The following is a 333,766-nucleotide window of genomic DNA, read 5'->3' as shown; positions in this document are numbered from 1 at the left end:
GCTGTTCTCCTCCGCGGCCGGCGTTCTCGGCACGCCGGGGCAGGGCAACTACGCGGCGGCCAACGTGTTCCTGGACGCCCTCGCCGCCCACCGCGCCGCGGCCGGCCTGCCGGCGCTGTCCCTGCCGTGGGGCCTGTGGAGCGAGCGCAGTGAGCTGACTGCCTCGCTCTCCGACACGGAACGCGAGGGTGCGGGCCGGTCGGGCGTCCTCGGCCTGCCCTCCGAGGAGGCGCTGGGCCTCTTCGACACCGCGCGGAGCTGCGGAGAGCCCGTGCTGGTGCCGATCCGCCTCGACCACGCGGCGCTTCGCCGCCAGGACGTACCGCCGGTGCTCCGGCACGAGGTGCGCAAGCCCGCGCACGCCGCGCCGGGCACCGCACGGTCCACGTCCGCCCCCGCTCGGGAACAGCTCCTGGGGCTGCCCGAGGAGGAGCGCCGCACGGCCCTGCTGGACCTCGTCCGCACCCATGCCGCCGCGGTGCTCGGTCACCCGGGAACCGGCTCGGTGACGGCGGAGCACGCCTTCAAGGAGCTGGGCTTCGACTCGCTCACCGCCGTCCAGCTGCGCAACCAGCTGAGCGCGGCGACCGGTGTGAAGCTCCCGCCGACCGTCGTGTTCGACCACCCCACCCCGGCCGCCCTGGCCGACCACCTCGGCAGCGAACTCTTCGACGACGGCCCGGACCCGGACTCGGTCGCCGTCCTGGCGGAGCTGGACCGGCTCGAGTCCGCCCTGCTCTCCTCGCTGTCCCGGCTTCCGGACCCCGAGCAGGTGTCGTCCCGGCTGCGCGCTCTCGCCGCGAAGGTCGCCGGTACCGACGGCGGCGGCACGGACCTCGACCAGGAGATCGCCTCGGCCACGGCCGACGAGCTGTTCGGCCTCATCGACAAGGAATTCGGATCCGTGTGACGCGGACCGGTTCGAGGCGCTGAGCGGCACTTCCACGTGAACTTCGAAAGGCAATGGGCAAGGCGATGGCAGAGCAGGAAAAACTCCTCGAGTACCTGAAGCGGATGACGGCCGACCTCCGGCAGGCGAACCAGAGGCTCAGTGACGTCGACGCCAAGGCGCACGAGCCGGTCGCCATCGTGGGTATCGGCTGCCGTTTCCCGGGCGGGGTGCGTTCCCCGGAGGAGCTGTGGGAGCTGGTGGCCACCGGTTCGGACGCGATCTCCGGTTTCCCGGTGGACCGTGGCTGGGACCTGGAGGGGCTCTACGACCCGGACCCGGAGGCGCGCGGGAAGGTCTACACGCGCGAGGGCGGGTTCCTGCACGAGGCGGCGGAGTTCGACGCGGGGTTCTTCGGTATCTCGCCGCGTGAGGCGCTGGCCATGGATCCGCAGCAGCGGTTGCTGCTCGAGACCTCCTGGGAGGCCGTGGAGCGGGCGGGCATCGACCCCACCTCGCTGCGGGGCAGCCGCACCGGCGTCTACATGGGCCTGATGTACCACGACTACGCCCTGCACGCCGGCAGTGTGGCGGAGGACCTGGAGGGCCACCTCGGCGCCGGCACCGCGGGCAGCATCGCGGCCGGACGCATCGCGTACACCTTCGGCCTGGAGGGCCCCACCCTCACGGTCGACACGGCCTGTTCGTCGTCGCTGGTGACCTTGCATCTGGCCGTGCAGGCGCTGCGGCGCGGTGAGTGCACGATGGCCCTGGCGGGCGGTGTGACGGTGATGTCGTCGCCGGCCGCGTTCCTGGACTTCAGCCGGCAGCGCGGGCTCTCCCCGGAGGGCCGGTGCAGGGCGTTCGCGGAGGGCGCGGACGGCACCGGCTTCGGTGAGGGCGTGGGTGTCCTGGTGGTGGAGCGGCTGTCGGACGCCCTGCGGCTGGGGCATCCGGTGCTGGCCGTGGTGCGGGGCAGCGCGGTCAACCAGGACGGTGCGAGCAACGGTCTGACCGCGCCGAACGGCCCCTCCCAGCAGCGGGTCATCAGGCAGGCGCTGGCGGATGCGCGGCTCACCACGAGTGATGTGGACGCCGTCGAGGCGCACGGTACCGGTACGCGGCTGGGTGACCCGATCGAGGCGCAGGCGCTCCTCGCCACCTACGGCCAGGAACGGGACGGCGAACGGCCGCTGTTCCTGGGCTCGTTGAAGTCGAACATCGGGCATGCTCAGGCTGCCGCGGGTGTGGGTGGTGTCATCAAGATGGTGATGGCCCTGCGGAACGGGGTCCTGCCGAAGACGCTGCACGTGGACGCTCCGTCGTCGCACGTGGACTGGTCGGCGGGGGCGGTGGAGCTGCTGACCGAGCGGCGGGACTGGCCCGAGCTGGACCGGCCGCGCCGAGCCGCCGTCTCCTCGTTCGGGCTGAGCGGGACCAACGCCCACGTCATCCTCGAACAGGCCCCCGCGGCGGAGCCGGAAGCGGTGCCCGACCGGCCGCACGTGCTGCTCCCCTGGGTGATCTCGGCCAAGACCGAGGCGGCGCTGCGCGCACAGGCCGAGCGGCTGCACGCCTTCGTCACCGGCCGGCCGGAACTCGACCTGGTCGACACGGCGTACTCGCTGCTGAGCCGCCGCGGGTTCGAGCACCGGGCCGTCGTCCTGGCCGGGGACCGCGCCACTCTGCTGGCCGGGCTCGCCGCGGTGGCGGCCGGCGAACCCGCGGCCCACGTGGTGCGGGGTGCGCGCGGCGACGGCAAGCTCGCCTTCCTCTTCACCTTCCAGGGCAGCCAGCGGCTCGGCATGGGCCGGGAACTGTACGCGGCGTACCCGCTCTACACGGCGGCCTTCGACGAGGTGTGCACCGCCCTGGACCGGCACCTCGACCGGCCGCTCAAGGAGATCGTCTTCGCCGCCGAGGGCAGCCCCGAGGCCGCGCTGCTGGCCCAGGCCGAGTACGGTCACCCGGCGGTGTTCGCCCTGGAGGTCGCCCTCTACCGGCTCGTCGAGCACTGGGGCGTCCGGCCCGACGTCGTCTTCGGCGGCTCCAACGGCGACTCGGCCGTGCTGCACGTGACCGGCGCGCTCTCGCTGGAGGACGCGGCCGCCTTCGTCACCACGCGGGGCCGGCTGCTCCAGCAGACGCCGCCGGGCGGCACGATGGTCGCGATCGAGGCGTCCGAGGACGAGGTCCGCGCCTCCCTGGAGGGCCGCTCCGGCACGGTCGACATCGCCCTGGTCAACGGCCCGCGGCAGGTGGTCGTCTCCGGCGACGAGGAACTCGTCGCGCGGATCGGCGACGACTGGCAGGCCGCCGGCCGGCGGACCCACCGCATGTCCTTCGGCCGGGCGTTCCACTCCGCGCACATGGAACCGGTCCTGGAACCGTTCGTGGCCGCGGTCCGGGCCCTGGACTTCAACCGGCCCCGCATCCCCGTCATCGACTGCCTGGACGGCCGGCTCGCCGACCCGGCCGAGTTCTGCTCCCCGGAGTACTGGGGCCGCCACGTCCGCGGCGCCGTCCGGTTCCTGGACGGGATGCGCACCCTGGAGGCCGACGGCGTCCACACCTACCTGGAGCTCGGCCCGGTCGCGATGCAGTCCCTGATGGGACGCGAGTGCCTCGCCGAGGACAGCGACGCGGTGCTGCTGCCCACCCTGGCCGAGGGGCGTCCGGAGCCCGACACGCTGCTCACCGCCCTGGCCCACCTGTACGTACGCGGCACCGACGTCGACGCCGACGCCTTCTTCGGCCACCTCGGCCCGCGCCGCACCGAGCTGCCCACCTACGCCTTCGAACACGCCTCCTACTGGCTCGCCGACTCCCCGGCCGCCGGCGCCGCCCGGCCGGCCGAGCTGGGTCTGCGCGGCGCCGACCACCCGCTGCTGGGCGCGGCGGTGTCGGTGGCGGGCGCCGACGAACTCCTGCTCACCGGGCGCCTGTCGGCGCGTACCCACCCGTGGCTCGCGGACCACGCGGTGGCCGGCACGGTACTGCTGCCCGGCACCGCCTTCGTCGACCTGGCGCTCCACGCCGCCGACCTGTCCGGCTGCCGCACGCTCGAAGAGCTGACCCTTCAGTCCCCGCTCGTCCTGCCCGAACGGGGCGCCGTCCAGATCCAGTTGGCCATCGGCGCCGCGGACGCGGCGGGCCGGCGCACACTGACCGTCTTCGCCCGTCCCGAAGGCCAGGCCGACGGGCCGTGGACCCGGCACGCCACCGGCGCCCTCACCGCCGAGGACACCGCCGACGCCCTCGAAGGACCCGGCTCCGACCTGGCCCACTGGCCCCCGCAGGGCGCCCGCCCCCTCCCCGTGGAGACGCTCTACGACGACCTCGCCGCCGCCGGACTCGACTACGGCCCGGCCTTCCGTGGCGTACGCGCGGCCTGGCGGCGCGGCGCCGAGGTCTTCGCGGAGGTCGCCCTCTCCGAGGAGCCCGCCGAGGGATACGGCGTGCACCCGGCGCTCCTCGACAGCGCGCTGCACGTGTGGAGCCTCGCCGCGCCGGCCGCCCCGGGCCGGCCCCAGCTGCCGTTCCACTGGTCCGGAGTGCGCCTCCTCGCCACCGGCGCCGACACCCTGCGGGTACGGCTGGCCCCGGCCGGCCAGGACGCGATGGCCCTGACGGTGGCCGATCCGGCCGGACTGCCGGTGGCCACCGTGGAGTCGCTGGTGGTGCGGCCCGTCACCGCCGAGGCGCTGCGCACCTCGGCCACCGCGGACGCCCTGTACCGGCTCGACTGGCTCCCCGCGGAACCGGCGGAGCCGCTGGCCCCGGGCAGCTGGGCCGGCGTCGGCCCCGCCGCGGACGACCACTACCCCGACCTGCCGGCCCTCGCGGCCGCACTCGACGCCGGAGCGGCCCTCCCGGACGTGGTGGTCGTACGCGAGCAGCCTGCGCTCGACGACCTCCACGGCGCGGTCCACCGCACCTTGCGGCTGCTCCAGGAGTGGCTGGCCGACGAACGTTTCACCACCGCCCGGCTGGTCCTCGTCACCGGCGGCGCGACCGGGGAGCAGGTCACCCACCCGGCCGCTGCCGCGCTGCACGGACTGGTGCGCTCCGCACAGACCGAACACCCCGGCCGGTTCGTCCTGGTCGACACCGACCTGACCGGAGAGCCGCTCACTGCGGCGGTGCTCGGCACCGAGCCGCAGTTCCTCGTCCGCGGCGGCACCTGGTCGGTGGCCCGGCTCGCCCGGGCCGAGGTCCCCACCGGCGCCACCGCGTTCCGGCCGGACGGCACCGTCCTGGTCACCGGCGGCACGGGCACCCTCGGCGCGGCCGTCGCCCGGCACCTGGTGACGGCACACGGCGTCCGCCACCTGCTGCTGACCAGCCGCCGGGGCCCGGCGGCCGAGGGCGCCGAGGCGCTGGTGGCCGAACTCGGCGAGCTGGGTGCCACCGTCTCCGTCGTCGCCTGTGACGCGGCCGACCGGTCCGCCCTCGCCGGGCTGCTGGCCGGCATCCCCGCCGGACACCCGCTGACCGGCGTGGTCCACGCGGCCGGGATCGTGGCCGACGGACTGCTGGAATCCCTCACCTCCGAGCAGGCCGACGCGGTGCTCCGGCCCAAGGCCGATGCCGCGCTCCACCTCCACGAACTCACCCAGGACATGGACCTGGCGCACTTCGTGCTGTTCTCCTCCGCCGCCGGAGTGTTCGGCGGCGCGGGGCAGAGCGGGTACGCGGCGGCCAACGCCTTCCTGGACGGCCTGGCCGCCCACCGCCGCGCCGCCGGCCGGAGCGCGCTTTCGCTCGCCTGGGGCCTGTGGGGCGAACGCAGCGGCATCACCGGCCACCTGGCCGAGGCGGACCTCGCCCGTATCGAACGGGCCGGCTTCGCCCCGCTCACCTTCGAGGACGGCCTGGCGCTCTTCGACGCCTGCCTCGCCGCCGACCGGGCGGTCCTGCTCCCGATGCGGCTCGACACCGCGCCCCGGCCCGGCAGGGACGTACCGCCACTGCTCGGCGGACTGGTCCGCACGTCCCGCCGCACCGCACGGACGGCGGCCGCGCCCGCCACGACACTGCGCGACCGGCTGCGCGCGCTGCCCGCCGCCGAACGCGACGGTGCGCTGCTCGACGTGGTGCGCGCACACGCCGCGAGCGTCCTCGGCCACGCCACACCCGACGCCATCGGGGCCGGACAGACCTTCCGCGACCTCGGCGTCGACTCGCTCAGCGCCGTCGAACTGCGCAACGCGCTCGGCCCCCTCACCGGGCTGTCCCTGTCCCCCACCCTCGTCTTCGACTACCCCACCCCGGCCGCGCTGGCGGCGTATCTGCGCCGGGAACTCCTGGCGGAGGACACCACCGACACCACCGGCACCGCCGCACCCGTCACCGGCACGGACGACGATCCGGTCGCCATCGTGGGTATCGGCTGCCGTTTCCCGGGCGGGGTGCGTTCCCCGGAGGAGCTGTGGGAGCTGGTGGCCACCGGTTCGGACGCGATCTCCGGTTTCCCGGTGGACCGTGGCTGGGACCTGGAGGGGCTCTACGACCCGGACCCGGAGGTGCGCGGGAAGGTCTACACGCGCGAGGGCGGGTTCCTGCACGAGGCGGCGGAGTTCGACGCGGGGTTCTTCGGTATCTCGCCGCGTGAGGCGCTGGCCATGGATCCGCAGCAGCGGTTGCTGCTCGAGACCTCCTGGGAGGCCGTGGAGCGGGCGGGCATCGACCCCACCTCGCTGCGGGGCAGCCGCACCGGCGTCTACATGGGCCTGATGAACCGCGACTACCTCACCCGGCTGCGGGCCATCCCCGAGGAACTGGAGGCGTTCCGCGGCACCGGCACGGCGGGCAGCGTGGCGGCCGGCCGGCTGTCGTACACCTTCGGCCTGGAGGGGCCGGCCGTCACCGTCGACACGGCGTGTTCGTCGTCGCTGGTGACCCTGCATCTGGCCGTGCAGGCGCTGCGGCGCGGTGAGTGCACGATGGCCCTGGCGGGCGGTGTGACGGTGATGTCGTCGCCGGCCGCGTTCCTGGACTTCAGCCGGCAGCGCGGGCTGGCGGCGGACGGGAGGTGCAAGGCGTTCGCGGAGGGCGCGAACGGCACCGGCTGGGGCGAGGGCGCGGGCGTCCTCGTGGTGGAGCGGCTGTCGGACGCCCTGCGGCTGGGGCATCCGGTGCTGGCCGTGGTGCGGGGCAGCGCGGTCAACCAGGACGGCGCCAGCAACGGGCTGACCGCGCCCAACGGCCCCTCCCAGCAGCGGGTGATTCGGCAGGCGCTGGCGGACGCCCGGTTGAATCCGGCGGACGTCGATGCGGTCGAGGCGCACGGTACCGGTACGCGGCTCGGCGACCCGATCGAGGCGCAGGCGCTCCTCGCCACCTACGGCCAGGAACGGGACGGCGAACGGCCGCTGTTCCTGGGGTCGTTGAAGTCGAACATCGGGCATGCGCAGGCTGCCGCGGGTGTGGGCGGTGTCATCAAGATGGTGATGGCGCTGCGCAACGGTGTGCTGCCGAAGACGTTGCACGTGGACGCTCCGTCGTCGCACGTGGACTGGTCGGCCGGAGCGGTGGAGCTGCTGACCGAGCGGCGGGACTGGCCCGAGCTGGACCGGCCGCGCCGGGCCGCCGTCTCCTCGTTCGGGCTGAGCGGGACCAACGCCCACGTCATCCTCGAACAGGCCCCCGAACCCGAGCCGGCCGCCGACCCGGAGTCCGGTCCGGTCCCCTGGGTGATCTCGGCCAAGACCGAGGCGGCGCTGCGCGCACAGGCCGAGCGGCTGCACGCCTTCGTCACCGAGCGCCCGGAACTCGACCTGGCCGCCGCCGGACACGCACTGCTCACCACCCGCACCGCCTTCGAGCGCCGGGCCGTGGTGACGGCCCCGGACCGCGCCGAGCTCCTGCGCGGCCTGGCCGCCGTGGCCGCCGGGGAACCCGCCGCGGGAGTCGCCGAGGGCCGGCGACGCTCCGGCCGGCTCGCCGTCCTCTTCACCGGACAGGGCAGCCAGCGGCTCGGCATGGGCCGCGAGCTGTACGCCGCGTACCCCGTCTTCGCCACGGCGTTCGACGAGGTGTGCGCCGCCCTGGACCCGCACCTCGACCGGCCGCTGAAGGAGATCGTCTTCGCCGCCGAGGACAGCCCCGAGGCGGCCCTGGTCCACCGGACCGGGTACACCCAGCCCGCCGTCTTCGCCCTGGAGGTCGCCCTCTACCGGCTGATCGAGCACTGGGGCGTCCGGCCCGACGCCGTCGCCGGGCACTCCATCGGCGAACTGGCCGCCGCACACGTCACCGGCGTCTTCCCGCTGCCGGACGCGGCCGCCCTGGTCGCGGCGCGCGGGCGCCTGATGCAGGAGCTGCCGGCGGGCGGCGCCATGGTCGCCGTACAGGCCACCGAGCAGGAGGTGCTCGACCTCCTCGCGGAGGCGTCCGACCAGGTCGGCGTCGCCGCCGTCAACGGGCCGACCGCCGTCGTCCTGTCCGGCTCCGCCGACGCGGTGCTCGGCATCGCCGAACGGCTGCGCGGCATGGGCCGCAAGACCAAGCGCCTCGAGGTCAGCCACGCCTTCCACTCACCGCTCATGGACCCGATGCTGGACTGCTTCGCCGAGGTGGCGCACCGCGTCCGCTTCGCCCGGGCGGGCACCCCGTTCGTCTCCACCGTGACCGGCCGCCCGGTCACGGGCGAGGAACTCGGCAGCCCGGAGTACTGGGTGCGGCACGTCCGGCAGCCCGTGCGCTTCCACGACGCCGTGTCCGCCCTGGCGGCCGACGGCGTGACCACCTTCCTGGAGGTCGGCCCGGACGGGGTGCTGTCCGCGATGGGCCCCAACTGCCTGCCGGCGGACGCCGGTTCCGTCGCCTTCGTGCCCTGCCTGCGCGGCGGCACCGGTGAGGCGCAGAGCCTGACGAAGGCCGTGGTCCAGCTGCACACGCACGGCGTGCCCGTGGACTGGTCGGCGTTCAGCGGCACCCCGGTGGACTGGTCGGCGGCGTTCGACGGACCCCGCCCGCCCCGTACCGAGCTGCCCACCTACGCCTTCCAGCGGCAGCGCTACTGGCTCGACGCGCCGTCCGCGCCGCCGGAGGACCTGGGCGCCGCCGGAATCGGCACGGCGGACCACCCGCTGCTGGGCGCCGCCATCGAACTGCCCGGCTCCGACGGGCTGGTGTTCTCCGGCCGGCTCGCCGCGGACACCCACCCCTGGCTCGCCGAGCACACCGTCGCCGGGACGCCGGTGCTGCCCGCCTCGGCCGTGCTCGACATGGTCCTGCGGGCCGCGGACCAGACCGGCCTCGCGTTCATCGAGGAACTCGCCCTCGACACCCCGCTGGTCCTGCCCGGCCGGGGAGGCGTCCAGCTCCGGCTGAGCGTCGGCCCCTCCGGCGACGGCCCATCCGGCGACGGCCGCACCGTCGAACTGCACTCGCGGCCCGAGAAAAGCACGGGTCTCGGCGGCTGGGTCCGCAACGCCCACGGCACGCTGCGCCCCACCGGCCCCGCCCCGGACACCACGCTCGCCGCGTGGCCGCCGGCCGGTGCCGAACCCGCCGCGGCCGAGGACCTCTACGGGCTGCTCGCCAAGGCGGGACTCGACCACGGCCCGGCGTTCCAGGCCGTCCGGTCCGTGTGGCGCCGCGACGCCGAGCTGTACGCCGAGGTCGCCCTCGGACCGGCCGAGGCGCGGGAGGCGGACCGGTACGGCGTCCACCCCGTCCTGCTGGACGGCGCGCTGCACCCGCTCGCCCTGACCGGATCGGCCGGCCTGCTGCCCGCGTCCTGGTCGGGCGTGTCCGTGCACGCCACCGGCGCCACGGCCGTCCGCGTCCGGGTCGCCCCGGCCGCACCGGACGCCGTCTCCGTCCTGCTGACCGACCCGGACGGGCTGCCGGTCGCGTCGGCGGACCGGGTGGACCTGCGTCCCGTACCGGACGACCTGCCCCGCCCGGCGGCGGAGCGCAGCGCCACGGGGTCCGCGCCGGCCCGCCGCGCGGTCACGGCCGCGCCCGCCGCGGCGCCCGGGGCCAGGGAGCGGCTGCTCGCGCTGGCTCCGGACGACCGGGCCCGCACGCTGCTCGACATCGTCCGCCGCGGCACCGCCGTGGTCTTCGGGCACGCCGGCCCCGACGACGTGGACCCGGCGCAGTCCTTCAAGGACATCGGCATCGACTCGCTCACCGCCGTGGAACTGCGCAACCAGGTGACGGCGGCCACCGGCCTCCAGGTGCCGCCGACCGTGCTGTTCGACTGCCCCACCCCCGCCGCGCTCGCCGAGCGGCTGGCGGAGGAGGCCACGGCCGAGCTGTCCGGCGTGCGCGAACTCCACCGCGAACTGGACCGGCTGGAGGAGCTGCTGGACGCGCTGCCCGGCGAGGGCACGGAACGCGAGGAGATCCACGCCCGGCTGCGCGCCCTCACCGGCTCCCGGGAGCGGCCGGTGGACCGCCCGGAGGCGACCGACCTGGAGTCCGCCACCGCCGAGGAGATCTTCGACCTGCTGGACGCCGAACTGGAGTCGCCGTGAGCACGGAACCTGTGACCAACGAGGCGAAGTACCTCGACTACCTCAAGCGCGCGACGGCCGACCTGCGCGAGGCCCGCCGGCAGGTGCGCGAGCTGACCGACCGCCGGCACGAGCCGGTGGCGATCATCGGCATGAGCTGCCGCTACCCGGGCGGCATCGACGGCCCGGACGGGCTGTGGGAGCTGGTGTCGCAGGGCCGGGACGCCATCACCGGCTTCCCGGACAACCGGGGCTGGCCCGCCGACGGAACGGGCCGCGGCGGATTCCTCCACCACGCGGACGAGTTCGACGCCGACTTCTTCGGCATCTCCCCGCGCGAGGCCCTGGCCATGGACCCCCAGCAGCGGCTGCTGATGGAGGCGGCCTGGGAGGCGTTCGAGGCGGCCGGTCTCGACCCGTCCGCCGTCCGCGGCGAACCGGTCGGCGTCTTCACGGGCCTCAACCTGCACGACTACGCCACCCGGGCCGAGGCCCTCCCCGCCGAGGTGATGGGCTACCTCAGCACGGGGAACTCCGGCAGCGTCGCCTCCGGGCGGATCTCCTACTTCCTCGGCCTGGAGGGCCCGGCCGTCACCGTCGACACGGCCTGCTCCTCCTCCCTGGTGGCCCTGCACCTGGCGAGCCAGGCGCTGCGTCGCGGGGAGTGCGCGATGGCCCTGGCCGGCGGCGCGACGGTGATGAGTTCGCCCGGCGCGTTCGCGGACTTCGGCGCCCAGGGCGGTCTGGCCGCGGACGGACGCTGCAAGTCCTTCGCCGCCGCGGCCGACGGCACCTCCTGGGGCGAGGGCGTGGGCCTGCTCCTGCTGGAGCGGCTGTCCGACGCACGCCGGCTCGGGCACCCGGTGCTGGCCGTGGTGCGGGGCAGTGCCGTCAACCAGGACGGCGCCAGCACCGGGCTGACCGCGCCCAACGGCCGCGCTCAGCGCCGGGTGATCCGGCAGGCCCTCGCCGACGCCCGCCTGGACCCCGCGGACGTCGACGTCGTCGAGGCGCACGGCACCGGCACCCGGCTCGGCGACCCCATCGAGGCCCAGGCCCTGCTGGCCGCCTACGGGCAGAACCGGCCGGCCGGCAGCCCGCTCCGGCTGGGCTCGCTGAAGTCGAACATCGGACACACGATGGCGGCGGCCGGCGTCGGCGGCGTGATCAAGATGGTGCAGGCCATGCGGCACGGGACGCTGCCCAAGACGCTGCACGTCGACGCGCCGTCGCCGCAGATCGACTGGTCCGCGGGGTCCGTGGAGCTGCTGACCGAGGCACGGCCCTGGCCCCGCACGGACCGGCCGCGCCGCGCCGCCGTCTCCTCCTTCGGGATGAGCGGCACCAACGCCCACGTCATCCTCGAACAGCCCGAGGAACCCGCCGCCGCACAGCCCACCACGGCCGAGCGGTCCGGGCCCGCCGCCGTACAGCGGTCCGCTACGGCCGGGGAATCCGCCGCAGGTGCGGTGCCGGCCGGGCAGGCCGCAGCCGGTGCGGTGCCGGCCGGGGAGGCCGCCGGTGTGGCCGGCGGCCCCCTGCCGTGGGTGCTCTCCGCCCGCACCCCGCAGGCCCTTCGAGCCCAGGCCGCCCGGCTGCGCACGCACCTGCTCGACCACCCGGAACAGCCCGCCGCCGACGTGGCCTGGTCCCTGATCACCGGCCGCGCCGCGCTGGACCACCGCGCGGTCGTGGTCGCCGACGACCGCGACGGCCTGCTCGCCCGGCTCGGCGCCCTGGCCGACGGCCGGGAAGCCCCGGGGACGGTGCGCGGCACGAGCGCCGCCCGCACGGCCGGCCGCACCGCCTTCGTCTTCCCGGGCCAGGGCTCCCAGTGGCGGGGCATGGCCGTCGAACTCGCGGCCTCCTCCCTGGTCTTCAGGGACCGCCTGCGGGCCTGCGAGGAAGCACTCGCCCCGCACGTGGACTGGTCGCTGACCCGGGTCCTGCACGGCGAACCGGACGCCCCCTCCCTCGACCGGGTGGACGTGGTCCAGCCCGCCCTGTTCGCCGTCATGGTGTCGCTGGCCGCCCTGTGGCGGTCCTACGGCATCGGACCGGACGCCGTCGCCGGACACTCGCAGGGCGAGATCGCCGCCGCCTGCGTCGCCGGCGCCCTGTCGCTGGAGGACGCCGCACTGGTGGTCGCCCTGCGCAGCCAGGTCCTGACCCGGCTGGCCGGCCGCGGCGGCATGGCGTCGGTCGCCCTGCCCGCCGGCCGGGTGACCCCCCTGCTCGCCCCCTGGGCGGACCGGCTCGCGATCGCCGCGGTCAACGGCCCGGGCGCGACCGTGGTCGCCGGTGACGCCGACGCCCTCGACGCCTTCCTGGCGCAGAGCGAGACGGACGGGGTGCGGGTGCGCCGGGTCCCGGTGGACTACGCCTCCCACTCGCCGCAGGTCGAGGCCGTCCGCGAGGAACTGCTGACCCGTCTGTCCGTCGTCACCCCCAAACCCGCCGACGTGCCGTTCTACTCGTCGGTCACCGGCACCCCGCTCGACGGGACCGAGCTGGACGCCGACTACTGGTACCGCAACCTGCGCCGGACCGTGCGGTTCGAGGACACCGTACGGCTGCTCGTCCAGGACGGATTCCGCTACTTCGTGGAGACGAGCCCCCACCCCGTGCTCGTCGGCGGCATCACGGAGACGGCCGAGACCACCGAGGCCGGCCGCACCGTCACGGTGACCGGCTCGCTGGTGCGCGACGAGGGCCACCTCGGCCGCTTCCTGGCGTCGGCTGGCGAACTCCACGTGCGCGGCGCCGCCGTGGACTTCACCGCCGCCGTCCCGGCCGGCCGGCGCGTCGAGCTGCCGCGCTACGCGTTCCAGCGGCGCTCCTTCTGGCTGGCGTCCAGCCCCGCGGCGGCGCTGCCCGCCGCGCCCGCGCCCGCCGCGACCGCGCAGGAGGACACCGACACACTGCCGGCGATCCTGGCCCGCCTCGCCACCGACGACGAACGGGCCGCCGCGATCACCGACCACGTCCGCACGGCCGCAGCCACCGTCCTCGGCCACGCCACGCCGCAGGACCTCGACCCGGACCGGTCCTTCGTGGAACTCGGATTCGAGTCCCTGACGGCCATGCAACTGCGCAACCGGCTGCGGGACTCCAGCGGGCTGCCGCTGCCCGCCACGCTGATCTTCGACCACCCCACGGTCCACGCGCTGGCCGCCCACCTCGCGGAGCGCCTGGCACAGACGCCCGACGAGCAGACGGCCGGCGACCCGCTGACCGGACTGTTCCGGCGGGCCCACCGCACCGGCCGGCTCACCGAGGGCTTCCAGCTGCTGACCGCGGCCGCCGCACTGCGGCCGGACTTCGCGCGGCGCGCCGACGCGGACCGCTGGCCCGCCCCGGTCCGCGTCGCCGCCGGCCCTGGAGACCTCGCCGTCCTGTGCTTTCCCTCGCTCAGCGCCGTCTCCGGACCGCAGGAGTACCTGCGGCTCGGCGCGGCGCTCGGCGAGGCCGGCGAGGTCTGGGCGCTGCCGCACCCCGGCTTCGCGGCCGGCGAGCCGCTGCCCGGATCCGCCGAGGCACTGATCGCCGCCCAGGCCGAGACCGCACTCGAAGTCGCCGCCGGCCGCCGCACGGTGCTGCTCGGCCGCTCCTCCGGCGGCTGGATCGCGCACGCCGTCGCCGCCCACCTGGCCGCACTCGGCACCCCGGCCGCCGCCGTCGTCCTCGCCGACACCTTCGCCCGGAGCGCCGACCGGTCCAGCACCCGGCTGATGGTCTCGCAGCTGCTGGAGAACGAAGCGGCCGCCGAACTCCTCGACGACCAGCGGCTGGTCGCGATGGGCGGCTACTTCCGGGTCTTCGCGGACTGGACCCCGCACCCCCTGGACACCCCCGTGCTGCTGCTGCGCGCCACCGCCGAGGTCCCCGGCGCGCCGCAGGGCGAACGCGGGGCGGGCTGGGAGCACGCCCACCACGTGGTCGACGTACCCGGAGACCACTTCTCGATGCTCGACGAACACCATCGGACAACCGCCGACGCCATCGCGTCCTGGCTGCGCACGGAGGTACGGGGATGATCAACGCCCTGACTGCACGACAGCTCTGGATCCACCGCTTCCACGCGGCCCCCCGGGACACCGCCCCGACTCTGGTCTGCTTCCCCCACGCGGGCGGCTCCGCCAGCTACTTCCGGCCCCTCGCGGGCGCCCTGGGCCCCGTCGCCGAGGTGCTGTCCGTGCAGTACCCGGGCCGGCAGGACCGGCTCTCCGAGGAGCCGATCACGTCCATCCCCCGGCTCGCCGACGAGATCCTCACCGTGCTGGAGTCCCTGCCGCGGCGCCGGCTGGTGCTGTTCGGGCACAGCATGGGCGCCTGCGTGGCCTTCGAGGTGGCCCGCCGCATCGAGCGGGGCTCCTCGCTCGAACTGCTCGGACTGGTCGCCTCCGGCCGCACCGCGCCGCCCACCCTGCGCGACACCAAGGTCCGCCACATGGACGACGACGGGGTCATCGCCGAGATCCGCCGCCTGAACGGCACCGACGACCGGCTGCTCCTCGACGACGACATCATCCGGATGATCATGCCGGCCATCCGCGGCGACTACCTCGCGGTGGAGTCGTACCGGTACGAGCCGGGGCCCGCCCTGCGCAGCCCGATCAGCGTGCTCGTCGGCGACCAGGACCCGCAGGTCTCCGTCACCGAGGCCGAGGAGTGGCGCGACCAGACCGAGGGCGGCTTCACCCTGCGCACCTTCCCCGGCGGCCACTTCTACCTGGCTGAGCAGAAGGCACAGGTGGCCCGGGCACTGACCGAGGACCTGGCGCGCTTCAGCTGACCGCACCCCCGCCGGCGGCCCCGTCGCCGGTGAACCCCCCAACACAGAAAGAACGAGCAATGGCAAACGAAGCGGCTGCCCCGGCACGCCCGTCGTTCGGACTGACCGTCCTCGCCGTGTCCCTGCCGATGTTCATGGTCGCGCTGGACAACCTGGTGGTCACCAACGCGCTCGCGTCCATACGGAGCGACCTGGACGCCACGGTCCAGGGACTGCAGTGGGTCACCAACAGCTACATCCTCGGCTTCGCCAGCCTGCTGCTGGTCGCGGCCGGCCTCGGTGACCGGTACGGACGCCGCAAGGTGTTCGTCTCCGGGCTCACGCTGTTCGTGCTGTTCTCGGTCGGCTGCGCCCTGTCCACCTCGACCGAGGCGCTCGTCACCCTGCGCGCCCTCCAGGGCATGAGCGCGGCCGCCGTACTGCCGCTGTCGCTGACGATGCTGACCGTGGCCGTGCCGCCGGAGAAGCGGGGCGTGGCGATCGGCGTGTGGTCCAGCATCAGCAGCCTCGCCGTCGGCATCGCACCGCTGATCGGCGGCGCCATCACCACCGGCATCGGCTGGCACTGGCTGTTCTGGCTGAACGTCCCCATCGGACTCATCGCCGTACCGCTGGTGCTGCGCGTGCACGCCGAGAGCAAGGGCGCCGCCGTCGGACTGGACCCGCTCGGGCTGCTGCTCGGCGCGGCCGGCGTGCTCGCCCTCGTCTGGGCGATCGTGGACAGCAGCGACTACGGCTGGACCTCCGCCCGCGTCCTCGGCAAGTACGCCGCGGCCGCCGTCCTGCTGGTGGCGTTCGTGCTGTGGGAGCGCCGCACCACCGCACCGCTGCTGCCGCTGCGCATCTACCGCAGCCGCGCCTTCACCCTGACCAACCTCTCCTCCCTGGCCGTCTACTTCGGCCTGTTCGGTTCGATCTTCTTCCTGGCCCAGTACCTCCAGGTGGCCCGCCACCACTCGCCGTTCGTGGCCGGTCTGTGGACGCTGCCCTGGGCCGTGATGCCGACCATCTTCGCCCCGTACGCGGGCAAGCTCATCCCCAAGGTCGGCCCGGCCCGGCTGATCGCCGCCGGACTCGGACTGTCCGCCGTGGGCCTCGCCTGGTGCGCGCTGATCTCCGACCCCGGCACCGCCGACTGGCAGATGGTCGTGCCGTACATGCTGTGCGGCATCGGCACCGGTCTGATCTTCGCGCCCAGCGCCACCGTCGTCGTCAGCTCCGTCCAGCCCCAGGACATCGGCAAGGCGTCCGGCACCAACGCGACCGTCCGGGAGATCGGCAGCGCGCTCGGCATCGCCGTCCTCACCACCGTCTTCATCAACCGCGGCGGCAACTACACCTCGCCCGAGGCCTTCACCGACGCGGTGATCCCCGGTCTGTGGATCTGCGTCGCGGTCCTGCTGCTCGGCGGCGTGGTGGCGCTGGGCATCCCGGCCCTCAAGCCCCCCGCCGCCGCCCCCGCGCCGACCAAGCAGCCGGCTCTCGACTGAGTCACGACATCACAAGGAGCACACCCACATGGTCACCTTCGCCGACCTCTACGCCGAATACGGCGTGAAGTCCCCGCACGACCTCTTCGAGCGCCTGCGCGAGGAGCGCCCCCTCTTCCAGGTCCAGCTGCCCAACGGCGTGCCGCTGTGGCTCGTCACCCAGTACGCCGACTGCCGGGCGGGACTCGGCGACGCCCGCCTGTCCAACCGGATCGGCACCCGCATCGTCGCCCAGGACGTCCTGCCCGCCGAGATCCGCGCCAGCATGGGCACCCACATGCTCCGGGTCGACGGCACCGACCACACCCGGCTGCGGCGGCTGGTCTCCTCGGTGTTCACCGCCAAGCGGATCGAACGGCTGCGGCCGATGGTCGAGCAGATGACCAGCGACCTGCTGGACAAGATGGCCGTCCGGGAACAGCCCGACGCCATCCACGACCTGGCCTACCCGCTGCCGATGCAGGTGATCTGCGAGCTGCTCGGCGTGCCCGTCGCCGACCACGAGCGCTTCCGCACCTGGTCCAACGCCTACCTGGCAGGCGTGGGCACCCAGAACTTCCCCGTCGAGGTGGTCACCGAGTTCGTCCACTACGTCCGCGACCTCGTCCAGCAGAAGCGGGCCGAGCCGGACGACAAGCTGCTGTCGGCGATGATCGCCGCCCGGGACGACGAGGACCGGCTCGCCGAGCACGAGCTGACCTCGATGTGCTTCCTGCTCATCATCGCCGGCTACGAGACCACCGTGAACCTGCTGGGCAACGGCACGGCACTGCTGCTCGACCGGCCCGAGCTGGCCGACCGGCTGCGCGCCGACCACGAGGCGATCCCGGCGGCCGTCGAGGAGTTCCTGCGCTTCGAGAGCCCGGTGCCCGGCGCCAGCTTCCGGGTCGCCACCGAGACCCTGGAACTGGGCGGCCAGACCATCGAGGAAGGCGAGCTGGTCCTGATCTCCCTGCTCTCCGCCAACCGCGACGGGCAGGTCTTCCCCGACTCGATGTCCTTCGACGCCGAGCGCACCCCCAACCAGCACATGGCCTTCGGCTACGGCATGCACTACTGCCTGGGCGCCCCGCTGGCCCGGCTGGAGGCCCACATCGCCTTCCGCCAGCTGCTGGAGCGCTTCCCCCGGATGGAGCGCCTGGACCCGTCGGCCGCCCTGAGCTGGCGGCCGGGCCTGGTGATGCGTGGTCTGACCGAACTGCCCGTGAAGCTCAACCAGTAGTCCCTCCGTCAGGTGGTGGCGGGCGCGGCCACCACCTGACGGCTCCGTAACCCCCCCCTGGAACCAAGGGAGTCTGCAGTGATAGCCGATCTCGTCGCCGCGATCGAGTCACCCGACGCGGAGACGCGCGACTTCGCGTCCCTGCCGGTACCGGAGTCGTACCGTGCCGCCGTGCTGTTCAAGGACGAGCAGGACATGTTCGACGGCCTCCCGGTCGGCGACCGGGAACCCGCCAAGGCCCTGCACATCCACGATGTACCCACCCCGGAGCCCGGCCCCGGCGAGGCCCTGATCGCCGTCATGGCGAGCTCCGTCAACTACAACACGGTGTGGAGCGCGCTGTTCTCGCCCGTGCCGACCTTCGCCTTCCTCGAACGCTACGCCCGCACCGGCGGCCCGGCCGCCCGGCACGACCAGCCCTACCACGTCATCGGCTCCGACCTGTCCGGTGTGGTCCTGCGCACCGGCCCCGGAGTGCGCCGCTGGCGCCCCGGTGACCGCGTGGTGGCGCACTGCCTGTCCGTGGAGCTGGAGGACGCGGCCGGCCACGACGACACCATGCTCGACCCCGAGCAGCGGATCTGGGGCTTCGAGACCAACTACGGCGGGCTGGCCCACCTGGCGCTGGTGAAGGCCAACCAGCTGATGCCCAAGGCCGCCCACCTGACCTGGGAGGAGGCCGCCGCACCCGGTCTGGTCAACTCCACCGCCTACCGCCAGCTCGTCTCGCGCAACGGCGCCGGCATGAAGGTCGGCGACACCGTGCTGATCTGGGGCGCGGGCGGCGGCCTCGGCTCGTACGCCACCCAGTACGCGCTGGCGGGGGGCGCGATACCGATCTGCGTGGTCTCCAGCGAGCAGAAGGCGGCGATCTGCCGCGCGATGGGCGTCGAGTCGATCATCGACCGCAGCGCGGAGGACTACCGGTTCTGGCGGGACGAGCACACCCAGGACCCCCGGGAGTGGAAGCGGCTCGGGAGCAGGATCCGCGAGCTGACCGGCGGCGAGGACGTGGACATCGTCTTCGAGCACCCGGGGCGGGAGACCTTCGGTGCCTCGGTCTACGTGGCCCGCAGGGGCGGCACCGTCGTGACCTGCGCCTCCACCTCCGGCTACCGGCACGAGTTCGACAACCGCTACCTCTGGATGCACCTCAAGCGCATCATCGGGTCCCACTTCGCCAACTACCGCGAGGCGTGGGAGGCCAACCGGCTCGTCGTCAAGGGCCGCATCCATCCCACCCTCTCCCGCACCTACCCGCTCACCGACGTCGGCGAGGCGGTCGGCGACGTCCACCGCAACCGGCACCACGGCAAGGTCGGCGTGCTGTGCCTGGCCCCGCAGGAGGGCCTCGGCGTCACCGACCCCGAGCTGCGCGAGCGGCACGAACCGGCCATCAACCGGTTCCGCACCACCTGATCGGCGGCCCCTTCACCGGCACCGCCATCCCCCCCACCGACAGATTGGCAGTACACATGACCGACAACCCGGTCGAGAAGGACACGCTCGCCTACCCGTTCGAGCGGCCCAACGCGCTCGAACCGTGTCCGCACTACAAGCGGCTGAGGGAGACGGGTCCGTTAGCGGACATCCGGATGCCCAGCGGGGACCACGCCCTCCTCGTCACCGACTACGACGCGGTGCGCACGGTGCTGTCCGACGCCCGTTTCAGCCGCGCCGCCACCGCCCGGCCCGGCGCGCCCCGGATCGGGACCGAGCCGCAGAACGCCAAGAACCTGCTCAGCATGGATCCGCCGGAGCACACCCGCGTCCGCCGGCTGGTGTCCCGCGAGTTCACCGCCCGCCGGGTGGCGGCCCTGCGGCCGCGCATCCAGGGCTGCACCGACGAGCTGCTGGACGCGATGGAGCGGACCGGGGCGCCGACCGACCTCGTCCCCGCCCTCGCCTTCCCGCTGCCCGTGACCGTCATCTGCGAACTGCTCGGCGTCCCGCTCGACGAACGCGAGCAGATCGCCGAGTGGTCCGGCACCGTCCTGTCGACGGTCTCCCTGCCGGTCGAGCGGATCGTCGCCGCCCACACGGGACTCGCCACCTACCTGGGCGGGCTCATCGCCGCCAAGCAGCGCGAGCCCGGCGACGACCTGCTCTCCGCCCTGGTGTCGATCCACGAGGCGGACGCCGAACGGCTCGACGAGGAGGAACTGCTCCACCTGGCCATCACCCTCCTGATCGCCGGGCACGAGACCACGACCAACCAGATCGGCAACAGCGTCCTGGCCCTGCTGACGCACCCCGAGCAGTTCGAGGCGGTGCGCCGCGACCCCGGCACGGTCCCCGCCGCCGTCGAGGAACTGCTGCGCTTCGTGCCCCCGGGCGACGAGGCGACCCTGCGCATCGCCACGGAGGACGTGAAACTGGGCGACACCCTCGTGCCCGCGGGCACCGCGGTCCTGGCGTCCCTGGCCTCGGCCAACCGCGACGCCGCGCAGTTCACCGATGCCGACACCCTGGACGTCGCCCGCACCCCCGGCGCCCAGCACCTGACGTTCGGCTACGGCATCCACTACTGCCTCGGCGCGGGACTGGCCCGCCTGGAGCTGGAGATCGCGCTCGAGAGCCTGCTGCGCAGATTCCCGTCCCTGCGGCTGGCCGTGCCGGCCGAGGAGGTCCCGCGCTCCTCCGGCCGGCTGATCCACGGGGTCACGTCCCTGCCCGTCGCCTGGTAGAGAAGGCCATCGAGCCCGCCCGTCGCCCGGTGGAGAAGGCCATCGAGCCTGCCCGTCGCCCGGTGGAGAAGGCCGTCGGGCAGGTCCACGCCGTCCGTGCCGAGGTCACCACCGGCCCGCTCCGCCCGACTGTGCGGGGCGGGCCGGTGCCTCAGCTTCCGGCGGAGGGCGCCGTACGCCCCTCGAAGGCCGCCAGGATCCGTTCCGCCGCCAGGGTCGCCGTCAACCGGCCCTCCCTGACCTGCCGTTCGAGATCCGGGGCGGCCTCGCGGACCGCCGGGTCGGCGTACAGCCGGCCGAGCAGCTCGTCACGGACCATCGCCCAGGTCCAGCCGACCTGCTGGTCCCGGCGCTTGGCGGCCAGCCTCCCGGTGGAGTCCAGCAGCGTACGGTGCTGCTCCAGCCGCTCCCACACCGTGTCCAGGCCGGCCGACTCGCGGGCGCTGCAGTGCAGCACCGGAGGCGTCCAGAAGGCGTCCTTGCCGTGCATCAGCCTGAGCGCGCCCGCCAGCTCACGCGCCGCGGCCCGGGCGTCGCGCTCGTGCGGGCCGTCCGCCTTGTTGACGGCGATCACGTCGGCCAGCTCCAGGACACCCTTCTTGATGCCCTGAAGCTGGTCGCCGGTGCGGGCAAGGGTCAGCAGCAGGAAGGAGTCGACCATCTCGGCGACCGTGGTCTCCGACTGGCCCACGCCGACGGTCTCCACGAGGATCACGTCGTAGCCGGCCGCCTCCATCACCACCATCGACTCCCGGGTGGCCTTGGCGACCCCGCCCAGCGTGCCCGCGCTGGGGGAGGGGCGCACGAAGGCGTCCGGGTCCACCGCCAGGCGCTCCATCCGGGTCTTGTCGCCCAGGATCGAACCGCCGGTGCGCGTGGAGGACGGGTCCACGGCGAGGACCGCCACCCGGTGGCCCAGCGAGGTCAGCATCGTGCCGAACGCGTCGATGAACGTCGACTTGCCGACACCGGGCACCCCGCTCACGCCGATCCGTCGCGCCCGGCCGCTGTGCGGCAGCAGCTCGGTGAGCAACTGCTGGGCCAGCGCCCGGTGCTGTGGCCGGGTGGACTCGACGAGCGTGATGGCACGGGCCACCAGGGCCCGCTTACCGTCGAGCACACCCTTCACATACGTGTCGAGATCGATCGCTGCCATCGGCGGCTACAGCTCGTGGCCGAGGCCGGCCGACAGCCGCTTGACCAGGTCGTGGGCCGCGTCCGGGATCACCGTACCGGGCGGGAACACGGCCGTGGCGCCCATCTCCAGGAGCGTCGGCACGTCCTGCGGCGGGATCACCCCGCCGACCACGATCATGATGTCCTCACGGCCCTCCTCGGCGAGCTGCTCGCGCAGCGCCGGGACGAGCGTGAGGTGACCGGCGGCCAGCGAGGACACCCCGACCACGTGCACGTCCGCCTCGACCGCCTGCCGGGCGACCTCCTCCGGCGTCTGGAACAGCGGGCCGACGTCGACGTCGAAGCCGAGGTCGGCGAACGCGGTCGCGATCACCTTCTGGCCGCGGTCGTGGCCGTCCTGGCCCATCTTGGCGACCAGGATGCGCGGCCGGCGCCCCTCGGCCTCCTCGAACGCGTCCACCAGGGCACGGGTGCGGTCCACGGACGGCGACTGGCCTGCTTCGTTGCGGTACACACCGGAAATCGTACGGATCTGGCTCGCGTGCCGTCCGTACACCTTCTCCAGGGCGTCGGAGATCTCGCCGACGGTCGCCTTGGCGCGGGCCGCGTGCACGGCCAGCTCCAGCAGGTTGCCGTCGCCGTCGGCCGCCCGGGTGAGCGCGTCCAGCGCGTCCCGGCAGGCGGTCTCGTCCCGCTCCGCCCGCAGCCGCCGCAGCTTCTCGATCTGCTGGGCGCGCACGGAGGAGTTGTCGACCTTGAGGACCTCGATCGCCTCGTCGTTCTCCACCCGGTACTTGTTGACGCCGATCACCGGCTGCCGCCCGGAGTCGATGCGGGCCTGGGTGCGGGCCGCCGCCTCCTCCACGCGCAGCTTGGGGATGCCGGCGTCGATGGCCTGCGCCATGCCGCCCGCCTGCTCGACCTCCTGGATGTGCGCCCAGGCCTTGCGGGCCAGGTCGTACGTCAGCCGCTCCACGTAGGCACTGCCGCCCCACGGGTCGATGACCCGCGTGGTGCCGGACTCCTGCTGGATGAGCAGCTGGGTGTTGCGTGCGATGCGCGCCGAGAAGTCGGTCGGCAGCGCGAGCGCCTCGTCGAGCGCGTTGGTGTGCAGCGACTGGGTGTGGCCCTGGGTCGCCGCCATCGCCTCCACGCACGTGCGCGTGACGTTGTTGAAGACGTCCTGCGCCGTCAGCGACCAGCCGGAGGTCTGCGAATGGGTGCGCAGGGACAGCGACTTGCCGTTCTTCGGGTCGAACTGCGAGACCAGCTTGGCCCACAGCAGCCGGGCCGCCCGCATCTTGGCGATCTCCATGAAGAAGTTCATGCCGATCGCCCAGAAGAAGGAGAGCCGCGGCGCGAACGCGTCCACGTCCAGGCCCGCTTCCCGGCCCGCGCGGATGTACTCCACGCCGTCCGCGAGGGTGTACGCCAGCTCCAGGTCGGCCGTGGCACCGGCCTCCTGGATGTGGTAGCCGGAGATGGAGATGGAGTTGTACCGCGGCATCTTCTGCGAGGTGTACGCGAAGATGTCGGAGATGATCCGCATCGACGGCTTCGGCGGATAGATGTAGGTGTTGCGGACCATGAACTCCTTCAGAATGTCGTTCTGAATGGTTCCGGCCAGCTTCTCGGGCGGTACGCCCTGTTCCTCCGCCGCCACGATGTACAGCGCCAGCACCGGCAGCACGGCGCCGTTCATCGTCATCGACACGGTCATCTTGTCCAGCGGGATGCCGTCGAACAGCTGCCGCATGTCGTAGATCGAGTCGATGGCCACGCCGGCCATGCCGACGTCACCGGTCACGCGCGGGTGGTCGCTGTCGTACCCCCGGTGCGTGGGCAGATCGAAGGCGACCGACAGGCCCTTCTGACCGGCCGCCAGGTTGCGCCGGTAGAACGCGTTGGACTCCTCGGCGGTGGAGAAGCCCGCGTACTGGCGGATCGTCCAGGGCTGGTTGACGTACATCGTCGGGTAGGGGCCGCGCAGGTACGGCGCCATGCCCGGGTAGGTGCCCAGGAAGTCCAGGCCCTCCAGGTCACGGCCGGTGTACAGCGGCTTGACCCCGATGCCCTCCGGGGTCTCCCACAGCGGCTGCCCGGCCCCGGTGGCCCGCTCGACGGCCGCACTCCACTCGTCGTGGCTGCCGTCGGTGACCGGGGTTCCCAGCTCGATGCCGGAGAAGTCGGGGATTCCCATCAGGACACTCCCATGCGGTCGAGGGTCGCGGACAGCACGTCCACGGCGTCACAGCCCGCGAAGACGTACGAGTCGATGCCGGGGTAGTCGCCCCGGCCCGCCAGGAACACCTGCCGGGCACCGGCCGCGCGCAGCGACTCGGCCGTCGGCCCGGCCTGTTCGGCGTAGAGCGCGTCGCTGGAGCACAGCACGGCCTCGGTGGCCCCGCTGTCCTCGAAGCTGCCCTCGGTGACCGGTTCGATGCCGCCGGCCTGGAAGAGGTTGGCGGCGAAGGTCGCGCGCGCGGTGTACGCGGCGGGCGAGCCGATCGTCGCGAGGTAGATCCGGGGCCGGGCGCCGGTCGCCGCCAGATGGGCGTCGGAGCGGGCGCGCAGCTCCTCGTACGCCTCGTCGCGGCGCACGCGCGGCAGACCGCCCGAGGGCGGCTCCGGCGCGGGCGTCCGCTCCACCGGCTTCTCGGCCAGCAGCGGGAACTCGCTGACCCCGGTGATGGGTTCACGCCGCTTGGCGAGCCGCTTGGACCGCTCCGCCCAGGTCGTCGCCAGGTCGGTGCGGATCCGGCCGGAGCGCAGCACGGCCGCCTGGCCGCCGTCGCGTTCGACGGACCGGAAGAACTGCCAGGCGGCCTCGGCGAGTTCGTCCGTCAGCCGCTCGACGTACCAGGAGCCGCCCGCCGGGTCGATGACCCGGGCCAGGTGGGACTCCTCGATCAGGATGGAGGAGGTGTTGCGGGCGATCCGCCGGGCGAACGCGTCGGGCAGCCCGAGCACGTGGTCGAACGGCAGCACGGTCACGGCTTCGGCGCCCCCGACCCCGGCGGCGAGCGTCGCCACCGTGGTGCGGAGCATGTTCACCCACGGGTCACGGCGGGTCATCATCACCGGCGAGGTCACCGCGTGCTGCACCTGTCCGCCCGCGGCCGGCGCCCCGCACACCTCGGCGACCCGTGCCCACAGCCGGCGCGCCGCGCGCAGCTTGGCGATGGTCAGGAACTGGTCGGCGGTGGCCGCGTAGCGGAACTCCAGCTGCGCGGCGGCCTGCTCGATGCCGAGCCCCGCCTCGGTCAGCTCCCGCAGGTACGCCACGCCGGTGGCCAGGGAGGCGCCCAGCTCCTGCGCCGCCGAGCCGCCCGCCTCGTGGTACGGCAGGGCGTCCACGGTCAGCGCGCGCAGGCCCGGGTACTGCTCGGCGCAGCGCGCGGCCAGCGCGGCGTACGGCGCGAAGTCGAGCGGTGTTCCGGTACGGGCCTCGTAGCCGAGCGGATCGCCGCCCAGGCCGCCCCGTACGGCCTCGGCGTCGACGCCCTTGGCCGCGTACAGCCGCAGCAGGGCCTCGGCGGCCTGCTCGGTGTCGCGGCCCGCGTCCAGGACGACCGGCGCCAGGTCGAGGTAGACGCCGTCGAGGGCACGGCCCAGGTCGGAGACCGGGATGCCGCCCTCGCCCACCACCAGCCAGAGGGAGGTGCCGCCGTTCTCCAGGTCGGCGAGCACGGCGTCCTCCGTGAGCGCCGTGTGCCGCTGCCGTACGTCCCAGCCGCTCGTGATGCCGCCCGCCGGGCGGCTGCCCCGCACGAAGGGGGCGAAGCCCGGCAGGCCGGGGTCGGGCGCGCTCTCGCGCGCGGTGTACAGGGGCCGGGTGCGCAGCCCGTCCTCCAGCGTCGTGGACAGGGCGTCCTCAGCTGCCTCGCCGGAGTGTTCCTTGCCCGACTTGCGTAGTACGCCCTCGACCAGGCGTTGCCACTGCTCGTGCGTCGCGTCAGGGAACTCGGCGGCCAGTGAGAGCCCGTCGTCAGGCAGGACCGTCATGGAGCGGATGCTAGGCCAGGGCGCGGAACCGGGGGTGCACGGCGGGCTGTGAGGTTTCTCTTCTTGCGGTGGTGACCGGTGCCGCTTTCGCTCCGGACGGCGGATCCCGACGGTTCGGCGGACCCTTTCTTCCGGGTCTGGTTTCGCCCGTTCCGGCCCGAGAGGGCGCGGTTCGGGCGCGCATCCGCCACCGCCGGGCCGGCCGGGGCCCGCGCCGTGCCGACGGTACCGCGAAAGCGGCCGACGCCGCCCGGAGTTCGGCGATCGCCGCCGTGCGCGGGGGAGGGGCCGCGGGCCGGGGGCACCGCCGGCTCTGTCCGCCGATCGGGTGTCGCCCGCCCCGTTTCCGCCAAACGCACGGCGCCTGGCGCTAAAGAGGCCCTAGTGATGGCGGATGAGCGGGGTGCGGAGGCCGGTGAACAGCCGGGCAGAAGCCCGGTGACAGACGGACTATCCGGGGCATAGGGCTCGAACTGTCCTGAAAGAGTGCCGGAGTACCGGTCGCGCACCGTGTCGTTGTTGGGCCGAACGGGTGACTTGGCGTAAGAATTGGCTGGTGCAGGGATTGAGTGCGAGTCAGGTCGGGGGGAGCCGGTGAGCCGTTACGACGTCACCGATGAACAGTGGGAAGGGCTCGCCCAGGTCGTGCCGCTGCGGGGCCGGGACGCCTGGCCGTCCGCGGTGAACCACCGCTCGCTGCCCGACGCCGAGACCGAGACCCGGCGCCGGTTCGTGGTCCTGCGCGTCAACGTCTTCGCGGACGCCCGGGAGGTCGCCGAGACCCTGATGGCCGGGGTGCCGGTGCTGCTCGACCTGTCCGGCGCGGAGGGCGACGTCGCCAAGCGCGTCCTCGACTTCAGCACGGGCGTCGTCTTCGGCCTGGGCAGCGGGATGCACCGCGTGGACCGCAACGTCTTCCTCCTCACCCCGCCCGGCACGGAGGTCAGCGGGCTGATGGAGGGCGCGGGCATCTCGGGCGGCTGACCCCGGCCAGGACCGGACCTCCGGCCGCCCCCGATCCCGCGAACGCCCGGTCCGGGGCCCGGCTCCGGTGGGCTCGCGCGTGAGGGTCGTTCCTCGGCCGCGGGAACGCCTGGTCCCGGGGCCGGCTCCGGTCGGCTCCGGTGCGACGGTCGTCGCCCGATCGTGGGAACGTCCCGGCAGTGAAACGGTTCGTCGCCGGTGCGGAGCCCTACGGTCCGCATATGGCCGTGCCCTCCGTGTCCGCCGGGCCGCCGGCGGCCGACGCGTCCGCCGGGACCCTCCCCGCGCAGTCCCCACCGCCCCTCGACATCCGCTCCCGGGTCACCGAGCTGCGGCTGTCGGCCTTCGCCGGGCACCGGCGGGCCGGGTTCCCGCTGGGGCCGGTCACCCTGTTCGCGGGGCCCAGCGGTGCGGGCAAGACGACCGCGCTCGCCGCGTACGGGGCGCTGGCACGGCTCGGCGGCGGCGCCCCGCTCGCGGAGGCGTTCCCGGACCCGGCCGCCTGTGTGCCGGAGCGGGCGCGCCCTGACGCCGAAGGGCGCCGCGGCTTCCGGATCGGGTGCACGGCCGACGGGGCGGAGGGGCCGGTCCGGCTCGACGTCGCCGTACAGGCCGAACCGCACCTGCGGATCGTGGGGGAGCGGCTGACCGCACGGGGGGTCGTCCTGCTGGAGACCGCCCTGCGCGACCCCGGGCGCCGTACCGTCCAGGCCGCCTGGCACACCGCGGGTTCCGCACCGGTGACCCGCGCCCCGCTCCCCGACGACCGCCTGGGCACCGCCCTGCTGCCGCTGCGCGTGGCCGGCAAGACCGACGGCCAGCGCCGGGTGCTCGCCGCGGCCGAGCAGATGGTCGTCGCCCTGCGCTCGGTCTTCCCGTGCGATCCCCGTCCCGAGTGCATGCGCGTCCCCGTGCCCACCGGCTCCGGCCGGCTGCTGCCCGGCTGCGACAACCTCGCCGACGTGCTCTGGCGCACCCGGGCGGAGTGCGGTCGCCGGCACGGCCGGCTGGTCGAGGTCGTGGACGCGGGGTGCGCGGGCCGGGTGGCCGACCTGGTCGCCGAGCCGCTGGCCGGCGGCACGGTCCGGGCGCTGCTCGACCGCGGCGACGGCTTCCGCACCGACGTTGCCCGGCTCGGCGACGGCGAGCTGCGCTACCTCGCGCTGGCCCTGGTACTGCTGACCGGGCCGGGGGTGCTGGACATGGACGTCCCGGGCGAGGTGCCCGACGCCCTGCGCACCCTCACCGTCCTCGCCGACGGCTTCGACCGCGGCCTGGACCCCTCGCAGCGCCGGGAGTTGCTGCGGACGGCCGTCGGGATGGGCGAGCGCGGACACATCCGCTGCGTGGCCGCGGTGAGCGACGCCTCCTGGTCCGCCGGGATCCCGGGTGTCACGGTGGTACACCTGAACCCTTGACGGAACACGACTCCTCCTGGTCCGCCGGGCCTCCGGGCGTCACGGTGGTACACCTGAACCCGTGACGGAACACCCCGACCTGGCCCGGCTCCAGCGCAGACTCGCCGAGTTCGCCGCAGCGCGGAACTGGCAGCCCTACCACACGCCCAAGAACCTCGTCGCCGCCCTCTCGGTGGAGGCCTCCGAACTGGTCGAGATCTTCCAGTGGCTGACGCCGGAGGAGTCCGCCCGGGTGATGGACGACCCCGGCACGGCGCACCGCGTCACCGACGAGGTCGCGGACGTCCTGGCCTATCTGCTCCAGCTCTGCGAGGTCCTCGGCATCGACCCGCTGGCCGCCCTGGACGCCAAGATCGACCGCAACGAACGCCGCTTCCCGGCGCCGGGCGCCGAGCACCGGCCGGACGGCGGTCCGGAGGACCAACAGTCGGAAGATTAAGTTCCGTTATTACTCTCCGAAGTCGAATCGGGGGCCGAATCCGAATTGTTGTCCACAGATTTCCGTCTTCCTCTGGCTTTTCGTCCCAGCGACCCTCACTCTGGGTAGTGAACAAGTGAGTTCAGGCGACCGTGCCGGATGACGCGGCGGACGAACGGGGGCACCACATGGATGCGGTACGGCTCATCCTCGCGAGCAGGCGGGCCCTGGCGGGCGGCGCCGACGCGGCGGAGATGATGGCGGAGGTCTGGCAGGCGCAGGCCCTGGCGCAGGCGATCGGGAGCCGCCTCGCGGTCTCCGGACCGCCGGAACTGCGCGGCGAGGCCCTGGGACTGACCGAGCTGGCGGGCCGGGGCTGCGGAGTCCTGGACCCGCCCGAACTGGACCCCGGCGACCTGCGCGCCGCCCAGCTCACCCGGCTGGACGACGCCCGCGAGACCCTGCTCTGCCTCGGCGGCCTGCTCGGCGAGGTCGGCATAGCCCTGGTCGGCATGGCGAGCGCCGCCGCCGACGAGACGACGTACTGGCAGTGCATGGAGGCGATCGACGCGGCCGACGAGTCCCGCGACCGCGTCCGGGAGATGCTGCGCAAGCTGGCGGCACGGGAGGAGGTGTTACCGGAGGACACCCAGGACAGCCCGTCCGGTGTCTGAACACCCGCCACGGCCCGTCCGATGCGCGAGCGCCCGGGAACGACTCGTCCGGCGCGCGAGTGCCCGGGAAGGACTGGGCCGGCGCGGAGGTGCTCGGCAAGGACCGGTCCGGCGTGTGAGTGCCCCGGGGTGGACGGCTCGGCGCGGGAACGTACCGGCGGCCACCGTCCGGCGCGGGTGCCGGACGGTCCGGCTCCGACGGCCCCAACGATCACTGCCGGGGCGGGTCACTGGTTCGGAGCAAGGCCCGCGCGCGGAGTGGACGATTTTCACCCGACCGGGGACGGGCGTGCCGCAGGACACCGGCGCGGTTGACGTGCCGGGCGCCGTGCAGGATAGATGTATGGACCTTCGAATCTTCACCGAGCCCCAGCAGGGGGCTTCGTACGACACCCTGCTCACCGTGGCGAAGGCCACCGAGGACCTCGGCTTCGACGCCTTCTTCCGTTCCGACCACTATCTGCGGATGGGCAGCGCGGACGGCCTGCCCGGCCCCACGGACGCCTGGATCACGCTGGCCGGCCTGGCCCGCGAGACCAAGCGCATCCGCCTCGGCACCCTGATGACCGCCGGCACCTTCCGGCTGCCCGGCGTGCTCGCCATCCAGGTCGCCCAGGTCGACCAGATGTCCGGCGGCCGGGTGGAGCTCGGCCTCGGCGCGGGCTGGTTCGAGGAGGAGCACAAGGCGTACGGCATCCCGTTCCCGAAGGAGAAGTTCGCCCGCCTGGAGGAGCAGCTCGCGATCGTCACCGGGCTGTGGGCGACCGAGGCCGGCAAGACCTTCGACTTCCACGGCACGTACTACGACCTCACGGAGTCGCCGGCGCTGCCCAAGCCCGCGCAGCGGAAGGTTCCGGTGCTCATCGGCGGCCACGGCGCGACCCGGACCCCGCGGCTCGCCGCACGGTACGCCGACGAGTTCAACATCCCGTTCGCCTCGATCGAGGACAGTGCGGTGCAGTTCGGCCGGGTGCGGGCCGCCGCGGCGGAGGCCGGCCGTGCCGCGGACGCCCTGACGTACTCCAACGCGCTCGTCGTCTGCGTCGGCAGGGACGACCGGGAGGTGGCCCGCCGCGCCGCCGCGATCGGCCGTGAGGTGGACGAGCTGAAGGCCAACGGGCTGGCCGGCTCCCCGGCCGAGGTCGTCGACAAGATCGGGCGGTACGCCGGGATCGGCTCCCGGCGGATCTACCTCCAGATCCTGGACCTCGACGACCTGGACCACCTGGAGCTCATCTCCGCCCAGGTCCAGTCGCAGCTGGCGTAGCCGCGACGGCGGGGCCCCGCCGCGCCGTCACGGCCGCAGCGGCGTCCGGGCGCGCGCCAGGAGCCGGGGTGCCGGCCGGAGACCCGGGGAGGATCACCGATCCTCCCCGGGCTCCCCGCTCAGCCGTGCTGGGTGAAGCCGTAGTCGAGGATCTTCGCCGCGTCCTTGAAGCGCTGGTCCGCCGAGGTGTCCGCGAGGATGGTGCCCACGACCGTCCTGGAGCCGCGGGCGGCCGCGAACACCAGGCAGAACTTCGCCTCCGGCCCGGAGCCGGTCTTCACGCCGAACGCGCCCCGGTAGGAGGTGAGGAGCTTGTTGGAGTTGGTCCACGGCCGCATCGCGTGCGTTCCGCCGCCGGGCCGGTACGACTGCATGTCGTCGTAGACCTTGGTGCCCACGACCTTCTTGAACGTCTTGTTCTTCAGCGCGACCCCGGCCAGCTTGGCCAGATCCCGCGGCGAGGAGTAGTTCTTGCCGTTGGACACCCCGTCGAAGGAATCGAAGTGGGTGTTCGTCAGGCCCAGTTCACGCGCCTTGCTGTTCATCTTGCCGATGAACGACTTGGTCCGCTGGGCCGTCGTCGAGCCCGTGCCGTAGGTGTCCGCCAGCGCGTAGGCCGCGTCGCAGCCCGACGGGAGCAGCAGGCCGTACAGCAGGTCACCCACCGGCATCGAGTCGCCGAGGATCAGGTTGGCGCTGGAGTAGCGCTGGTTGTCCGTCACCGGGTCGATGACGTAGTCGGTGTACTCCTTCTTGATCTTCACCTTCTTGTTCAGGTTCAGGTTCCGCTGCGACAGCACCACGAGCGCGGTCATGATCTTCGTGGTGGAGCCGGTCCGCAGCCGGCCGTTCGGCGCCTTGCCGAAGAGCTGCTTGCCCGTGGCCGCGTTCATGGCGTACGCACCCTGGGCCGGCACCTGCGGCGCCGCCGTGACGGTGCGCGCCGCGGTGGCCGCGGCCGGTGCCGTGCCCGCGTGGGCGGGAGCGGTCGCGAGGACCCCCGCGCCCAGGACGGCGCCGGCCGCCACCGCGACGGCGGCTCTTCTCCTTGCGCGGATTCCCTGGCCGATGTCCATGGTTCCCCCTTCTGTCAGTGGTCAGTTGACGGGGGCTCACTTCATCAGGTCCGCGGTCAGGGCGGCCATAACGGAGATCACATGACCGTACTGTGAACGCGTTGTGGCGGAACTGTGGGCTCCGTCACAGCGCTCATGATCCGGGACTGATCGTATGACCCGGTGCGTAAACTTCTCCCCCTCGCTCTCACCGGCCTGCTCGCCGTGTCGGCATGCCAGTTCGGCGACGACGACGCCGGCGACGAGGCCCACCGCCTCAACACCATGAAGGCGTTCCCGCTCCAGGCATACATTCCGGACCCGGCGTCCGGTGACGGAAAGGCCGTCGGCGCGGCGCAGTGGATCCTCGCCCGGCAGTGCATGGTCCGCCTCGGGTTCACCGGCTTCAAGACGCTCGACCTGCGGACGGTCGAGTCGACGTATCCGGTGCGACAGGGCACCCTCTCCAGCCGCAGCAAGGTCGGCGACGACAGCCCGTACGGGGTGGACGATCCCGATCTGGCGGCCGAGCACGGCTACCACAACCGGCAGCGGCTGGACGAGGAGTCCACCGACCAGCCCATGGAGTGGCCGGCCGACCAGTACACGGCCCTCACCGGCGTCTTCGAGTCCGGCGACAGCCACCAGGCGCACGGCACCCCCATCCCCCGGGGCGGCTGCCTGGGCCAGGCGAACCGGAAGATCTACGGTCCCGAGCCCGAGCCGGTGAAGATCGGCGGCGTGAAGCTCTCCGGCTACTACTCGGTCGCCATGAAACTCTGGTCCGACGCGCGCGAACAGGCGAAGAAGGACCCCGCCTGGAAGAAGGCCGACCGCGCCTGGGCGGACTGCATGAAGGACGAGGGCTTCCACTACCCCGACCCGGACGAGGCGTCCCTCGACACCCACTGGTTCGGCGCCGACGAGCCCTCCGACAAGGAGAAGAAGACCGCCGCCGCGGACGCCCGGTGCAAACTCGACACCGACTACATCCAGTCCGTGCACGCCGTCGAGAGCAGCCGGCAGAAGACCGCCATCGCCAGGAACAAGAAGGTGCTGGAGGAGCGGCGCGTCGCGAACGAGAAGGCCGTCGCGAACGCCCGGAAGATCGTCGCCGACGCGAAATGAGCACAGCGGCCGGCCGGGCGCGCCCGGCCGGCCGCGGACGTGCGCAAAGAAAACCGGTGGTCGGCGGGAGGCCCGGGCGGCCAGACTCGACAGCATGTTCGTGACGATCTCCACCACCGGCACGGCCGGGAGTCCGGCCACAGACCTCGGGTACCTGCTGCACAAGCACCCCGGCAAGGCACAGGCGTTCTCCACCTCGCACGGCACGGCGCACGTGTTCTACCCCGAGGCGGACGCCGAGCGCTGCACGGCCGCCCTGCTGCTGGAGATCGACCCGGTCGCGCTGGTCCGGCGGGGGAAGGGCAAGGGCCGCGGCGGCGCGCCCGACGCGGCACTCGCCCAGTACGTCAACGACCGCCCCTACGCGGCCTCCTCGCTGCTCGCGGTCGCACTGAGCAGCGTCTTCTCCAGCGCCCTGCGCGGGGTGTGCAACGCCCGCCCCGAGCGGGCCGCCGCCCCGCTGCCGCTGCGCATCGAGGTGCCCGCGCTGCCCGCCCGCGGCGGACCGGAAATCGTCCGGCGCCTGTTCGCGCCGCTCGGCTGGACCGTGACCGCCGACCCCGTCCCGCTCGACACCGCGTTCCCGGAGTGGGGCGACTCCCGCTACGTCCGGCTCCTGCTGGAGTCGGAGCGGCTCACCCTCGCCGAGGCGCTGCGCCACCTGTACGTCCTGCTGCCGGTGCTCGACGACGCCAAACACTACTGGGTCTCCGCCGACGAGGTCGACAAGCTGCTGCGGGCCGGCGAGGGCTGGCTGGCCGAGCATCCGGAACAGAAGCTCATCACCAGCCGCTACCTCTCGCGCCGCTGGTCGCTGACCCGTCAGGCGATGGAGCGGCTGGAGCTGGTGCGGCTCGCCGAGGCCGACGACAGCGAGGTCGAGGACATCGACAACGCCGTCGAGGCCGAGACCGAGACCGAGGAGAAGCCCACCCCGCTCGCCGTCCGGCGACGCGACGCGATCGTCGAGGCGCTCCAGGCGTCCGGCGCGGCCCGGGTCCTCGACCTCGGCTGCGGGCAGGGACAGCTGGTGCAGGCGCTGCTCAAGGACCCGCGGTTCACCGAGATCGTCGGTGTCGACGTGTCGATGCGCGCCCTGACCATCGCCTCCCGGCGGCTGAAGCTGGACCGCATGGGCGAGCGGCAGGCCGCACGCGTCAAGCTCCTCCAGGGCTCGCTCGCCTACACCGACCGCAGGCTCACGGGGTACGACGCCGCCGTGCTCAGCGAGGTGATCGAGCACCTCGACCTGCCCCGGCTGCCCGCCCTTGAGTACGCGGTGTTCGGTGCGGCCCGCCCGCGCACGGTCCTGGTGACCACCCCGAACGTCGAGTACAACGTCCGCTGGGAGTCCCTCCCGGCCGGCCACGTCCGGCACGGCGACCACCGCTTCGAGTGGACCCGCGAGGAGTTCCGCGCCTGGGCGCACGCGGTCGCCGGACGGCACGGGTACGACGTGGAGTTCGTGCCGGTGGGGCCGGACGACCCGGAGGTCGGACCGCCCACACAGATGGCCGTGTTCGTACAGCGGAACGAGACCGGGAAGGAGGCGAAGGCGGCATGACCGGGACACAGCACGAGGGACGGGCCCTGCCCGTCACCGACCTCTCCCTCGTCGTCCTCGTCGGCGCCTCCGGCTCCGGCAAGTCGACCTTCGCCCGCAAGCACTTCAAGCCCACCGAGGTGATCTCCTCCGACTTCTGCCGCGGCCTGGTCTCCGACGACGAGAACGACCAGAGCGCGACCCGCGACGCCTTCGACGTCCTGCACTACATCGCCGGCAAGCGGCTGGCCGCCGGCCGCCGCACCGTCGTGGACGCCACCAGCGTGCAGCAGGACAGCCGGCGGCAGCTGATCGAGCTGGCCAGGAAGTACGACGTGCTGCCCATCGCCATCGTGCTGGACGTGCCGGAGGAGGTGTGCGCCGAGCGCAACGCGGCCCGCACCGACCGGGCCGACATGCCCCGCCGGGTCATCCAGCGGCACATCCGCGAACTGCGCAGGTCGCTCCGGCACCTGGAACGCGAGGGCTTCCGCAAGGTACACGTCCTGCGCGGGGTGGAGGAGACCGAGCACGCCACCGTCGTCACCGAGAAGCGCTACAACGACCTGACCCACCTCACCGGCCCGTTCGACATCATCGGCGACATCCACGGCTGCTCCGCCGAACTGGAGTCGCTCCTGTCCGAGCTGGGCTACACCGACGGGGTGCACCCGCAGGGCCGTACCGCCGTGTTCGTCGGCGACCTGGTCGACCGCGGCCCGGACAGCCCCGGCGTGCTGCGCCGCGTGATGGCGATGGTGAAGTCGGGCAACGCCCTCTGCGTCCCCGGCAACCACGAGAACAAGTACGGCCGCCACCTCAAGGGCCGCAACGTCCGGCACACCCACGGGCTCGCCGAGACCGTCGCGCAGATGGAGCAGGAGAGCGAGGAGTTCCGGACCGAGGTCCGGCAGTTCCTGGACGGGCTGGTCAGCCACTACGTCCTCGACGGCGGCCGGCTCGTGGTCTGCCACGCCGGTCTGCCGGAGAAGTACCACGGCCGCACCTCCGGCCGGGTCCGCGCGCACGCGCTGTACGGCGAGACCACCGGCGAGACCGACGAGTTCGGGCTGCCGGTGCGCTACCCGTGGGCGGAGGACTACCGCGGGCGGGCGGCCGTCGTCTACGGCCACACGCCCGTGCCCGAGGCCACCTGGCTCAACAACACCATCTGCCTGGACACCGGCGCCGTCTTCGGCGGCAAGCTGACCGCGCTGCGCTGGCCGGAGCGCGAACTGGTCGACGTGCCGGCCGAGCGGGTCTGGTACGAGCCGGCGCGGCCGCTGCGCAGCGAGGCGCCCGGCGGGCACGACGGCCGGCCCCTGGACCTGGCGGACGTGCACGGCCGCCGCGCGGTGGAGACCCGGCACGCCGGCATGGTGGCGGTCCGCGAGGAGAACGCGGCGGCGGCACTGGAGGTCATGAGCCGCTTCGCGACCGACCCGCGCCTGCTGCCGTACCTGCCGCCGACCATGGCGCCGACGGCCACCTCCGCACAGGACGGCTACCTGGAGCACCCGGTGGAGGCGTTCGCGCAGTACGCACGGGACGGCGTCGCGCGGGTCGTGTGCGAGGAGAAGCACATGGGCTCGCGGGCCGTGGCCCTGGTGTGCCGCGACGCGGAGGCGGCGCGGCGACGGTTCGGCGTCGGGGGTGCCCCCGGCGCGGGCGGGGCCGAGAGCGGGGGAGGGCCCACCGGCTCGCTGTACACCCGCACCGGGCGGCCGTTCTTCGACGACGGGCGGACGACCGAGGAGATCCTCGGCCGGCTGCGCTCGGCGGTCACGGACGCCGGGCTCTGGGACGAACTCGGCACGGACTGGCTGCTGCTGGACGCCGAGCTGATGCCGTGGTCGCTGAAGGCCACCGGACTGCTGCGCGGCCAGTACGCGGCCGTGGGCGCCGCCGCGGGCGCGGTGTTCCCGGGCGCGCTCGCCGCCCTGGAGGCGGCGGCCGCGCGCGGTGCCGACGTGGACGGCCTGCTGGACCTTCAGCGCGAACGGGCCGCCGACGCCGCCGCGTTCACCGCCGCCTACCGCCGCTACTGCTGGACCACCGAGGGCCTGGAAGGGGTCCGGCTGGCCCCCTTCCAGCTGCTGGCCGCCCAGGGACGCAACCTCGCCGTGCTGGCGCACGACGAGCAGCTGGCCCTGATCGACCGGCTGGTGGAGCACGACGGCAGCGGGCTGCTGCAGACCACCCGGCGGCTGTACGTCGACACCGGCGACCCGGAGTCGGTCCGCGCGGGCGTCGACTGGTGGCTGGAGATGACCGGCCGGGGCGGCGAGGGCATGGTCGTCAAGCCGCTCGGCGCGCTGGTCCGCAACCCCGAGGGACGGCTGGTGCAGCCCGGCATCAAGTGCCGGGGCCGGGAATACCTGCGGATCGTCTACGGTCCGGAGTACACCCGGCCGGACAACCTCGCCCGGCTGCGGCAGCGGTTCCTGAACCACAAGCGCTCGCTCGCCCTGCGCGAGTACGCCCTCGGCCTGGAGGCCCTGGACCGGCTCGCCGGCGGGGAACCGCTGTGGCGGGTGCACGAGGCGGTGTTCGGGGTGCTGGCGCTGGAGTCGGAACCGGTCGACCCGCGCCTGTGAACTCCTTGGTCACACAACACCCTTGTGTCGTACTTACGTTGGTCCATATGGTGGACGGCCGTGCGGCACAAGGGTGTTCGCGTGCCATGAGGGGAGTGACGGGCGTGGAGATCAAGAAGACCGTGGTCCGCGAGGACCAGCGGACCACCACCCGCCGGCCTGCCATCCTGGAGAAGCGGCCGACCCGCTGACCATGCGCGTCCACCTGGTCACGATGCCGTGGCATCCGCTCGACCTGCCCTCCCTGCAACTCGGCCTGCTGAACCGGATCGTGCGTGGGGCCCGCCCCGGCGACGAGGTCACCGAGTTCCACGGCTCGCTGCGCTGGGCCGAGTTCCTGCTGGAGCACTCCGGCGGCCGGCTGCGGCCGGGGGACTACGTGGCGGTCGGCAGCGACGCGATCTTCCACGGACTCGGCGACTGGGTCTTCTCCGGCGTCCTGTACGACGACCCCGCCTGGGGCGTGGCCCGGCTCCGGGACTACGCGGCCGGCCGGGGCGTCTTCATCGACACGGCGCTGGCGATGCGGCCGTACGCGGCCTCCTTCGTCGAGGCCTGTGCCACCGAGGTGCTGGCGGCCGGGCCGGACGTGGTCGGGTTCACCACCACCTTCATGCAGAACGTGCCCTCGCTCGCCCTGGCCCGTGAACTCAAGCGAAGACGGCCGGAGCTGACGGTCGTCCTCGGCGGCAGCAACTGCGACGGCCCGATGGGCCACGCGCTGCACCGCAACCACCCGTTCGTCGACCACGTGGTCCGCGGCGAGGCCGAGTACGCCTTCCCGGCCCTGCTGCGCCACCTGGACGCGGGCACCGCACCCACGGACGTCCCCGGCCTGTGCTGGTGGGACGGCACGGTGTCGCGGGCCAACACGGAGACCCGGCGGACCGTGGCCCCGGCCGACATACCCGCGCCCGACTACGACCAGTGGCAGACCGCCCTGGACGCCTCCCCGGTGCAGGAGTACATCCACCCGAAGCTGGTCGTCGAAGGAGCCCGCGGCTGCTGGTGGGGCGAGAAGCACCACTGCACCTTCTGCGGGCTGAACGGCACCGCCATGGCCTTCCGCGCCAAGCCGGGGGAGCGGCTGTGGGCGGAGATCGACCGGCTGGTCCGCCGCCACCGCCTCCTCGACGTGGTCACCGTCGACAACATCATCGACATGGCCTACTTCCGCGACTTCCTGCCCCGCGTCGTCGACAGCGGCTGGGACCTGCGGCTGCACTACGAGGTCAAGTCGAACCTCACCCCCGCCCAGCTCCGCCTCCTCGGCGACTCCGGCACGGTGCACATCCAGCCCGGCATCGAGTCCCTCGGCAGCCGCGTCCTCGACCTCATGGACAAGGGCGTCACCGCAGTCCGTAACGTCCGCACCCTGCGCGAGTGCGAGAACCACGCACTGACCTGCTCCTGGAACCTGCTGTACGGCTTCCCCGGCGAGACCGCCGAGGACTACGCGCCCGTCATCGACCAGCTTCCCGCGCTGGTCCACCTCCAGCCGCCGAGCGGTGCCCACCGCATCCAGCTGGAGCGCTTCAGCCCGCACTTCACCGACCCGGGCCTCGGCTTCGGCAAACGCCGCCCCGCCGAGATGTACCAGCACGTCTACGAGCTGCCCGAGGAGGAACTGGCCGATCTGGTGTACCTGTTCGACAGTGAACCGGCGGGCATCGGCGGGCCGGTCGAGCAGCGGCTGAAGGAGGCGGTGGCCGCATGGCGGGCCGGGCACGCGCACTCCCGGCTGCTGTTCGAGGAGGACGGAGCGGAGCTGCTGGTGCACGACCGCCGGCACGGCCGCCCGCCCGTCACCCACCGCTTCACCGGCTGGCACGCCGCGGCCCTGCGCCACCTGGAGGACGGCCGGACCGTGCCCGCACTGCACCGCCTGCTGGCCGCCGGCGGCCACCGGGTGCCGACAGGGGACCTGGACGCCTGGATCGGACGGGCGGGGGAACTGGGCCTGGTCTTCCGCGACGGCGCCGCATACGTCTCGCTGCCCACCTGGGGCGAGCCGGTCCGGCTGCCCGAGGAGGCCGGATGAGCGGGCCGCCCGGCACCGTGCCGCACCGGCTCACCGGCCGCCGGGTGGAGCCGGCCGAGCCCCTGGACCTGAGCGGGGCGGGCCGCGGGACGGCGGAGGCGGTGCGGTTCCTGCGCGAGTGCCAGGCCCTCGGACTGCGCGTGAGCTGGCGGGCGACGGGGACACCGTCGTACGACCCCGCCCTGCTGCGCCACCTGCCCCCGCCCGCCGAACTCGGCTCCTGGCGAACCGAGTCGGCGGCCTGGCGGGCGGCCCACCGCCACGGCTCCCTCTACCACCGGCGCGGCCCGGACTTCGTCACCGTGCTGGACCGCCGGAGGCCGGGCACGGCCGCACGGCTCACCCTGGACCATCCAAGTCTCCACGGCACCTTCCTCCGCCTCCTGGAGCCCACGCCGGTCGATGCCCTGGACGCCGTCGGACGCGAGGCGCTCGGCCTGCTCGCCGCCGAGCGGCTGGTGCTGTCCGCGGGAGGCTGGGCGGTGACCCTGCCGCCACGCGTCCGGCGCTGGCCGGTCCCGTGCACGGCGATCTGAGCCCCCGGCGCGCGGCCCCGGCTCGCGAGCGGATCGGAAGCGCATCGGAAGCGCGAAACCGGTCCCGGACCGGTGGATGTCGGGCAGAGTGACTGTCGTCCTACCGACGGAACAAGCCACATCCCGGCGCTCTGCCGGGAGTTGTGAGGCCCCATGAACCACACCTACGAGCCGCCGAGCCTGTTACCCGCCGGTGGCAGGGAGCGGACGTACGCACTGCTCATCGCCGGCATCCCGCTTCTGCTGATCCTGCTCATGGGTGTCGCTCCCCACCTCTCCTCGGACGGCGACGACGGGTCCGGGGACCCGGCCGCCGGATACGGCGGCGGCTCCTCCCAGAACTACGCTCCGCCGGTCACCTACTCGCCGGCACCGGAGACCCCCACGTTCCCCGGCACGGAGCCCTCGGTGCCCACCGGCACCGACGACACCACCGGCACCGGCGACACCACCGGCACCGGCGAACCCACGGACCCCGAGACCGGCCCGACGGGCACCGAGACCACCGTAGGAACCACGGACGGGACGGCCGGCCCCGCCGAGACGGTCACCCACTTCTTCGACGCCGTCAACCGGGGCGACTACGACACCGCCTGGGAACTGGGCGGCAGGAACCTCGACCCCTCCTACACGTCCTTCGTGTCCGGCTTCGACACCACCCGACACGACGACGTCACGATCAGGTCCGTCGAGGGCCGGACGGTGTCGGTGGACCTGATCGCCACGCAGACCGACGGCACCCGGAAGTCCTTCAGCGGCGTGTACACCGTGGTCGACGGGGTCATCACCCACGCCTCGATGACGTCGAGCGACTGAGAGAGCGGAGCAACCCAGCATGGCGAGTGACTACCTCACCGTTCCCGCTCCGCCCCCGGAACCCGGGCCGCGCCCGGACCGCCCGGCCAAGGACGCCGCGAGCAACGCCACCCGGCTGCTGTGCGCGGGCACCTACCTCGACCCGGTGTACCGCGCCACCGTCATCCGCGAGCTGCTCACCCACCGGTACCGGGTGGTCGCACCGTCCTACGGGTACGACGCGATACCCGTGCTCGCGCACGCCCTGGCGGCGCGCCGGCTGCACCGCATCCGGCTGGCCGTCGTCGCGACGGGCACCGCCGCCGCCATCGCCCTCATGTACGCCGGCGTCCTCGACGGGTTCACCGCTGCGCTGGCCGTGCTGTGGCTGCTGTGGGCCACCGCCTACTTCCGGCGCATCGTCACCCTCCAGCTGCTGGCGACCCGGCTGGGGCGCCGCACCGGTCACACGCGCCGGAGCCGGGGCTTCGACGGCTCCTACCCCGAGCACGCCGAGCTGACCCCCGACCTCGTGGACAAGATCAACCGCGAGCAGACCTCGGACGGCAGCGTGATCCGCTACGGCGGCTACAAACCCTTCGTCGGCGCGGGCGAGCAGGTGCGCCGCTGGTCCACCGCCGAACTGCTGGTCGGCGCGCCGCTCACCGTGTTCGACGAGCCACGCGGAACGGGCATGCCCCCCGCACCCCGCGCGGGCGGCCAGGAACCCCGGCGCAAGGAGGTCGTCCCCTTCACCGCCGAGGAGATCACCGCCTACGTCGGCGAACGCATGACCGCCCAGTTGCGCGACCGGGCCCGTCCGGCACAGCGGATCGAGGGGCTCGCCGTCGAACGGAGCACGTTCACCACGGCCGTCACGACCCTGCGCGGTGTGCCGGAGCCGAGCCCGCAGCAGCTCGGCGGCCGCTGGGACGACACCTACGACTCGGGACGCGCCTACCTGTGCGTCCGGGTGGGGTCCTGGAACCAGGAACTGGTCACCACGGCGTTCGTGGGCTTCGACGTCAAGGGCAACACCCTGCACACCGAGTTCTACTCGTACGTCCTGGCGCCGATCCAGGCGAGCTTCCACCTGGTGGACCGGCTCCCCGCCGCCCTGGACGACCGGCTCCTGCTCAAGGTCGCCTGGCACACCCTGCGCGGCGCGCCCGACGCCGCGCTGCGGTCCGCCCTCGCCGAGGCCCGCTCCCGCCTGCCCCGCCTGCTGCCGTGGCGCGGCGGCCGTGCGCGGTCGCCGCAGGAGTCCGACACCAGCGAGTTCGGCCTCGGCCGCTACGCGGACACCGTACTGAACCGCGGGGCGGTCACCAGCATCCGCGAGATGGCGACCAGCGACGACTTCCACGTCTTCTTCCAGGAGACGGACACCATCAAGTACACGCAGATCGTGGAGCGCCAACTGCTGCACGTGGTACGCGACTTCCTGCACGAGCACCACGTGGACCTGGCGGAGCACGAGGCCCGCCAGACGAACATCCTCAACGACTACGGGCACAACAACAACTTCGTGAACGGCGACAACAACACCACCAACTCGGGCCCGCAGAACCACTTCGGCGGCTCCGAGGGCGGTCGGGGGGCGGGATCCGCATGACGCACGGCGACAAGGGCGGCAACAGCAGCTACTACGGAAGCAGGAACGACTTCGGCAGCAACAACAACTTCGTGAACGGCGACAACAACACCACCAACTCGGGCACCCAGAACTTCTACGGCACAGCCCCCGCCCCCGCCCGCCGCGCCCGGCCGGACCGGGACGGTTCCGGACCCGCCGCGGACCGCCGCCGCAACGTGTTCGTCGTCCACGGGCGGGACGAGGAGGTGCGGACGAGGATGTTCGACCTGCTGCGCCTGCTCGATCTGCGCCCGCTGGAGTGGGAGGACCTGGTCAGGGCGACCGGCAAGACGGCGCCGTTCCTCGGGGAGGTCGTCGCGAAGGCCCCCGAACAGGCCCAGGCGGCGCTCGTGCTGCTCACCCCCGACGACATCGTCCAGCTGCACCCGCAGCTGCGGGGCGCGAGAGAGCCGGCGTACGAGACCGAGCCGACCGGGCAGCCCCGGCCGAACGTGCTGATCGAGCTGGGCATGGTGCTGATGGCCTACCCGGAGCGCACCCTGATGGTGGAGGTCGGCGCGCTGCGCACGATCACCGACATCGCGGGCCGCAACGTCATCCGGTTCGACGGCTCGGAGACGGCCCTGCGCAAGATCGCCGAGCGGCTGAAGCTGGCGGGCTGCACGGTCGACGACACCCGCTCCGAATGGCTCCAGACGTGGCCGTACCGCCATCTGTCGGCGTACGGCCGTACCGGGCCGGGCACTCCGCCGGCCCGCTGAGCCGCGGTACGGGCCCGGTGGTTCGTCCACGGTCGGGGGGCGGGCCCGTACCGCTCGGCGCCGTAATGGAGGGTGGCCGGTGTCAGACATGGCGCCGGGCGCCGGCCGCCAGGCCGGCCAGGAACGCACCCGTCTCCGGCAGGTCGATCCGCCCCAGCTCACCGGGGCGGATCACCACCCGCAGCTCTCGGCAGACCTCCCGCTCCCAGGAGTGCACGACGAACGACAGCAGGATCAGCCGCAGCAGGCTGTCCTCGTCGAGATCGTGCAGCCGGGCGAGCCCCGCGCCGGTCAGCGGCATCGTGAGGCGTTCCAGCTGGCCGTGCCGGCGGACGGCGTCCCACAGCCGGTCCAGGCCGAGCCACAGGTCCTCGACACCGCAGGACGCGACGCAGTCGTTGCCCATCCGGCTGTAGGCGACGGCGAACACCAGCGCGGGCCGGGAGCCGAGGACGGCGACCGTCCCGACCGGATACCGGGCCCGCTTGCCCCGCGGCTTGGCCCGTGCGCTCTCCCACTCCACCGGGGCCACGCCCGCCAGCGCGGCGGCCAGCTCCGCGTCCAGCCGGCGGGCGTCGTCCGCGTAGCGCCGGGCCAGCAACTGGCCCTGCACACTGCCGTCGTTGATGACGGCACCGTCGTCGACGCGGGTGTCGAAGGTGTCGGTGAACCCGACCACCAGATGGCCCGGCTGCTCGAACAGATCGCCCTCCTCGACCACCACCGTCATGCCGGGACGCCCGAACTCCTGCCGCACGGCGGCCTGCGGACGGGCCCGGGCCAGTCCCCACGCCAGACACAGGGCGACGGAACCGGCCAGCACCGGCCCGGGCCGGGAGACGGTGCCGGGGAACAGCTGGCTGACGAACTGCACGACGGCCGACACCGCGCCGAAGGCCGCGAGCACGCTGCCCGCGAACAGCCGCCGCACACGCCACGACCGTGCGAGCCGGACCCGCGCCGGACGGGACGGCGAGGTCGGACCGGTCATTCGCATGCTTTCCTCCAAGCCGTCTTGCTACGCTGATCGCACTGTCGGCGGGACGTCACGCGGCGGAGGGGGCGAGGCGCGTGCAGACCCGTACCCCACCGGTACGCGTGAGCGTCCTGGGGCCGCTCCGACTGGACGTGAACGGCGTCCCGGTCCGCCTGACCCCGCTGACCGCACGTCTGCTGGCCCGCCTGGTCGCCGCCGAGGGCGAGGCCGTGACCGTCCGCCGGCTGTACCGGGACGTCTGGCAGCAGACCGTCCGGCTGCCGCACCAGGACCTGCGCAACCGCAACGAGGTGCAGAAGCGGATCCTGGAACTGCGGCGCGCGTTCGACCTGGCCGGGCCGGGACACGGGGCCCGGATCGTGCGCACCGGACAGCTGCCGACCGCGCGCGGGGCCGAGAGCACCTACCGGCTCGCCCTGGACGACGGCGAACTGGACAGTGCCGAGTTCGTCCGGCTGGTGGGTGAGGCGCTGCGCGCGGCACCGGCCCCGGCCGTCCGGCTGCTGGCGGAGGCCCTGCGGCTCTGGTGCGGCCGGCCGCTGGCCGAGGTGCAGGACGAGGAGTTCGCGGCCGCACCGGTCCGGCGGCTGACCCAGCTCAGGGAGACCGCGCTGCGCGAACTGATCGCCGGACACACCGCGCTGGGCCGCTACGACCTCGCCCTGCCGGTGGCCGAACAGACGGCCGGGGAACGCCCGGACGACCCCGAGGCCGCCGCCACCCTCGCCCGGCTGAGCGCCCGGCTGCGCGAGCGGCACGGCGCCGAACTGCTGCGCCACACCCTGCGCGGCCTGCGGGTGGACGTCGTCGTGGTGCGCGGCGACCTGTTCGACCAGGACGACGCCAACCTGGTCGTGGGGTTCTCCGACACCTTCGACACCTTCGCCGACGACGTCGTGATCAGCAGGGAGAGCGTGCAGGGCCAGCTGGTCGACCGGCTCTTCGAGGGCCGGCACCGGCTCCTGGACCACAAACTGCGCCAAGCGCTGAAGGAGTTCACCCCGCTGGCCACGGAGAGCGTCCGGGACAAGCGGCGCGGCCGGCGCACCCGCTACCCGATCGGTACGGCGGTGGCCGTCCCCGCCGGCAGGCGCCGGGTGTTCGCCGTGGCCTATTCGCGGCTCGGCAACGACCTGCGTGCCCGGTCCGCCCCCGCCGACCTGCGGCTCAGCCTGGAACGCCTGTGGACCTCGGTCGCCCTGCACGGCCTGTTCAAGCCGGTGGCGATGCCGCTGATCGGCGCGGGCCTGTCCCGCCTCGTCGAACTCGACCGCACCCAGTTGCTGCTGCTGATCGTCGAGACCTTCACCCACAGCCTCCGCCACGACCCCGCGGTCTGCTCCGAACTGCGCATCGTCCTGCGCGCCGACGACCTGGAGCGGACCGATCTGTCGGCGGTGGACGCCTTCCTGCGCACCGTGGACGAGCGGGGGCCGGCACTCGGGCCGACCGGCGTCGGCTGAACTGGTCACGCCCCCAGCAAAGGTCCGCGCCCGCTTCCGCGGACAGCCACCGCCCGCTTCCGGAACGCTTCCGGTCCCGTTCCCGCCCGCCCGGCGGTGGCATTCCGGCCGCCCGGCGTCCCGAGGACGGGAAGCGGACGAGGCGGAAACGTCCGAGCGGAGGGTGAAGCGGGGACTTGATGGTCAGGATGGAGGCATGGGATTCCAAGTCGACTCCGAGGCCGGGCGGCTGCGCCGCGTCATCCTGCACCGGCCGGATCTTGAGCTCAAAAGGCTCACCCCCAGCAACAAGGACGCCCTGCTCTTCGACGACGTGCTCTGGGTGCGCCGGGCGCGCGCCGAGCACGACGGGTTCGCCGACGTACTGCGCGACCGGGGGGTCGTCGTCCATCTCTTCGGGGACCTGCTCGCCGAGACCCTGGCGTTCCCCGAGGCCCGCACGCTCGTCCTGGACCGGGTCTTCGACGAGAAGGAATACGGCCCCCTCGCCACGGACCATCTGCGCGCCGCCTTCGACCTGATGACCCCGGAGGAGCTGGCCGAGGCACTGGTCGGGGGCATGACCAAGCGGGAGTTCCTGGACGCGCACGCGGAACCGGCCTCCGTCCGCTTCCACGTCATGGAGCTGGACGACTTCCTGCTGCGCCCGCTGCCCAACCACCTGTTCACCCGCGACACCTCGGCGTGGATCTACGACGGCGTCTCGATCAACGCCATGCGCTGGCCCGCCCGGCAGCGCGAGACCGTCCACTTCGAGGCGATCTACCGCCACCACCCCCTGTTCCGTGACGAAACGTTCCACGTGTGGTCCCGGGGGCAGGCGGACTACCCCTCCACCATCGAGGGCGGTGACGTGCTGGTGATCGGCGGTGGCGCCGTCCTGATCGGCATGAGCGAGCGCACCACGGCGCAGGCGGTGGAGATGCTGGCGCACAAGCTGTTCGCGGCCGGCTCCGCGCGTACCATCGTCGCGCTCGACATGCCCAAGCGGCGCGCCTTCATGCACCTCGACACGGTGATGACCATGGTCGACGGCGACACCTTCACCCAGTACGCCGGGCTCGGCATGCTCCGCTCGTACACCATCGAGCCGGGTGCCGGCGAACGGGAGCTGAAGGTCACCGACCATCCGCCGGAGCACATGCACCGGGCGATCGCCGCCGCGCTCGGCCTCGGCGAGATCCGGGTGCTGACCGCCACGCAGGACGTGCACGCCGCCGAACGCGAGCAGTGGGACGACGGCTGCAACGTCCTCGCCGTCGAACCCGGTGTCGTCGTGGCCTACGAGCGGAACTCCACCACCAACACCCACCTGCGCAAGCAGGGTATCGAGGTGATCGAGATCCCGGGCAGCGAGCTGGGCCGGGGCCGGGGCGGGCCGCGGTGCATGAGCTGTCCCGTGGAACGAGACGGTGTATAGAAATGTGAAGGGTCGTATATACTTCCAAGGTATTCCGTAGTGACGACCTCTGGAGCGCCCGCATGGCGACAGTCCCGACCGCCCTCGCCGGCCGCCACTTCCTCAAGGAGCTGGACTTCACCGAGGAGGAGTTCCGCGGCCTGGTCGAGCTGGCCGCGGAGCTGAAGGCCGCCAAGAAGGCCGGGGCCGAGACCCGGTACCTGCGCGGGCGGAACATCGCGCTGATCTTCGAGAAGACCTCGACGCGCACCCGCTGCGCGTTCGAGGTCGCCGCGGCCGACCAGGGCGCCCACACGACCTACCTCGACCCGTCCGGCTCGCAGATGGGGCACAAGGAGTCGGCGAAGGACACCGCCCGCGTGCTGGGCCGGATGTTCGACGCCATCGAGTACCGGGGCGACAGCCAGGCCAAGGTCGAGGAGCTGGCAGCCTACGCCGGCGTGCCCGTCTACAACGGCCTCACCGACGACTGGCACCCCACCCAGATGCTCGCCGACGTGCTCACCATGACCGAGCACAGCGCCAAGCCGCTGCGGGAGATCTCCTTCGCCTACCTCGGCGACGCCCGCTTCAACATGGGCAACTCCTACCTGATCACCGGCGCCCTGCTCGGCATGGACGTACGGATCGTCGCCCCGAAGTCCTACTGGCCCGCCCAGGAGGTCGTCGACCGCGCCCGGGAGCTCGCCGCCGCCGGCGGTGCCCGTGTCACCCTCACCGAGGACGTCGCCGAGGGTGTCGCGGGCGCCGACTTCGTCGCCACCGACGTCTGGGTCTCCATGGGCGAGCCCGTGGAGGTGTGGGACGAGCGCATCGCGGCCCTCACCCCCTACGCCGTGACCATGGACGTGCTCCGCGCGACCGGCAACCCGGACGTGAAGTTCCTGCACTGCCTGCCGGCCTTCCACGACCTCGGCACCGCGGTGGGCCGGCAGCTCTTCGAGACCCACGGCCTGCGGTCGCTGGAGGTCACGGACGAGGTCTTCGAGTCGGCCCACTCGGTCGTCTTCGACGAGGCCGAGAACCGGCTGCACACCATCAAGGCCGTGCTGGTGGCCACACTCGCCCGCGAAAGCCTTGCCTGACCCCGCTCACCAGGCCGTATCCTGGCCGGCGGCCCGGAACCACCCATTCCGAGCCGCCGCCGCAGCCGCACCACGGCTGCCCGCACCACCAGAAACGAGCACCACCCGCAATGCCCGCTCCCCGCATCAAGTCCCCGCAGCTGCTCGTCGCCGAATCCGGTGCCGACCGTGAGGGACACGGCCTGAAGCGCACCATGGGCCTCTTCCAGCTCATCTGCTTCGGCGTCGGCGCCATCGTCGGCACCGGCATCTTCGTCGGCCTCTCCGACTCGGTGGCCCAGGCCGGCCCGGCCGTCGTCGTCTCCTTCATCCTCGCCGCCCTGACCTGCGTCTTCACCGCCTTCTCCTTCGCGGAGCTGGGCGGCGCGATCCCGGTCTCCGGCTCCTCGTACTCCTTCGCCTACGCCGGCCTCGGCGAGTCCACCGCCTTCCTCGTCGGCTGGTGCCTGCTGCTGGAGTACGGCATCTCCATCTCGGCCGTCGCGGTCGGCTGGAGCCAGTACGTCAACGAGCTGCTGCACAGCCTCACCGGCTGGCAGCTCCCGGCCGCCCTGTCCGCGGGCCCCGGCGACGGCGGCATCGTCAACCTCCCCGCGGTGATCGTCATCGCCATGGCGTCCGTGCTGCTGGTGCGCGGCGTGCGGGAGAGTGCCCGGGCGACGGCCGCCATGGCGGCCGTGAAGCTCGTGATCCTGCTCGCCTTCTGCGCCATCGGCTACAGCGCCTTCAAGGACGGCAACCTCACCCCGTTCTCCCCGGCCGGCCTCGGTGGCATCGGCGCGGGCACCACCGCCGCGTTCTTCTCCTACATCGGCTTCGACGCGATCACGACCGCCGGTGAGGAGGCCAAGAACCCGCGCCGCCACATCCCGGTCGCGATCCTCGTCTGCATGGGCCTGGTCACCCTGCTCTACTGCGCGGTCGCGCTCGCCGCGATCGGCGCCATCGGAGGCGACCAGGTCGCCGGCCGCCCCGCCGCCCTCTCCTACGTCGTAGGCGAGGTCACCGGCTCCACCGTCGGCGGCGGCGTCATCGCCTTCGGCGCGGTCGTCGCCATCGCCTCCGTGGTGCTCGCCGTGATGTACGGCCAGACCCGCATCCTGATGTCGATGTCCAGGGACGGCCTGATCCCGCGCGTCTTCGAGAAGGTCTCCCCGCGGACGTCCACGCCGGTCGCCGGCACGCTGATCGTCGCGGTCGTCTTCGCGATCCCGGCGGCCTTCGCCTCCCTCGACGCCGTGATGAACCTGTGCACCATCGGCACCCTCGCCATCATGGCCGTCGTCAACATCGTGGTGATCGCGCTGCGCCGCCGCGAACCGGGCCTCGCCCGCAGCTTCCGGGTGCCGCTCTACCCGGTGGCCCCGCTGCTCGGCGTCGGCTTCTGCCTCTACCTGATGTACGAGACCGGCTGGCAGACCTGGCTTCAGTTCGCGGTGTTCCTCGTGGTCGGCCTGCTGGTCTACGGCGCCTACGGCCGCCGGCACTCCACGCTGGCGCGGCCGGCCGCCGAGGTCACGCCGGCCGCCGCTGAGCGGGAACCACAGGCAGTCTGAACCACACCGCCTTGCCCGACGGGGTGGGGCGGTGCCCGCAGGACGAGCTGAGGGCGCGGATCAGCAGCAGACCGCGCCCGCCCTCCTGCCACGGGTCCGGCTCCTCGATCACCGGCCGGGTCAGATGGCCGGGCGGCGCCGGGTCCGGGTCGTGCACCTCCACCTGGCAGCCGGTCGGCCGCAGCTCCACCACCAGCTCTATCGGGCCGCGCCCCGCGGTGTGCTCCACCGCGTTGGCCACCAGCTCGGCGGTGAGCAGCTCCGCCGTGTCGCAGTCGGCCAGGTGCTCCACCTCGGTGAGAGCCGTGCGCACCAGGGCACGCGCCACGGGCACCGCCGCCGCGGTGTGCGGCAGCGCGATGCGCCAGGAGGCCGGTTCGGCGGGGCGTTCGTGCAAGGCGAGTCCGTTCATGGAGCAGGCTGTCCTGCTTTCGACTACAGGAATGGTACGGGCCCGGCCGCTCAGGACCGTCGGCGGGCTTCGCCCGGGACCCCCGGCCCCGGTACCGGCGGCCTACCCCTTCGAACCCGCCGCCTCGCCGCTCCGGGCCTCTTGTTACCCCCCTGTCGACGACCGGTGACGGATGTGACCCGGTCCGGCCGATCGGAGCGGGCGTGTCGCGTACCCGTGACGACAGTCACAAACAAGTGATAACTTCATGGGACAGAGCAACGTACGGCACGCCCGCCCAAGGAGGCCGCACGTCATGAGTCCCTTCACCGGCTCGGCCGCCCACACCGCCGACTGGGCACACCTGCGGGTCCGGCTCGACGACGGGGTCGCCACCGTCACCCTCGCCCGCCCCGAGAAGCTCAACGCCCTCACCTTCGGCGCCTACGCCGACCTGCGCGACCTGCTCGCCGAGCTGTCCCGCGAGCGCTCGGTACGGGCCCTGGTGCTGGCCGGCGAGGGGCGCGGCTTCTGCTCCGGCGGCGACGTCGACGAGATCATCGGCGCCACGCTGTCCATGGACACCGCCCAGCTGCTGGACTTCAACCGGATGACCGGGCAGGTCGTCCGGGCGATCCGCGAGTGCCCGTTCCCGGTGATCGCCGCCGTGCACGGCGTGGCGGCCGGCGCGGGCGCGGTCCTCGCCCTCGCGGCCGACTTCCGGATCGCCGACCCGTCGGCCCGCTTCGCCTTCCTCTTCACCCGGGTCGGCCTGTCCGGCGGCGACATGGGCGCGGCCTATCTGCTGCCCCGGGTCGTCGGCCTCGGCCACGCCACCCGCCTGCTCATGCTGGGCGACCCGGTCCGGGCCCCCGAGGCCGAGCGCATCGGCCTGATCAGCGAGCTGACGGAGGAGGGCGGGGCGGACGAGGCCGCCCAGACCCTGGCCCGCCGCCTCGCCGACGGCCCCGCCCTGGCCCACGCCCAGACGAAGACCCTGCTGACGGCCGAGCTGGACATGCCCCTTGCGGCCTCGGTGGAACTGGACGCCTCGACCCAGGCCCTGCTGATGAACGGCGAGGACTACGCCGAGTTCCACGCGGCGTTCACGGAGAAGCGCCCGCCGAAGTGGCGGGGGAGGTGAGCGGTCGTGCGCGTGGCGATCATCGGCGGCGGCCCCGGCGGACTGTACGCCGCCGCCCTGCTCAAACGACTCGACCCCACGAGGGAGGTCACCGTCTGGGAGCGCAACGCCCCCGACGTGACCTTCGGCTTCGGCGTGGTCCTCTCCGACGAGACGCTCGGCGGCATCGAGCACGCCGACCCCGTCGTGTACGAAGCGCTGAAGCGTGACTTCGTCCGCTGGGACGACATCGACATAGGCCACCGGGGCACCCGGTACCGCTCCGGCGGCCACGGTTTCGCCGCGCTGGGCCGGCACCGGCTCCTGCGCATCCTCCAGGACCGCTGCCGCTCACTGGGCGTCGAGCTGCGGTTCGCCACCGAGGCGCCGGACGCCGGCCTCCTCTCGGAGAGCTATGACCTGGTCGTCGCCGCCGACGGTGTGCACAGCGCCACCCGCGACACCCATGCCCACGCGTTCGGCCCCCGGGTGACCGAACACCGCTGCCGCTACATATGGCTCGCCGCCGACTTCGCCTTCGACGCCTTCCGCTTCGAGATCGCCGAGACCGAGCACGGCGTGATGCAGCTGCACGGATACCCCTTCACGGCGAAGGACTCCACCGTCATCGTGGAGATGCGCGAGGAGGTCTGGCGGGCGGCGGGACTCGACGTCCTCACCCCGCAGGAATCCATCGAGCGCTGCGCCAAGATCTTCGCCGACGCCCTCGGCGGACGCCCCCTGCGCTCCAACAACTCGACCTGGACCACCTTCCGCACGGTGGTCAACGACCGCTGGTCGCACGGCAACGTCGTCCTCCTCGGCGACGCCGCCCACACCGCCCACTTCTCCATCGGCTCCGGCACCAAACTCGCCGTGGAGGACGCCCTCGCCCTGGCCGCCTGCCTGCGGGAACACCCGGACGTGCGCTCGGCGTCCGCGGCCTACGAGGAGGAGCGCAAGCCCGTCGTCGCCTCCACCCAGCGGGCCGCCCGGGCCAGCCTGGAGTGGTTCGAGGACCTCCGGCTCCACCTCGACCAGCCCTCCCGGCAGTTCGCCTTCAACCTGCTCACCCGCAGCCGCCGCGTCACCCACGACAACCTCCGGCTGCGCGACGCCCGCTTCACCGAGGCCGTGGAGCGCGAGTTCGGCTGCCCGCCCGGCACACCCCCGATGTTCACGCCGTTCCGGCTGCGCGGTCTGACCCTGCGCAACCGGGTGGTCGTGTCCCCGATGGACATGTACTCGGCCACCGACGGCGTCCCCGGCGACTTCCACCTCGTCCATCTCGGCGCCCGCGCCCTCGGCGGGGCCGGACTCGTGATGACCGAGATGGTGTGCGTCAGCGAGGAGGGCCGGATCACCCCCGGCTGCGCCGGGCTCTACACCGGCCGGCAGGCCGAGGCGTGGCGGCGCGTCACCGACTTCGTGCACCGCCAGTCCCCGGGCACCGCGATCGGCGTACAGCTCGGGCACTCCGGCCGCAAGGGGTCCACGAAGCTCATGTGGGAGGGCATGGACGAGCCGCTGCCCGCCGGCAACTGGCCGCTCGTCGCCGCCTCCCCGCTGCCGTACAAGCCGGGCAGCCAGACCCCGCGCCGGCTCTCCCGGGCCCAGCTCACCGACATCCGCGAGCAGTTCGCCGCCGCCGGCTGGCGGGCCGCCCGGGCCGGCTTCGACCTGCTCGAACTGCACTGCGCCCACGGCTATCTGCTCTCCGGCTTCCTCTCCCCGCTCACGAACCAGCGCACCGACGCCTACGGCGGCTCGCTGGAGAAGCGGCTGCGGTTCCCGCTGGAGGTCTTCGACGCCGTACGCGCGGTGTGGCCGGCCGAGCGGCCGATGACCGTCCGGATCTCGGCCACCGACTGGGCGGAGGGCGGGACGACCGCCGAGGACGCCGTCCGGATCGCCCGCGCCTTCGCCGCGCACGGGGCCGACGCCATCGACGTCTCCACCGGGCAGGTGGTGGCCGAGGAGCGGCCGGAGTTCGGACGGTCGTACCAGACGCCGTTCGCCGACCGGATCCGGCACGAGGTCCGGGTCCCGGTGATCGCGGTCGGCGCGATCTCCTCCTGGGACGACGTCAACTCCCTGATCCTCGCGGGCCGTGCGGACCTGTGCGCGCTGGCCCGTCCGCACCTGTACGACCCCCACTGGACCCTGCACGCCGCGGTCGAGCAGGGCTACACGGGCCCCGGGGCGGTCTGGCCCGCGCCCTACCGCGCGGGCAGCCGGCGCCCGCAGACCGGGCGCACCGACGCCCCCAGGCCCCGGCTCTCGCTCGGCGGCTGAGCCGGGCCGCGGCCCGGCCCGGGAAGGGGGTGCCGTTCCGGCCCCCTGCCCCGGGCGCGATGCGCGGCGGTTCCCGCACCGGCCCGTCGTCGGCGGCTGATCACCCGGCACCGCCCCGCGGCCGCGCCGTCTTCGAGGGCGCGCCGTCCCCTCACAGGCCGGCGAACCGGGCCCCCGCGTCCCGCAGCCGCTCGTGCAGCCCCCTGAAGACCTCCGCCGAGCGGACGCCCGGCCAGTCGGCGGGCAGCAGGTGGGTGGGCAGGCCCGGGTCGGTGTAGGGGAGGTGGCGCCAGGAGTCGAGGGCGAGGAGGTAGTCGCGGTAGGCATCCCCGGGCGGGGTGTCCGCACAGGCCTCCCAGGCGTGCAGCACGGGCCCGTGCGCGTCCAGGAAACGCTCGTGCTCCTTGGCGATGGCGGCCAGGTCCCACCAGCGGGCCACCGCGTCGGCCGTGGGCGCGAAGCCCAGGTGCTCGCCGCGGAAGAAGTCCACGTACGGATCCAGGCGCAGCCGGCGCAGGGTGTGCTCCGTCTCCTCGTACAGCCGGGCCGGGGCGATCCACACCCCCGGGGCCGCGGTGCCGAAGCCCAGACCGGCGAGCCGGGAGCGCAGCACGTGCCGCTTCTGCCGCTCCGACTCGGGGACCGAGAACACCGCGAGCACCCAGCCCTCGTCCGCCACCGGCGCACCGGCGTAGATGCGCCGGTCGCCGTCCTCCAACAACTGGCGGGCCTGCGCGGAGAGTCCGTACCCGGCCGCGCCGGACTCCGTGCGGGCAGGCAGCAGCAGACCGCGCCGCTTCAGCCGGGAGACCGAGGAACGCACGGAGGGCGCGTCCACCCCGACCGCGGCCAGGAGCCGGATCAGCTCGGCGACGGGCACCGGGCCGGGCATGAAGCGGCCGTACGCGCCGTAGAGCGTGACGATGAGGGACCTGGGGGCGTGCTGCTCGGACACGTTGATCATTTTAGGTCGTCGGCGTCACTGCCGGTCGCCTTCGGTGCGCAGGAGGAACCGTTGCAGCTTTCCGGTGGCCGTGCGCGGCAGCGCGTCCAGGAAGACGAACTCGCGCGGGCACTTGTAGGGCGCCAGCTCGGAGATGAGGAACTCGCGCAGCGCCTCCGGGTCGTGCCGGGCCCCGGCGCGCAGCACCGTGTAGGCCACGACCACCTGCCCGCGGACCTCGTCCGGGCGGCCGACGACCGCCGTCTCGGACACGTCCGGATGACGCAGCAGCGCGTCCTCCACCTCCGTTCCCGCGATGTTGTACCCGGCGGAGATGATCATGTCGTCCGCGCGGGCGACATAGTGGAAGTAGCCCTGCCCGTCGCGCTTGTAGGTGTCGCCGGTGACGTTCCAGCCGTCCCGCACGTACTCCCGCTGCCGTGGGTCGGCGAGGTAGCGGCAGCCGACCGGGCCGCGGACGGCCAGCAGTCCGGGCTCGCCGTCGGGCAGGGGCTTGCCGTCGGCGTCCTGGACGCGCGCCTGCCAGCCCGGTACCGGCACGCCCGTGCTTCCGGGCCGGATCAGCTCGTCGGCGGCGGAGATGAAGATGTGCAGCAGTTCGGTCGCGCCGATCCCGTTGATGATGCGCAGGCCCGTGCGCTCGTGCCAGGCCCGCCAGGTGGCCTCGGGCAGGTTCTCGCCGGCCGAGACACAGCGCCTGAGGGACGAGACGTCGTGCCCGCCCAGCTCCCCCAGCATGGCGCGGTACGCGGTCGGCGCGGTGAACAGGACGGAGACCCGGTGCTCGGCTATCGCGGGCAGCAGCTGCCGGGGGCCGGCCTGTTCGAGGAGCAGGGTGCTGGCCCCCGCCCGCAACGGGAAGATCACCAGCCCGCCGAGGCCGAAGGTGAAGCCCAGCGGGGGACTGCCGGTGAAGACGTCGTCCTCGTGGGGCCGCAGCACATGCCGTGAGAAGGTGTCGGCCGTCGCGAGCACGTCCCGGTGGAAGTGCATGCACCCCTTCGGGCGACCCGTGGTGCCGGAGGTGAACGCGATCAGGGCCACGTCGTCGGCCGCGGTGTCCACCGCCGGATAGGAGGTGGCGGGGGCGGGGCGGCGCAGCAGGTCGTCGGGTGTGTCACCGCCGTACGTCGTGATCCGCAGCCCGGGTATCCCGGCCTTCGCCAGGTCGTCGACCGCCCGTATGTCGCACAGCGCGTGCCCGACCCGGGCCATCTCGCACATGGCCGCCAGCTCGTGCGGGCGCTGCTGGGCCAGCACGGTGACCGCGACCGCGCCCGCCTTCAGCACGGCCAGCCAGCAGGCGGCGAGCCAGGGCGTGGTGGGACCGCGCAACAGCACCCGGTTGCCCGGGACCACGCCCAGGGTGCCGGTGAGCACGTGCGCGATCCGGTCGACCCGGGCGCGCAGCTCGCCGTACGTCCAGGCGGGGCCCGTCGGGGTGCGCAGCGCCGGACGGTCCGGGTCGGCGTGCTCCAGCAGCTCCGCCGCGCAGTTCAGCCGATCGGGGTAACGCAGCTCCGGCAGGTCGAACCGCAGGTCCGGCCACTCGTGCGGCGGGGGCAGATGGTCGCGCGCGAAGGTGTCGATATGGGCCGAGAGGTGCATGGCGGTCCGCCCCCTTGCCGTGACAGACGTCCAGACGGGCTTTCTGGTGGGCTCGCGCTCCCCCAGAGGGGGGACCCCCAGCGTATCGTGTTGGTGACGGCAGTCAACTGTGCGCGATAACGTCGGAAGCCGGGTGGGGAGGGGCCCGCCCCGGAAGGCGACGGGGAGGCCGGGCCGGCCGCCCCGGAGGGAGGACGGCTGTGTCCGCATTCTCACTCGCACCGGAGCAATCCGCCTGGTGTGCCGAACTGCGCGAGCTGGCCGCGAAGCGGCTGCGCCCGCTCGCCGACGAGGGCGAGCCCGGCCGCGTCAACCGGCCGCTCCTCGCCGAGCTCGGCCGGCTGGGCCTGCTCGCGCGGCTGTTCGGCTCCGGCGCGCTGGACCTGTGCCTGATGCGGGAGTCCCTCGCCCAGGCCTGCACCGAGGCCGAGACCGCCCTCGCCCTCCAGGGCCTGGGCGCCCACCCCGTGCACGCCCACGGCACCCCCGCCCAGCGCGAGCGCTGGCTGCCCCGGGTCGCCGACGGCAGCGCGGTCGCCGCGTTCGCGCTGAGCGAGCCCGGAGCCGGGTCGGACGCGGCGGCGCTGGCCCTCGCGGCCGAGCCCGACGGCGACGGCTGGCGGCTCACCGGCGCCAAGTGCTGGATCTCCAACGCCCCCGAGGCCGACTTCTACACCGTCTTCGCCCGCACCGCACCCGGTGCCGGGGCCCGCGGGGTGACCGCCTTCCTGGTCCCCGCCGACCGGCCCGGACTCACCGGCAGCGCCCTGGAGATGCTCTCGCCGCACCCCATCGGCGCCCTCGACTTCGACGCCGTGCCCGTCACCGCCGCCGACGTGCTCGGCGAGGCCGACCGCGGCTTCGCCGTCGCCATGGGCACCCTCAACCTCTTCCGGCCGAGCGTCGGCGCCTTCGCGGTCGGCATGGCCCAGGCGGCGCTGGACGCCACCGTCGGCCACACCAGCCGGCGCGAGGCGTTCGCCGGCCGGCTGATGGACCTTCAGGCCGTGTCCCACCAGGTCGCCGAGATGGCCCTGCGCACCGAGGCGGCCCGGCTGATGGTGTACGCGGCGGCCTCGGCGTACGACGCGGGGGCCGACGACGTCCCCCGGCGCGCCGCGATGGCCAAGCTGCTCGCCACCGAGACCGCGCAGTACGTCGTCGACACCGCCGTCCAGCTGCACGGCGCCCGCGCCCTGCGCCGCGGCCACCTCCTCGAACACCTCTACCGCGAGGTGCGCGCGCCCCGTATCTACGAAGGTGCCAGCGAGGTCCAGCGGGGCATCATCGCCAAGGAGCTGTACGCCACGGCACAGAAGGAGGCCCGGTGACGACCGAGCGCGTCAACCCGCCCGAGCTGTCCCCGCCCACGGGCTTCTCCCACGCCGTCGTGGCGGCCGGTTCCCGCCTGGTGTTCCTGGCCGGCCAGACCGCCCTCGACACCGACGGCAAGATCACCGGGGACACGTTGCCCGAGCAGTTCGAGAAGGCCCTCGGCAACCTCCTCACCGCCCTGCGCGCGGCCGGCGGCACCCCCGCCGACCTGGCCCGGATCACCGTCTACGCCACGGACGTCGCCGACTACCGCGCCCACGCGCGGCAACTCGGCCGCATCTGGCGGGAGTCGGCGGGCCGCGACTACCCCGCGATGGCCGTCGTGGAGGTCGTACGGCTGTGGGACGAGCGGGCGCTGGTGGAGCTGGACGGGTTCGCCGTGCTGCCGTAGCCCTGCGGGGGGCGGGTCCGGCCGCATCCGCGGCCCGCTGGCGGGGCCGCGCCCCGGGCCGCGCGGGCGCGGGGGCCGCGCCTCCGCCCGGGACAGGACCGGACGGTGTCACGACGCGCCACCGATGGAGTGACGGTCACGCCCGCCGACTCGGCCGCCCAGTACCAGTGGAAGCCCTCGATCCCCTGGAACCGGGAGACACCCCATGCCCGTACGCCCTGTCATCGCCGGCGCCCTCGGTGCCGCGGCCCTTCTGTGCGCCTCCGTCGGACCGGCCGGGGCCGACCCCTCCGAGCTCATCACCGTCGACTCCGTCGGCCTGATCGCGTCCGACGGGACGGTGACGCTCTCCGGCAGCTACCGCTGCCTCGGCGGTACCGGACCGGTCCTCGTCAGCTCCTCGCTCAGCCAGGCCGACCCCGGTCTGAAGCACGGCATCGGCGGCAGCACCGCCCGGTGCGACGGCGCGGAACACCGCTGGGAGAACTCCGGCAAGGCGTCGCCGGAGGCGCTGAAGGCGGGGACGGCGCGGGTGGAGGCCACCCTCATGGAACTGCGTCCCTCCGGTATCCTCGTGCTGCCCGCCCTGCACGCGGCGACGGACCGGGACATCACGCTCGCCCGCGACGGCGCGTTCCCGGCGTCACCCAAGGCCTCGCCGAAGGCGTCGGCGAAGACCGGGGCCGGGAAGTCGCCCAAGGCCTCGCCGAAGGCGTCGGCGAAGACCAGGGCAGGGAAGTCGCCGAAGGCGCCCGCCAAGGCATCCGCCGGGAAGCCGGCGAAGGTGCCCGGCAAGTCCGCCCGCTGAGCCGCGCCCGCCGGGGCGCCCCCCGGCTTCAGGCCCCGATGCCGTCCCGGTCCGGCGCAGCCGCCCTTCGCCGGACCACCGGGCCGCCCGGGCGGCGCAGGGCGGCGACGAACTTGTAGCGGGAGCCGCGGTAGACCGAACGCACCCACTCCACCGGCGTGCCGTCCGCGTCCCGCGAGTGCCGGGACAGCAGCAGCATCGGCAGACCCACGTCGGTGCCGAGCAACTGGGCCTCCCGCGGCGTCGACAGCGAGGTCTCGATGGTCTCGTCGGCCTCGGCGAGATGGACCCCGTACACCTCGGCGAGCGCCGTGTACAGCGACGGACAGGTGGCCAGCGAGCGGCGCAGGCCGGGGAAGCGCCGTACGGACAGATGGGTCGTCTCGATCGCCATCGGGTCTCCGCTGGCCAGCCGCAGCCGCTCGATCCGCAGCACCTTCTCGCCGATCCCGATGCCGAGCAGGCCCGCCAGCTTCTCGTCCGCGGGGATCTCCCCGATGTCCAGCATCTGCGAGGCCGGGGCGAGGCCCTGGGCGCGCATGTCCTCGGTGTGCGAGGTGAGCTGGAGCGTGCGGTAGAGCTTGGGCTGGGCGACGAAGGTGCCCTTGCCCTGGATCCGGTCGAGCCGTCCCTCGCCGACGAGTTCCTGGAGCGCCTGCCGGACGGTGGTCCGTGAGGTGTCGAACCGGACGGCGAGCAGACGTTCCGCGGGCATGGCCGAACCGGGCTGGAGCGCCTCGGCCATGGAGAGGAGCTGCTGCTTGATCCGGTAGTACTTCGGCACGCGCGCGGTGCGGCCGGGCGTCCCCCTGTGCGGCTGGGCGCTGCTGACGTCGGTGGTCATGCCTGCCTTCCCGGCTGTGTCGATGGGCTCCCGTTATAGCGACCAACTGCCCTATGGTCTAGTCCAACTGAACGGTCCGGGCGAAAGGGCCGGAATGCGGACGGACGCCCTCCGGTGACTTTCTCGTAACGGCCGGTACCGGCTTCCCGAACCACCCTTGACACTCCAAAAGGTCTAGGCCAAGCTCCACCGTACTGGTCTACACCATTAGTGGCCAGGTCCCGAGCCCTTACGTGCAACAGCGTCGTACGCAAGTCACCGCCGAGGGCGTGGGGGGTTAGTGGCATCCCTGAGGAGGGTGGCGTGAAGCGCAAGCTTGCGGCCGCGATCGTGATCGCGGGCATGATGGTCTCCGTGTCGGCGTGCGGCGGGGACGACGGCGACGACAGCAAGAACGCGGGACCGGACAGCTTCAAGGGCCAGACGCTGACGGTCTGGACGATGGACGGCTCCGCGCCGGACCAGTGGGTCAAGGACGTCACGGCCGCGTTCGAGAAGAAGACCGGCGCCAAGCTGAAGTTCGAGACGCAGAAGTGGGACGGGATCCAGCAGAAGATCACCACCGCTCTCTCCGAGTCCAACCCGCCGGACGTGCTCGAGGTCGGCAACACCCAGACCCCGGCCTACGCGGTCACCGGCGGCCTCGCCGACCTGGCCGACGTCAAGAGCGCGGTCGGCGCCGACTGGACGCCGTCCGTCTCGCAGTCCTCCGTCTACGACGGCAAGCAGTACGCCGCGCCCTGGTACTTCACCAGCCGTGTGGTCATCTACAACAAGAAGATCTGGGCCAAGGCCGGTATCAAGGACATCCCGAAGACCCGGGACGAGTTCTTCAAGGACATGGAGACCATCGGCAAGAAGACGGACGCCGAGCCGCTCTACCTGCCCGGCCAGAACTGGTACTTCTTCGACGGCCTGACCATCGGTCAGGGTGCCGACCTGGTCAAGAAGGACGGCGACAAGTACGTCTCCAACCTCGGTGACGCGAAGGTCGCCAAGGCCATGGAGATCTACAAGAAGTACCAGTCCTTCTCCAAGGCCCCCAAGGACAAGGACGAGGCCACCCCGCAGCAGGCCGAGGTCTTCGCCAAGGGCAAGACCGGCGCCTTCTTCGGCATGGGCTGGGAGGCCGGCACGGCCATCGCCGCCAACAAGGCCATCGAGAAGGACCTCGGCTACTTCCCCATCCCCGGCGAGACGGCGGACAAGGCCGAGAGCGTCTTCCTCGGCGGCTCCAACCTGGCCGTCGCCCAGGGCAGCAAGAAGCAGGAGCTGGCCAAGGAGTTCCTGAAGATCGCCCTGTCCGACCAGTACGAGGGTGAACTGGCCAAGCTCAACGGCGTCATCCCGAACAAGAAGTCCCTGGAGACCAACCTCAAGGGCAACGCCGTCGCCGAGGCCATCGCCCCGGGTGCCGCGGTCGGCGGCACCACCCCGCTGATCCCCGAGTGGGGCGCGGTGGAGAACACCCCCAACCCGATCAAGGCCTACATGACGGCCGTGCTGAACGGCAAGTCCCCGGCGGACGCCGCCAAGCAGGTCGAGGCCGAGATAAACAAGCGCCTGGCCCAGGAGAACTGATGACCGTGCCGGGGGCGCCGAGCGGGCGCCCCCGGCCCGCCTGTGCCGTTCGCGCGGCCACGGATGCCGCGCGCACGGCCACGGCTGTCGTGCGCACGGCGGCCGAGGAAGTCGTTCGTACGGCCACGGAAGAGATGACGATTCATGTCAGTGCAGACCGAAGGCACGGACACGGCCGGGGGGCCCGCTGTCCGCAAGGCCCGGGTGCCGGCGCCGCCGCGAGGTGACACGCCCGCCTCCGGCGCCCCGTCCCGCCGCGGGACCGCCGCCCCCTACCTGCTCCTGCTGCCCGCGCTGCTGGCCACCGTGGTCCTCCTCGGCTGGCCTCTGGTCAAGAACGGCATGCTGTCGTTCCAGAACCTCAACCCGCGCCAGCTCATCCAGCACCTCACCGAGTGGAACGGTGTCGACAACTACCGGGAGGTGCTGTCCGAGGCGGAGTTCTGGCACGTCGTAGAGCGCTCCGTCCTCTTCACCGCCGCCAACGTCGTCCTCATCATGGTGTTCGGCACCCTGATCGGGCTGCTGCTGACCCGGCTCGGCAAGCGGATGCGGCTGCTGCTCATGGTGGGCCTCGTCCTGGCCTGGGCGATGCCCCCCGTCGCCGCCACCACCGTCTACCAGTGGCTGTTCGCCCAGCGCTTCGGCGTCGTCAACTGGACGCTGGACAAGCTCGGCTGGCACTCCATGGCCGACCACAACTGGCTCAGCAGCCAGTTCTCCACGTTCGCCGTGATCCTCCTGCTGCTCGTGTGGGGGTCGGTGCCGTTCGTGGCGATCAACCTGTATGCCGCCACCACCACGATCCCCAAGGAACTGTACGAGGCAGCGTCCCTGGACGGCGCCGGCGCCTGGAAGAGCTTCACCTCGGTGACCCTGCCCTTCCTGCGGCCCTTCCTGTACGCCACGACGTTCCTCGAGGTCATCTGGATCTTCAAGGCGTTCACCCAGATCTTCGCCATCAACGAGGGCGGGCCCGACCGCCTCACCGAGACCCTGCCGATCTACGCCTTCGTCGAGGGCGTCGGCAACCAGCACTTCGGGGTCGGCGCGGCGATCTCCTTCCTGACCATCCTGGTCCTGCTCGTCATCACCTCGTACTACCTGCGCATGGTGCTCAAGCAAGAGGAGGACGAGCTGTGAAGCGCTCGCTCTTCGGCCGTATCTGGCCCAACGCGACCGCCGTCGTCCTCTTCGTCGGTTTCGCGTTCCCCGTCTACTGGATGTTCGCGACGGCCTTCAAGCCGACCGGCGACATCATCTCCGAGACCCCGGTCTGGTTCCCGACGGACATCACCTTCGACCACTTCAAGAAGGCGGTCGACGCCGACCACTTCTGGACGCTGGTCCTCAACTCCGTCACCGTCACGGTCCTGTCGGTCGTCTTCTCGCTCGTCATCGCCCTGTTCGCGGCCTTCGCGCTCGCCCGGATGCGGTTCCGGGGCCGGCGCGGGCTCATCGTGACGTTCATGCTGGCGCAGATGGCCCCCTGGGAGGTCATGATCATCGCCATCTACATGATCGTCCGGGACAACGACATGCTGGACAGCCTGGTACCGCTCACCGTCTTCTACACGATGATGGTGCTCCCGCTGACCATCCTGACGCTGCGCGGCTACGTGGCCGCCGTGCCGAAGGACCTGGAGGAGGCGGCCATGGTCGACGGCTGCACCCGTCCCCAGGCGTTCGTCCGGGTCATCTTCCCGCTGCTGGCCCCCGGTCTGATGGCGACCTCGCTGTTCGGGTTCATCACCGCCTGGAACGAGTTCCCGCTCGTCCTCATCCTCAACAAGGACATCGAGAAGCAGACCCTGCCGCTGTGGCTGTCCCAGTTCCAGACCGCCTTCGGCGACGACTGGGGCGCCACCATGGCCGCCTCGTCCCTGTTCGCGCTGCCCATCCTGATCCTCTTCATCTTCCTGCAACGCAAGGCCGTCAGCGGCCTGACCGACGGCGCCGTGAAGGGATGACCCCGACGATGACCACCATCGCCACCACCGCATCGGACAGCGGCTCCGCCGCGGGCGACACCCTCGCCCGTGACGCCCTCGCGGTGCTTCAGCCGGGGTTCGACGGCACCACCGCCCCCGACTGGGTGCGCCGCCGCATCGGCGAGGGCCTCGCCTCCGTCGCCCTGTTCGGCCGCAACGTCGTCAGCGAGGAGCAGGTCACCGGCCTCACCGCCCAGCTGCGCGCCGAACGCGACGACCTGCTGGTCGCCATCGACGAGGAGAGCGGCGACGTCACCCGCCTCGACGTGCGCACCGGCTCCTCCTTCCCCGGCAACCACGCCCTCGGCGCCGTCGACGACCCCGGCCTCACCCGGGCCGTCTCCCGCGAGCTGGGCCGGCGCCTGGCCGCCTGCGGCGTCAACTTCGACTGGGCGCCCTCCGCGGACGTCAACGCCAACCCCGACAACCCCGTCATCGGTGTCCGCTCCTTCGGCTCCGACACCGGCCTGGTGGCCCGGCACACCGCCGCCTGGGTCGAGGGGCTCCAGTCCACCGGCGTCGCCGCCTGCACCAAGCACTTCCCCGGACACGGCGACACCAACGTCGACTCCCACCACGCGGTACCCCGCATCGACGTCGACGCCGACACCCTCTTCGAGCGCGAACTGCCCCCGTTCCGCGCGGCCATCGCCGCCGGCACCCGGGCGATCATGAGCGCCCACATCCTCGTCCCAGCCCTCGACCCCGACCGCCCCGGCACCCTGTCCCGGCGCGTCCTCACCGAACTGCTGCGCGGCGAACTCGGCTACCAGGGCCTGGTCGTCACCGACGGCATGGAGATGCGGGCGATCTCCGGCACCTACGGACTGGAGCACGGTGTGGTCCTCGCGATCGCGGCCGGCGCCGACGCCATCTGTGTGGGCGGCGGGCTGTGCGACGAGGGCACCGTGCTGGGCCTCAGGGACGCGCTCGTGGCCGCCGTACGCTCCGGTGAACTCCCCGAGGAACGGCTCGCCGACGCCGCTGCCCGGGTGCGCGGCCTCGCCGCCTGGACCGCCGCGTCCCGCGGCGACGCCGAGAAGACCGCGCCCGACCCGGAGATCGGCCTCGTCGCGGCCCGCCGCGCGCTGACCGTCACCCGGGCCGGCACCGCCGCACCGGTCACCGGACCGGCCTACGTCGCCCAGTTCAACCCGGCCCCCAACATCGCCGTCGGCGACCAGACCCCGTGGGGCGTCGCCGCGGAACTGGAGCGGCGGCTGCCCGGCACCGCCGCCGGCTCCTTCACCGGCGAGGGCGCCGGTGCCGCCGTCCTCGCCGCGGCCGGCGGGCGCCGGATCATCGCCGTCGTCCGCGACGAACACCGGCACGACTGGATGCGCTCCGCCCTCGACACCCTGCTCGCCGCCCGCCCCGACACCGTCGTCGTGGAGATGGGCCTGCCGCAGGCCGCCCCGCGCGGCGCCCTGCACATCGCCACCTACGGTGCCGCCCGCGTCTGCGGGGTGGCGGCGGCCGAGGCCGTCCTCGCGGGCTGACCCGCCCCTCCCGGCCGCCCGCCCCTCACCGCGGGCGGCCGGTCCTCTTCCTTTCTCTCCCTCCCGGGGAAGCCGGTGGCCCTTTCGCGCCCCGGCACTTGCCACCGGCACATGTCTCACGTCCGACCCCAAGGTGTTGTCGTCCCGATCACCACGGAGTGAACGCATGCACAAGCCCGACACCTACCTCCACCGAGCGGCGACCGGCCGCCCCTACTTCAGCGCCGACGGCGAGACCTACCTCGCCCCGACCCCCCTGCGCGACCTGGAGAAGACCCAGCCGCTGCGCGTGCTGTCCGAGGAGGACCTCGCCTTCTGGCAGACCTACGGCTACGTCGTCGTACGCGAGGCCATCACCCCCGGCGAGGCCAAGGCCCTGCTCGACTTCGCCTGGCGGTTCCAGGGACTCGACCCCGACCGCCCCGACACCTGGTACGACGAGCCGGAGTTCCGCTCCGAACTCGACCGGCACCTCTACATCTACGGCTTCGTCGAGGCGTACCACCACCAGCTCCTCTGGGACAGCCGGCAGAACCGGCGCGTCTACGACGCCTTCGTGGACGTGTGGGACAGCCCGGAGCTGTGGGTCACCCTGGACCGGCTCAACCTCAACCCGCCCAACAGGCACACACGTTCGCGCTCCCTGATCGAGCCCACCGACGAGGGCTTCGACATCGAACTGCACTGGGACGTCGACACCACCCTCGCCGTGCTCCCGCAGCGCGTCCAGGGCATCATCGCCCTCAACGACACCCGGCCCGAACTCGGCGGCTTCCAGTGCGCCCCGGAACTCTTCCGCCGCTTCGAGGAGTGGCGCGTCGCCCGGCCGCCCGGCCGCGACCCGGTCCGGCCCGGCACCGACCCCGCCGAATTCCCGGTGATCCGCCCCGACCTCCAGGCCGGCGACCTGCTGATCTTCAACGGGCTGCTGGCGCACGGCGTGGCACCGAACCTCTCCGACAACGCTGTCCGAGCCGTCCAGTACCTGTCGATGATGCCCGCCCTGGAGGAGCACACGGCCCTGCGCGACTCCCGCGTGCACTCCTGGCGCACCCTCGCCACCCCCGACTGGAACGCCACGCTGCTCGGCGACGCCCGCGAACCGGAAGCCCTCCGCTACGGTCCCGCCGAACTCACCGACCTGGGGCGCAGGCTGCTCGGCCTCGACTCCTGGGCCGCGGAAGGCGCCCGGTGAACCGGATCTGCCTCTGCCTGCCCACCAACCGGGCCTGCCCCGCCACCATCACCGCCCTGCACGCCGAGGCCGGCTACGCCGCCCACCGGTTCGGCGCCGACGTGCACCTGCTGATCCTGGACTCCGCCGGCGAGCGCACCCGGGCCGCGCACACCCGCACGGTCGCCGCCCTGCCCGCGGAGCCCGGCGTGACCGTCCACCACCTCGACGAGGAAGCCCAGCGGGACTTCCTGCGCCGGGTCGTCCGGCGGGCCGGCCTGCCCGAGCCCGGCCGGCTGCTGAGCCTCATGCTGCCGCCCGCCGTCTCCTACGGCGCCTGCACCAACCGCGCCTTCCTGCTCGCCGCGGCCCTCGGCTGTCACTCCGTGCACCGCCGGGACTCCGACAGCACCTACCAGACCCACGCCGGACAGCCGGTGTTCCCCGTCCACCACGAGCTGCCCTGGCTGGGCCGGCCGGCCGCCGAGGCGTCGGCCGCCGTCACCCGCACCGACCTCGACCCGGCCCACACCGCCCGCCCCGTGTCACTGGCCGGCGCCTCCTTCATCGGTGAACTCTCCGTCGACATCGGCGAGATACGGCGCCTGGACGAGGGCGTCTACCACGACGTGGTCGGCCTGTGGGCGCCCGCCGACGCCTCCGCGGAGCAGCGGCGCGCGCTGGTCGAGGAGTCCTTCACCGGGGCGGGCACGGCCCCTTTCACCGGCGACCGCTCCACCCTGGCACTCGTGGACCCGATGCGCGTCGACATGTGCAACATCGCCCTGCACCGCGACGTGTACGAGCGGATCCCGCTGCCCCCGGCGACCGACACCATCGGCAGCGACTACTTCCTCATCCACCTGGTCCACGACGCCACGCTCCCCGGCATCCTGCACAACCGGCACATCGAGAACTTCTACACCCCCGACCGCCGCACCGACGCAGGCTTCCTCGCCTACCAGACCCGCTTCGTGAAGTTCCTGCTGTCGATGCTCTACTTCCACCACGTCTACGCCCGGATGACCGCCGAGGGCGCCGGCCTGCTGGACGGCGGGCAGCGGGTCCGGCCCGGCCCGGTCCTGGAGTTCCTGCGGCAGAGCACGGGCCTGGACCGCGCCGAGAACGTCTGGCGCCTGGACCGGGTGGACACCGCGTACCGGAAGCTCGGGGGGCAGTACGCGGCCTTCGCGGACCGGCTCGCCTCGCACCGCGACCGGTTACTCGACCAGGCCGAACAGGACATCCACGACTTCGCCCACCTGACCGAGGCATGGCCGGCACTGATCGAGGCGGCCCGCACATGAGCGCCCCGAACGGGCGCGGGGCCCCGCCCGATGTGCGGCTGCCGCCGCGTGGGCGCGACCGGCCACAGGTGACCCGCACCCGCGCGACGGCACTCCACGGCACCCCCCTGGGCGCACTCGGCGCACACCTCGCCGCGTCCGACGCCGACCGCATCGTCTACGACCTCACCGGCATAGCGCACCAGTACGACAACCTGCTGGCAGAACTCCCCGGCACCGACGTCCGCTTCGCCCTCAAGGCCTGCCCCGTCGACGAAGTCCTGCGCTGCCTCGCCGAGCGCGGCGCCGGCTTCGACGCGGCGAGCCCCGCCGAGATCAGGCAGGCACTGAACGCCGGCGCCCCGGCCGACCGCATCCACTACGGCAACACCGTCAAGTCCGACCACGACATCGCCGAAGCCCACCGCCTCGGCGTCCGCACCTTCGCCACCGACAGCCTCGAGGACGTCACCGCGATCGCCGCGCACGCCCCCGGCGCCCGGGTCTTCTGCCGCCTGGCCACCAGCGGAGAGGGCGCCCTGTGGGGTCTGAACCGCAAGTTCGGCTGCGCCCCCGACGACGCCGTCCGCGTCCTGGCCACGGCCCGCGCGGCCGGCCTCGTACCGGCCGGCCTGTCCGTGCACGTCGGCTCCCAGCAGATGACCGGCGAGGCCTGGCAGCGGGCCCTGGACTCGCTCGCCGGGACGCTCGTGGCGCTGGACGGGCTCGGCATCGCACCGGACCACGTCAACCTCGGCGGCGGCCTGCCCGCCCTCGGCTACCTCGACCGGCACGGCAACCCCCTCGACCCGCCGCTGGACAAGATGTTCGCGGTGATCCGCGAGGGCATGGAACGGCTGACCGGCCTGACCGCCTCCCCGCTCCGCCTCGTCATGGAGCCGGGGCGCCACCTGGTCGCCGACCACGGCGCCCTCCGGGCCCACGTGTACCGGCTGACCGAGCGGGCCCAGCCGGACGGCACCCACGCCCGCTGGCTGTACCTGAGCGCGGGCAAGTTCAACGGCCTGTACGAGATGGACCAGGTGCGTCACCGGCTCGTCTTCCCCACGCAGCCGGACGACGGCGACGACGAGGCGTACGTGCCGGCCGTCGTCGCGGGCCCCACCTGCGACAGCGACGACGCCTACGGCGCCGGCCGGCACCCGGTGCGCGTGCCCCGCGCCCTGGCCTCCGGCGACCCGGTCTGGATCCTGTCCGCCGGCGCCTACGCCACCAGCTACACGACCCAGGGCTTCAACGGCATCCGCCCGCTGCCGTGCGTGTGCGTACGCGGCCCGGAAGGACAGCACTGACATGAACGACCTGATACGGGGCATCACCGAGGCCGACTGGCCCCGGCTCGCGGCCCTGGAGAGCGAGGCGTACGCCGAACTCTGTCTCGCCGAGGGCGAGCAACTGCTGCGCTCCCGGGCCCGCGCCTCGGCCGGCACCTGCTTCGTCCTCGACCTCGACGGCCGGCCCGCCGGCTACGTCCTCGCCCTGCCCTACCCCCGGTTCCGCTGCCCCGACCTGGCCCGCCCGGAACAGGCCGTCCACCACACCACCAACCTGCACCTGCACGACCTGGTCGTCAGCGCGCCGCTGCGCCGCCGGGGCCTCGGCACCCGGCTGGTGCGCCATCTGACCGAGGCGGCCCGTGCCCGCGGCTTCGCGACCGTCTCACTGGTCGCCGTCGCGGGCAAGGAGCCGTTCTGGCGCGCCAACGGCTACCACGCCCACCCGGCGGCCCCGGTCCCGCCGGACTACGGCGGCGACGCGGTCTACATGTCGGCCGACGTGGCCGCCGCACCCCACCCGCACGAGGCCCGGGAGGCCGTCTGATGCCGGAGCTGCCCTTCGCGCGCGCCAAGTGGTCCGTCGCCGCGCTGTTCTGCTTCCTCGGCTTCCAGTACGGCACCTGGATATCCCGCCTGCCCGCGCTGAAGTCCCGGCTGGACCTGGGCGCGGGCGAGGTGGGCCTGCTGCTGATGGCCTGCGGGGCCGGTGCGGCGGCCTCCTTCCCGCTGGTCGCCGTCCTGATGCGGCGGCTCGGCTCCCGGCGGCTGTCCCTCGCCTCCGCCGGCTGCCTGATCGCGGTCCTGGCGGCCCTGGCCGCCGTACCGAACTACCCGCTGGCGCTGCTCGCCGTGTGCGCCGACGGAGTCGCCGTGGGCTGCCTCAACGTCGCCATGAACGCGCAGGGCGCCGCGCTGGAGCGGACCTACGACCGCACCGCGATGTCCCAGCTGCACGCCGTCTTCAGCGCCGGGCTGCTCGCCGCCGCCCTGCTGGCCTCCGCCGTCACCGCGCTGACCGGATCCGTCCCCGCCCACTTCACCGTCGCCGGGGCCCTGCTGCTGCTCCTGCTCGGCGGCGCCCGGCCCGGCCTGCCGGCCCACCAGGAGCCGGACTCCGCCGCCCCGGACGAGCCGAAGCGGCGCGTGCGCCGCGCCCTGACCTCCGGTACGACCCTCCTCATGGGCTGCTCCATGGCCTTCGGCACGATCACCGAGGGCGCGATGAACGACTGGTCGACGCTCTACCTGGAGGACGTCGTCGAGGCGTCCGCGAGCGTCGCCCCGCTCGGCATCGCCGTGGTCTCCGTGACGATGCTCCTGGCCCGCGTGTGCGCGGACCGCTGGCGCACCCGCTGGGGCGACGGACGCGTCGTGCGCACCGGCAGCGCGGTGGCCGCCGCCGGCCTGGCCCTCGCCCTGCTCGCCGGCGGAGTGGTCCCCACGCTGCTCGGTTTCGCCTGCGTCGGCCTAGGTGCGGCCGCCGTCACCCCGTGCGTGTACGTGGCGGCGGCCGGGCGCGGCTCGGACGCCCTCGCCCTGGTCGCCGCGATGGGCACCACCGGTCTGCTGGGCGGTCCGGCACTGATCGGCTTCGTGGCGGGCGCGGCGAACCTGACCCTCGGCATGGCCACGGTGGCCGTCTCGGCCCTGATCGTCACGGTGACCGCCTGCTGGATCCCGTGGCGGGCCCGGGCCGCCGTGCTCGCCGAGACCTGAGCCGGGACGGTCCCGGCCCGGACCGGCGCGGCGCGGCCCGCGCCGGGCGCCGTCACGACCTCCCGCGGTGGTCCGGCGTCCGGAACGCGGACTTCTCGTCCCAGGTGGCGGTGTCCAGGCCCGCGGAGTCGAGCAGGTGCTCGCCGTAGAGGTCCTGGAGCCAGTTCGTCTGGTAGATGGTGTCGAGGTAGCGCTCGCCGAGGTCGGGGGCGACGGCCACCGCGGTGAGGTCGTCGCGGTCGTGCCGGGCCAGCCAGTCCGTCGCCGCGCTCACCACCGTCCCCGTCGACCCGCCGAACAGGAAGCCCCGGCGGGCCAGGCGGTGGCAGGTGCGGATGGTGTCCGCCTCCTCCACCCGGATCACCTCGTCCACGTACGACTCGTCGAGCAGCGGAGGGCGCATGCTCATGCCCAGCCCGGGGATCATCCGGCGGCCGGGCTTGCCGCCGAAGGCCACCGAGCCCACGCTGTCCACGGCGACGATCCGCACCGGCCGGTGCCACTCGCGGAAGTAGCGCGCGCAGCCCATCAGGGTCCCGGCCGTGCCCGTCCCGAGGAACAGCACGTCCAGGCGCGGGAACTGGCCGGCGATCTCCGGCGCCGTCGTGCGGAAGTGCGCCCGCCAGTTCCCGGCGTTGGTGTACTGGCTGAGCCACACGTACCGGTCGTCGGACGCGCACAGCGAGCGGACGTACTCGAGCCGCGTGCCGAGGAACCCGCCGTTGGAGTCCAGGTCGGTCACGACGTGCACCTGGCTGCCGAGGGCCTCCATCAGCAACTTGGTCGACAGGTTGCACCGGGGGTCCGTCACGCACAGGAACCGGTAGCCCTTGCTGGCGGCGATCATGCTGAGCGCTACGCCCAGGTTCCCGGAGGAGGACTCGACGAGGATGGAATCCGGTGTCAGGCTTCCGTCCCGCTCGGCGCTCTCCACCATCTCGTTCGCGGCCTTCAGCTTGATGGAGCCGGCGAAGTTGAAACCCTCGCACTTGAGGTAGAGGCGGTATCCGAATATCGACGCCAGATCGACGAAGAGGCTTCCTTCGTTGAAGGCGTGGGGCGCGGAGATGACGGGCACGGCAGGCCTCCTGTTACCAGGGCTGAGGGCTACGGCCTCAGCCGTACCGGCGCAAATCGTGGAAGAAGTCGTCGATGAGGCGGAGCTGGCCCGCCCGGGCCACTTGGTCGTAGACGAACTTGCCGACGGCCAGGTCGAGGACGCCGAGGCCGAAGGGGGAGAAGATCACCGGCTGGTCCTGCGGCGGGGCGGCCCGGCCCAGCATCACGTCGTTGAGCGTGCCGTTGAGGAAGTCGCGGTTGCCCGTGCGCTGCTCGACCAGGTGCGGTGAGGTGTCCGCCTTCAGGCAGTGCTCGACGTCGTCGACGAAGTTCGCCGCGGTGAGCAGCACCTCGGGGGCCAGATCGCGCAGGGACACGTGCAGGACCACCGGGTTGTGGCCGAACCAGCCCGGGGCCGTGACATGGGGCCGGCCCGCGATGGTGGCGAACACCACCAGGTCGCTGGAGCGGATGAGGCTCTCCGCGCTGTCGTGGACGGTGACCGGTTCGGCGGCACCGGTATGCCGCAGGTAGCCGCAGAAGCCCTCGGTGCTGTCGGCGGACACGTCGTGCACGCCGATCGCGTCGAACGTCCAGCCGGTGCGGGCCAGGAAGGTGTGGATGTAGCGGGCGATCAGACCCGTGCCGAAGAACCCGACGCGGCGCGGCCGCGGCCGGTTGCGGCTGAGCCAGTCGGCGGCCAGCGCGGCGGACGCGGCGGTCCTGGTCGCGCTGATGATGGAGCTCTCCAGACACGCGAAGGGGTACCCCGTGTCGTGGTCGTTGAGGATGAGCACCGCGGAGGCCCGCGGAAGCCCGGCGTCGACGTTCTCCGGGAAGCTGGAGATCCACTTCAGGCCGTCCACGTGGACGGACCCGCCGATGGAGGCCGGCAGCGCGATGATGCGGGCCGTCGGACGGTCGGGGAAGCGCAGGAAGTACGACGGCGGGTTGACCGAGTCCCCGGCACCGTGCAGCCGGTAGGTGGCCTCGACCAGCTCCACGAGCTGTTTCTCGCTGCCTTCCAGTGCCTTCTTCACCTGTTCGCCGGAGATCACCGCGAAGCTCGGTACCGAGGGCGGTTCGGCTCCCGCCGCGTGGGTGGTCGTGGACAGCAGATCGGTCATCGTCCGCTCCCTTCGGTGCCGGGGCGGCCGTCGGCCAGGCGCCGCGGCTCGGCCATGCCGACCAGAACCCGCCGTTCGCCGGTGAACGGCTCCCTGCTGTGCGCGGTGCGGATGTTGTCCACGAGCATCAGGTCACCGGCCTGCCAGGGCTCGCGCCGGGTGTGCTCCTCGTACGTGGAGTTGATGAGCTGGACGACGTCCTCGCCGATCTCGGTGCCGTCCCCGTAGCGGGTGTTGAACGGCAGTCCGTCCGAGCCGTACTCGTCCACCAGGTACTCGCGCACCTCCGGGGCGAGCGTCCACTCGTTGAGGAAGGCGATCTGGTTGAACCAGCAGCGCCGGCCCGTGAGCGGGTGCCGTACGACGGCACCGCGGCGCTGTTCGGTGCGCAGGGAGCCGTCGGGCCGCCAGGTGAACTCGATGGCGTGGGAACGGCAGTAGCGTTCGATCCCGTCGCGGTCGTCGGTGCCGAACGACTCGGCCAGCGACGCCCCGATCTCGTCGTTGTAGCTGCGGGTCAGCAGCCAGCCCTCCTGCTCGAACCGTTTCGTCAGCTCGGCGGGCAGGGCCTGGAGCACCTGCTCGGCGTCGGCCACCGCCGTCGCCCCGCCCTGCTCGGGCGCCGTCAGGCACGCGAACAGCATCAGGCCGGGCACCTCCAGCGGATAGCTCAGCTCGTGGTGCATGCACATCGGCTGGTTGGCCGGCCAGGGCGTGGAGGAGTACAGCCCGTGGCCCTCGGCCTCGCGGGGGGCGAACGCCTCCGTCTCCGTCATGAGCCCGTCGGTCAGCCGCGCGAAGACGGCACCGGCCTGGTCCGCGTCCCGCAGGCCGAGACCGCGCACGAGCAGCGCCCCGTGCTCGGTGACCTGCGCACGCAACGCCTCGCGGAACTCGGCCGCCCAGCTCGCGGTGTCGTCCGGCGGATCGACGCGCAGCAGCGCCGGGCGGTCCGGCCGCAGCTCCACGTCGAGTGGTGCTGCAAGGGATGAGGACGGCATCTCGGTTTCCTTTCGGTGACCCGTCGGGGGGAGGAGGAACGGGCCTCAGGTGGAGGCCAGGGGTACGGCCGCGCTCAGGACGGCCTGCGCCGCCTCGGCCGGGCGGGTGCGCAGGAAGTAGTGGCCCCCGTCGGCCAACTCGTGCAGATCGACGTGCTCGGCCAGGAGCAGCCAGTCGCGGTGCCGTTCGGCGTGGCCCGCGGTGTACGGGTCGTCGGCGGCGACGACCACCGTGACCGGCACGGACAGCCGCACCGGCGGTGGGGACTCCAGGGCCGCCAGGAAGTGGCGGTGGGCGGACACGCAGTCGTGCCGGTAGGCGGCACCGATGTGCTCGGCGTGCCGCTCGTTCAGCTCCGCCAGCTCCGTGTAGCCGCCGTCCGCGGCCAGCCCCGCCGCGATCTCCGCGTCGGTGCGCCTCGTCAGACCGGCGATGGCGGTGCTCCGCTCGGCGGCGGTGCCGAGCAGCTGCGCGCCGAGGAACACCCGCGTCACCCGCACGCCCCGCTCCTGGAGCCGCCGGGCGGTCTCCAGGGCCGGTGCCGCGCCCGACGAGTGGCCCCAGAGCATGACCCGGGTCAGGCCGCGCGCCGCGATCTCGGCGGCGACCCGGCCGGCCACGTCCGCGATCGACGCGAACGGCTCGCGCCGGTCCGCCAGGTCGTGACCGGGCAGGTCCACGGCGAGGACCGCCAGACCGCTGCCCGCCAGCGCCGCCGCCATCGGCCGGTAGTTGACGGCGTTGCCGCCCGCGTACGGGAAGCACACCAGGGCGCACTCCGCCGCACCGTCCGCCTCCGACACGGGCTGAAGCAGCCCGGGACGCTGCCGGGCGGTGCCGTCGAGGACGGCGGCCAGGTCGGCGAGCACCGGATGGCGGGTGATGTCCTTCAGGGAGACCGCGCGGTCGAGGGCGACGCTGAGTCTGACGGCCGTCAAAGAGGTGCCCCCGGAGTCGAAGAAGTGGTCCGTACGGCCGATCCGGTGCTCGGGCACGCCCAGCAGCTCGGCCCAGGCCGCCGCCAGCCTCCGCTCGGTGGGGCTGAGGGCCTGCTGTTCCGTCCCGTCCCGCCCGGCGGCCAGCTCCTCCCGCTCGCTCTGCTCGTTCTGCTCGGCCCGCGCGGTCAGCGCCTTGCGGTCGATCTTGCCGTTGGCGGTCAGCGGCAGACCGTCCTGCCAGTGGAAGGCAGAGGGGACCATGTAGGCGGGCAGCGCCGCGGCGAGCGCCTCGCGCAGCACGTCCGGCTGGTGCCGGCGGCCGGTGTGGAAGGCGATCAGGTGCTTGTTCCCGCCGCCCCGCTCCACGACGACCACCGCACCGTCCCGCACGCCCGGCACCCGCAGCAGGGTGTTCTCGATCTCGCCGATCTCGATCCGGAAGCCGCGGATCTTGACCTGGTTGTCCCGGCGGCCGAGGAACTCCAGCCTGCCGCCGGGGTGCCAGCGGCCCCGGTCGCCGCCCAGGTAGAGCCGCTCACCGGGCCGGTACGGGTCCGTGCGGTAGGCCTCCCGGGTCCGCTCGGGGTCGTTGACGTATCCCCGGCCCACGCAGACACCGGAGAACGCGATCAGCCCCGGGGCGCCCAGGGGCACCAGCGACAGATGCTCGTCCACGACGTAGACGCGTACGTTGTTCACCGCACGGCCCAGCAGCACGCGGTCGGGCACGCCCGTCAGGACCTCGTGGTTGGTGTCGTCCGAGGTCTCGGTCAGCCCGTAGGCGTTGAGCAGCCTGATCCCCGGCTGGATCGCGAACCAGCGCTGGACCAGCTCCCGCTTCAGCGCCTCACCGGTCACCGACACGCACCGCAGGTCCGGCAGCGCGCGGGGGCGCTGTTCCAGGTACGAGGCCACGACCTCCAGGTAGGAGGGCACGACCTGGGCCACCGTGACCCGGCCGTGCACCAGCGTGTCGACGAACCGCTCCACGTCCACGACCACGTCCTGGCCGACCAGCAGGGTCCGCCCGCCGACCAGCAGCGCCGACATCAGCTGCCACAGCGAGATGTCGAAGCACTGCGGGGCCGTCTGCGCCACCACCGACCCCTCGCCGATCCCCAGGTCGTCGATCTTGGCGTAGAGGTGGTTGAGCATGCCCGCGTGCTCGCACATCGCCCCCTTCGGCTCGCCGGTGGAGCCGGAGGTGAAGTAGATGTAGGCCAGCCGGCCGGCCTCGACCGGCACCTCCGGGTCGTCGTCGGTGTGCGGTTCCGCGTACGCCGTCTCGACCGGCAGCTTCTCGATCCCCGGCACGGTGGCCAGCGCCTCGTCGAGGGTCCCGGTGCTGCCGGACTCGGTGAGGACCAGCCGGCAGTCCGCCCGCGACAGCATGGCCGCGATCCGGCCGGCCGGGAAGTGCGGCTCGATCGGCAGGTAGACGCCGCCCGCCTTGAACACCGCCAGCGTCGCCGCCAGCCAGTCCAGGTTGCGTTCGGTGACGACGGCCACCACGCCCTCCCGGCCCAGCCCGCGGTCCAGCAGCGCCCGCGCCAGCCGGTTGGCGCGGGCGTTCAGCTCTCCGTACGTCCACTCCCGGTCGCCGTGCACCGCGGCCACCGCGTGCGGATGCGCCCGTACCCGCTGCTCGAACAGCTCGTGCGCGCGGGCGTCCGGCAGCGCCCGGCGGGGGCCCGCCAGCTCCTCCAGCTGCTCACGCACCTCCCCGGCCGACAGCAGACTCTGCTGGGCGTGCTCCGCGTCCGGGCCGGCCGCCAGCAGCCGGAGCGCCTTCAGGTGGTAGCCGCCGATCCGGGCGGCGCTGTCGGCGTCCAGCACGTCCGTGCGGCAGCGCAGCCGCAGCACCAGCCGCCCGCCCCGGTCGCACCAGCGCACATGCAGCAGCCCGTCGTCGGCGTGGTCCTCGTCGGCGCCCATGGGCCCGAACACCACCTCGTACGACGGCTCGGTCACCCCCAGTTCCCGCCGCAGCTCCGCCACCGGGAACTCCCGGTGCGCGAGCACCTCCGCCTCGGCGTGCTCGGCGGCCGCGACCAGCGCCCGCCAGGACCCCGGAGGCACCTCCAGGCGGCACGGCAGCGGTTCGCCGCGCACCCCGGCCGTGTAGCCCGTCACCACCTCGTGCTCGCCGGACAGCGCGGCCAGCACCTTGGCGTGCGCCGCCAGCAGCAGCGAGCTGAGCGGCAGTCCCGAGCGCCGCACCAGGGCGCGCACCGAGGTCGCCACGTCCTCCGGGACCGGCACTTCCTGCTCCAGCGTGCCCGGCATCGGGTCCCGGACCCAGCGGGGCACGGCGGTGCCGCTCCCGGCGGTCAGTACACGGCGCCAGAACTCCCGGTCGGCTTCCACGCGCGTTCCCATCGAATGGCCTTCCTCAACTCGTGGCGGAACTCGGGGCGGCCGCGGTGGCGCCGCTCGTTCGCGGGGCCCGGCCCGGGCCGTGCGGCCGGCTGCCGGCCTCGGGCATGTCCACGGCCGGGTTGCCGCCCCACTGCGCGTTCGGGGGGACTTCCTCGCCCTTCATGAGGAAGGAATCGGGGGCCAGCACCGAGCCTTCGCCGAGGGTCACGCCGTAGTGCACATGGGCGGCGACACCGAGCGTGCAGCCGGCGCCGAGCGTGATGCCGTCGGACTTGAAGGTGCCGTCCTCCTGCGAGTGGCACTGGATCTTGCTGCCGATGTTGAGGGTGCACTCGTCGCCGATGACGGCGAGGGTCCGTTCCGTCACGAAGCAGCCGTCGTCGAACACCCTCTTGCCGACGCGGGCGCCAAGCAGCCGCCAGACGAGGCTCTTGAAGGGGGTTCCGTTGAAGATGTTCAGGTACTGGACCGGCACCTTCCACAGGCGCTCGTGCAGCCAGAAGCTCCGGTCGTAGATGGAACACAGCTGGGGGGTCAGCCCGCGGAACCGCGTCATGAGGCGCTCCACCAGGACGTAGTACGCGGTGGACAACGCGAGCGTCAGCGCCAGGTACAGCGCGATCACCACGTGTCCGACCACGCCGTACAGGTCCAAGGAGACGAGGGCGAGCAGCGTGAGCAGGAAGACGTGCAGCCAGCGCGCGAACAGCATCCAGGTCATCGAGATCAGGTTGTAACGGTTCTTCGCGGCGAGATGACGGCGCAGTTCCGCGCCCGACCTGAGGTGGTCGAACCGTGCGTCCCGGTCCACCGAGCGGGGGATCTCGAAGCACGGCGAACCGAGCAGCCCCACGCCCTCGCGGACCTCGCCGTCGAGCGGCACCATCACCTTGGTCGCGAGCAGGCAGTTGTCACCCGTCCTGCCGCCCGAGGGATAGGCGATGTTGTTCCCCAGGAAATTACGCGGTCCGATCGCCACCCGGGACAGCCGGAAGGACGTACTGGAATAGTCGGCATTGATCAGGGAGAGCCCGTCGGCGACCATCGTTCCGCTGCCGACGGAGACCAGGAAAGGCGTCTCGTGCTGCACCTCGGTGCCGAAATTGGATCCGGTCTGCTCGACCTGTGACAGGTCGTATCCGAGACCCCTGAGGTAATGCACGATGTACGAACTGTCACCGAAGAGCCAGGCGTAGAACTTGATGTTCGTCATGCGCGACACCGCGCGGTGCAGCGTGTAGTGGAGTCCGTAGAGCGGGTAGACCCGGTCGGGCCGGACGATCAGGCTCAGCAGGCGCGGCGCGGTGTACAGGGCGACGAGGCCCACGACGACGAAGCCGGAGAACAGGGCGAGCGAGACGGTCAGCGCGTCGGAGATCAGCTCGGGCCGGGACAGCGCGGCCGTCTGCGGATCGAGTCGCTTGCCGATCGCCGGCACCTCGGTGAACAGGATGTACACGCCGCCGACGGCGAGCGGGAGGTACAGCAGGAGCATCTGGAGCAGCGTCACGGAGCCGAACCAGATCCGGCGCGCGGTGCCGCACCGGGCCGGCGGGACGCGTACGTAGTCGACCTGCGTGGGCTCCGCGGGGGACCCGTGCCAGCGCTCGCCGGCCGGGACCGTCTGGCCCCGGTGCAGGCCGGAGGAATGACCCAGCTGCGCGCCGTCGCCCATCGTGGTGTCGATGTCCAGGACCGTCTTCTCGCCGATGAACACGTCCCGGCCGAGCGTGACCGGACCGGTCTGGATACGGCCGGCGTACGCCCGGTAGCCCAGGAAGAAGCACTCCTTGCGGATCACCGTCCCGGACCCGATGGTCAGCAGGTCGGTGCAGACCGGGACCGAGCGGGACAGGATCGTGACCCCCTTGCCGATCCGCGCGCCGAGGGCCCGCAGGTAGAGCACGTACAGCGGGGTGCCGGCGAGGAACACCATCGGGTTCGCGTGCAGGAGGGCCTTGACCAGCCAGAAGCGCAGGTAGGCCAGGCCCCAGACGGGGAACTCGGCCGATTTCCAGCGGCCGACGAGCAGCCATTTCGCGACGACCGGGAAGGCGCACAGCGCGAGGAAGCCGCCGCTTCCGAACACCAGCGACCGCAGGTAGATCTCGAGCGCGCCCGAACCGGCGGCGATCCACTCGTACGCGGTGGCGGTGACGAACCCGGAGACCAGGGAGTACACGAGGAAGATCAGCAGTTGGGAGCTGCCGCACAGCAGATGGCCCAGCCGGCCCGTGCGGGTCACCGGGGCCGGTGCCACCACGGGTGCCGGCACCGGGGTGCCGTTCGCCTTGTCGGTGACAGCGGCGGCAGCGGGCGCGGCCGGCGCCAGGGCCGCCGTGAGGCTGCGGATCGTGGGGTGCCGGTAGATGTCCCTGATGGAGGGAGAGGGCAGGTCCGGAATTTTCCGCAGGCGGGCGCAGAACTGGGCCATGACCAGGGAATTGGCACCCAGGTCGGTGAAGAAGTGACTCTCGGCCGGAACATGTTCGGTGCCGACGAGTTCAGCGAGCGCTGCCGCGAGTTTGTTTTCGGTCTCCGTCCGGACCGGACCGGTGTCGCTCAGGGAGACGGCAGGTTTACCCGGCCCTGATATGGGGACCTCGGAGGACTGCTCCACCATTCGAGCTCCTGAGGGACGTATGGATGCCGTTGGCCGGTCGGCTCTCTGATCACCAACCGCCTGTTTCAGTTTGGCCAGGCAAACAGAAGGCTGCCACTTAGCGCGGCTCCCCAGGTGTGCCCGAAATCCGCGCCGAGTCCGTGGCCCTTGGTATTGGTACGGGCCAGGACGTCCAATGGTTCACTCGAACAGCGGCCCCCGCATGCTGGTGGGGCCGCCGGAACACGGTCACTTCCCGCTCCCGGCCTCCGACCTGCCCAAATACCCACCGTTACGGCGCTGACCAGGGAGAATGGAGCCTTGATTCCGCGCGCCCGCCGGGCCCGGGCCGCATACACATGGTTTCACCCTGAAATAACACGCGGGAATCCACGCACGGGTGGCGCCCGGTGGAACGCGAAGAGGGGATCCGGTGCGGTGTGCGCGTAACGGTGGCGCCCGCACAACGGCGACTACGGCATCCGGCCCGTCCGTTGCCCGGCGTGACCCGCCCTCGCGCAACGGGGGAAGTAGGAGTTCCACCGGAGACCGCCACGCCGGTCGCGGTGCGTACTCGGGCCGCCGCAAAGCGGAATTGCGTGTTCCTGGCTTGTGGCCGGTTTCCGTATCAGGGCCGGCGCCGTCGGCCGAACTCCCGTTGAACCCTCAATGAACCTGGCCTGTTGGTCCTCGCGTCGGACGGCACGGCTCGCCGGCCCGGACGGCACCACAAAGGTGTTATTCCGCGGTCCGATCACGAAGCGACAAGCGTCCGAGGAAGAGCGCGTAAGGCCCATTGCCCGCGGTGGGACGACATGTACGATCAGCAGCGCACGGAAGCACCCCAGCCCCCAACCGCACCATTGCGTCGAGGTGTTGATCAGCGGCAGCCAGGTGTTCGGGCCACTGGCGCGCCCGGCGCCGCACCGATGTCACCGATCGGGTCGCCGGCCGGCCATCCGGAGAACGGCATTCCATGACGGGGGCCCGGCAGCACCGTCCCACAGAGCGGAGAGAACGTGTCCATCGCCTTCGTCACGGTCACCATCCTCGGCGTGGTCTTCAACGGTGCCGCCGCCGTCACCTATCTGATCGGCCACGAATACCCCAAGACCCAGGCGGACATGAAGGGCATACCCCGGAAGTACGTCCCGGTGCTGGGCGCGTTACTGGCAGCGGGCACCCTGGGGCTGCTGGCCGGACTCGCCGTGCCGATCCTGACGACTCTCGCCGCCTCCGGCCTCGTGCTGTACTTCATCGGCGCGATCATCGCCCACCTGCGGGTGGGCTCCCGCAACATCGTGGGCGGCATCGTGTTCCTGGCCACCGCGGTGGCCGTCCTCACCCTGGGTCTGATGCACCGGGGAGCCTGGTGATCCGGCCCTCGGCCTGATACGCAAGGGCGCCCCGTGATGCGGCCTCCGGCCCGATCCACCAGGGCGCCCCGTGATCCGCGGGGCGCACATTGCAGCCCGGCCGGCGTCGGGAAGGGCGGCGAGCACCATCGACCGCCCGTGCGGCGGCACCCGGGGGGCCGGAACGCCACGGCCCGCCTGTGCGGCCCGAGTTCGAGGGGACGGAACCGCACAGGCGGGAGATCGTCAGAAGTCGTCCGCGCCGTTGCGGAGTTCGGGGGTCCAGTAACCCGTGAGGGCCTTCGCCGGGTCGACGGCGATGCCGCCGCTGCCGGGGGCGGTGACGGCGATGACGGTGGAGTCGCCCTCCAGCGTGACGGAGAACGCCGAGACCGGCTCGTTGTCCTCGTCGGTGCCGCCGTCCGACAACTTCACCGCGGCGTAGGCGGGTTCGCCCGCATGGAGCACGACCGGAGTGGCGGGCCTGCTCCTGCCCACGGCAGGGACGTCCTGCTTGTGGCTCTCCAGGAACTGGACGTGCGGAAAGCCCGGCAGCCGGCAGGTGTGGCCGGAGGTGTTCTTCGCCGTCAGGACGAGGTGGGTGTAAGGCGGCCCGCCCTGGGTGGCGGCGGTGATGCGGACGTCCTTCGCGGTACAGGCCGGGGCGGCGGCCGAGGCCTGCTCACCGGCGGTGCCGGAGCCGCTCGCGCCGGCGGAGTCCGAGGATCCCGTGGCGCCGGCGGAGCCCGTGGACTCCGAGGCGCCGGCGGCCCCGTCCGATCCCTTCGAGCCGGCCGCGCCCGTTGTGGGCGTGGAGCCGGTCGCCTGCCCCCGGGCCGCGTCGGCTGCCGCCGAAGCAGTCGTCCCGGTAGCCGGTTTCGCGTCCGCGTCGTCCTGGCACGCGGTCAGGGACAGCGCGAGGACTGCCGTGCTCGCGGCGGCGAGCAGGGTGGAGCGGTGACGCAGTGAGTTCATGGAGATGGTCCCTTGTCGATGGTGCGGGGCCGTGGCGTGCCGCCGCCGGCCGTTGTCCGGCTGCCGGGGGTGCGCGGCGGTCAGTCGCCCTTGCCCGGCCGGCAGCCGGACGGCAGCGTGCGGACGAACTCGCGGGGGTCGTCGTGCGCGGCCTCCAGCGGCTCGGGGACGCTGTGGTAGCCGAGCGCGTACAGACTCCGGCCGGGGCCCCAGGTGTTGTAGCCGTAGATCGCGTCGCGCTTGGCCTTCATGTGGGAGCCGGGGATGTTCAGCACGTGCGCCGCCCCGTCCGCACGCTGGTCCCGCGGACGCGCGTAGGCGTGGATGTGGTTGAAGCGCACGTCCGAGATCGTGCCGTCGTTCATCAGCCGGTACGCCACGTCGCCGCACGCCTTGTGCGTCCGCGTGCGGTCCAGCCGGCCGGCGGCGAACTTGTGGGACGCGCCGGGGGAGGCGGACGACCGCTCGTTGCTGCTGCTCATACGTCGGATTCCCCGTTTTCGAAGGCCGGTGGCCGGCGCGGCCGTGGACCGCACGGCGAGGGCGCACCGGTCCGTCCCCCACCTGTCCTCAGTCGACCAGACCCCGAACCGGCGGCCCAGGCGGTTCCACCGGCAGGAGTGCCATCGGCCATACTTCTGCCGGGACTCGCATCCGGACGGGTCCGTTGACCGGGGGCATTGTCTGTGGGGAACGGCGCACCCGCCGTGGGGGACTTCGGACAGCAGCTGCGCGCACTGCGGACACGCGCCGGATTCAGTCAGGAGGCGCTGGCCCACCTCTGCGGCGTGAGCGTACGCGCGCTGGCGGACATGGAACGCGGGCGGACCCGAGGACCACAGCGCCGCACCGTGCAGGCACTGGCCGAAGGCCTCGGACTGGACGACGCCACCGCCGGGCGACTGGAGAAGGCCGCCGCCCTGGGCCGTCCCCGGACGACCACCGGACCGGCCGCCCACACCGCCCTGGCCCTGCCGCGCGACATCCACGACTTCACGGCCCGCGGCCCGGCCCTCGCCCGTCTCGCGGACCTGGCCGAACACATCGGCCCCGCCCGTGCGGCGGTGAGCGTGGTCGCGGGCCAGCCGGGCCTCGGCAAGACCGCCTTCGCGGTGCACGCGGGGCACCTGCTCGCACCCCGCTTCCCGGACGGCCGGTACGCCCTCGACCTGCACGGCATGGATCCCGAGCCGACCACACCGCGTGACGCGCTCGCCAGGCTGCTGCGGGCGACGGGCGTCGCCGACGCCGCGATCCCGGCGGACACCGACGACCGGTCCGGCCTGTGGCGCTCCCTGGTCCGCGACCGGCGCGTGCTGCTCCTGCTGGACAACGCCGTCGACGAGTCGCAGGTCCGCCCCCTGCTGCCCGGCGACGGCCCGTCGCTGACGATCATCACCAGCAGGAACGCGCTGGCGGGCCTGGAAGCGGTCCACCGGACCGATCTGGCTCTGCTGCGGCGCGAGGAAGCGGTCGAACTGCTGACCCGCATCGTCGGCCCCGAACGGGTCCAGGCGGAAGCCCAGGCCGCCCGCGACCTGACCGACCTGTGCGGCAACCTGCCGCTGGCCGTCCGGATCGCGGGCCAGCGGCTGCTGAGCAGACCGCACGAGCGCCTCGACAAGCTTGTCGGCAGGCTCGCCACCGAGAGCCGGCGGCTGGACGGCCTCCAGGCCGGGAACCTGGGGGTGCGCGCCGCCTTCGCGCTGTCGTACCGGCAACTGTCCCCAGGGACGGCGCTGTTCCTGCGCCGTGCCGCGCTGGCCGCCGGACCCGACTTCAGCCCCGAGACCGTGGCGCTCCTGGCCGGCCTGCCGCCCGCCGACGCGGCCGCCTGCGCGGAAGAACTGACCGATGCCGGGCTGCTGCACAGCGCCCCGGCCACCGACCGCTACCGGTTCCACGACCTGCTCAAGCTGTACGCCGCCGAGCAGTCACAGGCCGAGGACAGCTCCCAGGAGCGCGACGCCGCACTGGACCGGGCCGCCCGGTGGATGCTGCGCCGGGCCACCGCCGCCGCTCTCCACTTCGACGTCGAACACCACCGAGACGCCCCGCACGGCGACCCGGATCCCGACGGGGCGCCCGTCGGCCGGGAAGAGGCGCGGGCCTGGCTGGAGACCGAACGCCTCCAGTGGCTCGCCGCGCTGCGCCGCGCGCACGACACCGGCCACCACCGGCAGGTGGTGGACACGGCGGAGGCGATGCACTGGTTCTCCGATCTCAACCAGCACTGGGAACTGTGGGTGGAGGTGTACCGGCGCTCCGCCGACGCGGCCCGTGCCCTGGGCAGCACACGGGAGGAGGCGGTCCACCTGAACTACCTCGCCTGGGCCTACAACCACTGCGCCCACGACTTCCACGCCGCCCTCGCGGCCGCCGACGCGGCGCTCGTGGCGGCCCGTGCCGGCGAGGACGAACTCCAGGTGGCCTGGGCGCTCGGCTACGGTGCCGGGGCCCTGCACCGGCTGGGCCGGACGGAACGAGCCCACGCGCGCATGCGCGAGGCCGCCGACTGCCTCCGCACGCAGTCCTCTTCACAGGCCCGGCTGGCCGAACTCTCGGTCCTCAACTCCCTCGGCGCCTACCTGCGGCAGGCCGGTCAGCCGGACGAGGCGCTGGACCTCCACCGCCGCAGCGCGCGGATCTGCGGCGCCGGGATCCCGGGACTGCCCGACGAACTGATCGCGATGTACCGCGCCGTCGCCCACCAGCAGATCGGGAACGATCTGGCGGCCCTGGGCCGGTGGGACGAGGCCGAGCCGCCGCTGCGCCGGGCGCTGGCGCACTTCGAGGCCGCGCAGATGCCGGCCTGGGCCGAACCGGCCCGGCTCGACCTGGGCCGCGTCCTCGGCGCGCTGCGCCGTCCGGAGGCCCGTCGGACGCTGCTCGCCGCCCGGGACGCCCTCGCCGCGCTGAGAAGCCCGCTCCAGGGCGACGCCGCCTCCGCACTCGCCGCCCTCGACGAACTCACGGCGGACTCCTGAACGCCTCTGTGGACCGGTCATCGACTGCCGCCCCGTTCCGGCGAGACGGCCGTCCCGGCCGCACCACCTGATCCGCGGCGACGAAACGGCCGATCACAAGATCCGAAGCGGAACCCGGAGGCGCAGCCCGCTGCCCGGTCGAAGCGGAACCCGGAGGCGGAGCCCGCCGCCCGGCCGGAGCGGAACCCGGAGGCGGAGCCCGCTGCCCGGCCGGAGCGGAACCCCGAGGCGCAGCCCGCCGCCCGGCCGGAGCCGACCCCCGAGGCGCAGCCCGCCGCCCGGCCGAAGCGGAACGGCGGTCGGCTCGGCGTGGAGGGCCTGCCGGTGCCGCTCGGCCCGATGCGCATCCCCTCGCTGCCGCGAGGCCCCGCCTTCCCGCACGTCCCGGGGGCAGGGCTTGGAAAACATCTAAGCGACTGCTTAGTATCTGCCCTGGAGGCGGCAACAGTCTGCCCTGCCCGTGCCGCCCCTCTCCCCTAGGAGTCCACGGTGACCTCGCTGTTCTCCCTCTCCGGCAAAACCGCCCTCGTGACCGGCGGTTCCCGCGGCATCGGCCTGATGATCGCCCGGGGACTGGTCGAAGCGGGAGCCAAGGTCTACGTCAGCTCCCGCAAGGCGGAAGCCTGCGAGGAGGCCGTGCGCGGGCTTTCCGGTCCCGGCCACGCTCTCGCGCTGCCCGCCGACCTGTCGCGCGAGGAGGAGTGCCACCGGCTCGCCGCGGACATCGGCGAGCGGGAGGAGCGGCTGCACATCCTGGTGAACAACGCCGGCGCCACCTGGGGCGCGCCCCTGGACGAGTTCCCGGTCAGCGGCTGGGACAAGGTGATGGACCTCAACCTGCGCAGCCCCTTCCTGCTCACCCAGGCCCTGCTGCCGAAGCTGCGCGCCGGCGGGTCGATGGAGGACCCCGCGCGGATCATCAACGTCGGATCCATCGACGGCCTGCACGTCAGCCCGGTCCCGGCCTACTCCTACGCGGCCAGCAAGGCGGGCCTGCACCACCTGACCCGCGTCCTGGCCAAGGAACTCGGCCCCCAGGGCATCACGGTGAACGCCATCGCGCCCGGACCCTTCGAGTCGAAGATGATGGCCGCGACCCTGGACACCATGGGCGAGGCGATCGCGGAGGCGGCTCCGCTGCGCCGGATCGGGCGGCCGGACGACATGGCGGGCGTCGCCGTCTATCTGGCCAGCCGTGCGGGCGCCTACGTCACCGGCGCCGTCATCCCCGTCGACGGCGGCCTCGGCACCACGGTCTGACCGGCCGGCGACACCTCCCCGCCCCCTCGCACAAGCGACCCGAACCCGAGAGGAAGAGCACCATGGCCTCCCTCCTGCTCTCCCGCCGAGACCTCGACTTCCTGCTGCACGAGTGGCTCGACGTCGAATCCCTGACCGCGCGCCCCCGCTTCGCCGACCACTCGCGCGAAACCTTCGACGCGGTACTGGACCTCGGCGAGACGATCGCCGCCCGGCACTTCGCCCCGCACAACAAGAAGAACGACACCCACGAGCCGCGCTTCGACGGCGAGCGGGTGCACATCATCCCCGAGGTCGAAGAGGCCCTGAAGGTCTTCGCCGGCGCCGGGCTGATCGGCGGCGGCATGGACCACGAGGTGGGCGGCATGCAGTTGCCCAGCGTGGTGGCCAACGCCTGCTTCGCCTGGTTCCAGGCAGCCAACGTGGGAACGGCCGCCTACCCCTTCCTCACCATCGGCAACGCGAACCTGCTGCTGGCCCACGGCACCCCGGAGCAGGTCGACACCTATGTCCGCCCGATGGTCGAGGGCCGCTTCTCCGGGACCATGTGCCTGTCGGAGCCGCAGGCGGGTTCCTCGCTGGCCGATGTGCGCACCCGCGCGGAACCGGCCGGCGACGGCACCTACCGCCTGTTCGGCAACAAGATGTGGATCTCGGGTGGCGACCACGAACTGACGGAGAACATCGTCCACCTGGTCCTGGCCAGGATCCCCGGCGGCCCGCCCGGGGTGAAGGGACTCTCGCTCTTCATCGTCCCCAAGGTCCTGGTGGGGGCCGACGGGACGCTCGGCGAGCGCAACGACGTCGCCCTGGCCGGCCTCAATCACAAGATGGGGTACCGGGGGACGACCAACACGCTGCTGAACTTCGGTGAGGGCGCCTTCCGGCCCGGCGGGGCCCCCGGTGCCGTCGGCTTCCTGGTCGGGGAGCCCCACCGCGGACTGTCCTACATGTTCCACATGATGAACGAGGCCCGCATCGGTGTGGGACTCGGAGCCACCGCGCTCGGTTACACCGGCTACCTGCACGCCCTGGACTACGCGCGCACCCGGCCCCAGGGGCGCCCGCTCACGGCGAAGGACGCCACCGCCCCCCAGATCCCGATCGTCGGGCACCCCGACGTGCGGCGCATGCTCCTCGCCCAGAAGTCGTACGTCGAAGGCGCGTTGGCTCTCATCCTGTACTGCGGGCGGCTGCTCGACGACGAGCGCACCGCCCCGACGGCCGACGAACGGGCCAGGGCTGGGCTTCTGCTGGACATGCTCACCCCGATCGCCAAGAGCTGGCCCTCCCAGTGGTGCCTGGAGGCCAACAACCTCGCCATCCAGGTCCACGGCGGCTACGGCTATACGCGCGAGTACAACGTCGAGCAGTTCTACCGGGACAACCGCCTCAACCCCATCCACGAGGGGACACACGGCGTCCACGGCCTCGACCTGCTGGGCCGGAAGGTCGTCATGGACGGCGGCGCGGGGCTCCGCCTGCTCATCGAGACCGTCTCCATGACGACCGCCCGCGCGGCGGCCGCGGAGGAGCAGGTGGCCGGCTTCGGACGGCAGCTGGACGCCGCCGTCGCCCGCGTCGCCTCCGTGACGCGGCGCCTGTGGGAGGCCGGCGACGCCGAGACCGCCCTCGCCAACGCCTCGGTCTACCTGGAGGCCGTGGGACACGTCGTGGTCGCCTGGATGTGGCTGGAGCAGATGCTGGCCGCCGCCGGGCGCAGCGGCGCCTTCTACGAGGGCAAGCGCCGGGCGGGGCAGTACTTCTTCCGGTACGAACTGCCAAGGACGGAGGCCCAGTTCACGCTGCTGGACAGTCTCGACCGCACCACCCTCGACATGCCCGCCGACTGCTTCTGAGCCCGTCCTGCGCCAGAGTTCACTCGTGCGCATGAAAGCAGGTGAACACCGTCGCCTGGCCTGACGCCGGGCTCCGTCGGATGCCGAGGCGAGCCTGGTCGGCGGTGGCGGCGGGATACTCGACATCAAGGTCGCCGATCTCAAGGCGACGGCACCTCGCTTTCATGATCAGAGCGTTGCCCTCGCGAAAGCCCTCACGAAACCGAAAGGCGGCCTGGCCGCGGCCGGCTCCCCACCGGAACGAATACGCCGCACTTCAGCAGATCTCCAAGGCCAAGGGTGGCATCAGCGCGGCCCCACAGCTGACCCGCGCACCGCGCTTCACCAATGATCCAGGGATCGTGCAGAAGGCCTTGGACATCTACAACGGGACCTGTCAGCCATGACGTACAACCTCCTCACCGTGGAGTCTCTGAGCCTTGACACCGTCACAGCGGAACTCGCGCGGTGTCTGAACGTGCGCGAGCAGGAAGTGGACGTCGCGGACGAGGAGACCCGCCGCCCGGAGCCCCTGCCCTGGTGACAGGAGGGACCTCCCGCAGCAGCCCCGGAGATGCCGCCGCACCCTCCCCAGGCCCGCATGCGCGCGGGCCGGGCAGGGTGCGGCGGCGTCGCCGATTCAGATGTCCCGGAAGATCTCGATCTGCGCGCCGATCGAGTTCAGGCGTTCGGCGAGGTCCTCGTAACCGCGGTTGATGACGTAGACGTTGCGCAGCACCGACGTGCCCTCGGCCGCCATCATCGCCAGCAGGACGACCACCGCGGGCCGCAGGGCCGGCGGGCACATCATCTCGGCGGCGCGCCAGCGGGTCGGGCCCTCGACCAGCACCCGGTGCGGGTCCAGGAGCTGGAGCCGCCCGCCGAGGCGGTTGAGGTCGGTCAGATAGATCGCGCGGTTGTCGTAGACCCAGTCGTGGATGAGCGTCTGGCCCGAGGCGACCGCCGCGATCGCCGCGAAGAACGGGACGTTGTCGATGTTCAGGCCGGGGAACGGCATGGGGTGGATCTTGTCGATCGGCGCCTCCAGCTTGGAGGGCCGGACCGTGAGGTCCACCAGCCGCGTACGGCCGTTGTCCGCGCAGTACTCGGCGCTGCGGTCGTGGTCGAGGCCCATCTCCTCCAGGACCGCCAGCTCGATCTCCAGGAACTCGATCGGCACCCGGCGCACCGTCAGCTCCGACTCGGTCACCACGGCCGCGGCCAGCAGGCTCATCGCCTCGACCGGGTCCTCGGAGGGGGAGTAATCGACGTCGACGTCGATGTTCGGCACGCCGTGCACGGTGAGCGTGGTGGTGCCGATGCCCTCCACCTCGACGCCCAGCGCCTCCAGGAAGAAACACAGGTCCTGGACCATGTAGTTGGAGGAGGCGTTGCGGATGACCGTCACACCGTCGTGCCGGGCGGCGGCGAGCAGCGCGTTCTCGGTCACCGTGTCGCCGCGCTCGGTCAGGACGATCGGGCGGTCGGGGCGGACCGAGCGGTCCACCTGGGCGTGGTACTGGCCCTCGGTGGCCGCCACGTCCAGACCGAACCGGCGCAGCGCGATCATGTGCGGCTCGATGGTCCGCGTGCCCAGGTCGCAACCGCCGGCGTACGGCAGCTTGAAGTGGTCCATGCGGTGCAGCAGCGGGCCGAGGAACATGATGATCGAGCGGGTGCGTACGGCGGCCTCCGCATCGATCGCCGTCATCTCCAGCTCGGCGGGCGGGACCAGTTCCAGGTCGACGCCGTCGTTGATCCAGCGGGTGCGCACGCCGATGGAGTTGAGCACCTCCAGCAGGCGGTACACCTCCTCGATGCGCGCCACCCGGCGCAGCACCGTGCGCCCCTTGTTCAGCAGCGAGGCGCACAGCAGGGCCACGCACGCGTTCTTGCTGGTCTTCACGTCGATGGCGCCGGACAGGCGGCGGCCGCCGACCACGCGCAGATGCATCGGACCCGCGTAACCCAGCGACACGATCTCGCTGTCCAGGGCTTCACCGATCCGGGCGATCATCTCAAGGCTGATGTTCTGGTTGCCGCGCTCGATGCGGTTGACCGCGCTCTGGCTGGTACCGAGCGCCTCCGCGAGCTGCGCCTGTGTCCAGCCCCGGTGTTGCCGGGCGTCACGGATGAGCTTGCCGATGCGTACGAGGTAGTCGTCTGACATGAGGTTGAGGTTATCTCAGATATGAGATGGTGCCTGTCAGGGGGTCCGTTCGGGTGGCGCCCGTGACGATCCGTCAGTGTCGTTTTGTCCAGCGACAGGAGAGTACCCGGAAAGGTCCGGGCAAATCGGGTGATGTCGCATGGTGCTCGACCGTCCAGGCAACCTCGGCCCGCGTGTGCCCCTCTGAGTCCCCGAAGGGGGATACACATGATGACCAGGATGCGCCGGTACGCCGTCGCCGCGTTGCTCACCGGCTGCTGCGCGCTCGTCTCCTGCGGTACGGAGCGCGCGGACGCCGCGCGGGCCGCCTCGTCGGCGCCGCGGCCGTCCGCGGCCGACAGGGAGTGCTTCGTCGAGGAGGCTCCGCAGAACACGGACGACGACCAGGGGCTCCCGGACGCCACGTCCGACGACCAGGGGCTTCCGGACACCACGTCCGACGATCAGGAGCTTCCGGACACCACGTCCGACGACCAGGAGCTTCCGGACACCACGTCCGACGATCAGGAGCTGCCCGACACCACCAGCGACGATCAGGAGCTGCCCGACACCACCAGCGACGACCAGGGCCCGTCCGTGGGGGACACCACGGAGGACGACGGGGGCGTGCCGGACGTCGGTCCGCATCGCTGGTACTCGATGACCCGCGATTTCCGCGCCTACCTGAAGACGACTGCCCCGAAGGCGGACGCCGCCGTCGCCGCGCACGTCGAGCGGGTCTGTGTCCGGATGCCCGAGAGCGGCGCCCGCACGGAGGCCGACGTGTGGGTCGACTACGGCGTGTGGGACGACGACAAGCTGAACCGTGCCGCGAGGGTGTTCGCCCGCTGGCGCCACTCCGTGTACGGCGACCACGGTCACGTGACGGTCCTGGCCCCGGCCAAGATGATCGCCGAACGGAGCTGGTAGTCGCCGTCCGGGGCCGTCCGGAGCGCGCGCCCGGCCGGGTCGGGCATGACCAGACCGCGCCCATGTACTACTGTTATCTCGACATCGAGATATCTGCCGAGGCGCACCGTAGCCGCCACCCCGGTAAGGCACGCCTAACTTAGCCTGACCTTACTGGTTCGGCCAAGTCGGCGTGGCGGCACGATTGACGGTGGTACGCGCACATCAATGAAGGAGACTGTCGTGTCGGCGAACAGCTTCGACGCCCGCAGCACGCTGCAGGTGGGCGACGAGTCGTACGAGATCTTCCGGCTGGACAAGGTGGAGGGCTCGGCCCGCCTGCCGTACAGCCTCAAGGTCCTGCTGGAGAACCTGCTCCGCACGGAGGACGGCGCGAACATCACCGCCGACCACATCCGCGCCCTCGGCAGCTGGGACTCCCAGGCCCAGCCGAGCCAGGAGATCCAGTTCACGCCGGCCCGCGTGATCATGCAGGACTTCACCGGCGTTCCCTGCGTCGTGGACCTCGCCACGATGCGCGAGGCCGTGAAGGAGCTGGGCGGCGACCCGGCGAAGATCAACCCGCTGGCCCCGGCCGAGCTGGTCATCGACCACTCCGTCATCGCCGACAAGTTCGGCACCAACGATGCGTTCGCCCAGAACGTCGAGCTGGAGTACGGCCGCAACAAGGAGCGCTACCAGTTCCTGCGCTGGGGCCAGACCGCCTTCGACGAGTTCAAGGTCGTCCCGCCGGGCACCGGCATCGTCCACCAGGTGAACATCGAGCACCTGGCCCGCACCGTCATGGTGCGAGGCGGCCAGGCCTACCCCGACACGCTGGTCGGTACCGACTCGCACACCACCATGGTCAACGGCCTCGGCGTCCTCGGCTGGGGCGTCGGCGGCATCGAGGCCGAGGCCGCGATGCTCGGCCAGCCGGTCTCCATGCTGATCCCGCGCGTCGTCGGCTTCAAGCTGACCGGTGAGCTGCCCACCGGCACCACCGCCACCGACCTGGTCCTCACGATCACCGAGATGCTGCGCAAGCACGGCGTCGTCGGCAAGTTCGTCGAGTTCTACGGCGAGGGTGTGGCCGCGACGAGCCTCGCCAACCGCGCCACCATCGGCAACATGTCGCCGGAGTTCGGCTCCACCGCCGCGATCTTCCCGATCGACGGCGAGACCCTGAACTACCTCAAGCTCACCGGCCGCTCCGAGCAGCAGGTCGCGCTCGTCGAGGCGTACGCCAAGGAGCAGGGCCTCTGGCTGGACCCGAAGGCCGAGCCGGACTTCTCCGAGAAGCTCGAGCTGGACCTCTCCACGGTCGTCCCCTCCATCGCCGGCCCGAAGCGCCCGCAGGACCGCATCGTCCTCGCGAACGCCGCCGAGCAGTTCAAGGCCGACGTCCGCAACTACGTCGACGTCGTCGACGAGGCGGGCCAGGAGTCCTTCCCGGCCTCCGACGCCCCGGCCGTCGCCCCGAACGGCGCCCCGTCCAACCCGGTCACCGTGACCGCCCCCGACGGCTCGACGTACGAGATCGACCACGGTGCGGTGACGGTCGCGGCCATCACCTCCTGCACCAACACCTCCAACCCGTACGTCATGGTCGCCGCCGCCCTGGTGGCCAAGAAGGCGGTCGAGAAGGGCCTGACCCGCAAGCCGTGGGTCAAGACCACCCTCGCCCCGGGTTCGAAGGTCGTCACCGACTACTTCGACAAGGCGGGCCTGACCCCGTACCTCGACAAGGTCGGCTTCAACCTCGTCGGCTACGGCTGCACCACCTGCATCGGCAACTCCGGCCCGCTGCCGGAGGAGGTCTCCAAGGCCGTCAACGACCACGACCTGGCCGTGACCTCGGTCCTCTCGGGCAACCGCAACTTCGAGGGCCGCATCAACCCCGACGTCAAGATGAACTACCTGGCCTCCCCGCCGCTGGTCGTCGCGTACGCCATCGCGGGCTCCATGAAGGTGGACATCACCAAGGACGCCCTGGGCACCGACCAGGACGGCAACCCGGTCTACCTCAAGGACATCTGGCCCTCCGAGGCCGAGGTCAACGACGTCGTGGCCAACGCCATCGGCGAGGACATGTTCAACAAGTCCTACCAGGACGTCTTCGCGGGCGACGCCCAGTGGCAGTCGCTCCCGGTCCCGACCGGCAACACGTTCGAGTGGGACGCCGAGTCCACCTACGTGCGCAAGCCCCCGTACTTCGAGGGCATGGAGATGGAGCCGGCCCCGGTCACCGACATCACCGGCGCCCGTGTGCTGGCCAAGCTGGGCGACTCGGTCACCACCGACCACATCTCCCCGGCCGGCGCCATCAAGGCCGACACCCCGGCCGGCAAGTACCTCACCGAGCACGGTGTGGAGCGTCGTGACTTCAACTCCTACGGCTCCCGCCGAGGCAACCACGAGGTCATGATCCGCGGCACGTTCGCCAACATCCGCCTGCGCAACCAGATCGCGCCGGGCACCGAGGGCGGCTACACCCGCGACTTCACCCAGGCGGACGCGCCGGTGTCGTTCATCTACGACGCCTCGCGCAACTACATCGAGCAGGGCATCCCGCTGGTCGTCCTGGCCGGCAAGGAGTACGGCTCCGGCTCGTCCCGCGACTGGGCCGCCAAGGGCACCGCGCTGCTCGGCGTCAAGGCCGTCATCGCCGAGTCGTACGAGCGCATCCACCGCTCGAACCTCATCGGCATGGGCGTCCTCCCGCTCCAGTTCCCGGAGGGCGCCTCCGCCGGGTCCCTCGGCCTGACCGGCGAGGAGACCTTCTCCTTCGCGGGCGTCGAGGAGCTCAACGAGGGCCGTACGCCGCGCACGGTGAAGGTCACCACCGACACGGGCGTCGAGTTCGACGCGGTCGTCCGCATCGACACCCCCGGTGAGGCCGACTACTACCGCAACGGCGGCATCATGCAGTACGTGCTGCGCAGCCTGATCCGCAAGTAAGCGGCGAGGCAGGCGGTCAAGGGCCGCACCCCCGGCACCGGGGGTGCGGCCCTTCGCCGTCCCCGTCCCGGGTCCTCACCGGCCCCAGGCGGAACACAGGGGTCCGACAGCGGACCGGGACAGGATCGGCGCATGACCGGCCGCCCCCGGCCCCGGCAGGGGCCGCCGGGCGCGCAGCCCGCCGCCCCGCCCGGTCCCGCCGGCCCGGCCCGATCCGCTCACTCGGCGAACAACGCGCCGAGGTCCGGCACGGTCAGTTCGGCCCAGATCACCTTGCCGTTCGGGCTGTACCGGGTGCCCCAGCGCTCGGCCAGCTGGGAGACCAGGAACAGACCCCGGCCTCCCTCATCGGTCGTCGCGGCGTACCGCAGATGCGGCGAGGTACTGCTGCCGTCGGACACCTCGCAGACCAGCGTGCGGTCGTGGATCAGCCGCACGTGGACCGGATCGGAGCCGTAGCGGATGGCATTGGTGATCAGCTCGCTCAGCACCAGCTCCATCCCGAAGCCCAGCTCGGACAGGCCCCACTCGTCCAGCTTGGCCGAGACGGCGGCGCGCATCCCCGACACGGCCGCCGGGTCGCACGGCACGTCCCAGTCGGCGACCCGGTCGGCCGGCAGCGCCCGGGTGCGCGCGACGAGCAGGGCGACGTCGTCCCGGGGGCGGTCGGGCAGCAGCTGCTCCAGCACCGCCTGGCAGCTCTCCTCCGGTGGCCGGCCGGGATGCCCCGCCAGCGCCCCGCGGAGCAGCTCCAGGCCCTCGTCGAGGTCCCGTGCGCGGTCCTCGACGAGACCGTCGGTGTACAGCACGAGCTGGCTGCCCTCGGCCAGCTCCAGCTCGGCCGTCTGGAACGGCATGCCGCCCAGGCCCAGCGGCGGCCCGGCCGGCACGTCGGGGAAGGTCACGGTGCCGTCGGGGTGGACCAGGGCGGGCGCCAGATGCCCGGCCCGGGCCATGACGCAGCGGCGCGTCACCGGGTCGTAGATCGCGTACAGACAGGTGGCGCCCACGATCTCCCCGGGCCGGTCCGGGCAGGCCTCGTCGTGGTCGATGCGGCCGACCAGGTCGTCCATGTGCTGGAGCAGCTCGTCGGGGGGCAGGTCGAGGGTGGAGAAGTTGTGCACCGCGGTCCGCAGCCGGCCCATCGTCGCGGCGGCGTGCAGACCGTGGCCGACCACGTCACCGACGACCAGTGCCACGCGGCCGCCCGGCAACGGGATCACGTCGAACCAGTCCCCGCTCACCCCCGACTGCGCCGGCAGATAGCGGTAGCCGACGTCGAGGGCGCTCTGCTCCGGCAGGGCCCGCGGCAGCAGACTGCGCTGAAGGGTGACCGCCAGGGCGTGCTCGCGGGTGTACCGGCGGGCGTTGTCGATGCTGACGGCGGCCCGGGCCACCAGCTCCTCCGCCAGCGACAGCTCCTCCGCGTCGAAGGGCTCCTGTTTCGCACGCCAGAAGTGGGCCATGCCCAGCACGACACCGCGCGCCCGGATCGGAGCGGTGATCAGCGAGTGGATGCCGTAGTCCACGATCTGCCGGGTCCGCTTCGGGTCCTGCGCGTGCCAGCCCTCTGCCGTCGCCAGCTCCGGCACGAGTTCGGCGTGCCCCGCGTCGTAGCCGCGCGCCTGCGGGGTGGAGGGCAGGAAGTCGATCAGCCGGCCCTGCTCGTAGAGGGGATGGTCGTCCCGGATGCCGCTCACGGCGACCCGCCGCATGTCCGTCGCCGTCGGAGCGGGTTCCTCCCCGTGCAGTACGGCGTCGGCCAGGTCGACGGTGACGAAGTCGGCGAAGCGGGGGACGGCGACCTGGGCCAGCTCGTCGGCCGTGCGGACCACGTCCAGGGTGCTGCCGATGCACAGACCCGCGTCGTACAGCAGCTCCAGCCGCTCCCGGGCGGCCTCGGCCCGCCCGGACACGGCCTGGAGTTCGGTGGAGTCGCGGAGCGTGACGACGCTTCCGCCGGGGCATCCCGCGCGGTCGGTGGGCCGCTGGTTGACCGCCAGCAGACGTCCCATGGCGAAGTGCACCTCGTCGCTGGCCTCGCGCCCTGAGCTGAGCAGCTCCACCGTCGCGGGGTCGAGCCCCGGCAGCTCCCGCACCTGGCGTCCCTCGATGTCGGTGGGCAGCTCCAGCAGGCGCCTGGCCTCGTCGTTGGCGAGCAGCAGCCGGCCGTCGGCGTCGACGATGAGCACGCCCTCCCGCACCGAGTGCAGCACCGTGTCGTGATGCTCGTACATGCGGGACATCTCGTCCGGAGCGAGGCTGTGGGTCTGCCGGCGCAGCCTCCTGCCCACCAGGGCCGTACCACCGGTCGCCACCACGAGCGCGCCGCCCCCGGCGGCCAGGATGATGGGCAGCTGCCGGTCCAGGGCGCTGGTGACGCGCTGGACCTTCAGCCCGGCGGAGACGAGCGCGACCACCTTGCCCCGGGAGTCGTCGATGGGCACGGTGGCCTGCACCTCGTGGCCCAGCGGACCGTGGACGCTCTCCGTGTAGACCTTCCCGGCCAGCGACGGCTCGATGTTGCCCACGAACCGCTTGCCGATCCGGCTGGGCATCGGGTGGGTGTAGCGGATGCCGTGGGTGTCCATGACGACGATGAAGTCGACGCCCGCGGCCTTGCGGCCCGCCTCGGTCAGCGGCTGGAGAACCTTGGAGGGGTGGGGGAGGTTCAGCGCCTGGACCACGCCCGGAGCGTTGGCGAAGGTCTGCGCGACGGCGATGGACCGGTGCCTGGCCTCGGCGGTGGTGTCCCGCTTCGACTGGAGGAAGAGAGCGAGGACGGCGCAGAGCACGAGCAGCGCCACCAGGGCCACCTGGAGCAGGAAAACCTGCCCGGCGACGCTCCGGGGGCTCTTGCCGATCACAGTGCGCCAAGCGAGACGTCTGAATCGGGCAGATGCGTCCGACATGCGGTATTTGTAGCACTCGTGTTTTCCGGGTGGCTATGGTGCGTCCACGAGGTGGACATCGCACGCTCGCCCATCGACCCTGCCCGGCCGTCGTCCGCGGAGGGGCGACAGCGGCTGCCGGGCTTGCCGACGGCCCACCGGCAAGGATGACTGGGAGCGCTCCCGCAGCGTCGGCCCTGCGTCCCGGAAAACCGCTGCGAGACGGCCGAACGGCTCACCCGGGGCCATGGAGGGCCGGCTGTTCCCCGCCGTCGATCACGCGCCGCCGAACGGGTGGCAGGGTGGCGGGGCGACGGCGCCACCAGCCTGCCCCGCCGGTTCGATCGAGGCGCTCTGGCGGACCCGGCCGCGAGTGCAACCGGGTCCGCGAGCCGGGCAGGCGAGGGGGGTGGGAGGTACCTGCCCGGAGGGGATGGCCTGGAACTGCGTGGCTTGTGCGACGGCCGAGGCCGCGCGACATCGTTGTCATATGGTCCAGGCATGACTCTACCCCCTCAACAGACAACGATGTCAACCCACTTGACTCGCCCGGCCGGGTGAAATCCCGGGTGTGCCTGCCGAGGTGTACGCGGTCTTCCGTGGTACCGGTGGCGCACGCTACTGTCCCTGCGGCTTGTGCGACCTGTGGTGCGCGACCCGTCCGTTCGGAGGAAGGGCCGCGTCATGCGTTTCCGACCCACGTCCCTGCTGCTGGCCGCGCTCCTCGCGACCGGCGGCACCGCAACCCCCGCCCTCGCGGCGGCCGGTGCTCCCCCCGGCCTCGTCAAGGACCCCACCGCGTACGTCGACCCGCTGATCGGCACCAGGAACGGCGGCGACGTCTTCCCGGGCGCCGTCGTGCCGTTCGGCATGCTCTCCTGGAGCCCCGAGAACACCCGCGGCGACGCGACGAGAACCGCCGCCCCGGGCGGCTACCAGTACGACGCCACCCGCATCCGCGGCTTCAGCCTCACCCACATGTCCGGCACCGGCTGCGCGGGCGGCAGCGGGGACATCCCGTTCTTCCCGTACGCCGGCGAGGTCACCTCCTCCCCGGCGAGCGACACCAAGGACGCCGTCTACGCGTCCGGCTTCGGCCACGCCGACGAGACCGCCGAACCCGGCCACTACAAGGTCGGCCTGGCCTCCGGCGTCACCGCCGACCTCACCGCCACCGCCCGCACCGGCTCGGCCCGCTTCACCTACCCGGCGGACAAGCCCGCCTCCCTGCTCGTACGCACCGCCAACTCCGAGGTGGGCTCGCAGGACTCGGCCGTCACCATCGACCCGGACACCCGGACGATCTCCGGCTCGGTCACCTCCGGGAACTTCTGCGGCTACCTCGACCCCGAGGGACGACGCGCCTACTACACCCTCTACTTCACCGCCCGCTTCGACCGGGCCTTCAAGTCCGCCGGCACCTGGCACGACGACACCCTGGAACCCGGATCCCGGCAGGCGTCCGGCGGCACCGGCGGCTTCTCGCACGGCGGGCGCCCGGTCGCCGGGAAGGGGGCCGGCGGCTACGTGGAGTTCGCCCCCGGCGAAGGACCGGTGAACGTCAAGGTCGGCATCTCCTACGTCAGCCGCGAGGCCGCCGAGGCCAACCTGGCCGCCGAGAACCCGCCGGGGCGGTCCTTCGACGCGGTCCGGGACGCGGCCCGCCGTGCCTGGCGGGAGCGCCTGGGAGCCGTCCGGGTCGGTGGCGGCACCGACGCCGAGCGCACCACCTTCTACACCGCGCTCTACCACGCCCTGCTCCATCCGAACGTCATCAGCGACGCCGACCGCAGGTACCGCGGCGCCGACGGCGAGGTGCACACCGTCGGCAGGGGCCACCGTGCCCAGTACGGCACGTTCTCCGGCTGGGACGTCTACCGGGATCAGGTGCAACTGCTGACGCTGCTCGACCCGCGCACGGGCTCGGACATCGCGCAGTCGCTGTACGAACTCGCGCGGCAGAACGGGGGCGTCTGGGACCGCTGGCTGCACGGGGCGGGCGGCACCCACGTCATGAACGGCGATCCCTCGCCGACCGCCCTGGCCGGCATCCACGCCTTCGGCGGCACGGACTTCGACCTCGACGGCGCGCTGGACTCCCTCGTGCGGGCGGCGACCGTCCCCACCCCGCAGGACCTGTCCCCGGCGGGCAAGCCGGTGCTGTCGGCCGGCCAGCGGCCCTCCCTCGACAAGTACCTGCGGCAGCACTACATGCCGTCCGTCTCCAACGCCTGGGGCGGGGCCGCCGAGACCCTGGAGATGTCCACCGCGGACTTCGCGCTCTCCCGGCTCGCCCGCGCGGCCGGGAGGAAGGACACGGCGGTCGCGTTCGCCCGCCGCGCCCAGTGGTGGCAGAACAACTTCGACATCGCGGCCGACCCCGGCGGCGGATACATGGCCAACCGCAAGGCCGACGGCAGCTGGGTCACCGGCTTCACCCCGGCCACCGGCAACGGCTTCGTCGAGGGCACGGCAGCCCAGTACACCTGGATGGTCCCGCACAACCCCGCGGGGCTCTTCGCGGCGATGGGCGGCCGGGACCAGGCGCTCGCCCGGCTGGACGCCTTCTTCCACGACGCCGACGGCGGCTGGGCCTTCACGGGCAGCGGCGGCACCAAGTCCGAGCTGGACAACGAGCCGTCGATCAACGTGCCGTACCTGTACGACTATGCGGGCGCCCCCTACAAGGCGCAGGAGACCGTCCGCGCGGCGATGCGGCAGCTGTGGACCACCGAGCCCGGCGGCATCCCGGGCAACGACGACCTCGGCGCGATGTCCGCCTGGTACGTCTTCTCCGCCCTCGGCATGTACCCGCAGGTGCCGTCCCGGGCCGAACTGGTGCTGGCCTCCCCGCTGTTCGAACGCATCGAGATCGACCGGCCGCACGGCAACGACATCTCCGTCCGGGCCACCGGGGCGGCGGCCGACGCCCCGTACGTCCGGTCCCTGAAGGTGAACGGCCGCGGCAGCGACCGCCCCTGGCTGCCCGCGTCCTTCGTCCGGGACGGCGGACGGCTCGACTACACCCTCGCCACCACCCCGGACCGGGACTGGGGCGCGGACAGCCCGCCGCCGTCCTTCCGGGAGGGCGAGCAGCCGTACCAGATCGGCGTCGGGCCCACCACGGCCACCCTCGCCCCCGGTGACAGCACGACGATCGATGTCCGCGCGCTGTCGCTGACCGGCGGTTCGGGGCCCGAGGTGCGCTTCCGGGTGGAGACCCCGGCCGGGGTGACGGCCACCCCCGCCGAGGGCACCGTCACCGACGGCGCCCAGGAGATCACGCTCACGGCGGCGCGGGACGCCGAGCAGGGCTTCGCCGACGTCCGGGTCACGGTGACCTCGGGCGACTCCTCGTACCGGCAGCCGGTTTCGCTCACCGTGGCCGCGCCGGGCACCCTGCTCGCCGCCTACGACAACACGGGTGTCTCCGACGACGACGGCGACCACGACGAGGCCGACTACGACGGCGGCGGCTGGAGCTACTCCCGGCAGGCCCTCGCGGCGGCCGGCCTCACCCCGGGCGCGCGGACCACGGCCGACGGCCTGGCCTTCACCTGGCCCGGCTCACCGGCCGGCCGCCCCGACAACGCCACCGCGGCCGGCCAGACCGTCCGGCTGACCGGCGACGCCTCGGCGCTGTCGTTCATCGGCAGCGCGGTCAACGGCAACCAGCAGGCCAGGGCGACCGTCACCTACACCGACGGCACCACCGGCACCGCCGACCTGTCCTTCACCGACTGGACCGTCGGCGGAGGCGGCGGCACCGTCCAGTACGGCAACGAGGTCGTCGCCGAGACCGCGTACCGCAATGTCGCCGGCGCGGACAAGGACCCGGTGGCGACGTACGTCTTCGCCACGCAGCCGTACCGGGCCCCGGCCGGCAAGCGGATCACGAGCGTCACCCTCCCGCGGAACGCGGACCTGCACGTCTTCACCATCGCCACCGGCTGAAACCCACGCACGGCGAAGCGGCCCGCGCACGGCGAAGCGGCCCGCACATCAGAGCGGCCCGCGCACCAGAGTGGCCCGCGCACCAGAGTGGCCCGCACGGCTGAGCGGCCCGCACCCGGAATCCGGGTGCGGGCCGCCTCGGCGTCGACCGGTCGGATGCGCCGGCGCGTCCGACCCGGTGGTCAGGCCAGCAGTTCCACCTCCGCAAGGGTCGACTCGCCGTCCAGGACCAGCCGGTACTTCGAGTAGGTCCCCGCAGCGGCGACGGTGAAGGCACGGGTCTGGCGGTCCCATGCGAACGACTCGCCGGAGCGGTGGTCCAGGGTGTGCCAGGCCGTGCCGTCGTCGGAGCCCTGGAGAGTCCAGCCGGTCGGCGCCCGGGTGTGATCGGCCCCCGAGGTCAGGGTGTACTGGACGGGCTTCACGGCGCCCTCGGCCGGCAGATCGGCCGAGGTGACCGTCGCGCTCGTGGCGGAGGTGTCGTCGAAGAGCGCGCCCGCACCCTTCAGGACGTCCGCGCGGGGCGCCGGAACCCGGTCGTCCTGGGTGATGGAGACCGGCGCCGCGTGCTCGCCCGTCCCCCAGGCCGACGGCTTGGAGCCCATGAAGAAGTCCAGCACGCCGCCCTTGGACAGCAGCGAGTGCGGCAGCGAAGTCGACGTCCACGGACGCCCGTTGAACATCACGCCCTGGACGTAGACGTTCTTCGCGCTGTTCCGCGGCGCCCGCACCACCAGATCCCGGCCGTTCTCCAGGTGCACGGTAACCTTCTTGAACAGCGGGGAGCCGATGGAGTACTCGCCGCTGCCCATGACCAGCGGGTAGAAGCCGAGCGAGGAGAAGAGGTACCAGGCCGACTGCTCGCCGTTGTCCTCGTCACCGTGGTACCCCTGCCCGATCTCGCTGCCGGTGTAGAGCCGGGAGAGCGCCTCCCGCACGTACGCCTGCGCCTTCCAGGGCTGGCCGGCCGCGTCGTACATGTAGATGACGTGGTGCGCGACCTGGTTGGAGTGGCCGTACATGCCCATCCGGACGTCCCTGGCCTCGGTCATCTCGTGGATGACACCGCCGTAGGAGCCCACGTAGTCCGGGGAGGCCGTCTCCGGGGTGGCGAAGTACTCGTCGAGCTTGTCGGCGAGGCCCTGCCGGCCGCCGTACAGGTTGGCCAGGCCCCGGCTGTCCTGCGGGGCGGTGAAGGCGTAGCCCCAGCCGTTGGTCTCCGTGTAGTCGTAGCCCCACACCCGCGGGTCGTACTTCGCTGAGTCCACGCGCCAGCCGCCCTTGGCGTCCCGGCCCTGGAAGAATCCGGCCTTGGAGTCGAACAGCTTCACGTAGTCCTGCGCCCGGTTCAGGAAGTACTCCGACTCCTCCCGGTAACGCTTCTCGCCCGTCTTCCTGAAGAGGGCCTGGCCCATCTTCGCGATGCCGTAGTCGTTGACGTAGCCCTCCATCGCCCACGACAGGCCCTCGTGGGTGTCGGTGGCGGTGTAGCCGAGGAACGGCGAGGTGGTCATGCCCTTGCGGCCCACGCCCGACGCCGGCGGGACGACGGTCGCGTTCTTCACGGCCGCGTCGTACGCCGCCTTCGCGTCGAACCCCACGCCCTTGACGTACGCGTCGGCGAACGCCACGTCGGAGGAGGTGCCGGTCATCAGGTCGGCGTAGCCGGGGGAGGACCAGCGGGAGGTCCAGCCGCCGTCCTTGTACTGCTGCACGAACCCGTCGACCATCTCACCGGCCTGGGACGGGGTCAGGAACGAGTACGCCGGCCATGTGGTCCGGTAGGTGTCCCAGAAGCCGTTGTTGACGTACACCTTGCCGTCGACGATCTTCGCGCCGGTGTGGGTCGGGGTGTCGGGGCCGGGCATGGGGGAGAACGGCGAGGCGTACCGGTCCTTGCCGCCGGCCTTCTCGAAGCCGGAGTTGGGGTACAGGTACAGCCGGTACAGGCCGGAGTACAGCGTGGTCAGCTGGTCCGGCGTCGCGCCCTCCACCTCGACCTTGCCGAGCAGCCTGTCCCACATCTGCCGGGCGTGCGCCTTGACGCCGTCGAACGAGGCGCCGTCCGGGATCTCCTGGCGCAGGTTGTCCTTCGCCTGGTCGACGCTGATGAGCGAGGTCGCGAGGCGCAGGCCGACGGTGTGGTCGGCGCCCGCGTCGAAGCGCAGGAAGCCCTTCACCCCGCTCGATCCGCCGTCCGTCACGGGCTTGTCGAACTCGCCGTAGACGAACAGCCGGGTCGCGCCCGTGGACAGGCCCGACTTCACGTCCGAGTAGCCGGTGACGGTCCCGTGCTCCTTGTCGAGCGTCAGACCGGCCTGCTCGGTGACGTTGTCGAACAGCACGCTCGCGTCGTCGCCCGGGTAGGTGAAGCGCAGCATGGCCGCGTGGTCGGTCGGGGTCATCTCGGCCCTGAGGCCGTTCTCGAACCGCACCCCGTAGTAATAGGGCCGCGCGGTCTCGTTCTCGTGCCGGAAGGGCAGCTCCCGTGCCTCACGGGCGGTGTCCGGGGTGCCGGACGCGGCCGACGGCATCAGCTGGAAGGTCTGCCGGTCGCCCATCCACGGGCTGGGCTCGTGGCTCGCACTGAACGCCTGGATGGTGGGCAGGTTGTCCGCGTTGTTCGCACGTGCGTATTCGTACAGCCAGCTCAGCGAGGACGCGTTGGTCACCGGCGTCCAGAAGTTGAAGCCGTGCGGCAGGGCGGTCGCCGGGAAGTCGTTGCCGCGCGAGAAGCTGCCGCTGGAGTTGGTGCCGCGGGTGGTCAGCGCGTAGTCCGACAGGTGTGCCTTCGGCTTCTCGGGGGCCACCGGCTTCAGGGAGACGTCGTCGAGCCAGCCGCGGAACTTCGCCGGGCCGTCGGGGGAGTCGTACGCCACCAGGATCCGGTCGACCGTCTTCCCGGCGGCCACCGAGCCGATCCGCGCGGCCACGTTGTTCCACTGGTTGACGTACAGCGCCTTCGACTCGCCCTGCCCGCGCGGGGTGAGCGGGAAGCCGTGCTGGTCCAGGGCGCCCAGGTCGCTCAGCAGGCTGCCGTCGGTGAACGCCAGGTCGACGGAGACGTAGGAGGCGTCGTAGTCGCGGTCACCGTCGGCCATCGACGGGAAGACGCGGTACGACAGCCCGGTGTCGCGGCCGACCCGCACGTTCACGTCGAAGACCTTGTTGTACGAGTACGCACGGCCGTCCGCCGTGTGCCGGCCGGCGTAGCGCAGCGCACGCGTCCCGGTGAATCCGGCGCGTGCCTTGGCGGTCGGGGAGCCGCTCGGTCCCTTGTCGACCAGGGTCAGCATGTCCTGCGGCACCGGCCCGCCGCCGCCCCCGGTGGAGAACTGCACATCGGCGAGCTGCATGATGCCGGGTGCGCCGTTGTTCTTCGTGACCTCCAGCCGGAAGTGCCGGTACTCGGCCGGTTCGGTGAGGTCGTACGACTTGGTCTGGAAGCGCTCGGAGAAGTTCTCGCCCGCGCGGGTGTCGACCGTCTTCCAGTCCTTGCCGTCGGTGGAGCCCTGGAGGGTCCAGTCCCTGGGGTCGCGCTCGTCGAAGTCGTTGGCCGAGGTGAGCGCGTAGGTCGTTATCTTCAGGGGCTTGTCCAGGTCGAACTCCACCCAGCCGGTGGGCTCGAAGGCCAGCCACTTGGTACCGGGCTCGCCGTCGACGAGGTTCTCCTTGACCTCGCCGGCGCCGGGGTTCTCGGCGCTCGCCCGGACTTCGGTGACATGGTCGGTCACATTGCCCGGAATGCCGGTGCTGTGGCCGCCGTCGACTCCCGAGGCGCGTCTGCCGCCGTCCGGGCCGGTGTCGACGGTGTTCAGCCAGTCCGGCGCCGGTTCGCCCGCCTCGAACGAGGATGCGAACTCCCGGTCGGGCGCCGGAGCCTTGGCCGGCAGGGCGACCGCCGCGCCCTGCGCGCCGACGGCCATGACAAAGGCGGCCGCGAGGACGGCCGCCGGACCCCATCTGTGCCGAGTTCTCCGCTGCATCTACGGATTTCCCCTCCTGCGCCCCCTCCGGACAACGTTGTCAACTACGGGGCGCAGGAACCAGTAGGTGGTCAAGTGGTCCGTGATGTCAAGGGTGTTGGCTGCGGCATTCAGGGAGTTATGTCGCGACTTTTTCCGGAAGGCCGCTCGGCGGTGCCTCATATTTCCGCGAGGTCTCAACTCGGAAAAGACCCGTGGTGAACCTTGCATTCGATCTTGCTCCGTCCACCGGAAGTGGACTATACCTGTCGGCGTTTCCAGCACGACCCTGCACTACCCGACCGCGGTGCCGGGGAGGATCCGGTTCACCGCCTGAGTCCTGGAGAAGGCGAGGACTTGAGCATGGGATCCACTGCGCACCACGGTGCCGAAGGTGTCGGACGTCGTGATCTGATCAAGCGCTCGGCGGCGCTGGGTTTGGTCGCCGTCCCGGGGATGGGGCTGATGTCCGCCTGCGCGAGCGGCGGCGACAGCGGCAACTCGGACGGGGGTGACACCAAGGGGAAGACCTCCAAGGACAACCCCTTCGGTGCCAAGAAGGGCAGCAAGCTCGACGTGGTCGTCTTCAAGGGCGGCTACGGCGACGACTACGCCAAGGCGTGGGAGGCCGACTTCGGCAAGAAGCTCGGCATCACCTCGACCCACACCGGCACCCAGGAGATCACCGGCAAGCTGCAGCCGCGCTTCAACGCGGGCAACCCGCCGGACATCGTGGACGACTCCGGCGCGCAGCAGATCAAGGTCGACGTCCTGTACAAGAACGGCCAGCTGCTGGACCTCGCCGAGGTGCTCGACGCGCCCTCCGTCGACGACCCCGCGAAGAAGGTCCGGGACACCCTGATCCCCGGCACGCTCGACCCGGGCATGCAGGAGGGCAAGGTCGTCGCGCTGAACTACATCTACACCGTCTGGGGTCTGTGGTACTCCGGCAAGCTCTTCAAGGAGAAGGGCTGGGAGGAGCCCAAGACCTGGGACGACTTCCTCGCCGTCTGCAAGGACGCCAAGTCGCAGGGCATCGGCGGCCTGGCCCACCAGGGCAAGTACCCGTACTACATCAACGTCGCCATCATGGACCTGATCGCCAAGAAGGGCGGTCTGGACGCGATGAAGGCCATCGACAACCTGGACCCCAAGGCGTTCGTCGGCTCGGACGCGGCGCAGGCCGCCGTCGAGGCCGTCTACGAGGTCGTCGAGAAGGGCTATCTGATGCCCGGCACGAACGGCCTGACCCACACCGAGTCGCAGACCCGCTGGAACCAGTACAAGGCCGCGTTCATCACCTGCGGCTCCTGGCTGGAGAACGAGCAGCTCAAGCAGACGCCGACGGACTTCGACATGAAGTTCCTGCCCATGCCGGTGCTGTCCGGCAGCAAGCTGCCGTTCGAGGCGATCCGGGCCGGCTCGGGCGAGCCCTTCATCATCCCGGCGAAGGCGGGCAACCTCCCCGCGGCCAAGGAGTTCATGCGGCGCATGCTCTCCAAGGAGTGGTCGACGCTCTTCGCCAAGCAGGCCAACTCGCTCACCATCCTCAAGGACGGTGTCGACCCGGGCGTCCAGCTGCGTCCCGGCACCCAGTCCACGGTCGAGGCGTCCAAGGCGGCCGGCGACAACACCTTCCGCTACCTGTACACCGAGTGGTACAGCGAGATGGGGACCGCCATCGAGGCCGCGTCCAACGAGCTGATGGCCAAGCGCATTCAGCCGAAGGAGTGGCTGAAGAGGTGTCAGGCGGCGGTGGACAAGCAGGCCAAGGACCCCGCGTCGAAGAAGAACCACCGGGACTAGTCGGCCGGGACGCCGCAGGGGTGCGGGTGTGACGGCGGGTACCGGTCCGTTGTGGCCGGTCGCGCGGTTCCCCGCGCCCCTTTCGGGGCGCCCGCACCGACCGGAATATCAGGGGCAGGTATGCGCAAAGGGCAGTACCGGTTCGTCGCGGGGTTTCTCTTCGTTCCCGTGGCGCTTTATGTGATCTTCGTGATCTGGCCGTACATCCAGACGTTCGGCTATTCACTGACCGACTGGAAGGGGCAGTCGCAGACCTTCGACTTCGTCGGTCTGGACAACTACAGGGCGTTGTTCCAGGACGACGTCTTCCTGAAGGCCATCTGGCACAACATCCTGTTCCTGGTCTTCATCCCGGTGATCACGATTCTGCTCGCCCTGTTCTTCGCCTTCATGCTGAACGTGGGCGGGCGCAGCCGGGCCGGCGGGGTGCAGGGGGTCGCCGGGTCGAAGTTCTACAAGATCGTCTACTTCTTCCCGCAGGTGCTGTCGCTGGCGATCCTCGCCGTGCTGTTCAACGCGGTGTACCGCAGTGACGGCGGCGGCCTGCTCAACGGCTTCCTGATCAAGATCGGGCTGGTCGACGCCGACAGCCCCGTGGAGTGGCTCAACGAGCCCAGCATGGTGCTGTGGGCGCTGATGCTGGTCGTGGTCTGGCACGGCGTCGGCTTCTACCTGGTGCTGTTCTCGGCGGCCATGCAGTCCGTCCCGCGGGACATCTACGAGGCCGCCCTGATCGACGGGGCCGGCCGCACCCAGTCCTTCCTCCGCATCACCCTGCCGCTGCTGTGGGACAGCGTGCAGACCGCCTGGGTCTACCTCGGCATCGTCGCCATGGACATGTTCGTACTGGTCTCCTCGATGACCCAGAACATGGGCGCGTACGGCGGCGGCCCCGATCACCACAGCGACGTGATGTCGACGGTGATGATGCGGAACTTCCTCTACTACGGCAAGAGCGGCTATGCCTGCGCCATGGGCGTGGTCATGTTGCTGCTCACGCTGATCCTGTCCGTGGTCACGCTCCGCGCCACCCGCCGCGAGCGCATCGAGTTCTGAGCGGGAGTGACGACGATGAGCGCACCCACCAAAGAGACCACCCCCGTCCCGGCCGGCCGGCCGGTGACCAAGGTGCCCGTCCGCCCGGGCGACCGCCGCAGCGAGGGCATGGTCCTGAACGTCTTCTCCCACGGCTTCCTCGCCCTGTGGGCCCTGCTGATCGTGCTGCCGCTGCTGTGGCTGGTGCTCAGCTCCTTCAAGACCGACGCCCAGATCGGCGGCTCGGCCTTCGGCTGGCCGGAGCACTGGACACTCGACGTCTTCTCCCGCGCCTGGGACAAGGGCATCGGCGACTACTTCCTGAACACCCTGATCGTCCTGGTGTTCTCCGTACCGCTGACCATGCTGTTCGGGTCGATGGCCGCCTACGTGCTGGCCCGGTACCGGTTCTGGGGCAACCGGCTGCTGTACTACTTCTTCGTGGCCGGCGCGATGTTCCCGGTGTTCCTGGCCCTGGTCCCGCTGTTCTTCATGGTCAAACGGCTGGACATGCTGAACACCTACCAGGGGCTGGTCCTGGTCTACATCGCCTACTCGATGCCGTTCACCGTGTTCTTCATGCACGCCTTCTTCCGGACCCTGCCCACGGCGGTCTTCGAGGCGGCCGTCCTGGACGGCGCCTCGCACACCCGGACCTTCTTCCAGGTGATGCTGCCGATGGCGAAGCCCGGACTGATCAGCGTGGGGATCTTCAACACGCTGGGCCAGTGGAACCAGTTCATTCTGCCCACGGTCCTGATGCAGCCGCAGAGCGGCTCCGACCCCGAGCGATACGTCCTCACCCAGGGCCTGATCCAGCTGCAACAGCAGCAAGGATACGCCTCTGACCTGCCCGTTCTCTTCGCGGGCGTGACCATCGCCATGATCCCGATGCTGGTCGTGTACCTGTCCTTCCAGCGCCAGGTGCAGGCGGGCCTGACCTCGGCCACGCTGAAGTAACCGCGCTTGGCGAGCGCCCGTGCGCACGCCGTTCCCGGGCTCCGGGGCGGCGTGCGCACGTGTGTCGCGGGTCCCGGAAACGGTTCAACCTCTTGACGTATGTCGCCCCGAACGGCTCAGCTTAGAGTTCACTAGTTGGACATACACGGGGCCTCACTGAAGCGGCCCCGCGCTCAGGAGGTCGTCGTGGAGACTCCAGGGTCGCAGTCGTCACTGCACCGAGCCAACCTGGAGCGTGTCGTCCGGGCCGTACGCCTGGCCGGGTCCCTCACGCAGGCGGAGATCGCGCGGACGACCGGTCTGTCCGCCGCGACCGTCTCCAATATCGTGCGGGAGCTGAAGGACGGGGGAACCGTCGAGGTCACGCCCACGTCGGCGGGCGGGCGGCGGGCCCGCAGCGTCAGCCTGAGCGGGGACGCCGGCATCGTGATCGGAGTCGACTTCGGGCACACCCATCTGCGCGTCGCGATCGGGAACCTGGCCCACCAGGTGCTGGCCGAGGAGGCCGAGCCGCTGGATGTGGACGCCTCCGCCGACCAGGGCTTCGACCGGGCCGAGCAGCTGGTGAACCGGCTGATCGCGGCGACCGGCGTGGACCGGACCAAGGTGGCCGGCGTCGGCCTCGGCGTGCCGGGCCCCATCGATGTCGAGTCCGGGACCCTCGGATCCACCGCGATCCTGCCCGGCTGGGGCGGCACCAAGCCCGCCGAGGAGCTGCGCGAGCGGCTCGGCGTGCCCGTGCACGTGGACAACGACGCCAACCTCGGCGCCCTCGGCGAGCTGGTCTGGGGCAGCGGCAAGGGCGTGCGCGACCTTGCGTACATCAAGGTCGCGAGCGGTGTCGGCGCCGGTCTGGTGATCGACGGGAAGATCTATCGCGGCCCGGGTGGCACAGCCGGAGAAATCGGACATATTACACTCGATGAATCCGGTCCGGTCTGTCGTTGCGGGAACCGCGGCTGCCTGGAGACCTTCGCGGCGGCGCGTTACGTGCTCCCGCTGCTCCAGCCCGGTCACGGCCCCGATCTGACGATGGAAGGCGTCGTACGGCTGGCCAGGGACGGTGACCCGGGCTGTCGTCGGGTGATCGCCGACGTCGGCCGCCACATCGGCAGTGGAGTGGCCAATCTCTGCAATCTGCTGAACCCGAGCCGGGTCGTCCTCGGCGGTGATCTCGCCGAGGCCGGTGAGCTGGTGCTCGGGCCGATCAGGGAGTCCGTCGGCCGCTACGCCATCCCCAGCGCCGCGCGCCAACTGTCCGTTCTCCCGGGGGCCCTTGGCGGCCGCGCGGAGGTGCTCGGAGCGCTCGCCCTCGCCCTCAGCGAGATGGGCGATTCAACCCTTTTGGAGGGGGCAGTGCCGGCGGCGGCCCCTGCCTTCACTTAGAGAACGGATGGCACCGTTGCCATCTCGTTAAGGATTTACTTCTTGACGTCGCACGTGTGGCCGAGTTGACTTCCAGCCACCTCGGCCGCAACGACGCGGCCTCGTCAGGGAGGTTTGTGAAGTGAACGCACGTATGCGTCGTGCCGCCGTTGCCGTAGCCGCGGGTGCGATGGCCGTCTCGCTGGCCGCCTGTGGCAGTGCCAAGGAGTCGAAGGGCAGCGATGACTCTTCCTCCGCGTCGGCCAAGAAGGGCGACGACATCACGGTCGGTCTGCTCCTTCCGGAGAACAAGACCGCGCGGTACGAGAAGTTCGACAAGCCGCTGATCGAGAAGAAGATCAGCGAGCTGACGAACGGCAAGGCCAAGGTCGAGTACAACAACGCCCGCCAGGACGCGAACCTGCAGGCGCAGCAGGTCGACACCATGATCACCAACAAGGTGGACGTCCTGATCGTGGACGCGGTGGACGCCAAGGCCATCCAGAACTCCGTCAAGAAGGCCGTGGACGCCGGCATCAAGGTCGTCGCCTACGACCGTCTCGCCGAGGGCCCGATCAGCGCCTACACCTCGTTCGACAACACCCAGGTCGGCAAGACCCAGGGCGAGGCCCTGCTGAAGGCGCTGGGCGCCAAGGCCACCAAGTCCTCCAAGATCGTCATGATCAACGGCTCGGTCACCGACCCGAACGCCAAGCAGTTCAAGGACGGCGCGCACTCCGTCCTCGACGGCAAGGTCACGATCGCCAAGGAGTACGACACCAAGGAGTGGTCGCCGGACAACGCCAACTCCGAGATGGAGGCGGCGATCTCCTCGGTCGGCAAGAAGGACATCGCGGGCGTCTACTCCGCCAACGACGGCATGGCCGGCGGTATCATCACCGCCCTCAAGGCCGCCGGCGTGAAGGTCCCGGTGACCGGCCAGGACGCCGAGCTGGCCGGTGTGCAGCGCATCGTCTCCGGTGACCAGTACATGAGCGTCTACAAGCCGTACGCCCCCGAGGCCGAGGCCGCCGCCGAGATGGCCGTCGCGCTCGCCCAGGGCAAGCCGCTGGACTCCGTCGCCAAGGACAAGGTCTCCAGCGGTTCCCAGAAGGACGTCCCCTCGGTGCTGGTGCCGGTCACCTCGCTGACCCAGGACAACATCAAGGACACCGTCATCAAGGACGGCGTCTACACCGCGGACGAGATCTGCGCCGGCAAGTACAAGGCCGCCTGCGAGAAGCTCGGCCTCAACAAGTAAGCGGTACCCGGTCCCTTCCCGCCCGCGGGCGTTCCCCCCGTGAACGCCCGCGGTGAAGACGACCGGCCGCCCCCAGGTCCTCCGGCGCCCCGGCGCAACAGACAGCCCCGCAAGCTCGGCGCGGGGCGCCGGACGGAACTCCCCCGGGTTTCCCCAACCCGCCCACCCAGATTTCTGCACAACCTCCCGCCGGGTCAGGCGGCGAAGGAGATGGTTCACGTGTCCGCTACGCCCGTGCTGGCGTTGCGCGGGGTCTCCAAGCGGTTCGGTGCCGTTCAGGCGCTCACCGACGTAGAGCTCGAGATCCACGCCGGTGAGGTGGTCGCCCTGGTCGGCGACAACGGCGCCGGAAAGTCCACGCTGGTCAAGACGATCGCCGGCGTGCATCCCATCGACGAGGGCGCCATCGAGTGGAATGGCAAGGCCGTCTCGATCAGCAGGCCGCACGACGCCCAGGCGCTGGGCATCGCGACGGTCTACCAGGACCTCGCGCTGTGCGACAACATCGATGTCGTCGGCAACCTGTTCCTCGGCCGTGAGCTGAGGAAGTGGGGCGTCCTGGACGAGGTCGAGATGGAGCGCCGCTCGCGCGAGCTGCTCACCACGCTCTCGATCCGCATCCCGAGCGTCCGCATCCCGATCGCCTCGCTCTCCGGCGGTCAGCGCCAGACCGTGGCCATCGCCCGTTCCATGCTCGGCGACCCCAAGCTGGTGATCCTCGACGAGCCCACCGCCGCCCTCGGTGTCGAGCAGACCGCACAGGTGCTCGACCTCGTGGAGCGCCTGCGCGAGCGCGGCCACGCCGTCATCCTCATCAGCCACAACATGGCGGACGTGAAGGCGGTGGCCGACAAGGTCGCCGTTCTGCGCCTCGGCCGCAACAACGGCGTCTTCGAGGTCAAGTCGACCTCGCAGGAGGAGATCATCTCCGCCATCACCGGCGCCACCGACAATGCCGTCACCCGCCGTGCGGCCCGTACCTCCGGCACCAACGGGGAGGTTTCCAAGTGAGCATCGACAAGACCTCCGCGAACCTCGGCAAGTCGTCCTCGCAAGGCGAGCACGCGGTCGAGAACCCCGAGGCCGCGGCCGCCGCGGTGACCGCCGTCGACCCGCGCCTGCTGGTGCAGGAAGAGGGCCTGCTCGGCTACTGGCACGAGTTCAAGCGCAAGATGAAGGCCGGTGAGCTGGGGTCCCTCCCGGTCATCCTGGGCCTCGCGGTCATCTGCATCATCTTCCAGGTCCTGAACTCCGAGTTCCTCTCGGCGCAGAACATCAGCAACATCACGGTCACGATGGTCGGCACGGGCATGATCTCCGTGGGCATCGTCTTCGTGCTGCTGCTCGGCGAGATCGACCTGTCGGTCGGCTCGGTCAGCGGCGCGGCCAGCGCCCTGGCCGCCGTCCTCACGGTCAACCAGGGCTGGCCCGAGTGGGTCGCCGTGCTCGTCGCCATCGCGGCCGGTGCCGCCATCGGTGCCCTGCACGGCTTCTTCTTCGCGGTGCTCGGCGCCCCCGCCTTCGCCGTCACCCTGGCCGGCCTGCTCTTCTGGCTCGGCTTCATGCTCAAGGTGCTGGGCGAGGACGGCACGATCAACCTCGACAGCGACGGTCTGATCGGCCAGCTGACCACGTACACGTTCACCGACGTGGCCGCCGCCTACGGCCTGGCCGTCGTGGTGGTCGCCCTGTTCTTCGTCAGCTCCTACCTCGGCAACCGGCGCCGGGAGGCCGCGGGCGTCCCGTCCCGGCCGCTCAGCGACACGGTCCTGCGCACGGCCCTGCTGGCCGTGGTCTCCTTCGCCGCGGCCTACATGTACAACCAGTACAAGGGTCTGCCGCTGGCCACGGTGGTCTTCCTGGTCTTCCTGGTCGGCTCGGACTTCGTCCTGCGGCGCACGACGTACGGCCGCAAGGTGTTCGCGCTCGGTGGCAGCGTGGAGGCCTCCCGGCGTGCGGGCATCAACGTCACGGCGGTGCGGATCTCCGTCTTCGCGATCTCCGGTGGCTTCGCGGCGATCGGCGGTCTGTTCCTGGCCTCCAAGATCGCCTCGGCCAACCAGAGCGCCGGTACCGGTGACCTGCTGATGAACGCGATCGCCGCGGCCGTGATCGGTGGCACGTCGCTGTTCGGCGGGCGTGGCCGCACGTGGAACGCGCTGCTGGGTGTGCTCGTGATCGTGTCCATCCAGTACGGTCTCCAGCTGGAGTCCATCGCGGAGCCGGTGAAGTACATGATCACCGCGGCGGTTCTGCTGACCACCGTGGTCATCGACTCCGTCACCCGCAAGACGCAGAAGACGGCCGGGCGCGCGTAGCGCCCGGTCACCGAGGGGTCGGGGGACCGACCTGCGCGTACGGGTCCGTGGCGGCTCGTCGCGCGGTTCCCCGCCCCCCTCGGGCAGGACATCGTGCCCGGTGCCTTTCAGGCGCCGGGCGCCGTCGTGTCCCGCACCCGTACACCGGGCGCCAAGCGGGGAACATTAGACTCGACTGGCCCGGCAACAGCTCGATCAGCTCTACTGCAAGGAGGCACGGGTGCCGCTGCTGACCCGCATCAGGGGACCGCGCGATCTGGACCGGCTCAGCCTGGAGGAGCTGGACCAGCTGGCGGAGGAGATCCGCACCTTCCTCGTCCAGGAGGTCTCCAAGACCGGCGGGCACCTGGGTCCCAACCTCGGTGTGGTGGAGCTGACCATCGCCCTGCACCGGGTCTTCGAGTCCCCGAAGGACAAGGTCCTGTGGGACACCGGCCACCAGTCCTACGTGCACAAGCTGCTCACCGGCCGGCAGGACTTCTCGAAGCTGAAGATGAAGGGCGGCCTGTCCGGCTACCCCGCGCAGAGCGAGTCCGACCACGACGTCATCGAGAACAGCCACGCCTCGACCGTGCTCGGCTGGGCCGACGGCATCGCCAAGGCCAACCAGCTGCGCGAGCGGGACAGCCACGTCGTCGCCGTGATCGGCGACGGGGCCCTGACCGGCGGCATGGCCTGGGAGGCGCTGAACAACATCGCCGAGGCCAAGGACCGCCCGCTCGTCATCGTCGTCAACGACAACGAGCGCTCCTACGCCCCGACCATCGGCGGCCTCGCCAACCACCTGGCGACCCTGCGCACGACCGACGGCTACGAGCGCTTCCTCGCCCGGACGAAGGACATCCTCGACCGCACCCCGGTCGTCGGCAGGCCGCTGTACGAGACCCTGCACGGCGCCAAGAAGGGGCTGAAGGACTTCATCGCCCCGCAGGGCATGTTCGAGGACCTCGGCCTGAAGTACGTCGGCCCGATCGACGGCCACGACATCGAGGCGCTGGAGTCGGCGCTGGCCCGCGCCAAGCGGTTCGGCGGGCCGGTCATCGTGCACTGCCTGACCGAGAAGGGCCGCGGCTACCAGCCCGCCCTCCAGGACGAGGCCGACCGGTTCCACGCCGTCGGCAAGATCCACCCGGACACCGGGCTGCCGATCGCCTCCTCCGGCGCCGACTGGACCTCCGTCTTCGGCGAGGAGATGGTCAGGCTCGGCGAGGAGCGCGCGGACATCGTCGCGATCACCGCGGCCATGCTCCAGCCGGTCGGCCTGGACAAGTTCGCCAAGCGCTTCCCCGAACGCGTGTACGACGTCGGCATCGCCGAGCAGCACGGCGCCGTCTCCGCGGCGGGCCTCTCGTACGGCGGCCTGCACCCGGTCTTCGCCGTCTACGCCACCTTCCTCAACCGCGCCTTCGACCAGGTCCTCATGGACGTGGCCCTGCACAAGTGCGGCGTGACCTTCGTGCTGGACCGGGCCGGCGTCACCGGCACCGACGGAGCCTCGCACAACGGCATGTGGGACATGTCGATCCTCCAGGTCGTGCCCGGGCTCCGGCTCGCCGCGCCGCGCGACGCCGACCAGGTGCGGGCGCAGCTGCGCGAGGCCGTCGCCGTCGAGGACGCGCCGACCGTGGTCCGCTTCTCCAAGGGCGCCGTCGGCCCCGCGGTACCCGCCGTGGGCCGGGTCGGCGGCATGGACGTGCTGCGCGAGCCCGGCACCGACCGCCCGGACGTGCTCCTGGTCTCCGTGGGCGCCCTCGCCCCGATGTGCCTGGAGATCGCCGAGCTGCTCGAGAGGCAGGGCATCTCCACCACGGTGGTCGACCCGCGCTGGGTCAAGCCCGTCGACGAGGCCATGGCCCCGTTGGCCGAGCGGCACCGGGTCGTCGTCACCGTCGAGGACAACAGCCGCGTCGGCGGCGTCGGCTCCGCGGTCGCCCAGGCCCTGCGGGACGCGGGCGTGGACGTACCGCTGCGCGACTTCGGCATCCCGCCGCGCTTCCTCGACCACGCCTCCCGCGCCGAGGTCCTCGCCGAGATCGGGCTGACCGCGCCGGACATCGCCCGCCAGGTCACCGGTCTGGTCGCCAAAATCGACGGCCGGTACGACGGCGCGGCCGGCACCGTGGACTCCGTGGAGCCCGCACGCGACTAGGTGTGCTGTTCGGAGAGGTTGGTGACGCGGCTGGCTGGGCCGGCCCGATCCGGACGAAAGACCCTGGAAGAGCCCGCACGGGCCGGTTCCGCTGCCCCTCCGGTGGCGGAACCGGCCCGTTTGCGTGAACCTGCCTTTGCCGGGGAACACGCTCCCCGACCCTCTCGATCATGTCGAGGACGACAAGCGTGGGAGGCAGGTACGTGAGCAACGCGCTGTTCCGGACGAAGAACGTCGAGCAGTCCATCCTGGACACGGAGGAACCCGAGCACTCGCTCAAGAAATCGCTGACCGCCCTGGACCTGACCGTCTTCGGCGTCGGTGTGATCATCGGCACGGGCATCTTCGTACTCACCGGCACGGCGGCCAAGAACACCGCCGGCCCCGCCGTCTCCCTCTCCTTCGTCGTGGCCGGTGTCGTCTGCGCGCTCGCCGCCCTCTGCTACGCCGAGTTCGCCTCCACGGTCCCCGTGGCGGGTTCCGCGTACACCTTCTCCTACGCGTCGCTCGGCGAACTCCCCGCCTGGATCATCGGCTGGGACCTGGTCCTCGAACTGGCGCTCGGCACGGCGGTGGTCGCGGTCGGCTGGTCCGGCTACATCCACTCGCTGCTCGACAACGCGGGCTGGAGTCTGCCCGAGGCCCTCTCCGGCAGGGACGGCGCCACGGGCTTCGGCTTCGACATCCTCGCCTCGGCCCTCGTCCTGGTGCTCACCGCCATCCTCGTCGTCGGCATGAAGCTCTCCGCGCGGGTCACCTCCGTGGTCGTCGCGATCAAGGTGGCCGTGGTCCTCGTCGTGATCATCGCCGGGGCCTTCTTCGTCCACGGCGGCAACTACAAGCCGTTCATCCCGAAGGCGCAGGCCGCGGAGGCGGGCGGGAACCTCAAGGCCCCCCTGATCCAGCTGATGTTCGGCTGGGCGCCCTCCGACTTCGGCGTCATGGGCATCTTCACGGCGGCCTCCGTGGTCTTCTTCGCGTTCATCGGCTTCGACGTCGTCGCCACCGCCGCCGAGGAGACCCGCAACCCGCAGCGCGACGTCCCGCGCGGCATCCTGGGCTCCCTGATCATCTGCACCACCCTGTACGTCGCCGTCTCGATCGTCGTGACCGGCATGCAGAAGTACAGCGCGCTGTCCATCGAGGCGCCGCTGGCCGACGCGTTCAAGGCCACGGGGCACCCGTGGTACGCGGGTCTGATCAGCTTCGGGGCCGCCATCGGTCTGACCACGGTGTGCATGATCCTGCTGCTCGGCCAGTCCCGGGTCTTCTTCGCCATGAGCCGCGACGGGCTGCTGCCCCGGTTCTTCTCGCACACCCACCCGCGGTTCCGCACCCCGTACCGGTCGACCATCCTGCTCGGTGTCATCATCGCGATCGTCGCCGGCTTCACCAGCCTGAGCGAACTGGCCGAACTGGTGAACATCGGCACGCTGTTCGCGTTCATCGTCGTCGCCCTCAGCGTCATCATCCTGCGCCGGCGCCGCCCGGACCTGCACCGCGCCTTCCGCACCCCGTGGGTCCCGTTCGTCCCGATCCTGTCCGCGTGCGCCTCGCTGTGGCTGATGCTCAACCTGCCGGCCGAGACATGGCTCCGGTTCGCCGTCTGGATGGTCGTCGGCTTCTTCGTCTACTTCTTCTACGGCCGCTCGCACAGCCGCCTGGGCCGGCACGAGGAGACCACGGTCGACGAGGTCACGCACCCGCCGCACGGAACCGCCCAGTAATCCGCAGACTTCCGCCCCGGCCCCGTATGTCCCGCTTCGGCTGGGACGGCAGGGCCGGATAGCGTGCTGAGCATGCTCGCCGCCCCGCTCGCCCCCGCACGGACCGCGGTCACGCGGACGGCGTACTGGGCGCGGCTCACACCCCTCCTGGCGGCCCTGGCCTGCCTCACCCGCATCCCCTCCTTCGTCCGGCCGCTGTGGAATCCGGACGAGGGCTTCCTCGCCGTGCAGGCACGGCTGCTCGCCCAGGGCGGGCAGCTGTACGACACGGTGGTGGACCGCAAGCCGCCGCTGCTGCCCTGGCTGTACCAGGCCGCGTTCGCGCTCTGCGGCGACGGCTCCCTGACCCCGCTGCGGGTGCTCGCCGTCCTCGCCCAGCTGGTCACCGCCGCACTGCTGGCCTCCGTGGCCCGCCGCCGCTGGGGCGACCGGGCCGGCCGCACCGCCGGGGTGCTGTACCTGCTGGTCTCCATCGGGCTCAACCCCGAGGACGCACAGGCCGCCACCTTCGAGGTGTTCATGCTGCCCGGCACGGCCGCCGCCCTGTGGTGCGCCGACCGCGGGCGCTGGGGCGCGGCCGGGGCCGCCGTCGCCGCCGCCTTCCTGACCAAGCAGACCGGGGGAGCGGTGCTGCTGCCGGTGGCCTGGCTGCTGCACCGGCAGGGCGGCCGCCGCACGGGCCTGCCGCGTCTCGCGGCCGGGTTCGCCGTACCCGTGCTCGGCGTGGCCCTGGCGACGGATCCGGCCGGATTCCTGTTCTGGACGGTGACCGGCTCCGGTGCGTACGCCTCCGTCACCGGCTCCGAACTGCACGTCCTGGTCCGCGCGTCGACCAACACCGCGATCCTGGCGGCGGCTTCGGCGGGGCTGCTCCCGCCCGTCGCCCGGGCCCTGCGCGGCGCCCGTACCGGAGCACCCGAGCTGTGGCTTTGGCTGGCCTCCTCCTCCGCCGCCGTGGCCCTCGGCTGTCACTTCTTCGGCCACTACTACCTGCAACTCATCCCGCCGCTCGCCCTGCTGGCCACCGCCGCGCTGCACGTCCTGCCCGGGGAGCGGCTCAAGGCGGCCGTCCTCACCTCGGTCTGCTCCTGCGCCCTCTTCGTCGGCTGGGGCCTGCTCGCCCCGCGCCCCGAACTCGCGCACGCCGAGCGGCTGGCGGCGGCCCTCGCGTACCGCACGGCGCCCGCCGAGCGGGTCCTCGTGTGGGGCATACACCCGGAGACGTACTGGCTGGCCGGCCGCACCCCCGCCACCCGCTACCTCACCGCGGGGCTGCTCACCAACTACAGCGGCGGCCGGGACGGCCCCCGGGTCGGCGAGAAGTACGCCGTCGCGGGCACCTGGCCGGTCTTCCGCCGGGAGATGACCGTGAACGCGCCCGCCCTGGTCGTCGACGACTCCCGGGGCAAGCCGTACGGCCCCGACCGCCTGCCCACGCTGCGCCGCCTGCTCACGGCGGGCTACGAGGAGGTGGGCCGGGTGGACGGCGCGGTGCTGTACGCCCGGGTCCGGGGCGCGTAGCGGTCGCGGCTCAGCCCGGACCGTGCCCGGCTCAACGCCGGACCTTGTCCGATTCAACGCCGGACGGTGTCCGGTTCAGCCCCAGACCGTACGCGGCCCGGTCACCTCCGCGCCCAGCTCCGTGACCCGCCGCCGCAGCTCGCGGTCGGCGGTCACCACCAGGCGGGCCCGGCCGGCGCTCGCGGCGGCCAGTTCCACGATCCGGTCGTCCCCGCTGCCCGGCGCCGACTCCACCCGCACGCCCGGCACCGACGCCACACCACGGGCCGCGCCCTCGACCACGAGCACGATCTCCACCGGCCCCGGGTGCCCGGGCAGGCCCTCGCCCGCCAGCCGGTCCCGCAGCCGCTCGGCCGCCCCCCTGCGGTCCCGCCACCAGCCGTCGGGGCGCGAGCCGACGACGTTCGCGCCGTCCACGATGACGAGCGGCGGGACGGAGGAGGGCACGGCGGGCAACGGGTCGCTCATGGGGCAAGGGTCCCATGGCCGAAGACCCGGGGGCCGGGACCCGGGTCCGTGACGGGCGGCTTAAAGTGAACAGGTGAACGGCGACTGGCTCCTTCGCGGCCGAGACGGCCGGCTCAGTGTCTACCAGCTGTCGGGCGACGCCGTCCTGACCCGGGCGGAGCGCGGATCCGGCGGCCCCTGGTCCGCTCCCCGCAAGGTGGGCGGCGAGCAGAGACTGCACCCCGTCCTGGCGGTCGGCCAGGGCGCCGACGGCTATGCCCACCTGGCCTCCTGGCGGCCCACCGTCACGGGCGAGTCCGGGCTGGTGCACTCGACCCACTTCCGCCCGAACCTGGCCGCCCTGGACTGGCACCCGATCGGCCACCCGAACAAGAAGGGCGACCGCACCGGCACCCCCGCCGTCGCGGTGGACGCCCAGGGCCGCGCCCATGTCTTCGTCCCGAACCGCGGCGGCGGGGTGAGCATGGTCATGCAGAAGGAGAAGGGCGGCTGGGACCCCTGGCGGGACCTGAAGGGCCGCGAGGTACGGGACGGACTGGCCGCGGTCACGGGGGAGTCCGGGCGGGTCGAGCTGTACGCGGCCGTTCCCGAGGGCCTGTTGTACTGGCGTCAGGAGAAGCCGGGCGCCCAGCCGGTGCTCCAGGAGGCTCTCGAGGCCCCGGTCCGCCCGGGCACCCTGCGCGCCCTGGCCACCTCCCCGCAGAACACGACCGTCTTCTACACCGACACCTCGGGCGACCTGTGCGCCTGGCGCCCGGGCGGCAAGCCGGTCACCGTACTGCCCGCCGCGGGCCCCGGCCCGGTGTCGGCGGTCCGCTGCGATCTGGACGGCCACGACTGCACGCTGCTGGTGCAGCGGTCGGCGAACCGCCGGGTCGCGTTCGCCGCCTACCCCACCGAGCAGGAGTCGGCGGGGGCCTGGTGGACCGAGTCCGGCCCCGAACTGCCGCTCGACGCGCTGGTGTCCCTCACGACGGACGAGTCGGGCCGGGTGGTGGCGGCGACCTCGTCCCCGTCGACCGGGAATCTCCTGCTGACCCGGCGCAAGGACGAGCCGGGGCTGGCGCTGGAGGCGTGGCGGCAGATCTGAGCCGGGGACGTGCCGTACGAGGAAGACGACCAGGAAGGCTGATACGGGTGAGGACGCGTGACCTGAGGTTCGGACTCTATGCGGACGACGAGGGGCTGGCGTGGGTCGAGCAGACCGTCCGCCGGGCCGTGGCACCCCGCAGTGCCCGGATCCTGCGCTGGAACGTCGCCCGCACCACCGTCGACGGCGGGCTGACGACCGCTTACCTGTACGACTATCTGGTGGAACAGTGGGCCATCGAGAATCCCGGCCGCAGCAGCGGCGCGCGCCGGCCCGTCGAACTGAGCGTCCGGTTGGCGTGTTCCCTGCGGACCTGGCGGGCGATCCGCAAGGCGGTCATCGGCGGTCTGTGCCCGGAGGGCATGGCCCCGCACAACTGCCGTGTCCCCTGGAGCGCGTTCTGACCCCAGGCGCCCCGCGCCTGGCCACCCCCGCGACAACGCCGATGCCCGGCACACCCCAGGGTGTGCCGGGCATCGTCCGACCGCAGCCGGAGCCTTACGCGGGCACGCTCGCCACGCCCGGGGCGAGGAACTTCTTGCCGTTCACGCGCTCCGAGACGCCCTCACGGTCCAGGTACGGCGTGATGCCGCCCAGGTGGAAGGGCCAGCCGGCGCCCGTGATCAGGCACAGGTCGATGTCCTGGGCCTCGGCGACGACGCCCTCGTCGAGCATGAGCCCGATCTCCTGCGCCACCGCGTCGAGCACGCGGTCGCGCACCTGCTCCTCGGTGAGCACGGAGTCGCCCTGCTTCAGCAGCGCGGCGACCTCCGGGTCAAGCTCGGGCTTGCCGCTGTCGTAGACGTAGAAGCCGCGCTTGCCCGCCTTGACGACGGCCGCGAGGTTCGGGGAGACCGTGAAGCGGTCCGGGAAGGCCCGGTTGAGGGTCTCCGAGACGTGCAGACCGATCGCGGGACCCACCAGCTCCAGCAGGACCAGCGGGGACATCGGCAGACCGAGCGGCTCGATCGCCTTCTCGGCGACCTCGACCGGGGTGCCCTCGTCGATGACGTTCTGGATCTCGCCCATGAAGCGGGTCAGGATGCGGTTCACGACGAACGCCGGGGCGTCCTTGGTGAGGACCGCGGTCTTCTTCAGCTTCTTGGCGACGGCGAACGCGGTCGCGAGCGACGCGTCGTCGGTCTTCTCGCCGCGGACGATCTCCAGCAGCGGGAGGATCGCGACGGGGTTGAAGAAGTGGAAGCCGACGACCCGCTCGGGGTGCTTCAGCTTCGACGCCATCTCCGTCACGGACAGCGAGGAGGTGTTGGTGGCGAGGATCGCGTGCGCCGGGGCGACCGCCTCGACCTCCGCGAACACCTGCTGCTTGACACCGATCTCCTCGAACACGGCCTCGATGACGAAGTCCGCGTCGGAGAAGCCCTCCGCCTTGTCCAGGACACCGCTCACCAGGGCCTTCAGGCGGTTGGCCTTGTCCTGGTTGATGCGGCCCTTGCCGAGCAGCTTGTCGATCTCGGCGTGGACGTAGCCCACACCCTTGTCGACGCGCTCCTGGTCGATGTCCGTCAGGACGACGGGCACCTCTAGGCGGCGCAGGAACAGCAGCGCGAGCTGGCTGGCCATCAGACCGGCGCCGACGACACCGACCTTGGTGACCGGGCGGGCCAGGTTCTTGTCCGGGGCACCGGCGGGACGCTTGCCGCGCTTCTGGACGAGGTTGAACGCGTAGATGCCGGAGCGCAGTTCGCCACCCATGATCAGGTCGGCGAGGGCCTGGTCCTCGGCGTCGTAGCCCGCCTGGAGGTCACCGTCCTTGGCGGCGGCGATGATGTCGAGGGCGCGGTAGGCGGCCGGAGCGGCCCCGTGCACCTTGCCGTCCGCGATGAAGCGGCCCCTGGCGACGGCCTGGTCCCAGGCCTCACCGCGGTCGATCACCGGGCGCTCTACCTTGACGTCACCCTTGAGCACCTGGGCGGTCCAGATCAGCGACTGCTCCAGGAAGTCGGCGCCCTCGAAGAGGGCGTCGGCGATGCCCAGGTCGAAGACCTGCTGGCCCTTGAGCTGCTTGTTCTGGTTCAGCGAGTTCTCGATGACGACCGAGACGGCCTTGTCCGCGCCGATCAGGTTCGGCAGGATCGTGCAGCCGCCCCAGCCCGGGACCAGGCCCAGGAAGACCTCGGGGAGGGAGAACGCCGGGATCGCCTTGGAGACGGTCCGGTAGGAGCAGTGCAGGCCGACCTCGACGCCGCCGCCCATCGCCGCGCCGTTGTAGTAGGCGAAGGTCGGGACCGCGAGGCCCGCGAGGCGCTTGAAGACCTCGTGGCCGCCCTTGCCGATGGCGAGCGCGTGCTCGTGCTCCTTCAGCAGCTCGACGCCCTTGAGGTCGGCGCCGACCGCGAAGATGAAGGGCTTGCCGGTGATGCCGACGCCGACGATCTCACCGTCGGCCGCCTCCTTCTCGACCTGGTCGAGGGCGGTGTTCAGGTTCGCCAGCGAAGCCGGGCCGAAGGTGGTCGGCTTGGTGTGGTCCAGGCCGTTGTCCAGGGTGATCAGCGCGAAGCGGCCGGCACCGGACGGCAGGTCGAGGTGGCGTACGTGGGCGCTGGTGACGACCTCGTCCGGGAACAGGTCGGAGGCCTGCTTCAGAAGCTCGGCGGTGGTGCTCACTTGTCCCCCTCGAAGTGCGGGTTCTCCCAGATGACCGTCGCGCCCATGCCGAAGCCGACGCACATGGTGTTCAGGCCGTAGCGGACGTGCGGCTGCTCCTCGAACTGGCGGGCCAGCTGCGTCATCAGACGGACGCCGGAGGAGGCCAGCGGGTGGCCGTAGGCGATGGCGCCGCCGTACTGGTTGACGCGCGCGTCGTCGTCGGCGATGCCGTAGTGCTCCAGGAAGGCGAGGACCTGGACGGCGAAGGCCTCGTTGATCTCGAAGAGACCGATGTCGGAGATGGACAGGCCCGCCTGGGCGAGGGCCTTCTCCGTGGCCGGGATCGGGCCGTAGCCCATGACCTCGGGCTCGACGCCGGCGAAGGCGTAGGAGACCAGGCGCATCTTGACCGGCAGGTTGTTCTCGCGGGCGAAGTCCTCGCTCGCGATGATCGAGGCGGTGGCGCCGTCGTTCAGGCCGGCCGCGTTACCGGCGGTGACCCGGCCGTGGACGCGGAACGGGGTCTTGAGGCCCTGGAGGTTCTCCAGCGTCGTGCCCGGGCGCATCGGCTCGTCGGCGGTGACGAGGCCCCAGCCGGTCTCACCGGCCTCGGCGTTGGTGCGGCGCACCGAGATCGGCACCAGGTCCTGCTGGATCTTGCCGTCGGCGTACGCCTTGGCGGCCTTCTCCTGCGAGCGCACGGCGTACTCGTCGGCGCGCCGCTTGGTGATGCTCGGGTAGCGGTCGTGCAGGTTCTCGGCGGTCATGCCCATGAACAGGGCCGACTCGTCGACCAGCTTCTCGCTGACGAAGCGCGGGTTCGGGTCCACGCCCTCGCCCATCGGGTGGCGGCCCATGTGCTCGACACCACCGGCGATGACGGCGTCGTAGGCGCCGAACGCGATCGAACCGGCGGTGGTCGTCACGGCGGTCAGGGCGCCGGCGCACATGCGGTCGATGGAGTAGCCGGGGACGGACTGCGGCAGGCCCGCGAGGATGCCGGCCGTGCGGCCGAGGGTCAGGCCCTGGTCGCCGATCTGCGTGGTCGCGGCGATGGCGACCTCGTCGATCTTCTTGGGGTCCAGCCCGGGGTTGCGGCGCAGCAGCTCCCGGATCGCCTTCACGACGAGGTCGTCGGCGCGGGTCTCGTGGTAGATGCCCTTCGGGCCCGCCTTGCCGAACGGGGTGCGGACGCCGTCGACGAAGACGACGTCCCTGACGGTACGAGGCACGATGGCTCTCCTCCAGATGCGGGGATGGCACTGCTGCGCTGCGCTGCGCTGAGCGCGCGCTCAGGACCCATGCTACTTATGAGTAACGTAGCTGCACAGTCCCGGCGCCCGGAGCGGCGAAGGTCACACCAAGTCACCGCCCGCACGGAGCGCCCCGAAGGGCCGCGGTCCGTGCCGATATGCGGAACGCGTGGCACCGCCGGAGGGTGGGACAACCGGGCGACGCACCCCGCGGCCGGCGTCGGCTGCGCCAGGATCTTGGCGCGATCTCGACGTCCCGGTTCCGGTTCCGCGCCCCTGCGGTGCCCACTCGGAGATCATCTCGGCGGCCGCGGGGCCCTGGTGAGCACGTGGCAACGCCGGGGGCCGCACAGGCGGCGACGGACCCGCGCGGCCGGCGCCGGGGATCGGTGCCCGCGGCGGCTCGCCCGCGGACGGCCGTCATCGAGGCCCGCGACCGCGACGGTGACTCGCAGATGGCCGGTGCCTGTGGCAGCTCGCCGGCGGTCGGTTCTTGTGGCGGCTCGCGGCGGTCGGCCCCAAGCCACTCGCCGGCGGTCGGCCCCAGGCCACTCGCAGGTGGTCGGCCCCAGTTCACGCGTCGGCGGTCGGCCCCAGGTTCACTCGTCCGTGGTCGGATTGTGTGGCCGCTAGGCGCTCTTCACCCGCAGCGCGTCCACCAGTACGGGCGTCACCAGCTCGACCTGCCACGGACGCGCGCCGTACCCGCGGAGCGCACCCTCCACGGTCCCGGCGTCGAGGACCTTCGGCGGCTCCCAGCAGATCCGCCGCACGGTGTCCGGGGACACCAGATTCTCCTGCGGCATGTTGAGCCGCTCCGCGAGGGCGGACACCCCCGCCCGGGCGGCGGACAGCCGGGCCGCGGCGGCCGGATCCTTGTCGGCCCAGGCCCGCGGCGGCGGCGGCCCGGTCACGGGCTGCCCCGGCTGCGGCAGCCCGGTCTCCGGGAGCGCCTTGGCCCGGTCCACCGCGGCCTGCCACTGCTCCAGCTGCCGCCGCCCCGTGCGGTGTCCGAACCCGTTCAGCGCGGCGAGGGCGTGCACATTGCCCGGCAGGGCGAGCGCGGCCTCCACGATGGCCGCGTCGCTCAGCACCTTCCCCGGCGACACGTCCCGGCGCTGGGCGATCCGGTCCCGCGTCTGCCACAGCTCCCGCACGACGGCGAGCTGCCGGCGCCGGCGCACCTTGTGCATCCCGGACGTGCGGCGCCAGGGGTCCTTGCGCGGCTCGGCCGGCGGCGCCGTCGCGATCGCGTCGAACTCCTGGAGCGCCCACTCCAGCTTGCCCTGCCGGTCCAGCTCCTTCTCCAGGGCGTTGCGCAGGTCGACCAGGAGCTCGACGTCGAGCGCGGCGTACCGCAGCCACGGCTCGGGCAGCGGCCGGGTCGACCAGTCGACGGCGGAGTGGCCCTTCTCCAGGACGTAGCCGAGGACGCCCTCCACCATGGCGCCGAGACCGACCCGGGGGAAGCCGGCGAGCCGGCCGGCCAGCTCGGTGTCGAACAGGCGGGACGGGACCATGCCTATCTCGCGCAGGCAGGGCAGGTCCTGGGTGGCCGCGTGCAGCACCCACTCGACGCCGGACAGCGCCTCGCCGAGCCCGGACAGGTCGGGGCAGGCGACGGGGTCGATCAGCGCGCTGCCGGCGCCCTCGCGGCGCAGCTGCACCAGATAGGCGCGCTGGCCGTACCGGTAGCCGGAGGCGCGCTCGGCGTCCACGGCGACCGGGCCGGAGCCGGCGGCGAAGGCGGCGATCACCTTGGCGAGGGCCGCCTGGTCGGCGATCACGGGCGGAATGCCCTCGCGGGGTTCGAGCAACGGAGTCGGCGCCCCCAGCACAGAAGATCCGGCGTCGTCCGGAGGAGTGCCTCCGGTGGTGCGCAGGGAGCTGTCTGCTGTGGTCTCTTGGGCGTCGGTCACCTGTCAAGGGTATCCGTGTGCGGACGGCGCCCGTCGACGGAACGTTCCGTCGACGGGCACGGGAGGGGCATAAACCAGTCAGCTCACGGCAGGGCGCGGTTCACCTGAGGGAATATGGGATTCCGCCGAAGGGGGTATCGGGTGGGCTCAGTGGATGATCCCGGTGCGCAGGGCCACGGCCACCATGCCCGCCCGGTCACCCGTGCCCAGCTTGCGGGCGATGCGGGCGAGGTGGCTCTTCACGGTGAGGGCGGACAGGCCCATGGAGACGCCGATCGCCTTGTTCGACTGGCCCTCCGCGACCAGCCGCAGCACCTCGACCTCGCGTCCGGACAGTTCCCGGTAGCCGCCCGGGTGGCTCGGGGCACCCGGGGGGCGGCGGTGCATGCGGGCGGCGGCACCGAGAGGGGCGGCACCGGGTCGGGTGGGGAGCCCGATGTTGGTGCGGGTGCCGGTGACGACATAGCCTTTGACCCCGCCGGCCAGCGCGTTGCGGACCGCGCCGATGTCGTCGGCGGCGGAGAGCGCGAGTCCGTTGGGCCAGCCCGCGGCGCGGGTCTCGGACAGCAGGGTGAGGCCGGAGCCGTCGGGGAGGTGGACGTCGGCGACGCAGATGTCGCGCGGGTTGCCGATGCGGGGACGAGCCTCCGCGATGGACGAGGCTTCGATGACATCGCGCACGCCGAGCGCCCACAGGTGGCGGGTGACGGTGGAGCGGACGCGCGGGTCGGCCACGACCACCATGGCGGTCGGCTTGTTCGGGCGGTAGGCGACCAGGCTTGCGGGTTGCTCAAGGAGAACGGACACCAGGCCTCCTGGGTGGGGGACGGGGCCGGCTTGTGGGGAGTCAGCCGGGACGAACCGTGCTTTCAAGGTCACAGTCGTCTTCGGCAGCAAACTCGTCCGCCTTTAGAGAATGATCACGATCTAGTGAGTAACAATCTGTGCAATTCGGACACGCGATCGATCATCCGAAGATCGAGTCGGTTCGAGCGAGTGCGATTCGAGTGCGCAAAGTGGCCGTATCGACAAAGAGATGGTCAATAAGGCGTTTCGCGGCGACCGCTCAGCGGGACTGCGGACCCCTGCGCTGCGGCAGCGTCACCACCGACGCGTCCCCCGGACCGGCCGGCGGCAGACCCGCGACCTGTGCCAGCAGATCGCACCAGGCGAGCAGGTGGGCGGCGGTGTCCGGCACCCCGGCGAGGCCCTCGCGGGGCGTCCACGACGCCCGGATCTCGATCTGCGAGGCGGCCGGCCGCTCCGCCAGCCCGCCGAAGTAGTGCGAGCCGGCCCGCGTGATCGTGCCGCTCGGCTCGCCGTAGCCCAGCCCGCGCGCCTGGAGCGCCCCGGTCAGCCAGGACCAGCACACCTCGGGCAGCAGCGGATCGGCCGCCATCTCCGGCTCCAGCTCCGCCCGCACCAGCGTCACGAGCCGGAACGTGCCCCGCCACGCCTCGTGCCCGGCGGGGTCGTGCAGCAGCACCAGCCGGCCGTCGGCCAGCTCCTGCTCGCCGTCGACCACCACCGCCTCCAGCGCGTACGCGTACGGGGCGAGCCGCTGCGGGGCGGGCGTCGGCTCCACCTCGACCTGCGGCCGCAGCCGGCTGCTGCGCAGGGCTTCCACGGCGGCCCGGAAGGCCGGCGGCCCCGACGTACCGGAGTGCCGGTCCGCATCCTCGGTGTCCTTCACGTCGCCCATTCCATCAGCGCTGTCCGACATTCGTCCGTGAGCCGCAGCCATGCGGGGAAGAGTAAGGGGAAGCGGGCCCTCGTGCAGGGCAAGACACCCACTACACCGCTCGTGACCGACGCACGCGCCGGCGGCCACCGCGCCGCCGGCGCCACCTCGCGCACCCGGCCGCCGGCGTGCCGGTGCGGTCCGTCGGCGGCCCCCCGCGCCGTTGCCCGCACTCCGGGGACCGGTACCCGCGCCGGCCGGCGCGGGCATCCGGCCGCCACCCCGCGCACCGGGCACCCGGTGCCGGGCGGGCCGGAATCGGCGGCATGCGAAACTTGCCTCGTGACCGCCAAAGACACCACGCAGCCGACAGCGACGTACGACAGCGCCTTCCTCAAGGCGTGCAGGCGCGAACCGGTGCCGCACACCCCCGTGTGGTTCATGCGCCAGGCCGGCCGCTCGCTGCCCGAGTACCGCAAGGTGCGCGAGGGCGTCCCCATGCTGGAGTCCTGCATGCGGCCCGAGCTGGTCACCGAGATCACGCTCCAGCCGGTGCGCCGGCACGACGTGGACGCGGCGATCTACTTCAGCGACATCGTCGTCCCGCTGAAGGCCATCGGCCTCGACCTCGACATCAAGCCCGGCATCGGCCCGGTCGTCGAGGAGCCCATCCGGACCCGCGCCGACCTGGCCCGGCTGCGCGACCTCACGCCCGAGGACGTGTCGTACGTCACCGAGGCCATCGGCATGCTCACCGACGAGCTGGGCGCCACCCCGCTGATCGGATTCGCGGGCGCGCCTTTCACCCTCGCGAGCTACCTGGTCGAGGGCGGTCCCTCGCGCACGTACGAGAACGCCAAGGCGATGATGTACGGCGACCCCGAGCTGTGGGCCGACCTGCTGGACCGCCTCGCCGACATCACCGCCGCCTTCCTGAAGGTGCAGATCGAGGCGGGCGCCAGCGCGGTGCAGCTGTTCGACTCCTGGGTCGGCGCGCTCGCCCCGGCCGAATACCGGCGCTCGGTCATGCCCGCCTCCGCGAAGGTCTTCGAGGCCGTCGCCGGCTACGGCGTCCCGCGCATCCACTTCGGTGTCGGCACCGGCGAGCTGCTGAAGCTCATGGGCGAGGCCGGCGCGGACGTCGTCGGCGTCGACTGGCGCGTCCCGCTGGACGAGGCCGTGCGCCGGGTCGGCCCCGGCAAGGCGCTCCAGGGCAACCTGGACCCGACCGTGCTGTTCACCGACAAGAACACCGTCGAGGCCAAGGCGCGCGAGGTGCTCGACGCCGCCGCCGGCCTGGAGGGGCACGTCTTCAACCTCGGCCACGGTGTCATGCCGAACACCGACCCGGACGCGCTGACCCGGCTCGTGGAGTACGTCCACACCGCCACCGCGCGCTGACTCACCAGGAGTAGTGCGGCCGCGCCCGCCTGCCGAACAGCAGGCCGGGCGGCTCCGGCGGGGGAGGTGTGCCGGGCTTGAGCGGCCAGGCCAGCAGCATGCCCACCACGAAGCCGACCACGTGCGCCGCGTACGCCACCGTGCCGGCGCCGGACACCCCGTGCCCGGACGAGTACACCGCCTGGAGTGCGAACCAGAAGCCCAGCACCAGCCACGCGGGCAGCCGCAGCGGCAGGAAGACCAGGAACGGCACGAGGACCCACACCCGCGCCTTCGGCCACAGCACGATGTAGGCGCCGAGGACCCCGGCGATCGCGCCCGACGCACCGATCAGCGGTTCGGCGGAGCCGGCGTTGAGCAGCGCGAAGCCGTAGCCGGCCGCGTAGCCGCAGACGACGTAGAAGAGGAAGTAGCGGATGTGGCCCATCCGGTCCTCGACGTTGTTGCCGAAGATCAGCAGGAAGAGCATGTTGCCCAGCAGGTGCAGCCAGCCGCCGTGCAGGAACATCGCCGTGAAGACCGACAGCGCCGGCGACTTGTCGTAGGCGGGCGGTCCCACCACGCAGCCCGGGCCGTGCGGGCCGATCCCGACGTCTCCGGTCGGGACCAGCCGGGGTATCTGATGGTGGATCAGCTCCCGTGGTACCGCCGCGTAGTGGTCCAGGAAGGCCTGGAGATGGCACAGCTGCGCCAGGTCGTCGGCGCCGGCCACGGAGCCGGCCGTGCCGGGCGTGGTGATGAACACCAGCACGTTGGCGGCGATGAGCGCGTACGTCACCCAGGGCGTGCGGCGCGCCGGGTTCACGTCATGGACGGGGATGACCACACAGAAGTAGTGCCCGCGATGTGGCGGGTGAACCGGTGAACACCGCCGGGTGGGCGTGCGTATCTTTCCTCAACCGACGTGAGGATCAGGCGATGACGAACGCTCCGCAGGTTCCGGCGATGCACGCCCTGCCCGATGGCGAGGCCGAGCTGTCCTTGGTGGTACGGCTTCCCTGGGAGGATGTCGCGCGACTCGGCCAGGAGGCCGGGCGGCTGGCCTCCCAGATGCAGCGGCCGGTCACGCTGGACGAGGCGGTGAGCCACCGCCTGCGCTCGATCCGCCCGTCCGCCTCCCACGCGAAGCCCTCGGGGGAGCAGCCGGCCGCCGTCTCCTCCGGGGCGGGTGTGACCTCCCTGCCGCGGATGAGCGGGACGGCCTAGACGCCGCCTCTTGCACGGTGTCGGCCTGCGCGCAGGCCGACGGCGGCCCGGCCGCGGACGCAAGGCGCCGGACGGCTGGGCGCCGGACGGCCCCGTGCCGGGTCAGAGGCTCCCTCGGCGTACCTGCGCCGCCGCCTTCCGCGCCGCCACCAGGACCGGGTCCCACACCGGTGAGAACGGCGGGGCGTAGCCCAGGTCCAGGGCCGTCATCTGTTCCACCGTCATCCGCGCGGTCAGCGCCACCGCCGCGATGTCGACCCGCTTCGCCGCCCCCTCCCTGCCGACGATCTGCACGCCCAGCAGCCGGCCCGTGCGGCTCTCGGCGAGCATCTTGACCGTCATCGGGGCGGCGCCGGGGTAGTAACCGGCGCGGCTGGTCGACTCGATGACGACCGTCTCGAACCGCAGGCCCACCCGGCGGGCGTCCTTCTCCCTGAGGCCGGTGCGGGCGATCTCCAGGTCGCAGACCTTGCTCACCGCGGTGCCGACGACACCGGGGAAGGTGGCGTAGCCGCCGCCGGCGTTGGTGCCGATGACCTGGCCGTGTTTGTTGGCGTGGGTGCCGAGCGGAACGTACTGCTCCTGCCCGGAGACCAGGTTCAGCACCTCCACGCAGTCGCCGCCCGCCCAGATGTTCTCGTGTCCGCGCACCCGCATCGCGAGGTCGGTGAGCAGACCGCCGTGGGCCCCGAGCGGGAGGCCGGCCGCCCGGGCGAGGGCCGTTTCCGGGCGGACACCGATGCCCAGGATCACCAGGTCCGCGGGGTACTCGGCGTCCTGGGTGACCACCGCCCGGACCCGGCCGTCCTCGCCGGTGAGGAGCTTGGTGACCTCGGCGTCGTTCACCATGGTGATGCCGAGGCCCTCCATGGCCCGGTGCACCAGCCGGCCCATGTCCGCATCGAGCGTGGACATGGGCTCCCTGCCGCGGTTGACGACCGTCACCTCGAAGCCCCGGTTGATCAGCGCCTCGGCCATCTCGACACCGATGTAGCCGGCGCCCACGACCACCGCCCTGCGGCCACGCGTGCGTGCCAGCGTCTCCAGCAGGGCCTGGCCGTCGTCGAGGGTCTGCACGCCGTGCACGCCCGGGGCGTCCGTGCCGGGCAGGTCCGGGCGTACCGGCCGGGCGCCGGTGGCGATCACGAGCTTGTCGTACTCCGTCCAGGACTCGGTGCCCGAGTCGACGTCACGCGCGCGTACCCGCTGCCCGGCCGGGTCGATCTCCGTGACCTCCGTGCGCATCCGCAGATCGATGTCCCGCGCGCGGTGCTCCTCGGGCGTGCGGGCGATCAGCCGGTCCCGGTCCGGGACCTCGCCGCCCACCCAGTACGGGATGCCGCACGCCGAGAAGGAACTGAAGTGGCCGCGCTCGAAGGCCACGATCTCCAGCTCCCCGGGCCCCCGCAGCCGCCGTGCCTGCGACGCCGCGGACATGCCCGCGGCGTCGCCCCCGATCACGACCAGCCGTTCCCTGCCGCCGCTGCCCCGTCCACCGCTCATGCTCATGGGAACACGCTACGGGGCGCGGGCATTTCAGTCCCGGCCCCCCTCCCCGGCCTCCGCGGCGGGGTCCGGCACCGGGCGGGCCGACGGCAGCGGGCCGAGCGCGGTCGTCGCGGGCGCGGGCGCCGGGCGGCGCGGCAGACGGGGACGTACGATCCGCCGCCACAGCACCGCAAGCAGTGCGGCGAGGGCCGCGAACGGCAGGGCGGCGCCGAGCGCGAGGGCGATCCAGCGCAGCATGGCCACGAACACGTGCCAGCCACCCGACAGCGCGTCCGTGAAGCCCGGCGAGTCGTCCGCCTGCCGCACCGGGGTCTCGGACAGCGACAGGGTGATGGTGGCCAGACTCGTACGGTCCTCCAGCGACGCCTGCCGGGCCAGCAGCGCCTCCAGATCGGCCTGACGGGTGCTCAGCTCGCCCTCCAGCGCGACGACGTCGCTCAGCTTGTCCGCCTTCTCCATCAGCGCGCGGATCCGGTCCACGCTGGCCCGCTGCGACTTGATCCGGCTGTCCACGTCCACCACCTGGTCGGTGACGTCGACCGCCTTGGCCGTGCGGTCGACCAGCCGGCCCGTGCCCTGGAGGCCGGTGAGGACCTCGTCGTACTTCCCGGTGGGCACGCGCAGCACCACCCTGGTGTGCTCGTGGCCGTCGGCGTCCCGGCCGGTGGTCTCGCTGCCGACGTAGCCGCCCGCGTCCTCGGCGGTCGTCCGGGCCGCCCGCAGGGCCTTGGGTACGTCCTCGACCTCGACGGTCAGGGAGGCGGTGCGGATGATCGCGTCCGGGGTGAGCCGGGGCGCGGCGCGCGTGGCCTTTCCGTGTTCCGTGCCGCCGGGGGCGCCGGCCTGCGCGGCGTCGGCGTCCGAGGCGGCCTTCGCGGAGCCGCCGCCCGAGTCGCCGGCGCCGCTGCACCCGGCGAGCGCGAGGGACGCGGCGAGCAGGAGCCCGGTCAGTGCCCTGACGGGCCGGGCGGAGCGGGTGGAGCGTGGTGTGCGCATGAGCGGTACCCCCGAGGGCCGTGGTCGTGACGGTTCTTCGACGCCGGGCCGGGCGGGAACGTTGGGGGTCCGCGGTTCCGATGCGGTCACGGTCCGGACTCGTCCCGGACACCGGGCTCCCTCGGGGGTGCCGGCGGGGTCTGAGAGAGTGGGGGACATGAGCACAACGGGTAGGGGCCTGGGGCACGTCGTCGTCATCGGGGCCGGCATCGCCGGGCTGGCCGCCGCGCACCGGCTGCTGGGGCGCGGAGCGCGCGTGACCGTGCTGGAGGCCGGCGACCGGGTCGGCGGCAAGCTGCTGCCCGGCGAGATCGCCGGCGTGCGGGTCGACCTGGGCGCGGAGTCCCTGCTCGCCCGCCGCCCCGAGGCGGTCGCCCTCGCGGGTGAGGCGGGACTGGGCGAGCAGCTCCAGCCGCCGGCCACCGCCACCGCCTCGATCTGGACCCGGGGCGCCCTGCGGCCCATGCCCAAGGGTCATGTGATGGGCGTGCCCGGCACCGCCACCGCGCTCTCCGGCGTCCTGTCCGACGAGGGCCTCGCCCGCATCGAGCGCGACGCCGGCCTGCCCCGCACTGAGGTCGGCGACGACGTGGCCGTGGGCGAGTACGTGTCGGCCCGGCTCGGCCGGGAGGTCGTCGACCGGCTGGTCGAACCCCTGCTCGGCGGGGTGTACGCGGGCGACGCGTACCGCATCTCGATGCGCTCGGCCGTCCCGCAGCTCTTCCAGGCCGCCCGCGCGCACACCTCCCTCACCGAGGGCGTCCGGGAGATCCAGGCCAAGGCCGCGGCGAGCCCGCAGACGGGCCCGGTCTTCATGGGCATCGCCGGCGGCGTCGGACGGCTGCCGCTCGCGGTCGCCGAGTCGGTGCGCGCCCGGGGCGGCGAGATCCTCACCGGCACGCCCGCCCGCGAACTGCGCCGGGAGGCGGCCGGCGGCTGGCGGATCACCGCCGGCGAGCGGGTGCTGCACGCCGACGCCGTGATCGTCGCCGTACCCGCTCCGGCCGCCGCCGGGCTGCTGCGCGCCGAGTCCCCGGGGGCCGCCGCCGAACTGGCCGCCGTCGAGTACGCCTCGATGGCGCTGATCACCCTCGCCTACCGGCGCGCCGGCCTGGGCCTGCCCGAGGGCAGCGGCTTCCTGGTGCCGCCCGTCGACGGCCGCACCATCAAGGCCTCCACCTTCGCCTCGCAGAAGTGGGGCTGGATCGCCGAGGAGGACCCGGACGTGGTCGTGCTGCGCACGTCCGTGGGCCGCCACGGCGAGACGGAGGTGCTCGGCCGCGACGACGCCGGCCTGGTGGAGGTGTCCCGGCACGACCTGCGGGAGGCCACCGGCCTGGACGCCGTGCCGCTGGAGACCCGGGTCACCCGCTGGACCGACGGCCTGCCCCAGTACCCGGTGGGGCACCACGCGCGCGTGGCCCGTATCCGCGAGCAGGTCGCGAAGCTCCCGGGGCTCGCGGTGTGCGGCGCGCAGTACGACGGCGTCGGCGTCCCGGCGTGCATCGCGAGCGCGTACGCGGCGGTGGACCAGCTGGCCGGCGACCGGTCGGGGGTGGCGGAGCTGAGTGCCAACCCGGTGCAGAGCCTGCACGGCGGAGCGGGAGAATAGGGACCATGAGTGACGACGCCCCCACCACCGAGTCCGGCAGGATCCCGAACAAGGGCAAGCTGGCCAAGGACCTCAACGAGGTCATCCGCTACACCCTCTGGTCGGTCTTCAAGCTGAAGGACGTACTGCACGAGGACCGCGCGGGATACGCCGACGAGGTCCAGGAGCTGTTCGACCAGCTCGCCGCCAAGGACGTGACGGTCCGCGGCACCTACGACCTCTCCGGTCTGCGCGCCGACGCGGACGTGATGATCTGGTGGCACGCCGAGACCAGCGACCAGCTCCAGGAGGCGTACAACCTCTTCCGGCGCACCAGGCTGGGGCGGGCGCTGGAGCCCGTCTGGTCGAACATGGCGCTGCACCGCCCCGCCGAGTTCAACCGCTCGCACATCCCGGCGTTCCTCGCCGACGAGACGCCCCGCGACTACGTGAGCGTCTACCCCTTCGTGCGCTCCTACGACTGGTACCTGCTGCCCGAGGAGGACCGCCGCCGCATGCTCGCCGACCACGGCAAGATGGCCCGCGGCTACCCGGACGTGCGCGCCAACACGGTCGCCTCGTTCTCCCTCGGCGACTACGAGTGGGTCCTGGCCTTCGAGGCCGACGAGCTGCACCGCATCGTCGACCTCATGCGGCACCTGCGCGGCTCCGAGGCCCGGATGCACGTCCGCGAGGAGATCCCCTTCTTCACCGGCCGCCGCAAGAGCGTCGCCGACCTGGTCGCGGGCCTGGCCTGACCCCTCGAAGGGGCGCACCTCCGGCGGGGCACCTCCGGCGGTGCGCCTCCGGCGGTTCGCCCCTGCAAGGGCGCGGGGAACCGCGCGACAAGCCACGACGCCCCCGCAGCCGCCGGCGCCCATCCGGCAACACCCCGGTGGGCCGCCCGACACGGCCAGGGCCGGCGCTGCAGCCGGCGGGCGGCCTGCTAGCGCGCCCTGCCCCTGCCCTTCAACGCCTCCCGCCGGTCCCCTTTGTCGGCCGTACCGCCGGAGGCGACCGGTTCCGGGCGCGGTGCGCAGGACGCGTGCCGCGCCGGAAGACGGCCCTCCAGCAGGTAGGCCTCCAGATGCCCGTTGACGCACTTGTTGGGGCCGCCTGCGATGCCGTGCGTGCCCGCGTCCCGCTCCGTCACCAGCACCGAGCCGGCCAGCCGCCGGGTCATCTCCAGGGCGCCCTGGTACGGGGCCGCGGCGTCCCGCTCGGCCGCCAGGACCATCACCGGCGGCAGCTCACCCGGCCCGGTCCGCACGTCCAGCGGCTTCTGCCGGGGCGCCGGCCAGTAGGCGCAGGGCAGGTTCATCCACGCGTTGTCCCAGGTCTCGAAGGGCGCCACCCGGGCGAGCCGCGTGTTGTCGCGGTCCCACACGCTCCAGTCCGTCGGCCACGGCGCGTCATTGCACTCCACGGCCGTGTACACCGCCCGGCCGTTCTCCGCCTCGGCGGCCGTCTCCGGGCTCGGCGCGGCCAGCCGGACCAGCGGCCCGGGATCGCCGTGCAGGTACGCCGAGAGGGCCGCGGCCCGGCTCGCCCAGAAGTCGTCGTAGTAGCCCGCCGTCAGGAACGCGTTCTGGAGCTGGCCGGGACCGACCTTCCCGCCCGCCGCCTTCCGGGCCAGCCGCTCGCGGGCGGTGTCGTAGCTGTGCTGCACCTTCGCGGGTGTGGCGCCGAGCCGGTACACGTCGTCGTGCCGGGCGATCCAGTCGCGGAAGTCCGCCCAGCGTTCCTCGAACGCCGCCGACTGGTCCAGGTTGCTGCGGTACCAGATCTTCTGCGGATCCGGGTTCACCGCCGAGTCCAGCACCATGCGCCGCACGTGCGAGGGGAACATCGCCCCGTACAGCGCGCCGAGGTAGGTGCCGTACGACGCCCCCATGAAGGTCAGCCGGTCCTCGCCCAGCGCGGCCCGCAGGACGTCCAGGTCCCGGGCGTTGTCGAGCGAGTTGTAGAACCGGAGCGCGGCGCCGGCCCGTTGGGCGCAGCCCCGCGCGTACGCCTTCGCCTGGGCGATCCGCTGCTGCTTGTACGCCTCCGACGGGTGCGCGGGTGACGTGGTGGGCGCCTTGACGAAGCGTTTCGGGTCCTCGCAGGACAGCGGGGCCGAACGGCCCACTCCGCGCGGGGCGTAGCCGACCAGGTCGTAGGCGGCGGCGATCCGCTTCCACTCCCGGATCGTGCCGATCAGCGGGAAGTACATGCCGGACGCGCCGGGGCCGCCCGGGTTGTAGACCAGGGCGCCCTGCCGGGGGACCTTCCGCTTGCTGTTGTGCGGGTCCTTGTGGGTGGCCGGAATCCGGCTGACCGTCAGCCGGATCTGCTTGCCGCCGGGGTGTGCGTAGTCCAGCGGGACGGACACGGTGCCGCACCGCACCCCGGCCGGCGCCTGCGGCACCTCGGCGGCGGAGCACGGACCGAAGTCGATGCCGGCGGCCCGGGCGCGGGCCACGGCCACCGCGGTGCCGTGCAGCTCCGCTGTGCCGTGGGCGTCCGGGGTGCCGGGCGCGCCGCCCGCCGGGGCCGCCGCCAGGGTGGTCAGGAGCAAGGACCCGGCGGTCGAGTAGAGGGCGGCAGCTTTCATCGCGTATCCCTTCGGTGCGCGGCGGCGATGGCACGGCTGCCACGGCCCGGCGACCACAAAAGGGATATTTCGTTCGGCTGTGAGGGAAGGCAAGCACCACCCTGCCGGTGTCGGCGCCTTTGCCCCCTATGCGCCGCTCGAAGTCGCCGCCCTCACTCCCGCCAGGGCTGGTCGCGGTGGGTGAAGGCCGCGCGCAGCTCCGGCTCGCCGATCGCGCGGATCCCGCGTACGGCGACGGAGGTGAGGAACGATCCCTCGTCACCGGCCGGCTTCCCGGCCAGCGCGCTCAGCAGCCGCTGTCCGGCGGGGGAGGCCCAGCGCGAGTACGGGTGCACCTCGAACCGGGCGATGGCCAGGCAGCTCAGCGCCAGCGTGAGGGGGAGGGTGAACCACAGGCCCACCAGCAGGCGCGGCGTCCCGGTCTGCACGGGCAGCAGCAGCGCGGTGGCGCCCAGCGCCGCCACGGCCCAGGCGGCGGCCCGCACCTGGCGGACGGCGGATCCCACGGTCGTACCCGCGCCCTCGGGCACCGCGAGCCCCGCGCGCACCAGGCCGTCGCCCAGCCGGTGCACGGCCTCCGCGCCGGCCGCCCGTGCCCGCACCGGCGCTATCCGCGACTGCCCCTCGGGTCCTATGGCCCCTATGACGGACCGCTCCATCTCGTCGCGCCCCCGCGGGTCCACGACGGTGGCCCAGCCGGTGTGCGCGAGCAGCAGCCGTCGCTGGCGGGCCATGGAGACCATGGTCACGTCGGCGACCCGCGCGGGGCCGCCGGAGAGGAAGGCCGCCTCGTACAGCGTCAGATCGCGCTCCCGGTCCGTCGGTGCGTCACGCGCGTCCGCGGCTGCCGCGCGTACGGCCGTCAGGCAGAGCCGGGCGCAGGCCGTGCCCGCGAAAGCCCAGGCCAGGAGCAGGAGAAGGACCCAGAACATGACGTGTTTGTATGCCAGGGGCCTGGGCGAACGCCATGCCCTTTTCACGATCCGGACGGAGTGTTGCCGGTATGTGACGTTCCGTTTCCCGTGCTGGTCAGAGGGTGTGAGGGGGCGTCAGGGCGTTCGCCGTCAGGGGCCGTCGGCGTTGTCGGGGCCATCGGCGTCGGGACCGGCAGTTGGCGTCGGCGCTGTCAGGGGCGTCGGGACCGGCAGTCGTGTCGGCGCTGTCAGGGGCTGCTCGTCGCCGGTGACGTACCGGCCGCGGCGGGCGGCAGGGTGTTCGTATCGCCCGGCGGCGGCGTGACCGGCACGGCGGCACTCGGGTCGACCTGCGGCGGGGTGGGCACCGGGGAGGCGGAGGCCGCGAGGTCCCGGGACAGTGTGCCGAAGTCGACGTAGCCCGTCGCCTCCAGAATCCTGATGTGGTCCAGGACGGTCGCGTTGGCGTCGTCGGCGAGATCGCGGACCAGGGAGTTCTGGGTGCCGGCCCGGACCTGGGCGACCAGCGAGAACACCCGGCCGTGCGCGAGCCGGAGGAGGCCCGCGAACTCGCGGTCGAAGTCCTGGCCCTCGGCCGTGTCCAGGGTGGCGAGCCACTGGCTCTGCTGCTCGTTCGGCTCGTTGGGCAGGGCGACGCCGAGCTGGGTGGCGACGGTCCGGACATGGGCGTCCAGGGAGGTGTGGCCGTCGACGAGGTGCTGCCCGGCCGTGCGGACGGCCGGCGTCGTCCCTTTCCGCAGCGCCAGCTCTCCGGCGGGCAGCTCCCACAGCCCCGCCAGCCGGACCTTGGTGACGAAGCCCCGGTCCTGTTCGGACAGCGGGCCGTACGGCGTCGTGACCGTCCGTGCGCTCAGGACGTTCGCGCTCGCCGGGTCCTGCCGGCCGGCGTAGGACCAGAGCGGGACGAGCAGGGCGACGACCGTCGCCGCCAGGGCGGTGACGATGAGCCCGGTGCCGCTGACTATGCCTCGGCCGTTGACGGGGGGACGCGGTCGCATGGTGCCTCCTGCACCGCACACCGGGGGTGCTTGGGGGCGGGTGCGGGCTTGGCATATTACTGGGGGCGCGGACGGGCTTTCGCCCGCGGTGCGTGAGGGGGCGACCGGTGCGGGTGCGGGTGATGCCGGGGCCGGTGGTTCGGTGCGGGTGCGTGGTGGCCGGCCGCGCAGTTCCTCGCGCCCCTTTGGGGCTTTGGTCGGAGGGGTGTTCAGGGGTGGGTGCCGGGGTGGTCCCCGTGGCATGCGCGATGTGTGGGGCGGGCCGGGTCTTCGTGGTGCGGGGACGTGGTGCGGGTGCGGGTGATGCTGGGCCGGTGGTTCGGTGCGGGTGTGTGGTGGCCGGTCGCGCAGTTCCTCGCGTCCCTTTGGGGCTTTCGGTGGGTGTTCAGGGGTGGTGTCGGCGTACTGCCCGTCGCATGCGCGACACGAGGTTCCGGCCCTGGCTTCGTGGGGCCGGGCCCGCGCGGTCCAGCCACCACTCCCGCAGTTCCCGCCGCGCCCCCGCGTCCCCCGGCCGCCCCAGCTTCAGCAGATGTCCGGCGAAGTCCAGCGCGTCCCGGCGGTATCCCCCGCCCATCGGCCGCTGCCGGGCGTACTCCAGGAACTCCTCCCGGTACCCCGCTCCCAGGATCACCGGCAGCTCGGGCGCCACCTTCGCCACCACGCCCGCCCGCTTCGCCGCGAGCGCCCGCGCCTGCACCCCCATCCGCACCCGGTCGAACCCCTCCGGCACCGGCGTCCCCGCCACCAGGGACGACAGTACGGCAGCCTGCGCCACCCCGAGCCGCTCGCGCACGCCGGTCACCGGCCGCGCCAGGACGCCGACACCCCCGGCCCCCGCGCCGACGGCGCCCGCCACCGCCGTACCTTCCCCCGCCGCTTTGCCTGCCGCCGTCCTGCCTTCCCCGGTCTCGCCTTCCACCGTTTTGCCTTCGCCCGCCCTGGCCGCCCCCGTCTCTCCTTCCGCCGGCCTGTCCGGCCTCCTGCGTTCCCCCGCCGCGGCTTCCGTCGCGCGCGTGCGGCCGGTCGTCACGGCCTCCCGGATGGCGTTCAACTCCCGCTCCAGCTCTACAGGTTCCGGGAAGTTCTCGTCTCGTTCCAGGAGTACCCCGGGCGGCGCGAGCCGGGAGGCGAGACCGGTCAGGATGTCGAGCACCGGGCGCGGCACGGGGTGCGCGTGGCTGTCGTGCCAGACGCCGTCGCGCTCGAAGCCGCCCGCGACATGGACGTAGGCGATCGCCTCCAGGGGCAGCGCGGCCAGCGCCTGAGCCGGGTCCTCGCCCCGGTTCACGTGGTTGGTGTGCAGGTTGGCGACGTCGATCAGCAGGCGTACGCCGGTCCGCTCGACCAGTTCGGCGAGGAACTGCCCCTCGGTCAGCTCCTCGCCCGGCCAGGAGAACAGCGCGGCGATGTTCTCCAGGGCCAGCGGCACCGGCAGCGCCTCCTGGGCGATCCGCACGTTCTCGCACAGCACGTCCAGCGCGTCCCGGGTGCGCGGCACGGGCAGCAGATGGCCGGCCTCCAGCCGCGGGGAGGCGGTGAGCGCGCCGCCCGCCCGGACGAAGGCGATGTGCTCGGTCACCAGCGGGGAGCCCAGGGCCTGCGCCCGCTCGGCCAGCGCCGTCAGCCGCCCCTCGTCGGGGTGGTCCGCGCCGCCGAGCCCGAGGGAGACGCCGTGCGGGATCACCGTCACCCCGCGCTCGCGCAGCCGCAGCAGCGACTCCGGGATGTGACCGGGGCAGACGTTCTCCGCCACGACCTCCACCCAGTCGATGCCCGGCATGCGCTCCACGGCGTCCGCGATCTCCGGCCGCCAGCCGATCCCCGTTCCCAGTCGCCGCATGGTGCTTCCCCCTCCTCGGCCTGTGCTCGTGCGTCGAGTGACGGGGGTATGGCCCCGGCGGACGGCATCGAATCCCCTGCCCGCCGCGTTCAGAGCAACATTTGAGGTTCGGCCCCCTGCCGGCCACCGCTCCGGCGGCCGGCCGCTCCCGGACGGTCCCGGTCCAGCAGCCCGCGGCTTCACGTGTCGGCCCGTACGCCCGCGGCTTCAGGTGTCGACGATCCCCGCGTCGTGGGCGAGGAGGCCGGCCTGAGTGCGGTTGACGCAGCCCAGTTTGTCCAGTGTCCGTGAGACGTAGCCCTTGACGGTGGCCTCGGAGAGGTACAGCCGTGCCGCGATCTGCGCGTTCGACAGGCCCTCGCCGAGACCGGCCAGCACCTGCGCCTCCCGCTCGGTCAGCGAGCCGACCAGCTCGCGGGCGCGGTCGTGGGCCGACAGCCGGTCAGTCGACGCGGCGACGAGCCGGCGCGCGGCGGAGGGCGACAGGACGGTGTGCCCCTGGGCGGCGGTACGCACGAGACCGATCAGCTCCTCCGGCGGGGTGGACTTCACCAGGAAGCCGGTCGCCCCGGCCCGCAGCGCACGCAGCACGTACTGGTCGGCGTCGAACGTGGTCAGCACCACGATGTTCGGCGGGTCCGCGAGCTCGTTGACGCGGGCGATCGCGGTCAGCCCGTCCATGCCGGGCATGCGCAGGTCCATCAGGACGACATCGGGACGGCTGCGCCGGACCGCCTCCAGGCCGGCCGCGCCGTCGTGCGCCTCGTCGACCACCTCGATGTCCGGGGCCGAGCCGAGGATGGTCCGCAGGAACACGCACACCATCGGCTCGTCGTCCACCACCACTACCCGGATCATCACCCTCGCACCGCCGATTCCGCGGTCGGGACGAACGCGGGCAGCGTCGCCTCGACACCGAACCCGCCGTCGGAAGTGGGTCCGGCACGCAACGTACCGTGCACCAGCTCGATGCGCTGCCGCAGATGCCCGATCCCCAGGCCGGACCCGGTACCGGCGAGGGCGCTGCGGGGGCCGTCGGCCGGCGGCGTGTTGCGGACCGTCAGCCGCACCTGGGCGTGCTGGTACTCCACGCGCACCCGCACCCGGGCGCCGGGTGCGTGCTTGCGCACATTGGTCAGCGCCTCGCGCAGCACCCGGTAGGCGGTGCGCCCGACCACCGGTGAGGCCAGCGCCGGGTCGCCCTCCTCGATCAGCTCGGTCGGTATCCCCACCGCCACCGACTCGGCGACCAGGTCGGCGAAGCCCGCCACCGAGGGGGTCCGGTCGCCCTCCGGCTCGGTGCGCAGGATGCCCACCAGATCCCGCAGTTCCTCCAGCGCCTGGCAGCCCGCGGCGCGCAGGTCCTCCGCCGCTCGACGGGTCGCCTCGTCCGGTGCGGTCACCCGCAGGGCACCCGCCTGGAGCACCATCAGGCTCACCCGGTGGGTGACCACGTCGTGCATCTCACCGGCGAGCCGGGCGCGTTCCTCGGCGCGGGCCCGCTCGGCCAGCAGATGCCGCTCCCGTTCGGCGCGTTCGGCCCGCTCGACCAGTGCCTGCACCAGCCTGCGCCGGGTGTCGAAGTACAGCGCCAGCAGCGGCCCGACCGCGGTACGCAGCAGCCCGATCGTCATGTTGGTCACGGACGGCTCCCAGGGCCGCATGACGACGAGGGTGAAGAGGGCGAGCGCGACGTACGCCGTCCGGCGGTCGCACCGGTGGAAGAGCGGGCCGTAGGCGGCCAGCATGGTCGAGAGCGGGGCCCACACGCCCCCTCCGTGAGCCGGCGTCAGCAGGCCCGCCGGCGAGACGAGCAGGGTCACCGCGAGCGTGAACGCGCCGAGCACGCCGATGACGGTCAGCGGGGCGGCGCGGCGGAAGGCGAGCGAGGCGCAGGCGAGCGCCTGCACGCCCAGCATGACCCAGGCGAGGGTGCCGGGGTGGTCGGGCCACCACGTGGCGCCGGCCAGTGTCGTGCCGGTGTCCAGCAGCACGAAGGCGGCCGCGATCGCCACGTCCACCGCGCGCTTGTGCCGGCAGTGCCACGGTCCGTCGGTCATGGCGCTCACCGTTCCGTCGGTCATGGCGCTCACCGTTCCGTCGGTCATGGCGCTCACCGTAGGGCATCGCCTTTCGGGACCCGGCCCCGCAGACGGAACGGGACACCTCCTGCCCGGCCGGACCCTACGAAAGTCGTGTGCCGGGCACCATGAGCATCCCTTCGTCGGGTGGAGAACCCACCGCCCGCCCTGCCGCGCCGCGGCCCGGCCGCCGTGGAATGGGGGCATGGATACGACAGGCGACACCGTCCCGACGACGCCCCGGCTCGGCCGCTACCTGATCGACCCGGACCGGTCGTCCGTCTCGTTCACGAGCAGCCACGTCTTCGGCCTGCTGCCGGTGCGCGGCACCTTCGCGATCCGCGGCGGCACCGTCGACGTGGCCGCGCCGCTCTCCGCGTCACAGGTGCACGCGGAGGTCGCGGCGGCCGGTCTGCGCACCGGCAACGCCCGGCGGGACGCCGCCGTACGGTCGGCGAAGTTCCTCGACACCGACCGGTACCCGCTGATCACCTTCACCTCCGGCCGGGTGGACGACACCACGGTCTCGGGCACGCTGACCGTGTGCGGCGTCGCCCGGCCGGCGAGCCTCTCGATCGTGCGCTCCGAGGTGTGCACGGACGTCTTCACCGTCCGTGCCACCACGCGGGTCGACCGCACCCGGTTCGGTGTGACGGCGGCCCGTGGCATGGCCGGGCGCCATCTCGGCCTGACGGTGGAGGTCCGCTGTGTCCGCGCCTGACGGCGGGGGCCGCCGCCCGCCGGGTGCCGGGAGGCGCGCATGACCGGCGCTGTCGTGGTGGAGGGCCTGCACAAGCGGTACGGCACGGTGCACGCGGTGCGCGGGCTCGGCTTCACCGTCGGGTACGGGGAGATCTTCGCGCTGCTCGGCCGCAACGGGGCGGGCAAGACCACCGTCATGGAGATCCTGGAGGGTTTCCGGGCCCGCGACTCCGGGCGGGTCGACGTGCTCGGTCTGGACCCGGGCGAGAAGGCCACCGAACGCACCCTGCGCGAGCGGATCGGGCTGGTGCTCCAGGACGTCGCGGTCGAGCCCTACCTCACCGTCCGCGAGACGGTCGCCCGCAACGCGGGCTACTACCCCGCGCCCCGCGACACCGACGAGGTGATCGGCCTGGTCGGCCTCGCCGGGCTGGAGAGGAAGAAGGTCCGGGCGCTCTCCGGCGGCCAGAAACGCCGGCTGGATCTCGCGCTGGGCCTGATCGGCAACCCCGGCCTGCTCTTCCTCGACGAGCCGACGACCGGATTCGACCCGAACGCGCGCCGGAGCTCCTGGCAGTTGGTACGGGACCTGCGCGACGCGGGAACCACCGTCGTCCTCACCACCCATCACATGGAGGAGGCCCAGGAGCTGGCCGACCGGGTGGCGGTGGTCGCCGCCGGGCGGATCGTGGCCGAGGGCACCCCCGCGACCCTGGGCGGGCGCGACACCGCGCACGTCCGGATCCGCTTCGCGCTGCCGCCCGGGACCACGGTCGACGACCTGCCGGTTCCCGCCGCGCCCGGCGAGGACGGCCTGGTCACCGTCGAGTCCGCGGAGCCGACCGGGACCCTGCACCGGCTCACCGGCTGGGCGCTGCGCCGCGGCGCCGCGCTCACCGGTCTGAGGGTCGACCGGCCGAGCCTGGAGGACGTCTACCTCCGCCTGACCACCGACGACCACGGCACCCCGGAGAACCGACCGGAGAGGAGTGCGCTGTGAGCGCCACCGCGCCCCGTGCCGGAGAGGAGTGCGCTGTGAGCGCCACCGCGCCTCGTTCCGGAGAGGACCGCACCGTGAGTGTCACCGCTTCCCGTGCCGGAGAGGACCGCGCCGTGAGTGTCACCGCTTCCCGCGCCACGGCCCGGCAGGCGCCGGGCCGTGGCCTCGGCCTGTTGTGGCATCAGATCCGCTACGAGCAGCTGTCGTTCTGGCGCAACCCGCAGAGCGCGTTCTTCACGTTCGTCTTCCCGGTCGTGATCATGTCGGTCTTCGGCGGGCTGTTCGGCGGCATCGGGAAGAGCGAGTTCTACTACGGGCGCTCCGCGCTCCAGTACTACGTGTCCACCATCGCCGCGGTGTCCGTGCTGGGCTGCTGCTACAGCCAGCTGGCGATCGTGCTCGCGGCGAGGCGGGAGAACGGGGTGCTGAAGCGAGTGCGGGCCACCCCGCTGCCCGCCTCCGCGTACTTCGTCGGCCTGCTGGCGCACTGCCTCCTGGTGAGCGTCGTCGACGTCCTGCTCATCACGGCGATCGGCAGGCTCTACGGCGTTCCGCTGCCCGCCACCGCGCAGTGGCCCGCGCTGGCGGTGACCCTGGTGCTCGGCGCAGGCGCCTTCTGCGCCCTCGGGGTCGCGGTGGCCTCGCTGATCCGCAACGCGGAGGCGGCGCCGTCGGTCGTGCAGCTCGTGCTGTTCCCGCTCGTGTTCGTCTCGGGCACCTACATGCCGATCCACTCGGCCGTGCTGAACGGCATCGCCGGTGCGCTGCCGGTGCGACCGTTCAACGACGCGCTGCTCGGCGCCTTCACCACGCACGGTGCCGGCCTGCCCTGGCGGGACCTCGGCGTCCTGCTGCTGTGGGGCGCGGCCGGTGCGGTCGTGGCCGTCCGGCGGTTCCGCTGGGACCCGCGCCCGGAGTGAGACGCGCACAGCCCTCGTCCCGGCGCCACCGCCCGGAGCGAGCCGACCTACGGCCTTCCGGCCCGGAGGGGGTGCGCGGAGTGAGCCGCCCACGGTCTTCCGCCCGGAGGGGGTGCGCGGAGTGAGCCGCCTACGGCCTTCCGGCCCGGCGGAGGTGCCCGGAGCGAGACGCTCACGGCCTTCCGGCCCGGTGGCGCCCCCGAATATGCCAAAAGCACACTGCTGAATCCCGCATTCCGGTAGCAGGCTTCTGTCGTACCGGTCGCCCCGCCGCGCCGACGTCCCAAGCCTCCCCGCCCGGGCGCCCTTCGCGCGGTGGGGCCACGGCCGGCCCGTGGGCGGTCAGCGCAGTGCGGGCGGTCGCGGGACGGTCAGCGCAGGGCGAGCGGTCAGGGCAGTGCGGGCGGTCGCGGGATGGTCAGCGCAGGGCGAGCGGTCAGGGCAGGGCGAGGTGGTCGCGGGACGGTCAGCGCGGGGCGGGTGGTCATGGGGCGGTTCTTCGGGCATCGCGGGTGGTCGGCGCGGTGTGGACGGTCGCGGGGTGGTCAGCGCAGGGCGGGGTGGTCGGCGACCACCGTGCAGGAACCCGGCGCGATCTCCGTGAAGCCGGCGTCCCGTACCAGCGGCAGACCGCCGCCGGTCAGCCGGGCCCAGTCGGCGGTCCCGGCCGTACGGACGGACAGCGCGAAGCCGGCGTCCCGCCAGGCGGTGCGCTCCGCCTCGGAGAGCGCCCACCAGGCCAGCTGGGCGCCGTGGCCGGCCTGAGCCATCGCCTTGCCGGCCGACATCTCCAGGTCCGGGTTCAGCCACAGCACGGGCTGCGCCGGGTCGGCGGCGACGGGCGGCTCCGGGTCGTCCAGCTCGGTGCCCGACACCTGTAGCTTGGCCAGCTCCTTGGGCCAGCCGTCCAGCGGGATCGGCGGGAACACGCGGACCTCCGCGGACTTTCCGGTCACCGTGATCCCGGGCAGCGCCTCGGCGCGCCGCCACTCGGCGCCCCGGGCCCGCCGGACGACCTTCCGGATCCGTGCGTCCTCCCAGTTCCGCACCGCCTCGGCCCACTCCCCGTCCCCGTGCGCGCGCTCGTCGCCGAGGAGCACGAGGACGGCGCGGGCGGCAGTCTCCAGCGCGTCGGTACGGGCGGGAGGGGCGCCCCGCTCGATCCGGGCGACGAGTGGCAGCACGAACTGCGGGGCCTCGTCGCGGGGGGCGTGCGCGGGCTGGAAGGGACTGTCACCGGAGGGTGCTGGAACGTGGCTCACGGGAGCCCAGCCTACGAAGCCGCGGCCGGGCCGATCAACGCGCGGGCCGGGAAAGGGGTCGCACGCGGGCGGGGCGGATCTGGGCTGGGCGAGGCGGGGCGGCCGGGCTGGGCAAGGCGGGGCGGAGCTGGGCTGGGCTGGGCGAGGCAGGACGGGCCGAGGCGGGGGTCCCACGCGGGCGGGGCGGGTGGAGTTGGGCGGGGCGGAGCGGAGCTGGGCGAGGCAGGGCGGTAGGGCTGGGCGGGGCGGAGCCGGGCTGCGCGAGGCAGCACGGGCCGGGACGGGGATCCCACGCGGGCCGGGCCGGGGCGGGGCGGGGCGGGGCAGGATGGCGGAGCTGGGCGAGGCAGGGCGGCGGAGCTGGGCGAGGCAGGATGGCGGAGCTGGGCGAGGCAGGGCGGCGGGGCTGGGCGAGGCAGGGCGGTGGGGCGGGGCTGGGCCAGGCGGGGCCGGCCGGGCCGGGAAAAATTGCGGCGCCGTCCGATGAACCGGCGGGCTGTGTCGTCCCGTCTTGATCCACTGAAGGGGAGGGCTGATGAGCCAGTATTTCGAGATCGGTGACGAGACGCTCTGGAACCCGTCCAACGGGGCTGCGCGACTGTTCCTGCGGCAGGTGGAGGTCTTCGAGGCCGAGCTGGAGCTGCCGTCCGGCCTCGGGCCGATGCGGAACGACGAGTGCAAGATCGAACCAGCCGTCTTCGCGGTCTTCGTGCACGCCCTGCTCGCCCGGCACCGGCGGACGGGGCACACCGTCGTCCTGGCCCTGTCCGAAGGGTTCGTCGCCACCGTCGTCGCCCTCGCCCAGCGCGCCGGGATCGACATCGACTGGGACCGGCTCGAAGCGGTGCCGGACGGCCCGCTGTCGGACGTGCAGGTTTCGGCGGCCGGGATGTCAGGGCCGGGGGACGGCGGCCCCTGGGCCGCGGCGCTGCGCGCCAGGGCGGCCGAAGTCAGCCGCGGCATGGCCCGCTGACCAGCTGACCAGCTGACGGGACCGCACCCATGCCCCCACCGCACCGGAATGCCCCCCGTGACCCTGATTGGCGTCCGGGGCCCCGTGAACCCAGATCCGAGTCCGAGGCCCGCGGACCCTGATCCGAGTCCGGGGCCCCGTGAACCCTGATCCGAGTCCGGGGCCCGTGGACCCAGATCCCCGTCCGGGGCCCGTGAACCCCAGATTCACGTCCTACACCCGTGAACCCTGATCCGAGTCCGAGGCCCGTGAACCCAGACCCGCGTCCGACCCCCGTGAACCCAGACCCGCGTCCGAACCCCATGCACCGTGACCTGCGCCTGACCGCCGTCGGTCGCCGCTACGGCATCCGCGGCCCCTGGGTGCTGCGCGGCGTCGACCTCGCCGTCGCCCCCGGCACCCTCACCCGGATAGAAGGGGCCAACGGCACCGGGAAGTCCACCCTGCTCCGGCTGCTCGCCCGGCTCGACGCGCCCACCGAGGGCCGGATCACCGGGCGGCCGCGCACGGCGTACGTGCCGGAGCGGTTTCCGTCCGCCCTCCCCTTCACCGCCGTCGGCTACCTGACCCACCTCGGAACCGTGCACGGCCTGTCCCGCGCCGACGCCGCCCGCCGTGCGGCCGATTGGCTGGAGCGGTTCGGCGCGGGCGCGTACGCCGGGACGCCGATGACACGGCTGTCCAAGGGCAGCAGCCAGAAGGTCGCCGTCGCCCAGGCCCTGCTCGGCGACCCCGAACTGCTGGTGCTGGACGAGGCGTGGACCGGGCTCGACGCGGCGGCGCGGGACGAGCTGGAGCGGGCGGTGGCCGAGCGGACGGCGGCCGGGGGAGCGGTAGTCTTCGTGGACCACGACCCGCGCCGGCTCGCCGGGGTGCCGGACGCGACGTACACCGTGCACGACGGCGGCCTGAGGCGGCGCACGGACAGCGGGAGTCCGGCGGCCGGACCGGTCACCGTCGTCGCCGTGCGGGGACCGTCGGGCGTGCCGCTGCCACCCGAGGCGGTACGGATCGCCCTCTCCACCGAGGAGACCACCACCGGCAACCACCGCCTCACCGTCCCCGCCTCCCACTCCGACGTCCTGTTGCGCGCCCTGCTCGCGGCCCGGCCGCCGTGGCACGTGGAGCGTGTCCAACCGGGCGCCGCCGCTTCCTCCGACCCTGGTAGCCGCGCATGACCGTGCCCGCCTCCCACTCCGACGTCCTGTTGCGCGCCCTGCTCGCGGCCCGGCCGCCGTGGCACGTGGAGCGTGTCGAACCGGGCGCCGCCGCTTCCTCCGACCCTGGTAGCCGCGCATGACCGTGCCCGCCTCCCACTCCGACGTCCTGTTGCGCGCCCTGCTCGCGGCCCGGCCGCCGTGGCACGTGGAGCGTGTCGAACCCGCCGCCGTACCCCCCGACTCCGGAAGCCGCCCATGACCCCCCTCGTGCGCTACCAGGCCGACCTGCTTCTGCGCTCCCAGCGCTGGCTGCCGCCGGTGATCCTGTACGTCGTGTTCCTGGGGGTCGGGGTGCAGAGCGGCCAGCCGGTGCTGAACTCGCTCGGCTACACCGTCGCCGCCCTGCTGCCGGTGGCCGCCTGGCTGGTCCGGATCTGTGTCACCGGCGAGCCGCCCGCGGCCCGTGCGTGCGTCGCCGCCGCGCGGGGGCCCGCCCGGGCGCACCTCGCCTGCCTGCTGACCGCCCTGCTCGCCGCCGTCCTGCTCGGCGTGGTGGCCACCGTGGTGGTGACGATCGTCAGCGCCCCGGCGAGCAACGGTCACCGGGTCCACGTCGCCCCGCTCCGGGCCGCCGCGGCCGGACTGCCGGCCGCCCTGGCCTGCGCGCTGCTCGGCACGGCCGTCGGCGCGCTCACCAGCCACCCGGTGCTGCGCTCGACCGGCCGGGCGGTGCCCGCGATGCTGCTGGGCACGCTGTTCGCGCTGGTGCTGGCCGGTTCCCCGGCGCAGGCCGCGGTCGACGGCCTGGTAACCGGCTCGCGGACCGGCCGGCCGCCCGTGGAACTGCTGCCGCTCGTCGGCGCGGCCCTGCTCACGACCGCCGCCTTCGCCGCGGCGGCCCGGCTCAGCGGCCGCCGGTCCCCATGAAGTCAACCGGAGCACGCGGTGGGCTGGAGGTCATCCGGAGCACGGTGGGCTGGAGGTCGTCCGGAGCACGGGTGGGCTGGAGGTCGTCCGGAGCACGGGTGGGCTGGAGGTCATCCGGAGCACGCGGTGCGCTGGGCCTCCTGCCACTCGCACCGGGGGCACAGCGTGATGCCCTTGTACGACTCCGGGTACTCCGTCGGCTCCCGGCACAGCACGCACTCCGCGTACGGCGGGCCATCGGCCTTCGCAGGCTTCACCGCGTCGACGATCGTGCAGTAGTCCTCGTCGCTCATGCCTTCAGGGTAGGACGGTCCCGCCGGATCACCGCTGCCCGTCGGCCCGGGCCGTCGGTGTTGGCCGATCTGCTCGGACGGCCCCGTCGGATCACCGCTCTCCCTCGGCCCGGGCCGTCGGCTTGAGGCGATTCAGGCTCGGACGGCCCCGCCGGATCACCGCTGCCCGTCGGCCTGGTCGATCAGCTCGGAGACCTTCACGAACCGGTAGCCCCGCTTGCGCAGCTCCGGTACGACCGTGCGGACGACCCGCTCGGTCGTCGGGGCGGCGCTGCGGGTGCAGTGCAGGACGACCACCGAGCCCGGTTTCACCCCGTCGAGCACCTGCTTGACCACCGCGTCGGCGTCCGTGGCGAACGCGTCACCGCTCACCACGTCCCACTGCACCGCCGTCACCCCGAGCCCACTGAGCCGGCGCAGCGACCGCTGGTCGTAACAGCCGCCGGGGAAGCGGAAGTACGGCATCGCGTGCGGCACGCCGGCCGCGCGGAGGGAGGTGTACGCCCGCTGTACGTCCGCCCTCATCCCGTCGGCGTCGACCGTCGGCAGGCCGTAGCAGTCGGCGGTGAACGCGTAGTGGCTCCAGGAGTGGTTGGCCACCTCGAACTGCGGGTCGTGGCCCAGGTCGCGGGCCTCGGCGGGGTACTGCTCGGCCCACCTGCCGGTCATGAACACGGTCGCCGGCACCTTCAGCGCGCGCAGGGCGGCGATCAGGCCCGGGTTGTCGAAGTGCTCGCCGGCGGCCGCGCGGGGCCCCTGGTCGGCGGTCATGTCGGCGTCGAACGTGAACGCGACCGTCTTGCCCCGGGTGCGCGGGCCGTGTTCGAAGACCGGGGTCAGGCCGCCGGGGCCCGGCGCCAGCACGGGCGGACGCGCGGGGGACGGCGAGACGGACACGGTGGACCTGGCCGGGGCCTGACGGGCGGGGCCGGAGGTCCCGCAGGCGGCGAGGGCCGCGCCCAGGGCGCAGACGGCGCCGACGGCGGTGATGCGGCGTGCTACTGGGATCATCGTGCGAACGTAGGACGAAAAGTGTGCTTATACGGCGATATGGTTCATGGCGCGGCGGTGCGGTCACCCGCGCGGCGGGCGGCCACCACCCGGCCGCCCGAACCCCACGCCGGTCCTCTGACCCGGGGTCCACTCCGCTCCTCGGTCACCCGAGCCCGCTCGCCCGTCCCCCCAGTCCGCCCACCCGTGCACCCCGGTCGTCCGCCTGCCCGCACGCCCCGAGCCCGCTCGCCCGCCCCGAGCCCGCTCGCCCGCACGCGCCCGCTCGGCTTGCCCGACCCTCGGCCGCCGGGTCCGTGCCGTTCCTCGGCCACCGGGTCCTCGGCCACCGGGTCCGTGCCGCTCCCTCGGTCACCGGCTCCGTGCCGCACCCCGCTCGCCGGCTCGGTCACTCGCCGGCTCGGTCACTCGTCGGCTCGGTCAGTCGAGGTCGTGTCGTTCCAGTGGCTTGACCGCCGGCCCCTGGAGCACCGTGCCGTCGACGGCGAAGCGCGAGCCGTGGCAGGGGCACTCCCAGGCGCGTTCGGCGCGGTTGAAGGAGACCAGGCAGCCGAGATGGGTGCAGCGGGCGGACACGGCGTGCAGGGCGCCCTCGTCGTCGCGGTGCACGGCTAGCCGGTCGCCGCCGGACCGGACCAGCGCTCCGTCACCGGGCGCCAGGTCGTCCACGGAGGCCGGTGTCCTCAGCCGGTCGCCGACGAAGTGCCGGGCCACCTCCGCCTGCGTCTTCAGCAGCGACGGCGCCTCGCGCACCACCGACTTCAGCCGGCGCGGGTCGTACAGCTCGCGCCAGGGGCAGTCCCCGCCGGTGATCAGCGCCGTCAGCAGCCGCCCGGCCATGATGCCGCCGCTCAGGCCCCAGCCGCCGAAGCCGGTGGCGACATAGGTGTGCCGGGCACCGACGTGGAACGGGCCGATCAGCGGGACGGTGTCGGTGGACTCGTTGTCCTGGGTGGCCCAGGCATGGTCCAGCGTCACGCCGGGGAAGTGCACCTCGGCCCAGGCGGCGAGCCGGTCGAAACCGGCCCGCGGATCGCCGGTGCCCGGCGTGAAGTGCTCCCCGGTGACCACGAGCAGCCGCTGTCCGTCCTCGCCGTAGGGCGCGGTGCGCACCGAGCGGGTGTTCTCGTCGGGGGTGATGTACATGCCGTGCGGGTCCGGGCCGTCGCCCAGCGGTCCCGCGACCACGAGTTCCCGGCGCGGGGAGAGCCGGGCGAACAGCAGGGCCCGGTCGAACACCGGGTAGTGGGTGGCCAGGACGACGTCCCGGGCGGTCACCGTGGCGCCGGCATCGGTCGTCAGCCGGCACGGCTCGGCCTCCGCCAGACCGGTGACCCGCGTGCCCTCGTACACCTGGCCGCCGCGCGCGATCAGATCTGCGGTGATCGCCCGCAGGTACTTGACCGGGTGGAACTGCGCCTGTCCGGTCACCCGGACCGCGCCCGCCACCGGGAACGGCAGCCCCGTGTTCGTGGTGAACACCGCCGGCAGGCCCGCCTCCCGCGCGGCCTCCGCCTCGGCCCGCACCTCCTCGGCCCGGTCCCGGTCCCGGACGTAGGTGTACGCGTCCCTGGTCTCCCACTCGCAGTCGATGCCCAGCTCCGCCACCAGCGCCGCCGCGTGCTCGACCGCCTCCGTCTGCGAACGGGCGTAGAGCCGCGCCCCGTCGGGCCCCCGGGTGCGCCGCAGCCGGTCGTAGACGAGGGTGTGCTGGGCGGTCAGCTTCGCTGTGGTGTAGCCCGTGACCCCGGCCGCCACCCGCCCGGCCTCCAGCACCGCCACCCGCAGCCCGGCCCGGACCAGCTCGTGGGCGGTGCTCAGCCCGGCGATGCCGGCGCCGACGACGGCGACGTCGACGTCCAGATCCCCGTCCAGGGCGGGGTGGTCCGGCCCGGGAGCGGTCCGCAGCCAGTACGAATCGGTTACCTTCCGCTGCTCACGCATGCCCGCCGGGTACCCCGGCCGACGAGGCTCACGTGCGCCCGGGGCGGCCGCGGCGGCAGACGCGCCGCCGCGGCCCTCACTCCTGCTTCAGCAGCCGCTCCCGGCTCTCCGCGATGTCGAAATCGGCCTCCGGGTAGCGAGGGTCCAGCTCCCGCAGGTGCTCCAGCAGCAGTCGGCTGACGGCCCAGTTCCGGTACCACTTGCGGTCCGCCGGGACCACGTACCAGGGCGCGTGCGGGGCCGCGCAGCGCTCCAGGGCGAGTTCGTACGCCTCCTGGTAGGCGGGCCACAGGGAGCGCTCGTCGATGTCGCCCGGATCGAACTTCCAGTGCTTGTCGGGCCGGTCGAGCCGGCGCAGCAGACGACGCTTCTGTTCCTCGTAGGAGATGTGCAGGAAGCACTTGACGAGGGTCACGCCGTCCTCGGCCAGCTCCCGTTCGAAGTCGTTGACCAGGCCGTAGCGGCTGCCGATCGTGGCGGGCGGGGCGAGGTGCCGGACCCGGGCGATCAGCACGTCCTCGTAGTGCGAGCGGTCGAAGATGCCGATCTCGCCCGGTTCCGGAAGGGCCCGCCGGATCCGCCACAGGAAGTCGTGCTCCCGCTCCTCCTCGGTGGGCGCCTTGAAGGCGTGGATGCGGCAGCCGGACGGGTTGAACTGACCGATGACGTGCTTGACCGTGCCGCCCTTGCCGCTGGTGTCCATGCCCTGGAGCACGAGCAGGACCCGGCGGTGGTCGCCCGCCGTGCCCGCCGCCCACAGCCGTTCCTGGAGCCCGGCCAGACGCCGGCCCATGCGTTCCGTGTCCGCCAGCGCGGCCTGCTTGCCGTCCGGGGCGCCGGGTGTGGCGCGGGCGTCGTACGCGGCGAGGTCGACCCGCTCGCCCGGCGGGAGTCGCAGCAGCTCCCGGAGCGTCGCGCTCCGCCGCCTGGCCGGATGCTTCGGCACGGGCGCTCCTTCCGTCCGGGTCTGGGGCGCGGGACCGTACGGGTGCCCCGAGGCGCCGGCCGGTATGCGGCCCCGCGCCGGTGTGCGGTACGGGTGCCCGGTGCGCTAGCCGGGATGCGGCCCTCCGCGGGTGTGCGGTACGGGTGCCCGGTGCGCTAGCCGGGATGCGGCCCTCCGTTGGTGTGCGGCGTGGGCTGCGGCTGCCGCCCCTCCTCCGTCGGCGGTGGCTGCCCGCCCTGCCCGCCCCGCTCCAGGAAGTGCAGCAGCTCCACCGGGATCGGCAGGACCAGGGTGGAGTTCTTCTCGGCCGCCACCGCCATCACCGTCTGGAGCAGCCGCAGCTGGAGCGCGGCCGGTGTGTCCGACATCTGCTCGGCGGCCTCGGCGAGCTTCTTGGACGCCTGGAGTTCGGCGTCGGCGTTGATGATCCGGGCCCGGCGCTCGCGGTCCGCCTCGGCCTGGCGGGCCATCGACCGCTTCATCGTGTCCGGCAGGGACACGTCCTTGATCTCCACCCGGTCGACCTGGATGCCCCAGCCCACCGCCGGGCTGTCGATCATCAGCTCCAGGCCCTGGTTGAGCTTCTCGCGGTTGGAGAGCAGATCGTCCAGATCGCTCTTGCCGATGATCGACCGCAGTGACGTCTGCGCCATCTGCGACACCGCGAACTTGTAGTCCTCGACCTTCACCAGGGCGCTCGCCGCGTCGACCACCCGGAAGTAGACCACCGCGTCCACCCGGACGGTGACGTTGTCGCGGGTGATGCCCTCCTGGGCCGGGATCGGCATCGTCACGATCTGCATGTTGATCCTGTGCAGCCGGTCCACGAAGGGGATGATCAGGTTCAGGCCCGGTGCCCGTACGTCTCCGGTGACCCGGCCGAGCCGGAACAGCACACCCCGTTCGTACTGCTTGACCACGCGTGCCGCCGCCGCCAGGTACACCACACCGGCGGAGCCGACCGCCGCCGCGGCGACCAGAAGCTCGTCGACCATGGTGACCTCCTCGTACAGAGGTCGGTTATGTCTGCTGTTGCCACCATAGGCCCGTGGGGCCGGTAAGCCGAGAGGCCCCGGCGACCCGGCCCCACGGGCGGGCCGTCACGCGGCCGTGACCAGCTGCACCGGCTCCGTGCCCGCCGCGCTGTGCCGCGCGGCCCAGTTCTCCAGGGCCGTCCGGCAGGCGTGGTCCAGGTGGTGCAGCCCCGACAGGTCGAGCCGGACCGGGCGGTCCTGGGGCAGCGACTCCAGGCTGTCCAGGATCTTCGGCAGCCGCAGGAAGGTCGCGTTGCCCGCCAGATGCGCCTCCACCGGGCCCGCCCCCTTGTCCACGACCTCCAGCTTGACGTGCGAGGCCTCCCAGGCGGTCTTCACCACCGCCAGCGCGAGACCGATGAGCACGCCCTCGAACATGCTGACGGCGACGATGGAGACCGCCGTGACCGCGAGGACCAGCGCCTCCCCCCGGTGCTCGCGCCACAGCGCGGCCAGTGCCCGGACCGGGACCAGCTTGGCGCCCGCGTGGATCAGGATGCCCGCGAGGGCCGGGATCGGGATGTAGGCGAGCACGTCGGGCAGCAGGGCCGCGAAGAGCAGCAGCCAGACGCCGTGCAGCACCCGGGAGGCCTTCGTGCGGGCGCCGGCCTGGACGTTGGCCGCGCTGCGCACGATCACCGCGGTCATCGGCAGCGCGCCGAGCAGCCCGCACACCGTGTTGCCGGCGCCCTGGGCGACGAGTTCCCGGTTGTACTGGGTGCGTGGCCCGGAGTGCAGCCGGTCCACGGCCGCCGCGCTGAACAGCGACTCGGCGGACGCGATCAGGGTGAAGGCGACGACCGTGCCGAGCAGCCCGACGCCGGCCAGCTCGCCGAAGGCGCTCGCCGGCGGCGGCTGGACGGCGCCGAACAGGCCCTGCACCTCCACCGTCGCCACCGGCAGGTCCAGCACGAGCACGGCCAGTGTGGCAAGCCCGACCGCGGCGAGCGGACCGGGTACGGCGCGCACCTTCGCCGGGGTGTGCCTCCACAGCAGCAGCACCGCGATCGTGCCCGCGCACACCGCGAGCGAGGCCAGGGCGTCACCGTCGCCGAAGGCGTCCAGGAACGCCCCCGGCAGTCCGGTGATCTTGCCCAGGCCGGAGTCGGGGGCCTTCGCCGACAGGGCCGGATACAGCTGCCCGGCGATGAGCACCAGGCCGATTCCGGCCAGCATGCCCTCCACGACGGAGACGGAGATGGCCCGGAAGTAACGGCCCAGCCGCAGCAGGCCCATGGTGATCTGGAGCAGCCCGGCCAGGAGCACGATCACGCCGAGCACCGGCAGACCGAACTCCTCGACCGCCTCGAAGACGAGCACGGTCAGGCCGGCGGCCGGCCCCGACACCTGAAGGCTGCTGCCGCGCATCAGCCCGGTGACGAGGCCGCCCACGATGCCGGTGACCAGGCCGAGTTCGGCCGGCACCCCGGAGGCGACGGCCACGCCCACGCACAGGGGGAGCGCGACCAGGAAGACGACGAGGGAGGCGGCGAAGTCCTGCCTCAGATGGGGGAATCGGGATATGAGGCTGTGGTTACTGGTCATCGGCGTGCTCACAGGGCCTCGAAGGTGTCGGTCTGCGGGCGGTGCGTCCGGACGGCGCCGGTGTGCACCTCGTAGTACCAGGCGTGCAGGTCCAGCCGGCCCTCCGCCAGCTTCCGCTCGACGCAGGGGTACGAGCGCAGCCGCAGCAGCTGGGTCAGGACATGGCTCTGCACGCCCTCGGCGACCTCAGGGTCCTCGGCCGCGCCGGCCGGGCGCGGGGTGGCGTGCGCCAGCCAGTCACGCACGGCCGGTACGGCGGTCAGGTCGTCGCCGCGTACCAGCGCGCCGACGGCGCCGCAGTGCGAGTGGCCGCAGACCACGATGTCGTGGACGCCGAGCACCTCCACGGCGTACTCGATGGTGGCGGCCTCGCCGGTGGGGTGCTCGGAGGCGTGGGGCGGGACGATGTTGCCCGCGGTGCGCAGCTCGAACAGCTCGCCGGGGCGGGCCCCCGTGATCAGGGCCGGGACGACCCGGGAATCGGAGCAGGTGATGAACAGCACCTGCGGGGACTGGCCTTCGGCGAGCTTGGCGAACTCCTCAGGGCGCTGTCCGAAGGTACGGGCGTTGTCGATGAGGGGCTGCATGTGTGTGGGTTCCTCCTGGCGCGCCTGCCCGGCGCGTCGGACTTGAACGACGGTTGTGTGTGGGGGGCGGCCCGGATCTCAGCAGCGGAAGACCTGAAGCGCTGCCGGTGTGCGGGATCTCGACGATCCGGGGGCGGGGTGGTGCGGGGCGCCGGCGGATGCCGCCGGGCGGGCCTCGGCCGTCCGGCCGGATATCGGGGGGTGTGCCCCGGTCCCGGGGGACACCGGGCCGCGGTGCCGGTCGCGCACGTGCGGCAGGCCCACGGGTGCATCCGGGCGGCCGGGGGCGCGGACCGTCTCCGCCCCGTCGCGCACCGCCTGTACGGAGGGTGCGATTCCGGTCTGGGTCTTGGCCAGCGCCTGACCGGGGGTGTGCGCGGGTGTGAAGTTTCCCGTGGGGGTGAAGAGCTGGAGCGCGAGCAGAGTCACGCCGAGGAGGGTGAGCAGGGTCCGGGCCGTCGCACCTCGGAACATGAGCCCCCCTCCGCCGTGTTCACGTTTCTTGTCCGTACCAAGTGATGGTCAATGGATGGTCAAGAAACACGTTAACCCTGCAAAGTCGTTTGCAGGGTTAACTGCGCGTTACGCGCGGAAGGAAGCGTGAAAAGCGCGGGTCGCGTGGCGGGAACCCGCCCTTGACCCGCAGGTATGCGGTCGGCTAATGGCGGCCGCGGGTCAGGCGCCGACCAGTCCCTTCGCGTCCCGGGCCAGCGCGGTGAGCCGGGATATCGCACGGAAGTACTTCTTGCGGTAGCCGCCGTTCAGCATCTCCTCGCTGAACAGCCTGTCGAACGGCAGCCCCGAGGCCAGCACCGGGACCTCGCGGTCGTAGAGCCGGTCGGCGAGGACCACCAGCCGCAGCGCCGTCGACTGGTCCGGCACGGGCCGTACGCCGGTCAGGCACACCGCCCGCACCCCGTCGGTCAGGGCGCCGTACCGGCTCGGGTGCACCTTGGCGAGGTGTTCCAGCAGGTGCGCGAAGTCGTCCAGCGAGGCGCCCGCGGTGGCGAAGGCCGTCTTCATGACCTCCTCGTCCGAGAAGGGCGCCGGGGCCTCGGGCAGGCCGCGGTGACGGTAGTCCTCGCCGTCGATGCGCAGGGTGCGGAAGCGGGCCGACAGGCCCTGGATCTCGCGCAGGAAGTCGGCGGCGGCGAAGCGGCCCTCGCCCAGCTTGCCGGGCAGCGTGTTGGAGGTGGCGGCGAGCGCCACGCCCGCCTCGACCAGCTTGCCGAGCAGCGTCGACACCAGGACCGTGTCGCCGGGGTCGTCCAGTTCGAACTCGTCGATGCACAGCAGACGGTGCTCGCCGAGCGTCTGCACGGTCTTCTGGAAGCCGAGCGCCCCGACCAGGTTGGTCAGCTCGACGAAGGTGCCGAACGCCTTGAGCGCGGGCTCGGCCGGGGTGGCGTGCCACAGGGAGGCGAGCAGGTGGGTCTTGCCGACGCCGTAGCCGCCGTCGAGGTAGACACCCCGGGGGCCGGCCGGGGGCTGGGCCTTCGCCCTGCCGAACCCGAAGAAGCCGCGCTTCCCGCCGCCGACGGCGTGCGCTCCGCCCAGCCCGGCCGCGAAGCCCTCCAGCACCCGCACGGCCTCGGACTGGCTGGGCTGGTTCGGGTCCGGGAGGTAGGTGGCGAAGCGGACCGAGTCGAACCGCGGCGGCGGCACCATCTCGGCGACCAGCTGATCCGCGGGGACGTGCGGCTCACGCGCGCACAGCGACGAAGGGCCCGCGTCGGGCAGGGGGCTGGATCCGGGGGCGGCGGTGGAGGACGACACAGTTGTCCATGCTAAGCGCCGTGTCACACTGCACGAATGCGACGCCTCTTCCCTGTGACCGAAGAAACAGCAGCCCAGGCCCCCGCCGGGCCCGGTCCGGCCGCCGGGGGGCCCGCCGGGGCCGCGGCGGTCGTGGACCGGGAGTGGGACCTCGCCGAGCTGGCCGCCGCCTACGCCTATCCGGAGCCCGTGGCGGGCGCCCCGCGGCCCTGGCTGCGGGCCAACATGGTCTCCTCCCTCGACGGCGCGGCCCAGCACGAGGGCCGCTCGCAGCCCATCTCCAGCGCCGCCGACATGCGGATCTTCGGCACGCTGCGGGCGCTCGCGGACGTGGTCGTCGTCGGTGCGGAAACGGTGCGGCAGGAGGGGTACCGCCCGGCCCGGGTGCGTGCGGAGTTCGCCGGTGCTCGCAAAGCCGCCGGTCAGGCCGCGGTTCCGGCGATCGCGGTCGTCACCGCGAGCCTGGAGCTGGACTTCACGCTGCCCCTGTTCGCCTCGCCCCTGGTGCCGACGCTGCTGCTGACCGGAGCCGCGGCCGCCCCCGACCGGATCGCCGCCGCCGAGAAGGCCGGCGCCCAGGTGGTGGTCGCCGGTGAGGGCATGGGTGTGGAGCCCGCGCGCGCGGTCCGGGCCCTCGCCGATCTCGGCCACACCCGGCTGCTCACCGAGGGCGGGCCCCGGCTGCTCGGCCAGCTGATCGCCGCGGAGGTGCTGGACGAGCTGTGCCTGACCGTCTCGCCGACGCTCACCGCGGGGAGCGCGCAGCGCATCGCCGGGGGGCCGTCGGTCGCCGTTCCGCACCGGTTCGCGCTCGCGTCCCTGCTGGAGGAGGACGGATTTCTCTTCAGTCGGTACCGTCGCCCCTGAAAGAGTCGGAATCTACCGTTCCGGTTATCTTCGGGCAGGCGGGCTCAGTCGGGGCAGTACCCGTGCGATCACGGGGAAGGATGGTTTCCGCAGGGGCCCGGCCGGGCCCTCTAAGGAGAAGAGGCGCCTGGTGTTCACAAGCGTTCTGATGATCGAGAAGGCCCTGACGTCCGCCGACGTGGAGTTCGTCACCACCTTGCACGGGGACGAGCCCGTCTTCTTCCACGTGCTGCTCCAGCCCCGCGGCGACCAGGCGGACCGGCTGCTGCGGGCCATCGACGACATCGCGCTCGGCGAACTCGACGAGGCGGTCCGCGAGGGGGAGACCCCGGAGGGCACCGAGGCGCGCGGCGTGGCGGAGCAGGCCCTCGACGTGTCGCTCCAGGCGCTGCACGCCGCGGGGAGCGAGGCGGAGGGGCGGCTGGTCGCGGATCACCCGCTGGACGCGCTGAAGGCGCTCGTGGGCGAGGTGGGCGCCGACGAGGTGATCGTGCTGACCGACCCGCACTACGTGGAGGAGTTCTTCCACCGGGACTGGGCCTCCCGCGCCCGGCACAAGGTGGGAGTGCCGGTGCTGAAGCTCTTCTCGCACAGCAAGGCGTAGCGGCGGCGCCGGTCCGGGCAGCCCTGTTGCGAGGGGCCCGGTGCGCGAGCGCATAGGCTAGGTGCGCTCTGGCTCGTACCGTCTCTGGGGAGAAACGCATGGCACCCGGCCTTCCTACCGCCATGGACCGACCGCACTTCATCGGCATCGGCGGCGCCGGGATGTCGGGCATCGCCAAGATCCTCGCCCAGCGCGGGGCCGAGGTGGCCGGCAGCGACGCCAAGGAGTCGGCGACCGCCGAGGCGCTCAGGGCGCTGGGCGCGACCGTGCACATCGGGCACGCCGCCGGGCACCTCGCCGACGACGCGAGCTGTGTCGTGGTGTCGTCGGCGATCCGCGAGGACAACCCGGAGCTGGCCCGCGCCGCCGAACTGGGCATCCCGGTCGTGCACCGGTCCGACGCGCTCGCCTCCCTGATGCAGGGGCTGCGCCCGATCGCCGTGGCCGGTACCCACGGCAAGACCACCACCACCTCCATGCTGGCGGTCTCCCTGACGGAGCTGGGCCTGAAGCCGTCGTACGCCATCGGCGGCGACCTGGACGCGCCCGGCTCCAACGCGCTGCACGGCGAGGGCGACATCTTCGTCGCGGAGGCCGACGAATCGGACCGCAGCTTCCACAAGTACGCGCCCGAGGTCGCCATCGTCCTCAACGTCGAACTGGACCACCACGCCAACTACGCCTCCATGGACGAGATCTACGAGTCCTTCGAGACGTTCGTGGACCGCGTCACCGAGGGCGGCACCCTGGTCGTCTCCGCCGACCACGAGGGCGCCCGTGAACTGACCCGGCGCGTGCGCGCGGGCGCGGTGCGGGTGGTGACCTACGGCGAGGCCGAGGACGCCGACGTGCGCGTCCTGTCGGTCGTACCGCAGGGGCTGCGGAGCCGGGTCACCGTGGTGCTGGACGGACAGGAGATCACCTTCGGGGTGTCCGTGCCCGGCCGGCACTACGCGCTCAACGCGGTCGCCGCGCTCGCCGCCGGCGCCGCCCTGGGCGTCCCGGCCGCCGAGCTGGCCCCCGCGCTGGCCGCCTACACCGGCGTCAAGCGGCGCCTCCAGCTCAAGGGCGAGGCGGCCGGCGTCCAGGTGATCGACTCCTACGCCCACCACCCGACCGAGATGACCGCCGACCTGGAGGCCATGCGCGCCGCCGCCGGTGACGACCGCATCCTCGTCCTCTTCCAGCCCCACCTCTTCTCGCGCACCCAGGAACTGGGCAAGGAGATGGGGCAGGCCCTCACCCTCGCCGACGCCTCGGTGGTCCTCGACATCTACCCGGCCCGTGAGGACCCGATCCCCGGCGTGACCAGCGAGCTGATCATCGAGGCCGCGCGCGCGGCGGGCGCCGACGTGACCGCCGTGCACGACAAGTCCGCGATCCCGGCGGTGATCGCGGGAATGGCCAAGCCCGGTGATCTCGTTCTCACCATGGGCGCGGGCGACGTGACCGACCTGGGCCCGCTGATCCTGGAACGCCTGTCGCAGTAGAGGGGCTGAGAGCTGATGTCGTACGACGTCGACAAGCCGGACGAGCAGTGGCGCGCGGAGCTGACCCCGGCCGAGTACGCCGTGCTGCGCCAGGCCGGCACCGAGCCGGCCTTCACCGGTGAGTACACGGACACCAAGACCGAGGGCGTCTACTCCTGTCGCGCCTGCGGTGCCGAACTGTTCACCTCCGACACCAAGTTCGAGTCGCACTGCGGCTGGCCGTCCTTCTACGACCCGAAGGACACCGACGCGGTGGAGCTGATCGAGGACCGTTCCCACGGAATGGTCCGCACCGAGGTCCGGTGCGCCCGGTGCGGCTCCCACCTCGGACACGTGTTCGCGGGCGAGGGGTATCCGACCCCGACCGACCAGCGGTACTGCATCAACTCGATCTCCCTGCGGCTGGCCTCCGCGCAGGACTGAGCCGCCCGGCCGCCACAGCGCCGCCCGGGCCCCCGCCGGTCAGGGCCTTCCGTCCGGATCATCTCGGCATGATCCGGGCGAAGGGCCCCGGCTCCCGGCGGGCATCCCGGTGCGGCCGTTTGGGCTACCCTCGTCTCCTCGCATACGGTGCCGAGGAGGGCGAGTTGACGGGGAGCACACCCACGCCCCGGCCGCGCGACGGCAAGGCGCGCAAGCGTGACTTACGGGGCCGGGCCTTCCCGGTGCTCGTCGCACGCACGCCGGCCGAGCGGCTGGAGGCGGTCGAGGCGCTGCGCGCCTGGGCCGAGCAGGAAGCCGAGGACGCCATCGAGTGGTACCTCGCCGACAAACGGCTCAAGCGCCTCGGGTCCCGCTACGTCCGCGGCCTGATGATCCTCCTCGCCACCACCGGCACCGTCGTGCCGCTGGCCGGCGCCGCCCTGGACACGCAGATCCAGGGCTGGGGCTACGTCTTCCTGGCCGCCGCCGCGGGCTGCAAGGGCTTCGACCACTTCTTCGGGCTGTCCACCGCCTGGATGCGGGACATCACCGCCGCCCAGGCACTGCGCGGCGAGCTGAACGAGTTCCGCCTGGCCTGGACCGCGGAACTGCTCCGGGAGGCCACCGGAGAGCCGGAACAAGCGGTCATCGAGCGCAGGATGCTCCTCGTCGGCGGCCTCGTCGCCAGGATCCGGGCACGCCTCGAGAGCGAGACCTCGGACTGGACCCACGAGTTCCGCGCCGGGCTCCAGCAACTCCAGGAACAGACCGTGGCGCTGCCCGCGCCGCGGGAAGCCGGCGCGGCGGCACAACGCTGACCCGTCCGGCCCCTCGCCCCGTCCCTCCGGCGGAACCCGCCACCGGAAACCGCCGGCACCCGAGGATGCGCCATGTCACTCCCCAGCCGCTCAGCACCCCGGACGCGGTACGCGTACGGCCCCCCGCCCGGCGCGGACCCCGCCGACGGCCTCCTGGCGCACGTCGACCCGGCCGGCGCGCGGCTGCTGGCGCCGGCCCTGCGCCCCATCACCGACAACCCGTACCTGCTGCCGCGACTCGGCGCCGTCTGGCTCTGGGGCGACGAGATCGTCGCGCGGCTGGCCGACGCCCCGCCCGACCTGCTGCCCCACCACTGGCGGGCCGGCCCCGACGGCGGCCCGTGGTTCCTCGGCAGGCAGGCCGCGCAGTCGTACGTCACCCCCGACGGGACGGCCGGGTCACCCGGCCACCTCCCCCTCGTGACCGTGGGCCGCAACGACGACCTGAGGCTGCTGCTCCACCTCGACGCCGGCACCGGACTGGGCGCCGTGACCGGTCCGGGCGAGCACCGGCAGGCGCTGCTCGCGTCGATCGCCGCCGAACTGGCCACAGCACCGTGGTCGAACGAGATCCGCATCAGCTGCGTCGGGGTGCCGCCCGAGGTGGCCGCCGCGTTCCCGGACCGGGTGAAGACGCTCCCCGGCATCCCCGAGCTGATCGAGTCGGTGACCGAGCGGGCGGCGGCCGGTGTGCGGGGCGACGAGGTGCTCACCGGCTGGGCACCCCGCCGCACCCGTCCCGCGACGGCCGGCCGGGTCCTCCTGGTCGGCATCGAGCCGTCGCCCGCCGAGGCCCGGGACCTCGCCCGGCTCGCCGCCCGCGGCGGCAGGACCGGCCCGCGCGTCCTCGTGGGCACGGCTGCCGACGACCTGCCCGGCGCGGGCTACGAGATCCGCGTCGCCCCGGACGGCAGGGTCACCGCCCCCCTGCTCGGCGCGGACACCGCACCGGAGTCCGCGCCGCCCGCCCGTACCGTCGGCCGCACACCCCCGCAGGCCCAGCCGGACCCACGGGCCCGGCCGGCCCGGCCGCCGTCGTGGTCGGCCCTGCTCCCGGCCCCACGGGCACCGGGGCACCCGGCGCCCGCCACCGCCCGCTGGACGTTCACCGTGGTGACCCCCGCCGGGCCGGAGCTGGACGTCGTCGTCGAAGCCGACCCCGCCACCCCCGTACGGGCCCTCGCCGAACAGCTCGGCCGCCGCGCCCGGCACCCGGCCGTCCCCGACCTCTTCACCGCGGAAGGGGAGTTACTGGCGCCGGACACGTCACTGGCCCGCACCCTGCTGTACGACGGCTGCCGGATCTTCCTCGGCGCACCGCCCCGCGAGACGCGCCCCGACGGAGACACCCCCCTCAGGCTCACCGCGGAGGGCTTCGCACGGTTCCGGAAGCGGTACGTGACCGCCGGCCAGGGCGGCGCGCTGGCGTTCGACCGCCGCGCCGCCGCGGAGACCGTGGAGAGCCGGCCCGCACCGGAGTCACCGGACGGTCCGGGACCGCCCCGGGGCGGGGCCCTGCGCCGGGCCTACGCCACCCTGCGGGACTCGCTGCCACGCGACCGCCGCGACGAGCCCAGGCCGCGCTACCCCGACGCCTTCGAACTCCCCGCCGAGATCTTCGGCTCGCCGACCCGGCTGTGGGAACGCGCCCCCGGCCACGCCGACGGGCTCGTCCTGCGCGTCGGCCGCAGCCCGAGCGGCCCGCGGGTCCTCGCCCTGTGGGCCGGCGGCAGCGTGGACATCGTGGCCGAGCGCGACGTCGCCCGCAGACTGGCCGGCTGGCTCGTGGCCCAGACGGTGCTGCTGCACCCGCCCTCCGACGTCGCGGTACGGGTGCTCACCGACGAGACCGGGAAGGCCTTCTGGAGCTTCGCCCGCTGGCTGCCGCCCGACGGACTGATGGCCCGCGGCGCCCGGCCCGTCCGGATCAGCCGGGACCCCGCGGGACACGCCCGGCACCTCGACGAGGCCGCGCTGATCATCCACGAACGCCTCCGCGAGCAGGGACCCGGCACCTTCTGGGGCCGCACCGCACTGGTCCTGGTCCTCGACGACCCGTCGGCGCTGCGCGCGGCGCCCTGGGCCGAGGAGGTGCTCCGCTCCGGCCCCGAGGTCGACGTGTACGTGATCCGCCTCGCCGAGAAGGCCCAGCCGCTCGACGACTGGGACGGAACCACGCTCCTGACGGACCGCACCGGACTCCGCATCATCGATCCCGCGCACGGCGACCCGGGCGAGGGAGGGCGGTGCATCCCCGACCAGCTGGTGCCGGCCCAGCTCGACGCCCTCGCCCGGCTGCTCGCCCCGCTGCGCGACGACCCGGCCCCGGCCGCCGGCCACCTGGCCGGCCGGCTGCCGGACCTGCTCGACCTCGACCTGCCGACCGCCCGCCAGACCGCCGGGCGGATCGCCGAACGCTGGCAGGGCACCCCCCGCTCACCGGCGGCCGTACTGGGCGGTTCGGCCGGCCGGCCCGTCGTCCTCGACCTGCGCGACGACGGCCCGCACGCCCTCGTGGCCGGGGCGGCCGGCTCCGGCATGGAGGAACTGCTGTGCGGCTGGCTGACCTCGCTGGCCGTGGCCAACCGCCCCGACGAACTGAACCTGCTGTTCGTGCACCACGACGGCGGCGAGGCCCTCGCACCGGCCGCCCGCCTGCCGCACACCGTGGGCGTGCACACCGCCCTCGACCCGTACACGGCGGCCCGCGGACTGACCGCCCTGGCCGCGGAACTCGGGCGCCGCCAGAAGCTGGTGAAGGAGGCCGGGGCCCGCGACTTCGAGCAGTACACGGTGATCCGGGCGTCCGACGCCGCGGATCTGCCCGCGCTGCCCCGGCTCGTGCTCGTCGTCACCGATCTCGCCCAACTCAGCGAGGAGACACCCGAGTTCGTGTCCGGGCTGGTCGAGGCCACCCGGCGCGGCGCGAAACTGGGCGTCCACCTGGTCTGCGCGACCCGCCGCCCGTCCGACGCGGTCACCCCCGACCTGCTCGCCCACGCACCCCTGCGGATCGTCCTGCGGCTCCCCGACCCCGCCGACAGCGAGCTGCTGATCGGCACCCCGGCCGCCGCCCGGCTGGAGTCCGGACGCCACGGGCTCGCCTACGTGCGCCGCGCCTCCGGCACCCTGGAACTCGTACGCCGGGCACGCCTGGACGGGCCCGAGCCGGAGACGTCCGTGCCCCGCGCCGGCGTCCGGCTCCGGGTGACGGACTGGACGGGCGCCCCGCGGCAGCGCGCCGGCCGGACCCCCGTGGCCGCGCACGGCGGCCCGGTCACCGCCCTCGTCGGCGCCGTCGCGCAGGCCGCCGCCGCGCTGGACGACCTGCCCGCACCGCACGTCCCGTGGCCGCCCCCGCTGCCGCTGTCGGTACGGCTGAAGGAGACCGCCACCGGGCCGGACGCGCTGTGGCCCGCCCGGCCCCGGCCAGGAACCCGGACACCGGTCGTCTTCGGGCTGCGCGACGCCCCCGACACCCAGGGGTTCGAACAGGCCGTCTGGGACCTCGGCCAGGACGGCCCGCTGTTCGTCTCCGGGGACACCGGCAGCGGGCGTACCCAGCTGCTGCTCACCCTGGCCGTCGCGGTCGCCGAGCAGTACAGCGTGGAGGACGTCCACCTCTACGCCGTCGACTGCGGGTCCGGAGCCCTCGGCGCCCTCACCGACCTGGTGCACTGCGGAGCCGTGGTGACCCGCGACGAGCCGGAGCGGATGCGGCGGCTCATCGACAAGCTCGTCACCACCGTCCGCAGCCGCCAGGAACTCTTCACCCAGACCGGCAGCAGAAGCCTGCACGGGCACCGGCAGGAACGCCGCGGCGAACGCCCGCCCTACCTCGTACTCCTGCTCGACGGCTGGGAGGAGTTCACGCTCTGGGCCCGCCGCACCGGCAACGAAGCGTGCGTACGCGACCTGCTCGGGCTGCTCCAGGACACCCGGGCCGGCCTCTGCGCCGCCGTCACCGGAGGCCGCGGCGTGCTCCAGTTGCGCAGCGGGGTGGCGGACGCGGCGCTGCTGGTGCTCCGCCAGGCCGACCGCGCGGGCTACGAGGGGGCCGGCCTGGGCGGACGGCCGCTGCCGCCCGTCATCGGCCCCGGCCGCGGCCTGGACCCGGCCACCGGCACGGAGGTGCAGATCGCACTGCACGACCGGATCCAGGAGACCGTCACGGAGACCCGCCGGCGCGACGCGCACGTCTCGCTGGCGCGCAAGCCGTTCGGCATCGGAAGCAGCGCGCTGGCCGCGGACCGGTTCTCGCTGGGGCCCGCGGGCCGGCCGGTGGGCCGGGAGGACGTGTTCGCCTGGCTCGACCGCAACTACCGGGACGGCACGTCCGCCGCACTGCTGGGGCCCCGGCGCGCCGGCAAGTCGTGGATCGTCAAGGAACTCCAGGAGCGCATGCACTCCGACGGCCTGGGCAACGTGCAGCAAGTGGTGACGCTGTCCAACCGGGACCGGGCCGGCTCCCAGGACGAACTCGCCGTACGGCTCATGCCCGTCCTGGCCGGCTCCACCCGGCCCGCCGACACACTGATGGACCGGGCCGCCACGGGCCGCGGCGCCTCCCGGCTGGTGCTCCTCCTCGACGAGGTCGGCCGGCTCACCGGCTACGACCCGGCGGCCGTCTCCTGGCTGCGCGACCTCGGCCAGGCCGGCGCCTGGCTCGTCTACTGCGGCACCTACAAGGACTGGAACGAGACACTGCGGCACGCGCTGCGCGTGCCCGGTTCGAGCTTCGGCAACGACGTCAACCACTTCACCCTCGGCCCGCTGGCCGAATCCGACGCCCGCGAGTTCCTCACCGGCACCGCACAGAACGAGGGCCTGGTGATCCCGCCCGTCACCGCCGACCGCATCCTCAAGAGCGTGGGGCCCTGGCCGTTCTACCTCCAGGTGATCGGCGACGCCCTGGTCCGCACCGCACGCGCCGGCAGCACCCCGGCGCTGGGCGACGCCGGCGCCCTCCGGTCCCTCATCGAGCGGGAACTGCTCGTGAAGAAGGCCGACGTCTTCCGCTCCCGGTGGAGCGAGATCGGCCCCGCCGCCCGTGCGGCCCTGCTCGACGCGGGGGGCGGACCGCCCCGCAACCCCACCCCGGCGCAGAGCATGCAACTGCGCGACGTCGGACTCCTGCTGCCGCAGAACAAGTGGCTGTCCGACCCGCCGTTCTTCGACTGGATCCAGTACGCCCAACAGGAACTGCACGATGAGGAGCAGCACCGATGAGCCCCTACCGGCCGAGCCGGTCGTACGAGCAGGACCTCGACATCAGGTTCCACGACGGGCAGGTACCGGCCTGGGCGCACCCGCTGGTGGACGGGGTCGCACCCAACGACGCGTGCTGGCTCGTGGTCATGCCCCGCCGGTCCGGCAAGAGCTGGCTGGCCAGCGCCGTGAAGCAGGCCCGCCCCGAGGGGCGCACCAAAGTGGTCGACGTGCGCAGCGAGGCCGACGTCCGCAGGACCGGTCTCACCTGCCTGACCAGCGGCAAGGCCCAGCGGCCCCAGCTCGGCGACGTCCAGGTCGTCCTCGTCGACGAACCGGCCGTCGGCCCGTCGAGCGGCCGGACCGAGGCCCCCGCCACCCTGGCGGCGGGCCTCACCCGGCTGCGCGACGAAGACGTCGTACCCGTCGTCTTCGCCACGCCCGCCGAGTACGAACTCCTCGTCCCGCACCTGGGCGTCGACGCCGTCAAGGACCGCCTGACGGCGCCGCCGCTCACCGACGAGGAGGCCGGACGCATGGCCGCCCGCACGCCCGAATGGGCGCCCGGTGTCGTCGCCCGGCTGCGCGCCGAACAGCCCGGCTGGCTGCTCACCCCCTTCCTGCTGGAACTCGTCCTCCAGACCGCCGAGGCGGAACCCGGGCTGCGCGAGGACCCGGCCGCGCTCTCCCGCCGGGCCGCCGAGGCGGCCGCGTTCCCGCACCTCTACGTCAACCAGCTCTTCCACAACGGCCTGTCCGCCGCCCACCGTGCCGCCCTCCGGCGCGAACGCTGGCGCGGCGCCGGGCTGTCCTTCGGCTCCGACGACCGGGACGCGCGGACGATGAAGGTGCTGCCGCCGGTGGCCGAGGACCCCGTGCTCGCCCACCACCTGCCCGAGGTGCTGCGCATCCACCACGTCTCCGACCTGCACGTCGGCGGCCGGCACCGGACCAACGTCGACCAGAAGGACCGCACCCAGCTGGGCTCCGCCCTCGCCCGGCTCACCGGCGACGGCAGCCCGCTGACCGGCTATCTGGAGCACGTCCGGCACCTGGCCGAACAGGGCCGCGCCCCGCACCTGGTGATCGCCTCCGGCGACCTGGTCGACCGCCCGGTGGACGCGTACGGGCAGGAGGCCCTCGACTGGCTCGCGCGGCTGGCGGACCTGCTGGCCGGCCACCCCGACCTGCGCGCCGACGACCCGCGCGTCCTCCTGGTGGGCGGCAACCACGACGTCTCCTGGGACCGCTGCCTGGACGAGCGGCCCGGGGCCCGGCACGAGTGGTTCGCCGACACCTTCCGCGCCTACCCGCACCCCGAGCTGGACAAGGAGGACTACGACAGCCGCCGCCTCTACGTGCGGTACGCGGACGCCGGCCTCAGGGTCGCGCTCCTCGGCTCCGCCGAGTCCGGCGGCGAACCGGTCCGCAACGAGGACCGCGACCGGGTGCGCCTGCTCCTCGCCGAACTCGCCCGGCCGGCGGACGGCACCGACATCAGCGAGCTGATGGGCCGGCTCGAACGGTACGACCCCGGCGTCGTCGCGCACGGCGTGCTGCGGCGGCTCAAGAAGGAGACCGGCTGCGTGAACCTCGCCGTCGTCCACCACCCGCTCTCCCCGGTGCCGTCCGTGGAAGTGGCGCCGTACGCCGGTGTCGTGAACGCCGGCCAGGCCAAGCTGGCCCTCGCCGACGCCGACACGGCACTGGTGCTGCACGGCCACACCCACCTGGGCTTCCTGGCCTCGGAACGGCTCATCGACCGGGACCAGGACCGGCCCTGGACCACCCGGATCGCCGGCGCCCCGGCACTGGCCAGCATCCACTCCAACGAGGAGAACGGCTACAACGAGGTCTACGTCGCCCGGGAGGGCGAGGACCACTCCGTGGCCGTGCGCACCGTCCGCTGGCGCAACGGCCAGTGGAAACCGGACCTCGCCATCGCCTTCCGGCCCGGAGCGGCCGACGAGTGCGCGTTCGACGAGCTGGGCACCGACCGCGGTGCCCGGCACTGACCCGCGGGAGCCCGCCGTGCGCCTCACCCTCACGGTCGTCGACCCCCGCCGGGGGAGCACGGCCGACATGGTCCTCGACGCCGCCCCCGAGTCACCGATGGGCGACGTCGCCCGGACCCTCCAGGCTCAGCTCGGCGGCCGGCGGGACACGGACCCGCCGGCCGTCTACGTCGACGGTCTCCCCGTGGACCCGGACGTGCCCCTCGGCCGGTCCCCGCTGCGGGAAGGCACGGTCGTCAGCCTGCACTCGCCGGCCGGCTGCACGCCGCGCGAGGTCACGGGCATCGTCGAACTGCGGGTGGCCGGCGGCCCCGACGCCGGGGCCGTGCACCGGCTCGGGCTCGGCCGCACGGACATCGGCCGGGGCGCGGCGGCCCACGTCCGCATCCACGACCCCGAACTGCCCGAGCGGGCCCTGACCCTCACCGTCGCCCCGGACGGCAGCCGCACGGTCCGGGCCCACGCCGGGGCACCGGCCGTCCTTGACGGGGTGCCGCTGGCGCGGCGGACCGACGGCACGACCGGCCGCGACGGCACGGTACAGGCCGCGTGGCCCCTGGACTCGCAGCTCGCCATCGGGGGCACGCTGCTGGAACTGGTCGCCTACCAGCCGCCCGACGTCGTCCTGCGCCCCGCCGACGACGGCAGGGGCCTGGCCTTCGAACGCCGCGGCCGGCTGGTGTCGTCCGACAGCCGGCGAGGCAAGGGCCTGCTCCCCAGGAAGCCGCGCCCCCTGTGGTTCCTCAGGGCCCAGCAGCTCCTGTTCTCCGTGGCGGCGGTGAGCGTGATCGCCCTCTCCGTCGTCTTCACGATCCTCTTCGAGCAGTGGTACCTCCTGCTGGTGGCGCTGGCCGGGGTGCTCTACGGATGGCTCGCCCGGGAAGCCGGCAGACAGCTCCGGGCCCGGCGCAGAAGGGCCGCCGAGCAGTTGGAGGCCGACCTGGGCGCCGTCCTGCGCCGCCGGCGCCGCCGGCACCCCTCCCCGGCGGCCGTCCTCTCCCTCGCCACCGGCCCGCGCGCCGGGCTCTGGGAGCGCCGCCCCGGCGACCCCGACCACCTGGCGCTGCGAGTGGGCACCGGCCCCGCCCTGGGGGAGCACGGCCCGTACCGGCGCGAGGACCTGGCCGACGACCTGGACCCGGAACCGGCCCCCGACCCCTACGAGATCACGGACGCGCCGGTCGTCCTGTCCCTCCGGGACCTCGGCGTGCTCGGCCTCGCCGGACCCGGCGACTCGGCCCGGGCGCTCGCGCGCTGGGCGGTGGCCCAGATCGCCGCCCTGCACAGTCCGCTGGACGTGGCGGTGCACGTCCTGACGCTCAAGGGAGCGCACGACTCCTGGGACTGGCTGCGCTGGCTGCCGCACGCCCGCCCGCTCGGCGGCACCGACGCCCTCGTCGCCATCGGCACGGACGCCGAGACCGTCGGGGCCCGCATCGGCGAACTGGTCCGCACCCTCGAGCACCGCAGGAAGGCCGGGCCGAGCGGGGGGGCCGTGGCCGGGCACGCCGCCGACATCGTCGTCGTCTGCGACGGCTTCCGGCAGCTGCGCTCCGTGCCGGACATGGCGTACCTGCTGCGGGAAGGGCCGGCGGTCGGCATCCGCGTGCTGTGCCTGGACGAGGACCCGCGGTTCCTGCCCGAGGAATGCCGGACGATCGTGGTCACCGGGCCGCGCGAGGAGCTCCGGCCGACCGCCGTGCGCCCTCCCGCCGGGGCCGTCGACGGGCCCGCCGGGAGCGGCACTCCGTCGGAGCCGGTGCTGCGCGTCCTGGGCGCCGACAAGGGCCGACCGCGCGACATCCGGCCCGACTTCGTCTCCGCGGCCTGGTGCGCGCGCCTCGCCCGGGCCTTGGCCCCGCTCCGGGACACCGTGGGCGAGGCCGAGTCCTCGACGCTGCCCGTCCAGACCCGCCTGCTCGACGTGCTCGCTCTCGAACCGCCCACCGGCAAGGCCGTCGCCGCACGCTGGTCCAGGGGCCCCTCGACCCTGGCCGTCATCGGCGAGACCTACGACGGCCCCTTCGGCATCGACCTGCGGCGCGACGGGCCGCACGCCCTCATCGCGGGCACGACCGGCTCCGGCAAGTCGGAGCTGCTGCAGACGATCGTCGCCTCCCTCGCCCTCGCCAACTCTCCCGAGCACCTCACGTTCGTGCTGGTCGACTACCGCGGCGGCGCCGCCTTCATGAGCTGCGCCTCCCTTCCGCACACGGTCGGCCTGGTGACCGACCTCGACCCGTACCTCGTCCAGCGGGTGCTCGCCTCCTTCAGCGCCGAACTGCGCCGCCGCGAACACCTGCTCGCCGGTGTGGGCGCGAAGGACATCGAGGGCTACCAGGAACTGGTGCGGCGCGGCCCCGGCGCCGAGGAGCCCCTGCCACGGCTCGTCATCGTGGTCGACGAGATCGCCTCGATCGCCCGCGAACTGCCCGACTTCATCACCGGGTTGATCAACGTCGCACAGCGGGGCCGGTCCCTCGGCGTCCACCTGGTGCTGGCCACGCAGCGGCCCAGCGGCGTCATCTCCGCGGAGATCCGCGCCAACACCAACCTGCGCATGGCCCTGCGGGTCACCGACGGCGGTGAGTCCCACGACATCGTGGACGCGCCCGAGGCCGCGATGATCCCGCGGTCCACGCCCGGCCGCGGATACGCCCGGCTCGGCCACGCCTCGCTCATCCCGTTCCAGTCCGGCCGGGTCGGCGGGCTGCGCCCAGGCGCCGCCGGGCCGGCCGCTGGCCGGCCGCGGGCCACCCGCGTGACCTGGCAGCAGCTGGGCCGTCCGGCGCCGCCGGCCCCCGTCCCGCAGCCGGTGCCGGGCGCGGACGCGGGCACCGACCTGGACGCGCTGGTCGACGCCGTCCGTGACGCGTACGCGACCCTGGGCGTGCCGGCCCCGCGCCGGCCGTGGCTTCCGCCGCTGCCGGACGTCCTGCCGCTGGACGAGATCGCCCCGCGGACGGCGGAGGAGGCCGAGGAGACCGGGGCCCGGCCAGGAGCGCTCCGGCCGGTCGCGTTCGGCCTGGAGGACCTTCCGGCGGAGCAGCGCCGCCACCCGGTCGGCATCGATTTCGCGCACTTCGGGCACCTGCTGATCGGCGGGGCCCCGCGGTCCGGCCGCTCACAGGCCCTGCGGACGATCGCCGGGTCGCTGGCCCGCGTCCACTCCGGCGCCGACGTGCACCTCTACGGCATCGACTGCGGGCCCGGGGGGCTGCGCGGGCTGGCCGCGCTGCCGCACTGCGGGGCGCTGGTCACCGGGCGCGAACCCGAACGCGCCGCACGGCTGCTGGCCCGGCTCACCGGCGAACTGAGGCGACGCCAGAGCCTCCTGGCGGCAGGCGAGTTCACGTCCGTCGCCGACCAGCGCGGCCGGGCGGCGGCGGCCGAGCGGCTGCCGTACCTGGTCGTCCTCCTGGACGGCTGGGAGAGCTGGGGGCCCACCCTCGGCGAGTACGACTTCGGCAGGCTCACGGACGAGCTGCTCACGCTCATGCGGGAGGGCGCGACCGCGGGCATCCACCTCGTCATCGCAGGTGACCGTCAGCTCTTCCTCGGCCGGATCGCCTCACTGACCGAGGACAAGTACGCGCTGCGGTTCACGGACCACGACGACTACCAGGCGCTGCTCGGCATCCGGCCGGGCGAGCTGCCGGAGTCGATGCCCGCGGGCCGGGCGGTCCGCGCGGGAGCGGGCACGGAGGTCCAGTTCGCGCTGCTGGCCGACCGGGCGACGCCCGCGGCACAGGACGAGGCGCTCGCCTGGATCGCGGCACAGGCCGGTCCCGTCCCCCCGCAGCGGCGTCCGTTCCGCGTCGACGCCCTGCCCGACCGCGTCGGCTTCGACGAGGCTTGGCGGCTCGGCGAGCCGGAGCGCTCGCGGGCACGGCTGTGGACGCTGGCCGGGGTCGGCGGGGACGAGCTGACCGGGTACGGCCCCGATCTCGCCGAAGGCGTCCCGGCGTTCGTCATCGCGGGCCCCCGGGGGTCGGGGCGCTCCACCGCGCTGCTGAACGCGGCCCGCTCCTGCATCCGGCAGGGCGTGCGCCTCGTCGTGGCGGCGCCGCGGCCGTCACCGCTGCGGGAGCTGCGGGGGCAGTCCGGGGTGCTCGCGGTCTTCCAGGGCACCGACATCGAGCGCTTCGCGTTCGAACGCACGCTGGGGGCGGCGCTCCCCGACGACCCGGTCGTGGTCCTCGTGGACGACGGGGAGATCCTCGCGCACTGCGAGGCCGGCCCCACCCTCGAACAGCTGATCCGCGACGGCGACGAGCGGGGGCTCGCGCTCGTCCTGGCCGGCGACGAGGAACGGCTGTGCCCCGGGTTCTCCGGCTGGCAGGCCGAGGCGCGGAAGGCCCGGCGCGGCCTGCTCCTGTCCCCGCAGACCAGGGAGTCGGGCGCCCTCGTCGGGGTCCGGCTCGGCCGGCACGCGACCGGCGACCCCATCCGGCCCCGCCGGGGCCTGCTGCACCTCGGCGACGGAAGCCTGCGCTCCGTGGTGATCCCGTCGAAGTGACCGGCCTGAGGGGCGGCCGCGAGGATGGAGACGGAGCCGAGGACCCCGCGCACGGCCACCGGGACGGCCGGTGCGGCGACTTGGCGGGCTCGGTGGCCGGGGCTGGTGCGGTGGCCGGGGTGAGTGGCGGCGGCCGGGATCGCACGCGCGCCTCACCCCCACGCGCGCCTCACCACACGCGCGCCTCACCACACGCGCGCCCCACCCACACACGCCCCGACGACATGCGCGCCCCGACCGCACGCGCGGTCCGGAGACCCCGCGGCCCCTTGCCCGCCAACGTGCAAAAACGTGCGCGGTCTAGACTCTTCCCGCAGCAGGCCAGGATCGGTCGGACCCGAAGGGCACGCGGCGTTTTGATACGGATAGATTCAGTCACGAAGCGGTATCCGGACGGCACGGTCGCGGTCGACCGGCTGTCGCTGGAGATACCCGACCGCTCGATCACCGTCCTCGTCGGGCCCTCCGGCTGCGGCAAGACGACGACCCTGCGGATGATCAACCGGATGGTGGAGCCCACCGAGGGCAGCATCCTCCTCGACGGCCGGGACATCCGGCAGCAGCCGGTCAACACCCTCCGCCGGTCGATGGGTTACGTCATCCAGAACGCCGGTCTCTTCCAGCACCGCACCATCCTCGACAACATCGCCACCGTGCCCCGCCTGCTCGGCTGGACCAAGCAGAAGGCCCGGGCCCGGGCCGCCGAGCTGATGGAGCGGGTCGGGCTCGACTCCGCACTCGCCAAGCGGTACCCGTACCAGCTCTCCGGCGGCCAGCAGCAGCGCGTCGGCGTGGCCCGCGCCCTCGCCGCCGACCCGCCGGTGCTGCTGATGGACGAACCGTTCTCCGCCGTCGACCCCGTGGTCCGCAAGGGACTCCAGGACGAACTCCTGCGCATCCAGGACGAGCTGGGCAAGACCATCGTCTTCGTCACGCACGACATCGACGAGGCGATCAAGCTGGGCACGAAGGTCGCCGTGCTGCGCACCGGCGGCCGGCTCGCCCAGTTCGCCCCGCCCGCCGAACTGCTCAGCGCGCCCGCCGACCTCTTCGTGGAGGACTTCCTCGGCGCCGACCGCGGCATCCGCCGCCTCTCCTTCTTCCCGGCAGCCGGGCTGGAGCTGGAGACCGCGCCGGTGGTCCCGATCGACGCGGACGCCGGAGAGATCGCCTCCCGGGCCGCGGCGCCCTACCTCCTCGTCACCGACCCCGACGGCAGACCGCTCGGCTGGAGCGAACCGGACAAGCTCACCGCCGGCGCCGTCGACCGGGAGCAACTCCTGGACCACGGCAGGCCGTTCGTACCCGCGACCGACTCGCTGCGCACCGCGCTCGACGGCGCCGTGCTCTCGCCGACCGGATGGGCGGTCGCGGTGGACGGCGAGGGCCGCACGGTCGGTGTGATCTCCCAGCAGGTCATCGGCGAGGCGATCCGGGACGCCCACAGCCGGGTGGCGGAGCGGGCCGACGCGAAGGCCGGGCGATGAGCGGCTTCTTCGACCTTCCGAGCGACCTCCAGCACAGCTACCTCGGTCTCGTCGGGCTGCACTTGCGCGAGGCCCTGCTGCCGGTGCTGGCCGGACTGATCGTCTCGCTGCCCGTGGCCCAGCTGTGCGTGCGGTTCCGCTGGATCTACCCGCCCGTCCTCGGTGTCACCACCGTGCTCTACGCCATCCCGTCGCTCGCCTTCTTCGTCGTCCTCATCGACTACTTCGGCCAGAGCGAGACGACCGTCATGGTCCCGCTCGCGCTCTACAGCCTGGTGGTGCTGGTCCCGGCGATCGTGGACGGCGTCCGCTCGGTGCCGCCGGAGACCCTGGCCGCCGCGCAGGCCATGGGCTTCGGGCCCGTACGCCGCTATCTCCAGGTCCAGTTGCCCATCGCCGTGCCCGCCATCATCGCGGGCCTCCGGGTGGCGACCGTGTCGAGCATCTCCCTGGTCAGCGTCGGCATGCTCATCGGCAACCAGGGCGCCCTCGGCAACATGCTGTACGACGCCCAGACCTACGAGCGGTCCGCCCTCGCCGTGAACTCGGTCCTCACCATCGGGGTGCTGGGCGTCCTCGCCGACGGCGTGCTGGTGCTCGTCCGGCTCCTCCTCACCCCCTGGATGCCGAGGAAGGGGGCCGGCCGGTGAACGTCCTGGACTTCGCGCGCGCCTTCTTCAGCGACGGCGCCCACTGGCACGGGTACGACGGCATTCCCACCCGCTTCGCCGAGCACGTCGGGTACTCGCTGGAGGCCCTTGTGATCGCCGCCGCGATCGGGTTGCCCGTCGGGCTGGTCACCGGTCACTACGGCCGCGGCGGCAACACCCTCGCGCTCATCGCCACCGCCGGCCGGGCCCTGCCCAGCTTCGGTCTGCTGGTGCTGATGGTCATCTGGCTCGGCCTCGGCATGCTGCCGGTGATGATCCCGCTGGTGGTGCTCGCCGTACCGCCGATCCTGGTCACCACCTACGAGGCGGTGCGCTCCGTCGACCCCTCCCCGGTGGACGCCGCCCGCGGCATGGGGATGCCCGAGGCGCGCGTGCTGTTCCAGGTGGAGCTTCCGGTCGCGCTGCCGCTGATCTACAGCGGCCTGCGCACGGCGGCCATCCAGATCGTCTCCACAGCCACGATCGCCGCCTACGTCAGCCTCGGCGGCATCGGCCGGTACATCATCGACGGCCTCTACCAGAAGGACTACGAGAAGGTCGTCGGCGGCGCCACCCTGGTCGCCGCCCTGGCTCTCGTGACCCTGGCCGTGTTCTGGGCGGTGTCCCGGCTCACGGTGTCACCGGGGGTGCGGCGCAGCGGCTGACGGCCACCGCCCGGTGCGCGCGCCCCGCGGCCGTCGACATCAAGGTGCCCTCGGCATGCGGTGGTTGACGTGTCATCCGGGTCGGCGCGCATCGAGCGTCCGTGACGAAGGGGCCGCTCGCGGCACACAAGTGACCACGGATCGAGGCCAATTGGTGATCCGTGGCACTTGACTGACCGAGAACCGGCTGGATTGGATCGACGAGTGACTTACACGACCCATATCAGCAGGTCCATCCGGAGGAGCCGAGGCGCGGCGGTGGTCGCCCTCGCGGCGGCGACGGCTCTGCTGGCGGGCTGTTCCTCCGACGGCGATACGAACGAGAACCCCCTCACCGGGGGCAAGGCGAGCGGCGACAGCGTGGTCGTCGGGTCCAACAACTTCCCCGAGAGCAACCTGCTCGCCGACATCTACGGCGAGGCCCTCAAGGCGAAGGGGATCAAGGTCACGTACAAGCAGAACATCGGCAGCCGCGAGACCACCTACGGGCTGATCAAGAACGGCTCCATCTCGGTGATGCCCGAGTACAACGGCGCGCTGCTGGCCCACCTCGACCAGAAGGCCGCCCCGAAGACCCTCGACGAGACCACGAAGGCCGTCAACGCCAAGCTGGACTCCCAGCTGACGCTGTTGAACCCGGCGTCGGCACAGGCCAAGGACTCGGTCACGGTCAACGCGGAGACCGCGGAGAAGTACCACCTCACCGGGAAGTCCTCCATCGCCGACCTCAAGGACGTCGCCAAGGACCTGGTCATCGGCGCCTCGCCGGAGTTCCAGACCCGGCAGCAGGGCCTGGTGGGCCTGAAGTCCGTCTACGGCCTGGAGTTCAAGTCCTTCAAGGCGCTGGACGTGGGCGGCCCGCTCACGCGGGCGGCACTGGAGAAGGACGACGTCCAGGTCGCGGACATCTTCACCACGGATCCGAAGATCACCGAGGAGAAGTTCGTGGTCCTCCAGGATCCGAAGAACCTCTTCGGGTTCCAGAACGTCCAGCCGCTCGTCCACAAGGGCACGCTGTCGAAGGAGGGCGTCGCCGCGCTCAACGCGGTCTCCGCCAAGCTCGACACCGAGACGCTGCTGGAGCTGGACACCCAGCTCCAGGCGGAGAAGAAGGACCCGATGGACGTCGCCAAGGCCTGGCTGAAGTCCGCCGGTCTCGGCTGACGGACCACCGCCCGCACCGACCACGGGCATACCGGCGCGGGTGCCCCCGGACCTCCGGGGACACCCGCGTCCCGCTTCGGCCCCGCCGCTTCCCGAGAAGCTCAGAGGTCGAACTCGTGCGGCGGCAGGTCCAGCGCGTAGCACGCCTCACGGACCACGGCCTGCTCGTCCTTGTCGAAGTCGCCGTCCGCGCCGCCGATGACGATGCCGATCTGGATGACGGCGCGCCCCTCGGCCGGCTTCTTCTTCGCCTTGGCGATCTCCTGGAGCACGCTCACCTTGCCGAAGGCGAAGTCGGCCGTCAGCTTGTCCAGGTTCTCCTCGAACCGGCGGCGCAGGTCGTCCGCGGGGAAGTTCTGCAACACCTCGTTCGTGGCGATGAGCTGGGCCACCCGCTGCCGCTCCGACGGATCCACGGTTCCGTCGGCGGCGGCCACCAGCGCGCACATCGCCATGCTCGCATCGCGGAAGGCGCCGCTCTTCAAGTCGTTCTTCTTCGCCACCAACTGGGTCTGCATCTGCGACGCCGACTCCTTGATGCGGTCCCACAGGGCCATGTCCACTCCTCGTATCGGCCGTCCGGCGCGCTCTCGGCAGCCGGACGGCATCTTCTACAGCACCGTAGAAACTAGCGGAGCGGGCGGAAAGTTCCTGAGATCTACACTGATTCCGCGGAACCCGGCGGACACAGCCGGAACACAGCGACGGGCGGCGGGAGGAAGGCGACAGTGGCGACAACACCCGGCACCGGACACCAGGACCCCTCCGCCGAGGTGCTCGCCGCGGCGGCCGCCGCGTTCGGGCTGCTCGGCGCGCCGGCCCGGCTGCACCTCGTGTGGGCGCTGGCCCAGGGGGAGAGTGACGTGACCGGGCTCGCCGAGCGGGTCGGCGGTGCGCTGCCCGCCGTCAGCCAGCACCTGACCAAGCTCAAACTCGCCGGGCTCGTCCGCTCCCGCCGCGAGGGCCGCCGCCAGGTGTACTTCGTCGACGCCGTCGAACAGGCCGCCGTGGTCGAGGTCGTACGCCTCCTCGTCGGCCGGCTGGCCGCGCTCGAGGAACCGGAAGCCGCACCGGCCCGCTGAGCCGGCGGGGTTGTCCGATCGGCTCGGCTCGCCGCGCCTCGGTCCGGGCGGGAAGCCGGGTGTGCCCCCGTCGACCGCCGTCGGGACCCGGCGCCGTCAGGCCGCTCCCTCCGCCCGGTCCGGCGTCAGGGCGCGTGCCGCGGCTCGCGCCCGCTTGCGGCGTGCGCGACGGCTGACGCGGGGCTCCTGGTCCGGGAGCCAGCCGAAGGCGAGGCAACTGCCGATGACGCCGAGGAGCAGGCCGAGGAAGAAGCCGCCCAGGTTGGAGGTGAGCCAGGTGCCCAGGGAAAGCAGGACACCGGTGATGGAGTAGAAGAGCCGCTGGGACGGGTTGAAGAGGATCAGCAGACCCAGCAGCACCATGAGACCGGGCAGCAGATAGCCGGCCAGGCCCTGCATGCCGATGTGCAGCACGACCTTCAGTGAGGCCTTCTCGGTGAGCAGGATCTCGCCGCCGGCGAGGGTGAGCAGCAGCCCGCCCCAGAACGGCCGGCGGGCCCGCCATCCGCGGAAGGCGAGCCTCGGTCCCCGGTGTGGACGGTCCGGCACGGTGCTCAGCAACCCGAGTCGCTGAAGCGGAGCTTGAGGCCGGGCAGCTTGAACACACCGGCCGTCGTGGCGTAGTTGGTCTGCCGCAGGTTGGCGATGCGCACGGTGTCCGCCTGCTGGCTGAAGACCCCGATCGGACCCTTCACGCCCGCCTTGGTCAGGGTGCTGGCGTCGTTGCCGATCTCGATGTTGTTGAACTCCGCGTTACCCGACAGCACGGTGGAGTCGGTGGTCAGATCGGTCGCGGAGACCTTCTCCGCGCCGCTGCCCGCGGTGATCAGCAGGTTGATGCCGCCGAGGTCGACGCTCTGGCACAGCTTGGTGAGGGTGGCGTTCTTGATGGCGGAGGTGACGACGAGCACCTGCCCGCCGGTGTCCCCGGCGTTCGGGCTGCCCTCCGCCATGTTGTCGAGCGCGCCGAACTGCTCGAATCCGGTGCCGTTCAGCTCCGTCGCGGTGACCGTGAAAGGCATGCCGGAGATGGCGAACTGCACACCCAGTGCTCCTTGCGCGGTGAGGACCGCGAGACCGGCGGCGATCAGGGTGGCGGGTACCGCCATCACCGCGGCCCGGCGGGCCCGGACCCGCCCTCGTCTCTCGCCGCCGGCGGTGCTCCCGGCGGCGTTCGCGGCTTCGGGCGGGGTGTCGCTTCCCGGGTTCTCGGGGGTGTTGCCGGCGGACGGGACGTCCGGGGACGAGGCCATGTCTGCTCCCATGGGCATGGATCAATGCGGTCGGGGTTCAGTGGCGCGGTGTCCTGGCGCGGACAGCGGACGCCGCGCACGCCTCCTCGCGCCTCCCGGCGGATGCAAGGGCTTTCTCGTTACGCGGCAGTAGCCTTCGAGGAAGTTACCGCCGGTTACTTTGAAGGGTCAAGGGAGATGTGGAAAAACGGTGTGGGGTGTGCGCGGGCGGCGATCGCACGCCACAACTTGCCTGCTCCGCCTTGACGTTGATGCTTCATCAGGTCTACAACTTCCCCTGTTTCCACGGATCCGTGGCGCCGGATCCGGCAGGCGGCACCAGCCGCGTTCGCGGCGCAGCACCGGCCATGTTCCCGGCCCTGCCACGGCAACCGCTCCACCTCTCAGCGCGGCTCCGGCACGATCGCTTCCTCTTTCTCTCCGCCATGCCCGGGCCGCCCCCTTGTCCCGGCCCGGCCGGAGGTCTTCCCCCGAGATCTCCGGCCGGTGCCCGGTGTGCCGCCGTCGCGGGTCCGCGGCGTACGGAGAAGGCGTTACGGCCCCGCGCCGGCGGCATCGCGCGCACCACCGGCCACCCCCCACCTCACCTCATCTGTCCCCCCACTTCGGAAGAGAGGCATCCGCATGCGTACGCGCTCCCTCCTCGCCCTCGGCGGCGCAGCCACCGCGCTCGCCCTGGCCTGGGCCACCCCGGCCTCCGCGGCCGGCACGGTCCTCACCACCGGCAGCACCGGCGGCACCGCGGTCGCCGTCGGTGACACCCTCACCGCGCCCCTGGCCCCGGGCACCTCCGCGAACTTCTACTCCAGCGCCACCGGCACCAGCGGCGTCAAGTGCACGGGCTCCCAGTTCACCGCCACGGTCACCGGCAACCCCGCGGCGCCCGGCACGGCCACCGAGTCCGTCACGGCGCACACCTTCGACAGCAGCACCTGCACGAGCAACGTCACCGGCGTCCTCGGGGTCAACGGCATCACCATCAACAACCTGCCCTACTCGGCGACGATCACCTCGAGCGGCACCCTCACCGTCTCGCCCCCGAGCGGCTCCGCCATCCAGGCCACGGTCCAGCTGCGCACCCTGCTGGGCACCGTGACCTGTGTGTACCAGGCGCCCGGTCTGACCGGCGCGGCCGACAACGCCGACAGCAGCATCACCTTCACCAACCAGCACTTCACCAAGACGTCCGGCTCGTCGCTGTGCTTCGCCAACGGCTACTTCACGGCCAAGTACGCACCCGTCACCGACGCGGGCGCCCGCGTCTACGTCAACTGACGTACCGGACCGTCCGGTTCAGCGGCGCCGCAGCCGCAGAACAAAGGCGGCGCCCCCGGTGAGCAACAGCACCGCGGTGGCGCCGCCCGCCAGCAGCGGCGCCGACGGGCCCGAGCCGCCGTGCGTGGTCTCGGCCACGGGGGTTCCGGAGCCGGCGGCACGCTCGGGCCGCCCGTCCGCCCGCCCCGGCACGGGAGTCGGGCTCTTCGCCGGCGAGCCGGCCGACCGCGCGGGCCGCGGTCGGGGTGCCGCCGGTGCCGCCGTCGTGGGCCGCGTGGAGCGCGCCGCGCCGGCGGCTTTCCCGTGCTCCGGGAAGACCACGTCGGAACACGAGTAGTACGTGTCCGGCGTACTGCTGTTCTGCCACACCGTGTACAGCATCTGACGCCCCGTCCGGTCCTTCGGCAGTGTGGCGCCCAGGTGGTACGCACCGTCGCGCAGCGGCGGGTCCGTGATCTCGGCGAAGGGCCGCTCCGGCAGGTCGGACCAGGTCAGCGGCCTCGACGGGTCGTACCCCTGCCGGGTCAGGTACAGCCGGAACGTACCCGTGTGCGCGATGGTCGACGCATAGGTCAGCGTCAGCCGGCCGCCCGGTGCCAGTCGCGTCGCCGGCCAGTCCCGCCGGGCCAGGTCCAGGCCCCGGTACGCCGGCAGGTTCCCGCTGCACAGCCTGCCGTCCGGAATCACCTGCCGGTCACGGCCCCCCACCCCCGCCACGCGCAGGTTGTCCCAGGCGGTGAACGGAGCGCCGTTCGCCGCGATCGCCGCCCGGCAGGCCGCGGTCCGCGCGGCGCCGCCCTCGGGCGAGCAGGCGTAGACCCGGCTGACCGGGTCCGTGGGCGCTCCGTGCGCCTGGGCGGACCCCGCCGCCCACGGCAGCAGCAGGAGCGGTGCCGCCGCAGCGGCCAGCCGGGCGCTCAGGCGGGCGGTCATCCGGGTCATCCGGGACATCTCCTCGGCAGGCGCGGGAAGGGATCTGCGGTCCAGTACGGAGCCGGGGCGCCCGCCGTTCAGCCGAGCCCGGCGCACCCGGCCCCGGGGGGCGCGAAAGCACCGACCGGTTCGGCTGTTTTGCGCCCGCTCCACGCCCCGTTGAGTAGCCGCCGGTAGCCTCGTATCGTGGCGATCATGGGTGTGGCGCCGACGATCGCCGCGGCTGCCGGGAACCGGCCTGCGGCTAGAGGGAAACGGATGTGAACTCGTTCGTTGCGCGAACCACCGGAATTCCGCCGACGCCCCGCGTGCTGTTGACACGTGTCGTATCAGCGCGGGTGACGCCCTGGACTCCCGTTGCCGTTGGGTGAGTTATCGTATGCGGGGGGTTAAAAACAAACCGCATGTCCCGTTCTTTTGAGGTGGGAGGAGGGGTCCCAGGATGGCCAGGCAGTTACGCGCTGAACAGACCCGCGCCACGATCATCACGGCCGCCGCCGACCTGTTCGACCAGCACGGCTATGAGTCCACCAGCCTGAGCGACATCGTCGCACACGCGAAGGTCACCAAGGGCGCCCTGTACTTCCACTTCGCCGCCAAGGAGGATCTGGCCCAGGCCATCCTGGAACTCCAGGCCAAGGCCGCGCAACGGGTCGTGGCCGACGTCGAGAACCGCGGCTGCTCCTCCCTCGAGGCCCTGATGCGCATCACGTTCGGGATCGCCCGCCTCGCCGTGGAGGATCCCGTGCCGCGTGCCGGGCTCCGCCTCGCCACCGCCGACATCGCCGTACGGCCCCCGCTGCGGCACCCGTTCACCGAGTGGCTCGACTTCGCCACCCGCAAATTCACCGGCGCCGTCAGGGAATCCGACCTGCACGGCGACGTGGACGTCGGTGTCGTCGCCCACTCCCTCGTGTGCTTCTTCATCGGCACCCGGGTCGCCGGCCGCTCGCTCGAACCCGTCGGACGGCTGCCGCGCAGAATCGCCGAGATGTGGCACCTCGTGATCCGCGGCCTCGTCCCCGTCCACCGGCGCCCCCGCTACGTCACCCTCGCCACGCAGCTGGAGCGGGAGATCCGGACCGCCTGACGCCCACGGTACGGTGACGGGCATGCCCGACACCCCGTTCGCACCCGTGATCCACGGCAACGAACCCGGCTCGTTCCCGCACAGCGTGCTGGCCGAGCGGCATCCCGCGATCATCCGGCAGGTGCGGGAGGCCTTCCCGTACGGCCCCGGGCAGCACAGGGCGCTGGACGAGCTGCTGAAGAGCTGCACCGACGGGACGGTGGGACCACTTCCCGCGGACGCCCCGGACCGCGACCGGTGGCACGAGTGGGGGCTGGCCGGCCACACCGGGCGGTCCTGGTTCGACGTGCCCTGGCTGTGGGCGGAGAGCTACTTCTACCGCCGCCTGCTCGAAGCCGTCGGCTGGTTCGGCCCGGGCCCCTGGCAGGGCATCGACCCCTTCCGCCCCTTCAAGCGTGCCGAACTCGACGCGCCCGAGACCGACGAGGAACTGGCCGCCCTGGACCGCCTGCGCGACCTGCCGGAGCAGGAGCGGGCCCAGGCCCTGCTGCACGGCTCGCTGTGGGGCAACCGCGCCGACCTCGGCTTCCGGCTCTCCGCCGAGGGCGCCGGGACCCGGGAGGCGTCACCCGCGCTGGTCGCCGACGACAGCGGAACGCTGTGGTCGCTGCTGCCGCCCACCGGGACGGGCACACTCGTGCTCGTCGCCGACAACGCGGGCCGCGAACTCGTCCCCGACATCCTGCTGATCGCCCACCTCCTCGCCGAGGGCCGGACCGGGCGGGCGGTCCTGCACGTCAAGCCGTACCCGTACTACGTCTCCGACGCCACCACCGCCGACGTGGTCGACGCCCTGCGCCGGCTGCGCGCGGCCGGCGGTGCCGCCGCCGACCACGCGCGGGTGCTCTGGTCGGCTCTGGCCGACGGCCGGCTCACCGTCCGCGCGCACCCCTTCTCCTGCGCCCCGCTGCCGTACGCCGACATGCCGGACGACCTGCGCGCCGAGTTCGCCGCGGCCACCCTGACCATCCTGAAGGGCGACCTCAACTACCGGCGTCTGGTGGGCGACCGGCTGTGGCCGCCCACCACCCCCTTCCGGGAGACGACCGCGTACTTCCCCGGCCCCGTCGCCGCGCTGCGCACCCTCAAGTCCGATGTGATCACCGGCCTGTCCGCGGCGACCGAGGCCGCGCTGGTGGCGGCCGAGGAACAGCGCTGGCGGACGAGCGGCACGCACGCGCTGATCCAGACCGACCCCTCAGACCAGCTGCACGCGCAGTGACTTGACGCCGTTGATGAAGTTCGACACCAGCCTCCCGGCCGGCCGGGCGAGACGCGGCGGCCGGGGCAGGACGCGCAGCACCTCCTCGTGCAGCAGCCGCAGTTGCAGCCGGGCGAAGTGGGCGCCCAGACAGACGTGCGGGCCGTCCCCGAACGAGACGTGCGGATTGGGGGAGCGGGTGAGATCGAGCCGCTCCGGCCCGGCGAAGACACGCTCGTCCCGATTGGCGGAGGCGTGGAACACCACGACCTTCTCGCCCGCCCGGATCCGCCGGCCCGCCAGCTCGGTGTCCCGCACGACCGTCCGGCGGAACGTCAGCACGGGCGGATGCCAGCGCAGCAGCTCGTCGCCGGCGGACGCCAGGCCGGCCTTCCCGGCGCGCAGCGTCTCGTACGCCTCCGGATGCTCCGCCAGCGCCAGCAGTCCGCCCGGGGCCGCGCTGCGCACCGTGTCGTTGCCCGCCACCGTGAGCAGGAAGAAGAACATCTCCAGCTCACCGCCGGCGAGTTCCGCGTCGTGGCCGAGCGTCGTCATGATGTCGTCGGCCGGGTACCGCCGCTTGAACGCGGCCAGCTGCCCGGCGTAGTCGAACATGTCCCGCAGCATCGCCGGAGACCGCGGATCGACCGGCCTGCCCGCGCCGTCGCGCACCGGCGGACCGGCCTCGTCCGGGTCCTGGTAGCCGATGACCCGCTGGGTCCAGCGCAGCAGCAGCCGCCGGTCGCCCTCCGGGACGCCCAGCAGGTCCGCCAGGTTCAGCAGGGCGTACTCGTCCGTGACGGCGGACACCAGGTCCACCGTGCCGTCCCCCTCCCGCGCCTTTGCCAGGGCGTCCGCGAGCAGTGTGCGCGCCCGCTCCCGGGCGACGGCCGCGAAGCGTTCGACACGACCCGGCGTGAAGGCCCGGCTCACCAGCCGGCGCAGCCGGCCGTGCCCCGGCGGGTCCTGGTTGAGCATCATCCGGCGGATGAACGGCAGATCCTCCGGATCGGGGTCACGGATCTGGGTCGCGCCGAGGTACGAGGAGTACGTTCCCGCGTCCTTCAGCACGCGCACGACGTCCGCGTGCCGGGTCACCGCCCAGAACCCGGGACCGGCCGGCCAGCCCAGCACCTCGGGCTCCTCCTGCCAGGCCACCGGATGGTGGTCGCGCAGCACGCGGTAGTCGTCGTGGGGCACCCCGGCGGCGTACCGGCGCGGATCGAAGACGTCCGGCACCGGCGGCGCCTCGCGCACGCTCACGCCGGCCCGCCCCGGCCGCCGCCGTGGGCGGCGTCCGTCTCGTCCGCGCGCAGGAAGTCCTCGACCGTACGCACCAGTTCCAGCGGCACCTCGTCCATCGCGTAGTGACCGGCGCAGGGCAGCACGGCGAGCCGGGCGCGCGGGTACCAGGACATCCAGGTCTGCCGCATGACGTCCGGGGACAGCGCCGGGTCGAGCGCGCCGGCCACGGCGAGCGCCGGCACCGCGCTGCCCACGACGTCGGCGCTGAAGTCGTCACCCGCCCACGAGTCGAGCCAGGCCCGCAGCGCCTTGGCGTCGATGCGCTCCAGCGAGCGGTCGACCATCCGGTCCAGCCAGGCCGCGGGCCGGCGGCCCCCGGTGGTGACATCGATGATCGTGCGCCGGTTCCCGGCCCGGTGCGCCGCGTCCGCGAACAGCGCCGCCTCCTCCCCGGCCAACGGCATGCCCGACGCGGGCACGGGCGAGACGCCCGCGATCCGGCGCAGCCGGTGCGGGGCGACGGCGAGCAGCCGCTGGGCCACCGCGGCACCCATCGAGTGCCCGATCACCGAGAACCGCTCCCAGCCGAGCCGGTCCGCCAGCTCCACCAGGTCCACGGCCGCCTCGGCCGTCGTGTACGAGCCAGTGGCGTCCCGGGCCTCGCCGTAGCCGCGCAGGTCGACCAGCGCATAGCTGAAGGAGGTGCGGTCGAGGTCCGGCAGGACGGCCGCGTAGGCGGACCGGTCGGCGAACCAGCCGTGCACGGCGAACACCTTGTGGGCGCCGTCGCCGTGCACCTCATGGGGCAGCACGAAGGAGGTCATGACGCCTACCGTGGCCCGCGCGCGAGGGCACGGCAAGAGAGCCAACGCCACAACTCATCTCCGCGGATCCACGTTTCGGAGGCGGTTCACGCGATGGTGTGATCATGTACTGCCGGACGGATGGGGGTCCGGGGCCGCGGGTAGGGCCCGGGCCATGACGCAGCCGTTCGAACTCCCGCACTTCTACATGCCGTATCCCGCGCGCCTCAACCCGCACCTGGAGGAGGCACGGGCCCACTCGACACGGTGGGCCCGCGAGATGGGCATGCTGGAGGGGTCCGGGATCTGGGAGCAGGCCGACCTGGAGGCGCACGACTACGGCCTCCTGTGCTCCTACACCCATCCCGACTGCGACGGACCCGCTCTCTCGCTGATCACCGACTGGTACGTGTGGGTGTTCTTCTTCGACGACCACTTCCTCGACATGTTCAAGCGCACCCCGGACCGCGCCGCGGGAAAGGCCCATCTGGACCGTCTGCCGCTGTTCATGCCGCTCGACCCGGCGACCCCCGTGCCCGAGCCGGAGAATCCCGTCGAGGCGGGCCTGAAGGACCTCTGGCGGCGCACGGTGCCGTCGATGTCCGTGGACTGGCGCCGCCGGTTCTCCGTCGCCACGGAACACCTGCTCAACGAGTCGATGTGGGAGCTGTCCAACATCAACGAAGGGCGGATCGCCAACCCCGTCGAGTACATCGAGATGCGGCGCAAGGTGGGCGGCGCGCCCTGGTCGGCGGGGCTGGTGGAGTACGCGACCGCCGAGGTGCCCGCGTCCGTCGCCGGCACCCGGCCGCTGCGCGTGCTCATGGAAACGTTCTCCGACGCCGTCCACCTGCGCAACGACCTGTTCTCCTACCAGCGCGAGGTCGAGGACGAGGGCGAGAACAGCAACGGCGTGCTCGTCCTGGAGGAGTTCTTCGGCTGCACCACCCAGGAGGCCGCCGACACCGTCAACGACGTCCTCACCTCCCGGCTCCACCAGTTCGAGCACACCGCGCTCACCGAAGTCCCCGCCGTCGCCCTGGAGCAGGGCCTCACCGCCGGCGAGGTCGCCGCCGTCGCCGCCTACACCAAGGGGCTCCAGGACTGGCAGTCCGGCGGCCACGAGTGGCACCTGCGGTCCAGTCGCTACATGAACAAGGGCGTCCGGTCCGGCTCGCCCTGGCAGTCCCCGAGCGGTCCCGGCACGTCCGCCGCCGACGTCGGCGCACTCCTCGCCGCGGCCGCCCAGGACCGGCTGCGCGCCTACTCCCACGTGCCCTACGAGAAGGTCGGCCCCTCCCGCATCCCCGACCTGTACATGCCGTACGAGCTGCGGCTCAGCCCCCACCTCGACGGGGCCCGCGGCCGCCTCCTCGACTGGTGCCGCCGCACGGGCATCCTCCAGGAGGGTGTCTGGGACGAGGACAAGGCCGCCGCGTACGACCTCGCGCTGTGCTCCGCCGGACTGGATCCCGACGCCACCGTGGAGGCCCTCGACCTCAGCGCCCAGTGGATCGCCTGGGGCACCTACGGTGACGACTACTACCCGCTGGTGTACGGCCACCGCCGGGATCTCGCCGCCGCCCGGCTGACCACGGCCCGGCTGTCGGAGTGCATGGCGGTCGAGGGCGAGCCGGCCGTCGTACCCGGCAACGCCATGGAGCGCGGGCTGATCGACCTGTGGCGGCGCACCACGGCCGGGATGACCACCGACCAGCGGCGCACCTTCAAGGCATCCGTGGACACGATGATCGAGAGCTGGGTCTGGGAACTCTCCAACCAGCTCCAGAACCGTGTCCCCGACCCGGTCGACTACCTGGAGATGCGGCGCTCCACCTTCGGCTCGGACCTCACCCTGAGCCTGTGCCGGGCGGGTCACGGCCCGGCGATCCCGGCCGAGGTGTACGCCAGCGGTCCGGTGCGCTCCCTGGAGAACGCGGCCATCGACTACGCCTGCCTCCTCAACGACATCTTCTCCTACCAGAAGGAGATCGAGTACGAGGGCGAGATCCACAACGCGGTCCTGGTCGTGCAGAACTTCTTCGGTGTGGACTACCCGGCCGCGCTCCGCGTGGTCCACGACCTGACGACCCAGCGCATGGAGCAGTTCGAGCATGTGATCGCCCATGAACTGCCGGTGCTCTACGACGACTTCCAACTGCCGGCCGAGGCGCGCACGGCCATGGACGCCTATGTGCTGGACCTGCAGAACTGGCTGGCCGGAATCCTCCACTGGCACCAGGAGGTCGACCGCTACAAGGCGGAGTGGCTGGGCCGCCGCGCCCACGGCTTCCTGCCGGACCACCCACCCGCCGTACCGGCCCCGGCACCCGCCGTACCGGCCCCGGCATACGCCGTGCCGGTGCCGGCATGCGCCGTGCCGGTCCCGTCGCGCGGCTGACGGTTGCGGATTCTTCGCGTACGGAATGGGGTGTTCAGGGAACTCCGGTGAGTCGTCCCGGGTCTTGCGGAGCAGGAGAGTCGACCGACCGCAAGAAGACACGGGGGTGTTCGGCCTTGACCGAGATCATCGAGAGGCTCATCGCCTGGACCAACCGCATTCCGAAGGACGGCGAGTACCCGGTCACCGCCGTGGAGGTGCCGCTGCGCACGGACGGCCGTCCGCCGGCCACCACCGAGCCCGGCCGTGAGGGCGTCGAGCCCGACAAGGACGTCGCCGCCCTGCCCGCCTGGACGGTGACCCACCTGCACGGCGCGCAGACCGGCGGCGGCAACGACGGCTGGACGGACAACGCCGTCGGCCACGGCGACGCCCAGCTGTCGGAGTACCCGAACGACCACCAGGCGGTCCAGTGGTGGTACCACGACCACGCGTGGACCGACATGTACAGGAAGCCCCGCCCGTGCGCTACGGCGGAGTGAGCACACAGACGGGGCCGGATCACAGGGTTGCACGTACCGGCACGGGGTTGTCGGGCGAGTCCAGCCACACCCGCTCGCCGTCGCCGTCCACGGTCAGGCCGAACCGCTCGAATCCGGGACGGCCCTGCTTCTCCCACCAGAGATAGGCGGTCTCCACTTCGTCCCACAGCTTGCGCGGGCCGGATTGGTAGACCTCGAATTCCTCGCGGTCTTTCTCGTAGTCCGCTGTCGCCCACGACGTGACAGCCGTATCCCGCAGCCACAGCGTGTAAGAGCCGTCGCCATAGGTCTCGGCCCACGGGAACGCCTCGGGCACCTGCACGCCGATGGCGAACATGACCGGCCAGTCGCCCACGGCGTCCGGGGAAATCGGCGTGACGCTGCGAGTGCCGTCCGCAGGCCACTTCCGACCCCCGAGGTATTCACGGACGTGCGTCCGCTTCACCCGCTGATCCCGCAGCCGCATGAACGCCGATGAGCCGACGAACGGACCAGACGCTGAACCGTCCTCGGCAACGGTCAGCCGAACCACCCCTTCCCCGCCGTAGGTCGGACCCCACGGGGAAACGATGATCCCTCCCGGCTTCGTCTGCTCGATCCAGCGGCGGGGAACACGACCGATCGACGCAGTGGCGATCACGCTGTCGTAGGGCGCACCCTCGGCGTACCCCTCGGCCCCGTCCCCGGTGATCGAGACGGGATCGAATCCGCGGTCATTCAGACGCTTACGAGCCTCCCTCGCGCTGTTCCCGTCCACTTCTACGGTGAACACGTTCTCAGCGCCGACCCGGTGACACAGCAGCGCGGCATTCCAACCGGTGCCGGTTCCGATCTCCAACACCCGCTGACCCGTTTCGACGCTCAGCGCGTCCAGCATCGAAAAGACCATGGTCGGCATCGAGTTGGAGCTAGACGGGATCTTTCCCTTGCCGGGTCCGGTGTAAGCGCCGTCGTCCCATTGGGTCGTGATCGGCGCGTCACGGTAAACCGCCGACCACCAGACGTCGGGTTCCTCGCTGCGGATCACCCGGTCATCCTGGCGATTCATGCCGGCTCGGCCCGGCCAGATCATTTCCGGTATGAACAGATGACGGGGCACTGCCTGATAGGCGGGCAGCCAATCGCTTGTCAGCGCACCCTTTTCCATGAGAGCGGAGGCGAGCCCGTCGGGGCCCGCCCCCTTCACGTCGTCAGTGCTCACTGATCAGCGGCCGTCCGCCGGGCCCTGGCCGTCGTTGGTGTTGCCACCCTCGTCCGAGCCGCCCCCGCCGTGCTTGTTCCCGCTGTCGCTGTCGTCCTGCGGGTTGCCGGGGTCGTTCATCGTGAGCCACGGTGCACGCATTTTCGTACCTCCCACCTATCAGGGAACCGGCGTCACGGCCCGGCCGATGTGGTCTCGGGTGACCGCCATCACGCCCCCTTCCGCCGGGCGCACCGCTCACAGGGGAACGGGCAGGGAGGCGGCGAGTTGGGCGGGAACGTGATCACGCCGGACGCCTCGTGACGGGTGCCGCCGTACTGCGTCCACCAGTCGCCGTCTGTGGCCCGTTCGGAGCCGTCGACAACGCTGACCAGCTCCGGGGCGGGTAGGGCGGCCTGACGGGCGTTCTGGCACTTTGCCGGGGCGCTCATGACTTGGCCTCGGTCGGGCACTCGATGCATGCATAGGGTCGGCCTCTGGGTTCCTCGCCGGACGGCTTCACTCGCCGGACGACTTCAAGGCTTGCGAACGGCTTGTGACACCTGCGGCACTTCTCACCCTTTGGCGCGTACGTCGTGTACTCGCCCTGTCGTGCATCCGCGCCCAGTCCGACGCGACTCTGAGCACTGGCCAACTCCCGGCGACCAGCAGTGAACCCCGGATGGTCGAACACCCCCATGCTGTCCGGCAGTTGTACCGATGATCCGCTGTGCCCAATCCGCTCGGTCATGCGCCGATGGTGCCCCACCCGTCTGGACGTTTCTCCCGTCGTACCGGGGACACTTGGGACGCTGGCGGCTAGGGTCTGAGAAGGCCCAAAAGGACAGCGCTAGGGGGTTGACTTGAACGCTGCACTTAGGTCCGCCATGGCAGACGCCAACGGGACGTCCCGTCAGCTTGCATACCGGGTAGGGGTATCCGCTAAGCAGGTGGAAAGATGGCTAAGCAATGCTGACCTCACGCCGCATGCCAGGAATCGCGCCGATGCCTGCCGTGCACTGGGAGTGAATGAAGAGATGTTGTGGTCCAAAGCTGTGCAAGGGCGCGTCAAAACGGGAAACGACAAGGAACTAGTTCGCAGCTACCCCTATCGGTCGGCTTGTCCATCCCCGGTATGGACCGAGCTGATCGAACGTGCGAGCGAGGAACTGTTCTTCGCCGGTTACACGAATTATTTCTTCTGGACACAGGTCCCGCATTTCGCTGACACCATTCGGCGTAAGTCAGAAGACGGATGCCGAGTGAGGTTTCTCCTGGGGAATCCGGAAGGAGAGGTAACCCGGCAGCGAGAGCAGATCGAAGATGTGGCGCTGTCAGTGTCCACACGGATCCGCATCACCCTTGAGCACCTTGACCGACTCGGTCCACTGGAGAGGGTGGAGACCCGTTTCTCCGCCCCGCTCGACGCGATCAATCACGTCAGCCTCTCAGTCTTTCAATTCGACAGCGAGGCACTCGTAACTCCACACCTCGCGCGTCTGGTCGGCCACGACTCCCCGCTGCTGCACTTGCGCCGACAGAGCGACGGGGGCATGTTCGACCGATTCGCCGAGCACGCAGAGGAGCTGTGGGACCGCGCCGAGCGGCCGATCACCTAGGAATCTAAGGGGCCGAAAAACCTTGGGGCTACCGGCCTGGCGGCATCCTGGACCCTCGAGTCGGCCGTCACCCATACCCTTCTTTCGAAGGTGGCTCAGAACGTAGAAAAGCCCCCGACAGCGGGAAGCCGTCGGGGGCAGCACCTCCCAACGTTGGGAGGTGGTCAGGCGGCACCGCGCGCCGCACGGAAAAACCTCGGCCCAACGAGCGTGGCTACAAGGACGTCTTCCGGGTGCCGGGCGGCCAGCTGATGCGGATCATGGGCCGCTTCGACGGCGCGTACGGCCGGTTCATGTACCACTGCCACCTGCTGGAGCACGAGGACATGGGCATGATGCGGCCCTTCGTCGTCATGCCGCCCGAGGCGCTGAAGTTCGACCACGGCGGGGCGCACGGAGGTCACGGCGGGGGCCACTCGGGCTGAGAACCGCTGGGCGGCCCTCGGCCCTCGGCCCGGAGCACGCCAGGCCGGCCGGCGGCGGACGACACCGGCCGGCCGTGGTCACGTCGGCCGGATGCGGGTCACGTCGGCCGGCCGTGGTCACGCCGGCCGGGTGAGCCGGGACGCCGCGTGCTCGACCGCGGCTCGCGCCAGGGCCCGGACCATCGGGTGCGGGTGCGAGCCGTCGCCGGCCAGCTCCGGCTGGAACAGCGACGCCAGGAAGAAGGGGTGGCCGGGCAGTTCGGCCATCCGGACGTGACCGTCCTCGTCGTGCCCGGAGAACCGCAGCCCGTGCGCGCGGAGCCGGTCGAGATGGCGGGAGGGGCCGTAGGAACAGAAGTACCGCTCGACCGTGCGGGCCGTGCCGAACACGGACGCGGCCAGCGAGTCCGGGGCGACCGTCACCGCGGCCTCGTGGCCCACCAGCGAGCAGGCCAGCGGCTCGATGAGCGGGTCCTCGGCATCCGGGTCGTTCTCGGCGTGGGCGACCCCGGTCAGCCCGCAGGCGTTCCGGGCGTACTCCAGCAGCGCGTGCTGGAAGCCGCCGCACGTGCCCAGGAAGGGGATGCCCTCCTCGCGCGCCGTGCGGACCGCCGCGAGAACGCCCGCCTCGCTGCGGTACGGGCTGCCCGGCAGCACCCACACGGCGTCGAAGCCGCGCACCGCGTCCTCGGCCTCGGCGTCCTCGGAGGAGATCCAGTAGGCGTCCAGGACCAGCCGGTCGCGTGCGGCCAGGGCGTCCAGCAGGAGCGGGACGCGGGTGTGCGAGACGACGTGCGGAGAGCGGTCGCCGACGAGGGCGAGAGTGGCGGTGTGCGTCATGGCCACCATCCTCCGCACGGCGCGCCGTTCACGTCCAACGATGGTTGCTGCACGGCCGATAAGCGCTGCTGATGGAGTGGGATGCTGGGCGGCATGGACCCGCACCTCCTGCGCAGCTACGTCACCGTGGCGCGTCACGCCTCCTTCTCGCAGGCCGCCCGCGAGCTGGGCTACACCCAGTCCGCGGTCTCCCAGCACATCGCCGCCCTCGAACAGGACCTGGGTGCCCCGCTGCTGACCCGCAGACCGGTCGCGCCCACCCCGGCCGGTGAGCGGCTGCTGGAACACGCGGGCCCGCTGCTGCTGCGTCTCGACGCGGCCCGCGCCGACGTCGTGCGCCTCGCCGCCGCACCCCGGCACGGCCTCACCCTCGCCACCACGCCGACCGCGCTCGGCTCCGCCGTCCTCGGCGCGCTCCCGCCCGCCGGGGTCACCCTGCGCGTCCTGCCCCGCGCCGAGGTCCCCGCGGCCGTCGCCACCGGCACCGCGGACCTCGGCCTCGTCGACGGACTCGCCGCGCCGAGCGATCCGCTGCGGCTGACCGACGTGGCACCGCTGACCACGCACGGCGTCGCCGAGGAACCCGTGAGCGTCCTGCTGCCCGCCGGACATCCGCTCGCCGGGCGGCCCGGCCTGCGCCTCGGCGATCTGTGCGACGCCCGCTGGCTCGACGCGCCCGACGCGGCCCTGCCGTTGGCCCAGCTGCGGGCCGCGACCGGCGGCGGCGCCTTCCGGCCCGCCCTGCGCTACGAGGGCACCGACGTCCGCACCCTCACCGCCCTCACTGTGGCCGGCCACGGGCTCACCCTGCTGCCCCGCGCGGCGGCCACGGGCGTCCCCGGCACGGTCGCCGTCCCGCTCACCGCCCCACGGCTCGTCCACCGCACCGAGGTCCTCCACGGCGGCAGCCCCGGGGGAGCCGCGGCGGAGCTGGTACGAAGGCTGCTCGGCGCCGGGTGAGCACCGACCCGGCGAACGGGGAAGACCGGGGCACGCGGGCGCCGGGCGCGGGCGGACCGGTGGCCGGCACCGGTGCCGGGGGAGACCGGGGCACGCGGGTGCCGGACGCGGGCGGATCGGTGGCCGGCACCGGTGAGCGGCGGGGTGCCGCCTCGACAGCCATGGCTACCCTCCGCCACCCTCCGGCCAGTCTCACCCTTTCGTGTCTCGTCGCGGCCCGCCGCCCCGGGTAGAGCACCAGCCGGAGGCGAGCGAACCATGGAACAGACTGCGTTGCGTCCCAAGCCGATGCCCGGTCAGGACCGGCGGGACGACGGCACCCCCGGCCCCGCCCCCCGCCCGCACGCCGCGCCCCGGCGCGGGCGGAGGCTGCGGACCCTGCTGTTCGGCCTGTGCGCCGGCGCGGTGCTGGTGCTCTCGGGCGTAGGCATCGGCACGGTCGGCGCCACGGTGATCGGCATGAGCAGGCTCGCCGAACTGAAGCACCAGGCCCCGCCGCCCGGCCCCTCCGCCAAGACCACCCCCACGGCCGCCCCGGCCCCCGGCACCGCGCGCGGCGCGACCCTGGGCGTGGAAGTCGTCGACGGGGAGAAGCCGGGCGCGCTGGTGGTGGGCGTGCACGTGCCCGGATCCGGCTACGCGGCGGGCCTGATCCGCGGGGACGTCGTGCTCCAGTTCGGCTCGTCCCGCGTCGACAGCGCGGCCGACCTCGCCCGGGCCGTCACCCGGGCCCGCCCCGGACAGGCGGTGCTCCTCACCGTGCGCCACAGCAGCGGCGGCTACCAGCAGTTGACGGTGACACCCGCGGTGGCGGTCTGACCGGGCCGGGGGCCGGCCCCGGGCGCCCGGGGCCCCGTACACACCGGGAAACCCGCTGGTCGCCGTCCGTCCCGCACGTCATCATGGGCCCATGCCGAAGCCCAGCTCCGCGGACCGCGGGACGCCCGTCCCGGGGACCGGCTCGCGTCGCCCGGCCCGGGCGGGCAGGATGCTGCCCGAGACGCCATCGCCCCGTTTGCCCACCCGCGCCCGGAGGCCCGGATGACCGGTACCACGCCCGCGCCCTTCACCGCCGCCGACTACAGGGCCCGGATGGAGCGTGCCGTGCGCTCCGCCGCCGACGCCGGCCTCGCCGGTCTGCTGGTGGCCCCGGGGCCGGACATGGTGTGGCTCACCGGCTACACGCCCACCGCGATCACGGAACGGCTGACCGTACTGGTCCTCGCCCCCGGCCGCGACCCGGTGCTCGTCGTACCCACCCTGGAGGCCCCGGACGCCGAGCACGCGGCCGGCGCCGCCGCGCTGACCCTGTGCGACTGGACCGACGGCAAGGACCCCTACGCGGTCACCGCCGGCCTCCTCGACGACCGCGGCCGGTTCGGCATCAGCGACAACACCTGGGCCATGCATCTGCTGGGCCTCCAGCGGACCCTGCCCGGCACCTCCTACGCCGCCCTCACCGACGCCCTGCCCATGCTCCGCGCGGTCAAGGACGCGGCCGAGCTGGAACTCCTGGCAGCCGCGGGCGCGGCCGCCGACCGGGCGTTCGAGGAGATCCGCAAGGTCCCCTTCGCCGGCCGCCGCGAGTCCGACGTCGGCCAGGACCTCGCCGCCCTGCTGACCCGCTTCGGCCATGCACAGGTCGACTTCACCATCGTCGGCTCCGGCCCCAACGGCGCCAACCCGCACCACGAGGTCGGCGACCGCGTCATCCGGCCCGGCGACATGGTCGTCCTCGACTTCGGCGGCCTGAAGGACGGCTACGGCTCCGACACCTCGCGCACGGTCCACGTCGGCGAGCCGACCGAGGAGGAGCGCCGGGTCCACGACCTCGTGCGCGCCGCCCAGGAGGCCGGCTGCCGGGCCGTACGCCCGGGTGTGGCCTGCCAGGAGGTCGACCGCGCCGCCCGCGCGGTGATCACCGACGCCGGGTACGGCGAGTACTTCATCCACCGCACCGGGCACGGCATCGGCGTCACCACGCACGAACCGCCGTACATGATCGAGGGCGAGGAGCAGCCGCTCGTGCCCGGCATGTGCTTCTCCGTGGAACCCGGCGTCTATCTGCCCGGCCGTTTCGGGGTGCGCATCGAGGACATCGTCACGGTCACCGAGGACGGCGCCCGCCGCCTCAACAACACCACCCGTGAGATGGTCATAGTGGACTGAGAGACCCCGGGAGACCCAACCTCGACACCCACCGGAACGGCGACGCTCGACCCATGACCCAGGCACCGACACCCACCGCGGACACGGTCCGCAGACTGGTCCGCTCGCTGCTCAAGGAGGGCGGCGACGGCAACGGCGGCCCCGAAGTGCGGCCCGTGACCGAGGACCGCGAGCACACCTGGTGGATCGGCGGCCGCCATGTGCTGCGCCTCGCGCCCGACCGCGAGGCATCCGTGCGCCGCCGCCGGGAACTGCGCCTGCGCGACGTGGTCCGCCCGGAGGTGCCCGTCGCCGTCCCGACCAGCGTCGCGCACGGCGACTGGGCGCCCGGTCTCGCCTACACCCTCGACACCAGGGTGCCCGGCGGCACGGCCGACGAGTACGACGTCTCCGCCCTCGGCGAGGCCGATCTCGCCGGGCTGCTCGGCGGGCTGCGCGCGGTACCCGTCCGCCAGGCCGAGGCGCTCGGCGTGCCGCGCACCGCCCCGCGCTCGCTGGAGGCGCTGCGCCGGATGGCCGTGCACGCGGCCGAACGGCTCGCCGCCGCCGACGAGTTCGACGCCGCCCGGCTGCACCAGCTCACCCCGCCCGGCGCGGCCCAGCTCGCCGCGCAGCCCGGCACCGCCGTCCTCACCCACCACGGGCTGACCGGCGCGCACGTGGTGGTCAGCGCCGACGGCCGGGTGCGGGGCATCCTGGACTGGACCGCGGCGGCCCTCGGCGACCCCGCCGAGGACATCGCCGGGCTCGCCGTCGCCGTCGGTTCCCCGGCCGCCGTCCGCGCCGCCACCCTCGCCGGCTACGGCGCCCGCCCCTGCCTGCGCGGCCTGTGGCTCGCCCGCTGCGACACCGTCATCCGCCTCACCGACCGCCTGGAGGGCCGCACGGGCGGCTCCCTGCCCCTGCTGCGCACCCAGCTCCGGCGCGTGTGGGAGCCGATCCTGCTGGAACGGGTGACCGACTTCAAGGAAGACGACCCGGAGCCGTAGCGCACCCCGCCGCCCCGGCACCGGCCCCGCGCCCCCACCCGAGCACCGCCGACGCCTCCAGGACCGCATGCGGATACCGGGGGGCTGCAAGGCCGCGCCTGGTACCGGCGGGGGACCAGGGCCGCACCCCCAGGCCGCACGCGGTACCGGATGGTGGATCCAGGGGCGCGCGCGGTGCCCGGGGACGGCTCCACGGCCGCCTCCTCAGGGCGCATGCGGTGCCGGACGGCGGTTGCAGGGCGCAGGCACCGGGTGCGGTTTCCCGAGGGATCGCCGGGGCGGGCGGTCGGGTCAGGGCTGGGCCAGTACCACGCAGGACTCGCCGGGTACCTGGAGCAGCCCGTCCGGGCCCGGGGCCGTCACCGGGTCCCAGGCGGCGAGGACCTCCACGCGGCCGGTGCCCAGTGGGATCGCCGCGGGCTTACTGCCGAGGTTCACCGCCACCCGTACGTCCCCGCGCCGGAAGGCCAGCCAGCGGGCCTCCTCGTCGTACGCCACCTTCGTGTCGGCCAGGTCCGGGTCGGTGAGGTCGGGCTGTGCGCGGCGCAGCGCGACCAGCTGCCGGTACCAGGCCAGCACGCGCGCGTGGGGCTCGCGTTCCGGCTCCGACCAGTCCAGGCAGGACCGCTCCCGCGTCGCCGGGTCCTGCGGGTCCGGCACCTCCTCCTCCGCCCAGCCGTGCGCCGCGAACTCCCGCCGCCTGCCCCGCCGCACCGCCTCGGCCAGCCCGGGGTCGGTGTGGTCGGTGAAGAACTGCCAGGGCGTGCCCGCCGCCCACTCCTCGCCCATGAACAGCATCGGCGTGAACGGCGCGGTCAGCGTCAGCGTGGCCGCGCAGGCCAGCAGACCGGGGGACAGGTGCGCGGCGAGCCGGTCACCCTGGGCGCGGTTGCCGATCTGGTCGTGGGTCTGGCTGTAACCGAGCAGCCGGTGCCCGGCCACGCGCGCGCGGTCCAGCGGCCGGCCGTGCCGGCGGCCCCGGAAGCCGGAGTAGGTGCCGTCGTGGAAGTAGCCGCCGGTCAGCGTCTTGGCGAGGGCCGCGAAGGGATCCCGCGCGAAGTCGGCGTAGTAGCCCTGCGACTCCCCGGTCAGCGTGGTGTGCAGGGCGTGGTGGAAGTCGTCGTTCCACTGCGCGTGCAGCCCGAGACCGTGCTCCGCGCGCGGGGTGATGAACCGGGGATTGTTCATGTCCGACTCGGCGATCAGGAACAGCGGCCGGCGCACTTCCTCGGCCAGGCCGTCCACGGCCGCGGACAGCTCCTCCAGGAAGTGGCGCGCACGCGTGTCGTACAGCGCGTGCACCGCGTCCAGCCGCAGCCCGTCGACCCGGTAGTCCCGCAGCCACGCCAGCGCGCTGCCGAGGAGGAACGCGCGCACCTCGTCCGAGCCGGGCGCGTCCAGGTTCACCGCCGCGCCCCACGGGGTCTGGTGGGTGTCCGTGAAGTACGGTCCGAACGCGGGCAGATGGTTCCCGGACGGGCCCAGGTGGTTGTGCACGACGTCCAGGACGACGCCCAGTCCGAGTCCGTGCGCCCGGTCGACGAAGCGTTTCAGTGCCTCGGGGCCGCCGTACGGCTCGTGCACCGCCCACAGCGACACCCCCTCGTACCCCCAGCCGTGCCGTCCCGGGAAGGGACACAGCGGCATCAACTCCACGTGCGTCACGCCGAGTTCCACCAGGTGTCCCAGCCGTTCCGCCGCGGCGTCCAGGGTGCCCTCGCGGGTGTACGTGCCCACGTGCAGCTCGTACAGCACCGCGCCCGGCAGCCCGCGCCCGGTCCACTCGGCGCGCCACTCGTGGCGGCCGTGGTCCACGACCGCGCTCAGCCCGTCCGGGCCGTCCGGCTGGCGGCGCGAGCGCGGGTCGGGCAGCACGGGGCCGTCGTCCAGCGCGAACCCGTACCGTGCGCCGTGCTCCGCCCCCGCCTCGCCCGTCCACCACCCCTCGCGCGCGGGATCGCGTGCCAACGCGCGCGTGGCGCCCTCGCAATGGAGTGTCACTCGGTCTGCCTGCGGTGCCCACACCTCGAACTGCACGGACGGTTCCCCTTCGTCTGCTCACCGTGTTGTCCCGCCCCACCATCGTGCCGCTCCGGACGATCAATCCGCTTTCGAATCAGCCCTTTGGCGGCTGGTGTCGCGGAAGTACCCGCCCGTCGGCACGGGTTCCGCGTTTTCTGGACACCCGGGGTTCACTGCCCGACAATCACCTGCGTGACGTCGTCCTTCGAGTTCTCCACCTATCCCGCGCGCCTGTCCGACGCGGAGCGCGACAAGGCGCTGCAGGTGCTGCGCGACGGCGTCGCCATGGGGCGGCTCTCGCACGACACGTTCGTGCGCCGCATGGAGCTGGCGCTCGCCGCGCGCCGCTCCGACGAACTGGCCGTCCTCGTCGCCGACCTGCCCAAGGAGAACCGCTTCTCCCGCGCGGTCCTCGGCACCGTGGAGGCCGTCTCCGGGTTCACGGTACGGCTGCGCCGCGCCTGGCAGGCCGAGCGGCTGCCCAAGCTGCTGCTTCCGCACCCGGCGCACACCCACCCGCTGCGCATCGGCCGGGACCCCGCGAACGGGCTGCGGCTGAACCACGAGACCGTCTCCCGCGTGCACGCCGAACTCAGCCGGCAGGGCGGCCTGTGGGTGCTGAGGGACCTGGGCTCCACCAACGGCACGACCGTCAACGGCCGCCGGGTGACCGGCGCGGTCGTCGTCCGCGAGGGCGACCAGGTCGCCTTCGGCAGGATGGCATTCCGCCTCGCGACAAGCTAGCGCCCAGGGGCGGCCCTGCCCGGGGTCGGGCCCTGCCCGGGGTCGGTCCCGCCCGGGGTCGGCCCCGCCCGGGCCGACGCCGCCCGGGTCGGCGGGCTGGTCGGGCTGGGGCGCGTGGCAGTCGGGCCGGTCTCGTTCGAACAGGCGCTCCTTCGCGCGCGCGTGCCGTCCCGATCGGGTGAGCCGCACTGCGGAAGGCAGGCCCCCGTGCCGATGCAACGGGCATGACCCACATCACCAGAGCGGCAGCGGCGGCCGGTGCCCTGCTGGCCGCCGCCGGTCTCCTCACGGCGGGCCCGGCCCGGGCAGCCTCCCGCGACATCCAGCAGGGCAACTGGCTCTACCTGACGACCACCAGGGGCGACGCCCCGTTCGGCGACACGCCCGGCACGCTGCTGCTGTGCGACCCGCCCGGCGGGCACGCGTACGCGGCCGAGGCCTGCCGCGAGCTGGCCGACGCGGACGGCGACATCGACCGCATCCCGGCGGCCGGCGTCTTCTGCCCGATGATCTTCGCCCCGGTCACCGCCCACGCGTACGGGCAGTGGAACGGCCGGCCGGTCGACTTCCAGGAGACGTACACCAGCACGTGCGTCATGAGGGCGCGGACGGGGCACGTCTTCGCCCTGGACGGCTGACGGGCGACCGCGACCGGGTGGCGCGGTCCGCCAGCGGTCTCGCGCCACCGGTCTCCCGTCATCCGGTCTCGCGCCACCGGTCTCGCGCCACCGGTCTCGCGCCACCGGTCTCCCGTCACCGGTCTCCCGTCACTGGTCTCTTGGTCACTGGGCTCCGGTCACTGGTCTCCTGGTCACTGGGCTCCGGTCACCGGGCTCCCGCCGCCGGTCTCCCGTCACGGGCCAGGCCGCGGATGCCGAACCCGGCCGGGAGGGCGCCTCGGTCACCGCCGCCGCGGCACCGCCTGCGGGTCCTGCCCGCCACCTGGTCACGCCGCCTGTTCCCGTGCCTGCTGGGCCGCCACCAGCACCGTGCGGGACTGGTGCTCGACCTGGTGCCCCAGCGGCACCCAGCGGGCCCGGAACCGCTGGGCGAACGCGTCGCACCAGGTCGCCACCAGCTGTTCCAGGCGCGGCGCCGCCCGGTCGTCCGCCTCCCGCAGCACCCGGAGCAGCATCGCCGCGGCCCGCAGCGGCAGCCGCCGCCCGAAGGCGTCCACGCTGCCGACGTACGCCATCGTCGTGCCCGCCGGAGCGGTGTGGATCCAGTCCTCGGCCAGGCCCGGAATCAGCTCCAGCGCCCACCGCGCGGCCCGCAGCAGCGGCCCGTCCACACCGTCCAGCCGGGGCAGCGCGTCGGCGAGGATCCGCTCCACCTCCCGCGCGTCCCGCAGCAGCCGGGCGGACAGGCGCCGCATGGCCGCCGCCGGTGCCGGGTGCGGCGCCGGGTCGTCCACCAGATCGCTGGCCCACATCGGCACCTCCACCACGGCCGTCAGACCGCCGTACCGGTGCGCGTGGTACCAGGTGCTGTGCCGGGCGTCGTCCGGCATGCTCGGATAGGCCACGCCCGTCTCCGGTCCCGGCATCACATGCACCCCGGGACCGGAGGCCGGCCAGCCGGCCGCGTCCGACGCCCCCGTCTCCACCGGAATGTGCAGTTCCGCCGCGGACTTGGCGAACGGCTCGGCGAGGCCCGGCACGTCCTTGGTCAACTGCACCCAGCTGCCGCCCAGATCGGTGCCGTGCAACGTCACCTGGAGGTAGGGGCGCACCTCGTCGATCACCCCGGTCAGCGCCCGGGTCTCGGGCGGCAGCCGGTCCGGCGGCAGCACCGACGGTGACCACTCCGGCTGCTCCGCACCCGTCGGCCGGTAGAAACCGAGGTGGTAGTCGAGCAGGCTGCGCGGCGCCGGGGTCACGTGCAGACTCGCGCCGTCCGGGTCCGCGCACAGCAGGAAGTGCCAGGAGGTGCCTGCCCGCAACTCCCTCTCGGCCAGCACACGTTCGGCGAGCACCCGCAGTGTGGAACCGCCCGTCGGCTCGTTGGCGTGGGCACCGGCGACCACCAGGACCGCACGGCGGGCGTGTCCCACCGACAGCAGGTGCAGGGGTCTTCCCGCGCGCGAGACCCCCACCTGGCGCAGCGTGCACAGCCCGGGTTCCCGAGCGGCCAGCGCCCGTGCCGAGGCCACCAGTTCGGGAACGCTGGGATAGCGCAGCTCCGGCAGTGGACTCACCCCCGACTTGTCCGCCCGGCTTCGCCCTCCCAGTCCCGCACGGGACGGGTGAACTGTCAAGCAGTCGGCGGGGGGCCTCCCGGGGCGCCCGGACGCAGTGGCCCGCTGCTGCGCGGGCCACTGCGTGCCACGGGCGCACTGCTGGTGCGGTCGCGTCCCGCGAGGGCCACGATCACCTCACCGGAACCGTCCTCCGAGCGGCGCGCGACCCCGTGGCCCCCTCACCCGCCCACCCGCCCTCGGCCCGGCCCCCGAGGACGAGACCGACACGCCGGCCCTCGCCCTCCGCGCAGAGCACACGCGGTCCGTCCCCTCGCCCGCCCGCCCGCCCGTCCCCGCCGCGCCGCCGCCGACCGCAAGATCACCCCGCTCACTGCCCTCGGCCCGCCCCCAACCGCAAGATCACCCCGCCGCCCGCGCCCGGCCCCCGAGCGCAAGGGCCCCACGCCCGCCCGCTGCCCCCGGCCCCCCGACCGCAAGATCACCCCGCCGCCCCGCCCCCGAGCGCAAGGGCCCCACGCCCGGACGCGCCCTCCGCCCAGCCCCCCAGCGCCAGGTCTCCACGCCCGGCCGCGGTCGCCCCCTGTTCGGCGGGGGCCCGTCGCCTCAGTCCTCCGTGACCCGTTCCAGCAGTGCCACCGGCAGCAGGGCGAAGAGGTCTTCCGCGCGGGCGTGACCGGTGAAGTGACGGTCCGGTGTGAGCACGTCCGCCCAGCGGCCCGGCGGCAGCGGCAGCCGCGTCTCCCGCCAGCCGCCCGCTTCCGCCAGCCGCAGCGACAGCCGGGTCACCGCCGTGACGGCCTGTCCCGAGCGCGCGAACGCCAGGCAGTGCTCGGCCGCCGGACCCTCGGCGTGCAGCGGGTCGTACGACGCGCCCGCGCCGAAGGCGTCCGGGCGCCGGGCGCGCAGCCGCAGCGCCGCCGTCGTCAGCGCGTCCTTCTCGCCGGGCGCCTCCGGCGGGAACGCCACCGGCCGCCGGTTGTCCGGGTCCACCAGCGCCCGGTACTCGCCCTCCGTGCCCTGGTACACGTCCGGCACCCCCGGCATCGTCAGGTGGACCAGCGCGGTACCGAGGACACCGGCCCGCACATGCGGCTCCAGGGCCTTGCGGAACGCGGCCACCCGCTCGCCCGGCGGCCCGCACGGCCCGGCGGCGACGAAGGCCGCCACCGCCTCCTCGTACGGCGGCTCCTGCTCCGTCCAGCTGGTGTACATGCCCGCCTCGCGCACATGCTTGAGCAGCGCTCCCCGGACGCGCTCCTCCTCCGCCGGGCCCAGCCCGAACACCGTCTGCCAGGCCGCCCAGGCCAGCTGCCCGTCCGGGACGCCCTCCTCGGCCGCGGACACCTCGGCGAGCAGCTTCGTCCAGCGGTCCGGGCACTCGGTGAGCACCGCCAGCGCGGCCCGCACGTCGGCGCTGCGCTTGGTGTCGTGCGTGGTGACGACCGTGCCGGTGAGCGGCCAGTCGCGCTGCACGCGCGCACAGTACGCGTGGAAGTCCTCCGGGAGGACGCCCGGGCTGCCCGGGTCGCCGCCCACCTCGGCCGCCGACAGCAGCGGCACATAGCGGTAGAACGCGGTGTCCTCCACCGCCTTGGCGCGCAACGCCGACGCGGTCTGCGCGAACCGGGTGCGGAACTCCACCCGGTCGGCGTGGTCCGGCGCCGTGGCGTCACCGGGAGGCTCGACCAGCAGCCGGCGCACGATGCCGACGGCCTCGGCCTCCTGCGGCACCACGAAGGCCAGCCGGGCCTCCTCGGCGGCCTCCTCGGTGATCACGGCGGAGGCGTCGCCGGACGCGTACGGCCGGTAGACCCGCATCCGGACCAGCAGCTCCTCCACGGCCGTACGCAGCGCCCAGGGAGCCCGGTCGCGCAGCGAGAGGTCGGGCGTGGTGGCGCACAGCCGGGCGGCCACCCGGGTGAGCCGGTCGGTCTCGGTGGCCAGCTCGTGGGTGAGCACCTTGTACGCGGCCCGCCGGACCGTGGCCTCCCAGTTGCCGCCCCGGTCCGTCTGCGGCGCCGCGAACGCCCGGTACCGCCCCAGCAGTTCGTACGCCCCCGTGCGGTCCGTGAACAGGCCGTCGACGTGCCGCAGGGCGTCGTAACCCGTGGTGCCCGCGACGGGCCAGGCGGCCGGCAGCCGCTCGCCGTCGGCCAGGATCTTCTCCACCACCGTCCAGCGCCCGCCGGTCGCCTCGTGCAGCCGGGCGAGATAGGCGTCGGGGTCGGCGAGCCCGTCGGGATGGTCGATCCGCAGGCCGTCGATCACGCCGTCGTCCAGCAGCCGCAGGATCGTGCCGTGGGTGGCGTCGAACACCCGGGGGTCCTCCACCCGCACCCCGATCAGCTCCGAGATGCTGAAGAACCGCCGGTAGTTCAGTTCGGTGCGGGCCAGCCGCCACCACACCGGGCGGTACCACTGGGCGTCCAGCAGCTCCGGCAGCGGCAGGTGCCGGGTGCCCGCGCGGAGGGGGAAGGCGTGGTCGTGGTAGCGCAGCACGTCACCGTCGACCACCAGGTGGGCCGACTCAGAGCCGACGGGGCCGCCGAGGACCGGCAGCAGGATCCGGCCGCCCTGCGCCTCCCAGTCGATGTCGAACCAGCTTGCGTACGGCGACCCGGGGCCCTCGCGCAGCACCTCCCACAGGGCGGGGTTGTGGCGGGGCGCCAGCGCCATGTGATTCGGCACGATGTCCACCACCAGGCCGAGACCGTGCTCCCGCGCGGTGTGCGCGAGCGCGCGCAGTCCTTCCTCACCACCGAGTTCCCCGCGCACGCGCGAGTGGTCCACCACGTCGTAGCCGTGCGCGGAGCCCGGTACGGCCTCCAGGACCGGGGACAGGTGCAGGTGCGAGACGCCGAGCGACGCCAGGTAGGGTACGGCCGCTTCGGCGGCGGCGAACGGGAACGCGGGCTGGAGCTGAAGCCGGTAGGTGGCCGTGGGCACCCCGGGTCCGGATCGCGCAGAAGTCATGGGAACCTACGTACCCCGCTCGCCGTCTTTCGTGTCATCCCCGCCTGCCCGGATCGCGCACGCGCGGCCACGTCCGGGCGATGCGGACCACGGGATGCCGGCCGAGTGCCGCGTTCGCCGGTCCGTCACGGTGGTCGCCCGTCCGGCCTACGTCACGAAGCCCTCGCGGCGCCGGGCACGGCGGCCGGCCGGTCTCACCTCCGCCTCGCGACGGCGAGCCCGGCGGCCCCTCGTCGCCTCCGCCCTCGCGCCGAGGGCGCGCGCGGTGACGTTCCAGGGCCGCCGCGCAACCGCCCGCCACCCGGGCGTACGGGACGGACGGCCCCGGCAGGGGCCGTCCGCCACCACGTCACGCCGGACGCTGGAGCACGGTCAGGCTGCGGTCCGGCAGGGTGAGCCGGTCGCCCGCGTCGACCTTCGTGCCCGTCCCCGGCGGCGACCCCTCCGGGCGGGCCGTGTCGACCACCACCTGCCACTGCCGGCCGTGGTCGACCGGCACCACGAAGTCCAGCGGGTCGGGGGAGGCGTTGAACATCAGCAGGAAGGAGTCGTCGGACATGCGTTCCCCGCGCGGACCCGGCTCGGAGATGGCGTTGCCGTTCAGGAACACCGTCAGCGCGGACGCCTGCGCGGAGTTCCAGTCCCGCTGGGTCATCTCGTCGCCCTCCGGAGTGAACCAGGCGATGTCGGACAGCTCGTCATGGGTGCCCTCCACCGGACGGCCGTGGAAGAAGCGCCGCCGGCGGAAGACCGGATGGTCGCGGCGCAGCCACACCATGGCGCGCGTGAACTCCAGCAGGTCGCCGCCGTCCTCGGGCCACTGGATCCACGACAGCTCGTTGTCCTGGCAGTAGGCGTTGTTGTTGCCGCGCTGGGTGCGCGCGAACTCGTCGCCGTGGCTGATCATCGGCACGCCCTGGGACAGCATCAGCGTGGCGATGAAGTTCCGCATCTGGCGGGCGCGCAGCAGCAGCACCTCCTGGTCGTCGGTGTCGCCCTCGGTCCCGCAGTTCCAGGACCGGTTGTGGCTCTCGCCGTCCCGGCCGTCCTCGCCGTTGGCCTGGTTGTGCTTGTCGTTGTACGACACCAGGTCGTGCAGGGTGAAGCCGTCGTGGCAGGTGACGAAGTTGATGGAGGCCAGCGGGCGGCGGCCGTCGTCCTGGTAGAGGTCGGAGGAGCCGGTCAGCCGGGAGGCGAACTCGGCCAGTGCGCGCGGCTCGCCCCGCCACAGGTCCCGTACCGTGTCGCGGTACTTGCCGTTCCACTCGGTCCACAGCGGCGGGAAGTTGCCCACCTGGTAGCCGCCCTCGCCGACGTCCCACGGCTCGGCGATCAGCTTCACCTGGGAGACCACCGGGTCCTGCTGCACCAGGTCGAAGAACGACGACAGCCGGTCGACCTCGTGGAACTGCCGGGCCAGCGTGGCCGCGAGGTCGAAACGGAAGCCGTCGACGTGCATCTCGGTGACCCAGTACCGCAGCGAGTCCATGATCAGCTGGAGCACGTGCGGGGACCGCATCAGCAGCGAGTTCCCGGTGCCCGTGGTGTCCATGTAGTAGCGGGGGTCGTCCGTGAGCCGGTAGTAGGACGGGTTGTCGATGCCCTTGAAGGACAGCGTCGGGCCCAGGTGGTTGCCCTCGGCGGTGTGGTTGTAGACCACGTCCAGGATGACCTCGATCCCGGCCTCGTGCAGCGCCCGGACCGCCGACTTGAACTCCAGGACCTGCTGCCCGCGGTCGCCCCAGGAGGCGTACGCGTTGTGCGGGGCGAAGAAGCCGATGGTGTTGTAGCCCCAGTAGTTGCTCAGGCCCATGTCGGCCAGCCGGTGGTCGTTCACGAACTGGTGCACGGGCATCAGCTCAAGCGCCGTCACCCCGAGCTTGGTCAGGTGTTCGATGACGGCGGGGTGGGCGAGCCCCGCGTAGGTGCCGCGCAGTTCCTCGGGGAGCCCCGGGTGACGCATGGTCAGGCCCTTGACGTGGGCCTCGTAGATCACCGTGTGGTGGTAGTCGGTGCGCGGCGGGCGGTCGTCGCCCCAGTCGAAGTACGGGTTGATCACCACGGAGGTCATGGTGTGCGGCGCCGAGTCCAGGTCGTTGCGCCGCTCGGGCGCGCCGAAGTGGTAGCCGTACACCTCCTCGCCCCACCGGACCGACCCGCTGACCGCCTTCGCGTACGGGTCCAGCAGCAGCTTCGCCGAGTTGCAGCGCAGCCCGCGGCCGGGGTCGTACGGGCCGTGCACCCGGAACCCGTACCGCTGTCCCGGCATCACCCCCGGCAGGTACGCGTGCCGCACGAACGCGTCGCTCTCGCGCAGTTCCACCGCCGTCTCCGAGCCGTCGTCGTGCAGCAGACACAGCTCTACTCGGTCCGCGGCCTCCGTGAAGACCGCGAAGTTGGTGCCGGCGCCGTCATAGGTGGCGCCGAGCGGATACGCCTCTCCAGGCCAGACCTGCATGGATACGACTCTCCCAGGTGTGCCGCGCGCCCGGGGCCGCGTTCGCCCCCGAGTCTTGTCCGAAAGTGACGCAACCTCCCGTGCCTTACGTGCCTCTTACCCACCGACCAGTGCGCACGGCGGTTCTGGTACCCGCCTTGCGCCGAACCAGCGGGGCAGGACGTACTCCCGGGGACCAGGGGGAGTAGGGGGAAGATGTGCGTGAGACAGTCCACCGCCATCTGGGCAAAGTACTGACCGGTGCGGCCCTGGCGGCGGCGGCGACGGCCGCCATGGTCGCGGTCACACTGCCGGGCACGGCGGGCGCGGACGAATCCGGAGGAGCCGGCGGCGGCACACGGGCCGCGGGGCAGGCCGGACAGGGGCAGGACGCCGCACCGCCCGGCGTCGTGGAGGAGGCACCCGCCGAGGAGAAACAGGGCACCGGCCGCGACCCGCTCACCGGCGACGAGACACAGCGCGTCGAGAAGATAGCCGCGTCCGGGCAGTTGTCGGTCACGGGCCGGGACGTCGACGGGGACCGCGGACCACAGCGGCTGAGCGTCGACCTCGCCGAGCCCGAGGCCGCCGAGGCGGACGACCCGGACGCGCCGCGCCGGGCCGACGTGACCTTCTACGACTACAAGAACGACACACTCGTCACCAGGACCGTGAACCTGAGGACGGGCAAGGTCGAGCGGACGGGCACCCAGCGCGGCGTCCAGCCGCCGCCGAGCCGCGCGGAGAACGCCGAGGCGGCCCGGATCCTGATCGCCGCCCCGCTCGGCGCGGGCCTGAAGGCGGACTACAAGGACGCCACCGGCAAGGAACTCACCTCGCCGGACCAGCTGGAGCTGACCGGCGGGATCTACCAGGCCGCGCCGGGCGCCCAGCCCGCGGTGCTCGACGACTGCGGCGTCCACCGGTGCGTGCGGCTGTTCTCCAAGGTCAGGAACGGGCCGTGGATCGACACCAGGGACCTGGTGATCGACCTGAGCGCCCGCAAGACCGCCGCCCTCGACCGCGGCTGACCGCCCGCCGCCCGCCCTTCACACCCGTACCTCCGGCAAGGAGTCATCTCTTCATGCCCGAAAAGAACCTTCCCGGCGGCGCCCGGCCCCGGGCCGTCAGCCGTGCCGCCCGCAAGAGCGCGGCCGTCGGCCTGTCCCTGGCCGCGCTCGCCGCCGGCGCGACGACCGCCGCCGGCCCGGCCGCGGCCCGGCCGCAGACCGCTGCCGCGGCGGCACCCGGGTGCAGCGCCGCCTACCGGATCGAGCAGAAACTGTCCTCCGGCACCACCTGGCGGATGTGCTGGCGCTACGACAGCAAGGCCGGCCTCGTCCTGGAGGACGTCTCCTACCAGCCCAAGGGCGAGACCAAGCCGATCAAGGTCCTCAACAGCGCCAGACTCGGCCAGATCCACGTCCCGTACGACGACGGCAAGCACGAGTGGTCCGACCTGACGGGCCAGGACTTCGCCCAGGAACTCCAGGAGCTCCAGCCCGGCGAGTGCCCCGGCGGCACCATCAAGACCGTCAAGGTCCCGGACGGGGACCCGCGCCACCCGAACGTCAAGGGCCTGTGCACGACCACCCGTTCGCGTGGTCACGCCTACCGCATGCACGACTTCCAGTCGGACAAGGTGTACCAGCAGCAGGGCAAGGACCTGCTGGTCTACACGGTCAACCAGGTCGGCTGGTACGAGTACATCACCGAGTGGCGCTTCCAGGACGACGGCACCGTCCACATGAACGTCGGCGCGACCGGCAGCCTCTCCTGGGACGACTACAACGCCCAGGACGGCCGCGGCTGGCCCATCGGCAAGGGCGCCAGGGACTACTCCACCAGCCACAGCCACAACGTCTTCTGGCGGCTCGACTTCGGCCTCGACGGCTCGTCCAGGACGAAGGTCGAGCAGTACGACTCGAAGGTCAGTGCCCCCACCGGACGGCAGGAGGGCCCGACCGCCAAGACCACCCGCACCAAGGTCACCAAGGAGTTCGCGGGCGACTACCGCACCTACCGCTGGTGGCGGATGGTCAGCGCGGCCGGCAAGAACAAGGACGGGCACGCCCGTTCGTACGAGCTGGTCCCCGGGCCCACCACCAAGTACCCGGGCCGCAGCTTCACCAAGCACGACCTGTACGTGACCGAGTACAACAAGTGCGAGCTGTTCGCCAGCCACAACCCCACCTGCACCAGCGGCCACCCCAACTCCGTGGACAAGTGGGCCGGCGGACAGGCCCTCACCCATCCCGTGGTCTGGGTGAACGTGGGCTTCCACCACATCGCCCGGGACGAGGACCAGCAGCCCATGCCCGTGCACTGGCAGGGCTTCTCCATCGCCCCCCGTGACGTCACCGCTATGAATCCGCTCACTCCCAAGGATCTTGCATGGCAGAACGGGCACTGGGAATGGCGTAGTTGAGAAAAGCAGTCGGGAAACCGACCTGTCCATCCGGCTGCACCGCCGACCGCTTGCGGAGTACCCTTCCTTGATCGTTGAGACGGGAAAGGCCCGGGGGGCGGAAGGCGGTGCACGGGTGGGCTCGGGAGGGCTGGAGCTGCCTCCTGGTGACGAGGGTCACGAGGGGAACTCCACAGACGTCCCGCCCGGCGCGGTGTCCCTGGCCCGGCCGATGGACGCGGGTTCCATCGGACCGGAGCTGGACTGGGACGCCGACGCCTGGCGTGAGGTGCGCACCCGCGCCCAGCGGGCCGGCCGGGCCTACATCTGGCTGAATCTCGTCGAACAGCGGCTGCGCGCGGTCGTGGCCGCCGTGCTGCGGCCCATCTACGAACCCGTGCACGGCGACGAGTGGGTGGTGGCCGCGGCCGGTCCGGCCGGGCAGGAGTGGGTGCAGCGCGCGGTCGCCGTCCGCGAAGTCAGCCGTCGCAAGGGCTACTTGCTCGACCCGGCCGACGACAACGTGCTCAGCTTCCTCACTCTCCCGCAGCTGCGCGAGCTGGTGGTGCAGCACTGGCCCTGCTTCGAACCGTACTTCGACGAGCGCCGGGACCTCGAACTCGCCCTGGACGAGCTGGAGGTGACCCGCAACGTCGTCTCCCGCAACCGGGCCCTGTCGGAGGCGGTGCTCGGTCAGGCCGAGCGGGCCTCCGCCCGGCTGCTGGAGATGCTCGGCGCGGGCGGTGACGTGCCCTCGGCCCGCAGGCTGCCCGTCGACGCGGTCGAGGACCTGGTCGGCGACCGGTACGCCGACGTCGTCGCCGTCCACGCCGACCGGGTGCGGCTGATGCGCCGGTTCCCGGCCGAGGACATCTTCGGCGGCGCCCGCCGGCTCGACGCCATCGGAATCGGCCTCAACCTGCTGGTGCAGAACTTCTCCGGGCGCCGCCTGGTCCGGCTCGCCGAGTCCGGCTGCCGAGTCCGGCTGCTCTTCCTCAACCCGGCCTCCAGCTCGGTCAAGCGCCGCGAGCGCGAACTCGGGATGAAGCGGGGCGAACTGAGCCGTTCGGTCGAGATGAACATCCTGCACATGCGCCGGGTGCGGTCCCGGCTGCGCGACCCGGGCGCCTTCGAGATCCAGGTCTACGACGAGACGCCCCGCTTCACCGCCTATCTGGTGGACGGCGACGGCGCCGACGGCATCGCCGTGGTGCAGTCCTACCTGCGCGGGGCGCGGGGGATGGAGTCGCCGGTCCTGGTGCTGCGCAACGGCAGCCGGCTGGTCAAGTCGGACGATGTGGGTGAAGCCGGGCTCTTCCCTATATACCGTGAGGAATTCGAGCTGACTTGGGCGGATTCGCGCCCGGTGTCCTGACCGGTCGGCACCGGGAAGCGGAATGCCGTCGTCGGATTGTCAGTGCCGCGTGCGATGGTGGAGGCCACTGGGGGAAAGCACCACCAAGAAGGGGGGCCGCCATGGGCTGGCACCGGGAGCTGCTGATCGGCTTCGACCTGGAGACGACGGGGACCGATCCGCGTGCGGCGCGCATCGTCACGGGTGCCGTGATCGAGGTCAAGGCCGGTGAGCCCGGCGGGCGCCGGGAATGGCTGGCCGATCCGGGCGTGGAGATCCCGGCCGACGCGGTCGCGGTCCACGGCATCAGCAACGAACGCGCGGCCGCCGAGGGCCGCCCGGCCGACCAGGTGGCCGACGCCATCGCCGGTGTCCTGGTGTCCTACTGGACGGCGGGCGTCCCGGTCGTCGCCTACAACGCGGCCTTCGACCTCACCCTGCTCTCGGCGGAACTGCGCCGGTACGGCCTGCCGTCCCTCTCCGACCGGCTGGGCGGTGCGCAGCCGGCCCCGGTCATCGACCCGTACACCATCGACCGCCGGGTGGACCGCTACCGCCGCGGGAAGCGGAACCTGGAAGCGGTCTGCGCCGAGTACGGCATAGTCCTCGACGCGGCGCACGACGCCACCGCCGACGCCCTCGCCGCGGCGCGGCTCGCGTCCGCGATAGCCGACCGCCACCCGAAGATCGCGTCCCTGGGCCCGGCGGAACTGCACCGCCTTCAGGTCGAGTGGTACGCCGAATGGGCGGCGGACTTCCAGGCGTTCCTGCGGCGCAAGGGTGACGCGGAGGCCGTGGTGAACGGCGTGTGGCCACTGCGGGGGCTGACCGAGAACCAGCCCGCGTGACACGGGCCGTTGCCGGCCGGGGCCGAGTGAACCGAGGTCCGTTCCCGGCCATGCCCGCGTGAACTCCGGTTCGCTACCGGTCGCGGTTGCCTGGCGGCGGCCGTGTGGGCCGGGGGTCCTCAGAAGGGGTACCAACGCACCGCCTCGTCGCCGTCCCGCAGCGACGCCACCCGTCGGCGGAACTCCGCCAGCGCCTTCGGGTTGCCCGGCGCGTGCTGGGCCACCCACGCGCAACTGGCCGTCTCCCGGGCGCCCCGCAGCACTCCGCAGCCTTCCCACGCCCGGACGTCCCAGCCGTACGCCTCGGTGAAGGAGGCGTACGCCTCGTCCGGCAGCCCGTACCGGTCGCGGGAGAGGGCCATGACCACCAGGTCGTGCTCGCGCAGGTCCGCGGAGAAGGTCTCCAGGTCGACCAGGACCGGCCCGTCCGGCCCGATGTGCACATTGCGGGGCAGCGCGTCGCCGTGGATCGGGCCCGGCGTCAGATGCGGCCGCAGCGCCGCCGCCTGCGCCGCGAAGCCGTCGCGGCGTTCACGGAGATAGGCCGCGTCCGCCGGGTCGATCGCGTCGCCCGCGAGCCGCAGCCAGCGCTCCACACCGCCCAGCAGCTCCCGGGGCGGCAGGGCGAAGGGAGGCGAGGGGAGCGCGTGCACGATCCGCAGCAACCGCGCCAGATCCCGCGGCTCGGCCGGCCGTACCGGATCGGGCAGCCGGTGCCACACGGTCACCGGGTGCCCCTCGACCAGCCGCGGCTTCGGCTCGGCCGCCCGCACCGCCGGGACCTCCATCTCGGCCAGCCAGCCGGCGACGGTCAGTTCGCGCTCGGCCCGCGCCAGCAGCTCGGCGTCCCGGCCCACCTTCACCACCAGGTCGCCGGCGGCGAACACCGCGTTCTCGCCGAGGGCCAGGAGCCGCGCCTCCCCGGCCGGATCCGGCAGCACCGCCGCCGCGGCCAGTACCTCCCGCGCGCGTGCCTCGTCCATCGTCGTGCCTCCGTGCCGTCGTCCGGTGCCCTCCGCGGGCCCACCGCCGGTGCGGGGTGCGGGCCCTGTGCGCCCAGTCTCGCATTCGCACAGGTGGGCCGCCGTGCGCGGTCCCTTGACGGGGCAACCGCCCTTTACCACCATGAACACGTCAATCGGAGCAGGCGAAGGGGCTGATTCCGTGACAGCAGTGGCCGGAGCACGGCCGTCATCGGCCGGGTCGCGACGACCGGCCGGGCGGCGGATCACCGATCGCGGTGCCTGGTTCCTCGTCCTGCCCGCCCTCGTCCCGATCCTCGTGCTCAGCGTCGGCCCGCTGCTCTACGGCATCCTGCTGGCCTTCACCGACGCCCAGTCCGGCCGGACGGCCGCCACCCGGTGGATCGGTGCCCTCAACTTCCGGGACCTCCTGCACGACACCCTGTTCTGGGAGTCGTTCCGGATCGGACTGGTGTGGGCGGTCGGCGTGACCGTGCCCCAGTTCCTGCTCGCGCTCGGCCTGGCCCTCCTGCTCGATCAGGACCTGCGCCTGCGCGGCCTGGCCCGGGCCCTCGCGATCGTGCCGTGGGCGATGCCCGAGGTCGTCGTCGGCATCATGTGGCGGCTCGTCTACAACCCGGACGCGGGCGTCCTCAACGAGACCCTGCGCGACCTCGGCCTCGGCGACGGACGGGACTGGCTGAGCGGGCTCGCCACCGCGCTGCCCGCGGTGATCGTCGTCGGCGTCTGGGCGGGTCTGCCGCAGACCACGGTCGCCCTGCTCGCCGGACTGCAGAACGTCCCGCGCGAACTCCACGAGGCGGCGGCGGTCGACGGCGCCGGTGCCTGGCGCCGCTTCCGCGCGGTCACCTGGCCCGCGCTCAGGCCGGTGGCCCTCGCCATCACCGCGCTCAACCTCATCTGGAACCTCAACTCCTTCGCCCTCGTCTACGTGCTCACGAGCGGCGGACCCGGCGGAAAGACCCGGCTGCCGATGCTCTTCGCCTACGAAGAGGCCTTCCGCTACGGCCAGTTCGGCTACGCGGCGGCGATGGGCTGCGTGCTCGTCGCGGTGGTCTCGATCCTGCTGGCGGTGTTCCTGGCCGGCCGGCTGCGGGGCGGTGACGAGGCATGAGGTCCCGCCGTGCGGCCCGCGCCGGCCAGTACGCCGCGCTGCTCGCCTATCTGCTCTTCCTGGCCTTCCCGTTGCTGTGGCTGGCGTCCACCGCGCTCAAGTCCCCGCGTGAGCTGGGCGGTCTGCACCCGGCCTGGATCCCGCGCCACCCCACCCTGGCCAACGTCCGGCAGGCCTTCGACGAGCAGCCGCTGGCACAGGCCGCCCTGAACTCCCTGCTGGTGGCGCTCGGCACCGCCGTCGTCGCCGTGGCGCTCGCCACCCCGATGGCCTACGTCATGGCCCGGCACCGCAGCCGGCTGGCCCGGGCCGCCACCGGCTGGGTGGTGGTCAGCCAGGCGTTCCCCTTCGTACTGCTGATCATCCCGCTGTTCCTGGTGCTGAAGAACCTGCGGCTGATCGACTCCCTGCCCGGACTGGTGCTGGTGTACGTCGTGTGGGCGCTGCCGTTCGCGCTGTGGATGCTCACCGGCCATGTCCGGGCGGTGCCCGCCGAACTGGAGGAGGCGGCGGCCGTCGACGGAGCCGGCCGCCTGAGGACCCTCGTGTCGGTGACGGCGCCGCTGCTGGCTCCCGGCATCGCGGCGACGGCCCTGTTCGCGTTCGTCACCGCGTGGAACGAGTTCTTCTTCGCGCTGGTGCTGCTCAAGAGCCCGGACAGACAGACCCTCCCGGTCGTCCTCACCCACTTCATCGGCGCCGAGGGCGTGGCCGACCTCGGTCCGCTGGCCGCGGCCGCGTTCCTCGCCACCCTGCCCTCTGTGGCCGTCTTCGCGCTGGTCCAGCGGCGGATCACGGGCGGCCTGCTCACCGGGGCGGTGAAGAGCTGATGCGGACCCTCGCCAAGGCACTCGCGGTACTGCTGCTCCTCGCGGGCTGCTCGTCACCCGGTCACCGCGACGGCGGCCCGATCACCCTGCGCTTCCAGTCCCTGGCCTGGCAACAGGAGTCCGTCGCGGCCGGCAAGGAGCTGGTGAGGGAATGGAACGCCGGCCATCCCGACGTCAAGGTCGAGTACGTCCAGGGCAGTTGGGACAGCGTGCACGACCAGCTGCTCACCTCCTTCGAGGGCGGTGAGGCCCCGGACGTCATCCACGACGCCTCCGACGACCTCGCCGACTTCGCCTACGGCGGCTACCTCGCCGACCTGACCGGCCTGCTGCCCGCCCGGCTGAGGTCCGACATCCCGCCCGGCAGCTGGCGGACGGCCACCTTCGGGCGCGGCGTCTACGGAGTGCCGTTCCTCCAGGAGCCCCGGGTGCTGATCGCGAACGCGGACCTCCTGCGCCGGGCGAAGGTGCGCGTGCCGACCGCCGGACACCCGTGGAGCTGGGCGGAGTTCCGTGAGGTCGCCAAGCGGCTCACCGGGCCCGGGCGGTACGGGGTGGCGTGGCCGCTGAAGGAGCCCGTCTCCGCCACGCTCAACCTGTCCCTGTCGGCGGGCGGGCGGCTCTTCCACCGGGGCGCGGACGGCAAGGTCGCCGTGCGCTTCACCGAGGGCGACGCGGTCGTGCCCCGCACGGTCCACGACCAGGTCGCCGTCGACCACAGCGCGCCCGCATCGACGCTCGGCAGCGGCGGCTCGGACACCCTCCCCGGCTTCTTCGCCGGCCGGTACGCGATGGTGCCGCTGGGCTTCTCCTACCGCCAGCAGATCGTGCAGCAGGCCCCCGAGGGCTTCCGCTGGGAGGTGCTGCCGGCCCCGGCGGGCAGCGAAGGGCTCACCCAGGGCGTCAGCCCGCAGACGCTGTCGGTCTCGGAGGACTGCCCGCACAAGAAGGAGGCGGTCGCGTTCATCGACTATCTGCTGCGGCCGGAGAACACCGTCCGCCTCGCCCTCGGCGACTGGATGCTCCCCACCGGCACCCAGGCCCTGAAGGACCCGGCCCTGCACACCGCGGCGAACGGCTGGGCCACCGGCGCCGCCCTCGCGTCCCGGCTGCGCCCGGCACCCGCGCAGTCGGTGCGCGGCTACCCGGAGTGGAAGGACAAGGTGGCCACCCCGGCCTACCAGCAGTACTACAGCGGCGCGATCGGCCTCGCCGAACTGCGCGGACGCCTCGAGCGGGACGGCAACCTCGTCCTGGCCCGCTACCAGCGCTGAGCCACCCGCGCCGCGCGGTGGCCGGACCCGGAAAATGCATTAGACGATACGTATCGTCTCGCTTAGCCTCGGGGCATGGACACTCCGACCCCGCCCGCCCACATCGCCATGTTCTCGATCGCCGCCCACGGCCATGTGAACCCCAGCCTGGAGGTGATCCGTGAACTCGTCGCCCGGGGGCACCGGGTCACGTACGCCATCCCGCCGGTCTTCGCGGACAAGGTGGCCGCCACCGGGGCCCGGCCCGTGCCCTACACCTCGACCCTGCCGGGACCCGACGCCGACCCGGAAGCCTGGGGGAGCACCCTGCTGGACAACGTGGAGCCGTTCCTGGAGGACGCGATCCAGGCGCTTCCCCAGCTCACCGCGGCCTACGCCGGCGACACGCCCGACCTCGTCCTGCACGACATCGCCTCCTACCCCGCCCGGGTCCTGGCCCACCGCTGGGGCGTCCCGGCGATCTCCCTCTCCCCGAACCTCGTCGCCTGGGAGGGCTACGAGGAGGAGGTCGCCGAGCCGATGTGGCGGGAGCCGAAGCGGACCGAGCGCGGCCGCGCCTACTACGCCCGGTTCGGGGCTTGGCTCGCGGAGAACGGCATCACCCGGCATCCGGACCCCTTCACCGGCCGCCCGGAGCGTTCCCTGGTCCTCATCCCGAAGGCACTCCAGCCGCACGCCGACCGGGTCGACGAACGCGTCCACACCTTCGTCGGCGCCTGCCAGGGCGACCGCGCGGACCAGGGGGACTGGCGGCGGCCCGCCGCGGCCCGGAAGGTCGTGCTGGTGTCGCTCGGCTCGGCCTTCACCAAGCAGCCCGCCTTCTACCGGGAGTGCGTGCGCGCCTTCGGCGACCTGCCCGGCTGGCACACCGTCCTCCAGGTCGGCCGGCACGTGACCCGCGCCGATCTGGGCGAGGTACCCGACAGCGTCGAGGTGCGCGACTGGGTGCCCCAGCTGGCCGTCCTGCGGCAGGCCGACCTGTTCGTCACGCACGCGGGTGCCGGCGGCAGCCAGGAGGGGCTGGTCACCGCGACGCCGATGATCGCCGTACCGCAGGCCGCCGACCAGTTCGGCAACGCCGACGTGCTCCAGGCGCTCGGTGTCGCCCGGCACCTGCCCACCGAGGAGGCCACCGCCGACCGCCTCCGTGAGGCCGCCCTCGCTCTGGTGGACGACCCCGAGGTGGCGCGCCGGCTCGGGGAGATCCAGGCGCAGACGGCCCGGGAGGGCGGCACCCGGCGGGCGGCCGACCTCATCGAGGCGGAACTGCGGCGCGGCCGCACCGAGTAGGGCCGGCGGGGGACCGCCAGAGGTACGCCCTGGTGTCGATCCGGACCTCGCGGACGACGGCCCCCTCCCGGGCATGCTCGACGGCGTGCGACCGGCTGTCCGGACAACGACGGTACGCGAAGGGCCCGTTGGTTCCTCTCAGGAACCAACGGGCCCTGTGCCGGCGGGCGGAATCAGACGGTCAGTCGCTCGCCACGCTCCGGCAGCGGCGTCGCGGCCGGCTCCGGCGCCTCGTCGTGCGTGAGGTCGGGCAGCCGGTGCAGCCACTTCGGCAGGTACCAGTTGCGCTCGCCGAGCAGCGCCATCACCGCCGGCAGCAGCACCCCGCGGATGATCGTGGCGTCGATCAGGACCGCCGCGGCCAGGCCCACGCCCATCTGCTTCATCGACTGCATGGACAGCGTGCCGAAGATCGCGAACACGGCGACCATGATGACCGCGGCGCTGGTGACGACCCCGGCGGTGGTGACCACGCCGTGCCGGATCGCGTCCTTCGTCGTACGGCCGCGCATCCGGGCCTCCCGGATCCGGGAGACCACGAACACGTGGTAGTCCATGGACAGCCCGAACAGGATCACGAAGAGGAACAGCGGCAGCCAGGTGACGATCGCGCCGACCCCCTCCGCGCCCACCAGCGAGGCACCCCAGCCGTGCTGGAAGACGGCGACGAGGATGCCGTAGGCGGCGGCCACCGACAGCAGGTTGAGCACGATCGACGTGATCGCGACCGTCAGCGAGCGGAACGACAGCAGCATCAGCAGGAAGGCGAACACGACCACGAACGCGAAGACCGGGAGGACCGAACCCATCAGCTGGTCGTTGAAGTCGTGGTTGCCCGCGACCTGCCCGGTGACCGGCGCCTGGACGCCCTCTACCTTGCCGAGCGTGGCCGGCCGGACCTCGTCGCGCAGCTTCAGCAGGCTCTTCGTCGCCTGGTCCAGATCGGAGCCGCCGACCAGCGGCACGGAGACCAGGGCGACGTTCTGGGCGTCGTACAGCTTGATGTCGACCGGGCCGCGCGAGGTGCCCGAGGCGACGGCCTCCTTCTTGAAGTCGGCCAGCGCCCGACGGACCTCGGGTGCGTTGATGTCGCCGGCCTTGACGACGACCTGGGCGGGCTCGCTGCCGCCCGGGAAGGCGTCGTTGACGCGGTTGTACGTCTGCACCATGGGCAGCGAGTCGCCGAACTCCTGGTCCAGGGTGAGCTGCTGGGTCTTCATGCCGAGCGCCGGCGCGGCGATCGCCAGCAGCGCGCCGGCCGCGACCAGGACGGAGACCAGCGGCTTGGCCAGCACGCCCCGCAGCACGGCCGTCCAGAACCGGCTGCCCGAGTCCGCGCCCTGCCGGCGGCGCCGGCGGCCCAGGAACGGGATGCGGCCCTTCTCGACCCGCTCGCCGAGCAGCGAGAGCAGCGCCGGGAGCACGGTCACCGAACCGACCATCGCGACCGCCACCACCATCAGCGAGGCCAGGCCCATCGCCTCGAACTCGGCGAGACCGGTGAACAGCATGCCCGCCATCGCCACGCACACCGTGACACCGGAGACGATGACCGCCCGGCCGCTGGTCGCGGCGGCGATCCGCAGGGCGGTGGCCGCGTCCCGGCCGGCCGCCCGTTCCTCGCGCTCGCGGCGCAGGTAGAACAGGCAGTAGTCGACGCCGACGGCCATACCGACCAGCAGCATCACGGAGTTGGCGGTGTCGCTCATCGGCTGGAGGTGGCTGACCAGGCCCATCAGGCCCATCGTCGCCATGATCGCGGTGATCGCGAGGGCCACCGGCAGCAGCGCCGCCACCAGCGCGCCGAACGCGATCAGCAGGATGCCGAGCGCCACCGGCACCGCCGAGTACTCGGCCTGCTGGAAGTCGTCCCCGAACGCGTCCTTGTACTGCTTCTGCATGCTGGCCCCGCCGATCTCCTCGATCCGCAGGCCGCCGTGTTCCTTCTGCACCCCGGCGACGGCGTTCAGCACCGGCTCGATCCGGTCTGCGGCCGTCTCCGCGTCACCGCGCAGATCGAACTGCACCAGCGCGCTGCGGCCGTCGCGGGAGATGGTGTGCGTGTCGTACGGCGAGGTCACCCCGGTGACCTTCCCGGTGCCGTCGACGGCCTTGACGACATCGGAGACGGCCGCGCGGAACTCTCCGCTGGTGGCCTTGACGGCGCCGTCCCTGGACTGGATCAGCACGGTCTCCGCGGCCGGCTCCTTGATGCCGGCATCGTCGATGATCTTCGCGGCGGTGTGCGTCTCACCCTTGAGCTGGTCGCTCTCACTCACGTCGACCCGGCCCGCCGCCGAGCCCAGCCCCATGGCCAGGACGACGAACAGCACCCATATGCCGACTGCCGCCCAGCGGTGCCGGGCGCTCCAGCCGCCGGCCCGTGCGGCCAGCCCTCGCACCCGCACCTCTGTTTTCCCCATGACGGGCCTGCCCCCTCGTGTGCGGTGACGGCCTCCTGCCGCCACGTCCGCGTCTGTTCGAATTCGACGGTAGGCGCCGGAGCAGGGCGTCTCGTCGTACTGCCCGGTGAAGTGCGTGGCGTCCGGATCACCACTGGGTAGGACTGTGGCCCCTTACATCTATCGCCGGTTCTCGGGGGCGGGCCTCGGGGATTGGCGGCGGGACGGGGACCGGGACGCGGGGCCAGGTGTCCGTTCCGACCGACAGAGATCCGCTTTGTCATTACGAAACTTTGTTGAACAAGTCACAGGCGCGTGTAGAGGTTGCTCCGGGCCCCGCCCATCGGCGAGAGTTTCGCGCAGCCCGCCCTGGTGCGGGCGCGGCCGTCGTGCCCGCCCCCACGGGGCACGACGGCCGCTCTAGGGTGGCCGGATGACCACCTATGCGGCGCTGCTGCGCGGAATCAACGTCGGCGGCGGCAAGAAGCTCCCCATGGCCGAACTGCGCACACTCGTGACCGGCCTCGGCCACACCGGTGTCCGCACCCATCTCCAGAGCGGCCAGGCCGTCTTCACCGCCGGCCACGGCGACGAGGAGTCCCTGGCCGCGGAGCTGGCCGCGGCGATCGAGGAGCGCTTCGGCTTCTTCGTGGACGTGCTCGTCCGCGACCACGCGTATCTGAGGACGGTCGCCGAATCCTGCCCGTTCCCGGCCGCCGGCCTGGCGCCGAAGCAACTGCACGTCACCTACTTCTCCGCACCCGTCACCCCCGACCGGTTCGCGGCGATCGACCAGGCCGCCCATCTCCCGGAGGAGTTCCGGCTCGGGGACCGCTGCCTGTACCTGTACGCCCCGGACGGCGTCGGCCGCTCCAGGCTCGCCGAGGCGCTGGCCCGGCCCCGGACGACCAAGGGCCTCATCGCCACGAGCCGGAACTGGAACACCGTGCTCAAGCTGGTCGAGCTGACGGCTCCGCAAGCGTGAGGGCCCGCGGGCCGGGCCGGGGCGGGCGGCCCGGGGTGGGGTCTCGACGTCTCCGCCGCCGGCCGGACCGGTGGGCGGGCAAACCCCGTGGGAATAACGGGAGTCGGCGGTCCGGTGGCCGCCGGAGCCGTCGGCCGTTTGCCCTGCCCCGAGGGCAGGGGGTGACCCGCGAGCATCGAAAGCGGTGTGCGAGGCTCTGGCCATGCGTTACATCATCATCGGGGCGGGCGCGGTCGGCGGCACCGTCGGCGGCCGGCTGGCCCAGGCCGGCCGCGAGGTCGTCCTGGTCGCCCGCGGCCGGCATCTGGCCGCCCTGCGCGAGCACGGGCTGCGACTGCGGGTGCCCGAGGGCGAGTTGACGTACCGGCCGCCCGCCGTCGACGGCCCGGACCCGCTCGGCGAGCTGCGCGCCGACGACGTCCTCGTCCTCTCCGTGAAGACCCAGGACACCGTGGCCGCCCTGGACACCTGGGCCGACGTCCCCGTCGCCGGCGGCGGTACGGCGGCCGAACGCCTGCCGCTCGTCTGCCTGCAGAACGGTGTCGAGGGCGGCCGGCTGGCCCTGCGCCGCTTCCGGCACGTGTACGGCGTCTGCGTCTGGCTGCCGTCGGCCTTCGTGGAACCCGGCGTCGTCTCCGCCGCCGGCGCCCCGCTCACCGGCATCCTGACCCTCGGCCGCGTCCCGCACGGCACCGACGACACCGCCCGCCGGATCGCCGCCGACCTCACGGAGGCGCACTTCGAGGCGCCCGTCGTACCCGACGTGGCCCGCTGGCAGTACGCCAAGCTGCTCGCGAACCTCGGCAACGCCCTCGAAGCGGTCGCCGGGCCCGTGGCGAGCGACGAGGCCCGGGCCCTGTTCGCGCGGGTGCGGGCCGAGGGGGAGGCCGTGCTCGCCGCCGCCGGGATCCCGTACGCGAGCGCGGCGGAGGAACAGGCGGCCCGCGGCGACAAGGTCACGCAGGTACCGCTGGACGGCGGCCCGCGCGGCGGCGGCTCCTCCTGGCAGTCCCTCGTCCGGGGCACCGGCACCATCGAGGCGGACTACCTGAACGGCGAGATCGTCCTGCTGGGCCGGCTGCACGGGGTCCCCGCCCCGCTGAACGAACTGCTGCAACGCCTCGCCGACCGGTTCGCGCGGGAGCGCCGGGCAGCGGGTTCCCTGCCGGTCGCCGAACTGGTCCGGCTGGCCGACGAGGCCGAACGGCACGGCGGTTGATCCTCCGCCCGCTGTGACGTCGGATGGGCCCGCCGCCGAGCACACACCGACCGGCACACGCGGAGCACCCGCCCGGCGGTACGCACCGAGCACTGCGTGCCGAGCAGTACACGCCGACCGGCACAGAGCGCCCGCCCGGCAGCACACGCCGACCGGCACACGCGGAGCACGCGCCCGGCGGTATGCACCGAGCAGTACACGCCGAGCACACACCGAGCAGTACACGCCGAGCGCACACGGATGACGGGGGACACGATGGACGACTTCGCGAGTGATGCCGGCCAACGGCTGGCGGCCCGGTTCCAGGCGGACCGGCCGCACCTCGCGGCCGTGGCGTACCGGTTGCTCGGCTCGGCCGCCGAGGCCGACGACGCGCTTCAGGAGGCCTGGCTGCGCGCCCGGCAGGCGGACATCACGGCCGTCACCAACCTCACCGGCTGGCTGACCACCGTGGTGACCCGGGTCTGCCTGAACCTGCTGCGGGCCCGCCGAAACCGGCGCGAGGAGTTCCTCGACGCCTACGACACGGGGTACGAGCCCCGGCCCGATGCGGCCACCGAGGCCGGTGACCCCGCCCGGGAGGCGCTGCTGGCCGACGAGGTCGGCGTCGCGCTGCTCGTCGTGCTCGACACGCTGAGCCCGGCCGAGCGGGTCGCCTTCGTGCTGCACGACATGTTCACCGTGCCCTTCGACGACATCGCGCCGCTGATCGACAAGACGCCGGCCGCCACCCGGCAGCTGGCCAGCCGCGCCCGCCGCCGGGTCCAGGGCCGGCCCGCCGCGCCCGCCGCCGACGCCCCCCGCCGCCGACGGGCGGTCGAGGCGTTCCTGGCCGCGACCCGCGGCGGCGACTTCACGGCCCTGGTCGCGCTGCTCGACCCGGATGTGGTGCTGCACGCCGACGCGTTGGTCGTGCCCACGCCCGAACCCATCACCGTCCGGGGCGCCGAGCCCGTGGCCCGCGGCGCCATGGCGGCCATGGCCCGTGCGCAGTTCACCGGACCCGCCCTGCTCGACGGGCGGATCGGCCTGGTCATGGCGCCGTCGGGGCGGCCCCGCCTGCTGCTGGCCTTCGTGTTCGGCGCCGACGACCGGATCACCCGGATCGACGTCGTGGCCGAACCGGAACGCCTGCACAGCACGGAGTTCGGCGTCGTGGACACCGCGCACCGATCGAAGCAGGACCGGGAACCGGACCAGGAGGAGAAGGGCTGACCGGGCCGGGGCTCCGTGAAGACAGCGTTGGGCGCTTAGCCGGCTAACTCTGCGACGGCTCATGGGCGTTGACTTGGTACCGCGAACCTTCCGAAGCGGAGCGCACCCGCACCGGTGCGCTCCGCTCCGACCGACCCGTTCGCGGGTTGGCCGATAACCGCCCCTGTAGAGCGCCGACTTCGCCTCACGTGTGACACGAGAGCCGTGTCCGGCGCAGAACGGAACGGCCGCCGCGGTCCGACGTCACAGGGGAGCGCCGGACCGCGGCGGCCGTTACCACACCACCCTCCCCGGCCGGGCCGGCTCACCGAACCTCGCGACAACACCGCGCGGGCGTCCCTAGGGTGAAGCGCGCGGACGGCCGAAGGGGACGGATGAGGGCGACGGGCAGACCAGTACGCGAGGCGCCGGGCCGAGCAGCTCCCGCGACGCGGCCGCCGGCGCGTTCCGCGCCGGTTCCCGGGGGACGGTCAACGGACACCGTTCACCCGGATGGGTGGCGATTTTCGGCCCTCCTGCCCTCCGTCGACGAGGCCACCTCCTCTGCGCCGTCCGTCGCCGGGGACAACGGGTCCACCGGGCCGCACCGGCCGGCGACAGGCGGCCGCGCAACCTCGGTAACGTCAGCGCTCCCAGCGACTTCGGCGCCCACGGGACGCATCCCCGTACGGCGGGCCGAAGCCGTACACCACAGCCATCCGACGGCTCCTGCGGCCCGGACTCGAGCCGCCGGCCCAGAAGCGAGGACAGGAATGAGCACCTACCCCTTCGGAGACGTCCACGGAGCGGCCGATCACGGCGGCGGCCGGCGGCGCAGCACCTACGTGATGCCGGACCTGGAGACGCTCATGGACGTCGCCGACCGGCTCACCGAGACACTGCGCGCCGAGTACCCGCAGCTCGTGACCAGCGGCGAGATCATCCAGGGGGAGCTGGCACAGTCCGCCGAGGACGGGCTGCCGCCCAACCGGGGCCGGATCCGCTCCGCGCTGGAGACGATCGCCATCGCGGCGTCCGCCGGCACCGGCAGCCTCGCGTACACCCGGCACCTCACCACCGCCTTCGGCCTGTGAGCGGCCGGAGCCCGGTCACCGCGGGGCGCCGCGGACCCTGAGCGGTCGAAATCGGTCACGCGCCCGCGCCTCCGGCACCGGTCACGCGCCCAGCGCCGCCAGTGCCGGTCGGCGGGCCTGGTCGTACCGCTCCAGCAGCACCCGCGCGACCTCCGGTGCCGCCCCCAGCACATCGGCCAGTACATCCGCCTCGCCCGCGCCGCGCGCGATGCGGTCCGGCAGGAAGCCCGGCGCGAGCACGTACGGTGCCACGGCGACCCGCTCACAGCCGAGCCGCCGCAGTTCGCGCACCGCGTCCTCGGTGCGCGGGAGAGATGCGGAGGCGAACGCAGGCCGCACGGCGCACCAACCGGTGTGCCACCACTCCCGCGCGATTCCCGCGATCACTGCGATCGCCTCCGGGTCGGAGGACCCCGCCGAGGCCAGCACGACCCCGGTCGAGGACTTGTCGGCGGGCGACAACCCCGCCTCGAACAGCCGCCGTTCCAGCGCGGTCAGCAGCAGTGGCGACGGGCCGAGCGCCTCCGCCTGCCGGATCCGCAGCCGCGCCGGGGCGTCCCGCAGCACGGCCGGAATGTCGGCCTTGGCGTGGAACGCACGGGTCAGCAGCAGCGGCAGGGCGACGACGTCCCGCACTCCCTCCGCCGCCAGCGACTCCAGCACCCCGTGCACCGACGGGACGTTGAAGTCCAGGAATCCGGTCTCCACGCGCAGGCCGGGCCGCAGCGACCGTACCCGCCTCACCAGGGCGTGCACGGTCGCCGCATGCCGCGGATCGCGGCTGCCGTGGGCGATGACGAGAAGTACCGGACCGCGCATGTCAGCTCTTCACCAGCAGGCCGCGGCTGCGCAGCACCCACCGCTCCAGCGGGCTGAAGATCAGCAGGTCGATGGCGATGCCGACGAACAGGATGAGCAGGATCGCCTCGAACACCATGGCCATGTCGCTCGCGGTGCGCCCGTTCTCCAGCAACTGGCCGAGGCCCACACCCAGGTCGGGGAACTGGGCGATGATCTCCGCGGCCATCAGCGAGCGCCAGGAGAAGGCCCAGCCCTGCTTCATGCCCGCCACATAGCCGGGCAGCGCGGCCGGCAGCGTGATGTGCCAGGTGCCCTTCAGGCCGGTCGCGCCCATGGTGCGGCCCGCGCGCAGGAACAGCGGCGGCACCTGGTCCACGCCGGACACCAGACCGTTGGCGATCGACGGCACGGCACCGAGCAGGATCACCGCGTACATCATCGAGTTGTTCAGGCCGAACCACACCACCGCGGGCGGCACCCACGCCACCGACGGCAGCGACTGGAGACCGGACAGGATCGGGCCGATGGCCGCGCGCACGAACCGCACCCGCCCCACCAGCAGACCCAGCGGGGTGCCGATCAGCAGCGCGAAACCGAAGCCGAGCAGACCGCGCGAGACACTGGTCCAGATGTAGCCGAGCAGCTTGCCCTGGAGCCAGTCGTTGCGGAAGGCGTCCCAGACCGCCGACGGCGAGGGCAGCTTCGTCGGGTCGTCGACGATCTTCAGGCTGATCAGGCCCTGCCAGACCACCAGCACCACGACGATCGCGGTGATCGGCGGCACGATCTTGTCGACGAAGGTCTTGCGGAACGGCGTACGGCCCGACTGCGCGGTCTCCAGCGCGTCCAGGCCCGCCTCCACGCTCCCCGTCTCGGGAGCGGTCGTCGTCTCAGTGCTGGCCATGGCGGCGGATCTCCCCACGCAGTACTTCGGTGATCTCGAGGGACAACTCCGCCACGGGCGCGTCCTCGATGCGCCGCGGCTGCGGAATGTCGACCTCCCACTCGCGGGCCACCCGGCCCGGACGGGAGGACAGCAGGACGACACGCTGCGCCAGCCGTACCGCCTCACGCACGTTGTGCGTCACGAACAGCACGGACAGACCGGTCTCGGCCCAGATACGGGTCAGCTCGTCGTGCAGCACGTCCCGGGTGATGGCGTCCAGGGCCGCGAACGGCTCGTCCATCAGCAGCAGGCTGCTCTCCTGGGCGAGCGCGCGCGCCATCGCCACACGCTGGCGCATACCGCCCGACAGTTCGTGGACACGCTTGCCGTGCGCGCCCTTCAGCCGGACGAGCTCCAGCAGCTCCTCGGCCTTGCCGCGCCGCTCGGGCTTGGGAACCCCCCGCAGCTTCAGCGCGAGTTCGATGTTCTTGCCCGCGCTCAGCCACGGGAGGAGGGCGTGCTCCTGGAACATCAGGGCGGGCCGGCCGTCGGTGCTGATGGACCCGGCGGTGGGCCGGTCCAGGCCCGCCACCAGGTTCAGCAGCGTCGACTTGCCGCAGCCCGAGGCCCCCAGGAGGGTGACGAACTCGCCCGGCGCGACATCGAGGCTGATGTCGTCCAGGACGAGCTGCTGCCCGCCCGGTCCCGGATAGGACTTCGAGACGTGCTCGAGGCGTGCGGCGTACTCGACCGACGGGTCGGCCTTGGTGAGGGTGGTCGTGGCCATGGTCGTCACCTCCTGGGAACTCATCGGGGCGTGCGTCAGCTGGTGCCGAGTCCGGCGGCGTCGACCGGGCTCGCGCCCTCGGACTTGAGGATCTTGTTGATGATCGTCAGGTCGTAGATGCCCTTGAGGTCCGGCTTCTCCAGCAGACCGGCCTTGACCGCGTGCGCCGCCTCGGTGCCGAGGGTGGCCGCCAGCGGGTCGTCGGTGAACTGGATGGACTTCCAGGCCGGGTCGAGGACCTTCGCCGGCAGCGCCTTGCCGGAGTCGGCCTCCAGCTGCTTGTTGGCCGCCGCCTTCGCCTGGTCCGGGTTGGCGTTGATCCACTTGTTGGCCTCGACCGAGGCCCGCAGCACCGCCTCGACGGCCTTCGGGTGCTCCTTGAGGAAGGCCTGCCGCACGATGATGTTCGTGATCACGAACTTCTTGTCCGGCCACAGCGTGGACTCGTCCAGCAGCACCTTGCCGCCTTCCGCGACCAGCTTGGACGCGGTCGGCTCCGGCACCCAGGCGCCGTCGACCGAGCCGGCCTTGAAGGCGTCCGGCGTGACCTTGTTGTCGCTGCGGACGACCGTGACGTCGCCCTTGCCGCTCTGCGCGTCGACGTCCCAGCCCTGTTCGGCGGCCCAGTTGAGGAACGCCACGTCCTGCGTGTTGCCCAGCTGGGGGGTGGCGATCTTCTTGCCCTTGACGTCCTTCAGGGAGGTGATCTTCTTCGGGTTCACGACCAGTTTCACACCGCCGGAGGCCGAACCGGAGATGATCTTCAGGCTCTTGCCGTTCGACTTGGTGTAGCCGTTGATCGACGGGGACGGGCCGATCCAGCCGATGTCGATGGAGCCGGAGTTGAGGGCCTCGATCTCGGACGGTCCCGCGTTGAAGATCGCGGGCTTGACCTTGGTGGCGCCCAGCTCCTTCTGGAAGAAGCCCTTCTGGACACCGACCAGCGCGGTGCCGTGGGTCAGGTTTCCGAAGTAGCCGATCTTGACGGAGTCGAGGCCGTCGGTCTTCTCGGCCCCGGCGGCGATCTTGGCGGTGCCGTCGTCCTTGGCCTCGGAACCGTAACCGCAGGCGGCGAGGGTGAGCAGGGGAAGGGCGGCGATCGCGGCGACGCCGCGGCGGAGCAACGACGAGCGGTTGGCAGGCACGGGAGGGTTTCCTCTCGTTGGCCCGGCGGTCACGGACTCTCAGGCCGTGGCCGGGAGGTCGGCAGGTCTGCGTTTACGGCGGTGGGGGGTGAGGGCGCGCAGGCAGTGCGCGTACGTCAGCACGCACATCGCGCCACTCCGCCCTGCCCGCTGCCGAGCGCACCGCTGCCTACGCGGCCGCCCTCCTTCGCGAACGTGGCGTAGAAGTCGGTCGGTTTCATGATCAGAAGTCCCACCCGTCGTCCTCGGCCTCGTCCTTGACGGGCTCGGGGGACGCGAACGACTCGCCGACCATGCCCGCGGTGAGCGTGGTGCCGTCGGCGGGGTCGATCAGGATGAAGGAGCCCGTGCGGCGCGAGTCGGAGTAGGAGTCGACCGGCAGCGGCTCGGCGGTCCGGATCTTCACCCGGCCGATGTCGTTGGCGACGAGCTGCCCCGGATGCGGGTGCAGGGAGAGGTCGTCGAGCGTGAGCCGGGACGGGATGTCCCTCACGATCGCCTTGACCGTGCGCGTGCCGTGCTTGAGCAGCACCCGGTGGCCGACGGTGAGTGGTGCGTCGGCGACATGGCAGACGGTCGCCTCCACGTCCTGCGTGGTGGCCGGGGCGTCCTTCGTCGGCACGATCAGGTCACCGCGTGAGACGTCGATGTCGTCCTCCAGCAGGACCGTCACCGACTGCGCCGTCCAGGCGACGTCGACCGGCTCGCCGAGCAGGTCGATGCCGGAGATCCGCGTGGTCCGCCCGGACGGCAGGACGGTGACCGCCTCGCCGACCCGGAAGGTGCCGGCCGCGATCTGGCCCGCGTAGCCCCGGTAGTCCGGGTGCTCGGCGGTCTGCGGCCGGATCACGTACTGCACGGGCAGCCGCGCGTGGCAGTGCGCCAGGTCGTGGCTGACCGGCACGGTCTCCAGGTGCTCCAGCACGGTCGGGCCGCCGTACCAGTCCATGTTCGCGGACGGTTCCACCACGTTGTCACCGGCCAGCGCCGAGATCGGGACGGCGGTGACCTCGGGGACGCCCAGCTCGGTCGCGTACGCCGTGAACTCCTCGGCGATGGCGGCGAACACCCGCTCCTCGTACCCGACGAGATCCATCTTGTTCACGGCGAGGACGACGTGCGGGACGCGCAGCAGGGCGGCGATCGCCGCGTGCCGGCGGGTCTGCTCGACCACGCCGTTGCGGGCGTCGACGAGGATGACGGTGAGTTCCGCGGTGGAGGCGCCGGTGACCATGTTGCGGGTGTACTGCACATGGCCCGGGGTGTCGGCCAGGATGAACCGGCGGCGAGGAGTGGCGAAGTAGCGGTACGCCACGTCGATCGTGATGCCCTGTTCCCGCTCGGCGCGCAGGCCGTCGGTGAGCAGGGCGAGGTCCGGGGCGTCCTGGCCGCGGCTCGCGGAGGCGCGCTCCACGGCCTCCAGCTGATCGGCGAGGACCGACTTGGAGTCGTGCAGCAGCCGTCCGACGAGCGTGGACTTGCCGTCGTCGACGGAGCCGGCGGTGGCGAACCGCAGCAGCGTGGTGGCCGAGAGTGCCTCGGTTGTGGTCGTGCTCATGCTTAGAAGTACCCCTCGCGCTTGCGGTCTTCCATCGCGGCCTCGGAGAGCTTGTCGTCGGCGCGGGTGGCACCGCGCTCGGTGAGCCGGGACGCGGCGATCTCGGCGATGACCTTCTCGATCGTGTCGGCGTCGGAGTCGACGGCGCCGGTGCAGGACATGTCACCGACGGTGCGGTAGCGCACCTGACGCTTCTCGACGGTCTCGTCGTCCTTCGGGCCGCCCCACTCACCGGCGGTCAGCCACATGCCGCCGCGCCGGAACACCTCGCGCTCGTGCGCGTAGTAGATCTCGGGCAGCTCGATGCCCTCGCGGGCGATGTACTGCCAGACGTCCAGCTCCGTCCAGTTGGACAGGGGGAAGACGCGGACGTGCTCGCCGGGGGCGTGCCGGCCGTTGTACAGGTTCCACAGCTCGGGGCGCTGGCGGCGCGGGTCCCACTGGGAGAACTCGTCGCGCAGCGAGAACACCCGCTCCTTGGCCCGGGCCTTCTCCTCGTCCCGGCGCCCGCCGCCGAAGACCGCGTCGAACCTCTCGCTCTGGATCTTCTCCGTCAGCGGGAGGGTTTGCAGGGGGTTGCGGGTGCCGTCGGGACGCTCCTTGAGCACACCGCGGTCGATGTAGTCCTGGACGGAGGCCACATGGAGGCGCAGCCCATGTGCGTCGACCACACGGTCGCGGTACTCGAGGACCTCGGGGAAGTTGTGTCCGGTGTCCACGTGCAGGAGGGAGAAGGGGATCGCGGCCGGGGCGAACGCCTTCAGCGCGAGGTGCAGCATGAGGATGGAGTCCTTGCCACCGGAGAACAGGATCACCGGGTTCTCGAACTCTCCCGCCACCTCGCGGAAGATGTGCACCGCCTCCGACTCCAGCGCGTCCAGGTGGGAGAGCGCGTACGGGCTCTCGGTGCCTTCCTCGACGCTGGCGACCGTGGTCATGCCAGTCCCCTCTCGCTCAGCAGCGCGTGCACGGACGCGGCGGACTCCTGGACCGTCTGGTGCTGCGACTCGATCCGCAGATCGGGCGTCTCCGGCTCCTCGTACGGGTCGTCGACCCCGGTGAGCCCGGTCAGCTCGCCCGCGGCCTGCTTGGCGTACAGGCCCTTCACATCGCGCACGCTGCACACCTCGACCGGGGTCGCCACATGGATCTCCAGGTACGGCGTCCCGTTCTCCTCGTGCCGCTTGCGGACCGCGTCCCGGCTGTCGGTGTACGGCGCGATCACCGGCACCAGCGCCATGACACCGTTGCGGGCCAGCAGTTCGGCGACGAAGCCGATGCGCTGCACGTTGGTGTGCCGGTCCTCGCGGGAGAAGCCGAGGCCCGCGGAGATGAACTCGCGGATCTCGTCGCCGTCGAGCACCTCGACGCGGTGGCCCCCGGCACGCAGCCGGCCCGCCAGCTCGTACGCGATGGTGGTCTTGCCGGCACTCGGCAGACCCGTGAGCCAGACGGTGGCTCCGGTCGTCACGTGGTTCTCCTGAATCTGGTCGTTCGTCATCCGTGCAGCCCGCACTCGGTCTTGGCGCGGCCCGCCCAGCGGCCGGCGCGCGCGTCCTCGCCCTCCAGGACCCTGCGGGTGCACGGGGCGCAGCCGACGGAGGCGTAGCCGTCCATCAGCAGCGGGTTGGTGAGCACGCCGTGTTCGGTGATGTACGCGTCCACGTCGTCCTGGGTCCAGCGGGCGATCGGCGAGACCTTGACCTTGCGCCGCTTCTCGTCCCAGCCCACGACCGGGGTGTTCGCCCGGGTCGGGGACTCGTCGCGGCGCAGACCCGTCGCCCACGCCTGGTAGTCCTTCAGGCCCTCTTCGAGCGGCCGGACCTTGCGCAGCGCGCAGCACAGGTCGGGGTCGCGGTCGTGCAGCGCGGGGCCGTACTCCGCGTCCTGCTCGGCGACCGTCTGCCTCGGCGTGAGGGTGATGACGTTGACGTCCATCACGGCCTCCACGGCGTCCCGGGTGCCGATGGTCTCCGGGAAGTGGTAGCCGGTGTCCAGGAAGACCACGTCCACGCCCTTCAGCACGCGCGAGGCGAGATGGGCGACCACGGCGTCCTCCATGGAGGAGGTCACGCAGAACTTGCCGCCGAAGGTGTCCACCGCCCACTGGAGGATCTCCAGCGCGGAGGCGTCCTCCAGGTCGCGGCCCGCCTGCTCGGCGAGCGCCTTCAACTCGTCGGTCGTGCGCTCTTCCTGAGCGGTCGTCATATTCGCTCGTCCCCTCCGTCGTCGGCTCGCTTCAGCCCCCGGGCCAGCAGCCCCAGGAACTTCAGCTGGAATGCGCGGTTGCACGCCCCGCATTCCCAGGCGCCATGGCCCTGCTCGCCCGGACGCAGGTCCTCGTCGCCGCAGTAGGGGCAGTGGAACGGCACGGCACGCTCGCTCACGACAACGCCTCCCCTTCTATCGAGGCTCCGTTCGCCTCCGGGGCGCTGGATGCCTGTGTCGAGACGGCGACCGTGCTCAGCCCTTCGGGCCTCCGCGCGCTCGTCCTCTCGACACAGGCGCGCCCCTTCGGCTCACTCGCCGACCTCACGACAGCGCCTCCTCTGAAGCGCGTGCCGCCCAGGTGGCGAACCGCTCGCCGTTCTCGCGCTCCGCCTGGAAGCGCTTCAGCACCCGCTCGATGTAGTCGGGCAGCTCGTCCGAGGTCACCTTCAGACCGCGCACCTTGCGGCCGAAGCCCGCCTCCAGGCCGAGGGCGCCGCCCAGGTGCACCTGGTAGCCCTCGACCTGCCGGCCCTGCTCGTCGAGGACCAGCTGGCCCTTCAGGCCGATGTCCGCGACCTGGATGCGGGCGCAGGCGTTCGGGCAGCCGTTGAGGTTGATGGTGATCGGCTCGTCGAACTCCGGCAGGCGGCGCTCCAGTTCGTCGATGAGCTGCGATCCGCGCTGCTTGGTCTCCACGATGGCGAGCTTGCAGAATTCGATGCCGGTGCAGGCCATGGTGCCGCGCCGGAAGGAGGACGGCCGGGCGGTGAGGTCCAGCGCGTCCAGGGCCTCGACCAGCGAGTCGACCTTGTCCTGCTCGACATCGAGGATGATCATCTTCTGTTCGACCGTGGTGCGGACCCGGCCCGAGCCGTGTGCCTCCGCGAGGTCGGCGAGCTTCGTCAGCGTGGTGCCGTCGACCCGGCCGACCCGCGGCGCGAAACCGACGTAGAACCGGCCGTCCTTCTGCCGGTGGACACCGATGTGGTCGCGCCACTGCTGCACCGGCTGCTCGGGGGCGGGCCCGTCGATCAGCTTGCGCCCGCCCAGGTACTCGTCCTCCAGCACCTGCCGGAACTTCTCGGCGCCCCAGTCGGCGACCAGGAACTTCAGCCTGGCGCGGTTGCGCAGCCGGCGGTAGCCGTAGTCGCGGAAGATGGAGATGACGCCCTCGTAGACGTCCGCCACCTCGTCGATCGGCACCCAGGCGCCCAGCCGGACGCCCAGCTTCGGGTTGGTGGACAGGCCGCCGCCGACCCATACGTCGAAGCCCGGGCCGTGCTCGGGGTGGCGTACGCCGACGAACGCGACGTCGTTGATCTCGTGCACGACGTCGAGCAGCGGGGAGCCCGAGATGGCCGTCTTGAACTTCCGGGGGAGGTTCGAGTACGCCTTGTTGTTCAGGACGCGGCGCTTCATCTCCTCCAGCGCCGGCGTGGCGTCGATGATCTCGTCCTCGGCGATGCCCGCCACCGGGGAGCCGATCATCACACGCGGGGTGTCGCCGCACGCGGTGACCGTTGACAGGCCCACGCCCTCCAGGCGGTCCCAGATCTCGGGCACGTCCTCGATGCGGATCCAGTGGTACTGGACGTTCTGCCGGTCGGTGATGTCCGCGGTGCCGCGCGCGAACTCCTGCGAGATCTCCCCGATCACCCGCAGCTGCCGCGTGGTCAGCGCCCCGCCGTCGATGCGGACGCGCAGCATGAAGTAGCTGTCGTCCAGCTCCTCCGGCTCCAGGATCGCGGTCTTGCCGCCGTCGATCCCGGGCTTGCGCTGGGTGTACAGCCCCCACCAGCGCATCCGGCCGCGCAGGTCGCTCGGGTCGATCGAGTCGAAGCCGCGCTTGGAGTAGATCGTCTCAATGCGTGTCCGCACATTGAGACCGTCGTCGTCCTTCTTGACCTGCTCGTTGCCGTTGAGGGGCGTGAAGTGGCCAACGGCCCACTGTCCCTCGCCGCGGTGACGGCTCACCTTGCGGCGGGGCGCGGAGGCAGCGGGGTTCTGCGGGGTGGCGGCCATGGTTCTACGTCCTTCGGGACCGATGGGATCAGCTCTGACCTGCACAGAAGCGCGCACGCGGGCAGGCGTGCGCGTCATTGCGCAAGAGAAACGGAGTACGGGTGTTCGCGGCGGTGCTGGGAGCGTCAGCCCGCCGGACAGATGGCGCTGGACATGCGGCCGAGGTCGACGTGCCGCCGACTCACCAAGGCAATTCCAGTTCCAGGCATGGCGGAAGCGTGTCACGGCGATCTGGACAGAGTCCAGCTTCGTCCATCATGCGGACATCCTTGTCCCGAAATGTGGAACAAGGGTGTCGTCGCTCACATGCGCCGCCGGGAGGGTTGTCCCGGCACGTCAGGCGGGGTATGCCCCGGGCCACGGCCCGGGCGTGGCCACTTCGGGCTCCAGCTCCACCTTGGTGTCGAACAGCTTGAAGCCCCGTCGCTGGTAGTTGCCCATCGCGTGCTCGCCGTCCTTGCTGCACGTGTGCAGCCACACCCGCTTGGTCGGCGTCCGCCCCGGCCAGCGCTCCGCCAGGTCCCAGGCGCGGGCCGCGCCGTACGACAGCAGATGGCCGCCGATGCGTTGGCCGCGGAAGGCGGGGATCAGACCGAAGTAGACGATCTCGACCGTGCCCTCGTCCTGCGGCTCCAGCTCGACATAACCGGCCGGGGTGCCCCGGTCGTAGGCCACCCAGGTCTCCACGCCGGGCCGCTCCAGGTACTCCTGCCACCGCGCGTACGTCCAGTCCAGCCGGTCGGTCCAGTGGATGTCCCCGCCGACGGAGGCGTACAGGAACCGGCTGAACTCGGGGGAGGGGGCCTCGGCCCGGACGATCCGGACGTCGCCGTCGGGGGCGGCGGCGGGCAGGAGATCGGACGGGGAGGTCTGCTCGAGGGACCAGGTGGTGACGGGAACGCTGCTCATGCGGGCCAGGGAACCACCCCACCGCAGGGTCTGTCGATCGAGCGGGTCACGCGGAGGTGGGGGCCAGGGAACCACCCCACCGACCGGTCTGTCGATCGACCGGGTCACGCCCGGGGACCGTCAGTCCAGGGAGCGGTCTAGGTCGGCCAGGGGCAGCGTGAACAGCATGCGGTCCGAGAGGGACCAGACCTCCCCCGTCTCCTGCCAGTAGGAGAGGGAGCCCGCCCCCTCGGCCCAGCAGCGGTCCGAGGCGTCGGCGCCGCAGTGGACGGCCCCGGCGTCCTCCGTGTCCTGCCGCCACAGCCCGCCGTGTCCGTCCTGCGTACCGGGCAGCCGTCCCACATACCAGGACGGCCGGTCGGCCCCGGCGCTCCGGTACGACAGCACACCGCGGATCCCGGAGGCGCGGGTCCGGTACGCCTCCACGGCGTCCACCCGCCCCGCGGCATCCGTGGCGAGCAGCCCGGTGCGCGCGGGATCGGTGCTGAAGGCATACCGCCACAGCCGGGCGCGCCGGTCGTCCCCCGGCGCGCTCCACTCCGCGGCGACCAGACTGTCGGGCGCCGTACCGCGGTCCAGGGCGAGCGCGCCGGGACAGGGCGGGCCGGAGGGGGCGCAGCGGCCGGCGGTGAAGCGGTACGAGCCGACCGCGGGCAGTACGTAGCCGTAGCCGCCGGCGGACCAGCCGCCGGGCACCCGGCCGATCGCGGGCCCGTCGACCGTGGTGCGCTGGATGCGGTCGAGGTCGTAGACGTAGAGCGCGTCGGCGCTGCCGGCGGTCGTGGTGACCAGCAGCTTGTTCCCGTGCCAGACCATCCCGGAGACGCCGGAGGCCAGGCCCCGGTAGTCCCGGCCGCCGTCGACCGGTACCACCAGCAGCACCCACCGGTAGTCGAGGTGCTCGGGGTGGTCGGCGTCGACGAAGGCGACCCGGGCGAGGCCCCGCTCGCCGGCGCGGCCGGTGGTCGTGCTGTGGGTCCAGCCGGCGAGGACGACCCGGTGGGTGCCCCAGACGCCGTCGTCGTCGGCGTCCCCGGAGGTGGTCACCGAGGCCGGCCGCCAGGCGCCGGCGGTGGTGTCGGCCGGATCCCAGCAGTAGGCGCGGGCGGCGGTCGGATCGACGGGCAGGGACGCCCGGTCGCCGGCGGAGCAGTCGGCGGCCGCGCGCAGACCGCGGTCGGCACTCTGGAGCACGGCGTCCACGCCGACCGGACGGCCCATCGCGGCGGCGAGCCGGTCCAGCGTGCGGGCGGGGACCAGGTGCTCCTGGAGCCGCAGCCGGCCGGTGTCCGCCCGGGAGGTCATCGGCTTGAGCGTGCCGGGGTCCTCGGCGACCTCGGCCTGGGAGGCGCTGATCAGCGTGGCGGCGGCGGTGAGCGCCAGCGCGGTCCCGGCCAGGACGGCGCGCAGTGCCGCACCCCGTCTGCGCCGGCGGTGTCTGCCGCGATGCTTCATCTCTCCTCCAGAGGGCGGGCCAACTGCGCCGCACGGTCCGTACGTTGACGCGCGAAGCAGGTGGGGCGGCCCGTACGGGATGCTACGGCAGAAACAGGGCGGGCAGGGCCGAGACCCCGCAGACGGGTGGAACGCGTGCGGCCGGGGGCGGGGCCGGCCGCACGCGCGGGACCGGGTCCAGGACCAGCCGGGCGTACGGGGCCGGGGCGGGCTGGGCGTGCGGGTCCCGGGCGGGCCGGGCGTACGGGGGCAGGGCGGGCCGCGCTCACGGCGCCCCGGTCCGGTCGCTCTGAGCGTCATTCCGCTTGAGAATCACGGCCGGTGCCGTCGACTGCGGGAGCAGGTCGCGGAGATCATCCGGAAGGATCACTTCAACTTCCGTGTCGGCACAGAAACGATACGGTCGATGTTGCAGAAGTTCCCCGAGGTAGCGCCGGATTCTGGACATCTCCGCTCGCACGGTCACGGTCCGGGTGGGATCGCCGAACAGGTCTTCGGCCAGTCCCGCCGCCCCGCGCCCGGCGGGGTGCTCGGCGAGCAGGAACAGCAATTCGGCGTGTCTGGGACTGAGTTCCCGGGACCAGGAGCCCGACGACGCGGTGACCGTCACCATGCAGCGGTCCGGCCGGACGAGGTCCAGCGCGATCCGGCGCGCGGCCGTGGCGAGCGGTGTGTCGTCCGCCCGCAGCAGCCATCCCCCGGCCAGCGGCTCCACCGCGCACGAGCCGAGCGAGGGCAGCCACCGGCGGCCCGGCGTGAGCGACTTGGGCAGCGTCACCCGCCGTATGTACGGCATCCCGGTCACTGCAGCCGTCCAGCCGTTGCGGTCCACCACCAAGGCCCGTCCCGTCAGCCGGGCCAGCACCGGTGCCGCGACCGCCCGCAGCCGCTCCAGCGAGGTCAGATGCAGCTCCCGCAGCCGGGCCTCGGCCAGCTTGGCCACCGAGTCCACCCAGGCGAGAGTGGCCGGATGCATGGTCTCCAGGGGGCCGCTGACGTCCACCACGCCGAGGAGCCGGCCGTCCCGTGGATCGGTGATCGGGGCACCGGAACAGGTCCAGGAGGTCTGCGACCGTGCGAAGTGCTCGGCGGCGAAGACCTGTACGGGCCGCCGTACCACCGCCGGAGTGCCCACCCCGTTGGTGCCGACGACGTCTTCCCGCCAGTCCGCTCCGAGTTCGAGTCCGAGTCCGTCGGCCTTGCGGAGTACCGGAGGCGATCCCTCCCGCCACAGCACGCGCCCGTCGGCCTCCGCCACGACCATGATGTGCTGGGCCACGTCCGCGACCGAAAGCAACCCCTCCCGCAATACCGGCAGTACGTGCCGCAGCCGCGACTCCTCCCGGCGGCGGCGCACCTCGTCGGAGGGCAGCAGCCCGGACCGGCGGTCGCGTTCGGGGTCGACGCCGCTGCGCAGCATCCGCCCCCACGACTGTTCGATCACCGGCCGGGGCGCGATCCGCGCACGTTGCCCGGCGAGCGTGGCCTCGCGCACCTCGCTCAGTACCCGCGCCGCCTGCGCCGCGTCCACGGCGGCCAGGCGCGCCACGTTCATCGGCGGGTTCCCCACTGGGTCCTCCCGGAAAGGGTGTCGAACACACATGTCAAGTCGTCCGGGCGGCGGTTTCCGGTCCGACTGTTCCTCTCATACTGCCGTCACGGACATGGCGGAGGCACAAACTCCGCGCATGTGCCCCCATAAGTTGCAACCCCCTGCAACCCTGGTGAACCGCCGGAAGGTGGCTGAGACTTGACCACGACGCCTCGCGCGTCCGCGGGCTCAACGGGCCCAGACGGTGGGGGTGGTGCCGTGTCGGCGCAGCACCACCCCCTGCCGCAGAGGTTCGGCCGGGCACCCGGCCAGGGGCGCGACCCGGACAGGCCGGAGCCGAAAACCGGCCTCGGCCGATCCGGAGATCGGCGGCCGTGGATCCGCACGCGAGCCCCCGGGTGGATCCGTACACCGGCCTTGGTGGATCCGAGATCAGCGGCCGTGGATCCGCACGCGAGCCCCCGCGTGCATCCGTACGTCAGCGGCGCGTGGGTCCGCACGCGAGCCCCCGCTTGGATCCGTACGCCGGTCCGCGCGTGCATGCGCATGTCAGCCCCGCACGGCGGAGCCACGTACCGGCCCCCGCGGGCGCAGCCCCGCATCCGCAGGTCCTTGTGTCCCTGGGGAGCCCCATCCGCTCCTGGGCAGGCGCCCCTGCCCCCGGGCAGCCCCCAGCCCTGCGTTCCCCCGGGCAGCCCCGGTGACCCCGGGTGGGCCGTCGGCGTCCGGGGTCAGAATTCCGGCCTTGCCCGGTCCACCACCGACTCCAGGTCCAGGCCCGCCGGCAGGGTGCCGAAGGACGCGCCGTGGTCGCCGCCCAGGCGGGAGGCGCAGAACGCGTCGGCGACCTCCGACGGCGCGTGCCGTACCAGCAAGGAGCCCTGGAGGACCAGCGCCAGCCGCTCCACCAGCCGCCGCGCCCGCCCCTCGATGCCGTCCAGGTCGGCCAGCTCCGTGAACAGGTCCTTCACCGCCCGGTCCAGCCGGTGGTCGGCACCGTGCGCCCGGCCGATCTCGGCGAGGCAGGCGTCCAGCGCGCCCGGCGCCCGCTGCAAGGCCCTGAGCACGTCCAGCGCCTGCACGTTCCCGGCGCCCTCCCAGATCGAGTTCAGCGGCGACTCCCGCACCAGCCGGGGCAGCCCGGACTCCTCGACGTACCCGTTGCCGCCCAGGCACTCCGCGGCCTCCACGGCCACGGGCGCACACCGCTTCGTGATCCAGTACTTGGCGGCCGGCACCGCCAGCCGCAGGAAGGCGCGGGCCTCCTCGCCGTCGTCGTCCCAGGCCGCGGCCAGCCGCAGCGCGAGCGCGGTCGCCGCCTCGGACTCCAGCGCGAGATCGGCGAGGACGTTGCGCATCAGCGGCTTGTCGGCCAGCTTCCCGCCGAACGCCTCCCGGTGCGTGCAGTGGTGCACCGCCTGGGCCACCGCCTGCCGCATCAGCCCCGCCGAGCCGAGCGCGCAGTCCAGCCGGGTCGCGGCGACCATCCCGATGATCGTCCGCACCCCGCGGCCCTCCTCGCCGACCCGGCGCGCCCAGGTACCGTCGAACTCGACCTCGGCGGAGGCGTTGGAGCGGTTGCCCAGCTTGTCCTTCAGCCGCTGGACCAGGAAGACGTTGCGGCTGCCGTCTGGCAGCACCCGCGGGACCAGGAAGCAGGTCAGCCCGCCGGGGGCCTGCGCGAGCACCAGGAACGCGTCCGACATGGGCGCCGAGCAGAACCACTTGTGCCCGGTCAGCAGGTACGTGCCCGGCTCCGCGAGCGGCAGCGCCCGCGTGGTGTTGGCGCGGACGTCGCTGCCGCCCTGCTTCTCGGTCATGCCCATCCCGAACAGCGCGCCGGGCTTCTGCCCGGCGGGCCGCAGCTCCCGGTCGTAGACCGTGGAGGCCAGCCGGGGCTCCCACTCGGCGGCCAGCCCCGGGTCGGCGCGCAGCGCGGGCACGGCCGCGTGGGTCATCGACAGCGGACAGCAGGTGCCCGCCTCGACCTGCGTCCAGACCAGGAACCCGGCCGCCCGGCGCACATGGCCGGAGGGCCGCGACCAGGCGCCCGTCAGCCCGGCCGAGACCCCCTTGCCGAGCAGCCGGTGCCAGGCCGGGTGGAACTCGACCTCGTCGACCCGGTGGCCGTACCGGTCGTGGGTGTGCAGCCGGGGCGGGTTCTCGTCCGCCTGCACCGCCCACTCGTGCAGCTGCGCCGAACCGGCGGCGCGGCCGAGCGCGGACAGCTCCGCGCGGACCTCGTCCAGGACGTCGGCGCCGGTGTACCGGTCGACGGCCTCGACGAGGGCGCGGTCGGCGGTGAAGACGTCGTAGCCGACCAGCGGGGGCGGCTGGTTCGTCACGGTGTGGGTGGGGGTGCCTGCCATGATGGGAAACCTACCCGGGAAGGCCGCGGTGATGACCTCCGAAGTGGCACGGCACCGCCCCGGAGCGCGCCGGATCCGGCGCCCCGGACACGGCGTATTCAGGCCATGGGCCCCGGAAGGTGAGGGCGGTCCCGTGCTGCGGATACCTTTGGGTCGTGCAGCCAGCAAGTGAACCCCCCGAGCGGCCGACCGGTCGGCTCCACCGGGCCAGAGCCCTCTACCGGAACGTCTCCAAGCGCAGGACCGCCTGGCTGTTGCTCAAGGACACCGTCAACTCCTGCATGGAGTACCGCATCCTGGGCCTGGCGGCCGAGGCGGCGTTCTTCACGCTGCTGTCCGTGCCGCCGCTGCTGCTGAGCCTGATCGGACTGCTCGGCTACGTCGACGACTGGACCGGCGCCGACACCATCCACAGCCTGGAGAACAACCTCCTGGAGGCCTCCCGCACGGTGCTGTCCGACAAGGGCGTCAAGGACATCGCCGAGCCCATCCTGCACGACGTGATGCGGGGCGGCCGGCCCGACGTCATCTCCATCGGGTTCCTGTTCGCCCTGTGGTCGGGCTCGCGCGCGGTGAACGTCTTCATCGACACCATCACCGTCATGTACGGCCTTGACGGGGTCCGGGGCATCGTCAAGACCCGGATCATGGCTTTCCTGCTGTTCATCGTGGCTCTGCTGATCGGTTCGGTGGCGCTGCCGCTGATGGTCGCGGGGCCGGACGCGGTGGTCCGGATCGTGCCCTGGTCGGAGACGGTCGTCCAGGTCCTGTACTGGCCGGTCGTGATCATCCTGTCCATCGTCTTCCTGACGACGCTGTACCACGTCTCGGTGCCGGTCCGCTCCCAGTGGATCGAGGACGTGCCCGGCGCGCTGGTCGCCCTGGCGATGTGGGTCCTCGGCAGCTTCCTGCTGCGCATCTACCTCACGAACACCATCGAGGGCGCCACGATCTACGGCTCCCTGGCCGCCGCCGTCGCGGTGCTGCTGTGGATCGGTGTGTCCGCTTTCGCCGTGCTCGTCGGCGCGGCGGTGAACGCGGCCATCGACCGGGTCTGGCCGGCCGCGGCCACGGCCGCCGCGCGCGAGGCCAACGAGCGGGTGCGGGAGGCGCAGGTCGCCGAGTACGTCGCCCGCGCCGCGGCGGCCCTCGAGGCGGATCCCGACGACCCCGACATGCCGTCCGAGTTCCCCGAGCGCTGGTCCCGCTTCCTGCCGCCGGAGGACGTGACGGCCCGCCTCCGCACCCACGCGAGGAACCCCCACCACGCGCACAAGGCCGACGGGGGGAGCGGGCGCCACGGAGGCGGGAAGGGGCACCACGGGGGCGACGGCGCAGGCCACGGAGGCGACCACGGAGGCCACGGAGGCGACCACGGAGGTCACGGCGGCAGCGGGGACGACGGGGGCGACGCGGGCCACGGGGGGAGCGGCGGCTTCGGAGGCACCGGCGCCGGGGGCGGCATGGGCGGCAATGGCGGCTCCGGCGGCTCCGGCGGTTTCGGTGGAAGCGGTGGCTTCGGTGACCACGGCGGTTTCGGTGGCTTCGGCGGCCACGGGGGCAATGGCGGCTACGGGGGTGGCGGCAGTCATGGGGGTGGCGAGGGCGGCGGCTACGGCGGCTGCCAGGGAAGCGGTGGCTATGGGGGCCAAGGTGGCCCTGGAGGCGACAGGGGCGCCGCGCGTCCTGAGCTGTGACGCGTCCGGAACTGTGACGGTGCGGCCCGGCAGGCAGCACCCGGCGCCGGGAGCGCGTGGTACGCGGCCGCGCTCGGCTGACTGACGGCTGTGCGTGTCCACCCTGGGGTCTAAGCCCGTCGGTGGAGAACGCGACGGCGCCCTTCCTCCCGTTTTCCACCCGGCACTCCACCCGTGCTCCGATCCGCCGGAAACCGCCCCGCGCCTAGCGTGGACCCGCAGGCCGGAGCCGTCCGGCCGGCAGCACAGCAGCCGGGCGCCGCCGTCGTCGCGCCGCGCGGCACCGAAGCGGCAGCGGGCAAGGAGGCGCCGGACATGAGGAACCCGACAGCGGACACCCGCCAGGGCGACACGACGCCGGGCCCGGCCCGGCCCGGCGGTGTGGCCGGTACGACGGGGAGCACGGGCGGGGCGACCCTGCGCACGGCCGGGGCCGACGGGGCGGGTGGCGGGGCGGCCCGTGGGGCCCTGCTCGCCCTCGCCGTCGACATCGTCCTGCCGCTCCTCGTCTACTACGCGGCCCGCGCACTGGGCGCGGGCCAGGCGCCGGCCCTCCTGCTGAGCGGCGCGCCGCCGGCCCTGCTCCTGCTGGCCGGCGCGATACGGCATCGCCGGATCGAGGGCGTGGACCTGTTCTTCACGGTCCTGCTGGCCACCGCCGCGCTGGTGTCCCTGATCGGCGGCGGCCCGCGCGTGCTGTTGTTCAAGGACGCCGCCCTGTCCCTCGTGGTCGGCGGCTGGGTCGTCGGCACCGCCTTCACCGGCAGACCGCTTGCCTTCCTGCTGGGCCAGCGACTGCACCGCGGCCCGGCGGCCCACGCGCGGGACGGCGTCTGGCGGGACAGCGCCGTGTTCCGCCGGGGCCTGCGGGTGCTCACCCTGGTCTGGGGAGCGGAGCAACTGCTGGACGGCGGACTGAGCACGCTCGCCGCCGCCACACTGCCCACGGACACGGTGCCGCTGCTCAACCGCGTCGGCTCCCTCCTGCTGCTCGGCCTGGCCGTCGGAGCCACCGCGGCCTACGCCCGCCGCTTTCGTATACGCCACGCCCTCCCACTGTTCGGCGCCCCCGCCCCGGCGACGGCCCCCTCCGGCGAACCGCCCGAACCGCCACCGCCCGCCCCGGCTCCATGACCGAGTTGACGCAGAAGGCGGACGTCGAAGCCACGGGCATCCTGGGCGACGTAGGCTGGCTCCCGTGTACGCGGAGCGGGAGTCGCGGCTGACCGGTGCGGTCGTGTGGACGAACTCCCCGGACGGGACCGGTGCCCGGCCGGTGCTGCCCGACGGCTGCATGGACCTGCTGTGGAGCGAGGGCCGGCTGCTGGTCGCGGGTCCCGACACCCGCCCCTACGTCCCCGGGGGCCCGGCCCGTTCCTGGGCGGGCATCCGCTTCTTCCCCGGCACCGCGCCCGCCCTGCTCGGCGTACCGGCGCACGAACTGCGCGATCTCCGGGTGGAGTTGGCGGACCTCTGGCCCGCCGCCCGGGTCCGGCGGCTGGGTGACCGGGTCGCGGCGGCCCCCGACCCGGCAGGGGCACTGGAGGACATCGCCCTGGAGCGGGCGGCGGAGGCCGGCGACCCGGACCCGGTGCTGCGCCGGCTGGTGGGGTGCCTGGACGCCGGCCGCCCGGTGTCCGCGACGGCCGCCGAACTCGGCTTCGGTGAACGCCGGTTGCACCGCCGCTGCCTGACCGCCTTCGGCTACGGTCCGAAGACCCTGGCCCGCATCCTGCGCCTCCGGCGGGCCCTGGCCCTGGCCCGCTCGGGGACGCCGTACGCCGAGACGGCGGCCCGCGCGGGCTATGCGGACCAGTCCCATCTGGCGCGGGAGGTGCGGGAGCTGGCCGGCATGCCCCTCGGGGAGCTACTCGGCGGCCGCGGGTAGCGGGGCGAACAGGTCGACGCCGTTGCCGTCGGGGTCGTGCACGGTGGCGTACCGCTGCCCCCAGAAGGCGTCCCACGGCTTGAGTTCGCCGTGGTGGCCGGCAGCCACCAGCTCCTCGTACCGGGCGTCGACCTCGGCGGGGGAGCCGCACCGGAAGGCGAGCGCGATCCGCCCGGCGCCGGTGGGCGGCCGCCATCCGGGGTGGAAGGAGCGGACGGTCTGCTCGGTGTCCAGGGCGAGCACCAGTCCGCCGGGCAACTCGGCCTCGACATGCGGCTGGTCCTCGGCTCCCGGGGGGAAGACCAGCCCGAGGCGGCGGTAGAAGGCGAGGGAGGCGGCCAGATCGGAGGTGACCAGGCCGATCACGGCGATGTGTGCGGTCATGCGGCCACCGTAGGCAGCGGCCGGTCAGCCGGTCTTGAAGGAATCGGACACCGGCGGCGGGCACCGGTCGGGTTCCGCGCGGCCCGCGCGGCGGTCCGGGCGGGCCGCCGTGAGGTGCTCGACGAGGACGAACGTCACGCTGATCAGCAGCGACCAGGCGCCGAACTTGGTCAGCGGTACCGGATGCCAGCCGGTGAGCTGCTGCGGGTAGCTCCAGGCTCCCGCATAGGTCGCCGCGTTCTCGGCGACCCACAGGAAGAAGCCGATCAGGACGAAGGAGACGGCCAGCGGCATGCGGTAGCGGTGCGTGCCGACGCTGAAGCCCACCCAGGTCCCGGCGGTCGCCGCGGTCATCGCCACGGCGAGCGGCCAGCGCAGGTCCGGTATCCAGTGGTGGGTGAAGAAGTTGAGGTAGACGGCGGCGGCCACCAGGGTCGTGGCGGCGGCGCGGTAGCGGGTGTAGCGCAGCCGCATCAGCCGCCGGGCCCGGCATACGTAGCTGGCGACCGCCGCGTACATGAAGCCCCCGTACAGCGGCACCCCGGCGATCTTGGTGAGGGCGTCCTCCGGGTAACTCCACGAGCCCAGCCGCACCTTGACCAGCTCGAACAGCAGTCCCACCCCATGGCACACCACGATCACGGCGGTGTCCCGCCGGGTCTCCCAGCCCACCCGGCGGGCGACGAGGGTGAGCAGCACGCCGTAGACGAGTACCAGGTCGTAGCGGGCCACGGGCAGCGGTGGCAGCAGCCGGGAGGCGCCGATCCCGGCCAGCAGTGCGACGGCGAAGGCGCAGGCGCGGGCCTGGAGCGCGCCGAAGCGCACCAGCTGTCCGAGCCCGTGCCGGGGCCCTCTGGTGGCGGACCTCTCCTCGTGACGCATGCCCCCTCCTTCGCGCGACGGCGAGGGCTCCGATCGTAGAGGCAAAATTGAACACGTTCAAAGACCGGGCTCGCCCAGGCCGCCGCCACGACCGGCCGCGCGGGGTCAGCCGAAGGTGACCGGACCGTTCGGGGTGGTCACGGTGAAGGAGAGGGCGGTCGGCCCGGTGGTGAGCGTCAGCGAGGTGCCCAGGGCCGCCAGCGGGCCGCGCGTCCGCCGCGGGTCGGGTACCGAGGCCGACACCGCCAGCAGTGGCGTGACCGGCAGGCCCGAGGCGGCCGGATGCCGGGAGTCACCCCAGTCGATGAGGAACGGCAGCACGCCCGAGGTGTCCCCCGGGCCGGCGTCGGTCAGCCGCCACCGCAGCAGGGTGCCGTCCGGTCTGCGACGGCTCATCGGCCGTACCGGGCCCGGGTCGTGGCCCCGCTCCCGGGCCCGGGCGATCGCCGCGTCGAGATCGGGCGGGCTGATCGCCCAGGTCGGTACCGCGGGCCCGGCCAGCCGGTCGACGCCGAACGGCCGCGGCCCGGCGGGCTCGGGCTGCTCCGGGTCGGGCCCGATGATCTCCAGATAGCTGCGGCCGCCGAGCCCCACCAGATGGTTCCGCGTACCCAGTCCGACGTGCACCCCGCCGGGCGCCGGTGCGACCCCGGTCCGCCGCGTGAACTCGGCGACCGTGGCCGCCAAGTCGGGCGTGGCGAGGACGAGATGGTCCAGCAGCGGCGGAATGGCGTTCATCGCGCGAGAGGTTACGGGATCGGACCGCCCTGTGGAACGCCTGTGCGGCACCATGGGCGCATGATCCGTACCGTACGCGCCCTGCCGCTGCTCCTGCTCCTTCCCGCGCTGCTCACCGCGTGCGGCACCGAGAAGGCGGACGCCGGCGGCGACGGGGCGGCTGCCGGCACCGGAAAGCCGGAGGCCGGGCGCGCCCGGGAGTCGGCGCCCGCCCCGGCTCGGTCCGAACTGGACTCCCGACTGCGCGCGTTGGGCATCGCGCCGGAACTCGTGTACGTCACCGACGTGCCGGGCTTCACGCTCGCGCAGCAGTCCGTCGGAGTGAACGGGGACGACGGCTTCTCCGTCGCGTACTGGGCGAAGAACGGTGCCGTCCTGCACCTCTACGCGGAGCGGGGCAGCGCCGCCGACTGTCCCGGGGGCTACGTGTGCCGGGAGCCGGTGAAGGGCCGGGTGGTGCGGCTCGGCGGCGAGAAGGTGGCACCCGACGTGGTCCGCGAGGCCGCGGACGCCGTCCACCGCCCCTCACCGGCGGAACTCGCCGGCTTCCTGCCGCCGGCTCCCACGGCGACGGCCCCGGTGGAGCGCGGCGACCTCCCCTCGTACGGCGACGGAGCGCCCGACAACAGTGTGGGCGAAGGGGGTTGAGCGGAGATCCGCCGGTGACCGGACGGGGGATGCCGAGCCGCGGGGCGTGGGCCTCCGTCCGGAGCCCCCTGGCGTCCCTCTCCGCCTCCTCGACCGCGGCCGCCCGGCCGGCCACCGCGACGACCCCGCCCCGGACGCCGTCGCTCCACCCGGCGTCCCGCCCGCCGACCGGGGCGGGCCCTCGTCGCGGAACCAGGCGGTCCCGGAAGGTGGACAGGTGTTCCACGGCGGCCCTCGGTCACGCCTCCGGCGCCTGCCGCGACCCGGCTCTCAGGGCTCACCTCAACGGGGGGCTCATCTGGGCATCACGGCTGGCCGAGTGACGTTTCTGCGGTGAACCGGTTCCGCCATTGGGGTGAGTAAAGCTCGCGTAGGGCGAAGGTCACGTGACTATCTAGGGATGCTCTTGTCTTGGCAAAGGGCGTCGAGACGCAAGGGACCACCCCCGGCCCGTGCGTCACCCACCCACAGAAGGAGCCGGACCTTGACTTACGGTAAGAAGCTGCGCGAGCGCATCGCCGGGCCCGGGACCACACCGCTGATCGGCGTGTACGACATGTATTCGGCGTCGATCGCGGCCAAGCACTACGACGGGATGTTCGTATCGGGCTTCGGCTTCGCGGCCTCGTACTACGGACTGCCGGACATCGGATTCATCGCCTGGCCCGACATGGTGGCCTTCGTCCAGCGGCTGCGGGGCGCGTTCCCGCACCACCACCTGCTGGTCGACATCGACGACGGGTACGTCGACCCCGAGGTCGCCTGTCACGTCGTCGAGGGGCTGGAGCGCATCGGCGCCTCGGGCGTGATCCTGGAGGACCAGAAGCGGCCCCGCCGCTGCGGCCACGCCGACGGCAAGCAGGTGCTGCCACTGGACGAGTACCTGGAGAAGCTGCACAAGGTCCTGGAGACCCGTAAGGACCTGGTCGTCGTCGCCCGTACCGACGCCACCGACGAGCACGACATCCTGCACCGCGCCGAGATGCTGGCCGCCACGGACGCCGACGTGGTGCTGGTCGACGGGGTGCGCAGCGTCGAGTGGATCAAGCGGATCAGGGACGTCGTCGGCGACAAGCCGCTGCTGTTCAACCAGATCGCCGGCGGCAAGTCACCCCGCCTGTCCCTCGGTGAGCTGTCCGACCTCGGCGTGGACGTCGCCATCTACAGCACTCCCTGCCTGTTCGCCGCGCACGAGGCGATGGACTCCGCGCTCGCCGACCTGAAGGCGGCCGACGGCCGGCTGGCGGAGGTGGACCCCGCGAGCGGGATCGGCGTGAAGGCGTCCACCACCCTGCTGGAGCGCAACATCGCCCGCGACCGGATCAGCCCCGAGGGCGTGGGCGTGTGACCGGTGCCGTACCCCGGCTCGGCATCGCCACGGCGGTCGCCGCCGTGCTGCTCGGAGCAGGTGCCGCGCCCGCGGCGGGCAACGGGAGCCTGGTCACCGTGATCGACAACTCGCAGATCGGCACCGACAATTCGGAGAGGGACGCGATCGTCGAGATCGACCGCACGGGCAACGCACAGACCGGCAGCGGCACCGCCGGCAGCGATCACGACGGCAGCGCCGTGGACGTGGTCGAGGCCCTCTTCCCCGCCGCCGCCCGGCACGAGGAGGAATGAGCGAGGACGGAACGGGACGACGGCCGGGCACCCCGTGCGGGAGGTGCCCGGCCGTCGCGTTGCCCCACGTCCTCGGGGAACTCAGTCCTCCGTGAGGTCGGGGCGGCCGTTCTCGTCGGTCTCCACGTCCTCCTTCGGGTCGTGCTCGTCGGCGGGGGAGGCCACGGTGGCGCGCTGCTGTCCGGGAGCGAGGACGTGGCTGGAGGCGTGTGCCGTGCCGTAGGCGGTGACCGGGGCGACTGCGGCCGCGGCGAGGGTCGCGGCGATATGCGTGGTGTGCTTCATGCCCGGCGAACGAGCCCGTCCGCACCCGGTCACCGGCCTACGCCCGAATGCATCGCCCGCTATCCCGAACGGGGCGGCCCGGTGCGGGGCGGGTGCCGGGCAGCCGGCGCGGCGGCCGCCGGACGCGGCATGACGTGCCCCTCCCGCCCCGGATCCGGCGCCCCGGTGTACGCCGAATGGCCCACAGCCGGGGGCCGTGCACCGGAATACCTCCGGGCGATGTGGTGCTCTGAAGGAACACTGCACGCGCGTGGCGAAGGGCTGGTGGGCGATGACGGCGGACCAGACGGGCCCCGTGGTGAGAACGCCCCACGGGGCCGTACGCGGCCGGTACGAGCGGGGGATCGCGGTCTTCCGGGGGATACCGTACGCCGCCCCGCCCTTCGGCCCCCGGCGGTTCCGCCCGCCGCAGCCGCCCGAGCCCTGGGACGGGGTGCGGGACGCCGGCGCCTTCGGGCCGACCGTGCCGAAACCGCCGTACTCCGAGGCGTTCGCCCAGTACCTGTCCGACCCGGTCGTCCCCGGCGACGACTGCCTCAACCTCAACGTATGGACCCCCGAACCGGGACCGGACGCCCGGCTGCCGGTGCTGGTCTGGCTGCACGGCGGCGCCCTGACCAGGGGCTCCTCGGCGGTGCCCGTGTACGACGGCAGCGCCTTCGCACGCGATGGCGTCGTCTTCGTCTCGGTCAACTACCGGCTCGGGGTGGAGGGCTACGGACTGTTCCCGGACGCGCCCCCGAACCCCGGCCTGCGTGACCAGCTCGCCGCCCTGCGCTGGGTGCACGAGTCGGTCGCGGCCTTCGGCGGAGACCCCGGCCGGATCGCCCTGTGCGGCCAGTCGGCCGGCGCCATCAGCGCAGGCGCCCTGCTCGCCGCGCCGCAGACGCAGGGCCTGGTCCGGCGGGCGGTGCTCCAGAGCGGCGCGCCCGAGGTCCTGGACCGCGAAAAGGTACGGCGGATGGTGCGCCGGATGGCCGCCCGGCTGAAGGTCCCGCCCACCGCCGAGGCGTTCGCCGCCGTCGACCGCGAACTGCTGCTGCGCACCCAGGCCGAGGTCGGCCGGCTCGGCGGCGCGGTGCTGGGCGGACCCGCCTTCGGCATCGTCGTGGACGGCGACCTGGTGCCCGGCGACCCGCTGAAGGCGCTGACCGAAGGCGCCGCCGCCCGGGACGCCGAGCTGCTCATGGGGTGGACCCGGGACGAGTACCGGCTGTGGCTGGTGCCCGGCGGGCTGCTGGAGCGCGTCGACCGGCTCGGTGCCGTCGCCCTGGCCGGGGCGATGGCCCGCTGTCACGCGGGCCACGACGTCCCGCGCGGCTACCGGGCCCTGCGCCCCGGCGCCGGGACCGCCGAGATCGTCGGCCAGATGGTCACCGACCACCTGCTGCGGGTGCCGCTGCACCGGCTCGCCGACGCCCGCCCCGGCACCTCCTACCTGTACGAGTTCGCGTGGCCGTCCCGCCTCCCCGGCCTCGGTGCCTGTCACGCCCTGGAGCTGGGGTTCGTCTTCGGCACCGGGGACGTGCCCGAGTCGAAGAAGCTGGCCGGCGAGGGCGCCCCGCAGGAGCTGTGCGACGTGATGCACGCCGCCTGGGTGCGGTTCGTGACGACCGGGGACCCCGGCTGGCCGGCGTGGGACGCCCGCCGTCCGGTACGGATCTTCGACGACGGCGGTCCGGACACCGCGTACGGTCCACGGGATGCGGAAATCGCCCTGTGGGCGACCGCGGCCGACCTCCCGGGGCCCCCGCGGGCCGGCGTGCCGCGTGCGCCGGGGGCCGAACTCGCCGCCGCGATGCGCAGGCTGCGCCGCTCGGTGGGCGCACTGCGCCGCTGAGCCGGCGGACGCTATCCGACCGCGCCCGCGATCGAGGCGATCCCCTCCGGTCCCACCCGGCAGCACCCCCCGATCAACCGCGCCCCCGCCTCCCGCCACGCGGTGACCTGCGCGGGGCCGAACGTCGTGCGGCCCCGCCAGGCGCGCGCCCGCGCGTCCCAGGTCTCGCCGCTGTTGGGGTAGACCACGACCGGTCTGCCGGTGATCCGCGCCGCGATCTCCACGGCCGGTCCGGCGTCCTGGGGCGCGCAGCAGTTCACGCCGACCGCGATCACCTCGTCCACGTCGGAGGCGAGCGCGAACGCCTCCTCCAGGGGCTGCCCCGCCCGCGTCCGCCTGCCGTCGACCGTGTACGACAGCCAGGCCGGCACCCCCAGCCCGCGGACCGCCCGCAGCAGAGCGGCGGCCTCGTCGGTGTCGGGGACGGTCTCCAGTGCCAGCACGTCCGGAGCGGCGGCGGCCAGCGCCTCGATCCGGGGCCGGTGGAACCGCTCCAGCTCGGCCACGCTCAACCCGTACCGGCCCCGGTACTCGGAGCCGTCCGCGAGCATCGCCCCGTACGGTCCGACCGAAGCCGCCACCCACAGCGGGCGTCCGACGCCCGTGTCCGCCGCCCGCCGGGCGGCCGTGCGGGCCAGTTCCACGCTGAGCGCGAGCAGCCGCGCGGCTTCCGCCCGGCCGATGCCGCGCTTCTCGAAGCCCTCGAAGGTGGCCTGGTAGCTGGCCGTGATCGCCACGCTCGCGCCCGCGCGGAAGTAGGCGAGGTGGGCCTCGGTGACCGCCTCGGGCCGCTCGGCGAGCAGCCGTGCCGACCACAGCTCGTCGCTCAGGTCGTGCCCGGCCGACTCCAGCTGGTTGGACATGCCGCCGTCGAGGACGACCGTCCCGGCGGCGAGGGCGTCGGCGAGGCCGGGGGGTGTGTCGCTGGTCATGTCACGACGCTAGTCGAAGCGGACCCCGCCGGGTTCGGGTGTCCGAGGAAAGACCCTTCCCGCCCCCTCGCCCCGGCCCCGCTCGTCGGAGCCGGGCGGCGCCGGCGAGGGCCCGCCGCCGGCGCCGCCCGGTGAGTGCGTCGCACGGACGTCGTCGCCGAGCCGCTCGCCGTGTGGTTCTCCAGCGTGTGCGAGGGACTGCTCGCCCCGCATCTGGTGCCCGAGTGCAAGGTTCGGATGGGATGAACCCCCGGGGCGCCCCGACCGGAACCGGGGCGTCCTGGGTCCCGTCAGGAAGGACGGCCACCGCCGTGATCGAACTGCCCGCCGACGACCGCGTGTCGAGCCCGTACACCGGCTACACCCGCGCCCACTGGGAGGCCGCCGCCGACGCCCTGCTCGCCGCGGTCGAGCCGTACGCCACCCCCGACCGCGCCCTCTACCACCTGCCCGGCGACCGGGTGAGCCGCTCGGGCCGGCTCTCCGACGGCCTGGAAGGGTTCGCCCGCACGCTGCTGCTGGCCGCGTTCCGCCGCGACGAGACCGCGCTCGGCCGGTACGCCGAGGGACTCACGGCCGGCCCCGGCGGTGTCTGGCCGCGGATCACGGACCGCGGTCAGCCGCTGGTCGAGGCCGCCTCCGTCGCGCTCGCCCTGCGGCTGACCCGGCCGCTGCTGTGGGACCGGCTGGACGACGCGGTGCGCGGGCGGACCGCCGCCTGGCTGGCGGACGCGCTCACCGCGGAACCCTGGCCGTGCAACTGGGAGCTGTTCCCGGTCACCGTCGCCGGTTTCCTCGCGGAGACCGGCCACCGCGAGGAGGCCGCCCGCAAGGTGATCGGCCGCGGACTGGAGCGGATCGAGGACTGGTACGCGGGCGACGGCTGGTACACCGACGGCGACGGCCGGAAGTTCGACTACTACAACGGCTGGGCCATGCACCTGTACCCGGTCCTGCACGCCTGGCTGGCGGGCGACGCCGAGCTGCTCGACGTGTACGGCCGACGGCTGTCGCGCCATCTCGCCGACTGCGCCCGGCTCTTCGGCGGCGACGGCGCCCCCGTGCACCAGGGCCGTTCCCTCACCTACCGCTTCGCGACGACGGCCCCGCTCTGGCTCGGCGCGCTGACCGGGCACACCCCCCTGTCGGCGGGCGAGACGCGGCGCCTGGCCTCCGGGGCCCTGCGGTACTTCCTCGACGGCGGCGCGGTCGACGAACGGGGCCTGCTGCCGCTCGGCTGGCTCGGCCCCGACACCACGCTCGTGCAGAGCTACTCGGGCCCCGCCTCCCCGTACTGGGCGAGCAAGGGCTTCCTCGGCCTGCTGCTGCCGCCCGGGCACGAGGTGTGGACGGCGCGGGAGGAACCGGCACCGGCCGACCGCGCCGACGCCGCGCATCCGGTGCCCGCCCCCAACTGGCTGCTGCAGAGCACTCGTTCGGACGGGCTGGTCCGGCTGCACAACCACGGCAGCGAAGACGTCCGGTACGACCCGTACTACACCCGGCTCGGCTACTCGACCGCCACCGCGCCCGTTCCGTCGTACGACAACAGCGTGATCGTGGACGGCGATCCCAGCCGTACCGGGATCGAGCCGCTCGGCACGGGCGAGGGCTGGACCGCCTCCCGGCACACCGGGCGCGCCGGGATCACCGTGACCAGCCTGGTGACCGTGCGGGGCGCCGTGGAGGTGCGGGCCCACCTGGTGGCGGGCGCGGCCCCCGGCACGCCGGTGCGGGTGACGGGCTGGCCGTCCGGTCCCGGCATCCGCTCCGAACTCACCCCGGTCAGCGGCCTGTCGGCGGAGGTGACGGGACCGGACGGGGGTGGCGCGGGCGCCGGACGCGCCGCGGCAGACGGCTCGTCGGAGCAGCCGGCCGGGGCGTCAGGAGACGGCGTACACGCCGAACTCGCCGGAGCCGACGGCCCGTCGGCGGAGGCGGCCGGGGTGCCCGGGGCGTCCGGGGTGACCGGGGGCGGCGGGTCCACGCTCTTCGTGGCGCTCGTCCGGCTCACCGGGGAGGCGGACCCCCTGCCCCTCGCGGAGCTGGTGTCCGTCACGGTACGGGAGGCCGACGCCGCCCGGCCGGGCCACGAACTGCGGGTGAGCTGGGCGTCGGGCCCGGACACCGCCTTCCGGTTCACCGCACCGGACGGGGGGCCCGCGGGCTCGCCGTGGTCGGTGGCGCCCCGGTGAGGCGTCCGCCGCTCGGCACGGGAGGGTCGCCGAACGGGAGGACCGACGGGACACCGGACGGCAGGGCGGTCGGACGGCCGGACGGGCAAGTTGCCGTACGGCCGGGTGGGCGGTGTGTCGTACGGTCGGGTGGGCGGTGTGTCGTGCGGCCGGGGTGGGCGGGGCCCGTACGGACGGGTGGGCGGGGTGCCGTGCATGGTTCGGCCGGGGCCGAAGTGATCCGGAGCTAGCGTGGCCGTATGACCGCAGAGCCCGCCCCCGCCTCCTTCGCCGGCCTCCACCACCGCCCGGGGGAGCCGCTGCTCCTGCCCAACGCCTGGGACCACGCCTCGGCCGGCGCCCTCGCCGCCCGGGGCTTCCCGGCGATCGCCACGACGAGCCTGGCGGTGGCGGCGGCCGTCGGCCTGCCCGACGGCGAGGCCGCGACCCGCGAGCACACCGTCCGCCTGGCCCTGACCCTCGGCTCCGGGCCGTACCTCCTCTCGGTCGACGCCGAGGACGGTTTCAGCGAGGACCCGGACGACGTCGCCGAGCTGGCCCGTGAGCTGTGGGCCGCCGGTGCTGCCGGCATCAACCTGGAGGACGGCCTGGGCCCGGCCGGCCGGCACGCGGCGAAGATCGCGGCCGTGAAGGCGGCCGTGCCCGGCCTGTTCGTGAACGCCCGCACCGACACCCACTGGGCGGGCGACGGCGACGAGAAGGACACCCTGCGCCGGCTCGACGCCTACCAGGAGGCGGGCGCCGACGGCGTGTTCGTGCCGGGCGTGACCGACCCGGAGCGCATCGCGGCCCTCGTCCGGCACACCGGGGTCCCCCTCAACGTGCTGTACTCGCCCGCCGGACCCACGCTCGCCCGCCTCGCCGAGCTCGGCGTGCGCCGCGTCAGCCTCGGCTCGCTGCTGTACCGGCGGGCGCTCGGCGCGGCCCTGGACGCGGTGGCCGACATCGCCGCGGGACGCACCCCGGGCGGTACGACCCCCTCCTACGCCGACGTCCGCGCACTCGAACGCAGCGTCTCGGCGAGCACGTCGGCGAACTCCACCGGATGATCCGTCGTGCCGAGATGCCCGCCCGGGAAGGCGACGCAGGCGCTCGCCAGCCGTTCGGCGAGCACCTCGGCCGTGCGGTGCAGCAGCTGACCGCGCGAGTCCGTGCCGTAGGCGATGGTGAGCCGCGCCGGAGGCGGGGTGAAGGCGGGCGCGTACGCGCTGAACGGGCGCAGCACGCGGGCCAGGAAGACGCCGAACGGGGTGGCGGAAGCGCCCTCGGCGGGCGGGCGTCCGGGCCCGTCCAGCTGCTCGATCAGCTCGGCCCGCCGCGCCTGCCCGTCCGGCAGGACCGTGACGCACGGCGGCTCGTGCGCGACCACGTGCGCCAGCCGCCCGGGATACCGGGCCAGCAGGTCCAGCACGGCGATGGCTCCGGAGCTGGTGCCGAAGACGTACGCCGACTCGCCCTCGGGCAGCACCGCCTCCAGCACGCGCCGCGCCCCCTCGCTCCAGTCCGCAGGCCGCTGTTCGGGGACCGGCTGTCCGAGCCGGCCGTGCGCGAGGCCCAGCGGGTCGTACGTCACCACGGTGAAGCGCTGTGCCAGCCGCTCGGTCAGCGGTCCGAGGCCCATCGGGTGCCCGGAGCCGCCCGGGTGGAGCAGCAGCACGGGACCGCGGCCGGTGACGTCGTGGTGCGGGGTGTCAGTCATCGCTCTTCCGCTCCCGGGGCCAGTGTTCGAGGGTGATGTGCAGGGCGTCCACCGCCTTGTCCCAGGAGGCCCCTACGTCCCGGTCCGCGCCGAAGCCGCCCGCGCTCTCCAGCACGCAGTACCCGTGGAACGTGCTGCGCAGCAGGCGCACCGCGTCCGTGAGGTCCGGTTCCGCCAGGCCGTAGGCGCGCAGCATGCCGTAGGTGATCTCCGCGGTGCGGCGCAGTGCCGGGGAGTCCGCGATCAGGGCCTGGTCGATGCGGATCTGGGTGGCCGCGTACCGGCCCGGGTGCTCCAGGGCGTACTCCCGGTAGGCGCCGGCGAACGCCGTCAGCGCCTCCTTGCCCGCCCTCCCGGCCACGGCCGCCGCGATCCGGTCGATCAGCTCGCCGCCCGCGTGCAGCGCCAGCCGGGTGCGCAGGTCCTGGAGGTTGCGGACGTGCGAGTACAGGCTCGCGTCCTTGACCCCGAAGCGGCGGGCCAGCGCGGAGACGCTGAGGTTGTCGAAGCCGGCCTCGTCCGCCAGCTCCGCGGCGGCGGCCACCAGCCGCTGCACGCTGAGTCCCACCCGGGCCACACGCCCACCTCCTTGGATGCCTAGGAGAAATCCTAGAGCATCTAGGAAGTGGGGGCGGGCTCCTGCGGCCGGCGCGAGGCCGGGCCGGGCGGGGCAGGGCGGATGCGCGGGCCTCGGGACCCGGTTGGTTCAGCCGGCGTTCGGGGTGGCGGACACTGTCGGGGTCGCGGACACGGAGAACACGAACGAGAACTCCGCGGGTTCCGCCTTCAGGTGGTACCGGGGCAGCGGGGCCGGACCGCAGGACTGGGAGCCGATGCCGTGCTGGCCGTGGTCGAGGTTGACCCAGACCGTCCCGCCGGACAGCAGGTCGGTGCGGTGGGTCGCCGCGTCCAGCTGCTCGGTGGTCCAGCGGCGGGCGGTGAGCCAGAACGCGGGGTCGCCCTCGACGCGCAGGCCGCCCAGCTCCGCCCAGCGGACTTCGATGCGGGCGCCGTTCTCCTGCGGACGGACGTACGGCGTCTGCATGTCCTCCACGGTCGACCGCCAACGGCCCACCGCGGAGGCCGCCTTGGTGTCCGGGTACGCCTCACCCGGACCACCGCCGAACCACTCCACGCGGTCGGCCGCCGGCAGCCCGAAGCGGATGCCGAGCCGCGGGAGCGGGACGGTCCAGTCACCCTCCGGGACGGTGGCGACGGCCAGCCGCAGCCGGTCACCGTCCGAAGTCCAGCGGTACACCGCCGACAGCGCCGTCTCCCGGGCGGCCGGCGCCACCCTCGTGCGGACCGTCAGCGCGTCCTCGCTCACCTCAACCGCGTCCAGCCGGTGCCGCATCCGGTGCAGGCCCAGCTTGCGCCAGAGCAGGCCGTAGCGGAGGCCGCTCTGCCAGGCGGCGCCGTCGTCGTTGTCGGTGGTGGCCCGCCACACGTCCAGCCGCAGACCGCAGACGCCGACGTCACCGACGGCCCGCAGGGCGCCGGTGCGGGCGTCGAAGACGCCGGGGCCGAGGGTGATCACCCCGTCGCGGGCGACCGGCCGGGCGGCCGCCGCGACGTACGGCGTGCGGCGCTGCGCCGCCGGGATCTGGCCCCAGGCGACCACGTGGTCCTTCGGCGCCCACGGGGTGTCGGCCGCGAGCACCGCACGGACCGTCCAGAGCGCCTCGCCGGCCGGTGCGCCGGGCGGCGGCTCGGGCAGCCCGAGGTCGGCGGACGCGCCGGGCGCCAGCGCCGGCACCGTCAGGGTGCCGGAGTCCACCACCTCGCCCTCGACCTCGTACGTCCACGAGAAGGCCAGCGCCGACAGGTCCGCGAAGTCGTACTTGTTGGTGACGCGGACCGTGCCGTCCGTGCCGTCGCCCGAGATGCCGACGGGCTCGATCACCTTCTTGTACTCGGTCAGGCCGGGGGAGGGCCGGCGGTCCGGGAAGAGCAGGCCGTCGCAGACGAAGTTGCCGTCGTGCAGCTCCTCGCCGAAGTCGCCGCCGTAGGCGTAGCCCAGCTCGGGATGGGCGATGCCGTGGTCGATCCACTCCCAGACGAAACCGCCCTGGAGCCGCTCGTGGGCCTCGAAGAGCTGCTGGTAGTCGGCGAGTCCGCCGGGACCGTTGCCCATGGCGTGCCCGAACTCGCAGAGGACGAAGGGGAGCTGACGCCGTTTGTGCGTCCCGCCGTCCAGGCGGCGGCCGATCCGCTCGACCTCGGCGTGGTCGGCGTACATGCGTGAGTACACGTCCGTGTCGCGGCAGCCGGGGTCGCCCTCGTAGTGCAGCAGCCGCGAGGGGTCCCGGCCGTGGATCCACTCGGCCATCGCCGTCAGGCCCCGGCCGGTCCCGGCCTCGTTGCCGAGGGACCAGATCACGACCGACGGGTGGTTCTTGTCCCGTTCCACCATGCGGGCCGCGCGGTCGAGCAGGGCCGGGGTCCAGCGGTCGTCGTCCACGGGGTTGTCCCGCCAGCCCTGCTCGGTGAAGCCGTGCGTCTCCAGGTCGCACTCGTCGATCACCCACAGGCCCAGCTCGTCGCACAGGCCGAGGAACGCCGGGTGCGGCGGGTAGTGGGAGGTGCGGACGGCGTTGATGTTGTGCCGCTTCATCAGCAGCACGTCCTCGCGCATGGTGGCCAGGTCGAGCGCCCGGCCCCGCTCGGGGTGCCACTCGTGCCGGTTGACGCCCTTGAAGAGCACCGGGCGGCCGTTCACCCTGATCAGGCCGTCCGACAGCGCCACCGTACGGAAACCGATGCGCAGCGGCACCCGCTCGCCCCCGGTGGCCAGCACGCCGTCGTACAGCCTCGGTGTCTCCGCCGACCACGGCTCGACCGGCACCGTCACCGGCTCGCCGGCCGCGACGTCGATGCCGAGGTCCGGGACGGTCACCCGGCCGTCCACGTCGGAGTCGACGCGCAGCGTGCCCGCACCGGTGGTGTGGTCGTACGAGGCGTGCACGAAGAAGTCGAGGACGCCGCCCGCCGGGCGGTGCAGCAGGGTGACGTCCCGGAAGATGCCCGGCAGCCACCACTGGTCCTGGTCCTCCAGGTACGAGCCCGCCGACCACTGGTGCACACGGACCGCCAGGACGTTCCCGCCCGGCTTCAGCAGGTGCCCGACCGCGAACTCGTGCGGCAGCCGGGAGCCCTTGAACTCACCGAGGTCCGTGCCGTTCAGCCAGACCCGGGCACAGGACTCCACGCCGTCGAAACGGAGCACGGTGCCACCGTCCTCGGGCCAGTCCCCGGGCAGGTCGAACAGGCGCAGGTGGTCGCCGGTCGGGTTCTCGGTCGGCACCCGGGGCGGATCCACCGGGAACGGATAGAGGTGGTTGGTGTAGACGGGGGAGCCGTGGCCCTGGAGCACCCAGTGGCCGGGGACCGACACCTGCGCCCAGCCGCCGGCGTCGTACCCCGGCGCCGCGAACGAGTCGTCCTCGGCGTCGGCCGTGTCCGACAGCCGGAAGCGCCAGCTGCCGCCGAGACAGAGGGCCTTGGCGTCGGAGGAGGCGTACCAGGCCCGGGGCGGCAGCGCCCCGGAGCCCGGCGAGACGTCCTCGACGTACTGCGTGGAGGTCCGGAACGACATGGGTCTCATCCCTTCCGTCGTCATGAAGGCGGTGCGGTACGGCCCCTCGCGGTCGTGGTGCGTTTCGCCGCCCGCTGCCCCGCGGACCGCAGCGCCCCTTCCAGCGCGAACGTCGCCGCGCCGAGGCACACCGGGTCGGTGGGGATCGGGGAGAGGACGATCTCGGTGGCGGCCAGCGGCCGGCGCAGCGCGTGCCGGGCGACCGCCCGGCGGACTTCCCCGAGCAGCGGCTCGCCCAGCCGGGCGGCCACCCAGCTGCTGAGGACGACCACTTCGGGGTTGAGGAGGTTGATCAGGTCCGAGATGCCGGCGCCGAGGTGACGGGCCGTCTCGCGGACGACCCCGAGGGCGACCGGGTCGTCCCCGGCGGCCGCGCGGGCCAGCGCGTCGATGGTGGCGGTCTGGTCGTCGGGGTGCAGCAGGGGGGACCGCGGGCTGAGTTCGCGCAGGTTCTGCATGATGCCGGGTGCGCCGACGTACGTCTCGACACAGCCGTGGTTGCCGCAGTGGCACAGCCGCCCGTCCAGCACGAGCGTGGTGTGTCCCCACTCGCCGGCACTGTTGCTCACGCCCCGGTGCAGCCCGCCGCCGAGGGCCAGGCCGGCGCCGACCCCGGTGCCGAGGTTGACCACCACGGCGTCCCCGCGGCCCCGTGCCGCACCGAACCACAGCTCCGCCACGGTGCAGGCGCGCAGCGGATTGTCCAGGTACAGCGGGTGGGCGATGTGTTCGGCGAGCAGACCGAGCAACGGCACGTCGTGCCAGCCCAGGTTGGGCGCGTACTCGGCGACGCCGGTGTCCCGGTCGACCTGGCCCGGCACGCTCACCCCGACGCCGAGCACCCGCGCCGCCTCGATGCCGGCCCGGGCCGCCACCGAGCCGATCCCGGCGGCGACGTGCCGGACCACCTGCTCGGGCCGGCTCTCCCCGGCCCGCATGTCCTCGTCGGACCGCGCCAGCACGTTCAGCGCCAGGTCGAACAGCTCGACATGGACGTAGGTCTCCGCGATGTCCACGCCTATCAGGGCGCCGCCCGACGCGTTGGCGGCGACCAGTCCGCGGGGGCGGCCCCCGGCCGAGTCCTCGAACCCGACCTCGGTGATCAGGCCGAGGTCCAGCAGCTCGCCGACGAGCGTGGCCACCGTGGCCAGGCTCAGCCCGGTGGCGGCCGCCAGTTCCTGACGGGACGTGGGAGACTCGGCGATGATCTGGCGCAGCACCTCGTAGCGGTTCGCGGTGCGGATGTCACGTGATGTGCGCTTCACGCGGCTGCCCCTCCCGTCCCGTCCGGACCAGACCGGGCCGGGGCGGCGTCGGCCCCGGCGCGGGCGTCAGGCTATGGGCTGGGACGGCTTTCGACAAGGGGTTAGGAAAGGGGCTGTAGGAAGTCGGCCGCCCCGCGGGCCGGGTCAGTCATGGAGCAGGTCCCGCACGAAGTCGTTGGTGAACGTGCCCCCGGCGTCCCCGGGTTCCTCGGTGTCCTTGGGCTCCCCGGCGTCCCCGGGCTCCCCGGCTCCCCGGGCTCCCCGGCGTCCCCGGGCTCCCCGGTGTCCTTGGGCCCCTCGGCCTCCCTGGGCTCTCCGTCCGCTGCCTCGGTCATCCGTGCGTCCTCCCGGGGAGTTGCGTGTCCGTTGCCCCTCCCATCCGGCGCGACCTACCGTGGAGAGCGGTTGCCGTCCGCACGTCACCGAGCCGGAAGGTTCACTTCCTTGACCGAGCGTCCCCGGGCGATGTTCGCCATGACACCGCAGAACGTGCCGCTCGTCTTCCCGCCGGAGCTGATGGCCCGGCTGCACGCCTGTGTGGAAATCGATTCCACTCTGGTGGCGGACGACTTCACCGATCCCCGGGTCCGGGAGGCCCTCGCCGGCACCGAGATCCTCCTCACCGGCTGGGGCTGCCCCCGCCTGGACCCCGCCGTGCTGGACGCGGCCCCGGAACTCCGCGCCGTGCTGCACGCGGCCGGCTCGGTCAAGGGGCTCGCCGGCCCCGAGGTGTGGCAGCGGGGCATCGCCGTCTCCTCGGCCGCCGACGCGAACGCCGTGCCCGTCGCCGAGTACACGCTCGCCATGATCCTGCTGGCCGGCAAGGACGTCTTCGCGCTGCGCGACCGGCTGCGCGACCGGCGCGCCTTCCCCTACGGCGGCATCCTCCCCGGTGTCGGCAACCACGGCCGCCGCGTCGGTGTCGTCGGCGCCTCCCGCATCGGCCGCCGCCTGCTCGAACTGCTGCGCCCCCACGACCTCGCCGTCACGCTCGCCGACCCCTACGTGGACGCGGCCGAGGCCGCGCGTCTCGGCGTACCGCTGCTGCCGCTGGACGAACTGCTGCGCACCTCCGACATCGTCACCCTGCACGCCCCGCACACCGCCGAGACCCGCCACCTCGTCGGCGCCCGCGAACTGGCCCTGATGCCCACGGGATCGGTGCTCATCAACACCGCACGCGGTGCCCTGCTCGACCACGAGGCGCTGGTCGCGGAGCTGCGTGCCGGGCGGCTGAGCGCCGTGCTGGACGTGACCGACCCCGAGCCGCTGCCCGCCGACTCCCCGCTGTACGACCTGCCGAACGCCTTCGTCACCCCGCACCTGGCCGGCTCGCAGGGCAACGAGGTGGCCCGCCTCGGCCGCGTGGTGGTGGAGGAGGCCGAGCGGCTGGCGTCCGGGGACGGTCTGCGGTACGCCGTCGACCACGCGGCGCTGGAGCGGACGGCCTGAGCGCGCCGAGCACCCGCCGGCCCCGGCGCACCTCGCGCGGCATGCAGGGACCCGGCACGGTTCGGCCGGTGATGGGGGCATACGGTGGGAGGCGCAGCCTGAGCCGGGAGGAGACAGACGGATGAGCAGTCGTACCGCGCTGGTCGAGGATCTGATGGAGCGGTTCCCACAGGTGCCGCGGGAGGCCGTCTTCAAGGAGGACCTGCTCCGGGGCGGTGTCGCCTTCGACAAGTCCGCCCTGAGCGACAACGAGGACGGCGACGTCAAACCGAAGTCCTACTTCATCTTCTCCTTCGACCACGGCACCCTGCCCGAACTGGGCGAGGCCGCGCTGCGCCGGCCCCCGGAGGAGATCATCCTCACCGGCGGGCCGTACGACCTGCGGCGCACGGTCGTCTCCGTACGGGTGAACCCCGCCTCGCCGTACCGCGTCGCCGCCGACGAGGAGGGCGTGCTCGGGCTGTACCTCGACGGCAGGCGCATCGCCGACGTCGGGGTCCCGCCGATGCCCGAGTACTACCGGCACACCCTCTCCAACGGGAAGTCCGTGATGGAGGTCGCGCCGACCATCCAGTGGGGCTACCTGATCTATCTGACCGTCTTCCGGGTCTGCCAGTACTTCGGCGCCAAGGAGGAGTGCCAGTACTGCGACATCAACCACAACTGGCGCCAGCACAAGGCGGCCGGACGGCCCTACACCGGGGTGAAGGACGTCGAGGAGGTCCTCGAGGCCCTGGAGATCATCGACCGGTACGACACCCAGAAGGTGTCCACCGCCTACACCCTCACCGGCGGCGCGATCACGTCGAAGGTGGCGGGCCGCGACGAGGCCGACTTCTACGGCCACTACGCCAAGGCGATCGAGGAGCGCTTCCCCGGCCGCTGGATCGGCAAGGTCGTGGCCCAGGCGCTGCCCAAGCCCGACGTGCAGCGGTTCAAGGACTACGGCGTGCAGATCTACCACCCCAACTTCGAGGTGTGGGACCGCCGGCTGTTCGAGCTGTACTGCCCCGGCAAGGAGCGCTACATCGGCCGCGACGAGTGGCACAAGCGGATCCTGGACTCCGCCGAGATCTTCGGCGCGCGCAACGTGATCCCCAACTTCGTGGCGGGCGTGGAGATGGCCGAGCCGTTCGGCTTCACCACCGTCGACGAGGCCATCGCCTCCACCACGGAAGGCCTGCGCTTCTTCATGTCGCACGGCATCACGCCCCGCTTCACCACCTGGTGCCCGGAACCCACCACCCCGCTCGGCAAGGCCAACCCGCAGGGTGCGCCGCTGGAGTACCACATCCGGCTGCTCCAGGCCTACCGGCAGACGATGGACGACTTCGGCCTGTCCTCCCCGCCCGGCTACGGCCCGCCCGGCCCCGGCCGCGCCGTGTTCTCCGTCAGCTCCTTCATGGACAGCCTCCCCGCGCCGGCGGGGGAGCCCGGTTCGGCGGACGGGTCCACGGAGGTGCCGGCGCCGGCGTGACCCGCCGCCACGGGGGTCGGCCCGGCGGTGAGCCGAACCGCGTCCGCGTCCGTACTGGAGGCCGAAGTTGCGGGTTCGCCGTGGCGCGCGTCCGGGCCGCCACCGTCGGTAACCGGATGTGAACAGGCCGCTTGTCAGTTGTGTCAAGGACGTGAAAGGCTCTGTGCCCTGCCGCGAGGTTTCCGCAACTCCCCTTTTGCCTTTGGTGAGTTGACCTCGCTCGTGGATGCAGGAGTCCCATGCCCGACCTGCCGACCCCCCAGGACGACATCGAGGCCGCGCTGTTCTCGGAGTGCTGGGACGCGGTGCTCTCGTACGCGGACCTGTGCACCTCAGGCTCGCTGACGGCCCATCAGCTGGCCACGGAGGCATTCACGCTCGGCATGCGCGAGGTCCGCGCCGCCGCGAGCACCCATGTGCGCGGCGCCGGCCGCCGCACCGCACGGCTGCCGACGATCCCGGCCCTGCTCACCGCCGTACGCGGCACCGCCGCCGACTGGGAGGCCGACGGCCGGGGGCACCGGCTCGACCCCGACCTCAGGCTGTGGCTCAACTCCGAGGGAGCCGCCCGGTTCTCCGGCCCGCCGCTGCGGCGCCCGGTCGCGCTGCGCGGCCTGCGGGACATGCAGCAGGCCGACGCCACGCTGCTGTGGCTGGCCGAGGTGGAGGCGCTCCCGCTGCCCACCGTGGCCCGCCGGCTCGGTCTGGACCCGGCCACCGCCGCCGGCGAACTCGACCAGGTCCGCACCCTGTTCCGGGACCGCTGCCACCGCGCCCACCTCGACTCCCCGCTGGACGCGCACTGCCGCAGCTACGCCCGCCTGCTGGACGCGGTCACCCGCTCACCCACCGCCGAGACCCCCGCGGACCTCTCCGGACACCTCGCCACCTGTGTGCGGTGCGCCGAGGCGGCCGCCTGCCTGCGCCTGCACGGCGGCGGACTGCCGGCCGCACTGGCCGGCGGCGTCATCGGCTGGGGCGGTCTCGCCTATCTGGAGCGGCGCCGCCGCGCCACCGAGGTCCGCCTCGGCGCGGGCCGCCCCGACGCCTCCGCCGCCGATCCCGAGGAGGGCACCGGCCGCAGCCGGGCGCTGCGCGGCGGGCTGATCGCCGCCGCGGTGCTGCTGTCGGCGCTGGCACTCGGGGCGTCGATGATGCCGTTCGGCGGCGCCGGCGAGGAGGCCGCCGCCCACGACGACCGGCAGCCGGTCGCCGACCCGGAGGTCCCCCGCACCTCGGCCCGCCCCACCACGGCACGCCCCACCCGGACCGGCTCGCCCTCCGCCCGGCCCTCCGCCACCGCCACCGCGCGGACGTCCCCCCGGACGAAGCCCGGCCCCGAACCCCAGGGCACCTCCTCCGCCACCCACCACGCCACACCCACCGGCGCCCCGGCCACCACCCCGCCGGCCGGCTGCCGGGTCGCCTACGACCTGACCGACCAGTGGCCCGACGGCTTCCAGGCCACCGTCACCGTCACCACCGACCAGGCCCTCGCCGGCTGGCAGGTGGCCTGGTCCTTCCGGGACGGCCAGCGGGTCGGCCAGATGTGGGACGCCACCGCCCACCAGAACGGCTCCCGCGTCACCGCCACCGCCGCCGACTACAACAAGACGGTCGCCGCCCACGGCACCCTCTCCTTCGGCTTCCTCGGCAGCCGGCAGGACGAGAACCGCACCCCCTACGGCTTCACGCTCAACGGGGCGCCCTGCACCGCGGGTTGAGGCCGCCGGGCGCGGACGTGCCGGGCGGGCGGGCCGCGGGAACGGGTCCGCGGAAAATACGTTGACGCCCGGCCCCGCCGCCGGGATACAGTTGCCGCGCACGCCGAGGTGGTGTGCGGACGCGCGAGCGAGGACGAGGAGGTGTCGACCGATGGCTGTCACTGTGCCGGGCGCTGCCCGCATCCAGGAACTCCTCAAGTCCACCTCCGTGGCCACCGGCTGAACCGACCGCGCACCGTACGCGCCCGACCGGGGCCACCCTTGTGAAGGGTCACCCTTGACTTCCACCTCTGCTGTGTTCTCCGCGCTGGCTCCCTATGGCTGGGACGAGTCCTGGGCCGACGCGTTCGCCCCCCACGCCGCCGACGGGCTGCTGCCCGGCCGGGTGATCCGGGTCGACCGGGGCCAGTGCGACGTCGCCACCGCGGACGGGATCGTCCGCGCCGACACCGAGTTCGTCGTGCCCCGCGATCCGATGAAGGTCGTGTGCACGGGGGACTGGGTCGCCGTCGACCCCGACGGCGACCCGCGATACGTGCGCACGTATCTGCCGCGCCGCACCGCCTTCGTCCGCTCCACCTCCTCCAAGCGGTCCGAGGGGCAGATCCTCGCCGCCAACGTCGACCACGCCGTCGTCGCCGTGTCCCTCGCCGTGGAACTCGACCTCGGCCGGGTGGAACGCTTCCTCGCCCTCGCCTGGGAGTCCGGCGCCCAGCCCGTCGTCGTCCTCACCAAGGCCGACCTCGTGCCGGACCCGGTCACCCTCGCCCACCTCGTGCAGGACGTCGAGACCAGCGCGCCCGGCGTGCCCGTGCTCACGGTCAGCGCCCTGCACGGCGAAGGACTCGACGTGCTCGTCGCCCTCGTCGGCTCCGGCACGAGCGTGCTGCTCGGCCAGTCCGGCGCGGGCAAGTCCACCCTCGCCAACGCCCTCGTCGGCACGGACGTCATGGACGTACGGGCCGCCCGGGACGTCGACGGCAAGGGCCGGCACACCACGACCACCCGCAACCTGCTCGCCCTGCCCTCCGGCGGGGTGCTCATCGACACCCCCGGGCTGCGGGGCGTCGGCCTGTTCGACGCCGAGGCGGGCGTCGGGCAGGTGTTCTCCGAGATCGAGGAGCTGGCCGAGCGGTGCCGGTTCCACGACTGCGCCCACGAGTCCGAGCCGGGCTGCGCGGTGCGCTCCGCCGTCGAGGACGGCGAGCTGCCGGTCCGGCGGCTGGAGAGCTACCGCAAGCTCGTGCGGGAGAACCAGTGGATCGTGGCCAAGACCGACGCCCGGGTCCGGGCCGAGATCAAGAAGGACTGGAAGCGGAAGGGAGCAGAGGGGAGGGCGGCGATGGAGGCGAAGCGGGGGCGCCGGATGTAGGGCCGCTCGCCTCCACCGGAGGGCACCCCCCAGTTCCATGTCCGATTTCCGCTGGCCCGGCACCGCCCCGGCGTCCCACACTGGAACACGTGAAGGACGAAGACAGCAGGTACGAGGCGGTGCGCAGCCGGGACGGGCGGTTCGACGGCGTGTTCTTCTTCGCCGTCGAGACCACCGGCATCTACTGCCGCCCGAGCTGCCCGGCCGTGACCCCGAAACGGCACAACGTGCGGTTCTACGCGACGGCCGCCGCCGCGCAGGGCTCCGGCTTCCGGGCCTGCCGGCGGTGCCGGCCGGACGCCGTGCCCGGCTCGGCGGAGTGGAACGTCCGCGCGGACGTCGTCGGCCGGGCCATGCGGCTGATCGCCGACGGCGTCGTGGACCGCGAAGGCGTCGCCGGGCTCGCCGCACGGCTCGGCTACAGCGCCCGGCAGGTGCAGCGACAGCTCACCGCCGAGCTGGGCGCCGGGCCCGTGGCGCTCGCCCGGACCCAGCGGGCACACACCGCGCGGGTGCTGCTCCAGACCACCGAGCTGCCGGTCACCGAGATCGCGTTCGCGTCCGGATTCGCCAGCGTGCGGCAGTTCAACGACACCATCCGGGAGGTGTACGCCGCCACACCGACCGAGGTGCGGGCCGCCACCCCCCGCAACCGGGCCGTCCGCCGGGCCGCGCCCGGTGCGGCCGTCCCGCTCCGGCTCGCCCACCGCGGCCCCTACCAGGCCGCCCCGGTCTTCGACCAGCTCGCCCGGGAGGCCGTACCGGGCGTCGAAGAGGTGACCGGCGCCCCCGGTGCCCGCACCTACCGGCGCACCCTGCGGCTGCCGTACGGCACCGGGCTCGCCGCCGTCCGGGAACGCACCGGCACCGCACGGGCGGGTACCTGCACCCACCCCGGCGGCTGGCTCGACGCCCGGCTGCACCTCACCGACCCCCGGGACCTCACCACCGCCGTGCAGCGGCTGCGCCGGCTGTTCGACCTCGACGCCGACCCGTACGCCGTCGACGAGCGGCTCGGCGCCGACCCCCGGCTCGCCCCGCTGGTCGCCGCCCGGCCCGGACTGCGCTCGCCCGGCGCCGTCGACCCGCTGGAGCCCGCCGTGCACGCCCTGGCGGGCCGGGACGGGGCCGGGCGGCTGGTGCAGCGGTACGGCAAGCTGCTCGACGCCCCCCACGGCAGCCTCACCCACCTCTTCCCGGAGCCCGCGGTGCTCGCCGAGGCGGAACCCGACGGCCCGCTGGGCGCACTGGCCGCCGCCCTCGCCGACGGCACCGTACGGCTGGACCCCGGCGCCGACCGGGACGACGCCGAGGAGGCCCTGCTCGCCCTGCCCGGCATGGACCCGGCCACCGTCGCCACCGTCCGCGTCCGCTCCCTCGGCGATCCGGACGTCGCCCCGCCCGGCGCCGACGTCCCCGACAACTGGCGGCCCTGGCGATCCTACGCCGTCCGGCACCTGAGCGTGGCGGGGGAGCCGATCAGATGACCACCGTCTACTGCACCCACCTGGACGCCCCCGTCGGACGGCTGCTGCTCACCGCGGACGCCGACGGCGCGCTCACCTCGCTGTCCGTGCCCGGACAGAAGGGCGGCCGGACCGTCCAGGACGGCTGGCGGCCCGACCCCGGGCCGTTCCGCGCCGCCGCCGACCAGCTCGCCGCCTACTTCGCCGGCGAACTCGAGGAGTTCCGGCTGCCGCTCCGCGCGTCCGGCACCGGGTTCCGACAGCGGGTGTGGGCCGCGCTGGACGAGGTGCCGTACGGCGCCACCGCCACCTACGGGGAGATCGCCGCCCGGATCGGCGCGCCCCGCGCGGCCGTTCGCGCCGTCGGCGGGGCGATCGGCGCCAATCCCCTGCTCATCGTGCGCCCTTGCCATCGGGTGATCGGCGCGAGCGGGGCGATGACCGGATACGCGGGAGGCCTCGAACGGAAGATCTGGCTGCTCACCCTGGAGGGCGCCCTCCCCTGAGCCCCCGCCTGCCCAAGGGCGTCGCGTCGCGCCGGTCCGGGGTGGTGCGTCGCCGGACCGGGCAGCAGGGCGGCCGCTTGCGGCTGCGGCCGAACTGCTCCGGCGCCGGCATCAAGGGCGGGGGTGTGGTCGTGAAGGGCGGCGGTGTGGTCGTGCGTGTCATGGCGTGCCTTGTGGCCGTTCGGGTGGTGCCTGCGTGACGTGTCGCCTCCCGCAGGCCGTCCCCGGCCGGCGGCATTTCGCGCAGGTGCCGCCTGCCGGTGGTCGTTTCGCCCGGCCGAGGTGGCGCGTACGTGCCGCCCGTCGGCCTCGGCTCGGTGTCCGGGCGCGACCGCCGGCTGCGTTGCGCCGAGCGGGTGGACCGCCGTCGATGTTGCGGCGCAGCGGTCCGGCCGTGTGGCACGGTCGCCTCCGACGGCCACGCGGAAGGGCGAGCACACATGGCCAAGGTCGTACGGGGTCTCACGGTCCTCCTTCCGGCACTGCTGCCGGCCCTGACGGTCCCGGCGGCCGCCGAGCCGGCCCCGCTGCCCTGGACCGGCAGCTGGGAGACCGCGCCCTCCGGCACCACCGCCGCGCTGCCCGGCGCCGCCGTCCGCAACGTCGTCCACCTCAGCATCGGCGGCGTCGCCGTCCGCGTCCGGCTCAGCAACCGGCTCGGCACCCGCCCGCTGCGGCTAGGCGCGGTCACCGTCGCGCTGCGCCGGAAGGCCGGCCCCGACGCCGTGCCCGGCACCCTGCACACCGCGACCTTCCACGGCACCCGCGAGGTGACCGTCCCACCGGGCGAGGACGCGGTCACCGATCCGGTTCCGCTGCCCGTACCGCCCGCCGCCGACCTGCTCGTCACCGTCTACACCCCCGGCGACTCCGGGCCCGCCACCAACCACCGCACCGCCCTGCAGACCAGCTACGTGGCCCGGGCCGGCGCCGGCCGGGCCGCCGACGAGGACGGCGGCGCGTACAAGACGACCACCAGCCAGTGGTACTACGTCGCCGGCGTCGACGTCCGCGGAATCGCGGGCGGCGGCATCGCCGCGTTCGGGGACTCGCTCACCGACGGCAACGGATCCACCTCCGGCGCCAACCGCCGCTGGCCCGACCAGCTCGCCCGGCGGCTGCGCGAGTACCGGATCGGCGTCCTCAACGCCGGGATCTCCGGCAACCGGCTGCTGCGCGACGGCACCGGGCCGAGCGCCCTCGCCCGGCTGGACGCCGACGCGCTGGACCGGGCCGGCGTCCGGGTCCTGGTCGTCTTCGAGGGCATCAACGACATCAAGGGCACTCCGGAGGCGAGCGACCCCGCCGCCTACGCGGCCGCGTACCGTGCGCTGGTGGCGCGCGCCCACGCCCGCGGCATCCGGGTCGTCGGCGTCACCCTCACCCCGTACGCCGGCTACCCCGCCTGGACCGCCGCCCGCGAGGCGGTACGGCTGCGGGTGAACGCCTTCATCCGCACCGGCGGCGCCTTCGACGCCGTCGCCGACGCGGACGCCGTCGTCCGCGACCCGGCCGAGCCCGCCCGCATCCGGCCCGCCTACGACCCCGGCGACCATCTGCACTTCAACGACACCGGCATGGCCGCCGTGGCCGACACCGTCCGCCGCGCCCTGACCCGCCGGCCGGTGCGGCCCGCCCTGCCGGGACTGACGCAGGCCACCGTGCCGGCCATCCCCACGGCACTCACCGTCCCGGCCGCTCCCGGGGCGCGCACCGCCCCGGTCACCCCGGCACCACCGCGCCCGGCCGGGCCCCCGCGATCAGCAGGCAGGTGAACGGCTCAGCCGGCACACCGGCGCCACCCGCCCGCATCGCCGTACGCGGGGAGTCCCCACACCCCCCACCCGGCCGGCGTGCCGAACAACGCGTGGGGGGTTGAGGTCAGCGGGGATCCTCCCGGGTCACCCAGCCCCGCTCCCAGGCATGCCAGCCCAGTTGCATCCGGGTCGTCACCCCGGCCAGCTCCATCAGCCGCCGCACCCGCCGCTGCACGGTCCGCAGTCCCACGTCGAGCTGTTTGGCCACGCTCGCGTCGGTCAGCCCCGCCAGCAGCAGCGAGAGCACCTCCAGATCGGTGGCGTCCGGGCCGTCCGGCTGTTCCTCGGTCACCCCCGAGGCACCCAGCCGCAGCGGCAGCGCCTCCCGCCACACCGACTCGAACAGCTCGGCGAGCAGCTCCAGCAGCCCGCTGGCATGCACCACCAGCGCGGCCGGTTCCGCACTCCTCGAGGTCAGTGGCACCATCGCCAGCGAACGGTCGGCCACCACCAGCTTGGTCGGCACCCGGTCCACCACCCGGACCCGCTCGTCCCGGCCGAGCGCCGCCGTCAGCTCGGTCAGCCCGTGCGGCAGGTCCAGCACCGCGCGCTCCACCACCACCCGGTAGCGCACCCCGCGCCCGGCCACCTGCTCCTCCGCCTCGTTCTCCGTACCGGAGACGACCATCGGGTTGCCGGTCACCAGCGCGCACACCTCCTCGGCCGCGCCCAGCTGGAGCTGGAGGAAGCGCTGGGAGACCGCCGGGGCCCCGGTCACCACCTCCACCAGGTCGTGCACCGCCGGTTCGGCCGCCGCCGCCCGGTACTCCTCCGCGAGCAGCGCGGCCGCCAGCTCCGCCTTCTCCAGCTCGTGCCGCTGCTGGGTGAGCAGGGCGCCCAGCGCCACCCCGGGCGGCGCCGCCACCCAGCGGCCCGGCCGAGCCGAGGACTGGGCCGCCAGCCCCTGCCGCTCCAGCCGGCGCAGGGCACGCTCGGCGTCCCGCTCGGCCAGCGTCAGGCGCCGCGCCAGATCGGCCACGTCGGCCGCGCCCACGGACACCAGCGCCCGGTACGCCGCCTCGTGCGTCTCGTCCAGCCCTATCGCTGCCAGCATCGCACCGCGTCCCTCCCTGCGAACAAGCCGACCCGAAGCGGAGCGGCGTGGCGGAAAACGGCCACGGCGCAAACCCGCCGTCGGACATCATCGCGGTACGGGTGGCGGGTCTGCCAAGGTGGCAGCACCGCGGGACGCATGGCCGTTGACACGATTCACGGCCGCCTCCCGGGGAACACGGTCGTGATCCGGCCGTACGACCGGTGCCGGTTCGGGCCGGTCGCCGCATGCCGTGGTCCGGGCCCGGACGTGCGCGAGCGCACGAAGGGGATTCGGGGCCGGGCCACTTCGCACGTCGCCGGGCGGTCCTCCCGTGGGGGGTGGGGCCGCCCGGCGGCCATCCCCCTTTTCTCGTACGGCTGTTCAGTCCTTCACACGACACGCCGTGCGGTGGGTTCGATGCGCCGGATTTTCCGGATGCGCCGTTTTCATGCGGCCCGTGCGGTGGACAATTAGGGGCATGAGCCAGCAGGGGGGAAGACCCGCCCGTCATGAGGACGACTGGTGGGGGCAGTTGTACGACGACTCCACCCAGGACACGGGTCCCACGGCCGCGCCCGATTCCCTGGACGACAGGTTCGCCTCGGCGCGGAACACGGTGGTGGGACGGCCGACGGACACCCTGGGGCCGCCGCCCACGGACCCGTCACCTCCGGCACGGGCGACACCGGGACGGACAGCCGCGGAACGCGCGGCCACCGGACCGGCCCCGGGACGGGCAGCGACGGGACCGGTCTCGGGACGGGCAGCCACGGAACCGGCCTCGGAGTGGGTGGCCACCGAACCGGCCTCGGAACGGGCAGCCACGGAACCGGCCTCGGGACGGGCGGCCAAGGAACCGTTCCCGGGAGGGGCGGCCGCGGAGCCGGTGCCGCCGGAGCCGGTATCCGCCCCACCGGCGTTCCCGAGAGCGGCGGTCCCGACGCAGCGCACGGCCGGAGCCCCACCGACCGATGCGGCCCCACCGACGGATCCGGCTCCGCGGACCGGTGCGGCCCCACCGACGGATCCGGCTCCGCGGACCGGTGCGGCCCCACCGACGGATCCGGCTCCGCCGAACGGTGTGGCTCCGCCCCCCGAATTCGCTCCGTCGGCAGAGTTCTCCTCGCCCACCGGCGCCCGTGAGCCCGCTTGGTCCGCATCGCGCGAACAGTCGCCGGAAGCCATGAAGTCCCTGGAGTCCCTGGAGGGCCTGGAGTCCCCGGATCCCACAACGCCCGCCGAGCCCGCCGAGCCCCCGGCATCCGGCCGGCCCGCTCCACGGGAGACCGGCGCCGTCGCCCCTGACTCCACATCCGTCCCAGCCCCCGCCTCCGTCCCCGCCTTCGACCCCGCCCCCGCCTCCGTCGACTATGTGGGCTCCGGGCCTCCCACCTATGACCCCGAGCCCACCGCGCTGCCGCTCGCCGATCCGGACGGGCTGGGGGAGCTGGTCCCGGACACCGTGCTGGACGGCGCCCGGTACGGCGCATGCACGCTGCGGGCCCTGTCGCTGCGCGGGGACTCGGCCCGCTACCGGGGCGAGCCGCGCCGGGACTCGCTGCTCACCGCGCGGTTCGGGACGGGGGAGCAGGCGCTGGTCCTCGTCGCCATGGCGACCGGCGTGCGGGGCACCCCGGTCGCGCACCTGGCGGCGGCCGAGGCGTGCCGGTGGATCGCGCGGGCGGTGGGCCGCAGCCATCAGCGGCTCGTGGCGGACATCCGGGCGGCCCGGCGCGGCGACCTCAAGTCGGGCCTGCACCGGCTGACCGACCGCAGCGTCGGCAGGCTCCGGACGAGCGCCGCCGAACGGGGCGCCGCCCCCGAGGACTACCGGGCGAGCCTGCGCTGTCTGCTGCTGCCCGCCGACCCGGACTGCCGTACGCGCGTGTTCTTCGGTGTCGGCGACGGCGGGCTGTTCAGGCTGCGGGACGGCGCCTGGCAGGACATCGAGCCGCGCCCGTCACCCGACGGCACCGGCCGCGCCCCGGCCGTCGGATCCGGCTCGCCGGCCGAGCAGACCGCCGAGGGTGACCGGCTGACGATGGACCTCGGCCTCCCGGCCCCGCCGAGCCCCTTCGAGCCGGCCCCGGACCCCGCCCCGGAACCGCCCCGTGAGCCGTTCAGGTTCCGCGCCTCGGTAGCCCGGCCGGGTGATGCGCTGGTGATGTGCACGGCGGGCCTGGCCGACCCGCTGCGCGGCGAGCCCGCCCTCTGCGCCTACCTCGCCCGGCGCTGGTCCGGCCGTACCCCGCCCGGGCTCGCCGGCTTCCTCGCCGACGCCCAGGTGCGGGTGAAGGGCTACGCCGACGACCGTACGGCGGCGGCCGTGTGGGAGGCGTGACGGCGGCCCCTGTGACTGTATGGGTGTATGGCCAAACAGAACGTAGCCGAGCAGTTCGTCGACATCCTCGTCCGTGCCGGGGTGCGCCGGCTCTACGGTGTCGTCGGCGACAGCCTCAACCCGGTGGTGGACGCCGTCCGCCGTAAGGCGTCCATCGACTGGATCCATGTGCGCCACGAGGAGACCGCCGCCTTCGCGGCCGGCGCCGAAGCGCAGATCACCGGGAACCTGGCGGCCTGCGCGGGCTCCTGCGGCCCGGGCAACCTGCACCTGATCAACGGCCTCTACGACGCCCACCGCTCCATGGCCCCGGTGCTCGCGCTCGCCTCGCACATCCCGTCCAGCGAGATCGGCCTCGGCTACTTCCAGGAGACCCACCCGGACCGGCTGTTCCAGGAGTGCAGCCACTACAGCGAACTCATCTCCAGCCCGAAGCAGATGCCCCGGCTGCTCCAGACGGCGATCCAGCACGCCGTCGGGCAGCGAGGGGTCAGCGTGGTGTCCCTGCCCGGGGACATCGCCGCCGAGCCCGCCCCGGAGAAGGCCGCCGAGAGCGCGCTCGTCACCTCCCGGCCCACCGTGCGGCCCGGCGACGCCGAGATCGACCGGCTCGTGGAGATGATCGACGGCGCCGGCAAGGTCACGCTGTTCTGCGGCAGCGGCACGGCCGGCGCGCACGCCGAGGTGATGGAGTTCGCGGAGAAGATCAAGTCACCGGTGGGCCACGCCCTGCGCGGCAAGGAGTTCATCCAGTACGACAACAGGTTCGACGTCGGCATGAGCGGGCTGCTCGGCTACGGCGCCGCCTACGAAGCCACCCACGAGTGCGATCTGCTGATCCTGCTCGGCACCGACTTCCCGTACAACGCCTTCCTGCCGGACGACGTGCAGATCGCCCAGGTCGACGTGCGGCCCGAGGTGCTCGGCCGCCGCTCCCGGCTCGACCTCGCGGTGTGGGGCGACGTCCGCGAGACGCTGCGGTGCCTGATCCCGCGGGTGAGGGAGAAGACCAGCCGGCGGTTCCTCGACCGGATGCTGAAGAAGCACGCCGACGCGCTGGAGGGCGTGGTCAAGGCGTACACCCGCAAGGTCGACAGGCACATCCCGATCCACCCCGAGTACGTGGCCGCCGTGCTGGACGAGGTCGCCGCCGACGACGCCGTGTTCACGGTGGACACCGGTATGTGCAACGTGTGGGCCGCCCGCTACATCTCGCCGAACGGCCGCCGCCGGATCATCGGTTCGTTCTCGCACGGGTCGATGGCGAACGCGCTCCCGATGGCGATCGGCGCCCAGTTCACCGACCGGCGCCGGCAGGTGGTCTCCATGTCCGGGGACGGCGGCTTCACCATGCTGATGGGCGACTTCCTCACGCTCGTGCAGTACGACCTGCCGGTCAAGGTGGTGCTGTTCAACAACTCCTCCCTGAGCATGGTCGAGCTGGAGATGCTGGTCGCGGGCCTGCCCTCGTACGGCACCGCCAACACCAACCCCGACTTCGCCGCCGTCGCCCGGGCCTGCGGCGCCCATGGCGTGCGGGTGGAGAAGCCCAAGCAGCTGGCCGGGGCGCTCCGGGACGCCTTCAGACACAAGGGGCCGGCCCTGGTGGACATCGTCACCGACCCCAACGCCCTGTCCATCCCGCCGAAGATCAGCGCCGAGATGGTCACCGGGTTCGCCCTGTCGGCCTCCAAGATCGTGCTGGACGGCGGGGTCGGCCGGATGCTCCAGATGGCCCGCTCGAACCTGCGCAACGTGCCGCGACCCTGAGGCGTGCCGCTCCTGCCGGAGGAGCGGATTTCGGCCAGTTTCACGGGACGTGACGGCGTGCCGACCGCCGGTGCCGGAGCGAGCCGGGCCGCCGTCGCGGGGCGTCCGTGGCGTCCAGCGGCGTCCGGGGTGCCCGAGGCGCGGTGCGGGCACGGCCCGGCGGCCGGCCGGGGCCGGGTGCGGATGTGGCCGAACCACCGGGCATCGGGCATACGTCAGGACTGCCCGGGAGCCTGCTGGGCAAGCATCCCCCCGTGAACGTGTTCGACCAGGAGGGGCAGGGACCGGCGGCGTGCAGGCGGGGGTCATGAAGAGGCAGGCACGAGGAGGCGGTCCCTTGACCGTAGGGGCCTTCTCGGCGACTACGGGGGAAGAGACCGACACCATCACGGAACACGCGCGGCGGCTCCGGCGCAGTCTGGGCCGGGCGGACCTCAGGGCGGTGCCGGAGGCACGCCGGGCGTTGCGCGAACTGCTGCGGCACTGGGGCAAACCGGGTCGTTCGGAGATCGCCGAACTGCTCACCAGTGAACTCGTCACCAACGCGCTCGTCCACACCGACGACGACGCCGTCCTCACGGCCGTGGTGGAACCCGGCGGACTGCGGGTGGAGGTACGGGACTTCGTGGCCCGCAGACCCGAACTGCACGTCCCGGATCCGGACGACGACACCCACGGCCGGGGCCTGCTGCTGGTGCAGTCCCTGGCCGACTCCTGGGGCGTACGGACGCACGGGGTGGGCAAGTCGGTGTGGTTCGAACTCGGTGCCGAGGCGGCGTGATCCGAAGACGTACCGTGATCCGAAGACGGACTCGGCGCCGAAGCGGCGCGATCCGACGAGGGAACGGGACGTGACGGCGTGATCCGACGACGGAAACGGGACGGGGCGTGACCGCCGTGGTCACGCCCCGTCCCGTTCCCTCGCACCGTGGGCCGTAGGTCAGCCGAACTGCTGCTCCAGGTCCTTGAGCTTGCGCTCCAGGGAGTCCAGGCGCGGCAGTGCCATGGTGTCGTCCTCGGCGGTGAGGTCGAGGGTCACCGGTTCAGTCTTGCCGCGGACCGGCTGAAGGGAGGGCCGAGAGCGGACGGGCAGCTGTTCCGCGGTGGATATGGCAGGCTCCGCGGTCGCCGGGGCGGGGCCGCGCTCCACCGCCTGCACCTCGACCTGCCGCCCCCCGCCCCGGCCGACGAAGCCACGGTGACCGCGGCTGATCGCCTTCAGCTGGGCCCGCTCCACACGCTGCTGGTCGCGCCGCCGCTGCCGGGTCTCGTCCTTCTGCCGCTTGTCCTCGCGGACCTCCTCGACCGCCTCGTCGAGGCTGCGCACGCCCTCCAGCAGCATCAGCGACCAGGCCCGGTAGGTCTCACGGGGCGCCCGCACCCAGCGGACGATCCGGATCTGCGGCAGCGGACGCGGCACCAGGCCCTGCTCGCGCAGCGCGGCCCGGCGGGTCTGCTTCAGCGCCCGGTCGAACAGCACGGCCGCCGACAGCGACATGCCGGAGAAGAACTGCGGCGCGCCGGCGTGCCCCACGCCGCGGGGCGCGTGCACCCAGTTGAACCAGGCCGCCGCCGCGGCGAACAGCCACACGAGTATCCGGGAGCCGAGGGCGGCGTCACCGTGGCTGGCCTCGCGCACCGCGAGGACGGAACAGAACATCGCCGCACCGTCCAGGCCGAACGGCACCAGGTACTGCCACCCGTCGGTCAGCCCGAGGTTCTGTTCGCCGAAGCCGACGAGGCCGTGGAAGGACAGGGCCGCCGCCACCGCCGCACAGCAGAACAGGAGTACATAGGAGGCCGTGCCGTAGATGGCCTCCTTGCGCCTGCGGCGCTCCTCGCTGCGCTCCCACGAGTCGTCCGCGCTCGCGTTCTCCCCGGAGGAGCGCTTGCCGCGCGCGAGCACCGCCACCGCCGCCAGCATGCCCAGGAGCAGTACGGCGCCCGGCAGCAACCAGTTCAGCGATATGTCGGTCAGTCTCATCTGGGTCCCTTGCATTGGGATAGGGCGTAACGCCCGCCATAGTGGCCCACTCCCGACGGCCCTCAGGGGGTTTCGGGGCAAGAGGCCGCCAAGGAGGTGCCAGAGGGAGGCCCAGGACGGCGTTCTGCTCGAACTGCCGCGTGAGGGGCGGGAGTTGAGTTCGAATAAGACTACCCGTACGAGTGGTTCCGCGGAAAGTTCCCGCGACGCGTGAGGAAGGTGTGAATCACCTGTTCGGGAGCCGGTCCGCGCAGGGCGGTCCGGTGGCCGTGATCCTAGTGGGCGGAGGGCTGCGTTCCGTCCCTGACGGAGCCTCAAGCGGCCGCAGCGGAAGCGAGTTTGGCGATGCGGGCGTCGTCACAGGTACGCGGACACGTCGCACAGGTGTCCTTTGGGCGGACGGTGTAGAACATGCAGCAGCTCGCCCGGTCCCGGGTGGGCAGCGGCGTGCCGTCCGGACCCGTCAGCACCCGGAACCCGGCCGACCCGGCGTACGGCAGGGTCGCCCCCGGCAGCAGCAGTGCCAGCTCCCGGACGGCCCGCTCCGCCTCCCGCTCGCCCAGCAGCCCGGCGACGTACCACAGCCCCTCCACGAGCTCGTCGGTCGCCATGCCCCACAGTGCGCGTCCGCGCCGCCGCATCCGGGGTCCGAAGGCCGCCAGCACCGGCTCCAGGTGCTCGGCCGCGGCCGCCCGCACCTCGGCCCGCAGCGCCTCCTCGTCCGGTACGACGACGGCGCCGGGCAGCGCGGCCGCGGGGTCGCCCGGCAGACAGGCGACGGAGACGGGGCGGCGTACGGCCATCCGGCCGGCGGTGCGGTCGTAGGAGACATGCGTCACGGGCAGCCGGGGCACGCGGCGGTGCAGGAACCACGGAACGGTGATCAGCAGACAGGCGGGCCAGGCGTAACGGTGCAGGCCGAAGCTCGCGACGACGTCCGGGCGGGCCGGGCGGCCGTAGTCCCGCACCACCTGCGCTCCGTCCCAGGCCAGGAAGGCGTCCAACTCCGCGCCGCCCGCCGCGAGTCCGGCGGCGCCGACCCAGCCCGCGCCCCGCGGTGCGGGGTCGTCCGGGCCCAGCTCGGTCACGGTCAGCCCCGGGAAGACCGCGCCGAGGCGGTCGTAGGCGGCGGTGAGCGGCGAGGCCGCAGCGGGCATGGCGGAACCACCGGTCCTTGGACGCGTCCGCGATCGCGGACTGGGATGCAGAGGTAAGCCTTACCTTACCTATTTCGCACCGGAGTTTGCACTGCCGCCCGGTGCGCCTATGGTGCTTGACGGACAACCGACAACCCGTCGTCAATGACCCCAAGTGCCGACAAGCCGCCAGGAGGACCCGTGAAGCACGGCGTGCAGGGCTCCCCAGGCGCGCCGGCCGCCGCCCGGGTGCCGGAGCAGCGGCCGGCGGCCGCCGCGGACCGGGAGCGGGACGCCGCGGTGCCCTGCGCGGCCCGCGGCGAGCACACGCACGGCGAGCGGCCGGTCCCCGGGGCGCGGGTCGAGGTGCGGCGCTCCTCGGTGCGCGGGCAGATCCTGGACGCGCTGCGCACGGCACTGGCCACCGGTGACCTGAAGCCGGGCGAGGTCTATTCGGCGCCGGTGCTCGGGGAGCGCTTCGGCGTCTCGGCCACGCCGGTGCGGGAGGCCATGCAGCAGCTCGCGCTGGAGGGCGCCGTCGAGGTCGTGCCCAACCGCGGCTTCCGGGTGATCGAGCGGGGCGCGCGGGAGCTGGCCGAGCTGGCGGAGGTGCGCGCGCTCATCGAGGTGCCGGTGATGTTGCGGCTCGCACGCACGGTGCCGGCCGAGCGGTGGGCCGAGCTGCGGCCCCTGGCCGAGGAGACGGTGCGCGCGGCGGCCGCCGGCTGCCCGGCGACGTACGCGGAGTCCGACCGCGCCTTCCACCGGGCGCTGCTCGCCCTGGCGGGCAACGAGCAGCTGGTCCGGATCGCCGAGGACCTCCATCGCCGGTCCCAGTGGCCACCGGTCCGGCACGGCCGGGCGGGCCTGGTCGCGGACGCGGCGGAACACCTGGCCCTGCTGGACGCGCTGGCCGCGGGGAACGCCGACGTCGTGCGGCACCTGGTGGCCGACCACTTCGCGGGCGCGAGCTGAACCGCACGGGCACGTGCTGAACCTCACGGGGGCACGCTGAACTTCACCGGTGTGCTGAACCTCGCGGGCACGCGCTGAACCTCACCGGCGTGCTGAACTTCACCGGCGCGAGCTGAACTTCACCGGCCTCCTCCGCGCCCTACGCCGTAGCCGCCCCCGGCGTAGGTGGTGTCAGCTGGCGGGACAGCCAGGTCGGTACGCCGCCGAGGAGCCGGAACAGGCGGCGTGCCTCCTCGCGGAGGCGGGACGCCTCCGGCTCGTCCTCCGTGTCGGCGAGGGACGCCAGCGCCGGGGCCGTCCCCACCAGGTAGCCCAACTCCTCCCGGATGCGCAGCGATTCGGCGAAGCCGTGCCGCGCGTCGGCCAGCTCACCCTCCCGCAGCGAGAGTCCGGCCAGGTGCCGCCACGTGAAGGACAGCAGCAGGGGATCGGCGTGCGCGGCCGCACCCGCGTGGGCGCGCCGGTACGCGGCGCGGGCCGCCTGCGTGGAACGGGTCAGGTTCTCGGCGATCAGACCCCGGCGGAAGTCCAGCAGTGCCCTTCCCGGCGTCCCCGGAGGCACCAGCGCCGCCGCCCGCCCGAGCGCGGCCCGCGCCTCGTCGGCGCGGTCCCGGACGCCGTGCAGGGTGGCCGTGTAGGCGAGCTGGCCCCGCTCGCAGGCGGCGGCCCCCCGCTCGTCGTCGCTGTGCGCCAGCGCCTCCGCCGTCCGCAGCGCGTCCTCCGCCTCCTCCCAGCCCCGTTCGGTGTACAGGCACCGTTCGACCAGCAGGGCGGCCCGCTGGAGCGCAGGCGCCGGGCGGTCGGGTGGCAGCAGCGCCGCCGCGTCGGCCCAGCAGGCCCGGCTGCGCAACCGCCATACCGCGGTCTGGAGTGGATCGTCACCGGTCGTTCCCTTACCAGACATGGCGGTATGCGCCACGTTGCCCTCCCCATGCACGCCATCGAGCTGTTGAGTGGTGGCGGCATTCCAGCACCAATCGCGGCGCCCGGCCAAGAGGATGGGTGAAAAATTTCACAAAGTAGTGGGGCGCGGGCGTGACCTGGTTCGGCCCCCGCGCGCCCCCGCTGACCTCAGCTCATGCGCAGGGCCAGGAAGAAGTCCAGCTTGTCCTCCAGGCGGGAGAGGTCCCGTCCCGTCAACTGCTCGATCCGGCCGACCCGGTAGCGCAGCGTGTTGACGTGCAGGTGGAGGCGGGTGGCGCAGCGGGTCCAGGAGCCGTCGCAGTCGAGGAACGCCTCCAGCGTCGGGATCAGCTCGGCCCGGTGCCGGCGGTCGTAGTCGGTCAGCGGGTCCAGCAGGCGGGCCGTGAAGGCACGCCGGACGTCGTCGGGGACGAACGGCAGCAGCAGGACGTGCGACGCCAGCTCCTGGTGGCCGGCGGCGCAGACCCGGCCGGTGCGGGCGGCGGCCACCCGGCGGGCGTGCCGGGCCTCCTCCAGGGCGCCGCGCAGGCCCTCCGCCGAGTGCACGGCCGCGCTGACGCCGAGGGTGAGCCGGCCGTCGTCGTCCAGGCCGGCGGACAGCGGCTCGCGCACCGACTGGAGCAGGGTGTCGGCGAGCAGACCGGTCTCCGGGCCGCCGTCGTGCTCGGAGGAGACCGCGGGCAGCGGGACCAGGGCGATCGCCTCGTCGCCGGTGTGCGCGACGGCTATCCGGTCGGACGGCTCGGGGCCGGTCGCCAGCGGGTCGACCAGCACCTCCTCCAACAGGGACTGCGCGACCGGTCCGCCCTCGATCTGCTCGCCCTCCCACTCCACGCGGGCCACCACGACCTGCCAGTGCGGGGCCGTCCCGAGCCCGGGCAGCAGCACCGGCGCCGCCACCCGCAGACGGGCGGCGATCTCGGCGGGCGCGGCGCCCGTCTGCACCAGCTCCAGCACCTCCTGGGCCAGCCGCCGCCGGACCGTGCGGGCCGCGTCCCGGCGGTCCCGCTCGACGGCGATCAGCTGGGTGACGCCCTGGAGCAGGTCCAGGCGCTCCCCGGGCCAGTCGCCCGCGTCCGCCTCCACGGCCAGCAGCCAGTCCGACAGGACCGTCTGGCGCACATCGCGGGCGGCCTGCGGGGACCGGCCGGAGGAGCGGATCGGGAACAGGGAGTACGTGGTGCCGTCCAGCAGGACCCGGTGCGGACCGCGGCGGCCGGTGCGGGTGGCCGCCAGGTGCTCGGCGGCGAGCCGGGCGCAGGTGCCGGCGGGCAGCCCCGGGCCCGCCACCTTGGAACCGGCTATCAGCCGGCCGGTGGGGGAGAGCACCCAGGCCCGCAGGTCCAGGTCGGAGCCGAGCAGGTCCAGGACCACGTCCGGGCCGCCGCCGGCGGGACCCGAGGTCATCATCCGCCGGTGCCGGTCCACGACCGCGGCCAGGTCTCCGGCGCGCTCGCCGGAGACCTGCCGGACGACGTGCTCGGTGATCGTCGCGAACGCCACCGACTCGTGCACCGCGAACAGCGGCAGCCGGTGCCGGGCGCAGGCCAGCACCAGGTCGTCCGGCACATCGCCCAGCTCGGCCTCGCCGGCCGCGAGGGCCGCCACCCCGGCCTGCACCAGGATCCGCACGAACGGTTCGGAATCGTGTTCGTCCCGGCGCCAGGCCAGACCCGTCAGCACCAGCTCACCGCCGGAGAGGTAGCGGCTCGGGTCGCGCAGGTCGGTGGTCATGACCCCGCGTACCGAGCGGTCCAGCTCGTCCTCGCCGCCGAGCAGCCGCAGGCCCAGCGCGTCGGTGTCCAGCAGTGCGCGCAGCCGCATCTCGTCGCCGCCGTTCTTTGTCTCGAAACCTACGATGGATCATGGAGGGTGAGGTGGGAGCCACCCGGAACCGGACGCCCGGGGGCGTGATGTGCGTTCTCCGTGCCGTTTCCCGCGTTTCCCCAGGAAATCGGAGAGGTTGCCGATGACCTCCGTTCATACGAATCTACAAGATGCCTGCCCTGGCCAGCCAACTCCTTCATGGTTTCGGTGACTGACCCCGCCGGAGTACAGGGCGGTGTACTGAGTCCACTCCGCGTTAACAGGACATGAACGAGCCGGGCCAGCCACCTGTGGATTGGCTCAATCTGCACGACCACTAGACGAATGAAGAGAGCCGGTCATGGACTTCCTTCGCCCCGCCAGCTGGGAGGAGGCGCTCGCCGCGAAGGCCGAGCACCCCACCGCTGTGCCGATCGCTGGTGGCACCGACGTGATGGTCGAGATCAACTTCGACCACCGCCGGCCCGAGTACCTGCTCGACCTCAACCGCATCGGCGACCTCTCCGAGTGGGAGGTCGGCGCGGACACCGTACGGCTGGGCGCCTCCGTCCCGTACACCCAGATCATGGAGAACCTCCGTGCCGAGCTGCCGGGCCTGGCGCTCGCCTCGCACACGGTCGCCTCCCCGCAGATCCGCAACCGCGGCGGCGTCGGCGGCAACCTCGGCACCGCCTCGCCCGCCGGCGACGCCCACCCCGCCCTCCTCGCGGCCGGCGCCGAGGTCGAGGTGGAGTCGGCGGCCCGGGGCACCCGCCTCATCCCGATCGACGCGTTCTACACGGGCGTCAAGCGCAACGCGCTCCAGCCCGACGAGCTGATCCGCGCCGTCCACGTCAGGAAGGCCGACGGCCCGCAGCAGTTCTCGAAGGTCGGCACCCGCAACGCCATGGTCATCGCCGTGTGCGCCTTCGGTCTCGCCCTGCACCCCGTGACCCGGACCGTGCGCACCGGCATCGGCTCCGCCGCCCCCACCCCGGTCCGCGCCGAGGCCGCCGAGGAGTTCCTGAACGCGGCCCTCGAAGAGGGCGGCTTCTGGGACAACGGAAAGATCATCACCCCGTCGGTCGCCAAGCGGTTCGCGGACCTGTGCTCGGCCGCCTGCAACCCGATCGACGACGTCCGGGGCACCGCGAGCTACCGCCGGCACGCCGTCGGCGTCATGGCCCGCCGGACGCTCACCTGGACCTGGGAGTCGTACCGCGGCACCCACCGCACCACCGAGGGAGCTGCGTGATGCGCGTCAACTTCACCGTCAACGGACGTCCGCGGGAAGCCGACGACGTCTGGGAGGGCGAGTCCCTGCTGTACGTGCTGCGCGAGCGCCTCGGCCTGCCGGGTTCCAAGAACGCCTGCGAGCAGGGCGAGTGCGGTTCCTGCACCGTCCGTCTGGACGGCGTCCCGGTCTGTGCCTGCCTGGTGGCGGCCGGCCAGGCCGAGGGCCGCGAGGTCGTGACCGTCGAGGGCCTCGCGGACTACGCCCGGCAGCGGGCCCAGGGCGGCTGTGCCGCCGGCGCCTGCGGGACCTCCCTCCAGGACGGGCGGCATCGGCCGGCCGAAGGCACCGGCACCGGCTCGCAGGCCGGCGAAGGCACCGAACTCTCCCCGGTCCAGCAGGCGTTCATCGACGCCGGCGCCGTCCAGTGCGGTTTCTGCACCCCGGGCCTCCTCGTCGCCTCCGACGAACTCCTGGAGCGCAACCCGAACCCGACGGACGCCGACATCCGTGAGGCGCTGTCGGGCAACCTGTGCCGCTGCACGGGCTACGAGAAGATCATGGACGCGGTCCGCCTGGCGGCCGCCCGCCAGTCCGAGGGGGTCTGACATGCAGGCCGAAGGCGCTCCCACGAAGATCACGCAGGGCTCGCGGACCAAGGGCGGCATCGGCGAGTCCACGCTCCGCCCGGACGGCACCCTCAAGGTCACCGGCGAGTTCGCGTACTCGTCGGACATGTGGCACGAGGACATGCTGTGGGGCCAGATCCTGCGCTCCACGGTCGCACACGCCGAGATCGTGTCGATCGACACCGGCGAGGCCCTCGCGACGCCCGGCGTCTACGCCGTCCTGACGTACGACGACCTGCCAACCGACGTGAGGAACTACGGCCTGGAGATCCAGGACACCCCGGTCCTCGCCCACGGCAAGGTACGCCACCACGGCGAGCCGGTCGCGCTCGTCGCCGCCGACCACCCGGAGACGGCCCGCCGCGCCGCCGCGAAGATCAAGGTCGAGTACCGCGAACTCCCGGTGATCACCGACGAGAAGTCGGCCGTCGCGCCGGACGCGGTCCTCGTCCACGAGAACCGCGACGACCACCACATCGGCCACGTCCCGCACCCGAACATCGTGCACCGCCAGCCGATCGTCCGCGGCAACGTGGACGAGGCCCGTCGGCGGGCCGACGTCATCGTCGAGGGCGAGTACACCTTCGGCATGCAGGACCAGGCCTTCCTCGGCCCCGAGTCCGGCCTCGCCGTGCCCGAGGAGGACGGCGGCGTCCACCTCTACATCGCCACCCAGTGGCTCCACTCCGACCTGCGCCAGATCGCGCCCGTCCTCGGCCTGCCCGAGAAGAAGGTGCGGATGACGCTGTCCGGCGTCGGCGGCGCGTTCGGCGGCCGCGAGGACCTGTCGATGCAGATCCACGCCTGTCTGCTGGCGCTGCGCACCGGCAAGCCGGTGAAGATCGTCTACAACCGCTTCGAGTCCTTCTTCGGGCACGTCCACCGCCACCCGGCGAAGCTCCACTACGAGCACGGCGCCACCAAGGACGGCAAGCTCACGCACATGAAGTGCAGGATCGTCCTGGACGGCGGCGCCTACGCCTCCGCCTCCCCGGCGGTCGTCGGCAACGCCTCCTCGCTGTCGGCCGGCCCGTACGTCGTCGACGACGTCGACATCGAGGCCATCGCCCTCTACACCAACAACCCGCCCTGCGGCGCCATGCGCGGCTTCGGTGCGGTCCAGGCGTGCTTCGCCTACGAGGCGCAGATGGACAAGCTGGCGAAGAAGCTGGGCATGGACCCGGTGGAGTTCCGGCGGCTGAACGCGATGGAGCAGGGGACCCTCATGCCGACGGGCCAGCCCGTCGACTCCCCGGCCCCGGTCGCCGAACTGCTGCGCCGGGTCAAGGCGATGCCGCTCCCGCCGGAGCGCCAGTGGGAGTCCAGCGAGGGCGCCGACGTACGCCAGCTGCCCGGCGGTCTGTCCAACACCACGCACGGCGAGGGCGTCGTACGGGGTGTCGGGTACGCGGTCGGCATCAAGAACGTCGGCTTCTCCGAGGGTTTCGACGACTACTCCACCGCGAAGGTGCGCATGGAGGTCGTGGGCGGCGAGCCGGTCGCGACCGTGCACACCGCGATGGCGGAGGTCGGCCAGGGCGGGGTCACCGTCCACGCGCAGATCGCCCGCACCGAGCTGGGCGTCACCCGGGTGACGATCCACCCGGCGGACACGCAGGTCGGTTCCGCGGGCTCCACCTCGGCCTCCCGGCAGACGTACGTCACCGGCGGCGCCGTGAAGAACGCCTGCGAACTGGTCCGCGAGAAGGTCCTGGAGATCGGGCGCCGCAAGTTCGGCTCCTACCACCCGGCGTGGGCCACCGCCGAACTGCTCCTGGAGGGCGGCAAGGTCGTCACCGACGGCGGCGAGATCCTCGGCGACCTGGCCGACGTCCTGGAGGACGAGGCCGTGGAGGTCGAGGAGGAGTGGCGGCACCGGCCGACCGAGGCCTTCGACCTGCGCACCGGCCAGGGCAACGGACACGTCCAGTACTCCTTCGCCGCCCACCGCGCGGTCGTCGAGGTCGACACCGAACTCGGCCTGGTCAAGGTCATCGAACTGGCCTGCGCCCAGGACGTCGGCAAGGCGCTCAACCCGCTCTCCGTCATCGGCCAGATCCAGGGCGGTACCACCCAGGGCCTGGGCGTGGCGGTGATGGAGGAGATCATCGTCGACCCGAAGACCGCCAAGGTCAGGAACCCGTCCTTCACGGACTACCTGATCCCCACGATCCTCGACACGCCGACCATCCCGGTCGACGTGCTCGAACTCGCCGACGAGCACGCCCCGTACGGGCTGCGCGGCGTCGGCGAGGCCCCGACCCTGTCGTCCACTCCGGCCGTCCTCGCGGCGATCCGGAACGCGACCGGACTGGCGCTCGACCGCACTCCGGTACGGCCCGAGCACCTCACGGGAACCGCGTAACACCACCAGCTCTCCGGGCGGCGCAGGGAACGTCACACACTCCGCCGCGCCGCCCGGAGGAACCCCTTTGAGTGCCGCTCCGCTCGCGGTCCTTGAAGTACCAGGAAATTCGTTCGTCTCGGGCCGTCCCCCGGGTCGTCCATTCCCAAATCCCGTGGCCGTCAGGTCGGTACGCGGGTGCCCCTTTGAACCTTGGGAGATGGCACCATGACCCAGCAGTCAGTGGAGCCCAGGACCGCGTCCGAGGACGCCGGCGACGGCAGTCGCGTCCCGGCCGGACGGTCCTGGCTCGACCGGTACTTCCACATATCCAGAAGAGGATCCACGGTCGCGCGAGAGGTGCGCGGCGGCATCACCACCTTCATGGCGATGGCGTACATCCTCCTGCTCAACCCCCTCATCCTGTCCGGCAAGGACGCGGCGGGGGACACGCTCGGCCAGAAGGCGCTGATCACCGCGACCGCGTTCGCGGCGGCCTTCACCACGTTGCTGATGGGCTTCGTCGGCAAGGTGCCGCTGGCCCTCGCCGCCGGCCTCTCGGTCTCAGGCGTCCTGTCCTCACAGGTCGCCCCCGAGATGACCTGGCCGCAGGCCATGGGCATGTGCGTGATGTACGGCGTGATCATCATGCTGCTGGTCGTCACCGGCCTGCGCGAGATGATCATGAACGCGATCCCGCTCGCGCTCAAGCACGGCATCACCATGGGCATCGGCCTGTTCATCGCCCTCATCGGCTTCTACAAGGCCGGCTTCGTGCACCAGGGCAAGGCCACCCCGCTCACCCTCGGCCCCGCCGGTGAACTCGCCGGCTGGCCGGTGCTGCTCTTCGCCGGGACCCTGCTGCTGATCTTCATGCTCCAGGCCCGCAACATCCCCGGAGCCATCCTCATCGGGATCGTCTCGGGCACGATCGTCGCCGCCGTCCTCAACGGGCTCGGCGTCATCGACACCAGGCAGTGGGCCAACGGTGCCCCCGAACTGCACGGCAGCGCGGTCTCGATGCCCGACTTCTCACTCTTCGGCAAGGTCGAGTTCGGCGGCTGGGGCCAGGTCGGCGCGATGACGGTCGGCATGATCGTCTTCACCCTCGTGCTCGCCGGGTTCTTCGACGCGATGGCCACCATCATCGGTGTCGGCACCGAGGCGAACCTCGCCGACGACAAGGGCCGGATGCCGGGCCTGTCCAAGGCGCTGTTCATCGACGGCGCCGGCGGCGCGATCGGCGGCGTGGCGGGCGGCTCCGGCCAGACGGTGTTCATCGAGTCGGCCACCGGCGTGGGCGAAGGTGCCCGTACGGGCCTGGCCTCCGTCGTGACGGGTCTGTTCTTCGCGGCCTGTCTGTTCTTCACCCCGGTCACCGCGATCGTCCCGCAGGAGGTCGCCTCCGCCGCCCTGGTCGTCATCGGCGCCATGATGCTGATGAACGCCCGGCACGTGGACTGGGCCGACCGCGCCACCGCCATCCCGGTGTTCCTGACCGTCGTCCTGATGCCGTTCACGTACACCATCACCACCGGTGTCGCCGCGGGCGTCATCTCCTACGTCGCCATCAAGGTGGGGCAGGGCAAGGCCCGCGAGATCGGCGCTTTCATGTGGGGACTCACGGTCGTGTTCCTCGTCTACTTCGCCCTCCATCCCATCGAGGGCTGGCTGGGCGTGCACTAGCCGCCCCGCCCCGTCCGCGAACTCGCCAAGGAGGCCGACGGATGCCGGACATCGCCGAGCGGCTCGACCGGTGGGTCGGGCAGGGCCGTGACTTCGCCGTCGCCACCGTGGTGGCCGTCGGAGGCAGCGCCCCGCGGCCGCCCGGCGCCGCCCGCGCGGTGGACGCCGACGGCACGGCGACCGGTTCGGTCTGCGGCGGGTGCGTGGAGGGGGCCGTGTACGAGCTGTGCCGGCAGGCGCTCGGGGACGGGGAGACCGTCCCCGAACGCTTCGGGTACAGCGACGAGGATGCCTTCGCCGTCGGGCTCACCTGTGGCGGCGTCATCGACATCCTCGTCACGCCGGTCCGGGCGGACGGTCCCGCCCGGCCGGTGTTCGCGACCGCGCCGGCCGCCGCCGCCCGTGGGGAGGCGGCGGCGGTCGCGCGGATCGCCGAGGGTCCGGCGCGGCTGCGGGGCCGGACCCTCCTCGTGCGTCCCGACGGGTCGTACGACGGCTTCGGCGCCCACCCCGAACCGGACCGCAACGAGCGCCTGCGCGCCGTCGGCGTCACCGAGCTGGAGCCGGCCCGGCGGCGTTCCCCGATCGGCCTGGACCTCGGCGCCCGTACCCCCGAGGAGACGGCGCTGTCCATCGCGGCGGAGATCGTCGCGGGCCGGCGCGGCGGCAGCGGGATCTCGCCGACCGGCGCGCACACCCCCATCCACCGCGACACGGCCGTGCGGCCGGCGGGGCGGATCGGGTCGGTGGCCTGAGCGAGCGCCGGAAAAGCCGTTGCCGGCCGGGGCCGCCCCCGTGCTTGCATGGGGCCATGGTTACCCCCGACCGGCTGGCGGCCTTCGCCGTCCTCTCCTTGCTGCTGATCGTGGTGCCCGGCCCCAGCGTGCTGTTCGTGATCGGACGGGCCCTGGCCCACGGCCGCCGCGCCGCGCTGACCACGGTCGTCGGCAACACGCTCGGCGCGTATCTGCTCGTCGTGGCCGTGGCGCTCGGCGTCGGCTCGATCGTCGAGCGTTCCGTCCTCGTCTTCACCGCCCTCAAGCTCGCGGGCGCCGCCTACCTCGTCCACCTCGGTGTCAGGGCGTGGCGGCGGCGCGGCTCGACGGGGGAGGCGTTCACCGGGTCCGGCGCGGCGCGCGGCGGCCTGCGCACCCTCTGGGAGGGGTTCGCGGTCGGCGTGGCCAACCCCAAGACGATGGTCTTCTTCGCTGCCGTACTGCCGCAGTTCGTGGACCGGGAGCAGGGGCACGTCCCGGCGCAGATGCTGCTGCTCGGGCTGGTCTTCAACGCCATCGCGGTGGTCTCCGACGCCGTCTGGGGACTGGCCGCCTCCGCCGCCCGGGACTGGTTCGCCGGGTCGCCCCGGCGGCTGGCCGCGATCGGCGGCGCGGGCGGGCTGACGATGATCGGCCTGGGCGTGACGGTCGCCGTGACGGGGCGCAGGGACTGAGACCTGGCGTGACGGTCGCGGTGACGGGCCAGAGGCCTGAGACCTGGGCGTGACGGGCCGCGAGCACTGTGGCCATGGGCGTGACGGTCGCGGTGACGGCCGTGAGGCCTGAGACCTGGGCGTGACGGGCCGCGAGTACTGCGGGCCTGGGCGTGACGGTCGCCGTGACGGGCCGCGAGGACTGAGGCACCGGACCTGGTCAGGGCCGCCCGAGCAGCCGGTTCGCGGCCCGCCCGAACATCAGGCGGGCCGTTCGCTCCAGTACGCCGTCGAAGGCACGGGGCAGGAAGCGGACCCGCAGTTCCTCGCGCCACACCACGCGGCTACGGCCCCCGGGCCCCGGCCGGACCTCGATCTCCGCCCAGCCGAGGATCAGCCGGCCCCGTTTCTCCAGCCGGCACAGGCCGCCCTCGCCGGCGGCCGGCGGCTGCCAGACCGTCACCTCCATGACGTCGTCCAGGGCGAGCGGGCCGACGCCGGAGCGGGCCACGAAGCGCGTGCCCTCGCGGGTCGGCGCGGGCGTGAGCACCCTGATCCGGGTCAGCGGGACCGCGTCGGCGTGGCGGGGCCACTCCGTGAGCCGGCGCCACGCCTCGTCGAGCGGAAGCGGGGCCGTACGTTCGAGGGTGAAGACGGGCACGGCACGATCGTAGGCAATGGGCGCCGGTGACCGGCCTGTTCGCCGCCCCGTGTCACCGATCCGCCTCGGCCCGCTCGCGTAGCGGGTGTCCACGAGGAGACGTATTCTGAAACAGCCGGTGCGCGGGGCGGCGCCACGGCCCTCCTCCTCCTAGGCTTCCTGCCATGGGCCGGGCATTCCGCCCGCCTCCCGGGGGAGTTGATCCTATGCCGTTGAAGACCTACGGCGTCCTGCTCGCCCGCGCCGTCGACACCCGGCGCGAGGGTGCGAGGGAGACACCGCACTACCAGATCCACCTCGTGGACGACCACGGCACCCATTACCGGGCCGCGGTCAACGTGCTCTCGCAGGAGCACCCCTCCGAACTGCTCTACGTGGTCGCCGACGACTTCCGGCACCCGCTGACCGCCCGTCTGGAGGACCTGCCGGGCGGCTGGAACACCCTGCCGGCCGGTCCCGGCGGACCGAACCTCGACTTCGTGCGGGGCAACCTCTTCGACCCGGCCACGATGCGCCCCATCCCGCCGGACGTCGCGGGCCCCGACAACGACCTCGCCGACCTGCTCGACCACTACGTACGGCGCGCCGTCGACGACCCCGCCGCCCGGGTGTACCTCTTCGGCGCCCGCTTCGGCCCCGAACCCAGCATCAAGGACAAGGTGTTCGGGTTCCTGCCCGGCAACGGCGTGCACGACGTCCACATGAACCAGGGCAACAGCCACCGGTTCCGCGGCGACGACGGCGTGTGGCAGGACGGCGGGCTCCTCCTGCACTTCCCGGGGCAGTCCCGCTGGGTCGGCATCTTCCTGGCCTTCCAGAGCCAGTCCTGGCACACCGACGACACCACCGGGCACACCCTGGACGAGGTGGACGGCACCCGGCCCGCGGCGGGCACACAGCCCGTGCGGATCGTCGCGGCGCTGGTCAACCCGAAGGGCCCCGCCCCCGAGGCGGAGACGGTGACCCTCCTCAACGCCTCGCCGGACCCGGTGGACCTGACCGGCTGGCGCGTCGTCGGCCGCCTCGGCCATGGGACGCAGGTCCCGGCCACGGCCCCGCTCGCGGCCGGTTCCTGCCTCACCGTGCCGCTCGCCACCGACGTCCAACTCGGTAACCACGGCGGTGAGATCACGCTGCTCGACGCCGCCGGACTCAAGGTGCACGGTGTCTCCTACACCGGCGACGAGTCCGCTCGCGAAGGCTGGACGGTGGTGTTCTGAGGGATACGGCGCGCGGCCCCGTCAGGGGCGGTACACCTTGCCGGGCTCGGCCTTGCCGGGCGCCAGCAGCTGAGGGACCGTCACGAAGACGTAGCCGCGCGCCTTCAGCGCGTCGATGATGCCGGGCACGGCCGGCACGGTCCCGGGATAGATGTCGTGCAGCAGGATGATCCCGTCCCGGGAGGACTGCTCGAGGACACGCTTGGTGATGAGCGCCGAGTCGTTGGTCGTGTAGTCCTTGGCGGTCACGCTCCACAGCACCTCCGCCAGGCCCAGCTCCTTGCAGATCTCGTGGACGTTCGCGTCGGTGCGGCCCTGCGGCGGGCGCATCAGCGTCGGCTTGCGCCCGGTGAGCCGCTCGATCGCGTCGTTGGGCCGCTTCAGCTCCTCGCGTATCTGCGCGTCGGATATGCGGGTGAGGATCTGGTGGTCCCAGGTGTGGCTCGCGACCTCGTGGCCCTCCGCCGCCATCCGCTTGACCAGCTCCGGGTACTTCTCGATGTGCCGCTTGCCGAGCAGGAAGAAGGTGGCCGGGACCTTCTTCTCCTTGAGGATGTCGAGCAGCCGTGCGGAGTTCTCGCTGGGGCCCGCGTCGAAGGTGAGCGCGATGCACTTCGCCTCGCGGCAGTCGACGGTGCCGAACCGGGCCGGGGCCCCGTGCGCCCCCTCCGCCGCCTCGGCGCGCGCGGTGCTCGGCGCCGTCGTGTCGACCTGGGCGCAGCCGGAGAGGGCGAGCGTCAGGCAGGCCGCGGCGGACGCGAGGGCCCAGCCGCGCAACCTTCGGGCCGTTCCGCGCATCTTCCTTGGCGCGTGATCCGGCGTCGGGGGCGTGTCGATCAGTAGAGGCATGCCGGGACTATACACTGCGTGTATAGTCCAATTGTTCGAATGCTCTGGAGTGGTCGCGGGGCGGGAGCACCATGGAGGCAGGGGGCGGAGACACCCCGGCGGAAGGACCACCCATGCGCTTCCGGGACCGCGCCGAAGCCGGCCGGGCACTCGCCGGACTGCTGAGCGACCTGCGCGAGCGGGGCGACCTCGCCGACCCGGTCGTCGTCCTCGCCCTGCCGCGCGGCGGGGTCGCCGTCGCCGAGCCCGTCGCCCGGGCCCTCGGCGCCCCCCTCGACGTGCTCGTCGTCCGCAAGATCGGCGCCCCCCACCACCGGGAGTTCGCCGTCGGTGCGCTCGCCGCGGACGATCCGCCGCTCTTCGACGCCGACAGCCTCGGCCACCTCGGCCTCACCGAGGACTCCCTCGCCCCGGCCGTGGACCGGGAGCGCGAGGAACTGCGCCGCCGCGAGCGGCGCTACCGCGGCGACCGGCCGCCACCGGACCTGAAGGGCCGCACGGTCATCGTGGTCGACGACGGCCTCGCCACCGGCGCCACCGCCCGTGCCGCCCTGCGCCACATCCGGCGTCGCGAGCCCGCCCACCTCGTCCTCGCCGTACCCGTCGGCGCCCCGGACTCCCTCGACGCGCTCGGCACCGAGGCCGACACGGTCGTCTGCCCGCACCGTCCTGCGGCTTTCGCCGCGGTGGGCCAGTGGTACGACGACTTCGGGCAACTGAGCGACGACGAGGTGGTCACGGCCCTGCGCAACGCCTGACCCGGCACCGCCCGCGCCACCGGCACCCCACCGCCGAGCCCCTGCGAGCCCCCGTAAATCCCTCCGGCCCCAGCGTGGCCGCCCCGGCGTGGCCCGCTCCCGCGCCGCCAGCTCCCCGCGTGGCCCGATCCCGGCGCTCCCCGGCTCCTCGCGTGGCCCAACTCCCCGTGTAGCCCGGCTCCTCGCGTGGTCGAAGTCCCCGTGCGGCCCGGCTTCCCGCGTGGTCCGCTCCGGGCGGCCCGGCTCCTCGCGTGGTCGAAGTCCCCGGGCGGCCCGGCTTCCCGTGTGGCCCGCTCCCGCGCTGCCCGGCTCCTCGGGTGGCCCGGCTCCTCGCGTGGTCGAAGTCCCCGGGCGGCCCGGCTCCCGGCGTGCCCCGCTCCACGCCGCCCCCTTCCCCGCGCGGCCCGCCCGTGATCGCCCGGCCGGCCACGATCCCGTGCACACCAGTAGTACCGAACCGGTACTCGGAGTAACCTCGGGACCATGACGCGCACGGGGGAGCGAGTCGGAACAACGCGATTACGGACACCGGCCTGGATCGCGCGCATCGAGACGCCGGACGGCCTGGTCCTCGGCGCGGGCGTGCTGCTCGCACCCCAACGGGTGCTCACCGCCGGCCACGTCGTCAGCCCGGGTCACCACTACACCGTCCGCCTGGTCGCCTTTCCCGACCTGGGTGCCGTGACCGCCGCCGTCCGCCCCGACGAACACGTGCCACAGCGCGAGCACCTCGGCGACCGCAGCGGCGACCTCGCCCTGCTGCGCCTGGCCGCACCGCTGCCCGCCGAACACACCACACGGCTCTACCGGCTCGCCGCACCCCACGGCCCCGTCAGCATGTACGGCTTCCCGGCCGGCGACGACGGCGGGCGCTGGCACGGCGCCACGCTGGTCGCCGCCCGCGGCCGGGACAGCCAGGTGCAGCTGCGCCCGACCACCCCCGGCGAACTCGCCGCCCCCGGCTTCAGCGGCGGCGGCGTCGTCGACCACGCCACCGACCAGGTCATCGGCATCGTCCTCAGCGTCGACGAGGGCCCGGGCTCCGCCTTCAGCTACATGAGCCCCACCGAGACCATCCTCAGCCATCTGCCGCAGGCCGCCGCCTGGACCGACGGCGCCGAGGCCGTCGACCCCCGGCTGCGCACCGGCACCGGCGCCGCCCCCGGCCGGCTCGACGTCCCCTTCGCCACCGAACTCGCCTCCTGGTTCCGGGGCGAGGGCTGGCCCGTGCTCGTCACCGTCGTCCCCGACCGCGGCGACCGCGCCTGGACCCTCCAGCGGGCCGTCACCCTCGCCGACCGCGAGCTGCGCACCCACCGCAACACCAGCGCCGTCAGCCAGGACCCGCCCGAGACCGTGCCCCCCGCAGGCGGCCACGACCTCGCCCTGGACGTCAAGGGGCTGACGGCCGGGGAGGTCATGGACCGGATCGCCGAACGCCTCGGCATCCGCGACGACCCCCGGCCCGAACGGCTCGGCGCCCTGCGCGTCCCGCTCGCCGCCGTGCTGGTCGCCGTGGACCAGGCGGCCGACCCCGACGCCCTGCTCGGGCTGCTGGACCGGCTCGCCGGGCAAGGCGCCCGGCTGCTGCTGGCGTTCCGCCACCCGGGCGAGCGGGCCGCCCGGACCGCCGAGCTGCTCGTCCACCGGCCGCTGCGCGACCGCTGGACCCGGCTGCGCGCCGAACTCGACCGGATCACCGAGGAGCTGGGCCCGGCACTCGACGTCCGCCGGGACCGCGTGCAGCCCGGCCCCGGCGGACGCCCCCTGCTCGACCGGGCCGAAGCCGGAGTCCGGCGCAGCCAGATGCTGCGCGCCTGGTTCACCCACACCCCCGACCGCGAGCACGAACCCGGCCGCGCCGGCGAGCTGTTCACCTACGAGGACGCCGTCGGCCGCCGCCGGCGGCGCCTGGAGGAGGTCATCGGCATGCTCGACGACCGGCTGCGCCGCCGCGAAGAACTCCTCGGCCGAATCGGCGCGGAGTGGCCGCTGTGCCGGCAACGGGCGGCCACACAGGGCGACCGGGTCATGGCCGCCTACCGGCTCTACGAGGAAGCCGTGTCGCTGCTGCGGCAGACCCCCTGCGACATCGAACGGGCCGAGGCCGCCGTCGAGCGGTTCGTCGGCTTCTGCTCCGCCACCCCGGACGAAGAGGAGGGCGCGTCATGACCTCGTGCGTCCGGCCCGGCTGCGCGGGCCGCATCATGGGCACCGGCTACTGCGACACCTGCGGCCACCGGCACGCCGAGCCGCGCACCGAACCACCGGACAGGCCCGCGGCCCGGGCCGGCACCGCCGAGGAGGCACCCGGCCCGGCGGCCGTGCACGCCGTCGCCGGAATCGGCGAACTCGACCAGCACGGACTGGTCGTCCTGCCCGAGGTCCCCGTCCCCGACGACGTACTCGTCGAGGACCCCCGCCTGCCCACCGGCGGCCGCCGCTGCGGCGCCGACGGCTGCGACATGACCATCGGCATCGGCTACGGCGGCCAGCCCGCCCGCGCCACCGGCCGCTGCCCCCGCTGCGGCACGCCCTACTCGCTGATGCCCCAGCTCGTCACGGGCGAGGTCGTCGCCGACCACTACAAGGTGCTCGGCTGCCTCGCCCACGGCGGCCTGGGCTGGATACACCTCGCCGAGGACACCCGCGCCGACGGCCACCGCGTCGTCCTCAAGGGCCAGATCAACGTCCACGACGCGCTCGCCCGCCGCACCGCCGTGGAGGAGCGCCGCTCCCTCACCGATCTGCACCACCCCGACATCGTCCGCATCATCACCTACGCCGAACACAGCGCCCCCGGCCGCACGCCCACCGGCTACCTGGTCATGGACTACATCGGCGGACGCTCCCTGCAACAGCTCTTCGACGCCGACGACGTCGAGCGGATCTTCCACGGCCGCCCCCGCCTCGACCACGTCCTCACCTACGGCTGCAAGATCCTCGGCGCCCTCCAGTACATGCACGAACGCGGCCTGCTCTACTGCGACATGAAGCCGTCCAACGTCATCCACTTCGGCCGGGCCGTCAAGGTCGTCGACCTCGGCGCCGTCCGCGCCATCGGCGACCGCACCTCCGCCTACGTGTACACGGCCGGCTTCGCCCCGCCCAAGGACGAGATCGACCAACGGGGCTGGCACGTCGACAGCGACCTCTACACCGTCGGCATGACCCTCCAGGCCCTGGCCCGCGGCACCGAAACCGCCCGCGGCCTCGCCCCCGACTCCTTCCGCCGCGTCGTCGCCCGTGCCACCCACGCCGAACCCCGGGCCCGGTACCGCTCGGCCGCCGAGATGTCCCGCCAGCTCTGGGAGGTCCTGCGGGAGTTCCGCTCGCTCCAGTTCGGCGAGCAACTGCCGGAGGCCTCCACCCGGTTCCGCGCGTCCGGCGCCCGCCTCGACGCCGGCCTCGGCGCGATCCCCGCCCTGGACCACTGGACCGGACGCCCCGCCGGGCGGCCCGCCGGCCTCGACGTCTCCCCGCCCGCCGCCGCCGAGGTGGCCGGCGCCCTGCCCGAGCCGGTCCCCGACCCCGACGACGGCGCCGCCCTGCTGCTGGACTCCTTCCCGCCCGACGCCCCCGACCGGGTCGCCCGGCAGTGGCCCCGCGAATCCCGCCTCGGCACCCCCGAGACCGCGCTGTGGCTGTGCCGCGCCTACCTCAGGAAGGGCGAGCAGCAGGCCGCGGAGAGCTGGCTCGCCGAGGCCGAGACCCAGCTCGGCGAACGCGCCGCCGCCCACGACTGGCGCATCGCCTGGCACCGCGGCGTCCTGCACCTCAGCAAGGGCGAGGTGGACCTGGCCGGCGCCCGCTTCGACGCCGTCTACCAGGCCCTGCCCGGCGAGTACGTGCCCAAGCTGGCCCTCGGCTACTGCGCCGAACACACCGACGGCGCACGCCCGGCCCGGGCCATGCGCTACTACGAGGCCGTCTGGAGACGGGACTCCGCGCACACCGCCGCCGCCTTCGGCCTGGCCCGCGGACACCTGGCCCGCGGCGACCGGGACGCCGCCGTCCACGTCCTCGACGAGGTCCCCGCCACCTCCCGGCACCACGACGCCGCCCGCATCGCGGCCGTACGCGTCCGCGCCGGCGTCCTGCACGGCAGCCCGCCCACCCCGGCCGGCCTGCGGGACGCGGCCCGGCGGCTGCCCGGTCTGCGGCTGGACGGCGGCGCGGCGGACGGCGAGTCCCGGGCCCGGCTGGTCGCCGAGGTCCGTGACAACGCCCTGCACAGCCGGCCGGCGCAGGGCTGGGGGCCGGACTTCCCGGCCGGCGACCTGCTCGGACCCGGGGACGAGGACGGCCTGCGCACCCGCCTGGAGCACTCCTTCCGGCAGCTGGCCGCGCAGGCCGGCACCGCCGGGGAGCACGGCCGGCTGCTCGACCTGGCCCACGCGGTCCGGCCGATGACCACCTTCTGACCACACCCACGAACCCGGGGAAGAGGCAGCGATGACCATGGCCGAGGAGACCGAGGTGACACTCGCAGTCGGTCAGCAGAAGGACCTGCCCGCCGTGCCGGACGCGGCCGGGCGGCACACCGACCGGGAGATGCACGCCATCCTGGAGATCGGGGTCCGCAGCCCGGAGGGCGTGGAGCACGCCGGGGCGCTCGCGCCCGGCACCGGGCCCGCGCTCGCCGAGGTGCTGATCGTCGACACCTCCCGCTCCATGCTCCATCCGGCGGCGAAACTGCACGCGGCCAAGGACGCCACCGTCGCGGCGGTCCGGATGCTGCCCGACGGCACCGCCTTCGCCGTGCTCTCCGGCCGGTTCGACGCCTCCGTGGTCCACCCCGGGCCCGGCCACCGGGTGCTCGCCGTCGCCGGGCCCGGCGAACGCGAGGCCGCGGAGCGTGCCGTGCGCATCCTGGACGCGGACGGCGGCACCGCCATCGGCGCCTGGCTCGAACTCGCCCGGCGGCTGCTCAAGGACCAGCCCGCGCCGGTCAAACACGTCCTGCTGCTCACCGACGGGCGCAACGAGCACGACGTCCGGTCCAGCCGGCCGCTGGAAGCCGTCCTCGACGCCTGTGCGGGCCAGTTCGTCTGCGACGCCTGGGGGATCGGCGACGACTGGGACGCCGAACTGCTGCTGAACATCACCCGGCGGCTGCACGGCCGCGCCCGAGCCGTCCGTGTGGAGTCGGAACTCACCGCGGCCTACGAGGAATTGATGGCCGGTCTGCTCGGCACCTCGGTGCCCGAGCTGCGGATCAGGCTGACCCCCACCCCGGGCACGGTGATCCGCCAGGTCAAGCAGGTGGTGCCGAACGAGCAGGAACTCCAGCCCGTCCCGGCGGGCCCCGGCGGGCGCGCCGCGGAGTACGTCACCCGTGCCTGGGGCGACGAGGTGCGGCACTTCCAGGTCGTCCTGACCGCCGACCCGGCCGGCCGGGAGAGGGGCGAGGACCTCCAGCTGGCGGCCGTGGAGATCGTCGTACCCGACGTAAGGCGTCCGGTGCGGCTGCCCGCGCCGCGCCCCATCCTGGTGCGCTGGACCGACAACCCGCTCGACGCCTCCCGGCGCTATCCCGGGGTCCGCCGGCACGAGCTGTACCAGCAGGCGAGCGCCGCCGTCGCCAAGGCCTACCGGGCCTGGCTGCGCGGCACGGACGGCCGGGACACGGCGGACCCCGAACTCGCCCGGGCGCTCGCGCTGGCCGCCGAACTGGGCGACGCCCAGCTGCTCGGCGCGCTCCGGCTGATCGAGGACACACCGGGCAGCGGGCGGATCCGCTCCGGCCTCAAGGACGTCGACTGGCAGCACCTGATCCTCTCCAGCGCCCTGACGACCCCGCCGGAGCCCGTAGCACCGGCCGCGCTGCCGGGCGGGCCGCGGCCCTCCGCGCGGACCGGCGCCGGGGCCTCCGCGCGGACGGGTGCCGGGGCCTCCGCGCGGACGGGTGCCGGGGCCCTCGGGCCGTCCGCGGACGCAGCCGCCTCTCCGCCCGGCTCCGCCGCCGGTCCGGCCGTCCCCGTCCGTCCCGACGGGCTCGTCGAGTGCCCGTACTGCACGTGGCTCGGCCCGGCCGACTCCGTCTACTGCGGCGGCGACTGCGGTCGGCCGCTGAGGGAGCCGTCCGCATGACCAACGGCAGAGACCCGCGCCCCGGGCAGGGCGGCGACAACAGCGGTACGGCCCCCGGGCGGGGCGGCGCCAGCGGTGCCGCGTCCGGGCAGGGCGCCGGCCACGGTGCCACGTCCCGGCAGGGAGCCGGCCACGGCACCTCCGCCGGCCACGGCGCCGGGTCCCGGGAGGGCGCGTCCCGGGAGGGCGCCGGCCACCACACCAGCGCCGGCCACGGCACCCCATCCGGCCACGGCACCCCATCCGGCCACGGCACCGCGTCCGGTCACGGCACCGCGTCCGGTCACGGCACCGCGTCCGGTCACGGCACCGCTTCCGGCGCGGGCACGCCCGCCCGCGCGCCCTCCGTGCCGAACCCGGGGGCGCACCCCGCGGACCGCCGCGGCCCCGGCCGGTGGCCCGGCCGGCTCGCCCGGCTGGCCGACCGGCTCTCCGGGGCCGGCCCGCGCCCGGAGGAGGGCGGCAGCACGACCGCCCGCGACCTGGCCGTCCGGCACCGCCTGCTGCTGACCCTGTCGGCCCTGCTCACCCTGTCCCTGTTCGTGTCGTACCAGGGCGTGCACGGTGACGCGAACCCGCTGCGCACCTCCAGCGCCCCGGCCGTCCTCTCCCTCGACACCGCGCTCTACGCGCTCGGCCAGGCCCAGCAGGACGCCGGCGCACCGGCCCCGACCAGCGACTTCCAGAAACAGATCTCCGTCGCCGCGCAGAGCCTCGCGGCCGCCGCGGCCGACGACGACATCGGCGGGCCGGCGGGCCGGCAGGCCCTTCAGACGGTCGCCGGCCTGATCACCGTCTACTCCGTCAAGGTCCAGCAGTCCCAGCTCCAGCCCGACGGAAGCGTGCTGCGCGAGGCGTACCTCAGCTACGCCACCAGCATCCTGACGGAGCGGGGCTCCGGGATACAGGCCCGCCTGAAGGCCCTGCAACGGCAGCAGCGTGCCGCGGTGAACCGGCAGACGTCCTTCGGCCCGCTGCTGTGGCTCGCCTGGAGCGCGACCCTGCTGCTCACCCTCGTCCTGACCGCGGCGCTGCTGGAGACCCAGCGCTTCCTGCGCCACCGCTTCCGGCGCCGCTACAACCGCCAACTCCTCGCCGCGCTCCTCGTGCTGCTCGCCGGTGCCGGTGTCGCCGCGCTGTTCACCGTGTGGACCCACCAGGGGATGGCGGACACCCGTACCCTGCTCGACCGCCCGCTGCCCGGGCGGCAGATCCCCGAAGCGGGGCGGCACACCGCCTCGTACCTGGCCGGCACCGGCTTCCGCGCAGCGGCGGCGGTGTGGATCCTGATAGGAGGCGTCCTGCTCATGGCACTGGCCGAGACGGGCCTGCGGCGGCACATCGACGACTACCGGTTCAGGCCCCGGTGAGCGCGCACCCCGGCGGCCCCCCGGCGGCCGCCCCCGGAATCCGGCCGCGCTCCCCCCGCCGCCTGGCCCGCACCGTCACCGTGGTGGCGAGCTGCCTGGCGCTCCTCGCGGCGGCCGTCGTGGTGGGCGTACGCGCCCTCGGGCAGGAGCCGACCGTCACCCTGCTGGCCAACTGGACCGGCGAGGACGAGCAGCACTTCCGCCAGGCGGTCATCGAGCCGTTCGAGCGGAAGTACCACATCCACGTCGACTACCAGGGCAGCAACGCCGAGAGCCAGGTGCTCGGCGCCGACGTCGAGGCGGGGACACCGCCCGACGTGGTGGTGCTCACCGGTCCCGGCGAACTCGCCGAGTACGCCCGCCGGAAACACCTCGTGTCCCTCGACGGCCTGGTGGCCCGCGAGGACTTCGGGACCTCCTGGGCCACCCCGCTGGCGGACGGGCACGTGTACTGGTTCCCGCTCAAGGCCGACCTGAAGAGCATCGTCTGGTACCCGGCCGACGTCGGCGCCCGGCAGCGCCGCCAGGCGGCCCACCGGCCCGACCAGTGGTGCCTCGGCATGGGCTCCGGCGCCACCAGCGGCTGGCCCGGCACCGACTGGATCGAGGACATCCTCCTCCAGCGGTACGGCCCGGACGTCTACGAGCGGTGGGCGCGCGGCGATCTGCCCTGGCAGTCGAAACAGGTGAAGGAGGCGTGGACCACCTGGCGCGACCTGGTCGGCGCAGGCGGCGACCCGGACCTGGTCCGGCGGGCCCTGAAGAACCCGTACCAGTCGGCCTCGGACCCGGTCGCCGCGACCCCGCGGGGCTGCACGCTGGAGCACCAGGCGTCGTTCATCCGCAACCAGCCCGCATGGCAGCACGCCGACGGCCGCTACGCCCCCTCCGCACAGCTGATCTTCGGAGCCCCCACCACCCGCGCCTGGGAGGTCTCCGGCGACCTGGTGGCCCTGCTGCACGACACCCCGCAGGCCAGGAAACTGATCCGCCACCTGGCCTCCGCCGACGTCCAACGCGCCTGGACCGCCGAAGAGTCCGGGTTCTCCGTCCACTCCGGCGTCGGGCCCGCCTCCGGCGGCTCCGGCTCCGCCTGGCACCGCTCGCTCGCGCTCGCCCTCCGCGACGAGCGGACGGCACACTGCTTCGATGCCTCCGACGCCATGCCGCCCGCGGTGCGCGACGCCTTCGCCGAGGCGACGATCGAATTCCTCGCCCACCCGGACCACTTGGACACCCTGCTGCGCTCCCTGGACACCCTCAGCGACACCCGGGGCCTGACCTGGCTCCCCTCGGTGTGCGACCGCACGTCGTAAATTCTTCAACCTCCCGCGGACCTCGGGTCCGCGGGAGCCGAAGACGGGTGGAAGAGGGGCAACCGGAGTAAAATGGGTGCGGTCCTGGGCGATCTGACGATCACACACGGCGCGTCACCGAACCTGCGCCGCAATTGAACGAAAATCCCCTAGGCGGTAGTGATGGACCCGTCCACCGATCCACGGGGCGGCGCATCCCGAGGCCGCCCGCCCGTTCCCCCGCGGCCCGTCCGGCCCCCGCCCGACCCGGCGCGGGCACAGGCTCCCCTCCAGGGCATACCGCAGCCGGCGCCCCCGGCGGGAGCACGCCTTCCCTTCTCCTACGACGTCACCCGGTACCTGTGCGTCGCGATGCACACCGACCACAGGCTCGCCCGCAAGGCGGTGTCCCGCATCGTGCACGAGCCGCGCCGCGCCGTGGCCTCCTCGCCCGGCGTGGACCTCGGCTGCGTGCTGCGGCACGCCCTGGCCGCTCACGACAGGCAGCGGCGGCAGGACGTCCTCATGGTCCTCCTCCTGCTCGCCATCCTGATCACCATGCCGTTCACCTTCGGCCTCTCCCTGGTCCTGGGCCTGCTCGTCGGCTGGGTGATCGTGGCCACCGAGATACTGTCCGTGCAGTACCGGATCGTCTCCCGGCAGCTGAAACGGGAGAATTTCGACCCCCGTCGGGCCCCCCGCCCCGCGAAGGCCACGGACGCCGCGCGCCTCGAGGCGATCGAACTGCGGGACCGTGGCAACGTCGTCGTCTCTTCGCGTTTCGAGCCCTTCGTCGGCCATGGACTGACCTACCGGACCTGGTCGTTCGCCCTGAACACCGGACGCCCCGAGACCGGCAAGCAGGTCGTCCCGTTCACCGTCCACGAGCTCTACGCCCATGTCTCCGCCCGGGTGGCCGCGCTCAGACTGCCCGGGATGGACATCGGTGACGTGCTCCTGGTCAACGGGGCCGACCTGCTGCTCGGCATCGACGACCGCACCCGCGCCGAGGTGCTGCGGAACCTCGCGGGACCACCCGGGGCGCAGGTCTCGGACGCCCTCCTGCGCGACCTGCGCAAGGACAGCAGCGGCCGGGCGCGGCCCTATCTGGCGATCCGTGTGACCGGCTGGAGCGGTGAACTGGTCAGCACGCTGTTCCTGCGGTGCGCGCTGCTCTCCGACAACGACACGGCGTTCATCGAGGGCAGCAACTGCCTGCTCACGCCCGTGCCGGAGAGGTACCGGACCGTCGACAGACAGCTGGACTCGCCGACCTTCCGGCAGTGGTGCGGGCTGATCACGGAGGCGGCTGTGTGCACACCCGTCCAGTTGGTGTGCGCGCCCTTCGCCATCCTCGGAGACCTCTGCGGCACGCTCGGCAGGCACCGCGCACAACGCCGCCAGGACCGCGCGATCCGCCTGCGCTCCTTCAACTACGGCGCCGAGTTCAGCCTCAGGGAGGAGGCGAGTGACTGGACCTTCCACCGGTACTTCCAGTCGCTGGACCGGGAGTTGTACGTCAAGACGATCGAGCACCGGGTCCTGGACGCCCTCGTGCAGTTCCTCGAGGACCACAACATCGACACCAGCGACCTGATCCAACGGCAGACCAGCATCTACAACTCCGGCCTCTTCGCGGGCCGCGACATCTCCATCCAGCGCTCCAGCGTGGGCACCGGAGGCGGCGGCCAGCGCAGCGGCCCGCAGCCCGCTCGACCGAGGTGACGTGATGCCGGACGACGCGCCGCACGAGGCCCCCGCCGCAGGGCGGCACAACAGCGGTATCCAGGCCGGCCGGGACGTGCGGATCGAGCGGAGCACGGTCGCCCTCGGCCACGCCACCGTGACCGCCGCCGTGACGCCGGCCGAGCACGCGGCGGCCGTCGCCGAACTGCGCACCGCCGTGGACCTGCTGCTCGACGAGCTGCGCCGCGACGAGGACAGCTACGAGGACGGGGCGGGGCTGATCGAGGCCGCCGAGCAGGTGCGGGCGGAACTCACCCGCGACGAGCCCCGCCGCAACGTCCTGCTGCGCTGGCTCGGCTACATCGCCCCCGGCGTCCACATGACCGCGGCGCTCGCCGCGGACGTGACGGCGATCCAGCAGGGCGTGACGGCCCTGTTCTGAACGGTCCACCGCCTGCCCCCGCCGGCCGGGGCCCGGTCGCCCGGCCCGCGGAGCGGCGCTCGGCGGGAGTCGCGCACAGCCACTGTCCGCCGGGGTCTTTCGTTCGCACCAGGCCGGATCAGGCCACGGTGCCGGGGCCCGCGAGCCCGGCGTGATCCGAACGAGACCCCGGTGGCGTTAGCGTGCGGCCATGACCAAGAGCAGCGCGCGGCGCAGCAGTTCACCCGCCGGTGACACGACGAGCGCCACGACCGCCCCGGTGCTGGACGTCCGCGCCCTGAACCGCGCCACCCTGGCCCGTCAGCTCCTGCTGCACCGCTCCACGCGGTCCGCCCGGGACGCCGTCGGTCATCTCGTCGGCCTCCAGGCACAGAACACCAACCCCCCGTACTACGCCCTCGCCGCGCGCCTGGACGGTTTCGCGCCGGAGCGGCTCTCCGCGCTCATGGCCCGCCGGGAAGTGGCCCGGATCGTCACTTTCCGCTCCACGATCCACACCCACACCGCCGACGACTGCCTCGCGCTGGGCCCGTTGGCCCAGCCGGCCCGCGACCGCGAACTGGGGAACTTCCGCAAGGGGCTGACCGGAGTCGACCTGGACCGGCTCGCGGCCGTCGCCCGCGAACTGGTCGAGGCCGCCCCGCGCACCCTGGCCCAGCTGCGCGAGGCGCTGGGGGCCGAGTGGCCGGACGCCGACCCGCGGGCCCTCGCCGTCGCCGCCCGCTGCACGCTCCCGCTCGTCCAGGTGACCCCGCGCGGCCTGTGGGAGAAGAGCGGACAGGCCGCCCTCACCACCGCCGAGCACTGGCTGGGCCGGCCCGCAGGGACGCCCGCGGAACCCGAGTCCGTGGTCCTGCGCTACCTCGCCGCCTTCGGCCCCGCCTCCGTGCGGGACATGCAGACCTGGGCCGGCCTCACCCGCCTGCGGGCCGTCTTCGAACGGCTGCGCCCCCGGCTGCTGACCTTCCGCGACCCGAACGGCGTGGAACTCTTCGACCTCCCGGACGCCCCGCGCCCCGACCCCGCCACCCCGGCCCCGCCGCGCTTCCTGCCCGAGTTCGACAACCTGCTGCTCTCCCACGCGGACCGCACCCGTGTGATACCGCCCGCTCTGCACGGCCGCAACTGGCGGGGCAACCAGGCGTACCGCACCCTGCTGGTCGACGGTTTCCTGGCGGGTCTGTGGAGGCTCGACCCCGGCGTCCTGGTCGTCGAACCGTTCGGCGAGCCGACGAGGGCCCAGCGCGAGGCGGTGACCGAGGAGGGGGAGCGGATGCTGCGCGTGCTGCACCCGGAGGCGTCGTACGACATCCGGTTCGGGGACGTCGCCGCACGGTGAGGCCGGCCGACGGGCGGACCGGCGACCACACCCGACCGGGCCTCGCCTCCGGCCGGGAGGCCGCGGTGGCCCGGACATTGGATCGGGGGCGTTGCGGGCCGCTCGTGGTGGCCCGCAACGCCCCCTGGCCGTCACCCGAGGGGTACTCGGGAAATCCTCCGGGTCACGAGTTGACCTGTGCGGTCACCAGGTCCGAGAAGGCGGTCAGCCGGGTGTAGACACCCGGGTAACCCGCCTCCGCGCACCCCTCGCCCCAGGAAGTGATCCCTGCCAGGACGCCCCCGATGATCAGGGGACCGCCGCTGTCGCCCTGGCAGGTGTCAACGCCACCGGACGTGTATCCGGCGCAAACCATGTCGGACTGGACGAAGTCCGAACCGTAGGAGGAACGGCAGCTGGAGTCGGAGACGACCGGGACGGTCGCGGTCCGCAGCTGGTTGGAGGAGCCGCCGTTCTCCGAGGTGGTGCCCCAGCCGAGGATCCGGGCCGTGGTGCCGGCCGCGTAGACGCCCGTCTGGGAGGAGGAGACGTACTTCGCCGTGGTGTACGGCATCGACGTCGAGAGGGTCAGCACGGCCACGTCGTCGCCGTTCGTGGCGTCCGTGTAGTCGGGGTTGACCCAGATCTTGCTGACCCGGCTCACCGTGCCGTTGGTGCCGTTCAGGTACGTCCGGCCGCCGACCACGCGGACGCTGCTCGTGCTCTCCCCGACCATGCAGTGTGCGGCCGTCACGACCTTCTTGGGCGCCACCAGGGTGCCGCCGCAGAACTGGTTCTGGGACGCGTCCGTGATCTGCATCATGAACGGATACGCGGTCGTCGTGGTGGTCGTACCGCCGACGATGGGCTGGGGGGCGGCGCTCGCCGTGGGGGAGGCGAGCAGCGCGGTCGCCGCTGCGGCGGCGGTGGCCACCAGCGTCGCGGCGGTCTTTCTGGCACGTCTGGGCCCGAACATGAGTCTCCTCAGTGGGGGTTGCACCGGTGGGGGATCGCGCGGGTGTGGGGGGTGATGCATGGGGGTCGCGGGACCGACCCCCATGTGCCCGGGCGAGCGGCACGCCCTTTACGCTAGGACCCGGCACCCTTGGCTCCCAATGAGGGAACCCCCTAGGGGGTTGGGTGAGGGAAAACCCTCGGTCCGGTTCAGTTAACAAGAGCGGCGCTCAGTGTGCCCGCCGACCTGCCGCCAATCGGACGATGTCCACCCGCGATCGGATCCCCAGCTTGCGGTAGACCCGGGTCAGGGTCGCCTCCACCGTCTTCACGCTGATGAACAGCCGGGCCGCGATCTCCCGGTTGGTGGCGCCTTCCATGACCAGCGCGGCGACCTGACGCTCCATCGCGGCGAGCGAGTCCAGGGCGTCCAGTGCCGCCGGCACGGCCGGCACGGGCTCCGGCTCGGGGGCGGCGAGGACTTCCTCCACTTGGCGCAGCCAGGGCAGCGCCCGGCAGCGGCGGAACAGCCGGGTGGCCTCGTCGACGGCCGCCGAGGCCGTGTTCGCCCGGGTCTCCGGGGCGACCGGGCCGGTGGCGGGAGCCCGGCCGTGCTCGGCCCTGCGGACCTCCGTGCGCTCGGGCTCCCGCCACCGGCGCACCCCTTCGGCGGTGTGCCTGCACCGCAGCCGGGCCAGCGCGAACGCGGCCCGCGCCTCCTCCAGGCCGTAGCCGAGCTTGCCGAGCCGGTCCTGAGCGGACGTCAGCTGGGCGAGGGCGGCGTCCAGGTCGCCCTGGGCGGCGCGGACCAGCGCCTCGGACCGGTCGAGCACGGCCAGTACGCTCTCCCGGCCCAGGCGCAGCGCGTGCTCCCGGCTGGTGTCGATGACGTCCTGCGCCTCGGCGGGTTCACCGATCCGGACGAGCGCCTCGGCGAGATCGCCCTGCCAGCGGCCCCGGGCCGGGTCGGTGATGCCGAGCCCCAGCTCCAGGCTGCGCACCCGGCGCAGCGAGCGCACGGTGCCGGCCGGGTCGCCGGCCACCAGCTGTGCGTACCCGAGGGCGCCCAGCGCCCGGGAGAGGTACATCTGGTCGCCGTCCCCCTCGGCGTGCTGCACCGCTTCCCGGGCGAGTACCAGCGCCCGGTCCACGTCGCCGCCGGAGGCCTCCGCGAGCGAGGTGAGCATCGCCGAGGCGGTCTCGCCGATGCCCGAGTCCCGGGCCAGCCGCAGGCTCTCCCGGGCCAGGTCGAGGGCGCGGCCGCAGTGCCCGGCGCGAAGTTCGGTCTCGGCGAGGCCGCGCAGGAAGTGCACCTCGCTCTCCACCGAGCCGCGCCGGCGGACCTCGCGCAGCAGCGCGGTGACCGTGGTGCGGGCCTCGGCCAGCTGGTCGCCCATGACCAGCCAGCGGAACCGGGCGCTGCCCGCGCCGTTGTGATGCCAGGCCACCCGGGGGTCCTGCGGCTGCCGCAGGGCCCGCCTGATGGTGCGGGGCGCGTCCGGATGGCCCATCAGGGTCTCGGTCTGTGCCTGGAAGGCGAGGGCGAGCAGCTCGGTGCGCCGGTCCGTGCCGCGCGCGGCCAGTTCGGCGGCGTGCGCGGCGGCGGCCCGGGCCTCGGTGAAGTCGCCCTCCACGATCAGCGCCCGCCAGGCCAGCTGGTAGTGGACCAGGGCCAGCAGCCGCGGGTCGTCGCCGGCGTCGGCGAGGGCCTGCGGGAAGACGGCGTCGACCTCGGCCATCGTGTGGCCGGCGGTGTCGATGACGACGATCCAGGCCCGCACCCGGTCGGCGGGCACGGTCGCCCGGATCAGCACCTCCCGGGCGATGTCCCGGGCCAGGTCGACCTCGCCGGCGGTGATGGCGTCCTCGGCGGCGATGAGCCGGCGCTCCTCCTGGCTCGGGGTGCCGTCGGCGGGGGTGTGCCGGGCGGCGAGCAGCCCCAGCTGGGCGGCGACCGACGGCGCCCCGCGGTCCCGGGCGAGGGTCGCGGCCTCGGCGAGCCGGGCGGCGACCTCGGGGTCGGCGCCGGTGGTGGCGAGGGCCAGGTGCCGGGCCCGTTCGATCGGGTCGGAGGCGGCGGTGGACAGTGCCGCGTGCGCGGCCCGCCGTTCGTGCGCGGGCGCCTCCGCGTACAGCGCGGCCGATATCAGCGGGTGCGCGAACCGTACGGCCGGGGCGTCCGGCTCGGTGGCCAGCAGCCCGAGTTCGGCGGCCTGGGCGCACTCGGCCTCGGCGTTGTCCCGGCCGGCCGCGTGCAGCAGCGCCGAGGTCGGGCGGGCACCGGCGCTGGCCACCAGCAGGGTGCGGCGGGCCTCCACTGAGAGCATGTCCAGACGGCTGAGGACCAGGGCGCGCAGCGAGGTGGGCACCGGCAGCGGCTCGCCCGGCCGGGGCGGGGTGGGGCTGTCGGCGAGGGCGCGGCCGAGTTCCAGGGCGAACAGCGGGTTGCCGCCGCTGGTGCGGTGGATCTCGCGGACCGTGGACCGGGGCAGGCCGCCGTGGCCACGGTGGTCGAGCAGCTGGGCTACCTGGGCGCGGGAGAGCGGGCCGAGCCGGACCGCGAGGGTGCCCGGCGGGCAGGCGCGCAGATGGCGGTCGTACTCCTGGCTCTCCGGTCCCTCCGTGCGGACCGCGCACAGCAGTTGCACGGGGGTGCCCTCCAGGCGCCGGGCGGCGAAGCCGAGGAGTTCGGCGCTGGCCGGGTCCAGCCACTGGAGGTCGTCGGCGACCACGAGCACCGGGCCGTGCGCGGCGAGCGCGCGCAGCGCGGAGAGCACCGCCAGGCGCAGGGCGAGTCCGTCGCGCTGGAGGCTGGACTCGCCGCGGCCGGTGAGCGCCGACTCCAGGGCGGTGCGCTGGGCGGCGGGCAGGCGCCCGGACACGTCGTCGAGGACCAGACCGAGGAGGTCGGCGAGGGCGAGGAACGGAAGGTGGGATTCGGACTCGGTCGCCGAGCAGCGCAACACGGTGCGCGCGGTGGCGCCGTATTCCTCTGCCAATGCCCGCAGGACGGTGGATTTCCCTATTCCGGCGGGACCGTGGAGCAGCACGCTGCCCCCCGAGGCGAGTTGCTCCCGGCCGCCGGCGAACAGCTCCTCGCGGCCGATGACCAGGTCGGGGCGGCACTTGGCAGGCTCCTGGAAGTCCCGTCGCACGGTCACCGCTCCCCTCGTGTCGTGTCCGGGCCAAATTCTAGGCAACGATCCTTGAAATTCGGACGGAAGCCGTGGTGAGGGAAATAACAAACGGTCAAGCAGAGGGAAATTCAAAGCGACACCGGATGAATGGGAAGGTTTCCTCACCGCCTTCGCGCTACGGCAGCAGTCCCGCCCTGCGGGCCGCGGTCACCGCCTCCCCTCGTGTGTGCGCGCCCAGCTTCCGCATCGCCGAACGCATATACCCCTTGACCGTCTCCGGGCCGATGCCCAGCCGCTCGGCCACCGCCGCGTTGGTGGCACCCGCCGCCACCCAGGACAACACGTCGAGCTCGCGTGGCGCCAGGGTCACGCCCCCGGCTCGTGGCGGCGCGGTCAGCAGCCCGCACGCCGCCAGCAGTTCGGCCCGTACACCAGGATCACCGATCCGGGGCGCCAGGGCCCGCAGCGCCGCGTGCGCCTCGCGCACCTGTTCCCAGGCGGCGCCCTCGCCGGCGGCGGCAGGCTCCGGCCGGGCCGCCGCCAGCAGCCCCCGCGCCTCGTCCCGCACCACCAGCGCCTGCTCCACGTCCCGCGCCACCGCCATCGCCGCGTCCAGCGTGCGGTCGCCGAACGGCCGGGCCGAGCGCAGCGCACCGTACAGCACCCCGCGCACCCGGCGCCGGACCACGACCGGCACCGCGAGCACCGCGCGAATGCCCTCGGCGGCCACCGGCACGTCGTACTCGTGGCTGATCTGCCGCGAACGGGAGTAGTCCGGCACCGCGCACGGCCGGGCCAGCGCCACCGCCTTGCCGCCGAGCCCGTTGCCGGAGGTCACCGCGAGCGAGCGCAGCGCGGCCGTGGTCGTGCCGCTCAGCTCGCTGATGCGGATCCGCGGCCGGCCGGACTCCACCAGGCCGCCGAACGCGACGGGGAGCCCCGTCGCGCGCCGCAGCCGGGCCAGCGCACCACCGATCTCCACCGCCCCCACCGCATCTGCCGTCACCTGCTCGTCCCTTCGGTCGTCCACACCCCCGTTCGGGGGTAGTGAGACCTGCATCACGGATTAGACGATGCCAGAGAGCCGCCCGGCAATGGTCGGGAACATGGGAGGACGCTGATGACGACGGCGACGGATGCCTTCAGGAGTGCCCGGGACTTCCTGCTGGAGCACCGCGAGGACTATGCCACCGCCTACGAGGGCTTCCGCTGGCCGCGGCCGGAGCACTTCAACTGGGCGCTGGACTGGTTCGACGTGATCGCCACCGGCAACGACCGTACCGCGCTGCACATCGTCGAGGAGGACGGCACCGAGACCCGGCTCTCCTTCGCGCAGCTGGCGGAACGCTCGAACCGGGTGGCGCGGTGGCTGCGCGACCGCGGGGTCGCCGCCGAGGACCGCATCCTCGTCATGCTCGGCAACCAGGCCGAGCTGTGGGAGACCGCGCTGGCCGCGATGAAACTGCGCGCGGTGGTCATCCCGGCCACCCCGCTGCTCGGCCCGGCCGACCTGCACGACCGGGTGGACCGGGGACGGGTGAAGCACGTGATCGTGCGGGCGGAGGACACCGCCAAGTTCGCCGACGTGCCCGGCGCCTACACCCGGATCTCCGTCGGCGGCCTGCCGGAGGAGGGCTGGGAGCCGTACGAGGACGCCTACGCGGCCGCCGCCGACTTCGTCCCGGACGGCCCGACCCTGGCCGACGACCCGCTGATGCTCTACTTCACCTCGGGGACGACCGCCCGCCCCAAGCTGGTCGAGCACACCCACACCTCGTACCCGATCGGCCATCTGGCCACCATGTACTGGATCGGCCTGGAGCCGGGCGACGTGCATCTGAACATCTCCTCGCCCGGCTGGGCCAAGCACGCCTGGTCCAACCTGTTCGCCCCGTGGAACGCGGAGGCGACCGTCTTCATCGTGAACTACACCCGCTTCGACGCGTCCCGGCTGATGGCCGAGATGGACCGGGCCCAGGTCACCACCTTCTGCGCCCCGCCGACCGTGTGGCGGATGCTCATCCAGGCCGACCTCGGCCGGCTCCAGTCCCCGCCCCGCGAGGTCGTGGCCGCCGGCGAGCCGCTCAATCCCGAGGTCATCGAGCAGGTCCGGCGGGCCTGGGGCCGGACCATCCGGGACGGTTTCGGCCAGACCGAGACGGCCGTGCAGGTCTCCAACAGCCCCGGCCAGCCGCTGAAGACCGGTTCCATGGGCCGTCCCAGCCCCGGTTTCCGGGTGGAACTCCTCGACCCGGTGTCCGGCGCGCCGGGCGTCGCCGAGGGGGAGATCGCCCTCGATCTCGCCGACCGCCCGGTCGGCCTGATGACCGGCTACCACGGCGACCCCGACCGTACGGCGGAGGCCATGGCCGGCGGCTACTACCGCACGGGGGACATCGCGACCAGGGACGAAGAGGGGTATCTCACCTATATCGGGCGAAGTGACGATGTGTTCAAGGCCTCGGACTACAAGGTGAGCCCGTTCGAGCTGGAGAGCGTGCTGCTGGAGCACGAGGCGGTGGCCGAGGCGGCCGTCGTGCCCGCCCCGGACGAGCTGCGGCTCGCCGTGCCCAAGGCGTACGTCGTCCTCGCCGAGGGCTGGGAACCCGGCCCCGGCACCGCGAAGGCCATCTTCGAGCACTCCCGCGAGGCGCTCGCCCCGTACAAGCGCATCCGCCGGCTGGAGTTCGGCTCACTGCCCAAGACCGTGTCCGGCAAGATCCGCCGGATCGAGCTGCGCGAGGCCACGGCCGCCGGTTCGGAGAACGAGTACCGCGAGGAGGACTTCCGGTGACCGAGCAGTCGTCGTACAGCCACGGGACGGGAACCACCGCGCTCCTCGGGGACACCATCGGTGCCAACCTGGACCGGACCGTGGCCGCCTGGCCCGGACGCGAGGCTCTGGTCGACGTCCCCGCCGGCCGGCGCTGGACGTACGCCGAGTTCGCCGCCGACGTCGACCGGCTGGCGTGCGCGCTGCTCGCGAGCGGCGTGGCCAAGGGCGACCGGGTGGGCATCTGGGCGGTCAACTGCGCCGAATGGGTGCTCGTGCAGTACGCCACCGCACGCGTCGGCGCCGTCATGGTCAACATCAATCCGGCCTACCGCACCCACGAGGTGGAGTTCGTCCTCAACCAGGCGGGAATCTCCCTGCTGTTCGCCTCCCTCAGCCACAAGTCGAGCGACTACCGGGCGATGGTCGAGGAAGTGCGCGGCAGATGCCCGCGGCTGAAGGAGACCGTCTACATCGGGGACCCGGGCTGGGCGGCGTTCACCGCACGCGGTGCGGACACCCCGCGGGACGAACTGCGGGCCCGCGAGGCGACGTTGTCCTGCGACGACCCCATCAACATCCAGTACACCTCGGGCACCACCGGCTTCCCCAAGGGCGCCACCCTCTCCCACCACAACATCCTCAACAACGGTTACTTCGTGGGGGAGTCGATCGCCTACACGGAGCAGGACCGGATCTGCATCCCGGTGCCGTTCTACCACTGCTTCGGCATGGTCATGGCCAACCTGGCGGCCACCTCGCACGGGGCCTGCATGGTCGTCCCGGCCCCGTCCTTCGAGCCGAGGGCCACCCTGGAGGCGGTCCAGCAGGAGCGCTGCACCTCCCTGTACGGCGTCCCGACGATGTTCATCGCCGAGCTGAACCTCCCGGACTTCGCCTCCTACGACCTCTCCACCCTGCGCACCGGCATCATGGCGGGCTCGCCCTGTCCGGTGGAGGTGATGAAGCGGGTGGTCGCCGAGATGCACATGGCGGAGGTCTCCATCTGCTACGGCATGACGGAGACGTCACCGGTGTCGCTCCAGACGCGCATCGACGACGACCTGGAGCACCGCACCGGTACCGTCGGCCGCGTCCTGCCGCACCTGGAGGTCAAGGTCGTCGACCCGGCCACGGGCGTGACACAGCCGCGCGGCACGGCGGGTGAGCTGTGCACGCGCGGCTACAGCGTGATGCTCGGCTACTGGGACGAGCCGGAGAAGACGGCCGAGGCGATCGACGCGGGCCGCTGGATGCACACGGGCGACCTCGCGGTGATGCGCGAGGACGGGTACGTCGAGATCGTCGGCCGGATCAAGGACATGATCATCCGGGGCGGCGAGAACATCTACCCGCGCGAGATCGAGGAGTTCCTCTACGCCCACCCGAAGATCCGGGACGTGCAGGTCGTCGGGGTGCCGGACGAGCGGTACGGCGAGGAGGTGCTCGCCTGCGTCATCCCCAGCGACCCCGCGGACCCGCTCACCCTGGACGAGTTGCGGGCCTTCTGCTCGGGCCGGCTCGCGCACTACAAGGTCCCCAGCCGGCTCCGGATCCTCGACGCCTTCCCGATGACGGTGTCCGGGAAGGTGCGCAAGGTGGAACTCCGGGAGGCCTACGGGGTGTGAAACCCCCGAAACCGAGCATGTGCTCGATGTTCCACGTCGGACCCCGGTCGGGCGCGCTGTCGGCGGCGTACTCGGTCCGGGGTTCGTCGGGAGGCGGGGCCGGGCGGGGTCAGGCCCGTCCGTCCCGGGTCCTGGTGCCGGGATCGGGCGCGCCCGTGGCGTGCAGGGTGCCGGCGGCGTCGTTCACCGGCTGGGGGACTCCCGTCAGGTCGAGCACGAACAGCGGGATCCCCAGCGCGTCCGCGGCGCACCGGCCGGCTTCGGTGTATCCGGCGAGGGAGAAGTGCACGCACCGCGCGGACTCGGTCATCGCCGTCAGCCACAGGCACTCCACGTCCCGCGGCGCGGCCGGGCGCACGCTCGGGTCGATCTGGGCGAGCAGCCCGCGGGCGGCGAGCCCGATGCCGTGCGGGGGCCGCTGGTCGGCACGGCGGATGTCCCGGTAGCCGAGCCAGCGCAGATAGAGCGCGGCGGTGGTGACGGCGTCGCGGGCGGTGCGGATGGTGCGCGGCTGGAACGGGGCACGGTGCCCGCCCGGCCCGGACGTGCCCCCGGGCCTGCCCGAGCCGCCGCACGGTCCTGGCGTGCCGCCGGGTTCCCGTGTGCGGTCACCCGGTCCGGACGTGTCCCCGGGCCTGTCGGTGCCAGCGCCCGGTATGGACGCGCCGCCGGGGTTCTCCATGTCGTCGGCGTCGTCGTCGGCCGGTGACCGGTCCGCGGCTCGTGCGGGGAGCGGATCGGGCGGGGCGGCCGTCTGCCGCCCCGGGCCTTCCGCCCCCGAGTCGCCGTCCCGCTGCCGGGCCACGGGGACGCGCAGCACCGTGCCGCAGGGGCAGCCCAGTTCCGGGCACGGCCAGTGGCCCGGCCGCCCGCAGTCGGCGCACACCACCGTGAGCCACTCGTCGTCCCAGGCGCGGTGCTCCGCCACGACCGGCTCGGCCGCCGGATCCAGCCGCGGGGTGACCGGCGCCCCGCACACGCACGGATACGCGGGCGCGGTGTAGACGTGTGCGCGCCGGCAGACCGGACAGCGCACCGGCACGCTCTCGGGCATGGCCCCACTCCCAGGCGTCGCGTCGGGACGGCGCTCACCATCGTCCTCCTCTCCGGCCACTCCTGTCCGCCGGTTCCCGGTGTCCGGACCGCTCTTGACGACCTTCGTCCACCCCCTTACATTGCTTCCAGATAGTAGAAACTAAGTTCCGCATTACGGAAAACGTAGCGGAGATTGACAATCGGGAGACTGTGCTCACCGCGGGGCGCGACGGGAGTACGCATCCGAGAAGCCGAAGCAGGAGTACTCGATGGCTCGTATGACCGCTGCCCGCGCGGCAGTTGAGATCCTCAAGCGCGAGGGCGTCACCGACGCCTTCGGTGTGCCGGGCGCGGCGATCAACCCGTTCTACAAGGCCCTCGAAGAGGGTGGCGGCATCAGCCACACCCTTGCCCGCCATGTCGAGGGTGCCTCGCACATGGCCGAGGGCTACACCCGCACCACGCCGGGCAACATCGGCGTCTGCATCGGCACCTCCGGCCCGGCCGGCACCGACATGATCACCGGTCTGTACTCGGCCATCGGTGACTCCATCCCGATCCTGTGCATCACGGGCCAGGCGCCCACCAGCGTGATCCACAAGGAGGACTTCCAGGCCGTCGACATCGCCTCGATCGCCAAGCCGGTCACGAAGATGGCGGTGACCGTCCTGGAGGCCGCTCAGGTCCCCGGCGTCTTCCAGCAGGCGTTCCACCTGATGCGCTCCGGCCGGCCCGGCCCGGTCCTGATCGACCTCCCGATCGACGTCCAGCTCACCGAGATCGAGTTCGACCCGGAGACGTACGAGCCGCTCCCGGTCTACAAGCCGGCCGCGACCCGCGCCCAGATCGAGAAGGCCGTCTCCTTCCTGCTCGCCTCCGAGCGGCCGGTCATCGTCGCGGGCGGCGGCATCATCGGCGCCGACGCCTCCGACCTGCTGGTCGAGTTCGCCGAGCTGACCCAAACCCCGGTCGTCCCGACCCTGATGGGCTGGGGCGCGCTGGCCGACGACCACGAGCTGAACGCCGGCATGGTCGGCGTGCAGACCTCGCACCGGTACGGCAACGCCAACTTCCTGGAGTCGGACTTCGTCCTCGGCATCGGCAACCGCTGGGCCAACCGCCACACCGGTTACAAGCTCGACGTCTACCGGGGCGACCGCAAGTTCGTCCACGTCGACATCGAGCCCACCCAGATCGGCAAGATCTTCCCGCCGGACTACGGGGTCGTCTCCGACGCCAAGGCCGCGCTGGAGCTGTTCGTCGAGGTCGCCAAGGAGCTGAAGGCCGAGGGCAAGCTGCCCGACCGCACCGACTGGGTCGCCTCCACCCAGGAGCGCAAGGCCTCCCTGCTGCGCCGGACCCACTTCGACAACGTGCCGATGAAGCCGCAGCGCGTGTACGAGGAGATGAACAAGGCGTTCGGCCCGGAGACCCGGTACGTCACCACGATCGGCCTCTCCCAGATCGCCGGCGCGCAGATGCTGCACGTCTACAAGCCGCGCCACTGGATCAACTGCGGCCAGGCCGGACCGCTCGGCTGGACCATCCCGGCCGCCATCGGCGTCGCCAAGGCCGACCCGGACGCCCCGGTCGTCGCGCTCTCCGGTGACTACGACTTCCAGTTCATGATCGAGGAGCTGGCGGTCGCCGCCCAGCACAAGATCCCCTACGTCCACGTGCTGGTGAACAACGCCTACCTCGGCCTGATCCGTCAGGCGCAGATCGGCCTGGACATCAACTTCCAGGTCAACCTGGAGTTCGAGAACATCAACACCCCGGAGATCGGCGTCTACGGCGTGGACCACGTCAAGGTCGCCGAGGGCCTGGGCTGCAAGGCCATCCGGGTCACCGAGCCGGACCAGCTGGGCGCCGCCTTCGAGCAGGCGAAGAAGCTGGCCGCCGAGTACCGGGTGCCGGTCGTCGTCGAGGCGATCCTGGAGCGGATCACCAACATCTCGATGAGCCGCACCATGGACATCAGCGACATCTCCGAGTTCGAGGACCTGGCCACCGAGCCCGGCCACGCGCCGACGTCGATCAAGCCGCTGAAGGTCTGACGCGCCTGACCCGCGAGGGGCGGCCCACCCGGTGGTGGGCCGCCCCTTCGTCGTGTCCCGGCGCGTGACGCGAGCCTTCGGGCGCGGCTCAGAATCCCCCGCCCCCGCAACCGCCGCCGCCGTGGTCGTGGCCGCCGCCGTACCCGTGTCCGCCGTGGTGCCCGCCGCCGTACCCGTGCCCGCCGTGGTCGTGTCCGCCGTGGTGCCCGCCGCCGTGGGGCCCGGTCCCGTGTTCGTGGCCGCCGCTCCCGGCCTCGCGGTCGTCGCCGTCCCAGCCGTGCGCGGCCTCGTCGTCGTAGAGCCGGCGGAAGTCGGCGCCGCGGCCGAACGGGAACAGGCCCTCGTCCGCGAGCGCCCCCGGTCCGGTGAGCCCGGCCTCGCGGGCGAAGCGCGGCACCAGAGCGGTCAGGGCCCGCTCGCCGTACAGCGCGACGCACAGCAGCAGCTCCTCTTGCGGCAGACCGTCGGGGCCCTCGGGGAGCGGTCGGTGCTCGCGCAGCGCCGTCAGGAAGCGGCGGGCGGCCCGGGTGCGGCCGGGCGGCAGGGCGCGCAGCAGTCCCTCCGCCACCAGTTCGGCGCGCATCCGGGCCAGGGCCCGCCGCACCACCGCGCGGGCGGGCAGCTCCCGCGGTCCGGCGGGCCGGTAGAGGCCGGTACGGACCGCCTTCTCCAGCGGATGCCGGAAGGGCCCGGCGCCGCCCGCGGCGGCCTTGCGCAGGGTGCCCGGCCGGCCCGCCTCGACCGCGCCGCTCAGATGCAGCCCGAGCACGGCGACGGTCACGGCGCCGCGTGCGCCCCCGCGCAGGAGCGCGACCGCGCACGGGTCCAGCGGATGCGGAGTCGACGTCGTACGGCCCATGGGACCACCCCCCCCCGTGCGGGGCCCGCCGCCCCCGTGCCGGCGGGTCCCGTGTGCCTTACTGTGCCCTGCCGCGGAGGCCGCCGAAGCCTCCGCGGCGGTGTTCAGAGGTTCATTTGAGGGTTGCGCGGCCGGGCTACGACCGCTGCCGTACGCGCCGTCGTCACAGCTCGTGCTCCGACAGCCCGGGCCAGTCGTCCGGGCCGCCGCCGTGCCATTCGATCAGGTCGCTCTCCTCCACCTCGATCCGGTCCAGGTCGGCGAGCCGCAGGATCTCCACGACGTCGTCCAGATGCGAGGCGATCCCCAGTATCACGTCCCCCTCGGTGACGCGCCGGGAGCCGTCCAGGGCCGGTGGATGGACCACGATGTGCGGGTAGTGGGTCGGATTGGCCATGGGATCAGCGTCCTGCGGATACGGGCGCCGCGCACGTCGGAGCCGGAACAGCGCGAAGCGCCCCCCTGGCCAGGGGGGCGCTTCGCGTTCACGTGGTAGCCGTCCGACGGCGCGAGGCTGGGCGCGACAGGTCGTTCGCGCCGCCGGACGGGGCGGTTGGGCCCCCTGAGGGGCTGGGTGGGACCGCGGTGGGTGCGATGGAGCCGGGGCCACTTCCCTCTGGTCGAGAAGGGAACCCGGTCCTTCACCACCGCACTGGCTCGCACGCCACCACGGTCCTCGCCCTGCCCGCGCCCACCGCCGTACGGCCACCCCTCATCCGGGCCGTCAGGCGGTTCGCGCGGGCCGCGTTGCGGAGATCATGACCTCCCGTCAGATCCCGAACGCTGCTTGCGGTTTCCTGGACTCAGTCCTCGCGCAGGGCGCGGACCGCCGCCTCCACACGCCTGCCGTACTCGGGGTCGGCGGCGTGGAAGTGGGCCAGGTTCTTCTCGACCACGTCGTTGCGGGAGACCTGCGACAGGCCGCCGGCGATGTTCGCGATCAGGCGGGACCGCTCGTCCTGCGACATCAGCCGGTACAGCTCACCGGCCTGTACGAAGTCGTCGTCCTTGGTGTGCAGCGGGGCCTCGTGGTTGCCGGTGTGACCGGACACCGCGAGCGGCGCCGACAGCGGGCGGCCGGTCTCGGCCGGGCCGTCGTAGGAGTTCGGCTCGTAGTTCTTCGCGTCACGGCCCTGGGCGTTGAGCGCCATGAAGCCGTCGCGGCCGTAGTTCCGGGCGCCGCCCTCGACCGCCTTCGGCGAGTTGACCGGCAGCAGGGTGTGGTTCACGCCCAGGCGGTAGCGGTGGGCGTCCGCGTAGGCGAACAGACGGCCCTGGAGCATCTTGTCCGGCGACGGGCCGATGCCCGGCACGAAGTTGTTCGGGGAGAACGCGGCCTGCTCGACCTCGGCGAAGACGTTGTCCGGGTTGCGGTCCAGCACCAGACGGCCCACGCGCCGAAGCGGGTAGTCGCCGTGCGGCCACACCTTGGTCAGGTCGAACGGGTTGAAGCGGTAGTTGGCCGTCTCGGCCGCCGGCATGAGCTGGACGTAGAGGGTCCAGGACGGGTACACCCCGCGCTCGATGGCCTGGAGCAGGTCCGTCTGGTGCGAGTTGGGGTCCTTGCCCGCCAGCTCCGCCGCCTGGTCGGCGGTCAGGGTGCGGATGCCCTGGTTCGTCTTGAAGTGGTACTTGACGAAGAAGGCCTCGCCCTTGGCGTTCGTCCACTGGTAGGTGTGCGAGCCGAAACCGTCCATGTGCCGGTACGACGCCGGGATGCCGCGGTCACCCATCAGCCAGGTCACCTGGTGCGTGGCCTCGGGGGAGTGGGCCCAGAAGTCCCAGACGTTGTCCGGCTCCTGCTTGCCGGTGAACGGGTCGCGCTTCTGCGAGTGGATGAAGTCGGGGAATTTGATCGGGTCCTTGATGAAGAACACCGGGGTGTTGTTGCCGACGAGGTCGTAGTTGCCCTCCTCGGTGTAGAACTTGAGGGCGAAGCCGCGCGGGTCACGGACGGCGTCCGCGCCGCCGAGCGAGTCGGCGACCGTCGAGAAGCGCAGGAACACCTCGGTGCGCTTGCCGATCTCGCTCAGGAAGTCGGCGTGGGTGAAGCCGGTGACGTCGTCGGTCACCTCGAAGTGGCCGTACGCGCCGGAGCCGCGGGCGTGCACCACGCGCTCCGGGATGCGCTCGCGATTGAAGCGCGCGAGCTTCTCCAGGAGCTGCTGGTCCTGGATCAGGAGCGGCCCGCCGACGCCGGCGGAGGCGGAATTCTGGTTGTCGGCGACCGGGGCGCCGGACTCGGTCGTGAGCACGCGCTTCGACATGGGGACCTTCCGAACGGGACTGCTGAGGCCTGGTGACGGTGGACTGAGCGTAGGAACGCCCCACCAGGAGAGTCAACAGTTTGTTGAAGTAGGTTTCAACGTTTTGTTGAACGGGTGGGCAGGGTGGATTCCGGGCCGCGGCGACGCCTGGGCGCGACAGGACAGGTGTCGGCGCCGCCGCGGCCCGGAAGTCTCGGGAGGGCCGTCAGACCTGGGCGCCGGAGAGGCGCTCCACGGCCCGCAGCAGGGCCGAGTGGTCCAGGCCGCCGTCGCCCTGGGCGCGCAGCGAGGCGACCAGCTGGGCGACCACGGCACCGACCGGCAGGGCGGCGCCGACGTTGCGGGCCGCGTCGGTGACGATGCCCATGTCCTTGTGGTGCAGGTCGATGCGGAAGCCCGGCTTGAAGTCGCGGCCCAGGAAGTTGTCCTTCTTGCGCGTCAGCACGGTGGAGCCGGCCAGGCCGCCGTTGAGGACGTCCAGTGCGGCCTCCAGGTCCACGCCCGACTTCTCCAGGAAGACCACGGCCTCCGCGCACGCCTGGATGTTCACGGCGACGATCAGCTGGTTGGCGGCCTTCACCGTCTGGCCGGAGCCGTGCGGGCCGCACAGCACGATGGTCTTGCCGAGTGCGTCGAAGATCGGCCTGGCCTGGTCGAAATCGGCCTTCTCGCCGCCGACCATGATCGACAGTACGGCCTCGATGGCGCCGGCCTCGCCGCCGGACACCGGGGCGTCCAGCACCCGCACGCCCTTGTCCTTGGCGGCGGCGGCCAGGTCCACGGAGGTCTGCGGGGTGATCGAGGACATGTCGATCAGCAGGGCGCCCTGCCTGGCGTTGTCCAGGATGCCGTCGGGGCCGTAGGCGATGGCCTCGACCTGCGGGGACGCGGGCACCATCGTGATCACCACGTCGGCGTCGCGCACGGCCTCGGCGATCGAGGCGGCGACGGTGCCGCCGGCGGCGGCCAGGCGGTCCAGCTTCTCCTGCTCCAGGGTGAAGCCGGTGACCTGGTAACCCGCCTTGATCAGGTTCTCGGACATGGGGGAGCCCATGATGCCGAGGCCGATCCAGGCGATCTTGGGAAGGTTGCTCATGATGGGGGTGCCTCTCTCAACTGCTCTGCAAAGTCGGGGGTTCAGCGCGCCGCGCGTGCTTCGCGCGGCAGCCAGTCGAAGGCCTCCGCGCTCGGGCGGTCGCCGGCCTTGTACTCCAGGCCCACCCAGCCCTCGTAACCGGCCTTCTTCAGCTGGTCCAGCAGCTCCTCCAGCGGAAGCGCACCCGTGCCGGGGGCGCCGCGGCCGGGGTTGTCGGCGATCTGCACGTGTCCGGTCTTCGCCGCGTAGCTCTCGATCACCGAGGGCAGGTCCTCGCCGTTCATGGACAGGTGGTAGAGGTCCATCAGGAACTTGGCGTTCCCGAGGCCCGTCGCCGCGTTGACCTTGTCCACGATCTCGATCGCCTTGGGTGCGCTCACGATCGGGCACTTCGGCGACTCGGGCCGGTTGAGAGCCTCGATCAGGATGGTCCCGCCGACCCGGCCTACGGCCCGGGCCGCGAGGACCAGGTTCTCCAGGGCGAGGGCGTCCTGCTCGGCCGGGTCCACGCCCTCGACGCGGTTGCCGTACAGGGCGTTGAACGTCGTGCAGCCCAGGGACCGGCCGAAGGCGACGGCCACGTCGATGTTGGCGCGGAACCGCTCCGACTCCTCACCGGGCACCGAGAGGGCGCCGCGGTCGGGGCCGGGCAGCTGCCCGGCGTAGAAGTTCAGGCCCGTGAGCTGCACGCCCGCGTCCTCGATCGCCTTCTTCAGGGCGTCGAGCTCGGACTGCTCGGGGGTGGGGGTCTCGATCCAGGGCCACCACAGCTCGACCGCGGTGAAGCCGGCCGCGGCGGCGGCCGCGGGACGCTCCAGGAGCGGGAGTTCCGTGAAGAGGATCGACAGGTTGACGTTGAAGCGCTGCTCTGTGAATCCCATCGGGTCGCGCTCCCTTCCGTGGGTCGAGATTCCGTAATGCGGAAGTTCGTTTCTACGTGATGGAAGATTGCCGTCGTGTGACGTCGCTTGTCAAGAGGAGCCCGCCCAGCGGACGCCCGCGGTCCGCGGGGTGGGCCGGGTGACGGACCGGCAACGGGTGCGGTCCCGGGCCGGCCGGGGCTGCACGAAAACGCGCGCCGGGCGTTAGGTTGTGCGCGTGCGATTGAGAGTGGAGTTCACGACCGAGCCCTTCGATCTCGACGAGGCGCCGCCGCACGCCGTGGTCGCCCGTGAGGTCGTCGAGGCGGCAGAGCTGGACGCCGTGGACGTCGGACCCTTCGGCAACACCGCGGAGGGCGGTGCGGACGCCGTGCTCACCGCGGTGGACGCGCTGCTGCGCAAGTCGCTCGCGGCCGGCGCCACCCGCATCTCACTCCAGGTCAACGTGATCGGGGAGGGCGAGTGACCGGCACCGGGGACGAGCCGTTCATCGCGGCCGTGAAGCCATTGGTCGACGCGATCGGCGGCGAGATGGTGCCGCCGGACGAGGCCCGTCCCGACGACGTCGTGCTGGCCTGGGAGGGCACGGACGTCGTCGCCGTACGGCTGCCCCAGCTGGCCGACTCCCTCGACCACATCCTGGCCGCGATGGAGCGCCGCAAGGGCATGCCGCTCGCCGACCTGGACCGCAAGGCCAAACAGGAGATCGTCCGCATCCTGGAAGCCCGCGGCGCCTTCTCGGTCCGCCACGGCGTGGAAACCGTCGCCGGCGCCCTCGGCGTCAGCCGCTTCACGGTCTACAACTATCTGAACCGGCAGAGAGAGGCCTGATCGGAGCCCTCGAGAGCCGCCGCCCGGCATGGCCGGGCGGCGGCTCTCGGCGTTCGTCCGCGGACCGCTCGTACCCTGACTGTCGGGCCCTCGTATTTGTTACCCCGAATTTTCAACAAACTGTTGACGTTGTGTTTCGGAGGGCGTTAGCTATCGGCAGCCCGTTCAGCACAAGGCCACGGAGGCACCCGTGACTTCGACTTCCACGCCGCCGGGCCTGGCCCGCTTCAACGCCTTGCCGGAGGACGCCGCGCTCGTCGCGCTCCGCGAGGCGTGCAATTCCACGGCGTGGGCGCGGCGGCTGCTGGCCGCCCGTCCCTACGCCGGCTTCGAGGACCTCTGCGCAGCCAGTGACGCCGCCATGGCGGAGCTGACCGCGAAGGACCTGGAGGAGGCCATGGCCGGGCACCCGCCGATCGGCCGCCCCAAGCCGGGGGATCCCACCTCGGCCCGGGAACAGCGCGGCATGGCCGGCGCCTCCGAAGAGCTCAAGGCGGAGATGCTCGAACTCAACCTGGCCTACCAGGAGAAGTTCGGCCATGTCTTTCTGATCTGCGCCACCGGCAGGACCGGTGAACAGATGCGGGACGCCGTCAAGGAGCGGATCGGGAACTCGCCGGAGCAGGAGCGGGAGATCGTCCGCACCGAGCTGGGCAAGATCAACCGCATCCGACTGGCACGACTCGTCGAAGAGGACTGACAGCAGCCATGAGCACCAGCACCACCGCCTCGGTGTCCACGCACATCCTGGACACCTCCGTCGGCCGGCCCGCCGAGGCCGTCGCCGTCCACCTGTCCGCCCGCGCCGGGCACGACGGGGGCTGGCAGCCACTCGGCGGCTCGGCCACCGACGCGGACGGGCGGTGCAAGGACCTCCCGGCCCTGCCGGAGGGGACCGCCCACGTACGGCTCGACTTCGACACCGAGACGTACTTCGCCAAGAAACAAGCCGCGGCCCAGCAGGACGCCCCCGCGCTCCGGGACAGCGAGAACAGCAGGCCGGTGTTCTTCCCCGAGGTCACCATCACCTTCGCGGTGGTGCCCGGGGAGCACTACCACGTTCCGCTGCTGCTCAACCCGTTCGGCTACTCCGTTTACCGAGGGAGCTGACCGACACCATGACCCGTTTCGTCCTGGGACAGAACCAGTACGGCAAGGCCGAGAACCGCGTTGTCAAGATCACGCGTGATGGCGACACGCACCACATCAAGGACCTGAACGTCTCCGTCGCCCTCTCCGGCGACATGGAGGAGGTCCACCGCAGCGGTTCGAACGCGAACGTCCTGCCGACCGACACCACCAAGAACACGGTGTACGCCTTCGCCAAGGAGCACGGGATCGACAGCGCCGAGGACTTCGGCGTCAAGCTCGCCCGCCACTTCGTGGACAACACCGGGTCCATCTCCCGGGCCCGCATCCGCGTCGAGGAGTACGGCTGGGAGCGGATCGAGACCTCGCAGTCCGGCGCCCGCTTCGTCGGCTCGGACGAGATCGCCCACTCCTTCGTCCGCAAGGGCCAGGAGACCCGCGTCGCGCAGATCACCTACGACGGCCACGGCATCCAGGTGCTCTCCGGGTTCAAGGACCTGACCGTCCTGAACTCGACCAACTCCGAGTTCTTCGGCTACCTGAAGGACAAGTACACCACCCTTCAGGAGGACTACGACCGCATCCTCGCCACCACCGTCTCCACCTGGTGGCGGCACAACTGGGACGGCATCGACTCGCACGCCCCGGACTGGGACCGCTCGTACAACGGAGTGCGCAAGCACGCGCTCCAGGCGTTCGCCGAGACCTACTCGTACTCGCTCCAGCAGACCCTCTTCGAGATGGGTGTGCGGGTGCTGAACTCCCGCGACGAGGTCGAGGAGATCCGCTTCTCGATGCCGAACAAGCACCACTTCCGCTCGGACCTGTCGCCCTTCGGGATCGACAACGAGGCCAAGGACGGTGCCGTCTACTACGCCGCCGACCGCCCCTACGGCCTGATCGAGGCCACCATCCTGCGGGACGGCGCCGAGCAGCTCATCCCGGTCGACATGACCAACCTCTGACGCGGGACGCGTGCCCCCGGCCCCGCCACCGGGGCCGGGGGCACGCAACACCGGAGGGAACAAAATGGCACAGCCTGCGAAGGGGTCCGCCACAGCCCCGTGTTCCACCCCGCCGGTGCACACCGAGGACGCCGTCACGTCCGTGCACCCGGTGGACGAGAAGCTCCACTTCTCGCGGCTCGTCCCCGCCGCGCTCCAGCACATCGCCGCGATGTACGCAGGCGTTGTCACTCCTCCGCTCATCATCGGCCAGGCCTGCGGCCTCGACATCGCGGCCCGCACCCGGCTCATCGCCGCGAGCCTGCTCATCGCCGGCGTCGCGACCATCCTCCAGACCATCGGCGTCAAGGGCCTCGTCGGCAACCGGCTGCCCTTCGTCAACGCCGCCTCCTCCGCCGGCATCGCGCCGATCCTCGCGATCGCCGAGACCAGCGGCAAAGGCCACCAACTCCCTGCGATCTACGGCGCGGTGATGGTCGCCGGTGCCTTCTGCCTGGCGCTCGGCCCGTTCTTCGGCCGACTGCTCCGCTTCTTCCCGCCCCTGGTCACCGGCGTGGTCATCACCCTGATCGGCGTCACGCTGATGCCGGTCCCCGTGAGCTGGGCGCAGGGCGGCGACAAGAGCGCCGCCGACTTCGGCGCCATGCGGAACCTCGCGCTCGCCGCGTTCACCCTGGCCGTCATCCTGCTCGTCCAGCGCTTCGGCAAGGGCTTCGTCAAGCAGGTCGCCCTGCTGTTCGGGCTGCTCATCGGCACCCTGGCCGCCATCCCCTTCGGCATGGCCGACTTCAGCGGCCTGAAGTCGGCGCCCGTCGCCGCGCTGCCCACCCCGTTCGCCTTCGGCGCCCCCGAGTTCCAGCCCGCGGCCATCCTCTCGCTGTGCATCGTGATGCTGGTGCTGATGACCGAGTCGAGCGCCGGCATGCTCGCCCTCGGCGAGATCTGCGACCGCCGCGCCGACGCGCGGACCATCACCCGCGGCCTGCGCACCGACGGCATCGCCACCCTGCTCGGCCCCGTCTTCGGCGGCTTCCCCACCTCGGCCTTCGCCCAGAACGTCGGCGTCGTCTCCCTCACCCGGGTGCGCAGCCGGTACGTCGTCGCCGTCGCCGGCGGCACCCTCCTCGCCCTCGGCGCCTTCCCGGTCCTCGGCGCGGTCGTCTCCCTCGTCCCGCTGCCGGTCCTCGGCGGCGCGGGCATCGTGCTCTTCGGCTCGATCGCCGTCAGCGGCATCCGCACGCTGTCGGAGGCGGGCCTGGACGACAGCTCCAACATCATCCTGGTGGCCGTGGCCCTCGGCGCCGGCATCATCCCCCTGGCCGCACCCACCTTCTACGCCGGCTTCCCGCCCTGGGCGCAGACCGTGCTCGGCTCGGGCATCAGCGCGGGCGCGCTCGCCGCGGTGCTGCTCAACCTTTTCTTCCATCACCTCGGCACCCGGAGCCGCCAACCGGCTCCGGCACTCGAATCCTCCTAGGGTCCTGCCGTGCCCTCCCCGTGGACCTCCCCTCCACGGACCGCCGCTGAAAGACAAGGAAGCACCATGGCACCATCGGCAGACCAGCGCATCGTCATCGAGAACTGCGCGATCGCGACCGTGGACGCGGGCGAAACCGAGTACGCCTCGGGACACCTCGTCCTCGCCGGCAACCGGATCGAGTCCGTCGGCGCGGGTGACGCCCCCGAGGGGCTGGAGAACGTGGTGCGCCGGATCGACGGACGCGGCCATCTGGCCACGCCCGGTCTGGTCAACACCCACCACCACTTCTACCAGTGGATCACCCGGGGCCTGGCCACCGACCACAACCTCTTCAACTGGCTGGTCGCGCTCTACCCCACCTGGGCGCGCATCGACGAGGGAATGACGTACGCGGCCGCGCAGGGGTCGCTCGCCATGATGGCCCGCGGCGGTGTCACCACCGCCATGGACCACCACTACGTCTTCCCGCAGGGCTCCGGCGACCTGTCCGGCTCGATCATCCGGGCCGCCGCCGAGACGGGTGTCCGCTTCACGCTGGCCCGTGGTTCGATGGACCGCAGCGAGAAGGACGGCGGTCTGCCGCCGGACTTCGCCGTCGAGACGCTGGAGGGCGCGCTCGCGGCGACCGAGGAGACCGTCAAGAAGCACCACGACGCCTCCTTCGACGCCATGACCCAGGTGGCCGTCGCCCCCTGCTCCCCGTTCTCCGTCTCCACCGAACTGCTCCGCCAGGGTGCCGAACTGGCCCGCCGGCTGGGCGTACGGCTGCACACCCACGGCTCGGAGACCGTGGAGGAGGAGAAGTTCTGCCACGAGCTGTTCGGCATGGGCCCGACCGACTACTTCGAGTCCACCGGCTGGCTCGGTGAGGACGTGTGGATGGCGCACTGCGTCCACATGAAGGACTCCGACATCGCCGCCTTCGCCCGCACGAAGACCGGTGTGGCCCACTGCCCGTCGTCCAACGCCCGCCTCGCCGCCGGCATCGCCCGCGTCCCCGACATGCTGCGGGCCGGCGTCCCGGTCGGCCTCGGTGTCGACGGCACCGCCTCCAACGAGTCCGGCGAACTCCACACCGAGCTGCGCAACGCCCTGCTGATCAACCGCCTCGGCGCGCACCGCGAGGCAGCCCTCAGCGCCCGCCAGGCGCTGCGGCTCGGCACCTACGGCGGCGCCCAGGTCCTCGGCCGGGCCGAGCAGATCGGTTCGCTGGAGCCGGGCAAGCTGGCCGACGTGGTGCTGTGGAAGATGGACACGCTCGCCCACGCCTCCATCGCCGACCCGGTGACCGCCCTGGTCTTCGGTGCGGCGGCCCCGGTAACCGCGTCCTTCGTCAACGGCCGGCAGATCGTCGAGAACGGCCGCCTGCTCACCGTCGACGAGGACGCCGTCGCCGCCACCACCCGCGAGGAGGCCCAGCGCCTCGCCCGGATCGCCGCGCAGGGCTGATCCACTCCGGGACTCCCACAGACTCCGGCCGAGAGGGACGGCTCCCGGCCGGGACCGTGGATCCGAGCGGGATCCACGGCAGCCGTCTCCGGGGCGCGTGCCCAAGCGCGCCCCGGAGACGGGCACCCCCACACCGCTCGCCCACCGCTCACGTCCCCACCCCCGTCACGGTCCCGCACGACTACACGCACCACCTCCCTGAAACCCACGTCGACGACGTGTCACCCGCCCGGAGGAGCCGCCGTGGCCGCCCATCCAGTTGACGAGAAACTCCCCGCCCTCAAAATGGCGACCAGCGGTCTGCAGCATGTGGCCGCCATGTACGCCGGAGTCGTAGCCCCACCGCTCATCGTCGGTGCGGCCATCGGCCTGTCCGCCACCGAGCTGACCTTCCTCACCGGCGCCTGCCTGTTCACCGCCGGCCTCGCCACCTTCCTCCAGACCCTGGGTTTCTGGAAGATCGGCGCCCGGCTGCCGTTCGTCAACGGCGTCACCTTCGCGGGTGTCGCCCCCATGACCGCGGTAGTCGCCTCGACCGACGACAAGTCCGACGCCCTGCCGATCATCTTCGGCGCGGTCATCGTCGCCGGCCTCCTGGGCTTCGTCGCCGCCCCCTTCTTCAGTAAGGCGATTCGCTTCTTCCCACCGGTCGTCACCGGCTCGGTCATCACCCTGATCGGCGTGTCCCTGCTTCCGGTCGCCTTCGGCTGGGCCCAGGGCCTCAACCCCCGGGCCGACGACTACGGTTCGACGACCTACCTCGGCCTCGCCGGCATCACCCTCCTGATCGTCCTGCTGCTGCGCCGCTTCACCCGCGGCTTCGTCAAGCAGATCGCCGTCCTGCTCGGCCTGATCGCCGGCACGCTGGTGGCGATACCCTTCGGCGTCACGGACTTCAGCCCCGTCGCCCACGCCGACGTGGTCGGCTTCCCCACCCCGTTCCACTACGGCGCACCGCAGTTCCAGCTCGCCGCGATCCTCTCGCTGTGCGTGGTGATGGTCGTCTCGATGACCGAGTCGACCGCCGACATGCTGGCGCTCGGCGAGATCGTCGAACGGCCCGCCGACGAGAAGACCATCGCGGCCGGCCTGCGCGCCGACACCCTCGGCTCCGCGCTCAGCCCGCTGTTCAACGGCTTCATGTGCAGCGCCTTCGCGCAGAACATCGGCCTGGTCGCCATGACGCGGATCCGCAGCCGGTACGTCGTCGCGACCGGCGGCGGCTTCCTGGTCCTGATGGGCCTGTGCCCGATGGCCGCCTCGCTCATCGCGGTCGTGCCCCGTCCCGTGCTCGGCGGCGCCGGTGTCGTCCTGTTCGGCTCGGTCGCCGCGAGCGGCATCCAGACCCTGGTCCGGGCCGGCCTGGAGCGGGACAACAACGTCCTGATCGTGGCCGTGTCCCTCGCGGTCGGCATCATCCCGATCACCGCACCCGGGTTCTACCACGCGTTCCCCGAGACCGCGAAGATCGTCCTGGACTCGGGCATCTCCACGGGCTGCGTGACGGCCGTGGTGCTCAACCTCCTCTTCAACCACATCGGCAGGGGCGGCGAGGCCCAGGACGTCACCCATCCGATGGAGGCGGGACAGGAGATCGCCGCGGTCCACTGAGCCACCGCCACGAACTCACAAGGCCGGGGGCCACGGGGACGAACCCGTGGCCCCCGGCCTTCGTCGCGTGGACGGTCCTCATCTCCGGTGACCCGGAGTGCCCGAAAGTGCTGTCCGGCGGCCGTGGGAATGGAGCGGCGCGGGTGGAGGCGTTCTCCCGTACGCCTGCGTGTTCAGCCGCGCGCGCCCGCCCGGCACGGGGTCGTCGCGGGCAGGCGGCCGGTGAAGTAGGAGCGTGGCGGGACGCCCATCAGGGCGCGGAAGTCGGACGTCATGTGCGACTGGTCGTAGTAGCCGGTGCCGGCGGCGACCTCCGACCAGGGTGCGGTCGACGCCCGGGTGAGGACCGTGCGGACGCGGTCGATGCGGGTGTAGTGCTTCGGGGAGACACCGACGCCGTCGGTGAAGAGGTTGCGCAACTGCCGCTCGCTCACGGCGAGTTCGTGGGCCACGTCGCGTACCTGTGCCGGTGCCCGGTCCCCGCGGACGGACAGTGCCTCGACACCCGCCAGCAGCAGCGCCGTGCGCGAGGATTCCGCGGTGGCCGGCAGCAACTCGGGGAGCGTCTCGGACAGGTACGGCACCACCTCGTCGGTGTCCAGCCACCGCAGCCCGCTCGCCAGCCGGCGCGCCGCGCTCCCGGGCAGCGCGTCCAACGGGACCGCGCGGCCGACCAGATCGGCGACCGGGACACCCAGCAGCGGCCGGGCCGCCCCGGGCGCGAGGCGCAGCTCCACACAGGAGGCCGTCGCGTTGCCGTCGTGGTACGAGGCCCGTACCCGCGGGCCCAGCGCCAGCACATCGCGGTGCCCGTCCGCCGTCACCCGCAGCACCACCTTGGTGGAGGCGTCGGGGAGGCGGACGAAGGCGTCCTCGGCCGGTCCGGCGCGGGGCGAGGTCCGCACCCCGGTGATCCAGGGGCGCAGCGCCTCGGGCATGGTCTGTTCGGCGGCGGCGTTCGGCACTCTCCCACGATAGGGGCGGCGCACGGTGTTCCGGGCGGGCCGACCGTGCCGGAATTTCCAAGAACCAGGGGCACGCTACGGCTCATCGTGGATCCCATGATTCTGGTTACGGGTGCCACGGGCACGATCGGCAGGGAAGTCGTACGACAGCTCACGCAGCGCGGCGAGAAGGTCCGGGCGCTGACCCGCGACCCGGCGAAGGCACAGGTGCCGCCGGAGGTCGAGGTGGTCCGCGGGGACTACGGCGAGCCGGGCTGCCTCGACGGCCCCATGACCGGGGTGACGGCCGCGTTCCTCGTCGGGGCTCCGGGGCCGGCCGCGGCGCACGACCTCGCGCTGGTCGCCGCGGCGCGCACGGCGGGAGTCCGCCGGCTGGTGAAGCTCTCCGCCATGGGGACCGGAGACCCCGACACCGGGCCGTTCGGCCTGTGGCATGTGGAGGGGGAGCGGGCCGTGCGGGAGAGCGGCGCCGAATGGACGGTCCTGCGGCCCTCGACGTTCGCCTCCAACACGCTGAACTGGGCCGAGGCGCTGCGCGCGGGCGAGCCGGTGCCCAACCTCACGGGGAACGGGGCGTCCGGGGTGATCGACCCGCGCGATGTGGCCGCGGTGGCCGTGCGGGCCCTGCTCGACGGCCGGTTCGCGGGCCGGACCTACACCCTGACCGGGCCCGAGGCGATCAGCGTCCCGGAACAGGCGGCCGAACTCGCCTCGGTCCTGGGCCGGCCCGTCCCCACCCGGGACCTCTCGCCCGACGAGACCCGCGACTTCCTCCGTACCGCCTGGGGCCTCGACGCCGCGAGGGCGGAGGGCGTCCTGGCGGGCCTGACCCACGTCCGCCGGGGCGGGAACGCGACGGTCACCGAGGACGTACCCGAGGTGCTGGGCCGGGCGGCACGGACCTACCGGGCGTGGGCGGAGGACAACAAGGGCGCGTTCAGCGCGTAGCGCCGCCGCGGGCACGGGCCGCGGGCACGGGGAGCCGAGGTCCGGATGGTCCACGGTGCCCGAGGCCCGGACGGCCTACGGCGCCTGAGGTCCGGGCGGTGAGCGGCGCGGTGCCGAGGTTCGGGTGGTGTGCGGTGTCGAGGGCCCGGTGGTCCGGGGCGTCGACGTCCGGGCGGTCACGATGCCAGGGGCCGGCCGGGGCGACCGGCACCGGGACCTCCGGCGGGCTACAGACCGAACAGGCCGAGGTCCGTGGCCAGTTCCTTGAACACCTCCCGCGGATCGGCGACCAGCTTGCGCTCCGCGAGGTTCATCATGCCGCCCACCGCGGTGACCTCGGCCGCCAGGATGCCGTCGGCCTTGCGTATCTCCTGCCGGATCCGGAAGGTCTTGCCGGTGCCCCACTCGAAGGCGCAGGTGACGTCGACCTCGTCCCCGGCGAGCAGTTCGCGCAGGTAGCGGATGGTCGTCTCCAGCGCCACCGGTCCCACACCCCGGCCGACCAGCCGGGCCTGGCTGATGCCGGCCGCTTGGAGGAGCGACCAGCGGGCGTGTTCGGCGTAGTTGAGGTACACCGCCTGGTTGAGGTGCCCCTGCGTGTCGGTCTCGTAGCCGCGGACGGTCACACGGACGGAAAACGGTTCGGTCACTGCTTGCCCTTCTCACGTTCGGTTCTGGCGGTCGACCGATCTTGACACGCCGGTCAGGCCCGGCGCGGTGAGGCCAGCAGATGCGGCCAGGTCCGGCGCGGTGAGGCCAGCAGATGCGGTCAGGTCCGGCGCGGTGAGGCCAGCAGATAACGTGCTCTGGTCCGGGGCTCGGTGTACTCGCCGGCCTGCCAGCCGGCCCGCTCCAGCGTGGCCGCGCAGGCCGCCAGGGTCCCGGCGTCCGGTGCGTGGACCGCGACCGCCTCCGGCTGCGGGGTCGCCCGGACCCGGTACCCGTCCGCGTCCCCGCCCGCCGGCCGGTGTCCGGCCGCCTCCAGCGCGAGCGCCGCGGCCCGCACCAGATGCGTACGCTCCCACCCGCACGGCCGGTCCGCCGCGCCGTCCGGATTCGTCATCCGGCGCAGCTCCAGCAGCCCCTGCCAGGCGCCGTGCACCTCGCGCCGCCGGGCCGGACCGGATTCGGGCGGCTCCTCCTCGCCGCCGACGCGGGCCTCGAACACCCCCGTGTCGGGTGCGGGCCGCGCCGGCGCCTCGGGCACCGCGTCCCGTGTCCGGTGGCCCGCCGGGGTGAGGAAGTGGTCGTGCGGCGGCCGGGGATGCCGGAAGGCGAGTCCCCGCTTCACCAGCGCCGCGAGCTGGTTCTCCGTGCCGCGCAGCCGGCCGGTGACCGGATCGGCGGCCTCGATCAGCCGCCGCTGCGCGGCGGTCGGCGGTCGGGTCACGGGATGCTCCTTCCGAGCCGTCGCTCCGCGGAACCGCCTAACGGACGGTCCGTTCGCAGCGTACGGCCCGGGACCGACAACGCCCCTGGCCCTCCCGGGTCCGACGACACACCTGCTTCTCCGAGACCGACAACGCCCCGACCTTTGCGGGGCCGACAACGCCCCGGCGTTCGCGGGGCCGACAACGCCCCGGCCTTCTCGGGGTCGACAACGCCCTGGCCTTTGCGGGGCCGACAACGCCCCAGCCTTCTCGGGGCCGACAACGCCCGGCCTTCTCGGGGTCGACAACGCCCTGGCCTTTGCGGGGCCGACAACGCCCCAGCCTTCTCGGGGCCGACAGCACCCGGCCTTCTCGGGGTCGACAGCGCCCGCTTCTCCCGGTCCGACAGTGCCCTACTCCTCCCGGGGCCGGATGTTCCAGCCCGCCACCACCGGTCGGCCGTGCTCGGTGCCGAGGCGGCACAGCGTGCCCGTCGCGAGCTGGAAGAGGGCCCCGTGCTGGGGCGCGAGGCCCAGCCGGCGGGCGGTGAGGACACGGAGGAAGTGACCGTGGGCGACCAGCACGACGGCGCCTTCGGTGTCGGCGAGGGCGGCGTCGGCCTTGGCCAGCATCCGGTCGGCGCGCTCCCCGACCTGCTCCGCGGTCTCGCCCGGGTGGTCCGGCGGGCCGGGCACGACGCCGTCCGTGAACAGGAACCAGCCGGGCCGGCTCCGCTGGATCTCCGGCGTGGTCACGCCCTCGTACCCGCCGTAGTCCCACTCCCGCAGGTCGGCGTCGACCCGGGCGTCCGGGATCCCGATGAGCCGTGCGGTCTCCCGGGCCCGCTGGAGGGGGCTGACGAAGGCGGCTCCGATGCGTTGCCCGCGGATCAGC

256 protein-coding genes and 3 pseudogenes (1 of these 259 cut by a window edge) are annotated in these 333,766 nt (G+C 72.9%); 156 read left to right on the top strand and 103 right to left on the bottom strand.

Annotation, left to right across the window (positions count from 1 at the left end):
• From JK361_RS04095 to JK361_RS04060, 8 genes are all read left to right on the top strand, one after another.
• On the top strand, positions 1–910 hold a 910-nt coding region (locus JK361_RS04095; protein ID WP_201814208.1), incomplete at its 5' end, for a beta-ketoacyl reductase.
• Between the two features lie 95 nt (positions 911–1,005).
• The gene (locus JK361_RS04090) at positions 1,006–10,380 is read left to right on the top strand and encodes an SDR family NAD(P)-dependent oxidoreductase (RefSeq protein WP_443732157.1); all 9,375 of its coding nucleotides are present in this window, start codon (positions 1,006–1,008) and stop codon (positions 10,378–10,380) included.
• Complete coding sequence (locus tag JK361_RS04085) at positions 10,377–14,396, top strand: type I polyketide synthase (RefSeq protein ID WP_443732155.1); 4,020 nt, start codon at positions 10,377–10,379, stop codon at positions 14,394–14,396. Before JK361_RS04090 ends, JK361_RS04085 begins: the two co-directional genes overlap by 4 nt.
• Positions 14,393–15,154 carry a thioesterase II family protein gene (locus tag JK361_RS04080; protein WP_201814206.1) on the top strand — a complete coding sequence of 254 codons (762 nt, stop codon included), beginning with the start codon at positions 14,393–14,395 and terminating at the stop codon, positions 15,152–15,154. Before JK361_RS04085 ends, JK361_RS04080 begins: the two co-directional genes overlap by 4 nt.
• Positions 15,155–15,213: 59 nt before the next feature.
• Positions 15,214–16,644 (top strand): MFS transporter, encoded by a 1,431-nt coding sequence (locus tag JK361_RS04075; protein ID WP_201814205.1) that lies wholly within the window; start codon positions 15,214–15,216, stop codon positions 16,642–16,644.
• Positions 16,645–16,672: 28 nt separating this feature from the next.
• Positions 16,673–17,866, top strand: a complete 1,194-nt coding sequence (locus tag JK361_RS04070) for a cytochrome P450 family protein (protein WP_201814204.1) — start codon at positions 16,673–16,675, stop codon at positions 17,864–17,866.
• Between the two features lie 81 nt (positions 17,867–17,947).
• Positions 17,948–19,285, top strand: coding sequence for a crotonyl-CoA carboxylase/reductase (gene ccrA, locus JK361_RS04065; RefSeq protein WP_201814263.1), 1,338 nt, complete (start codon positions 17,948–17,950; stop codon positions 19,283–19,285).
• 56 nt (positions 19,286–19,341) lie between these two features.
• Positions 19,342–20,553, top strand: a complete 1,212-nt coding sequence (locus tag JK361_RS04060; RefSeq protein ID WP_201814203.1) for a cytochrome P450 — start codon at positions 19,342–19,344, stop codon at positions 20,551–20,553.
• Positions 20,554–20,704: 151 nt separating this feature from the next.
• Here the strand turns inward: JK361_RS04060 and meaB are convergent, their stop codons facing one another.
• The 3 genes from meaB to JK361_RS04045 are packed head-to-tail and all read right to left on the bottom strand — an operon-like array spanning position 20,705 to position 25,695.
• Positions 20,705–21,709 carry a methylmalonyl Co-A mutase-associated GTPase MeaB gene (gene meaB / locus JK361_RS04055; RefSeq protein ID WP_201814202.1) on the bottom strand — a complete coding sequence of 335 codons (1,005 nt, stop codon included), beginning with the start codon at positions 21,707–21,709 and terminating at the stop codon, positions 20,705–20,707.
• Positions 21,710–21,715: 6 nt separating this feature from the next.
• The gene (gene scpA, locus JK361_RS04050) at positions 21,716–23,890 is read right to left on the bottom strand and encodes a methylmalonyl-CoA mutase (protein WP_201814201.1); all 2,175 of its coding nucleotides are present in this window, start codon (positions 23,888–23,890) and stop codon (positions 21,716–21,718) included.
• Positions 23,890–25,695 carry a methylmalonyl-CoA mutase subunit beta gene (locus tag JK361_RS04045; protein ID WP_201814200.1) on the bottom strand — a complete coding sequence of 602 codons (1,806 nt, stop codon included), beginning with the start codon at positions 25,693–25,695 and terminating at the stop codon, positions 23,890–23,892. Before JK361_RS04045 ends, scpA begins: the two co-directional genes overlap by 1 nt.
• Before the next feature lie 594 nt (positions 25,696–26,289).
• Between JK361_RS04045 and JK361_RS04040 the strand changes: the two genes are divergently transcribed.
• The 5 genes from JK361_RS04040 (at position 26,290) to JK361_RS04020 (ending at position 30,456) form a co-directional block, all read left to right on the top strand.
• Positions 26,290–26,679: a cell division protein SepF gene (locus tag JK361_RS04040; RefSeq protein WP_189298640.1), complete on the top strand. Its 390-nt coding sequence runs from the start codon at positions 26,290–26,292 to the stop codon at positions 26,677–26,679.
• A gap of 221 nt (positions 26,680–26,900) precedes the next feature.
• The gene (locus JK361_RS04035; RefSeq protein WP_201814199.1) at positions 26,901–28,097 is read left to right on the top strand and encodes an AAA family ATPase; all 1,197 of its coding nucleotides are present in this window, start codon (positions 26,901–26,903) and stop codon (positions 28,095–28,097) included.
• 61 nt (positions 28,098–28,158) lie between these two features.
• Entirely contained in the window at positions 28,159–28,536 is a 378-nt protein-coding gene (locus JK361_RS04030) for a nucleotide pyrophosphohydrolase (RefSeq protein ID WP_201814198.1), read from the top strand.
• Between the two features lie 167 nt (positions 28,537–28,703).
• Positions 28,704–29,189, top strand: coding sequence for a DUF6099 family protein (locus tag JK361_RS04025; RefSeq protein ID WP_201814262.1), 486 nt, complete (start codon positions 28,704–28,706; stop codon positions 29,187–29,189).
• A gap of 343 nt (positions 29,190–29,532) precedes the next feature.
• Positions 29,533–30,456 (top strand): LLM class F420-dependent oxidoreductase, encoded by a 924-nt coding sequence (locus tag JK361_RS04020; RefSeq protein ID WP_201814197.1) that lies wholly within the window; start codon positions 29,533–29,535, stop codon positions 30,454–30,456.
• 119 nt (positions 30,457–30,575) lie between these two features.
• Here the strand turns inward: JK361_RS04020 and JK361_RS04015 are convergent, their stop codons facing one another.
• Entirely contained in the window at positions 30,576–31,532 is a 957-nt protein-coding gene (locus JK361_RS04015; RefSeq protein WP_201814196.1) for a D-alanyl-D-alanine carboxypeptidase family protein, read from the bottom strand.
• 162 nt (positions 31,533–31,694) lie between these two features.
• Here JK361_RS04015 and JK361_RS04010 point away from each other — a divergent pair, with 162 nt between their 5' ends.
• The 8 genes from JK361_RS04010 (at position 31,695) to JK361_RS03975 (ending at position 42,509) form a co-directional block, all read left to right on the top strand.
• A complete protein-coding gene (locus tag JK361_RS04010; protein WP_201814195.1) occupies positions 31,695–32,639 on the top strand; it encodes a hypothetical protein in 945 nt (314 codons plus the stop codon).
• A gap of 94 nt (positions 32,640–32,733) precedes the next feature.
• On the top strand, positions 32,734–34,203 hold the full coding sequence (locus JK361_RS04005; RefSeq protein ID WP_201814194.1) for a 3' terminal RNA ribose 2'-O-methyltransferase Hen1: 1,470 nt from the start codon (positions 32,734–32,736) through the stop codon (positions 34,201–34,203).
• The gene (locus JK361_RS04000) at positions 34,200–36,779 is read left to right on the top strand and encodes a polynucleotide kinase-phosphatase (RefSeq protein WP_201814193.1); all 2,580 of its coding nucleotides are present in this window, start codon (positions 34,200–34,202) and stop codon (positions 36,777–36,779) included. The genes JK361_RS04005 and JK361_RS04000 overlap by 4 nt, the downstream gene beginning before the upstream one ends.
• A 193-nt stretch (positions 36,780–36,972) precedes the next feature.
• Positions 36,973–38,820 carry a RiPP maturation radical SAM C-methyltransferase gene (locus JK361_RS03995; RefSeq protein ID WP_201814192.1) on the top strand — a complete coding sequence of 616 codons (1,848 nt, stop codon included), beginning with the start codon at positions 36,973–36,975 and terminating at the stop codon, positions 38,818–38,820.
• Positions 38,817–39,356: a DUF5825 family protein gene (locus tag JK361_RS03990; RefSeq protein ID WP_201814191.1), complete on the top strand. Its 540-nt coding sequence runs from the start codon at positions 38,817–38,819 to the stop codon at positions 39,354–39,356. Before JK361_RS03995 ends, JK361_RS03990 begins: the two co-directional genes overlap by 4 nt.
• 153 nt (positions 39,357–39,509) lie before the next feature.
• Positions 39,510–40,172: a nuclear transport factor 2-like protein gene (locus JK361_RS03985; protein WP_201814190.1), complete on the top strand. Its 663-nt coding sequence runs from the start codon at positions 39,510–39,512 to the stop codon at positions 40,170–40,172.
• 19 nt (positions 40,173–40,191) lie between these two features.
• Entirely contained in the window at positions 40,192–41,766 is a 1,575-nt protein-coding gene (locus JK361_RS03980; RefSeq protein ID WP_201814189.1) for an AbeC-like domain-containing protein, read from the top strand.
• Positions 41,763–42,509: a TIR domain-containing protein gene (locus JK361_RS03975; protein WP_201814188.1), complete on the top strand. Its 747-nt coding sequence runs from the start codon at positions 41,763–41,765 to the stop codon at positions 42,507–42,509. The genes JK361_RS03980 and JK361_RS03975 overlap by 4 nt, the downstream gene beginning before the upstream one ends.
• A gap of 82 nt (positions 42,510–42,591) precedes the next feature.
• Here JK361_RS03975 and JK361_RS03970 read toward each other — a convergent pair whose 3' ends face one another.
• Entirely contained in the window at positions 42,592–43,500 is a 909-nt protein-coding gene (locus JK361_RS03970; RefSeq protein ID WP_236052344.1) for a macro domain-containing protein, read from the bottom strand.
• Positions 43,501–43,580: 80 nt separating this feature from the next.
• Between JK361_RS03970 and JK361_RS03965 the strand changes: the two genes are divergently transcribed.
• The 4 genes from JK361_RS03965 to JK361_RS03950 all read left to right on the top strand — a co-directional run bounded on the left by JK361_RS03965 (position 43,581) and on the right by JK361_RS03950 (position 49,030).
• Positions 43,581–44,969, top strand: coding sequence for an AfsR/SARP family transcriptional regulator (locus JK361_RS03965; protein ID WP_307787149.1), 1,389 nt, complete (start codon positions 43,581–43,583; stop codon positions 44,967–44,969).
• Positions 44,970–45,165: 196 nt separating this feature from the next.
• Positions 45,166–46,389, top strand: a complete 1,224-nt coding sequence (locus JK361_RS03960) for an arginine deiminase (RefSeq protein WP_201814187.1) — start codon at positions 45,166–45,168, stop codon at positions 46,387–46,389.
• Positions 46,390–46,451: 62 nt separating this feature from the next.
• The gene (gene argF, locus JK361_RS03955; RefSeq protein WP_201814186.1) at positions 46,452–47,474 is read left to right on the top strand and encodes an ornithine carbamoyltransferase; all 1,023 of its coding nucleotides are present in this window, start codon (positions 46,452–46,454) and stop codon (positions 47,472–47,474) included.
• Positions 47,475–47,584: 110 nt separating this feature from the next.
• Positions 47,585–49,030: an amino acid permease gene (locus JK361_RS03950; protein ID WP_201814185.1), complete on the top strand. Its 1,446-nt coding sequence runs from the start codon at positions 47,585–47,587 to the stop codon at positions 49,028–49,030.
• On the opposite strand, the gene JK361_RS03945 is transcribed toward JK361_RS03950, so the two are convergent.
• Positions 48,990–49,442, bottom strand: a complete 453-nt coding sequence (locus JK361_RS03945; protein WP_201814184.1) for an ATP-binding protein — start codon at positions 49,440–49,442, stop codon at positions 48,990–48,992. The two genes, JK361_RS03950 and JK361_RS03945, sit on opposite strands and share 41 nt — an antisense overlap.
• 295 nt (positions 49,443–49,737) lie before the next feature.
• On the opposite strand from JK361_RS03945, the gene JK361_RS03940 reads away from it, so the two are divergent.
• Entirely contained in the window at positions 49,738–50,565 is an 828-nt protein-coding gene (locus JK361_RS03940) for an enoyl-CoA hydratase family protein (protein WP_201814183.1), read from the top strand.
• A gap of 6 nt (positions 50,566–50,571) precedes the next feature.
• Positions 50,572–52,839, top strand: coding sequence for a bifunctional salicylyl-CoA 5-hydroxylase/oxidoreductase (locus tag JK361_RS03935; protein ID WP_201814182.1), 2,268 nt, complete (start codon positions 50,572–50,574; stop codon positions 52,837–52,839).
• A 151-nt stretch (positions 52,840–52,990) separates the two neighbouring features.
• Here the strand turns inward: JK361_RS03935 and JK361_RS03930 are convergent, their stop codons facing one another.
• Positions 52,991–53,803, bottom strand: coding sequence for a PaaX family transcriptional regulator (locus tag JK361_RS03930; RefSeq protein ID WP_201814181.1), 813 nt, complete (start codon positions 53,801–53,803; stop codon positions 52,991–52,993).
• A gap of 15 nt (positions 53,804–53,818) precedes the next feature.
• The gene (locus JK361_RS03925) at positions 53,819–55,411 is read right to left on the bottom strand and encodes an AMP-binding protein (RefSeq protein WP_201814180.1); all 1,593 of its coding nucleotides are present in this window, start codon (positions 55,409–55,411) and stop codon (positions 53,819–53,821) included.
• A 200-nt stretch (positions 55,412–55,611) separates the two neighbouring features.
• On the opposite strand from JK361_RS03925, the gene JK361_RS03920 reads away from it, so the two are divergent.
• The 3 genes from JK361_RS03920 (at position 55,612) to JK361_RS03910 (ending at position 57,945) form a co-directional block, all read left to right on the top strand.
• Positions 55,612–56,742 carry an acyl-CoA dehydrogenase family protein gene (locus JK361_RS03920; RefSeq protein WP_201814179.1) on the top strand — a complete coding sequence of 377 codons (1,131 nt, stop codon included), beginning with the start codon at positions 55,612–55,614 and terminating at the stop codon, positions 56,740–56,742.
• Positions 56,739–57,137 carry a RidA family protein gene (locus JK361_RS03915; protein WP_201814178.1) on the top strand — a complete coding sequence of 133 codons (399 nt, stop codon included), beginning with the start codon at positions 56,739–56,741 and terminating at the stop codon, positions 57,135–57,137. Before JK361_RS03920 ends, JK361_RS03915 begins: the two co-directional genes overlap by 4 nt.
• Positions 57,138–57,342: 205 nt before the next feature.
• On the top strand, positions 57,343–57,945 hold the full coding sequence (locus JK361_RS03910) for a DUF6299 family protein (protein WP_307787147.1): 603 nt from the start codon (positions 57,343–57,345) through the stop codon (positions 57,943–57,945).
• 28 nt (positions 57,946–57,973) lie between these two features.
• Here the strand turns inward: JK361_RS03910 and JK361_RS03905 are convergent, their stop codons facing one another.
• Entirely contained in the window at positions 57,974–58,789 is an 816-nt protein-coding gene (locus JK361_RS03905; RefSeq protein WP_201814177.1) for a GntR family transcriptional regulator, read from the bottom strand.
• Positions 58,790–59,092: 303 nt separating this feature from the next.
• Between JK361_RS03905 and JK361_RS03900 the strand changes: the two genes are divergently transcribed.
• The 9 genes from JK361_RS03900 to JK361_RS03860 all read left to right on the top strand — a co-directional run bounded on the left by JK361_RS03900 (position 59,093) and on the right by JK361_RS03860 (position 69,334).
• Complete coding sequence (locus tag JK361_RS03900; protein WP_201814176.1) at positions 59,093–60,370, top strand: extracellular solute-binding protein; 1,278 nt, start codon at positions 59,093–59,095, stop codon at positions 60,368–60,370.
• Between the two features lie 144 nt (positions 60,371–60,514).
• Entirely contained in the window at positions 60,515–61,513 is a 999-nt protein-coding gene (locus JK361_RS03895; RefSeq protein ID WP_201814175.1) for a carbohydrate ABC transporter permease, read from the top strand.
• Positions 61,510–62,340: a carbohydrate ABC transporter permease gene (locus JK361_RS03890; RefSeq protein ID WP_201814174.1), complete on the top strand. Its 831-nt coding sequence runs from the start codon at positions 61,510–61,512 to the stop codon at positions 62,338–62,340. The genes JK361_RS03895 and JK361_RS03890 overlap by 4 nt, the downstream gene beginning before the upstream one ends.
• An 8-nt stretch (positions 62,341–62,348) precedes the next feature.
• Positions 62,349–63,860: a glycoside hydrolase family 3 protein gene (locus JK361_RS03885; protein WP_201814173.1), complete on the top strand. Its 1,512-nt coding sequence runs from the start codon at positions 62,349–62,351 to the stop codon at positions 63,858–63,860.
• Between the two features lie 166 nt (positions 63,861–64,026).
• Positions 64,027–65,055, top strand: coding sequence for a phytanoyl-CoA dioxygenase family protein (locus JK361_RS03880; protein ID WP_201814172.1), 1,029 nt, complete (start codon positions 64,027–64,029; stop codon positions 65,053–65,055).
• Positions 65,052–66,341, top strand: a complete 1,290-nt coding sequence (locus JK361_RS03875; RefSeq protein ID WP_201814171.1) for a DUF6271 family protein — start codon at positions 65,052–65,054, stop codon at positions 66,339–66,341. Before JK361_RS03880 ends, JK361_RS03875 begins: the two co-directional genes overlap by 4 nt.
• Positions 66,338–67,633 carry a type III PLP-dependent enzyme gene (locus JK361_RS03870; protein WP_201814170.1) on the top strand — a complete coding sequence of 432 codons (1,296 nt, stop codon included), beginning with the start codon at positions 66,338–66,340 and terminating at the stop codon, positions 67,631–67,633. Before JK361_RS03875 ends, JK361_RS03870 begins: the two co-directional genes overlap by 4 nt.
• A gap of 1 nt (position 67,634) precedes the next feature.
• On the top strand, positions 67,635–68,162 hold the full coding sequence (locus JK361_RS03865) for a GNAT family N-acetyltransferase (RefSeq protein WP_201814169.1): 528 nt from the start codon (positions 67,635–67,637) through the stop codon (positions 68,160–68,162).
• Positions 68,162–69,334 carry an MFS transporter gene (locus JK361_RS03860; protein WP_201814168.1) on the top strand — a complete coding sequence of 391 codons (1,173 nt, stop codon included), beginning with the start codon at positions 68,162–68,164 and terminating at the stop codon, positions 69,332–69,334. Before JK361_RS03865 ends, JK361_RS03860 begins: the two co-directional genes overlap by 1 nt.
• Before the next feature lie 52 nt (positions 69,335–69,386).
• Here JK361_RS03860 and sbnA read toward each other — a convergent pair whose 3' ends face one another.
• The 5 genes from sbnA to JK361_RS03835 are packed head-to-tail and all read right to left on the bottom strand — an operon-like array spanning position 69,387 to position 78,462.
• Positions 69,387–70,412 (bottom strand): 2,3-diaminopropionate biosynthesis protein SbnA, encoded by a 1,026-nt coding sequence (gene sbnA, locus JK361_RS03855; RefSeq protein ID WP_201814167.1) that lies wholly within the window; start codon positions 70,410–70,412, stop codon positions 69,387–69,389.
• Positions 70,413–70,449: 37 nt separating this feature from the next.
• Positions 70,450–71,520: a 2,3-diaminopropionate biosynthesis protein SbnB gene (sbnB, locus tag JK361_RS03850; RefSeq protein WP_201814166.1), complete on the bottom strand. Its 1,071-nt coding sequence runs from the start codon at positions 71,518–71,520 to the stop codon at positions 70,450–70,452.
• Positions 71,517–72,521 (bottom strand): TauD/TfdA family dioxygenase, encoded by a 1,005-nt coding sequence (locus JK361_RS03845; RefSeq protein WP_201814165.1) that lies wholly within the window; start codon positions 72,519–72,521, stop codon positions 71,517–71,519. Before JK361_RS03845 ends, sbnB begins: the two co-directional genes overlap by 4 nt.
• Before the next feature lie 45 nt (positions 72,522–72,566).
• A complete protein-coding gene (locus JK361_RS03840) occupies positions 72,567–75,839 on the bottom strand; it encodes a non-ribosomal peptide synthetase (protein ID WP_201814164.1) in 3,273 nt (1,090 codons plus the stop codon).
• 13 nt (positions 75,840–75,852) lie between these two features.
• Entirely contained in the window at positions 75,853–78,462 is a 2,610-nt protein-coding gene (locus JK361_RS03835) for a Pls/PosA family non-ribosomal peptide synthetase (RefSeq protein WP_201814163.1), read from the bottom strand.
• A gap of 998 nt (positions 78,463–79,460) precedes the next feature.
• Here JK361_RS03835 and JK361_RS03830 point away from each other — a divergent pair.
• Positions 79,461–79,817 (top strand): DoxX family protein, encoded by a 357-nt coding sequence (locus JK361_RS03830; protein WP_201814162.1) that lies wholly within the window; start codon positions 79,461–79,463, stop codon positions 79,815–79,817.
• 225 nt (positions 79,818–80,042) lie between these two features.
• Here JK361_RS03830 and JK361_RS03825 read toward each other — a convergent pair whose 3' ends face one another.
• Together JK361_RS03825 and JK361_RS03820 are read right to left on the bottom strand one after the other, a co-directional pair.
• Positions 80,043–80,771, bottom strand: a complete 729-nt coding sequence (locus JK361_RS03825) for a DUF4232 domain-containing protein (protein WP_201814161.1) — start codon at positions 80,769–80,771, stop codon at positions 80,043–80,045.
• Between the two features lie 80 nt (positions 80,772–80,851).
• On the bottom strand, positions 80,852–81,253 hold the full coding sequence (locus tag JK361_RS03820; protein ID WP_201814160.1) for a hypothetical protein: 402 nt from the start codon (positions 81,251–81,253) through the stop codon (positions 80,852–80,854).
• 225 nt (positions 81,254–81,478) lie between these two features.
• On the opposite strand from JK361_RS03820, the gene JK361_RS03815 reads away from it, so the two are divergent.
• The 4 genes from JK361_RS03815 to JK361_RS03800 all read left to right on the top strand — a co-directional run bounded on the left by JK361_RS03815 (position 81,479) and on the right by JK361_RS03800 (position 87,400).
• Entirely contained in the window at positions 81,479–83,758 is a 2,280-nt protein-coding gene (locus tag JK361_RS03815) for an ATP-binding protein (protein ID WP_307787146.1), read from the top strand.
• Positions 83,759–84,247: 489 nt separating this feature from the next.
• A complete protein-coding gene (locus JK361_RS03810; RefSeq protein WP_201814158.1) occupies positions 84,248–85,018 on the top strand; it encodes an SDR family oxidoreductase in 771 nt (256 codons plus the stop codon).
• A 62-nt stretch (positions 85,019–85,080) separates the two neighbouring features.
• Positions 85,081–86,877, top strand: a complete 1,797-nt coding sequence (locus JK361_RS03805; protein WP_201814157.1) for an acyl-CoA dehydrogenase — start codon at positions 85,081–85,083, stop codon at positions 86,875–86,877.
• Positions 86,878–87,259: 382 nt separating this feature from the next.
• Complete coding sequence (locus tag JK361_RS03800) at positions 87,260–87,400, top strand: hypothetical protein (RefSeq protein ID WP_201814156.1); 141 nt, start codon at positions 87,260–87,262, stop codon at positions 87,398–87,400.
• A 96-nt stretch (positions 87,401–87,496) separates the two neighbouring features.
• Here JK361_RS03800 and JK361_RS03795 read toward each other — a convergent pair whose 3' ends face one another.
• Positions 87,497–89,026: a helix-turn-helix domain-containing protein gene (locus tag JK361_RS03795; protein ID WP_201814155.1), complete on the bottom strand. Its 1,530-nt coding sequence runs from the start codon at positions 89,024–89,026 to the stop codon at positions 87,497–87,499.
• A 207-nt stretch (positions 89,027–89,233) separates the two neighbouring features.
• Between JK361_RS03795 and JK361_RS03790 the strand changes: the two genes are divergently transcribed.
• Positions 89,234–89,935 (top strand): hypothetical protein, encoded by a 702-nt coding sequence (locus tag JK361_RS03790; RefSeq protein ID WP_201814154.1) that lies wholly within the window; start codon positions 89,234–89,236, stop codon positions 89,933–89,935.
• A 222-nt stretch (positions 89,936–90,157) separates the two neighbouring features.
• The gene (gene acnA / locus JK361_RS03785; RefSeq protein WP_201814153.1) at positions 90,158–92,875 is read left to right on the top strand and encodes an aconitate hydratase AcnA; all 2,718 of its coding nucleotides are present in this window, start codon (positions 90,158–90,160) and stop codon (positions 92,873–92,875) included.
• A gap of 218 nt (positions 92,876–93,093) precedes the next feature.
• On the opposite strand, the gene JK361_RS03780 is transcribed toward acnA, so the two are convergent.
• Complete coding sequence (locus tag JK361_RS03780) at positions 93,094–95,787, bottom strand: SpoIIE family protein phosphatase (RefSeq protein ID WP_201814152.1); 2,694 nt, start codon at positions 95,785–95,787, stop codon at positions 93,094–93,096.
• A gap of 663 nt (positions 95,788–96,450) precedes the next feature.
• Between JK361_RS03780 and JK361_RS03775 the strand changes: the two genes are divergently transcribed.
• Positions 96,451–99,720, top strand: a complete 3,270-nt coding sequence (locus JK361_RS03775; protein WP_201814151.1) for a GH92 family glycosyl hydrolase — start codon at positions 96,451–96,453, stop codon at positions 99,718–99,720.
• Positions 99,721–99,902: 182 nt separating this feature from the next.
• Here JK361_RS03775 and JK361_RS03770 read toward each other — a convergent pair whose 3' ends face one another.
• A complete protein-coding gene (locus JK361_RS03770) occupies positions 99,903–103,706 on the bottom strand; it encodes a GH92 family glycosyl hydrolase (RefSeq protein ID WP_236052342.1) in 3,804 nt (1,267 codons plus the stop codon).
• A gap of 342 nt (positions 103,707–104,048) precedes the next feature.
• On the opposite strand from JK361_RS03770, the gene ngcE reads away from it, so the two are divergent.
• The 10 genes from ngcE (at position 104,049) to JK361_RS03720 (ending at position 117,827) form a co-directional block, all read left to right on the top strand.
• Positions 104,049–105,491 carry an N-acetylglucosamine/diacetylchitobiose ABC transporter substrate-binding protein gene (ngcE, locus tag JK361_RS03765; protein ID WP_201814150.1) on the top strand — a complete coding sequence of 481 codons (1,443 nt, stop codon included), beginning with the start codon at positions 104,049–104,051 and terminating at the stop codon, positions 105,489–105,491.
• A gap of 120 nt (positions 105,492–105,611) precedes the next feature.
• Positions 105,612–106,547 (top strand): carbohydrate ABC transporter permease, encoded by a 936-nt coding sequence (locus tag JK361_RS03760; RefSeq protein WP_201814149.1) that lies wholly within the window; start codon positions 105,612–105,614, stop codon positions 106,545–106,547.
• A 15-nt stretch (positions 106,548–106,562) separates the two neighbouring features.
• The gene (locus JK361_RS03755; protein WP_201814148.1) at positions 106,563–107,486 is read left to right on the top strand and encodes a carbohydrate ABC transporter permease; all 924 of its coding nucleotides are present in this window, start codon (positions 106,563–106,565) and stop codon (positions 107,484–107,486) included.
• Between the two features lie 186 nt (positions 107,487–107,672).
• Positions 107,673–108,872, top strand: a complete 1,200-nt coding sequence (locus JK361_RS03750) for an ROK family transcriptional regulator (RefSeq protein WP_201814147.1) — start codon at positions 107,673–107,675, stop codon at positions 108,870–108,872.
• A 133-nt stretch (positions 108,873–109,005) separates the two neighbouring features.
• Positions 109,006–110,112 carry a sugar ABC transporter substrate-binding protein gene (locus JK361_RS03745; RefSeq protein ID WP_201814258.1) on the top strand — a complete coding sequence of 369 codons (1,107 nt, stop codon included), beginning with the start codon at positions 109,006–109,008 and terminating at the stop codon, positions 110,110–110,112.
• 210 nt (positions 110,113–110,322) lie between these two features.
• On the top strand, positions 110,323–111,123 hold the full coding sequence (locus tag JK361_RS03740; protein WP_201814146.1) for an ATP-binding cassette domain-containing protein: 801 nt from the start codon (positions 110,323–110,325) through the stop codon (positions 111,121–111,123).
• Positions 111,120–112,430 carry a sugar ABC transporter permease gene (locus JK361_RS03735; RefSeq protein WP_201814145.1) on the top strand — a complete coding sequence of 437 codons (1,311 nt, stop codon included), beginning with the start codon at positions 111,120–111,122 and terminating at the stop codon, positions 112,428–112,430. The genes JK361_RS03740 and JK361_RS03735 overlap by 4 nt, the downstream gene beginning before the upstream one ends.
• 220 nt (positions 112,431–112,650) lie before the next feature.
• Positions 112,651–114,579, top strand: coding sequence for a 1-deoxy-D-xylulose-5-phosphate synthase (dxs, locus tag JK361_RS03730; protein ID WP_201814144.1), 1,929 nt, complete (start codon positions 112,651–112,653; stop codon positions 114,577–114,579).
• 203 nt (positions 114,580–114,782) lie between these two features.
• Positions 114,783–116,306, top strand: a complete 1,524-nt coding sequence (locus tag JK361_RS03725) for an amino acid permease (protein ID WP_201814257.1) — start codon at positions 114,783–114,785, stop codon at positions 116,304–116,306.
• A gap of 72 nt (positions 116,307–116,378) precedes the next feature.
• On the top strand, positions 116,379–117,827 hold the full coding sequence (locus JK361_RS03720) for an ArnT family glycosyltransferase (protein ID WP_201814143.1): 1,449 nt from the start codon (positions 116,379–116,381) through the stop codon (positions 117,825–117,827).
• Between the two features lie 75 nt (positions 117,828–117,902).
• Here JK361_RS03720 and JK361_RS03715 read toward each other — a convergent pair whose 3' ends face one another.
• Positions 117,903–118,295, bottom strand: a complete 393-nt coding sequence (locus JK361_RS03715; RefSeq protein ID WP_201814142.1) for a PIN domain-containing protein — start codon at positions 118,293–118,295, stop codon at positions 117,903–117,905.
• A gap of 73 nt (positions 118,296–118,368) precedes the next feature.
• Between JK361_RS03715 and JK361_RS03710 the strand changes: the two genes are divergently transcribed.
• Together JK361_RS03710 and JK361_RS03705 are read left to right on the top strand one after the other, a co-directional pair.
• Positions 118,369–119,385: a PLL family lectin gene (locus JK361_RS03710; protein ID WP_201814141.1), complete on the top strand. Its 1,017-nt coding sequence runs from the start codon at positions 118,369–118,371 to the stop codon at positions 119,383–119,385.
• Between the two features lie 47 nt (positions 119,386–119,432).
• On the top strand, positions 119,433–119,789 hold the full coding sequence (locus JK361_RS03705; RefSeq protein WP_201814140.1) for a hypothetical protein: 357 nt from the start codon (positions 119,433–119,435) through the stop codon (positions 119,787–119,789).
• A 94-nt stretch (positions 119,790–119,883) separates the two neighbouring features.
• On the opposite strand, the gene JK361_RS03700 is transcribed toward JK361_RS03705, so the two are convergent.
• The 5 genes from JK361_RS03700 to JK361_RS03680 all read right to left on the bottom strand — a co-directional run bounded on the left by JK361_RS03700 (position 119,884) and on the right by JK361_RS03680 (position 126,911).
• Positions 119,884–122,013 (bottom strand): 3-hydroxyacyl-CoA dehydrogenase NAD-binding domain-containing protein, encoded by a 2,130-nt coding sequence (locus JK361_RS03700; RefSeq protein ID WP_201814139.1) that lies wholly within the window; start codon positions 122,011–122,013, stop codon positions 119,884–119,886.
• Entirely contained in the window at positions 122,010–123,227 is a 1,218-nt protein-coding gene (locus JK361_RS03695; RefSeq protein WP_201814138.1) for a thiolase family protein, read from the bottom strand. Before JK361_RS03695 ends, JK361_RS03700 begins: the two co-directional genes overlap by 4 nt.
• A 650-nt stretch (positions 123,228–123,877) precedes the next feature.
• Complete coding sequence (locus tag JK361_RS03690) at positions 123,878–125,167, bottom strand: ribonuclease D (RefSeq protein ID WP_201814137.1); 1,290 nt, start codon at positions 125,165–125,167, stop codon at positions 123,878–123,880.
• 147 nt (positions 125,168–125,314) lie between these two features.
• Complete coding sequence (locus JK361_RS03685; protein ID WP_030777669.1) at positions 125,315–125,974, bottom strand: response regulator transcription factor; 660 nt, start codon at positions 125,972–125,974, stop codon at positions 125,315–125,317.
• Positions 125,975–126,233: 259 nt separating this feature from the next.
• Positions 126,234–126,911 (bottom strand): DUF3000 domain-containing protein, encoded by a 678-nt coding sequence (locus JK361_RS03680; RefSeq protein WP_201814136.1) that lies wholly within the window; start codon positions 126,909–126,911, stop codon positions 126,234–126,236.
• Between the two features lie 279 nt (positions 126,912–127,190).
• Here JK361_RS03680 and hemE point away from each other — a divergent pair, with 279 nt between their 5' ends.
• Positions 127,191–128,249 carry a uroporphyrinogen decarboxylase gene (gene hemE / locus JK361_RS03675; RefSeq protein ID WP_201814135.1) on the top strand — a complete coding sequence of 353 codons (1,059 nt, stop codon included), beginning with the start codon at positions 127,191–127,193 and terminating at the stop codon, positions 128,247–128,249.
• A gap of 1 nt (position 128,250) precedes the next feature.
• Here the strand turns inward: hemE and JK361_RS03670 are convergent, their stop codons facing one another.
• Positions 128,251–129,075: a rhomboid family intramembrane serine protease gene (locus JK361_RS03670; RefSeq protein WP_201814134.1), complete on the bottom strand. Its 825-nt coding sequence runs from the start codon at positions 129,073–129,075 to the stop codon at positions 128,251–128,253.
• Positions 129,076–129,167: 92 nt separating this feature from the next.
• On the opposite strand from JK361_RS03670, the gene JK361_RS03665 reads away from it, so the two are divergent.
• Positions 129,168–129,455: a hypothetical protein gene (locus JK361_RS03665; RefSeq protein ID WP_236052340.1), complete on the top strand. Its 288-nt coding sequence runs from the start codon at positions 129,168–129,170 to the stop codon at positions 129,453–129,455.
• Positions 129,456–129,557: 102 nt separating this feature from the next.
• On the opposite strand, the gene JK361_RS03660 is transcribed toward JK361_RS03665, so the two are convergent.
• Positions 129,558–130,964, bottom strand: coding sequence for an FAD-dependent oxidoreductase (locus JK361_RS03660; protein ID WP_201814133.1), 1,407 nt, complete (start codon positions 130,962–130,964; stop codon positions 129,558–129,560).
• Positions 130,965–130,991: 27 nt separating this feature from the next.
• Positions 130,992–131,960, bottom strand: a complete 969-nt coding sequence (locus JK361_RS03655) for a DUF4349 domain-containing protein (RefSeq protein WP_201814132.1) — start codon at positions 131,958–131,960, stop codon at positions 130,992–130,994.
• A 157-nt stretch (positions 131,961–132,117) separates the two neighbouring features.
• Here JK361_RS03655 and hemG point away from each other — a divergent pair, with 157 nt between their 5' ends.
• Positions 132,118–133,572 (top strand): protoporphyrinogen oxidase, encoded by a 1,455-nt coding sequence (gene hemG / locus JK361_RS03650; protein ID WP_201814131.1) that lies wholly within the window; start codon positions 132,118–132,120, stop codon positions 133,570–133,572.
• A gap of 5 nt (positions 133,573–133,577) precedes the next feature.
• A complete protein-coding gene (hemQ, locus tag JK361_RS03645; RefSeq protein WP_201814130.1) occupies positions 133,578–134,309 on the top strand; it encodes a hydrogen peroxide-dependent heme synthase in 732 nt (243 codons plus the stop codon).
• Between the two features lie 188 nt (positions 134,310–134,497).
• On the opposite strand, the gene JK361_RS03640 is transcribed toward hemQ, so the two are convergent.
• From JK361_RS03640 to JK361_RS03615, 6 genes are all read right to left on the bottom strand, one after another.
• Positions 134,498–136,147, bottom strand: coding sequence for an alpha/beta hydrolase (locus JK361_RS03640; protein ID WP_201814129.1), 1,650 nt, complete (start codon positions 136,145–136,147; stop codon positions 134,498–134,500).
• Between the two features lie 152 nt (positions 136,148–136,299).
• Positions 136,300–137,079 (bottom strand): TIGR04222 domain-containing membrane protein, encoded by a 780-nt coding sequence (locus JK361_RS03635; protein WP_201814128.1) that lies wholly within the window; start codon positions 137,077–137,079, stop codon positions 136,300–136,302.
• Positions 137,080–137,309: 230 nt separating this feature from the next.
• On the bottom strand, positions 137,310–138,080 hold the full coding sequence (locus JK361_RS03630) for a DUF4142 domain-containing protein (RefSeq protein ID WP_201814127.1): 771 nt from the start codon (positions 138,078–138,080) through the stop codon (positions 137,310–137,312).
• Positions 138,081–138,465: 385 nt separating this feature from the next.
• Positions 138,466–139,923 carry an MbnB/TglH/ChrH family RiPP precursor modification enzyme gene (locus JK361_RS03625; RefSeq protein WP_201814126.1) on the bottom strand — a complete coding sequence of 486 codons (1,458 nt, stop codon included), beginning with the start codon at positions 139,921–139,923 and terminating at the stop codon, positions 138,466–138,468.
• A 207-nt stretch (positions 139,924–140,130) separates the two neighbouring features.
• On the bottom strand, positions 140,131–140,781 hold the full coding sequence (locus JK361_RS03620) for a response regulator (protein WP_201814125.1): 651 nt from the start codon (positions 140,779–140,781) through the stop codon (positions 140,131–140,133).
• On the bottom strand, positions 140,781–142,031 hold the full coding sequence (locus JK361_RS03615; RefSeq protein WP_236052339.1) for a sensor histidine kinase: 1,251 nt from the start codon (positions 142,029–142,031) through the stop codon (positions 140,781–140,783). Before JK361_RS03615 ends, JK361_RS03620 begins: the two co-directional genes overlap by 1 nt.
• Between JK361_RS03615 and JK361_RS03610 the strand changes: the two genes are divergently transcribed.
• The 3 genes from JK361_RS03610 (at position 141,982) to JK361_RS03600 (ending at position 144,626) form a co-directional block, all read left to right on the top strand.
• Entirely contained in the window at positions 141,982–142,725 is a 744-nt protein-coding gene (locus JK361_RS03610) for a YceI family protein (RefSeq protein ID WP_372448676.1), read from the top strand. The two genes, JK361_RS03615 and JK361_RS03610, sit on opposite strands and share 50 nt — an antisense overlap.
• 39 nt (positions 142,726–142,764) lie before the next feature.
• Positions 142,765–143,706, top strand: a complete 942-nt coding sequence (locus JK361_RS03605; protein ID WP_201814123.1) for an ABC transporter ATP-binding protein — start codon at positions 142,765–142,767, stop codon at positions 143,704–143,706.
• A gap of 113 nt (positions 143,707–143,819) precedes the next feature.
• Positions 143,820–144,626: an ABC transporter permease gene (locus JK361_RS03600; protein ID WP_307787143.1), complete on the top strand. Its 807-nt coding sequence runs from the start codon at positions 143,820–143,822 to the stop codon at positions 144,624–144,626.
• A gap of 545 nt (positions 144,627–145,171) precedes the next feature.
• Here the strand turns inward: JK361_RS03600 and JK361_RS03595 are convergent.
• On the bottom strand, positions 145,172–145,888 hold the full coding sequence (locus JK361_RS03595) for an aminoacyl-tRNA hydrolase (protein ID WP_201814122.1): 717 nt from the start codon (positions 145,886–145,888) through the stop codon (positions 145,172–145,174).
• Between the two features lie 535 nt (positions 145,889–146,423).
• Here JK361_RS03595 and JK361_RS03590 point away from each other — a divergent pair.
• The 4 genes from JK361_RS03590 to JK361_RS03575 all read left to right on the top strand — a co-directional run bounded on the left by JK361_RS03590 (position 146,424) and on the right by JK361_RS03575 (position 148,948).
• Positions 146,424–146,861, top strand: a complete 438-nt coding sequence (locus tag JK361_RS03590) for a DUF6086 family protein (RefSeq protein WP_201814121.1) — start codon at positions 146,424–146,426, stop codon at positions 146,859–146,861.
• 302 nt (positions 146,862–147,163) lie between these two features.
• Positions 147,164–148,039 (top strand): ABC transporter ATP-binding protein, encoded by an 876-nt coding sequence (locus JK361_RS03585; RefSeq protein WP_201814120.1) that lies wholly within the window; start codon positions 147,164–147,166, stop codon positions 148,037–148,039.
• A complete protein-coding gene (locus JK361_RS41970) occupies positions 148,036–148,161 on the top strand; it encodes a hypothetical protein (RefSeq protein ID WP_268983110.1) in 126 nt (41 codons plus the stop codon). Before JK361_RS03585 ends, JK361_RS41970 begins: the two co-directional genes overlap by 4 nt.
• Before the next feature lie 115 nt (positions 148,162–148,276).
• Positions 148,277–148,948 carry an ABC transporter gene (locus JK361_RS03575; protein WP_201814119.1) on the top strand — a complete coding sequence of 224 codons (672 nt, stop codon included), beginning with the start codon at positions 148,277–148,279 and terminating at the stop codon, positions 148,946–148,948.
• Positions 148,949–149,058: 110 nt separating this feature from the next.
• Here JK361_RS03575 and JK361_RS03570 read toward each other — a convergent pair whose 3' ends face one another.
• The 9 genes from JK361_RS03570 to zapE form a co-directional block, all read right to left on the bottom strand.
• Positions 149,059–149,241, bottom strand: coding sequence for a hypothetical protein (locus JK361_RS03570; protein WP_201814118.1), 183 nt, complete (start codon positions 149,239–149,241; stop codon positions 149,059–149,061).
• Between the two features lie 156 nt (positions 149,242–149,397).
• On the bottom strand, positions 149,398–150,252 hold the full coding sequence (locus JK361_RS03565; protein WP_201814117.1) for a polysaccharide deacetylase family protein: 855 nt from the start codon (positions 150,250–150,252) through the stop codon (positions 149,398–149,400).
• 420 nt (positions 150,253–150,672) lie between these two features.
• Positions 150,673–152,196 carry an FAD-dependent oxidoreductase gene (locus JK361_RS03560; protein WP_201814116.1) on the bottom strand — a complete coding sequence of 508 codons (1,524 nt, stop codon included), beginning with the start codon at positions 152,194–152,196 and terminating at the stop codon, positions 150,673–150,675.
• A gap of 76 nt (positions 152,197–152,272) precedes the next feature.
• Positions 152,273–153,142, bottom strand: a complete 870-nt coding sequence (locus JK361_RS03555) for a PPK2 family polyphosphate kinase (RefSeq protein ID WP_201814115.1) — start codon at positions 153,140–153,142, stop codon at positions 152,273–152,275.
• 155 nt (positions 153,143–153,297) lie between these two features.
• Positions 153,298–154,137 carry a slipin family protein gene (locus tag JK361_RS03550; protein WP_201814114.1) on the bottom strand — a complete coding sequence of 280 codons (840 nt, stop codon included), beginning with the start codon at positions 154,135–154,137 and terminating at the stop codon, positions 153,298–153,300.
• Positions 154,138–154,242: 105 nt separating this feature from the next.
• Positions 154,243–155,721 carry a SulP family inorganic anion transporter gene (locus JK361_RS03545; protein ID WP_201814113.1) on the bottom strand — a complete coding sequence of 493 codons (1,479 nt, stop codon included), beginning with the start codon at positions 155,719–155,721 and terminating at the stop codon, positions 154,243–154,245.
• 8 nt (positions 155,722–155,729) lie between these two features.
• Positions 155,730–156,308, bottom strand: a complete 579-nt coding sequence (locus tag JK361_RS03540) for a carbonic anhydrase (protein WP_201814112.1) — start codon at positions 156,306–156,308, stop codon at positions 155,730–155,732.
• Between the two features lie 78 nt (positions 156,309–156,386).
• Complete coding sequence (locus JK361_RS03535; RefSeq protein ID WP_201814111.1) at positions 156,387–156,782, bottom strand: hypothetical protein; 396 nt, start codon at positions 156,780–156,782, stop codon at positions 156,387–156,389.
• Positions 156,783–156,983: 201 nt separating this feature from the next.
• Positions 156,984–158,084, bottom strand: a complete 1,101-nt coding sequence (gene zapE / locus JK361_RS03530) for a cell division protein ZapE (RefSeq protein WP_201814110.1) — start codon at positions 158,082–158,084, stop codon at positions 156,984–156,986.
• 36 nt (positions 158,085–158,120) lie between these two features.
• Here zapE and JK361_RS03525 point away from each other — a divergent pair, with 36 nt between their 5' ends.
• The 12 genes from JK361_RS03525 (at position 158,121) to JK361_RS03470 (ending at position 177,994) form a co-directional block, all read left to right on the top strand.
• Complete coding sequence (locus JK361_RS03525) at positions 158,121–158,951, top strand: pyrimidine reductase family protein (RefSeq protein WP_201814109.1); 831 nt, start codon at positions 158,121–158,123, stop codon at positions 158,949–158,951.
• A 130-nt stretch (positions 158,952–159,081) separates the two neighbouring features.
• On the top strand, positions 159,082–159,555 hold the full coding sequence (locus JK361_RS03520) for an indole-3-glycerol phosphate synthase (RefSeq protein ID WP_201814108.1): 474 nt from the start codon (positions 159,082–159,084) through the stop codon (positions 159,553–159,555).
• Between the two features lie 98 nt (positions 159,556–159,653).
• Complete coding sequence (gene murC / locus JK361_RS03515) at positions 159,654–161,045, top strand: UDP-N-acetylmuramate--L-alanine ligase (RefSeq protein WP_201814107.1); 1,392 nt, start codon at positions 159,654–159,656, stop codon at positions 161,043–161,045.
• A gap of 15 nt (positions 161,046–161,060) precedes the next feature.
• A complete protein-coding gene (gene msrB, locus JK361_RS03510; protein ID WP_201814106.1) occupies positions 161,061–161,468 on the top strand; it encodes a peptide-methionine (R)-S-oxide reductase MsrB in 408 nt (135 codons plus the stop codon).
• A 164-nt stretch (positions 161,469–161,632) separates the two neighbouring features.
• Entirely contained in the window at positions 161,633–162,286 is a 654-nt protein-coding gene (locus JK361_RS03505) for an SLATT domain-containing protein (protein WP_236052338.1), read from the top strand.
• 72 nt (positions 162,287–162,358) lie between these two features.
• Complete coding sequence (locus tag JK361_RS03500; RefSeq protein WP_201814104.1) at positions 162,359–167,515, top strand: FtsK/SpoIIIE domain-containing protein; 5,157 nt, start codon at positions 162,359–162,361, stop codon at positions 167,513–167,515.
• Positions 167,512–169,509, top strand: a complete 1,998-nt coding sequence (locus JK361_RS03495) for a metallophosphoesterase family protein (RefSeq protein WP_201814103.1) — start codon at positions 167,512–167,514, stop codon at positions 169,507–169,509. Before JK361_RS03500 ends, JK361_RS03495 begins: the two co-directional genes overlap by 4 nt.
• 16 nt (positions 169,510–169,525) lie before the next feature.
• The gene (locus JK361_RS03490; protein WP_201814102.1) at positions 169,526–174,028 is read left to right on the top strand and encodes an FtsK/SpoIIIE domain-containing protein; all 4,503 of its coding nucleotides are present in this window, start codon (positions 169,526–169,528) and stop codon (positions 174,026–174,028) included.
• A 356-nt stretch (positions 174,029–174,384) separates the two neighbouring features.
• Entirely contained in the window at positions 174,385–175,515 is a 1,131-nt protein-coding gene (locus JK361_RS03485; protein ID WP_201814101.1) for an ABC transporter ATP-binding protein, read from the top strand.
• Positions 175,512–176,165 carry an ABC transporter permease gene (locus JK361_RS03480; protein WP_201814100.1) on the top strand — a complete coding sequence of 218 codons (654 nt, stop codon included), beginning with the start codon at positions 175,512–175,514 and terminating at the stop codon, positions 176,163–176,165. Before JK361_RS03485 ends, JK361_RS03480 begins: the two co-directional genes overlap by 4 nt.
• The gene (locus JK361_RS03475) at positions 176,162–176,830 is read left to right on the top strand and encodes an ABC transporter permease (protein ID WP_201814099.1); all 669 of its coding nucleotides are present in this window, start codon (positions 176,162–176,164) and stop codon (positions 176,828–176,830) included. Before JK361_RS03480 ends, JK361_RS03475 begins: the two co-directional genes overlap by 4 nt.
• A gap of 204 nt (positions 176,831–177,034) precedes the next feature.
• On the top strand, positions 177,035–177,994 hold the full coding sequence (locus tag JK361_RS03470) for an ABC transporter substrate-binding protein (protein WP_201814098.1): 960 nt from the start codon (positions 177,035–177,037) through the stop codon (positions 177,992–177,994).
• A 101-nt stretch (positions 177,995–178,095) separates the two neighbouring features.
• Here JK361_RS03470 and JK361_RS03465 read toward each other — a convergent pair whose 3' ends face one another.
• On the bottom strand, positions 178,096–178,551 hold the full coding sequence (locus tag JK361_RS03465; protein ID WP_201814097.1) for a tellurite resistance TerB family protein: 456 nt from the start codon (positions 178,549–178,551) through the stop codon (positions 178,096–178,098).
• Positions 178,552–178,722: 171 nt separating this feature from the next.
• Here JK361_RS03465 and JK361_RS03460 point away from each other — a divergent pair, with 171 nt between their 5' ends.
• Positions 178,723–179,076, top strand: coding sequence for an ArsR/SmtB family transcription factor (locus tag JK361_RS03460; protein WP_201814096.1), 354 nt, complete (start codon positions 178,723–178,725; stop codon positions 179,074–179,076).
• Positions 179,077–179,172: 96 nt separating this feature from the next.
• Here JK361_RS03460 and JK361_RS03455 read toward each other — a convergent pair whose 3' ends face one another.
• Both JK361_RS03455 and JK361_RS03450 read right to left on the bottom strand, forming a co-directional pair.
• Entirely contained in the window at positions 179,173–179,625 is a 453-nt protein-coding gene (locus tag JK361_RS03455; RefSeq protein WP_307787142.1) for a DUF6114 domain-containing protein, read from the bottom strand.
• A gap of 5 nt (positions 179,626–179,630) precedes the next feature.
• Positions 179,631–180,329, bottom strand: a complete 699-nt coding sequence (locus JK361_RS03450) for a DUF6230 family protein (RefSeq protein ID WP_201814253.1) — start codon at positions 180,327–180,329, stop codon at positions 179,631–179,633.
• A gap of 624 nt (positions 180,330–180,953) precedes the next feature.
• Between JK361_RS03450 and JK361_RS03445 the strand changes: the two genes are divergently transcribed.
• Complete coding sequence (locus JK361_RS03445; RefSeq protein ID WP_201814094.1) at positions 180,954–181,604, top strand: Tat pathway signal sequence domain protein; 651 nt, start codon at positions 180,954–180,956, stop codon at positions 181,602–181,604.
• 18 nt (positions 181,605–181,622) lie between these two features.
• Here the strand turns inward: JK361_RS03445 and JK361_RS03440 are convergent, their stop codons facing one another.
• Entirely contained in the window at positions 181,623–182,546 is a 924-nt protein-coding gene (locus JK361_RS03440; RefSeq protein ID WP_201814093.1) for a lytic polysaccharide monooxygenase auxiliary activity family 9 protein, read from the bottom strand.
• A gap of 433 nt (positions 182,547–182,979) precedes the next feature.
• Between JK361_RS03440 and JK361_RS03435 the strand changes: the two genes are divergently transcribed.
• The gene (locus JK361_RS03435) at positions 182,980–183,627 is read left to right on the top strand and encodes a ScbR family autoregulator-binding transcription factor (RefSeq protein WP_201814092.1); all 648 of its coding nucleotides are present in this window, start codon (positions 182,980–182,982) and stop codon (positions 183,625–183,627) included.
• Between the two features lie 22 nt (positions 183,628–183,649).
• On the top strand, positions 183,650–184,849 hold the full coding sequence (locus JK361_RS03430) for a damage-control phosphatase ARMT1 family protein (protein WP_201814091.1): 1,200 nt from the start codon (positions 183,650–183,652) through the stop codon (positions 184,847–184,849).
• Here the strand turns inward: JK361_RS03430 and JK361_RS03425 are convergent.
• Complete coding sequence (locus tag JK361_RS03425) at positions 184,826–186,091, bottom strand: cytochrome P450 (RefSeq protein WP_201814090.1); 1,266 nt, start codon at positions 186,089–186,091, stop codon at positions 184,826–184,828. The two genes, JK361_RS03430 and JK361_RS03425, sit on opposite strands and share 24 nt — an antisense overlap.
• Entirely contained in the window at positions 186,088–186,897 is an 810-nt protein-coding gene (locus JK361_RS03420) for an alpha/beta fold hydrolase (RefSeq protein ID WP_201814089.1), read from the bottom strand. Before JK361_RS03420 ends, JK361_RS03425 begins: the two co-directional genes overlap by 4 nt.
• 154 nt (positions 186,898–187,051) lie before the next feature.
• Between JK361_RS03420 and cyc2 the strand changes: the two genes are divergently transcribed.
• Both cyc2 and JK361_RS03410 read left to right on the top strand, forming a co-directional pair.
• On the top strand, positions 187,052–189,277 hold the full coding sequence (cyc2, locus tag JK361_RS03415; RefSeq protein ID WP_201814088.1) for a germacradienol/geosmin synthase Cyc2: 2,226 nt from the start codon (positions 187,052–187,054) through the stop codon (positions 189,275–189,277).
• A gap of 140 nt (positions 189,278–189,417) precedes the next feature.
• A pseudogene (locus JK361_RS03410) lies at positions 189,418–189,711 on the top strand (cupredoxin domain-containing protein); the annotation flags it as partial.
• 67 nt (positions 189,712–189,778) lie between these two features.
• On the opposite strand, the gene JK361_RS03405 reads toward JK361_RS03410, so the two are convergent.
• Together JK361_RS03405 and JK361_RS03400 are read right to left on the bottom strand one after the other, a co-directional pair.
• The gene (locus tag JK361_RS03405; protein ID WP_201814252.1) at positions 189,779–190,906 is read right to left on the bottom strand and encodes a methyltransferase domain-containing protein; all 1,128 of its coding nucleotides are present in this window, start codon (positions 190,904–190,906) and stop codon (positions 189,779–189,781) included.
• Between the two features lie 57 nt (positions 190,907–190,963).
• On the bottom strand, positions 190,964–191,101 hold the full coding sequence (locus JK361_RS03400; protein WP_189307936.1) for a hypothetical protein: 138 nt from the start codon (positions 191,099–191,101) through the stop codon (positions 190,964–190,966).
• A gap of 875 nt (positions 191,102–191,976) precedes the next feature.
• On the opposite strand from JK361_RS03400, the gene JK361_RS03395 reads away from it, so the two are divergent.
• Together JK361_RS03395 and JK361_RS03390 are read left to right on the top strand one after the other, a co-directional pair.
• The gene (locus JK361_RS03395; protein WP_372448680.1) at positions 191,977–192,558 is read left to right on the top strand and encodes a DUF5919 domain-containing protein; all 582 of its coding nucleotides are present in this window, start codon (positions 191,977–191,979) and stop codon (positions 192,556–192,558) included.
• Between the two features lie 182 nt (positions 192,559–192,740).
• A pseudogene (locus tag JK361_RS03390) lies at positions 192,741–192,983 on the top strand (multicopper oxidase domain-containing protein); the annotation flags it as partial.
• Between the two features lie 117 nt (positions 192,984–193,100).
• Here JK361_RS03390 and JK361_RS03385 read toward each other — a convergent pair.
• Positions 193,101–193,823 carry a CTP synthase C-terminal region-related (seleno)protein gene (locus JK361_RS03385; protein ID WP_201814086.1) on the bottom strand — a complete coding sequence of 241 codons (723 nt, stop codon included), beginning with the start codon at positions 193,821–193,823 and terminating at the stop codon, positions 193,101–193,103.
• Positions 193,824–193,916: 93 nt separating this feature from the next.
• On the opposite strand from JK361_RS03385, the gene JK361_RS03380 reads away from it, so the two are divergent.
• The 4 genes from JK361_RS03380 to JK361_RS03365 all read left to right on the top strand — a co-directional run bounded on the left by JK361_RS03380 (position 193,917) and on the right by JK361_RS03365 (position 197,941).
• A complete protein-coding gene (locus JK361_RS03380; protein ID WP_201814085.1) occupies positions 193,917–194,783 on the top strand; it encodes a LysR family transcriptional regulator in 867 nt (288 codons plus the stop codon).
• Between the two features lie 258 nt (positions 194,784–195,041).
• Entirely contained in the window at positions 195,042–195,602 is a 561-nt protein-coding gene (locus JK361_RS03375; RefSeq protein WP_201814084.1) for a PDZ domain-containing protein, read from the top strand.
• Positions 195,603–195,824: 222 nt separating this feature from the next.
• The gene (locus JK361_RS03370) at positions 195,825–196,952 is read left to right on the top strand and encodes an aminopeptidase P family protein (protein ID WP_201814083.1); all 1,128 of its coding nucleotides are present in this window, start codon (positions 195,825–195,827) and stop codon (positions 196,950–196,952) included.
• A gap of 53 nt (positions 196,953–197,005) precedes the next feature.
• A complete protein-coding gene (locus JK361_RS03365; protein ID WP_201814082.1) occupies positions 197,006–197,941 on the top strand; it encodes a phosphotransferase family protein in 936 nt (311 codons plus the stop codon).
• Between the two features lie 291 nt (positions 197,942–198,232).
• Here JK361_RS03365 and treZ read toward each other — a convergent pair whose 3' ends face one another.
• Positions 198,233–199,978 (bottom strand): malto-oligosyltrehalose trehalohydrolase, encoded by a 1,746-nt coding sequence (gene treZ / locus JK361_RS03360; protein WP_201814081.1) that lies wholly within the window; start codon positions 199,976–199,978, stop codon positions 198,233–198,235.
• 177 nt (positions 199,979–200,155) lie between these two features.
• On the opposite strand from treZ, the gene JK361_RS03355 reads away from it, so the two are divergent.
• On the top strand, positions 200,156–200,707 hold the full coding sequence (locus tag JK361_RS03355; protein ID WP_201814080.1) for an FHA domain-containing protein: 552 nt from the start codon (positions 200,156–200,158) through the stop codon (positions 200,705–200,707).
• Between the two features lie 224 nt (positions 200,708–200,931).
• On the top strand, positions 200,932–201,345 hold the full coding sequence (locus tag JK361_RS03350) for an SSI family serine proteinase inhibitor (RefSeq protein ID WP_201814079.1): 414 nt from the start codon (positions 200,932–200,934) through the stop codon (positions 201,343–201,345).
• 308 nt (positions 201,346–201,653) lie between these two features.
• Here the strand turns inward: JK361_RS03350 and JK361_RS03345 are convergent, their stop codons facing one another.
• The 3 genes from JK361_RS03345 to glgX all read right to left on the bottom strand — a co-directional run bounded on the left by JK361_RS03345 (position 201,654) and on the right by glgX (position 208,338).
• Positions 201,654–202,904: a M14 family zinc carboxypeptidase gene (locus JK361_RS03345; RefSeq protein WP_201814078.1), complete on the bottom strand. Its 1,251-nt coding sequence runs from the start codon at positions 202,902–202,904 to the stop codon at positions 201,654–201,656.
• 606 nt (positions 202,905–203,510) lie between these two features.
• Positions 203,511–205,880 (bottom strand): malto-oligosyltrehalose synthase, encoded by a 2,370-nt coding sequence (treY, locus tag JK361_RS03340; RefSeq protein WP_236052336.1) that lies wholly within the window; start codon positions 205,878–205,880, stop codon positions 203,511–203,513.
• A gap of 349 nt (positions 205,881–206,229) precedes the next feature.
• Positions 206,230–208,338 carry a glycogen debranching protein GlgX gene (gene glgX, locus JK361_RS03335; RefSeq protein WP_201814077.1) on the bottom strand — a complete coding sequence of 703 codons (2,109 nt, stop codon included), beginning with the start codon at positions 208,336–208,338 and terminating at the stop codon, positions 206,230–206,232.
• 197 nt (positions 208,339–208,535) lie between these two features.
• Between glgX and JK361_RS03330 the strand changes: the two genes are divergently transcribed.
• The 4 genes from JK361_RS03330 (at position 208,536) to JK361_RS03315 (ending at position 212,926) form a co-directional block, all read left to right on the top strand.
• The gene (locus JK361_RS03330) at positions 208,536–209,348 is read left to right on the top strand and encodes a Tat pathway signal sequence domain protein (RefSeq protein ID WP_201814076.1); all 813 of its coding nucleotides are present in this window, start codon (positions 208,536–208,538) and stop codon (positions 209,346–209,348) included.
• A 53-nt stretch (positions 209,349–209,401) separates the two neighbouring features.
• Entirely contained in the window at positions 209,402–210,745 is a 1,344-nt protein-coding gene (locus tag JK361_RS03325) for a copper amine oxidase (RefSeq protein WP_201814075.1), read from the top strand.
• A 115-nt stretch (positions 210,746–210,860) separates the two neighbouring features.
• Positions 210,861–212,099 (top strand): DUF5919 domain-containing protein, encoded by a 1,239-nt coding sequence (locus JK361_RS03320; protein WP_201814074.1) that lies wholly within the window; start codon positions 210,861–210,863, stop codon positions 212,097–212,099.
• Between the two features lie 101 nt (positions 212,100–212,200).
• Positions 212,201–212,926 (top strand): 3'-5' exonuclease, encoded by a 726-nt coding sequence (locus JK361_RS03315; protein ID WP_201814073.1) that lies wholly within the window; start codon positions 212,201–212,203, stop codon positions 212,924–212,926.
• Between the two features lie 119 nt (positions 212,927–213,045).
• Here JK361_RS03315 and JK361_RS03310 read toward each other — a convergent pair whose 3' ends face one another.
• A complete protein-coding gene (locus JK361_RS03310; RefSeq protein ID WP_201814072.1) occupies positions 213,046–213,909 on the bottom strand; it encodes a phosphotransferase enzyme family protein in 864 nt (287 codons plus the stop codon).
• Between the two features lie 190 nt (positions 213,910–214,099).
• Here JK361_RS03310 and JK361_RS03305 point away from each other — a divergent pair, with 190 nt between their 5' ends.
• The 4 genes from JK361_RS03305 (at position 214,100) to mgt (ending at position 218,417) form a co-directional block, all read left to right on the top strand.
• Entirely contained in the window at positions 214,100–215,023 is a 924-nt protein-coding gene (locus tag JK361_RS03305) for a carbohydrate ABC transporter permease (protein WP_201814250.1), read from the top strand.
• Positions 215,020–215,853 carry a carbohydrate ABC transporter permease gene (locus JK361_RS03300; protein ID WP_201814071.1) on the top strand — a complete coding sequence of 278 codons (834 nt, stop codon included), beginning with the start codon at positions 215,020–215,022 and terminating at the stop codon, positions 215,851–215,853. The genes JK361_RS03305 and JK361_RS03300 overlap by 4 nt, the downstream gene beginning before the upstream one ends.
• Entirely contained in the window at positions 215,853–217,127 is a 1,275-nt protein-coding gene (locus tag JK361_RS03295) for an ABC transporter substrate-binding protein (protein ID WP_201814070.1), read from the top strand. Before JK361_RS03300 ends, JK361_RS03295 begins: the two co-directional genes overlap by 1 nt.
• Before the next feature lie 75 nt (positions 217,128–217,202).
• Complete coding sequence (gene mgt, locus JK361_RS03290) at positions 217,203–218,417, top strand: macrolide-inactivating glycosyltransferase (protein WP_201814069.1); 1,215 nt, start codon at positions 217,203–217,205, stop codon at positions 218,415–218,417.
• Positions 218,418–218,590: 173 nt separating this feature from the next.
• On the opposite strand, the gene JK361_RS03285 is transcribed toward mgt, so the two are convergent.
• Positions 218,591–220,840: an MMPL family transporter gene (locus JK361_RS03285; RefSeq protein ID WP_201814068.1), complete on the bottom strand. Its 2,250-nt coding sequence runs from the start codon at positions 220,838–220,840 to the stop codon at positions 218,591–218,593.
• Positions 220,841–221,252: 412 nt separating this feature from the next.
• Here JK361_RS03285 and JK361_RS03280 point away from each other — a divergent pair, with 412 nt between their 5' ends.
• From JK361_RS03280 to JK361_RS03265, 4 genes are all read left to right on the top strand, one after another.
• Positions 221,253–221,804 carry a DUF1697 domain-containing protein gene (locus JK361_RS03280; RefSeq protein ID WP_201814067.1) on the top strand — a complete coding sequence of 184 codons (552 nt, stop codon included), beginning with the start codon at positions 221,253–221,255 and terminating at the stop codon, positions 221,802–221,804.
• A gap of 202 nt (positions 221,805–222,006) precedes the next feature.
• Positions 222,007–223,023, top strand: coding sequence for a ketopantoate reductase family protein (locus JK361_RS03275; protein ID WP_201814066.1), 1,017 nt, complete (start codon positions 222,007–222,009; stop codon positions 223,021–223,023).
• Positions 223,024–223,278: 255 nt separating this feature from the next.
• Positions 223,279–224,238, top strand: coding sequence for a sigma-70 family RNA polymerase sigma factor (locus tag JK361_RS03270; protein WP_201814065.1), 960 nt, complete (start codon positions 223,279–223,281; stop codon positions 224,236–224,238).
• A gap of 752 nt (positions 224,239–224,990) precedes the next feature.
• On the top strand, positions 224,991–225,311 hold the full coding sequence (locus JK361_RS03265; protein ID WP_201814064.1) for a hypothetical protein: 321 nt from the start codon (positions 224,991–224,993) through the stop codon (positions 225,309–225,311).
• Between the two features lie 81 nt (positions 225,312–225,392).
• Here JK361_RS03265 and JK361_RS03260 read toward each other — a convergent pair whose 3' ends face one another.
• The 15 genes from JK361_RS03260 to JK361_RS03190 form a co-directional block, all read right to left on the bottom strand.
• Positions 225,393–226,130 (bottom strand): sirohydrochlorin chelatase, encoded by a 738-nt coding sequence (locus tag JK361_RS03260; protein WP_201814063.1) that lies wholly within the window; start codon positions 226,128–226,130, stop codon positions 225,393–225,395.
• A 1-nt stretch (position 226,131) separates the two neighbouring features.
• Positions 226,132–227,016: an ABC transporter permease gene (locus JK361_RS03255; protein WP_201814062.1), complete on the bottom strand. Its 885-nt coding sequence runs from the start codon at positions 227,014–227,016 to the stop codon at positions 226,132–226,134.
• Positions 227,003–227,809: an ABC transporter ATP-binding protein gene (locus JK361_RS03250; RefSeq protein WP_372448675.1), complete on the bottom strand. Its 807-nt coding sequence runs from the start codon at positions 227,807–227,809 to the stop codon at positions 227,003–227,005. Before JK361_RS03250 ends, JK361_RS03255 begins: the two co-directional genes overlap by 14 nt.
• An 11-nt stretch (positions 227,810–227,820) precedes the next feature.
• Positions 227,821–228,930, bottom strand: a complete 1,110-nt coding sequence (locus JK361_RS03245) for an aliphatic sulfonate ABC transporter substrate-binding protein (RefSeq protein ID WP_201814060.1) — start codon at positions 228,928–228,930, stop codon at positions 227,821–227,823.
• 223 nt (positions 228,931–229,153) lie between these two features.
• The gene (locus JK361_RS03235; RefSeq protein WP_201814058.1) at positions 229,154–230,488 is read right to left on the bottom strand and encodes a sulfate adenylyltransferase subunit 1; all 1,335 of its coding nucleotides are present in this window, start codon (positions 230,486–230,488) and stop codon (positions 229,154–229,156) included.
• A 2-nt stretch (positions 230,489–230,490) separates the two neighbouring features.
• Positions 230,491–231,426 carry a sulfate adenylyltransferase subunit CysD gene (gene cysD / locus JK361_RS03230; RefSeq protein WP_201814057.1) on the bottom strand — a complete coding sequence of 312 codons (936 nt, stop codon included), beginning with the start codon at positions 231,424–231,426 and terminating at the stop codon, positions 230,491–230,493.
• A complete protein-coding gene (gene cysC, locus JK361_RS03225) occupies positions 231,423–231,959 on the bottom strand; it encodes an adenylyl-sulfate kinase (protein ID WP_251095411.1) in 537 nt (178 codons plus the stop codon). The genes cysD and cysC overlap by 4 nt, the downstream gene beginning before the upstream one ends.
• A gap of 26 nt (positions 231,960–231,985) precedes the next feature.
• Positions 231,986–232,696, bottom strand: coding sequence for a phosphoadenylyl-sulfate reductase (locus JK361_RS03220; RefSeq protein ID WP_201814055.1), 711 nt, complete (start codon positions 232,694–232,696; stop codon positions 231,986–231,988).
• Positions 232,693–232,875, bottom strand: coding sequence for a hypothetical protein (locus tag JK361_RS03215; protein WP_201814054.1), 183 nt, complete (start codon positions 232,873–232,875; stop codon positions 232,693–232,695). The genes JK361_RS03220 and JK361_RS03215 overlap by 4 nt, the downstream gene beginning before the upstream one ends.
• A 145-nt stretch (positions 232,876–233,020) precedes the next feature.
• Positions 233,021–234,721 carry a nitrite/sulfite reductase gene (locus tag JK361_RS03210; protein ID WP_201814053.1) on the bottom strand — a complete coding sequence of 567 codons (1,701 nt, stop codon included), beginning with the start codon at positions 234,719–234,721 and terminating at the stop codon, positions 233,021–233,023.
• A 125-nt stretch (positions 234,722–234,846) separates the two neighbouring features.
• Positions 234,847–234,930 (bottom strand): putative leader peptide, encoded by an 84-nt coding sequence (locus tag JK361_RS42575; RefSeq protein ID WP_316248393.1) that lies wholly within the window; start codon positions 234,928–234,930, stop codon positions 234,847–234,849.
• Between the two features lie 127 nt (positions 234,931–235,057).
• A complete protein-coding gene (locus tag JK361_RS03205) occupies positions 235,058–235,630 on the bottom strand; it encodes a GNAT family N-acetyltransferase (protein ID WP_201814052.1) in 573 nt (190 codons plus the stop codon).
• Positions 235,631–235,750: 120 nt separating this feature from the next.
• Positions 235,751–237,085 (bottom strand): hypothetical protein, encoded by a 1,335-nt coding sequence (locus JK361_RS03200; protein WP_201814051.1) that lies wholly within the window; start codon positions 237,083–237,085, stop codon positions 235,751–235,753.
• A gap of 265 nt (positions 237,086–237,350) precedes the next feature.
• Positions 237,351–238,640, bottom strand: coding sequence for a GAF domain-containing protein (locus tag JK361_RS03195; protein ID WP_236052334.1), 1,290 nt, complete (start codon positions 238,638–238,640; stop codon positions 237,351–237,353).
• A 728-nt stretch (positions 238,641–239,368) separates the two neighbouring features.
• Positions 239,369–241,006, bottom strand: a complete 1,638-nt coding sequence (locus JK361_RS03190; protein ID WP_201814049.1) for an acyl-CoA dehydrogenase family protein — start codon at positions 241,004–241,006, stop codon at positions 239,369–239,371.
• 155 nt (positions 241,007–241,161) lie between these two features.
• Between JK361_RS03190 and JK361_RS03185 the strand changes: the two are divergent.
• The 3 genes and pseudogenes from JK361_RS03185 to JK361_RS03175 all read left to right on the top strand — a co-directional run.
• Positions 241,162–242,292, top strand: a pseudogene (locus JK361_RS03185) (YihY/virulence factor BrkB family protein); the annotation flags it as partial.
• A 726-nt stretch (positions 242,293–243,018) separates the two neighbouring features.
• Positions 243,019–243,837, top strand: coding sequence for a VC0807 family protein (locus tag JK361_RS03180; RefSeq protein WP_236052333.1), 819 nt, complete (start codon positions 243,019–243,021; stop codon positions 243,835–243,837).
• A gap of 64 nt (positions 243,838–243,901) precedes the next feature.
• Positions 243,902–244,591, top strand: coding sequence for a helix-turn-helix domain-containing protein (locus tag JK361_RS03175; RefSeq protein WP_201814048.1), 690 nt, complete (start codon positions 243,902–243,904; stop codon positions 244,589–244,591).
• Here JK361_RS03175 and JK361_RS03170 read toward each other — a convergent pair.
• The 3 genes from JK361_RS03170 to JK361_RS03160 all read right to left on the bottom strand — a co-directional run bounded on the left by JK361_RS03170 (position 244,571) and on the right by JK361_RS03160 (position 246,595).
• A complete protein-coding gene (locus JK361_RS03170) occupies positions 244,571–244,975 on the bottom strand; it encodes a VOC family protein (protein WP_201814047.1) in 405 nt (134 codons plus the stop codon). The two genes, JK361_RS03175 and JK361_RS03170, sit on opposite strands and share 21 nt — an antisense overlap.
• A gap of 24 nt (positions 244,976–244,999) precedes the next feature.
• A complete protein-coding gene (locus JK361_RS03165; protein WP_201814046.1) occupies positions 245,000–245,857 on the bottom strand; it encodes a DUF817 domain-containing protein in 858 nt (285 codons plus the stop codon).
• A gap of 105 nt (positions 245,858–245,962) precedes the next feature.
• Positions 245,963–246,595: a VOC family protein gene (locus tag JK361_RS03160; protein WP_201814045.1), complete on the bottom strand. Its 633-nt coding sequence runs from the start codon at positions 246,593–246,595 to the stop codon at positions 245,963–245,965.
• A 60-nt stretch (positions 246,596–246,655) separates the two neighbouring features.
• On the opposite strand from JK361_RS03160, the gene JK361_RS03155 reads away from it, so the two are divergent.
• The 3 genes from JK361_RS03155 to JK361_RS03145 all read left to right on the top strand — a co-directional run bounded on the left by JK361_RS03155 (position 246,656) and on the right by JK361_RS03145 (position 248,866).
• Positions 246,656–247,243, top strand: coding sequence for a membrane lipoprotein (locus JK361_RS03155; protein WP_201814044.1), 588 nt, complete (start codon positions 246,656–246,658; stop codon positions 247,241–247,243).
• Between the two features lie 484 nt (positions 247,244–247,727).
• Positions 247,728–248,591 (top strand): isocitrate lyase/PEP mutase family protein, encoded by an 864-nt coding sequence (locus JK361_RS03150; RefSeq protein WP_201814043.1) that lies wholly within the window; start codon positions 247,728–247,730, stop codon positions 248,589–248,591.
• A complete protein-coding gene (locus tag JK361_RS03145; protein ID WP_307787139.1) occupies positions 248,588–248,866 on the top strand; it encodes a hypothetical protein in 279 nt (92 codons plus the stop codon). The genes JK361_RS03150 and JK361_RS03145 overlap by 4 nt, the downstream gene beginning before the upstream one ends.
• A gap of 81 nt (positions 248,867–248,947) precedes the next feature.
• Here JK361_RS03145 and JK361_RS03140 read toward each other — a convergent pair whose 3' ends face one another.
• The gene (locus JK361_RS03140; RefSeq protein ID WP_201814042.1) at positions 248,948–249,151 is read right to left on the bottom strand and encodes a hypothetical protein; all 204 of its coding nucleotides are present in this window, start codon (positions 249,149–249,151) and stop codon (positions 248,948–248,950) included.
• Between the two features lie 271 nt (positions 249,152–249,422).
• Between JK361_RS03140 and JK361_RS03135 the strand changes: the two genes are divergently transcribed.
• Entirely contained in the window at positions 249,423–250,991 is a 1,569-nt protein-coding gene (locus tag JK361_RS03135) for a carboxylesterase/lipase family protein (RefSeq protein WP_201814247.1), read from the top strand.
• An 11-nt stretch (positions 250,992–251,002) separates the two neighbouring features.
• On the opposite strand, the gene mmuM is transcribed toward JK361_RS03135, so the two are convergent.
• Positions 251,003–251,923: a homocysteine S-methyltransferase gene (gene mmuM / locus JK361_RS03130; RefSeq protein ID WP_201814041.1), complete on the bottom strand. Its 921-nt coding sequence runs from the start codon at positions 251,921–251,923 to the stop codon at positions 251,003–251,005.
• A 314-nt stretch (positions 251,924–252,237) separates the two neighbouring features.
• On the opposite strand from mmuM, the gene JK361_RS03125 reads away from it, so the two are divergent.
• Positions 252,238–254,118: a DUF2264 domain-containing protein gene (locus JK361_RS03125; protein ID WP_201814246.1), complete on the top strand. Its 1,881-nt coding sequence runs from the start codon at positions 252,238–252,240 to the stop codon at positions 254,116–254,118.
• Between the two features lie 239 nt (positions 254,119–254,357).
• On the top strand, positions 254,358–255,167 hold the full coding sequence (locus tag JK361_RS03120; protein WP_201814040.1) for an isocitrate lyase/PEP mutase family protein: 810 nt from the start codon (positions 254,358–254,360) through the stop codon (positions 255,165–255,167).
• Here the strand turns inward: JK361_RS03120 and JK361_RS03115 are convergent.
• The 4 genes from JK361_RS03115 to JK361_RS03100 all read right to left on the bottom strand — a co-directional run bounded on the left by JK361_RS03115 (position 255,101) and on the right by JK361_RS03100 (position 260,677).
• Complete coding sequence (locus tag JK361_RS03115) at positions 255,101–255,817, bottom strand: alpha/beta fold hydrolase (protein ID WP_201814039.1); 717 nt, start codon at positions 255,815–255,817, stop codon at positions 255,101–255,103. The genes JK361_RS03120 and JK361_RS03115 overlap by 67 nt on opposite strands.
• Complete coding sequence (locus tag JK361_RS03110; RefSeq protein ID WP_201814038.1) at positions 255,810–256,394, bottom strand: TetR-like C-terminal domain-containing protein; 585 nt, start codon at positions 256,392–256,394, stop codon at positions 255,810–255,812. The genes JK361_RS03115 and JK361_RS03110 overlap by 8 nt, the downstream gene beginning before the upstream one ends.
• 129 nt (positions 256,395–256,523) lie before the next feature.
• Positions 256,524–259,412 carry a glycoside hydrolase family 2 TIM barrel-domain containing protein gene (locus tag JK361_RS03105; protein WP_201814037.1) on the bottom strand — a complete coding sequence of 963 codons (2,889 nt, stop codon included), beginning with the start codon at positions 259,410–259,412 and terminating at the stop codon, positions 256,524–256,526.
• A 20-nt stretch (positions 259,413–259,432) separates the two neighbouring features.
• Entirely contained in the window at positions 259,433–260,677 is a 1,245-nt protein-coding gene (locus JK361_RS03100; protein ID WP_201814036.1) for an ROK family transcriptional regulator, read from the bottom strand.
• Positions 260,678–261,121: 444 nt separating this feature from the next.
• Between JK361_RS03100 and JK361_RS03095 the strand changes: the two genes are divergently transcribed.
• From JK361_RS03095 to JK361_RS03065, 7 genes are all read left to right on the top strand, one after another.
• Positions 261,122–262,129 carry a hydroxyacid dehydrogenase gene (locus tag JK361_RS03095; RefSeq protein WP_201814035.1) on the top strand — a complete coding sequence of 336 codons (1,008 nt, stop codon included), beginning with the start codon at positions 261,122–261,124 and terminating at the stop codon, positions 262,127–262,129.
• 121 nt (positions 262,130–262,250) lie between these two features.
• Positions 262,251–263,606, top strand: coding sequence for a radical SAM protein (locus tag JK361_RS03090; protein WP_201814034.1), 1,356 nt, complete (start codon positions 262,251–262,253; stop codon positions 263,604–263,606).
• 239 nt (positions 263,607–263,845) lie between these two features.
• Positions 263,846–265,330 (top strand): cellulose binding domain-containing protein, encoded by a 1,485-nt coding sequence (locus tag JK361_RS03085; RefSeq protein ID WP_201814033.1) that lies wholly within the window; start codon positions 263,846–263,848, stop codon positions 265,328–265,330.
• 277 nt (positions 265,331–265,607) lie between these two features.
• Complete coding sequence (gene rsgA / locus JK361_RS03080; protein ID WP_201814032.1) at positions 265,608–266,702, top strand: ribosome small subunit-dependent GTPase A; 1,095 nt, start codon at positions 265,608–265,610, stop codon at positions 266,700–266,702.
• An 89-nt stretch (positions 266,703–266,791) separates the two neighbouring features.
• Positions 266,792–268,189 carry a bifunctional transcriptional activator/DNA repair enzyme AdaA gene (locus tag JK361_RS03075; RefSeq protein ID WP_201814031.1) on the top strand — a complete coding sequence of 466 codons (1,398 nt, stop codon included), beginning with the start codon at positions 266,792–266,794 and terminating at the stop codon, positions 268,187–268,189.
• Positions 268,186–268,674 (top strand): methylated-DNA--[protein]-cysteine S-methyltransferase, encoded by a 489-nt coding sequence (locus JK361_RS03070; protein WP_201814030.1) that lies wholly within the window; start codon positions 268,186–268,188, stop codon positions 268,672–268,674. Before JK361_RS03075 ends, JK361_RS03070 begins: the two co-directional genes overlap by 4 nt.
• Before the next feature lie 440 nt (positions 268,675–269,114).
• Positions 269,115–270,449, top strand: coding sequence for a GDSL-type esterase/lipase family protein (locus tag JK361_RS03065; RefSeq protein WP_201814029.1), 1,335 nt, complete (start codon positions 269,115–269,117; stop codon positions 270,447–270,449).
• Between the two features lie 106 nt (positions 270,450–270,555).
• Here JK361_RS03065 and JK361_RS03060 read toward each other — a convergent pair whose 3' ends face one another.
• Positions 270,556–271,545, bottom strand: a complete 990-nt coding sequence (locus JK361_RS03060; protein WP_201814028.1) for a helix-turn-helix transcriptional regulator — start codon at positions 271,543–271,545, stop codon at positions 270,556–270,558.
• A gap of 1,165 nt (positions 271,546–272,710) precedes the next feature.
• Between JK361_RS03060 and JK361_RS42325 the strand changes: the two genes are divergently transcribed.
• The 3 genes from JK361_RS42325 (at position 272,711) to JK361_RS03045 (ending at position 276,419) form a co-directional block, all read left to right on the top strand.
• Positions 272,711–273,868, top strand: coding sequence for a protein phosphatase 2C domain-containing protein (locus JK361_RS42325; RefSeq protein WP_307787137.1), 1,158 nt, complete (start codon positions 272,711–272,713; stop codon positions 273,866–273,868).
• A gap of 27 nt (positions 273,869–273,895) precedes the next feature.
• Positions 273,896–275,638 carry a pyruvate dehydrogenase gene (locus JK361_RS03050; protein WP_201814026.1) on the top strand — a complete coding sequence of 581 codons (1,743 nt, stop codon included), beginning with the start codon at positions 273,896–273,898 and terminating at the stop codon, positions 275,636–275,638.
• Between the two features lie 337 nt (positions 275,639–275,975).
• On the top strand, positions 275,976–276,419 hold the full coding sequence (locus JK361_RS03045; RefSeq protein ID WP_201814025.1) for an ATP-binding protein: 444 nt from the start codon (positions 275,976–275,978) through the stop codon (positions 276,417–276,419).
• Between the two features lie 159 nt (positions 276,420–276,578).
• Here JK361_RS03045 and JK361_RS03040 read toward each other — a convergent pair whose 3' ends face one another.
• Both JK361_RS03040 and JK361_RS03035 read right to left on the bottom strand, forming a co-directional pair.
• Positions 276,579–277,622 carry a DUF2637 domain-containing protein gene (locus tag JK361_RS03040; RefSeq protein WP_201814024.1) on the bottom strand — a complete coding sequence of 348 codons (1,044 nt, stop codon included), beginning with the start codon at positions 277,620–277,622 and terminating at the stop codon, positions 276,579–276,581.
• Between the two features lie 314 nt (positions 277,623–277,936).
• Positions 277,937–278,779: a (2Fe-2S)-binding protein gene (locus tag JK361_RS03035; RefSeq protein WP_201814023.1), complete on the bottom strand. Its 843-nt coding sequence runs from the start codon at positions 278,777–278,779 to the stop codon at positions 277,937–277,939.
• 180 nt (positions 278,780–278,959) lie between these two features.
• On the opposite strand from JK361_RS03035, the gene JK361_RS03030 reads away from it, so the two are divergent.
• A complete protein-coding gene (locus JK361_RS03030) occupies positions 278,960–279,733 on the top strand; it encodes a GntR family transcriptional regulator (RefSeq protein ID WP_307787136.1) in 774 nt (257 codons plus the stop codon).
• A 139-nt stretch (positions 279,734–279,872) separates the two neighbouring features.
• Here JK361_RS03030 and JK361_RS03025 read toward each other — a convergent pair whose 3' ends face one another.
• On the bottom strand, positions 279,873–280,637 hold the full coding sequence (locus JK361_RS03025) for a hypothetical protein (RefSeq protein ID WP_201814021.1): 765 nt from the start codon (positions 280,635–280,637) through the stop codon (positions 279,873–279,875).
• Positions 280,638–280,804: 167 nt separating this feature from the next.
• Positions 280,805–282,481 carry a PucR family transcriptional regulator gene (locus tag JK361_RS03020; protein WP_201814020.1) on the bottom strand — a complete coding sequence of 559 codons (1,677 nt, stop codon included), beginning with the start codon at positions 282,479–282,481 and terminating at the stop codon, positions 280,805–280,807.
• A 343-nt stretch (positions 282,482–282,824) separates the two neighbouring features.
• Between JK361_RS03020 and JK361_RS03015 the strand changes: the two genes are divergently transcribed.
• From JK361_RS03015 to JK361_RS02990, 6 genes are all read left to right on the top strand, one after another.
• Entirely contained in the window at positions 282,825–283,718 is an 894-nt protein-coding gene (locus JK361_RS03015) for an FAD binding domain-containing protein (RefSeq protein WP_201814019.1), read from the top strand.
• On the top strand, positions 283,718–284,305 hold the full coding sequence (locus tag JK361_RS03010; protein WP_201814018.1) for a (2Fe-2S)-binding protein: 588 nt from the start codon (positions 283,718–283,720) through the stop codon (positions 284,303–284,305). The genes JK361_RS03015 and JK361_RS03010 overlap by 1 nt, the downstream gene beginning before the upstream one ends.
• Position 284,306: 1 nt before the next feature.
• On the top strand, positions 284,307–286,691 hold the full coding sequence (locus tag JK361_RS03005) for a xanthine dehydrogenase family protein molybdopterin-binding subunit (protein WP_201814017.1): 2,385 nt from the start codon (positions 284,307–284,309) through the stop codon (positions 286,689–286,691).
• Positions 286,692–286,898: 207 nt separating this feature from the next.
• On the top strand, positions 286,899–288,356 hold the full coding sequence (locus tag JK361_RS03000) for an NCS2 family permease (protein WP_201814016.1): 1,458 nt from the start codon (positions 286,899–286,901) through the stop codon (positions 288,354–288,356).
• Between the two features lie 41 nt (positions 288,357–288,397).
• Positions 288,398–289,111, top strand: a complete 714-nt coding sequence (locus tag JK361_RS02995; RefSeq protein ID WP_201814015.1) for an XdhC family protein — start codon at positions 288,398–288,400, stop codon at positions 289,109–289,111.
• 56 nt (positions 289,112–289,167) lie between these two features.
• Entirely contained in the window at positions 289,168–289,806 is a 639-nt protein-coding gene (locus tag JK361_RS02990; protein WP_201814014.1) for a LysE family translocator, read from the top strand.
• A 199-nt stretch (positions 289,807–290,005) separates the two neighbouring features.
• Here JK361_RS02990 and JK361_RS02985 read toward each other — a convergent pair whose 3' ends face one another.
• A complete protein-coding gene (locus JK361_RS02985; protein WP_201814013.1) occupies positions 290,006–290,446 on the bottom strand; it encodes an SRPBCC family protein in 441 nt (146 codons plus the stop codon).
• Positions 290,447–290,652: 206 nt separating this feature from the next.
• Between JK361_RS02985 and JK361_RS02980 the strand changes: the two genes are divergently transcribed.
• On the top strand, positions 290,653–291,666 hold the full coding sequence (locus JK361_RS02980; RefSeq protein ID WP_201814012.1) for a DUF2278 family protein: 1,014 nt from the start codon (positions 290,653–290,655) through the stop codon (positions 291,664–291,666).
• Between the two features lie 21 nt (positions 291,667–291,687).
• Here JK361_RS02980 and JK361_RS02975 read toward each other — a convergent pair whose 3' ends face one another.
• Positions 291,688–292,464: a polysaccharide deacetylase family protein gene (locus JK361_RS02975; protein WP_201814245.1), complete on the bottom strand. Its 777-nt coding sequence runs from the start codon at positions 292,462–292,464 to the stop codon at positions 291,688–291,690.
• 164 nt (positions 292,465–292,628) lie between these two features.
• On the opposite strand from JK361_RS02975, the gene JK361_RS02970 reads away from it, so the two are divergent.
• From JK361_RS02970 to JK361_RS02930, 9 genes are all read left to right on the top strand, one after another.
• Positions 292,629–293,273 (top strand): phosphoribosyltransferase, encoded by a 645-nt coding sequence (locus JK361_RS02970; RefSeq protein WP_201814011.1) that lies wholly within the window; start codon positions 292,629–292,631, stop codon positions 293,271–293,273.
• A 483-nt stretch (positions 293,274–293,756) separates the two neighbouring features.
• Positions 293,757–295,445 (top strand): trypsin-like peptidase domain-containing protein, encoded by a 1,689-nt coding sequence (locus JK361_RS02965; protein ID WP_201814010.1) that lies wholly within the window; start codon positions 293,757–293,759, stop codon positions 295,443–295,445.
• Positions 295,442–297,697, top strand: a complete 2,256-nt coding sequence (locus JK361_RS02960; protein ID WP_201814009.1) for a serine/threonine-protein kinase — start codon at positions 295,442–295,444, stop codon at positions 297,695–297,697. Before JK361_RS02965 ends, JK361_RS02960 begins: the two co-directional genes overlap by 4 nt.
• Positions 297,698–297,728: 31 nt before the next feature.
• A complete protein-coding gene (locus JK361_RS02955) occupies positions 297,729–299,366 on the top strand; it encodes a vWA domain-containing protein (protein WP_201814008.1) in 1,638 nt (545 codons plus the stop codon).
• On the top strand, positions 299,363–300,736 hold the full coding sequence (locus tag JK361_RS02950) for a GlnX family signal transduction membrane protein (RefSeq protein WP_236052332.1): 1,374 nt from the start codon (positions 299,363–299,365) through the stop codon (positions 300,734–300,736). The genes JK361_RS02955 and JK361_RS02950 overlap by 4 nt, the downstream gene beginning before the upstream one ends.
• Positions 300,733–302,052 (top strand): ABC transporter substrate-binding protein, encoded by a 1,320-nt coding sequence (locus JK361_RS02945; protein WP_201814007.1) that lies wholly within the window; start codon positions 300,733–300,735, stop codon positions 302,050–302,052. Before JK361_RS02950 ends, JK361_RS02945 begins: the two co-directional genes overlap by 4 nt.
• A 351-nt stretch (positions 302,053–302,403) precedes the next feature.
• Positions 302,404–303,756 carry an AbeC-like domain-containing protein gene (locus JK361_RS02940; RefSeq protein ID WP_236052331.1) on the top strand — a complete coding sequence of 451 codons (1,353 nt, stop codon included), beginning with the start codon at positions 302,404–302,406 and terminating at the stop codon, positions 303,754–303,756.
• Positions 303,757–303,760: 4 nt separating this feature from the next.
• The gene (locus tag JK361_RS02935) at positions 303,761–304,159 is read left to right on the top strand and encodes a hypothetical protein (protein ID WP_201814006.1); all 399 of its coding nucleotides are present in this window, start codon (positions 303,761–303,763) and stop codon (positions 304,157–304,159) included.
• Positions 304,160–304,349: 190 nt separating this feature from the next.
• Positions 304,350–305,498 (top strand): winged helix DNA-binding domain-containing protein, encoded by a 1,149-nt coding sequence (locus tag JK361_RS02930; protein WP_201814005.1) that lies wholly within the window; start codon positions 304,350–304,352, stop codon positions 305,496–305,498.
• Between the two features lie 163 nt (positions 305,499–305,661).
• On the opposite strand, the gene JK361_RS02925 is transcribed toward JK361_RS02930, so the two are convergent.
• From JK361_RS02925 to JK361_RS02915, 3 genes are all read right to left on the bottom strand, one after another.
• Complete coding sequence (locus JK361_RS02925; RefSeq protein ID WP_201814004.1) at positions 305,662–306,453, bottom strand: S1 family peptidase; 792 nt, start codon at positions 306,451–306,453, stop codon at positions 305,662–305,664.
• 208 nt (positions 306,454–306,661) lie between these two features.
• A complete protein-coding gene (locus JK361_RS02920; protein WP_201814003.1) occupies positions 306,662–309,592 on the bottom strand; it encodes a helix-turn-helix transcriptional regulator in 2,931 nt (976 codons plus the stop codon).
• A gap of 151 nt (positions 309,593–309,743) precedes the next feature.
• Positions 309,744–310,574, bottom strand: a complete 831-nt coding sequence (locus tag JK361_RS02915; protein ID WP_201814002.1) for a helix-turn-helix transcriptional regulator — start codon at positions 310,572–310,574, stop codon at positions 309,744–309,746.
• Between the two features lie 114 nt (positions 310,575–310,688).
• On the opposite strand from JK361_RS02915, the gene JK361_RS02910 reads away from it, so the two are divergent.
• Together JK361_RS02910 and JK361_RS02905 are read left to right on the top strand one after the other, a co-directional pair.
• Positions 310,689–312,362, top strand: a complete 1,674-nt coding sequence (locus JK361_RS02910) for an AMP-binding protein (RefSeq protein WP_201814001.1) — start codon at positions 310,689–310,691, stop codon at positions 312,360–312,362.
• The gene (locus tag JK361_RS02905; RefSeq protein ID WP_201814000.1) at positions 312,359–313,969 is read left to right on the top strand and encodes an AMP-binding protein; all 1,611 of its coding nucleotides are present in this window, start codon (positions 312,359–312,361) and stop codon (positions 313,967–313,969) included. The genes JK361_RS02910 and JK361_RS02905 overlap by 4 nt, the downstream gene beginning before the upstream one ends.
• A 109-nt stretch (positions 313,970–314,078) precedes the next feature.
• Here JK361_RS02905 and JK361_RS02900 read toward each other — a convergent pair whose 3' ends face one another.
• Positions 314,079–315,023: a hypothetical protein gene (locus JK361_RS02900; RefSeq protein WP_201813999.1), complete on the bottom strand. Its 945-nt coding sequence runs from the start codon at positions 315,021–315,023 to the stop codon at positions 314,079–314,081.
• 250 nt (positions 315,024–315,273) lie between these two features.
• On the opposite strand from JK361_RS02900, the gene gcl reads away from it, so the two are divergent.
• Positions 315,274–317,061: a glyoxylate carboligase gene (gcl, locus tag JK361_RS02895; RefSeq protein ID WP_201813998.1), complete on the top strand. Its 1,788-nt coding sequence runs from the start codon at positions 315,274–315,276 to the stop codon at positions 317,059–317,061.
• An 88-nt stretch (positions 317,062–317,149) separates the two neighbouring features.
• On the opposite strand, the gene JK361_RS02890 is transcribed toward gcl, so the two are convergent.
• From JK361_RS02890 to JK361_RS02870, 5 genes are all read right to left on the bottom strand, one after another.
• The gene (locus JK361_RS02890; protein ID WP_268983121.1) at positions 317,150–318,028 is read right to left on the bottom strand and encodes a TIGR04222 domain-containing membrane protein; all 879 of its coding nucleotides are present in this window, start codon (positions 318,026–318,028) and stop codon (positions 317,150–317,152) included.
• A 55-nt stretch (positions 318,029–318,083) separates the two neighbouring features.
• A complete protein-coding gene (locus JK361_RS02885) occupies positions 318,084–318,317 on the bottom strand; it encodes a hypothetical protein (RefSeq protein WP_201813996.1) in 234 nt (77 codons plus the stop codon).
• Positions 318,318–318,723: 406 nt separating this feature from the next.
• Entirely contained in the window at positions 318,724–320,187 is a 1,464-nt protein-coding gene (locus tag JK361_RS02880; RefSeq protein WP_201813995.1) for a catalase, read from the bottom strand.
• A gap of 205 nt (positions 320,188–320,392) precedes the next feature.
• Entirely contained in the window at positions 320,393–321,283 is an 891-nt protein-coding gene (locus JK361_RS02875) for a 2-hydroxy-3-oxopropionate reductase (RefSeq protein WP_201813994.1), read from the bottom strand.
• 41 nt (positions 321,284–321,324) lie between these two features.
• Positions 321,325–322,164: a TIM barrel protein gene (locus JK361_RS02870; protein WP_201813993.1), complete on the bottom strand. Its 840-nt coding sequence runs from the start codon at positions 322,162–322,164 to the stop codon at positions 321,325–321,327.
• 217 nt (positions 322,165–322,381) lie between these two features.
• Between JK361_RS02870 and JK361_RS02865 the strand changes: the two genes are divergently transcribed.
• The 8 genes from JK361_RS02865 (at position 322,382) to JK361_RS02830 (ending at position 329,589) form a co-directional block, all read left to right on the top strand.
• Complete coding sequence (locus JK361_RS02865; protein ID WP_201813992.1) at positions 322,382–322,630, top strand: YkoF family thiamine-binding protein; 249 nt, start codon at positions 322,382–322,384, stop codon at positions 322,628–322,630.
• Positions 322,627–322,995 (top strand): helix-turn-helix domain-containing protein, encoded by a 369-nt coding sequence (locus JK361_RS02860; protein ID WP_201813991.1) that lies wholly within the window; start codon positions 322,627–322,629, stop codon positions 322,993–322,995. The genes JK361_RS02865 and JK361_RS02860 overlap by 4 nt, the downstream gene beginning before the upstream one ends.
• Before the next feature lie 190 nt (positions 322,996–323,185).
• Positions 323,186–323,695 carry a 2-oxo-4-hydroxy-4-carboxy-5-ureidoimidazoline decarboxylase gene (gene uraD, locus JK361_RS02855; RefSeq protein WP_201813990.1) on the top strand — a complete coding sequence of 170 codons (510 nt, stop codon included), beginning with the start codon at positions 323,186–323,188 and terminating at the stop codon, positions 323,693–323,695.
• A gap of 8 nt (positions 323,696–323,703) precedes the next feature.
• Positions 323,704–324,105 carry a hydroxyisourate hydrolase gene (gene uraH / locus JK361_RS02850; RefSeq protein ID WP_201813989.1) on the top strand — a complete coding sequence of 134 codons (402 nt, stop codon included), beginning with the start codon at positions 323,704–323,706 and terminating at the stop codon, positions 324,103–324,105.
• 8 nt (positions 324,106–324,113) lie between these two features.
• Positions 324,114–325,049: a factor-independent urate hydroxylase gene (pucL, locus tag JK361_RS02845; RefSeq protein ID WP_201813988.1), complete on the top strand. Its 936-nt coding sequence runs from the start codon at positions 324,114–324,116 to the stop codon at positions 325,047–325,049.
• Between the two features lie 64 nt (positions 325,050–325,113).
• On the top strand, positions 325,114–326,526 hold the full coding sequence (locus tag JK361_RS02840; RefSeq protein ID WP_201813987.1) for a nucleobase:cation symporter-2 family protein: 1,413 nt from the start codon (positions 325,114–325,116) through the stop codon (positions 326,524–326,526).
• A gap of 66 nt (positions 326,527–326,592) precedes the next feature.
• On the top strand, positions 326,593–327,978 hold the full coding sequence (locus JK361_RS02835) for an 8-oxoguanine deaminase (protein WP_201813986.1): 1,386 nt from the start codon (positions 326,593–326,595) through the stop codon (positions 327,976–327,978).
• A 243-nt stretch (positions 327,979–328,221) separates the two neighbouring features.
• Positions 328,222–329,589, top strand: a complete 1,368-nt coding sequence (locus JK361_RS02830; protein ID WP_201813985.1) for a nucleobase:cation symporter-2 family protein — start codon at positions 328,222–328,224, stop codon at positions 329,587–329,589.
• Positions 329,590–329,762: 173 nt separating this feature from the next.
• Here the strand turns inward: JK361_RS02830 and JK361_RS02825 are convergent, their stop codons facing one another.
• A complete protein-coding gene (locus tag JK361_RS02825; RefSeq protein WP_307787135.1) occupies positions 329,763–330,554 on the bottom strand; it encodes a helix-turn-helix domain-containing protein in 792 nt (263 codons plus the stop codon).
• A gap of 96 nt (positions 330,555–330,650) precedes the next feature.
• On the opposite strand from JK361_RS02825, the gene JK361_RS02820 reads away from it, so the two are divergent.
• On the top strand, positions 330,651–331,502 hold the full coding sequence (locus JK361_RS02820) for an SDR family oxidoreductase (RefSeq protein WP_201813984.1): 852 nt from the start codon (positions 330,651–330,653) through the stop codon (positions 331,500–331,502).
• A gap of 227 nt (positions 331,503–331,729) precedes the next feature.
• Here JK361_RS02820 and JK361_RS02815 read toward each other — a convergent pair whose 3' ends face one another.
• From JK361_RS02815 to JK361_RS02805, 3 genes are all read right to left on the bottom strand, one after another.
• Positions 331,730–332,152, bottom strand: coding sequence for an acyl-CoA thioesterase (locus JK361_RS02815; protein ID WP_201813983.1), 423 nt, complete (start codon positions 332,150–332,152; stop codon positions 331,730–331,732).
• 119 nt (positions 332,153–332,271) lie between these two features.
• Entirely contained in the window at positions 332,272–332,892 is a 621-nt protein-coding gene (locus tag JK361_RS02810) for a hypothetical protein (protein WP_201813982.1), read from the bottom strand.
• Positions 332,893–333,285: 393 nt separating this feature from the next.
• On the bottom strand, positions 333,286–333,766 hold the 3' portion of the coding sequence (locus JK361_RS02805) for a histidine phosphatase family protein (protein WP_201813981.1). Its footprint extends 122 nt past the window's final position; the window shows 481 of its 603 coding nt (coding positions 123–603); its start codon lies beyond the right edge, outside the window; it ends in the stop codon at positions 333,286–333,288.

The organism is Streptomyces musisoli, from assembly GCF_016741855.1.
GTDB classification, from domain to species: Bacteria; Actinomycetota; Actinomycetes; order Streptomycetales; family Streptomycetaceae; genus Streptomyces; species Streptomyces musisoli.
Note: the sequence above shows the minus strand (reverse complement) of the source record. Positions and strands in the feature narration are given on the sequence as shown.

What these genes read in the sequence shown, in the direction of transcription:
- JK361_RS04075 (WP_201814205.1), top strand. Translation starts at nt 15,214, where the DNA reads ATGGCAAACGAAGCGGCTGCCCCGGCACGCCCGTCGTTCGGACTGACC.
- JK361_RS03295 (WP_201814070.1), top strand. Translation starts at nt 215,853, where the DNA reads ATGCGGACCCTCGCCAAGGCACTCGCGGTACTGCTGCTCCTCGCGGGC.
- JK361_RS03630 (WP_201814127.1), bottom strand. Translation starts at nt 138,080, where the DNA reads ATGCGACCGCGTCCCCCCGTCAACGGCCGAGGCATAGTCAGCGGCACC.
- JK361_RS03770 (WP_236052342.1), bottom strand. Translation starts at nt 103,706, where the DNA reads ATGCAGCGGAGAACTCGGCACAGATGGGGTCCGGCGGCCGTCCTCGCG.
- JK361_RS03085 (WP_201814033.1), top strand. Translation starts at nt 263,846, where the DNA reads ATGCCCGACCTGCCGACCCCCCAGGACGACATCGAGGCCGCGCTGTTC.
- JK361_RS03010 (WP_201814018.1), top strand. Translation starts at nt 283,718, where the DNA reads ATGCGCGTCAACTTCACCGTCAACGGACGTCCGCGGGAAGCCGACGAC.
- JK361_RS02950 (WP_236052332.1), top strand. Translation starts at nt 299,363, where the DNA reads ATGACCAACGGCAGAGACCCGCGCCCCGGGCAGGGCGGCGACAACAGC.
- JK361_RS03795 (WP_201814155.1), bottom strand. Translation starts at nt 89,026, where the DNA reads ATGTCAGACGACTACCTCGTACGCATCGGCAAGCTCATCCGTGACGCC.
- mgt (WP_201814069.1), top strand. Translation starts at nt 217,203, where the DNA reads ATGGACACTCCGACCCCGCCCGCCCACATCGCCATGTTCTCGATCGCC.
- JK361_RS03715 (WP_201814142.1), bottom strand. Translation starts at nt 118,295, where the DNA reads ATGAGCGACCCGTTGCCCGCCGTGCCCTCCTCCGTCCCGCCGCTCGTC.
- JK361_RS03160 (WP_201814045.1), bottom strand. Translation starts at nt 246,595, where the DNA reads ATGAACGCCATTCCGCCGCTGCTGGACCATCTCGTCCTCGCCACGCCC.
- JK361_RS03720 (WP_201814143.1), top strand. Translation starts at nt 116,379, where the DNA reads ATGCTCGCCGCCCCGCTCGCCCCCGCACGGACCGCGGTCACGCGGACG.
- JK361_RS03300 (WP_201814071.1), top strand. Translation starts at nt 215,020, where the DNA reads ATGAGGTCCCGCCGTGCGGCCCGCGCCGGCCAGTACGCCGCGCTGCTC.
- JK361_RS03790 (WP_201814154.1), top strand. Translation starts at nt 89,234, where the DNA reads ATGATGACCAGGATGCGCCGGTACGCCGTCGCCGCGTTGCTCACCGGC.
- JK361_RS03880 (WP_201814172.1), top strand. Translation starts at nt 64,027, where the DNA reads ATGCACAAGCCCGACACCTACCTCCACCGAGCGGCGACCGGCCGCCCC.
- JK361_RS03605 (WP_201814123.1), top strand. Translation starts at nt 142,765, where the DNA reads ATGACCGGCGCTGTCGTGGTGGAGGGCCTGCACAAGCGGTACGGCACG.
- JK361_RS03480 (WP_201814100.1), top strand. Translation starts at nt 175,512, where the DNA reads ATGAGCGGCTTCTTCGACCTTCCGAGCGACCTCCAGCACAGCTACCTC.
- JK361_RS02975 (WP_201814245.1), bottom strand. Translation starts at nt 292,464, where the DNA reads ATGCGCGGAACGGCCCGAAGGTTGCGCGGCTGGGCCCTCGCGTCCGCC.
- JK361_RS03825 (WP_201814161.1), bottom strand. Translation starts at nt 80,771, where the DNA reads ATGAACTCACTGCGTCACCGCTCCACCCTGCTCGCCGCCGCGAGCACG.
- JK361_RS02880 (WP_201813995.1), bottom strand. Translation starts at nt 320,187, where the DNA reads ATGTCGAAGCGCGTGCTCACGACCGAGTCCGGCGCCCCGGTCGCCGAC.
- JK361_RS04035 (WP_201814199.1), top strand. Translation starts at nt 26,901, where the DNA reads ATGGCCGTGCCCTCCGTGTCCGCCGGGCCGCCGGCGGCCGACGCGTCC.
- JK361_RS02965 (WP_201814010.1), top strand. Translation starts at nt 293,757, where the DNA reads ATGACGCGCACGGGGGAGCGAGTCGGAACAACGCGATTACGGACACCG.
- JK361_RS03500 (WP_201814104.1), top strand. Translation starts at nt 162,359, where the DNA reads ATGTCACTCCCCAGCCGCTCAGCACCCCGGACGCGGTACGCGTACGGC.
- JK361_RS03660 (WP_201814133.1), bottom strand. Translation starts at nt 130,964, where the DNA reads ATGAGCATGAGCGGTGGACGGGGCAGCGGCGGCAGGGAACGGCTGGTC.
- JK361_RS02970 (WP_201814011.1), top strand. Translation starts at nt 292,629, where the DNA reads ATGCGCTTCCGGGACCGCGCCGAAGCCGGCCGGGCACTCGCCGGACTG.
- JK361_RS03940 (WP_201814183.1), top strand. Translation starts at nt 49,738, where the DNA reads ATGAGTCCCTTCACCGGCTCGGCCGCCCACACCGCCGACTGGGCACAC.
- cysD (WP_201814057.1), bottom strand. Translation starts at nt 231,426, where the DNA reads ATGACCACGGTCGCCAGCGTCGAGGAAGGCACCGAGAGCCCGTACGCG.
- JK361_RS03165 (WP_201814046.1), bottom strand. Translation starts at nt 245,857, where the DNA reads ATGCGTCACGAGGAGAGGTCCGCCACCAGAGGGCCCCGGCACGGGCTC.
- JK361_RS42575 (WP_316248393.1), bottom strand. Translation starts at nt 234,930, where the DNA reads ATGCCTGGAACTGGAATTGCCTTGGTGAGTCGGCGGCACGTCGACCTC.
- JK361_RS03565 (WP_201814117.1), bottom strand. Translation starts at nt 150,252, where the DNA reads ATGATCCCAGTAGCACGCCGCATCACCGCCGTCGGCGCCGTCTGCGCC.
- JK361_RS42325 (WP_307787137.1), top strand. Translation starts at nt 272,711, where the DNA reads ATGAAGTCCCTGGAGTCCCTGGAGGGCCTGGAGTCCCCGGATCCCACA.
- JK361_RS02990 (WP_201814014.1), top strand. Translation starts at nt 289,168, where the DNA reads ATGGTTACCCCCGACCGGCTGGCGGCCTTCGCCGTCCTCTCCTTGCTG.
- hemQ (WP_201814130.1), top strand. Translation starts at nt 133,578, where the DNA reads ATGAGTGACGACGCCCCCACCACCGAGTCCGGCAGGATCCCGAACAAG.
- JK361_RS03550 (WP_201814114.1), bottom strand. Translation starts at nt 154,137, where the DNA reads ATGGTCGACGAGCTTCTGGTCGCCGCGGCGGCGGTCGGCTCCGCCGGT.
- JK361_RS03930 (WP_201814181.1), bottom strand. Translation starts at nt 53,803, where the DNA reads ATGATCAACGTGTCCGAGCAGCACGCCCCCAGGTCCCTCATCGTCACG.
- JK361_RS04000 (WP_201814193.1), top strand. Translation starts at nt 34,200, where the DNA reads ATGACCGGGACACAGCACGAGGGACGGGCCCTGCCCGTCACCGACCTC.
- JK361_RS03780 (WP_201814152.1), bottom strand. Translation starts at nt 95,787, where the DNA reads ATGTCGGACGCATCTGCCCGATTCAGACGTCTCGCTTGGCGCACTGTG.
- JK361_RS03755 (WP_201814148.1), top strand. Translation starts at nt 106,563, where the DNA reads ATGAGCGCACCCACCAAAGAGACCACCCCCGTCCCGGCCGGCCGGCCG.
- JK361_RS03435 (WP_201814092.1), top strand. Translation starts at nt 182,980, where the DNA reads ATGGCCAGGCAGTTACGCGCTGAACAGACCCGCGCCACGATCATCACG.
- JK361_RS02935 (WP_201814006.1), top strand. Translation starts at nt 303,761, where the DNA reads ATGCCGGACGACGCGCCGCACGAGGCCCCCGCCGCAGGGCGGCACAAC.
- JK361_RS03945 (WP_201814184.1), bottom strand. Translation starts at nt 49,442, where the DNA reads ATGAACGGACTCGCCTTGCACGAACGCCCCGCCGAACCGGCCTCCTGG.
- JK361_RS03020 (WP_201814020.1), bottom strand. Translation starts at nt 282,481, where the DNA reads ATGCGGCTGCGCGCACTGCTGGACACCGACGCGCTGGGCCTGCGGCTG.
- JK361_RS02995 (WP_201814015.1), top strand. Translation starts at nt 288,398, where the DNA reads ATGCCGGACATCGCCGAGCGGCTCGACCGGTGGGTCGGGCAGGGCCGT.
- JK361_RS03865 (WP_201814169.1), top strand. Translation starts at nt 67,635, where the DNA reads ATGAACGACCTGATACGGGGCATCACCGAGGCCGACTGGCCCCGGCTC.
- JK361_RS03015 (WP_201814019.1), top strand. Translation starts at nt 282,825, where the DNA reads ATGGACTTCCTTCGCCCCGCCAGCTGGGAGGAGGCGCTCGCCGCGAAG.
- JK361_RS03285 (WP_201814068.1), bottom strand. Translation starts at nt 220,840, where the DNA reads ATGGGGAAAACAGAGGTGCGGGTGCGAGGGCTGGCCGCACGGGCCGGC.
- argF (WP_201814186.1), top strand. Translation starts at nt 46,452, where the DNA reads ATGGCGACAGTCCCGACCGCCCTCGCCGGCCGCCACTTCCTCAAGGAG.
- JK361_RS03910 (WP_307787147.1), top strand. Translation starts at nt 57,343, where the DNA reads ATGCCCGTACGCCCTGTCATCGCCGGCGCCCTCGGTGCCGCGGCCCTT.
- JK361_RS03575 (WP_201814119.1), top strand. Translation starts at nt 148,277, where the DNA reads ATGACCCCCCTCGTGCGCTACCAGGCCGACCTGCTTCTGCGCTCCCAG.
- JK361_RS03585 (WP_201814120.1), top strand. Translation starts at nt 147,164, where the DNA reads ATGCACCGTGACCTGCGCCTGACCGCCGTCGGTCGCCGCTACGGCATC.
- JK361_RS03265 (WP_201814064.1), top strand. Translation starts at nt 224,991, where the DNA reads ATGAGCACCTACCCCTTCGGAGACGTCCACGGAGCGGCCGATCACGGC.
- JK361_RS03180 (WP_236052333.1), top strand. Translation starts at nt 243,019, where the DNA reads ATGAGGAACCCGACAGCGGACACCCGCCAGGGCGACACGACGCCGGGC.
- JK361_RS03870 (WP_201814170.1), top strand. Translation starts at nt 66,338, where the DNA reads ATGAGCGCCCCGAACGGGCGCGGGGCCCCGCCCGATGTGCGGCTGCCG.
- JK361_RS04020 (WP_201814197.1), top strand. Translation starts at nt 29,533, where the DNA reads ATGGACCTTCGAATCTTCACCGAGCCCCAGCAGGGGGCTTCGTACGAC.
- JK361_RS03860 (WP_201814168.1), top strand. Translation starts at nt 68,162, where the DNA reads ATGCCGGAGCTGCCCTTCGCGCGCGCCAAGTGGTCCGTCGCCGCGCTG.
- JK361_RS03155 (WP_201814044.1), top strand. Translation starts at nt 246,656, where the DNA reads ATGATCCGTACCGTACGCGCCCTGCCGCTGCTCCTGCTCCTTCCCGCG.
- JK361_RS03560 (WP_201814116.1), bottom strand. Translation starts at nt 152,196, where the DNA reads ATGCGTGAGCAGCGGAAGGTAACCGATTCGTACTGGCTGCGGACCGCT.
- JK361_RS03540 (WP_201814112.1), bottom strand. Translation starts at nt 156,308, where the DNA reads ATGCAGCCCCTCATCGACAACGCCCGTACCTTCGGACAGCGCCCTGAG.
- JK361_RS03905 (WP_201814177.1), bottom strand. Translation starts at nt 58,789, where the DNA reads ATGACCACCGACGTCAGCAGCGCCCAGCCGCACAGGGGGACGCCCGGC.
- JK361_RS03370 (WP_201814083.1), top strand. Translation starts at nt 195,825, where the DNA reads ATGACCGGTACCACGCCCGCGCCCTTCACCGCCGCCGACTACAGGGCC.
- JK361_RS04080 (WP_201814206.1), top strand. Translation starts at nt 14,393, where the DNA reads ATGATCAACGCCCTGACTGCACGACAGCTCTGGATCCACCGCTTCCAC.
- JK361_RS03280 (WP_201814067.1), top strand. Translation starts at nt 221,253, where the DNA reads ATGACCACCTATGCGGCGCTGCTGCGCGGAATCAACGTCGGCGGCGGC.
- JK361_RS03950 (WP_201814185.1), top strand. Translation starts at nt 47,585, where the DNA reads ATGCCCGCTCCCCGCATCAAGTCCCCGCAGCTGCTCGTCGCCGAATCC.
- JK361_RS03995 (WP_201814192.1), top strand. Translation starts at nt 36,973, where the DNA reads ATGCGCGTCCACCTGGTCACGATGCCGTGGCATCCGCTCGACCTGCCC.
- cyc2 (WP_201814088.1), top strand. Translation starts at nt 187,052, where the DNA reads ATGACGCAGCCGTTCGAACTCCCGCACTTCTACATGCCGTATCCCGCG.
- JK361_RS03745 (WP_201814258.1), top strand. Translation starts at nt 109,006, where the DNA reads ATGCGTCGTGCCGCCGTTGCCGTAGCCGCGGGTGCGATGGCCGTCTCG.
- JK361_RS03005 (WP_201814017.1), top strand. Translation starts at nt 284,307, where the DNA reads ATGCAGGCCGAAGGCGCTCCCACGAAGATCACGCAGGGCTCGCGGACC.
- JK361_RS03105 (WP_201814037.1), bottom strand. Translation starts at nt 259,412, where the DNA reads ATGTCGTTCCGGACCTCCACGCAGTACGTCGAGGACGTCTCGCCGGGC.
- JK361_RS03270 (WP_201814065.1), top strand. Translation starts at nt 223,279, where the DNA reads ATGGACGACTTCGCGAGTGATGCCGGCCAACGGCTGGCGGCCCGGTTC.
- JK361_RS03445 (WP_201814094.1), top strand. Translation starts at nt 180,954, where the DNA reads ATGCGTACGCGCTCCCTCCTCGCCCTCGGCGGCGCAGCCACCGCGCTC.
- JK361_RS03315 (WP_201814073.1), top strand. Translation starts at nt 212,201, where the DNA reads ATGGGCTGGCACCGGGAGCTGCTGATCGGCTTCGACCTGGAGACGACG.
- JK361_RS02910 (WP_201814001.1), top strand. Translation starts at nt 310,689, where the DNA reads ATGACGACGGCGACGGATGCCTTCAGGAGTGCCCGGGACTTCCTGCTG.
- JK361_RS03025 (WP_201814021.1), bottom strand. Translation starts at nt 280,637, where the DNA reads ATGTCTGGTAAGGGAACGACCGGTGACGATCCACTCCAGACCGCGGTA.
- JK361_RS03050 (WP_201814026.1), top strand. Translation starts at nt 273,896, where the DNA reads ATGGCCAAACAGAACGTAGCCGAGCAGTTCGTCGACATCCTCGTCCGT.
- JK361_RS03615 (WP_236052339.1), bottom strand. Translation starts at nt 142,031, where the DNA reads ATGACCGACGGAACGGTGAGCGCCATGACCGACGGAACGGTGAGCGCC.
- JK361_RS03275 (WP_201814066.1), top strand. Translation starts at nt 222,007, where the DNA reads ATGCGTTACATCATCATCGGGGCGGGCGCGGTCGGCGGCACCGTCGGC.
- JK361_RS04060 (WP_201814203.1), top strand. Translation starts at nt 19,342, where the DNA reads ATGACCGACAACCCGGTCGAGAAGGACACGCTCGCCTACCCGTTCGAG.
- JK361_RS03970 (WP_236052344.1), bottom strand. Translation starts at nt 43,500, where the DNA reads ATGACCGGTCCGACCTCGCCGTCCCGTCCGGCGCGGGTCCGGCTCGCA.
- msrB (WP_201814106.1), top strand. Translation starts at nt 161,061, where the DNA reads ATGTCGTACGACGTCGACAAGCCGGACGAGCAGTGGCGCGCGGAGCTG.
- JK361_RS04045 (WP_201814200.1), bottom strand. Translation starts at nt 25,695, where the DNA reads ATGACGGTCCTGCCTGACGACGGGCTCTCACTGGCCGCCGAGTTCCCT.
- JK361_RS03740 (WP_201814146.1), top strand. Translation starts at nt 110,323, where the DNA reads ATGGTTCACGTGTCCGCTACGCCCGTGCTGGCGTTGCGCGGGGTCTCC.
- JK361_RS02820 (WP_201813984.1), top strand. Translation starts at nt 330,651, where the DNA reads ATGATTCTGGTTACGGGTGCCACGGGCACGATCGGCAGGGAAGTCGTA.
- JK361_RS03385 (WP_201814086.1), bottom strand. Translation starts at nt 193,823, where the DNA reads ATGACGCACACCGCCACTCTCGCCCTCGTCGGCGACCGCTCTCCGCAC.
- JK361_RS03170 (WP_201814047.1), bottom strand. Translation starts at nt 244,975, where the DNA reads ATGACCGCACACATCGCCGTGATCGGCCTGGTCACCTCCGATCTGGCC.
- JK361_RS03625 (WP_201814126.1), bottom strand. Translation starts at nt 139,923, where the DNA reads ATGCGGCGACTGGGAACGGGGATCGGCTGGCGGCCGGAGATCGCGGAC.
- sbnB (WP_201814166.1), bottom strand. Translation starts at nt 71,520, where the DNA reads ATGACCGATCTGCTGTCCACGACCACCCACGCGGCGGGAGCCGAACCG.
- JK361_RS02875 (WP_201813994.1), bottom strand. Translation starts at nt 321,283, where the DNA reads ATGAGCAACCTTCCCAAGATCGCCTGGATCGGCCTCGGCATCATGGGC.
- JK361_RS02870 (WP_201813993.1), bottom strand. Translation starts at nt 322,164, where the DNA reads ATGGGATTCACAGAGCAGCGCTTCAACGTCAACCTGTCGATCCTCTTC.
- JK361_RS03665 (WP_236052340.1), top strand. Translation starts at nt 129,168, where the DNA reads ATGACGAACGCTCCGCAGGTTCCGGCGATGCACGCCCTGCCCGATGGC.
- JK361_RS03040 (WP_201814024.1), bottom strand. Translation starts at nt 277,622, where the DNA reads ATGAGACTGACCGACATATCGCTGAACTGGTTGCTGCCGGGCGCCGTA.
- JK361_RS03440 (WP_201814093.1), bottom strand. Translation starts at nt 182,546, where the DNA reads ATGACCCGGATGACCGCCCGCCTGAGCGCCCGGCTGGCCGCTGCGGCG.
- JK361_RS03070 (WP_201814030.1), top strand. Translation starts at nt 268,186, where the DNA reads ATGACCACCGTCTACTGCACCCACCTGGACGCCCCCGTCGGACGGCTG.
- JK361_RS02955 (WP_201814008.1), top strand. Translation starts at nt 297,729, where the DNA reads ATGACCATGGCCGAGGAGACCGAGGTGACACTCGCAGTCGGTCAGCAG.
- JK361_RS02840 (WP_201813987.1), top strand. Translation starts at nt 325,114, where the DNA reads ATGGCACAGCCTGCGAAGGGGTCCGCCACAGCCCCGTGTTCCACCCCG.
- JK361_RS02980 (WP_201814012.1), top strand. Translation starts at nt 290,653, where the DNA reads ATGCCGTTGAAGACCTACGGCGTCCTGCTCGCCCGCGCCGTCGACACC.
- JK361_RS03845 (WP_201814165.1), bottom strand. Translation starts at nt 72,521, where the DNA reads ATGCCGTCCTCATCCCTTGCAGCACCACTCGACGTGGAGCTGCGGCCG.
- JK361_RS03115 (WP_201814039.1), bottom strand. Translation starts at nt 255,817, where the DNA reads ATGACTGACACCCCGCACCACGACGTCACCGGCCGCGGTCCCGTGCTG.
- JK361_RS03610 (WP_372448676.1), top strand. Translation starts at nt 141,982, where the DNA reads ATGGCGCTCACCGTTCCGTCGGTCATGGCGCTCACCGTTCCGTCGGTC.
- JK361_RS04005 (WP_201814194.1), top strand. Translation starts at nt 32,734, where the DNA reads ATGTTCGTGACGATCTCCACCACCGGCACGGCCGGGAGTCCGGCCACA.
- JK361_RS03365 (WP_201814082.1), top strand. Translation starts at nt 197,006, where the DNA reads ATGACCCAGGCACCGACACCCACCGCGGACACGGTCCGCAGACTGGTC.
- JK361_RS03260 (WP_201814063.1), bottom strand. Translation starts at nt 226,130, where the DNA reads ATGCGCGGTCCGGTACTTCTCGTCATCGCCCACGGCAGCCGCGATCCG.
- JK361_RS03190 (WP_201814049.1), bottom strand. Translation starts at nt 241,006, where the DNA reads ATGGCAGGCACCCCCACCCACACCGTGACGAACCAGCCGCCCCCGCTG.
- glgX (WP_201814077.1), bottom strand. Translation starts at nt 208,338, where the DNA reads ATGCAGGTCTGGCCTGGAGAGGCGTATCCGCTCGGCGCCACCTATGAC.
- JK361_RS03620 (WP_201814125.1), bottom strand. Translation starts at nt 140,781, where the DNA reads ATGATCCGGGTAGTGGTGGTGGACGACGAGCCGATGGTGTGCGTGTTC.
- JK361_RS03000 (WP_201814016.1), top strand. Translation starts at nt 286,899, where the DNA reads ATGACCCAGCAGTCAGTGGAGCCCAGGACCGCGTCCGAGGACGCCGGC.
- scpA (WP_201814201.1), bottom strand. Translation starts at nt 23,890, where the DNA reads ATGGGAATCCCCGACTTCTCCGGCATCGAGCTGGGAACCCCGGTCACC.
- JK361_RS03800 (WP_201814156.1), top strand. Translation starts at nt 87,260, where the DNA reads ATGACGTACAACCTCCTCACCGTGGAGTCTCTGAGCCTTGACACCGTC.
- JK361_RS03980 (WP_201814189.1), top strand. Translation starts at nt 40,192, where the DNA reads ATGGCGAGTGACTACCTCACCGTTCCCGCTCCGCCCCCGGAACCCGGG.
- JK361_RS02900 (WP_201813999.1), bottom strand. Translation starts at nt 315,023, where the DNA reads ATGCCCGAGAGCGTGCCGGTGCGCTGTCCGGTCTGCCGGCGCGCACAC.
- JK361_RS03430 (WP_201814091.1), top strand. Translation starts at nt 183,650, where the DNA reads ATGCCCGACACCCCGTTCGCACCCGTGATCCACGGCAACGAACCCGGC.
- JK361_RS03350 (WP_201814079.1), top strand. Translation starts at nt 200,932, where the DNA reads ATGACCCACATCACCAGAGCGGCAGCGGCGGCCGGTGCCCTGCTGGCC.
- JK361_RS03885 (WP_201814173.1), top strand. Translation starts at nt 62,349, where the DNA reads ATGACCACCATCGCCACCACCGCATCGGACAGCGGCTCCGCCGCGGGC.
- JK361_RS03065 (WP_201814029.1), top strand. Translation starts at nt 269,115, where the DNA reads ATGGCCAAGGTCGTACGGGGTCTCACGGTCCTCCTTCCGGCACTGCTG.
- JK361_RS03235 (WP_201814058.1), bottom strand. Translation starts at nt 230,488, where the DNA reads ATGAGCACGACCACAACCGAGGCACTCTCGGCCACCACGCTGCTGCGG.
- JK361_RS03395 (WP_372448680.1), top strand. Translation starts at nt 191,977, where the DNA reads ATGTTGTGGTCCAAAGCTGTGCAAGGGCGCGTCAAAACGGGAAACGAC.
- JK361_RS03255 (WP_201814062.1), bottom strand. Translation starts at nt 227,016, where the DNA reads ATGGCCAGCACTGAGACGACGACCGCTCCCGAGACGGGGAGCGTGGAG.
- JK361_RS03975 (WP_201814188.1), top strand. Translation starts at nt 41,763, where the DNA reads ATGACGCACGGCGACAAGGGCGGCAACAGCAGCTACTACGGAAGCAGG.
- JK361_RS03405 (WP_201814252.1), bottom strand. Translation starts at nt 190,906, where the DNA reads ATGGAAAAGGGTGCGCTGACAAGCGATTGGCTGCCCGCCTATCAGGCA.
- meaB (WP_201814202.1), bottom strand. Translation starts at nt 21,709, where the DNA reads ATGGCAGCGATCGATCTCGACACGTATGTGAAGGGTGTGCTCGACGGT.
- JK361_RS03200 (WP_201814051.1), bottom strand. Translation starts at nt 237,085, where the DNA reads ATGAAGCATCGCGGCAGACACCGCCGGCGCAGACGGGGTGCGGCACTG.
- JK361_RS03525 (WP_201814109.1), top strand. Translation starts at nt 158,121, where the DNA reads ATGCGACGCCTCTTCCCTGTGACCGAAGAAACAGCAGCCCAGGCCCCC.
- JK361_RS03220 (WP_201814055.1), bottom strand. Translation starts at nt 232,696, where the DNA reads ATGACGACCGCTCAGGAAGAGCGCACGACCGACGAGTTGAAGGCGCTC.
- mmuM (WP_201814041.1), bottom strand. Translation starts at nt 251,923, where the DNA reads ATGACCAGCGACACACCCCCCGGCCTCGCCGACGCCCTCGCCGCCGGG.
- gcl (WP_201813998.1), top strand. Translation starts at nt 315,274, where the DNA reads ATGGCTCGTATGACCGCTGCCCGCGCGGCAGTTGAGATCCTCAAGCGC.
- JK361_RS03635 (WP_201814128.1), bottom strand. Translation starts at nt 137,079, where the DNA reads ATGTTCTGGGTCCTTCTCCTGCTCCTGGCCTGGGCTTTCGCGGGCACG.
- JK361_RS03250 (WP_372448675.1), bottom strand. Translation starts at nt 227,809, where the DNA reads ATGAGTTCCCAGGAGGTGACGACCATGGCCACGACCACCCTCACCAAG.
- JK361_RS03135 (WP_201814247.1), top strand. Translation starts at nt 249,423, where the DNA reads ATGACGGCGGACCAGACGGGCCCCGTGGTGAGAACGCCCCACGGGGCC.
- pucL (WP_201813988.1), top strand. Translation starts at nt 324,114, where the DNA reads ATGACCCGTTTCGTCCTGGGACAGAACCAGTACGGCAAGGCCGAGAAC.
- JK361_RS02925 (WP_201814004.1), bottom strand. Translation starts at nt 306,453, where the DNA reads ATGTTCGGGCCCAGACGTGCCAGAAAGACCGCCGCGACGCTGGTGGCC.
- JK361_RS04025 (WP_201814262.1), top strand. Translation starts at nt 28,704, where the DNA reads ATGGATGCGGTACGGCTCATCCTCGCGAGCAGGCGGGCCCTGGCGGGC.
- JK361_RS03400 (WP_189307936.1), bottom strand. Translation starts at nt 191,101, where the DNA reads ATGCGTGCACCGTGGCTCACGATGAACGACCCCGGCAACCCGCAGGAC.
- JK361_RS03375 (WP_201814084.1), top strand. Translation starts at nt 195,042, where the DNA reads ATGGAACAGACTGCGTTGCGTCCCAAGCCGATGCCCGGTCAGGACCGG.
- JK361_RS03805 (WP_201814157.1), top strand. Translation starts at nt 85,081, where the DNA reads ATGGCCTCCCTCCTGCTCTCCCGCCGAGACCTCGACTTCCTGCTGCAC.
- JK361_RS03140 (WP_201814042.1), bottom strand. Translation starts at nt 249,151, where the DNA reads ATGAAGCACACCACGCATATCGCCGCGACCCTCGCCGCGGCCGCAGTC.
- JK361_RS03775 (WP_201814151.1), top strand. Translation starts at nt 96,451, where the DNA reads ATGCGTTTCCGACCCACGTCCCTGCTGCTGGCCGCGCTCCTCGCGACC.
- JK361_RS03570 (WP_201814118.1), bottom strand. Translation starts at nt 149,241, where the DNA reads ATGAGCGACGAGGACTACTGCACGATCGTCGACGCGGTGAAGCCTGCG.
- JK361_RS03760 (WP_201814149.1), top strand. Translation starts at nt 105,612, where the DNA reads ATGCGCAAAGGGCAGTACCGGTTCGTCGCGGGGTTTCTCTTCGTTCCC.
- ngcE (WP_201814150.1), top strand. Translation starts at nt 104,049, where the DNA reads ATGGGATCCACTGCGCACCACGGTGCCGAAGGTGTCGGACGTCGTGAT.
- JK361_RS03420 (WP_201814089.1), bottom strand. Translation starts at nt 186,897, where the DNA reads ATGACCTCCTTCGTGCTGCCCCATGAGGTGCACGGCGACGGCGCCCAC.
- JK361_RS03210 (WP_201814053.1), bottom strand. Translation starts at nt 234,721, where the DNA reads ATGGCCGCCACCCCGCAGAACCCCGCTGCCTCCGCGCCCCGCCGCAAG.
- JK361_RS03380 (WP_201814085.1), top strand. Translation starts at nt 193,917, where the DNA reads ATGGACCCGCACCTCCTGCGCAGCTACGTCACCGTGGCGCGTCACGCC.
- JK361_RS03835 (WP_201814163.1), bottom strand. Translation starts at nt 78,462, where the DNA reads ATGGTGGAGCAGTCCTCCGAGGTCCCCATATCAGGGCCGGGTAAACCT.
- JK361_RS03960 (WP_201814187.1), top strand. Translation starts at nt 45,166, where the DNA reads ATGGGATTCCAAGTCGACTCCGAGGCCGGGCGGCTGCGCCGCGTCATC.
- JK361_RS02885 (WP_201813996.1), bottom strand. Translation starts at nt 318,317, where the DNA reads ATGGCCAATCCGACCCACTACCCGCACATCGTGGTCCATCCACCGGCC.
- JK361_RS03195 (WP_236052334.1), bottom strand. Translation starts at nt 238,640, where the DNA reads ATGAACGTGGCGCGCCTGGCCGCCGTGGACGCGGCGCAGGCGGCGCGG.
- JK361_RS03535 (WP_201814111.1), bottom strand. Translation starts at nt 156,782, where the DNA reads ATGTTCCGAGGTGCGACGGCCCGGACCCTGCTCACCCTCCTCGGCGTG.
- JK361_RS03640 (WP_201814129.1), bottom strand. Translation starts at nt 136,147, where the DNA reads ATGAAAGCTGCCGCCCTCTACTCGACCGCCGGGTCCTTGCTCCTGACC.
- JK361_RS41970 (WP_268983110.1), top strand. Translation starts at nt 148,036, where the DNA reads ATGACCGTGCCCGCCTCCCACTCCGACGTCCTGTTGCGCGCCCTGCTC.
- murC (WP_201814107.1), top strand. Translation starts at nt 159,654, where the DNA reads ATGGCACCCGGCCTTCCTACCGCCATGGACCGACCGCACTTCATCGGC.
- JK361_RS03655 (WP_201814132.1), bottom strand. Translation starts at nt 131,960, where the DNA reads ATGCGCACACCACGCTCCACCCGCTCCGCCCGGCCCGTCAGGGCACTG.
- JK361_RS03325 (WP_201814075.1), top strand. Translation starts at nt 209,402, where the DNA reads ATGCCCGAAAAGAACCTTCCCGGCGGCGCCCGGCCCCGGGCCGTCAGC.
- JK361_RS02960 (WP_201814009.1), top strand. Translation starts at nt 295,442, where the DNA reads ATGACCTCGTGCGTCCGGCCCGGCTGCGCGGGCCGCATCATGGGCACC.
- JK361_RS02835 (WP_201813986.1), top strand. Translation starts at nt 326,593, where the DNA reads ATGGCACCATCGGCAGACCAGCGCATCGTCATCGAGAACTGCGCGATC.
- JK361_RS03205 (WP_201814052.1), bottom strand. Translation starts at nt 235,630, where the DNA reads ATGAGCAGCGTTCCCGTCACCACCTGGTCCCTCGAGCAGACCTCCCCG.
- hemG (WP_201814131.1), top strand. Translation starts at nt 132,118, where the DNA reads ATGAGCACAACGGGTAGGGGCCTGGGGCACGTCGTCGTCATCGGGGCC.
- JK361_RS03035 (WP_201814023.1), bottom strand. Translation starts at nt 278,779, where the DNA reads ATGCCCGCTGCGGCCTCGCCGCTCACCGCCGCCTACGACCGCCTCGGC.
- JK361_RS02940 (WP_236052331.1), top strand. Translation starts at nt 302,404, where the DNA reads ATGCACACCGACCACAGGCTCGCCCGCAAGGCGGTGTCCCGCATCGTG.
- JK361_RS03465 (WP_201814097.1), bottom strand. Translation starts at nt 178,551, where the DNA reads ATGGCCCTGTGGGACCGCATCAAGGAGTCGGCGTCGCAGATGCAGACC.
- JK361_RS03060 (WP_201814028.1), bottom strand. Translation starts at nt 271,545, where the DNA reads ATGCTGGCAGCGATAGGGCTGGACGAGACGCACGAGGCGGCGTACCGG.
- JK361_RS03840 (WP_201814164.1), bottom strand. Translation starts at nt 75,839, where the DNA reads ATGGGAACGCGCGTGGAAGCCGACCGGGAGTTCTGGCGCCGTGTACTG.
- JK361_RS04070 (WP_201814204.1), top strand. Translation starts at nt 16,673, where the DNA reads ATGGTCACCTTCGCCGACCTCTACGCCGAATACGGCGTGAAGTCCCCG.
- JK361_RS03090 (WP_201814034.1), top strand. Translation starts at nt 262,251, where the DNA reads ATGAGCAGTCGTACCGCGCTGGTCGAGGATCTGATGGAGCGGTTCCCA.
- JK361_RS02930 (WP_201814005.1), top strand. Translation starts at nt 304,350, where the DNA reads ATGACCAAGAGCAGCGCGCGGCGCAGCAGTTCACCCGCCGGTGACACG.
- JK361_RS03990 (WP_201814191.1), top strand. Translation starts at nt 38,817, where the DNA reads ATGAGCGGGCCGCCCGGCACCGTGCCGCACCGGCTCACCGGCCGCCGG.
- JK361_RS04015 (WP_201814196.1), bottom strand. Translation starts at nt 31,532, where the DNA reads ATGGACATCGGCCAGGGAATCCGCGCAAGGAGAAGAGCCGCCGTCGCG.
- JK361_RS03680 (WP_201814136.1), bottom strand. Translation starts at nt 126,911, where the DNA reads ATGGCTGCGGCTCACGGACGAATGTCGGACAGCGCTGATGGAATGGGC.
- treY (WP_236052336.1), bottom strand. Translation starts at nt 205,880, where the DNA reads ATGACTTCTGCGCGATCCGGACCCGGGGTGCCCACGGCCACCTACCGG.
- JK361_RS03495 (WP_201814103.1), top strand. Translation starts at nt 167,512, where the DNA reads ATGAGCCCCTACCGGCCGAGCCGGTCGTACGAGCAGGACCTCGACATC.
- JK361_RS03450 (WP_201814253.1), bottom strand. Translation starts at nt 180,329, where the DNA reads ATGGCCTCGTCCCCGGACGTCCCGTCCGCCGGCAACACCCCCGAGAAC.
- JK361_RS03590 (WP_201814121.1), top strand. Translation starts at nt 146,424, where the DNA reads ATGAGCCAGTATTTCGAGATCGGTGACGAGACGCTCTGGAACCCGTCC.
- JK361_RS03820 (WP_201814160.1), bottom strand. Translation starts at nt 81,253, where the DNA reads ATGAGCAGCAGCAACGAGCGGTCGTCCGCCTCCCCCGGCGCGTCCCAC.
- JK361_RS03310 (WP_201814072.1), bottom strand. Translation starts at nt 213,909, where the DNA reads ATGGACGAGGCACGCGCGCGGGAGGTACTGGCCGCGGCGGCGGTGCTG.
- JK361_RS03985 (WP_201814190.1), top strand. Translation starts at nt 39,510, where the DNA reads ATGAACCACACCTACGAGCCGCCGAGCCTGTTACCCGCCGGTGGCAGG.
- JK361_RS03925 (WP_201814180.1), bottom strand. Translation starts at nt 55,411, where the DNA reads ATGCACCTCTCGGCCCATATCGACACCTTCGCGCGCGACCATCTGCCC.
- JK361_RS03895 (WP_201814175.1), top strand. Translation starts at nt 60,515, where the DNA reads ATGTCAGTGCAGACCGAAGGCACGGACACGGCCGGGGGGCCCGCTGTC.
- JK361_RS03120 (WP_201814040.1), top strand. Translation starts at nt 254,358, where the DNA reads ATGACCGCAGAGCCCGCCCCCGCCTCCTTCGCCGGCCTCCACCACCGC.
- uraH (WP_201813989.1), top strand. Translation starts at nt 323,704, where the DNA reads ATGAGCACCAGCACCACCGCCTCGGTGTCCACGCACATCCTGGACACC.
- JK361_RS03545 (WP_201814113.1), bottom strand. Translation starts at nt 155,721, where the DNA reads ATGACCAGTAACCACAGCCTCATATCCCGATTCCCCCATCTGAGGCAG.